Annotated in this window: 466 protein-coding genes, 1 tRNA gene and 2 riboswitches (1 of these 469 only partly in view); of the genes, 245 read left to right on the top strand and 222 right to left on the bottom strand. The window is 64.1% G+C overall.

Annotation, left to right across the window (positions count from 1 at the left end):
* On the bottom strand, window positions 1–137 hold the 5' end (the start) of the coding sequence (locus Q0C17_RS02335) for a carbonic anhydrase (protein ID WP_291200719.1). It extends 487 nt beyond the left edge of the window; 137 of the gene's 624 nt are visible here — the first part of the coding sequence; its start codon is at window positions 135–137; its stop codon lies beyond the left edge, outside the window.
* Window positions 138–298: 161 nt separating this feature from the next.
* Here Q0C17_RS02335 and Q0C17_RS02330 point away from each other — a divergent pair, with 161 nt between their 5' ends.
* Window positions 299–928 carry a TetR/AcrR family transcriptional regulator gene (locus Q0C17_RS02330; RefSeq protein ID WP_291200716.1) on the top strand — a complete coding sequence of 210 codons (630 nt, stop codon included), beginning with the start codon at window positions 299–301 and terminating at the stop codon, window positions 926–928.
* A gap of 36 nt (window positions 929–964) precedes the next feature.
* Here the strand turns inward: Q0C17_RS02330 and Q0C17_RS02325 are convergent, their stop codons facing one another.
* Window positions 965–1,510 carry a DUF1465 family protein gene (locus tag Q0C17_RS02325; protein ID WP_291200711.1) on the bottom strand — a complete coding sequence of 182 codons (546 nt, stop codon included), beginning with the start codon at window positions 1,508–1,510 and terminating at the stop codon, window positions 965–967.
* A 65-nt stretch (window positions 1,511–1,575) separates the two neighbouring features.
* Entirely contained in the window at window positions 1,576–1,761 is a 186-nt protein-coding gene (locus Q0C17_RS02320; protein ID WP_291200708.1) for a DUF1192 domain-containing protein, read from the bottom strand.
* 97 nt (window positions 1,762–1,858) lie between these two features.
* On the opposite strand from Q0C17_RS02320, the gene Q0C17_RS02315 reads away from it, so the two are divergent.
* The 3 genes from Q0C17_RS02315 to Q0C17_RS02305 all read left to right on the top strand — a co-directional run bounded on the left by Q0C17_RS02315 (window position 1,859) and on the right by Q0C17_RS02305 (window position 4,730).
* Window positions 1,859–2,833: an NAD(P)H-quinone oxidoreductase gene (locus Q0C17_RS02315; RefSeq protein WP_291200704.1), complete on the top strand. Its 975-nt coding sequence runs from the start codon at window positions 1,859–1,861 to the stop codon at window positions 2,831–2,833.
* Window positions 2,834–2,987: 154 nt separating this feature from the next.
* Window positions 2,988–3,656: a cell cycle transcriptional regulator TrcR gene (locus Q0C17_RS02310; protein WP_291200701.1), complete on the top strand. Its 669-nt coding sequence runs from the start codon at window positions 2,988–2,990 to the stop codon at window positions 3,654–3,656.
* A gap of 30 nt (window positions 3,657–3,686) precedes the next feature.
* Window positions 3,687–4,730, top strand: a complete 1,044-nt coding sequence (locus Q0C17_RS02305) for an aspartate-semialdehyde dehydrogenase (protein ID WP_291200698.1) — start codon at window positions 3,687–3,689, stop codon at window positions 4,728–4,730.
* Here Q0C17_RS02305 and Q0C17_RS02300 read toward each other — a convergent pair.
* From Q0C17_RS02300 to Q0C17_RS02290, 3 genes are read right to left on the bottom strand one after another with little or no spacing between them, the layout of a single operon-like run.
* Window positions 4,727–5,236 (bottom strand): Smr/MutS family protein, encoded by a 510-nt coding sequence (locus Q0C17_RS02300; protein ID WP_291200695.1) that lies wholly within the window; start codon window positions 5,234–5,236, stop codon window positions 4,727–4,729. The two genes, Q0C17_RS02305 and Q0C17_RS02300, sit on opposite strands and share 4 nt — an antisense overlap.
* On the bottom strand, window positions 5,236–6,447 hold the full coding sequence (locus tag Q0C17_RS02295; protein ID WP_291200692.1) for an MltA domain-containing protein: 1,212 nt from the start codon (window positions 6,445–6,447) through the stop codon (window positions 5,236–5,238). The genes Q0C17_RS02300 and Q0C17_RS02295 overlap by 1 nt, the downstream gene beginning before the upstream one ends.
* Window positions 6,448–6,507: 60 nt before the next feature.
* Entirely contained in the window at window positions 6,508–7,122 is a 615-nt protein-coding gene (locus tag Q0C17_RS02290; protein WP_291200689.1) for a Tim44/TimA family putative adaptor protein, read from the bottom strand.
* A 136-nt stretch (window positions 7,123–7,258) separates the two neighbouring features.
* On the opposite strand from Q0C17_RS02290, the gene secB reads away from it, so the two are divergent.
* The gene (gene secB / locus Q0C17_RS02285; RefSeq protein WP_291200686.1) at window positions 7,259–7,744 is read left to right on the top strand and encodes a protein-export chaperone SecB; all 486 of its coding nucleotides are present in this window, start codon (window positions 7,259–7,261) and stop codon (window positions 7,742–7,744) included.
* Window positions 7,745–7,747: 3 nt separating this feature from the next.
* On the opposite strand, the gene dnaQ is transcribed toward secB, so the two are convergent.
* Genes dnaQ through Q0C17_RS02260 form a run of 5 tightly spaced genes read right to left on the bottom strand, consistent with a single transcriptional unit; the run spans window position 7,748 to window position 11,298 of the window.
* The gene (gene dnaQ, locus Q0C17_RS02280; protein WP_291200683.1) at window positions 7,748–8,449 is read right to left on the bottom strand and encodes a DNA polymerase III subunit epsilon; all 702 of its coding nucleotides are present in this window, start codon (window positions 8,447–8,449) and stop codon (window positions 7,748–7,750) included.
* A complete protein-coding gene (gene coaE / locus Q0C17_RS02275; protein ID WP_291200681.1) occupies window positions 8,446–9,054 on the bottom strand; it encodes a dephospho-CoA kinase in 609 nt (202 codons plus the stop codon). The genes dnaQ and coaE overlap by 4 nt, the downstream gene beginning before the upstream one ends.
* A complete protein-coding gene (gene aroE / locus Q0C17_RS02270) occupies window positions 9,051–9,866 on the bottom strand; it encodes a shikimate dehydrogenase (protein ID WP_291200678.1) in 816 nt (271 codons plus the stop codon). The genes coaE and aroE overlap by 4 nt, the downstream gene beginning before the upstream one ends.
* Window positions 9,863–10,459, bottom strand: a complete 597-nt coding sequence (locus Q0C17_RS02265; RefSeq protein ID WP_291200675.1) for a Maf family protein — start codon at window positions 10,457–10,459, stop codon at window positions 9,863–9,865. The genes aroE and Q0C17_RS02265 overlap by 4 nt, the downstream gene beginning before the upstream one ends.
* Window positions 10,456–11,298, bottom strand: a complete 843-nt coding sequence (locus Q0C17_RS02260; protein WP_291200672.1) for a pyruvate, water dikinase regulatory protein — start codon at window positions 11,296–11,298, stop codon at window positions 10,456–10,458. Before Q0C17_RS02260 ends, Q0C17_RS02265 begins: the two co-directional genes overlap by 4 nt.
* A gap of 345 nt (window positions 11,299–11,643) precedes the next feature.
* Between Q0C17_RS02260 and hemE the strand changes: the two genes are divergently transcribed.
* From hemE to Q0C17_RS02215, 9 genes are all read left to right on the top strand, one after another.
* Window positions 11,644–12,681, top strand: a complete 1,038-nt coding sequence (gene hemE / locus Q0C17_RS02255) for a uroporphyrinogen decarboxylase (RefSeq protein ID WP_291200669.1) — start codon at window positions 11,644–11,646, stop codon at window positions 12,679–12,681.
* A gap of 8 nt (window positions 12,682–12,689) precedes the next feature.
* On the top strand, window positions 12,690–13,763 hold the full coding sequence (hemH, locus tag Q0C17_RS02250; RefSeq protein WP_291200666.1) for a ferrochelatase: 1,074 nt from the start codon (window positions 12,690–12,692) through the stop codon (window positions 13,761–13,763).
* A gap of 10 nt (window positions 13,764–13,773) precedes the next feature.
* Complete coding sequence (locus Q0C17_RS02245) at window positions 13,774–14,217, top strand: CopD family protein (RefSeq protein WP_291200663.1); 444 nt, start codon at window positions 13,774–13,776, stop codon at window positions 14,215–14,217.
* A gap of 139 nt (window positions 14,218–14,356) precedes the next feature.
* The gene (gene rho, locus Q0C17_RS02240; RefSeq protein ID WP_366512556.1) at window positions 14,357–15,646 is read left to right on the top strand and encodes a transcription termination factor Rho; all 1,290 of its coding nucleotides are present in this window, start codon (window positions 14,357–14,359) and stop codon (window positions 15,644–15,646) included.
* 16 nt (window positions 15,647–15,662) lie between these two features.
* The gene (gene mnmE / locus Q0C17_RS02235) at window positions 15,663–16,988 is read left to right on the top strand and encodes a tRNA uridine-5-carboxymethylaminomethyl(34) synthesis GTPase MnmE (protein WP_291200660.1); all 1,326 of its coding nucleotides are present in this window, start codon (window positions 15,663–15,665) and stop codon (window positions 16,986–16,988) included.
* 64 nt (window positions 16,989–17,052) lie between these two features.
* Window positions 17,053–18,918, top strand: coding sequence for a tRNA uridine-5-carboxymethylaminomethyl(34) synthesis enzyme MnmG (gene mnmG / locus Q0C17_RS02230; protein WP_291200657.1), 1,866 nt, complete (start codon window positions 17,053–17,055; stop codon window positions 18,916–18,918).
* Between the two features lie 203 nt (window positions 18,919–19,121).
* Entirely contained in the window at window positions 19,122–19,751 is a 630-nt protein-coding gene (gene rsmG, locus Q0C17_RS02225) for a 16S rRNA (guanine(527)-N(7))-methyltransferase RsmG (protein ID WP_291200654.1), read from the top strand.
* Window positions 19,738–20,547 (top strand): ParA family protein, encoded by an 810-nt coding sequence (locus Q0C17_RS02220; RefSeq protein ID WP_291200651.1) that lies wholly within the window; start codon window positions 19,738–19,740, stop codon window positions 20,545–20,547. Before rsmG ends, Q0C17_RS02220 begins: the two co-directional genes overlap by 14 nt.
* Entirely contained in the window at window positions 20,544–21,491 is a 948-nt protein-coding gene (locus Q0C17_RS02215) for a ParB/RepB/Spo0J family partition protein (protein ID WP_291200648.1), read from the top strand. Before Q0C17_RS02220 ends, Q0C17_RS02215 begins: the two co-directional genes overlap by 4 nt.
* Here Q0C17_RS02215 and holA read toward each other — a convergent pair.
* From holA to Q0C17_RS02195, 4 genes are all read right to left on the bottom strand, one after another.
* Window positions 21,488–22,519 (bottom strand): DNA polymerase III subunit delta, encoded by a 1,032-nt coding sequence (gene holA, locus Q0C17_RS02210; protein WP_291200645.1) that lies wholly within the window; start codon window positions 22,517–22,519, stop codon window positions 21,488–21,490. The two genes, Q0C17_RS02215 and holA, sit on opposite strands and share 4 nt — an antisense overlap.
* The gene (locus Q0C17_RS02205) at window positions 22,519–23,004 is read right to left on the bottom strand and encodes a hypothetical protein (RefSeq protein ID WP_291200642.1); all 486 of its coding nucleotides are present in this window, start codon (window positions 23,002–23,004) and stop codon (window positions 22,519–22,521) included. The genes holA and Q0C17_RS02205 overlap by 1 nt, the downstream gene beginning before the upstream one ends.
* Window positions 23,001–25,577: a leucine--tRNA ligase gene (gene leuS, locus Q0C17_RS02200; protein WP_291200639.1), complete on the bottom strand. Its 2,577-nt coding sequence runs from the start codon at window positions 25,575–25,577 to the stop codon at window positions 23,001–23,003. Before leuS ends, Q0C17_RS02205 begins: the two co-directional genes overlap by 4 nt.
* 62 nt (window positions 25,578–25,639) lie before the next feature.
* A complete protein-coding gene (locus tag Q0C17_RS02195) occupies window positions 25,640–26,062 on the bottom strand; it encodes a DUF3576 domain-containing protein (protein WP_291200636.1) in 423 nt (140 codons plus the stop codon).
* A 107-nt stretch (window positions 26,063–26,169) separates the two neighbouring features.
* Here Q0C17_RS02195 and Q0C17_RS02190 point away from each other — a divergent pair, with 107 nt between their 5' ends.
* Window positions 26,170–27,342, top strand: a complete 1,173-nt coding sequence (locus Q0C17_RS02190) for a porin (RefSeq protein ID WP_291200632.1) — start codon at window positions 26,170–26,172, stop codon at window positions 27,340–27,342.
* A gap of 76 nt (window positions 27,343–27,418) precedes the next feature.
* The gene (locus tag Q0C17_RS02185; RefSeq protein WP_291200629.1) at window positions 27,419–27,880 is read left to right on the top strand and encodes an NtrZ family periplasmic regulatory protein; all 462 of its coding nucleotides are present in this window, start codon (window positions 27,419–27,421) and stop codon (window positions 27,878–27,880) included.
* A gap of 3 nt (window positions 27,881–27,883) precedes the next feature.
* Here Q0C17_RS02185 and Q0C17_RS02180 read toward each other — a convergent pair whose 3' ends face one another.
* Entirely contained in the window at window positions 27,884–28,507 is a 624-nt protein-coding gene (locus Q0C17_RS02180) for a thiamine phosphate synthase (RefSeq protein WP_291200626.1), read from the bottom strand.
* Between the two features lie 4 nt (window positions 28,508–28,511).
* On the opposite strand from Q0C17_RS02180, the gene Q0C17_RS02175 reads away from it, so the two are divergent.
* Complete coding sequence (locus Q0C17_RS02175) at window positions 28,512–29,171, top strand: YggS family pyridoxal phosphate-dependent enzyme (protein WP_291200623.1); 660 nt, start codon at window positions 28,512–28,514, stop codon at window positions 29,169–29,171.
* Here the strand turns inward: Q0C17_RS02175 and Q0C17_RS02170 are convergent.
* The gene (locus tag Q0C17_RS02170) at window positions 29,168–29,662 is read right to left on the bottom strand and encodes a L,D-transpeptidase family protein (RefSeq protein WP_291201115.1); all 495 of its coding nucleotides are present in this window, start codon (window positions 29,660–29,662) and stop codon (window positions 29,168–29,170) included. The genes Q0C17_RS02175 and Q0C17_RS02170 overlap by 4 nt on opposite strands.
* 132 nt (window positions 29,663–29,794) lie before the next feature.
* Between Q0C17_RS02170 and Q0C17_RS02165 the strand changes: the two genes are divergently transcribed.
* Window positions 29,795–30,481, top strand: coding sequence for a response regulator transcription factor (locus tag Q0C17_RS02165; protein WP_291200621.1), 687 nt, complete (start codon window positions 29,795–29,797; stop codon window positions 30,479–30,481).
* Between the two features lie 93 nt (window positions 30,482–30,574).
* Here the strand turns inward: Q0C17_RS02165 and Q0C17_RS02160 are convergent, their stop codons facing one another.
* The 3 genes from Q0C17_RS02160 to Q0C17_RS02150 all read right to left on the bottom strand — a co-directional run bounded on the left by Q0C17_RS02160 (window position 30,575) and on the right by Q0C17_RS02150 (window position 33,179).
* Window positions 30,575–31,285 carry a hypothetical protein gene (locus tag Q0C17_RS02160; RefSeq protein ID WP_291200618.1) on the bottom strand — a complete coding sequence of 237 codons (711 nt, stop codon included), beginning with the start codon at window positions 31,283–31,285 and terminating at the stop codon, window positions 30,575–30,577.
* A 123-nt stretch (window positions 31,286–31,408) separates the two neighbouring features.
* Window positions 31,409–32,218, bottom strand: coding sequence for an exodeoxyribonuclease III (locus Q0C17_RS02155; protein ID WP_291200615.1), 810 nt, complete (start codon window positions 32,216–32,218; stop codon window positions 31,409–31,411).
* Between the two features lie 304 nt (window positions 32,219–32,522).
* Complete coding sequence (locus tag Q0C17_RS02150) at window positions 32,523–33,179, bottom strand: outer membrane lipoprotein carrier protein LolA (RefSeq protein WP_291200611.1); 657 nt, start codon at window positions 33,177–33,179, stop codon at window positions 32,523–32,525.
* 208 nt (window positions 33,180–33,387) lie between these two features.
* Between Q0C17_RS02150 and Q0C17_RS02145 the strand changes: the two genes are divergently transcribed.
* The 4 genes from Q0C17_RS02145 (at window position 33,388) to Q0C17_RS02130 (ending at window position 35,578) form a co-directional block, all read left to right on the top strand.
* Complete coding sequence (locus Q0C17_RS02145) at window positions 33,388–34,275, top strand: co-chaperone YbbN (protein WP_291200609.1); 888 nt, start codon at window positions 33,388–33,390, stop codon at window positions 34,273–34,275.
* Window positions 34,276–34,347: 72 nt separating this feature from the next.
* Window positions 34,348–34,992: an LON peptidase substrate-binding domain-containing protein gene (locus Q0C17_RS02140; RefSeq protein WP_291200606.1), complete on the top strand. Its 645-nt coding sequence runs from the start codon at window positions 34,348–34,350 to the stop codon at window positions 34,990–34,992.
* Between the two features lie 8 nt (window positions 34,993–35,000).
* A complete protein-coding gene (locus Q0C17_RS02135) occupies window positions 35,001–35,276 on the top strand; it encodes a Trm112 family protein (protein ID WP_291200604.1) in 276 nt (91 codons plus the stop codon).
* Entirely contained in the window at window positions 35,273–35,578 is a 306-nt protein-coding gene (locus tag Q0C17_RS02130; RefSeq protein ID WP_291200601.1) for a DUF971 domain-containing protein, read from the top strand. Before Q0C17_RS02135 ends, Q0C17_RS02130 begins: the two co-directional genes overlap by 4 nt.
* A gap of 175 nt (window positions 35,579–35,753) precedes the next feature.
* Here the strand turns inward: Q0C17_RS02130 and Q0C17_RS02125 are convergent, their stop codons facing one another.
* Window positions 35,754–36,992: an FAD-dependent monooxygenase gene (locus Q0C17_RS02125; RefSeq protein WP_291200598.1), complete on the bottom strand. Its 1,239-nt coding sequence runs from the start codon at window positions 36,990–36,992 to the stop codon at window positions 35,754–35,756.
* 278 nt (window positions 36,993–37,270) lie between these two features.
* Between Q0C17_RS02125 and Q0C17_RS02120 the strand changes: the two genes are divergently transcribed.
* On the top strand, window positions 37,271–38,668 hold the full coding sequence (locus Q0C17_RS02120; RefSeq protein ID WP_366914751.1) for an ammonium transporter: 1,398 nt from the start codon (window positions 37,271–37,273) through the stop codon (window positions 38,666–38,668).
* A gap of 236 nt (window positions 38,669–38,904) precedes the next feature.
* Window positions 38,905–41,361 carry a DNA translocase FtsK gene (locus Q0C17_RS02115; protein ID WP_291200592.1) on the top strand — a complete coding sequence of 819 codons (2,457 nt, stop codon included), beginning with the start codon at window positions 38,905–38,907 and terminating at the stop codon, window positions 41,359–41,361.
* A 114-nt stretch (window positions 41,362–41,475) separates the two neighbouring features.
* Here the strand turns inward: Q0C17_RS02115 and Q0C17_RS02110 are convergent, their stop codons facing one another.
* Both Q0C17_RS02110 and Q0C17_RS02105 read right to left on the bottom strand, forming a co-directional pair.
* On the bottom strand, window positions 41,476–42,492 hold the full coding sequence (locus Q0C17_RS02110; RefSeq protein WP_291200589.1) for an aldo/keto reductase: 1,017 nt from the start codon (window positions 42,490–42,492) through the stop codon (window positions 41,476–41,478).
* A gap of 72 nt (window positions 42,493–42,564) precedes the next feature.
* A complete protein-coding gene (locus Q0C17_RS02105; RefSeq protein ID WP_291200586.1) occupies window positions 42,565–44,067 on the bottom strand; it encodes a sulfotransferase in 1,503 nt (500 codons plus the stop codon).
* 278 nt (window positions 44,068–44,345) lie between these two features.
* Here Q0C17_RS02105 and Q0C17_RS02100 point away from each other — a divergent pair, with 278 nt between their 5' ends.
* Complete coding sequence (locus Q0C17_RS02100) at window positions 44,346–46,847, top strand: TonB-dependent receptor (RefSeq protein WP_291200583.1); 2,502 nt, start codon at window positions 44,346–44,348, stop codon at window positions 46,845–46,847.
* A 147-nt stretch (window positions 46,848–46,994) separates the two neighbouring features.
* Here Q0C17_RS02100 and Q0C17_RS02095 read toward each other — a convergent pair whose 3' ends face one another.
* The gene (locus Q0C17_RS02095) at window positions 46,995–48,272 is read right to left on the bottom strand and encodes an amidohydrolase family protein (RefSeq protein WP_291200580.1); all 1,278 of its coding nucleotides are present in this window, start codon (window positions 48,270–48,272) and stop codon (window positions 46,995–46,997) included.
* A gap of 123 nt (window positions 48,273–48,395) precedes the next feature.
* Here Q0C17_RS02095 and rarD point away from each other — a divergent pair, with 123 nt between their 5' ends.
* The gene (gene rarD / locus Q0C17_RS02090) at window positions 48,396–49,307 is read left to right on the top strand and encodes an EamA family transporter RarD (RefSeq protein WP_291200577.1); all 912 of its coding nucleotides are present in this window, start codon (window positions 48,396–48,398) and stop codon (window positions 49,305–49,307) included.
* Window positions 49,308–49,418: 111 nt separating this feature from the next.
* Here the strand turns inward: rarD and Q0C17_RS02085 are convergent, their stop codons facing one another.
* The 3 genes from Q0C17_RS02085 to Q0C17_RS02075 are packed head-to-tail and all read right to left on the bottom strand — an operon-like array spanning window position 49,419 to window position 51,646.
* Window positions 49,419–50,039: a LysE family translocator gene (locus Q0C17_RS02085; RefSeq protein WP_291200574.1), complete on the bottom strand. Its 621-nt coding sequence runs from the start codon at window positions 50,037–50,039 to the stop codon at window positions 49,419–49,421.
* 4 nt (window positions 50,040–50,043) lie between these two features.
* Window positions 50,044–51,177 carry a serine hydrolase domain-containing protein gene (locus tag Q0C17_RS02080; RefSeq protein ID WP_291200572.1) on the bottom strand — a complete coding sequence of 378 codons (1,134 nt, stop codon included), beginning with the start codon at window positions 51,175–51,177 and terminating at the stop codon, window positions 50,044–50,046.
* Entirely contained in the window at window positions 51,170–51,646 is a 477-nt protein-coding gene (locus tag Q0C17_RS02075) for a GNAT family N-acetyltransferase (protein WP_291200569.1), read from the bottom strand. Before Q0C17_RS02075 ends, Q0C17_RS02080 begins: the two co-directional genes overlap by 8 nt.
* 52 nt (window positions 51,647–51,698) lie before the next feature.
* Here Q0C17_RS02075 and Q0C17_RS02070 point away from each other — a divergent pair, with 52 nt between their 5' ends.
* The 9 genes from Q0C17_RS02070 to ftsY all read left to right on the top strand — a co-directional run bounded on the left by Q0C17_RS02070 (window position 51,699) and on the right by ftsY (window position 59,229).
* Window positions 51,699–52,580 carry a CoA ester lyase gene (locus Q0C17_RS02070; protein ID WP_291200566.1) on the top strand — a complete coding sequence of 294 codons (882 nt, stop codon included), beginning with the start codon at window positions 51,699–51,701 and terminating at the stop codon, window positions 52,578–52,580.
* A gap of 296 nt (window positions 52,581–52,876) precedes the next feature.
* Window positions 52,877–53,224 (top strand): ArsC/Spx/MgsR family protein, encoded by a 348-nt coding sequence (locus tag Q0C17_RS02065; protein ID WP_291200563.1) that lies wholly within the window; start codon window positions 52,877–52,879, stop codon window positions 53,222–53,224.
* A gap of 102 nt (window positions 53,225–53,326) precedes the next feature.
* The gene (locus Q0C17_RS02060) at window positions 53,327–53,611 is read left to right on the top strand and encodes a hypothetical protein (RefSeq protein ID WP_291200560.1); all 285 of its coding nucleotides are present in this window, start codon (window positions 53,327–53,329) and stop codon (window positions 53,609–53,611) included.
* A 31-nt stretch (window positions 53,612–53,642) separates the two neighbouring features.
* A complete protein-coding gene (locus tag Q0C17_RS02055; protein WP_291200557.1) occupies window positions 53,643–54,707 on the top strand; it encodes a MaoC family dehydratase in 1,065 nt (354 codons plus the stop codon).
* A 135-nt stretch (window positions 54,708–54,842) separates the two neighbouring features.
* A complete protein-coding gene (locus Q0C17_RS02050; protein WP_291200554.1) occupies window positions 54,843–55,268 on the top strand; it encodes a hypothetical protein in 426 nt (141 codons plus the stop codon).
* A 60-nt stretch (window positions 55,269–55,328) separates the two neighbouring features.
* On the top strand, window positions 55,329–56,138 hold the full coding sequence (dapF, locus tag Q0C17_RS02045) for a diaminopimelate epimerase (protein WP_291200551.1): 810 nt from the start codon (window positions 55,329–55,331) through the stop codon (window positions 56,136–56,138).
* A 63-nt stretch (window positions 56,139–56,201) separates the two neighbouring features.
* Window positions 56,202–56,657, top strand: coding sequence for a hypothetical protein (locus Q0C17_RS02040; protein WP_291200548.1), 456 nt, complete (start codon window positions 56,202–56,204; stop codon window positions 56,655–56,657).
* 56 nt (window positions 56,658–56,713) lie between these two features.
* Window positions 56,714–57,991 carry a tRNA (N(6)-L-threonylcarbamoyladenosine(37)-C(2))-methylthiotransferase MtaB gene (mtaB, locus tag Q0C17_RS02035; RefSeq protein WP_291200546.1) on the top strand — a complete coding sequence of 426 codons (1,278 nt, stop codon included), beginning with the start codon at window positions 56,714–56,716 and terminating at the stop codon, window positions 57,989–57,991.
* A complete protein-coding gene (gene ftsY / locus Q0C17_RS02030; protein WP_291200543.1) occupies window positions 57,988–59,229 on the top strand; it encodes a signal recognition particle-docking protein FtsY in 1,242 nt (413 codons plus the stop codon). Before mtaB ends, ftsY begins: the two co-directional genes overlap by 4 nt.
* 3 nt (window positions 59,230–59,232) lie before the next feature.
* Here ftsY and Q0C17_RS02025 read toward each other — a convergent pair whose 3' ends face one another.
* The 3 genes from Q0C17_RS02025 to Q0C17_RS02015 all read right to left on the bottom strand — a co-directional run bounded on the left by Q0C17_RS02025 (window position 59,233) and on the right by Q0C17_RS02015 (window position 61,676).
* The gene (locus Q0C17_RS02025) at window positions 59,233–59,448 is read right to left on the bottom strand and encodes a helix-turn-helix transcriptional regulator (protein ID WP_291200541.1); all 216 of its coding nucleotides are present in this window, start codon (window positions 59,446–59,448) and stop codon (window positions 59,233–59,235) included.
* A gap of 6 nt (window positions 59,449–59,454) precedes the next feature.
* Complete coding sequence (locus tag Q0C17_RS02020; protein ID WP_291200538.1) at window positions 59,455–59,862, bottom strand: hypothetical protein; 408 nt, start codon at window positions 59,860–59,862, stop codon at window positions 59,455–59,457.
* Between the two features lie 74 nt (window positions 59,863–59,936).
* Window positions 59,937–61,676 (bottom strand): amidohydrolase family protein, encoded by a 1,740-nt coding sequence (locus Q0C17_RS02015; protein ID WP_291200535.1) that lies wholly within the window; start codon window positions 61,674–61,676, stop codon window positions 59,937–59,939.
* A 525-nt stretch (window positions 61,677–62,201) separates the two neighbouring features.
* Here Q0C17_RS02015 and Q0C17_RS02010 point away from each other — a divergent pair.
* Together Q0C17_RS02010 and Q0C17_RS02005 are read left to right on the top strand one after the other, a co-directional pair.
* Window positions 62,202–63,062, top strand: a complete 861-nt coding sequence (locus Q0C17_RS02010) for a DMT family transporter (protein ID WP_291200532.1) — start codon at window positions 62,202–62,204, stop codon at window positions 63,060–63,062.
* Window positions 63,063–63,144: 82 nt separating this feature from the next.
* A complete protein-coding gene (locus tag Q0C17_RS02005; RefSeq protein ID WP_291200529.1) occupies window positions 63,145–63,882 on the top strand; it encodes a septation protein IspZ in 738 nt (245 codons plus the stop codon).
* 65 nt (window positions 63,883–63,947) lie between these two features.
* Here the strand turns inward: Q0C17_RS02005 and Q0C17_RS02000 are convergent, their stop codons facing one another.
* A complete protein-coding gene (locus tag Q0C17_RS02000; protein ID WP_291200526.1) occupies window positions 63,948–64,499 on the bottom strand; it encodes an NUDIX hydrolase in 552 nt (183 codons plus the stop codon).
* 144 nt (window positions 64,500–64,643) lie between these two features.
* On the opposite strand from Q0C17_RS02000, the gene Q0C17_RS01995 reads away from it, so the two are divergent.
* Window positions 64,644–65,147: a MarR family transcriptional regulator gene (locus Q0C17_RS01995; protein ID WP_291200523.1), complete on the top strand. Its 504-nt coding sequence runs from the start codon at window positions 64,644–64,646 to the stop codon at window positions 65,145–65,147.
* A 24-nt stretch (window positions 65,148–65,171) separates the two neighbouring features.
* Here the strand turns inward: Q0C17_RS01995 and Q0C17_RS01990 are convergent, their stop codons facing one another.
* The 5 genes from Q0C17_RS01990 to ccmA are packed head-to-tail and all read right to left on the bottom strand — an operon-like array spanning window position 65,172 to window position 67,844.
* Complete coding sequence (locus tag Q0C17_RS01990) at window positions 65,172–65,693, bottom strand: redoxin family protein (protein ID WP_291200520.1); 522 nt, start codon at window positions 65,691–65,693, stop codon at window positions 65,172–65,174.
* Window positions 65,690–65,842 carry a heme exporter protein CcmD gene (ccmD, locus tag Q0C17_RS01985; protein ID WP_291200517.1) on the bottom strand — a complete coding sequence of 51 codons (153 nt, stop codon included), beginning with the start codon at window positions 65,840–65,842 and terminating at the stop codon, window positions 65,690–65,692. Before ccmD ends, Q0C17_RS01990 begins: the two co-directional genes overlap by 4 nt.
* A gap of 2 nt (window positions 65,843–65,844) precedes the next feature.
* On the bottom strand, window positions 65,845–66,576 hold the full coding sequence (gene ccmC / locus Q0C17_RS01980; RefSeq protein ID WP_291200514.1) for a heme ABC transporter permease CcmC: 732 nt from the start codon (window positions 66,574–66,576) through the stop codon (window positions 65,845–65,847).
* A 21-nt stretch (window positions 66,577–66,597) separates the two neighbouring features.
* Entirely contained in the window at window positions 66,598–67,263 is a 666-nt protein-coding gene (ccmB, locus tag Q0C17_RS01975; RefSeq protein WP_291200511.1) for a heme exporter protein CcmB, read from the bottom strand.
* Window positions 67,260–67,844, bottom strand: coding sequence for a heme ABC exporter ATP-binding protein CcmA (gene ccmA / locus Q0C17_RS01970; protein ID WP_291200508.1), 585 nt, complete (start codon window positions 67,842–67,844; stop codon window positions 67,260–67,262). Before ccmA ends, ccmB begins: the two co-directional genes overlap by 4 nt.
* A gap of 171 nt (window positions 67,845–68,015) precedes the next feature.
* On the opposite strand from ccmA, the gene acnA reads away from it, so the two are divergent.
* Together acnA and Q0C17_RS01960 are read left to right on the top strand one after the other, a co-directional pair.
* The gene (acnA, locus tag Q0C17_RS01965) at window positions 68,016–70,784 is read left to right on the top strand and encodes an aconitate hydratase AcnA (protein WP_291200506.1); all 2,769 of its coding nucleotides are present in this window, start codon (window positions 68,016–68,018) and stop codon (window positions 70,782–70,784) included.
* Window positions 70,785–70,899: 115 nt separating this feature from the next.
* The gene (locus Q0C17_RS01960; RefSeq protein ID WP_291200504.1) at window positions 70,900–71,547 is read left to right on the top strand and encodes a DUF1223 domain-containing protein; all 648 of its coding nucleotides are present in this window, start codon (window positions 70,900–70,902) and stop codon (window positions 71,545–71,547) included.
* Between the two features lie 10 nt (window positions 71,548–71,557).
* On the opposite strand, the gene Q0C17_RS01955 is transcribed toward Q0C17_RS01960, so the two are convergent.
* Genes Q0C17_RS01955 through purE form a run of 7 tightly spaced genes read right to left on the bottom strand, consistent with a single transcriptional unit; the run spans window position 71,558 to window position 78,387 of the window.
* A complete protein-coding gene (locus tag Q0C17_RS01955; protein ID WP_291200501.1) occupies window positions 71,558–72,577 on the bottom strand; it encodes a DUF4340 domain-containing protein in 1,020 nt (339 codons plus the stop codon).
* Window positions 72,574–74,472: a Gldg family protein gene (locus Q0C17_RS01950; protein WP_291200498.1), complete on the bottom strand. Its 1,899-nt coding sequence runs from the start codon at window positions 74,470–74,472 to the stop codon at window positions 72,574–72,576. Before Q0C17_RS01950 ends, Q0C17_RS01955 begins: the two co-directional genes overlap by 4 nt.
* A 9-nt stretch (window positions 74,473–74,481) precedes the next feature.
* Window positions 74,482–75,237 carry an ABC transporter permease subunit gene (locus Q0C17_RS01945; RefSeq protein ID WP_291200495.1) on the bottom strand — a complete coding sequence of 252 codons (756 nt, stop codon included), beginning with the start codon at window positions 75,235–75,237 and terminating at the stop codon, window positions 74,482–74,484.
* The gene (locus Q0C17_RS01940) at window positions 75,237–76,055 is read right to left on the bottom strand and encodes an ATP-binding cassette domain-containing protein (RefSeq protein WP_291200493.1); all 819 of its coding nucleotides are present in this window, start codon (window positions 76,053–76,055) and stop codon (window positions 75,237–75,239) included. The genes Q0C17_RS01945 and Q0C17_RS01940 overlap by 1 nt, the downstream gene beginning before the upstream one ends.
* Window position 76,056: 1 nt before the next feature.
* Window positions 76,057–76,812 carry a creatininase family protein gene (locus tag Q0C17_RS01935; protein WP_291200490.1) on the bottom strand — a complete coding sequence of 252 codons (756 nt, stop codon included), beginning with the start codon at window positions 76,810–76,812 and terminating at the stop codon, window positions 76,057–76,059.
* A gap of 4 nt (window positions 76,813–76,816) precedes the next feature.
* Window positions 76,817–77,896: a 5-(carboxyamino)imidazole ribonucleotide synthase gene (locus tag Q0C17_RS01930; protein ID WP_291200487.1), complete on the bottom strand. Its 1,080-nt coding sequence runs from the start codon at window positions 77,894–77,896 to the stop codon at window positions 76,817–76,819.
* The gene (gene purE, locus Q0C17_RS01925) at window positions 77,893–78,387 is read right to left on the bottom strand and encodes a 5-(carboxyamino)imidazole ribonucleotide mutase (RefSeq protein WP_291200484.1); all 495 of its coding nucleotides are present in this window, start codon (window positions 78,385–78,387) and stop codon (window positions 77,893–77,895) included. Before purE ends, Q0C17_RS01930 begins: the two co-directional genes overlap by 4 nt.
* A gap of 154 nt (window positions 78,388–78,541) precedes the next feature.
* Between purE and Q0C17_RS01920 the strand changes: the two genes are divergently transcribed.
* The 3 genes from Q0C17_RS01920 (at window position 78,542) to Q0C17_RS01910 (ending at window position 80,402) form a co-directional block, all read left to right on the top strand.
* Window positions 78,542–79,228, top strand: a complete 687-nt coding sequence (locus Q0C17_RS01920) for a GGDEF domain-containing protein (RefSeq protein WP_291200481.1) — start codon at window positions 78,542–78,544, stop codon at window positions 79,226–79,228.
* A 116-nt stretch (window positions 79,229–79,344) separates the two neighbouring features.
* Window positions 79,345–79,512 (top strand): DUF465 domain-containing protein, encoded by a 168-nt coding sequence (locus Q0C17_RS01915; protein ID WP_291200478.1) that lies wholly within the window; start codon window positions 79,345–79,347, stop codon window positions 79,510–79,512.
* Window positions 79,513–79,643: 131 nt separating this feature from the next.
* The gene (locus Q0C17_RS01910) at window positions 79,644–80,402 is read left to right on the top strand and encodes an SDR family oxidoreductase (protein ID WP_291200477.1); all 759 of its coding nucleotides are present in this window, start codon (window positions 79,644–79,646) and stop codon (window positions 80,400–80,402) included.
* Here Q0C17_RS01910 and Q0C17_RS01905 read toward each other — a convergent pair.
* Window positions 80,399–82,087: an alkaline phosphatase D family protein gene (locus Q0C17_RS01905; protein WP_291200474.1), complete on the bottom strand. Its 1,689-nt coding sequence runs from the start codon at window positions 82,085–82,087 to the stop codon at window positions 80,399–80,401. The two genes, Q0C17_RS01910 and Q0C17_RS01905, sit on opposite strands and share 4 nt — an antisense overlap.
* Window positions 82,088–82,176: 89 nt before the next feature.
* Between Q0C17_RS01905 and Q0C17_RS01900 the strand changes: the two genes are divergently transcribed.
* Window positions 82,177–83,193 carry an RluA family pseudouridine synthase gene (locus Q0C17_RS01900; protein WP_366914750.1) on the top strand — a complete coding sequence of 339 codons (1,017 nt, stop codon included), beginning with the start codon at window positions 82,177–82,179 and terminating at the stop codon, window positions 83,191–83,193.
* 92 nt (window positions 83,194–83,285) lie between these two features.
* Here Q0C17_RS01900 and Q0C17_RS01895 read toward each other — a convergent pair whose 3' ends face one another.
* Window positions 83,286–84,227: a DUF3108 domain-containing protein gene (locus Q0C17_RS01895; RefSeq protein WP_291200468.1), complete on the bottom strand. Its 942-nt coding sequence runs from the start codon at window positions 84,225–84,227 to the stop codon at window positions 83,286–83,288.
* A 222-nt stretch (window positions 84,228–84,449) separates the two neighbouring features.
* On the opposite strand from Q0C17_RS01895, the gene rpmB reads away from it, so the two are divergent.
* The 7 genes from rpmB (at window position 84,450) to cobT (ending at window position 91,628) form a co-directional block, all read left to right on the top strand.
* Complete coding sequence (rpmB, locus tag Q0C17_RS01890; protein ID WP_291200465.1) at window positions 84,450–84,737, top strand: 50S ribosomal protein L28; 288 nt, start codon at window positions 84,450–84,452, stop codon at window positions 84,735–84,737.
* A gap of 84 nt (window positions 84,738–84,821) precedes the next feature.
* On the top strand, window positions 84,822–85,298 hold the full coding sequence (locus tag Q0C17_RS01885; protein WP_291200462.1) for a GNAT family N-acetyltransferase: 477 nt from the start codon (window positions 84,822–84,824) through the stop codon (window positions 85,296–85,298).
* A gap of 26 nt (window positions 85,299–85,324) precedes the next feature.
* A complete protein-coding gene (locus Q0C17_RS01880) occupies window positions 85,325–86,986 on the top strand; it encodes an amidohydrolase (protein WP_291200458.1) in 1,662 nt (553 codons plus the stop codon).
* A gap of 50 nt (window positions 86,987–87,036) precedes the next feature.
* Entirely contained in the window at window positions 87,037–87,813 is a 777-nt protein-coding gene (locus Q0C17_RS01875; protein WP_291200455.1) for a class I SAM-dependent methyltransferase, read from the top strand.
* Window positions 87,814–87,969: 156 nt separating this feature from the next.
* Window positions 87,970–88,953, top strand: coding sequence for a cobaltochelatase subunit CobS (gene cobS / locus Q0C17_RS01870; protein WP_291200452.1), 984 nt, complete (start codon window positions 87,970–87,972; stop codon window positions 88,951–88,953).
* 20 nt (window positions 88,954–88,973) lie between these two features.
* Window positions 88,974–89,645, top strand: a complete 672-nt coding sequence (locus Q0C17_RS01865; protein ID WP_291200449.1) for a dienelactone hydrolase family protein — start codon at window positions 88,974–88,976, stop codon at window positions 89,643–89,645.
* The gene (gene cobT / locus Q0C17_RS01860; protein ID WP_291200446.1) at window positions 89,646–91,628 is read left to right on the top strand and encodes a cobaltochelatase subunit CobT; all 1,983 of its coding nucleotides are present in this window, start codon (window positions 89,646–89,648) and stop codon (window positions 91,626–91,628) included.
* 373 nt (window positions 91,629–92,001) lie between these two features.
* Here cobT and hisE read toward each other — a convergent pair whose 3' ends face one another.
* Entirely contained in the window at window positions 92,002–92,352 is a 351-nt protein-coding gene (gene hisE, locus Q0C17_RS01855) for a phosphoribosyl-ATP diphosphatase (protein WP_291200443.1), read from the bottom strand.
* A gap of 117 nt (window positions 92,353–92,469) precedes the next feature.
* On the opposite strand from hisE, the gene Q0C17_RS01850 reads away from it, so the two are divergent.
* Window positions 92,470–93,279, top strand: coding sequence for a crotonase/enoyl-CoA hydratase family protein (locus Q0C17_RS01850; RefSeq protein WP_291200439.1), 810 nt, complete (start codon window positions 92,470–92,472; stop codon window positions 93,277–93,279).
* Here the strand turns inward: Q0C17_RS01850 and hisF are convergent, their stop codons facing one another.
* Window positions 93,280–94,038 carry an imidazole glycerol phosphate synthase subunit HisF gene (gene hisF / locus Q0C17_RS01845; protein ID WP_291200436.1) on the bottom strand — a complete coding sequence of 253 codons (759 nt, stop codon included), beginning with the start codon at window positions 94,036–94,038 and terminating at the stop codon, window positions 93,280–93,282.
* Window positions 94,039–94,224: 186 nt separating this feature from the next.
* Between hisF and Q0C17_RS01840 the strand changes: the two genes are divergently transcribed.
* Window positions 94,225–94,419, top strand: coding sequence for a hypothetical protein (locus tag Q0C17_RS01840; protein WP_291200433.1), 195 nt, complete (start codon window positions 94,225–94,227; stop codon window positions 94,417–94,419).
* A gap of 80 nt (window positions 94,420–94,499) precedes the next feature.
* Here the strand turns inward: Q0C17_RS01840 and Q0C17_RS01835 are convergent, their stop codons facing one another.
* Window positions 94,500–94,868, bottom strand: a complete 369-nt coding sequence (locus Q0C17_RS01835; RefSeq protein ID WP_291200431.1) for a hypothetical protein — start codon at window positions 94,866–94,868, stop codon at window positions 94,500–94,502.
* Window positions 94,869–94,990: 122 nt separating this feature from the next.
* Here Q0C17_RS01835 and Q0C17_RS01830 point away from each other — a divergent pair, with 122 nt between their 5' ends.
* Together Q0C17_RS01830 and Q0C17_RS01825 are read left to right on the top strand one after the other, a co-directional pair.
* Window positions 94,991–95,158, top strand: coding sequence for a hypothetical protein (locus Q0C17_RS01830; RefSeq protein WP_291200427.1), 168 nt, complete (start codon window positions 94,991–94,993; stop codon window positions 95,156–95,158).
* A gap of 80 nt (window positions 95,159–95,238) precedes the next feature.
* Entirely contained in the window at window positions 95,239–96,015 is a 777-nt protein-coding gene (locus Q0C17_RS01825; protein ID WP_291200425.1) for a GGDEF domain-containing protein, read from the top strand.
* Between the two features lie 18 nt (window positions 96,016–96,033).
* Here Q0C17_RS01825 and hisA read toward each other — a convergent pair whose 3' ends face one another.
* Window positions 96,034–96,762 (bottom strand): 1-(5-phosphoribosyl)-5-[(5-phosphoribosylamino)methylideneamino]imidazole-4-carboxamide isomerase, encoded by a 729-nt coding sequence (gene hisA / locus Q0C17_RS01820; protein ID WP_291200422.1) that lies wholly within the window; start codon window positions 96,760–96,762, stop codon window positions 96,034–96,036.
* On the bottom strand, window positions 96,759–97,391 hold the full coding sequence (hisH, locus tag Q0C17_RS01815) for an imidazole glycerol phosphate synthase subunit HisH (protein ID WP_291200420.1): 633 nt from the start codon (window positions 97,389–97,391) through the stop codon (window positions 96,759–96,761). Before hisH ends, hisA begins: the two co-directional genes overlap by 4 nt.
* A 97-nt stretch (window positions 97,392–97,488) precedes the next feature.
* On the opposite strand from hisH, the gene Q0C17_RS01810 reads away from it, so the two are divergent.
* On the top strand, window positions 97,489–98,040 hold the full coding sequence (locus tag Q0C17_RS01810; RefSeq protein WP_291200417.1) for a toll/interleukin-1 receptor domain-containing protein: 552 nt from the start codon (window positions 97,489–97,491) through the stop codon (window positions 98,038–98,040).
* A gap of 462 nt (window positions 98,041–98,502) precedes the next feature.
* Complete coding sequence (locus tag Q0C17_RS01805; protein WP_291200414.1) at window positions 98,503–99,810, top strand: hemolysin family protein; 1,308 nt, start codon at window positions 98,503–98,505, stop codon at window positions 99,808–99,810.
* A 6-nt stretch (window positions 99,811–99,816) separates the two neighbouring features.
* On the opposite strand, the gene Q0C17_RS01800 is transcribed toward Q0C17_RS01805, so the two are convergent.
* The gene (locus tag Q0C17_RS01800) at window positions 99,817–101,253 is read right to left on the bottom strand and encodes a carotenoid oxygenase family protein (protein ID WP_291200411.1); all 1,437 of its coding nucleotides are present in this window, start codon (window positions 101,251–101,253) and stop codon (window positions 99,817–99,819) included.
* A 63-nt stretch (window positions 101,254–101,316) separates the two neighbouring features.
* On the opposite strand from Q0C17_RS01800, the gene Q0C17_RS01795 reads away from it, so the two are divergent.
* Complete coding sequence (locus Q0C17_RS01795) at window positions 101,317–101,919, top strand: TetR/AcrR family transcriptional regulator (RefSeq protein ID WP_291200408.1); 603 nt, start codon at window positions 101,317–101,319, stop codon at window positions 101,917–101,919.
* A 210-nt stretch (window positions 101,920–102,129) separates the two neighbouring features.
* Here the strand turns inward: Q0C17_RS01795 and hisB are convergent, their stop codons facing one another.
* The gene (gene hisB / locus Q0C17_RS01790) at window positions 102,130–102,726 is read right to left on the bottom strand and encodes an imidazoleglycerol-phosphate dehydratase HisB (RefSeq protein WP_291200405.1); all 597 of its coding nucleotides are present in this window, start codon (window positions 102,724–102,726) and stop codon (window positions 102,130–102,132) included.
* A gap of 119 nt (window positions 102,727–102,845) precedes the next feature.
* On the opposite strand from hisB, the gene Q0C17_RS01785 reads away from it, so the two are divergent.
* Complete coding sequence (locus Q0C17_RS01785) at window positions 102,846–104,621, top strand: bifunctional diguanylate cyclase/phosphodiesterase (RefSeq protein ID WP_291200402.1); 1,776 nt, start codon at window positions 102,846–102,848, stop codon at window positions 104,619–104,621.
* On the opposite strand, the gene Q0C17_RS01780 is transcribed toward Q0C17_RS01785, so the two are convergent.
* Window positions 104,603–105,124: a GNAT family N-acetyltransferase gene (locus Q0C17_RS01780; protein WP_291200399.1), complete on the bottom strand. Its 522-nt coding sequence runs from the start codon at window positions 105,122–105,124 to the stop codon at window positions 104,603–104,605. The genes Q0C17_RS01785 and Q0C17_RS01780 overlap by 19 nt on opposite strands.
* Complete coding sequence (locus Q0C17_RS01775) at window positions 105,121–105,549, bottom strand: nuclear transport factor 2 family protein (protein WP_291200396.1); 429 nt, start codon at window positions 105,547–105,549, stop codon at window positions 105,121–105,123. The genes Q0C17_RS01780 and Q0C17_RS01775 overlap by 4 nt, the downstream gene beginning before the upstream one ends.
* Before the next feature lie 185 nt (window positions 105,550–105,734).
* On the opposite strand from Q0C17_RS01775, the gene Q0C17_RS01770 reads away from it, so the two are divergent.
* Window positions 105,735–106,571 (top strand): SDR family oxidoreductase, encoded by an 837-nt coding sequence (locus Q0C17_RS01770; protein WP_291200393.1) that lies wholly within the window; start codon window positions 105,735–105,737, stop codon window positions 106,569–106,571.
* Between the two features lie 8 nt (window positions 106,572–106,579).
* On the opposite strand, the gene Q0C17_RS01765 is transcribed toward Q0C17_RS01770, so the two are convergent.
* Complete coding sequence (locus Q0C17_RS01765; RefSeq protein ID WP_291200390.1) at window positions 106,580–107,335, bottom strand: alpha/beta hydrolase; 756 nt, start codon at window positions 107,333–107,335, stop codon at window positions 106,580–106,582.
* Window positions 107,336–107,378: 43 nt separating this feature from the next.
* Window positions 107,379–107,639: a hypothetical protein gene (locus Q0C17_RS01760; RefSeq protein WP_291200387.1), complete on the bottom strand. Its 261-nt coding sequence runs from the start codon at window positions 107,637–107,639 to the stop codon at window positions 107,379–107,381.
* A gap of 89 nt (window positions 107,640–107,728) precedes the next feature.
* Here Q0C17_RS01760 and Q0C17_RS01755 point away from each other — a divergent pair, with 89 nt between their 5' ends.
* Window positions 107,729–108,010: a hypothetical protein gene (locus Q0C17_RS01755; protein ID WP_291200384.1), complete on the top strand. Its 282-nt coding sequence runs from the start codon at window positions 107,729–107,731 to the stop codon at window positions 108,008–108,010.
* Here the strand turns inward: Q0C17_RS01755 and Q0C17_RS01750 are convergent.
* Window positions 108,003–109,058 (bottom strand): CoA ester lyase, encoded by a 1,056-nt coding sequence (locus Q0C17_RS01750; RefSeq protein WP_291200380.1) that lies wholly within the window; start codon window positions 109,056–109,058, stop codon window positions 108,003–108,005. The genes Q0C17_RS01755 and Q0C17_RS01750 overlap by 8 nt on opposite strands.
* Before the next feature lie 123 nt (window positions 109,059–109,181).
* Between Q0C17_RS01750 and Q0C17_RS01745 the strand changes: the two genes are divergently transcribed.
* On the top strand, window positions 109,182–109,382 hold the full coding sequence (locus tag Q0C17_RS01745; protein WP_291200378.1) for a YqaE/Pmp3 family membrane protein: 201 nt from the start codon (window positions 109,182–109,184) through the stop codon (window positions 109,380–109,382).
* 63 nt (window positions 109,383–109,445) lie between these two features.
* On the opposite strand, the gene Q0C17_RS01740 is transcribed toward Q0C17_RS01745, so the two are convergent.
* Together Q0C17_RS01740 and Q0C17_RS01735 are read right to left on the bottom strand one after the other, a co-directional pair.
* The gene (locus Q0C17_RS01740; protein ID WP_291200376.1) at window positions 109,446–110,342 is read right to left on the bottom strand and encodes a tyrosine recombinase; all 897 of its coding nucleotides are present in this window, start codon (window positions 110,340–110,342) and stop codon (window positions 109,446–109,448) included.
* Between the two features lie 50 nt (window positions 110,343–110,392).
* A complete protein-coding gene (locus tag Q0C17_RS01735; protein WP_291200374.1) occupies window positions 110,393–110,530 on the bottom strand; it encodes a hypothetical protein in 138 nt (45 codons plus the stop codon).
* 118 nt (window positions 110,531–110,648) lie between these two features.
* Between Q0C17_RS01735 and Q0C17_RS01730 the strand changes: the two genes are divergently transcribed.
* The 3 genes from Q0C17_RS01730 to Q0C17_RS01720 are packed head-to-tail and all read left to right on the top strand — an operon-like array spanning window position 110,649 to window position 113,617.
* On the top strand, window positions 110,649–111,209 hold the full coding sequence (locus Q0C17_RS01730; protein ID WP_291200372.1) for a shikimate kinase: 561 nt from the start codon (window positions 110,649–110,651) through the stop codon (window positions 111,207–111,209).
* Window positions 111,206–112,336 (top strand): 3-dehydroquinate synthase, encoded by a 1,131-nt coding sequence (aroB, locus tag Q0C17_RS01725; protein WP_291200370.1) that lies wholly within the window; start codon window positions 111,206–111,208, stop codon window positions 112,334–112,336. Before Q0C17_RS01730 ends, aroB begins: the two co-directional genes overlap by 4 nt.
* Window positions 112,337–112,354: 18 nt before the next feature.
* The gene (locus Q0C17_RS01720; protein ID WP_291200367.1) at window positions 112,355–113,617 is read left to right on the top strand and encodes an HlyC/CorC family transporter; all 1,263 of its coding nucleotides are present in this window, start codon (window positions 112,355–112,357) and stop codon (window positions 113,615–113,617) included.
* Here Q0C17_RS01720 and Q0C17_RS01715 read toward each other — a convergent pair.
* Entirely contained in the window at window positions 113,614–113,886 is a 273-nt protein-coding gene (locus Q0C17_RS01715; protein WP_291200364.1) for a BolA family transcriptional regulator, read from the bottom strand. The two genes, Q0C17_RS01720 and Q0C17_RS01715, sit on opposite strands and share 4 nt — an antisense overlap.
* 31 nt (window positions 113,887–113,917) lie before the next feature.
* On the opposite strand from Q0C17_RS01715, the gene Q0C17_RS01710 reads away from it, so the two are divergent.
* Together Q0C17_RS01710 and Q0C17_RS01705 are read left to right on the top strand one after the other, a co-directional pair.
* Window positions 113,918–114,541, top strand: coding sequence for a J domain-containing protein (locus Q0C17_RS01710; RefSeq protein WP_291200361.1), 624 nt, complete (start codon window positions 113,918–113,920; stop codon window positions 114,539–114,541).
* Window positions 114,542–114,680: 139 nt separating this feature from the next.
* Window positions 114,681–115,670 (top strand): complex I NDUFA9 subunit family protein, encoded by a 990-nt coding sequence (locus tag Q0C17_RS01705; RefSeq protein WP_291200358.1) that lies wholly within the window; start codon window positions 114,681–114,683, stop codon window positions 115,668–115,670.
* Between the two features lie 19 nt (window positions 115,671–115,689).
* Here the strand turns inward: Q0C17_RS01705 and Q0C17_RS01700 are convergent, their stop codons facing one another.
* Window positions 115,690–116,547: an undecaprenyl-diphosphate phosphatase gene (locus tag Q0C17_RS01700; RefSeq protein WP_291200355.1), complete on the bottom strand. Its 858-nt coding sequence runs from the start codon at window positions 116,545–116,547 to the stop codon at window positions 115,690–115,692.
* A 279-nt stretch (window positions 116,548–116,826) separates the two neighbouring features.
* Between Q0C17_RS01700 and Q0C17_RS01695 the strand changes: the two genes are divergently transcribed.
* The 3 genes from Q0C17_RS01695 to gltB are packed head-to-tail and all read left to right on the top strand — an operon-like array spanning window position 116,827 to window position 123,223.
* Window positions 116,827–118,269 carry an NAD(P)-dependent oxidoreductase gene (locus tag Q0C17_RS01695; RefSeq protein ID WP_291200352.1) on the top strand — a complete coding sequence of 481 codons (1,443 nt, stop codon included), beginning with the start codon at window positions 116,827–116,829 and terminating at the stop codon, window positions 118,267–118,269.
* A 2-nt stretch (window positions 118,270–118,271) separates the two neighbouring features.
* Window positions 118,272–118,682: a GFA family protein gene (locus tag Q0C17_RS01690; RefSeq protein WP_291200350.1), complete on the top strand. Its 411-nt coding sequence runs from the start codon at window positions 118,272–118,274 to the stop codon at window positions 118,680–118,682.
* A gap of 2 nt (window positions 118,683–118,684) precedes the next feature.
* Window positions 118,685–123,223, top strand: coding sequence for a glutamate synthase large subunit (gene gltB, locus Q0C17_RS01685; protein WP_291200347.1), 4,539 nt, complete (start codon window positions 118,685–118,687; stop codon window positions 123,221–123,223).
* A gap of 22 nt (window positions 123,224–123,245) precedes the next feature.
* Here gltB and Q0C17_RS01680 read toward each other — a convergent pair whose 3' ends face one another.
* Both Q0C17_RS01680 and Q0C17_RS01675 read right to left on the bottom strand, forming a co-directional pair.
* Complete coding sequence (locus tag Q0C17_RS01680) at window positions 123,246–124,151, bottom strand: DUF4349 domain-containing protein (protein ID WP_291200344.1); 906 nt, start codon at window positions 124,149–124,151, stop codon at window positions 123,246–123,248.
* Between the two features lie 98 nt (window positions 124,152–124,249).
* Window positions 124,250–125,797 carry a carboxyl transferase domain-containing protein gene (locus Q0C17_RS01675; RefSeq protein ID WP_291200341.1) on the bottom strand — a complete coding sequence of 516 codons (1,548 nt, stop codon included), beginning with the start codon at window positions 125,795–125,797 and terminating at the stop codon, window positions 124,250–124,252.
* Window positions 125,798–125,909: 112 nt separating this feature from the next.
* Here Q0C17_RS01675 and Q0C17_RS01670 point away from each other — a divergent pair, with 112 nt between their 5' ends.
* The 4 genes from Q0C17_RS01670 to Q0C17_RS01655 all read left to right on the top strand — a co-directional run bounded on the left by Q0C17_RS01670 (window position 125,910) and on the right by Q0C17_RS01655 (window position 129,802).
* Window positions 125,910–126,215 (top strand): SCP2 sterol-binding domain-containing protein, encoded by a 306-nt coding sequence (locus Q0C17_RS01670; protein ID WP_291200339.1) that lies wholly within the window; start codon window positions 125,910–125,912, stop codon window positions 126,213–126,215.
* 79 nt (window positions 126,216–126,294) lie between these two features.
* A complete protein-coding gene (locus Q0C17_RS01665) occupies window positions 126,295–127,245 on the top strand; it encodes an alpha/beta fold hydrolase (protein ID WP_291200335.1) in 951 nt (316 codons plus the stop codon).
* A 42-nt stretch (window positions 127,246–127,287) separates the two neighbouring features.
* Window positions 127,288–128,745: an AMP-binding protein gene (locus Q0C17_RS01660; RefSeq protein WP_291200332.1), complete on the top strand. Its 1,458-nt coding sequence runs from the start codon at window positions 127,288–127,290 to the stop codon at window positions 128,743–128,745.
* A gap of 52 nt (window positions 128,746–128,797) precedes the next feature.
* The gene (locus Q0C17_RS01655) at window positions 128,798–129,802 is read left to right on the top strand and encodes an NAD(P)-dependent alcohol dehydrogenase (protein ID WP_291200328.1); all 1,005 of its coding nucleotides are present in this window, start codon (window positions 128,798–128,800) and stop codon (window positions 129,800–129,802) included.
* A gap of 37 nt (window positions 129,803–129,839) precedes the next feature.
* On the opposite strand, the gene Q0C17_RS01650 is transcribed toward Q0C17_RS01655, so the two are convergent.
* The gene (locus Q0C17_RS01650) at window positions 129,840–131,444 is read right to left on the bottom strand and encodes a sodium:alanine symporter family protein (RefSeq protein ID WP_291200325.1); all 1,605 of its coding nucleotides are present in this window, start codon (window positions 131,442–131,444) and stop codon (window positions 129,840–129,842) included.
* A 145-nt stretch (window positions 131,445–131,589) separates the two neighbouring features.
* Between Q0C17_RS01650 and miaB the strand changes: the two genes are divergently transcribed.
* The 14 genes from miaB (at window position 131,590) to Q0C17_RS01580 (ending at window position 145,480) form a co-directional block, all read left to right on the top strand.
* Window positions 131,590–132,966: a tRNA (N6-isopentenyl adenosine(37)-C2)-methylthiotransferase MiaB gene (miaB, locus tag Q0C17_RS01645; RefSeq protein ID WP_291200322.1), complete on the top strand. Its 1,377-nt coding sequence runs from the start codon at window positions 131,590–131,592 to the stop codon at window positions 132,964–132,966.
* Complete coding sequence (locus Q0C17_RS01640; RefSeq protein WP_291200318.1) at window positions 132,963–133,949, top strand: PhoH family protein; 987 nt, start codon at window positions 132,963–132,965, stop codon at window positions 133,947–133,949. The genes miaB and Q0C17_RS01640 overlap by 4 nt, the downstream gene beginning before the upstream one ends.
* A gap of 8 nt (window positions 133,950–133,957) precedes the next feature.
* Entirely contained in the window at window positions 133,958–134,425 is a 468-nt protein-coding gene (gene ybeY / locus Q0C17_RS01635) for an rRNA maturation RNase YbeY (RefSeq protein ID WP_291200315.1), read from the top strand.
* The gene (locus tag Q0C17_RS01630; RefSeq protein ID WP_291200312.1) at window positions 134,418–135,278 is read left to right on the top strand and encodes a transporter associated domain-containing protein; all 861 of its coding nucleotides are present in this window, start codon (window positions 134,418–134,420) and stop codon (window positions 135,276–135,278) included. Before ybeY ends, Q0C17_RS01630 begins: the two co-directional genes overlap by 8 nt.
* A gap of 7 nt (window positions 135,279–135,285) precedes the next feature.
* Entirely contained in the window at window positions 135,286–136,929 is a 1,644-nt protein-coding gene (lnt, locus tag Q0C17_RS01625; protein ID WP_291200309.1) for an apolipoprotein N-acyltransferase, read from the top strand.
* A gap of 44 nt (window positions 136,930–136,973) precedes the next feature.
* Window positions 136,974–137,399: a helix-turn-helix domain-containing protein gene (locus tag Q0C17_RS01620; RefSeq protein WP_291200306.1), complete on the top strand. Its 426-nt coding sequence runs from the start codon at window positions 136,974–136,976 to the stop codon at window positions 137,397–137,399.
* A gap of 12 nt (window positions 137,400–137,411) precedes the next feature.
* Window positions 137,412–138,113 carry a tRNA (guanosine(46)-N7)-methyltransferase TrmB gene (gene trmB / locus Q0C17_RS01615; protein WP_291200303.1) on the top strand — a complete coding sequence of 234 codons (702 nt, stop codon included), beginning with the start codon at window positions 137,412–137,414 and terminating at the stop codon, window positions 138,111–138,113.
* 183 nt (window positions 138,114–138,296) lie between these two features.
* Window positions 138,297–138,506 (top strand): cold-shock protein, encoded by a 210-nt coding sequence (locus Q0C17_RS01610; RefSeq protein WP_291200300.1) that lies wholly within the window; start codon window positions 138,297–138,299, stop codon window positions 138,504–138,506.
* A 190-nt stretch (window positions 138,507–138,696) separates the two neighbouring features.
* Window positions 138,697–139,293, top strand: a complete 597-nt coding sequence (gene rimP / locus Q0C17_RS01605) for a ribosome maturation factor RimP (protein WP_291200297.1) — start codon at window positions 138,697–138,699, stop codon at window positions 139,291–139,293.
* Window positions 139,290–141,059, top strand: coding sequence for a transcription termination factor NusA (gene nusA / locus Q0C17_RS01600; RefSeq protein WP_291200294.1), 1,770 nt, complete (start codon window positions 139,290–139,292; stop codon window positions 141,057–141,059). Before rimP ends, nusA begins: the two co-directional genes overlap by 4 nt.
* Window positions 141,034–141,717: an RNA-binding protein gene (locus tag Q0C17_RS01595; RefSeq protein WP_291200290.1), complete on the top strand. Its 684-nt coding sequence runs from the start codon at window positions 141,034–141,036 to the stop codon at window positions 141,715–141,717. The genes nusA and Q0C17_RS01595 overlap by 26 nt, the downstream gene beginning before the upstream one ends.
* Before the next feature lie 55 nt (window positions 141,718–141,772).
* Window positions 141,773–144,337 (top strand): translation initiation factor IF-2, encoded by a 2,565-nt coding sequence (gene infB, locus Q0C17_RS01590; RefSeq protein WP_291200287.1) that lies wholly within the window; start codon window positions 141,773–141,775, stop codon window positions 144,335–144,337.
* 6 nt (window positions 144,338–144,343) lie between these two features.
* Complete coding sequence (gene rbfA / locus Q0C17_RS01585) at window positions 144,344–144,745, top strand: 30S ribosome-binding factor RbfA (protein WP_291200285.1); 402 nt, start codon at window positions 144,344–144,346, stop codon at window positions 144,743–144,745.
* A 105-nt stretch (window positions 144,746–144,850) separates the two neighbouring features.
* On the top strand, window positions 144,851–145,480 hold the full coding sequence (locus tag Q0C17_RS01580; protein ID WP_291200282.1) for a hypothetical protein: 630 nt from the start codon (window positions 144,851–144,853) through the stop codon (window positions 145,478–145,480).
* A gap of 9 nt (window positions 145,481–145,489) precedes the next feature.
* Here Q0C17_RS01580 and Q0C17_RS01575 read toward each other — a convergent pair whose 3' ends face one another.
* Together Q0C17_RS01575 and Q0C17_RS01570 are read right to left on the bottom strand one after the other, a co-directional pair.
* Complete coding sequence (locus tag Q0C17_RS01575; RefSeq protein WP_291200279.1) at window positions 145,490–145,912, bottom strand: organic hydroperoxide resistance protein; 423 nt, start codon at window positions 145,910–145,912, stop codon at window positions 145,490–145,492.
* Between the two features lie 279 nt (window positions 145,913–146,191).
* Window positions 146,192–146,629 (bottom strand): MarR family transcriptional regulator, encoded by a 438-nt coding sequence (locus Q0C17_RS01570; RefSeq protein WP_291200276.1) that lies wholly within the window; start codon window positions 146,627–146,629, stop codon window positions 146,192–146,194.
* Window positions 146,630–146,816: 187 nt separating this feature from the next.
* On the opposite strand from Q0C17_RS01570, the gene truB reads away from it, so the two are divergent.
* Window positions 146,817–147,758, top strand: a complete 942-nt coding sequence (gene truB, locus Q0C17_RS01565; protein ID WP_291200274.1) for a tRNA pseudouridine(55) synthase TruB — start codon at window positions 146,817–146,819, stop codon at window positions 147,756–147,758.
* Here the strand turns inward: truB and Q0C17_RS01560 are convergent.
* The gene (locus Q0C17_RS01560; RefSeq protein WP_291200271.1) at window positions 147,755–148,795 is read right to left on the bottom strand and encodes an NAD(P)-dependent alcohol dehydrogenase; all 1,041 of its coding nucleotides are present in this window, start codon (window positions 148,793–148,795) and stop codon (window positions 147,755–147,757) included. The two genes, truB and Q0C17_RS01560, sit on opposite strands and share 4 nt — an antisense overlap.
* 149 nt (window positions 148,796–148,944) lie before the next feature.
* Window positions 148,945–149,412, bottom strand: coding sequence for a DUF2721 domain-containing protein (locus Q0C17_RS01555; RefSeq protein ID WP_291200268.1), 468 nt, complete (start codon window positions 149,410–149,412; stop codon window positions 148,945–148,947).
* A gap of 245 nt (window positions 149,413–149,657) precedes the next feature.
* Between Q0C17_RS01555 and rpsO the strand changes: the two genes are divergently transcribed.
* From rpsO to Q0C17_RS01535, 4 genes are all read left to right on the top strand, one after another.
* The gene (gene rpsO / locus Q0C17_RS01550) at window positions 149,658–149,927 is read left to right on the top strand and encodes a 30S ribosomal protein S15 (protein WP_291200265.1); all 270 of its coding nucleotides are present in this window, start codon (window positions 149,658–149,660) and stop codon (window positions 149,925–149,927) included.
* Between the two features lie 66 nt (window positions 149,928–149,993).
* A complete protein-coding gene (gene pnp / locus Q0C17_RS01545; RefSeq protein WP_291200262.1) occupies window positions 149,994–152,123 on the top strand; it encodes a polyribonucleotide nucleotidyltransferase in 2,130 nt (709 codons plus the stop codon).
* A 98-nt stretch (window positions 152,124–152,221) separates the two neighbouring features.
* Complete coding sequence (udk, locus tag Q0C17_RS01540; RefSeq protein WP_291200259.1) at window positions 152,222–152,908, top strand: uridine kinase; 687 nt, start codon at window positions 152,222–152,224, stop codon at window positions 152,906–152,908.
* 59 nt (window positions 152,909–152,967) lie between these two features.
* Window positions 152,968–153,789 (top strand): CAP domain-containing protein, encoded by an 822-nt coding sequence (locus tag Q0C17_RS01535; RefSeq protein ID WP_291200256.1) that lies wholly within the window; start codon window positions 152,968–152,970, stop codon window positions 153,787–153,789.
* A gap of 327 nt (window positions 153,790–154,116) precedes the next feature.
* On the opposite strand, the gene Q0C17_RS01530 is transcribed toward Q0C17_RS01535, so the two are convergent.
* From Q0C17_RS01530 to Q0C17_RS01510, 5 genes are all read right to left on the bottom strand, one after another.
* Window positions 154,117–154,887, bottom strand: coding sequence for a hypothetical protein (locus Q0C17_RS01530; protein WP_291200254.1), 771 nt, complete (start codon window positions 154,885–154,887; stop codon window positions 154,117–154,119).
* A 69-nt stretch (window positions 154,888–154,956) separates the two neighbouring features.
* Entirely contained in the window at window positions 154,957–155,214 is a 258-nt protein-coding gene (locus Q0C17_RS01525) for a YjhX family toxin (RefSeq protein WP_291200251.1), read from the bottom strand.
* A 235-nt stretch (window positions 155,215–155,449) separates the two neighbouring features.
* Window positions 155,450–156,268 (bottom strand): enoyl-ACP reductase, encoded by an 819-nt coding sequence (locus Q0C17_RS01520; protein WP_291200248.1) that lies wholly within the window; start codon window positions 156,266–156,268, stop codon window positions 155,450–155,452.
* Window positions 156,269–156,576: 308 nt separating this feature from the next.
* Window positions 156,577–157,113 (bottom strand): bifunctional 3-hydroxydecanoyl-ACP dehydratase/trans-2-decenoyl-ACP isomerase, encoded by a 537-nt coding sequence (fabA, locus tag Q0C17_RS01515; protein WP_291200245.1) that lies wholly within the window; start codon window positions 157,111–157,113, stop codon window positions 156,577–156,579.
* Between the two features lie 62 nt (window positions 157,114–157,175).
* Window positions 157,176–157,679, bottom strand: coding sequence for an SH3 domain-containing protein (locus Q0C17_RS01510; protein WP_291200242.1), 504 nt, complete (start codon window positions 157,677–157,679; stop codon window positions 157,176–157,178).
* A gap of 137 nt (window positions 157,680–157,816) precedes the next feature.
* Here Q0C17_RS01510 and Q0C17_RS01505 point away from each other — a divergent pair, with 137 nt between their 5' ends.
* Both Q0C17_RS01505 and Q0C17_RS01500 read left to right on the top strand, forming a co-directional pair.
* Entirely contained in the window at window positions 157,817–158,803 is a 987-nt protein-coding gene (locus Q0C17_RS01505) for a D-glycerate dehydrogenase (RefSeq protein ID WP_291200239.1), read from the top strand.
* 74 nt (window positions 158,804–158,877) lie between these two features.
* Complete coding sequence (locus Q0C17_RS01500; RefSeq protein WP_291200236.1) at window positions 158,878–159,093, top strand: hypothetical protein; 216 nt, start codon at window positions 158,878–158,880, stop codon at window positions 159,091–159,093.
* A gap of 9 nt (window positions 159,094–159,102) precedes the next feature.
* On the opposite strand, the gene Q0C17_RS01495 is transcribed toward Q0C17_RS01500, so the two are convergent.
* The 6 genes from Q0C17_RS01495 to Q0C17_RS01470 all read right to left on the bottom strand — a co-directional run bounded on the left by Q0C17_RS01495 (window position 159,103) and on the right by Q0C17_RS01470 (window position 165,514).
* The gene (locus Q0C17_RS01495) at window positions 159,103–160,107 is read right to left on the bottom strand and encodes an alpha/beta hydrolase (protein ID WP_291200233.1); all 1,005 of its coding nucleotides are present in this window, start codon (window positions 160,105–160,107) and stop codon (window positions 159,103–159,105) included.
* A 73-nt stretch (window positions 160,108–160,180) separates the two neighbouring features.
* Window positions 160,181–160,921, bottom strand: a complete 741-nt coding sequence (locus Q0C17_RS01490) for a ThiF family adenylyltransferase (protein ID WP_291200230.1) — start codon at window positions 160,919–160,921, stop codon at window positions 160,181–160,183.
* Complete coding sequence (locus tag Q0C17_RS01485; RefSeq protein ID WP_291200227.1) at window positions 160,918–161,505, bottom strand: nicotinate-nucleotide adenylyltransferase; 588 nt, start codon at window positions 161,503–161,505, stop codon at window positions 160,918–160,920. The genes Q0C17_RS01490 and Q0C17_RS01485 overlap by 4 nt, the downstream gene beginning before the upstream one ends.
* A complete protein-coding gene (locus Q0C17_RS01480; RefSeq protein WP_291200224.1) occupies window positions 161,502–162,788 on the bottom strand; it encodes a glutamate-5-semialdehyde dehydrogenase in 1,287 nt (428 codons plus the stop codon). The genes Q0C17_RS01485 and Q0C17_RS01480 overlap by 4 nt, the downstream gene beginning before the upstream one ends.
* Window positions 162,789–162,835: 47 nt before the next feature.
* Window positions 162,836–163,681 (bottom strand): DUF2785 domain-containing protein, encoded by an 846-nt coding sequence (locus tag Q0C17_RS01475; RefSeq protein WP_291200222.1) that lies wholly within the window; start codon window positions 163,679–163,681, stop codon window positions 162,836–162,838.
* 102 nt (window positions 163,682–163,783) lie between these two features.
* The gene (locus tag Q0C17_RS01470; RefSeq protein WP_291200219.1) at window positions 163,784–165,514 is read right to left on the bottom strand and encodes an SUMF1/EgtB/PvdO family nonheme iron enzyme; all 1,731 of its coding nucleotides are present in this window, start codon (window positions 165,512–165,514) and stop codon (window positions 163,784–163,786) included.
* A gap of 203 nt (window positions 165,515–165,717) precedes the next feature.
* Here Q0C17_RS01470 and Q0C17_RS01465 point away from each other — a divergent pair, with 203 nt between their 5' ends.
* Window positions 165,718–167,286, top strand: coding sequence for a long-chain-fatty-acid--CoA ligase (locus Q0C17_RS01465; RefSeq protein WP_291200216.1), 1,569 nt, complete (start codon window positions 165,718–165,720; stop codon window positions 167,284–167,286).
* Between the two features lie 34 nt (window positions 167,287–167,320).
* Here the strand turns inward: Q0C17_RS01465 and Q0C17_RS01460 are convergent, their stop codons facing one another.
* From Q0C17_RS01460 to Q0C17_RS01425, 8 genes are all read right to left on the bottom strand, one after another.
* Complete coding sequence (locus tag Q0C17_RS01460) at window positions 167,321–167,590, bottom strand: hypothetical protein (protein WP_291200213.1); 270 nt, start codon at window positions 167,588–167,590, stop codon at window positions 167,321–167,323.
* Window positions 167,591–167,785: 195 nt separating this feature from the next.
* Window positions 167,786–168,211 carry a GFA family protein gene (locus Q0C17_RS01455; protein WP_291200209.1) on the bottom strand — a complete coding sequence of 142 codons (426 nt, stop codon included), beginning with the start codon at window positions 168,209–168,211 and terminating at the stop codon, window positions 167,786–167,788.
* A 104-nt stretch (window positions 168,212–168,315) separates the two neighbouring features.
* On the bottom strand, window positions 168,316–168,840 hold the full coding sequence (locus Q0C17_RS01450) for a CarD family transcriptional regulator (protein WP_291200205.1): 525 nt from the start codon (window positions 168,838–168,840) through the stop codon (window positions 168,316–168,318).
* A 260-nt stretch (window positions 168,841–169,100) separates the two neighbouring features.
* Window positions 169,101–169,442, bottom strand: coding sequence for a ferredoxin FdxA (gene fdxA, locus Q0C17_RS01445; RefSeq protein WP_291200202.1), 342 nt, complete (start codon window positions 169,440–169,442; stop codon window positions 169,101–169,103).
* Between the two features lie 97 nt (window positions 169,443–169,539).
* On the bottom strand, window positions 169,540–169,986 hold the full coding sequence (locus tag Q0C17_RS01440; protein ID WP_291200199.1) for a TerB family tellurite resistance protein: 447 nt from the start codon (window positions 169,984–169,986) through the stop codon (window positions 169,540–169,542).
* The gene (locus Q0C17_RS01435; RefSeq protein WP_291200196.1) at window positions 169,983–170,282 is read right to left on the bottom strand and encodes an RNA-binding S4 domain-containing protein; all 300 of its coding nucleotides are present in this window, start codon (window positions 170,280–170,282) and stop codon (window positions 169,983–169,985) included. Before Q0C17_RS01435 ends, Q0C17_RS01440 begins: the two co-directional genes overlap by 4 nt.
* Before the next feature lie 16 nt (window positions 170,283–170,298).
* Window positions 170,299–173,031, bottom strand: a complete 2,733-nt coding sequence (locus Q0C17_RS01430; RefSeq protein WP_291200194.1) for a helicase-related protein — start codon at window positions 173,029–173,031, stop codon at window positions 170,299–170,301.
* Between the two features lie 34 nt (window positions 173,032–173,065).
* A complete protein-coding gene (locus tag Q0C17_RS01425; protein WP_291200191.1) occupies window positions 173,066–173,566 on the bottom strand; it encodes a pentapeptide repeat-containing protein in 501 nt (166 codons plus the stop codon).
* A gap of 77 nt (window positions 173,567–173,643) precedes the next feature.
* Here Q0C17_RS01425 and Q0C17_RS01420 point away from each other — a divergent pair, with 77 nt between their 5' ends.
* The 5 genes from Q0C17_RS01420 to Q0C17_RS01400 are packed head-to-tail and all read left to right on the top strand — an operon-like array spanning window position 173,644 to window position 177,158.
* Complete coding sequence (locus Q0C17_RS01420) at window positions 173,644–174,516, top strand: CoA ester lyase (protein ID WP_291200188.1); 873 nt, start codon at window positions 173,644–173,646, stop codon at window positions 174,514–174,516.
* A gap of 22 nt (window positions 174,517–174,538) precedes the next feature.
* A complete protein-coding gene (locus Q0C17_RS01415) occupies window positions 174,539–175,000 on the top strand; it encodes an SAM-dependent methyltransferase (RefSeq protein WP_291200185.1) in 462 nt (153 codons plus the stop codon).
* Between the two features lie 18 nt (window positions 175,001–175,018).
* On the top strand, window positions 175,019–176,209 hold the full coding sequence (locus Q0C17_RS01410; RefSeq protein ID WP_291200181.1) for an acyl-CoA dehydrogenase family protein: 1,191 nt from the start codon (window positions 175,019–175,021) through the stop codon (window positions 176,207–176,209).
* The gene (locus tag Q0C17_RS01405; protein ID WP_291200178.1) at window positions 176,206–176,760 is read left to right on the top strand and encodes a lipocalin family protein; all 555 of its coding nucleotides are present in this window, start codon (window positions 176,206–176,208) and stop codon (window positions 176,758–176,760) included. Before Q0C17_RS01410 ends, Q0C17_RS01405 begins: the two co-directional genes overlap by 4 nt.
* Window positions 176,757–177,158, top strand: coding sequence for a PaaI family thioesterase (locus Q0C17_RS01400; protein WP_291200175.1), 402 nt, complete (start codon window positions 176,757–176,759; stop codon window positions 177,156–177,158). The genes Q0C17_RS01405 and Q0C17_RS01400 overlap by 4 nt, the downstream gene beginning before the upstream one ends.
* 17 nt (window positions 177,159–177,175) lie before the next feature.
* On the opposite strand, the gene Q0C17_RS01395 is transcribed toward Q0C17_RS01400, so the two are convergent.
* Both Q0C17_RS01395 and Q0C17_RS01390 read right to left on the bottom strand, forming a co-directional pair.
* The gene (locus tag Q0C17_RS01395) at window positions 177,176–178,420 is read right to left on the bottom strand and encodes an acetyl-CoA hydrolase/transferase C-terminal domain-containing protein (RefSeq protein ID WP_291200172.1); all 1,245 of its coding nucleotides are present in this window, start codon (window positions 178,418–178,420) and stop codon (window positions 177,176–177,178) included.
* Window positions 178,417–179,199: an enoyl-CoA hydratase-related protein gene (locus tag Q0C17_RS01390; protein WP_291200165.1), complete on the bottom strand. Its 783-nt coding sequence runs from the start codon at window positions 179,197–179,199 to the stop codon at window positions 178,417–178,419. The genes Q0C17_RS01395 and Q0C17_RS01390 overlap by 4 nt, the downstream gene beginning before the upstream one ends.
* 115 nt (window positions 179,200–179,314) lie before the next feature.
* Here Q0C17_RS01390 and Q0C17_RS01385 point away from each other — a divergent pair, with 115 nt between their 5' ends.
* The 4 genes from Q0C17_RS01385 to Q0C17_RS01370 are packed head-to-tail and all read left to right on the top strand — an operon-like array spanning window position 179,315 to window position 183,957.
* Window positions 179,315–181,621, top strand: a complete 2,307-nt coding sequence (locus Q0C17_RS01385) for a S8 family serine peptidase (RefSeq protein WP_291200162.1) — start codon at window positions 179,315–179,317, stop codon at window positions 181,619–181,621.
* A gap of 1 nt (window position 181,622) precedes the next feature.
* Window positions 181,623–182,201: a hypothetical protein gene (locus Q0C17_RS01380; protein WP_291200159.1), complete on the top strand. Its 579-nt coding sequence runs from the start codon at window positions 181,623–181,625 to the stop codon at window positions 182,199–182,201.
* Between the two features lie 5 nt (window positions 182,202–182,206).
* Window positions 182,207–182,845, top strand: a complete 639-nt coding sequence (locus Q0C17_RS01375; protein ID WP_291200156.1) for a hypothetical protein — start codon at window positions 182,207–182,209, stop codon at window positions 182,843–182,845.
* Window positions 182,845–183,957 (top strand): M23 family metallopeptidase, encoded by a 1,113-nt coding sequence (locus tag Q0C17_RS01370; protein WP_291200153.1) that lies wholly within the window; start codon window positions 182,845–182,847, stop codon window positions 183,955–183,957. The genes Q0C17_RS01375 and Q0C17_RS01370 overlap by 1 nt, the downstream gene beginning before the upstream one ends.
* 19 nt (window positions 183,958–183,976) lie before the next feature.
* Here the strand turns inward: Q0C17_RS01370 and Q0C17_RS01365 are convergent, their stop codons facing one another.
* Complete coding sequence (locus Q0C17_RS01365; RefSeq protein ID WP_291200150.1) at window positions 183,977–184,321, bottom strand: P-II family nitrogen regulator; 345 nt, start codon at window positions 184,319–184,321, stop codon at window positions 183,977–183,979.
* Window positions 184,322–184,384: 63 nt separating this feature from the next.
* Complete coding sequence (locus Q0C17_RS01360) at window positions 184,385–185,128, bottom strand: methyltransferase domain-containing protein (protein WP_291200147.1); 744 nt, start codon at window positions 185,126–185,128, stop codon at window positions 184,385–184,387.
* Between the two features lie 44 nt (window positions 185,129–185,172).
* Here Q0C17_RS01360 and gloB point away from each other — a divergent pair, with 44 nt between their 5' ends.
* From gloB to Q0C17_RS01345, 3 genes are all read left to right on the top strand, one after another.
* Window positions 185,173–185,943: a hydroxyacylglutathione hydrolase gene (gene gloB / locus Q0C17_RS01355; protein ID WP_291200144.1), complete on the top strand. Its 771-nt coding sequence runs from the start codon at window positions 185,173–185,175 to the stop codon at window positions 185,941–185,943.
* Window positions 185,943–186,386 (top strand): cupin domain-containing protein, encoded by a 444-nt coding sequence (locus Q0C17_RS01350; protein ID WP_291200141.1) that lies wholly within the window; start codon window positions 185,943–185,945, stop codon window positions 186,384–186,386. The genes gloB and Q0C17_RS01350 overlap by 1 nt, the downstream gene beginning before the upstream one ends.
* A 63-nt stretch (window positions 186,387–186,449) precedes the next feature.
* On the top strand, window positions 186,450–186,893 hold the full coding sequence (locus tag Q0C17_RS01345; protein WP_291200138.1) for a hypothetical protein: 444 nt from the start codon (window positions 186,450–186,452) through the stop codon (window positions 186,891–186,893).
* A 7-nt stretch (window positions 186,894–186,900) separates the two neighbouring features.
* Here the strand turns inward: Q0C17_RS01345 and phbB are convergent, their stop codons facing one another.
* Window positions 186,901–187,626: an acetoacetyl-CoA reductase gene (gene phbB, locus Q0C17_RS01340; protein WP_291200135.1), complete on the bottom strand. Its 726-nt coding sequence runs from the start codon at window positions 187,624–187,626 to the stop codon at window positions 186,901–186,903.
* 145 nt (window positions 187,627–187,771) lie between these two features.
* Between phbB and phaR the strand changes: the two genes are divergently transcribed.
* Window positions 187,772–188,350, top strand: coding sequence for a polyhydroxyalkanoate synthesis repressor PhaR (gene phaR / locus Q0C17_RS01335; protein ID WP_291200132.1), 579 nt, complete (start codon window positions 187,772–187,774; stop codon window positions 188,348–188,350).
* A 75-nt stretch (window positions 188,351–188,425) separates the two neighbouring features.
* On the opposite strand, the gene Q0C17_RS01330 is transcribed toward phaR, so the two are convergent.
* Together Q0C17_RS01330 and Q0C17_RS01325 are read right to left on the bottom strand one after the other, a co-directional pair.
* The gene (locus tag Q0C17_RS01330; RefSeq protein WP_291200129.1) at window positions 188,426–189,004 is read right to left on the bottom strand and encodes a hypothetical protein; all 579 of its coding nucleotides are present in this window, start codon (window positions 189,002–189,004) and stop codon (window positions 188,426–188,428) included.
* A gap of 96 nt (window positions 189,005–189,100) precedes the next feature.
* Window positions 189,101–189,478 (bottom strand): DUF983 domain-containing protein, encoded by a 378-nt coding sequence (locus tag Q0C17_RS01325; protein WP_291200126.1) that lies wholly within the window; start codon window positions 189,476–189,478, stop codon window positions 189,101–189,103.
* 119 nt (window positions 189,479–189,597) lie between these two features.
* Here Q0C17_RS01325 and Q0C17_RS01320 point away from each other — a divergent pair, with 119 nt between their 5' ends.
* Window positions 189,598–190,533, top strand: coding sequence for a prephenate/arogenate dehydrogenase family protein (locus Q0C17_RS01320; protein WP_291200124.1), 936 nt, complete (start codon window positions 189,598–189,600; stop codon window positions 190,531–190,533).
* A 3-nt stretch (window positions 190,534–190,536) separates the two neighbouring features.
* Here Q0C17_RS01320 and Q0C17_RS01315 read toward each other — a convergent pair whose 3' ends face one another.
* Both Q0C17_RS01315 and Q0C17_RS01310 read right to left on the bottom strand, forming a co-directional pair.
* Window positions 190,537–191,109 carry an ActR/PrrA/RegA family redox response regulator transcription factor gene (locus tag Q0C17_RS01315; RefSeq protein ID WP_291200122.1) on the bottom strand — a complete coding sequence of 191 codons (573 nt, stop codon included), beginning with the start codon at window positions 191,107–191,109 and terminating at the stop codon, window positions 190,537–190,539.
* Between the two features lie 57 nt (window positions 191,110–191,166).
* Window positions 191,167–192,534: an ActS/PrrB/RegB family redox-sensitive histidine kinase gene (locus Q0C17_RS01310; RefSeq protein WP_291200120.1), complete on the bottom strand. Its 1,368-nt coding sequence runs from the start codon at window positions 192,532–192,534 to the stop codon at window positions 191,167–191,169.
* A 64-nt stretch (window positions 192,535–192,598) separates the two neighbouring features.
* Here Q0C17_RS01310 and Q0C17_RS01305 point away from each other — a divergent pair, with 64 nt between their 5' ends.
* Entirely contained in the window at window positions 192,599–193,231 is a 633-nt protein-coding gene (locus Q0C17_RS01305; protein ID WP_291200118.1) for an SCO family protein, read from the top strand.
* 9 nt (window positions 193,232–193,240) lie between these two features.
* Here Q0C17_RS01305 and Q0C17_RS01300 read toward each other — a convergent pair whose 3' ends face one another.
* Window positions 193,241–193,972 (bottom strand): glycosyltransferase family 2 protein, encoded by a 732-nt coding sequence (locus Q0C17_RS01300; RefSeq protein ID WP_291200115.1) that lies wholly within the window; start codon window positions 193,970–193,972, stop codon window positions 193,241–193,243.
* A 163-nt stretch (window positions 193,973–194,135) separates the two neighbouring features.
* Between Q0C17_RS01300 and Q0C17_RS01295 the strand changes: the two genes are divergently transcribed.
* Window positions 194,136–196,160 (top strand): glycosyltransferase family 39 protein, encoded by a 2,025-nt coding sequence (locus Q0C17_RS01295; protein ID WP_291200112.1) that lies wholly within the window; start codon window positions 194,136–194,138, stop codon window positions 196,158–196,160.
* A gap of 5 nt (window positions 196,161–196,165) precedes the next feature.
* Here Q0C17_RS01295 and Q0C17_RS01290 read toward each other — a convergent pair whose 3' ends face one another.
* From Q0C17_RS01290 to ftsE, 5 genes are all read right to left on the bottom strand, one after another.
* Window positions 196,166–196,729, bottom strand: a complete 564-nt coding sequence (locus tag Q0C17_RS01290) for an HNH endonuclease (protein ID WP_291200109.1) — start codon at window positions 196,727–196,729, stop codon at window positions 196,166–196,168.
* A 151-nt stretch (window positions 196,730–196,880) separates the two neighbouring features.
* Window positions 196,881–197,519, bottom strand: coding sequence for a DNA-3-methyladenine glycosylase 2 family protein (locus tag Q0C17_RS01285; protein WP_291200106.1), 639 nt, complete (start codon window positions 197,517–197,519; stop codon window positions 196,881–196,883).
* Window positions 197,516–198,253 carry a lysophospholipid acyltransferase family protein gene (locus Q0C17_RS01280; RefSeq protein ID WP_291200102.1) on the bottom strand — a complete coding sequence of 246 codons (738 nt, stop codon included), beginning with the start codon at window positions 198,251–198,253 and terminating at the stop codon, window positions 197,516–197,518. The genes Q0C17_RS01285 and Q0C17_RS01280 overlap by 4 nt, the downstream gene beginning before the upstream one ends.
* Window positions 198,254–198,294: 41 nt before the next feature.
* The gene (locus tag Q0C17_RS01275; protein WP_291200099.1) at window positions 198,295–199,167 is read right to left on the bottom strand and encodes a cell division protein FtsX; all 873 of its coding nucleotides are present in this window, start codon (window positions 199,165–199,167) and stop codon (window positions 198,295–198,297) included.
* Complete coding sequence (gene ftsE / locus Q0C17_RS01270; protein WP_291200095.1) at window positions 199,164–199,916, bottom strand: cell division ATP-binding protein FtsE; 753 nt, start codon at window positions 199,914–199,916, stop codon at window positions 199,164–199,166. The genes Q0C17_RS01275 and ftsE overlap by 4 nt, the downstream gene beginning before the upstream one ends.
* Window positions 199,917–199,978: 62 nt before the next feature.
* Between ftsE and Q0C17_RS01265 the strand changes: the two genes are divergently transcribed.
* Window positions 199,979–200,689, top strand: coding sequence for an MJ0042-type zinc finger domain-containing protein (locus Q0C17_RS01265; protein ID WP_291200092.1), 711 nt, complete (start codon window positions 199,979–199,981; stop codon window positions 200,687–200,689).
* Between the two features lie 2 nt (window positions 200,690–200,691).
* On the top strand, window positions 200,692–201,243 hold the full coding sequence (locus Q0C17_RS01260) for a phosphoribosyltransferase family protein (RefSeq protein WP_291200089.1): 552 nt from the start codon (window positions 200,692–200,694) through the stop codon (window positions 201,241–201,243).
* A gap of 52 nt (window positions 201,244–201,295) precedes the next feature.
* Here Q0C17_RS01260 and Q0C17_RS01255 read toward each other — a convergent pair whose 3' ends face one another.
* The 4 genes from Q0C17_RS01255 to Q0C17_RS01240 form a co-directional block, all read right to left on the bottom strand.
* A complete protein-coding gene (locus Q0C17_RS01255) occupies window positions 201,296–202,396 on the bottom strand; it encodes an SMP-30/gluconolactonase/LRE family protein (protein WP_291200086.1) in 1,101 nt (366 codons plus the stop codon).
* A 98-nt stretch (window positions 202,397–202,494) separates the two neighbouring features.
* The gene (locus Q0C17_RS01250) at window positions 202,495–202,968 is read right to left on the bottom strand and encodes a VOC family protein (protein WP_291200083.1); all 474 of its coding nucleotides are present in this window, start codon (window positions 202,966–202,968) and stop codon (window positions 202,495–202,497) included.
* On the bottom strand, window positions 202,965–203,423 hold the full coding sequence (locus Q0C17_RS01245) for a hypothetical protein (protein ID WP_291200080.1): 459 nt from the start codon (window positions 203,421–203,423) through the stop codon (window positions 202,965–202,967). Before Q0C17_RS01245 ends, Q0C17_RS01250 begins: the two co-directional genes overlap by 4 nt.
* A gap of 48 nt (window positions 203,424–203,471) precedes the next feature.
* Window positions 203,472–204,356 (bottom strand): methylated-DNA--[protein]-cysteine S-methyltransferase, encoded by an 885-nt coding sequence (locus Q0C17_RS01240; RefSeq protein ID WP_291200077.1) that lies wholly within the window; start codon window positions 204,354–204,356, stop codon window positions 203,472–203,474.
* A 140-nt stretch (window positions 204,357–204,496) separates the two neighbouring features.
* Here Q0C17_RS01240 and Q0C17_RS01235 point away from each other — a divergent pair, with 140 nt between their 5' ends.
* Both Q0C17_RS01235 and Q0C17_RS01230 read left to right on the top strand, forming a co-directional pair.
* A complete protein-coding gene (locus Q0C17_RS01235) occupies window positions 204,497–205,444 on the top strand; it encodes a glutathione S-transferase family protein (protein ID WP_291200075.1) in 948 nt (315 codons plus the stop codon).
* A 62-nt stretch (window positions 205,445–205,506) separates the two neighbouring features.
* On the top strand, window positions 205,507–206,475 hold the full coding sequence (locus Q0C17_RS01230; protein WP_291200071.1) for a cyclase family protein: 969 nt from the start codon (window positions 205,507–205,509) through the stop codon (window positions 206,473–206,475).
* Window positions 206,476–206,482: 7 nt separating this feature from the next.
* On the opposite strand, the gene Q0C17_RS01225 is transcribed toward Q0C17_RS01230, so the two are convergent.
* From Q0C17_RS01225 to Q0C17_RS01215, 3 genes are all read right to left on the bottom strand, one after another.
* Entirely contained in the window at window positions 206,483–207,814 is a 1,332-nt protein-coding gene (locus Q0C17_RS01225; RefSeq protein ID WP_291200068.1) for a carotenoid oxygenase family protein, read from the bottom strand.
* A 95-nt stretch (window positions 207,815–207,909) separates the two neighbouring features.
* Window positions 207,910–208,800 carry an alpha/beta hydrolase gene (locus Q0C17_RS01220; RefSeq protein WP_291200065.1) on the bottom strand — a complete coding sequence of 297 codons (891 nt, stop codon included), beginning with the start codon at window positions 208,798–208,800 and terminating at the stop codon, window positions 207,910–207,912.
* A 117-nt stretch (window positions 208,801–208,917) separates the two neighbouring features.
* Window positions 208,918–211,455: a TonB-dependent receptor gene (locus Q0C17_RS01215; protein ID WP_291200062.1), complete on the bottom strand. Its 2,538-nt coding sequence runs from the start codon at window positions 211,453–211,455 to the stop codon at window positions 208,918–208,920.
* Between the two features lie 181 nt (window positions 211,456–211,636).
* On the opposite strand from Q0C17_RS01215, the gene Q0C17_RS01210 reads away from it, so the two are divergent.
* A complete protein-coding gene (locus Q0C17_RS01210; protein WP_291200059.1) occupies window positions 211,637–212,446 on the top strand; it encodes an SDR family oxidoreductase in 810 nt (269 codons plus the stop codon).
* 60 nt (window positions 212,447–212,506) lie between these two features.
* Here Q0C17_RS01210 and Q0C17_RS01205 read toward each other — a convergent pair whose 3' ends face one another.
* Window positions 212,507–213,790, bottom strand: coding sequence for a hypothetical protein (locus Q0C17_RS01205; RefSeq protein ID WP_291200056.1), 1,284 nt, complete (start codon window positions 213,788–213,790; stop codon window positions 212,507–212,509).
* Window positions 213,791–214,041: 251 nt separating this feature from the next.
* Between Q0C17_RS01205 and Q0C17_RS01200 the strand changes: the two genes are divergently transcribed.
* Window positions 214,042–215,742 carry an acyl-CoA dehydrogenase family protein gene (locus Q0C17_RS01200; RefSeq protein ID WP_291200053.1) on the top strand — a complete coding sequence of 567 codons (1,701 nt, stop codon included), beginning with the start codon at window positions 214,042–214,044 and terminating at the stop codon, window positions 215,740–215,742.
* A gap of 113 nt (window positions 215,743–215,855) precedes the next feature.
* Here the strand turns inward: Q0C17_RS01200 and Q0C17_RS01195 are convergent, their stop codons facing one another.
* On the bottom strand, window positions 215,856–216,743 hold the full coding sequence (locus tag Q0C17_RS01195; protein WP_291200051.1) for an N-acyl homoserine lactonase family protein: 888 nt from the start codon (window positions 216,741–216,743) through the stop codon (window positions 215,856–215,858).
* 38 nt (window positions 216,744–216,781) lie between these two features.
* Window positions 216,782–217,183: a phosphoribosyl-AMP cyclohydrolase gene (gene hisI / locus Q0C17_RS01190; RefSeq protein WP_291200048.1), complete on the bottom strand. Its 402-nt coding sequence runs from the start codon at window positions 217,181–217,183 to the stop codon at window positions 216,782–216,784.
* 111 nt (window positions 217,184–217,294) lie between these two features.
* Between hisI and Q0C17_RS01185 the strand changes: the two genes are divergently transcribed.
* The 5 genes from Q0C17_RS01185 (at window position 217,295) to Q0C17_RS01165 (ending at window position 220,149) form a co-directional block, all read left to right on the top strand.
* The gene (locus Q0C17_RS01185; protein WP_291200045.1) at window positions 217,295–218,125 is read left to right on the top strand and encodes an enoyl-CoA hydratase; all 831 of its coding nucleotides are present in this window, start codon (window positions 217,295–217,297) and stop codon (window positions 218,123–218,125) included.
* 2 nt (window positions 218,126–218,127) lie between these two features.
* Complete coding sequence (locus Q0C17_RS01180; protein WP_291200042.1) at window positions 218,128–219,027, top strand: hydroxymethylglutaryl-CoA lyase; 900 nt, start codon at window positions 218,128–218,130, stop codon at window positions 219,025–219,027.
* 72 nt (window positions 219,028–219,099) lie between these two features.
* The gene (locus Q0C17_RS01175) at window positions 219,100–219,378 is read left to right on the top strand and encodes a DUF465 domain-containing protein (protein WP_291200040.1); all 279 of its coding nucleotides are present in this window, start codon (window positions 219,100–219,102) and stop codon (window positions 219,376–219,378) included.
* Entirely contained in the window at window positions 219,359–219,487 is a 129-nt protein-coding gene (locus Q0C17_RS01170; protein ID WP_291200037.1) for a hypothetical protein, read from the top strand. The genes Q0C17_RS01175 and Q0C17_RS01170 overlap by 20 nt, the downstream gene beginning before the upstream one ends.
* Before the next feature lie 359 nt (window positions 219,488–219,846).
* Window positions 219,847–220,149, top strand: coding sequence for a YkgJ family cysteine cluster protein (locus Q0C17_RS01165; RefSeq protein WP_291200034.1), 303 nt, complete (start codon window positions 219,847–219,849; stop codon window positions 220,147–220,149).
* A 478-nt stretch (window positions 220,150–220,627) separates the two neighbouring features.
* On the opposite strand, the gene thiC is transcribed toward Q0C17_RS01165, so the two are convergent.
* Window positions 220,628–222,529 carry a phosphomethylpyrimidine synthase ThiC gene (gene thiC / locus Q0C17_RS01160; RefSeq protein ID WP_291200031.1) on the bottom strand — a complete coding sequence of 634 codons (1,902 nt, stop codon included), beginning with the start codon at window positions 222,527–222,529 and terminating at the stop codon, window positions 220,628–220,630.
* Entirely contained in the window at window positions 222,526–223,251 is a 726-nt protein-coding gene (locus Q0C17_RS01155; protein ID WP_291200028.1) for a hypothetical protein, read from the bottom strand. Before Q0C17_RS01155 ends, thiC begins: the two co-directional genes overlap by 4 nt.
* Window positions 223,247–223,345: riboswitch (TPP riboswitch) on the bottom strand. (Overlaps the previous gene by 5 nt.)
* Before the next feature lie 104 nt (window positions 223,346–223,449).
* Here Q0C17_RS01155 and Q0C17_RS01150 point away from each other — a divergent pair.
* Together Q0C17_RS01150 and Q0C17_RS01145 are read left to right on the top strand one after the other, a co-directional pair.
* Entirely contained in the window at window positions 223,450–223,797 is a 348-nt protein-coding gene (locus Q0C17_RS01150; protein WP_291200025.1) for a metalloregulator ArsR/SmtB family transcription factor, read from the top strand.
* Window positions 223,794–224,255 (top strand): SRPBCC domain-containing protein, encoded by a 462-nt coding sequence (locus Q0C17_RS01145; protein WP_291200022.1) that lies wholly within the window; start codon window positions 223,794–223,796, stop codon window positions 224,253–224,255. The genes Q0C17_RS01150 and Q0C17_RS01145 overlap by 4 nt, the downstream gene beginning before the upstream one ends.
* 63 nt (window positions 224,256–224,318) lie before the next feature.
* Here the strand turns inward: Q0C17_RS01145 and Q0C17_RS01140 are convergent, their stop codons facing one another.
* The 5 genes from Q0C17_RS01140 to Q0C17_RS01120 form a co-directional block, all read right to left on the bottom strand.
* Window positions 224,319–225,473 carry a hypothetical protein gene (locus Q0C17_RS01140; protein ID WP_291200016.1) on the bottom strand — a complete coding sequence of 385 codons (1,155 nt, stop codon included), beginning with the start codon at window positions 225,471–225,473 and terminating at the stop codon, window positions 224,319–224,321.
* An 85-nt stretch (window positions 225,474–225,558) separates the two neighbouring features.
* Window positions 225,559–226,419 (bottom strand): hypothetical protein, encoded by an 861-nt coding sequence (locus Q0C17_RS01135; protein ID WP_291200009.1) that lies wholly within the window; start codon window positions 226,417–226,419, stop codon window positions 225,559–225,561.
* An 87-nt stretch (window positions 226,420–226,506) separates the two neighbouring features.
* A complete protein-coding gene (locus tag Q0C17_RS01130) occupies window positions 226,507–226,848 on the bottom strand; it encodes an ArsC/Spx/MgsR family protein (RefSeq protein WP_291200006.1) in 342 nt (113 codons plus the stop codon).
* A 108-nt stretch (window positions 226,849–226,956) separates the two neighbouring features.
* The gene (locus Q0C17_RS01125) at window positions 226,957–227,196 is read right to left on the bottom strand and encodes a DUF2164 domain-containing protein (RefSeq protein ID WP_291200001.1); all 240 of its coding nucleotides are present in this window, start codon (window positions 227,194–227,196) and stop codon (window positions 226,957–226,959) included.
* A complete protein-coding gene (locus tag Q0C17_RS01120; protein ID WP_291199996.1) occupies window positions 227,193–227,954 on the bottom strand; it encodes a phosphodiester glycosidase family protein in 762 nt (253 codons plus the stop codon). Before Q0C17_RS01120 ends, Q0C17_RS01125 begins: the two co-directional genes overlap by 4 nt.
* Window positions 227,955–228,205: 251 nt before the next feature.
* Here Q0C17_RS01120 and Q0C17_RS01115 point away from each other — a divergent pair, with 251 nt between their 5' ends.
* From Q0C17_RS01115 to Q0C17_RS01105, 3 genes are all read left to right on the top strand, one after another.
* The gene (locus tag Q0C17_RS01115; protein WP_291199991.1) at window positions 228,206–230,635 is read left to right on the top strand and encodes an EAL domain-containing protein; all 2,430 of its coding nucleotides are present in this window, start codon (window positions 228,206–228,208) and stop codon (window positions 230,633–230,635) included.
* A gap of 70 nt (window positions 230,636–230,705) precedes the next feature.
* A complete protein-coding gene (locus tag Q0C17_RS01110) occupies window positions 230,706–230,885 on the top strand; it encodes a hypothetical protein (protein ID WP_291199985.1) in 180 nt (59 codons plus the stop codon).
* A 27-nt stretch (window positions 230,886–230,912) separates the two neighbouring features.
* On the top strand, window positions 230,913–231,335 hold the full coding sequence (locus tag Q0C17_RS01105; RefSeq protein ID WP_291199982.1) for an NUDIX hydrolase: 423 nt from the start codon (window positions 230,913–230,915) through the stop codon (window positions 231,333–231,335).
* 29 nt (window positions 231,336–231,364) lie between these two features.
* On the opposite strand, the gene rlmN is transcribed toward Q0C17_RS01105, so the two are convergent.
* A complete protein-coding gene (gene rlmN / locus Q0C17_RS01100; RefSeq protein WP_291199978.1) occupies window positions 231,365–232,531 on the bottom strand; it encodes a 23S rRNA (adenine(2503)-C(2))-methyltransferase RlmN in 1,167 nt (388 codons plus the stop codon).
* Window positions 232,532–232,720: 189 nt separating this feature from the next.
* Here rlmN and Q0C17_RS01095 point away from each other — a divergent pair, with 189 nt between their 5' ends.
* Both Q0C17_RS01095 and Q0C17_RS01090 read left to right on the top strand, forming a co-directional pair.
* Window positions 232,721–233,359: an OmpA family protein gene (locus Q0C17_RS01095; protein ID WP_291199974.1), complete on the top strand. Its 639-nt coding sequence runs from the start codon at window positions 232,721–232,723 to the stop codon at window positions 233,357–233,359.
* A gap of 158 nt (window positions 233,360–233,517) precedes the next feature.
* Entirely contained in the window at window positions 233,518–234,153 is a 636-nt protein-coding gene (locus Q0C17_RS01090) for a 1-acyl-sn-glycerol-3-phosphate acyltransferase (protein ID WP_291199971.1), read from the top strand.
* A 10-nt stretch (window positions 234,154–234,163) separates the two neighbouring features.
* On the opposite strand, the gene Q0C17_RS01085 is transcribed toward Q0C17_RS01090, so the two are convergent.
* Complete coding sequence (locus Q0C17_RS01085) at window positions 234,164–234,604, bottom strand: invasion associated locus B family protein (RefSeq protein WP_291199969.1); 441 nt, start codon at window positions 234,602–234,604, stop codon at window positions 234,164–234,166.
* A 325-nt stretch (window positions 234,605–234,929) separates the two neighbouring features.
* Here Q0C17_RS01085 and Q0C17_RS01080 point away from each other — a divergent pair, with 325 nt between their 5' ends.
* Both Q0C17_RS01080 and Q0C17_RS01075 read left to right on the top strand, forming a co-directional pair.
* Window positions 234,930–235,451: a sigma-70 family RNA polymerase sigma factor gene (locus Q0C17_RS01080; RefSeq protein ID WP_291199966.1), complete on the top strand. Its 522-nt coding sequence runs from the start codon at window positions 234,930–234,932 to the stop codon at window positions 235,449–235,451.
* Between the two features lie 86 nt (window positions 235,452–235,537).
* Window positions 235,538–236,212 carry a ChrR family anti-sigma-E factor gene (locus tag Q0C17_RS01075; protein ID WP_291199963.1) on the top strand — a complete coding sequence of 225 codons (675 nt, stop codon included), beginning with the start codon at window positions 235,538–235,540 and terminating at the stop codon, window positions 236,210–236,212.
* Here the strand turns inward: Q0C17_RS01075 and Q0C17_RS01070 are convergent.
* The 3 genes from Q0C17_RS01070 to Q0C17_RS01060 are packed head-to-tail and all read right to left on the bottom strand — an operon-like array spanning window position 236,209 to window position 237,933.
* The gene (locus Q0C17_RS01070; protein WP_291199960.1) at window positions 236,209–236,742 is read right to left on the bottom strand and encodes an RNA methyltransferase; all 534 of its coding nucleotides are present in this window, start codon (window positions 236,740–236,742) and stop codon (window positions 236,209–236,211) included. The two genes, Q0C17_RS01075 and Q0C17_RS01070, sit on opposite strands and share 4 nt — an antisense overlap.
* 1 nt (window position 236,743) lies before the next feature.
* Window positions 236,744–237,064: a hypothetical protein gene (locus Q0C17_RS01065; protein WP_291199957.1), complete on the bottom strand. Its 321-nt coding sequence runs from the start codon at window positions 237,062–237,064 to the stop codon at window positions 236,744–236,746.
* The gene (locus tag Q0C17_RS01060) at window positions 237,061–237,933 is read right to left on the bottom strand and encodes an isoaspartyl peptidase/L-asparaginase (protein ID WP_291199955.1); all 873 of its coding nucleotides are present in this window, start codon (window positions 237,931–237,933) and stop codon (window positions 237,061–237,063) included. Before Q0C17_RS01060 ends, Q0C17_RS01065 begins: the two co-directional genes overlap by 4 nt.
* A 97-nt stretch (window positions 237,934–238,030) precedes the next feature.
* Between Q0C17_RS01060 and Q0C17_RS01055 the strand changes: the two genes are divergently transcribed.
* Entirely contained in the window at window positions 238,031–239,020 is a 990-nt protein-coding gene (locus Q0C17_RS01055) for an NADPH:quinone oxidoreductase family protein (RefSeq protein ID WP_291199952.1), read from the top strand.
* Window positions 239,021–239,156: 136 nt separating this feature from the next.
* Here Q0C17_RS01055 and dnaK read toward each other — a convergent pair whose 3' ends face one another.
* A complete protein-coding gene (gene dnaK, locus Q0C17_RS01050; RefSeq protein ID WP_291199949.1) occupies window positions 239,157–241,049 on the bottom strand; it encodes a molecular chaperone DnaK in 1,893 nt (630 codons plus the stop codon).
* Between the two features lie 270 nt (window positions 241,050–241,319).
* On the opposite strand from dnaK, the gene Q0C17_RS01045 reads away from it, so the two are divergent.
* From Q0C17_RS01045 to Q0C17_RS01025, 5 genes are all read left to right on the top strand, one after another.
* Window positions 241,320–241,583, top strand: a complete 264-nt coding sequence (locus Q0C17_RS01045) for a DUF2061 domain-containing protein (protein ID WP_291199946.1) — start codon at window positions 241,320–241,322, stop codon at window positions 241,581–241,583.
* A 23-nt stretch (window positions 241,584–241,606) separates the two neighbouring features.
* The gene (locus Q0C17_RS01040) at window positions 241,607–242,695 is read left to right on the top strand and encodes an aldo/keto reductase (protein ID WP_291199943.1); all 1,089 of its coding nucleotides are present in this window, start codon (window positions 241,607–241,609) and stop codon (window positions 242,693–242,695) included.
* Between the two features lie 76 nt (window positions 242,696–242,771).
* Entirely contained in the window at window positions 242,772–244,055 is a 1,284-nt protein-coding gene (locus Q0C17_RS01035) for a glycosyltransferase family 87 protein (protein ID WP_291199940.1), read from the top strand.
* A gap of 27 nt (window positions 244,056–244,082) precedes the next feature.
* Entirely contained in the window at window positions 244,083–244,973 is an 891-nt protein-coding gene (locus tag Q0C17_RS01030; protein WP_291199937.1) for a hypothetical protein, read from the top strand.
* Window positions 244,974–245,084: 111 nt separating this feature from the next.
* Window positions 245,085–245,753 carry an alternative oxidase gene (locus tag Q0C17_RS01025; protein WP_366914749.1) on the top strand — a complete coding sequence of 223 codons (669 nt, stop codon included), beginning with the start codon at window positions 245,085–245,087 and terminating at the stop codon, window positions 245,751–245,753.
* Here the strand turns inward: Q0C17_RS01025 and Q0C17_RS01020 are convergent.
* From Q0C17_RS01020 to Q0C17_RS01000, 5 genes are all read right to left on the bottom strand, one after another.
* Window positions 245,750–246,313: a nucleotide exchange factor GrpE gene (locus tag Q0C17_RS01020; RefSeq protein WP_291199930.1), complete on the bottom strand. Its 564-nt coding sequence runs from the start codon at window positions 246,311–246,313 to the stop codon at window positions 245,750–245,752. The genes Q0C17_RS01025 and Q0C17_RS01020 overlap by 4 nt on opposite strands.
* The gene (gene hrcA / locus Q0C17_RS01015; RefSeq protein WP_291199927.1) at window positions 246,310–247,401 is read right to left on the bottom strand and encodes a heat-inducible transcriptional repressor HrcA; all 1,092 of its coding nucleotides are present in this window, start codon (window positions 247,399–247,401) and stop codon (window positions 246,310–246,312) included. Before hrcA ends, Q0C17_RS01020 begins: the two co-directional genes overlap by 4 nt.
* 143 nt (window positions 247,402–247,544) lie before the next feature.
* A complete protein-coding gene (locus Q0C17_RS01010; protein WP_291199924.1) occupies window positions 247,545–248,156 on the bottom strand; it encodes a DUF1648 domain-containing protein in 612 nt (203 codons plus the stop codon).
* Window positions 248,153–248,449, bottom strand: coding sequence for a metalloregulator ArsR/SmtB family transcription factor (locus tag Q0C17_RS01005; protein ID WP_291199921.1), 297 nt, complete (start codon window positions 248,447–248,449; stop codon window positions 248,153–248,155). The genes Q0C17_RS01010 and Q0C17_RS01005 overlap by 4 nt, the downstream gene beginning before the upstream one ends.
* Window positions 248,450–248,512: 63 nt before the next feature.
* Window positions 248,513–250,183 (bottom strand): formate--tetrahydrofolate ligase, encoded by a 1,671-nt coding sequence (locus Q0C17_RS01000; RefSeq protein ID WP_291199918.1) that lies wholly within the window; start codon window positions 250,181–250,183, stop codon window positions 248,513–248,515.
* Between the two features lie 90 nt (window positions 250,184–250,273).
* On the opposite strand from Q0C17_RS01000, the gene rph reads away from it, so the two are divergent.
* The gene (gene rph / locus Q0C17_RS00995) at window positions 250,274–250,999 is read left to right on the top strand and encodes a ribonuclease PH (RefSeq protein ID WP_291199916.1); all 726 of its coding nucleotides are present in this window, start codon (window positions 250,274–250,276) and stop codon (window positions 250,997–250,999) included.
* Between the two features lie 2 nt (window positions 251,000–251,001).
* Here the strand turns inward: rph and Q0C17_RS00990 are convergent, their stop codons facing one another.
* From Q0C17_RS00990 to Q0C17_RS00970, 5 genes are all read right to left on the bottom strand, one after another.
* Window positions 251,002–251,496 carry a CreA family protein gene (locus Q0C17_RS00990; RefSeq protein ID WP_291199914.1) on the bottom strand — a complete coding sequence of 165 codons (495 nt, stop codon included), beginning with the start codon at window positions 251,494–251,496 and terminating at the stop codon, window positions 251,002–251,004.
* 75 nt (window positions 251,497–251,571) lie between these two features.
* On the bottom strand, window positions 251,572–251,883 hold the full coding sequence (locus Q0C17_RS00985) for a hypothetical protein (protein WP_291199911.1): 312 nt from the start codon (window positions 251,881–251,883) through the stop codon (window positions 251,572–251,574).
* A gap of 86 nt (window positions 251,884–251,969) precedes the next feature.
* The gene (locus Q0C17_RS00980) at window positions 251,970–252,716 is read right to left on the bottom strand and encodes a LuxR family transcriptional regulator (RefSeq protein ID WP_291199908.1); all 747 of its coding nucleotides are present in this window, start codon (window positions 252,714–252,716) and stop codon (window positions 251,970–251,972) included.
* A gap of 64 nt (window positions 252,717–252,780) precedes the next feature.
* Complete coding sequence (locus tag Q0C17_RS00975) at window positions 252,781–253,020, bottom strand: helix-turn-helix transcriptional regulator (protein WP_291042350.1); 240 nt, start codon at window positions 253,018–253,020, stop codon at window positions 252,781–252,783.
* A gap of 16 nt (window positions 253,021–253,036) precedes the next feature.
* On the bottom strand, window positions 253,037–253,567 hold the full coding sequence (locus Q0C17_RS00970) for a DUF2975 domain-containing protein (protein WP_291199905.1): 531 nt from the start codon (window positions 253,565–253,567) through the stop codon (window positions 253,037–253,039).
* Window positions 253,568–253,687: 120 nt separating this feature from the next.
* Between Q0C17_RS00970 and rdgB the strand changes: the two genes are divergently transcribed.
* The gene (gene rdgB / locus Q0C17_RS00965) at window positions 253,688–254,311 is read left to right on the top strand and encodes an RdgB/HAM1 family non-canonical purine NTP pyrophosphatase (RefSeq protein WP_291199902.1); all 624 of its coding nucleotides are present in this window, start codon (window positions 253,688–253,690) and stop codon (window positions 254,309–254,311) included.
* Window positions 254,308–255,480 carry a radical SAM family heme chaperone HemW gene (gene hemW, locus Q0C17_RS00960; protein WP_291199898.1) on the top strand — a complete coding sequence of 391 codons (1,173 nt, stop codon included), beginning with the start codon at window positions 254,308–254,310 and terminating at the stop codon, window positions 255,478–255,480. Before rdgB ends, hemW begins: the two co-directional genes overlap by 4 nt.
* A gap of 2 nt (window positions 255,481–255,482) precedes the next feature.
* Here the strand turns inward: hemW and Q0C17_RS00955 are convergent, their stop codons facing one another.
* The 5 genes from Q0C17_RS00955 to Q0C17_RS00935 all read right to left on the bottom strand — a co-directional run bounded on the left by Q0C17_RS00955 (window position 255,483) and on the right by Q0C17_RS00935 (window position 257,730).
* Window positions 255,483–256,382, bottom strand: coding sequence for a tyrosine recombinase XerC (locus Q0C17_RS00955; protein ID WP_291199895.1), 900 nt, complete (start codon window positions 256,380–256,382; stop codon window positions 255,483–255,485).
* A 46-nt stretch (window positions 256,383–256,428) separates the two neighbouring features.
* Window positions 256,429–256,881, bottom strand: a complete 453-nt coding sequence (locus Q0C17_RS00950) for a YcgN family cysteine cluster protein (RefSeq protein ID WP_291199892.1) — start codon at window positions 256,879–256,881, stop codon at window positions 256,429–256,431.
* The gene (locus tag Q0C17_RS00945; protein WP_291199889.1) at window positions 256,878–257,156 is read right to left on the bottom strand and encodes a GNAT family N-acetyltransferase; all 279 of its coding nucleotides are present in this window, start codon (window positions 257,154–257,156) and stop codon (window positions 256,878–256,880) included. The genes Q0C17_RS00950 and Q0C17_RS00945 overlap by 4 nt, the downstream gene beginning before the upstream one ends.
* The gene (locus tag Q0C17_RS00940) at window positions 257,153–257,440 is read right to left on the bottom strand and encodes an N-acetyltransferase (protein WP_291199886.1); all 288 of its coding nucleotides are present in this window, start codon (window positions 257,438–257,440) and stop codon (window positions 257,153–257,155) included. The genes Q0C17_RS00945 and Q0C17_RS00940 overlap by 4 nt, the downstream gene beginning before the upstream one ends.
* A 119-nt stretch (window positions 257,441–257,559) precedes the next feature.
* Window positions 257,560–257,730 carry a CsbD family protein gene (locus tag Q0C17_RS00935; protein ID WP_291199883.1) on the bottom strand — a complete coding sequence of 57 codons (171 nt, stop codon included), beginning with the start codon at window positions 257,728–257,730 and terminating at the stop codon, window positions 257,560–257,562.
* Between the two features lie 119 nt (window positions 257,731–257,849).
* Here Q0C17_RS00935 and mnmC point away from each other — a divergent pair, with 119 nt between their 5' ends.
* Complete coding sequence (gene mnmC / locus Q0C17_RS00930) at window positions 257,850–259,703, top strand: FAD-dependent 5-carboxymethylaminomethyl-2-thiouridine(34) oxidoreductase MnmC (RefSeq protein WP_291199880.1); 1,854 nt, start codon at window positions 257,850–257,852, stop codon at window positions 259,701–259,703.
* Between the two features lie 3 nt (window positions 259,704–259,706).
* Here the strand turns inward: mnmC and Q0C17_RS00925 are convergent, their stop codons facing one another.
* The 5 genes from Q0C17_RS00925 to Q0C17_RS00905 all read right to left on the bottom strand — a co-directional run bounded on the left by Q0C17_RS00925 (window position 259,707) and on the right by Q0C17_RS00905 (window position 261,591).
* Window positions 259,707–259,892, bottom strand: coding sequence for a hypothetical protein (locus Q0C17_RS00925; RefSeq protein WP_291199877.1), 186 nt, complete (start codon window positions 259,890–259,892; stop codon window positions 259,707–259,709).
* A gap of 53 nt (window positions 259,893–259,945) precedes the next feature.
* Complete coding sequence (gene pspC / locus Q0C17_RS00920) at window positions 259,946–260,362, bottom strand: envelope stress response membrane protein PspC (RefSeq protein ID WP_291199874.1); 417 nt, start codon at window positions 260,360–260,362, stop codon at window positions 259,946–259,948.
* A 12-nt stretch (window positions 260,363–260,374) separates the two neighbouring features.
* Window positions 260,375–260,641 carry an envelope stress response membrane protein PspB gene (gene pspB / locus Q0C17_RS00915; protein WP_291199871.1) on the bottom strand — a complete coding sequence of 89 codons (267 nt, stop codon included), beginning with the start codon at window positions 260,639–260,641 and terminating at the stop codon, window positions 260,375–260,377.
* 113 nt (window positions 260,642–260,754) lie between these two features.
* Window positions 260,755–261,435 (bottom strand): phage shock protein PspA, encoded by a 681-nt coding sequence (pspA, locus tag Q0C17_RS00910; protein ID WP_291199869.1) that lies wholly within the window; start codon window positions 261,433–261,435, stop codon window positions 260,755–260,757.
* Between the two features lie 24 nt (window positions 261,436–261,459).
* The gene (locus Q0C17_RS00905; RefSeq protein WP_291199867.1) at window positions 261,460–261,591 is read right to left on the bottom strand and encodes a hypothetical protein; all 132 of its coding nucleotides are present in this window, start codon (window positions 261,589–261,591) and stop codon (window positions 261,460–261,462) included.
* Window positions 261,592–261,800: 209 nt separating this feature from the next.
* Between Q0C17_RS00905 and pspF the strand changes: the two genes are divergently transcribed.
* The 3 genes from pspF (at window position 261,801) to Q0C17_RS00890 (ending at window position 264,032) form a co-directional block, all read left to right on the top strand.
* On the top strand, window positions 261,801–262,832 hold the full coding sequence (gene pspF / locus Q0C17_RS00900) for a phage shock protein operon transcriptional activator (RefSeq protein ID WP_291199865.1): 1,032 nt from the start codon (window positions 261,801–261,803) through the stop codon (window positions 262,830–262,832).
* A 123-nt stretch (window positions 262,833–262,955) separates the two neighbouring features.
* Window positions 262,956–263,546: a ribosome-associated translation inhibitor RaiA gene (gene raiA / locus Q0C17_RS00895; RefSeq protein WP_291199863.1), complete on the top strand. Its 591-nt coding sequence runs from the start codon at window positions 262,956–262,958 to the stop codon at window positions 263,544–263,546.
* Between the two features lie 21 nt (window positions 263,547–263,567).
* Window positions 263,568–264,032, top strand: coding sequence for a PTS sugar transporter subunit IIA (locus Q0C17_RS00890; protein WP_291199860.1), 465 nt, complete (start codon window positions 263,568–263,570; stop codon window positions 264,030–264,032).
* Between the two features lie 78 nt (window positions 264,033–264,110).
* Here Q0C17_RS00890 and Q0C17_RS00885 read toward each other — a convergent pair whose 3' ends face one another.
* Together Q0C17_RS00885 and Q0C17_RS00880 are read right to left on the bottom strand one after the other, a co-directional pair.
* Window positions 264,111–266,285 (bottom strand): M3 family metallopeptidase, encoded by a 2,175-nt coding sequence (locus Q0C17_RS00885; protein WP_291199857.1) that lies wholly within the window; start codon window positions 266,283–266,285, stop codon window positions 264,111–264,113.
* A 132-nt stretch (window positions 266,286–266,417) separates the two neighbouring features.
* Window positions 266,418–267,356, bottom strand: coding sequence for a nitronate monooxygenase (locus Q0C17_RS00880; protein ID WP_291199854.1), 939 nt, complete (start codon window positions 267,354–267,356; stop codon window positions 266,418–266,420).
* 164 nt (window positions 267,357–267,520) lie between these two features.
* Here Q0C17_RS00880 and Q0C17_RS00875 point away from each other — a divergent pair, with 164 nt between their 5' ends.
* Window positions 267,521–268,084: a hypothetical protein gene (locus Q0C17_RS00875; RefSeq protein ID WP_291199851.1), complete on the top strand. Its 564-nt coding sequence runs from the start codon at window positions 267,521–267,523 to the stop codon at window positions 268,082–268,084.
* Window positions 268,085–268,111: 27 nt separating this feature from the next.
* Here Q0C17_RS00875 and Q0C17_RS00870 read toward each other — a convergent pair whose 3' ends face one another.
* On the bottom strand, window positions 268,112–268,459 hold the full coding sequence (locus Q0C17_RS00870) for a DUF3088 family protein (protein ID WP_291199848.1): 348 nt from the start codon (window positions 268,457–268,459) through the stop codon (window positions 268,112–268,114).
* Between the two features lie 114 nt (window positions 268,460–268,573).
* Here Q0C17_RS00870 and Q0C17_RS00865 point away from each other — a divergent pair, with 114 nt between their 5' ends.
* Window positions 268,574–269,386 (top strand): enoyl-CoA hydratase-related protein, encoded by an 813-nt coding sequence (locus tag Q0C17_RS00865; RefSeq protein ID WP_291199845.1) that lies wholly within the window; start codon window positions 268,574–268,576, stop codon window positions 269,384–269,386.
* Window positions 269,387–269,422: 36 nt separating this feature from the next.
* Here Q0C17_RS00865 and Q0C17_RS00860 read toward each other — a convergent pair whose 3' ends face one another.
* A complete protein-coding gene (locus Q0C17_RS00860; RefSeq protein WP_291199842.1) occupies window positions 269,423–271,384 on the bottom strand; it encodes an alpha/beta fold hydrolase in 1,962 nt (653 codons plus the stop codon).
* A gap of 149 nt (window positions 271,385–271,533) precedes the next feature.
* A riboswitch (SAM riboswitch) is annotated at window positions 271,534–271,611 on the top strand.
* A 75-nt stretch (window positions 271,612–271,686) separates the two neighbouring features.
* On the opposite strand from Q0C17_RS00860, the gene metA reads away from it, so the two are divergent.
* The 7 genes from metA to Q0C17_RS00825 all read left to right on the top strand — a co-directional run bounded on the left by metA (window position 271,687) and on the right by Q0C17_RS00825 (window position 279,657).
* On the top strand, window positions 271,687–272,616 hold the full coding sequence (gene metA, locus Q0C17_RS00855) for a homoserine O-succinyltransferase (protein ID WP_291199839.1): 930 nt from the start codon (window positions 271,687–271,689) through the stop codon (window positions 272,614–272,616).
* 61 nt (window positions 272,617–272,677) lie between these two features.
* Window positions 272,678–273,994: an ammonium transporter gene (locus Q0C17_RS00850; protein WP_291199836.1), complete on the top strand. Its 1,317-nt coding sequence runs from the start codon at window positions 272,678–272,680 to the stop codon at window positions 273,992–273,994.
* Window positions 273,995–274,051: 57 nt separating this feature from the next.
* Window positions 274,052–275,215: an acyl-CoA dehydrogenase family protein gene (locus Q0C17_RS00845; RefSeq protein ID WP_291199833.1), complete on the top strand. Its 1,164-nt coding sequence runs from the start codon at window positions 274,052–274,054 to the stop codon at window positions 275,213–275,215.
* A 244-nt stretch (window positions 275,216–275,459) separates the two neighbouring features.
* Window positions 275,460–276,350 carry a lysophospholipid acyltransferase family protein gene (locus Q0C17_RS00840; RefSeq protein WP_291199831.1) on the top strand — a complete coding sequence of 297 codons (891 nt, stop codon included), beginning with the start codon at window positions 275,460–275,462 and terminating at the stop codon, window positions 276,348–276,350.
* An 84-nt stretch (window positions 276,351–276,434) separates the two neighbouring features.
* On the top strand, window positions 276,435–277,538 hold the full coding sequence (locus tag Q0C17_RS00835; RefSeq protein WP_291199827.1) for a DUF3667 domain-containing protein: 1,104 nt from the start codon (window positions 276,435–276,437) through the stop codon (window positions 277,536–277,538).
* Between the two features lie 71 nt (window positions 277,539–277,609).
* The gene (locus tag Q0C17_RS00830; RefSeq protein WP_291199824.1) at window positions 277,610–279,313 is read left to right on the top strand and encodes an amidohydrolase; all 1,704 of its coding nucleotides are present in this window, start codon (window positions 277,610–277,612) and stop codon (window positions 279,311–279,313) included.
* Window positions 279,310–279,657, top strand: a complete 348-nt coding sequence (locus tag Q0C17_RS00825; protein ID WP_291199821.1) for an MmcQ/YjbR family DNA-binding protein — start codon at window positions 279,310–279,312, stop codon at window positions 279,655–279,657. Before Q0C17_RS00830 ends, Q0C17_RS00825 begins: the two co-directional genes overlap by 4 nt.
* Window positions 279,658–279,661: 4 nt before the next feature.
* Here the strand turns inward: Q0C17_RS00825 and Q0C17_RS00820 are convergent, their stop codons facing one another.
* Window positions 279,662–280,474: an enoyl-CoA hydratase-related protein gene (locus Q0C17_RS00820; RefSeq protein ID WP_291199818.1), complete on the bottom strand. Its 813-nt coding sequence runs from the start codon at window positions 280,472–280,474 to the stop codon at window positions 279,662–279,664.
* Window positions 280,475–280,603: 129 nt separating this feature from the next.
* Here Q0C17_RS00820 and Q0C17_RS00815 point away from each other — a divergent pair, with 129 nt between their 5' ends.
* The gene (locus Q0C17_RS00815; RefSeq protein WP_291199815.1) at window positions 280,604–281,773 is read left to right on the top strand and encodes an acyl-CoA dehydrogenase family protein; all 1,170 of its coding nucleotides are present in this window, start codon (window positions 280,604–280,606) and stop codon (window positions 281,771–281,773) included.
* 6 nt (window positions 281,774–281,779) lie between these two features.
* On the opposite strand, the gene Q0C17_RS00810 is transcribed toward Q0C17_RS00815, so the two are convergent.
* Window positions 281,780–282,511 (bottom strand): SDR family oxidoreductase, encoded by a 732-nt coding sequence (locus Q0C17_RS00810; protein WP_291199812.1) that lies wholly within the window; start codon window positions 282,509–282,511, stop codon window positions 281,780–281,782.
* Between the two features lie 78 nt (window positions 282,512–282,589).
* On the opposite strand from Q0C17_RS00810, the gene Q0C17_RS00805 reads away from it, so the two are divergent.
* Entirely contained in the window at window positions 282,590–283,792 is a 1,203-nt protein-coding gene (locus Q0C17_RS00805) for an NAD(P)/FAD-dependent oxidoreductase (RefSeq protein ID WP_291199809.1), read from the top strand.
* On the opposite strand, the gene mutM is transcribed toward Q0C17_RS00805, so the two are convergent.
* Entirely contained in the window at window positions 283,783–284,628 is an 846-nt protein-coding gene (gene mutM, locus Q0C17_RS00800) for a bifunctional DNA-formamidopyrimidine glycosylase/DNA-(apurinic or apyrimidinic site) lyase (RefSeq protein WP_291199806.1), read from the bottom strand. The two genes, Q0C17_RS00805 and mutM, sit on opposite strands and share 10 nt — an antisense overlap.
* 49 nt (window positions 284,629–284,677) lie before the next feature.
* On the opposite strand from mutM, the gene Q0C17_RS00795 reads away from it, so the two are divergent.
* Window positions 284,678–285,466, top strand: coding sequence for a class I SAM-dependent methyltransferase (locus Q0C17_RS00795; RefSeq protein ID WP_291199803.1), 789 nt, complete (start codon window positions 284,678–284,680; stop codon window positions 285,464–285,466).
* 11 nt (window positions 285,467–285,477) lie between these two features.
* Here the strand turns inward: Q0C17_RS00795 and Q0C17_RS00790 are convergent, their stop codons facing one another.
* Window positions 285,478–285,642, bottom strand: coding sequence for a hypothetical protein (locus Q0C17_RS00790; protein WP_291199800.1), 165 nt, complete (start codon window positions 285,640–285,642; stop codon window positions 285,478–285,480).
* An 85-nt stretch (window positions 285,643–285,727) separates the two neighbouring features.
* On the opposite strand from Q0C17_RS00790, the gene Q0C17_RS00785 reads away from it, so the two are divergent.
* The 4 genes from Q0C17_RS00785 to dut all read left to right on the top strand — a co-directional run bounded on the left by Q0C17_RS00785 (window position 285,728) and on the right by dut (window position 289,564).
* Window positions 285,728–287,245, top strand: a complete 1,518-nt coding sequence (locus Q0C17_RS00785) for an AarF/UbiB family protein (protein ID WP_291199797.1) — start codon at window positions 285,728–285,730, stop codon at window positions 287,243–287,245.
* A 126-nt stretch (window positions 287,246–287,371) separates the two neighbouring features.
* The gene (locus Q0C17_RS00780) at window positions 287,372–287,692 is read left to right on the top strand and encodes a hypothetical protein (protein ID WP_291199795.1); all 321 of its coding nucleotides are present in this window, start codon (window positions 287,372–287,374) and stop codon (window positions 287,690–287,692) included.
* Window positions 287,693–287,835: 143 nt separating this feature from the next.
* Complete coding sequence (coaBC, locus tag Q0C17_RS00775; RefSeq protein WP_291199792.1) at window positions 287,836–289,062, top strand: bifunctional phosphopantothenoylcysteine decarboxylase/phosphopantothenate--cysteine ligase CoaBC; 1,227 nt, start codon at window positions 287,836–287,838, stop codon at window positions 289,060–289,062.
* Window positions 289,063–289,108: 46 nt separating this feature from the next.
* Window positions 289,109–289,564: a dUTP diphosphatase gene (gene dut, locus Q0C17_RS00770; protein WP_291199789.1), complete on the top strand. Its 456-nt coding sequence runs from the start codon at window positions 289,109–289,111 to the stop codon at window positions 289,562–289,564.
* On the opposite strand, the gene Q0C17_RS00765 is transcribed toward dut, so the two are convergent.
* A complete protein-coding gene (locus Q0C17_RS00765; RefSeq protein ID WP_291199786.1) occupies window positions 289,561–290,088 on the bottom strand; it encodes a GrpB family protein in 528 nt (175 codons plus the stop codon). The genes dut and Q0C17_RS00765 overlap by 4 nt on opposite strands.
* 113 nt (window positions 290,089–290,201) lie before the next feature.
* Between Q0C17_RS00765 and Q0C17_RS00760 the strand changes: the two genes are divergently transcribed.
* The 3 genes from Q0C17_RS00760 (at window position 290,202) to Q0C17_RS00750 (ending at window position 291,503) form a co-directional block, all read left to right on the top strand.
* Entirely contained in the window at window positions 290,202–290,402 is a 201-nt protein-coding gene (locus Q0C17_RS00760) for a hypothetical protein (protein WP_291199783.1), read from the top strand.
* Window positions 290,403–290,462: 60 nt separating this feature from the next.
* Complete coding sequence (locus tag Q0C17_RS00755) at window positions 290,463–290,693, top strand: hypothetical protein (RefSeq protein ID WP_291199780.1); 231 nt, start codon at window positions 290,463–290,465, stop codon at window positions 290,691–290,693.
* A 96-nt stretch (window positions 290,694–290,789) separates the two neighbouring features.
* The gene (locus Q0C17_RS00750; protein ID WP_291199777.1) at window positions 290,790–291,503 is read left to right on the top strand and encodes an RDD family protein; all 714 of its coding nucleotides are present in this window, start codon (window positions 290,790–290,792) and stop codon (window positions 291,501–291,503) included.
* Here the strand turns inward: Q0C17_RS00750 and Q0C17_RS00745 are convergent.
* The 7 genes from Q0C17_RS00745 to Q0C17_RS00715 form a co-directional block, all read right to left on the bottom strand.
* Window positions 291,500–292,846, bottom strand: coding sequence for an AAA family ATPase (locus tag Q0C17_RS00745; protein ID WP_291199774.1), 1,347 nt, complete (start codon window positions 292,844–292,846; stop codon window positions 291,500–291,502). The two genes, Q0C17_RS00750 and Q0C17_RS00745, sit on opposite strands and share 4 nt — an antisense overlap.
* Window positions 292,847–292,848: 2 nt before the next feature.
* Window positions 292,849–293,166 carry a GNAT family N-acetyltransferase gene (locus Q0C17_RS00740; RefSeq protein ID WP_291199771.1) on the bottom strand — a complete coding sequence of 106 codons (318 nt, stop codon included), beginning with the start codon at window positions 293,164–293,166 and terminating at the stop codon, window positions 292,849–292,851.
* Between the two features lie 229 nt (window positions 293,167–293,395).
* Window positions 293,396–294,802: a dihydrolipoyl dehydrogenase gene (gene lpdA / locus Q0C17_RS00735; protein WP_291199768.1), complete on the bottom strand. Its 1,407-nt coding sequence runs from the start codon at window positions 294,800–294,802 to the stop codon at window positions 293,396–293,398.
* Between the two features lie 104 nt (window positions 294,803–294,906).
* On the bottom strand, window positions 294,907–295,263 hold the full coding sequence (locus tag Q0C17_RS00730) for a hypothetical protein (RefSeq protein ID WP_291199765.1): 357 nt from the start codon (window positions 295,261–295,263) through the stop codon (window positions 294,907–294,909).
* Between the two features lie 76 nt (window positions 295,264–295,339).
* A complete protein-coding gene (locus Q0C17_RS00725; RefSeq protein WP_291199762.1) occupies window positions 295,340–296,011 on the bottom strand; it encodes a hypothetical protein in 672 nt (223 codons plus the stop codon).
* A gap of 66 nt (window positions 296,012–296,077) precedes the next feature.
* Window positions 296,078–296,572 (bottom strand): hypothetical protein, encoded by a 495-nt coding sequence (locus Q0C17_RS00720; protein ID WP_291199759.1) that lies wholly within the window; start codon window positions 296,570–296,572, stop codon window positions 296,078–296,080.
* Window positions 296,573–296,640: 68 nt separating this feature from the next.
* Window positions 296,641–297,366 carry a glutathione S-transferase family protein gene (locus tag Q0C17_RS00715; protein WP_291199756.1) on the bottom strand — a complete coding sequence of 242 codons (726 nt, stop codon included), beginning with the start codon at window positions 297,364–297,366 and terminating at the stop codon, window positions 296,641–296,643.
* Between the two features lie 92 nt (window positions 297,367–297,458).
* On the opposite strand from Q0C17_RS00715, the gene Q0C17_RS00710 reads away from it, so the two are divergent.
* Complete coding sequence (locus Q0C17_RS00710; protein ID WP_291199753.1) at window positions 297,459–298,160, top strand: YafY family protein; 702 nt, start codon at window positions 297,459–297,461, stop codon at window positions 298,158–298,160.
* A gap of 20 nt (window positions 298,161–298,180) precedes the next feature.
* Here Q0C17_RS00710 and Q0C17_RS00705 read toward each other — a convergent pair whose 3' ends face one another.
* The 3 genes from Q0C17_RS00705 to Q0C17_RS00695 form a co-directional block, all read right to left on the bottom strand.
* Window positions 298,181–298,573, bottom strand: a complete 393-nt coding sequence (locus Q0C17_RS00705; protein WP_291199751.1) for a hypothetical protein — start codon at window positions 298,571–298,573, stop codon at window positions 298,181–298,183.
* A 12-nt stretch (window positions 298,574–298,585) separates the two neighbouring features.
* The gene (csgH, locus tag Q0C17_RS00700; RefSeq protein ID WP_291199748.1) at window positions 298,586–298,969 is read right to left on the bottom strand and encodes a curli-like amyloid fiber formation chaperone CsgH; all 384 of its coding nucleotides are present in this window, start codon (window positions 298,967–298,969) and stop codon (window positions 298,586–298,588) included.
* A 62-nt stretch (window positions 298,970–299,031) separates the two neighbouring features.
* Complete coding sequence (locus Q0C17_RS00695) at window positions 299,032–299,538, bottom strand: curlin-associated protein (protein WP_291199745.1); 507 nt, start codon at window positions 299,536–299,538, stop codon at window positions 299,032–299,034.
* Window positions 299,539–299,761: 223 nt separating this feature from the next.
* Between Q0C17_RS00695 and Q0C17_RS00690 the strand changes: the two genes are divergently transcribed.
* The 3 genes from Q0C17_RS00690 to Q0C17_RS00680 all read left to right on the top strand — a co-directional run bounded on the left by Q0C17_RS00690 (window position 299,762) and on the right by Q0C17_RS00680 (window position 301,405).
* Complete coding sequence (locus Q0C17_RS00690) at window positions 299,762–300,535, top strand: SDR family oxidoreductase (protein ID WP_291199742.1); 774 nt, start codon at window positions 299,762–299,764, stop codon at window positions 300,533–300,535.
* A gap of 131 nt (window positions 300,536–300,666) precedes the next feature.
* Window positions 300,667–300,903, top strand: coding sequence for a helix-turn-helix transcriptional regulator (locus tag Q0C17_RS00685; protein ID WP_291199738.1), 237 nt, complete (start codon window positions 300,667–300,669; stop codon window positions 300,901–300,903).
* Between the two features lie 4 nt (window positions 300,904–300,907).
* A complete protein-coding gene (locus tag Q0C17_RS00680) occupies window positions 300,908–301,405 on the top strand; it encodes a hypothetical protein (protein WP_291199735.1) in 498 nt (165 codons plus the stop codon).
* Here Q0C17_RS00680 and Q0C17_RS00675 read toward each other — a convergent pair.
* Window positions 301,402–302,643: an MFS transporter gene (locus Q0C17_RS00675; protein WP_291199732.1), complete on the bottom strand. Its 1,242-nt coding sequence runs from the start codon at window positions 302,641–302,643 to the stop codon at window positions 301,402–301,404. The genes Q0C17_RS00680 and Q0C17_RS00675 overlap by 4 nt on opposite strands.
* A gap of 159 nt (window positions 302,644–302,802) precedes the next feature.
* Here Q0C17_RS00675 and Q0C17_RS00670 point away from each other — a divergent pair, with 159 nt between their 5' ends.
* The 4 genes from Q0C17_RS00670 (at window position 302,803) to Q0C17_RS00655 (ending at window position 304,511) form a co-directional block, all read left to right on the top strand.
* Window positions 302,803–303,096 (top strand): YggT family protein, encoded by a 294-nt coding sequence (locus Q0C17_RS00670; RefSeq protein WP_291199730.1) that lies wholly within the window; start codon window positions 302,803–302,805, stop codon window positions 303,094–303,096.
* A complete protein-coding gene (locus tag Q0C17_RS00665; protein WP_291199727.1) occupies window positions 303,096–303,395 on the top strand; it encodes a DUF167 domain-containing protein in 300 nt (99 codons plus the stop codon). Before Q0C17_RS00670 ends, Q0C17_RS00665 begins: the two co-directional genes overlap by 1 nt.
* The gene (folD, locus tag Q0C17_RS00660; RefSeq protein ID WP_291199724.1) at window positions 303,376–304,263 is read left to right on the top strand and encodes a bifunctional 5,10-methylenetetrahydrofolate dehydrogenase/5,10-methenyltetrahydrofolate cyclohydrolase; all 888 of its coding nucleotides are present in this window, start codon (window positions 303,376–303,378) and stop codon (window positions 304,261–304,263) included. Before Q0C17_RS00665 ends, folD begins: the two co-directional genes overlap by 20 nt.
* Before the next feature lie 86 nt (window positions 304,264–304,349).
* Entirely contained in the window at window positions 304,350–304,511 is a 162-nt protein-coding gene (locus Q0C17_RS00655; protein ID WP_291199721.1) for an HNH endonuclease signature motif containing protein, read from the top strand.
* Between the two features lie 143 nt (window positions 304,512–304,654).
* On the opposite strand, the gene secA is transcribed toward Q0C17_RS00655, so the two are convergent.
* Entirely contained in the window at window positions 304,655–307,399 is a 2,745-nt protein-coding gene (secA, locus tag Q0C17_RS00650; RefSeq protein ID WP_291199718.1) for a preprotein translocase subunit SecA, read from the bottom strand.
* Window positions 307,400–307,584: 185 nt separating this feature from the next.
* Here secA and Q0C17_RS00645 point away from each other — a divergent pair, with 185 nt between their 5' ends.
* Genes Q0C17_RS00645 through Q0C17_RS00630 form a run of 4 tightly spaced genes read left to right on the top strand, consistent with a single transcriptional unit; the run spans window position 307,585 to window position 310,331 of the window.
* Entirely contained in the window at window positions 307,585–308,496 is a 912-nt protein-coding gene (locus tag Q0C17_RS00645) for a peptidylprolyl isomerase (RefSeq protein ID WP_291199715.1), read from the top strand.
* Complete coding sequence (argJ, locus tag Q0C17_RS00640; RefSeq protein ID WP_291199712.1) at window positions 308,493–309,743, top strand: bifunctional glutamate N-acetyltransferase/amino-acid acetyltransferase ArgJ; 1,251 nt, start codon at window positions 308,493–308,495, stop codon at window positions 309,741–309,743. Before Q0C17_RS00645 ends, argJ begins: the two co-directional genes overlap by 4 nt.
* Complete coding sequence (locus Q0C17_RS00635) at window positions 309,740–310,144, top strand: (deoxy)nucleoside triphosphate pyrophosphohydrolase (protein WP_291199709.1); 405 nt, start codon at window positions 309,740–309,742, stop codon at window positions 310,142–310,144. The genes argJ and Q0C17_RS00635 overlap by 4 nt, the downstream gene beginning before the upstream one ends.
* A 10-nt stretch (window positions 310,145–310,154) precedes the next feature.
* On the top strand, window positions 310,155–310,331 hold the full coding sequence (locus tag Q0C17_RS00630; protein WP_291199706.1) for a Flp family type IVb pilin: 177 nt from the start codon (window positions 310,155–310,157) through the stop codon (window positions 310,329–310,331).
* A 24-nt stretch (window positions 310,332–310,355) separates the two neighbouring features.
* Here the strand turns inward: Q0C17_RS00630 and Q0C17_RS00625 are convergent, their stop codons facing one another.
* Window positions 310,356–311,303, bottom strand: a complete 948-nt coding sequence (locus Q0C17_RS00625) for a methyltransferase domain-containing protein (protein ID WP_291199703.1) — start codon at window positions 311,301–311,303, stop codon at window positions 310,356–310,358.
* 622 nt (window positions 311,304–311,925) lie between these two features.
* Here Q0C17_RS00625 and grxC point away from each other — a divergent pair.
* The 5 genes from grxC (at window position 311,926) to Q0C17_RS00600 (ending at window position 315,535) form a co-directional block, all read left to right on the top strand.
* Entirely contained in the window at window positions 311,926–312,183 is a 258-nt protein-coding gene (grxC, locus tag Q0C17_RS00620; protein WP_291199700.1) for a glutaredoxin 3, read from the top strand.
* Window positions 312,184–312,200: 17 nt separating this feature from the next.
* Window positions 312,201–312,647: a DUF1178 family protein gene (locus Q0C17_RS00615; protein WP_291199697.1), complete on the top strand. Its 447-nt coding sequence runs from the start codon at window positions 312,201–312,203 to the stop codon at window positions 312,645–312,647.
* 91 nt (window positions 312,648–312,738) lie between these two features.
* Entirely contained in the window at window positions 312,739–313,041 is a 303-nt protein-coding gene (locus Q0C17_RS00610) for an aa3-type cytochrome c oxidase subunit IV (RefSeq protein WP_291199694.1), read from the top strand.
* A gap of 131 nt (window positions 313,042–313,172) precedes the next feature.
* A complete protein-coding gene (locus tag Q0C17_RS00605) occupies window positions 313,173–314,144 on the top strand; it encodes an ATP-binding cassette domain-containing protein (protein ID WP_291199691.1) in 972 nt (323 codons plus the stop codon).
* Window positions 314,144–315,535 carry an ABC transporter permease gene (locus tag Q0C17_RS00600; protein ID WP_291199688.1) on the top strand — a complete coding sequence of 464 codons (1,392 nt, stop codon included), beginning with the start codon at window positions 314,144–314,146 and terminating at the stop codon, window positions 315,533–315,535. Before Q0C17_RS00605 ends, Q0C17_RS00600 begins: the two co-directional genes overlap by 1 nt.
* A gap of 91 nt (window positions 315,536–315,626) precedes the next feature.
* Here the strand turns inward: Q0C17_RS00600 and rpsU are convergent, their stop codons facing one another.
* Window positions 315,627–315,890: a 30S ribosomal protein S21 gene (gene rpsU, locus Q0C17_RS00595; protein ID WP_366914748.1), complete on the bottom strand. Its 264-nt coding sequence runs from the start codon at window positions 315,888–315,890 to the stop codon at window positions 315,627–315,629.
* Between the two features lie 80 nt (window positions 315,891–315,970).
* Between rpsU and Q0C17_RS00590 the strand changes: the two genes are divergently transcribed.
* The 3 genes from Q0C17_RS00590 to Q0C17_RS00580 all read left to right on the top strand — a co-directional run bounded on the left by Q0C17_RS00590 (window position 315,971) and on the right by Q0C17_RS00580 (window position 317,667).
* On the top strand, window positions 315,971–316,582 hold the full coding sequence (locus tag Q0C17_RS00590) for a COQ9 family protein (protein ID WP_291199685.1): 612 nt from the start codon (window positions 315,971–315,973) through the stop codon (window positions 316,580–316,582).
* Between the two features lie 304 nt (window positions 316,583–316,886).
* Window positions 316,887–317,222 (top strand): DUF2794 domain-containing protein, encoded by a 336-nt coding sequence (locus tag Q0C17_RS00585; protein ID WP_291199682.1) that lies wholly within the window; start codon window positions 316,887–316,889, stop codon window positions 317,220–317,222.
* 97 nt (window positions 317,223–317,319) lie between these two features.
* Window positions 317,320–317,667: a hypothetical protein gene (locus Q0C17_RS00580; protein ID WP_291199680.1), complete on the top strand. Its 348-nt coding sequence runs from the start codon at window positions 317,320–317,322 to the stop codon at window positions 317,665–317,667.
* Between the two features lie 9 nt (window positions 317,668–317,676).
* Here Q0C17_RS00580 and Q0C17_RS00575 read toward each other — a convergent pair whose 3' ends face one another.
* Entirely contained in the window at window positions 317,677–319,551 is a 1,875-nt protein-coding gene (locus Q0C17_RS00575; protein ID WP_291199676.1) for a DUF885 family protein, read from the bottom strand.
* Window positions 319,552–319,663: 112 nt separating this feature from the next.
* Here Q0C17_RS00575 and Q0C17_RS00570 point away from each other — a divergent pair, with 112 nt between their 5' ends.
* The 4 genes from Q0C17_RS00570 to Q0C17_RS00555 all read left to right on the top strand — a co-directional run bounded on the left by Q0C17_RS00570 (window position 319,664) and on the right by Q0C17_RS00555 (window position 324,557).
* Complete coding sequence (locus Q0C17_RS00570) at window positions 319,664–320,452, top strand: SapC family protein (RefSeq protein WP_291201112.1); 789 nt, start codon at window positions 319,664–319,666, stop codon at window positions 320,450–320,452.
* Window positions 320,453–320,627: 175 nt separating this feature from the next.
* Window positions 320,628–322,742, top strand: a complete 2,115-nt coding sequence (locus Q0C17_RS00565) for a thioredoxin family protein (RefSeq protein ID WP_291199673.1) — start codon at window positions 320,628–320,630, stop codon at window positions 322,740–322,742.
* A 43-nt stretch (window positions 322,743–322,785) separates the two neighbouring features.
* Window positions 322,786–323,430, top strand: coding sequence for a redoxin domain-containing protein (locus tag Q0C17_RS00560; RefSeq protein WP_291199670.1), 645 nt, complete (start codon window positions 322,786–322,788; stop codon window positions 323,428–323,430).
* Window positions 323,431–323,576: 146 nt separating this feature from the next.
* The gene (locus tag Q0C17_RS00555; protein WP_291199667.1) at window positions 323,577–324,557 is read left to right on the top strand and encodes an alpha/beta hydrolase; all 981 of its coding nucleotides are present in this window, start codon (window positions 323,577–323,579) and stop codon (window positions 324,555–324,557) included.
* 28 nt (window positions 324,558–324,585) lie between these two features.
* On the opposite strand, the gene Q0C17_RS00550 is transcribed toward Q0C17_RS00555, so the two are convergent.
* The 5 genes from Q0C17_RS00550 to ggt form a co-directional block, all read right to left on the bottom strand.
* Window positions 324,586–326,637, bottom strand: a complete 2,052-nt coding sequence (locus Q0C17_RS00550; protein WP_291199664.1) for a cation:proton antiporter — start codon at window positions 326,635–326,637, stop codon at window positions 324,586–324,588.
* A gap of 95 nt (window positions 326,638–326,732) precedes the next feature.
* A complete protein-coding gene (locus Q0C17_RS00545) occupies window positions 326,733–327,554 on the bottom strand; it encodes a ferredoxin--NADP reductase (RefSeq protein WP_291199661.1) in 822 nt (273 codons plus the stop codon).
* 82 nt (window positions 327,555–327,636) lie between these two features.
* Window positions 327,637–328,191: a rhodanese-like domain-containing protein gene (locus Q0C17_RS00540; protein ID WP_291199659.1), complete on the bottom strand. Its 555-nt coding sequence runs from the start codon at window positions 328,189–328,191 to the stop codon at window positions 327,637–327,639.
* 116 nt (window positions 328,192–328,307) lie between these two features.
* Window positions 328,308–328,895, bottom strand: coding sequence for a thymidine kinase (locus Q0C17_RS00535; RefSeq protein WP_291199657.1), 588 nt, complete (start codon window positions 328,893–328,895; stop codon window positions 328,308–328,310).
* Window positions 328,896–328,913: 18 nt separating this feature from the next.
* Entirely contained in the window at window positions 328,914–330,692 is a 1,779-nt protein-coding gene (gene ggt, locus Q0C17_RS00530) for a gamma-glutamyltransferase (RefSeq protein WP_291199654.1), read from the bottom strand.
* Window positions 330,693–330,770: 78 nt separating this feature from the next.
* On the opposite strand from ggt, the gene Q0C17_RS00525 reads away from it, so the two are divergent.
* The 4 genes from Q0C17_RS00525 to Q0C17_RS00510 all read left to right on the top strand — a co-directional run bounded on the left by Q0C17_RS00525 (window position 330,771) and on the right by Q0C17_RS00510 (window position 333,585).
* Complete coding sequence (locus Q0C17_RS00525) at window positions 330,771–331,766, top strand: P1 family peptidase (RefSeq protein WP_291199651.1); 996 nt, start codon at window positions 330,771–330,773, stop codon at window positions 331,764–331,766.
* Window positions 331,763–332,791: a serine protease gene (locus tag Q0C17_RS00520; RefSeq protein WP_291199648.1), complete on the top strand. Its 1,029-nt coding sequence runs from the start codon at window positions 331,763–331,765 to the stop codon at window positions 332,789–332,791. The genes Q0C17_RS00525 and Q0C17_RS00520 overlap by 4 nt, the downstream gene beginning before the upstream one ends.
* Before the next feature lie 70 nt (window positions 332,792–332,861).
* A tRNA-Arg gene (locus Q0C17_RS00515) sits at window positions 332,862–332,938 on the top strand.
* Between the two features lie 173 nt (window positions 332,939–333,111).
* Entirely contained in the window at window positions 333,112–333,585 is a 474-nt protein-coding gene (locus tag Q0C17_RS00510) for a hypothetical protein (RefSeq protein WP_291199644.1), read from the top strand.
* A 296-nt stretch (window positions 333,586–333,881) separates the two neighbouring features.
* Here the strand turns inward: Q0C17_RS00510 and Q0C17_RS00505 are convergent, their stop codons facing one another.
* A complete protein-coding gene (locus Q0C17_RS00505) occupies window positions 333,882–334,220 on the bottom strand; it encodes a PilZ domain-containing protein (protein ID WP_291199642.1) in 339 nt (112 codons plus the stop codon).
* A 254-nt stretch (window positions 334,221–334,474) separates the two neighbouring features.
* Window positions 334,475–335,047 carry an elongation factor P gene (gene efp / locus Q0C17_RS00500; RefSeq protein ID WP_291199639.1) on the bottom strand — a complete coding sequence of 191 codons (573 nt, stop codon included), beginning with the start codon at window positions 335,045–335,047 and terminating at the stop codon, window positions 334,475–334,477.
* 112 nt (window positions 335,048–335,159) lie between these two features.
* Between efp and epmA the strand changes: the two genes are divergently transcribed.
* Together epmA and Q0C17_RS00490 are read left to right on the top strand one after the other, a co-directional pair.
* The gene (gene epmA, locus Q0C17_RS00495; protein ID WP_291199636.1) at window positions 335,160–336,203 is read left to right on the top strand and encodes an EF-P lysine aminoacylase EpmA; all 1,044 of its coding nucleotides are present in this window, start codon (window positions 335,160–335,162) and stop codon (window positions 336,201–336,203) included.
* The gene (locus tag Q0C17_RS00490; protein ID WP_291199633.1) at window positions 336,200–337,240 is read left to right on the top strand and encodes a lysine-2,3-aminomutase-like protein; all 1,041 of its coding nucleotides are present in this window, start codon (window positions 336,200–336,202) and stop codon (window positions 337,238–337,240) included. Before epmA ends, Q0C17_RS00490 begins: the two co-directional genes overlap by 4 nt.
* Here the strand turns inward: Q0C17_RS00490 and Q0C17_RS00485 are convergent.
* Window positions 337,222–338,421 (bottom strand): hypothetical protein, encoded by a 1,200-nt coding sequence (locus tag Q0C17_RS00485; protein ID WP_291199630.1) that lies wholly within the window; start codon window positions 338,419–338,421, stop codon window positions 337,222–337,224. The genes Q0C17_RS00490 and Q0C17_RS00485 overlap by 19 nt on opposite strands.
* A gap of 228 nt (window positions 338,422–338,649) precedes the next feature.
* Between Q0C17_RS00485 and Q0C17_RS00480 the strand changes: the two genes are divergently transcribed.
* The 5 genes from Q0C17_RS00480 (at window position 338,650) to Q0C17_RS00460 (ending at window position 342,481) form a co-directional block, all read left to right on the top strand.
* Window positions 338,650–339,540 (top strand): acyl-CoA desaturase, encoded by an 891-nt coding sequence (locus Q0C17_RS00480; protein ID WP_291199627.1) that lies wholly within the window; start codon window positions 338,650–338,652, stop codon window positions 339,538–339,540.
* A 112-nt stretch (window positions 339,541–339,652) separates the two neighbouring features.
* Window positions 339,653–340,339, top strand: a complete 687-nt coding sequence (locus tag Q0C17_RS00475; RefSeq protein ID WP_291199624.1) for a vWA domain-containing protein — start codon at window positions 339,653–339,655, stop codon at window positions 340,337–340,339.
* Window positions 340,340–340,501: 162 nt separating this feature from the next.
* On the top strand, window positions 340,502–341,257 hold the full coding sequence (locus Q0C17_RS00470) for a vWA domain-containing protein (protein WP_291199622.1): 756 nt from the start codon (window positions 340,502–340,504) through the stop codon (window positions 341,255–341,257).
* A 98-nt stretch (window positions 341,258–341,355) separates the two neighbouring features.
* Window positions 341,356–341,820, top strand: a complete 465-nt coding sequence (locus tag Q0C17_RS00465) for a helix-turn-helix transcriptional regulator (RefSeq protein WP_291199619.1) — start codon at window positions 341,356–341,358, stop codon at window positions 341,818–341,820.
* A 115-nt stretch (window positions 341,821–341,935) separates the two neighbouring features.
* On the top strand, window positions 341,936–342,481 hold the full coding sequence (locus tag Q0C17_RS00460; protein ID WP_291199616.1) for a DUF4199 domain-containing protein: 546 nt from the start codon (window positions 341,936–341,938) through the stop codon (window positions 342,479–342,481).
* On the opposite strand, the gene Q0C17_RS00455 is transcribed toward Q0C17_RS00460, so the two are convergent.
* Window positions 342,478–343,155 (bottom strand): nitroreductase, encoded by a 678-nt coding sequence (locus tag Q0C17_RS00455; RefSeq protein WP_291199613.1) that lies wholly within the window; start codon window positions 343,153–343,155, stop codon window positions 342,478–342,480. The genes Q0C17_RS00460 and Q0C17_RS00455 overlap by 4 nt on opposite strands.
* Before the next feature lie 137 nt (window positions 343,156–343,292).
* On the opposite strand from Q0C17_RS00455, the gene Q0C17_RS00450 reads away from it, so the two are divergent.
* Window positions 343,293–343,760: a MaoC family dehydratase gene (locus tag Q0C17_RS00450; protein WP_291199610.1), complete on the top strand. Its 468-nt coding sequence runs from the start codon at window positions 343,293–343,295 to the stop codon at window positions 343,758–343,760.
* A 97-nt stretch (window positions 343,761–343,857) separates the two neighbouring features.
* Here the strand turns inward: Q0C17_RS00450 and Q0C17_RS00445 are convergent, their stop codons facing one another.
* Window positions 343,858–344,637, bottom strand: a complete 780-nt coding sequence (locus tag Q0C17_RS00445) for an SDR family NAD(P)-dependent oxidoreductase (RefSeq protein ID WP_291199607.1) — start codon at window positions 344,635–344,637, stop codon at window positions 343,858–343,860.
* A gap of 94 nt (window positions 344,638–344,731) precedes the next feature.
* Here Q0C17_RS00445 and Q0C17_RS00440 point away from each other — a divergent pair, with 94 nt between their 5' ends.
* Window positions 344,732–345,133, top strand: coding sequence for a YkvA family protein (locus Q0C17_RS00440; RefSeq protein ID WP_291199604.1), 402 nt, complete (start codon window positions 344,732–344,734; stop codon window positions 345,131–345,133).
* A complete protein-coding gene (locus tag Q0C17_RS00435; RefSeq protein ID WP_366914747.1) occupies window positions 345,130–345,798 on the top strand; it encodes a lysoplasmalogenase in 669 nt (222 codons plus the stop codon). The genes Q0C17_RS00440 and Q0C17_RS00435 overlap by 4 nt, the downstream gene beginning before the upstream one ends.
* On the opposite strand, the gene Q0C17_RS00430 is transcribed toward Q0C17_RS00435, so the two are convergent.
* Together Q0C17_RS00430 and Q0C17_RS00425 are read right to left on the bottom strand one after the other, a co-directional pair.
* On the bottom strand, window positions 345,795–346,631 hold the full coding sequence (locus Q0C17_RS00430; RefSeq protein ID WP_291199601.1) for a TauD/TfdA family dioxygenase: 837 nt from the start codon (window positions 346,629–346,631) through the stop codon (window positions 345,795–345,797). The two genes, Q0C17_RS00435 and Q0C17_RS00430, sit on opposite strands and share 4 nt — an antisense overlap.
* Window positions 346,632–346,674: 43 nt before the next feature.
* Window positions 346,675–348,648, bottom strand: coding sequence for a S9 family peptidase (locus tag Q0C17_RS00425; protein ID WP_291199598.1), 1,974 nt, complete (start codon window positions 348,646–348,648; stop codon window positions 346,675–346,677).
* Between the two features lie 176 nt (window positions 348,649–348,824).
* Here Q0C17_RS00425 and Q0C17_RS00420 point away from each other — a divergent pair, with 176 nt between their 5' ends.
* From Q0C17_RS00420 to Q0C17_RS00395, 6 genes are all read left to right on the top strand, one after another.
* The gene (locus tag Q0C17_RS00420; protein WP_291199595.1) at window positions 348,825–349,991 is read left to right on the top strand and encodes a phosphoserine transaminase; all 1,167 of its coding nucleotides are present in this window, start codon (window positions 348,825–348,827) and stop codon (window positions 349,989–349,991) included.
* Window positions 349,992–350,097: 106 nt separating this feature from the next.
* Window positions 350,098–350,646, top strand: a complete 549-nt coding sequence (locus Q0C17_RS00415) for a GNAT family N-acetyltransferase (protein ID WP_291199592.1) — start codon at window positions 350,098–350,100, stop codon at window positions 350,644–350,646.
* 6 nt (window positions 350,647–350,652) lie between these two features.
* On the top strand, window positions 350,653–352,248 hold the full coding sequence (serA, locus tag Q0C17_RS00410) for a phosphoglycerate dehydrogenase (protein WP_291199590.1): 1,596 nt from the start codon (window positions 350,653–350,655) through the stop codon (window positions 352,246–352,248).
* A gap of 197 nt (window positions 352,249–352,445) precedes the next feature.
* Window positions 352,446–352,841 carry an NAD(P)H-dependent oxidoreductase gene (locus tag Q0C17_RS00405; RefSeq protein WP_291199587.1) on the top strand — a complete coding sequence of 132 codons (396 nt, stop codon included), beginning with the start codon at window positions 352,446–352,448 and terminating at the stop codon, window positions 352,839–352,841.
* 181 nt (window positions 352,842–353,022) lie between these two features.
* The gene (locus tag Q0C17_RS00400; RefSeq protein ID WP_291199584.1) at window positions 353,023–353,601 is read left to right on the top strand and encodes an acyloxyacyl hydrolase; all 579 of its coding nucleotides are present in this window, start codon (window positions 353,023–353,025) and stop codon (window positions 353,599–353,601) included.
* 85 nt (window positions 353,602–353,686) lie between these two features.
* Complete coding sequence (locus tag Q0C17_RS00395; protein WP_291199581.1) at window positions 353,687–354,979, top strand: adenylosuccinate synthase; 1,293 nt, start codon at window positions 353,687–353,689, stop codon at window positions 354,977–354,979.
* A gap of 6 nt (window positions 354,980–354,985) precedes the next feature.
* Here Q0C17_RS00395 and Q0C17_RS00390 read toward each other — a convergent pair whose 3' ends face one another.
* Genes Q0C17_RS00390 through sdhC form a run of 5 tightly spaced genes read right to left on the bottom strand, consistent with a single transcriptional unit; the run spans window position 354,986 to window position 358,735 of the window.
* Window positions 354,986–355,768, bottom strand: coding sequence for a succinate dehydrogenase iron-sulfur subunit (locus Q0C17_RS00390; protein WP_291199578.1), 783 nt, complete (start codon window positions 355,766–355,768; stop codon window positions 354,986–354,988).
* 24 nt (window positions 355,769–355,792) lie between these two features.
* The gene (locus Q0C17_RS00385; protein WP_291199575.1) at window positions 355,793–356,089 is read right to left on the bottom strand and encodes a hypothetical protein; all 297 of its coding nucleotides are present in this window, start codon (window positions 356,087–356,089) and stop codon (window positions 355,793–355,795) included.
* 33 nt (window positions 356,090–356,122) lie between these two features.
* The gene (sdhA, locus tag Q0C17_RS00380) at window positions 356,123–357,910 is read right to left on the bottom strand and encodes a succinate dehydrogenase flavoprotein subunit (protein WP_291199572.1); all 1,788 of its coding nucleotides are present in this window, start codon (window positions 357,908–357,910) and stop codon (window positions 356,123–356,125) included.
* Window positions 357,911–357,936: 26 nt separating this feature from the next.
* A complete protein-coding gene (gene sdhD / locus Q0C17_RS00375) occupies window positions 357,937–358,326 on the bottom strand; it encodes a succinate dehydrogenase, hydrophobic membrane anchor protein (protein WP_291199569.1) in 390 nt (129 codons plus the stop codon).
* Window positions 358,327–358,336: 10 nt separating this feature from the next.
* Window positions 358,337–358,735 carry a succinate dehydrogenase, cytochrome b556 subunit gene (gene sdhC / locus Q0C17_RS00370; protein ID WP_291199566.1) on the bottom strand — a complete coding sequence of 133 codons (399 nt, stop codon included), beginning with the start codon at window positions 358,733–358,735 and terminating at the stop codon, window positions 358,337–358,339.
* A gap of 93 nt (window positions 358,736–358,828) precedes the next feature.
* Here sdhC and Q0C17_RS00365 point away from each other — a divergent pair, with 93 nt between their 5' ends.
* From Q0C17_RS00365 to Q0C17_RS00350, 4 genes are read left to right on the top strand one after another with little or no spacing between them, the layout of a single operon-like run.
* On the top strand, window positions 358,829–360,550 hold the full coding sequence (locus Q0C17_RS00365; protein ID WP_291199563.1) for a DUF885 family protein: 1,722 nt from the start codon (window positions 358,829–358,831) through the stop codon (window positions 360,548–360,550).
* A 15-nt stretch (window positions 360,551–360,565) separates the two neighbouring features.
* The gene (gene bla / locus Q0C17_RS00360; protein WP_291199560.1) at window positions 360,566–361,522 is read left to right on the top strand and encodes a subclass B3 metallo-beta-lactamase; all 957 of its coding nucleotides are present in this window, start codon (window positions 360,566–360,568) and stop codon (window positions 361,520–361,522) included.
* Between the two features lie 50 nt (window positions 361,523–361,572).
* The gene (locus Q0C17_RS00355; RefSeq protein WP_291199557.1) at window positions 361,573–363,435 is read left to right on the top strand and encodes an ABC transporter ATP-binding protein; all 1,863 of its coding nucleotides are present in this window, start codon (window positions 361,573–361,575) and stop codon (window positions 363,433–363,435) included.
* An 8-nt stretch (window positions 363,436–363,443) separates the two neighbouring features.
* Complete coding sequence (locus Q0C17_RS00350) at window positions 363,444–364,166, top strand: glutamine amidotransferase (RefSeq protein ID WP_291199554.1); 723 nt, start codon at window positions 363,444–363,446, stop codon at window positions 364,164–364,166.
* Between the two features lie 9 nt (window positions 364,167–364,175).
* Here the strand turns inward: Q0C17_RS00350 and Q0C17_RS00345 are convergent, their stop codons facing one another.
* Window positions 364,176–364,964 carry an outer membrane beta-barrel protein gene (locus Q0C17_RS00345; RefSeq protein ID WP_291199551.1) on the bottom strand — a complete coding sequence of 263 codons (789 nt, stop codon included), beginning with the start codon at window positions 364,962–364,964 and terminating at the stop codon, window positions 364,176–364,178.
* Between the two features lie 245 nt (window positions 364,965–365,209).
* On the opposite strand from Q0C17_RS00345, the gene Q0C17_RS00340 reads away from it, so the two are divergent.
* Complete coding sequence (locus Q0C17_RS00340; protein WP_291199548.1) at window positions 365,210–366,727, top strand: phosphomannomutase/phosphoglucomutase; 1,518 nt, start codon at window positions 365,210–365,212, stop codon at window positions 366,725–366,727.
* Window positions 366,728–366,793: 66 nt separating this feature from the next.
* Here the strand turns inward: Q0C17_RS00340 and Q0C17_RS00335 are convergent, their stop codons facing one another.
* Together Q0C17_RS00335 and Q0C17_RS00330 are read right to left on the bottom strand one after the other, a co-directional pair.
* Window positions 366,794–367,480, bottom strand: coding sequence for a bifunctional 2-polyprenyl-6-hydroxyphenol methylase/3-demethylubiquinol 3-O-methyltransferase UbiG (locus Q0C17_RS00335; protein ID WP_291199544.1), 687 nt, complete (start codon window positions 367,478–367,480; stop codon window positions 366,794–366,796).
* 11 nt (window positions 367,481–367,491) lie between these two features.
* Window positions 367,492–368,502, bottom strand: coding sequence for a glycosyltransferase (locus tag Q0C17_RS00330; protein ID WP_291199541.1), 1,011 nt, complete (start codon window positions 368,500–368,502; stop codon window positions 367,492–367,494).
* 80 nt (window positions 368,503–368,582) lie between these two features.
* Between Q0C17_RS00330 and Q0C17_RS00325 the strand changes: the two genes are divergently transcribed.
* Entirely contained in the window at window positions 368,583–370,346 is a 1,764-nt protein-coding gene (locus Q0C17_RS00325) for a hypothetical protein (protein ID WP_291199538.1), read from the top strand.
* Between the two features lie 6 nt (window positions 370,347–370,352).
* On the opposite strand, the gene Q0C17_RS00320 is transcribed toward Q0C17_RS00325, so the two are convergent.
* Window positions 370,353–370,976, bottom strand: coding sequence for a glutathione S-transferase family protein (locus tag Q0C17_RS00320; protein WP_291199535.1), 624 nt, complete (start codon window positions 370,974–370,976; stop codon window positions 370,353–370,355).
* 156 nt (window positions 370,977–371,132) lie between these two features.
* Here Q0C17_RS00320 and Q0C17_RS00315 point away from each other — a divergent pair, with 156 nt between their 5' ends.
* The 4 genes from Q0C17_RS00315 (at window position 371,133) to thiD (ending at window position 374,571) form a co-directional block, all read left to right on the top strand.
* Window positions 371,133–372,443, top strand: a complete 1,311-nt coding sequence (locus Q0C17_RS00315) for a UDP-glucose/GDP-mannose dehydrogenase family protein (RefSeq protein WP_291199532.1) — start codon at window positions 371,133–371,135, stop codon at window positions 372,441–372,443.
* Window positions 372,444–372,577: 134 nt separating this feature from the next.
* Complete coding sequence (gene fsa / locus Q0C17_RS00310; RefSeq protein WP_291199529.1) at window positions 372,578–373,228, top strand: fructose-6-phosphate aldolase; 651 nt, start codon at window positions 372,578–372,580, stop codon at window positions 373,226–373,228.
* Between the two features lie 69 nt (window positions 373,229–373,297).
* Window positions 373,298–373,684, top strand: coding sequence for a hypothetical protein (locus Q0C17_RS00305; RefSeq protein ID WP_291199526.1), 387 nt, complete (start codon window positions 373,298–373,300; stop codon window positions 373,682–373,684).
* 68 nt (window positions 373,685–373,752) lie between these two features.
* Window positions 373,753–374,571, top strand: a complete 819-nt coding sequence (gene thiD / locus Q0C17_RS00300; RefSeq protein ID WP_366914736.1) for a bifunctional hydroxymethylpyrimidine kinase/phosphomethylpyrimidine kinase — start codon at window positions 373,753–373,755, stop codon at window positions 374,569–374,571.
* A gap of 13 nt (window positions 374,572–374,584) precedes the next feature.
* On the opposite strand, the gene recR is transcribed toward thiD, so the two are convergent.
* From recR to Q0C17_RS00265, 7 genes are all read right to left on the bottom strand, one after another.
* The gene (gene recR, locus Q0C17_RS00295) at window positions 374,585–375,190 is read right to left on the bottom strand and encodes a recombination mediator RecR (protein ID WP_291199521.1); all 606 of its coding nucleotides are present in this window, start codon (window positions 375,188–375,190) and stop codon (window positions 374,585–374,587) included.
* Between the two features lie 31 nt (window positions 375,191–375,221).
* A complete protein-coding gene (locus Q0C17_RS00290; protein ID WP_366914735.1) occupies window positions 375,222–376,442 on the bottom strand; it encodes a Coenzyme F420 hydrogenase/dehydrogenase, beta subunit C-terminal domain in 1,221 nt (406 codons plus the stop codon).
* 44 nt (window positions 376,443–376,486) lie between these two features.
* Window positions 376,487–376,810 carry a YbaB/EbfC family nucleoid-associated protein gene (locus tag Q0C17_RS00285; protein ID WP_291199516.1) on the bottom strand — a complete coding sequence of 108 codons (324 nt, stop codon included), beginning with the start codon at window positions 376,808–376,810 and terminating at the stop codon, window positions 376,487–376,489.
* A 12-nt stretch (window positions 376,811–376,822) separates the two neighbouring features.
* Window positions 376,823–378,550 carry a DNA polymerase III subunit gamma/tau gene (locus tag Q0C17_RS00280; protein WP_291199514.1) on the bottom strand — a complete coding sequence of 576 codons (1,728 nt, stop codon included), beginning with the start codon at window positions 378,548–378,550 and terminating at the stop codon, window positions 376,823–376,825.
* A gap of 123 nt (window positions 378,551–378,673) precedes the next feature.
* Window positions 378,674–379,711: a ribonucleotide-diphosphate reductase subunit beta gene (locus Q0C17_RS00275; protein WP_291199511.1), complete on the bottom strand. Its 1,038-nt coding sequence runs from the start codon at window positions 379,709–379,711 to the stop codon at window positions 378,674–378,676.
* Between the two features lie 149 nt (window positions 379,712–379,860).
* Entirely contained in the window at window positions 379,861–381,165 is a 1,305-nt protein-coding gene (locus Q0C17_RS00270; protein WP_291199509.1) for a hypothetical protein, read from the bottom strand.
* Between the two features lie 585 nt (window positions 381,166–381,750).
* Complete coding sequence (locus Q0C17_RS00265) at window positions 381,751–382,680, bottom strand: peptidylprolyl isomerase (protein WP_291199506.1); 930 nt, start codon at window positions 382,678–382,680, stop codon at window positions 381,751–381,753.
* A gap of 80 nt (window positions 382,681–382,760) precedes the next feature.
* Here Q0C17_RS00265 and Q0C17_RS00260 point away from each other — a divergent pair, with 80 nt between their 5' ends.
* Entirely contained in the window at window positions 382,761–383,249 is a 489-nt protein-coding gene (locus Q0C17_RS00260; RefSeq protein ID WP_291199503.1) for a GFA family protein, read from the top strand.
* Here the strand turns inward: Q0C17_RS00260 and Q0C17_RS00255 are convergent.
* The 4 genes from Q0C17_RS00255 to Q0C17_RS00240 all read right to left on the bottom strand — a co-directional run bounded on the left by Q0C17_RS00255 (window position 383,230) and on the right by Q0C17_RS00240 (window position 384,924).
* On the bottom strand, window positions 383,230–383,688 hold the full coding sequence (locus tag Q0C17_RS00255) for an SRPBCC domain-containing protein (RefSeq protein WP_291199500.1): 459 nt from the start codon (window positions 383,686–383,688) through the stop codon (window positions 383,230–383,232). The genes Q0C17_RS00260 and Q0C17_RS00255 overlap by 20 nt on opposite strands.
* Window positions 383,685–384,020, bottom strand: a complete 336-nt coding sequence (locus tag Q0C17_RS00250; protein ID WP_291199498.1) for a metalloregulator ArsR/SmtB family transcription factor — start codon at window positions 384,018–384,020, stop codon at window positions 383,685–383,687. Before Q0C17_RS00250 ends, Q0C17_RS00255 begins: the two co-directional genes overlap by 4 nt.
* On the bottom strand, window positions 384,017–384,490 hold the full coding sequence (locus Q0C17_RS00245) for a VOC family protein (RefSeq protein WP_291199496.1): 474 nt from the start codon (window positions 384,488–384,490) through the stop codon (window positions 384,017–384,019). Before Q0C17_RS00245 ends, Q0C17_RS00250 begins: the two co-directional genes overlap by 4 nt.
* 149 nt (window positions 384,491–384,639) lie before the next feature.
* A complete protein-coding gene (locus Q0C17_RS00240) occupies window positions 384,640–384,924 on the bottom strand; it encodes a TM2 domain-containing protein (RefSeq protein ID WP_291199492.1) in 285 nt (94 codons plus the stop codon).
* Between the two features lie 156 nt (window positions 384,925–385,080).
* Between Q0C17_RS00240 and Q0C17_RS00235 the strand changes: the two genes are divergently transcribed.
* From Q0C17_RS00235 to Q0C17_RS00225, 3 genes are read left to right on the top strand one after another with little or no spacing between them, the layout of a single operon-like run.
* On the top strand, window positions 385,081–385,458 hold the full coding sequence (locus Q0C17_RS00235; RefSeq protein WP_291199489.1) for a DUF1330 domain-containing protein: 378 nt from the start codon (window positions 385,081–385,083) through the stop codon (window positions 385,456–385,458).
* Window positions 385,458–386,489: an SRPBCC family protein gene (locus tag Q0C17_RS00230; RefSeq protein ID WP_291199486.1), complete on the top strand. Its 1,032-nt coding sequence runs from the start codon at window positions 385,458–385,460 to the stop codon at window positions 386,487–386,489. Before Q0C17_RS00235 ends, Q0C17_RS00230 begins: the two co-directional genes overlap by 1 nt.
* Window positions 386,486–387,709: an amino acid permease gene (locus Q0C17_RS00225; RefSeq protein WP_291199483.1), complete on the top strand. Its 1,224-nt coding sequence runs from the start codon at window positions 386,486–386,488 to the stop codon at window positions 387,707–387,709. Before Q0C17_RS00230 ends, Q0C17_RS00225 begins: the two co-directional genes overlap by 4 nt.
* A gap of 50 nt (window positions 387,710–387,759) precedes the next feature.
* Here the strand turns inward: Q0C17_RS00225 and Q0C17_RS00220 are convergent, their stop codons facing one another.
* Window positions 387,760–388,125 carry a PRC-barrel domain-containing protein gene (locus Q0C17_RS00220; protein ID WP_291199480.1) on the bottom strand — a complete coding sequence of 122 codons (366 nt, stop codon included), beginning with the start codon at window positions 388,123–388,125 and terminating at the stop codon, window positions 387,760–387,762.
* 127 nt (window positions 388,126–388,252) lie between these two features.
* Here Q0C17_RS00220 and Q0C17_RS00215 point away from each other — a divergent pair, with 127 nt between their 5' ends.
* The gene (locus tag Q0C17_RS00215) at window positions 388,253–389,110 is read left to right on the top strand and encodes a 50S ribosomal protein L11 methyltransferase (protein WP_291199477.1); all 858 of its coding nucleotides are present in this window, start codon (window positions 388,253–388,255) and stop codon (window positions 389,108–389,110) included.
* 137 nt (window positions 389,111–389,247) lie between these two features.
* On the opposite strand, the gene Q0C17_RS00210 is transcribed toward Q0C17_RS00215, so the two are convergent.
* Window positions 389,248–389,430, bottom strand: a complete 183-nt coding sequence (locus tag Q0C17_RS00210) for a hypothetical protein (protein ID WP_291199474.1) — start codon at window positions 389,428–389,430, stop codon at window positions 389,248–389,250.
* Window positions 389,431–389,596: 166 nt separating this feature from the next.
* Here Q0C17_RS00210 and Q0C17_RS00205 point away from each other — a divergent pair, with 166 nt between their 5' ends.
* The 3 genes from Q0C17_RS00205 (at window position 389,597) to Q0C17_RS00195 (ending at window position 392,569) form a co-directional block, all read left to right on the top strand.
* On the top strand, window positions 389,597–391,408 hold the full coding sequence (locus Q0C17_RS00205) for an aminopeptidase P family protein (RefSeq protein WP_291199471.1): 1,812 nt from the start codon (window positions 389,597–389,599) through the stop codon (window positions 391,406–391,408).
* Window positions 391,405–391,965, top strand: a complete 561-nt coding sequence (locus Q0C17_RS00200; protein WP_291199468.1) for a hypothetical protein — start codon at window positions 391,405–391,407, stop codon at window positions 391,963–391,965. The genes Q0C17_RS00205 and Q0C17_RS00200 overlap by 4 nt, the downstream gene beginning before the upstream one ends.
* Before the next feature lie 127 nt (window positions 391,966–392,092).
* Entirely contained in the window at window positions 392,093–392,569 is a 477-nt protein-coding gene (locus tag Q0C17_RS00195) for a hypothetical protein (RefSeq protein WP_291199465.1), read from the top strand.
* Here the strand turns inward: Q0C17_RS00195 and Q0C17_RS00190 are convergent.
* From Q0C17_RS00190 to Q0C17_RS00175, 4 genes are read right to left on the bottom strand one after another with little or no spacing between them, the layout of a single operon-like run.
* Window positions 392,566–393,348, bottom strand: coding sequence for an SDR family oxidoreductase (locus Q0C17_RS00190; RefSeq protein WP_291199462.1), 783 nt, complete (start codon window positions 393,346–393,348; stop codon window positions 392,566–392,568). The genes Q0C17_RS00195 and Q0C17_RS00190 overlap by 4 nt on opposite strands.
* A 10-nt stretch (window positions 393,349–393,358) precedes the next feature.
* Window positions 393,359–393,592 carry a hypothetical protein gene (locus tag Q0C17_RS00185; protein ID WP_291199460.1) on the bottom strand — a complete coding sequence of 78 codons (234 nt, stop codon included), beginning with the start codon at window positions 393,590–393,592 and terminating at the stop codon, window positions 393,359–393,361.
* Window positions 393,589–394,713 (bottom strand): alpha-L-fucosidase, encoded by a 1,125-nt coding sequence (locus Q0C17_RS00180; protein WP_291199457.1) that lies wholly within the window; start codon window positions 394,711–394,713, stop codon window positions 393,589–393,591. Before Q0C17_RS00180 ends, Q0C17_RS00185 begins: the two co-directional genes overlap by 4 nt.
* Entirely contained in the window at window positions 394,706–395,419 is a 714-nt protein-coding gene (locus Q0C17_RS00175; RefSeq protein ID WP_291199454.1) for a DUF2459 domain-containing protein, read from the bottom strand. Before Q0C17_RS00175 ends, Q0C17_RS00180 begins: the two co-directional genes overlap by 8 nt.
* 113 nt (window positions 395,420–395,532) lie before the next feature.
* Between Q0C17_RS00175 and Q0C17_RS00170 the strand changes: the two genes are divergently transcribed.
* Window positions 395,533–397,215 carry a DNA repair protein RecN gene (locus tag Q0C17_RS00170; RefSeq protein ID WP_291201106.1) on the top strand — a complete coding sequence of 561 codons (1,683 nt, stop codon included), beginning with the start codon at window positions 395,533–395,535 and terminating at the stop codon, window positions 397,213–397,215.
* Complete coding sequence (gene ligA, locus Q0C17_RS00165) at window positions 397,212–399,317, top strand: NAD-dependent DNA ligase LigA (protein ID WP_291199451.1); 2,106 nt, start codon at window positions 397,212–397,214, stop codon at window positions 399,315–399,317. Before Q0C17_RS00170 ends, ligA begins: the two co-directional genes overlap by 4 nt.
* A gap of 16 nt (window positions 399,318–399,333) precedes the next feature.
* On the opposite strand, the gene Q0C17_RS00160 is transcribed toward ligA, so the two are convergent.
* Entirely contained in the window at window positions 399,334–400,167 is an 834-nt protein-coding gene (locus Q0C17_RS00160) for an outer membrane protein assembly factor BamD (protein ID WP_291199448.1), read from the bottom strand.
* 262 nt (window positions 400,168–400,429) lie between these two features.
* Between Q0C17_RS00160 and Q0C17_RS00155 the strand changes: the two genes are divergently transcribed.
* Window positions 400,430–400,864 (top strand): helix-turn-helix transcriptional regulator, encoded by a 435-nt coding sequence (locus Q0C17_RS00155; protein WP_291199445.1) that lies wholly within the window; start codon window positions 400,430–400,432, stop codon window positions 400,862–400,864.
* 26 nt (window positions 400,865–400,890) lie between these two features.
* On the opposite strand, the gene lpxC is transcribed toward Q0C17_RS00155, so the two are convergent.
* The 5 genes from lpxC to Q0C17_RS00130 all read right to left on the bottom strand — a co-directional run bounded on the left by lpxC (window position 400,891) and on the right by Q0C17_RS00130 (window position 406,609).
* Window positions 400,891–401,802: a UDP-3-O-acyl-N-acetylglucosamine deacetylase gene (lpxC, locus tag Q0C17_RS00150; RefSeq protein ID WP_291199442.1), complete on the bottom strand. Its 912-nt coding sequence runs from the start codon at window positions 401,800–401,802 to the stop codon at window positions 400,891–400,893.
* 185 nt (window positions 401,803–401,987) lie between these two features.
* A complete protein-coding gene (ftsZ, locus tag Q0C17_RS00145) occupies window positions 401,988–403,430 on the bottom strand; it encodes a cell division protein FtsZ (protein WP_291199439.1) in 1,443 nt (480 codons plus the stop codon).
* A gap of 94 nt (window positions 403,431–403,524) precedes the next feature.
* The gene (gene ftsA / locus Q0C17_RS00140) at window positions 403,525–404,835 is read right to left on the bottom strand and encodes a cell division protein FtsA (RefSeq protein WP_291199436.1); all 1,311 of its coding nucleotides are present in this window, start codon (window positions 404,833–404,835) and stop codon (window positions 403,525–403,527) included.
* Window positions 404,835–405,713 carry a cell division protein FtsQ/DivIB gene (locus Q0C17_RS00135; protein WP_291199433.1) on the bottom strand — a complete coding sequence of 293 codons (879 nt, stop codon included), beginning with the start codon at window positions 405,711–405,713 and terminating at the stop codon, window positions 404,835–404,837. The genes ftsA and Q0C17_RS00135 overlap by 1 nt, the downstream gene beginning before the upstream one ends.
* Window positions 405,701–406,609, bottom strand: coding sequence for a D-alanine--D-alanine ligase (locus Q0C17_RS00130; protein WP_291199430.1), 909 nt, complete (start codon window positions 406,607–406,609; stop codon window positions 405,701–405,703). Before Q0C17_RS00130 ends, Q0C17_RS00135 begins: the two co-directional genes overlap by 13 nt.
* A 254-nt stretch (window positions 406,610–406,863) precedes the next feature.
* On the opposite strand from Q0C17_RS00130, the gene Q0C17_RS00125 reads away from it, so the two are divergent.
* Entirely contained in the window at window positions 406,864–408,930 is a 2,067-nt protein-coding gene (locus tag Q0C17_RS00125) for a TonB-dependent receptor plug domain-containing protein (protein WP_291199427.1), read from the top strand.
* 153 nt (window positions 408,931–409,083) lie between these two features.
* On the top strand, window positions 409,084–411,153 hold the full coding sequence (locus Q0C17_RS00120; RefSeq protein WP_291199424.1) for a TonB-dependent receptor plug domain-containing protein: 2,070 nt from the start codon (window positions 409,084–409,086) through the stop codon (window positions 411,151–411,153).
* Here the strand turns inward: Q0C17_RS00120 and murB are convergent.
* Window positions 411,150–412,091 carry a UDP-N-acetylmuramate dehydrogenase gene (gene murB / locus Q0C17_RS00115; RefSeq protein ID WP_291199421.1) on the bottom strand — a complete coding sequence of 314 codons (942 nt, stop codon included), beginning with the start codon at window positions 412,089–412,091 and terminating at the stop codon, window positions 411,150–411,152. The genes Q0C17_RS00120 and murB overlap by 4 nt on opposite strands.
* A 60-nt stretch (window positions 412,092–412,151) precedes the next feature.
* Entirely contained in the window at window positions 412,152–412,622 is a 471-nt protein-coding gene (locus Q0C17_RS00110; RefSeq protein WP_291199418.1) for a hypothetical protein, read from the bottom strand.
* 291 nt (window positions 412,623–412,913) lie between these two features.
* Here Q0C17_RS00110 and Q0C17_RS00105 point away from each other — a divergent pair, with 291 nt between their 5' ends.
* Window positions 412,914–415,355, top strand: a complete 2,442-nt coding sequence (locus tag Q0C17_RS00105) for a PAS domain-containing sensor histidine kinase (protein WP_291199415.1) — start codon at window positions 412,914–412,916, stop codon at window positions 415,353–415,355.
* A gap of 10 nt (window positions 415,356–415,365) precedes the next feature.
* Here the strand turns inward: Q0C17_RS00105 and Q0C17_RS00100 are convergent, their stop codons facing one another.
* The gene (locus Q0C17_RS00100; protein WP_291199412.1) at window positions 415,366–416,679 is read right to left on the bottom strand and encodes a dicarboxylate/amino acid:cation symporter; all 1,314 of its coding nucleotides are present in this window, start codon (window positions 416,677–416,679) and stop codon (window positions 415,366–415,368) included.
* Window positions 416,680–416,754: 75 nt separating this feature from the next.
* Between Q0C17_RS00100 and hrpB the strand changes: the two genes are divergently transcribed.
* Window positions 416,755–419,235, top strand: coding sequence for an ATP-dependent helicase HrpB (gene hrpB / locus Q0C17_RS00095; protein WP_291199409.1), 2,481 nt, complete (start codon window positions 416,755–416,757; stop codon window positions 419,233–419,235).
* 20 nt (window positions 419,236–419,255) lie between these two features.
* Window positions 419,256–420,683, top strand: a complete 1,428-nt coding sequence (gene dacB / locus Q0C17_RS00090; protein ID WP_291199406.1) for a D-alanyl-D-alanine carboxypeptidase/D-alanyl-D-alanine-endopeptidase — start codon at window positions 419,256–419,258, stop codon at window positions 420,681–420,683.
* Between the two features lie 7 nt (window positions 420,684–420,690).
* On the opposite strand, the gene Q0C17_RS00085 is transcribed toward dacB, so the two are convergent.
* From Q0C17_RS00085 to Q0C17_RS00060, 6 genes are all read right to left on the bottom strand, one after another.
* Entirely contained in the window at window positions 420,691–421,122 is a 432-nt protein-coding gene (locus Q0C17_RS00085) for a hypothetical protein (protein WP_291199403.1), read from the bottom strand.
* A 74-nt stretch (window positions 421,123–421,196) separates the two neighbouring features.
* Window positions 421,197–421,844, bottom strand: coding sequence for a pseudouridine synthase (locus tag Q0C17_RS00080; RefSeq protein WP_291199400.1), 648 nt, complete (start codon window positions 421,842–421,844; stop codon window positions 421,197–421,199).
* Entirely contained in the window at window positions 421,841–423,262 is a 1,422-nt protein-coding gene (locus tag Q0C17_RS00075) for a HAMP domain-containing sensor histidine kinase (RefSeq protein ID WP_291199398.1), read from the bottom strand. The genes Q0C17_RS00080 and Q0C17_RS00075 overlap by 4 nt, the downstream gene beginning before the upstream one ends.
* 54 nt (window positions 423,263–423,316) lie before the next feature.
* A complete protein-coding gene (locus Q0C17_RS00070) occupies window positions 423,317–424,750 on the bottom strand; it encodes an FAD-dependent oxidoreductase (protein ID WP_291199396.1) in 1,434 nt (477 codons plus the stop codon).
* Entirely contained in the window at window positions 424,750–425,463 is a 714-nt protein-coding gene (locus tag Q0C17_RS00065) for a TVP38/TMEM64 family protein (protein WP_291199393.1), read from the bottom strand. The genes Q0C17_RS00070 and Q0C17_RS00065 overlap by 1 nt, the downstream gene beginning before the upstream one ends.
* Window positions 425,460–426,173, bottom strand: a complete 714-nt coding sequence (locus Q0C17_RS00060) for a DUF547 domain-containing protein (protein ID WP_291199390.1) — start codon at window positions 426,171–426,173, stop codon at window positions 425,460–425,462. Before Q0C17_RS00060 ends, Q0C17_RS00065 begins: the two co-directional genes overlap by 4 nt.
* 278 nt (window positions 426,174–426,451) lie before the next feature.
* On the opposite strand from Q0C17_RS00060, the gene rpmH reads away from it, so the two are divergent.
* Genes rpmH through Q0C17_RS00005 form a run of 11 tightly spaced genes read left to right on the top strand, consistent with a single transcriptional unit; the run spans window position 426,452 to window position 434,669 of the window.
* A complete protein-coding gene (gene rpmH, locus Q0C17_RS00055; RefSeq protein ID WP_291043983.1) occupies window positions 426,452–426,586 on the top strand; it encodes a 50S ribosomal protein L34 in 135 nt (44 codons plus the stop codon).
* A 48-nt stretch (window positions 426,587–426,634) separates the two neighbouring features.
* Complete coding sequence (rnpA, locus tag Q0C17_RS00050) at window positions 426,635–427,003, top strand: ribonuclease P protein component (protein ID WP_291199387.1); 369 nt, start codon at window positions 426,635–426,637, stop codon at window positions 427,001–427,003.
* A gap of 54 nt (window positions 427,004–427,057) precedes the next feature.
* On the top strand, window positions 427,058–428,887 hold the full coding sequence (gene yidC, locus Q0C17_RS00045) for a membrane protein insertase YidC (RefSeq protein WP_291199384.1): 1,830 nt from the start codon (window positions 427,058–427,060) through the stop codon (window positions 428,885–428,887).
* Window positions 428,884–429,537, top strand: coding sequence for a ribosome biogenesis GTP-binding protein YihA/YsxC (gene yihA, locus Q0C17_RS00040; protein WP_366914746.1), 654 nt, complete (start codon window positions 428,884–428,886; stop codon window positions 429,535–429,537). Before yidC ends, yihA begins: the two co-directional genes overlap by 4 nt.
* Window positions 429,538–429,562: 25 nt before the next feature.
* On the top strand, window positions 429,563–430,024 hold the full coding sequence (locus Q0C17_RS00035) for a GNAT family N-acetyltransferase (protein ID WP_291199378.1): 462 nt from the start codon (window positions 429,563–429,565) through the stop codon (window positions 430,022–430,024).
* Window positions 430,025–430,080: 56 nt separating this feature from the next.
* Window positions 430,081–430,977 (top strand): acetylglutamate kinase, encoded by an 897-nt coding sequence (gene argB / locus Q0C17_RS00030; protein WP_291199375.1) that lies wholly within the window; start codon window positions 430,081–430,083, stop codon window positions 430,975–430,977.
* Window positions 430,952–431,986, top strand: a complete 1,035-nt coding sequence (locus Q0C17_RS00025; RefSeq protein WP_291199372.1) for a DUF1036 domain-containing protein — start codon at window positions 430,952–430,954, stop codon at window positions 431,984–431,986. The genes argB and Q0C17_RS00025 overlap by 26 nt, the downstream gene beginning before the upstream one ends.
* The gene (locus Q0C17_RS00020) at window positions 431,976–432,722 is read left to right on the top strand and encodes a pyrimidine 5'-nucleotidase (RefSeq protein ID WP_291199369.1); all 747 of its coding nucleotides are present in this window, start codon (window positions 431,976–431,978) and stop codon (window positions 432,720–432,722) included. Before Q0C17_RS00025 ends, Q0C17_RS00020 begins: the two co-directional genes overlap by 11 nt.
* Before the next feature lie 4 nt (window positions 432,723–432,726).
* The gene (gene dapD, locus Q0C17_RS00015) at window positions 432,727–433,554 is read left to right on the top strand and encodes a 2,3,4,5-tetrahydropyridine-2,6-dicarboxylate N-succinyltransferase (RefSeq protein WP_291199366.1); all 828 of its coding nucleotides are present in this window, start codon (window positions 432,727–432,729) and stop codon (window positions 433,552–433,554) included.
* 56 nt (window positions 433,555–433,610) lie between these two features.
* Window positions 433,611–433,835: a DUF4287 domain-containing protein gene (locus Q0C17_RS00010; protein ID WP_291199363.1), complete on the top strand. Its 225-nt coding sequence runs from the start codon at window positions 433,611–433,613 to the stop codon at window positions 433,833–433,835.
* Window positions 433,836–433,853: 18 nt separating this feature from the next.
* Window positions 433,854–434,669: a protein phosphatase 2C domain-containing protein gene (locus tag Q0C17_RS00005; RefSeq protein WP_291199360.1), complete on the top strand. Its 816-nt coding sequence runs from the start codon at window positions 433,854–433,856 to the stop codon at window positions 434,667–434,669.
* The last annotated feature ends 253 nt before the right edge of the window (window positions 434,670–434,922 follow it).

The following is a 434,922-nucleotide window of genomic DNA, read 5'->3' as shown; positions in this document are numbered from 1 at the left end:
CGGCTGTCGGCGCAGGCGATCAGCATGACACCGGGGTCCTGGCCCTCGCCGAGTTCCTTGTAGAGCTGGGCCTGTTCGGCATAGACGCCGGCGCGGAACCGGCGATAGCCGGCGATGAGATCGTCCACAGTTTTCATCTCTGCTCCTGATAGTTTTTTCTTATGGACCGCTGGCGAGATACGCAATTCCTCGCCAGCCGCAAGCGATTTCGAAACCAATTGGCATCTAGAACGGAACGATCTGTTTCGCCCCGCCGCCGATTCCGGCTATAACCCGTGCGGGGCCCAAGGAGTTCACGATGGATACGCCGACCGACACGCAGAACGCTGCCCCCGCCGCGGGAGGCGCCCCGGCAAAGTCGAGGAAGGGGCCAACGCGGAGCGAAGTGTCGAAATCCGCGATCCTGGAAGCTGCTCGCGAGGAAATGGCCGAGAATGGCTGGCGCGGGTTCAGCGTCGATTCGGTTGCCAAGCGCGCAAGCGCCTCAAAACAGACGATCTATCGCTGGTGGCCCTCTATCGGGGCGATGTGTGTGGATGCGGCCCTCGCCCTGATCCCCGACGCCCCGGAAGGCGGGCGCGACCCGCAGGAGCGAATCACTGCGCTGATCATCCCGCTGGAAGCCGCTGCCCGGACGGGCCAGGGCCATGCCGTGCTCCGCGTCGCGCTGCTGGCGGCCGCCGATGACAAGGAAGCCGGCGAAGTCTGGCGCGCCTGGGTGGGCCGCGACATCCGCCAGCCGCTGCGCATGCTGCTGGCGGAACTGGCCGCGAAACGTGTGATTCGGCGCGATTTCGAGCTGGATGACGTTATCGAGCAGCTCCTCGGACCGATTTTCCACCGGCTGACGATTATGCGGGCGCCGGTAAAGGAAGGCTTCTGCGCCGACCAGTCGGCGGCATTCCTGCGCACTTACGGAGCGCTGTAACGGCGCGGCGGCGCACGGCCTGCGGCGGGACGCGCCCTACTTGGAGCGCCGCCAGACCATCAGCGGATCGAAAGCGCCGGTTTCGGCGGCCTTCTGGAGCTGGGCAATCTGATCGACGACCGGGTTTACGGGCGGCTTGGCCGTGGTGCCACGGTAGAGCGCTTCATCAAGGCGGCAGATCTGTTCGTAAAGGGCCTCGGCCCGTCCGACGAGTTCGAGGAAGCGCGGCGGCAAGCCCCGATCCTTTTGGGCAACCGGATCGAGCGGCGGATCGTCCCGGCGGATACGGTACTTGCGGGCGCTGGCGTCTTCTCGGCGCATCTCGCCGTCGCGCACGGCCTTCTGCATGACAAGCCAGGAGGCCGCCTGCATCAGGCGCGTCGTCAGCTCCATGCTCCAGGCAGAATAGGTGAGGCTTGCATCGCGGGGCAACGTCTTGGCCTGCTCGCGGCCAGGTCCATCGAGATAAGAGGCTGTTTCTTCCACAAGCGCCATGCCGCGCGTGAACACGGTGTCGAACAGCTTGCCGCCGGTAAAGGGTTCAGGGCCCACTGAAGGCCCGACCGGATCACGTTCTGCCATATGCCACCCTTCGCGCGTCGAAATCCGGCGTTTGCCAGACTAGCCCGCCAGCCCTTTCACGAGACTTAACTACCACCGCCGAACAAGGCATCTGCGGCCCGCTTCTGCGCTTTCTTGCGCTCTATTTCGGTTTCGCAGGCTGCAATTTCAGTTTTCAGCTGGCCGATATAGACGGCGAGCTCCTCGACCGACATCTGATCCAGCGCCTGTGGACGCCGGACGCGGATGGGTTCTTCATCCTGGATGGCCATGGGCGGCTCCCGTTTCTCTCGGGTTTCAGAAAAGCAGAAAGGCGGGCTAGAAGCGACTCCCAATCCCTGTTTGCCCCCTGCACGGAAGAGGCCTGCCATGACCGCCACGATGAAAGCCGCCTTTGCCGCCGCCGGTGAGCGGTTGGCGCTGACCGAAATGCCCATGCCCGTACCAGGACAAGGCGAAGTGTTGATCGAGGTGGCTGCTTCTGGACTCAACCGTGCAGACCTTGCGCAGAAGGCCGGCGCCTATCCGCCGCCGCCGGGCGCCTCGCCGATCCTCGGGCTTGAAGTCTCCGGCATCGTGGCCGCAGTGGGCGCAGGCACCGATCGCTACAAGCCGGGCGACCGCGTGGCGGCGCTGCTGGCGGGTGGTGGATATGCGACGCATGTCGTGGCGGATGAAGGTTCGGTCCTGCCGGTGCCGTCGGGCTTTGACCTTCAGCTCGCCTGCTGTTTCCCCGAAGCGCTGTTCACAGTATGGGCAAACGTGTTTGATCGGGCCGGCCTGAGGCCGGGCGAGACCTTCCTCTGCCATGGCGCCACCAGCGGCATCGGCGTGATGGCGCTGCAGATGGCGAAGGTGTGGGGCGCATCGAAGATTTTCGGCACAGCAGGGTCGGACGAGAAGTGCGCGCTCGCCCGTGAACTCGGCGCGACGCGGGCAATCAACTACCGCACTGAGGCCTTTGAGGAGGTGGTGAAAGCCGAGGGCGGCGCGGACGTGACGCTCGACATGGTGGGCGGCGAGTACATTCAGAAGAACATCATGGCGGCGAAGCTGGACGGCCGGATTATCAACATCGCCTATCAGGATGGTTTCGCCGCCAGCGTGAATTTTGGACCGGTGCTGATGAAGCGCCTTTCGCTGATGGCCACAACCCTGCGCGCCCGGCCGGTAAAGGAGAAGCGCCGCATCCGTGACGCGGTGGAGCGGGATTTCTGGCCGCATGTCCTGTCCGGCCGCATCCGCCCGGTGCTCGACAGCGCCTTCCCGCTGGCCGAAGCGGAAGCCGCCCTTGCCCGCATGAACCATGGTGGCCATTCGGGTAAAATCCTGCTGCGGCGGTAAAGAAGGGCTGATTCCAGCCCCTCCCTTCCCTCCGGCGCTGTTCTGACGTATAGCGCCGTTCAAGGTACCAGCTGTCCTGGACCAGACCCGCCCGGCACCCCAAGTGCCGGGCGGCTGCATTTCAGGCGGCGATCACGAGTTCAGGAGAATCCCAATGTCCGACGTTCTGATGCCCCGCGCCACAGCGGTCTGGCTGCTCGACAACACCACGCTGACCTTCGCCCAGATCGCGAAATTCTGCGGCTTGCACCATCTGGAAGTGAAGGGCATCGCCGACGGTGACGTGGCCGAGAACATGCGCGGCGTGGACCCGATCGCCGGCGGCATCATCTCGCGCGAAGAAATCGCAGCCGGCGAGGAGGATCCCGACCACGAACTGAAGGTCGCCCAGTCGCGCATCGACCATATCCCGCAACCGAAACGCAAAGGCAGCCGCTACACCCCGGTCATCCGGCGTGCTGACAAGCCGGACGCCGTGGCCTGGTTTATCCGTCACCACCCTGAAGTTCCGGACGCGCAGATCATCAAGCTGATCGGCACGACGAAGGCGACGATCAACAACGTGCGCGACAAGAGCCACTGGAATGCCACCAACATCAAACCGGTGGACCCGGTGACGCTTGGCCTCTGCTCGCAGATCGAGCTGGACGAAGTGATCGCCAAGGCCGCCGACAAACGTCGCAAGATGGACGCCGAGAAGGCCGCCCGCTCGGAAGGTCCCGGCCTTGCACCTGCACAAGATACCCCGGCCTTCGAGCCGGAACCGGAAGAGACCTACAAGAAGAACATTTCGGCGGACGACGTTTTCCGCGACTTCGAATAGATCATCCGTTCTCTGAGGTTTTCAACTGATATGACTAATCATGCGCTTCGCCCCCGGGTGGGGATTGTCGGTGCGACCGGTCTGGTCGGTGAGATGATGCGGGAAATTCTGGCGCAGCGGAGGTTTCCGCTGAGCCAGATACGTTTCTTTGCCTCGCCCAGATCAGCAGGCACGAAGGTCGAATTCGGCGGTGACAGCATTGTTGTCGAAGACGCCTCTACGGCAGACTATGCCGGGCTGGACATCGTGTTCTTCTCTGCAGGCGGCTCAACCTCTCTGGCGCTCGCCCCGAAAGTGGCGGCCGCCGGGGCCATCGTGATCGACAATTCCTCGGCCTGGCGTAGCGACCCGCAAGTGCCGCTTGTAGTAGCGGAAGTGAACCCGCACGCCCTGAAATCCATTCCCAAGGGGATCATCGCCAACCCGAACTGCACGACCATGGCGGCGATGCCGGTGCTGAAACCGCTGCATGACCGTGCCGGCCTGAAGCGGCTGGTCGCGAGCACCTACCAGGCGGTGTCGGGCGGCGGTGTGGCCGGTGTCGACGAGCTGGAATCGCAGATCGACGCGCTTGGCAAGGGCACAGGCGCTCTGGCCGGCCGCGGCGACGCGCGCGAATTTCCCGCGCCCAAGAAGTGGCAGGTGCCGATCGCGTTCAACGTGGTGGCGCTGAACTACAAGCTGGGTGAAGACGGGTACACGGACGAAGAGCTGAAACTGCGAGACGAGTCTCGCAAGATCCTCGAGATCCCGGGCCTGCCGGTGTCCGGCACCTGCGTGCGCGTGCCGGTTTATACCGGCCATTCTGTGTCGATCAATGCCGAGTTCGAGCGACCGATCAGTGCGGCGGAGGCAACCGAAATCCTTGGTAAAGCGCCCGGCGTGGTGGTGACCGAAATTCCGAATCCACTAACCGCGGCCGGCCGCGACCCCGTCTATGTTGGCCGTATTCGGCCAGACCCGACCGTGTCGCATGGCCTTGCCCTGTTCCTTTCAAACGACAACCTGCGCAAGGGCGCGGCGCTGAACGCCATCCAGGTGGCCGAAGTGCTGCTCGCCCAGCGTGCGGGTTAAGCGGATTTTCGAAGAAAAACGTAGAAGGCCCCTGCCCCGCCATGCTTCGGGTGCGATTCGGCATAGCCCGACACGAGACGGCGGGCGGGCGGCGATTCCAGCCAAAGCAGGAAGTTGCGGCGCAGGATGCCCTGGCCTTCCTTTCCCTTGCCAGTGATGACGAGCACACAGCGCGCACCGTCCGCCTGCTGACGTTCGAGGAAATCCGGCAGGGCGCGCGACGCGCTGGCCTGCGTGTGGCCGTGCAGGTCGAAACGGCCCGTGATCGCAAGCTTGCCGCGCCGGACTTTCTTCTCGCCGCTGCGCTCAGCGGGTGGCGCGGGGGTTTTCGGCGGCGCCGGTTTGGCTTTGGCGGTCGCCGGAGGCGGGTCAATCTCCGGCACGCCGGATTCGAGCGCCGCGAAGAACTCCTCCAGATCAGCGGCGCGCGGGCCGATAGGCGTCACCGTCGCGGCGACCCTTGCCCAGGCCCGGGCTTCGTCGGCGGACAGCGTGCGGCGGGTCATCAGCCTGGTTGGCCAGCTTGCGGCACGCTTGCAACAAGGCCGGCGGCAAACATTCGCTCCGCTACAGCGCGCGGCAGCAGCACCCAGAGGCGGCCCTTGGCATTCATCGTGCCCGCGCGGTTGCCGGCCTCGACGCCGGTGCCGAAATAGATGTCGCCCCGGACCGGGCCCTTTATGGCGCCGCCAGTGTCCTGCGCAATCAGCAGGCCAGACCAGTCTCCGCCGAGACCTGGCGCAGTTGTTTGCACGAACATCGGTACGCCGAGGGCGTGGAATTCGGGGTCCACCGCCATCGAGCCGAGCGGCGTCAGCGGCACGTTATGGGCGCCGTTCGGGCCGAGGTTCACGTCGCCTTCGGGCAGGGACTGAAAGAAGACGAAGCGCTTGTTGACGTTCATCGCTTCGCGCACTTCGGCGGCGCTCGAACGGTCCATCCAGGCGCGGATGCCCTGCATCGAGCCTTCGCTGCGGGTAATACGGCCAGTTTCGATCAGCCAGTTGGCGACTGACTTGAAAGGTTGGCCATTATGCGCGGCGTAAGCAGCGCGCAGCGTCGAGCCATCCGGGAAAGTCAGGCGGCCGGAGCCCTGGACCTGCAGAAAGAAGACGTCGGCCGGATGGGCATAGGCCATCGCCGGGCCGCCCCGCGCTGTAATGTCGGCGCGCGCGGGATAAGGGCGGGTCGAGCCGTCCGGCAGACGCTGCAGCGGGCTGTCGCCATTGGCGATAAAGTCGGACGGGACTGTGAACACCGGCTCGGTGAACACGCCTTCCGGCGTGCGCCGCGCCTCGTAACGAGGCTCGAAATAGCCGGTGAACTTGTCCTTGCCGTCTCGGTCGATAATCTCCAGCGGCACAAACTGGGTTTCGAAGATGCGCCGGGCTGCGGTCTCGTCGCGCGCGGCGATCACGGCGTCGCAGCCAGGCTGCCAGTCCTGCGCAGTGCCGGCCCAGGGGGCGCTGCGCGACAGCGGCGCGTCCCAGGCGCGCCGGCTGAACCGGTCACAGGTGCGCCGAAACGCCTCGAGCGGCGCCGACAGCGACGCCGTGGTCCAACCCGGAAGCTGAAGATAGGTTGCCGGATTGGCCGATGGCATGGGGCCGGCCGAACCCGGCGCTTCGGGAACCGGGCGGTGTTCGATCGGCGCGGGCTGGGTCTGACAGGCGGACAGGACCAGCAGAGCGGGGAGCAGGAATCGAAGGGTTGGCATGGGCGGGATATGACCGGAAAGGCCCCTGCCTGTCACCCGCAGATTCACCTTGCGGGCGAGTTAGCCAGCGGCGTCTACGTCATCAAGCAGCCAATTCGGGTCGCTCGAGGCGGCTTCGCGCTTGAAGGTCCAGATTTCCTTGGCCGTTCTCGTAACTTCGCCGTCTCCAAGTTCGGCTTCGTAGCGAACCCAGACGCGTGCAATGCCACCCTCGAGTTCGGCGCGTTCGATCTCGGCGCGCCTGACGCGGAGGAGTTCGAAGGCGCGGTCACCCGAGGCTTCGCGGGCCGTGATCGCCGCGTCCCAGGCTTCGTAAACGTCATCATCGAGCAGCGGGCGCAAGGCGGCGCGGTCGCCGCGGGCATAGGCGCCGACGATCATCGTGTAGGCGGCCTTTGCACCTCGCAGGAAGTCCTCGGCCGTGAACGACCGGTCGGCATTATATATGTCTTCCAGTCCGGCAGCGGCAGGACCCGTGAAAATCGGCCGCTCCGTCTCAGTGCGGCGCGGCGTGGGCGCCGGCGCTTCGGGGGCGCGCTCACGCTGCTCCGGCGCAGGCGCCGGGCGCTGCATAGGCCGCTCATCCCCTCCCCGGCCGAGGGCCACATAGAGACGCCACAGCACGAAGAGTGCCACGGCAGCCAGGATGAGGACTTCGATAACGGGGTTAGACATCTTTGGGGCGGGTTCCTCAATTGATCCAGCAGGGGTTCCGGGTAGATAGTGTAGGCTCGTGCAAGGTGCCAGCCTTTGCGTTGCGCGGCCAAGGGGCGCATGCTAGGCGCGGGGCCCGACAAGTAGAGGTTTTATAATGACAGATACGAGCCCGCCCGCAAACCCCAGTCAAGACGGCGCGGTCCAGCCTGCCCCGTCGCTGCGTGTGCTTGGCCAGTATGTGAAAGACCTGTCCTTTGAGAATCCCGGCCATCCCCCGGTTCAGACTCAGCCAAACATTGACCTCGGCATTGATGTCGGCGCCGCCCCCCATGTGGACGGCAACGGCGTGTTCGAAGTGTCGCTGAAACTCTCCGCCAAGGCGCTCGCCGGCGAAACGACCCTGTTCATCACCGAACTCGACTATGCCGGCCTTTTCCAGCTGTCGAACGTCACCGAGAAGCAGGTCGAGCCGATGTTGCTGATCGAATGCCCGCGCCTGCTGTTTCCGTTTGCGCGCCGGATCATCGCCGAAATCACGCGCGAGGGGGGCTTCCCGCCCCTGCTGATCGATCCGGTGGATTTCGTACAGCTCTATCAGGCACAGTACCGCAAGGCCGCCGAGCGGGCCGGCGGGGCGTAAGCCTCAGCTCACTGTATTCCAAATCGCCCCGGCGCCCAGTTTTTCGACCAGCTTGGCATGCGCTGTCAGTTCTGCGGGCGTTGCCAAAGGCGCTATCGGCGCCGGGCGCTGCGCCGCAGGGGGACGATTGTCGCCTTCGCCCAGCCCGCTTCCCGCTTCGAAACTGAACGCGCGGGCCCGGCCGCCGAGCAATTCCAGATAGACACTGGCCAGCAGCTGGCTATCGAGCAGGGCGCCGTGGAAGGTGCGGCTTTCGAGGGAAATGTCGAAGCGCTTGCAGAGCGCGTCCAGGCTGGCGGGTGCCCCGGGAAACCGCTTGCGAGCCATGGCGACCGTGTCGATCCAGCGCTCCTCCGGAATCGGTGGCCGGTCGCAGCGCGCGAGTTCGGCGTTCAGGAAGCCCCGGTCGAACGAGGCGTTGTGCGCGACGAGGGTCGCGTCGCCGAGGAAGCTGAGAAACGCGTCGACAATGTCCGGATGCTCGAAGGGCGGCTGGTCCTTCAGGTCGGCATCGGTGATTCCGGTGATGCGGATGGTCGCCTCGGACACCGGCCGGCCCGGATTTATGAGGCGGCGGAAAGTGCGCCCGGTCGGAATGTGGTTGATCAGTTCGACAGCGCCGATCTCGATCACGCGTTCGCCCTCCGCCGGATTGAGGCCGGTGGTTTCGGTATCGAAGGCGATTTCGCGGATCCGGGCGGTCATCTTTTTCTCTCGGCGGCGAGGCGAATCATCAGGGCGACTATGGCGCGAACATGGTCCTGGGCAAAGTCGAAGCCGTGCGCCGTGGAGAGAACGAAGTCGGCGCGGGCCCGCTTGTCGGCGTCTGGCATCTGGCGCGCGACGATGGATTGGAATACTTCGGGAGTCATACCCGGGCGGGCGAGCACGCGTTCGCGCTGGACCTCGGCAGGCGCCGTGACGACGAGCGTGAAATCACAGTGCCGGTCGCCGCCGGTCTCGAACAGGAGGGGAATGTCGAGCACTGCAAAGGGCGCGCCTTCGGCATGCGCGGTTTTACGGAAATCGAGCTGCGCTGCGCCGGCGAGCGGGTGGACGATGCCTTCGAGCAGTTTCATCGCGTCCGGATTATCGAGCACGCGCGTGCGCAGGCGTGTGCGGTCAACGGCGCCGCTCTCCGTGACGCCAGGAAAGGCCGCTTCGATGTGCGGCACAGCGGCGCCGCCTTCGGCATAGAGCGCATGGACAGCGGCGTCAGCGTCGTAAACTGGTACGCCCTCCTCGCGGAAGAGGCTGGCCGTGGCGGACTTGCCCATGCCGATGGAACCCGTCAGTCCAAGGATAATCATTGGGCGGCCTCCAGCAGGCTACGGGCACGGGCGTGGGCGGTCGCAAGATCCGGCATGGTTCCAAACCAGAGTTCGAAACTGAGCGCAGCCTGCGCAACCAGCATACCGAGGCCGTCCAGAGTGCGCCAGCCCTGCCGGCGCGCTTCGGCGATCGCGGCAGCCGCGCCCTTGCCATAGCTGATATCATAGAAGATGCCGCCAGCCGATTGCGGCAACGCAAGCGTTTCGCCGGCATGGCCGATGCTGAGCGTGTTGATGATCAGGCTGGCGCGCTGGGCCTGCTTCAGGCCGTCCTCCAGAGAAAGGATCCGCGCGCCGGGTGCCAGGTCAAGCGCAAGGGCTTCGGCGCGGGCGATCGTCCGGTTACAGATGGTCAGCCGGGCGCCCTGCCGCGAAAGGATATCGGCGACCGCGCGGGCCGAACCCCCTGCCCCGAAGAGGAAAACCTCGCGGCCGTCAACGGAGATATCGCCATACTCAAGGGTGAGGGCAAAACCGGGCGCGTCTGTATTGTCAGCATGCCAGGTGCCCTCCGTGGTGTGTATCAGCGTATTGGCCGCGCCGATGCGCCGAGCCGTTTCGCTGGCACTGGAGGCAAGTTTCAGGACGGCTTCCTTGTGCGGAAGCGTCACGTTTACGCCGATCGCTTCATGCCCGCGCAGCGAATCCAGCGATTCGGCAAGTTCGGCTGCCTTCACTTCCAGCGCCGCATACACGGCATCGATGCGATTCTCGCGCAGCCACTGGTTGTGGATGTAGGGCGACAGCGAGTGGGCGACGGGATCGCCGATGACACCGAGAAGTCTGGTCATTGCGGCAGGACCTTCCGGATACGCAGATAATCCAGCAGCGGCAGCAGCGGCAGGCCAAGGATCGAAAAATAATCCCCCTCGATGCGAGCGAAGAGCTGCGCACCGAGGCCTTCAAGCTGGTAGGCGCCGACGGTCGACAGCAGAGCCGGGCCGCAGCGGGCCGTGTAATCGTCGATGAATTCCGGCGAGAGTGGCCGCATGGTCAGCTTCGGCCGGGCGAGATGGCGCCAGACGGGGCGGCCTTCCTCGCAGACGACTATAGCTGTCTCCAGCGTATGGCTCTTGCCGGACAGGCGCGTCAGGTGGCTCTTTGCCTCGGTCAGATCGCGCGGCTTGTCGAAGGCCTCTTCGCCAAGCGCCAGCATCTGATCACCCCCGATCACCAGGCCGGGGCGCGCCTGCGACACGCGCACGGCTTTCATCTCCGCAAGCTGCATCGCCTGATCGCGCACAGACATACCATCCGCGCGCATGGCCGTGCGGTAGGATTCTTCGTCAACATTCGGGGCAACCGCTTCGGCGGCGACACCGGCCGCGGTGAGCAGCGCGCGGCGGCTGGCGCTCCCGGAGGCAAGTGTGACGGTAAGGCTCACGGGTGCCCCCGGCGTTCATGCAGCAGGTTCAGAATCGCAGCGGCGGTTTCTTCCACCGAGCGGCGCGACACATCGATGGTTTTCCACTGGTTGCGCTGGAACAAGCGATTGGCCTGCGTGATTTCCTCGCGCACCGCGACCTCGTCAGCATAGTCACCGGCGTCTTCCTGGTTGAGTGAGATGAGGCGCTGGCGGCGGATCTGCACAAGGCGTTCGGCTGAAATCTTCAGGCCGACAACGAGCGGCCCCTTCTCGCCCATCTTCTCGAGAAAGTCCGGCAGCGCCGCACCGGGCACCAGGGGAATGTTCCCGGCGCGCACCTTGCGGTTGGCGAGATAGACGCAGGTCGGAGTTTTCGAGGTGCGGCTGACGCCCAGCAGGATGACATCGGCGCCAATCAGGCTGTCGACATTCTGCCCGTCATCGTGGGCGAGCGTGAAGTTGATGGCTTCCATCCGCTCGAAATAGTCTTCGTCCATCGCGTGCTGACCGGCGACACGGTTATTGGCAGAGACGCCGAGGTGGCGGCTGAGCATGGCGATCGAGGGATCCAGCACCGGCAGGGTTGGTATGCTCCGCTCACGGCAGAAGGATTCAAGCCGCGCACGCAGAGCAGAATCAGAGATCGTGTACCAGACGACGCCCGGGGCAGCTTCGATCTCTCGGGTGACCCGTTCGAGCTGGCGTTCGGAGCGCACAAGATAGTAATTGTGCTCCAGCGGCTGCACATTCTCGAACTGCGCGCAGGCGGCGCGTTGGACAGCGTTCAGCGTCTCGCCGGTGGAGTCCGAGACGAGATGGACATTAAAGTAGATGGCGGGACGGGTCGGCCGGGTCATGCGTGTGTCTTGCCGGGGCTTCCCGTTTTGCACAAGGGTTGTGACTCGCCTGTGGATTGAGCGATGCCCCCCAGGGACTCACACGCATTCCACAATCTCGGGAATTCGACTCTGCTGTGATCCCGGCTTGTTCCGTCCTGTGATTCAGGGGCGGGTGTTAACCTTGCGTTAAACATTGTGGCAAGTGCGGAATCTGTTCGCGCGTGAGGCGAGCAGCGCTTGTGACTCGCTTGTGGATTCTGGTGGACAACCCCTCATAAAGTGCGCTCTCCAAGCTATCATCAGGATCATAACTATAAGTGCCCTGACGGGCCCGTTTGAAATTGGACGAAGAGGGGAAGACGGATGGCAACAACCGGAGGGAAAAAATTTCTGGATGTGCTCGCTGGAAAGCCGGTCTCCCCTCCCCCGGTCTGGATGATGCGGCAAGCAGGCCGCCACCTTCCGGAATACCTGGAAACGCGCTCCCGGGCCCGTGACTTCCTGGATTTCTGCTACACACCTTCCCTGGCCGCAGAAGCGACGCTTCAGCCGGTCCGCCGGTATGGAATGGACGCGGCGATCCTGTTTGCCGATATCCTTTTGATCCTCGACGCGATGGGCCTCGAAGTGGCTTTCGAAAAAGGTGAAGGCCCGCGGGTGGAAGAAATCGAGAAGCCTTCGGACCTGACACGGGTCAAACCGCAGGCTGCGGCACACAAGCTGTCGCCGGTCTATGAAACGGTAGCACGCGTCAAAGCGGAACTTCCGCCCTCTTGTGCGCTGATCGGCTTTGCAGGCTCACCCTGGACCGTAACGCTTTATGCCATCGAAGGGCGCGGTAAGACCGACAAGTCGATGGCCTGGCGCTGGGCGCACGGCCGCCCGGCTGACCTTGCTGAGGCAATGGATCATGTCGGTGAAGCGACCGCGCACTATCTCGCCGCGCAGGTCGAAGCCGGAGCCGATGCGCTGATGCTTTTCGACAGCTGGGCGGAAGGGCTGCCGGACAATATCTTCGAGGAAGTGATCATCGCCCCGACCAAGAGGCTGGTCGCGCGGCTTCGGGGTATGGGTGTGACGGTACCGATCATTGGGTTTCCGCGGGGCGCCGGCGTCATGGTGCCGGACTATGTCGCCGCAACGGGTGTGACCGGCGTTGGCCTCGATACGGCCGCGCATCCGAAATTCATCAATGCCAACCTGCCCGCAAACTTTCCGGTGCAAGGCCATCTCGATCCGCTTCTGCTGATCGAAGGTGGTGGGCGTCTTGACGCACGGGTGGACGAACTTCTGGACGCTTATCGCGGCCGACCCCATATCTTCAATCTCGGCCACGGTGTTCGCCCCGAGACACCAATTGCGAACGTCGAGCGCGTTCTGGCCAGGATTCGAAAAGGATAAGTTCGCTGATGGGCCGCAAGATCGCCGTTGTATTGTTTAATCTCGGCGGCCCGGACAAAGCGTCTTCCGTGCAGCCATTCCTGAAGAACCTGTTCCGCGATCCTGCCATCATTCGCGCGCCGTTGCCGTTGCGCTGGTTCCTGGCACGGCTGATCTCGCGCACCCGCGCGCCGGCAGTGATCAAGAATTACGCGATGATGGATGCGGGCGGCGGCTCTCCCCTGCTCCGCGAAACCGAGTTTCAGGCGCGCGCGCTGGAAGCCGAGCTTGCGAAGTCCCTGCCCGGGGACGACGTGAAGTGCTTTATCGCGATGCGCTACTGGCACCCCTTCACCGAGGAAGCGGCGGCAGACGTGAAACGCTGGGGCGCGGACGAAGTGGTTCTCTTGCCGCTCTATCCGCAGTTTTCAACCACGACGACCGGCTCCTCCCTCAGCGCCTGGAAGGCTGCCTTCAAGGGTAAGGCACGCACCGTCTGCTGCTATCCCTTCGATGAGAATTTCGTTTCGGCGCATGTCGACCGCATCCTCGAGGCCCACCGCAAAGCGGGCGCGCCGGACCAGGTGACACTGCTCCTCTCAGCACATGGCCTGCCCGAGCAAGTGGTGAAGGGCGGCGATCCTTATCAGTGGCAATGCGAGGCGTTGGCCGAAATGATCGCTGGCCGGGTACCGGCGCATTGGGAAGTAATCCCCTGCTACCAGTCCCGCGTTGGCCCGCTGAAATGGATCGGGCCGTCAACCGAAGCCGAAGTCGCACGCGCCGCGCTGGCCGGTAAGCACATCCTGATTTCGCCGATCGCCTTCGTGTCCGAGCATATCGAAACGCTTGTCGAGCTCGGCGAGGAATATCGCCTCGTCGCTGAGAAGGATGGCGCGGCGAGCTATACCCGCGTCGAGGCCTTGGGCACCCATCCCGGCTTCATTCGCACGCTGACCGAAGAGACGATTGCCGCTCTCGGTATGAAAACCGAAATCCGCTCCTGCGCCGGCGGGCGTCTTTGCCCTTCGGACTGGACGGGATGTCCGCATGCCGCCACACATCACAAAGCGGGTGAGCGGATGGTCGAACCCGCGCATTAGAGGTCGCGGCATGGATATCTATCTCTGGGTAAAGGCAGCGCATCTGGTGTTCGTCGTGGCGCTGATGGCGGGCCTGCTGGTCTATCCCCGGTACAAGATCCACCAGCTGTCGAGCCGACCGGGCGAACCCCTGTTCGAGACCATGAAGGACTCGTCGGAAAAGCTGAAGAAGATCATCCTGAATCCAAGTGTCACACTCGTCTGGGTGTTCGGAGTCCTTCTTGTGTACCTAGACTGGCAGCGGGGCGGCCAGATCCTGTTCCAGCCCTGGTTTCACACCAAGCTGCTGCTGGTTCTGGGAATCAGCGGGTTGCACGGCTACTTCATCGGTCTCGGCAAGAAAGTCGACCGGGTGACCGGAACCGTTCAGGCGCGGACGCTGCGCATGATGAATGAGGTTCCGTTCCTGCTGATGATCGGCGTTGTCATCCTTGTCATCGTCAAACCCTTCTGACGATAAGCCATTCCGGCTTGACGTTCCCGGGCAAATTGGCGATGAGAAGGTCATGCCGGTGCGCCCGATCCTTGTGGCGCCTCGTATTTCCCCCTGACCGGCACCCCCTTGACTAAATCCAAAATCCGGACCGCTCCGAATGGCTTCCTCGATGCTCGATAACCTTACCAGCGTGACTCTGCGCGAACTCAAGGCGAAATCGCCTGAGGAACTCCTCCTCTATGCCGAAGAGCTTGAGGTCGAAAATGCGTCCTCGATGCGCACTCAGGACATGCTGTTTGCGATCCTGAAGGAGCTGGCGGACAGCGAAGTCGAGATTACCGGACAAGGTGTGCTCGAAGTTCTCGTTGACGGCTTTGGGTTCCTGCGCTCGCCGGAATCGAACTACCTGCCCGGCCCGGACGACATCTATGTCAGCCCCGAAGTTCTCAAGAAGGCAAACATCCGCACCGGCGATACGGTGGAAGGGCCGATTATCGCCCCGCAGGATTCCGAGCGCTACTTCGCTCTGACTGATGTCAGCCGCATCAACTTCGAAGACCCGGACAAGGCCAACAAGAAGGTCCACTTCGACAATCTGACGCCGCTCTACCCGGACCGCCGCCTAAAGATGGAAAGCCGCGATCCGACCAAGAAGGATCGCTCCGGCCGCGTCATCGACATTGTCGCCCCGATCGGCAAGGGCCAGCGCGCCCTGATCGTTGCCCCGCCCCGGACGGGTAAAACGGTGCTGATGCAGAACATTGCATCGGCCATCGAAGAGAACCACCCCGAGTGCTACCTGATCGTTCTGCTGATCGACGAGCGCCCGGAAGAAGTGACCGACATGCGCCGCACGGTGAAGGGTGAAGTCATCGCCTCGACCTTCGACGAGCCGGCAACCCGCCATGTCCAGGTCGCCGAAATGGTGATCGAGAAAGCCAAGCGCCTCGTCGAACACAAGCGCGATGTCGTCATTCTGCTCGACTCGATCACGCGCCTCGGCCGCGCCTACAACACCACAGTCCCCTCCTCCGGCAAGGTGCTGACCGGCGGTGTGGACGCCAACGCTTTGCAACGCCCGAAACGTTTCTTCGGCGCCGCGCGCAACGTTGAAAACGGTGGCTCCCTGACGATTGTCGCCACCGCTCTGATCGATACCGGTAGCCGGATGGACGAAGTTATCTTCGAAGAGTTCAAGGGCACGGGCAACTCCGAGATCGTCCTTGACCGGAAGATTGCCGACAAGCGCACCTTCCCGGCGCTCGACATCATGAAGTCCGGCACGCGCAAAGAAGAACTCATCACGCCGCAGGACCAGCTGTCGAAGATCTACATCCTCAGACGCATCCTTGGTCCGATGGGAACTTCGGACGCGATCGATTTCCTGATCGACAAACTGCGCCAGACGAAGACCAATGACGAATTCTTCGAAGCGATGAAGAACTAGGGAGGAGCGCCTGCCGATGGGCACGCGCGACACCATCTGCGCACTGGCGTCGGGCGCCCCGCCCTCAGCCATCGCCGTGGTCCGGATTTCCGGCCCGGCAGTTCGCGAGATCAGCGAACACCTATTGGCATCTGGTCTGCCGGAACCCCGCCGCGCGGTGTTGACCCGGATACGGGATCTTTCCGGCGCTGCGGTCGACCAGGGCCTTGTCCTCTTCTCCCCTGCCCCGCATTCCTACACCGGCGAAGACACGCTCGAGCTTTACCTGCATGGCGGGCCGGCAGTCATCACTCATATCCTCGACGCCTTGACGTCTGTCCCGGCAGTCCGTCTGGCGGGTCCCGGCGAGTTCACCCGGCGCGCCTTTGAATCGGGCAAGCTGGACCTGACCGAAGCCGAAGGTGTCGCCGACCTCATCGAAGCGGAGACCCTCGCTCAGAAATCCCAGGCGCTCCGCCAGGTCTCGGGCGGCCTCTCCGAAACATATAATGAATGGCGCGAGGAACTGACCGGTCTGCTCGCCCTCGTCGAGGTAATGGTCGACTTCCCGGATGAGGGCGATGTCGGGAGCGACGCCGCGGCGCCCGTTCGCGAACGCGTTGCCAACCTGATGAAGGAGGTCGAGGCGGCCCTCGGTGATGGCGGCATCGGTGAACGCATACGCGACGGATTCCGTATCGCGATCATCGGCGCCCCGAACGCCGGGAAGTCTTCGATCCTGAATCGGCTCGCCCGGAGGGAGGCGGCCATCGTGACCGACATCGCCGGGACGACCCGGGACGTGGTCGAGGTCCGCCTCATCCTTGGCGGCCAGGTTGTCTGGCTGGCCGACACGGCGGGCCTGCGTGAAACCGAAGATGTTGTAGAAGCCGAAGGCATCCGCAGAGCACGCCGAGCGGCCGCCGAAGCGGATCTGAGGATCCATGTGATCGATGGTGAAGCCCCCTCCCCTCCCCCGGGCCCGGTCAGTTCCCACGACATTGTCGTGTTCAATAAGGTCGATCTCAGATCGGCAAGCCTCACGCCGGACGCCGCCCTACCGATCTCGGCGACGACCGGCGAGGGCTTTGACAAGCTCGAATCCTGGATCTCCGGCTTTCTGGTGCAGCGGGCCGCGTCGGTGGAAGCCCCGGTCATCACCCGCGCCCGCCACCGCGAGAAGCTCACACGCGGTCTCGCCGCCCTCACCTCTGCGAAAGCAGCGCTCGATCACGAACTCGGTTTCGAGCTGGTTGCCGAAGACCTCCGCCTTGCCATCCGTGAGATGCAATCCATCGTCGGCGAGATCGGCGTCGAGGATGTTCTGGGCGCCGTCTTCTCCCGCTTCTGCATCGGGAAATAGGCTCTAGGGTTTGGGGGGCCCCGGCGTTATATACCCGGCTAACCCCCTGCTTAAGAGATGGTTAATGCCAAGCCCGGCGAGCTTTGATGTGATCGTGATCGGCGGTGGCCATGCCGGCTGTGAAGCCGCAGCGGCCTCCGCCCGCTTTGGGGCGCGCACCGCGCTCGTCACGCATAAGCGCGCGACCATAGGCGAGATGAGTTGCAACCCCGCCATCGGCGGTCTCGGCAAAGGCCACCTCGTTCGGGAGATCGATGCCCTCGACGGGGTCATGGGGCGCATGGCCGACAAGTCCGGCATCCAGTTCCGGATGCTGAACCGCTCCAAGGGTCCGGCCGTCTGGGGCCCCCGGGCGCAGATCGACCGCAAGCTTTACCGCCAGGCAATGCAAGCCGAACTGGGCGCCTACCCGAACCTGACCATCCTCGAAGATGGCGCCGAAGACCTGATCGTCGAGGACGGACAGATTGCCGGTATCGTTGGCCTAAGCGCAACTGTTTACCGTGCCGCCAAGGTCGTGATCACGACCGGCACGTTCTTGAAGGGCGTCATCCATATTGGCGCCAAGCGCATTCCCGCCGGCCGCGTAGGTGAAGCGCCTGCCATTGGTCTGTCAGACCGGCTCTATGCCCTCGGCCTTCCGATGGGCCGTCTGAAGACCGGAACCCCCGCTCGCCTCGATGGCCGGACCATTCACTGGAACCGCCTGGAGATGCAGCCGGCGGATGACAAGCCGATCCCCTTCAGCTTCCAGAACCCCGGGATAGATGTACCGCAAGTGGCTTGCGGCATTACCTGGACCACGCCCGCGACCCACGCGATCATCGACGCGAACATCAGCCAGTCGGCGGTTTATTCAGGGGCGATCGCCGGACGCGGTCCGCGCTATTGCCCTTCGATCGAAGACAAGGTCCACCGCTTCGCCGACCGGGACCGCCACCAGATCTTCCTCGAGCCCGAAGGCCTCGATGATCACACTGTCTATCCGAACGGTATCTCGACCTCCTTGCCCGAAGAGATACAGGAGCGGTTCATCCGGACAATTCCCGGCCTGGAGGATGTCGTCATCCTCCAGCATGCCTATGCCATCGAATACGACTATGTGGACCCGCGCGCCCTCTCGCCGGCGCTCGAAGTGCAGGCTCAGCCAGGTCTCTATCTGGCGGGGCAGATAAATGGGACGACCGGTTATGAGGAAGCGGCCGCCCAGGGGCTGATGGCTGGTCTCAATGCCGCCCGCGCCGCCGCCGGAAAAGAGCCAGTCATCTTCGACCGGGCCGAAGCCTACATTGGCGTCTTGATCGACGATCTCGTAACGCGGGGCGTGACGGAGCCCTACCGCATGTTCACATCGCGCGCCGAGTACCGGCTCGCCCTTCGCGCCGACAATGCCGACCAGCGGCTCACCCCGCGAGGCATCGAGGCGGGTGTTGTTGGCGTGGAACGCGCGGCGATGTTTCACGTGAAACATCGGGCGCTCGAAGAGGCCCGCGAGAAACTGAAAGTACTGACCTTGTCACCGGCCGCCGCCGTCAAGGCCGGCTGGACAGTCAATCAGGATGGCCGAATGCGGTCCGCCTGGGAGTATCTCTCCTACAAGGAGATCACGCTGGCGCATCTCCGCGCCGTCTGGCCAGAGCTTAACTCGATCGCTCACGAGGTCGGTGCGCAGATCGAGATCGAGGCGCTCTATGCCGCCTATCTCGATCGTCAGTCGGAAGATGTCGCCGCGCTCCGCCGCGACGAGTCACTGACGCTTCCGGACGGCCTTGACTATGATGCCATCGGCGGCCTGTCGAACGAGGTCCGCTCAAAACTCAAGGCGGTCCGCCCGCTGACCTTGGGCCAGGCGGCCAGGATCGAAGGCGTGACACCCGGCGCCCTGACCGCTCTGCTCGGTCACGTCAGGCGCGTCCGTCGAACCGGGTAAGGCCGGGCGAACCAAGACTGACTGACACAAATGACCGCGCAGCCTTTTTGGCCGCTCACGATGTTTCACGTGAAACATTGGCCCAGCGCGATGACCCTGGGCCAGGCGGCCAGGACCGAAGGCGTGACACCCGGCGCCTTGACCGCTCTGCCAGGTCACGTCAGACGCGTCCGTCGAACAGGGTAAAGCCGGGCGAGCCAAAAATGACTGACACAAATGATCGCGCGGCCTTTTTGGCCGCTCACGATGTTTCACGTGAAACATTGGCCAAGCTCGATGTCATCATCGACACGCTCGATATCTGGCGGACCCGAAGCAACCTGATCGGCCCGAAAGAGTGGCCCCAGATCTGGACGCGTCATGTCGGCGACTCGGTCCAGCTCCTCGACCGGATCCCGGACACGGCCCGGGTGGTCGATCTCGGATCAGGCGCCGGCTTTCCCGGTTTGATTCTCGCGGCGGCTCGTCCGGCGGGTTACGTGACCATGATTGAGAGCGTCGGAAAAAAATGTGCCTTCCTGCGCGCAGCGATCGAAGCGGCCGACTTACCAGCCGAAGTGCATCAGGGACGTGTTGAGGCGGCACCCCAGATTGCCGCCAGCTACGTCACAGCGCGCGCTTTTGCCCCGCTGCCAGAGCTTCTGGATTATGCAGCGCCCTGGCTGTGCAAAGGGGCAACAGGGGTGTTCCCAAAGGGCGAACGCTGGAAAGAAGAATTGACGGCAGCCCAGCAAAGGTGGAATTTCGCCTATCAAGCGATTCCAAGTCGCAGTGGTGGGTCCGGGGTAATCTTGATTGTGCGGGAGGCTGCGAGACGCCATGGCCAGGCCTAGAATATTTGCCGTTGTTAACCAGAAGGGCGGGGTCGGAAAAACAACCACGTCTATCAACCTTGGCACCGCGCTGGCCGCCGTCGGGCGCCGGGTGCTGATCGTCGACTTCGACGCGCAGGGCAATGCATCGACCGGTCTGGGCATCTCCCGCGCCGAACGTCTGCGCACCTCATATGATCTCGTGGTTGACCGGATTCCGCTTGAGGAAGCCGTTTTGTCTACCATCGTCCCGCGGCTCGATATCGTGCCGGGCGACGAGAACCTGTCGGGCGTCGAGACTGAACTCGCGGGCGATGCCCACCGGTCCTACCGTTTGAAGGAAGCGCTTCAGACCTATGTTGCGCGCGCCGAGACTTCGCCTGACCTGGTGAAGTATGATTACGTCCTGATCGATTGCCCGCCTTCACTCTCCGCCCTGACCATGAACGCGATGACCGCGTCTGACGCGCTCCTCGTTCCGCTCCAGTGCGAGTTCCTGGCGCTGGAAGGGCTCTCGCAGCTTCTGCGCACAGTCGAGGTTGTCCGCTCCGGCCTCAACCCGACGCTCGAGATTCAGGGCGTGGTGCTCACGATGTACGACCGGCGCAACTCGTTGTCCGACCAGGTAGCCAACGAGGTGCGCGCCTTCTTCGGATCGAAGGTCTACAACACCGTCATTCCGCGCAACGTGCGCCTGTCCGAGGCGCCGTCCTTCGGCAAGCCCGCACTTCTTTATGATTACCGCTGCCCGGGCAGCGAGGCCTACATTCGTCTCGCCTCGGAGGTTCTGCAGCGCGAGAAGGCGAGGGTGGCATGAGCGGCGAACCCATGGACGACCGCCGGCCCTCGAGACTTGGACGCGGCCTCTCGGCGCTGATCGGCGAAGTCGAGGCGATGGGCGTTCGCAGCCCTTCGGCCGCAAATGTTCCGGCCCCGGATGTTCCGCCCACGGAACGACCGAACGAGATTTCGCTTGAACTGATCCGCCGCAACCCGGCCCAGCCCCGCCGCAGCTTTGACGACGCAGAACTACGCGAGCTTTCGGAGTCGCTGAAAACGAAGGGCGTGCTCCAGGCGATCCTCGTACGTCCCGATCCGAAGGAGCCGGGAAAGTACCAGATCATTGCCGGCGAGCGCCGCTGGCGCGCCGCCCGGATGGCGGGCCTCACGCATATTCCAGCCGTCATCAAAGAGGTCGATGAGCTGGCGCTCCTCGAGATCGGCATCATTGAGAACGTCCAGCGCGCTGACCTCAATCCGATCGACGAGGCGGAAGCTTATGACGCGCTGATAAAGCGTTTCGGCCGGACCCAGGACAGCCTCGCCACCAGCGTCGGCAAGAGCCGCGTCCATATTTCGAATACGCTTCGCCTGCTCCAGCTTCCAGAAGGTGCACGCCGCCATGTTCGCGAAGGCCGCCTCAGCGCCGGCCATGCCCGTGCCGCCCTTGGCAGCCCGAACCCCGAAGCGCTGCTCGATCTCGCCATAGAGAAGGGGCTCAGTGTTCGCGAAGTCGAAGCTAGGGCCCGCGAAGGCCGCGAAGCGAAACTCGAAACGAAATCGATGGCGGCCAAACCTGCCGCTGAGAAAGATGTCGACACCGAAGCGCTTGAGGCGGACATCAGCCGGGAGCTCGGCCTCGTCGTCGACATCCGTCACGGCAGGGAAGGGGGCGAGATCCGGATCAAGTACCGCGACCTCGAACAGCTCGACGAAGTTTGCAAACGCCTCACCGCGAAGCGCAGGACCGGCCCTGTCTAGCGGGCGCTTTCGGCAACCCTTGCCAGATCGTTAATCAGTAGCCGGACGATTGGTTCGGCCGAGGCGCCTGCGGTCTTGGCCTGTCGCTCTGCGTCATGGATACGCTCCATGATCCGCATCAGGCGTTTTGGCGTCCAGGTGCTCATCCGCTTTCGGAACGCCGGCCATTCGTTTGGCCAGACCGGCGGGCGAAGGCTCCGCCCCGGATTGGCATCGCCGCCCGCTGACTTTTCATGCGCGCTCAGCATCCGGAGAGTCTCCATCTGGAGCGACCTCAGGATCGAGATCGGACTGGTACCCACCTCGTTCAAACGGTCGAGCGCGGTATGGGCCTCCGCCGGCCGGCCTTCGAGGGCAGCGATCAGAACGCCGCTCATGTCCTGGCGCAGGGCGGTCGCGGTCAGCGAAAGAATGTCCTTGGTCGAGACCTCCCGTCCAAGACCTCGGGAATAAAGCGCGAGCTTTTCAATTTCGGCATTGGCAATCGCGCGGTGCCCCGGCAGATCGGCGCAGAAGAGTTCGAGCGCGTCATCGGCAATCGCAGCGCCCTCTGCCATCAGCGCTGCGCGCACGCGGTCGCGGATGTCACCGGCGTCTTCTGCAAAGAGTTGCAGGCAGGCCGTGTTGGCCGCCTTCTCTGCCGCTACGCGCAGTTTTGATTTCGCGGCGAGGCTCCCGGCCTCGATCACCAGCTTCGCGGCATAGCGGCCCGAGTCGGCATCGCCCGCCTCGATAGCCTCGATCAGCAGCGCGGCAATCTTATCGCCACTTGTGCGTAGTCGCACCACGCGCTTGTCACCCAGCAGCGATACGGCCTCCAGCGCGTCGAACAGCAGGCCCGGATCCTTGCGCACCGCGTCATCGTCCAGGATGGTGATGTCCATCCGGCTCTTTCCAGCCCAGGCTGCCAGAAGTGACTGAGCGGCGTCGGACGCCAGACCCTCATCCTCGGAAAAGGCGAGCACCGCCCAGAATTCGCTGCCCGGCCGTTTGGCGAAGCTCTCGGCTTGCCGGCCTTTGACCAGCATTACTTCGCCGCGAACTGCAGGCGGATATCGTCCGCGATGCGCTTGGCCAGCAACCGCATGGCGCGGTCGGAAGCGCTCGTCTGCGCAGCGATATCACCATAGGGCGAGTCCGGAACAAGGAACCCAGTTTCGACATCCACCGCGCCCGTCACCGATACCGTCTCGCCCTGAAGGGTGTAGACGCCGGTCGCCAGAACACTGGAGCGGGAGGCCGCGCCGTCAGGCTGGAAGGCGAGACGCGTGAGATCATCGTCGAGTCTCACGCTCAGAACAACGGACTCGGTCAGCCCCGGCACACCGAGCGCGAGTTCCTGCAGCAAGGCCTGGCGCAGCATGTGGCCCGGCCGACCGCTGATGGTGTCGATCTCGATCAGTCCGCCCTCGGCAAACTTGCCGTCAACCGGGGCATAGACGGGCTGGAACCCGCAGGCGCTGAGGCCAGCGCCGGACGCGGCAAGAAGCAAGGCGGCGAAGAGGCGTTTCATGCCACCACGATATTCACGATGCGCCCCGGCACGACAATGGTTTTCTTCACGTCCTTGCCGGCAATAAAGGCGCCCACTTCCGGCAAGGCCCGGGCGGCCGCTTCGACGGCGTCGCTGGCAAGGTCCTTCGCCACCGTGATTTCGCCGCGCCGCTTGCCGTTCACCTGTACCGCCAGCGTGACCGTATCCTCGGTGATCAGCGCCGCATCGGATTCAGGCCAAGCGGCCGCCGAGACGAGGCCCGACCCGCCGATCCGCTCCCACACGCTTTCGGCGAGGTGGGGCATGAACGGGGTCAGGCACAGCGCCAGCATCGAGACAGCCTCGGCGCGCGCGCCGAACAACACGACGTTGCCTTCCGCCTTCTTCAGCGCGTTCACCCATTCATAGATGGTCGCGATGGCGGAGTTGAAACGGAACTCGTCGATGGCCTTGTCGATGGCTTTCGCCGCGCGGTGGCTCACCCGGCGCAGCTCCACCGACGCCTCGTCGGTGCCCGGAGCGGGGAGGGGGCCTTCGGGCAGGCTGTCCGCCAAAGTGTCAGCAAGGCTCCAGATGCGTTGCGCAAACCGGCCCGCGCCCTCGACTCCGGACTGCGTCCATTCCACATCGCGCTCAGGCGGCGAGTCCGACAGCATGAACCAGCGTGCGACATCCGCGCCATAGGTCGCCACGATTCCGTCCGGGTCCACCGTGTTCTTCTTGGACTTCGACATCTTCTCGATGGCGCCGGCTTCAACATGATTGCCTGTCGCGATCTCGACCCAGTGATTGTCCCGCTTCTCCACCGCGCCGGGCTCCAGCCAGCGGCCATCGCCTGCGCGGTAGGTTTCGTGCGTCACCATGCCTTGCGTAAAGAGGCCCGCAAACGGCTCGCCCGAAGGCAGGTCCAGTTCGCCGACATCACGCATCGCGCGCGCAAAGGCGCGGGAATAGAGAAGATGAAGTACTGCATGCTCCACGCCGCCGATGTACTGATCGACAGGCAGCCAGTAAGCGCGCTCGGCCGGATCGCTGATCGAGGCGAAACGCGCATAGTACCAGGAGCTATCCACGAACGTGTCCAGCGTGTCGGTCTCGCGGCGCGCAGCCTTTCCGCAGGTGGGGCAGTTCACATGCTTCCAGGTGGGGTGATGATCCAGGGGATTTCCCGGCTTGTCGAAGGTCGCGTCGTTCGGCAGGCGCACCGGCAGCATCTTGGCTGGCACCGGAACCACGCCGCACGCTTCGCAATAGATCACCGGGATCGGGCAGCCCCAATAGCGCTGGCGTGAGAAGCCCCAGTCGCGCAGGCGGTAATTGACCGTACCCTGACCTTGTCCCGCTGTCTCGATGCGCTGAATCGCGAGACGCTTAGCCTCGTCGATGGCCAGTCCGTCGAGGAAGCCGGAATTGTAGATGCGTCCCGGGCCGGTATAGGCCTTGTCCTGAACGCGGAAGTCGGCCGCATCCGTATCCGGCGGCAGCACTACTGGCGTCACGGTCAGGCCGTACTTTCGGGCAAACTCAATGTCACGCTGGTCATGCGCCGGGCAGCCGAAGATGGCACCGGTGCCGTAACCCATCAGCACAAAGTTCGCGACCCAGACCGGCAGTGTCGCGCCCTCGATGAAGGGGTGCACCACGGTCAAGCCGGTATCGAAGCCCAACTTTTCGGCTTTCTCGATCGCTTCCTCGCTGGTGCCGATCTGCGCGCACTTCGCACGGAAGGTCTTCAGCTCGGCCGAATCGTCCGCCAGCCGAATAACCAGCGGATGGTCCGGAGACAAAGCAACAAAGCTTGCGCCGAACAGTGTGTCGGGCCGCGTTGTGAACACGTCGATGCCGGCATCAAAACCTTTGGGCGCCGCGTCCGCGAACCGGAAGGTCAGCTGCAGCCCTTCGGACTTGCCGATCCAGTTCGACTGCATCGTGCGGACCTTTTCCGGCCAGCGTGACAGTTTCTGAACCTCGGTCAGCAGATCGTCTGCATACGCTGTAATCCGAAAGAACCACTGCGTCAGTTCGCGCTGCTCGACGACCGCGCCGGAACGCCAGCCGCGCCCGTCGATTACCTGCTCGTTGGCGAGCACAGTATTGTCCACCGGGTCCCAGTTCACTTTCGAGGCCTTGCGATAGACCAGGCCTTTCTCGAGGAACTTCAGAAACAGCGCCTGCTGCGCGCCGTAGTACTCTGGATCGCACGTAGCGAACTCGCGGCTCCAGTCCAGCGAAAGGCCGAGCTTTTTGAACTGCGCCTTCATCGCCTCGATGTTGGCATAAGTCCATTTGCCGGGATCGATGCCGCGTTCCATCGCGGCATTCTCTGCTGGCAGGCCGAACGCGTCCCAGCCCATTGGATGGAGGACATTATATCCCTTCGCGCGCCGGTGCCGGGCCACAAGGTCGCCCATCGCATAATTGCGCACGTGCCCCATGTGCAGGCGACCGGAAGGGTAGGGGAACATCTCGAGGACGTACGCCTTCGGGGCCCCCGGCGCCTCGGCGGGAGATTTTGCACGGAACAGGTCGGCTGCTGCCCAGGCATCACGCCATCTGGGCTCCGCAGCCTGCGGATCATATCGGGTTGCCATGGGGGGCTCCCTTCAGGGCATCAGAAGAAACGTCGAAGTGTAAAGCGCGGAGTCCGGGCGCTTTAGCCGATCTCGGACGCCTTAAGAAGTCGGGCCCGCTCAAGAATCTTGTTCTCGAGTTGCTGGCCGGTGTCGGTATCAACGCCCGCATCGGTCCAGGTGCCTTCCTGGTTGACCTGACGATAGACGCTGACTTTCACGCCGTCGGCGCGAAGACGCGAGTCGAGGATGTAGACGGTTGCCTTGATCCGCTCGGTGGGCGAGGTCTCGAAGCTCTTCCAGTCATAAATGATAAGGCCGCCCAGCGGATCGGCGCTCTGCACGGGCAGTGCAGCCAGTGTATCGAGCGAGGCACGCCACAGGTACGGGTTCACGGCGCCCACGGATTCGGAGGCGGAGCGCACAGCGCTCTTCGACCCGCCGGACTGGCAACCCGTAATGGCGATCATCGCGGCAAAAGCGGCGGCAAGTGTCGGCTTCATCATTGTACTGTTCCCGCGTGCAAGACCTTGTTCACGGGGCGTGTATAACAAGGGGGTCTTGGCCTCGCCAGTCACGTTCTGCGCTTGGTTCGGAACTAGGGAGCACCCTCATGCGGCATCATCTGACCGGTCTGGCCCTCGCGCTCGCTGCCGTCGCGGCTCCTGCCACCGCTCAGGACGTGTGGGATGATCCTGGCGGCGTCGAGACCGATGCCTCTTGGGAGGCCGCCGCCGTGGCCGCGACAGATGCAGACGAGTCCCTGCTTTATACCCTGCGCGGCGCCTTCGGGGCGAACTACTTCTTGGAAAATGGGGCCGAGCTTGGCTTTCGTGCCTCGGGCGGCTTCGACCGGGACAATCCCGCCCGCCCGGCTTTCGCTGGCGTTCTCGGCCCTGACCAGCTGCTCGCCGCCCCGCCCGGTGCCTTCAGCGGCCTGGCGCGCGGACCCGCGCCCTACGATGCCGGTATCCGGGGCCGCATCGAAACCGGATACATTTATATTGATGGCGGCTACGGCGAAGTCCGCGCCGGACTTGATGACGGCGTCGCCGCGCGCTTTTTCGAAGGCGCGCCGACCCTGTTTCGCCACGCCGCGCTGGTGAACCCCACGCTCGACCCTCATGGCCGCGTTATCGCCCGGACAGATCATGACCTCACAGGCCCGTCCCTGAAGGTCAGCTATGCCAGTCCCCGCATCCTCGGTCTCAGGGCAGGGGCCTCCTTCACGCCGGTCGCCAATTCCGGCGGCCTCGACCGCGACCCTGCCCGCGCCGGCTCGCCGGACATCGAGAACGCCGCCGAAGTGGCGCTCAACCTGTCCCGCCGCCTTCCGCGCAGCGGTGTGCGCCTGCGCGCCGCAGCTGCGTGGAGCCAGGCCGATTCAGCCCAAGCGGCGCTGCCTGGCGCCTATGACACGGTTGAGACCTGGTCTGCTGGCGGGTCTGTGGAATTCTCGTCACTCGCCCTCGGCGCCAGCTGGCTGGACTCCTCCAATGGCCTCGCCGGTCCTGGCGGTGGCTACGCAGCCCTCTCCACCGGCCTGCGTATGACCTTCGGCAAGGTCGATGCGGGCGTCGAATGGGTCGATGCCGAGGACAAGGGAATTGGCGCTGATTCGGAAGCCATCGGGCTTTCACTCGGGCGTAATTTCGGCGATACTGTCCGCATCGTCGGCGGCTGGCAGCGTCACGATACACGGTTTACGGGAAATCCGCTTCTGCTGGTCCCCGCATTGCGGGAACAGAAGGATGGCGTTGTGATCGAAATCACACTGTCGCGTTAAAAGCCCCCATTATCGTAATGTTAATCTTCCATTAGGAACCGACGGCCACTATCCTTGATAGGACTAGGGGTTACACATGCGCTCTCGGTTTGCTCTTTCTTTCGCCATCGCGGCGGCCGCCTTCGCGGCGCCGGCGATCGCGCAAGTGCGCGCCGAAGACGACGCCCTTCGCATTGAAGCGCCTACCTTGTCGGAAACTCCCTCGGCTCGCGCAGAATGGTATCGCCAGTTCTCGGAAGCGCGGCCGGCCGAAAGCCGCCCGCAATGGCAGGCCGAACCGAACCAGGACTTTTCGATGCGTATTGGAGGCAATTCCCGCTGGGAACTTAGCGTCGACAGGTTCACGCGCCTCGGGGTCTCGCCGCTGCCGCGCGAAGAAGTACAGGCGGGCGCCACCTTCAAGATCACGCCGCGCTTCTCGGTCGGCGGCGAAGTGTCGATCCGCGCAGACGAGCTGAACCAGCTTCAGGACTCGGCCCGCTGGGAAAAACAGGACGTCGAGGCCGGTATCCGGCTGAAATCGGCCTTCAAGTTCTGATTTTCAGGCCTTTTCGAACGGCCCCATCCCGTCCACCGCTGCAAATCCAGCCGTCATCGCGGCTGAGCCTGCGTTGTCCGGTGTGATCCCCCCCAGCGCATAGACCGGCACGCCGGCGTCCCGGACCAGTATCCTGAACTTCAGCGGACCCATCGCCTGTCCTGCGCTTGGGCTTCGCGAGGCAAAAACTGTCGACAGGAGCACGGCATCGATCGGCACGCCCCCGGCGATACGCAACTCCTGCCCCGAATGGGCGCTCAGGGTCTGCAGTTCGAACCGCTCCCGCCATTTCCGCGCCTCTCGCCGCATCCGGTGCGGCCAATGCACCCCGTCCGCCCTCACCTGAATTGCCAGTGCCGGATCCGCCGCAATCAGCAGCTTCAGGTGTCGTTTGCCGCAGATCGCGGCGAGCTTTGAGGCGACCTCCGCCCGGTCGCCTGCCCCGAAATGCCGGTAAATCACGCTAAAACCCGCCGGAAGCCCGTGCGCGATGGCACACGGGTCGGGCGTCCGCGCCGGGTCGGTCACAAAAAACGCCCGGGGTAGAGCAGGGGTGAGATGCGCCGCGCTCGTTCGCGCAGCGGCGATCAGCTTGCGCTGTGCCCGGTTTCGGGGTTCTAGGCTCATCAACATGACCGATACGCCGGAAGCCGGATTTTCCAAACGCCGCGATGCCATCCTCACGGAACTGGCCGCTGCTGCGAACCCTCCGCCCGTCCTCGTCGCCGTTTCCAAGACACAGCCTGATGACGCCCTCGAAGAAGCCCTCGCCGCCGGCCAGCGCATTTTTGGCGAAAACCGCGCCCAAGAGGCCCTATCCCACTGGGGGGCCCGCCGCGAACGTTTCCCGGACCTCGAACTCCACCTGATCGGAGCGCTCCAGTCCAACAAGGCCGAAGAGGCGGTCCGGCTTTGCGACGTTATCCAGACCCTCGATCGGCCGAAACTCGCCGACGCACTGGCAGCTGCCATAACAAAGACTGGCCGCACGCCGCGTCTGCTCATCCAGGTGAACACCGGCGAGGAACCCCAGAAAGCGGGTGTTTCGCCGGACGGTCTGCCGGACCTTATCGCTCATGCCCGCGGCAAAGGCCTCGAGATCAGCGGCCTGATGTGCATCCCCCCTGTGGGTGAGCCCGCCGGTCCCCACTTCGCGCTGCTCGCCAAGCTCGCCCGGGCGCACAATCTGCCCATCCTCTCGATGGGCATGAGCGCCGACTACGCCCTTGCGGCCCGTTTCGGCGCCACCCACGTCCGGGTCGGCACGGCCCTGTTCGGAGAACGGACCTAGCTGCGGATTTCGATCACGGATCTTCCGTCCAGCGCCCGCAGCACCTCGCGAAGGTCCGCCTCTGCCAGCGCGACGCAGCCCTCGGTTGGCAAGTAGCCGGGCCGCGCGATGTGGAGGAAAATTGCGCTGCCCTTGCCGGCCACCACCGGATCATCATTGTAGCCAAGCTCCACGATCAGGTCGTAGAGGCCGTCTTCCCGCCAGAGACGTTCATGGCTTCCCGGGCAGGGCAGGGCGACAAGCTGGTTGTAACGCGTCTCCGCAGGATCATCGCTCCAGCCATCTTCTGGCTGCAGGCTAATCAACGGCAGGCCCGTGACCGGCGGCGGGCCCTTGTCTGGCCGGAAGTAAATGCGCCGCACTGGCCAAGCCCCTGCGGGTGAGGCTCCGTCGCCTTCGCGCTTGTCCGCCGCCGGTTTCACCCCACCTTTGCCTAGGGCGCAGCGAAAGAAACACCCTCCGCCTTCAAAGCGGCCATCGGCAAAAGCGATGAAATGGCTTGCCAGTATCGGCTCCCGGGATTGTTATTGGTGTCAGGTGTCGCCGCGAACTATGCAGCCCGGATCGGCCGCCGCCAAGCGGCAGCGACTCTAACCCCATGAAGACGTTCAAGGAATTTCGTGATGTCGGCCAGGAAGCACATTCTTATCGTCGATGACGAACCAGATTTCCGCGACACGCTCGCCGAACAGTTCGATCTCAGCGACGGCTTTGAAGTCACCGCCGCGGGCACCGGCGAAGAGGCCCTAACGCTCGCCGCCGCCCAGCGGGTCGACATGATCGTGCTGGATGTCGACATGCCCGGCATCAACGGCATCGAGACCTGCCGCCGCTTGCGCGCGGCCGGCATCCGCGCGCCAATCATCATGCTGACGGGCCGCACCGGCGAGGCCGACACTGTCGCGGGTCTCGATGCCGGCGCCAATGACTACGTCGCCAAGCCCTTCACCTTCTCGGTCCTGCTCGCCCGCGTGCGCGCTCAGTTGCGCAGCTTCGAGCAGACCGAGGACGCCACGTTCGAGATCGGCCCCTACGAGTTCCGCCCCTCGACCAAGACGCTGCGCACGAAAGAGGGCAAGCGGATCCGGCTGACGGAGAAGGAAACCGAGATTCTGAAGTATCTCTACAGGGCAGGGGGCCGGGCCGTGGCGCGGGAAAAACTGCTCTCCGAAGTCTGGGGTTACAACGCGGCCGTCACGACCCACACGCTGGAAACCCACATTTACCGCCTGCGCCAGAAGGTCGAGCCCGATCCCGGCAATGCGCGCCTGCTGATGACCGACCCCGGCGGGTATCGGCTGCAGGTCTGATTTTCGCTCTGTACGCACGGGCGGCCGCGCAGCAATCTGACGGAGGGAGCCCGAACGCTTCGGCGCTACTCAGGGGTGCCCAGCCGATACGCCTTATTGGCTCATTTCCTGAAGACGTGCCGCGCACTCGGCAAAGTCTCTCTGGCGCTCGCCATCGCTTCGTTGCGCGTACGCCTGCGATTCGGTCTGGGCGGCCAGAACGGATTCGTCGCGCCCGTATCCGCGGTTGCCGGTGCGATCGAGAAGCGAGACGGCGATGGCCATGATGTTCTGGGCCTGCGAGAGCTTTTCGGCCCGGTACGCTTCTCCGCCTGTCGGGTCCCGGCCGAGTGACTGGAGAATCTGCGCCTCGGTGCTCAGTCGGCCCGCGCAAAGAAGGTCGATGTCGCGGGCCGGATCGCGGAAAAGCAGGGCCACCTGTTGCCGGTCTGCCGGAGTGACGGTGCAATCGCCCGCCTTGCCCAAGGTCTGCTTCAGTTTTGACTGGTAGACCCAGTTTCCGCGCGACGGCGACAGGATCAGGTTCCCGATTTCTCCAGACGAAAAGGCGGTCGTGGTGCCCTTGATGTCACCGGCGGCATTGGCGGTAACATCGTCTGATGTCATCAGGCAGATGCCCTCCATGGCGACCTGGCACAGCCTGCCGAGTTCAAGATCGTAGGCGAAAACCCAATCGAACTCGGAGCGGTCGCGGATAGTCTCCGGTTGCGGCTCAACCTTCTGAGGCGAGACACTCATGTCGATCGTACGGTCAACTTTGCACCGGGCCTGAAGGGTCTCTGCGCCGGCTGCTCCGGAGATCATGGCTAGCAGGACCAACAAGCAGGAAACGCGTCGCCGCCGCATGACTGTTGTTCCTGCCCGAGCGTCTGAACCACCGGAAACATTCCGTACACGCGTGAATCTGTCAACTCCGGCAGAAGAGACTCAGACGCTGACCTGAACGCTGATCGGCGCATGGTCCGACGGTTTCCAGCCACCGCGCCAGGCAAGGTGGACGCGGTAGCTCTCCACCTTCGTGTCTTCCAGCGCTTCCTTGCTGGCCCAGATATGGTCGAGCCGCCGGCCCTTGTTGGCGGCCGCCCAGTCCGCCGCGCGGTAGCTCCACCAGGTATAGAGTTTTTGCTCCGCAGGCACGGCGAGACGTCCGATGTCCGCGAACCCGGCGACTTTCCGCCCATCCTCCAGCCGCTCGGTTTCTTCCGGTGTGTGCGAAACGATGCCGAGCAGCTGCTTGTGCGACCACACATCGTTCTCATGCGGCGCCACGTTCAGGTCGCCGACCAGAAGGCGCGGCACGCCTTTCTTCAGCTTCTTGTAGCCCGGCCCCAGCCGGTCGAGGAAATCGAGCTTGTGGGCAAACTTGTCGTTCACTGCCGCATCCGGCACATCGCCGCCGGCCGGCAGGTAGATATTGTGGATCTCCAGGCCCGACTTGTGGCGCGCCGCGATGCAGCGTGCGTGCCCCTCGCGGCAGAGGTCCGGCGTCTCGGCAGCCTCCAGCGGCGTGCGCGAGGCAATCGCCACGCCCGCATGTCCGCCGCGCTGGCCGCGCATCAGCACGTGGCCAAAGCCCATTTCCTTGAACACCTTCAGCGGAAACTCAGCGTCCTGGCACTTTGTTTCCTGAAGGCAGATCACGTCCGGCTTTTCGGCGGCCACAAAGCCTTCGATATTCGGCGCGCGCAGGCGCACTGAGTTGATGTTCCAGCTGACGATCTTGATGGGCTTCGGCATCCAGCCTGACTAGAGCTGCGCTCGGGAAAGTGAAACCCGGTTCAGGCTGTTTCGCCAGGAAAAACCCAAAAAAACGCGTGCCCCTGAAACGGCAACGCGCCCGAACGCGGGGAGTTCGGGCGCGCCGGACGTTTCAAGGAACGCCGTTTATGTACCGGGAACTTGCTTCCGGCTTCGACGATCCGAAAAGGGTTCGCAGCGGGGGGTCGATGCTGCGCGGATTTTTCTTGACCGCCGATAGTGGCAATAATGTCACTCGCCCCGGGATTCGCAAGTTAATTGGGCGTAATTCCCTCAGGCCGCTTCAGCGGTTGTCGAAGTCACGCAGGACAAACAGGCGCGGGTTCAGCTTGGCGCCGGTTTCGACGTCCGACAGCATCACCGACGTACGTCCGCCATTTGCGTCCACCGTCCGCCAGCCCGTCAGCGCATTGTCCGAGTTCGCCAGCACCACCGTCAGTGTGCCGTCCATCTCGCCGGACTTGTCGCGCACCGTGATGTTCGTCCTGTCGCCCGTCCGGCGCACGTCGATCACTTCGGCCTGCTTTTCGAAGTCCAGCTTGTCCGAGAGGAGCAGCGACAGGGGCGTCGAGGACAACGGCACGCGGTCGGTCGTCTCAAGATCGGAGTCCTGGATGGCTACGGTCGTGCCGTCCGCCACCAGCACCAGCGGCACCGGGTCGTCATAGTCGAAGCGCACCTTGCCGGGGCGCGACAGGGCGAACTGGCCGGTCGAGAAGGACCCGTCCGGCGAATACTGCTCGAAATTGCCGCGTGCCGTCTTTACGGCAGCCAGCGAGGCCGCGGCGGTCTTTAGAATCCGGCTGCGCTCCGCGGCCGTCATCGGCGCGGCGGCAGGGGTCGACACGGCGGGCGAGGCCGGGGCCTGTTTGAGGCCGATGGTCAGTGGGGCGCCCATGATCAGGGCGGCGGCACTGATGCTCGCGATCAGGTTCATCATGTCTGCGGTCTCCTTGTTTGTTGACCTCGGGCCACGGTCTACAGGTAGGCGTCTGAACCCGGCCTAAACAGGGCGGTTGGCCGGCGTTTATGCGAAACGTCGCGCCCGTCAGGCTCCAGCTTGCAGATTTTCCGGCGAGATCCCATCTTGCGGCCTGAATCGCAAGCCTGATCACGGGTTTGCTCAGGACACTCCAAGGACACGCCCTATGGCCACAGCAGGTCTCCAGCACACCCTCGAAGGCACCGATGCCGGCTTCATGGCCGATGTTGTCGAAGCCTCCATGACCCAGCCCGTCATCGTCGATTTCTGGGCACCCTGGTGCGGTCCGTGCCGCACCCTCGGTCCGATCCTCGAGAAGGTCGTCGAGAACAAGAAGGGCGCGGTAAAGCTCGTGAAGATCAACACCGAGGAACACCAGGCCTATGCTGGTCAGCTCGGCGTCCGGTCCATCCCGGCGGTCTACGCCTTCCACAAGGGCCGCCCGGTAGACGGCTTCATGGGCGCCCTGCCGGAATCGCAGGTCTCAGCCTTCGTCGAGCGCTTGCTCGGCGGCACCGACAGCGCGCAGGTCATCGCCGAAGCGCTCGCCCAGGCGGAGGCCGCCAGCCAGGCTGGTGACATTGCGCTCGCCGCCGAAATCTACGCCGCCATCATTCAGGAAGACGAAGGCAACACCGCCGCCATCGCCGGCCTGGCGCGCTGCTACCTCGCCAACGGCGACACGGCGCGCGCCCTCGCAACGCTTGATCTCGTGCCGGAAGCAAGGCGCAACGAAAGCATCGTCAAGGGGGTCCGCCTCGCCATCGAGATGGCCGCCGACGCGCCCGCGCCGACCGAGCTTGATGCCGCCGTCTCTGCCGTCAGTGCCAATCCCGGCGACCATGCGAAACGCTACGAGCTGGCGGAACAATACGCCGCCGCGGGCCGTTACAAGGACGCCGCTGACCACCTGCTGATCATCCTCTCCGCCAAGCTTGGCTGGGAAGACGGAAAAGCAAAGACGAAACTCCTGCAGGTCTTCGAAGCCGCCGGGGCGACGGACCCTGTCACGATCGAAGGCCGCCGGCGGCTCGCTTCGCTGATGTTTGCCTGATCGCAGGATTGCTCCACTTTGTCTCCTCAGGCGGCCAGACGGACGCGCCCGGCATTTCCGGAAGGACAAGCGATGGTGCATTACCACAAGACGACTGAATTGCCGGATGTGATCCCTGTGTTCCCGCTGCCGGGCGCGATGCTGTTCCCGCGCTGGGAATTGCCGCTGAACATCTTCGAACCGCGCTACCTCAACATGTTCGACGACGCGATGCGAAGCGAGCGGATCATCGGCATGATCCAGTCTCTCGGCGGCCCGCGCGACCGGCCCAATCTCGCCCGTGTCGGCTGCGCCGGGCGTATCACCCGCTACAGCGAAACCGAAGATGGGCGTTATCTTGTCACGCTTTCAGGCGTCTGCCGTTTCGCTGTCACCCGCGAACTCGATGCCATTTTGCCCTACCGCCAGGTGCGGGCCGGCTGGGATGAATTCGCCGGCGACCTGCACGCCGCGCCCGAAACCGGCCTGCCGGAACGCGCCGAACTTGTCCGGGCGCTGCGCACCTACACCAGCGCTCTCGGCCTGCAGGCCGACTGGTCAGCCGTCGAGGACGCGCCGATCGAAACCCTCGTCCATGCGCTGGCAGCGGGTTGTCCCTTCGCTCCGGCAGAAAAGCAGGCCTTGCTCGAGGCGGTGTCGCTGGGCGACCGCGCCCGGGTGCTGATCGCGCTGCTGGAGATCGGCGGCAGTGGCGATGATACCGGCCCCGTGCAATAGAGCCTGCCATGCCCGACCATGACCCGCCCGCCGAATTTACGCCCAACGGCGTTGACCCGCGCCTCCTCGAAATCCTGATCTGTCCCGTCACGCGCCAGCCGCTGGTTTATGACCGCGCAGCGAATGAGCTGATCTCAAGAACGGCGCGCCTCGCCTATCCGATCCGCGGCGGCATTCCGATCATGCTGGAAGAGGAGGCGCGGGACATGGATGAGCTGCCGGATCTCTCCGGTGGATCTCCGGAAATGCCCGAAGAAGGGCCAGAAACGGGGGAGGGGACATGACCGCCTCCGCCTGGCCCGCCCGTCTCACCTTCCGCGCCGCAGCGCAGGAGCTCTTCGCCGAGTTTGATGACGGCACGTCCGGCAGCGTCGCCTATAAGCGATTGCGAGAGGAAAGTCCGTCTGCGGAAGTTCAGGGCCATGGCCGCGGGCCGAAGCCGGCGCAGGCCCCCGTGCCGGATGACATCCGGGTGCTGAAGGCCGAACCGGTCGGCCGCTACGCCGTACGCCTTTTCTTCTCCGACGGCCATTCCAGCGGCCTTTATACCTGGAACATAATCCGGGCCCTGACGGTCGGGGATTAAGCCGTGCTTGAACCTCTCTGCCGCTCGCGGGGCTTCAGAGGGTCAGAAATCGGAATGCGACTTTTCGAACAGGCAGCAGGGGGGAGGGGCGCTGACATGGATGTCAGCGCTGCGGTGCCCATTTTTCGACTTTTCCTTGGGGGGCAGGCAACGCCTACGCTGCAACAAACGCTGCCTACCGCATCAAGCTCGGCAGATGATCCTGATCCGCGCTCGCCTGCCGCGCCAGCGCCCGGCGCAGCGGTGCAATCCGGTTTGCAGCAATCAGGGCCAGGCCGCGCAAGGGCTTCAGAAGTGCATTGTCGTTCGAAAAAGCCCGGTCAATGAGGTCCATCGTCATCGCCGTTGCCGCGGAATCGAACCGGCGCCATTCCTGGTAACGCGCGAGCACGGTGTCGCTGCCCGGATCAAGGCCGGTCTCGCGGGCCTCGGTCATAACGTCGACCAGCGCGCCCACATCCTTGAAGCCGAGGTTGAGGCCCTGTCCCGCCAGCGGGTTGATCCGGCGCGCGGCATCCCCCAGCAACGCCGTGCGCGGCCCCGCCATCTTCTCTGAAATCTGCATTACCAGCGGGTAGGAGAGGGGAGGGCCGTCGAGACGCATCTCGCCTGCAAAGCCGGCAAACCGCGCATTCAGCTCTGCTTCGATTGTCTCCTTTGGCAGTTTTGCCAGCGTCTCCGCGGCGCCGGATTTCATATACCAGGCAAGGTTCGCCCGGTTGCCCGGCAGGGGCAAGGTGGCGAAGGGGCCTTCCGGCGTGAACAGCTGGCGAGCGATGCCGCCATGCGGCCGGTCAAGGCTGACATCTGCCGCGAAGACGGATTTGCCGTAGTTGCGACCCTCTGTCTTCAGGCCCAGCGACTGGCGCACTGGCGAGTTGATCCCGTCGCATGCCGCGACCAGACCTGTGCGGATCACGGCGCCTTGTTCCAGGTGGATTGTGGCCCCCGCAGGTCCTGTTTCCATGCCCGAAAACCGGGCACCGCGCAGCCAGGTCAGGCCGGGTGTCTCGCCGGCGCGCCGGTCCAGCGCGGCCTGAAGGGCCCCCGCCGGCACCATCTGGCCCAGCGGTTCGCCCGCGTCGCCGGCGTCCAGATCTTCGGTGGAGAAGGCGGCGTGAGGCGCCCCGAACCAATGCGTGCCACCGTCTTCCGCGTCGAGCCCGTTGAGGGGCGTGATGTGGGGGGCAAGCTCCGCGCCGATTCCGGTTGCCCGTAGCAGCCGCCAGCTTCCGCGGACGATAGCAAACGTCCTTGTATCTGTTGCATTTGCGCCAGACGCGGGGCGCCCGTCGATCAGCGTCACACGGAAACCCGCCTGCGCCGCGAGGATTGCCAGCGACGTACCTACCGGGCCGGCGCCGATGACGGCCAGTTCAATTTCAGGAGGAAGGCCAGATCCCGTTTCACTCATGTGAATGAGGTAGCGATGCTGCGCTGCGGCGTCCAGCGGTGGCACCGAATTGGGCGTTTGGCCGCAAGCGTGCCCAAGGTTTAACCAACCGGCACTCGAATCGCGCGCGCCCGTCGTCTGCCGTGCGACTTTTTCGGGCAGCCGAAATCATATCGGCTCCGGGAGAGCTCCGGGGGGTCCCGGCTCTGCACGACTGCAACAGATAGAAGGAGGGGCCGATGGGCCAATTGACTGGACGATGGATGCGAGGGGCCTTGCTGGCACCGGCATCACTGCTCATGGCCGGCGCGGCCTGGGCGCAGGACGCGGGGATCATCGTTCCCGAGGCGACCGTCGACAAGGGCGACGTAACCTGGATGATGGTGTCCACAATGGTCGTCTTCCTCATGATCATTCCGGGCCTCGCCTTGTTCTACAGCGGCCTCGTGCGAACCAAGAACGCGCTCTCCGTCCTCATGCAGGTTGGCACCGTTTCGGTGATCGGCATGATCCTCTGGGCGGTCGTCGGCTACTCGTTGGCCTTCACCACCGGACCTTCGTCCTTCCTCGACCAGTTTATCGGCGGCACGGGGCGTCTCTTCCTCAGTGATGCCGGAACTGACCTGTCGGACAACATCGTCGCCACCTTCTCAACAGGTATCTACCTGCCGGAGCTGGTCTTCGTCGTCTTCCAGATGACTTTTGCCTGCATCACGGCCTCGCTCGTCCTCGGCGGCCTTGCCGAGCGCGTGAAGTTCACCGGTGTCGTTGTCTTCGCCATCGTCTGGCCGCTGCTGGTCTACTATCCGATGGCCCACATGGTCTGGTGGTGGCCGGGACCGGACCTCGTCGCCAGCGGAACGCCTGCCGTCGGTGGATTCATCTGGAACTTCGGCGCGCTTGATTTCGCCGGCGGTACCGTTGTCCACATCAACTCCGGCATCGCGGCCCTCGTCGGCGCCCTCGTGCTCGGCAAGCGTCTTGGCTACAAGAAAGAGCCGATGCCGCCCCACTCGCTGATGATGGTCATGATCGGTACCGGCCTTCTGTGGTTTGGCTGGTTCGGCTTCAATGCCGGCTCGAACCTGGAGTCCAACTATTACGCCGTGCTCGCCATGGCGAACACCTTCCTAGCCCCGGCCGCTGCCGGCTTCGCCTGGGTGCTCACGGAATGGCTCACCCGCGGCAAGGCCAGCCTCCTTGGCCTCTGCTCGGGTATCGTAGCGGGCCTCGTGGCCGTCACACCTGCTGCCGGCTTTGCCGGTCCGATGGGCGCCATCATCCTCGGCCTCGTCGCAGGTCCGGTCTGCCTGTTCGCCTGCTCGGCACTCAAGTCGGCCCTCGGCTATGACGACGCACTCGACGTGTTCGGCATCCACGGCGTCGGCGGCATCGTCGGCGCCATCGGGACCGGCTTCGTCGTCAACCCCGCCTGGGGCGGCGCCGGCGTCGTCGACTATGTTGGCTGCGTGGACGCAGGTGCCGTCCTCGCGACATGCCCGGTTGCAGCCTACGACCTGGTGACCCAGGTCACGGCTCAGACCAAAGGTATCCTTGTCACACTGGTCTGGTCCGGTGTCGGCAGCCTCATCGTCTTTGGGGTTCTGAAGGTTCTCGGCCTTCTGCGTGTCAAGGAAGACGAAGAGCAGGAAGGCCTCGATATTTCGGCTCACGGCGAAGCCGCCTATCACAGCTAGGCCTCTTTCGGGACGCCGGAACAGGAACGGGCCGCGGGATCACTTCCGCGGCCCTTTTCTTATGGCATTTGCGCACTTCTACCGCGTGACCTGAATTTAACCCTGCGGAACCCGCGTAAATACGGGCTTCTGGTATGAAAAACCCGCGAATTCCACAGGCTCCGTTTGCGGCATGTTAAGCCTAACCGGCGAAACCTTGTGCTCCGTCTTCTGCCAAATCCGGAGCGCATCCCCTCATGAAAGATCACGCCATCCGCGATGAAGAAGAGCTGCGTACGGTGAGCGATCCGGTCTGGCGGATCCTCACGGGCGCTGCCGCATTCGGGGCAGGGGTCTTTGTCTGCGGCAGCGTCGGCTCCTATGTGCCGTCCGATCCGAGCTGGAATGCCGCGACCGATGCGAGCGTGCAAAACCTGTTCGGTTCGAGCGGCGCGATCTTTGCCGATGTCGCCCGCCAGCTCCTCGGCTGGTCCGGCTGGATCGCCGGCCTCGCGCTGATGATCGGCGGCGCCATGCGGGCTGTGCTCGTTGGTAAGCCGCGCATCCGTCGCTGGGTGTATGGCGCTGTCGCCGTTCCGCTGTCCGCGGCCGCCTTTGCCGCCTGGCCCGTGCCAGAAACCTGGCCGCTCAGCGCCGGTCTCGGCGGCATGTTTGGCGACGGTGTATTCAACATTGCCGTTCTGCCCTTCCGCGCCCTCATGCTGCCGGCGCCGGAAAGCTGGGCGGCCTTCCTGCTCGGCGGCGCCGCCCTCTGGGCCGGCCTCTCAGCCCTCGGCTTCCAGCGCCGCGACGCGCAGCTCTTGCAGGAAACCGCCGCCCGCTCCGGCAAGACGGCCGTCGTTGGCGCTGCCGGCCTTGGCGGGTTCCTCATCCGCATCGGTCACTCGCTCGCCGACCGCAAGCCCGTCCGCATGGACGAGCCGGTCTCCGGCGACCGTACCCTGATCATCAAGCATGACGACGATTACGTCCCGTCCTCGCGCTTCCTGCCGTCCGATGACGAGGACGAAGACGACAGCCGCTATGGCGCGACCGCCTGGGACGAGGACGAAGACGGCGAGGAAGCCGAGGCCGCCCCGCCGCCGCCCGGTCTGCGCTTCGCGGTGCCGCGCCCCGTGCCGAAAACCACCAATGCCCCGAAAGTGGCGGCGCCCACCCGCCGCCGCACCTCCACGCGCCTACCCTCACTTGACCTGCTGCAGGTCCCCGAAGAGCGCCGTGAAACGTTTGACGAGGACGCCCTCCTCGCCAAGGCCGAGCGGCTGTCCGCAGTCCTCAAGGAGTTTGGCGTCCAGGGCCGCATCAAGGAAGTGCGCCCCGGCCCGATCATCACGCTGTTCGAGATGGAGCCGGCTCCCGGCGTCAAATCCTCGCGCGTCATCACTCTGGCCGACGACATCGCCCGCTCGATGAGCGCAGTCTCCGCGCGGGTTGCGGTCGTGCCCGGCAAGAACGCGATCGGTATTGAACTGCCGAACGACGAGCGCGAGAAGGTCTTCCTGCGCTCCATTCTGCAGTCGGACGGTTATGTGAACTCGCGTGCCTCGCTGCCTGTCGCCCTTGGCGAAGATATCGGCGGCGTGCCGACCGTGGTCGACCTTGCCCGCATGCCCCATCTGCTTGTCGCCGGTACCACCGGTTCGGGTAAATCGGTTGGCGTAAACGCGATGATTCTGTCGCTGCTCTATCGCCACACGCCGGAACAGGTTCGCTTCATCCTGATCGACCCGAAGAAGCTCGAGTTCACCGTATATGAAGGCATTCCGCACCTGCTGGCCCCGGTCATCACCAAGGCGCCGGAAGCCGTGAACGCCCTCAAATGGGCCGTGCGCGAAATGGAGAACCGCTACGAACTGATGTCCAAGGCTGGCGTGCGCAACCTTGCCGGCTTCAACGAGAAGGCCGCGAAGTACCGCGCCGCTGGTGAAGACCTCGTCCGCAAGGTGCAGACCGGCCTCGACGAGCGCGGCAAGCCGCAGTTCGAAACCGAAGTCCTGCCGATCGACCATATCCCGCAGATCGTCGTCGTCATCGACGAGATGTCGGACCTGATGGTCGTCGCCGGCAAGGAGATCGAAGGCTGCCTGCTGCGCCTCGCTCAGATGGCCCGCGCCGCCGGCATCCACCTGATCACCGCCACGCAGCGTCCGTCGGTGGATGTCATCACCGGCACGATCAAGGCAAACTTCCCGACCCGCATCTCCTACATGGTCACCAACAAGGTCGACAGCCGCACCATCCTCAACGAGCAGGGCGCCGAACAACTACTCGGCCACGGCGACCTGCTGTACCAGGAGCCCGGCAAGAAAACCCAGCGCCTGCACGGCCCCTTCGTCTCAGACGAGGAAGTCTGCGCCGTGGCGGACTGGCTTCGCGATCAGGGCGAACCCGACTATGTCATGGACATTGTCGAGGCCAAGGATGACGGCTCCTCCGGCTCCCCGGTCATGGATGCGATGCTCGGCATGGGCGAGGGCGGCGGTGGCGGCGACGATGACGACGCGCTCTTCGCCGAAGCCGTCTCGGTCGTGATCCGCGACCAGCGGGCCTCGACCTCCTATCTCCAGCGCCGCCTCAAGGTCGGCTACAACAAGGCCGCCGGTCTGATCGACCGTCTCGAGGAAGAAGGCGTCATCTCCGCCCCCAACCACGCGGGCAAACGCGAAGTCCTCACCAAGGCAAAAGCGGCCTAGGCTGCCGCTCCGAACAGACTTTGGTGGGATTCAAAGGCAAAGGCTCCCGACCTCCCGCAGATGGAGGCGGGAGCCTCATCATTTGTGGGCGGCGCTTTTCCAGCTGCTCCCCCGTCACCCCATCGGATAGAGAATGTCTTTCGACACCTTGTCGCACGCCTTCATCACGTCCGCCGAAAGCTCGAGATCTGCGGCCGCCAGAATGTCCGCCAGCTGATCAAACCTGGATACGCCGACAATTGTCGAGGCAACGAAGTCATGCTGTTTCGACCAGGCTGTCGCCAGCGTCACCGGGCTGATGCCGGCCTCGGCAGCGATCTTCATGTAGCGGGTCGTCGCCTCCAGAGACTTTTCGTTGACGAAGCGCTTCGCCATCGCCGCCTGCCGCCCGCCGATTCTGAGATAGGAAGAGAAGCGCGCACCGTCCGGCGTCGCGCCGTCATTGTATTTGCCGGAAAGTACGCCCCCGCCGATCGGGGAGTAGGGGATCAGGCTCACGCCTTCTTCCTTGCACACTTTGGACAGTGCATCCTCGAAGCGGCGATTGTTCAGCGAGAAATTGTTCTGGATCGTCTGGTAGCGCACGACGCCGAGACGTTCGGAGGCAGCGATGGATTTCATCAGCCCCCAGGCATCCTCGTTGGAACAGCCGACGATGCGTACGTAACCCTCGCGGCACAGCTCGTCGAGCGTCTCCATCGTCTCGTCATAGGCGGTGCCATGGTCCGGCCAATGGGTCTGGTAGAGGTCGATATAGTCCGTCTGAAGACGGCTCAGGCTCGCCTCCACTGCGCGGCGGATATTGTGCCGGTCAAGCGCCGTCATACCGGCACGCTGCGATCCCTTGATCCAGCCGTGCGAAGGCCCGCACACCTTGGTGGCGAGGATGATCGAGTCGCGGTCCTTGGTCTTCATCCAGCGCCCGAAGATTTCCTCGGTCCGCCCCGCCCATTTTGTGTCTGGCGGCACGGGATAGTTCTCGGCGGTGTCGTAGAAATTGATGCCGGCTTCATAGCTCGCATCGAGGATGCGAAAGGCCTCGGCCTCGTCGGTCTGCGATCCGAAGGTCATCGTGCCCATGCAGATGTCCGACACGAAGATGGGGCTCTTGCCCAGACGGCGCTGTTTCATGTTTCCTGTCCCTTTGATTTCGGGACGCAGCCTAGCGCCGTGTACGCGAAGCGCCAGTGGGGCGCCGCTACGTCAGGCGGGGGATCTTTCGGCCGGCGTCAGGCAGCCTGCCGCCTCCAGGATATCGAGGGCAGGCTTCAGCCCGGCCTCATAGCGCCGCCAGCGGTTTAGCGCGGTCGTGTAAAGCGGCTCGCGCACCTGTGCCGAACTCGCGGTGGCCACAGGTGCTGTGTTTTCGTGGAAAGCCAGGCATTGTTCCTCGAAGGGGAGGGCGCAGAACGCGAGCAGGCGCCGCGCCTCGGTCTCCAGGTCCATGACGACCCGCTCATAGTGCACCACCGTGAAGCGTGCTTTCGGCAGCATGGTCTCGAAATGCCGGACCATCCGGTCGAACTGTACATAGTAACGCGCAGTGTCTTCGAGCGTGTACGCATAGTTGTAGTAGGAAAAGCTCGTTGCGAACATCTGGCGGTAGTTGGACAACAGCGTGTCCGCAGGATGGCGCCTGAGGCAGATCACTCGCGCTTCGGGCAGCGCTGCCAGGATTACCGGGGCGAGAAGGATGTTCAGCGGCATCTTGTCGGTGAAGCGTCCTTCAATCCCCAGCGAGGCGCGCACGCTTGCCATGTAGCCGCCGCCCAGCGCGGTGAGGTCGACGCCGGCGGCCGCGTCGAGCGTTGCGGCGTCGAGCACGAGGTTAGAGGGCGTCTTCGTCATCCGCTTCAGGCAGAGGGCGAAGTCGGTGAGCTCTCCTGCAGGGCTAAGCCCGGTGTGGCTGGAGAGGATGCGGTCCACCAGCGTTGTGCCGGTGCGCGGCATCCCGCAGATGAAGACCGGCGCGCCGGCCGCCGAACTCGTCCGTCCCGGTAGCGTGCTGGCAGCGCGGATCGCCGCTTCGAAAAGTGCCGCATCAACTCTCGGCTCGTGTCGGATCAGTGCGCGCTTGCCTGCCTTCGCCCGCGCCAGCCAGTCAAGGGCAGCGCCCGGTTGCTTCATGTCCTCATGCGCCTTTGCGAGAGCATGTCCGATCAGCAGGGCGGCATCCGGATCGTTCGCCTGGCGCGCAAACATTGCCTCCAGCGCCTCGACCTCGTTGGCCTCGGGCGTCTGCTTCGTGATCTGCACGATGGCCGGCAGGCCGCGCGTATCTTCCGGGTCGGTGGCGGCGCAAAGCCGATAAGCCTCGCGGGCGGCATCCATATCCCCGGCAAACTGCAGCGCGGCGGCATGATTGTAGTGAAAGCCGGAATGTCCGGGCTCGGCCTCCGTCGCGCGGGCATAGAAGGGCAGGGCCTCGGCGTGCAGGCCCGCCCGGCTGAGCACTACCCCGATCGTATCCAGCGTGAACGCGTCCGCCGGATACAGCGCCGCTGCAGCCCTTGCGGCCTCCACGGCCTCGCTCCGGCGAGACAGGGCGATCAGGCTGCGCGCCCTTTGGGCATATGCTGCTGAAAAATCAGGCAGACGTTGAATGGCCGCCGCAAAAAGCGCTTCGGCGCGGGCATGGTTGGCGTGCTCGCCGGCGACAAGCCCGAGCAGGAAGGCCGCTTCCGGGTCCGACGGATCGGCCTTCAATGAGACCAGACAGAGCTCATACGCCCCGCGGAAGTCGCCTTGCTCAAGCCGCCTGGCCGCGGCTTGCGACCGGGGTGAAACCACCTGCTCAAGTGATGAAAAACTAGGCAAGCATGCTACCGATACGCCGCGACATTGAAAGGAAATGTGTCCTTTTTGCTGCATCTGCCGTAAAATTGGAAGTGAGCCCCTTGGCCCACCTTGCGCGCGTTTCAGCTTGTGCACCCTACTGCAGCACGAGGGGCGGACGTCAAACTCCGCAAGCAAGGATCCCAATCATGTCCCGCAAGAATCTTCTTCTGTCCGCCAGCGCCGCCGTGCTTGCGTCCAGCTTTGCCTTTACCGCCGCCGCGCAGGAGGCTGTCGAAACCGAGAGCGAGCTTCGCGTCCAGGCCGTGACGGTTACCGCCACACGCCGCGCCGAAAGCGTGCAGGATATTCCGCTGAACATCGCCGCCGTCGGCGAGCAGCAGATTGCCGAGCAGGGCTTCGACGAACTCGCCGACGTCCTCGCCTATGTACCCGGCATCAACGTGGTCGATCGCGGTGGCCGGCAGGGCAACCCGCTGATCGTGCGCGGCCTCAACGCCGATGGCCTTGGCTCCGGTGACGGCAACAATGATGGCGGCGGCACCGTCGCGACCTATCTCGGCGAGATCCCGATCTTTGTCGACCTGAAGCTCAACGATCTTGAGCGCGTCGAGGTTCTGCTCGGACCGCAGGGCACACTCTACGGTGCCGGCACACTTGGCGGCGCGATCCGGTACCTCCCGAAGAAGCCGGACTTTGCTGGCGACACGCTGGATGTCCGCACAGAGGTTTCGCAATACTCCGAAGCTGACGATCTGTCCTATGAGGGCGGCTTCACCTTCAACAAGGCGCTAGGTTCCAGTTTTGCGATCCGCGGCTCGCTCGACTACGAGAAGGATACCGGCTTCGTCGATTATCCCTTTGTGGTCCGCGAAATCGGCGTGTCTGATCCGGATCCGAACTTTTCCAATCCGGCAAACGTGGCCGCCAACACGCGCCGTGTGAAGGATGCTGACGGTGAGGACGTGCTTTCGGGCCGTCTGGCCGCACGCTGGGAGCCGACCGCCTGGCTTGATGGTACGCTGACCTACTATTTCCAGAAGTCCGACATCGAAGGCCGCCGAGGCTCCAGCCAGCAGCCGACCGTTCCGACCGACAAGTACGAACTCGCCAAACGCGTCGAAGAGCCAAACGAGATCGTCAACCAATTGCTCGCGCTGGAGCTCACCGGTGATCTCGGCTTTGCCGAACTCACCTCGGCGACCGGCTATTCGCGCTATGCCGATGACGGCCAGCGCGACCAGTCTGACCTGCTGATCACACTCGAATACAGCTACGAATCCTTCCCCACCTTTACGTCGTTCACGCGCGAAAAGGGCAAGGAAGAGCGCTTCAACCAGGAATTCCGCCTCGTCTCGACGACTGACGGCCCGCTCAACTGGATCGCCGGCGCTTTCTACAACCGGTTTGAAAGCGCTGGTTACTCTGCCGAGTTCACGCCGGGCTACGCCGCCTTTGCCGGCTTCAACCGTCCAGATGATCTTGAGTACTTCTCGCAGGCTTACTCGAAGCTCGAAGAGTCGGCTGTTTTCGGCGAAATCGGTTATGACATCACTGACAAGTGGACGGTCACGGTCGGCGGACGTTATTATCAGTACGATCTTGAATCCTTCAGCGATGTGGACTTCCCGCTGTTCGATGCCGGCTTCATCCCGGTCGGTGTCAGTTCGCTCGAGGCCAGCCTCAAGGACGACTTCGCAGCTGGCAGCCCCAACGACACCGAACGCACCGGCCAGTCGGACGAAGGCACGCTCTACAAGTTCAACACCTCTTATCAGTTCACAGAGGATATGCTCGGCTACTTCACCGTTTCGCAGGGCTACCGGATCGGCAACGCCAACGGCCTTGCCGTATGTCCGGCCTTTGACCCGCTGAACAACCTTCAGGGGGCCTGCGCCCTTCAGCCAGGCCAGAAATTCGGACCGGGCGCGGGTGACATCTCTACCCGCGACGAGACGCAGTACCTGCCGGACAAGACGATCAACTATGAACTCGGCGCCAAGACCACGCTGGCCGACGGCCGCGTGACACTGAACGGCGCGGTTTACTATATCGAATGGAAAGATCCGCAGCTCACCTCGGCGACGATCAATGCCTCGATCCCGATCACAGTGAACGCCGATGGCGCGGAGACCAAAGGCTTCGAGGTCAGTGGCAACTGGGTGGTTACGGATGCGTTTTCGATGCGCGGCAGCTACAGTCATACCGAAGCCTCGCTGACGGCACTCGCACCGGGTCTTGTCGGTACGATCAGCCCGCCAGGCTTCGGCACCGTGCTGCTCGATGGCCAGGACGGCGACCGCCTCCCGGGCTCGCCCGAAGACCAGTTCTCCGTATTCGGATCATACGTGCATGATCTCGCCAGCGGCCGCACACTGACGTTCAATGGCGGCTATGCCTGGCAGAGCGACGTGCTGAGCCGGACCGGCGGCCGGGGCGGCGGACTGACGCTGGACAGCTTTGGCGTTGCCAATGCCTCGGCGGTCTATGATGCCGGCCAATGGCAAGCGACATTGTTCGTCAATAACCTGTTCGATGAATACTATGAGACCGGCGTTGTCTCCTCTCCGCTGTTCAACCAGGTTCTCATCGATTCCAATGGCGGCCCGGTGAACACCCGCAGTTTCTTCACCTATGTCGGCGCGCCGCGCGTCATTGGTGCCCGCCTGAACTACAAGTTCGGCGGATAACAGAACGTCTGACCGCGGCCGGGCTGCGCCCGGCTGTGCGGGGCACCGGGGGGTGTCAGACCGGAAAGGGCCGTCCGAGAGGGCGGCCCTTTTTTGTCTTTGCCTCAGCTCCTCTCCAGTCTCACCGGAGACAGAGAGGGGAAGCGGTCACTTACCCAGCCCGTTATAGAACACGGCACCATCCTTCATCACGAAGTCGACGTCCTCAAGTTGCCGAACGTCCGCCAGCGGATCACCGTCAACCGCGATGATGTCGGCGCGTTTGCCCGCGGCGAGGCTTCCGATCTGGTCTTTCAGGCCGAAGAGTTCGGCATTTCCGAGCGTGGCAGCCCGGATCGCCTCGGCCGGGCTCATGCCCCATTTTACCATTAAGGCGAACTGGCGCGCGTTGAGGCCGTGGGTATACACACCCGCGTCGGTGCCGAACGCGATCTTGGCGCCGGCTTTGGTGGCCGCTTGAAATCGCTCGCGCTGGGCCTGACCGACGATCTTTTCCTTCTCCAGCGATTCCGGGAGGATGCCGGCCGCTTCGCCTTCGCCAAGTATGAAGTCAGACACATAGATGTCCATCGACAGGAACGTACCCTGCTTCACAGCGAGGGCGAGGCTCTCGTCGGAGATCAGGCTGGCATGCTCCACCGAATCGACGCCCGCTTCGAGGGCGGTTTGGATGCCCTTCGCGCCATGGGCATGGACGGCGACCTTCATGCCCAGCTCATGAGCCTCGCTGACGATGGCCTGCATCTCTTCAAGCGTGAACTGCTGCGCGCCGATGGTGGTGCCTTTCGACAGCACGCCGCCTGTGCCGCAAAACTTGATGACTTCGGCGCCGTACTTCTTGTTCTCGCGCACCTTCTGGCGCACGGCCCAGGGCCCGTCGGCGACGCCGCCCCCGATGGCATTATCCTCATACGGAAGAAGGTTGTTGTCACAGTGCCCGCCGGTGATACCGATGGACTGGCCGGCCGGAATGATGCGGGGCCCGGGAATTTCTCCGGTGTCGATCGCGTCCTTCAGGTCCACATCCGCGAAGCCGGGCCCTCCTAGATTGCGCACAGTGGTGAAGCCGGCGCGAAGCGTCTTCTCGGCATTGGCGACGCCGGAGATGGCCGAGCGCGGCGTGGAGACGGCAAGGCGGCGATAGCCGTGCAGGTCAGACCGGCTGGTCAGGTGGACGTGGCTATCGGAGAGGCCCGGCAGCAAGAAGGCGCCCTTCATGTCGATCTTCGCGGCGCCGGACGCGCCGAGCGTGCCCTTGCGGCCGACGGCCTTGATCGCACCGTTCTCGACCAGGATGTCATAGTCCTTCATCACCGTGCCGCGCTCGACATCGATGACGTGCCCGCCGGTCAGCAGGGTGGTCTCGGCAGTGGCGGCGGCGCTGAGGGCGAATAGGCTGGCGGCAGTGAAGAGGGCGCGAAGCATTGGGCGTCTCCAAGGTCTGGTTGCGACTTAAGACCTAGCGCCGGGAGGCGGTGTTGGCCAGCCTTCAGGGCGGCGCAAAATCCGGGTGGCGCCGGTTTGGGCAGCGGCCTATAGGGTGCGCGCATGAACGCCGCGCTCCGCCTTGGATTTGCCGCCGCCCTAGGCTGCTACCTGATCTGGGGCAGCCTGCCTTTGTACATCCGCGCAATGAACCATATCGGTGCGTTCGAGCTGCTGGCGCACCGGATCATCTGGTCGGTGCCGACGGCGGTGATCCTGATTGCGCTTGCCGCGAACTGGCGCGATGTAAAGGCAGCCTTCACGGGGTCGAACCTCAAATGGCTGGCACTATCGAGCATCCTGATCGCGGCGAACTGGGCGATTTACATCTGGTCAGTGAATGCCGGACGGGCGATAGAAGCTTCGCTCGGCTACTACATCAACCCGCTGGTCAACGTGTTGTTCGGCATGCTGATCTTTTCGGAGAAGTTGCGGGCCGCGCAATGGCTGGCAGTCGCGGTGGCAACTGTGGGTGTCGCGATCATGGCGTTCGCCTTCGGGCATGTGCCCTGGGTGGCGCTGGCGCTGTGCTCGACCTTTGCCTGTTATGGCGTGATCCGAAAGCAGGTGGTGATCGACAGCCGGGCGGGGTTCCTGGTCGAGGTGTTGCTGCTCGTGCCGCTGGCGGCGGGCTGGCTGGCCTGGTTCGCGACGACGCAGGTGCCCGGGCGCTGGATGGGGGATGGCGGCTGGGACATCGCGCTGCTGATGGCAGCCGGGCCGATCACGGCGGTGCCACTGATCCTGTTCGCGCTGGCGGCCAAGCGCTTGAAGCTCTCCACCATCGGCATGATGCAATATATTGGCCCGACGCTGCAGTTCCTGATCGCGGTGTTCGTGTTCAAGGAAGCGTTCAGCCTGACACATGGCATTGCGTTCGGCTTCATTTGGACGGCGCTCGTCATCTTCACGGCCGACAGCCTGATGGGCGATGCGAAAGCACGTCGCCTGGCGCGGGCCGCGCGGCCGGCTTGAGATACAAAAAAAGCGGCGGAGCCGGAAGGCGCCGCCGCGAAGTTCGTCAAATGCTGATGAGAGCACTGTTCGTTCGAAGAACAGAAGTGCAATGCACGTGCCAGACGCAGTTCAGGTGCGCGGCGGTGTGAGGGCGAGCCAGAGAGCAATCGCCGCCAGAAGGCAAGCGAAGGTTAACCGCGCCGCGAACGAAGTACGCCAGCGCTCGAGCCGCTCGCCTAGCCGCCCGGCCAACAGCACGATTCCGAGATGGACGAGCGTGGCGACCGAGAGATGGATCGCTCCCAGGATCAGGCTCTGCAACCAGACCGGCGCGGGGCTTGCCGGGGTCACGAACTGGTTGATCAGCAGCACATAGAAGGCCAGCGCCTTGGGGTTCAGAACGTTGGCGATGAGGCCGCGGCGAAAGCCACGCTCATGGCCGGACGCGGCGAGGGCAACCGAGCCCGTGTCTGAGTAAGCCTCCCAGGCAAGGTAGAGCATGAAGGCGACGCCGGCCCAGTGCAGCAGGTGGTGAACGCTCGGCACACTGATGATCAGCGCCGTCAGCCCTGTGACTGCGGCGAGGAGCTGCAGTGAGAGGCCGGTGGTGATGCCGGCGACGGCGGCCAAGGCGGGCCGCTTGCCCTCCCGCATCGTCAGCGCGGCCAGCCAGCCCATGTTGGGTCCCGGCGTCAGTTCGATCACCGCGACGGCGATCAGGAACCCGATCCAGTCAAACCCGCCGGGCATCGTGTCAGAGGCACGCCGCCACAGATTCAACAAGGCGCACGGCGCGCGGGTCGCCGACGAGGCTGTTGGACTGGCGGTTCATCACATAAGCGCAGGTGAGCCCCCGCGACGGCGAGGCGATGGCGAGCGAGCCTCCCCAGCCGCAATGGCCAAGGCCGTCCGTAAAAGGACCGAAGGCTTCGAGGTTGTTGTGCATGATGCCGGCGCCAAAGCGCGTGACCATCGGCAAGACAAGGTCCGGCCCGTCGGTGCGGGGGCTGGTGAGCGCGGCGAAGCTCGCCGGGCGTATCAGGCGCTTGCCGCCGATGAGGCCGGTGTGGGCGTAGGCATGATAGAGCGTCGCGACGGCGGAGGCGGTGCCATGTCCGTTGGCGGAGGGAATCTCGATCTCGCGCCAGATGGCGCCGCCCCGGTCCGGCGCTGACCATTTGGTGAGGAAAGCGGCGCGGCGCGGCGGCGTGATTTCGCCAAGGTCGGCGAGCGCTTTGGGGCGCAGGATTTCGGCAACGCGGTCATGCTCGGTTGCCGGCAGGCCGATGCGGAAGTCGATGCCGAGCGGGGCGGTGATGTCCTCGCGCAGGATGGTGCCCAGCGTGCGGCCGGTGATGCGGGCCACGATCTCGCCGACGAGATAGCCCCAGGTCAGCGGATGGTAACCGTGTGCGGTGCCCGGGGGCCACATCGGCGCGAGCTCGGCAAGCGCGGCGGCGCAGGCCGGCGGGTCGAGCCATAGGGCGGGGTCAATGGGGTCGATGAAGCCGGGCAGGCCCGCCTGATGGCTCGCCACCTCGCCGATCGTGATGGCCTCTTTTCCGGCAGCAACAAACTCCGGCCAGACCTCGGCGACGGGCGTTTCGTACCCGCCGGGCAGGCCCTCAACTGCCATGGCGAGGATGAGGGCCGCGATTCCCTTGGTGGTGGAGTAGACAGGCACAAGGGTGCGCGCATCCCAGGGCTTCATGCCTCCGCGGTCGGCCCAGCCGCCGTGAAGGTCGATGATCACCTCGCCGTCCAGCAGCACGGCGAAGCCGGCGCCCTGTTCCTCGCCGCGGGCAAAATTGGCCGCGAAGACCTCTTCCACGGCTTCGAAGCCGGGGGCGACGAAGCCGCTGATCGGGGGAAGGGCCGTGTCAGGCATCGAGGATCTTCTCCATCCGGAAGCGTTTGAACGTCTCGCCGCCGCGCGTCACGGTTTCGGGCCGGGTGACCACGAAACCAACGGCTTCAAAGGGGGCCTTCGCATGCAGACTGGCATCGGTCCAGAGGCGGGCAAAACGGGCGCCGCGCGCTTCGTCCTCGAGTGCGGTGTAGAGTTGCCGGAACAGGCCGCGTCCCTGCGCGGGGGCTATGATGTAGGCGAGGTCCACATAACCTTCCGGCGTCAGCGTCATGAAGCCGAGCGCCTCGCCGGCGTCTTCTGCCAGCCAGACTGCCTGCGCGCCGAGATGGGCGGCCCACGCCTCGCCGGCGCGCGGCGCAGGCGACCAGGCGGCCCGCTGCGCCTGCGTATAAGCGGTAGCGCCGCCGCGGACGGCGGCATGGAAAACCGCACCCAGCGCGTCGAAATCGCGCGGGTTGGCCCGCCTGATCTGGACATGTGCGGCCATGCGATGCATCGCTCCGGTGTCAGATCATCAGCTCTTAAGGGGTAACCCGCCCATGTCCACCGCCCATCGTCCGCGCCGCTCCTGCCTCTACATGCCGGGGGCCAATGCCCGCGCGCTCGAGAAAGCCCGTGAGATTCCTGCCGACACGCTGATCCTCGACCTTGAGGATGCGGTCGCCCCCGAAGCGAAGGGCGAGGCACGCGGGGCAATTGCTGCGGCGCTCGCCGCGGGCGGATACGGCCAGCGCGAACTGGTCGTGCGGATGAACGGGCTCGATACCGAGTGGGGCCATGCGGATCTGGAAATGGCGGTGAAGTCCGGGGCGCATGCCGTGCTGGCGCCGAAGGTGACGAGCGCGCGCGACATCGAGCGGCTGGACGCAGCGCTGAAAAAGGCGGGGGCAGGGGACGGCTTCGCACTCTGGGTGATGATCGAGATGCCACTGGCGATACTCAACATTCACGAGATCGCGGCGGCCTCTGTCGGTTCGCACCTCACCACTTTCGTCATGGGCACCAACGACCTTGCCAAGGAATATCGCGCCCGGATGACCCCGGAACGGGCCGCTTTCCAGACGGCGCTGCAGCTGTCGGTGGCGGCGGCGCGCGCCTATAACCTGACAGCCATCGACGGCGTTTACAACGACATCAAGAACGAGACGGGCTTTGCCGCCGAATGCGAACAGGGCCGCGATCTCGGCTTTGACGGCAAGACGCTGATCCATCCTTCCCAAGTCGAGGCATGCAACCGCGTTTTTGCGCCCTCGGGCGCCGATGTGGAACAGGCTCGCGCGGTGATCGCCGCGTTCGCCGATCCGGCCAATGCGGGCAAGGGCGTGCTGAAGGTCAACGGCAAGATGACGGAGCTGTTGCACCTTGATGAAGCCAGGCGCGCCGTCGCGCTGGACGAGGCGATCCGGGCGCTGGCGGACTGAGTGATCCGGCAGCTTTCCCCTAGGATCGCAGAGATTCCGGAGGCGGTCTCGCTGACACCGAATAGCCGGGTGCTGGAGATCGGATGCAGGCTGGGCGCCATCTGGCGGAGGAAGCCGCCAGGCTGAAGGGGGGCGCTGGCGCGGCCCGGCGGCCTGTCGACGGATGGCGGGGCAGCGCTGCGCGAGATTGATCTCAGTGGATTTCGGCAGGGGGCTGCGCCGCGGCTCTCACCGGGAGGACTCGACAAGACTGCGTCCGCCCCTAACTCCACATTCAGCAAACGCAGGAGTCTCCCATGACCTATGTTCTCATCCACAATCCCGGTTGCGGGTCATCCAAGAAGGGGCTGGAGCTGCTGGAGGCGAGGGGTGTGAAGGTTGAGGTGCGCAAGTACATGAGCTTGGCGGAGCGCCTCAGTATCGAAGAACTGAAGGATATCGCGAAGAAGATGGGCGCGAAGTCGCCGCGTGAATTCCTGCGAGCGAAGGATGCCGAGGCGGCGGGACTAAGCGAGGGCGCGAGCGATCAGGAGGTCTATTCCGCAATGGCAGAGAACCCGAAGCTGATCCAGCGCCCGATCGGCATCAATGGCGAGAAGTCCGTGCTAGGCCGGCCGAACGAAAAGCTGCTGGAGATCGTCTGAAGCGCGTAATTCAGTCGCAGCGCGGGCGGGCGGCAGGCCGATCGATCAAATTTCACCGATCGGATTCGCCGAATATCAGCCTTGGCATGGCAGGGTGGGCGGATGATTACCCTTGCTCTCTCCCTTGCCGTCCTGCTGCTCGCCTTTGCGGCCTTTGCCGCTTTCGGCCTGCCATACATGGTCATGGGGCCGCGCGCATTCGAGGAGTTTTCCGAGCGCCGTGATGCCCAAGTGATGGCCGTGATGCTGGCGCTGGCGGGCGGTTTCGTAACTGCTTCGGTGGTTGCCGGGCCCGCCTTGATTTCGGCTGCTCCTCAGGTGCAGGTGTTCGCTGAGACAGCGCGGGGCGCGCCGAACGGGGTTGCGGAGCAGATGCTCCGGCCCTGACACGTGCCCCGGCCAACAGGAGACGCGGGACGTGGCAAAAAATCTGAAGACCGGGACGAAGTCGAACCCCGGCAATTTCTTTGAAGACTTCAAGCCCGGCGAGACGCTGGTGCATCCAACGCCGCAAACGGTGACCGAGGGCGACCTTGCGCTCTACCGCGCGCTGACCGGCAATCGTTATGCCCAGTATTCCTCCGCCGAGTTCGCCAAGGGAGCCGGCCTGCCGGGGCTTACGGCCGATCCGCTGCATGCGTTCCACATCGTCTTCGGCAAGACGGTTCCCGATATCTCGCTGAACGCAGTGGCGAACCTCGGCTATGCTGATGGTCATATCCTGAGGCCGGTCCTGCCAGGCGACACGCTGCGCGCCGAAAGTCAGGTGATCGGCGTAAAGGAGAATTCCAACGGCAAGACCGGGGTCGTCTGGGTGCGGACGAAAGGCGTCAATCAGCGCGGCGAGGACGTGCTGAACTATGTGCGTTGGGTGATGGTCAACAAGCGCGATGCCGCTTCGCCCGCGCCGGTGGAAGTTGTCCCCTCGCTGCCGGCCGCGGTGGCAGCCTCGGACTTGTCTGGCGCGCTGGAGATGAAGAGCTGGCCTTTCGACCAGTCCGGCAGCCGGCATGTCTACGAGGATTACGAGATCGGGGAGAAGATTGACCATGCCGACGGCATGACGATCCAGGAGGCCGAGCACCAGATTGCCACGCGCCTCTACCAGAACACCGCGAAGGTGCACTTCGACTTCCATGGCCAGAAGCAAAGCCGCTTCGGCAAGCGGCTGATCTATGGCGGCGTGGTGATCTCGATTGCGCGCTCGCTGGCGTTCAACGGGCTTGCCAATGCCGGCCAGGTGCTTGCGATCAACGCGGGCAGCCATGTGAGCCCGCTGTTTGCTTGGGACACGATCTATGCGTGGAGTGAAGTGCTGGACAAGGCGGAGCTGTCGGAGACGGCCGGCGCGCTGCGTCTGCGGCTCGTTGCGGTGAAGGACCAACCGTCCGGCCTGTTCGCCTACAAGGATGCCAACGGAAAGTATGCCGACGGCGTGCTGCTCGACTTCGACTATTGGGCGGCCATTCCGCGCGCCCGCTGACGCTCGGCCCGGAGAAGGAGTGCGGGGAGCGCGGGGAAGACGCCTTCGCGCCATTCGGCGCCAGCCGTCTTAACCGAGCAGGGCGGGCCAGCGGATTGCCGGTGCCCTGCTGACGAACCGCGAAAGACGCCCTATATGGCCCCGATGGGCGGCTATCTTCCTTACGTGGATTTCACAGAGTTTGCGATGGCGCTGGGGGTATTCCTCTCGGCGCTGGTGAGCCTCGTGGGCACATCCGCACGCAAGCGCACGATCGCGATAGGTGAGGCGCGCCTGTCGGATCTTGCGGAAATGACGGGCATCCTGCAGCCGAAACAGGTGATGGCCGTGTTCGGCCCACCGGACATGGGCCGCACCTGGCCGAGCGTAACACTGCTGGATGTGCGACGGGCGCGGGGACCGCTCGGGTGGCTGATGTCGAGCGACCTTGTGGACTATGGTTGTATGCTGGCGGCGGCGGTCGCTCTGTTTGTGAATTTCAAGATCATGCCGCTTTTCCTGATCAGCGCACTGGCAATCCAGGTCGCTGGCTGGGTGGTTTCCGCGCGGGTGCCGAAATGAGGGTGCTTGGTGCCTGCCGACCGCTTCCCGGCGGTGCGGAAACCCGTTAGGAGTGCGGCCATGAGGCTTTGGAAGATGAATGGTGCCGGCAACGCGTTTGCCATTTTCGACGCGCGCTCGACGCCCTTCGCGCCGAGCGTCGAGCAGATACGTCAGATTGCTGCCGACCTGAAGGCCGACCAGGTGATCGCGCTGGAGCGCGATGCGACCAAGGACGTATTCATGCGGATCTGGAACGCCGATGGCGGCCAGGTGCATGCCTGCGGCAATGCCTCGCGCTGTGTCGGCCAGCTGATCCTCGAAGAGACCGGCAAGGACCGCGTCACGATCCAGACCGAAGCCGACATGCTGAAGGCTTTCCGCGCCGAGGGTGGGCTGATCACGGTGGATATGGGCTCGCCCCTGATGGGCTGGGCGGATATTCCGTTGTCGGAAAAAATGGATGTGCGCGGCGTCGACCTGAAGATCGGGCCGATCGACAAGCCGATCCTGGCGCTGCCGGCGGTTGTGTCGATGGGTAATCCGCATGCGGTGTTTTTCGTTGAGGACGTCAACGCCTATGACATCCCGAAGATCGGACCGCTGGTAGAGAACCATCCGCTGTTCCCGCAGGGCACGAATGTCGGCTTTGCACAGATCCTCGACAAACAGACAATCCGTCTACGCGTCTGGGAGCGCGGAGCAGGGTTGACCAAGGCCTGCGGCACGGGCGCCTGTGCGGCGCTGGTGTGTGCGGCGCGCGCCAAGCTGACCGGCCGCAAGGCCCGCGTCATCGTAGACGGCGGGGACCTCCACATCGAATGGCGCGAGAGCGACGACCATGTTTACATGACCGGGCCGGTCGAGCTGGAATTCGAGACGGACGTCTAGTAATTCGCGCTTGCAGGAAGGCCCGGGCTCGACCAGTCTGCGGGGTAAATCCTGGAGACACCCATGCGCCGCATCCTGCTGATTGCCCCTCTTATACTGACAGCAGCACCGGCGTTGTGCGAGCCTCTGCAGGTGTCCAAGGGCATGTGGACGGCGACAACCGATGTCTACTTCAACGTGACGAACAACGGACAGCTGACTGAAATTCCCCCGGAACACGAGCGGATTGATGAATGCTGGTCGAAGGATGAGGACGTGACGCTGGACGAGGGCCTCGTCGACTATTTTGAAGGCTGCAGTGTCGTCGACACGTTCACGACGCCTTACTCTATCGATTTCGACCTCTCCTGCGATTTCTCGGGCCTGCCGATGACCGGCATTGCCTCCTTCGCGGTCAGCAAGGGCGGCGACAGCTTTGTCGGCCGGATCTACCTGGACGGGGCAAGCGGCGAGACGGGCGCCGAGGCCGAAGCCCTCATGATCGGCCACCGGACCGGCACCTGCGCGGCGCCGAACTGAGCATTCCCGCGCGCCAAGCTTGCAATTCTCCGCCATAGGCGCGATCTGACGGCCAGATGCCGGATACTGCTCCTCCTTCTGGCCCGACGGTGATTACCCTCGGATGCCGCCTCAACACCTATGAGTCCGAGGTGATGCGCCGCCATGCGCAGGCGGCAGGGCTGGGCGACGCCGTGATCATAAATACCTGTGCGGTGACGAGCGAAGCGGTGCGCGGCGCGCGCCAGGCGATCCGCCGGGCCGCGAAAGACAATCCAGGCGCACCGATCCTGGTAACCGGGTGTGCGGCACAAACCGATCCCGACATGTTTGCGGCGATGCCGGAAGTGACCCGCGTGATCGGCAATCACGAGAAGATGCAGGCGGAGACCTGGGCGCCGGTCAGCCTGCTGGGCGGCGAGGAGAAAGTCCGCGTCAACGACATCATGAGCGTGCGCGAGACCGCCGTACACCTGATCGACGGGATGGACGGGCGAGCGCGGGCCTACGTGCAGGTCCAGAATGGCTGCGACCACCGCTGCACCTTCTGCATCATTCCTTACGGGCGCGGAAACTCGCGCTCGGTGCCGGCGGGTGAGGTGGTCGCCCAGGTGCGCAGCCTTGTCGAGACGGGGCACTATGAAGTGGTTCTGACCGGCGTGGACCTTACGAGCTGGGGTGCAGACCTTCCGGGTACGCCGCAACTCGGCAATCTTGTGCTGCGTATCCTGAAGCTGGTGCCGGAACTGCGCCAACTGAGGATTTCCTCGATCGACGCAATCGAGATGGACGAGGCGCTGATTGAGGCGATGGGCGAGAGGCGCGTCGCACCCTATCTCCACCTCTCGCTGCAGCATGGCGACGATCTGATCCTGAAGCGCATGAAGCGGCGCCATTCGCGCGCGCAGGCCCTCGCGCTGGCGGCACGGCTGCGGCGCGTGCGGCCGGATATCGCGCTGGGCGCCGACATCATCGCAGGCTTTCCAACCGAGACCGAAGCGCATTTCGAGAACTCGCTGCGCCTTGTGGAGGATTGCGGCCTCTCCTTCCTTCACGCCTTTCCTTATAGCCCGCGCCCCGGCACGCCGGCGGCGAAGATGCCTCAAGTTGCAAAGCCGCTCGTGAAAGAACGCGCGGCGCGTCTGCGACTGGCGGGCGAGGTGGCGCTCGCGAAGCATTTCACCCGGCATGTGGGCGAGGTCCGTGGGGCGCTGCTCGAACGCGGGTTGGCAGCCCGGCTTCCCGATTTCACGCCTGTTCGACTGAGTGCTCCGGCAGGAGATGGTGGCCACATTCTCCCGGTACGAATCACCGGCCATGACGGAAAGCAGCTTCTTGGAACACACATCCCATGATCCTCTGGTTCGGCAAGAAAAAGAAACTTGATGAAGTGAAGGCCGCGGGCGCCGCGATGCAGGCGCCGGAGCTTTCGGCGGAGGAGCACGCCGCGCAGGAAGCAGCGGCGCGCGAGAAAGCCGAGATCGAGGCGAAGGTAGCCGAAGCAAACCGCGCCTGGGAGGAGCGCCAGAAGCGCGAGGCGCAGGAGGCCGAAGACGAGTCCGTACGCGCGAAGGCGGCGGCCGAACTGAAGCTGCTGGAAGATCGACGCGAACATGCGCGCCTGCGCGAAGAAGCCGAAGCGGCGGCTCGTGCAGCGGCGGAAGCTGAAGCAAATGACCCGGGCCTGTTCGGCAAGCTGGGCGAAGGGCTTGCGCGCTCCACCGCGCGGCTGACCGAAGGGCTAGCGGCGCTCGGCCGGCGTAAGCTCGATGCTGCGGCACTGGAGGAACTCGAAGATCTGCTGATCACGTCCGACATGGGCGCGAAGGTGGCACAACGAGTGACCAAGGGCCTCGCCAAGGGCCGGTTCGACCGCGAGGTATCCGGTGACGAGATCCGGCGTGTCCTGGCAGAGGAGATCGAGGCGATCTTGAAGCCGCGTGAGAAAGTCGTCGATTTCTCTGACGGGCCGCGCCCGCGCGTGGTGCTGTTCGTGGGCGTCAACGGCTCGGGCAAAACGACAACGATCGGCAAGATTGCGTCGAAGCTGCAGGGCCAGGGCGCGAAGGCTCTGCTGGTGGCGGGAGATACGTTCCGCGCGGCGGCGGTGGAGCAGCTGAAGGTCTGGGGCGAACGCGGCGGCATTCCGGTGATGGCGGGCGCGCACGGGGCGGATGCGGCGGGGCTTGTCTACGGCGCCGTGGAGCGTGCGCAGGCCGAAGATCTGGACCTCGTGCTGGTGGACACCGCCGGGCGCCTCCAGAACAAGGCCGAGCTGATGGCGGAGCTGGGAAAAATCGTCCGGGTACTGAGGAAAATTGACCCCGAAGCACCGCACGACGTTATCCTGGTTCTGGATGCGACAGTCGGTCAGAACGCGCTGAGCCAGGTCGAGGCGTTCCGGCACACGGCGGGCGTGACGGGGCTCGTGATGACGAAGCTCGACGGCACGGCTAAAGGCGGCGTTTTGGTGGCTATTGCCGAAGCGCATGACCTGCCGATCCACTTCATTGGTATCGGCGAGACGGCGGCAGATCTCCGCCCGTTCAGCGCGGCGGCGTTTGCGCGGGCGCTGGTGGGGCTGAAGGCCTGACGGTCACTCCGCCGCCTCGGCCACACTTGCGCCGTCGTCGAACAAATCTTCGATGCTGCGCCCGAAGAGGCGGGCGATTGCAAAAGCGAGGGGCAGGGAGGGGTCGTACTTCCCGGTTTCGATGGCGTTCACAGACTGGCGGGAGACGTCCAGCTTGTCGGCCAGTTCCTGCTGGCTCCAGCCGCGTTCGGCACGCAGGATACGGATGATGTTCTGCACGGGCGGTCAGACCGTCTTGCCCATTTGGCGCCGGCAATAGGCCAGGCCGTAGGCGGCAACAAAAAAGGCGCCGAACAGAAACAGCGGCACGTCTGCGATCGCGTTGAAGGCTTCGAGCAAACCGACAAGGAAGATCGCAGCTGTCGTGATAACGCCGCCTTCGGCCAGGGCCTGCAGCTGGCGCATCCGGGTGTATTCGTCGGTCTCGTTGACATGCCGAAGCAGGGCCCAGAGCGCGCCGAAGAGCGGCAAGGCGACGGCGATGGCGAAGCCGGCGCGCAAAGCCAGCGGCGAGGTCTCCTGATCGACCAGATACACGCCTGCGAAGAACACAGCGAGGTAGGCGCCCATCGAGGGCCAGAATACGAGCTTGTAACGCCGGCTGGCGGTGCGAAAGCCTTTGGGCTGGGTCATGGCAGGGTCCGTTCTGTCAAGTTTCCTTGTCTATATGACAAGGAAGCTTGACTAGTCAAGCGACCTTTACAGAATTATTCGGCAGCGAGGGCCGAGCCGGGGGCTTCCTGTTTGCCGCGGACGAGGCGGCCGGGTTTGGCGCCGGTAGGGGCGCCGTCACGGTGGGTGATCTCGCCCCTGAGAATGGTGGCGGTGTACCCCGATGCGCGCTGCATCAGGCGTCGGCCGCCCGCGGGCAAGTCGCGGATCACTTCTGGCAAATGCAGCTTCAGGCCGGAAAGGTTGATCACGTTGAGGTCGGCCCGCATGCCGGGGGCGATCAGGCCGCGGTCCCAGAGGCCAATCCATTCGGCCGTGGCGCGCGACTGTTTGTGGACGAGGAATTCCGGCGTGAGTTTTGGCCCGCGCGTGCGGTCGCGGATCCAATGGGTCAGCATCGTTGTGGTGAATGAGCCGTCGCAGATCATGCCGACATGCGCGCCGCCATCGGAAAGGCCGGGAAGGGTCGCGGGGCTCTGCATCATCTCGGCGATGGGGTCTAGCGAGCCCTGGGAATAGTTGAGGAAGGGCAGGTAGAGCATGCCTTGGCCATCGCGTTCCAGCATCAGGTCGAGCGCGGCTTCTTCCGGCTTCACGCCGCGCCGGGCGGCGATGGCTTCCAGCGTACGCTCGGGGCCGGGCTCATAATCGACCGGTTCCGACAGCTGGAAGATCTTGCCGAAGCTGCGCAGCATCACTTTCAGAAACGGATTGTCCGTACGCGGCTCATCGGCGAGCAGGCGTGCGCGGAATTCCGGATTGTGCAGCCTTGCCACACGTTCGGCATGCGAAAGACTGGCAATCGCCTGGTAGACGGGGTGGGCACTGAACGGGTTCAGGGTCAGGTCGAGGCCGAGGAGCACGCCGACCGGGCGGGGGGCGACCTGGGCGCGGATCGGCAGACCTTCGGCGGCGGCCGCTTCGATCGCGCCAAGCAGCAAACGCCAGCCTTCCGGCGCAACGTCTGCCTGAGCGAGGGAAACCGACAGCGGCCGGCCCGAGACCTCGACGAGGCGGCGGAGCATGGCCGCTTCTTTCTGCGGATCGTTGAAGTCGGACACGAACTGCAGCACGCCGCGTCCGGCTTCGGCGAGCCCCATGGCGATGCCGGTGAGCTCATCCTGCGAGGCGGTGAGCGTTGGTGTTGGCTGGCCGTCGGAGGTGCGGTGATTCAGTGTCCGCGATGTGGAGAAGCCCATCGCGCCGGCCATCACCGCTTCCTTGGCGAGCTGTTTCATCAGCCGGATGTCGTCGGGGGTGGCATCCTCGCGGTTGGCGCCGCGGTCACCCATCACGAAGACGCGCAAGGCAGCATGGGGAAGCTGCGCGCAGATGTCGGTGTCGAACTTCCGGCTCGACAGGAAGTCCAGATAGTCCGGAAAGCTTTCCCAGGCCCATGGTAGACCTTCTTCCAGAACGGGATAGGGAATGTCCTCGACGCCTTCCATGAGGCGGATCAGGCGACCATGATCTTCCGGCTTGCAGGGCGCAAAGCCGACGCCGCAATTGCCCATGACGGCGGTGGTGATACCGTGCAGGGAGGAAGGGCTGATCGCCTCCGCCCAGGCGGCCTGGCCGTCATAATGGGTATGCAGGTCCACGAAGCCCGGCGTAACCGTCTGGCCGCGCGCGTCGATCTCCTCGATACCCTTGCCATTCACCTTGCCCACGCCGGTGATCACGCCGCCGGAGACGGCCACATCGCCTTCGAAGGCCGGCGCGCCCGAGCCGTCGATGATCGTCCCGTTTCGGATTATGAGGTCGTGTGTGGCCATGGTGAATTCCTCCAGATGGCAGGATGCCTCAAGGGGAGGGGGTGTCAAACCCTGACGCTGCGACGCCGACATGAATTGAGCGTCAGAACCGGTCCGCGCAGAGCCGCCGGAACGGTTCCGCGCGCGGCGCCCGTCTCGCTCTGGGGCGTTACCACCGTATCCTCGATTCCGCCGCGCTCCCGCCCGCGATACACTGCCGCGAAGGCCACAACGAAGGCGCCGGCAAACACGGCCGACCAGCTGACCACGGAGCCTTCCCAGCGCGGGGTGGTGGGACGGGTGAGGTCGCAGGTAGCGTAGGTACCGACATGGCGCTGCCCTCAGAAGTTCAGCAGCAGGAGAATAATGACGGTGATCGGCACCCCGATGCGCCAGAGCAGAATGCCCCTGCGCATGAATGTCAGCCCCCTGCAGATGTATCGGCTGCTCCTGGAACGGCGCTAACGCCGCCCGGCACGGATGGTTCCTTCTGTGCGCAACGGCGCCACTTCCCGGACGCGTAAAAGCCGCCTATGCGCAGGCGCCATGGGGCCGGAAATCCTTCCCGTTGCGCTTTGCCTGATATCGGCGCTGACCGTGGCCGTGACGAATGTCATGGTGAAGCGGGGCGGGGACGTGCTGACGACGCGTGCCATTGTGGCAATGGTCATGGGTCTGATGGTGGTGCCGTTGGCACCTTTTGTTCCGCTGCCGCCAGCAGGCACCTGGGGGCTGATCTTCCTTTCGATGGCGGTGCACTGGCTCTACCAGTTCTGCGCCATCCGCGCGCTTCACCGGGGCGCGCTGTCGCTTGTCTTCCCGGTGATGCGCGGGCTGGGTCCGCTGGCGACGGCGGTGCTCGCCGCGATCTGGCTGAAGGAAGACTTGTCCGCCTGGCAGACAGCCGGTCTGGTGGTGGCGAGCCTGTCCATCCTTGTGTTTGCGCTGCCGACATCCGGCACGGCGGACGGGCGAAGGCTCGACCGCTCGGCCTTGTTCTGGGCGATGATGACGGCGGTGGGCGTGGGGCTCTATGCCGTGGCCGATACGCGCGCCGCACGCGCGATGGAGACGCCTTTGACGTTCATCGTCTGGTTGTTCCTGCTGGACTGGATCGGGGTTACAGCCGTGCTGGTCTGGCAGCGCAGGGGACGTTTGATCGAGAGTCTGAGGCCGGAACTGCGCAATGGCATCATCGGCGGCGTGGCGGGGTCTATTTCCTATGGCCTCGCGATCTATGCCTATACACTGACGGACGCGGCGATGGTTACCGCGCTGCGCGAGACATCTGTAGTGTTCGCAGCGGCATTGGGGGCCTGGCTTCTGAAGGAAGGCTTCGGGCGGCGGCGTGTGGTGGCGGCGTCCACGCTGGCGGCCGGGCTCGTCCTGATGCAGGCGGCCGCCTGACGCGCAGGTCTGGAACGCCGGCGCCATCCGTGACAGACAGGCCCGGTTGAACCAACGGGCCCGCATCTGCGTAGGAAACGGCATGAACGAGACAGTGAAATCCGAAAACGGCATAGGCACGGCCGCCGGCAAGGCGAACCAGCTGTGGGGGGACTTCGTGCCCGTGATTGCCTTCGTGCTGGTCTACAATATCTTCCGGCGTGTCGACCTGATGGACGGGCTGATCAACAAGGATACCGCGATCTTCTGGGCGACGGGTGTGCTCCTCGCACTCATGCTCGGCTTCCTGGCGCGCCAGCTGGTGATGCGCGAGCCGGTGTCGCAGATGATGCTTTTCTCTTCCGCCATTGTCGGCGGCTTCGGCCTGATCGGCATCCTTCTTCAGGAGAAGGCCTTTATCTATGTGAAGCCGACCATCCAGCAGCTCTTCATGGCGGGGATCATCTTCATTCCGCTGTTATTCGGGCGGAACGTCTGGAAGTCGCTTTTCTCGAAAGTGTTCGATTTGCCGGATTTCGCCTGGCGCACGCTGGCTATCCGCTGGGGTTTCTTCTTCATCGCAATGGCGATCTGGAACGAATATCTCTGGCGCACCTTCGCGCCAGGTTTTGATGCGCCGCTCGTGATGGCAGGCATTCCGGTCGCGCCCGCCGGCACGTACGAATTCCTTGGGCTGACATTCGGCGCAAAAGACGCCGAGGACGTGTGGGCCAACTGGAAGCTCGGCAACATGGTGATCGTGTTGATCTTCGGCGCGGCGAATACGCCGTACACGTTGAAGCATCTGCGCGAGCCTAAGACAGAGACGGCAGCGGCCTGATCTTGCGGCAAGACCATCTCATCCTCAGGTGTCACTGAGGATGAGTATTGTGCATTTGGCGGGCATTATCGCGTCAGCCTATCCGTGCCCGGCGGATTGGCGAAGGGCGCGAACACATCCTTGTTGCGCGACTGCGCGAAATGGGTCAGCGCCCAGACCACGGTCGGGAAAGCAAGCTCCGACCACGGGATATCCGACCAATGGACGAGCTTCACTTCGAGGCTCTCCGGACCCGGAGCAATATCCGACAAGAGCCGTGCCCGGAACATGATCTGGACCTGTGCGATGCGGGGGACGGAGTAAACCGCGAGCAGCCGGTCGATCTCGATGTCCGCACACGCCTCTTCGCGCGCTTCGCGTCGGGCCCCGTCCTCGACGCTCTCGCCCTCTTCCATGAAACCTGCGGGAAGGGTCCAGAAGCCCTTGCGTGGTTCGATGGCGCGTTTGCAGATGAGGATTAGGTCACCCTGCGTCACCACCGAGCCGGTGACGATCTTCGGGTTCACGTAGTCGACGAAGTTGCAGCGATTACAGATACGCCGTACCCTGTCATCCCCTTCCGGAATCGCCAGCCGAAAATCTTCATGCTGGAAAGGAGTTGGCAATTGATCAGTCATCCAATCTTTATCCTGTCGCCTGTATGGAGAATGCGATTGATCCGCCTACGGGGCTGTTGATAACGCCCCACCAAGTGGATTGTCCCTGTTTAATCTATCTCGTCTCTCACCCAACCCCATCCTTAGCAAAACGGAAACCACACCATGGCCTTCAACCTCAACAACTCGCCCAGCCACCTCCTCCACCGCGCCCAGCAGATCGCTGCGAACCACTCGGCCGCCGCCCTGAAGTCGGCTGGCCTGACGCTTCGTCAGTTCTCGGTGCTTTCTGCCCTCTCCGGCAATGAAGGTGTCAGCCAGTCCGATCTTGTCAATGCCACCGGCATCGACCGCTCCACTCTCGCCGACATGGTCGCCCGCATGGAAGCCGGCGGCATGATCAAGCGTTCGGATTCGAAAACCGACGCTCGCGCCAAGTCGGTCTCCCTTACGCCGAAAGGCAAGAAAGCCCATGACAAGGCCCTTCCGGCCGTCGTGAAAGCAGACGCCGCCCTCTTCGCAACGCTGGCGAAAGCCAAGCAGGAGGCACTGATCCAGGGCCTGACCGGCCTCGTCGCCGACAGCGCCGAAGCCCCGGCACCGAAAGCCAAGAAGGCGCCGGCCAAGAAAGCCGCTGCGAAAAAGGCTCCGGCCAAGAAAAAGAAATAAGATCCGTCTCCAGACGAAGCAGGACTACGAGCGAGGCGCCCCGAGCGCCTCGCTTACTTTTTGGAGAGAAGCTTCGTCCAGCGGCCCGCTGATATGGAGCAGGATCTCGCCCTCGCCGGAAATCACGAAAGTCTCCGGCACGCCGGTGAGCCCGAAATCCAGTCCGCCCCGGCCCTCGGGGTCCAGCGCCACGTGGGTGAACGGATTGCCGAGACGCTCGAGGAAGGCTTCGCCTTTCTCGGTCTTGTCCTTATAGAGAATGCCGACCAGCTGGTCCGGGTGGGTCTTGCTGAGCTCTATCAGATATTTGTGCTCGGCCTCGCAGGGTGCGCACCAGCTGGCAAAGAGGTTCACCGCGACCGTTTCCCCGCCTGGGGGAGGGGCGAAGGAGATCTCGCCGCCCTCCTTCAGTTCAAAGACAAATTCCGGAGCGGCGCGGGAGACGCGGGCAAAATCGCCCTTTTCCGGGTTCAGCATCCGCCAGGCGCCTAGCAGGCCGAACAGAAGCAGCGCAGCAACCGGCAGGGCGAAGATCCAGCGGTTCACTGGCCGTCCTCCTCTGGGGAAAGCTTCTCGAGCCGCTTGCGCGCAGCCCGCGCCGCCAGCACGACCTGCAGCGTGAGGCCGAGGATCAGCAGCGCGCCGACTGCGTAGCAAGCCCAGATATACGCGGCATTCTTGTCGAACTCAGGCATGGTCAGAACGCCTCCAGCTCTCTGGCGCGCAGGCGCGCAATGCGCCGCTCCCGGATTTCCGTCCGCATGCTGGTCATGACCAGGCCACCGAAAAGCAAAGAATGGCCGAGGGCGCTGATGAGAAGGGGCGTGAGGTAGACAGCGGCCATCTTTGGGCCGTCGGCGGTGATGACGCTCGCGTCCTGGTGCAGCGAGGTAAAGAGGTCCACCGAGAACTTGATCAACGGCACATTGATCGCGCCCACCATGGCGAGGATCGCGCCGGCGCGGGCGGCTTTCTGGCGCGTATCCATTGCGGCGCGCAGGGCCATATAGCCGAGGAAGAGGAAGAACAGGAACAATACGGACATCATCCGCGGATCGTCCCACTGCCACCAGGTTCCCCAGGTCGGCTTTCCCCAGATCGAGCCGGTGGCGAGGCACAGCGCTGTCCAGGTCGCCCCCAGCGGGGCGATGGCCTTGGCGGCGATGTCGGCAAGTTCATGCCGCCACACGAACCAGACGAAGCTGGCAATCGCGAGGGCGGAATAGCTCGCCATGGCAAGCCAGGCGGCAGGTACGTGCACGAACATGACGCGCATGATGTCGCCGCCCTGGTACTCGTCCTTCGGCACAACCCAAAGCCCCTGCCAGAGGCCATAGAAGATGCAGACAGCGCTAAGCGCATAGAAGAGCGGGGCCAGCCAGTCCGACAGGCGCAGGAACTTGTGGGGGTTGGCGAAGTAAGACCACATGGCTGATGACCTAGCGCCCCCTCAGTCTGCCGCCAAGCGTAGCGCTGCCGCCATCGCATAGGGCGCAACAGCGCAGGCGAACAGGGTGGACGCGGCCAGGAACAGCGGGGCGCCGGAAGAACCCGGCCCGCCGCTCATTGCTATGGCCCCGAAAATCGCGGTCGGCACGAACAGGGGCAGGGCGATCAGCGAGATCAGCAGGCCGCCCCGGCGCACGGTGGCGGAAAGCGCTGCGCCGACCCCGCCCCAGAAAAAGAAGGCGAGGCTGCCGAGGGCGTAGAGGGCGACATGGGAAAGGAGGGCGAGGCTTGCCTCGGCCTGAAACATCAGCGCCAGCAAGGGTGAGAATAGGGCGAGCGGCAGGCCGGCCGACAGCCAGTGCGCCAGCGTCTTTGCTGCCGCGATGGCCGAAACCGGCGCGCCGGCCTGCAGCCAGAGGTCCAGAGTGCCGTCCTCAGCGTCCGCCTGGAAGATGCGCTCGAGGGTAACGAGGCTCGCCAGCGCCAGGGCCACCCAGATGATCCCGGGGCCGACCGCCTTCAGCGTGTCCCCGTCGCTGCCGATGCCGAGGGGCACGAGCACGGCGGCCCCGCCGAGGAATCCCAGCGGCAACAGCGCCCCGGCGCCGCCCGCCCAGGCTTCGCCGAGGGATTGGCGGAAGGCGGCAAGGATCGGCGCAGCGCTCACAGTGTCAGCTCCCCGCTGGCCGCAAAGCCTGCTTCACCGTGGATCGCCGCGATCACCGACCCGCCCCTGGACCTGTGCTCCGCGATCAGCGCATCGACCAGCGCGCGGCCCTCAGCGTCAAGCGCCGTGTACGGTTCATCCAGCAGCCAGACCGGCCGGTCCTCCAGTAGCAGGCGGGCGAGCGCCGTGCGCCGGCGCTGGCCGGCGGAAAGGTAGCGCCCGGCCACGTCGGCGGGCCGGTTAAGGCCCATCCGGGTGAGGACCGAATCAGTTGCCACGTTCGTCCCCCAGGCCTGCGCCCAGAGTTTCAGATGCTCGCGCGGGGTCTCCTGCGGTTTAAGCCCCTCGCGGTGGCCGACCCAGTGATGGGCCTCGCGGCGCGCAACACGGCCCGCTTCGGGGCGGGTGAGGCCCGCAAGGATGCGCAGCAGCGTTGTTTTGCCGGTGCCATTGGCGCCGCGCAGCACCAGCGCCTCGCCTGTCCGTACGGCGAGGTTCACCTCGCGGAACAGCACCCGCTCGCCCCGGATCATGCCGAGGCCGGAGGCCGAGAGGAGGGGCGCTGCCTGAGGATCCATCATCTCAGGGATAGCCGGTTCCGCCGCTGCCGCAAACGCGGCCTTGTTGCGCGGGTGCGGTCCAACAGCCAATTGCGCGCGAGAGGCGAGGACTATAAGAGACCCCCAGCATATCAAGGCGGTTCGCCCCGGTTCTGTGTTGGGCGCCCGCATGACAGGAGGCAATGTCCACTCATGGCGTCAAAAGACAGCTTCAAATCGAAAAGCACGCTCACCGCCGCGGGCAAGACCTACACTTATTATTCGCTGGCTGCGGCGGCGAAATCGGCCGGTCTGGGCGATGTCTCCCGCCTTCCGGCCTCGCTGAAGGTGTTGCTCGAGAACATGCTGCGCTTCGAAGATGGTCTGACGGTGACCCCGGATGACATCCGCGCCTTCGGTACCTGGGCGGACCAGGGCGGCCAGAACCCCCGCGAGATCGCCTACCGTCCAGCCCGCGTGCTGATGCAGGACTTCACGGGCGTGCCCGCCGTGGTCGACCTCGCCGCCATGCGCGATGGTATCAAGGCGCTCAAGGGCAATGCGAAAAAAATCAACCCGCTGGTCCCCGTCGACCTCGTGATCGACCACTCAGTGATGATCGACGAGTTTGGCACTCCGCGCGCCTTTCAGGCCAACGTCGACCTTGAGTACGAGCGCAACATGGAGCGCTACACCTTCCTCAAGTGGGGCCAGAAGGCGTTCAACAATTTCCGCGTGGTGCCGCCGGGCACTGGCATCTGCCACCAGGTGAACCTCGAATACCTCGCCCAGACGGTCTGGACCGATACGGACACGGATGGTTCGATCATTGCCTATCCGGATACGCTGGTCGGCACCGACTCGCACACCACCATGGTCAACGGCCTCGCGGTGCTCGGCTGGGGCGTCGGTGGGATCGAGGCGGAGGCCGCAATGCTCGGCCAGCCGGTCTCGATGCTGATCCCGGAAGTTGTCGGCTTCAAGATCACCGGCGCGCTGAAGGAAGGCGTAACGGCCACCGACCTCGTGCTGAAGGTCGTGCAGATGCTGCGCAAGCACGGCGTCGTGAACAAGTTCGTCGAATTCTACGGCCACGGCCTCGACAATATGCCGCTCGCCGACCGGGCCACCATCGCCAACATGGCTCCAGAGTACGGCGCCACCTGCGGCTTCTTTCCGATTGATGACGAGACGCTGCGTTACCTCCGCCAGACCGGCCGTGACGAGGCCCGCATCGCGCTGGTCGAGACCTATGCCAAGGCGAACGGCTTCTGGCGCGGCGCCGACTATGCGCCTGTCTATTCCTCGACGCTGAGCCTCGATCTCGGCGATGTGGTGCCTGCCATTTCCGGCCCGAAACGCCCGCAGGACCACGTGGCCCTCGACGCCGCCGCGCGCATCTTCGGCGAGTATATCGACGGCGTGCGCAAGCCCGCCAAAGTCCCGGAACAGCAAAAGTCGGAGATGACCGAAGAGGGCGGCCCGCCCGCGCCGAAGACGATCCCCGGCGATCATCCAGGCCCGAGCTTCGCGAAGGTCGAAGGCCGTGACTGGACGCTGCGCGATGGCTCGGTCGTGATCGCGTCGATCACCTCCTGCACCAATACCTCGAACCCCTATGTGCTGATCGGCGCCGGTCTCGTCGCCCGCAAGGCGCGCGCCCTTGGCCTGACCCGCAAGCCCTGGGTGAAGACCTCGCTGGCGCCCGGCTCGCAGGTCGTCTCCGAATACCTGAATGCCGCCGGTCTGCAGGAAGACCTCGACGCCCTCGGCTTCAACCTGGTCGGCTATGGCTGCACCACCTGTATCGGCAACTCCGGTCCGCTCGACCCGGAAATCTCGAAGTCGATCAACGAGAACGACCTCGTCGCCGTCTCGGTCCTCTCGGGCAACCGCAACTTCGAAGGCCGGATCAGCCCGGACGTGCGCGCAAACTATCTTGCCTCCCCGCCGCTGGTTGTCGCCTATGCCATTGCGGGCGACATGAACATTGACATCACAAAGGACCCGATCGCCACCTCGAAGGATGGCGCGCCGGTTTACCTGAAAGACATCTGGCCGACGACTAAGGAAATTGCCGACATGGTGCACCGCGTCGTCACGCGCGAGATGTTCATCTCGAAGTATGCGGACGTCTTTAAGGGCGACACCAAATGGCAGGGCGTGCAGACGACCGATGCCGAAACCTATGACTGGCCGGTATCCTCGACCTACATCCAGAACCCGCCCTACTTCCAGGGCATGTCTCCCCAGAAGGGCGACATCACCCCCATCAAGGGCGCGCGTGTGCTGGCCGTGCTCGGCGACATGATCACCACCGACCACATTTCGCCGGCCGGCTCGTTCAAAGCCAACAGCCCAGCGGGCAAGTACCTGACGGAGCGCCAAGTGCCGGTGAAGGACTTCAATTCCTACGGCTCGCGCCGCGGCAACCATGAAATCATGATGCGTGGCACATTTGCGAACATCCGTATCAAGAACGAAATGCTGGAGGGCGTCGAAGGCGGTTACACGATCGGCCCGGACGGCAAGCAGACCTCGATCTATGACGCAGCCATGGCCTGGATCGATAAGGGCGTACCGCTCGTGATCTTCGGCGGCATCGAATACGGTGCCGGCTCCTCGCGCGACTGGGCCGCGAAGGGCACGAACCTGCTGGGCGTGAAGGCCGTGATCGCCGAGAGCTTCGAACGCATCCACCGCTCGAATCTCGTCGGAATGGGCGTTATCCCGTTCGAGTTCATGCCTGGCGAAAACCGCAAGACGCTCGGCCTCAAGGGCACCGAAACAGTCGATATCGAAGGCCTCGGCAACGACATCCGCCCGCTGTCGACCGTGCCCTGCCAGATCACCTATGCAGACGGCACGGTGAAGACGATCCAGATCAAGTGCCGCATCGATACCGAAATCGAGGTCGACTACGTGAAGCATGGCGGCGTGCTGCACTATGTGCTGCGCGACCTGGCTCGTTCTGGCGCCTGACGTAGCGTAAATTCGGAAAAGCCTGCCGCGCCGTTGGGCTGCGGCGGGCTTTTTCTCAGTCTCTCACGTGCCTGTGACTGTGCGCGGCGGCCCGGACCACTTATAACCGCCCCCGATGACCCGGATTCTTGTCTCCCTCGCGTTCCTGTTCGGCCTCGCTGCACCTGTGCATGCGGAAGGCCCGATGCTGGTCGAGCTGTTCGCCTCCAAGAACTGCCGCGCGTGCCCCGCAGCCTACAAGACGATGAAACAGGTCGAAGTCGAACGGGGTAAGGACGTGATCGTGCTGACCTGGGCGGTTGATTATTGGGACTATCTGGGCGGCAAGGAAAAGATGGCCCTCCCGGAGTCCAAAGACCGCCAGCGCGCCTATATCGATCATTTCTCCATGCGTGGGCCCTATACGCCGCAGACGGTCTATAACGGCCTTGAGCAGGCTGCGGGCAACAAGCCCGCCAAGGTCGGCGCCGCGATGATGAAAGCCGAAATGGCCGAACCCACCGATGTGCGCCTTCAGCGCACCGGCAAGCGCGTCGTACTCACCGGTCAGCCGGATGGCCTCGCCGACATCTGGTGGGTCGCCTATCTCGATGCCGACGACAACAAAACCAAGATGCCCAACCCGGTCACGAGTGTCCGCCAGATCGGCCCATGGCTCGGCGGCAAGGCAGAGATCGAGTTGCCGGCCTGCGAGTCCGGCTGCGTCCTCGTCGTCCAGGAAGCCGGCATGGGCCGGGTCCTCGCCACGATGCGCGCCAACTAGGCGCTCTGTCTCAGGCCGGCGGGCGTACGATGTCCGCGACGCGCGGCGTGTAGTCCGCCCAGTCGGTTGCCGTCAGCTCAAAAGCCCAGCCGGCGGCCCGCGCATTGATCGCTTCGGCACGCATTGCGCCTTCGCCCGCCTCAATGGCGCGCAGCGTGATGAAAAATCCATCCCGTTCGCGGTAAGCCCGCACGTCCACTTCGAGGCCGTCATGGGTCTGGGTGATGTGGCGCGACACCGGCCGTGTGCGCAGCGCTGAGGCGGGCTTTACGCCGATCGGCAGGAAGCGCGTCAATGCCATCGCAGGCCCCGTCACCGCGAGGCGGCTGGTCAGGCGGTAATTCTGGAAGGGCGGGGCAGGGCGGAAGGCTCGGTCGCTGGAGCCGACCTCGCGTTGCAGGAACAGCGTCTCTCCCGCTTCATCTGTCAGGCGCACGGCGGACACGGCATCCTCGTTGATGTCGAGAAAGCCGAGGTCGAGCCAAGCTTCCGCACTGTAGAGCGGCGGCAGGGTGCCGGTCACCCGGAACGCGGTGGTTTCGTCCGGCCGGCGGCCATAGATGAACTCGCCCTTTCGCCCTGTAATCAGCGCCGCGCCGGTCTCCCCGTCGGGCCCGATCACCTCCAGCAACGCGCCGGTGCCGCTGTCGCGCGGATCGCCAAGGCCGATCCGGTTAAGCTTCTCCGGGTCATCCGTGCGCGGCGTATCCCAGACAAGGCTTTCCAGCCCCGCGGCCAGCTCGGTCAGGCGGTCTTGCCGGATCGGATAGCCGTCGCGGGTGCCTAACCGCCAGCCATCGCCGGTCGCCACTAGCGAATAGCGCTCGTCTGCCAGCGTGATGCGAATCTCGCTCGCTTCGGCGCGAAGGGCCTCAAAATCAGGGAATACAGGCGTGCCCGTTCGCCCGCTCGCCTGCACCGGCGCGCCGCCGCCAAAATGGGAAACCACAGCGACAAGACCAAGCACGCCCGCGAGGGCCGCAAGGAACAGGGTGCGCCGTGTGCGCTGGCGGTCGCGCAGCGAACTCATGGCGCAGCCCTGCGCGGCCGTTTCTGCCGGCGCCAGACGATCAGCCCGGTCAAAGCGACCAGAACCGGCCCGCCCCAGATATTGATAGCCTTCAGCGTTCCTTCCAGCTGATCGATGCCGCGCCTGTAATCGCGTTCTGTCTCGCGCAGGCGCGCCCGCAGGTCGAGGATGTCTTCGCGCAGGCTCGCGAGCTCTGCGCGCTCCGGTTCGGTTAGCTCGGCTTCAGGATCACCGGCGAAGAAGCCGCTGTCTGTCGGCGCGTCCTGCAGCTCGGCGAGACGCGCCTGAGCCGTGGCGAGGCGCGTCTCCAGTTCAGACTGCTGACGGAAATACTGCTCCTCCGCCTCGCTCCGCATACGGTCGATCCGCGTCATAGAGCGCAGGGCCGGCGCACGCGAACGCAGCCGCGACAGCTCGCCGCCGCCCGCCAGCGCGTCCAGCGCATTCAGCACCAGCGCGCCGTTGTCCGCCACGGCGGCGCCGCCGCCATCCACGATGTAGAATTCGTCGGCGATGAAGTCCGCGTCCGCAATTACTACTATTTCTGCAGGGCGCTCGCCCGCCCGGATATGCGGGGGCAGGGCGGCGGCCGCAGCGCGGGCCGCCTCTGCGGCCGCTGGATCGCGCGGCTCCTCAATCCCCGGCGCGCCGCCCGGAAAGGCGGAAACAAGCACGCCGGAAATCCGCATCGCCAACGGCAGGGGTCTCGGAAGGCTCTGGTAACTGCGCAGCACATCGGCGGGAGTCATATCGCGCGCCGCCTCGCCCGCATTGATGAAGGAGGGGCTTGGCCCGGTCGTGATCAGCGGCGTCAGCGTCACGCCCGCGGGCGGAGTGCCGACCACCAGCGCCCCCGGCGCGCCGAAGTTTACCACCCGCATCAGGTCTGCCGTAATCGGATCTTCCCGGCTCATTGCAATTGCCGGTACGCCTAGAAACAGCGGATGCGCCAGCTCTTCAACCGTGCCGCGTTCGGTCTCTACCGGAACCGGCAGGGCGAAGGCGACATCGGCCACCGCGTCCGGAGCCAGTTCCACGCCCCAGGCCCGCCCGAGCCGGCCGAGGCTGGAGCGCGCCAGCTCGCTGCTCGTGCCGAACACGTCGCCGGTCACCGCAATCTTCGCGGCAGGATCAACCAGAAACACCGCGTGCCCGCCGCGCAGAAGGTACTGGTCGATCAGCCATTCCTGGCGGCTCGACAGCGGCGGTGGATGCGCCACCAGCAGCACGTCCACATCGTCCGCCAGTGCCGTGAAATCCTCCGGCAGCAGATCAATCTCGAAACTGCGAGCAATATCCTGCAGCAGCACATAGCCGCCCTCCGGGTCCGGCGCGGACATGCCCGGCAGCGAAGACAGGATCGCCACGCGCGGCGGCTCCGGATGGTTCAAGCGCCCGATCATCCGTGTCAGGTCGTATTCAAGCGTCAGTTCCTGTTCCGGCGCGAGGAAGGGCAGGATGCGGGTGTCATCAATCGTATTGTGCCCGATGATGCCGAAATAAAGCGGATCATTGCCGCCCGCGGGCACGGCCGGAATGCCGGCCGACAATGCTTCGTCTTCCGCTTCAGAGAAGGGGTTGGGGTCGATCTCGCGCACCCGGATGCGGCCATTGCTGGCGGCTTCGTAAGTCGCCAGCAATTCGCGCACGCGCGCGGCGTGCGCCTGAACGGCCGGGTATTCCTGCCCTACGCGGCGGGAGTAGACGAAGGTCAGGTCCACCGGCTCGGAAATGTCGTTCAGCGTTGTGCGCGTTCCGTCCGACAGCGTGTAGAGCCCGCCTTCGGTGAAATCGATCCGCGCGCCCGCCAGCAGTTTCTGCGCCGCGATATTGCCCGCCAGCAGGATCGCGCCCGCCAGCAGGGTAGATAGGATGAGATAGCGCCGGGTGTTCATGCCTGCTCCTCAGCCCAGTCTCTGGCGCGAGGCCCAGAGGCAGTTGAGGAAGGCGAACGTCGCCGTGAAGCCGAGGAAATAAGCCACGGCGCGCAGCTCCAGCACGCCGCGCTGGGCGCCCTCGAACTGCGTTATGAAGGAAAAGCGCGCCACGATGTCGGCAAAGCCGGTGCCGAACAGGGACTGCACTGTGGAGAGGACCAACGGCCATCCGGCGGCCGTAAACACGAAGGCGATCACCACGCTGATCACGAAGGCGGTTACCTGGCTGCCGGTTAGCGCGGAGACGGCCGCGCCGATGGAGAGATAGGCCCCGGCCATCAGCAGGCTGACGAAATAGGCAAGCGCAATCGCAGTATTGTCCGGGCTGCCAAGGAAGTTCACCGAAGCCCACATCGGCAAAGTCAGCAAAAGGCCCACCGCCGCCACCGTCCAGGCGGCCAGCAGCTTGCCCAGCACAAGGCCGGGAATGCCGAGCGGCAGTGACAGGAGCAGTTCGTCCGTGCCACTCGCATGCTCGTCGGCCCAGAGCCTCATGGCGAGGGCGGGCAGGAAAATCATGTAGAGCCAGGGGTGCCATACGAAGAAGGGCTGCAGGTCAGCCACACCGGAATCGAAGAAGCGGCCCGCCTCCCAGGTGAACAGGCCGAGCGCCAGAAGGAACACGGCAAGGAACACATAGGCCATGGGCGTTGCGAAATACGCGCCGAGCTCGCGCCGGTAGGTCGCGGTAAAGCCGCTCATCTGGGTCTTGAGAAACTCCATCACAGCGTCTCGTCCTCAACCTGGTCGGTGAGGCGGGAGAATGCCGCTTCCAGTGATCCGTCCTCGGAGCGCCGGGCCAGGCCCGCTGGCGTGTCATCCGCGACCAAGCGGCCCCGGTCGATCAGCACGGCGCGGTGGCACATCGCGGGCACTTCAGTCAGCGTATGGGTCGAGATGATGATCGCCTTGGTTGGTGCCATCCGCGCGATCAGCGCACGCACGGCCCGTTTCTGGTTGGGGTCAAGGCCGTCCGTCGGCTCATCCAGCACCAGCACCGGCGGGTCATGCAGGATCGCGCCAGCCAGGCCCACCCGGCGGCGATAGCCCTTGGACAGGTCGCCGATCCGCTGATGGCTGACGCTCAGGATGCGTGCATCGGCAATCGCGCGGTCGACCGCGTCACGCCGCCCTCTCCGGGGCAGGGCGCGCGCTTCGGCGAGGAAGCGCAGGAATTCCGGTGGTGTCATATCCTCGTAAAGCGGCGCGCCTTCCGGCAGATAGCCCAGCGCTGCCTGTGCCGCGCGCCGGTCGGTGATGATCGATTTGCCGTCGATCAGCGCGTCCCCAGAATCGGGTTCAAGCACGCCGGCAATCATCCGCATCGTCGTGGACTTGCCCGCCCCGTTGGGCCCGAGGAAGCCGAGCACGGTGCCTTTTTCCACGGTGAACGACACACCGCGCACGGCCTGTTTGGACCCGTAGGACTTCTCGAGCGCTCTGACTTCCAGCATGCCTTGCGGGTGCCTCACCTTCTTGCCTTCGCTGATAGACCGCTTGGCGGGTTCCATCCAGAGCAGGCCTGCGAAGATTACGCGCAATTCAGGCGCTGAAGCGCGCCACTTCCTCGATCAGGCACTTTGCGGCGATCTCGACAATCTTCCCGCCATCAGCTGCGTTGGATAGCGTCGGGTCCGAACCAATGCGGCCATCCGGGAAGTCGCGGCGATAGCGCACGGCATCGCTGATCGTGCCGGTCGGGGCGATCTTGGGGCTCATCGGCGTGTGCTGGCGCTCGCGGTCGGGATAGGCCCAGTAGGTCACGGAGACTTCCGAGGCCGTGGCGTGGCTGCCATGGCCAACCGGGTAGAGCTGGTTGCACAGGTTCATCACCTCCCGGTAGTCCCACCAGTCGCGCCGCTTCAGCGCCAGGTCCGGCCGGTTGTCCGCGCCGTTCGGATCATAGCTGCGCCGCGCATGGATTTCGGCAAACGCCGCCTCGATAGTGGAGATATTGCCGCCATGCCCGTTAAACCACAGAACACGCTCGAAGCCGTGGCGCACGAGGCTTTCTGTCCAGTCTGCCATGGCCGCCATCATGGTCGAGGGACGCAGGGTGATCGTGCCGGGAAAGCCGAGGTGATGCTGCGCGCAGCCTACGTTGAAGGTCGGGCCGACGAGAATGTCGTCCGGCGCCAGGCTTTCGGCATGGTTGGCGATGATCTCCGGACACAACGCATCGGTGCCGATGAAGCCGTTCGGTCCGTGCTGCTCGAACGAGCCGATGGGGATCACGATGGTCCTGGATTTCTGCAGCCAGGCTTCGATGTCGGGCCAGGTCGAGACGGGAAGGCGCATGGGATCAGTCCTTTCGGGGGCCGAGGCGGCGCGTGATGTGACCCATCTTGCGGCCGGGGCGGGCTTCGCGCTTGCCATACAGGGTCAGCGTATCGTTGGGCCCGAGGCTTGCCGGGCTGACAAGCCCTGCTTCGCCTATAAGGTTGATCATCTCGGCATCGTGAAGCCGGCGCGTATCGCCCAGCGGCCAGCCGGCCACGCAGCGGATATGCTGCTCGAACTGCCCGGTCTGGCAGGCCTCCGGCGTCCAGTGTCCGGAATTGTGCACGCGCGGCGCAAACTCGTTGGCGAGGATCGATCCGTCCGGCAGCACGAAGAATTCCAGCGCCAGCACGCCGATGTGGTCCAGCGCCTCGGCCAGCGTCACCGCCTTCGCGCGCGCTTCGTCCTCTATCGCCCTTGGCAATCCGCTCGGTACGGAGGAAACCGCCAGGATGCCATCCTTGTGCAGGTTGCGCGGCGGCGCCCAGGTGCGCGTCTCGCCATCCGGCCCGCGCGCCACCAGCACCGAAATCTCGCACTGGAAGGCGATCGCCGCCTCCAGGATCGCTGGCGCCTCGCCGATGCGCTGCCAGGCCGCTTCCGCCTCGCCCGGTGAACGGATCCAGGCCTGTCCCTTGCCGTCATAACCTTCGCGGCGTGTCTTCAGAACGCCCTTGCCGCCGAGCACATCAAGCGCCGAGGTGATGTCGCCTGGCCCGTCCACGGGCTCGAACGGCGCGGTGGCGATGCCCTGCGCGTTGAGGAAAGTTTTTTCAGTGTACCGGTCCTGCGATACCATCAGGGAGGCGCCGCGCGGGCGTACCGGGGTGCCCGCCGCCTCAACGATTTCGATCGTCCGTACCGGGACATTCTCGAATTCCAGCGTCACCACATCGCAGGCGGTCGCAAACTCGGTCAGCGTTTCCACATCGTCCCAGGCAGCAGACCAGGCGCCCGCCGCCACGCGCCCTGCCGGCGGGTCATCCTCCGGCGAGTAAATCAGAATGTCGAATCCCAGCTGCGCGCCGGCGCTCGCCAGCATACGCCCCAGCTGGCCGCCGCCGAGTATCCCGATTGTGGCGCCGGGCCGTAGCGGCGTCATCCTTCGGGAACCTCTTTCACGCTGTCGGTCTGAGCCGCGCGGAAAGCGTCGAGGTTCGCAGCGACGCTGGGATCCTCCAGCGCAATGATCGACGCGGCCAGGATCCCGGCATTTGCTGCGCCCGCCTCACCGATGGCCAGCGTGCCAACCGGAATTCCCTTCGGCATCTGTACGATGGACAGCAGGCTATCGAGACCCTTCAGCGCCTTGGACTGGACCGGGACACCCAGCACGGGCAGGGGTGTCATCGAGGCCGCCATGCCCGGCAGGTGGGCCGCGCCGCCGGCGCCCGCAATGATCACCTTGAGGCCGCGCCCCTTGGCCGATTTTGCATAGGCCACCAGCCGGTCCGGCGTGCGGTGGGCGGAGACGATCTTTGCCTCATAGGCCACGCCCATCGCATCTAGCATCCGTGCGGCTTCCTGCATGACCGGCCAGTCGGACTGGCTGCCCATGATAATGCCCACTACCGGGGTCTTGCCCGCTGCCATTGCCCGCCTCGCTGCCGGAAAGCGCGCACCATAAGAGGCAACCCGCCGAGGTCAACCGTCCGGACGCTGAGCGTCCGCGCCGCCTGTAGTTCGCGCGACAGGTGAAATGCGTCCAGGGCTCTACAGACGGCTGATTCGGCGCTATCCTCCGCCTATGGCAAAGGACTTCCCCCCCTTCGATTCGGGCGAACTGCGCGCGTTGCTCGACGCCCTCGGCCTTGACCTGTCCCGGCTCGACCGGCGCACCCGCGCTGCGATCGAGGCGCTGAGCGAGGAAGTCCTCGCCCTGCGCGAGGAATCCGCCGCCCTGAAGACCGCGCTGGCCGATGCCGAACTGCTGGCCGACAATGACGCCCTGGTGCCGATCTTCAACCGCCGCGCCTTCGAGCGCGAGGTGCGCCGCGAGATCGCTCTGTCCGGACGTTTCCAGACGCCCCTGTCACTGATCTTCATTGATCTCGACAATTTCAAGCTCGTCAACGACATCTACGGCCACGCCGCCGGCGACAGCGTGCTGCTGAAAGTGGCGGATATACTACAGGACCGCACCCGCGAGACCGACATCGTCGGCCGCCTCGGCGGGGATGAGTTCGGCGTCGTGCTGGCGCACGCCACTTACGATGACACACAGCGCAAGGCCGCCCAGCTTGCGTCCGCCGTTGACGCGCTGGAAGTACGTGACGAGGCCAATCCCGGTACCCAGGCCGTGCGGATCGGCGCCAGCTGCGGGGTTGTGGAATGGCGCACTGGCCAGACGGCAGCGGCCCTTATCGCCCAGGCCGATCAGGCGATGTTTCTGGACAAATCCCGCCGCAAGGCCGCCGGACGCGCGGTACGCTGATCAAATAACTGACAGTTAAGAAAAACACCGCCCGCATTGCATGACTCGGGGGGCTGCTTGTGGCATGTTCTCGAAACGGCCCCTCAAGTGCCGTGCTGACAAAAAGGAGACTGCCCATGTCGCTTAATGGTCGGATCAGTGAGCTCGCTGCAAAGCACCGCCACCTGGACGAACAGATTGCCGCAGAACAGAAACGCCCTTCCAGCGATGATCTGACGGTCAAGGATTTGAAGCGACAGAAACTGAGGGTTAAGGAGCAGCTGCGACATCTGAAGGCCAGCTGACGCAAATTCCCCTTTGGCCCGCTTCTTGCGGACTGGCCGGGACACTTGAAGTGGCCTCAGCCGTCCGGAGACAGGGTTAATGCCAAACCAATCAAACCCACGCGGTGCGCGGCCTTTCTGCAGGTGCGACCATGGGTGAGCCCGTAACCCTGGTGATCGGGCTTGGCCGGGAAGTCGGCGACTCGATCGCCCGCACTTTCCTCGAAGCCGGTCACCGCGTGCTGGTTGCCGATCCGTCGGCGGAACGCCTGGAAAGCGCACAGGACGCCCTCGGCGACGAGATTGCCGCCTATCATGGCGAACTGCATTCCCGCCTTGGCCTGCGCAATGCCATCACCGCCGCGCTCGAAGCCTTTGGCCGCATCGACAATGCCGTGATCATTCCCGAGATCGAGGAGGGCGACCACCTGCTCGATTTCGCCCCCGAGAAATTCGAGAAGGCCCTCGCCCGCTCCGCTCGCGGCGCAGCGCTCGCGCTGCGGGTTATCGCCGAGCGCCTGTTAGAGCAGGAAGACCTGCCGCAAGCCGGCGTCGAGCGTATCCCGCAGAAGGGAACGATCACTTTCGTGCTCGGCTATGCCGCCATCGCCTCCATGCCGGGCCGCTTCACCGAAAGCGTCGGCCAGAGCGCTATCCTCGGCGTCATGAAGGCCGGCGCCCTCGAACTCGCCGAGCATGCAATTCGCGTCAATGCCATCGTCGCCATCCGGCCGCGAGAGGAACGTGCCGAGCCCTGGACGACGCGCCGCGTGCCGCTTGGCCGCGCCGCCCGCGCCGACGAGATCGCCGAAGCCGCCCGCTACATCGCTTCGCCGCACGCTGCCTATCTCACGGGCCAGAGCCTCGTGCTGGATGGTGGTCGCTCGACCCTGTCGGGCTTGCTCGACTAGGCCGGAGAAAGCGCCGAAACGCCGCCCTTTGTGTAGCTGGCCTTGAACGACGCGACCTGCTCGCTCGTGTAGACCGGCGCATACACCGTCGAGACCTTGTGGAACGACGCGCTCACATCCTGCGCCGTCAGAGTCACCAGCGTGAACCCATGGCCGAACGGATCGTGCCAGATGATCTCTTCATTGGCGTCGGCAATCTGCCGTCCAAGATCCGGCATCGCCTTCACATAGGCGCCCATGCCGGGCGAGCTAATCGAGGTGCAGCCAAACTCCACGCCGCGGCGTTCACCGCGCGCATCGAACAGTTCGTTGGCATAGGCCGTGTGCGTATCGCCCGCGAGCGTGACGAGCGAAGCGCCTGCCTCGGCTACGCTGGCATAGAGCCGTTCGCGCGCCGCCGGATAACCGTCCCAGGCGTCGAGGTTCCAAGGCAGGCCCAGCGCCGTGAAAGGCAGCATCGCCAGAACTTCCGGCATGTCCTGCGCTGCCACCTGTTCGGGCGTCATCAGCCGGGTGAAGTCCGGCAGCTTGTTTTTCGCCATGATCACCTGGTTGGCCAGCACCTGCCATGCTGCGCCGGACTGGACGGAGCTTTTCAGCTCGCCCGCCAGCCAGGCCTCCTGCTCGGCGCCCAGCATCGTGCGCGCCGGATCGGCCACCGTCTGCAAAGTCATCATTACGCGCGCGGCCATTTCGTCCTCGGTCGTCGCGCCCGCGAGCGCGTCGCCCCAGGCCAGAGGCTCGGATCGTCCGGTCAGGCGCGAGTCGAGCGCGTGTAGCGTGGCGACATTGCCAAAGCGGAACGTACGCCAGACGGCCGAGGTGAACTCGCCCGCTTTCGGCGCGCGCAGCGGCATCCATTCGAAATAGGCCTGCAGCGCATGCATCTTGCGAACGCTCCACTCGCCTTCCGTCGCCGGATCATGGTTCTCGGCGCCCGTCCTGTAAGAATCGTTGGCGCTCTCATGGTCGTCCCAGGTGCACACCCAGGGCGCCGCCGCATGTGCCGCCTGCAATGCCGGATCAGATTTGTACTGCGCATGCCGCCGGCGATAATCTGGCAGCGAGATGATTTCCGTAGTCGGATCATGCTGCCGGCCGAGCTTTTCGGCCACGTCGCCGCCATACCCGTCCGTGCCATACTCATAGATATAGTCGCCCAGGTGAACGATAGCGTCGAGATCCGGCGTTGCCGCCAGCGCCGCATAGGCGTTGAACAGGCCGAACTGCCAGTTCGAGCACGAGACTATAGCCAGCTTCACGGGCGCCGTGCCATCTGCCGCTGTTGTCCGGGTGCGCCCTTCCGGCGAGATCACATCGCCGTCCGCCGCCTTCGCCTTAAACCGGTAAGTATAAACCGTGCCGGCCTTCAGGCCCGAGGGATCGGCTTTGACCGTATAATCTAGCGCCTCAGAGGTCACGACCTCGCCGCTCGCGGCCGCCGTTTCGCTGCCCGCCTCGAACATTTCCCAGGCCACCGTTACCGGTCCCGTGCCGGATAGCGGCGTCACGCGCGTCCAGAGGATTACGCCGCCGGGCAGGGGGTCACCGGAAGCCACCCCGTGCAGGAAGGCCAGTTCTCCCGCAAAGCCGGGCGCCGCCTTCGGCGCTGTCGTGCAGGCTGCCAGCCCAATCGTGCCCAGTGCCGCGCCGCCCAGAAGCCTGCGCCGTGTGACCTCAGTCATAACCGTATCTCCCCGAAACCAGCCGCCTTATGGGCGGGCTATGTGAAGCCAGCATGACGCAGCCCGCATTCCCCGTCTATAAGCCCGCCATGAGCCGGATCGAAATTGTCGCAGCCCCCGAAGATGCAGGCCAGCGCCTGGACGCTTTCCTCGCCGCCAAGGCGGGTGAGATCTCGCGCACGCGCGCCAAGGCCCTCATCGAGGAAGGCGCGGTGACCGTCGATGGTCAGCCTGAGGCAAGTCCCCGCGCGCCGGTAAAGCCCGGCAGCACCTATGCCGTTGCCCTACCCGCTCCGGTCGCCGCCCTGCCGCAGCCCGAGAACATCCCGCTCGACATCCTGTTCGAGGACGCCCACCTCCTCATCCTCAACAAGCCCGCCGGTATGGCTGTCCACCCCGCCCCCGGCAGCGAGGATGGCACCCTCGTCAACGCGCTGCTGCATCATTGCAAGGGCCAGCTCTCTGGTATCGGCGGCGTCGAACGCCCCGGTATCGTCCACCGTCTCGACAAGCTCACCAGCGGCGTGATGGTTGCAGCGAAAACCGAAGCTGCCCATGCCGGCCTCGCTGCCTTGTTCGAGCATCACGACATCGAGCGGATGTACCTCGCTGCCACGCGCGGCGCCCCCCGTCCGCTATCCGGCACGGTCGACGCCGCCATTGCGCGCTCGCAGACAGACCGCAAGAAAATGTCCGTGCACAGAAATCCGGACAGCCCCTCCGCACGCCGCGCCGTCACGCACTACCGCGCCATCGAAACCTTCGGCGTGCGCGACAAGCATACCCGCACGCCCGCCGCTGCGCTGATCGAGTGCCGGCTCGAAACCGGCCGCACCCACCAGATCCGGGTGCACATGTCGCATATCGGCGTGCCGATTCTCGGGGATCCGGTCTATGGCCGACAGATCGGCCTGACCGCGCTCGGCTCAGGCGATGGCCACGCCGCTGCGCTCGCTGGCGTAAAAGCGATGGACCGCCAGGCTCTCCACGCCGCCGTCCTCGGCTTCATCCACCCGGTCACCGGCGAAGAGCTTCATTTTGAAGTTCCGGTCCCGGACGATATGGCCACTCTCGTCGCGGCGCTCCGGCGCCTGCCGAAGGATTAAGTTGGTGCACCTCGCTTCGCTCGCCGCACGCCACTAGCCGTGTTCGCCACAGCGTGCCGGGAGGCCGAAGTGCACCAGCCTGCGCGCGACCGTTACCGCCCGCCGCCAGAACTCGTGCCCGTCGACGCCGTCACCAGCGGCTCGAACCGCAGCGTGCGCGCTTGCAGCGTCACCTTGCCGATCTTGTCTGTGTCCGCGACGATCTTCACCGGCACGTAGGAGCCGTTCTCCAGTGGCGCGAGATACATGCGCAGAGGCCCATCGATACCGGTCAGCGTGTCCTTGTTGACCTCGCCCTTCTTGTAGCCGGCAATCTTGTCCATCGTCACATGGCACTCGATCGTGTCGCCGCTCCAGGCCGGCGTCTTTTGTTTCACCATTCCGGACTTTCCGCGCTTCAGGTGCAGGTAGGTCAGTTGGCGCCCGTCGAACACCTTGATCGGACCGCCGCACGCATCGGCGCCCTTGGCGCGTGGCTCCAGCGCGAAGGTGATCAGCGCGGTCAGCGGGTCATTCGTCTGTAATACCTGCTCGGCGGTGGCCGCCGGATCGCCAAGGTTTCCGAACCGCGGATTGGCGGTCATCTTGAAGCCCTTGTCGGTGATGTCCACCTCGACGCGGCGATCCTTCTTCCCGTCTTTGTTCTGGGAAACATACTTAGTGGTCTTCAGGCCGCTGGCCGTTGTCTTGCCCTCAGCGGTCAGGTGCATGTCATAGTTGACGAATATGTCGGCCAGGCCCGTCGTGCGCACGCGCGATTTGATGGCGTAGGCTTCCGGTTTCATGTCCACGGTGAAGCTCGCCCGCCCGCTCACCGGCAGGATGAACACCATGGCCTTGGCGTCCAGTTCAAACACCATGCGGGTCGGCGCGCCGGCCTTGATGCTGGCCAGCACGGCCGGCGCGGCGGCCGGGGAGGCGGTATCTGCGGCGGAGACCCCAAGAAGGGCCAGGGAGGCGGCGGCGGCAAGGAGAAAGCTGCGCGTCATCGGGTTCAGTCGTCCTTTGCGTTCGGTCGGGCGGTCTACGCCCAACAGTTAAATCGCCCCATCCCAACAAGGCCTGAACGGCTCTGCCGCATACATGCCTTATTCTCCCGAGCCCGCCCACTGACATAAGATGACAGGCGGTGACAGTCAGCCCGTGCCGGGCAGCCCGCCACCTGCCTGAATCGCCCCGGTTGACAGGAGGCGCCCCCAGCCTGTAGGAGCGCGCCTTCAGATCAAATATAGCCCCTTTTCCCCGGAGCGAGGCCCATGTCCCGCGAATGTGAACTTACTGGCACGAAGCCGATGGTCGGCCATATCGTCAGCCACTCCCAGATCAAGACCAAGCGCCGCTACCTGCCGAATCTCGTGCAGGTTACGCTGCACTCCGAGACGCTGGACCAGAACTTCCGCCTGCGCATCGCGGCAAAAGCGCTGCGCACGGTCGACAAGCTCGGCGGCCTCGACGCTTTCCTCGCCAAGGCGAAGGACGAGGCCCTGTCCACCAAGGCCCTGAAGATCAAGCGCGACATCGCTAAAAAGGCTGTCGCCGCCTAAGCGCGCTGCCAATTAAATCTTCGAAACGCCGGGCCCTCGGGTCCGGCGTTTTGCTTTTCCGGGCCCGGCGGGGCAGGGTTGGCCATGCTGCCTGACCTGACGATCCACCCCTTGCGGGACTGCGCAGAAGCCCTCGCGCCCCTCGCCATCGCTTTCCGGTCCGAATGGCCGAACTGGTACGGGCCAGGTGGCCCAGGTGACGCCGGCGCAGACTTGGCCGCCTTCGCCAATCCGCAAGGCGTTCTCCCGGTCGGCCTCGTCGCCCTCGATGCCCACGGCGTACCCTTGGGCACCGCCACGCTGAAAGCGGCATGGACACCCGAATTTGCGCACCTGACCCCCTGGGCTTCCGCCGGCTGGGTCCGCCCGGACCTGCGCCGCCACGGTCTCGGTGCCCTGCTTGTCCGCGCGCTGGCAGGCGAGGCCCGCCGCCTCGGCCACAGCCACCTCTACTGCGCCACTGCGACCGCCATCACGCTGCTCGAACGCGAAGGCTGGACGGACCACGCCCAAACGGTTCATGACGGACACATCATCCGGGTTTTCCAGCGCGCGCTGTAAGCCTGTGCTTCAAAGGACTTCGCCCCATGCGCCTCGCCCTCCTGTCCGCCGCTGCCTTGTCGCTCGCCAACTGCGCGCCCGCCCTGCCGACGGAAACCGAGGCCTTGGAAAAGGTGACCGTCTTTACCAACGGCACCATCTATACCGGTCTTGGTGATGCGGCGGGCGTGCCCCAGACCGTCACCGGCGTGGTTGTCGGCGCCGATGGCCGCATCATCGCCACCATCCCCCCGATGTCGGCCGACTGGAGCGAGGAGGAAGTCAATGTCATCGACCTTGGCGGCGCGTTCATGTTTCCCGGCTTCACCGATGCTCACGTCCACCTGTCCGGCGTTGGCGAGCGTGAATTGACGCTCAACCTCGAAGGCACGGCTGCCGTGTCCGAACTTGTCGCCCGCGTCAAATCAGAACTCGAAGGCAAGCCGGAAAGCTCTGTTCTCGTCGGGCGCGGCTGGATCGAAACCGGCTGGCCGGAGGGCCGCATGCCGATGGCGTCTGACCTCGATCCCGTCACCGGCGCCCACAAGGTCATCCTCGGCCGCTCAGATGGCCACGCCCTTGTCGCCAATTCCGCGGCCCTCGCCGCTTCCGGCATCACGGACGAGACACCCGATCCTCCGGGCGGCCGAATCGAGCGCGACGCCAGTGGCAAGGCCACGGGCATCCTGATCGATGCCGCCATGGGCCTCGTGCAGCCGTTGATCGCCGAGCCAGACGATGCCGCCGTCTCCCTCGCCCTCGAAACGGGCGCAAAGCTCTACGCCTCGCGCGGCTGGACCGGCGGCCACAACATGAGCGTCACCGCGCGCGAAGCGCCGCTGATGGCCGCGCTCGACGGGGAAGGGCGCCTGCCGCTGCGCCTCTACAACGCGTTCGACGCCAGCGCTTTCGAGATCGCTGAAAGCCGCCTCAACGAGACCGATACGATCGCCAACCGCGCCGTGAAACTCTACATGGACGGCGCCCTCGGGAGCCGCGGCGCGCAGCTGCTTCAGCCCTATTCGGATCGTCCGGATACGTCCGGTCTCTCCCTGCTGGATGATGATGCCCTCGCCGCCTTCATGGCGCGCGCCAAAGCTGCAAATGTCCAACTCGCCATCCATGCCATCGGCGACCTGGCCAACCGGCGGATCCTGGAAGCCTACGAGACCGGCGGATATGACAAGTCCCTGCGCTGGCGCATCGAGCATGCGCAAGTCATCCACCCGGACGATCTTGCCCGCGTCGCGTCTGGCGGCCTGATCGCCTCGATGCAGCCGAGCCATGCCATCGGCGACCTGTTTTTCGCGCCCGCCCGCCTCGGCATGGACCGCCTGCGCGGCGCCTATGCCTGGGCCACGCTCCTTGATCTCGGAACTGTCATCGCTGGCGGCTCGGACGCGCCCGTCGAAGTCGGCTCGCCGACCATCGAATTCTACGCCGCCGTCGCCCGCAAGGACCTGAAGGGCTTCTCCGGTGAGGGCTGGCACCCGGAAGAGGCCGTCTCGCGCGCCCGCGCGCTTGCCCTCTTCACCACTGGCCCCGCCTTCGCCAGCTTCCGCGAAGCCGATCTCGGCACCATCGAGCCCGGCAAGCTGGCCGACTTCACGGTTTTCGACCGTGACTTGATGACCATCCCCGAAGGTGACATCCTCAAAGCCGAGCCGGTCATGACCGTCATTGGCGGCGAGGTCGTCTGGCGCCGCTAAGGCGCCAGCCCCTCCGGAAGAGACGCCGGCCGATAAGGAGGGACCGTTCCATGTCGTCAATCTTAAAGTCCTGCGCCGCCGCCATCGCGCTTGCCTTTGCCGCTGCCTGTGCCGGCACCCCGGCCCCCGTGCCGGAAGCCGTCGCCGTCGACTACGCCGCCATTGTTGATACGCCCGACCGTCCGGATGCGGACATCCTGTCGGACCACCTGCGCAAGCCCGCGGAAGTGCTCGCGCTCTTTTCGCCGCAGCCTGGTGACACCATCCTCGAGATCGAGGCGGGCGGTGGCTACTATACGGAGTTGCTTTCCCGGATCACCGGCCCCGCCGGCAAGGTCTATATGCAAAATCCGGCTGGCTTCGATGCCTTCCTTGGCGACGCGGTGAAGAAACGCCTCGAAGGACGACTCACCAACGTCACCTATCTGAAATCGAACTTCGACGCCTTCGCCGTGCCGGATGCCTCCATCGACGTCGCCACCTGGTTCCAGGGCCCGCACGAGATCTGGTACACGCCAGAAGGAGCGACGGAGGCCCTCGGTAATCCGGACAAGAGCTTCAAGGATATCGCCCGCGCGCTGAAATCCGGCGGCCAGTTCGTTGTCATCGACCATGTCGCTCCGGCCGGCTCACCGCCCACCACCGGCGGCGACACCCACCGCATCGATCCCGCGCACATTCTCGCGATGGCGGACGCGGCCGGCTTGATCCTCGAAACGGAGTCCGCCCTGTTGCACAACCCCGCCGATGACGGCCTCACTAACGTCTTCGACCCCGCCATTCGCGGCCGCACCAACCAGGCTATCCTGATCTTCCGCAAGCCCTGACGCCTTTCCCCCTCTCCCGCAAAACGGGTGAGGGGCCGGGGGTGAGGGCCTTCCGTCCCGCCTGCCATTTCCCCTACGTCGCACTAGGCGCGGGGCCATCCCGTGCTAGAACGCTTCTTTCCGACATCTCCCTCCCGTGACGAGCCCCGCACAGCCATGACTTCAATGACGTCCACAGACACGCTCGAAGGCCTGAAGCCGACCGAAAAGGTGAACCTGAAAAAGGCTTTCGGCCTCGACACGGCCATGGTCGTGCACGGCTTCAAGACGCGCACCGAGTACGTCCCGGAGATCGACCCTTCCTACCGGTTCGATCCCCAGACCACGCTCGCCATCCTCGCCGGCTTCGAGCATAACCGCCGCGTCATGGTCCAGGGCTATCACGGCACCGGCAAGTCGACCCACATCGAGCAGGTCGCCGCCCGCCTCAACTGGCCGATGATCCGCGTCAACCTCGACAGCCACGTCAGCCGGATCGACATGGTCGGCAAGGACGCCATCGTCCTGAAGGACGGCAAGCAGATCACCGAATTCCGCGAAGGCATTCTGCCCTGGGCCCTGCAGCGCCCCGTCGCCATCGTCTTCGACGAATACGACGCCGGCCGCCCGGACGTGATGTTTGTCATTCAGCGCGTCCTCGAAAGTTCCGGCAAGCTGACGTTGCTCGACCAGAACCGTGTGATTTCGCCGAACCCGTATTTCCGCCTCTTCTCGACCACCAACACGGTCGGCCTAGGCGACACGACCGGCCTTTATCACGGCACGCAACAGCTGAACCAGGGCCAGATGGACCGTTGGTCCATCGTCACCACGCTGAACTATCTCGCGCACGATGCCGAGGTCGAGATTGTCAAGTCGAAGTCCACCGGCGCCGACGAGGCGACCCTTTCCAAAATGGTCACGCTTGCCGATCTCACGCGCAACGCCTTCATGGCCGGAGATCTCTCCACCGTGATGAGCCCGCGCACCGTCATCACCTGGGCGGAAAACTTCGCCATCTTCGGCGACATCGGGCACGCTTTCCGCATGACCTTTCTCAACAAGTGCGACGAGCTGGAACGTCCCCTCGTCGCCGAGATGTATCAGCGCTGCTTCGGCACCGAACTGCCCGAGAGCGCCCTCATGGTGAAGGTCGCCTGATCCTCGGGAGGGATCCCTCGATGACGGAAAAGCGGATCGAACTGACCGGCGCGTCCGGCTTCACGTTCGGCGCCCTGCACGTCGCCCCCGAGGGCGCGCGCAGGGGCGGGCTTGTTCTCATCCAGGAAATCTTCGGCATCAATTCCTACATGGCCGCCGCCGCGCGCAAATTCGCGGGCGCCGGCTTCGAAGTGATCGTGCCTTCGATGTTCGACCGGCAGGCGAAGGGCTTCGTGCGCGAAAGCCACGCGCCTGACGACATCGCCGCCGGCGGTGGCCATGCCCGTGCCAATGGGCTCGACAATGCCCTCACCGATATCGGCGCCTGCCTCGAAGCTCTCGATGGTCCCGTCTACATCTCCGGTTACTGCTATGGCGGCTCGATGTCTTATGTCGCCGCTTGCGAGTTTCCGCGCCTCACCGCCGCTTCCTGCTACTATGGCAGCCTCGTGCCGGGCCTGCATGCCCGCGTCCCACTTTGCCCGACCATCACCCACTTCGGCCGCCAGGACGCGCACATTCCGATGGACGGCGTGAACGCCTTCGCCGCCGCGCGCCCGGATGTGCCCACTTATGTCTACGAAGCAGGTCACGGCTTCGCCCGGACGGGCTCCTCCGACTATGACGCCGTCGCCGACGGCCTCGCCTGGCAGCGTACGATGGACCTCTTCGAGAAGGCATTTTTCCGCTAGATGGCCAAGGACACTACACCCCAGGATCTCTTCAAGGCCGCGCTCGCCGTCACTACCAAGGCGATGAGCGCGGAGCGCGAGATCGAAGTCGGCTTCGGCAACGATACTGGCGACCAGGGCGACCGTCTGGTCCTGCGCCCGCCCCCAATCGAAATCAGCGCCGAACTCGCGGCCCGCATCCGCGGCGAGGCCGACGCGATGGCGCTGCGCCGTGCGCACCATGATCCCGCTGCCCACCTTGCCCACCGCCCGCAAGGCGAACTCGCCCGCCGTGTCTATGAAGGCGCCGAGACCGCGCGCATCGAAAGCCTTGGCGCCAATGCCATGCTCGGTACCGCCGGCAATCTCGATGCCGCGCTCGACCATCGCTGCAAGTCCACGAACTTCGGCGCCGGCTCCGAAGACCCCGAGGCGATCCTCGCCCCTGCGCTCGAATTTCTGCTGCGCGAACGCCTCACCGGCCGGCCGCTGCCGGAAAGCGCCGAGCGCGTTGCCGCTGTCTGGCGCGAGAAGGTAGAAGCTCGCGCTGGCAAGGCGCTCGAAGGCCTGCTGGATCAGCTGCATGATCAGGCGCAGTTCTCGAAAACCATCCGCTCGATCATTCGTGACCTGACGGCGTCCGACGTGGCCGGCGAGGATGTCGAGACCAGTGAGGAGGACCAGTCGGAGCAGCAGGAAGACAACGAGTCCCAGGCTGGCGAGGAAGATGCTTCGACCGAAGAGCAGATGGGCGCGTCTTCCGAACAGATGGAAGCGGGCGAGACCGAAGACCTCGACGGCGAGGAGGCCAACGTCTCCGTCGATCAGGACGCCGACCTCGACGCCGACGATTCGCCGGACGAAGAAGATGACGGCTCCAAGCCGCTCCGCCCGAACTACCAGCAGGGCGATGACCGCGACCGCTTCGTCTACAATGTTTTCACCCGCGCCCATGACGAGACCGCCAATGCACCGGACCTCTGCGATGCCGAGGAACTGACCCGCCTGCGTGCCTATCTCGACCACCAGCTGCAGGGCCTGCAGGGCGCCGTTGCCAAGCTCGCCAACAAGCTGCAACGCCGCCTGATGGCGCAGCAGAACCGCTCATGGTCCTTCGATCTTGAAGAAGGCGTGCTCGACACCGCGCGCCTCACCCGCGTCATCACCGATCCCACCGCGCCGCTCTCCTTCAAGCAGGAAGACGACACCAAGTTCCGCGACACGATCGTCACGCTGCTGCTCGATAACTCCGGCTCAATGCGCGGCCGACCGATTATGGTCGCTGCTCTTTGTGCGGACATTCTCGCCCGTACACTGGAACGCTGCGCCGTGAAAACCGAAATTCTCGGCTTCACCACCAAAGCCTGGAAAGGCGGGCTCAGCCGCGAGGACTGGGTCAAGGCCGGCAAGCCTAATGGCCCAGGCCGTCTCAACGATATCCGCCACATCATCTACAAGGCCGCCGACATGCCGTGGCGCCGCGCCCGCCGCAATCTTGGCCTGATGATGCGCGAAGGCCTCCTGAAGGAGAACATCGACGGCGAAGCCCTCCTTTGGGCGCACGACAGGATGCTGGCCCGCCCCGAGCAGCGCAAGATCCTGATGGTCATCTCGGACGGTGCACCGGTCGACGATTCAACCCTCAACGTCAACATCGGCAACTATCTCGAACGCCACCTCCGCCAGGTCATCGACGAGATCGAGAACCGCTCGCCGGTCGAGCTCATCGCCATCGGCATCGGCCATGACGTCACGCGTTATTACAAGCGCGCCGTTACCATCGTCGACGCCGAACAGCTCGGCGGCGCGATGACCGAACAACTTGCCTCCCTCTTCGACGAACACCCACCGAATCCCGCCGCCATGGCCATTGTGCCGCTCACGGACAGAACTACCCGGGGCGCCGTTTCCGGTGCCGGCGCCCCCAGCTATGGCAAGAAAGTCGGCCTCGGCCGCGACGTGAAAACCACAACGCTCCAGGCCGTCAAACCCCCAAAAAAGTGACGCGCCCAGTGCCTCTTCCGGAAAATGGGGAGAGGGGAGCATCGCAAAGCGACTGGGGGTGAGTGGCTAAACTCCTTTGGAAGCGTACCTGCCACTGTAAAATTGAGGTTTCGAAGAAGCGAGCGTGCAGGTTTCCGCACCCCTGCCAGTCTGGCGGTGTCTGCGCCGTCCGCATCGTGCGGGCTAAGCCAAAACCCGTCCGCACCCGGAATTCTGGTACCCTGTCGCCGCCCAGATCCGCCCGCGATCGACCGCGCGATTCTTCTGCAAGCCGTCCAGCGTCTTGCGGGTGCAAAGGCCAATCCCACGCTGCCTGCCTTGCGCCCCTTTGCCATGCCCGGAGGACTGGCGGGATGGATATGTCGTGACGCGCTTACGCGCCCGTCCGCCCCGCCTTTTCATCAATGCCGCTGGTGCCTTGCCGGGCTTCCAGCGCCGCAGCCACATCATCCAGGCTCACGCCGCGCGAGCGGAGCGCCACGAACACATGGTAGAGCACATCCGCCGCTTCATTCGCCACGCGGCCATCGCTTTCACCGCGCACGGCGTCCGCCAGCTCCCCGCCCTCCTCGGCGACCTTCGCCGCGCAGGCATCCGGCCCCTTTGCCAGCAGCTTCGCGGTCCAGCTCTTGCCCGCGTCGCCCTCCTGAGCGCGCGCGTCTATGGTCGCGGCCAGGTGGGCGAGGGCATCGACGAGGCGGTCAGGGGAGGCGAGGGCGGTCATGGTTCAGTCTCCTGCTTTCCGCCGTTTAGCGCCCTGACGCGGCGGCGTCACGCGCCAACGCTTGACGGACGTGAGGGAAAGGGGGCCAGTTTCTTTTCATCTTCCGGAGGAAAACCCATGAAAGACCGCGTTTCGATCACGATGCTCGAGGACGGCGTTGCCGATGTTCGCCTCATCCGCACCGACAAGATGAATGCCCTCGACCCCGCCATGTTCGCGGGCATCGCGGAGGCAATCGCGCAGCTAAAAGCCACCAAGGGCCTGCGCGTCGTGGTCCTCTCCGGCGAAGGCCGCGCCTTCTGCGCCGGGCTTGATCTATCTTCGCTCGGTCAGCCGGGCGACGGCAAAAAGCAGGGTGAAGGCGCAACCGGTAGCCTCGGCAGCCGCAGTCATGGCATCGCCAACCTCGCCCAGCATGTCGCCTGGGGATGGCGAGAACTGCCCGTCCCGGTCATAGCGGCCGTTCACGGAATCGCTTTCGGCGGCGGCTTCCAGATTATGTCGGGCGCCGACATCCGCATCATCCATCCCGACACACGCTGCGCCATCATGGAAATGAAATGGGGCCTCGTGCCCGACATGGCGGGATTCCCGCTCTGGCGCGGCAATGTCCGCGACGATGTTATCCGTGAGCTGACATACACGAACCGCGAGTTTAAAGGTGCTGAGGCGCACGCCCTCGGCTTCGCCACGAAAGTGTCCGACACGCCGCTGGAAGACGCCCTCTGGCTGGCGCGCATCATGTCTGGAAAGCACCCGGCCGCGATGCGCGGCGCGAAGGTTCTCTGCAACGCGATGGCCGACGCCACCGATGCCGAACTCCTCGCCCTCGAAAGCAGCGAGCAGCTGAAAGTCATGCGCACGCCGAACCAGCTGGAAGCGGTGGCCGCCGAAATGCAGAAGCGCCGCGCGGTGTTCGCGGAGTAGCTAGACCGTCCTGACCGGGGCGCCCGCTTTTCGGAGCGCGTCCCGGGCCTCGGCCAGAGTTGCTTCGCCGAAGTGGAAGATGGACGCGGCCAGCACCGCGCTTGCCCCACCTTCCAGAACGGCCGGCGCAAAGTCCGCCACGCTACCCGCCCCTCCCGAGGCGATCACCGGGATGGTAACGGCCGACGATACTGCCTTCAGAAGGGCAATGTCATACCCTGTCTTGGTCCCGTCGCGGTCCATCGAGGTCAGCAGGATTTCGCCTGCCCCGCGCTTTGCTGCCTCCCGGGCAAACGCCACTGCGTCGATGCCGGTCGCCTTGCGCCCGCCATGCGTGAAGATCTCCCAACCCGCGCCCGACTTGCGCGCATCGATCGCCACCACCACGCATTGCCGCCCGGCCTTCGCCGCACACGCCGCAATCACCGAAGGGTCCGCCACTGCGGCCGAATTGATCGCCACCTTGTCCGCGCCGGCGCGCAGCAGGGCCACCATGTCTTCCGGTGAGCGCACGCCGCCGCCCACGGTCAGCGGCATGAAGCACGCCTCCGCCGTGCGGCTCACCGTTTCCAGCAGCGTCCCGCGCCCTTCATGGCTCGCGGTGATGTCCAGGAAGCACAGCTCATCCGCTCCCTGCGCATCATAGGCTCGCGCCAGCGCCACGGGGTCGCCGGCGTCTTTCAGGTCCACGAAGTTAACGCCCTTCACGGTGCGGCCGTCTTTGACGTCGAGACAGGGTATGATCCGGGTTTTCAGCATGCGCGACGCTCTAGCGGGTTCCGGCGTGTGAATAAACAGGCTTCACATCGACGCAAAGGACATAGGAATTCACACCTACTATCAAGATTTTAATGCCGGGAGATGAGCAGGCATTCTGGGGCGGCGCCGTTTTTCTGTTATGGAAACAGCCGGGGGTGCTTTTGAGAGCCTGAGAAGGACGAGCCCATGGACCTGAAGAAAACGCAATTCACGGCCGCCGAACGCATTCGCCAGGATGACACGGAAAATCTTTGCCGGCTCGCAGCGCGGTTGACGCAGATGCAGGCAGAAACCGGCATCGCGGCGCCGGAAACAACCGGCCTTTCCCACGCGCTGTACACGCGCCGCCGACTGCGCAGGCCGCTGTCGACAGCGCGTTAGAGCGGCGCTCCGTAAAGTGGAATCCGGATTTCGGCCAAACGCCGCGACACAAAAAACAGCTTAAGCGGCAGGATGAGGCTTTAGCGCCGGAAGAATTTCCGGTCGATCACCGCCGCTAGAGGCACCGGTACCAGCACGGCCAGCGCCAGCGGCCAGTGCTGCGCCAGGGCGGACAGCATCGCCAGGTCCTCCGTATCCGGAATAACCAGAACGGCGCTGATTAGCAGCGCGGATGCCAGCGCGATCTCTGCCAGTCTCGGCAGGGCAATCAGCAGGGCCAGAACGGTCCAGAGAATCCAGCTGCCCGCCAGCAGCATGAGGCCCGCCGCACTGACCACCACGCCCGTGCCCAGCAGCACATAGGCGCAGGCCTCGCCCACCACGCCCCGCTGCGGCCGGTGCGGTCCGGTTTCGGTGTAGGCGGGGTGAAGTGGCTTGGGCGGCGGCATGAACTAACGATCCGTCCTGCGGGCCGGTCAGGTCAAGTTCCGCTTGATGAAATTGCAGTGAGGTTTGCCGCCGCCCTCCCCCGCGGGGAACCGCAGACAGGCGGCGCGTTGAGGAAGGGCAATTGATAAGAACAGAGAGCAGACCCATCAGCCGGATCAGCAAGGCGGCCTTCACGGCCGGGATTGTCGTCCTCGCCGAGCGCAGCGTGAACGCCTGGCTCGACAACCCCAAGAAAAGGCGCGCCGCCGCCACAGCCGCGAAAGCCGGATTTTGCACAGAGGCGCTCTGAAGTCCTTCCCTGATCAGTTCAATTTCACCGATTAGCCAGAGCTGGATTTAACCAGAATCCCGTAGTCACGGGCGATGCAGATGACAGATGATCTTCGCAAAGCCCTGATCGTTGGCGCCGTTATTACGGCGGCGTCGATCGCCGCGTCGGTCATTCCAGTCTGGATCTGGTTGCAGTTCGATCCGGTGATCGATCATGCCTCCGTCTATATTTCCTGCATCGTCCTTCCGGCGATCATCGCGCCGACCTGCTCCTTCTTCCTCCTGCGCGCGCAGATGCGGGCGGAGAAGCTCGCGCGGGAAAATGACCGGCTCGCCAATTCCGACCAGCTGACAGGCCTTCCAAACCGGCGCGCCTTCTTTGCGGCGGCCGAAACCCTGCGTGCCCGCGCGAAGTTTGGTGGCGGTGTCCTGGCCTGCGCCATCGCTGACCTGGATCACTTCAAACTAGTCAACGACGAGTTCGGCCATGATGCCGGCGACGCCGTCCTGAAATCCGTAGGCGGCGTATTGCTGGAAACGGCGCCGCCCGGCGGGATAGCCGCGCGCCTTGGCGGAGAAGAATTCGCTCTCGTGGGTCTATTCGAAAGCAAGGCTGCGGCAAGGGCTGTCTTCAATCAAGTTGTCGCCAGTGTCGGCGCTAGCACCTGCGACCACGGTGGCACGCTGCTCAGCATCAAGATCAGCCTCGGCTTTGCCGCCGCAGAGCCGGGCGAGTCGATCTCCACCCTCATGTCCCGCGCGGACCGCGCTCTCTACGAAGCCAAGCGCACTGGCCGCAACCGCGCCCTTGCCGCCGATGAAGTTTCGGAACCCATGCGCGTTCCGGCGCCGAATATCCGCCGCGCCCGGGGATAGGAGGGCGCCAGCCGCTCCTTAGGCGGTGGCAGCTCTAACCGCCTCTGCTGCATCAATATCTCCATCATACAGCGCGCGGCCCAGGATCGTGCCGGCGATGGGGGCGCCGCTGGCTCTCAATGCGCGTATGTCGTCGACGCTTTTGACGCCGCCGCTGGCGATGATCGGAATAGTGACGGCGTGGGCCAATTCCGCCGTGAACGGAACATTCACGCCGGTCTTCAGGCCGTCGCGGCTGATATCGGTGGCGATAATGGCAGCGACGCCGCAGCCTTCGAAGGCTTTCGCCAGTTCGGTAGCGCGCATGTCGCTGGTCTCGGCCCAGCCTTCGACCGCGACCCTGCCCTCCTTCGCGTCGATGCCGACGACGATACGGCCGGGAAGTTCGCGTGCCGCGGCCTTCACGAGTTCTGGCTCGCGCAGGGCGACGGTGCCGAGGATGACGCGGGCGATACCGGCCTCCAGCCAGGCGTCGATCTGGTCGCGGGTGCGGATGCCGCCGCCGAGCTGAACCGGGGCAGGGGTGGATTTGAGAATGCTGGCAACCGCCGCGCGGTTCACCGGCGTACCGGCGAAGGCACCGTTGAGATCGACGACGTGGAGATGGGTGAAGCCCATTTGCGCGAAAGCGGCAGCCTGCGCGCCGGGATCGGTGTTGAATACTGTGGCCGCGTCCATCTCCCCGCGCAGCAGGCGAACGCAGGCGCCGTCTTTCAGGTCAATCGCGGGATAGAGGGTGAAGGTCATGGGGACCACTTGAGAAAATTGCTGAGGAGCGTCAGGCCGAGCTTCTGGCTTTTTTCCGGGTGGAACTGGGTGCCGAAGAGGTTGGCGTGGGTGAGGGCGGCAGCGAAGGGGGCGCCATAGTCGCACCAAGCGGCGACATCGGCCTCGTCTTCCGGGCGGAAGGCGTAGGAATGGGTGAAGTAGGCATGCGGCTGGGGACCGAGGCCGGCGAGGACCGGGTGGTCGCCGGTCAGCGCGATCTCGTTCCAGCCGACATGCGGCACCGGCAGCCCGGGGGCGGGCTCAAAGGCCTCCACCAGGCCGTGGATCCAGCCGAGGCCGCGCGTTTCGCCGTCCTCCAGGCCGATGTCCGCCATCAGCTGCATGCCGACGCAGATGCCGAGAAAGGGGCGACGGCGGTCAAGGACGGCCTCCTCGAGGGCTTCCACCATGCCCGGAATGGCGCGCAGGGCGCCGGCACAGTCCGCGAAGTGGCCGACGCCGGGCAGGACGATACGGTCTGCGGCGGCGAGGGCGCCGGGGTCGGCGGTGACATCGATGGTGTGGCCAGCCTCTGCAGCGGCAGCGAGGGCGCGCGCGCAGGAATGCAGGTTGCCGGAGCCGTAATCGATGAGCGCGGTGCGGGACATGGGCGGCTCTTAGCGGCGCTGGGCGGGCGTGGCAATTCCGGGCCGGAAGGGGCAGCGGGCGCAGGCACGTGAGACGGGCAACCCGATGAGGGCTAAGGTGGCGCCTTCTGCTGCGCTGGCACCAGCGGCCGACGTGGCGAAAGTGTTCCTCTCCTATTCGCGGAAAGACGTCAGCCTTGCCGATGACATGGTGGCGGGTCCTCAAGCGTACGGATTCGAGGCCGATATCGACCGGGAGGACATTGCGCCGGGCGAGGCCCGGGAGGCGCGGCTCTCGGGGCTGATCGCGGAGAGGGACACGGTCGTCTATGTGATCTCGCCAGGCTTGGTCTCTTCGCCGCAATGTCACCGGGAAGTGACCGAGACACTGCGGCTGTCGAAGCGATTGCTCCCGGTCGTGTGGGTGCCGGTGCCTGAGGCGCAGATGCCGAAGGAATTGTCGCGGCTGAACTTCGTGTTCTTCGAAAGCAGCAGGCTTCTCGCGCGGAGCCGTTCAGTGCTGGTGGGCCGCCGGAGGAGGCGCTGCGGCGCGGGGCAGAGCTGGACGGCGCGCGGGACTGGGCGGCGACGCGGCCACAGCCCGCGCCGGAGCAGACTGATCTGCATACCGATTACATCGCGGCGTGGATGCGAACGGCGCGCCCGATAGCGCCGGGACGGAACGGCCGCACAGGACGCTGCCAGAAAACGCGCCGGCAATAGAGCTTGCGGCATCGTTCCCGGTGCTGGATGAAGCGGCGGCGCTGGCGTCATCGGAGATTGTGCGGCGCACGCCGGACCCTCTGGGCGGCGTTCGCCGTTCGAGCTGTGGCGGCTGGCGGGTGCTCCGGCCAACGCACCGGGCCGGGCACCGGCGCTTTACGCCATCGGCGATGCTGCGCGCGGCGGCCAGGTGATCGGCGTGCATCTCGGCTCGACACCTCGCCTTCAGTTAACGGACCTGCCGACGGGCTACGGAACCGCGCCGGCGCTGGTGATCGAGAGGATACGGCAGGAGATCGAGCCCGCCGGTGGCGCGCCGTTCGGGCGGGTTTGCCGGCCCTAAGGGGCGAGTTGCAGGCAGAATTTGCGCTTTGCGAAGGGGGCGCAATCATGCGATAGGGCGGACATCATGGACCTCCTTATACTTCTCGCGCTGATCTCCCTGAACGGGGTGTTTGCGCTTTCCGAACTCGCGATTGTTTCCTCCCGCAAGAACCGCCTGCAGATGCGCGTCGACAAGGGCGACAAGGGCGCGAAGGTTGCGCTGAAGCTGCAGGAAGATCCCTCGGCCTTCCTGTCAACAGTTCAGGTGGGCATCACGCTGGTCGGCATCATCATGGGTGCATATGGCGCAACCGCCCTCGCCGAAGACGTCGCGCCGTGGATTGTCAGCACGTTCCCTGGGTTGGAAAAGCAGGCCGGGTTCATCGCCTTCGGCGTGGTGATCGCAGTGACAACCTACCTGTCGATCGTTGTTGGCGAACTGGTGCCGAAGCGGATTGCGATCACGGCGCCGGAAGCGTTTGCCAGCGTCATTGCGCCGCCGATGGCGCTGCTGGCGAGAATCGTCTTCCCGGTCGTCTTCATACTGAGGGGTTCGACGAACCTCATCCTCGGCCTGTTCGGCTTGTCCAAGGTCAATGCCGATCTGATGACGGAAGAGGAAATTGAAAGCGTGATCGAGGAAGGCGCAGCCAGCGGCGCCATCGACGAGGACGAGCGCGCGATGATCCGCAGTGTTATGCGCCTTGCCGACCGTGACGTGCGCTCCATCATGACACCGCGCAAGGATGTTGTCTGGTTGGACCTTGACGATTCGCCGGAAGAGCTCCTGAAGAAAATTGCCGACAGCGGGCATTCGCGGTTCCCGGTGGCGCGCGATGATCTGGAGCATGTGATCTCGGTTGTTCAGACCAAGGATCTTCTGACGCTGTCTGAAGGCAAGCGCCTGCCGGACTTTGAAACGGCCGGCCACGAGCCACTGTTCGTGCCGGACTCGATGACAGTGCTGAACCTGCTCGAAAAGATGCAGGCGAGCGCCGTGCAGATGGCGTTGGTGTCGGACGAGCTAGGTCATATCGAAGGCATCGTGACGGCGGCGGACGTGCTCGGCGCCATTGCGGGTGACGTAGCCTTCTCGCCGGAGGACGGGCTTGCCCGGCCGCAGAAGCGCGAGGATGGATCCTGGTTGCTCGATGGCCGGATGGCGATTGAAGACGCGGAGATTGCGCTCGGCCTGGACCTGACACCGGAGGAGGATCCTCCGTACACAACGGTTGCGGGTCTGGTTATTCACAACCTGCAGCGAATTCCGGAACTCGGCGATGTCGTGATTTCAAGTGGATGGCGTTTCGAGGTCATCGACATGGACGGCCGGCGCGTCGACAAGCTGCTTGTCGCGCGCCTTCCGTCCAAAGAAGAAGATCCTACCGGTTAGTGCCGCTCAGAGGACCGAAACCCAGTTCCCGTGGAATCCCGGCGGAATCCGGTGCGGAATGGTGATAGCAGCGGCTGGCGGTCCAGTGAAATCCTGTGCGTTGAGGATCACGAGGTCGGTTGTGTTCCTGTTGGTGTCGATGACATAACCGATCAGCCAGCCTTCATCTTCCGCCGCTTTTTCATGAGCCGGGACGAAGACAAACTCGCCGGGGACGCGGCCCGTACCGAAGTCGTGCACTTGGCGGGTGCGGGCGCCCAGGTCGTGCTTGAAGAGGGTCGAGGCGCCCATCCAGTCAGCGGTTCCGGTCGGGGGGAGGGCGACGGTGTAGGCAAAGCGGTAGGGTTGGCCGATGCGGCGCTCGTCCGAACGCGGAAACTCCTGCGGTGCGGCGTCGAGTACGGTGCGCGTAACCTTTTGGACGGCGGGATCGATCTCGAGGCTTTCGAAGGTCGTCGTGGCCGCATTCGGGCCTTTCTGACCGTCGGCGAAGACAGCGGAGTGGACGCAGGCATCCATGATGACCTTGCCGTCTTCGGTCTCGTAGGCATTGGCCGGGTGAAAGATGTAGCAGGGCGCAATTTCGCACCAGATGATCTCCTCGCCTTTGCCTTCGCGGGGGAGCAGGCCAATGCGCGCGGCGTGTTTCGGATTCCAGCGATAGGGGAAATTCTCGCCGGAGATCATCGCGGGCATCGAGAAGGTAACGGGCAGGTCCATCACGATGACGTAGTTTTGGGTGATCATGCAGTCATGGACGGAGGGGCCGTCCTGGACCGCGATAGGTTCATGGCGGCGGACCTTTCCGTCCGTACCCAGAACAGTGTGCCAGATCACGGTAGGCTCCATAGCGTTGTAGCAGATCGCGTGGGTTTCGCCGGTTGCGGGATCGAGATGCGGATGGGCGGTGAAGCCCTTTGCGAGGATGCCGTCAAAGTCACTGCGCGTGCGTGACTCGAGCAGGTCCGACACCTCAACCGGCAGGCCGCCGGCTTCGACGATGGCCCAGATCTTTCCGGCCATCGGCACAACGTTGGTGTTCGGACTACCGAAGCGACTAGTGGGGCCGGGGATCGGTGTCTCGCCGAGGGCCTGGCTGATTTCGGCGGAGCGGATCCAGCGGTTGCGGTACCAGAGCGCCTTACCGCCCTGGAGGCGGACGCCGTGCAGCATGCCGTCTCCGGCGAACCAGTGGTGGGTGGCGGGATTGGGCGGGGTGAACGGGTTTGGGCCGTTGCGCAGGTAGAGACCGTTTAGGGCGGCGGGTATGGTGCCGGTGACCTTAAGGTCTGTCACCGTGTACTCGTCTTTGAGCGGCGTGTGGATGCCGGTCAGGTAAGGGTTCGGTGTCTTGGACTTGCGATGGGTGCGGTTGAAGTTCGCAATTCCCAGGAGGCCTTGGGTGACAGCGCCGCGGATGGCGGCTTCGACGGGGCTGGGCATTGGGGGGCTCCTGTGACGATGTGAGAGGTTGCGGCGGCTTTGAATAATGTTTACACCGGCAACATGTCCGAGAATGATAACACTGTCAACATTCATTCCGAGAAAAATCGCTACCACCATGGCGATTTGCGCGCAGCGCTGATCGAAGAAGGCCTGAAGCTGATCGATCAGGCACCGGCCGAGGCGCTGAGCCTGCGGGAGATTGCGCGCAATGCGGGCGTCTCAGCAACGGCGGTCTACCGGCACTTTCCAGACAAGGCGGCGCTGCTTGGCGCGCTTTGCCGGGAAGGACATACCCGGATGGCAGCGGCGTTCCAGAAGGCGATGGCGTCCGCGCCGCCGGGCAAGGAAGCCTTCACTGCGATGGGCCGCGCTTACGTCTATTTCGCGCTGGCGCACCCGGCGCTCTTCCGGCTGATGATGGCGCAGACGGCAGGCCCTGTGCCAGCGCCGCCGCCGAGCTCCGGGGCAGGAGCAGACGGGATGCAGATACTGGTCGATGCCATCGACGGCCTGTTCGGTGCCGGCATGCCCCAGCCGGTGCGAGAGGCGCGGCGGCTGAAGGCCTGGTCGCTGGTGCATGGCCTCGCCATGCTGATGCTGGACGGACAGGTGCCGGCGGACCCGGCGCTGGTCGAGGCAGTGGTGGATGCGTCAGTGCTCTGAAGCGGCCCCGGCCGCCCCCAGGGTTCAAACGCCGTCGGCAGCCCTCCCGAGCGGGGCGAGCGTCATCAGCGTCATCAGGAACAATCCGGCATCGCCGTAGGCAGGCGGCATGGTGGTTTTCCCGATATGTTATCGGGATACCCGCACCAGCGTGACCCGGCTGCGGGGGGTGTTTCGCGGCGGACGCTCCGCAGGCGGACGGGACGGGGCCTAGAGGCTGCCTTTGGTGCTGGCGGGTTTGCCGCCGAGCCGGGGGTCGACCGTGATGGCGGTACGCAGGGCGCGGGCGGTGGCCTTGAAGCAGCTTTCGGCGATGTGGTGGTTGTTCTCGCCGTAGATGTTTTCGACGTGCAGGCACATGCCGCCATTGCCGGCGAGGGCGTGGAAGAACTCCTTGAAGAGTTCGGTGTCCATCTCGCCGAGCTTGTCGCGCCGAAAATCCACTTTCCAGATCAGGTAAGGCCGCTTGCAGAGGTCGAGCGAGGCGCGGGTCAGGGTCTCGTCCATCGGTATGTAGGCGTGGCCAAAGCGCGTGATGCCGCCGAAATCGCCGAGGGCCTGGGCGATTGCCTGGCCGATGACGATGCCGGTGTCTTCCACCGAGTGATGGAAATCGATGTGCCGGTCGCCCTTGCAACGTACCGTAAGGTCAACCAGCGAGTGCCGGGACAGGCTGTCCAGCATGTGATCGAAGAAGCCGATGCCTGTGTCGATGTCGGATTTGCCGGTACCATCAAGGTTCACGGTTACCGAGATGTCGGTTTCCTTGGTCTTGCGGGTGATCGTGGCGGTGCGATTCTGGGTCATGGCTGGGCGTATAGTCCGTCGAGAACATTACAGCTAGCGCATGATGTTCACAGATTCCTAAACATCTATGCCGCAGTTTGCGCTGTAATTTCCGAATCAAGGCCTCAGGCGGCGCCAGTGTGAAGAAATCATCGCTTATCGGCCGGCTGACCGGCAGGTTTTCGATACCGGTCTTCGCCGGTATTGCTGGCGGTGTTCTGTCGATTTTCCTGTTCCTGGCAGTGATGGCGATATCGGTCGGCTACCGGATGATCTTCCTCGGCGCGCCGTTCGGTTTGCTGGTGCCGGCGCCCGTGATGCTGGCGATGCTGCTGACCTGCATGGGGGTATCGGCCGCCGGCGCCTACTTCACGGCGCGCCCCCTGCAGGAAATATTCCTGCGCTTTACAGCCTACATGATGACCAGCCGCCTCGACGCGGAAGCCGAGCTCGACGAGTTGCAGTTTCCGGAGCTGCGCCGCCTCAGGGTGGCGACAACACGGACGGTACGCAAACTGCGCCGCGAGAACGACACGCTGCGCACGATTGCCTATCAGGATCCGCGCACCAACTTGCCGAACGCGATTGCCCTGGAGCGTCAGGTCAACGCGACGCTGCCCGAGGCGAGCTTCGAGTATCCGGCGGCTTTCCTGCTGCTCGACATCGACCGGTTCGGTCAGCTGCTGGAACAGGTGGGCACGACCTATGGCGATGCGCTGATCGAGGCGGCCGCGAAACGGTTGACGCGCGCCCTGTCGGACCTTGGCGACCCGGCGGCGATTGCGCTGCGCGGGAGCATGCTGTCGGCGTTGTCGGCGGACAAGTTCGTGCTTTATCTTCCGTGTGCGATCAATCGCGATCATGTGATCTCGATTGCCCGCGCCGTTCGGGCCGCCTTTACCGAGCCTTTCGACTTGCCGACGCGGCAGATCACCATGTCGATCTCAGGCGGCATTGTGATGGCGCCGGAGGATGGCGAATCATTTGCCAAGCTGATGCAGAACGCCAAGCTCGCCGTCCGCCTTGTGCGGTCGGAGGCGCAGTCCGGCTTCCGTTTCTTCACGCCGCGCCTGACGCGTATCGTGCAGGGGCGTTACCGCTTCGAGGCTGAACTGCGCGACGCGGTGGGCAACAAGGAATTCAAGGCGGTCTTCCAGCCGAAGATCTGTTTCGAGACGGGCCGCATTCTCGGCGCCGAAGCGCTGGCGCGCTGGCGACGGCCGAACGGCAAACTGATCTCGCCGGCGACCTTCATTCCGGTGGCAGAGCAGGCAGGCCTAATTGATGCGATCGGCATGCAGATCCTGGAAGCGGCGTGCGAGGCGGCGCGCAGCTGGCAGCTGGAAGGGTTTGACCTGACCGTGGCCGTGAACGTTTCGCCCAGCCAGTTCCAACGCCACGACCTGACGGATTCGATCATGGCGGTGCTACGCCGGACGGGCTTGCACCCGAACCGGCTGGAGCTGGAGATAACCGAGAGCATGGCCGTGAACGATCCGGCGCGCGTAGCCGAGTTCATCTCGCCGTTGCGTGCGATGGGAACCAAGCTCGCCATCGACGATTTCGGCACTGGCCACTCAAACCTTGCGACGCTGACGCAGCTGCCGTTCGACGTGTTCAAGATCGACCGGCAATTCGTCTCGGCTCTGGAGACCGACCGGCAGGCGCCGGCGATTGTCGAGATGATTCTCGCTATGGCCGAAACGCTCGGCCTGAAGACCGTGGCCGAGGGCGTGGAGACGACGCGGCAGGCGGAATTCCTGCGGCGACGGGGCTGCACTATGGCGCAGGGCTTCCTCTATTCACCCGGTTTGCCGGAGACGGCCTTCCTCGACTTCCTGCGCGCCTGGCGCCCGGGCCAGGCGGGCGAGCAGCAGCAGGATGACGCTCCGGAGCGTCAGGCGCCGCGCCGGTAGACGCCGATCATTTCGCCGCGCAGCAGGGTTTCGCCGATGCGGCGATAGCCGAGCTTGGCGGCGACTTTCTGCGACGCGATGTTTCCCGGATCGATGATGCAGTGCGTGGCGGCGGGCGCGAGGGCAGCGTCCATCCAATCCTGGCAGGCGCGCATTGATTCGGTGGCGACGCCCTTGCTCCAGGCGGCGGGCCCGAAGGCCCAGCCCGCTTCCGGGCCGATGGCGAGCTCCGGCGGCAGGCCGCGCTTGTGATCGGCAAAGCCGGCCTCGCCCAGCACTTCGCCGGTGTCCCGGCGGGTGACGACCCAGTAGCCATAGTGCAATATCTGCCAGTGACCGATGACACGCAGCAGCGTTGTCCATACTTCCTGGCGTGTGCGCGGCTGGCCGCCGATATGGCGTGTGACCTCCGGGTTACCCCACATCGCGGCGAGCGGGGCGAGATCATCCTCCGTATGCGGACGGAGGATGAGACGTTCGGTAGTCAGGAAGGGTGCAATCAAGCGCCAGCTTTCATTTTTGCGAGCATCGCGCCCATGGCGGCATGAACGGCATTGATCGCCTTCAGGGGACGGACCATGACCTTGAAGTCGACGATCTGGCCATCCGCGTTCCACTCGATCATGTCGATGCCGTTGACGGCGATCCCGTCCATCTCGGTTTCGAATTCGAGCACGGCGCGGTCGCCGCAGTCGAAGACACGGGTGTAACGGAAACTGTCATTTCCCAGGGTCTGGCCGGCAGCGAGCAGGTAGCCCATGGTGATCGGCTTGCCGACCTGCGGCGTATGGACGACGGGGCTCTTGAAGACCACCCCGTCCGCCAGGAGGGGCGCGAGCCCGCCTGGCGAATGGTCGTGCGCCATCCAGTCAAACCAGCGCTGCAGGTTCGGCGAGTGGCCGGTTTCGGGGATAAGATGTTTTGCCATTAGGTGGTCCTCCCGGGGCGGAGATTAGGCCCGCCGGGGCAGGGCCGCAACCGGGGCCGCGGCGGCAGGCCGGTCCGTGCTGTTTCCGAGCGTCACAGGCGTCTTCGCACGGATGCGTATTGCCAAGCGACCGGTCCATGCGGAAGGTCGCGGCGTGCAGGCAGAACGGAAAGGACGTTTGCGTCATGGGCAATCATGTAAAGGACAAGTCGATTATCGTGACCGGAGCTGCCGGAAGGTTTGGCCGGCTCGTCAGCGAGAAGGCGGCAGCGCTCGGCGCGAAGGTCACGTGTGCAGACATTGACCTCGGCACGCTGGAGGCGAGCGTCGCTGCGATCTGTAAGGCAGGCGGCACCGCGCAGGCCCTGCGTGCGGACGTCACCCAGATCGAGGACATGAAGGCGGCGGCGAAGGCCGCAGTGGACGCCTATGGGCGCATCGACGTAATGCTGAACAATGCCGGCGTGATGCCTCTGGCGCTTTATGCCGACCATGAGACGGCGCTGGAGAAATGGTACCGCTGCATCGACATCAACATCAAGGGCGTGCTGAACGGCACCGTGGCTGTCTATGACCAGATGATCGCGCAGGGCGAGGGCCATGTGATCAACGTGTCGTCGATCTATGGCAACTTTCCGGTCTATGGCGCGGCGGTGTACGGGGCGACGAAATCTGCGGTGAACTTCCTGTCGGAGTCGCTTCGCATCGAGAGCCGCGGGAAGATCAAGGTGACGATCGTGAAGCCGACTGGAGTGCCGGGGACGGGGCTGGGAGCGGGTGTCGTCAATCCGCAAGGCATCACCGGGATCGTCGGGCAGAATGCAGGCGAGTATTTCGAAGTGCTGGGCCAGATGAGGGAAGGCAAGCTCGATCCGGCGCGGCTCGACCCGAACGAGATGGACTATGTGGCGCTCGACCCGGCCTTCATTGCCGACCAGATTATCCACGCGATCAACCAGCCGAAGGGCGTCTCCATCGGCGACATCACGGTGCGCGCCTCCGGCGACCATTACATTCTCTGACGCGGCGCTTAGGCGTAGCCGAGGAAGGCGAGGATTTTTTCGAAGACGTCACGGTCGAGGCATAGTTCGCGGTGGTCGAGGTCCGCAACGCCGTGGACTTCGGCGCCTGGAAGTTTTGCCGCGAGAGCGGAAATTTCGTCCAGCGGGCAGCCGATGTCTGCGTCCGAGCCGATGAAGAGGAGTTTGCCGGAAAAGCCGGAGAGCGCTGCGGCGAAGTCGAACGGAGCGAGTTCACCGCCGCCGGAAGCGCGGACGAACTCAAGGGCGGCGGCGAGCGCGTCGGGATCGGCGCCCTCGCGGCGTTTGGCTTCTGCCCAGCCGAGGACGGGCGGCGCAATCAGCACGACATAGTCGGCCTTCGCGCCGGCCTTCAGCGCGTTCGCGGTAGCAATGCAGCCGAAGGAATGCGCGACAATCGTGTCAATGGGCGCCTCGGCGGCGCAAACCTCGAACACGGCGCGACCGGCCGCTTCTGCGCCATACCCTTTCGATTTCGAGGCGCCGTGACCCGGCAGGTCCATCAGCAGGACGGCGCGGGTATTTGAGAGGAAGTCCTGCGCGTACTGGCGCCAGATCCGGTGGGTGTCGTTCCAGCCGTGCACGAACAATGTGGCCGGGCCCTCGTGCGCGCGCCAGAGCGGCGTCTCGCCCAAATCGCGGCGCGCATTCGGCGGCAGCATGTTCTGACCAGGCGCCGCGCTGACAGGGCTTGGCACGAGTTCGGCGAGGAGGGCGCGCGCGGCGGCGTTGAGATTGTCGGTCATGTATGTCCTCCCGGCGCTACTCTCGGGCGGGTGTAGGCGCGCGTCAATCCGGGGCGGGCGCGCCGGCAAGGCGTTCGAGCAGCTGCGTGAGGCGCGCGCCACAGATGCGGCGGCCTTCTTCGGCTGGTCGGACGCGGCGATGGCGAGAGCGGTCTGGGTGGCCGCGCCAGAGCTCATGTCGGCGGCTGACGCGCCTGACGGCGCGCACATCCGAGTTCTTCGTCGCTGCGTTCTCGGCAAGCGCGCTGTTCGAGCCCACGCGCTCAACGGCGGCACGCTTCCTCGTGATCAATCGGAGGCACATCGGACTCGCCTTCGCGCCTGCGCACTTCATCCATCTCGGCGTGCTTGTCGCCTACTTCGCGGTGACCGGCGAAGAACCTGGTTTGGTGCGTGTTGTCGGGGGGAGGGCTTGCCCAGCTGTCGATCGCGCTGTTGGCGGCGACTTCGATCAACGCAGCGCAGCGACGGCTGGGGCGGAACTGGCCGCGGTTGCGCCTTGTGGGCAGCTGGCAAGTCTGGCTTGTCTTCCTGAATTCGTATCTCGGCCGCGTGCTGGAAGGGCGCGGGCCGGGCTGGATGTTCGGCGGCATCACAGCGCTGATGCTCGGCGCCGCCGCGTTTAGGATCGCGGCGGGCGTGCAGAAGCGGGCGCGGTTGCGGGCGGCTAGCTAGCGTAGGCCGCAGCCAGCTCCGGGTCTTTGGCGGCGACGAGGTCGGCGAGGTCGGAGATGACCTTGGCCTGTTTCCAGGTGGCGTCGTCCTGCATCTTGCCGTCGATCATGGCGACGCCGGTGCCGTCCGGCATAGCGGCGAGGATCTTGCGGGCAAACTTCACTTCGTCCGGGTCCGGAGAGAAGACGCGCTTGGCAATCGCTATCTGGTTGGGGTGGAGCGACCAGGCCCCTGCGCAGCCGAGAAGGAAGGCGTTGCGGAACTGCTGCTCGCAGGCGTCAAGGTCGGAAATGTCGCCAAAGGGGCCATAGAACGCGTTGATGCCGGCCATGCGGCAGGCGTCAACGAGGCGGGCGATGGTGTAGTGCCAGAGGTCCTGCTGCGCGTTGGCGCGGGCGCTGCCGTCCGCATGCGGATCTTCGAGCACGCGGTAGAAGGGGTGGCCGCCGCCGACGCGGGTGGTTTTCATCTTGCGGCTGGCGGCAAGGTCGGCCGGACCGAGAGAGATGCCCTGCATGCGGGGTGAAGCGAGGGCGATTTCCTCTACGCGGGCGACACCCTCGGCAGTCTCGAGGATGGCGTGGAAGAGAATCGGGCGGGAAAGGCCGGCTTTTGCTTCAAGTTGGGCGACGAATTGGTCGGCATAGTGGATGTCCCAAGGGCCTTCGACCTTGGGCAGCATGATGACGTCGAGCTGGTGGCCGGCCTTCAGCACGAGGTCGGTTACGTCATCGAGGAACCAGGGGGAGTTCAGACAGTTTACGCGGCTCCAGAAGCCGGTGCCGGATTTCTGCCAGTCGACCATGTTGGCCATCTCGACGGCGCCGGCGCGGGCGGCGTCCTTGGCGTCGGCGGGGATGGCATCTTCGAGGTTGGCGAGGATCACATCGACCTGTTTGGCCATGTCTGGCACCTTCGGGCGGATCTTCTCGTTATGGCCGGGGACAAAGTGGATCATCCGTTCGAGCCGGACGGGCAGTTCGCGCATCGGGTCCGGCGCGCCGATGGCGAGCGGTTTAAAGAAGTTGCGCGGCGTTTTCTGGCTCATGTGTCTCTCCGGTTGGCGCCAGCAGGATTAGGACGCATGCTGCACTGCGTCAAATTGTGAATGGCGGGGAACGTCCGGGCGATTCAGCCGTTGATGTTCGAGGTTCTCGCAAAGGAAATTCCGATGTCGCTCTTGATGATCCTTCTCACCATCTTCCTGCCGCCGGTCGCGGTGGCGTTGAAACAGGGCATAGGGGTTCAGTTCCTGATCAACCTTATTCTGACGCTGATCGGTTGGCTGCCGGGCGTCATCCACGCGCTGTGGGTTAACACCCGGGAGGGTGACCGGCTCGACTGGTACACTCAGGGCCGCATGAACCGGTAAGGGTTGCCGGTAAAGGGGGCGGCCAGGACAAGAGCGCCGCGGGCTATACCGTGTCTTGAGTGCTCAGGTCGCCATCGGATGAGCGGTTTCCAGCAGTTCCTGAAGCTCGTCGGTGAGGACGTGCGTGTAGATCTGCGTCGTCGCGATGTCGGCATGGCCGAGCAGCATCTGCACCGCACGCAGGTCCGCGCCGCCTTGCAGGAGGTGCGTTGCGTAGGCGTGGCGCAGGGCATGCGGATGCACGCGGCCGGGATCGATGTCCGCTTCGGCGGCGAGGCCTTCCAGCAGCTGGCCGAGGCGGCGGCGCGTGAGGTGGCCGCAGGCCCCTCGAGAAGGGAAGACGAAGTCCTCGGCGCGGGTCTTCACATCCGGGTCGGTGCGTTCGTCCAGCCAGTCGGTCAGCGCCGCGAGGGCCGGTCGGCCGAGGGGGCAGAGGCGTTCCTTGCCGCCCTTGCCGCGGATGATGATGTCGCTGGTGGCCCAGCGCGCGCCCTTGCGGCGGGGCAGGCTGCCCATCGTCAGGGAGACGAGTTCCGAGGCGCGCAGGCCCGCGCCGTAGAGCAGCTCAACCAGGCATTTGAGGCGCGTGTCGCTGCCGCAGGCGAAGATCAGCGCCTTCATCTCCTCGCGGGAGAGGACATCCGGAATGTCGCGGGCAGGTGAGGGGCCGTCGAGCCGGGCGGTGGGGTCGTCCCTGCGATCGCCCTCTTCGAACAGGAAGCGGAAGAAGCGGCGCAGGGCGGAGAGCTTGCGGGCCTGCGAGGCAGGGGCAAGGCCGCGCTCAGCCAGGTCATTGACCCAGGCGCCGAGTTCGGCGGCTTTCGCGCGGGTCAGGCGGCCGGAGCAGAATTCGGAGGCGTCCAGCAGGTCGCGGCCATAGGCATCGAGCGTGTTCGGGCTGGCGCCCCGCTCGGCAGACATCATTTCGAGGAAGGCGCCAATGCGCAGCTTGTCGGACATGCCTGAAAAGCTAATGCCGCAGGCTTAAGGGCGGGTGAAACCGCTTGTTTTTACTCGAATACGCCCTCGACGGGAATCCGGGTTTCGCCATCCGGGGGCGGGTTCTTGACGGCCTGCTGGCCCAGCCACCACATGCCGCCGATGACCGCCACAGCGATGACGACGAAGCCGATCAGGAATTTGCGCATGGATTTCTGCCCCGAAAACTGGTTTGGCGACTGGAATCGCAAGCGAATCCTGCCGCCAGAATGCGCCGTCTATGTGGCAGGTCTAGGACTGGCGCGCAACGCCGGGTAAGAGAGAGTGATGCCGGATGACAGTGACCCTTCGAGTGCCGAGCTGCCCTATGCGGGGCGGACGATTGCGCTTGTTGGCCTGATGGGCGCTGGAAAGTCTACGGTCGGACGGCGCCTGGCGGAAAAGCTGGACCGGCCCTTCTATGACAGCGACACGGAAATCGAGAAGGCGGCGGGCCTGTCGATCTCTGACATCTTTGCCCTGCACGGGGAGGCCGATTTCCGGCGCGGCGAGAAGCAGGTGATCAAGCGGCTGCTGGAATTGCCGCCGCATGTGCTGGCGACCGGGGGCGGGGCCTTCATTGACGCCGAAACGCGAGCATTGATGCGTGAGAAGGCGGTGACAGTGTGGCTGAACGCCGACCTCGAGACGCTGTGGCGGCGCGTGCAGAAGCGCGACAACCGTCCGCTGCTGAAGCGCGCCGATGCCAAGACGCATCTTTCCAATCTCGTGAGCGAGCGCGCACCCTTTTATTCACAGGCTGACCTCAATGTTCAGTCCAAGGATGGGCCGCATACAAATACGGTCAATTCCATCCTCAAAGCCCTGCAGACCTGGACCCCCACATGACTTCCTCTTCCGCACCTGAAGCCGTCCGCGTCGATCTCGGCGCGCGCGCCTATGACATCCTCGTGGGGCATGGCGCACTGAAAGAGCTGGGGCCGCGCCTTACAGGTCTGGTTAAGCGTCCGCGCGCCTATGTGCTGACTGACGAGACGGTGATGCGCCATCACAAGCCGCGGCTGGAGGCCGCCGTCGCCGGGGCCGGGATCAAGCTGGACTGGATGGCGCTGCCGCCTGGCGAGCAGACGAAGACCTTCGCCCAGCTCGGCACTGTGCTCGACTGGCTGCTGGCTGGGGGCGCGGACCGGGGCGATGTGCTGATCGCGTTCGGCGGCGGCGTGATCGGCGACATGGGCGGGCTCGCGGCCAGCCTGATGAAGCGCGGCATGGGTTTCGTGCAGGTGCCCACGACACTTCTGGCGCAGGTTGATTCCTCCGTAGGCGGAAAGACAGCGGTGAACACGCCGCGCGGCAAGAACTTGGTCGGGGCTTTCTACCAGCCGCGTCTCGTGATCGCGGATACGGAGCTCCTCGCCACGCTGCCGGACCGGGAGATGAAGGCTGGTTATGCCGAGATCCTGAAATACGGCCTGATCAATGACGCGCCTTTCTTCGACTGGCTATCGGCGAATGGCAGCAAGGTGCTGGCGCTGGAGCCGGAAGCGGCGCGCTACGCCGTGGCCCGCTCGTGCGCGGCCAAGGCGGCGATTGTGGTCGAGGACGAGACTGAGACGGGCGTGCGCCAGCTGCTGAACCTCGGCCACACTTTCGGGCATGCGCTGGAAGCGGCGAACAGCTACGGGCCGGACCTCCTGCACGGCGAGGCCGTCGCGCTCGGCATGGCGCTGGCTTTCCGTTATGGCGCCGGGCTCGGCGTGACACCGGCAGCGGATGCGCGCCGGGTCGCTGATGTTATCCGCGCATCCGGCCTTCCAGCAGACCTCGGCGGGCGGGACCGGGCGCGTTTTACCGCGCCGCGCCTCACCGAACTGATGCAGCAGGACAAGAAGGCGCGCGGCGGGCGAGTGCCGCTCATCCTCGCGCGCGGGATCGGCGCCTCCTACATTCATCCGGATGCGGATCTTTCCTCGATCGAGGCTTTCCTCGGCCGCGAACTCCTTGAAACAGCGTAGAGAGACCTACCGCCCGAAATGATTGCCGGCTACCTGATTGCCATCTTTGTCCTGCTTTGCCTTTCGGCGTTCTTCTCGGGATCAGAAACCGCGCTGACGGCCGCCTCCCGCGCGCGCATGCACCAGCTGGAGAAGGAAGGCGACAAGCGGGCCCTTGCGGTCAACCGTCTGCTGGCGCGGCGCGAGGATTTCATCGGCGCCATCCTGCTTGGCAACAACTTCGTCAACATCCTCGCATCGGTGCTGGCGACGTCGCTTTTTACCTCCATGTTCGGCGTCGGCGGCTATGCGCTGCTCATCTCCACCGCAGTCATGACCGTGACGGTCCTGATCTTCTCGGAAGTGATGCCGAAAACCTATGCGATCTCGCGCCCGGACAGTGTGGCGCTGCGTGTCGCAAGGCCGATTGGCATTCTGGTGCGCGGGGCATCAGGGATCATCCAGCTGATCCGCTTCATCGTGAACGGCATCCTGAGGCTTCTTGGTCAGTCAGCCTCGGCAACGCCAGTTTCCGCGGAGCAGGAAATCCGCGGGGCGATTGACCTGCATGCGATGGATGGCGGCGTCGAAAGCGGTGACCGGTTGCGGTTGGTCGGCGCGCTGGACCTTAAGGATCTCACGGTCGAAGACGTGATGATTCACCGCAAGAACATTCAGATGCTGAATGCCGACATGGACCGCCGGCAGCTTGTGATGAAGGCGCTGGCGAGCCCGCATACGCGCTTACCGCTGTACCGGGGCGAAAAGGAAGAGATCATCGGCATCCTGCATGCCAAGGATCTTCTGCGCGCAGCGCTGCCGATGGGCGGCGACCTGTCGAAGCTTGATCTCGATTCTATCCTGCGAAAGCCCTGGTTCGTTCCGGAGACAACGCCGGTGAAGGACCAGCTCGACCAATTCCTGTCAAAGGGCCAGCATTTCGCGTTGGTTGTCGACGAGTATGGCGAGTTGCAGGGCATGATCACGCTGGAGGATATTCTCGAAGAGATCGTCGGCGCGATCCATGACGAACATGACGTGCAGATCCAGGGCGTGCGCCCGCAGGCCGACGGCTCCGTCAATGTCGATGGCTGGGTGCCGATCCGTGACGTGAACCGTGCGACCGGCTGGGTGCTGCCGGATGACGAAGCGGTCACTGTGGCTGGCCTCGTCATTCATGAGGCGCAGACGATTCCCGAGCCGGGGCAGACATTCGTTTTCCACGGCTATCGGTTCAACATCCTGCGTCGGCAGCGCAACCAGGTAACCGGCGTGAACATCTCGAAGGTGGACACGAATTAAGGCGCATTGGCCTTCAGAGCGAGAGCGTGCAGGCCCGTGTCAAATTCCTTCTGCAGGACGAGCATGACGGTGCGCTGTACCTGGACGCGCGAGAGACCGGCAAAGGCGTCCGAAACTATCTCGACCGAATAATGCGTTTCGCCGCCTGGGGCGGCCCCGGCATGGCCGGCATGTTTGGCACTGTCATCGGTAATGGCGAGCGAGACGGGCGCAAAGGCTTCGGTCAGCGCCTCTTCAATTCGCGATCGTCTGTCACTTGGTTGTGGCATCTTTAAGCGGCGCTCCCTATTATCATGGCCCATGTCCGACAGCGATCCCTTCCGTTACCGCGTCAAGTTCAAAGATATACGCGTGAACCCGCCCAAGGACGAGGCTTCGCGGGCTCGTGCGAAGCAAACACGTGTCTGCGATGAGCATGGCTGTGACCTCGAAGGTGCCTTTCCGGCGCCGCGTCAGGGCGGCAAGGGACGGCACTTCTTCTGCGAACAGCACGTGTCCGACTACAATCGCCGCTTCAATTTCTTTGAAGGCATGAGCGAGGCTGAAGCCGCCTCGTTCGTGCGTTCGGAACGCTATGGCCACAAACGCACCTGGCGGATGGGCGGCGGGCCGCTGGGCGGCAAGCGCAGCGCACATGTGAATGACCCGCGCCGCTGGGCGGGCCGAGGCTTCTTCGACATGGACGATACGCCAGCGGCCGAGGCGCGCGTCCAGGCCCACCGCTCGAGCCTTCAACTCAGGGCCCTGCGCGAGCTTGACCTCGAGGCGGATGCCACGCCGGTGGAGATCCGCGCGCGATACGCCGAGTATATTCGCCGCTTCCACCCGGACTCGAACAAGGGTGACCGCTCCAGCGAGCACAAGCTCGACCGCGTCGTACGTGCCGGCAAGCTGCTGAAAGCTTCCGGCCTGATGCGAAGCTGACCGTCTATCAGGCAGGCAGGACGCAGGCCGGGATTTTCGCCGCGCATGCCGCATGGACATTGGCAACCTTCCTGTGGTCAAAGGCGGCAATACAAGGAATCGCGGCCGGCCGGGGCTGGCCCGCAAAGAGGCGCTGCGCATGAGCAAGGGATTGGTCACGGTTTTTGGCGGCTCCGGCTTCATCGGCCGGTATGCGGCAAGGACGCTGGTTGAGCGAGGCTGGCGCGTACGGGTTGCCGTGCGCCGGGTCCATACCGCCATCGATGTCCGCCTTGCCGGCCCGCCGGGTTGGGTCGACATCGTGCAGGCCAACGTCAAGGACCGCGCCTCGATTGACCGCGCGCTCGAAGGCGCTGATGCGGTCGTGAACCTCGTCGGCATCCTGTTCGAGCGCGGCAAGCAGACCTTTTCGGGCGAGCAGGCCGAGGGCGCCGCGCTGGTGGCCGAAGCGGCCGCCGCCAAAGGTATCACCCGTTTCATCCAGATGTCCGCCATCGGCACAAATGCCGGGTCGAAGTCCCCCTATGCCCGCACCAAGGCAGAGGCCGAGGCGTCCGTGCGCCAGGCCGTTCCGACGGCGACGATCCTGCGTCCGTCCATCGTGTTCGGCGCGGAAGACCAATTCTTCAACCGGTTTGCAGCGATGGCCCGCTCGGCGCCGGTGCTGCCTGCCATTGGCGGCGGCAAGACGAAGTTCCAGCCGGTTTATGCCGGCAATGTCGCCAGCGCGATTGCCGCAGCGGTCGATTCGGAAACCGCCGAAGGCAAGACCTACGAACTCGGCGGTCCTCGCATCTACACATTCAACGAACTCTACGACATCATCCTGAAGACGATCGACCTCAAGCGCTTCAAGATCCCGGTGCCTTTCTTTGCGGCGCGTCCGCTCGGCTATTTGATCGGCGCCATCTGGCGCTATGTGCCGCCATTTGCCTGGGGTGCGCTTGGCAATCCGCCGCTGACTGGCTCGCAGGTAGAACTGCTGCAGGACGACAATGTGGTCGCGAAGGATGCGCTGACCATTCGCGATCTCGGCGTCACCGATTTAGAATCAGTCGAAGCTATCGTGCCGCGCTACCTCTGGCGGTTCCGCACCTACGGCGAATTCCACAAGCCCAGCGAAGCGTAAGCCTTAGGGGCTTGCGACTTCAGCCCGCAACCATCGGCAGCGGCATCATCGTCAGCAGGGCAATGCCCAGCAGGATACGGTAGGCCACGAAGGGCAGGAAGCTCATCCGGCGCACCAGCGCCATCAGCACATAGATGGCGATCAGTCCGGAGATGGCTGAACCCACGCCGATGGCGATGGCTTCGGCCGCTGTCACGGTCACCATGCCCACTTCGCTGCCGAAATAGAACTCTGCGATCATGTACAGGCCGACCGCTGTGAGCACGGGCGCGCCTACCAGCATGCCGAACTTCGCCGCGTCGGGCCGCGTGTAGCCGAGCGCGCGGGCGGTCGTCATTGTAATGCCGGAGCGCGAGGTGCCAGGCAGGACAGCCGCGATCACCTGCACGGCGCCGATCAGCACGGCATGGGCAGGCGGCATGTCGTTGATGGTGCGGGTCTTTGCGCCGTAAATGTCGGCGAGGCCGAGCAGGATGCCGAAGAAGATCAGTGGAATGGCGACGCCCTGAACCGAGCGGACCGCTTCGTTCACTTCGTCCGGAATGAAGAGGCGCGCGATGGCCAGGCCCGCCATGGTCAGCGGCAGGGACGCGAGCAAGTTCATGGCGAGGCGCTCGCCGGGACTCAGCTCGCGTTTGGCGCTCAGCGCGCCCGGCAAGGCGAAGACGCCGACCATGGCTTCGCCGATCTCCTTGCGGAAATAAATGAGCATCGATGCGACCGTGCCGAAATTGGCGACCGCATTGATCAGAAGCTCGTCGCGGCCCTCATAGCCGAAGAAGCTGGCTGCCAGCAGCACGTGCGCCGAGGAGGAAACTGGCAGCCATTCGGTGATGCCTTGGACAATCGAGATAATGAGGATCTGGAGAAGCGACATGGGGCCCGCGCGTGCGTGGATGAAAGGACGCGCCAGCCCTAGCGCAGAATCGTAAACCTTTGGAGCGGGTAGGTGCGCCGGGCGTTTGAAATACGATCATCCAAAACGATATGTATTTCTACGGAGAAGAGCAATCAGGGAGGGGCTCTGAGAATAAAACAGCCATTAAGATATCGAAACGATATTCAAAAATAGCAAACGGTCTTGTTGGCCGTCAGGCGGCGCCGTAAGAGCAGGGGCGCGCGCCCTCCCCGGTGCGGCGCTCCGGAGGAATGCCTTATGGCCGAGAAGATGCTGCAGTTCACGAAAGTCTCCCGCGCGATGCCGGCGAAGCGTCCGGCGCCTGTGCGCGCCGAGGACTTCCGCGAGATTTATGCAGACTTCTCCGCCGAAGCCGCCAAGACGCAGGCCGGGCGCTGCTCGCAGTGCGGCGTGCCGTTTTGCCAGCAGGGCTGCCCCCTGCAGAACAACATTCCGGACTGGCTGAAGCTGGCCGCCGAAGACCGGATGGAAGAGGCCTGGCGTGTGTCCTCGTCGACCAACAACATGCCGGAAATCTGCGGCCGCATCTGCCCGCAGGACCGCCTGTGCGAAGGCATCTGCACGATCGAGCAGTCCGGCCACGGCACGGTCACCATTGGCTCGATCGAGAAACACATCACCGACACGGCCTGGGCCGAAGGCTGGATCCAGCCGATCAAACCGCCGCGCGAGCGCGCGCAGTCGGCCGGCATCATCGGGGCCGGACCAGGCGGTCTCGCTGCGGCCGAGCAGCTGCGCCGAAAGGGCTATCAGGTTACGGTGTATGACGCCTATGACCGAGGCGGCGGCCTGCTTGTCTATGGTATTCCCGGCTTCAAGCTGGAAAAAGAAGTCGTCGAGCGCCGCATCCGCTACCTCGAAGCCTCCGGCATTCGCTTCAGCTTCAACACGCGCGTCGGCAAGGACGTCTCGCTCGCGGATCTGCGCACCGAGCATGACACGGTGCTGATCGCGACCGGCGTCTATGCCGCCAAGGATCTCAAATGCCCGGGAAGCGGCGCCGAAGGCGTGCTGGCGGCGCTGGACTATCTCACCGCTTCGAATCGCAAAGGCCTCGGCGACACGGTGGAGGCTTTCGAATCCGGGGAGCTGAACGCCGAGGGCAAGCGCGTTGTTGTCATCGGCGGTGGCGACACGGCAATGGACTGTGTACGGACGGCCGTGCGCCAGGGCGCCAAATCGGTGACCTGTCTCTACCGCCGCGACAAGGCCAACATGCCAGGTTCGCAGCGCGAGGTGCAAAATGCGGAGGAAGAGGGCGTCGTGTTCGAGTGGCTCGCCAACCCCGAAGCGATCCTCGACACCAAGGCTGGCAAGGTAAAGGCTGTGCGCGCCAGCAAGATGAAACTTGGCGAACCAGATGCCTCCGGCCGGCAGAGCCCGGTCAAGACCGGCGAGATGATCGACGTGAAGGCTGACATGGTGATCAAGGCACTGGGCTTTGATCCGGAAGACCTGCCGATGCTGTTCAACGAGCCGGCCCTGACGGTGAATCGCTGGGGCGCAGTGCGGGTGGACTATGCGACGATGCAGACGAGTCTGCCGGGTGTCTATGCCGCCGGCGACATCGTGCGCGGCGCCTCGCTCGTCGTCTGGGCCATCAAGGACGGCCGTGATGCGGCGGAAGCGATGAACAAGGCGATGAAAGCCATGGCGTCCACAAAAGTGGCGGCAGAGTAAGTATGTTGCAGGGTGGCTGCCTCTGCGGAGCTGTGCGGTTTGCAGGCCGGGGCAAGCCGACCGGCGTGACTGTCTGCCATTGCTCCATTTGCGCACGCTGGAGCGGCAGCCCGGCTATTACGGTCGAGTTCGAGCAAGGCATCACGTTCGAGGGTGACGTCACCTGGTTTCGCAGCTCCGAATGGGGCGAGCGCGGCTTCTGTCCCGCCTGCGGCTCCACACTGTTCTTCCGCCTCACCGAAGGCGACTACATCAATGTCGGCGCGGGCTTCTGCGACAAGGCCCCAGCTGTCCCGATCATCACTCTGGAAATCCATGTGGACGCCCAGCCCGGATACTATGCTTTCGCCGGAGGCGCGCCGCGCCTGACCGGCGAGGAATTTCTTGCGCGCCTCGAAAGCGGAAAGGCCTGATCATGTCAGACTACGTGAAACAGTATGAAGCCAATCGCCAAAAACTGATCGATGGCCATGCCTACAATCCCGAGGATGAGAAGGACGCCTGCGGCGTGGGCCTCGTCGTGTCTCTTGACGGCAAGCCGAAGCGCGAAATCGTCGAGATGGGCATCAAGGCATTGAAGAACGTCTGGCACCGCGGCGCGGTGGACGCAGACGGCAAGACCGGTGACGGTGCGGGCATCCGGCTCGACGTGCCCCAGGACTTCTTCCGCGAGCATGTGAGTCGCACCGGCCATAATCCGACCGATGACCGCATCTGCGTGGGTCAGATCTTCCTTCCGCGAACGGATTTTGCCGCGCAGGAAGCGGGCCGCACGCTGGTCGAGCGCGAAGTGCTGCGCTCGGGTTTCTACATCTATGGCTGGCGCCAGCCACCGGTGGACGTCTCCGTGATCGGCCAAAAGGCGAAGGACACGCGCCCCGCCATCGAGCAGATCATGTTCCGTGATGCGCGCCATCGCAGCACCGAGGACATGGAGCGCGAACTCTACATCTGCCGCCGCCGGATTGAACGGCGTGCGCGCGAGGCGGGAATCCCGTCCTTCTATGTCTGCTCGCTGAACCACAAGTCGCTGATCTACAAAGGCATGTTCCTCGCCGCAGACATCGACAATTTCTATCTCGACCTGCGCGACGAGCGGTTCACCTCTGCTTTCGCGATCTATCACCAGCGCTATTCCACCAACACCTTCCCGCAATGGGCGCTGGCCCAGCCCTTCCGCATGATCGCGCACAATGGCGAGATCAACACGCTGCGCGGCAACAAGAACTGGATGAAGAGCCACGAGATCCGCATGGTCTCGGAGGCTTACGGCGATAACGTCGACGATATCAAACCGATCATCCCGGATGGGACGTCGGATTCCGGCGCGCTCGATGCCGTCTGGGAAATGCTTTGCAAGTCGGGACGCTCGGCGCCGATGGCGAAGGCCATGCTGATCCCCGAGGCTTGGTCGAAGCGCGAGTCGGTCATGCCGACGGCGCACCGGGCGTTGTACGACTATTGCAACTCGGTGATGGAGCCGTGGGACGGCCCGGCTGGCATTGCTGCGTTTGACGGCCGCTGGGCGATTGCCGGGCTCGACCGCAACGGCTTGCGCCCGCTGCGTTATGCTCTGACGACGGACGGTATCCTCGCCGTCGGCTCCGAGACCGGCATGTGCCCGCTCGGCAATCACGAGATCGCCAAGCGCGGCTCCATCCCGGCTGGCGGCATGATTGCGGCGGACCTGCAGACGGGCAAGTTCTACGATCACCGCGAGATCGTCGACCATCTTGCTGCCCAGGCGCCCTATGAGGAATGGCTGCAGGCCGTGGTCGAGCTGGAGCCTGAAATCGGTCCCGGCCCGGAGCCGGTATTGTTCAACCGCGAAGAACTTCTTCGCCGCCAGACGGCCGCCGGCTTCACGCTGGAAACGCTGGAGCTGATCCTCGCGCCGATGGCCGAGAGCGCCAAGGAAGCCATCGGTTCGATGGGCGATGATACGGCCCCGGCAGTTCTCTCTTCGGCTTACCGGCCGATGAGCCATTTCTTCCGCCAGAACTTCGCCCAGGTTACCAACCCGCCGATCGATCCGCTGCGCGAAGGCCGCGTGATGAGCCTGCGCACCCGGTTCAAGAACCTCGGCAACGTTCTGGATACGGACAAGTCCCAGCAGGAAGTGTTTGTGCTGGAAAGCCCTGTGCTGACCACCGGCATGTACGAACGCCTGATCACGCGCCTTGGTCTTGGCACCGAGATCATCGACTGCACCTTCGCCGCCGAGGACGTCACCGCCGAAGGCGCTGCCCTGAAGGATGCGCTGGAGCGTATCCGCCGCGAAGCCGAAGAAGCCGTGCGCGCGGGCCGAGAGCACATCATCCTGACGGACGAGAACCAGTCTGCGAGCCGCATCGCCGTGCCGATGATCCTTGCCACTGGCGCGGTGCATTCGCACCTCGTAGCGCAGGGCCTGCGCACTTTTTGCTCGATCACCGTGCGTTCGGCCGAATGTCTGGATACGCACTATTTCGCCGTGCTCGTCGGCGTCGGTGCAACGTGCATCAACGCTTACCTCGCGCAGGATGCGATCGCAGACCGGCATGCGCGCGGACTGCTCGGGGACCTGACGCTCGGCAAGGCCGTGCAGAACTTCAAGGAAGCGGTCGAGGCCGGTCTCTTGAAGATCATCTCCAAGATGGGCATCTCTGTCATCTCGTCCTATCGCGGCGGGTATAACTTCGAAGCACTCGGCCTCAGCCGTGCGCTGGTGGCCGATTATTTCCCCGGCATGTCCAGCCGCATCTCTGGTCTCGGACTCGCGGGTCTCGAGGAGAACGCGCTGGTGCGCCACCAGAAGGCGTTCGATGAGGATGTCATTTCGCTGCCCGTCGGCGGCTTCTACCGCCTGCGCGCCTCGGACGAGCTTCACGCGCTCGACGGCACGCTCATCCACACGCTGCAAGCGGCGTGTGACCGCGGCGACTATGCGATCTATCGCAAGTATGTCGACGCCGTGCATGCGCGCGACCCGATCCAGCTGCGTGACCTCTTGGACTTCAAGGCCGCAGGTGAAGCGATCCCGCTGAGCCAGGTTCAGTCGATCAACGAGATCCGCAAACGGTTCGTGACGCCGGGAATGTCCCTCGGCGCGCTGTCGCCGGAAGCGCACGGCACGCTGAACATCGCCATGAACCGGATCGGTGCAAAGTCCGTCTCCGGAGAAGGTGGCGAAGACCGCGCGCGCTACCGGCCGCTTCCGAATGGCGACAATATGAACTCGGCGGTCAAACAGATCGCATCGGGCCGCTTCGGCGTCACGGCCGAGTATCTCAACGAGTGCCGCGAAATCGAGATCAAGGTTGCCCAGGGCGCCAAGCCCGGCGAGGGCGGCCAGCTGCCCGGTTTCAAGGTGACCGAACTGATTGCGAAACTGCGCCATGCCACGCCCGGCGTGACGCTGATCTCGCCCCCGCCGCACCATGACATCTATTCGATCGAAGACCTTGCCCAGCTGATCTACGACCTGAAGCAGATCAACCCGGATTGCCGGGTTTGCGTTAAGCTGGTTGCCCAGTCCGGCGTCGGTACGGTCGCGGCAGGCGTCGCCAAGGCGAAGGCGGACATCATCCTCATCGCCGGCGGTGTCGGCGGCACCGGCGCGTCCCCGCAGACCTCGATCAAGTATGCGGGCCTGCCCTGGGAGATCGGCCTCGCTGAAGCGCACCAGGTCTTGTCGCTCAACAACCTGCGCGACAAAATCACTCTGCGAACAGACGGCGGCCTGCGCACCGGTCGCGACATCGTCATTGCCGCGATGCTCGGCGCTGAGGAGTACGGCATCGGTACGGCCTCGCTCGTGGCAATGGGCTGCATCATGGTGCGCCAGTGCCACTCGAATACCTGCCCGGTCGGCGTTTGCACGCAGGACGAAGCCCTGCGCGCGCGCTTCTCCGGTTCGCCCGACAAGGTCGTCAACCTGATGAGTTTCATCGCCGAGGACGTGCGCGAAATCCTCGCCTCGCTCGGGCTTAAGTCGCTAGACGAAGCCATCGGCCGCACGGACCTGCTCAAGCAGGTCAGCCGCGGCGCCTCGCACCTCGATGACCTCGACCTCAACCCGCTCCTCGTGCAGGTCGATACCGATACGCCAGTCGTCTACAAGCCGAACCGCCGCGAAGCGGTGCCGGATACGCTCGACGCGCAGATCCTGCGCGATGCCGAGCCGTTCTTCGAGCGCGGCGAGAAGATGCAGCTGGAATACGGCGTGGAAAACACGACGCGGGCCATCGGCGCGCGGTCAAGTTCGCGCATTACGCGCAAGTTCGGTATGCAGGCACTGCCCGAAGGCCGCCTGCACATCCGCCTTGAGGGTTCTGCCGGCCAGTCGCTCGGTGCGTTCAGCGTACAGGGCCTGCTGCTCGAAGTACTCGGAGATGCCAACGACTATGTCGGCAAGGGCCTCTCGGGCGCTACAATCGTCGTCACGCCGCGTCCGCGCGACCGGCGCACCGCCATCGGCGATGCGATCATCGGCAACACCTGCCTCTATGGCGCAACCGCCGGCAAGCTGTTCGCCGCGGGCACGGCGGGCGTGCGGTTCGCCGTTCGCAACTCGGGCGCCAAGTCTGTCGTCGAGGGCTGCGGCGCGAATGGCTGCGAGTACATGACAAATGGGCGCGCCGTCATCCTTGGCCCGGTCGGCGACAATTTCGGGGCCGGGATGACCGGCGGCGCCGCATACATCTGGGACCCGTCCGACCGGTTCGCGCAGGTTGTGAACCCGGATTCGATCGACTGGTATCCGCTCGGTGAGATGTCGGAAGACCACATCGGCGAGGCAAAGGCCTTGATAGAGGAGCACGGTCGCCGCACTGGGTCCCTCCGCGCGCGCGACCTTCTCGACAACTGGGAGGTGACCCTCGGCCAGATGCTGATGATCGTCCCGAAAGAAGTCGCCTCGATCCTGCTCGCCCGCAAACCGCCTGCGAAAAAGAAACAGGCCGAGCGCGCCTAGCGCCCGGCCTGTCTACTCAAAGTCAGGTGACCGGCGGTTTCTTCCGCCGGATGCGCGGCCAGATCAGGCGCAGCCAGATCCAGAGCAAGGCACCGATCAGGAGAAGCCAGGGCAGGCCGACCGCAAAGGCGGTGATCACGGCCGCAATGGCGCTCGACAGGTTGTAGAAGAAGTTTCCGAACGCATCGCCCAGCGGCGACAACGCGCCCTGTGACACCGGGTTGCGCTTCGTCTCGTAGCTGACGGAGAGCTGGCTCATGTCAACGCGCTGGCGCAGGGCGGCGAGGCTCGACTTCAGAGAGTCGATTTCGCCGTTGACGCGGGCAAGTTCGCGTTCGGTCTCGAGAACGTCCTTCAGTTCGCCGGGCCGGCTTTCCAGCAGCTGCTCCAACCGTCCGCGCAGGGTTTCCTGCGCTTTCAGGCGGGCGTCGGTGTCGATGATCGAGACGGTCAGATCTTCGGCCGTGGTCTGACGATTGGTCACTTCGCCTTTCGCGGCCTCGGCTTCCGCCTCGATCCCGCTAAGGAAGGTCTCGATCCAGGCCGGCGTCGCGCGCAGGTTCAGCGAGGCGGAGGCTTCGTCCTCCGAATAGGCGTTAAGCCAGGAGTTCGTGACCACGCAAACCGCCGGCCCCGCCTTGTTGCAAGCGTCGATATGCGCCTGCATCGTCGGCTCGATGGTCTTGACCGGGATGCGCAGCCCGACCGAGTGGGCATAAGCGATATACTGGACGGCTGCCGCTGCATCTGGTGCGGCCTCTCCGCCGGCCTCAGCCTCTTCGGCCATGTAGTCCGCGTCGGCCATCTTTGCCATTTCAGGCGCGGGCGGCGCCATGGCGGGGCTCGATTCATAGTCGCGGTTCGGCGAACCACAGGCGGCAAGTGCCGCGGCAGATGTGGCTGCCAAAAGCCAGATGTTGAGTTTCATGCGTGCGTTCCTCCCCGGAGCGGATACTCACGCATCATCGCTCCGAAAATGGCAAGAGCGCGCCGCTTTCAGGGAGAGTTGAGGCACATCGGCGCCCACTAAGGCCGGAACGTTACCCGCCGCTCGCCCGCCGTCAGGGTACGCTGGGCATGATGGGCAAAGTCCACGAGCAGGGAGCGTGTCTCGCGCGGGTCGATGATCTCCTCGGCGAGGAAGCTCTCTGCCGTGCGGAAGGGCGAGCGGATCGCCTCGAACTTTTTGTAGAGCGCCGCTTTCAGCTCCTCCGGGTTCTCCGCCTCGGACAACTCCTTCCGGAACGCCGCTTCGATACCGCCTGCCATCGGCAGCGAGCCCCAGTCGCCGCTCGGCCAGCAATAGCGCCACTTGGTCTTCGACTGGTTCATCATCGCCGAACCTGCAAGGCCGTAAGCTTTGCGAATCACTACCGAGCAGACCGGCACATCGGCCTGGTAGACCGCCGTCATCGCCCGCACGCCCGCGCGCGTTACCCCTGCCGTCTCCGCCTTCACGCCGACGGCGAAGCCGGGGCAATCGACAAAGTGGATCACTGGCAGGTGGAAGGTCGAGCAGAGGTCCATGTGGCGCGTGACCTTGTCGCACACGTCCGCGGTCCAGGCCCCGTCGAGGAAGAACGGATCGCCCGCCATGATGCCGACGGCGTAGCCATCGATCCGGGCAAGGCCGGTTACGATGCCTCGGCCCCAGTCATGGCCAATCTCGAAGAAACTGCCCTTATCGACCGTCGCCTCGATGATCTTGCGCGGCTTGTAGGGTGTGCGGCCATCCTTGGGCACGAGGGAAATGAGGCTCGCCTCCTTGCGCTTCGGGTCGTCCGTGGGCTGAAGGCGTTCGGGCAGGTGGTGCACCGACGGGGGCAGGTAGGAGAGGAAGCGCCGCGCGGCGGCGAAGGCATCCGCCTCGCTATCGACAACATTGTCCACGGTGCCGTTCTGGCCTTGAATCTTCCAGCCGCCCAGTTCTTCCTTAGTAACGTTCTCGCCTAGCGCGATGGCGACCGGTGGCCCGGCCACGAAAACCTGCGACAGCTCCTTCACCATGATGCTGAAATGGCTCGCGGCCAGCCGGCCCGCGCCCATGCCCGCGCATGGCCCCAGCGCGAGCGTGACGAAGGGTACTTGTGACAGGCCCGTGACAATCTCGTTCCAGCCGGGCGTCTCCGGAATGTAGGTGCGGGGGTCTTTCTCCAGCGCTTTCACCGAGCCGCCGCCGCCCGTGCCGTCGATCATCTGCACCAGCGGCATCCGGTACTCGGTCGCCATCTTGATCATCTGGACCATTTTCTGCCAGATCGAGGCGTCCGACGCCCCGCCGCGGACAGTGAAGTCGTCGGCGAGAATCACCACCGGCCGGCCCTCAAGGCGCGCCCGCCCGGTGACAGAGGTGGACGGCGTGAAGCCCAGAAGCTCATCATCCGGCCCGTAGGTCGCCTTGCCGGCAATCTTGCCGATTTCATGGAAACTGCCCGGATCCGCGAGGAACGCGACCCGTTCCCGCACGGTCAGCTTACCCCGCCCTCGCTGGCGTTCGACCGGTTCTTCCCCGCCCATATGCTCGGCCAGGCGCTCGCGCCGGCGAAGCTCTTCAATCGCTTTTTCCCAACTCATGGCAAACAGGTGCCCCCCTTACCGCCGCGCCCGTCAACGGGAATCTTCTTGCTCCTCGCGTTCCGGTTTGCTTTATCCCCGTCCAGACCCAATTCCCAAGGAGGAACCCCGGATGGATCTCGCACAACTTACGGCTCGCGCTTCGGAAGCCCTGTCGGGCGGCAGCGATTTCAAGAAAAAGGTGAAGTTCGATTTCGGCAGCGTCGGCAAGCTGCTGATCGACGGCGCCAACGGCAAGGTCGATAATTCCGACGATCCGGCCGATGCTACCATCTCCGTGACTTGGGATGACTTCACCAAGATCTCTTCCGGCGCGATGGACCCGACGATGGCCTTCATGCAAGGCAAGCTGAAAGTGGCCGGCGACATGTCAGTCGCCATGCAGCTCCAGAGCCTGATGAAGAAGCTCGCCGGCTGATCCGGCCTGCCCAAAGGCATTGACCTGAGAGGCCGCCCGGAGACAGCTTCGGGCGGCTTTCCTTTTTTGGAAGGACGACATGACTGACGCGCCGGCAAAACAGACCGCCTTTGTGAACCTCAAGGGCAACCTGGCGCCCGAGGGGGCGGCGGTCGTCTGGTTCAAGGGCGAGGGCGGGCGCGAGCTGCGCGCCTGCGCCGCGCCGGCGCTGTCGAAGGTCAAGCCTCGTGGCACTGTGATCGTCTGTCCGGGCCGGACGGAGTTCATCGAGAAGTATTTCGAGGTTGGCCGCGAGCTCCAGCAGATGGGTTTTGCCATCCTGATTCTTGATTGGCCGGGGCAGGGACTCTCCGATCGCCTGCTAGGCGACAGCAAGAAGGGACATATCGACCGGTTCGAGACCTTCATGGGGGCGCTCGCAAACGGTCTCGAGGAGTTGGAGGACCGCCTGCCCAAGCCGCATGTGGCGCTGGCTCATTCGATGGGCGGCGCAATTGCACTCGCCGCCATCGCGCAGGACCTCGTGAAGGTCGAGGCGGCTGCCTTCTGCGCGCCGATGTGGGGCCTCAAGTCGAAATTCTTCGGGATGAGCTATCTCGTCTGGGCGATGCGCGCGACGGGCCGCTCCGGAGACTATGCCATCCAGCCCGGCCCGCCGGAAAAATTCGAGACCAACATCGTCACACATGACAAGCGCCGCTGGGAATTGCAGCGCGACCTGGTCGACGCCGCGCCGGACCTTGAGGTTGGCCCGGTTACCTGGGGATGGCTCGGCGCCTCGCTGGACATCCTGGCCACATTCACCAGGCCAAAGGCGCTGGCAAAGGTCACCATCCCGGTTTTCGTCGCCTCGGCCGGAGAGGAGAAGCTGGTCGACAATGCCAGCCATGCCGACATCTGCCGCCGCCTCAAGGATTGCGAGCACATCATGGTTGAAGGCGCGATGCACGAGATTCTGATGGAGACCGACGACCGGCGCGCCGAGTTCTGGTCGGGCTTCCAGCGACTGCTGAAGCGCGCCGGGATCTGATGCTCACGACACGGAAAAAAGAAGAATAAAGGGGAGAGATATATGGCCACCATTTCACTGTCGCGGATCATTGCGCACTGGACGGCCATACAGCCTGGGCGCAAGGCGCTCAGCCATGAAGGGCGCGATGTAACGTGGGCCGAACTGGAGGCGCGCACCAACCGGCTCGCGCGCGCCTATCAGGCGTTTGGCGTGAAGCCGGATGACTTCGTCACGATCGCCCTGCCGAACGGCATCGAGTTCTTCGAGGCGTGCCTTGCCACCTGGAAAGCCGGCGCCACGCCACAGCCGGTCTCCTCCCGCCTGCCGAAGTTCGAGCGTGACCAGATTGTCGAGGTCGGCACGCCGAGCCTCGTAGTCGGCGTTGATGCTGGTGAGTATGCGCCGATTGCCTGCCTGCCGATTGGCTACGAACCGGACGCCGCGCTCTCCGATGCACCGCTCCTGGAAGTCACCGCCGCAAGCTACAAGGCGATGACCTCGGGCGGCTCGACCGGCCGGCCAAAACTCATCGTCTCGAAACAGCCCGCCGCCACGGATCCGGACTTACCGCTGCTCGAAATTCCGCAACAGGGCTGCATGCTCATTCCGGGCCCGCTCTACCACAATGGCCCATTCCTCTGGGCGATGACCGCCCTGTTCAAGGGGTGCAGTGTCATCGTTACTACCCGCTTCGATGCGGAAGAGACCCTGCGCCTCATCGAGGCGCATAAAGTGGATGTCATCTATACTGTGCCGACCATGATGCGCCGCATCTGGGCGCTGCCCGATGAAGTCCGTACGCGGTACGACCTCTCCAGTCTGAAGGCGCTCTGGCACCTCGCTGCGCCGTGTCCGCCCTGGCTGAAAGAGTGCTTCATCGAGTGGCTCGGCCCGAAAGTGATCTGGGAACTCTATGGAGGCACGGAGGGGCAGGGCTCCACCACCATTCAGGGTACGGACTGGTTGACCCACAAGGGCTCGGTAGGTCGCCCGGTCGAGACCTGCGAGATGAAGGTCGTTGGCGAGGATGGCCAAACCCTCCCGCCCGGCGAGGTCGGCGAGGTTTTTATCCGCCCGCTCGCGGGCGCCGGCACGACTTATCGCTATATCGGCGCCGAAGCTAAATCCATTGAAGGCGGCTGGGAAAGCCTCGGCGACATGGGCTGGATGGACGCAGAAGGTTTTCTCTATCTCACGGATCGCTTGTCCGACATGATCCTGGTCGGCGGCGCTAACATCTATCCCGCCGAAGTCGAGGCTGCGATTGATGCCTTCCCTGGCGTGCGCTCCTCCGCCGTTATCGGCTTGCCGGACGAGGACATGGGCGCGCGCCTGCACGCCGTGATCGACCGCCCGGAAGGCCCCGCCGACCCGAAAGCGATGGAGGCCCATCTCGCCGAACGGCTCGTGCGCTACAAGGTGCCGAAGAGTTTCGAGTATGTGCAAGAGCCCGTCCGCGACGATGCCGGCAAGGTTCGCCGGAAGGCCCTAAGGGAAGCCCGCCTCGCGGCGACTTGACTTCCCTTAGGGCGGCATCCCTCCCGTGGAAGAAACACGGGAGGACCGAACCATGAAAGTTGCAGCCGTCAAGAAACCGGGTGGCCTGGGAAACCTCGTCATCGAGACACGCCCTGATCCGAAGCCGAAGGCCGGCGAAGTGCTGGTGCGCGTGCGCGCCAGTTCGCTGAACTATCACGACTTCATCGTCGCACTCGGTGGCATCCCTACGCCCGATGGCCGGATTCCCATGTCGGACGGCGCCGGCGAAGTCGTCGCTGTGGGCGAAGGCGTCACCAAATGGAAAGTCGGCGACAAGGTCATCTCGCTCTTCTTCCCCAGCTGGCAATCCGGCCAGATAGAAGCCGCAGGCTTTGCCAGCGTGCCGGGTGACGGCGCAGACGGCTTTGGCGCAGAACTTGTCGCGGCGCCGGAAACCTCGTTCACCCGAATGCCGGCCGGCTGGACCTTTGACGAAGCCGCCACGCTCCCCTGCGCGGCGCTCACCGCCTGGCGCGGTATGTATGTCGAGACCAAGACGAAGCCCGGCGACTGGGTCCTTGTGCAGGGCACCGGCGGCGTCTCGATCTTCGCGTTGCAGTTCGCCAAGGCGACCGGCGCGCGCGTCATCGCCACCTCGTCTTCAGAAGCCAAACTCGAGAAGCTCCGCGCCCTCGGCGCTGACCATGTAATCAACTACAAGGAGGTGCCGGACTGGGGTAAGAAGGCCTTCGAGCTGACCGGCGGCCGCGGCGTTGATGAGGTCGTCGAGATCGGCGGTCCGGGCACCATGGCGCAGTCGATCAATGCCTGCCGTCCGGGCGGCCACATCTCGCTGATCGGCGTACTCACCGGCGTCTCCGGAGAAGTGCCGACGGCGGCGCTGTTCTCGCGCAACATCACCGTCTCTGGCATCACGGTCGGCTCACGCCGCCATCAGGAAGACATGGTTGAAGCCATCGATGCGACGGGCTTCAAACCGGTGATCGACAGCCGCTTTCCGCTGGACCAGATCGCTGCCGCCTTTGCCCACCAGGCCAGCCAGCAGCACTTCGGCAAGATCGTCCTGACGATTTAGGCGCCCGGCCGCTTTCGGAACGACAGCGCGCGCCAGCCTATTGGGCTGGCGCGTTTGCTTGTGCGGCGGCCTTGTCCGACAATGGAATGATGCTCTCGCCGTTAGCCGTATCAGGATCTCCGTTGGCTCGGTGGATTGCAATCACGACGCCAGATAGTGCCAGGATCGCGATCAAGTTCGGAATTGCCATCGAGGCATTGGCCATATCGCCGAACATCCAGACGAAGTTCACCTGTGCCAGGGCGCCGATGAAGATTACCACGCACCAGATGTAGCGGAACGGCATGGTTGCCCATTCGCCGATGAGGTAGGTCACCGCCTGTTCGGCATAGTAAGACCAGCCGATGATCGTCGTGAAGGCGAACAGCGTCAGGCAAAGCGTCACTATCCAGCCGCCGACAGGTCCGGGAATCGCATCTGTGAAGGCGCGGTTGGTCAGCGTAGCCGGGTTAGCGTCGTGGGCCATCCAAAGGTGGGAGGTCGTCTCTGTCAGCCCCGCCGCGACCATGTCGGCATTGGCCAGCAGGTCTGGTGCCGTGCGGAAGCTACCCTCCGCCGTGATGATCACCAGCGCCGTCATGGTACAGATGATTAGCGTATCGACGAACACACCGATCATGGCGATTTCGCCCTGCGTCGCCGGGTTTTTCATTTGCGATGCCGCGTGTGCGATAGGCGCGGAGCCTTGGCCGGCTTCATTGGAGAACAAGCCCCGCGCCACGCCGAATCTGATGGCCGAAAGCACCGCATATCCTGCAAGTCCGCCGGCCGCTTGCTGCAGACCGAGCGCAGACGTGAAGATCATCGCAAACGCGTCCGGGATCTCCTGAAAGTTCAGGCCCAGAACCACGAGGCTCATCACTACATAGATCAGCGCCATCGCCGGGACGAGTTTTTCGGCTACCGTGCCGATGGATTTGATGCCGCCGACAATGATGATGAACACGCAGAGCGCCATCACGGCCCCTATGACGACCTTTGCGAGAACAAGATCAATCCCTCCGACATTGACGGACGTAAAGCTGAGCCCTTGACGGCCGATTTCAGTACCGATGGTTTCGACCAGGTTTTGCGTGATGCCGTTCGCCTGAACCATGCCCCCGGTCGCGGTCGCGGAGAAGATCGTCCCGATGCAGAACAGGATTGCGAGCCACTTCCAGTGCTTACCAAGGCCGTTGGTGATGTAGTACATAGGGCCGCCGTTCAGCCGCCCGAACTCGTCGCGCTCACGGTATTTGATTGCCAGAGAGCTTTCCGCGAAGGCGAGCGCCATGCCGAAAATGGCCGTGATCCACATCCAGAACACCGCGCCCGGCCCGCCAAGGGTGATGGCGGTCGCGACACCCACGATGTTGCCGGTACCAACCTGGCCGGACAGGGCCGTCGTCAGCGCCTGGAAAGGCGTGATGGCGCTCGGATCACCATTGCCCTTCCGGCCGGCCCATACTTCACCGATTGCAGGCACAAGCCGACGGATCGGCCGGAATCCGATCCGGAACATGAAGTAGATCCCTGTGCCCAGCAACAGGACTATGATCGGGCCAAGCGGCAAGAGGCTCTGGCCGTTCCATTCCCCGGCCCAGATGAAGCCACTGACATTGCTCACGCCTGCTTCGAATTCGGCTAAGAACTTGTCGAACATGTTGAAGGGCCTCCCCGGCCGAAAATGTCAATTCCGGGGCACCCTAACCCTGTTTGATCTTCCGTGAAGGCGCTGAATGCCGTTGCTCTTGCTGGATGGAGGAAGGTTCTTTCAGCCTGCCCCCTTTTGAGGCATAAGCCGGTCGATGACCGCTACCCCCGACGCCAAGCCGCTCAAGGGCCTGTTTATAAGGACCCACGGCTGCCAGATGAATGTCTACGACTCCGAGCGCATCCGCGATGTGCTGAAGCCGCTCGGCTACGCGCCGGTTGACGCTCCGGAAGGAGCAGACCTCGTCGTTATCAACACCTGCCACATTCGCGAGAAGGCGACCGAGAAGGTCTATTCCGAGCTTGGCAGGCTAAAGCAGATGAAACTCGCCTCCGGCGGGAAAATGACTATTGCGGTCGCCGGCTGCGTTGCCCAAGCCGAAGGCGCGGAAATCATCCGCCGTCAGCCCGCCGTGGACCTTGTCCTAGGCCCGCAGGCCTATCACAAACTTCCCGAGATGATTGCCCGTGCCAGCCGCGCTGTCGGCGACCGCCTCGAAACTGAGTTCGACACGATCGAGAAGTTCGACGCCCTGCCGAAAACCCGCGACCCGGACGGCCCCGCTGCCTTCGTCTCGGTTCAGGAAGGCTGCGACAAGTTCTGTACCTTCTGCGTGGTTCCTTACACACGCGGCGCCGAGATGTCCCGCAGCGTGGACGACATCGTGGCCGAAGTGCGCGACCTCGCCGCCAAGGGTGTGCGCGAGGTCACCCTGCTCGGCCAGAACGTCAACGCCTTTCATGGCGCCGCGCCCCGTCTCGAAGGCGGCGCAGACTGGACGCTTGGCCAACTCGTCCGTCATCTATCCAAAATCGGCGGCATTGAGCGTATCCGCTATACGACCAGCCATCCGCGCGACATGGACGCCGACCTGATCGCCGCGCACGGCGACACGGCCGCGATGATGCCTTTCCTGCACCTGCCCGTGCAGTCCGGTTCCGACCGCATTCTCAAGGCCATGAACCGCGGCCACACCGCAGACCACTACCGGGACATTATTGCCCGCGTCCGCAAGGCCCGGCCCGACATAGCGCTTGCCACCGACTTCATCGTCGGCTTTCCAGGTGAAAGCGATGCGGACTTCGAGGCGACGATGCAGCTCGCCCGCGATGTCGGCTATGCCATCGCCTATTCGTTCAAGTATTCCGCTCGCCCCGGCACGCCGGCGACCGGAATGCACGGCCATCTCAGTGAAGACGTGAAGGACGCGCGCCTGCAGGCGCTGCAGTCGCTGCTGCGCGATCAACAGACGGCGTTCAACCAGTCCTGCATCGGCCGCACGATTCCGGTGCTTGTCACCGGCAAGGGGCGCAATCCGGGACAGATGCACGGCCGCTCGCCTTATCTTCAGGCGGTCCATTTTGAGGGAACCGAAACCCAGCTCGGCGCGTTGGTCGACGTGCAGATCCTTGCGGCCAGCCTTAATTCCCTTTCCGGCGACCTGGTGCGTGTTCGCGAGACTGCTGCGTGAGCGCGAAACGCCCCCCTGCCGGAACGGCAACTTCCGATACCGTCAGCCGGGTCTACCAGGTTTCTCAGGCCGAGCGCCTGCGCGATCTGTGCGGACCGCATCACCGCCACCTTGCCCTGCTCGAAACCCGCCTCAAGCTGTACAATCTGCGCGCCGAAAGCCAGGGCGGCGGTATTCGGCTCGATGGCATGGAGGAGGGGGTCTCGGTCGCCGAAGCGGCGCTGGCCGATTTCGAGCGCCGTCTGCGCAGCGGCGCCGAGCCGACCGAGATGGAACTGGATGGCGCGCTGCAGGCCGCCCAATCGCCAGCCCAGAACTTCACCGGCTTGAAGGGCCTGCGCAAACCCGTCACCGCGATGACGCGTGGTCAGGCAAAGTATATCGAGCTGCTGACCAATGCCGACAACGCATTGATCTTCGGCGTCGGCCCTGCCGGCACCGGCAAGACCTTCCTCGCGGTCGCCACCGGCGTTGCCGAGTTGCAGGCCGGCATCCGCCAGCGCCTGATCGTTACCCGCCCCGCCGTGGAGGCAGGCGAAAAACTCGGCTTCCTGCCTGGCACGCTTGAGGAAAAGGTCGACCCCTACATGCTGCCCATCTGGGATTCGCTCCGCGAACTGATGGGTCAGGAGCAGATGGAGCGGCGCATGTCGCGCGGCGAAATCGAGGTCGCGCCGATCGCATTCATGCGCGGGCGTACTCTCAAGAATGCCTTCGTCATCGTCGACGAAGCGCAGAACACTACCGTCGCCCAGATGAAGATGGTGCTGACCCGCCTCGGGCGCGACAGCCGCATGGTCGTCACCGGCGATCCCGGCCAAGTCGACCTGCCCGGTAGCCAGACCTCCGGCCTCAAACATGCGCTTCGCATCCTTGAGCATGTCGAGGGCATCGCTGCCCATCACCTGACGGCCGCAGACGTTGTCCGCCACGGGCTCGTCAGCCGGATCATCGACGCTTACGCCGCTGCGGGCGAGAGCTGAGCCTGGCCATGATCGATGTCGCGCTTATCGTCGAAGGGAAGGACTGGTCCGCCCTCGGGGATATTGATGCCCTCAGCCGCCGAGCCTTCGCCGCCGCAGCAAAGGAAGAGCCTGCCGAAGGCCTCGTCTCCCTGCTCCTCACCGATGACGGCGAACTGCAGCAACTAAACCGGGACTTCCGCGGCAAGGACAAGCCGACTGACGTGCTTTCCTTCCCGGCCCTGCCGATGGACCGTCCGTTGCTTGGTGACATTGCGGTGGCTTATGGTGTCGCGGCCCGGGACGCCGCCGGGCAAGGCAAGACGCTGGGCAACCACCTGACCCACCTCCTGATCCATGGCTATCTTCACCTCCTCGGGCATGACCACGAGAGCCCCGCCGATGCGAGCGAGATGGAGGCCCGCGAGATCCGCGCGCTGGCCGCCCTCGGTATAGCCAATCCCTATCTCTTGAGCGACACAGGCCCAAATGAGTGATTCTGATTCTTCCGACGCCGCTTCATCCGGGCGATTACGCGGCCTCTTCGGCTTCCGGCGCAAAGCGGCGCCCCAGCCGGAGACGTCCCATGCCGCCACCGCTGCGGAAGCCGCGCCCCAGGCGATGCGCACCCGCCTCGCCGAATTCCAGAAACTGCGCGTCTACGACGTCATGGTCCCGCGCGCCGACATGAAAGCCGTCGAAGCAGGAACCGAGTTTCCGGAACTCTTGAAATTCTTCGCCGAAGTCACGCATTCGCGCCTTCCAGTCTTTCGCGAAACGCTCGATGATCCGATCGGCTTCGTCCACATCAAGGACGTTGTCAGCGAGCTGGCCAAGGATGGCCTGCCACCGAAACGCCCTCTGGAACGGCTTCACCGCGAAGTGCTCTACGTCCCTCCCTCGATGAAGCTCACCGACCTGCTCGTGAAGATGCAGGCCACTCGCATTCATCTGGCGTTGGTCGTGGACGAGTATGGCGGCACAGACGGCCTGCTCACGCTGGAAGACCTCGTTGAGGTCATCGTCGGCGACATCGAGGACGAACATGACGATGACGAGCCGATGTTCCTGCGCCGCAGTACCCGCGTCTGGGAGGTGGATGGCCGCATGGAAGTCGATGAATTTGCCGAGGAAGCCGGCGTCGATCTGGGCCTCGCCGACAGCGACGTGGAAATCGATACGCTCGGCGGCATCGCGGTGGCGCTCGCCGGTAAGGTGCCTGTGCGCGGCGAGATCCTGCGTCATCCCTCTGGTGCCGAGTTGGAAATCATGGAAGCCGACACACGCCGCATCCGGCGACTGAAACTCCGGTTGCCGGAGCCGCCCGCATCCCCGTCTCCCGAGGAGTAGAGTTTCCATGTCCACCGCTGTCCGCAGCCACGGCTTCACGGCTCTGGGGCCTCTGCACGAGTCACTCGCCCGACTGACCGGCTGGCGCGCTGCCGCCGCCGCCGCCATGTTCGGGGCGCTCGCCGCCTTTGCTTTCGCCCCTTTCCATTTCAGCGCGGTGCTCGTCATCTCGTTCACGGCGCTCGTCTGGATGATTGATGGCGCGCGCAGCCATGCCCGCTGGGGCCGACAAGTCGCACTGCGCGGCTGGGCCTTCGGCGCGGGCTTTTTCCTCGTCAGCATGCACTGGACGGCGATGCCGTTCCTCGTGAACCCGGAACAGCATCTCGCCTTTATCTGGTTGCCGCTGATCGTACTACCGGCAGGCATGGGCCTGATCTGGGGCGCCTGCGCCGCGATGGCCGGCGCTTTCTGGTCGGCCTCGCCCTCGCGTATCTTCGTCTTTGCCGCCTTCTTCGCGCTGGCCGAATGGCTGCGTGGCCATCTCTTCGGCGGCTTTCCCTGGAATGTTCCGGGCACCACATGGATTCCTGGTGGTGCGCTCTCGCAAGCCGCCTCGCTCGGCGGGGTCTACTGGCTGACCCTGCTCACCGTGTTCGTCATGGCTGCGCCGGCCGCCCTCGTCGACACGCGCGATGCCAAAGGCCTCGGCCTGCGCCTCGCGCCGTCCTTTGCCGCCGTACTTGCGCTGGCGCTCGGCTGGGCATGGGGCGCCGAGCGTACCGCCGCGCCCTCCGCGATGACTGACCAGCAGGTCGTCATTATGGATGCCGGTGTGCCGCAGGCCGACTGGGACAGGATGGAGCCCGGCGCCGTACTGGTCGAATATGTCCGTATGCTGACCTATCCAGACAGCCGCCCCGGCGACATCGTCGTCTGGCCTGAAGGCGCTGTGCCTGGCTTCCTGCTGCAGGAGTCGGACTCGCTGGACGCCATCTCCTCCTACATCGGCGAGCGCACGCTGATCGTCGGCGCCACCCGCTATGAGTGGTTCACCGAAGACACGCCCGTCTATTACAACAGCCTCGCCGTACTCGACGCTTCCGCCAACGAGACCGGCCCGATCTCGCTCTATGACAAGCACCGCCTCGTGCCGTTCGGCGAGCTTGCGGCGGTGGACTTCATCCCTTTCGGACGCGAATTCGCCTCCTTGCTACCTCCCACTACCCAGCGCCTTGCCGCTTCCGGTTTCCGGCCCGGGGCAGGGGCCACTGCCATTCAGAACGGGCGCTTGCCACCCTTCGTGGCGCTGATCTGCTACGAGGGACTGTTCCCGGAAATCACGCGCAACGCTAACCTCACCGACCGCGCGCAATGGATCGTGCTCGTCTCCAATGATGCCTGGTTCGGCGCCGGCATGGGCCCGGCCCAGCACTATGCGCAGAATCGCTACCGCGCTATCGAGACCGGCCTGCCGCTCGTGCGCGCGGCCAACCGCGGCGCCTCAGGCATCGTCGATGGCTATGGCCGCGAGACGATGCGCACCCTGCCGGCCGAGACCGCGCCCGAAGGCTGGTCGACCACCTATGGCCGCGACCGCATCCCGGAACCGGCACCGGTGACCGTGTTCCAGACGCGCCTGGGCGCCGGGCTTTTCTGGTTCAGCCTGTGCCTGTTTGCGCTACTGGCCTTCCTTACCTGGAGGCGTTAAGTCCTTGGGGAAAGCCCAGGCACCGGAAGAGGATCGGGTTGACGATGACGGACAGCAAACTTCCGAGCGGCATTGACCGCGTCGTCGGCCAGCGCATCCGGTGGCGCCGCCGGGAACTGAAGCTCACGCAGGAACGTCTCGGGGAACTCCTTGAGCTGACATTCCAGCAGGTCCAGAAGTACGAAAAGGGCGTCAACCGCGTCTCGGCCGGGCGCCTTTACGAGATCGCCGGTGTGCTCGGCGTGCCGATCAATTACTTCTTCGAAGGTGCGGAGGAATTCCTCGAAGCAGAACATGCAGAGTTCGCCGAGGATGACGAAGATCCCCACCCACCTGTGATGACCCCGGAAACGCTGGAGCTGATCTCCGCCTTCCAGAAGATTGAAGACCTGTCGCTGCGCAAGTCGCTGCTGAACACAGTGCGGGCGGCCGCCTCCGCCTTCGACCAGCGCGCCTCCGGCCCGGATTGACCGGCGCGTCTGATGGAGAACCCTGAAAAGGACGCCTTCCGGGATCGCCCGATCCGTACCTTCGGGCGAACCGGCGGGCGCGCGCTTTCGCCCCGCCAGCAACAGCTTTACGAAACCCGCCTCGACCACTGGCGCGTGCCGGATCCTGCCGGCGCGCCGCTCGATCCGCGCGGCCTGTTTCCGGCAGCCCGTGAGGTCTGGCTGGAAATCGGCTTCGGCGGCGGCGAGCATCTTGTGGCGCAGGCAAAGGCGCATCCGGGCAATGGCTTCATCGGCTGCGAGCCTTTCGTGGAAGGCGTTGCCAAGGCCATCGCCGGCATCGAGGATAACGCCCTTGCCAATGTCCGTCTGTGGCCAGATGATGCCCGTCTGTTACTTGCGGCCCTGCCAGATCGCTCGATTGCCCGTGCCTTCATCCTCTTCCCGGACCCCTGGCCGAAACGCCGCCAGCAGAAACGGCGCCTAGTGCAGCCGGATTTCGTAACCGAGCTTGTCCGCGTCCTCGCGCCCGGCGCTCGTCTGCGCTTTGCCACCGACGTCTCCAGTTACGCCGATGAGGCGCTGCTCGCCTTTCTGGGGAATGGCGAACTCGAATGGAACGCTACGCGGGCAGACGACTGGCGCCGTCCGCCCGCGGACCATGTCACCACCCGCTACGAGTCCAAGCGGCTCGGCGATTGTGACCCGATTTGGTACGATCTGATCTGCACCTGAAACTGCAGACAATCTTGACATTTTGGCCTGTTTGTGTGCCTTTAGGCCGCATCGAAACCGGTCGGTCTGAATATCAAGACCCCGTCAGACCGACGGCAATGACTTTCCCTCCCCCGCTTTCGATGGGCACCGGCACGGCACAATCCCGTGTTTGCCGCGGCCCGAACGGTAAAGGAAGGCCATATGGCAACCGGAAAAGTTAAGTGGTTCAACGACCAAAAAGGCTTCGGCTTCATCAAGCCGGACGAGGGTGGTGCAGACGTGTTCGTACACATCTCCGCCGTTGAGCGCTCGGGCCTGCGCACGCTCGCAGAAAACCAGGCGATCCAGTATGAACTGCACAAGGACGAACGCCGCGGCAAAACCTCGGCTGTCGATCTGAAAGTCCTCTAAGGCATTTTTGCTCCGTCAGGAGTGATGACGCGGCGGCTGGAGCAATCCAGCCGCCGTATTCGTTCCGGTCAGCAACCCTCTCGACAAAGGGCAAAACTGCGACTATCTAGCCGCCAAGTCGAAATATATCGGCGGCGGGTCCGGAAACGGGTCCGCCGTTTTTCTTTATCCGGGATTGCCTCGCCCTCGCATGATTGCCCTGACTGAACAGGAACGCCGCCTGCTGGACATCATCCGCCCCGTTGCGGACCGTCTCGGCATGGAAGTCGTGCGCCTTCGTGTCTCGGGCGGCCGCCGGCCCCACCTTCAGGTGATGGCTGAGAAAGCCGGCGGGGCGCCGACCGATGTCGAGGACTGCGCCCGTCTCAGCCGGGCCATGGGCCCGGTCCTGGAGGAGGCCGATCCGATCTCGGAGGCCTACATCCTTGAGGTCTCGACCCCCGGCATCGACCGGCCGCTTACCCGCCCGGGTGATTTCGGCCGCTGGGTCGGCCACGCGGTACGGATCGAACTCGCCCGCCCCATAGACGGGCGCCGCCGCTTCACTGGCACGATTGTGTCGGAAGGGGAGGACGGGGCGCATATTGAACTCGACGATGAGACCGAACTGGTCGCTGGCGTCCATGAAATGAGCCGGGCCAGCCTCGTGCTCACCGACGAACTGATCGAAGCGGCGCGCGCGGCCGGCAATTTGCCACCCCAGCCGGACGAAGATGACGATCTTGAAGGTTTCGAGATCGACGAGAGCGAAGATACAGACGAAGAAGAGACAGGAGATCTCCAATGACCACCGTAGGCGTTTCCGCCAACCGGCTTGAAATCCTGCAGATCGCCAAGGCGGTTGCGGAAGAGAAATCGATCGACCAGCGCATCGTGATCGAAGCGATGCAGGAAGCCATCGAGAAAGCCGCCAAGGCAAAATACGGCCAGGAGCATGATATCCGGGCGAAGATCGATCCAGCGACCGGCGAGCAGACGCTGTGGCGCGTGCAGACGGTCGTCGCCGAGGAGAATTTCGAGGACGAAGCGAAACAGCTTCGTCTCGCCGAAGCGAAGAAAATCGATCCCACGCTCGTCGTCGGCAGCGAACTGAAAGAAGAGCTTCCGCCCTTCGACTTCGGCCGCGTCGCCGCCCAGACCGCCAAGCAGGTCATCACGCAAAAAGTGCGCGATGCCGAGCGTGAACGTCAGTACAATGAATACAAGGACCGTGTCGGCGAGGTCATCAACGGCATCGTCAAGCGCGTCGAATATGGCCACGTCATCGTCGACCTTGGCCGAGCCGAAGGCATCATCCGCCGCAATGACGGTATCCCGCGCGAGAACTTCCAGCCGAACGACCGCGTCCGCGCCTATCTCTACAAGGTCAGCCGCGAGCTGAAGGGTCCGCAGATATTCCTGTCGCGCGCTGCGCCAGACTTCATGCGCAAACTGTTCGCGCAGGAAGTGCCGGAGGTCTACGAAGGCGTCATCCAGATCAAGGCCTGCGCCCGCGACCCGGGCTCGCGGGCCAAGATCGGTGTCATTTCGAACGATTCCTCCATTGATCCCGTCGGCGCCTGCGTTGGCATGCGTGGTGCGCGCGTGCAGGCGGTTGTCGGCGAGCTTTCGGGCGAGAAGATCGACATCATTCCGTGGAACTATGACGCCGCCACGTTCATCGTGAACGCGCTGCAGCCGGCTGAAGTCTCGAAAGTGGTACTCGACGAAGACGAGCGCCGCGTTGAGGTGGTCGTTGCCGACGACCAATTTCCGCTGGCCATTGGCCGCCGCGGCCAGAACGTACGCCTCGCCTCGCAGCTCACCGGCTGGCAGATCGACCTGATCACCGAGTCGGCCGATTCCGAGCGCTACCAGAAGGAATTCCAGGAGCGCACGGCCCTGTTCATGAAAGCTCTGGATGCGGACGAAACGCTCGCCCAGCTGCTTGCTTCGGAAGGCTTCGAGTCGGTCGAGGAGATCGCCTTCGTCGCGCCGGAAGACTTCATCACTATCGAAGGCTTCGACAAGGATGTGGCCGAAGAGCTGCAGCAACGCGCCCGTGACTTTCTCGACCAGCTGGCTGCCGAGAACGACGCTAAGCGCCGCGAACTCGGCGTCGAGGATGACGTGATGGAACTCGAAGGCATGACGCCGTCCTTCGCCGTAAAGCTCGGCGAGCAGGGTGTGAAGTCGGTCGAAGACGTCGCCGGCCTCGTGCCGGACGACATCACCGGCTATCGCGAGCCGGGCCCGGATGGAAAGCCGGTCTGGGTCGAAGGCATCCTCAAGAAGAGCGAAATGCGCAAGGATGACGCCCAGATGTTCATCATGAAGGCGCGCGTCATCGCGGGCTGGATCGAACAGGAAGCCGTCGACGCGCTGCTGGCCCAGCAGGCCGGCGACGAAGAGGCCCCTGAGCTGACCGAGGAGGAGCGCGCGCTCCTCGCCCTGGGCGAGTTGGGCAACAACAACGACGACGACGATGAGGAAGCGCTGGCTGAAGAGCTCGGTATCGACCTCGCCGACCTGCAGACGGAGGGCGGCGATGAAGAAGCCGTACCCGAGCAGTGAACCGGGTCTGATCCCCGACAATGAAGAGGCTGACGACGGCGATGCTTCGGCATCGCCGGAGCGTCAGTGCGCCGTCACGCGCGAGCGCCTCCCGAAGGAGGCGATGATACGTTTTGTTCTGTCTCCGGACAATGTGGTTGCGCCCGACATCGCCGCCCGCTTGCCGGGCAGGGGCGTCTGGGTGGCGGCTGAGCGCCGTCACGTCGACACGGCGGCTGCGAAAGGCGCGTTCGCGCGCGGCTTCAAGGGCGCCGTAACGGTGCCGGAAGGCCTGTCGGATCTGACGGAACGGCTGCTCGTGAAGCGCTGCGTGGAGCTGCTCGGCCTCGCCCGCAAGGCCGGCCTTGCCATCCAGGGCCACGACCAGGTGCGCGATGCACTGCGCGGCAAGGAACCGGCCTTCCTCCTCGAGGCCAGCGATGGTGCAGAGGATGGGCGGAACAAGGTGTATTTTCTCGCCAAAGCCATATATAGCGACGTGAAAGTGGCGGGTGCGCTCAGCGCACAGGAATTGGGCATGGCTTTCGGGCGCGACCGTGTGATACACGGCCTCGTCCGCCGGGGCGCCATCGCGAAGAACTGGGAAATCGCCTATCGGCGCCTCACCGGCTTCAGAGCGGCCCCCGAACTTGACTGGTTCCCAGAACCGGATCGGTAACGGATTTTGCCGGGGCGCATGGGCGGCCCGGCTCAGAATGTGATATGTAGGACGAATGAGCGACAGCAACGATCAAGACAATTCCGGTGGCCGCAAGCCGCTGACCGTCGTGCGGAAAACCTCCGGCACGGTGAAGCAGAGTTTCAGCCATGGCCGCTCCAAGCAGGTCGTGGTCGAGACCAAGAAACGCCGGCCGGTGACGGCGGGAGGCTCACCTGCGCCCGGACAGCAAGCCGAGACGGCCACGCCCGCCAGCGAGTCCATGGAAGCCAAGCTCGTCGCACTCGCGTCGAAGCTCGGCATCACAGTCGCCGAGCTTAAGGCCCGCCAGAAAGTCCTCGAGCAGCGTAAGTCGGAAGAGACCGCGCGCGCTAAGGATCAGGAAAAGGAAAAGGCCTCTCAGGATCGTCTGCGTACCGAACAGGAACGCAAGGCCCAGGAAGTGCGCGACCGCGATGAAGCGGAAGCCCGCCGCAAGGCCGAAGAGGAAGCCCGCAAGGTCGCAGAGGCTGCGGCGCTGGCCCGTCCGGAGCGCACCGTTGACCGGCCCGCCAAGGTCCGTCCGGCGGCAACGCCCGCTGCAGTGGTTCCGCTGGAGGAAGAAGATGCCGGCCGCGCCAAGCGCGGCGGTGGTGGCAAGCCGGTCAAGGACGACCGCGGCGCGGGAGACCGTGCCCGCGAAGCGGCGGCCCGCAGCCGCGATGCCGGCGCGCGCCGTCAGGGCAAACTGACGATCGCCTCCGCGCTCGGCGACGATGCCGATCGCCAGCGCTCGCTTGCGTCGGTTCGCCGGGCCCGCGAACGCGAACGCGAACGCAAGATGGGCGGCAGCGGAGACCGCGACAAGGTCGCCGTCGAAGTCACGCTTCCTGAAACCATCACGCTGCAGGACCTCGCCGGCCGCATGAACGAGCGCGTCGCTGACGTCGTGAAGTTCATGTTCAAGCAGGGCGAAATGCTGCGCGGCAACGATATCGTCGATGCCGACACAGCAGAGCTGATTGCCTCGGAATTCGGCCACACCGTGAAACGCGTGTCCGAAGCCGATGTAGAGATTGGTCTCGAAGGCATTGCCGATGACGATACCGACCTGCAACCGCGCGCCCCGATCGTCACGATCATGGGCCACGTCGACCACGGCAAGACCTCGCTGCTCGATGCCCTGCGCAAAACCGATGTCGTCTCCGGCGAAGCCGGCGGCATCACGCAGCATATCGGCGCATACCAGGTTCAGCTGAAATCCGGCGAGCGGATCACCTTCCTCGATACGCCGGGCCACGCGGCGTTCACCGCGATGCGCGCCCGCGGCGCCAACGCGACGGACATTGCTGTCCTCGTGGTCGCGGCCAACGACTCGGTGATGCCGCAGACGATCGAGTCCATCAATCATGCCAAGGCCGCCGGCGTCCCGATCATCGTCGCCGTCACCAAGATCGACCTTTACGATGCCAACCCGGACAAGGTGCTGACAGACCTCCTGCAGCACGACATCCAGGTGGAATCGATGGGTGGCGTGACGATGGCCATCAAGGTTTCCGCCAAGACCGGTGAAGGTCTGGACGCGCTGACCGACGCGATCTCGCTGCAGGCCGAAGTGCTCGAACTGAAAGCCAACCCGAACCGCGATGCAGACGGCGTCGTGATCGAATCGAAGCTCGACAAAGGCCGCGGTCCGGTCGCCACCGTGCTGGTCAAACGCGGTACGCTGAAGCGCGGCGACATCGTCGTGGCCGGAGCCCAGTGGGGCAAGGTGCGCGCGCTCGTCGACGAGCGCGGACAGCAGCTTGAAGGCGCAGGTCCCTCGCTGCCGGTCGAAGTGCTCGGCATGGATGGAGCGCCAGATCCGGGCGAGGCCATGGTTGTGGTTGATTCCGAATCCCGCGCCCGCGAGATCACGGAATACCGTATCCGGACAAAACGCCAGATTTCCGGCGGCGCCGGTGCGGCCGCCCGTGCTTCGCTCGACCAGCTGCTCAGCCGTCTCAAGGATGGCACGGTCGAAACGCGCGAACTGCCGATTGTTCTCAAGGGCGACGTGCAGGGCTCCGTCGAGGCGATCTCGATGTCGCTCGACAAGATCTCCACTGAAGAAGTCCGCGCCAAGGTCATCCACGGTGCTGTCGGCGGTATTTCGGAATCGGACGTGCTGCTCGCCCGGTCGTCGAACGCGCCTATCTTCGCGTTCAACGTCCGCGCCAATAAACAGGCGCGCGACCTGGCCGAACGCGAAGGCGTTGAGATCCGCTACTATTCGGTGATCTACGACCTGCTGGACGATGTGAAGTCGACGCTGTCGGGCATGCTCGCCCCGGAGAAGCGCGAAACCTTCCTCGGCTATGCCGACATCCTGGAAGTCTTCAACATCACGAAGGTCGGCAAGGTTGCCGGCTGCCGGATATCCGAAGGCAAGGTCTTGCGTGGTTGCGGTGTGCGCCTGCTGCGCGAGAACGTCGTCATCCACGAAGGCAAGCTCAAGACGCTCAAGCGCTTCAAGGACGAAGTGTCGGAAGTCAACGCCGGCATGGAGTGCGGCATGGCCTTCGAACGCTACGAAGACATCCGCGTCGGCGACAAGATCGAGTGCTTCCAGGTCGAGGAAATCGCAAGGACGCTGGCCTAGATCCTGATGGCCAAGAAACCTGCCAATCCCGGCCTTCCGTCCCAGCGCCAGTTGCGTGCTGGCGAGATCATCCGCCATGCCCTCGCCGAGATCATCTCGCGCGAGGACCTGCGCGATCCCGATCTCACCGGCGTGCTTGTGACGGTTGGCGAAGTGCGCTGCTCACCGGACCTGAAACGCGCCAAGGTCTACGTCACCCCGCTGGGTGACGATTCCGAGGCGGGCCGCACCCGGCTGGCCGGCGCGTTGAACCGCGCGGCGACTTTCCTGCGCGGACGTCTCGGGCGTGAGATCGAGCTGAAGTTCACGCCCGAACTGCATTTCATCGCCGACAAGTCGTATGATGAGGCGACCGCGATCGACCGCCTCCTGTCGGACCCCCGCGTCCGGCGCGATGTCGAGGGCTGAGAGCCGGAAGCGGTTTGCCGCGTTTCTGCCTTGATGCTTTGTCATTTGACAGGTCCTCGCCCAGTATCGACACCACCATTGGGCAAGAAGCCGGGGAATTAGGGCATGGAACGCCAGACTATCGATCAGGAAGGCGCACGCCAGGGCGAAGTTTCGTCGGCGTCGCTGCAGCTCGCGGACGACACGATCGCCATCCGGCGCATCGCCACCATGTCCGTCGAACGCCATGAGTTCTTTCCCTGGGACACGCCAGCCAATCGCAAAACACAGAGCATGTATGCCACCTTCTGTGTCGGAATGCTGTTCTTCGGCCTTGTCGGCTTTGCATGGTGGGCGATCCGCCCTGCGCAGGGTGACGGTGTGATCGGCCTTATGGCTGGTGTCGTGCTGATGTTCCTCGGTCTCATCCTCGGCGTTCGCGCTGCGATGATCGCGGTGAAACTGAAGAAGCAAGAACCTTATTTCCGCCTGCTGATCGGAACCTCCGATGGCCGGCAGATCCCGCTGGTGGACAATAACCGCGAAGTCCTCACCAAGATTCGCGATGTGATCCGTCACAAGATGGATACCGGCGACACGACCGTCACCGGCGATTTCGACCTTAACCTCGACATCGTGAACCTCCGCCTGCCAAAAGGCGTGGCGGCGCCTGCGCCGCGCTCGATTGAGGCCGACGTGTTCGACGAAGAGGAAGACGCCCCCCCGGCAGACTATCCGGCCGCTGGGAAGGCATAAGGCGCCGTGTCAGACGACGCGCAGCTGGACGTCGACATTGCCCCGCGTCGCGTTCGAGTAGGGGCAGACTTCATGGGCTTCATGGACGAGGGCTTCGGCTTCGGCGCGCGCAATGCCGGGAAGTGAAACTTCAAGCGTCACGTCGAGCGCAAAGCCTTTTCCTGTCGGGTTCTGGCCGATTCCGACATGTGCGGTGACGGAAGAATCCGCGGGGACTTTCACTTTCTTCTGCCCGGCAACGAACTTCAGTGCCGAGTGGAAGCAAGCGGAGTAGCCGGCCGCGAAGAGTTGCTCCGGGTTCGTGCCTGCGCCGCCGGCGCCGCCGAACTCCTTCACTGTGTCGAGCGTGACGCTGAGGCGTCCATCATTGGTTTTGGCTTCGCCTGTGCGACCGCCTGAGGATGTGGCGTGGGCTGTATAGAGGATGGTCATGCGCGGCTCCTTGCTGCTGGCGATAGTCATATAGTAACCAATTATATTGTGCGCAATACAATGGGGATGACTTTTTCCTGACCGAGTTTGGAGCCGGGAAAAGCTGCGACCGGCGGCGTGATCTGTCTCTTCGCCGGATGAGGTAAGCCCGCGTTCCCGGGCGGCTGATCCTGAGAAAAGTCAAAGGATAGCCAGCCCTGGCTTTGCTTTGTGTAGCTTATCCTTCGATGTAAATCAGGATGAGTGGTGCATGGTCTGGCAGATCGGTCCCGCGCAACTCTAGGCCGCCAGCGCGGCCCGAAGTTTCTTCAGGGTTTTGCGCAGGGTCAGGAACTCCTGAACCGTCAGCCCGCCCCGTACGCCGATCGCAGCCGGGATGCAGGCGGCCTTCTGCTTCAGCGCGCGGCCCTTGGGCGTCAGGCGGATCAGCACCTGGCGTTCGTCCTCGGCATTGCGGGTGCGGGTGAGGAGTCCGGCGACCTCCAGACGCTTCAGCAGCGGCGTCAGCGTACCGGAATCGAGGAAAAGCCGCTCACCCAGCGCACCGACGGTGACGCCGTCCGTCTCCCAGAGGCTCAGCATGGTGACGTATTGCGGATAGGTCAGTCCGATCTCGTCCAGCAGCGGCTTGTAGAGCTTGGTCATCTGCAGGGACGCCGAATACAGGGCGAAGCAGAGCTGGTTGTCGAGGAGGAGGGGGTCTTCGGCGTCGGCCATGAGCGATGTCCTTGTGCTCGATGAATATGGGGTGGATTGACGATGACGCAATCCAATTGAGCGTCCTTCAGACTTGGGCCACAGCCGGATGGATTGACGAAGGCGCCCGGCACCGGATAAGCGGCGGCTTCACTATCCGATCCGGACGCGCGTTCGACCCGCCCGCCCGGACCCTTTGGAGACTGCCTTGTCCCGTCAGAGAAAACGCAAAGGCGAGCCCGTCACGGGCTGGCTCAACCTGTTCAAGCCGGTGGACATGACGTCCACCCAGGCCGTTGCCATCATCAAGCGCCTGTTCAATGCCGAGAAAGTGGGCCACGGCGGCACGCTCGATCCGCTGGCCGATGGCATCCTGCCGATCGCCCTGGGCGAAGCGACCAAGACCGTCCAGTGGGCGATGGACGCCGAGAAAGAGTATGTCTTCACCATCCGCTGGGGCGTCTCCACCGCCAGTCAGGATGCCGAAGCTGAAGTGACCGCGACGTCTGAAGTGCGCCCGTCGCGCGAAGCAGTCGAGGCCGCACTCAAAAACTATGTCGGCACCATCCACCAGATCCCGCCGAAATACTCCGCCATCAAGGTGGCCGGCGAGCGCGCCTATGACCTCGCCCGCGGCGGTGAGGTGTTCGAGCTGGAAGCGCGCGAAGTGGATGTCCACGCGGCGAAGGTGATCGGCATGCCGGACGCGGATCATTCGGTGATTCATGTCGTTTCCGGAAAGGGATTCTATGTGCGCGCGATGGCGCGTGACCTGGCCGCTGATCTCGGTGCCGAGGGTTATATCAGTCAGCTGCGCCGCACGCGCGTCGGCGCGTTCGATGCGGCAGGTGCAGTCTCGGTCGCGGACCTGCAGGCTCTAGCGGAAGACCGTGCGGGACTGTTTGGACATCTGAAGCCTCTGCACGCGGTGCTTAATTCCATGCCGCACCTTCAGGTCACGGTGCAGGATGCCGGCAACCTGCGGCAGGGGCGGACAATCATGCTGCTGCCGCATGTGGTCGAGCGCTGGCGCGAGGGGCGCGGCGAGGACGACGACCGCCTGGCGCTGGCGCTGGCGGGAGATGATGCCGTGGCGCTGGGCGAAGTTCGGGCCGGGCATTTCGAGCCCGTGCGGGTGTTTGCTGGTTAAAGCGTCGCCATGTCGATCACGAAGCGGTACTTTACGTCGCCCTTGACCACGCGGTCATAGGCGGGGTTCACGTCCTTCATGTCGATCATCTCGATGTCGCAGACGATGCCGTGCTCGGCGCAGAAGTCGAGCATCTCCTGCGTCTCCGCGATGCCGCCGATGCCGGAGCCCGCAACACTGCGGCGGTTCGCCAGCAGGATACCGCCGTGCATCGGCTCCAGCGGCTCAATCGCACCGACGATCACCATGGTGCCGTTGCGGGCGAGCAGGCCGAGATAGGGGTTGAGGTCGTGCTTCACCGGCACGGTGTTGAGCAGGAAATCGAAACTGCCGCGATGCGCTTTCATCTGTTCACGGTCTTTCGAGACGAGCACATCCGAGACGCCGAGGCGGCGTGCGTCGGCGCCTTTCTCCGGCGAGGTCGTGATCATCACGACCTCGGCGCCCAGGGCCACAGCGAACTTGATGCCCATATGGCCGAGGCCGCCGAGACCGATGACGCCGACCTTGTCGCCCTTGCCGATGCCCCAGTGCTTGAGCGGCGACCAACTGGTGATGCCGGCGCAGAGCAAGGGCGCGGCGGCAGCGGGGTCGAGCTTCTCCGAAATCTTCAGCACGAAGGCGTCGCGCACGACGATCTGTTTCGAATAGCCGCCGAAGGTCGGCCCGCCGATCACCGGCTCGGTACCGCCATAGGTGCCGACCGAGCCCTTCTCGCAGTACTGCTCATCGCCGTCATGGCAGGCGGAGCATTTCAGGCAGGAATCCACAAGGCAGCCGACGCCGACCAGGTTACCGACCTTGTGCTTGGTCACTTTTCCGCCGACGGCGCTGACTCGCCCGATGATTTCGTGGCCCGGCACGAAGGGATATTTTGCGCGGCCCCATTCGTTGCGGGCGGAGTGGATGTCGCTGTGGCAGATGCCGCAATGGGTGATGTCGATCAGCACGTCATCTGGCTGCAGGTCGCGCCGGGTGATCTCGAAGGGCTTCAGGGGGTCGGTGGGGCCCTGTGTGGCATAGGCGGCGACTTGCATGGCGTGATCTCCCTATCTGTTTGTCCCAACGTTTCACCGGGGCGAGGGGAAGTCCAGAGCAAGCCCCAAAAGCCGTTTATCCCCGCGCAGGCAGGGATCTCGCGAGGCTCTTGCTGGTTATGATCCCTGCCTGCGCGGGGATGAGCAGATTACAGGGGCGTCTTCCCCGCCTCCAGCACAGCCCGCGTCACGCGCAGGATGCGGCTGGCAATCCGCACTTCGATGTAGAAGGAGATCAGCGCAACGACGAGGAGGCTCATCGAGACGACGAACAGGAGCGAGACGGCCGCCGCGACCGGCACCGCGACCAGCTGGCCGGTGAACAGCAGGATGATAACAAGGCAGATCATCAGGGCGGCCAGGGTGCACAGGCCGATCGCGCGGTGGATGTGCACCATGCGCCGGTCGAGCACACCGAGCTCGGTATGGTGAGCGCGCCGGGACAACTCGTCTTCCGAGGCCAGGCCGTCCTCCAGCGCCCGCCAGCGGTCGACGACGCGGGCGAGGCGGTTGGCCATCACGTTCAGCAGCGCGCCGATGCCGGCGAGCGTGAATACCGGTGCAATGGCTAACTGGATGATGTGGGCAATGTCGGAGGGCAGGGTGGTTTCGGGCATGGTGGGGGTCCGGGGAGAATCCTTGCAGAGTCTAGCGTGTTTGCCGCCAGAATCACCCCAAGCCCTTCCCAATCCCCCCCATTTGAGTCATAAGCCCGTTTTTGGGGCGGAGGCACTGTCTCTTGACCCTGCTGGACGACATCCCGGCTGTGGCCACCTGATCAGGCCCGTTCCCAAAAAACCCCGCCAATTCAGGCGATTAGTGAACCCAGCGCCTGCGGGCGTGCTGCAAGAAGGCTTATCCGATGTCGATTACCGCCGAAAAGAAGCAAGAGCTCATCAAGAAGTTCGCCACCAAACCGGGCGATACGGGCTCGCCGGAAGTCCAGGTTGCGATCCTCACCGAGCGCATCAATGGCCTCACGGACCACTTCAAGGCCAACAAAAAAGACAATCACTCCCGCCGGGGCCTGCTGACCATGGTCGCCACCCGCCGGAAGCTCCTTGATTACGTCAAGGGCAAGGATGAAGCGCGGTATACCAAGCTCATCACGGAACTCGGCATCCGCCGCTAGTTCCGAAACAAGCCCGCCGGGCAATAGGGCCGCGGCGGGCTTTTCGTATGTGAAAGAAAGACAGACATGTTCAATAAGCAATCCGTGTCGCTGGAATGGGCCGGCCGCACACTCACGATCGAGACGGGCCATGTGGCGCGTCAGGCCGATGGCGCCGTCATGGTTACCTATGGCGACACCACGCTCCTCGCGACCGCCGTCTTCGCAAAGTCGGCCAAGCCGGGTCAGGATTTCTTCCCCCTGACCGTAAACTACCAGGAAAAATACTTCGCAGCCGGTCGTATCCCCGGCGGCTTCTTCAAACGTGAAGGCCGCCCCACCGAAAAAGAGACGCTGACCTCGCGCCTCATCGACCGTCCGATCCGCCCGCTGTTCGTCAACGGCTTCAAGAACGAAGTCCAGGTTATCATCACCGTTCTCTCATATGACCTTGAGAACGATGCTGACGTGATCGGCATGATTGGCGCCTCCGCGGCGCTGGTGCTGTCCGGCGCCCCCTTCATGGGCCCGATCGGCGCCGCCCGCGTCGGCTACATCAACGGCCAGTATGTCATCAACCCGACCATCGCCGAACTGGAAGATTCCGATCTCGACCTCGTCCTCGCCGGCACGTCCGACGCCGTGATGATGGTGGAATCGGAAGCCTACGAGCTTTCGGAAGAAATCATGCTTGGCGCCGTTGTTGCTGGCCATGACGCGATGCAGCCAGTGATCGACGCGATCATCCAACTCGCCGAGAAAGCCGCTAACGCCCCGTTCGAGTTCGAAGCCGAAGACAATTCCGTCGCCGTGAAAGCGATTGAGAAGATTGTCGGCAAGGACCTGTCGAAAGCCTACAAGATCACCGCCAAGGGCGAGCGTTATGCTGCTGTTGGCGTAGCCCGCGACAAGGCGAAAGCTGCGCTCGTCGGCACCGAAGAAGCGCCGGGCGAAATGACCGCCGAGCTTTTCAAGACTGCGTTCAAGGAAGCTGAAGCCTCCGTGGTTCGTGGCGACATCCTGAAAACCGGTGAACGCATCGACGGCCGCAAGCTCGACCAGATACGTCCGATCCTCGCCGAGGCAGGCTTCCTGCCCCGCACGCACGGCTCAGCTCTGTTTACGCGCGGCGAGACGCAGGCAATCTGCGTCACCACGCTGGGGACGTCCGACGACGAGCAGTACATCGAAGGCCTGGACGGCACCCGGAAAGAGAAGTTCATGCTCCACTACAATTTCCCGCCCTACTCGGTCGGGGAGACGGGCCGCCTCGGCGGCGCGGGCCGCCGCGAAATCGGCCACGGCAAACTGGCCTGGCGCGCACTTCAGGCCGTTCTGCCAAAGCATGAAGACTTTCCGTACACGATCCGTCTCGTCTCCGAGATCACTGAGTCCAACGGCTCCTCGTCGATGGCGACAGTTTGCGGTTGCTCGCTCGCCATGATGGACGCCGGTGTGCCGATCACGCGTCCGGTTTCCGGCATCGCGATGGGCCTCATCCTGGAAGGCAAGGACTTCGCGGTCCTCTCCGACATCCTGGGTGACGAAGATCACCTCGGCGACATGGACTTCAAGGTGGCCGGTACAGAGAAGGGCATCACGTCCCTCCAGATGGATATCAAGGTGGCCGGCATCACGCGCGAGATCATGGGCAAGGCCCTGGATCAGGCGAAAGGTGGCCGCCATCATATCCTCGGCGAAATGGCGAAAGGCCTCTCCGCTGCACGCGGCAAGCTCGCCGATACCGCACCCCAGATGGAAATCATGAAAGTCCCGGTCGACAAGATCCGTGACGTTATCGGTTCGGGCGGCAAGGTCATCCGCGGCATCGTCGACGAGACGGGCGCCAAAGTGAACATTGATGATGATGGCACGGTCCAGATTTCGGCGATGGATCGCAAGTCGATCGACGCCGCCATCAAGATGATCCGAGGCATCACGGCGGAAGCCGAGATCGGCCAGATCTACGAAGGCAAGGTAGTGTCGATGAAAGACTTCGGCATCTTCGTGAACTTCTTCGGTCCCAAGGACGGTCTTGTCCACGTCTCCCAGATGGCCAACAAACGCATCGGCCACCCGAAAGAGATGGTCAAAGAGGGCGACAAGGTCTGGGTCAAGCTGATGGGCCTCGATGAGCGCGGCAAGGTGCGCCTGTCGATGAAAGTCGTTGACCAAGAGACTGGCAAGGAAATCGAAGGCGCCGACGCCGGCGAATAATCGCCCCGCACTTCTGAAATTGAGGAAGGGCCGCTCCTTGTGGGGCGGCCCTTTTTCATGGGAAGGAAAGCGTGTTTGGGGACTAAAAGGCGTTTGTCATGTCGAAGAAGAGATCATTCCTGATCGCGATGTCCGGGGGCTCGGGGTCCGGCAAGTCGACGCTGGCGGTGGCGCTGCTGGAGCGGCTGGGGCCCGGCAAGGCGGTGATGTTCGGCGAGGACGCCTATTACCATCCGATGAGCTATTACGGCGCGCCGAAGACCGATGCTGAGCGCCATGCCCTGGTGGCCGGCATCAATTATGACGACCCGAAATCGAAAGAGGTGGATCACCTCGTCTCGGACCTGCGCGCGCTAAAGGCGGGCGAAGCGGTGGACCAGCCGATCTATGACTACGAAAAGCATGACCGCTCGAAGAAGACGCGCCGGATTGAGTCCGCGCCGGTGCTGATCCTGGAAGGCATCCACGCTTTGTCGATGCCGAAGATCCGCTCGCTGATTGACCTGTCAGTCTATGTCGATACGCCAGACGACCTGCGTCTCGCGCGCCGCATCCGGCGCGATGTGATCGAGCGCGGACGGTCGGTGGATTCCGTGCTGCTGCAGTACATGTCAACCGTGCGCGCGGCGCATTACCGCTTCACCTATCCAGCCATGTTCGAGGCCGATCTCGTGATCGCGGACGAAGGCGTGCCGGCCTACGGCGATGTGAAGCCCTCGGCCGAGGCGATCGACCGGATGATGGCGCCGGTGCTGACGCGGCTGCAGACGGCCGGCGCGATCTGACACCCTGTGCAACGCGGCCCTGTGAAGGGCGCCTCGAGTCATGCTAGCAATTGGCCAGCATGCGCGGCCTGTTGCTTCTTGTCCTCATGGTTCTCGTGGGCGTTCCCGCCTACGCCTGTGATGTGCGCACGACGGAACGGCCGGGCGATGTGGCGGGCTATGTCGAAGAGGCAGGGGCCTGTCTCGCCATGCCGCCCGAGGGCTATGCCTTCGACGAGGACCTGGAAGCCGGCTTCCTGAAACTGGTTAACGCGGCGCGCCTGGACGAGGGCCTGCCGCCGCTCGAAACGCGGCCGGCCCTGCGTGCGGCGGCCCGCTTCCACAGCCTCGACATGGCCTACAACGTCTTCTTCGGCCATCAGGGCCCGGACGGGCGCGACGGACCGGACCGGATCGCCGCCCTCGACCGCACGGCGCTCGCCGATTTCTCCGCCGAGAATGTTGCGACCGTGTCGAAGTCCACCGGCCGTATGGACCCGGACTTTGCGCTCAGGCGCCTGCACCGCAACCTCATGGACAGCCCCGGCCACCGGGCAAACATCCTGCACCCGAAGGCAACGCATGTTGCATTCGGCGTGGTGCGCACGAAGGGCGGCGTCTGGGTCACTCAGGTATTCCTGCGGCTATCGGGCACGCTGCCGGAAGCTGCGCCACTGCGCCTCTCGGCGGATGATTCGCTACGCGCGCCACACGGCCTCCAGGGCTGGTCCTTTGTTCGGTTTGATCTGGTCACGGAGGCGGGTGAGCCGATCCCGGAGGCACATTTGCCCGCGCGCACGGGTGACGCGCGCCTCGCCGCCTACGCGACCCAGCCGGGGGACGATCCGCTCTCGTTCTACTGGATCAGGTTTCTGGGCCCGGCGGTGACGCTCGAGAACTGAGCAGGTTGAGTCCCGTGTTTCGCGCCGCGCTGTCGGAGGTTGAGCGCGACCTCGCGGAGGATATCCACCCAGGCATGGCGGCGGCCTTCGTACCCGGAAGAGCCGGGGGCCGGCATTTCCGTTCCCGCTATGGCGCCGTGGGGAATGGCGGTGACGCCCGACCAGCCTTCGATTGTTCAGGCAACCGTTGATCCGGATACGGGACAAAAGCGGCAAGTGCGCCGCTGACAAGCGGGGCAAAGGCAGACCGAGACGCGTACCGGCTCGCCCCGGCAAGTGGCTTGAAGTTGGCCGCACCGGCAGATGGCGGTGCGGGTAGTCACGGTGCTAATCGCTTGCTGAGGCGGGCGCGGCCTTCAGGTAGGTCATCCGTGTCAGGAGCGTCGAGACAGCGAAGTCCATATAGCAGGCATGGGAGATATAGCGCGTCGGCAGGCCCGGCTGCTTTACCTCGGCCATGTACGTGGCGGAGTCCGGCGGGCAGAGCCAGACATCGCGGCCATCCTCGTCCGCCCGCCCATACGGCACTAAATAGGGCAGGCTGTCCGGCCCGTTGACGAAACAGGGATCGGCGAGCGCGGTGTCGAGTTCCGCCGCGATCTCGGGCGCGAGCGCCGAGGTGAGATAGGGCGGCGGTGGTAGTGGCGGCGGCGAGGGCTGCCAGTTCTCGAAGCCGGGAAGGCGGTTGCCGTTCGCGTCCACCGGCGGCGGTGGGGGAGGTGGCGGCGGCGGAGAGGGCGGGCCCTTGTTGTCGGTCGCGATCTGCCAGGCGCCACCGGCAACTTTCCAGAGCGTGACGCGCGAATCCTGCCCCCACATCCCGGTTGGCGGCACGCGCACACGAATTCGCGTCTCTGCGGCCTCCGCGCCGGGCGGCAGGGGCGTGATGGCGGTATACTGGGTGATCCAGGCGGCGCGCTCGGCGGTCTCGGCAGTGTTCGCGGTCTTGATCTTGGTCACATCGAACGTTCCGGCGCCCGGGCATAACTGGCCGGAGGCGTCCACGAGACGGGGCGCCGCGGGCGCCGAGGCGCAGCCCGGCATCAGCAGTGCGAGGCCGAGGAAAGGGGCGCTGAGGCGCGCGGTTACCCGGTACATGAAATGCCTCCCCGCCAGCGCTGGACAGAAGCGTCCGCCAAAACCGGCAGGGAGGCAAGAGGGCCGTCTTTAGCAATTGTCCGGTTGCGACCGGACGAGTTGCAGGCCGCGCCGCGTGATGCGGTAGGGCTTGCCGCCCTGCGAGGCGATGGTGCGCCGCCGCTTCAGCTTGCGGAAGAGGTCCATGTCGAGGCCGGCAAGTCGCCAGCCGTCGCGGGTGTAGCAATGAACGTCCGCGAGCTTTTTGTTGTCGTCGCGAATGAGTTCAATCCGCCCGCCTTGCGCGAGCAGGTGGAGGATGCGCTGTTCGGCGCGTGAGATGTCCATTGGAGTAAGTGTCCGATGCCGCGCCCCGCCGCGGAGGAAGGGACGCACAAAAACGTAACCGGCACGCAGCGCGTGCCAGGGGTTCGCTCTTGCCGGCCTGCCTTGCACGGATCATCCGTGCGGGAACGGCAGGCCCTTCAGCGGGACTCGGACAGGGTAGAACGCATATTCACCTCGCGGAGCGCTGAATTTCGGGACTCCGCGAAGTGATGTCAAGCTGTGAGCAGGCGGAGGACTATTCCTCTTCGCCCGCATCCGGCACGCCCACCACGTGGAAACCGGCATCGACGTGGATCACTTCGCCCGCGATGGAGCGGCCGAGCGGGGAGAGGAGGTAGAGCGCGCAGCCCGCGACGCCTTCCATGCTGGTATCTTCCTTCAGCAGCGACCAGTTGCGCCCCGTGCCCATCAGGCTCTTGCCACCCTTGATGCCGGCGAGCGACAGCGTGCGCATGGCGCCGGCCGAGATCGCGTTGACGCGGATGCCCTTCGGGCCAAGGTCGCGCGCGGCGTAGCGTGTAGAGGCTTCCAGCGCGGCCTTGGCGACGCCCATCACGTTGTAGGACGGCACGGTGCGCTCGGCGCCGAGATAGGTCATGCAGATGATCGAGCCGCCATCCGGCATGATATCCGAGGCGCGGCGCGCGCAGTCGATAAAGCTGTACACGGAGATATCCATCGCGCGGCGGAAGCCCTCGCGAGTGGTATTCGCCACCATCGAGCCCTGGAGCTCGTCCTTGCCGGCAAAGGCGATGGAGTGAACGAGAAAATCGATCTTGCCCCACTTTGCCTTGATGGCGGCAAAGGCGGCGTCCATCGAGGCGTCATCCGTCACGTCGGCAGAGATCATCGTGTCCATGCCGATTGATTCGACCAGCGGGCGCACGCGGCGCTCGAGGTTTTCGCCCTGATAGGTGAAGGCGATCTCGGCGCCCTGCGCGGCGAGCTGGCTGGCAATGCCCCAGGCGATCGAGTTCTGGTTCGCAACGCCCATCACGACGCCGCGCTTGCCCTTCATCAGGTCGCCCTTGGGCATGTTCCACTCATCGGCCATCGCAGGCTCCCTCGAAGTTTTTGCTATACGGTTTGGGCTAGGCGGGCCTGCGGGGCGCGTCAAGTTTCCGGCATGTTTCCTGCAAATACACCCGCGAACCGGGCGGCCCGCCCGCCAGCTTTCCGGACGACGTCATGCGCCTCGCCATCGCCCTCTTCGTGATCATCGCGATCTTTCTCGAGCCGGCCTGGTCGCTGGCCATCCCCGGCACCTGATCCCGCACGCGGTTGAAATTCGCCTCAAAGGCGAGTTGCGTCCAACGATCAGGGCGATCGGCACGCCGCTTTGTGGACGGCTTTTGGCCGGGCTCAGCCCTCGGCTTCGAGGTTCTTGAGGCCGACTTTCATATCGAGGGCGGTGTAGACATGCTCGCCGTCGACATAGACGCGACCGTCGGCAATGCCGAGGTTAAGCTTGCCACGGCGCACACGCTTGATGTCGATCTCGTAGCGCACGAGTTTCTTGTCCGGCGTGATCTCGCCGGTGAACTTCACTTCGCCTACGCCCAGCGCCCGGCCCTTGCCGGGGCTGCCCGACCAGCCGAGCCAGTAGCCCACGGCCTGCCACATCGCGTCGAGGCCGAGGCAGCCGGGCATCACGGGGTCGCCCGGGAAGTGGCATTTGAAGAACCAGAGGTCCGGATGTATATCGAGTTCGCCGACAACGTGGCCCTTGCCGAACGGGCCGCCATCGACGCTGATCTCGGTGATCCGGTCCATCATCAGCATCGGCGGCTCGGGGAGCTGCGCGTTGCCGGGGCCGAAATAGCCACCCTTGCCGGACTGGAGCAGATCTTCCTTGGTGTAGGACGATTTGGGCGTGTGGAAATCGTGGGGACCGGACATGGGCGGCATCCTGTGAAAGGCTCAGAAGTCAGGCGCCTTCCCACCCGGTGCCGGGATCAAAGTCAACCTTTTGTCGCGGTGGCCCCCCAGAGCTGGCGGCGCGGCGCCCAGCCACGAAAGCCGCCGGCGGTGACCTGGCACATGCTGGCATCGCAGGTGCCAAGCTCCAGCAGCGCGCCTTCGGAAACCGTGGCGACATCGGCGCTGTCGGACGCCCGCCCGGCCTTCAGCACGAAATCCGCCAACGCAACGGCGTTCTGCTGGGCCGCCAGCTGGGTGCGCTCGATCCAGACCTCGTCGCCCTGCGGGTCGCGCACATAGCGCCAGTCGCCACTCTCCTTGAGGATCAGCATCGGCAGGCCGCGGCGCTTATACTCCCACTGGACCTTATGGTCCTTGCTGGGGCCGACTCGGCCGTTGACCTTCTCATGCCGCAGGGTCTCGAAACGCGGCACGGGCTTGCCCGAAAACCGGCTGATCTGAACCTCTTCCTGACCCTCGGCCGAGGCGAAAGGCAGGGACGGGCCGGCCAACAGCACGGCGAGTGCAAGAACTGCCCGTTTCATGTGCAGCGATCCTGAAATTCTGGAAGACGAACCTCTACTACGCCCTACATGAATCCGAGGTAAAACAGCGGGTCATTGGCGCGGCGCAGATGCTCTGGTAAGCGGCAATGACAATAAGAAAGATCTACGGGAGTCCCATGCCGGCATCGAAGCTGAAAGTCGTCGTCACCCGCAAGCTGCCGGCCCCGGTGGAATTGCGGATGAAAGAGCTGTTCGACGCCCGATTGAACGAGGCTGACACCCCGCTGACCACCGAGCAGCTCGCCGAGGCGATGCAGACGGCAGATGTGCTGGTGCCGACCGTGACAGACCGGATCGACGGGCGCCTGATGGCCCGGGCTGGCCAGCAGCTGCGATTGATCGCCCAGTTCGGGGCAGGGGTGGATAACATTGATGTCGCCAGCGCCGTGCAGCGCGGCATCACCGTGACCAACACGCCGGGCGTGCTGACGGATGACACGGCGGACGTCGCCATGGCGCTGATCTTGGCAGTGCCGCGCCGCCTGCATGAAGGCGTGCAGATCATGGAGAGCGGCAAGTTCGATGGCTGGACGCCGACCTGGATGATGGGACGCCGCCTTTCCGGCAAGCGTCTGGGCATCATCGGCATGGGCCGAATCGGCCAGGCCGTTGCCCGCCGCGCCAAGGCGTTCGGCATGCAGATCCACTATCACAACCGCAAGCCGGTCGGCCCGCGCATCGAAGAAGGCCTCGAGGCGACCTACTGGGATTCGCTCGACCAGATGCTCGCGCGGATGGACATTGTCTCGGTCAACTGCCCGCACACGCCGGCCACGTTCCACCTGATCAATGCCCGCCGTCTCGCGCTGATGAAGCCGGAGGCCTACATCATCAACACGGCACGCGGTGAAGTGATCGACGAGGCCGCGCTGGCGCGTGCCATTCGCGGTGGTAAGCTCGCGGGCGCAGGGCTCGACGTGTTCGAGCGCGAGCCGTCGGTGAACCCAGACCTGCTCGGCTTGCCGAATGTACTTCTGCTGCCCCACATGGGCTCGTCCACCATCGAAGGACGCACCGAGATGGGCGAGAAGGTCATCATCAACATCAAGACCTTCGCCGACGGCCACCGTCCGCCCGATCGTGTGATCCCGGCCATCCTCTGAGGCGGCGGGTAGCCGCTCCCACTATCTGCAATTGACCTCCGAATCCGGTCCCGTATCCTGTCAATGACGTGGCCTTGGCTGCGAGCATCGGCCATCCGCAGCAAGACGGGGCGGATTTGGAATCGGTCTCGCCGGCACTGATCGCAGACCGGTTCGTTTTCCCGGTTCTGCGGGTTCACGGCAAGGACGACGAGGTTGTGCCGATAGAGCAGTCGGAGCGGATCGAGGTCGCGCTGAAGAAAGCCGCCGCACCTGCGGCCTTCCTGCAGAAACACCTGCCGGTCAAATAGCGGTGCGCGTCAGTTCGTGGCGCCGGTGTCCTCAAGGGCAACGTCCTGTACGCCGTGCACGCGGGTGGTGAGGAAGGCGCGCAGGTCGCTGGCAGAGAGGTCGGCGATCTCTTCATGAGGCAGGTGGCCGACACCGGGATAGAGTTTGAGGTCCGCGCCGGGAATGGCGGCGGCGAACTGGCGGCCGTGTTCAGCGGGGATCAGGTTGTCGAGTTCGCCGTGCATTACCAGTGTCGGTGTGGTGATGGAGGCGAGTTGCTCGGGTGTCGCCACGCGGCGTTCGTCGCGGCTAGAAGTCAGCGCAAGCAAGGCTTCGCGGTGGCAGGGGGCGCGGGCGAGCGTTGCGTAGCGTTCCACCATTTCATCCGTAACGAAGGAAGGATCGCCGAAACTGTCCTCGAGACCGCCCTTGATCAGCGTCGAGAGGTCAAGGTCCTGCATCACTCTGCGGGCGAGGCCGATCTCCAGCAGGCGGAAAACGAGCGGGCGTGAATCGCCCTCAACCTCGGTGCGCGGCCAGCCGGCAGCATCGATGAGCACAAGGCCTTCGAGCCGGTCCGGGTGCGCCAAAGCATAGTTCCAAGCGGCGGCGCCGCCCATCGAGTTTCCGGCAAGTGTGAAGTGTTCGATCTCAAGCGTATTGACGACGCGGTTGATGGTCTCGACGAACTGGGCGGGTCCGATCTCGTTGTTGTCCATGCAACGCGAGAGGCCGTGGCCCGGCAGGTCAAGCGTGATAACGCGGTAGTCTCGCTTCAGATTGTCGACCCAGTCTTCCCAAGTGTGCAGCGAGGCGGAAAATCCGTGAACCAGCACAATCACTTTCCCGTCGCGCGGGCCAACGTCGCGGAAGTGCACGCGCATGTCGTCGCCAAACGCAAGATAGCGGCTGTCGGCATTGGCGTAGACTGACTCCAGCTGTTCGAATGGAATGTCTCCGCGCCGGAGCGTCAGCCAGCCGGCGCCGAGGATGACTCCCAAAGTGACGATGACAGCAAGTAGGCGTCGGATCATGCGGATATGCTTTTGTGAAACTTGAATCTGCCGAAGATAACGCCTTCAGATGGCGCGGTGTCAAACGCTGAGATCATCCATTACATATTGGACACTGCAGATCGCGGCGCAGATTGACCGTCCGGGTTGAACCGGCGAGCCCGTCGATCAGCAGGAGGCGGCCGATCAGCGGCGTGCCAGCGCCGGTGACGAGCTTCAGCACTTCCAGCGCCATCGCCGATCCGGTCATTCCGGTAACAGGACCGGCGACGCCGACCTCGTCGCAAGCTTCGGCAGCGGGTGGCGCTTCCGGCACCCAGCACTGGTAGCAGGGCGCGCTGTCTACTGTGCCTGAGGCGAAGACGCTTACCTGACCGGACCACCCACTGGCCGCACCGGAAACGAGAGGGCGGTGCGTCGTATGTGCGAGGTGGTTCAGCGCGAAGCGGGCGGGAAAATTGTCGGTGGCATCGACAAGGATGGCGCCCGTGGGCGCGTCGCTTTCTGAGGCGCGGCGCGAGACGGCGGTAACCTTAAGTACAGGGTCAATTGCCCGGAGCCGCGCGGCAAGGCGCTCAACTTTCTCCCGGCCGGTATCGGCGTCCGCGAACTGAATCTGGCGTTGCAGGTTGGAACGGTCGACGCGGTCGTCGTCCCAGAGTTCGATCTGCCCGATGCCGGCGGCGGCGAGGTAGAGCGCACAAGGCCCCCCGAGCGCGCCAGAACCCATGATTGAAACCGAGGCGGCGCGGATTTTCTGAACGCCGGGCCCGCCGATTTCCTTGAGCAGGATGTGGCGCTTGTGGCGTTCGAGTTCTTCCGGCGTCAGGCTCACTGCGCCGCCCTCAGTGCCGTAGAGGAAAGTGTATTGCCCGGCGCCCGGAGATACACCCAGGCGGGCGTTGTATGGCCGGGCAGGGTGCGAGCGTCGCGTTCGGGCAGGCGTGCGTCTGCGAACCGTTTCACGAAGGGCAGCGCGCCCGAGACGCGCGTGCCTGGCCGCGAGACGATGGCGATGGGCACGCGCGCGGCGATGCCTTCCCAGTCTTTCCAGCGATGGAAGCTCGCAGCGCTGTCGGCGCCCATCAGCCAGACAAACTGCGCCGCCGGCTCGGCAGCCTGCAGCGCGGCGAGGGTGTCGACCGTGAAGGTGAGGTCCAGCTGGCGTTCGATATCGGTGACGTGCATGCCCGGCGTGAGCGCGACCCTGCAGGCGGAGGCGAAGCGCTCGTCAAATGATCCGTGTTCGGATTTGAGCGGATTGCCACGCGCGACGATCCACCAGACGCCGTCGAGGCGCAGGCGCCTCATGGCAGTTTCGGCCACGTGAAGGTGGCCGTCATGGGCGGGATGGAAACTGCCGCCGAGAAGGCCGATCCGCTGGCCGGCAGCGGGGCCGGGCAGGCGCGCGCGCGTCAAGGCCGGACCTGGCCGGTGCCGCGTACGGCATATTTGTAGGTGGTCAGCTGGTCGGCGCCGACAGGCCCGCGCGCATGGATGCGGCCCGTGGCGATGCCGATCTCGGCGCCAAAGCCGAACTCGCCGCCATCGGCAAACTGGGTGGAGGCGTTGTGCAGGACGATGGCGCTGTCGACGCGCGCCAGGAACGCCTCGGCGGCGGCGGTGTCCTCGGTGATGATCGCATCCGTATGGCCGGAGGACCAGCGCGCAATGTGGACGAGCGCGCCTTCGAGTCCGTCCACGACGGCGACGGACAGGATCGGCGCGAGGTACTCGGTCGCCCAGTCTTCTTCGGTCGCGGCGTTGATATGCGGCAGCAGCGCGCGGCTGCGCCGGTCGCCGCGCAGTTCGCAGCCCGCGGCTTCCAGCGCGGCGGCGATCTTCGGCAGCAGTGTGGCGGCGCAGGCGACGTCGATCAGCAGCGTCTCTGTCGAGCCGCACACGCCGGTGCGGCGCATCTTGGCGTTGACGACTATGTCGACTGCCTTGGACGGATCAGCCGCACCGTCGACATAGGTATGGCAGAGGCCTTCGAGGTGCCCGATCACGGGCACGCGCGCTTCGGCCTGCACGCGCTCCACGAGGGTACGCCCGCCGCGTGGCACGATTACGTCGAGCGCGCCGTCGAGGCCCGCGAGCATGTGGCCAACCGCGTCGCGGTTGATGGTTTCGACGAGTTGGATTGCATCGACCGGGAGACCTTCCTGCATGAGCGCGGCGCGCATCGCGCCGGCGAGGGCGCGGGAGGAATGGATGCTTTCGGAGCCGCCGCGCAGGATTGCGGCGTTGCCGGAGCGCAGGCACAGCGCACCGGCATCCGCGGTCACGTTCGGGCGGCTCTCATAGATGATGCCGATGACGCCGAGGGGAATGGCGACGCGGGCGATGTCCAGACCGTTAGGCGGGGTCCAGCGCGCCAGCTCGCGGCCGACGGGATCGGGCAGGGCGGCGACGATTTCGACCCCGGCCGCAATCGCCTCGATCCGCGCAGCGTCAAGCGCTAGCCGGTCAAGCATGGCGGGCGAGAGGCCTTTGGCCTTCGCGGCTGTCATGTCCTCGGAATTGGCCTCGAGGATTTCCGGCGCGGCGGCGCGGAGCGCGGCGGCGATGGCAGTGAGGCCGCGCGTGCGGTCCGCAGCCGTCATCAGGCCCAGCGCGCGCGAGGCGGCGCGGGCGCGCGTGCCCATGGCGTGCATATGCTCGGCGAGGGCGGCGTCGGGGGGCGGCGTGGCAAGGGTCATGACAGGCAGGGATGTGCCGCAAATGGGCGCCTGCCGCAAGGTTTGGCTCAGGGCAGCTGGTTCAGGAATTCGAAGGCGGCGCCGGCCACAGGCTTCATCCTGTCATCATTGCTGGCCATCGCATTGATGTAGACCGATTGGGCGAAGGCCTGCAGATTATGCAGCTTAATCAGGGCGGCTTCGGATCTGTAGGCTTCCTCGCGAAGCGGGTCGCCCTGCGGCCAGAGGCTGGCGAACCATTCGCTCCACTCCTCGGCCGTGAAGGTTTCCTTGATGGCGAGATAAGTGACCGGCGCGGCGAGGCGTTCGCTTTCGCCGTGGATATAGGCGTGATCCGGCGTGCCGACCTTGAGCGCGATGGCCGCGAGTATGGCCTCGGCCTGCGGCTTGTTCAGCTGCGGGTTCAGCGACAGCTGCATAAGGATGTCGGACGCATGAGCAACGCTGTGGCGCCAGCCGTCGCCGTCCGAAAAACCGCGAAAGTCACTGAGTGTGCTCAGATAGGCGTGGGTTGCCGCGATCAGCCGGTCGCGCTCCTCCGGGCCCATCCAGGGCGTGATGCGGTCGGTGCGCGCGACTTCCGACAGCACGAGCGCCGCAAAGGGTGCCTCAAAGCCGTCCGCATTGGCGGGCTGGGCAAGACGGGCGCGCAGGTCCGCTTCCAGCCGCATCACCGTCTCGATGCTGACGAGCTGCGAGCGCAGCATCTGGGAGAGGGCGACGTAGGCCACACCGTCGCGAAGGTTCGGGTCCGGATCGCCGAGACAGGCCGCCAGCGCCAAGGCGAGATCTTCGCGCGCAACCGGGTCCATGTCGAGAATGGCCTCGCTGCGCGCGCGCTCGTCACCGATATCGGCGAGGCTTGCGGCCGGCGGGCAGGGGACAGCCCTCACCTCCGGTTCGATCCGCGTGGCTGTGACCGGCGCGCTTGAGCAGGCCGCAATCAGACAGAGGCTACAAAGCAGGCTGTTTAGAGCCAGAAGCTGTCCCACCTGTCAGTCCTGTTCAAGCACCACACGGAAACCGTATTGACGGTCGCGGGTGGTGACCGACAGCCTGGCGCGGTTGGCGGCGCGGTGAGCGGACGGGCTGCTCTTGATCGATCCGCCGCGCACGACGCGCCGGCTGCAATCGCCGCTGGTGACGGCGCTGCCATCGCTGGGGGCGTCAATGTATCCGTTGATGTAGCAGTCCTGGGTCCATTCACCGACATTTCCGAGCATGCCCTGCAGCCCGAACGGGTTTTCCGCCAGGCTGGCAGCTTCGCGGATTTTGTCGCGAGGCGCCTTGGCAGCGTCGAACTTGTCGCCCCACCAATAGGCCGAACTTGTTCCTCCGCGTGCGGCGTATTCCCATTCCGCTTCGGTCGGCAGGCGGTAAGTACGGCCGGTCTCTTCCGACAACCACGCAGCATAGGCTGTGGCATCGCGCCAAGAGATCGCAGCAACGGGCATCGCGCCGCTCGACGGCGCGCCGGGGCGGTGCCCGTTGCAGCCGCCGCCGTCGACGCAGGCCATCCATTGCGCATGGGTGATTTCGGACTTGCTGATCGAGAAGCTTTTGACCGTCACCTCATGGACGGGGCCTTCAATCGGTTCGCGGCCCGCCTCGGTGGCGGGCGAGCCCATCTGGAACGTGCCGCCGTTGATAGCCACCATCGCCGGGCAGGCGTCGCAAACAGGCGCAGGCGGCGCGGCGGGTTCGGCGGGAGGCTCGGCCGGGCTTTCGGGTGCCGGATCGGCGGCCGCGGCGGGCGCTGTCTCGAAGGCGGGTATTTCCGGGGCGGGCGGCGCGTCCGCGATGGTTTCGGAAGACGCGGTCTGCATGCCGTCCGTTCCGCTGGGTGTTTCGTCCTGTCCCGGCAAGACCATCGACAGGGCCCAGCCCGCGATGAGGATCGAGACGAGACCGCCGAGCATGACAGGTACTGACGATCCGGATTTCTTTTTCAACGGCGGGGCGGCGGCAGCCTTTGCAGGAGCCGGCTGAGGCCGGGGCGGCGCGGGCTTCTGCGGTGCAGGTGCCGGTGCAACGGCCGCCGCGGTGACGGGTTTTGGGGCCGGCGGAGGCGGCGGAGGCGGCGGAGGCGGTGGAGGTGGAGGCGGTGGAGGCGGAGTCGGAGGCGCGGCGGCCTTCACTTCGGCCCGGCTCATGGCGGCGATGCGGTTGCGGGCGAGGTCCGAGTAATGCCCGTCCGGATAGCGTTTCAGATAGGCTTCGAAGTCGGCTTTGTCGGCGGAGTCCTTCACGGAGGACCAGAAGGTCAGCTCCATCGTCATGTCCGCGGCCTGGCCGGGAACGGGCGGCGTCGGGGGCGCGGTTGCAGTCGGTTTCACGTGTTCGGCAGCGCGGCGGATGTCGATGACGAACTCTTTCCAACGCAGATCATTCCGGTCGCCGTGCCAGCCAATCAGGTCAGCGGACTGGGTCAGTTCGAACATGATCGGGCGCTCGGCCTCCTCGATCATCGCGGGGATCAAGATTGACGTGCGCTGACCAAGCGTTGCCTCAGCGCGTACCCATTTCGATTTCACCGAGACGGTGGACCAAAGCACGACGACAACATCGGCGTCCCGCAGCATGCCTTCGGTGACTTCGTCATAGGTCTGCCCGGCGCGCAGGACTTTGTCCCACCAGACCGAAAAGCCCTCGGCAGTCAGCGCTTCGGCAACGACTTGCGCCTTGGGCCGGTCGGCCCGGCTGTAGGAAAGGAATATGCTCGCCATTGGTCTTGCCCCCGCCCGCGCGCCGGAGTTTTCGGCTCGCGCGTCAGGGGAACGTTTGCACAGAATTGGCAGTTGCCAAAGAGGTGGCAGAGCGGCGAACAGCGCGCGCAGCGGGGCAGGGGCTGACAGGTGCCGGAAATGCCTTAAGTTCAGTCACGACAAGACGGGTCACAGGTCTTGGCTGAAGCTCCCGGGAGGAAACGATGATCGACATTGAGGCGATGCCTTACCTTGCGGATATTCCGCGCGTGCAGGCCGCGCTGCGGCCGGCCGATGCGGCCCTCTGGTTCGAAGGCAAGGTGACGACCTATGCCGAGCTGGACGCGCGCACTAACCAGGTTGCAAATGGCCTCCTTGCGCTGGGCATTCAGCCAGGCGACCGGATCGGCTATCTCGCGAAGAACACGGACGTGTACTACGAGATGCTGTTCGGCGCCGCGAAGGCCCGCGCGGTGATGAACGGCGTCAATACGCGCCTCGCCCCGCCGGAGGTTAAGTTCATACTGTCGGACGCGCGCGCCAAGGTGCTGTTCGTCGGTAAGGAATTCTACGCCATGATTGACCAGATCAAGGGCGAATTGCCGGACCTGAAGCGGATCATCACGCTCGACGGCGACCGCGAGGACTGGGATTTCTATCCGTCCTGGCGCGGCTCCAAGCCGGTGACCAATCCGGGCCTTGCGCCAGAAGGCGATGATGACGTGATCCAGCTCTACACGTCCGGCACGACCGGCCTGCCGAAGGGCGTGCAGCTGACGAATGACAATTACCGCGCCTTCTTCACGCAGGGCGCGATGTTGGAATGGTCGAGCTATGATGCCGGCGAGGCGGTGATGAATGCCATGCCACAGTTCCACGTGGCGGGCGTCAATGTAGGCCTTCTGGCGTCTCTGCAGGGCGCCAAGACCGTGATCCTGCGCGAAATCGATCCGCAGCTGATCCTCAAGCTGATCCCGGAACACAGAATCGCGCACGCTTTCTGGGTGCCGGCGGTGATCCTCATGCTGACGCAGCAGAAGAATATCCGTGAGGTGGATTTCTCCAGCCTGAAGCAGGTCTTCTACGGCGCCTCGCCGATTTCCGAGGCGTTGCTGCGCACGGCGGTCGAGATCATGGATGCGCGCTTCACTCAGCTCTACGGACTGACCGAAACAGTCGGCGCAGGAACCTTCCTGCCGCCGGAAGCGCATGACCCCGCCTGGGGCAAGCTGCGCTCGTGCGGCGTTCCCTGGCCGGGTGCGGTGGTGCGCGTGGTGGACGCGGCGGGCAAGCCCGTGCCGACGGGCGAAGTGGGCGAGATCGTTGTCAAGTCGGGCTTCGTGATGAAGGGCTACTGGAACCGCGCGGATGCGACGGCGGATGCTGTGCGCAACGGCTTCTTTCATACCGGCGACGCAGGATACTTCGACGAGGATGGCTTCCTCTACATCCACGACCGCGTGAAGGACATGATCGTCTCCGGCGGCGAGAACGTCTATCCGGCAGAGGTCGAGAACGCGATCTTTGGCGCGCCGGGCGTGGCCGATGTCGCGGTGATCGGCGTGCCCGACGAGAAGTGGGGCGAGGCGGTGAAAGCCATCGTCGTCAAAAAGCCCGGCGAAGATCCGTCTCCGGAGAGTATCATCGCCTGGGCGAAGGAGCGCATCGCTGCCTACAAGGCGCCGAAGACGGTGGACTTCATCGAGGCCCTGCCGCGCAACCCCTCCGGCAAGATCCTTCGCAAGGACCTGCGCGAGCCCTACTGGAAAGGCATGACACGGCGGGTGGGATAACTCTGCGGCGGGCGTCGACCTGCCGGGCTGGCATTCAGTTCGCGAGTTTCATCCAGGCGCGGGCGGCTTGCAGGGCAAGCTTCACTTCCTCGGTGGTGAGCATCTCGGCCATGTCCTGGCGCTGGACGCGGGCGTCCTCATGACCGCGCACAGCGGCGAGATTGAACCATTTGTGGGCTTCAACGAGATTGACCTCGGCGCCCGTGCCGGTCGCATAGGCAAGGCCGGCGCGATAAAGATCGTCGGGCTGGGAATGTGCGCCGAGCAGGGCTCCGGGCGCGACGGGTATGTCTGAATAGGCCATTTGACTTCGTCCTTGTAACACCTGCCGCAAGCTGGCCGGGATTTCCCCATGTCCGGGCTGCGGCCCAATCACCTGCCGGACCATCCGGCAACGGATGAAACGTGACGCGGATGCATTGGAACATGGTTAATTTGGCGAAGGGTTCCTGGCGGCTTGGTTAAGCGCGCCGGGCAATGCGTTAGGAAGACGGGAAGTCTATTCCGTGCCCGGATAGCGTGGATATGCCGGTAGGGTGTGGATATGAGCCATCCAGGATGGCTGTTCCGCCGTCTGGACCTGCGCCTGCGGCGGAAAGGCGGACGGGTCGTCCAGCGTAATCGACTGCACATCCACGAGGGCTGGCAGGTAGGTCTCGTTCACGTAGAAGAGGCCCGTGCCGCAGCGGCTGCAGAAGCGGCGGAAACTGTCTCCGGACGAATTGATCGTCGCCGGCGTGCCCTTGGTGATCTTGAGGTTTGCGGCCGGCATTACGGCCCAGGACACCATTGGTGCACCCGCACTCAACTGGCAGTCCCGGCAATGGCAGATCGAGACCCTGTCTGGCGCCGCGCCGAGTTCGTAGCGGATGGCTCCGCAGTGACAGCCGCCCGTGATCGCCATAACACCCTCTGAATTGTTCATGTTTTGTTCAAAATGCCATCGGTCCCGACCCAAGTCAAAAGGAAAATCCCCGCAGGTCCGGGACCTACGGGGATTTCCACGGTTTACTTTGCCGAAGCCTGATTTCAGGCGGCGATCTTCTTTTTGGCCAGCGACTTGGCGAGTTTTTCCATCGCCTTGCCCTTGTCGATGTTCTCGACCGCCGCGAGCTCGCGGGCCATCCGGTCCAGCGCGCTCTCATAGAGCTGGCGCTCCGAATAGGACTGTTCCGGCTGGTCATCACCGCGGTGCAGGTCGCGCACGACCTCCGCGATCGAGATCAGGTCGCCGGAATTGATCTTCGCTTCGTATTCCTGGGCACGGCGCGACCACATGGTGCGCTTGATGCGGGCCTTGCCGCCGAGGGTTTTCAGGGCGTCATCGACCAGCTTCGAGCCGGCCAGGGCACGCATGCCCGAGGCTTCGGCCCGGTTGGTCGGGACGCGCAGGATCATCTTGTCCTGGTCGAAAGCGACGACATAGACTTCGAGCGCCATGCCTGCGACCGTCTGTTTCTCGACGGCCGTGATTTTGCCGACGCCGTGGGCCGGGTAGACAACGCTTTGCCCGACCTCGAACGCCAGTGCCCGAGTCTCTGCTTTTTTCGCCATATCTGAATTGACCCTTTTTCTACACACACGTAAGCGACGTCTTCCCGGCCCCGTTCCCTGATTTAGGTACCGAGTTAGGAATTCCCGCTTCTCTATGATTATTGATCAGACCAAAGACGTAACACGAATTTGGCGCATTTACAACAGGTGCGCGCAGGTGCTGACGAAAAGTAAACGCATAAGAATCAAGCGCCTCGTTAACGTTTGAGGCACCTTGGAAGCTGCTGCAGCTGCAGGGAGAATCAGGCCCGGGAGGCCGTTCAGTCACCAGTTCCGGGGTTCGGGCTGAAGTATTTCTCCAGTTTTCCCGTTTCCTGAGCAAACGCCTCCCGATCCTCTGGCGGGGCCTTCATCCGGGTGATGTTGGGCCAGATTTTCGCGTATTCGGTGTTCAGTTTCAGCCATTTGCTGTCCGGATCGTCTTCGGTATCGGGCTTGATCGCCTCGACCGGGCATTCCGGCTCGCATACGCCGCAATCGATGCACTCATCAGGGTGGATGACGAGCATGTTCTCGCCTTCGTAGAAACAGTCGACGGGGCAGACCTCGACACAGTCCATATATTTGCAGCGGATGCAGGCATCGACGACGATGTAGGTCATAGGCAGGTCAGTCTCGCGGGAGGTTGTCAGGCACGCCAATTGGCGGCGGCGCCGGTGAGTGTCAATGTTGAAGGCTCAATCGGGCGTGCAGATTCCCTCAACCTGCACTGGCGGCGCGGCCCTCGGCCCGCCTGCGCGCTTCGGCACGGGCCAGGTCATCGACATGCAGCAGGCCTGCAACATGGCGGACATAGGAATCCTCGATGTCCGATCGCTCGCCGTCTGAGAAGATCACCCGGTAGATCGCCTCGACGACCTTCACTCGGTCGGCCATAGCGAGCTTTTTTGCGTGTTTGGTAAACTGATGGCTGCCGACTGCTTCTTCCGCGAGGGTTTCGGCCTGGGCCAGCACCGCGTCGGCCTTGTCAGCGTCGAAGTCGAAGGATTCGAGCAGTATCTCGGCGATCATGTCGCTCTCGATGTTCACATAAACGCCGTCGATCAGCGCCGCTTCAACCAGCAATGCCCCAACGGCCACTTCCGGCGCCATCGGCAGCTCGGCGGGCGTTTTCGGGGAGAACAGGTTCTTGATTGATTTCATCATGGATCGGACTCCAGCGGCCGGTAGAGCGCCCGCGCCTCGTCTGCCGGTCCTCGCCTTGATCCAAGGTCCAGCACTTCGACGCTGAGAATATCCGCGCCTTTCCCGAATGTCACGATGTCGCCGACTGCCAGCGGCGCGCCAGGTTTGTCGGTGCGCCGGATCAGTCCGCCATGCGAAACGCGCAGGCCGGACTGGCGTACATGGGCAGCGGAGAGGGCCCGCGTGCGGAAAAACCGAGCCCGCCAAAGCCACACATCCGCGCGCACCGACGTATCACCGGCGGCGTCTGGCGTCATCTGCACATCTCTGGCGTCATCTGAACGGGCGGTACCGGAAGGCGGCAGGCGCGCGGGCCTCGGCGGGAGGCTTTTTCTGCCTAGGCGGGCGCGGGGGTTTCTCAGGCTTCGGCGGAGGAAGCAGGGCCGCAAGCGCTGCGAAGGGGCTGTCCGGGTCTAGCGGCTTTGGACGGCGTTCCTGGACCTGAGAAGCGCCGCTCTTGCGATTGTCCGGGCGGCGATCCGGACGTTGGCTGCCGCGGCTATCTGGGCGTCGGTCCTGGCGCGGCGCGCCTTCGGGCTTGTCGGCGTCTGCACGCGGCGGACGACGCGCAGGCTTTTCGTCCGTATCTGGACGGGCGCGCGCCACATAGCGCCACAAAGTCACCGCCCCGGTCTCGGAATTCTTCTCGGCGGGCGCGATGCCGAAGCCTTTCAGCACGGCGGGCCAGTCTTCGGCAGGGCAGGAGACGACCGAAGCAAGGTCGATCGGTATTTCGAACACGGCCTTGGCAGCGTCCTTGCGGCGCTTGGCGAGTTCCCAACCGAGGCGTTCGGCTAGGTCTGCGCGAACGGCGCGGCGGCCAAAACGCAGGTAGCCATTGGCGGCAAGCGCGTCTTCCGGCCAGGTGCCATCAAGGCCAAACGAGCCGGCGCCTTCCGGGGCGAGGGGATATTCCGTGGCCGCTTCAACCGCTTTCAGGATTGCAATCATCTTCTGCGCAGCCGGCTTCTGCGCATCAGGCGCATAGGCAGCGACGCGGCCAACTCGGATGCCGGCGGACTTCAGGGCCTCGCGCTGCTCGGGATTGAGGCGAGGGGCCGATTCATCCGTACGAAGATCAATCGAGGCGCCGCTCTCGAGAATGCGGAAGGCAAGGCCGCGCAGCAGACCTTCAAGCGCTTCGCCGGTTTTGGCGAAGGCCAGCTTGGCATGTGTCGGCAGCACGCGGCCGATTTCGCCGCGCACCCATTCCTCGATCCGGGTCAGCGCGGCTTGCCGCTCGGCCGCCTCAGCCTCGATGGCGCCAATCAGTTCGGTGCGGGGCGTCATCCATTGCTGCCCCTTGGTGAGGCGGGCGACCGGCGCTTCCTTGAATTCGATCTCGGCCGCTTCGGTCAGCTTGAAGGCTTCAGCCGGCGCTACCGCGATTTCGGCAAGACGCGCGCTCAGCATCGGGCGGACGGCGGCCATCGCGGCGCCGCGCACGGCCTTGCCTTCGAGCGTGCGCGCATCGACGGCGGGCTCGAAAGTTAGGCCTCGCAGGCGGCCGACCAGATGGCCCTCCACGGTCACGTCGCCGTTTGGCGTCAGGTCAGTCACGAGCGCATCTTCTTTCCTCAGGCTTGCGAGAAGGGCAGTGGTCCGCCTGTCCACGAAACGGGCGGTCAGCGCAACGTGTAGCGCGTCTGACAGGGAGTCTTCAATCTCCCGGGTCTTCTCTCGCCAATAGGCAGGGTTCTCGAGCCAGTCCTCGCGGTTGGCGGCATAGGTCCAGGTGCGGATCGCGGCGAGGCGTTGCTGCAGCTGGTTGATGTCGCCGCGCACCGAGGCGAGGTCGTCCATGCGGCGGCGCAGGCCTTCGTCGGAGAGGCGCGCATCCGGGTCGGCAAGCGTTTCGGCAAGGCCGAGGACAAGGCGGCCGTGGCCTTCCGGGCCGGCCTTGCGGAAGTCCGGCAGGCGGGCGAGATCCCAGAGGCGGCGGACTTTCCGGTCGCCGGTAACGTTTGGTCCGATGGCGCCGTCCTCGCTCATGCGGCGTAGTACCCATTCGTCGAGCGCACGCGGATTGTGGATCAGCACGGGATTGCCGGACGGGCGCTCCAGCGAGCGGATCAGGGATTTGAGGCTGGCGTAATCGAGTGCGGAATTGCGCCACTGAACGGCGTCCACCGGATCGAAGTGGTGGCCTTCTATGGCTCTCCATTCTTCGTCCGCGAAGGGCGGGCAGCTGCCGGTCTCGCCGAACTCGCCGTCGGTGCGGAACCGTCCGGCACGTCCCGCGATCTGCGCGCATTCCGCAAGTGTCAGCGGCCGGTGGCGGCGCCCGTCATACTTGGTGCGCGAGGCGAACACGACGCGGCCGACATCCAGGTTCAGCCCCATGCCGATGGCATCGGTGGCGACGATGTAGTCAACTTCGCCGGACTGGTAGAGCGCCACCTGCGCATTGCGGGTGCGCGGGCTCAGCGCGCCCATGACGACCGCCGCGCCGCCCTTCTGCCGGCGGAGGAGTTCGGCAATCGCGTAGACTTCCTCCGCGCTGAACGCGACAATGGCGGTGCGCTTCGGCAGCTTGGTGATCTTCACATGGCCCGCATACCGCAGTTCCGAAAAGCGCGGGCGCGGTTCTGTCTCGACCCCAAGCCTCAGCGCCTTCAGCAAGCCGCGCATCGTGTCGGCGCCGAGCAGCAGCGTTTCATGGTTGCCGCGCATGTGCAGGATCCGGTCGGTGAACACGTGGCCCCGGTCTTCGTCCTCGGCGAGCTGGATCTCGTCGATGGCGACAAAATCGGCACGTACGTCGACCGGCATCGATTCCACCGTGCAGACAAAATAGCGTGCGGTAGGCGGATGGATGCGCTCCTCGCCGGTTAGCAGCGCTGCATAAGCCGCGCCCTTGGCGGCAACGACGCGGTCATACACCTCGCGCGCCAGCAGGCGCAGCGGAAGGCCGATCATGCCGGTGCCATGCGCGAGCATCCGCTCGATCGCATAATGGGTCTTGCCGGTATTGGTGGGGCCGAGGATGGCCTTGAGCGTGGTCATGTGCGGGAAGGGGTGGGGACGGCGCGAGCTTAAGTCAAGCGCGGCCAGCGGTAAGGCGGCGGATCATGCCCTGCGCTTCAGGTTGGAAGGCGGGCGGCAGGATTGTATCTCCGTCATAGAGCGCGCCCGCAAGCGTCAGATCCTCACTTTCATTCCAGAGGCAGATCGCTCCGCAGAGGTTGGCGCCGGAGAGGTTCGCCAGGCGCAGCGTCGCTCCTGTGAAGTCTGCCCCGATCAGGCAGGCGGCAGAGAGGTCTGCGCCCTTGAGCGTCGCATGGCGCAGGGACGCGCCGCGAAGGTGGGCATGCCGGAAGGTGGCCGACATCAGCCGTGCATAGTCGAAACGGGCGCCTTCGAGGTTCGCCCAGTCGAGGCATGCGGCCCGCAGTTCGCAGTCCCGGAACACGGCGCCCGAGAGGTCGCGCCCGCTGAGGTCGGCGCGCAGGAAATCCTGCTGCTCGATGCTCGCGCCCCGCAGCTCGGCTAGGCCAAGTTGCATGATGCGTTCTGACCCCAGATAGTGGATCGAAATCACATATCTCTCCCATTCCCATGCGACAGGGTGGCGTGATTGGCGCTCGGGCGCAATTCCCCTGTCCGGCGGGTTTCCGTTTGACCCCAATCCGACGGTCCGATACCGGATGGACCGAATATCGGAAGGCCTGCCTCGTGTTCGTCTATCGCTCCTTTCTGTTCGTGCCCGGCGCCCGATTCGACCGGTTTGGGAAGGCCGTCGCCGCGGGCGCCGACGCCGTGATCATCGACCTAGAGGACGCGGTGCTGCCGGTGGACAAGGCGCAGGCCCGCACCGACACGCTAACCTGGCTCGGCGCCTGGCGCGGGCGCCACTTGGGTCTGCGCATCAATTCCCCGCGCACGGCGTTTGGCTGCGCCGACCTTGCCGCGCTCGCGGGTTCGGCAGCGGCCACGCGGGCGGATTTCCTCGTGATCCCAAAGGCGGAGACGGCAGTCGATCTGGAGATCGTCGCCGAAGCCCTCGGCCGGAAGATTCCATTGATTCCGATTATTGAAAGCGGCCGCGCCCTGGCGAACGCCTTCGAGATCGCGAAACAGGCGACCGGCGGAGTGTTGTTCGGGGGCGTCGATTTTTCCGCGAGCCTCGGCGCAGATCTTTCCGACTGGGATGCAATGCTGACCGCGCGCGGCACCATTGCGGCGGCTTGCGGATCGGGTGGCGTGCCGGCCTATGACGTGCCCTTTCTCGATACGGCGGATACGGACGGTCTCACGACCTCGACCCGAAAGGCGAAAGCGATGGGCTTTTCCGGCCGCGCCTGCATTCATCCGGGGCAGGTGGCGGCGGTGAACGCCGTTTACACGCCGAGCGCCGAGGAGATCGCCGACGCGCGCGCAGTGCTGGCAGCGATGGACGCAGCCGGCGGCGGCGTTGCGCTCCACAAGGGAAAAATGATCGACCGTCCTGTCATCCTCGCTGCGGAACGCCTGCTCGCGAGTGTCCGTTGAACCTGAAACCGGGAGTCCCAAGATGTCCTCCGTACCCGTCTCTCCAGTTGCCCATGTGCGCGGCGGGCGGGTTGCGCCGCAAGACGACCACTGGGGAAGCGAGCGCTCCGTGATCGTGCTTGCGGACGCATTCGCGCCGGAGGCGTTGTTCGGCCTCGACGCCTTCAGCCATGCCGAAATTGTTTTCCAATTCCATCTCGTGCCGGATGGCAAGGTCGAGACCGGCGCGCGCCGCCCGCGCGGCAATCCGGACTGGCCGCCTGTGGGCATCTTTGCGCAGCGCGGCAAGAATCGTCCTAATCGGATCGGCGTCACGGTCTGCCAGATCGTTTCGGTCAACGGCCGCGAGATTGAAGTTGAAGGCCTTGATGCCATCGACGGCACGCCGGTGCTCGACATCAAGCCCGTGATGCGGGAATTCCTGCCACGCGGAGAAGTTCGCCAGCCGGACTGGTCGCGCGAACTCATGAAAGATTATTGGTAGACCTGAAGGAACCCGGCCATGGCCGATACGATTGTGCATTCCGAAGCCGACGAGCGCCAGATGCTGGCCTCGATCCAGAAATGGCTCGAAAAGAAGGTGGCGCCCGTCGCGCTGAAGCTTGAGCATGACAATGAATGGCCAGCGGACCTTGTCGCCGACATGACCGAGCTTGGCCTGTTTGGCGCACTGGTCCATCCGGACTATGGCGGGCTTGGGCTTTCTGCGACGACCTATACGCGCATCGTCTCGCTGATTTCCGAGGAGTGGATGAGCCTGACGGGCATCTTCAACACACACATGATGATGGCGATCATCGTGCAGAAATTCGGAACGGAAGCGCAGAAGTCATACTGGCTGCCGAAGTTTGCCAGCGGCGAGATGCGCGGCGGGCTTGGCCTGACCGAACCGGATGCTGGCAGCGACCTGCAGGGGATCCGCACGGTGGCCAAACGCAAGGGTGACAAGTACGTCGTGAACGGAACGAAGACATGGATTTCCAATGCCATCGAGGGCCACTGCGTGGCGCTGCTGGTGAAGACTGATCCGGACGCGGTGCCGCGTCACCGGGGCATGTCGATGCTGATCGTGCCAAAGATCGATCCCGAAACCCGCAAGCCCCTCGCGGGTGTGCACAACGGGCGCAAGCTCGGTAAGCTCGGCTACAAGGGCATCGATTCTGGCGAGTTCATTTTCGAGGACTATGAGTGCGATGCGAGTCTCTGCCTCGTCGGCGGCAAGGAAGGCGAGGGCTTCTATATGGCGACCGGCGGGCTGGAGCTTGGCCGGATCAACATCGCCGCGCGCGGCGTCGGCATCGCGCGCCGGGCCCTGCGCGAGAGCGTCGCCTATTCCCAGGTGCGCCAGACGATGGGCAAGCCGATCTGCGAGCACCAGGCGATCCAGCTGAAGCTGGGCGAGATGGCCGCCAAGACACGCGCGGCGGAACTGCTCGTCGAAGATGCGGCGCGCGCTTACGACGGCGGCGAGAGGGTGGACATGGAAGCCGGCATGGCGAAATGGTTCGCCTCCGAGACGGCGCTCGAAGTGGCTACGGAAGCTATGCGTATTCATGGTGGTTATGGCTACTCCACCGAGTACGTGCTCGAGCGGCTGTACCGCGACGCGCCGCTGCTCTGCATCGGCGAAGGCACCAATGAGCTGCAACGGATCATCATCGCCAAGCAGCTGATCAAGAGGAATCCCGCATGATGTTCCGGCTGCTGACTATTATTCTGCTTTCCGCCTCTGTTTCAGCCTGTATTGCAGGCCCTTCGGGCCGGGCGAAGGATGCGACGGCGCTCGAGGCGGTCGCCTCAGTCGATGTTCCGCGGTACATGGGTCTCTGGTACGAGATCGCCCGCTATCCGACGAGTTTTCAGAGGGACTGCGAGGGCACGACCGCCGAGTACACGTTGCGCGCGGATGGCAAGGTGGATGTGCTGAACACTTGCCGGTTCGGGACCAAGGACGGCAAGCCGCGATCGGCGGCAGCGGTGGCGCGCGTGATGGACGGCTCGAACGGCGCGCGGATCTTCGTGAACTTTGCGCCGATCCCGCTGCCAGCAGGGCGAGGGAATTACTGGATCATCTATCTGGATGCGGACTATCGCCATGCCCTCATCGGCGAGCCATCAGGCCGCTTCCTCTGGATGCTGTCGCGCACGCCCACGGTCACGCCGGACATGCGTGCCAAGCTGGATGCAGCTGCCGTCACCGCGGGGTATGATCTTAGCCTGCTTAAGGAAACCGAGCAAAAATGAGTGACGCCCGACTGGAGGTGCTCGGCGCCTCCATGCCCTTCGCGAAACTGGTCGGGCTGAACTTCATCGATGCGGACAAGGCGCGTGTGCGAGCCACGGTTACGGTGGGCGCAGACCATTGCACCGCCGGGAGGATCGCACACGGCGGCTTCCTGATGACGCTGGCCGATTGTGCCGGCGCGATTGGCGCCTTCCTCAACCTGCCGGAAGGAGCGAAGGGTACAACAACGACCGAGAGCAAGACGAACCTGATCGCGGCGGCGCCTGTGGGCAGTGTGCTCATGGTGACCGCAGAGCCCGTCAGCATCGGCCGGCGCCTGCAGGTCTGGCAAACGCGGATCGAAACCGCGGAAGGCAAGCTCGTCGCGCTTACCACGCAGTCTCAGATGAATCTCTGAATCCAATCCTCATTCGGCTACATCCCGCGCCGCATGTCGTCCCAGGCGTTGGAGAGGGCGCTGCAATGGACAGGGTCAGCGATGGCGATGAGGGCGGCGGCGCGGGCGTCGAGATCGAGGCCCTGCAGGCGGGCGGCGCCGAATTCGGTGATGACGACATCCATGTCGGCTCGGGCGATGCTTGTGGCGTCAGGCGCGAGACGCGGGACAATACGGCTGACGGCGCCGCCGCGCGCCGTGGCTGCGAGGGCGATGATGCCGGTGCCGCCGCGAGAGACGCGGGCGCCGCGCAGGAAGTCGGTCGAGCCGCCAGTGCCGGAAATCTGCCGTCCGCTGATGAACTCCGAATTGGCCTGCCCGAATAGATCAACTTCGAGGGCGGAATTGATGGCGGTGAACTTCTCCAGTTCCGCCAGGCGCAGGATGTTGTGGGTGACGATCACCGGCTCGAAGCGGACTCGTGGCTCGGCGGCGAGACGATTGTAGAGGGCGTCGGTGCCGACGGCAACGCCGGTGGTGACTTGAAGCGAAGGATCGGCTTCGAGCATGCCGATGACGGGGTCCGACACGATGCCGGACCAGATGGAGAGGCCCTTGCGTCCGGCGAGTTCGGTCAGCACGGCTTGCTGGACGTTGCCAATGCCAAACTGCAAGGCGGCGCCGTCCGGCACCAGGACAGAGATGTGCCGCGCAATGTCGGCGAAGGCGGGTGCGAGTGGGGCCGGCGGGACGCTGAGCAGTGGTCCCAGGTCTTCCGTGACCTGCGAGAAGCGTGACAGCGGCACGCGCGGGGTGTGCGGCGGGGCAGGCATATGCGGATTGATCACGGCGAGCAGCGGCACTTCTGGGCGCGCGGCGAGGGCCGGGCCGAAATCGGCGCTGACGCCAAAGGTGACGTTACCGTCCGTATCCGGAGGAGAGACGAGCAGGATGCCGCCATCAAGCGGGGTGCATCCGATCCAGTCCCAGGATTGGAAATAGGTCATGGGCAGAATGCGCGTGCGCCCGCCCTCGAAGGAGGGGCGCAAGGCAGGAGCGAGGAAAGTGGTTTCGGCCTCGGCGGTCGGGTGCAGGCTTGCCCAGTCGGTCTGGTTGATGCCGGGCACCCATTGGCCGACGAAAGTGACACCTTGGGCAAGGTCGGGCCTGGCGCGGAAGGCTTCGGCCAGGCCGAGCGGCTCGCCGCTGCAGCCGCCGACGAAGAGGCGGGCGCGTTGCGGCAGGCTTGAGCGGAAGGCGGCGAGGTCGGCGGCGAGATTCATGTTACTTTCCAGTCCGGCTTGCGCTTGCCGAGAAAGGCGCTGACGCCTTCTCGGAAATCGGGGTTGGCGAAGCCTTCGAGGAAGAGGGCTTCAGCTTCGGAGGAGCCCGGCCCAAAGCCCGCTTCGAAGCCGCGCATCATCCGCTTGGTGGCGCGCACGGACCATTGCGACTGGGCAGCGATGTCGAGCCCCAGCGCGCGGGCGGCAGGCAGAATGCAGGACGCGTCCACGATCTCATCCACAAGGCCCATGGCGAGCGCCTCGCCGGCGCTGAAGATGCGGCCTGTGAAGAGGAGGCGTTTGGCGGCGCCCAGGCCTACGAGGCGCACGAGGCGCGCCATGTCGCCCGGCGGATAGACGAGGCCGAGCTTTGCCGGGGTGATCCCGAGGCCGGCGGTGGCTGTCGCCACCCGGATATCCGAGGCAACCGCGAGGCTGACGCCGCCGCCCACACAGGCGCCCTCGATGGCGGCAATGACGGGCTTGGGGCTCTCTTCTAGTGCGGCGAGGGCCCGGGCTATGGTTGCGCCGGTCTGGCGCGCTGCCGCCTCGCTGCCGTAAATCACCGGGAATTCGGAAATGTCGGCGCCTGCTGCAAACACACCGCCTCCGCCGCCATGCAGCAGGATGACCTTCACGTGCGGGTCCGCATTCGCCTCTGCAACCCGCCGGGGCAGGGCGGCCCACATCTCGAGCGAGAGGGCGTTGCGGCGCTGTGGCTGGTCCAGGATAATCTCGGCAAGGGGCGCGGCGATTTCTAGCCGGATGGTCTGGGTCAATTCTTGCTCCGCCGCTTCAAGGGGTTGGACACCGCCTCAACCTCGTCATAATCTCATCGCAGCGTTAACCTATGGGGCTGGGGCGTTCATTGGCAATCGCATGGGGACCACCAACATGTTGAATCGACTGACAGAGCGGCACCTGCGCCGGGTTATCCTGTCTGGCTTGGCAGGTACAATCCTGCTGGCCGGGTGCGGCCAGATCACCGAGCGGATCGACAGAGCGAAGGAAGTTGCCGAGACCTCGGCGGGCCAGATCAGCGGCGAAACCATCGTGGATTCCGGCGCAAGCAACCTGCAGACGGCATCTACCGAAGACCGGGCCCTCGCGGGCACTGTGATGGCCGAGTTCGTCGTCGACGAGGAAGAGCGCCCGATGTTTGCCATCGGCTCGATCATCGCGAAGCCGATCGATATTCCGCCGACGTCGGCGCTTGCCATGGAAGATACGGCCCTGTCTGCGGAAGAGCTCGAGTACTTTGAGGAAGAGTACTATTATGAGGAATCGCCCGGCTCGGGTGAGGTGCTGGAGTCCCTGCCACCCCCCGCCTCCGCGCCGGATGCTGCAAGTTCGCGCGCGCCCATCGAAGAAGCGGTGAAACCGGAGCAGGTGCTGCCCAAGATCACCCTCGATCCCCGCGCGGTCGCCAAGTCCGAGCGCGAAATCGCGCAAGCGGGCGCAGACATCGACAAGATGGTCGCCGAGGAGCCGCTTGCCCAGCGCCGCCTGAAGGGGCTCACCCGTGAGGAGTTCAAGGCGCTGCCGGTCGAGGAAAAGGCCGAGATGCGCAAGCTTGCCCGCCGGGCGCCCGTCTCGCGCGACACGATCAAGGCGCAGATTGATGCCAACTCGGTGATGCTCGACACGATGACAAAGTATGGCATCGGTGGTGAGGTGGCCCTGTCCCGCCAGGGACAGATGGTGATCCAGATCGGTGCGGACGGCGCGAGCCCGACCCAATTCCGGGGCGCCGGAATCGGGCCTGCAGATTTCCTCGCAAGGGCAGACGCTGCCGCTTGCCCTGAAGGCATTCAGCCGAGTGAAGTGGCCGGCGATCTGGCCTTGGCGACTGCCTGCGTGGTGCGCGACCTCCGGGCGTCCGGACAGTTCGAGTATGTCGAGCCGGATTTCATCTTCCAGAACCAGTTTGTGCGGCGGACGAAGGATGCCCCGCCCCCTGCTGGATCGGGGGGCACGACCGGTAGCTCGACGAAGCCGCCGACTTCCACCACCCCGGCGAACTTCTTGCCGAACGATCCGCTCTGGACGTTGCAGTGGCACTTCCGTGACCGTGGCGCGGCCGACGGGCGCACGGCCGGCGGGGCAGGCTTTGAATCCTTCTGGGCCCGCCAGGGCACGGCTGGATCCCGCAGCGTGGTTGTCGCCGTGATCGATACCGGCCTGCAGATGACGCATCCGGACATTGCCGGATCGCCCAACATCATGCCTGGCTGGGACATGGTCTCCGATCCGCGCATGGGCAATGACGGCGACGGACGTGACAGTGACGCGAACGATCCGGGCGACATGTGTGACCCGACCAAACCTTATGCCGCCGACAGTTTCCATGGCACGCATGTGGCGGGAACCGTCGGCGCCGCCTCGACAAACAACGGCGCCGGCGTTGCTGGCGGCGCGTGGAATGTCCGCGTCGTGCCGGTGCGGGCGCTTGGCAAGTGCGGCGGGCGTCTTTCGGACATCAACGATGCGATACGCTGGGCGGCCGGTCTTATCCCGGCCGAAGGCCCGGCTGATACCGAAGTTTGGAACGAGAACCCGGCCGACATCATCAACCTGTCGATCGGCCTGCTCGGCGCCTGCCCGGCCTCACTACAGGACGCGATCGATGCGGTCACGGAGCGCGGCGCGATCGTCGTCTCGGCAGCCGGCAATGCCCGCATGTCCACGAGCTTCTATGCGCCGGCTGGGTGCCGTGGTGTTGTCACGGTGGCGGCGAGCGATGCGCGCGGACAGATCACGCCGTATTCGAACTACGGGCCGGAAGTCACGCTCCTTGCTCCTGGCGGTGACCTTACACGCGATGACAATGGTGACGGCAAGCCAGATGGCGTTCTGTCGACCAAGGCGGCCACGAACTGCTACGACCCGGTGACGGGTGCGAGCGTTGCCAACTGCTTCTATGCCTATGAGCAGGGCACCAGCATGGCGGCGCCGCATGTGTCTGCGGCGTTGGCGCTGCTGAAGGCGCGGGCGCCTTCGGCCACAAAGGAAGAACTGATCGCGACGCTGACAGGCGCGCTGGATCCGCGCCAGCCGCTCCAATGTTCTGGCCTGTGCAGCCAATATCCCGGCACTACTCCGCTGACCGGCAATCCGGACATGTGTGCCCGGCCCTGCGGCACCGGCCTGCTCAATCTTTCCAGCATACCGGCCGCTGCGACAGGCGGGGGAGGACGCTGACATGACGGGAACCCGCGCGCCGTTGCATTTGGGAGGGCCACTCGGCGCGCTGGGACTTGGCTGTGTGGGCGGTGCGGTCGCGCTTGCGATTGCGGCGATCAACAATGATCCGCCGCCGCCGCCCGGCGAGGCGCCGGCTGCTGCACCGGCGCTCAGCGTCGACATTCAATCCCCGGCTGCGTCCGATCCCGATTTCGGGCGCGACGACGTGGAACTTGCGCAGGTGGAGTCGGTGCCCGTGGCCCCGGTGGAGCGCCCGGCGCGGGCAGATGGCACGGAAGTGCAGTTCATCGTCCGTCTTAAGGGTGCGCCGGAAATCGACACCATAACGCGCAACTTCAAGCGTGAACCGGCGGCTGCGCAGGCCGCTTGGCAGGAGCTTGTCACGCGGCTGCCAGGCCTCAGCGCCTTTACGCTGGCAGGGGCGAGCTATTCCGGCGAGATAAAGCTCGCCTACCAGATGCCGCCCGGCATACCGGCGACGCCGGAGGAAATCCGCGCGGTCCAGGACCGCCTTCTCAAGATCGAAGGCGTCTCTTACGCAGACCCTGACTATGTGGCCCACCCCGGCAAGGACTGAACCTGATGAACCGTACGCTACTTCTGACTGCCTTTATCGCCAGCACGTTCGCGCTGACGGCCTGCGACCGCGTTTTCCAGCGCCCGGCCGACACCTCGGGCGAGACCGCCGTGCCGGCTGACAGCACAGATGTTCCGGCGACTGACGAAGTGGAGCTGCCGGTCCGCCCAGCGATGGCGGCCAGTGGTACCACAATCGACTGGGAAGGCGCCCGCCGTGACCTTGCGGCGCGCCCGCTCGAGGAGCGAGAAGGAAGCTTCCAGGTGCAGTCTGGCGGCGAGGCGCCGCCCGTACCGGTCTTCCTGCCGGCAGGCCCAGTGGCCGCGCAGAGCGGTGATGTCGCAGTACGCTTCCAGCCGACGAGCGACGGCTATTACGCGTTCTTCCCGACTGAGACCTACGACATCATTGTCAACGGCACGAATGTCGTGATGGCCGAGCCGGGCGCCGCACCGCCTTCGCGTACGGACGCGTTCAATTTCCAGCCCACCACGACTGGCGCACAGGTCTCCTTCTCGCGCTATGGCGCGGACTATTTGGTCGAATTCGAATGCAAGGAACTGGTGAACGGGCTGCCCGCCTGCATCACCGAGGACGAGGCGGTCGCCTTCGCACGCGACCTCGCGATTTCAGGAACCCGTTGATGCGACATACACTGGCTGCAGCGGCCGCCGCGCTGCTTCTGACTTCACTGGCTGCCTGCGACTTCGTACGTTTTCCTGGCGATGGCGGACCGCCACCGACCACGCCCGAAGCACCAGAACCCCTGCCCCCGGGCGCGCCCGGACCGCCGCCGCCGGATGTGGACGATTCCGAATTCGAAACGCCCGTCGAGCAACCGGTTGACGAAACGCCAGCCGAGCCAGGTGCGCCGGATGACGGCACGACGCCGGCGCCCGATCCGGTCGATGCGACGGATCCCACAACACCACCGGATGTCGAAGTGCCGGTCGAAGAGCCTGTGCCCGCCGAGCCCGAGCCGCAGCCTGAGCCGGGTCCGCCTGTCGTTACACCAGAGCCCGTGGCGCCGGTGTTCAGCTATTACCAGCCGGGCGCCCTGCTGCCCGGCTCCGGTGGTGGCTTCCCCGAGCAGATCGTGCACGTGCCGAACATGCTTTTTCCGATCAAGTCTGCGCCGGCAGTGTTGCAGTCGCAGGTGTTTGCATTTGGCGGCGGCGTGGCCGGCGGTGACCAATGCGACGCGCGAAACTACTCAGCACCCTGGCGCGACAATTTCTGCGAAACCCGCTCGGCCAACCGCACAACGCCCTTCTGCCCCACGGCCAAGATCCACCAGGGCCAGGACATCCGCGTCGGCACAGCGGCTGATTGCAGTGCGCTGCGCCGGCAGTCTGCAGCGGAGCGGGGCCTGCACGAGGTGATCGCAGTCGAGGACGGCATCATCACTTCGATCGGCACCTATACTGTCAAGCTGCGCAGCGAAGGTTCGATCTACAATTACATGCACCTGAACATGAAGCGCCTCGCCGTCACGGCCGGCCAGAACGTCAAGGCCGGTGACCTGATCGGCTATGTGTCAAACGATTTCGGCGGCACGCCGACGACGATCCACCTTCACTTCGAGATTGTTCAGAACACGGCCGGTCACGGCTGGGTGCACGTAGCGCCCTACCTCTCGCTCGTGGCGGCCTATGAGCGCCGTCAGAATGGCCCCGGTGAACAGCTCGAGCCGGAAATCGGCGTCGCCTCGGTCGAACCCTTCATTATTCCGGAAGGCTACGAGATCATCGAATAGACGGGCGCCAGCGGGCCGCTCAGCCGGAGATCGCCTGCGCGTCCCGCTCCCCGGTGCGGATGCGCAGGATGCTTTCGAGGTCGTGGACGAAGATCTTGCCGTCACCGATGGTGCCTGTATTGGCTGCGGCGGTGATCGCCTCGATCAGGCGTTCGGTGTCGTCATCGGCGCAGGCGAGTTCGACTTTCACCTTCGGCAGCAGGCGCACTTCGTATTCAGCGCCGCGATAGACTTCCGTCTTGCCCTGCTGGCGGCCATAGCCGCGCACTTCGGTCACCGTCAGGCCTGTGGCGCCTGCTTCCGAGATGGCTTCGATCACTGCATCGAGGCGGCTCGGCTTGAACACGGCAGTGATGAGTTTCATGAGGCTAGGTCCTTGCGCCTTGCAGATGCTGCAGTTGCGAAAATAATGTTGCAAATCGGTGCGTCAATGCTCTTCACGGCGCGCGGCCCTCGCGGGGCGGGCAATCCGGATGCGCTCTGTCACCGGGGCAACCGCCCCGCCGCCTGGCGGTGCATACAGTCTTTTGACCGCTTCGATCAGTACGACGCCGCCGAAGCCGGGCGTCAGCATGCGTCCAATGGCCTCCCAGCCTTCCGCTGCGGAGGTCACAAGTCCGTGGCTCACCGGAGGCATGTAAAGAGCACTGGAAGAGGCTGTCACCTGGAAGAGGCCGCTGGCGAGGAGGTTCGACAGCTGGCTTCGCGTCCAGGGCCTTCCCTGCCCGAACGGTGTCTGAGTTGCGCGCGACCACAGGCCTGCGCGATTGGCGGCGGCGAGCACGATGCGGCCCTCTGGCGCGGTCACACGCCAGATCTCGCGCAGGTAGGCGCGCGGATCGCCCGTCTCCTCAAGGCCGTGCAGCACGATAACCCGGTCGAAGAAGGCATCCGGGAAGGGCAGGCGGGGATCGCCGACGGCCACCGAGGCATTGCCGCGTTCGCTGGCCTGCCAGCTGACCGGGCCGTGCTCGTAGGGAATCGCTGCGATCCGGCGGCCTGGCCCGGTGCCGAAAGCGTCTAGCGCGGGGATCGCATATCCGAGCCCGAGCATGGTCAGACCGTGCGCTTCACCCCATAGATCCACCAGCTTGCCGGCGATCACGCGGCTCGCGGCCCGGCCGAGCGGGGAAGCGTAAAAGCGTTCGAGGGTGACGGCGTCCTGACGCATGGTCTAAAGTCGTCTCTCAGACCGCAACACGGGATAATGGGCACATGGGCATCTTCCTCGACATACACCAGTTTCCCTGCCTGAACGACAATTACGGATATCTGGTTCACGAACCGGACTCCGGCGAGACGGCAGCGATTGATACGCCGGACGCCGAGCGCTACGTCGCCGAGGCGAAACTGCGCGGCTGGACCATCACGCAGATCTGGAACACCCACTGGCATCCCGATCACGCGGGCGGCAACCTTCGCCTCAAGCAGGAGATGGGCTGCCGCGTTATCGGCCCGGCGGGAGAGGCGGCGAAGATCCCAGGCCTCGACCTGGCTGTGAAGGGCGGCGATGTCTTGCACCTTGGTGCCGCGCGGGCGGCGGTGATCGATGTGCCGGGCCATACGCTCGGACATGTCGCATTTCACTTTGGCCCGCAGTCGGTCGCTTTCGTCGGTGATACCGTTTTTGCGCTCGGCTGCGGACGCGTCTTTGAAGGCACGATGGAGATGATGTGGCAAAGCCTGCAGCGCATCAAGGCGCTGCCCGCCAAGACGCAGCTCTACTGCGCACACGAATACACGGCTTCGAATGCCCGCTTTGCCGTGACCGTCGAGCCGGAGAACAAGGCGCTAAAGGACTATGTCGGCTGGATCGAAAGGCAGCGGGCGAACAACCTGCCCACCGTACCGGCGCTGCTGGAGCGGGAACTGGCGACCAATCCCTTCCTGCGCGCCGATCTGCCGGAGATGCAGCTCGCGATGGGCCATCCAGGTAATGCGGCGGCGACATTCGGGGAAATCCGTGGCCGGAAGGACCGGTTCTGATGGGGATGGCCCTGGCCGGTGATCTGGGCGTTGGTGAAATCATCCGTCTACTGGACATGCGCAGGCATCCCGAAGGCGGCCACTATGCGGAAACCTTTCGTGCGGCGGGCGAGGGCCGCGCAACGATGACAGCCATCTATTACCTTCTGCAGGCGGACGAGCTGTCGGCCTGGCACCGAGTTGATGCGCAAGAGGCCTGGCTCTGGCATGCGGGCGGCCCGCTGGCGTTGACGCTGTCACCCCCGGACGGGAAGGGGGCGTCGGCAATGACACTCGGCCCGGATTTACGCGCCGGGCAGCGGCCGCAGGCCATCGTCCCGGCCCATTACTGGCAGACGGCGGAAACGCTAGGCCACTGGACGCTGGTGTCGTGTATCGTTGCACCAGGATTCGAGTTTTCCGGCTTCACCCTTGCGCCGCCGGGTTGGCGGCCCGAGGTTTAAGTTAGGCTATTCTTGATCATCGCGCGGCATTCTCCCGGCGGCAGACAGAGGACCCACGCACCCATGTTCGGTAAGCGGCCCCGCTATGACGACACGTTTGGTGTGCGCATGGATCTCGGCGCAGACTGCGTCGACCCGATTGCGATGCGTCCCGCCGCGCAGGTGAGCGCAAGGGAAACCATCCTGGTCGAGCGGCCGGGATCGATTTTTGGCGGCTTTGCGCGACGCGAGACTGATCCGCTGGCCGCGCTGCGCGCGCAGCCTGAGCGCCTGTCCCAGGCGCCGCCGCGCGAACCGCGTTCTGCGACGGCACCGCGGACCGCAGCCCCCGCTCAGGAGGCGCGCAACTTTGCAGAGGCGATCCGGGCGATCTGGCAGCGCCTGTCCGTCGTTCAACGCATCGGGCTCAGCCTGTTTGCAGGCTGGTTCCTTCTCGCCTCGGGGCTCTGGGTGGTTGCCGCCGTCATCGCGGTCGTCTGGCTCACCCGGCGCCAGCGCGCCGGGTGAGGCCGGATCAGCCAGCGATATACTGGGCGCCGTTCACGGTCATCGTGGCGCCGTTGATGAAGGCTGCTTCGTCGGACGCAAGGTAGGCGCACATCGAGGCGATCTCCTCGGCCTTGCCGAGGCGACCAACCGGGATGGTGGCGATGATGCCTTCGAGCACTTCCGGTTTCACGGCCGAGAGCATCTCAGTGTCGATATAGCCGGGGGCGACGACGTTCGAGGTTATGCCCTTCTTGGCGCCTTCATAGGCGAGGGCCTTGGTGAAGCCGATCAGGCCGGCCTTGGCGGCGGAATAGTTCGCCTGCGTGAACTGGCCTTTCTGACCGTTGATCGAGGATATGTTGATGACGCGGCCGAAATTGCGGTCGCGCATGCCGTCCCAGACCTGGCGGGTGACGTTGAAGGCAGAGGTGAGGTCGACGTTGATCACTTCCTGCCACTGGGCGAGGGTCATCTTGTGGAAGGGGGCGTCGCGCGTGATGCCAGCATTGTTAACCAGGATGTCGACCGGGCCGACTTCGGATTCGATGGCTTTCAGGCCCGCGCCGACTGCGCCATAATCGGCCACATCGAACTTGTAGACCTTGATGCCTGTGGCTTTCGAAAACTCCGCAGCGGCTGCATCATTGCCAGCGTAGTTCGCCGCAACGTTGTAGCCCTTGGTTTTCAGCATTTCGCTGATGGCCTTGCCAATGCCCCGTGTGCCGCCCGTAACCAGTGCCGTACGTGCCATTTCAGTTTCCTCCCTCTGATGTTTACGCTTCTGATTGCCTGCAACTTAGATACCGCATTGGTCAAGTCGAGCTTTTGTGCGACTATTTCGCACTAGCACAATAATTGCTTGCCCGGCGACGACCGGGCAACGGTGAGGCGAGGATATGGCGAAGGCACACGGATCGGACGGCCCGATCATCATCAAGAAATATGCGAACCGGCGTCTCTACGACACGTCGACATCTTCCTACGTGACCCTGGACCATCTGTCGGACCTTGTCCGCGAGGGCCGGGATTTTGAAGTCCGCGATGCCAAGACGGGCGACGACCTGACCCGCCAGGTTCTGACACAGATCATCTTCGAGCAAGAAACCAAGGGCCAGGGCGCCCTGCCGCTGAACTTCCTGCGCCAGCTGATCGGCTTCTACGGCGGCGGCGCGCAGACTTTCCTGCCAGCCTTTCTCGAGATGTCCATGAACTCCTTCGCGGACGCCCAGAAGGAATGGCGCAAGGCGGCCAATCCGATGAACGTGTTCGAGGTACAGGCGAAGCGGAACATGGCGATGTTCGAGCAGGCCATGAAGATGTTCATGCCGACGGTCTTTCAGGCGAGCCGCACCGAGCGCCAGTCGCCGGCAGCGTCCAATCCCTTTTTCGAATACCAAGCCGAGGCCATGGCCGCGATGCAGGAACAGATGGAAGCCATCCAGAAACAGCTGAGCGAATTGTCCCGCAAGGACTGAGACGCGCGCGTCATTGCCAAAAAAAGAGGCGTCCTGCGGGACGCCTCTTTCTGTTTCTGCGCCGATCTTCGAGGATCAGATGTTGCCGTCGACGCCGAAGTCACGCCGCGCCGAGACAATGGTGACGATCACGCCGGCCAGCACATCCAGCAGCGTCATCGCCATCAGGATGAAGAAGGTTGAGGTCGCGAAGTTCGGCATCAGCAGGAACTGCACGAGGCAGATGATAAAGAGCAGCAGCGAAATGCCGTGATTGATGATCGTGGCGGTGCCGGTGCTGGTGGATTTCAGGATTTCGAGGAACAGGAAGGTGACGGCGAGGAGCACGATGGCATCGCCTTTCGTCAGCACCCACTCGACACCGGAGATCATCGGCAGGCCGAGGAAACGCTCACCGAGCAGGCCGGCGATCGGGGCCTGGCCCGCGCGGATCAGTTCGCCTGCTGCACCGGTCGTTTCGACCGAGCCGCCGGTCAGGGCGATAAGGTTGTAGAGGATGACTGGTATGACCAGCAGCGGAAAAACTCCGAAAATCAAACGCATTGGTGACCCCTGTTGCTGCTTGCCTTCACCGGCCTGGCGTTTCTCGCTCTGTCGCTCCATGCGGGCGACAGTCGCGGCGGCAATGGCAACTTTTTCGTCTCGAGATACCATGTCCAGCCTTCGGCACGATCGACTTAACGGATTCGTGTTTACCGTATCGCCGGGCGGGTGGCGAGGGGATTTACTGTGCCGCGGGATGGCCGGTTCTCAGCCTTCGGGCCGCTCGAATTTGGCCTGTCCGGCCCTGTGGTGCAGCTGCAGGTTGAGAAGTATTCCCTTGGCTGCCGGCAGGAGCCAAAGGCACAGGCCGGTGATCACCAGAGCAAGGGACAGGATCGCCAGCACCTTGGCCAGCCCGGGCAGGGGGCTCATCGGGATGAGGAACAGGAAGGGGGCGGTGAGGATCAGCACACCGAAGCCGACGAAAAAGGCGGGGCCGTCTGCGGTGTCGGCCGCGCGCATGTCCCGGCCGCAATGGGGGCAGGCCTCATTAAGCTTCAGATAGGCCGAGAACAGGCGGCCCTCGCCGCAGGCGCCGCAACGCTGGCGAAGGCCGTTCAAGATCGGGGTGAGGTCGCTGCTCATTGCGCAGAGATAGGATATCCGGCGCCTCGGCGCGCCGTGTCAAAGCCCCGCGCCCCTTGACGCGACCCAGGCGTTTGCCCACGAAGCAGCCGCGCCCAGCCCATAGAGAAGTGCCGTCCATGACTGATCCCGTCTTTCCACGCATTGCCATCATCGGCGCGGGCCTCATCGGCTCGTCCATTGCCCGGGCTGCGCAGGAATATGGCACGGCCGGCGAGATCATCCTTTATGACGCGAGCCCCGACGTGCGCAGCCGCGCGGCCGAGATCGGCCTCGGCAAGGTGGCGCCCACGCTCGAAGCGGCCGTGTCCGGTGCAGATTGCGTGATCTTGTGCGTGCCGGTCGGCGCGCTCGGTGCCGCCGCCGCAGGCGCTGTGCCCGCCATGAAGGACGGCGCGATCCTGACCGATGTCGGCTCCGTCAAAAGCGAGGCCGCCCGCGCGCTGAAGGCTGCCGCCGATTCCCGGATCCATGTGATCCCAGGTCACCCGATTGCGGGTACGGAGCAATCCGGCCCCGATGCCGGCTTCGCTACCCTGTTCCGGGGCGCCTGGCATATCCTGACGCCTGTAGTGACCGGTGCGGCCGGTGAGGCCGAGGCACTGGAGCGGCTGACGGCCTTCTGGCGCGGCCTCGGCGCCAAGGTCGAATCGATGGACGCCGCGCGGCATGACCGCGTGCTGGCGATCACCTCGCACCTGCCGCACCTTATCGCCTTCAACATTGTCGCGACCGCTTTCGACATGGAAACGGTCGAGCAGGGCGAGGTCGTCAAATACTCAGCGGGCGGATTTCGTGACTTCACGCGGATCGCGGCGTCTGACCCCGTCATGTGGCGGGACGTGTTCCTTAACAACCGCGAAGCCGTTCTGGAATGCCTCGGGCGTTTCTCTGAAGACCTCGCGGCGCTCCAGCGCGCCATCCGCTGGGGCGACGGCGACATGCTGATGCGCGAGTTCACGCGGGCGCGCACCATCCGCAAGGCGATCATCGATGCGGGCCAGGATTCCGGTGCGGTGAACTTCGGGCGGAATGTTCCGAAGACGGAGGAATAGCTGCTAGCGCGGCGCGCGTTTAGCCAGGATCCGCTGCAGCGTGCGTCGGTGCATGTTGAGGCGGCGCGCGGTTTCCGAGACATTATGGTTGCACAGCTCGTAGACGCGCTGGATGTGTTCCCAGCGCACGCGGTCGGCCGACATCGGGTTTTCCGGCGGGGCAGGGCGTTCGTCTTGCGTGGCTGTCAGGGCGCGGATGATGTCTTCCACGTCAGCCGGTTTGGAGAGGTAGTCCACTGCGCCAGCTTTCACGGCGGCGACAGCGGTGGCGATGGCGCCGTAACCGGTGAGGATCACCGCGCGCGCATCGGGCCGCGCCTTTTGCAGCACTTCGACGACTTCCAGCCCGCTGCCATCTTCCAGCCGCAGGTCAAGCACGGCGAAGGCGGGCGGGTTCAGCCGGGCAATGTCCTTGCCTTCGGCAACGGTCGACACGGCCGAGACAACAAAGCCGCGCTGGGCGAGAGCCCGGGCAAGGCGCTGCACGAACGGACCGTCATCGTCCATAACGAGACAGGTCTTGTCCTCGAGAGCCTCGAGGCTCGGGTGCACGTTCACGGGGGCGGGGCGGTCCATGGGGCAGTTCCTAAACGCAATTCTGTGTCAAACGCAAATATAGGCCATCTAGGCCCACTAGTCCAAGTTGCGCGGCAATAGGGCGCTGAGCGGCCAGACGGCCTGAACGACCGCGCCGGTAGCAGGTGGTGTGCGGTTGCGCGAGGCAATTCGCCCATTCGTGCGTTCGATCAGTGTCTTGGCGATGAAAAAACCGAGGCCCATGTCGCCGCCCCCGAGGCGTGCTTCGGAGCGGTCGGAGATGTAAGGTTCACCGAGTTTCGGGATGACTTCCGACGAGAAGCCGGGACCATCGTCCATGATGGTGATGATCACCTGTTCACTGGTCCAGCTGGCCGTTGCCTCGACACGGGTGGCGGCAAAGCTGACGGCATTCTCGATGAAGGCGCCGAGGGCATGCAGGATTTCCGGGCTGCGCTCGATCACCGGGGGGCGCGGCGCGCCGCCCTCGCCGGGATTGGCGCGCACGATCACGGCGACGCCGAGGCCCTTCATCGGCGCGGCGGCTTCCTCCACCAGCGCGTCCAGCGGCATACGGGCATGCACGATGTCGGTCGCATCGCGCGCCTCGCGAATGGCGGACAGGATGGAGCGGCAGCGGTCGGCCTGTTCGGCGATCAGGCGGATATCCTCGGCATGCGGATCGTTCGGGGCCATCTCGCGGACGAGTTCCTTGGCGACGAGGTGGATGGTGGCGAGCGGTGTTCCGAGTTCGTGCGCTGTCATGGCAGACATCGCGCCGAGGGCCGAGAGTTTCTGCTCGCGCGCCATGACGACGCTGGCCGCATCCAGCGCGCGCACGAGGCGGGCTTCGTCCTGGCTGACACGGCCGGCAGAGACAGTGAAGAATACAGTGCCGACAGCGAGCGCGGCGAACTGGCCCCATTGAAACAGCGCTGGCAGGTGAGTGCCGCCGGCTTCGGTCCACGGCAAGGGTAGGCTCGCAAAGGGCATGATCGCGGCGAGACCGAGGGCCAGCGCGGCGACGAAGCTCGACGGCACGAAGCTGAGGCTGAGCGCGGCGACAGTCACGGGTGCGAGCATCAGCAGGAGAAAAGGGTTTGACAGGCCGCCGGTCACCGCGATCAGCGCGGCGAGTTGCACCGTGTCGAAGCCGAGCTGCAGCGCTGCTTCCCAGCTGCGCGTCAGGCGCTGCGACGGGAAGGCGAAAGAGAGGAAGACGTTCAGCCAGGCGGAAGCGGCGATGATGGCCAGGCAGAGCGCCAGCGGCAGCTGGAAGCCGAGGCCGAAGAAGACGAGCAGCACCGCAAACGTCTGCCCGCCGACGGCCAGCCAGCGCAGCGTGATAAAGGTGCGCAGCCGCGTGCGGCCGAGCGCCGACTGGGCCGAGCCTAGCCCTTCTGGCGCCAGCGTGAAGATGGCGTCCTCGAACCCTGATCGCGAATCCCGTGCCGCCTCGTCCATGGGCGCAACTTATGCGGCAGCCTGTCGCTTGCGCCAAGCGAAGCTTTTGGGGCTTATGCGGGGCATGCGCACCCACATCTCGTTGGCCGCCTTGGCCGTTCTCGCCGCCGCCTGTTCACCGCCTGCGTCCCAGGACGCGGCTGCCCCAGCGGCGGGCGTACAATCTGGCGGCTCGCAGTCCAGCTGTCTCTCCCGGGCATATCCGGAGATCGGCGGGCCGATCTCGCTGGTCTCCAGCACCGGCGCGCGCGTGACCGAGGCTGATTTTAAGGGCAAGCCCACGCTGATCTATTTCGGCTTCACCTATTGCCCCGATGTCTGTCCGATGACGTTGACCACGGTGGCAGCGGCCTACCGCCGGCTGCCTGAAGGCGTGACCCCGCCGCAGACTGTGCTGATCAGCGTGGACCCGGCGCGTGACACGCCCGAGGCGCTCGCGACCTACGTGGCTAACAAGGCCTTCCCGGCGGGCCTTCAGGGGCTGACCGGCTCGGATGTCGAGGTGCGCGCCGCGGCTGATGCGTTCAAGGCGGACTATTCGCGCGTTGACCAGCCAGACAGCATGGCCGAATACACGATGGACCATACGAGCCTTCTCTATCTCATGGACGAGAACTGGCAGCTGAAAACCTTCTTCACGCACCAGGACACCGCCGACACGATCGCCGACTGCCTGACATTGATCGAAAGCGATTAGGCAAAGCGCCTATAACTCGTCCGCGCCGCCCGGATTTCTCCGGCGGCGGATCAGCCACATAACGCCGCGCAGGTCACTCATCGCGTCCTTGAGGCGGCCGAAGTTGGTGTAGTTCGAATTGCCCTGCCCACGCGGGCGATGATTCACTTCCCGGAACTCGACGCTATGCCCTTCGGCGCGCATCAGCGCCGGCATGTAGCGGTGCATGTGGTCAAAGTAGGGGAGCAGCAGGAAGGTCGCGCGGTCCATCACCTTGATGCCGCAGCCGCTGTCATCGCAGTCGTCGCGCAGCATCCGCTGGCGGATATTGTTGGCAAAACGGCTGCCGAACTTCTTCCAGGCCGAATCCTTTCGGGTTCCGCGGCGGCCCATCACCATTTTCAGCCCATGCGGGGCGTCGGCGCGTGTTAGCGCGCGGTAAAGGTCCGGAAGGTCGGCGGGATCGTTCTGGCCGTCGCCGTCCAGCGTGCCGACCACGGGGGCACGCGCGGCGAGGATGCCCGAGCGGATCGCCCGACTCTGGCCGGAATTCTGCCGGTGACCGAGTACTCGCAGCATCGGATACTTCGCTTTGAGGGCCACCAGGCGGGCGCGGGTATCGTCAGTGGAGGCATCATCCACGAACACCATCTCGAAGGCCCGGCCATCGAGGGCGGCAGCGATTTCACCCACCAGGGAGGCGACATTGCCGGCCTCATTGTGGACGGGCACGACAACGGAGAATTCGGCAGCTTCGGTCAATTGGCCCTCGTTACGGTCAGGGGCGGCAGTAAACGGCGCCTCTTACCGGGCCTTGCCTGCAAAATCGAGGCCTTGCGAGCATCTGGACGCGCCTCTTGCTTGGGCGGGGGCTTTCGGCCAATTCCGCAAGACGCGTTGGCAAAGGTCCGCTAAAAGGCCGGCCATGACCGTTCTCGACCGCCTTTCTACCGGCTGGAAAGCCTGGATCATCCTCTTCCTCCTGACGTTCGGGGCTGCCGCGCCGGGCGTGTTCCTGCTGCCGGCGCTCGACCGGGACGAGAGCCGCTTCGCGCAGGCGTCCAAGGAGATGCTGGAGGAGAACAATTACATCGTCATCCAGTACCAGGACGAGCTGCGCAACAAGAAGCCGGCCGGCATCCACTGGCTGCAGGCGGCCTCCACGGCGCTCACTACCGGGCCCGAGGCGAAGGAAATCTGGACCTACCGGGTACCCAGCTGGCTTGGAGCGGCGTTCGGTACGCTCGCCTGTTTCTGGGCCGGGATTGCACTCGTCGGCCGGCGTGCGGCCTTCCTCGGAGCGGCAATGTTCGGCGCCACGCTGCTGCTGACGTCTGAGGCGCATATCTCGAAAACGGATGGCGTGCTCGTCTTCCTTACCACTCTCGGCATCGGTGCGCTCGGGCGGCTTTATCTGGGTACGGACAAGCCGGGCCGTATGGCTTTCCTTGTCTGGTTGACGGTCAGCGCTTCGTTCCTGATCAAGGGGCCGGTGACAATGATGGTCGTCGCTTATGCCGGCCTTGGCGCTTATGTCTGGGACCGCGCGGCGGAAGGCAAAAGTGGCGACTGGTGGCGCCCGCTGGCGAACTGGAAAGGCCCGGCGCTGTTCGTGGCAATGGTGCTGCCCTGGTTCCTGTGGATCCAATGGGCGACCAATGGCGAATACATTGAGGGCGCCGTCGGCAAGGATCTCAAGGACAAGTTCACCGGCGCCTCGGAAGGCCATGCCGGCTGGTTCCTCTATCACCTGAGCCACATCCCCGCCTGGTTCTTCCCGGCGACGCTGTTGTTCGTGGCGGGGCTTGTCGCCTCGGTGAAGCAAGTGGCTGGGGTAGGGCGTGTCAACTCCGCGCCGGTTCGCCGCTACGCCTTAGCAGGAGCCGTGCTTCTCATCGGCCTGGCGGCGCTCAATTATGGCCTCGCTTTGGTGCCGCCCTTTGCGGCCGGCAGTATTGCCGAAACCCTGCGCACACTGAAGCCGATGCCGGCTTGGCCATTTCTGTTCATTGCGGCGGTCTGGTACATGTCGCGCGCTGTCCCTGAAACCCTGCCGCCCTCAAGCGAAGTGAAAAGTCTGCGCTTGCTGCTCGCCTGGGCGCTGCTGACCTATGCCTTTTTTGAGCTGATGCCGACGTTGCTCAGCCACTACATTCTTCCGGCCTATCCGGCGTTCGGCCTTCTGTGCGGGTATGCTGCGACGCGTTTGATGGACGGCTCGAAGCTACCGGTATCCAACACGGTTGGCATGGTCCTCTTCGCCATCGGGGCGGGCCTGCTGCTTGCCGCGTCCTTCCCAGGCGTCACGACCTATCTGATGGCCGAAGCCGCAGGCGACTTCAAAACCGTCTCGGCCGAGGAAGTCCTCGCCAACTGGACGGTTTACCGCGAATTCCCGCTCTGGCTCTGGTGGGCCGGCTTTGCGCTCACTGGATTCAGCCTGATTGAGTTCGCGCGCCGCCATGTGGCGCTCGCCATTCTGTGGGCCGTGCTCGCCAGCGTCGCGCTTGGCTGGCATGTGCGCATCTACATGTTGCCCTCGCAGGTCTGGGTTCAGCCAACAGAGACTGCGCGGCTCGCGCTCGAGGATGTCTGCGGTGTTCCGGGTGAGGATGAAATCTGCAATGTCGAGACACCGGAGCGCATCCTAGCGCTCGGTTATGCGGAGCCTTCCTATGTGTTGACGCTCGGCACGCAGAATCTGCATCCGCCGCAGACGCCTCTGGATTTGCCGAGCGATCCGGCTGCCTATCCGGTTGTCTACCTGCTCAACTTCGAGGACCGGAAGGCGGATGAGCCGATGACCGTGACCGCCGCCCGCCTTCGCGCCGAAGCCGGGCAGTTCGGCGCCTGCCTGACGGAAAGCCCGTCCTACTACGCGCTGAACTATTCTAACGGCGACCCGGTGCATTTCCGTGCCTGGCGGTTCGATTGGGGTGATTGTCCGTAGGCGGACTACCCCTCCAGTTCGACATCCCAGTAGAGGTAGTCCATCCAGGTCTCGTGCAGGTGATTCGGCGGGAATTTCCGGCCGATGTCCTGCAGCTGGTAATTGTTCGGTCGGTAAGGTCTGCGTTGCAGATCCAGCTGGCTTTCGCGCAGCAGGCGGCTGCCCTTCGCGAGGTTGCAGGGGCTGCAGGCAGTCACGATGTTTTCCCAGGTGGTCCGACCGCCGCGCGAACGGGGCACCACATGGTCGAAGGTCAGGTGTTCCTGTGCGCCGCAATAGGCGCAGGCAAACCCATCGCGCAAAAACACATTGAAGCGCGTGAAGGCCGGCGGACGGTCTTGGCGCACGAAGTCGCGCAGCGCGATGACTGAAGGCAGCCGCAGCTCGCGGCTGGGACTACGCACCACGCAGTCATATTCGGCGACAATGTCGACACGGTCGAGGAAAACGGCTTTCACCACTTCCTGCCACGGCCAGAGTGACAGCGGATAATAGGAAAGTGGCCTGAAATCCGCATTCAGGACGAGGGCGGGGCGGCCATTCGGCGGCAGGGAAACGACTTCAGTCATGCAAGCCTCCCTGGGCGCAAAATTGCTGGGTATCCGTGCAGATCCTACAGAAGACGCGTTCTCCTTGCGCTGTCAGGACCGGCTTCTAACCGATTCTTCCCATAAGATTATGACAGCCGGACCCGAACGCAAGGGGCGCCGGTCATGCGTTTCAGGGCGCTGCGGCCCGCGCCCGGTCGACATGCAACCAGCCCCAAAGAAGGTGGGCCGCTACCCCGCGATAGGGCCGCCAGATCTCGGCATGGGCGGTGAAGGCCTTCGAGACCATGCGCGGTTCATAGAGGCCAAGCCGCTTGTGCGCCTCGATCAGGGCAACATCCCCGGCCGGGAAGGCATCCATCGCACCGACCGCGTAGAGCAGGAAAAGCTCTGCGGTCCATGGACCGATGCCGCGCACCGCCAGCAGTTCTGCCCGGGCTTCCTCGAGCGGCGCAGCGCAGACGCGGGCGAGGTCGAGCTTTCCGTCCGCCATCGCCTGCGCGATCGAGTAGAGGTGCGCCACTTTCGGGCGGGACATCCCGCAGAGCCGGATCGCCTCGGGATCGGCAGCCAGCATCGCCGGGGCCGTCACTTCGCCGAGATGTGCCTCGACCCGTGACCAAATCGAGGCGGCCGCGTTGAGCGAGATCTGCTGGTGCGAAATCATCCGGCCCAGCATCGCATAGTCCGGCACTTCGGAGCGCCACTTGGGCAGGCCAACGATCTCGTAGGCTTGGGCGAGGGCAGGGTCGGTGCGGGCGAGGTGTTCGCAGGCCGCCTTAAGCGCCCGCCGCGGAGGCGCGGTGCTCACTTGACGCCCTTGGCCACCTGCGCCGTGCGGCCTTCGGCGATCAGGCGGCTGGAGGCGGTTTCGAGGTCATTTTCGAGCCGCGCCATCAAGGCCTTACGGTCGAGGCCAGGCGGGATGGCGGGCAGTACTTCGTAGACGATCTTGCCTGGCTTGCGGCGCGCGCCCTTGGCGGGCCAGCAGAGGCCCGCGTTGGTGGCTACCGGAATGATCGGCACATCCAGCGCCTTGTTTAGGGCAGAAATGCCGGCCGGCTGGTAGAGTGGCGGATCGTCCGGCGCGCGGCGCGTGCCTTCCGGGAAAATCACAATCGTGCGGCCCTCAGCCGCGCGCTTCTTTCCGGCCGAGATCATCGCCTTCAGCGTCTTAGACGTGCCTGCCCGGTCAATCGGGATCATTCCCGTGCTGAACGCATACCAGCCGAGAAAGGGTGTCCACATCAGCTCCTTCTTCAGGATGTGGCAGGAGTCCTGGATGACGATGAAGGGGATGAACACGTCCATCATGCAATGGTGCTTGCCGGCATAGATGGCTGGTCCCGGCACGACATGTTCGCGGCCCCGGATTTCGGTGTCGATGTCGCAAATCAGCTTCAGGCCTGCCCGGATGATCTGCGCATAGAGGGCCAAGGCACGCTGCGTCACAACGCGCGGGAACAGCACGGTCGGGATGTAGAGCACCCCGCAGACCGCCATCCAGCCGTACAGCCAGACCAGGAACAGGTAAGATCGCAGCATCTGCATCTGCTGGGCTCTAGCTTCTTGTCAGCCCCGCGTCACTACATCACCGACCGCAGCGAGCGCATGACTGTGATACCTGCTGCAAGCCGGGCGGCCAGGCCTGCAATCACGGGCGTCACCACCAGAACGGCGAGGTCCGGGAAATCCAGCGACAGCTGCGGCAGGAGGCCCGTCCGGTCGGCGCCGGACCGGCCCATCGCAATGAGCACGGCCACGCTCGCCAGGGCCACCAGGGCGCCCACGGTGCCCGCGCGCAGGCCCAGCAGCCAGAAGCGGCGCTCAAACAGGCCGGCGATAAACCGGTCCTTCGCCCCGGCCACGTGCAGCACGTCCACGATGTCCCGCCGCGCCAGCAAGGCAGCATGGGTGGCAAAGGCGATAACCGCAATCGCTGTCGCAGACAGCAGCGCCACGATGGACAGGGCCGCAATGCGGGAGATCGACAGCATGTGGCGCACATCACCGGCCCATTCGGCGTGCGCATCGACGGCGGCGTCATAACCCGCGCCGTGCAGGGCGGTGCTAATCTTTGCGCCGATATCGCCGGCCTCTGCGGCGCCCGTCACGGCGATCAGCCTCGGCACGGGGAGGTCGGCGGGCAGCCCGCTCTTGCCGAAATTCGGCTCCAGCAGGGCGTTGATCTCCGCGTCGCTGAAAGCGCGTGCAGCTTCGACCCCCTCAAGGCCTGCCAGCAGCCGCGCCGCCGCATCGGCCGCCGAGGCATCGGCGCCGGAGAGGGAGACAGTGTATTCGCCCTCCACTTCGGCGGTCCAGGCGCGCGCGGCGCCATAGGTGGACTTTGCCGACAGGGCCGCAAGCGCGGCGAGGAAGCACAAAGCGCCGACCACGAAGAACAGCGCCGCCTCGCGGGCGTCTTCCAACGGCAGGAGGGAGTTTTCGCGCGGCTTCATGGCATCGCCCTCAAAGGATCGGTCCGGCGCCGGGCGGTCGCGGTCGCCTCACCATTTTCCTGAACCAGCATGCCGTCGGCCAACCGGTAGACCGGCGCATCGATCTGGCGGATCAGGCCAAGATCGTGCGTCGCGATCACCACGGTCGTCCCAAGTCGCTTGTTCAGCTCGTAGAACAATCGCATCAGCCGCGCCGCCATATCGGGGTCCACGTTGCCCGTCGGCTCATCCGCGATTAGCAGGTTCGGCTGGGTCACCACGGCGCGGGCTATGGCCACGCGCTGCTGCTCGCCCCCGGACAGGGTCTCGGGGCGCTCGTGAAGCCGCTCGCCGAGGCCGACCCAGCTAAGCAGTTCTTCCACATCGCGGCGGTACTGGCTTTCCTTGCGTCCCATCACCCGCAGGGGCAGGGCCACATTCTCATAGGCTGTCAGGTGGCTTAGCAGCCGGAATTCCTGGAACACCACGCCGACCCGGCGCCGCATGGCCGAGAGTTCGTCGCGCGATAGCCGGCTGGTGGGCCGTCCGAACAGCGAAACCTCCCCCCGCGACGGCGGCTGTGCCAGGTAAAGTAGCTTGAGAAGGCTCGACTTGCCCGCCCCGGAGGCGCCCGTCAGGAAGCTGAAGCTGCCGGGTTTCAGGACCAGATCAATACCGCTAAGGATTTCCTCGGACGAATCGTAGCGAAGGGACACGCCATCCAGGCGGACGGCAGCCTCTTCGAACATGTCCGGGCGTAGCTGGGTCATAGGGCGAGGTCCGGAGGTCCAGGGTTGGTCGAACGGGGCGGTTAGCGGGAAAGACGCCGGAAATGATCCTTACGTGTCCCTCGTGCAGCACCCATTATTTCGCCGATGACTCAACAATCGGTGAAAGTGGCCGCACTGTGAAATGCGCCGCCTGCGGCCATTCCTGGTTCGTGCAGCCAAAATCCCTCGCCGAAGAGAAGCCGGCTGCCCCTGCGCACGAGGTTTACCGAGAACGCCTCCGCGAGCAGCGGCGCGAGAAAAGCAAGATTTTCGCCGTGGTCTCGTGGCTGTTTACTGGCAGTCTGTTTGTTGCCGCCACAGTCGCCGCCTTCTTCTTCCGCAACGATGTTGTGAAGGTCTGGCCGCAATCGGCCGCCGCCTACCGGCTCGCCGGGCTTGATGTGAACCGTTTCGGACTGGATTTTGCCGACATCGAACGGGCCCGCACCTTCAACGACACCATTCCCATCGTCACCGTAACCGGCCGCGCCGTGAACGTTGCAAACTCGGCGGTCCAGACCCCCGGCGTGCGCGTCGACTTGCGAGACGAGACCGGCAAGGTTGTGGCCACCGAATACAGCTTCGTCACACCGGCAGAGCTTGAGCCGGGCGCCTCCGGCCAGTTCGGCGTCGTCGTCGAGCCTGCACCGGTCGAGAGTTTTGAGATCGTGGTCAGCTTCGTCGAACGCTCGGCCGTACCGAATGAACCGCCTGTGGAGGACGCGCCCGTCCCCGAATCCCAAACTTTTCCTGTTCCCGAGGAACCGATCTGACCATGCGACAGCCTATTCCGCACGCCCCGATGCCGAAGATCGACGTGATCCTCTCTGAAGCGGACCTGATGGCCCGGGTCGATGATCTGGCGGACCGGCTGGCGCCGCGCCTCAAGGACGGGGAGTGGACGGCCGTGTCCATCCTGATCGGCGCCACGCCCTTCACCAGCGACCTGATGAAGGCGCTTGCCCGGCGCGACGTGCACCCGATTCTCGATGTGCTCTGGCTGGAAAGCTACCGCGACGCGCGCGAAAGCTCCGGCCGCGTCGTGGTGCGCGCGGATGTCTCGCGCAAGGTTGAAGGCCGCGGCATGCTGCTGATCGACGACGTGTTCGACACCGGCCGCACGCTCGAGTTTGCCAAGCACCACCTGCTCGCGAAAGGTGCGCGCGAAGTGCTCACCGTGGCCCTGACCCAGAAGCCGTGGGCGCCGCGCGGCGCCGAGGGCGTTGACTACTGTGCCTTCGATGCGCCCGGCCGTTTCCTTGTTGGCTATGGCATGGACGATGCTGGCCTCTATCGCGGCCTGCCGTATATCGGCGCGCTGGACTGATTCCGTATACAGATCACGCTCTCATGCCTTTGCCAGCGGGGAGTTGGCGCGGCTATTCAGCCGCCTCGATCTTCAGCAAAGCATCACCCAGGCCTGAAACATAGACCGGCCCACCGCCCGGTGTGTGGATCACGCCCGTCACGAGGCCTGGCATCGGCGCCCAGACGTCCGGCCCCAGAAGCTCGGACCGCGGCTCGCCCGCTTCGCCGCGCCGCGCATACTCGGCAATGACCGCAGTGCCAGCTTCGGTCTGCGCCGTGAAGGCCACGCGGGTCTCGCCCGTTTCCGGATTGATCGCCAGCACCTGGTTGCTCATCGGTGACGCCACCCACAGCGTGCCGTCCGGGCCTGGCTCCACATTGTCCGGTGACACCATGTTTGCCAGCACCGCGCGATCCGTCAGCGCGCCAGTCGCAAGGTCCACTGAATAGCTGAGGATATGGCCCGCCACCGTCTCCGCGATGAACAGCTTTCCGCGGGTCTCGTCGATGGTGAAGCCATTGGCGAACTGAAGCCCGGTCAGCACTTCCTGCGGCGCGGGCAGGGGCGCGCCATCGGCAGCGGGCGGAATACGGAACAGTTTGCCGTCGGTCAGCGGCTGGTCCAGTGCGGCGAAGAGGCGCGCGTCCGATCCCGGCGGTGCATTCTCCGTGGACTGAGTAAACCAGATCGCGCCGGTCGAATCGCGGTGCGCGTAGTTTATGCCAAACGGATGCTGGTAGATTTTCGAGGTCGTGCCGGTTTCGGTATCGGTGCGCCAGAGGCTGCCGGTGAACACGTCGGCGGTCAGCAGATGGCGCCCGTCAGGTTCGAAGGCGACGCCGTTCGGGCCCGAAGGGTTTTCCGGCGGTGCGTGGGTAAAGCCGGCGGCGGAGAAATTGCCAAACGGGCTGATCGCGCCATCCGGCGCAATCGCGGTGAGGCCGTTCACCTGATCCACCACTACTACCGTTCCGTCCGTCAGCACGACGCCGGATTCCGGCCGGGTCAGCGTGCGCCCTTCCGGGAAGAGGCTGCCGTCGGCAAAGGTCAGCGTGCGCGGCGCGGCGGGCGTTTCAGCTGCGGCGGGTTCGGGCGCCGGGGCCGGCGAGGGCGCGGGCGTGCAGGCGGCAAGGGTCAGCCCCGCCAGAGCGGTCATCAGATAAAGGCGCATGTTTCTGTCTCCCCGCCGGCGCCCCTTCGGGGTCTTGCGACCGGCACCGAGACATTATCACGCGCTCGAATGTCCGGGCAAGGCGCTGCCCGGTGCGGCTACCACGCGCCGATGTTCGGCGCGCTCGCCCAGGGCTCTTTCGGCGGCTGCGGCTTGCCCTTCTGGAGCAGTTCGACCGAGATGCCGTCCGGCGAGCGGATGAAGGTCATGCGGCCGTCGCGCGGCGGGCGCGCGATGGCTACGCCAAGGTCGGCGAACCGCTGCGTGGCGGCGTAGATGTCGTCGACCTGATAGGCGAGGTGGCCGAAATTGCGCCCGCCGGCATAGTCCTTCTCATCCCAGTTCCAGGTCAGCTCGATCATCGGGATGTTCAGCGAGGTCGGCGAGGCGCCCGCCGGCACACCGCCGCCCCGCACAATGTCAGAAGGGGACGCGAGGAAGACCAGCGTGAACCGGCCCGCCTCGTTGTCATACCGTGTCACTTCGGAGAGCCCGAGGCCGTCGCAGTAGAAACGCTTGGCTGCTTCGATATCGCTGACGCGCACCATCGTGTGCAGGAATTCGACGCTCATGAATGTGTCTCCCGGAGGGTGCGCATCACCTGTTTCAGGTTCGGCGGGGTAAGGGTGTGATAACGGTGCATCGCCACCGCCAGCAGGCCGACGGTCAGGCCGAAAAAGGCAAGGAAAAAGCTGAACGTGTGGATCAGGGTGCCGACTTCGAACACCGGCGGCTCCCCGGCAAGGCGCCAGACCGAGATCCACACGCTATTAAATAGCCAGGACAGGGGCGCCAGCGACAGCGTGATGAAGGCGGCGCACGAATAGACATAGGTCCCCCGGCGCGGGCCTTCGGCGCGCAGATAGAGGTCGGTAAACTCGGTTTCATTGATGCCTTCCGGCAGCTCGCCGCTCTTCTGGCGCGCTTTCAGCAGTTCGGGTGCAAACTCCCGGGCCTGCTTCCAGCGCAGCGCGAGGTGAATGCCCCAAGCGGCCACAGCGATGACGAGGGCAAGGTAAGCATACATAGCAGGTCGCTTTGATCCGGGTTCGGCGGCCCAGGCAGCCCGCAAAATTCAGGCCCGGTGCGCGCGTTCGTAGACAAGCATGGCCCGTTTGCGCGCCACGCCCCAGTGATAGTTATGCAGCCGGCCATCGGCTGCAAGGGCCCGGTGGCAGGGGATGAACCAGCTGATGGGGTTGGCGCCCACGGCTGCGCCTACGGCCCGGGCGGCCTTCGGGGCATCTATCCGGCTCGCCAGCGCCCCGTAGGTACAGGTCTTTCCTTCTGGGATCTCCAGAAGCGCGCGCCACACTTGTCGCCGGAACGAGGTGCCATAGAGGCAGACGGGCAGGGGCTCGCCGGCTTCGAAGACGCAAGAGGCAAAGCGTTCCGCCTCGGCGTCATCCCGCCGGAGGTCGGCGCCGGGATAGCGTGCAGCTAGGTCTGCAAAGGCGTCTGCTTCGCTGCGGCCCTGATGCTCAAAGCCGGTGCGAACGGGCGCGCCCTCGTCGATGAAGCCCAACGCCACGAGGCCCCGCGGGCCGATCAGCCAGGCGCCCAAGCCGAACGGTGTCGGCGCGCGGCCGAGCACCAGTTCCGCACCCTTGCCGCCGGCCTTTGCCTCGCCGGGCGTCAGGCCCTCATGGGCGATGAACAGGTCGTGCAGCCGTCCTGGGCCGGACAGGCCCGTCTCCAGCGCGGCATCCAGCACGCTTGCGCCGCCGCGTAGCAGCTCGCCAGCTGCGCCGTGGGCAAGGGCGCCCTGGTATTGTTTCGGGCTAATTCCGGCCCAGCGGGTGAACTCTCGCTGGAAGTGATGCGGCGACAGGCCGACTGCAGCGGCTGCCTGTTCCAGGTCCGGCCATTCCGGCCAGGTCTCGCCGAGCCAGTCCAAGGCTTTCGCCATCCGGTCATAGGCGCGGGCGCGTTCGTCTAGAGGAGCTTGACCAGAAAACATGTCTACAAAATGCGCCCGCCTGCCGCAGCGCGCCACCCGTTTCTTGCGCTGCACCACAACACGTCGTCTTTGCCCCCTTTACGAGATGCTGCGATCACGCAAAGTGCGCGCCTTGCATACGGGGAGGTTTGCGAAAACACATGGCCGACGCACGCAGCATCATCCTGCACGAATACCCTTCGTCCCCGTTTTCAGAGAAGGTGCGCTTGGCACTGAGGCTCAAGAACCTCGCCTATGCGCGCGTCGAGCAGCCGGTGATTATGCCGAAGCCTGATCTCATTCCTTTAACCGGCGGATACCGGCGCATTCCTGTGTTGCAGATCGGCGCCGACGTGTACTGCGATTCCGCCATCATCCTACGCGAGATCGAGGCTCGCTATCCGCTGTATGCGTTGAAGCTGCCCGGCCATGAAGGCCTCGCGCAGATCGTGGCAGGTTGGGCGGACTCGCGGTGGTTCCAGTCCTCGGTCGCCGTCATCTTCGGTCATATGGGCGATAATGTGCCGGAAGCGTTCATTAAGGACCGCGAACAGCTTTCGGGCCGTCCGTTCAATATTCCGGCCATGAAGGCTGTAGCGCCGATGATGCGAGACCAATGGCGCGCGCGCCTGATGCTGATCGAGGAGCGCCTCGCCGGCGGAAAAGGCGCGGGCAGCGGCAATTACCTGATCGGCGCCAAGCCGGGTCTTGTCGATGTTCATGCCTACATGAACGTCTGGTGGATGAAGTCTGCCGTCCCGGAGTTTGCAGATTCATGCCTCGAAAATGCACCGTTGACGGCCGCTTGGTACCGGCGCCTCGCCGAAGTGGAAGGGCAGGAGCCCGAGACGATCACCGCGAAAGAGGCCATTGCGATTGCGAAGGACGCAGCGCCCCGTCTCGTTGCAGCCACCACGCGCAATGAACCGCAGGAGTTCTCGCCGGGCGAACGGGTAGCGGTTGCGCCCGACGATTACGGTCAGGACTGGGTCGAGGGGGAACTGGTGCATGCCGATTCGCAGCGCATCATCCTGCGCCGCTTCACGCCCGAGGCCGAGACGATCCACGTCCACTTCCCGCGCGCCGGGTTTCTGGTGCGCCGCGCCTGACGCCCTTGCCAAGGGCGCCCGCCCGGTTACGGTCGGCCCAAACATAAAGGGAGGAGACCATGATGAAACGCATGTTGATCGCCGGCACGGCGCTGCTCGCCGCGTGCGGCCACATCTCGAGCGCGGAGGCACCTGCCGCCGCCGCAAAGACAGAAGCGAAATCCGAAGGCTGGTATCCCTCCCGCTACGGCGCGGACGACCGGCTCGGGGCGATGAATAATCTGTCCCCGGAGAAAACAGCCGAAGCAGCGAAACTCATCACCACCGGCAAGACCTACGCCCTCGGCCAGATCACAGGCAAGAAGACGCCCGCCTATGGCCCACGCACCTTCAACATGACGGTTCTTCAGTTGTCAGACGGTTCGGGCACTCCGCTCGGCGAGAACAAGGCAGTTGGCAATGACGACCTCGTAAACACCTATGTCGGCATCGGCAGCCAGCTCGACGGCCTCGGCCACATGGGCATCGACCACCGCTACTATAACGGCGTCCCCGTTGCGGATTTCGTCACCACGGGCGGTCTCACTCAGTATGGCACACACACGTTGCCGCCGGTCGCCACGCGCGGCGTGCTGCTCGACATGACGAAAGCTTTCGGCGATCCGGTGCCCGCCGGCACCGCTTTCAACCGCGCCGAAATCGAAGCCGCCGCAAAAGCTGCCGGGATCACCATCGGCAAGGGCGACATCGTCCTCTTCCACACCGGCACAATGAAGGCGACCGAGGGCTCGGCCGAACTCTCGCCTGTCGAGCCCGGCCTGGGCGTTGAAGGCGCGCAATACCTCGCCGATCTCGGCGTCGTCGCCATCGGCGCCGACACGTGGGCCCTGGAAGTCATCCCATTCGAGAAGGAGACACGCCCCTTCGACGTGCACCTCACGCTCCTCGCCAAGAACGGCGTCTACATCCTCGAGAACATGGTAACGACTGAACTCGCCGCGGACGGCGTGACAGAGTTCTTCTTCACGCTCGGCGCGCCGAGACTCGAAGGCGCCGTTCAGGCCATCGTGAACCCGGTGGCGATCCGCTGAGGCGGCTTCAGGCCTGAAGCGGGATCCAGCTGCCATGGGCGCCGTACGGCACGCGCCCCGGCAGCCGGATTGTCGCTACGGGCGGCGCGCTTATGTTTTGCGCGTCGAGAATCACGAATTTTGATTTCCCGCTGCCTGTGTCGTGGCAGATCACCATAAGCCAGCCCTCGTCCTCGCCGGCTCCGCCGGATACGAAGACAGGCTCTCCGCCGCGTACTGTCTCGCCAAGCTCGTGCATCGTCCGTGCACCGCTCTGCAGGTCATACTTCATGATCTGCGAGCCATAGATCGGCTCTTCAGAATTGCCTTCCCCCGCTAGCGACATCAGGTAGCCATAACGCGCCTTCAGCCCGACCCTGGCCTCGTTTACCCGCCCGAAATCGCCGGGCTGGTCGTCCACTTGCTCTTCGGAAACTGTGCCGTTGTCGAGATCGATGGTCCATTTCCACAGCCGCGCGACGTTCGAGTAATCGTTCGAGTTCGCGCCGAAAGCCGAGACCATCTTCGAGACGTGCATGACGACGGATCGTCCGTCCTCATACGAATTGACCGTATGGAACACATAGCAGGGTGGCATGGAAAACCAGCGCACATCGCGCGCCGTTCCGTTGCGCGGCATTACGCCGATGCGAGCGCCCGCCTTTGCGTCAAACTTGAAGGGCATGCCTGTGGCCAGAAGGGCAGGGTTGTACACCAGCGGCAGGTCCAGGAAGATCGCATAGTTCCGGGTGATGCTGAAATCATGCATCATCACCATGTTCGGGATGTCGATCCCCTCGACCTGTTTCAGCTGCCCGTCAGCCCCTACCCGGATGTAATGCAGGTAGGGCGGCCGGAATGAAAAATACGAGAAGGCGAACAGTTCGCCTGTCTCAGGGCAAACTTTCGGATGCGCTGTCATCGAGCAGGGCAGCTTGCCGTCATAGTTTTGGAAGCCAAGCGTGTTCAGGTCCTGATCGATCATCCACGGCCAGGCGCTTTCGTTCAAGCAAAGGATCTGCTTGCCGTGCGCAAGCACATGCGTGTTGCCCTTGCCGCGTCTAAGATCCCCGCGTGCCGCCGGAGCGTCCGACTCCGTAATGTTCGGCGTCTGAACAAAGCGATTGCGATACCATTCGACTTTGCCGCCCTTGAGGCGCACACCGTGCACCATGCCGTCGCCGAGAAACCAGTGTGCGGAGTTTCCCGACTTCGGATTGGGGCCGGTGCGGATGTACGTGCCGTTCAGTTCCGGAGGAATCGTGCCCTCGACCGTCAGCGCGCTGTCCGTCCGCTCTTCCTGAAGAGGTGCCCAGTTGTTCCGCAAATGCCAAGGTAGTGCCAGACTCGTGTCGACCATCGCGTTCTTTGCCTCCCGGTCAGCGGAACCTCTTGCGAGCCCGTCTGCAGGGAGGAAGCTTATCGGCGCCGCCGCACCCTGACAAGGATCAAGGCCTACGCCCGCAAGAACGGCACGATATCCGCCACCAGCGTGTCGCTCATCCGGTCGGCGAGATCATGGCCCCACTTCGGATAGGACTTGAATACCGCGCCTGGGATGCGCCGGGCGATGTCCTGTCCAGCGGCCGGGCGGATCAGAGGGTCATCCGCTCCGTGCAGAACGAGCGTCGGCGCCTTCACGCTCCCCAGGCGTTCGTGCCAGCGCGGCGTGCCGATAATCGCGGTATACTGGCGCGCCATGCCGAAGGGGCGGTCGGAGCGGTGGAAATCATCGATTGCCCGTGAACGGATGAGTTCGGCGCTGTTGCGCAGGTCGGCATGTGAGCCGATGGCATGCTGGGCGTGCACGGCAATGTCGCCGATCGCCTCCGGTGTGCGTGAAGCCGGCACCGCCGTCAGCGCGGCCATCGCTTCCGGTGTCGACGGCGGCAACATCGGATCACCTGACGTCGTCATCACCGGGATCAGCTTCCTCACCTTGTGCGGATGATCCAGCGCCATCAGCTGGCCAATCATCCCCCCCATCGACACGCCGAGGACGTCGGCCTGCTCCACCCCGATGGCGTCTAGGAGGCCCGCCGAATCCGCCGCCATGGCATTGAGCGTGTACGGAACAAGCTTGCTCGCGTCCTGGCCGGTCATCGCGGCGGTCAGCACGTCCATGGGGGAGGGTGGCACATATTGCGTGAACTCGGTCGACAGACCCACATCCCGGTTGTCGAACCAGATCACCCGGAAGCCGGCATCCGCTAGGCCCCGCTTGAGACCCTCCGGCCAGCGTGTCATCTGAAGGGCAAAGCCCATCACCAGAAGGACCGCCGGGTCGTTCGCGTTGCCCAGCGTGTCATACTCAATCTCGATCCCATTCGCTTTTGCGCGCGCCATGTGTGTCCTCCCGGAGTGTTGGTGCACCAACACTAATGCGGAAGCGCGCCTGTGGGAAAACGAAAAACGCCGCCCCCTTTCGGAGGCGGCGCCAGTTTCAGGTCCGGAGTTGCCGGATCAGAAGTTGAGGGTCGCTTTTGTGTAGATGAAGCGGCCCGAATAGCCGAACGGCGAGTAGGTGGAGAACGGCGTGTTGCCGGTCGAGTTGAGACCCAGCGGGGCCGCATCCGGATACTCGTCGAGGATGTTGTCCGCGCCGACCGCGAGGGTGACGAGGTCGTTCCAGGTATAGCGCGCCTCAAGATCGATCAGCGTCTTGGGGTCGAGCGTATAGTCCAGTGCCGGGTTGTTCGACGGCACCAGCACTTCGCCGTAACGTACGGCGCGGAGGGTGCCCGCGAACGGACCATGTTCCCAGTTCAGCTGACCGGTGAACTTGTCCTTCGGTGTGCCGTCCTCGAGCGTGAGCACGTTGGTGCGGGCGAACAGAACCGGCGGCGGGGTGAGCGCCGTCAGCACCGGGATTGCCGGAACGGCGGTCACTTCAGTTTTGTTGAAGTTGGCACCGGCAGTCGCGCTGAACGAGCCGAACGCGGTTTCCGGGAAGGCATAGTTGGCGATGATATCCACGCCGGTCGTCTCGGTGTCGACCCCGTTGATGAAGAAGCGCCCGCCGCCGGAGCCGATGAAGCCCTGGGAGACGAGGTAGTTCTGCACGTTGGTGGCCGTCAGGTTCTCCGACAGCACGATGCGGTCTTCCACATCGATGCGGTAGGCGTCGACCGTCAGGTTGAAGGCGCCCAACTGAAGCACGCCGCCGAGGGCGTAGTTGATCGACTTCTCGGCATCGAGGTCTTCTGCACCAAGAGCGCGGGCGATCGGATCATCGACGCGGAAGGTCGTGATGTCGAACGGCACACCGTTGATGAAGTTGGTTGACGTTGTGGTGAAGAATTGCTGCTGCAGCGACGGCGCACGGAAGCCGTTCTGGACTGAGCCGCGAAGCGCGAAGGCATCGTTGAAGTCATAACGGGCGGCCAGCTTGCCGGTCAGCGTTTCGCCGAAGTCCGAGTAGGATTCGCCGCGCACCGCGCCGGACACGAGGAGTGCTTCGGTCACGTTGGCTTCAAGGTCAAGATAGACGCCGATAGCGGTGCGGTCTTCTTCCAGCTCGTTCGCCGGACGGAAGCCCGGGAACACCTGAGAGCCTGACGCCGTGGCACAGCCGCCGGCCAGAGTTTGCGCCGCGGTCGGTGCTGTGCAGCCCGGGCCAAGCAGCGGCAGGAGAACGCCGCCGTTGCGGTAGGAATCCGGTTCGCCCGCGAAGATCTCGTAAGTTTCCTGACGGGCTTCCGCGCCCCAGGCTACGTTCAGTTCCGACGCGAGTCCGTCAACGGCAAAGCCCTTCACGAAGGCGAGGTTGGCGACGAGCTGCGAATGCTCGAAGCCGCCGGCATCGAATTCCGTGCCCGACGCGGTGCCGAGCGAACGGTTCAGCGTGTCGATGATCTGGAATTCCATCTTGTTGGAGCCGTACCCGATCGACGCGTCGGCATCCCAGCCTGCAAAGTCGAAGCGCACGCCGCCAAGGGTCGAATAGTCCGTCGTCGTCGGATTGATCTTCGGCAGGAAACCGTTCGGGTAGATCTGGATCACGTTGCGCGTGTCGCTGGGCAGGCGGAAGAAGCCGGCCGAGATCGTCTCGCGGTCCTGGAAGCTGGCCCAGCCATAGAGTTCCGCGCCGTTGGCGAGGTCATAGCCGGCATTGGCAAACAGGCTTAGCTGTTCAAGCTCCGGTTCGCCGGTCCAGGCGTTGAAGCGGTTGATGATCGCTTCGGAAGCGGCATTACCGGCCGGGTATTGCTGGCGGTGGTCATAGCCCGAACGCTCGGTGTGGCGCTGGTCCTTGTACTCGCCGGTGACGGTAAGGAAGCCGTCGTCGCCCAGTGACAAGCCCTTCCATCCGCCGATGGTCCAGATGTTGCCGTCGGAACGCTCGCGGGTGAATTCTGGGCCGGGGTTCGGCACGCCAGGCGCGGTGGGGGTGATGACCGGGGCCGAGTATTCCGTCTCGCGCCAGCCATAGGTGGCCGAGACGGCGCCGCCTTCAGAGGCTTCGCGCAGGCGCACGTTGACCACGCCGGCAATCGCGTCCGAGCCGTAAAGGGCCGAGGCGCCGTCACGAAGCACTTCGACGCCGCCGACAGCGAGGTTCGGGATGGTATTCAAGTCTACTGCCGACGAGCCGCGGCCGACCGTGCCGTTAACGTTGACAAGCGATGCCTGGTGGCGGCGCTTGCCGTTGACCAGCACAAGGGTCTGGTCTGGCGCCAGGCCGCGCAGTGCCGCCGGGCGAACCGAGTCGGTTCCGTCTGCAAGGGCAGGGCGGGGGAAGTTCAGAGCGGGCAGGTTGACCGACAGCGACTGGTTCAATTCGCCGACGCCAATATTCTGAATCGCTTCGGCCGAGACGACGTCGACCGGCGCGGCCGTATCGAGCGCTGACCGGTTGGCCACGCGCGTGCCGAGTGTGACCACGGTCTCCAGCGTGCGGGCTTCTTCAGCCGCCGCATCTTCCTGCGCCCAGGCCACCTGGGCTCCAGACGAGACGGCAAAGGTCGCTGCCGCTGCGAGAAGGAAGTTCTTGTACGTCATGATGTCCGCTCCGTGAAAATGGGAATAAAGGGCTGGGCCCGCCGATTGTTGTGTTTCCCCTCTAGAACCGTAAGATGCGGATTGTCCGCCCGGCAACAACAGACCGGAGCTGACGGCACACTTAAGTTCTGCCTTTGTTGTATTTCAGCCACAATTTCGTATCCGAGGCGAGTTTTTGAGCATGAATCGTCGATTGTGTCTGATCACAGGGGCGTCTGCGGGCATCGGGGCGGAGTTCGCTCGCCAGTATGCTGCGCTCGGATGGAACCTCGTTTTGACCGCCCGCCGTGAGAACCGTTTGCAGGAACTTGCGCAGGAAATCCGTACCAAGAACAGTGTCGAAGTAACTGTCATCGCCGAGGATCTTGCCGACCCCGCTGCGCCGGCGCGCCTGGTTGCCGAGCTGGAGAACAGGAGCCTCGCCGTCGATGCACTTGTCAACAATGCCGGATACGGCTTGCCGGGAACTTTCTTCTCCACCACTTGGTCGGACCAGGCCGCCTTTCTGCAGGTGCTCTACACGGCGCCGGTTGAACTCGCCCACCGCCTGCTGCCCGGCATGGCCGCCCGCAAATATGGTCGCATCATCAACGTCGCCTCGCTCGCTGGTTACGCTGCTGGCAGCGCCGGCCACACACTCTATGCGAGTGTGAAAGCGGGCCTCATCAAATTCTCCGAAAGCCTCAACGCGGAATGCGAGGCCCTCGGCCACGCGGATATCCACTGCACGGCGCTCTGCCCCGGCTTTACCTGGAGCGAGTTCCACGACGTGAACGGCACACGCGAAACCACCAACCAGATGCCGAAATGGATGTGGATGGAAGCGGCGCCGGTCGTTGCGGCAGGCATTGAGGCGGTCAACCGTGGCCAGCCGGTCGTCGTCCCCGGCCTGGCCAACAAGGCGCTCGCCACGCTCACCCGTATTCTCCCCGAACCCCTCGGCCGCGCCATGGTCCGGGCCCAATCCTCCCGCTACCGCCGGATGGAGTAGGCCGCCCAAAGCGAAGCGGCCCCTCGTGGAGAAGGGCCGCCAGCCGGGTCTGCGTACGGATCAACGGCGACGGGCGTAACGCTGCCGGATTCGGACCGGTTCTTCTTCGGTCAAAGGCACTTCCGAGCCTTCTTCCTCGGCAGCCTCTTCGTCTTCGGCGTCAGCCTCGTACTCATCCTCTTCGGCTTCAAACACCTCCTCTTCCTCAAGGTCTGCTTCGTCCTCGAGGTCCAGTTCCTCATCTTCTTCGTCGATGTCCTCGCCGTCGTCGGCGTCGGCCTCGTATTCGTCCTCGTCGCCAATTTCTTCGGCGTCCTCGTCGAGCACCATGTCTTCGTCAGCGTCGAAGTCCGCGACGTCTTCATCCAGTTCCGCTTCAAGCGGGAGGTCTTCGTCTTCCAGACCTTCTGCAGCGGCCGGTTCTGAGCCGAGCATCATCCGTGCGCGGATTCGGTCGGCGGTAGGGGTGGCATCCTCGTTGCGCCAATCACTGGCGCGGCGTCGGGTAATCACGGGGCCGTCGTCTGCAGGCACGCTGTCCTGGCTGCGGCGGTCGATGAATGGCGCAGCAGCAGGCTCGCTGCGGGTCGCGGTGACGATCACTGGGCGGCGCACATCCTGCCGGGGCAAGGCTGGGGCAGCATCTTTCGCCGCGTCTGCTGAGGCGCCGAAAAACAGGCCCCAGTATTTTTCCGTCACCTCGGCGCGCTGCTCTAGTTTGCGCAGGCGGCGGCGTTCGGACCCCTTCGTAAGTTTCACACCTTCCACCGGGAAGCGGCGCCCGCCAACCGGCTCGCCATGTCCCGAGAAGGCCTTTGGTATGCCGCGGCGCATCTCGAACATCACTTCACTAAGACCGCGCGCCTGGTTGCCGGCTCCATCCGGCATCAGGCTGCGGTAAGCGTAGGTCAGCACCGGTCCGTCGAGTTTCGAATACTCGACCATTCGGTTGCTTTCGATCTCGCTCTCCTGGTTGAGGCAATAACCCGAAAGGCCGAAGCTTTCGCCCGCGGGGCATATGTGCAGCACGGTCAGCCGCTCGCTACCGGAAGGCCCGCGCTCGGCCATCAGCCAGGTGCCTTCCACATAGTGCTTGCCCAGCACCATCTTGCGCACCGTGCCCAACCTGAACAGGACAGGGAACGCCCATCCGGAAACCATCAGCGACACCAGCACCAGTGCGGCGGCGATGCCAGCCACGCTAGCTTGGTAGACCGGACCTGCGCTGCCGAGCGCGGCCACCAGCAGAGCCGAACCGACCGGCCAGGCGGCGCAAAGTGTGCCTGCAAGCAAGGCGGCGGTGGCGGTATTCGAGATAAGCCTGAATCGGGAATAGGGGTTCATCCGGCGCGCGGCTCCTCAAAGACTTACTGCGATGTTCGGGGAATAAGCGCTTCTCGCACCAACATTCTGTTAATAATCTGAAGGTTAACGAAACCTTGTTCAACCGGCGGCTGGTTAACGCGCCTTAGCGTTCCGTTAATCGCCCTGTCGGCCGTCCCAGCGTTGTTGCGCCGCACAAAAGCGGACTCGCCAGTTGCAATCCGCCGCCTATAATCAGGTGACACGAGACAACAAATCGCAGGGAGCGGGGCATGGACGGCATGAACGGAGTTGAGGATGTGGCGGCTGCCCGCATGACGGGCCTGACCGGCGCCATGGCCGAGGCGGTCGTGGCCGTTGAGGCATATGTCGCCGCTGCCACGCTGGCCGCTCGCACAAGTCTTTCCCTGCCGGATGGCAAACCCGACCGCGCCGCTTTCGAGCGCCACCAGCACCGCGCCCATGGCCTCTCCTGGGTCGCCACCTATCTCGAAACGCTCCGCCAGACTGCCGGCTGGGCCACGCGCCTTGAAGCGGATGGTGAGTTCGGCGATGTCGAAGCGCTGCTTTCGCAGATACTGTTCAGCGACTATCTCGCCCAGCTCGTCGGGGGTATTCCGATGAACCAGGGGGAGATGATCCGCCCGCACGAACTGGACTGCCTGACGGCATCGGACGCCTTGTTCGCGGCCCCGGCCGTTCGCCGCCTGATCCTTGAGGGCAAGACGCCGGCGTCTCTGGACGCTGCCGCCCGCCTTTTGCCAGACGCCCTCGCGCGCAACACGGTGGAACACACCGGTCTCGACGAGACCATGGACATGGTACGCGACCAGTTCGCCAAGTTCGCGTCCACCCGCATCAAGCCGGTCGCGCACGGCTGGCACCTGCGCAATGAATACATACCCATGGACGTCGTCAACGAGATGGCCGAGCTCGGCGTCTTCGGTCTGACGATCCCGGAAGAATATGGCGGCCTCGGGATGGGCAAGACCGCGATGTGCGTGGTCTCGGAGGAGCTCTCGCGCGGCTATATCGGCACCGGATCGCTCGGCACGCGCTCCGAAATCGCGGCCGAACTAATCCTAATTGGCGGCACGGATGAGCAGAAACAGAAATGGCTGCCCGCCATCGCCTCTGGCGAAATTTTGCCCACCGCTGTCTTCACCGAACCGAACACGGGCTCCGACCTCGGAAGCCTGCGCACCCGTGCCATTAAGTCCGCAGACGGACAATACTACGAGGTGACCGGCAACAAGACCTGGATAACACATCCCGTGCGCGCCGACCTGATGACGCTGCTCGCCCGCACGGATCCGACCACCAACAATTTCTCCGGCCTTTCGATGCTGCTCGCCGAGAAGCCGCGCGGCACCGATGCCGAGCCTTTCCCTGCTGAAGGCATGACCGGCGGCGAGATCGAAGTGCTTGGCTACCGCGGCATGAAGGAATACGAGATCGGCTTTGATGCCTTCAAAGTGAAGACGGAGAATCTGCTCGGCGGCAAGGAAGGCCAGGGTTTCAAACACCTGATGGCTACGTTCGAAAGCGCACGCATACAGACCGCCGCCCGCGCCGTGGGCGTGGCTCAGAACGCATTCGAGATCGGTCTGCGCTATGCGCTCGATCGCAGCCAGTTCGGACAACCCATCTTCAACTTCCCGCGCGTCTCTAACAAGCTTGTGATGATGGCCGCCGAACTCGTCGGCGTGCGCCAACTCACCTACTTCTCGGCGCGTCAGAAGGATGATGGCAAGCGCTGCGACCTCGAGGCCGGTATGGCGAAACTGCTCGCTGCGCGCGTCGCTTGGGCGGCGGCCGACAATGCGTTGCAAATCCACGGCGGCAACGGCTTTGCGCTGGAATATCCGATCAGCCGCATATTGCAGGATGCCCGCATCCTCAACATCTTCGAAGGCGCCGGCGAAGTTCAGGCCATGGTCATCGCCCGCCGCCTCATCGAAGGCGGCAACTGACAGACGTCTGAGGGCGTTTCTTCCCGATCGTAAACTGCGTTAGAAGACGCCGGATGAGCCCGCCCGCGTGCTGATCAGGTTGCGCTCCGCCCCGCTGCCGGGCCGGAGACGCCCTATCGGATGATGCCGCCCAGCGGTGCGATGTCGGCTGGCTCATGCTGGATGATCACCTTCGCGCCAAGGGCCGCCGCCCGGGCCTCGAACGCGGCCATCGAAGCCATCGTCTGCTCTTCATTGAAATTGAAACGCGGCACGCGGTTGAGCGCGCGGCTTTCGCTGCGGTGATAGAGGTCCCCGGTCAACAGGATGGGGCCGGACTCCGGCATCTTCAGCTGCAACGAGGTATGGCCCGGCGTGTGACCCGGCGTCTCAAAGATCACGACTGAGCCATCTCCGAAAACGTCTTTCTCGCCGGTAAAGGCTTCGCGCTTAAGGTTCTTGAACGCATTGAATTGCGCGATCTGGTCCGCCGACGTGTTCGGCACCGATCCGTCGGGCGGTATCATCGCGTCGAGTTCCGCCTGATGGACCAGCCAGGTCGCGCCCTGTACCTGGTCGATCTGCCCGATATGGTCGAAGTGGCTGTGCGAGATGGCGACATAGTCGACATCTGTCGGCGTCAGGTCACGCTCAGCCAACTGGTCGGTGATGGTCGCGTTGAGCGAGACGGTGAAAATGTCCTGCACCACAGGGCCCGCTTCCTTCAGGATACCCGGGACACCTAGATCCCAGAGCAGGATGCCTTTGGGGTGGTGAACGAGATAGCAGGTGTCGGTGAATTCGTCGGACTGACCGGCATAGTCACCGGCGGAGGAGAATGCGTCCAGGTTCGATATCGCGATCGTGCCGCAATCGAGCACGGCGACATGCAGCGGCTTTTCTTCGGTCGCTTCGGCGACCGGCTCGGTGGCAGCAGGCTCTGAGGGAGCAGGGGCATCTGGGGCGCAGGCGGTGAGGACGAGCACGCTGGCAGCGGCGGTTAGCAGGCGGGTGAGGCGCATGGACAGTTTCCTTCCGGTTTCTCAGATTGGCCGGGAGGCTAGCCTGCTTCGCCTCCGTCTGCCAACGAGAGACCGCCCGCTTGGGCGATTCGGTAGAAACAGCTCTCGCGCCCGGTATGGCAGGCGCCGCCTGTCTGGCGTACCTTCAGAAGCACGGCGTCCTGGTCGCAATCGACGCGCACCTCGATCACTTCCTGCGTGTTGCCGGACGTGTCGCCTTTTACCCAGATCTCGCCGCGCGAGCGCGACCAGTAGGTCGCCCGGCCGCTCTCCAGCGTGCGGGCGAGCGCCTCGGCATTCATCCAGGCGAGCATCAGCACTTCGCCCGTTTCGGCATCCTGCGCGATGGCGGCGATTAGGCCGCTGGCATCGAACTTCGGGCGCAGCTCGCGCGTTTCGTCCTGCGCGCTGCCGGGGAGAGGAGGAAGGTAGTCGGTCATGTCGTTTGGGTGGCGCCCGGCCGGGGCGAAGTCAAGCGTACGCTGAGGCAGGCTGACATCCGCCGCCAATCGTGGCTACACTCCGGCGATAGATAATGAGGGAGCATCCGCATGGCCGCCTACACGGAAATTCTTGCCGGTATCGAGGGGGGCGTGCTGACAATCACGCTGAACCGGCCGGACCGACTGAATGCCTGGACGGGCATCATGCAGACCGAAGTGGAGGCGGCGATCCGCGCCGGCGGGGCGGACGAGGCGGTGCGCTGCATCGTGATCACGGGTGCAGGGCGTGGCTTCTGCGCGGGCGCTGACATGAACGGCCTTCAGTCGATCCAGGCGAGCGGCGTGGAGCAGTATCGGGCCAAGATTCCGGATCTGCAGCCCAAGGCCGTCTCGCCGCTGGAGCAAACCTTTCCGGGCCGGTTCGGCCATATGTTCGCCTGCCCGAAGCCGATCATTGCGGCGATCAATGGTCCGTGTGCGGGCATTGGACTGATCCTGACGTTGTTCGCGGACCTGCGCTATGCGGCCGCCGAGGCGAAATTCACGACTGCCTTCTCCCAGCGCGGCCTGATCGCCGAGCATGGTATCGCCTGGCAGCTGCCGCGCCTCGTCGGCGAGGCGAACGCGCTGGACCTCCTCTTCACCGCCCGCAAGTTTGACGGCACAGAAGCCGAGCGTCTTGGCCTCGTGAACAGGGCGCTGCCGCACGATGCGCTGATGACGCACGTGAACGAAGTGGCGCAGCATCTCGCGACGCAGGTTTCGCCCCGGTCGGTGGCGATCATGAAGCGGCAGATTCGCGAGAGCTATTTCCAGTCCTATGCCGATTCCCTTGCTGTTGCGGATGGGGAGATGAAGGCGAGCTTTGCGACGCATGATTTCAAGGAAGGCGTGGCGAGCTTCGTCGAGCGGCGCCTGCCCGCATTCACGGGTAAATGATCATGGGGCGGAGGATCCATATCGTCGAGGTTGGCCCTAGGGACGGGCTGCAGAATGATCCGGCCAATCTGAGTGTTGCGCAGAAGCTCGAGTTCATCGCGCGGCTGGAGGCGGCGGGTGTGACTCGGATGGAGTCTGGAAGCTTTGTCTCTCCCAAGGCCGTGCCGAAAATGGCGGACTCGCCGGCGGTGTTTGCGGGACTGGTGCGCAATGCGCGCACCAAGCATATCGCGCTGGCGCTGAACGAAACCGGTGTGCGCCGGGCGATCGAGGCAAAAGCGGATGAGATCAATTTCGTGCTTGTGGCGGGCGAGACGTTCGGCCGGAAGAACCAGGGCATGAGCCCGCAGGAAAGCGCCGACATGCTGGCGAAGTGCGCGCCCCTGGTGCACGAGGCGGGCCTGCCGCTGTCGGCAACGATCTCGGTGGCGTTCGGCGACCCTTATGATGGCGACGTGGATATCGGCGTGGTGGGCAATCTCGCCGCGCAGGCGCAGCGGGCTGGCATCGCCGAGTTGGCCCTGGGCGACACGATTGGCGCGGCGACGCCCTGGGACGTGCGCCAGCGCATCGAGCGTGTACGGATGGAGGCGCCGGACGTGCCACTCCGGATGCACTTTCACGACACGCGGGGCGCGGGCCTCGCGAATGTTTTTGCAGCGGTGCAGGCTGGAGTCGATGTGATCGATTCCAGCTGCGGCGGCATCGGCGGTTGCCCCTTTGCGCCTGGCGCGACCGGGAATGTGGCCACCGAGGACGTCGTCTGGATGCTGCACCGGGCGGGCTTCGACACCGGCATCGACCTGGAGCGGATGATCGAGACGGCGCGCTGGCTGGAGCGCGCGCTGGACCACCGCGTCTCCTCCGCGCTCAGCCGGGCGGGGACTTTTCCCCGCGTCTAGGTGGTTTTGCGTATGCCGCGCGCGGCGGCGCTGGCGCAAATCTCGGCTCAGCCTGAAGGTGGAGACCGATCTATGACGCACAAGCCTCACGACCTAGTTGAAGAGTTTCCGGAGTCGGCAGAGCAACTGCATGCGCTGAAGATGTCGAGCCCGCATTTCTCGAAACTCTTCGAGGAATACCATGAAGTGAACCGGCAGATAAACCGTATGGAGACACGCGTGGAGCCGGCGAGCGAGGAGCTGGAGATGGCGTTGCGGCGCAAGCGGATGGTGCTGAAGGATGAGATCTATGCGGGGCTGAAGGCCGCCTCTGCGGCGAAGGGTGGAGCAGATGGGAAGTCTGACGATTGATCCGCTGGCGATTGCCGCGCTGGTAGGGTTTGGCACGTTGCTGGTGGTGGTGTCGGGCATCACGATCTGGCTGGTGGTGCAGGCAACTAAATCCGCCGGAGAGAAGTAGCGTACAGCACCGCAGACCGGGCGGATAAGCGGTCCGGATACGGAGAATATGAAGCCGCGCACAGAACGCGCCGGGTGTCCGTGGAAGAAAGTGATGTGGCGTGGACGCCTTTCCTGAAAACCGAACGAAACCCGGTCCGGCTGTTCCGGTAGGGATGAGAGTAGATTTTGTCCGCACGAGACCCTGGCGGATTGGCGCGGGCCAACTGTTCTGCATGACTCGTAAATCGCGCGGTATCTTCGGTCGCGCACGGCGACAGAGTGCTGCGCAGTAGGCATGATGTTCAACATCGGACGGGTCCTCTTGCCGGGGAAGGGCCGGCGCAGTACATCGCCGCCGGCAATAGGAGCCGATGCCAGATGTCCAACACGTTCGATTGCGTGACCTGCGGGGCGTGCTGCTTCAGCAAGAACCCGCGCTACCTCGTGTTGCTGCCCGAAGATGCCGGTCGGCGGCTACCAGCGGAAAGCCTCTTCGAACATGAAGGGCGCACCTATGTGGACTACAGTTGCGGTCATTGCGTGCACCTGCAGCTAGGGGAAGGCAAGGCGACCTGCGCCGTCTACGAGGAGCGCCCCGAAGCCTGCCGCGCATTCCGGGCGGGGAGCTTCGAATGCATGAAGGCGCGGCGCGCGAACGGGATACTGGGAGCGGGTTTGTAGGGTGCATTTGGCCGGAGGCCGTACTGCCCTTAAGCCTTACCGGCCTGGTCCTGACGGGCGCGCTAGCTCTTTTCCGCCATTGGAACGACTGAACACGCGTCTGAAGTGCGTTGACGTTTGTCGCCTGTCATTCCGACGACCCGGTAGGTCCGCCCTCAAGAAAATCTAATGCTGAAAAAACGTACCTACTCATCGGGCGGTCCAAAACAAATCGCCCGAGTTCAGAGGTCTGTCTCTCTTTTGTTTATCGAGCGCATCAAATCCCGTAAGCCAAGAGACTTCCGCCCTCCGAATAAACATGACCGTCATCCAGGCAGCCGGTTCCGCGGGACCGGCCGCTGAACGCGCTGTCGGCACTTTTGATCAACTCGTCGAAGGGCTGCTTGAGCCTGCGCAGCCTTGGGCCGGCGCTGGCTGGACGCTCCTCAAGAAGATCACCAGAGAGGCAAAGATCGAAGGTGGTCGGACACTCCTGATCCTAGTCTATTGCCTCTCGCTTCCGTCCGTCGGCGGACAGATAGATCTCGCCGCCCTTTTCCACAAACTCGGCACTCTTAGCTTTCATGCCGTCTTCGGCCTCGCGGCTTTGGCGTTCGAGGTCGGCGCGTTCGTTTTCGGATAGCCCGGCGGCGTAGTCGCGCACTTCCGCAGTGATCTTCATGCTGCAGAACTTCGGGCCGCACATGGAGCAGAAGTGGGCGGTCTTGTGGGCCTCTTTCGGCAGTGTCTGATCATGGAAGTCGCGCGCGGTTTCGGGGTCGAGGGCCAGATTGAACTGGTCTTCCCAGCGAAACTCGAAACGGGCGCGCGAGAGGGCGTCGTCGCGCAGTTGTGCGGCGGGGTGGCCTTTGGCGAGGTCGGCCGCGTGGGCGGCGATGCGGTAGGTGATGACGCCGACCTTAACGTCGTTGCGGTCAGGCAGGCCGAGGTGTTCTTTCGGCGTGACATAGCAGAGCATGGACGTGCCAAACCAGCCGATCATGGCGGCGCCGATGCCGGAGGTGATGTGGTCATAGCCGGGGGCGATGTCGGTGACGAGGGGCCCTAGCGTGTAGAAGGGGGCTTCGCCGCAGGCTTTCAACTGCTTGTCCATGTTGATCTTGATCTTGTGCATGGGCACGTGGCCGGGGCCTTCGATCATCACCTGGCAGCCCTTCGCGTGGGCTATTTTCGTCAGTTCACCGAGGGTTTCGAGTTCGGCGAACTGGGCGGCATCATTGGCGTCGGCAATGGCGCCGGGACGCAGGCCATCTCCGAGGGAGAAGGCGACGTCATATTTACGCATGATCTCGCAGACTTCGCCGAAATGTTCATACAGAAACGATTCCTTGTGATGCGCGAGCATCCATTTCGCCATGATGGAACCGCCCCGTGAGACGATGCCGCAGACGCGCTTTGCCGTGAGGTGGATATAGGCGAGGCGGACACCAGCATGGATAGTGAAATAGTCGACGCCCTGCTCTGCCTGCTCGATAAGCGTGTCGCGGAAGACTTCCCAGGTCAGGTCCTCGGCGACGCCGTTCACTTTCTCGAGTGCCTGGTAGATAGGCACGGTGCCGATCGGGACGGGGCTGTTGCGGATGATCCATTCGCGTGTGTTGTGGATGTTGCGGCCCGTAGAGAGGTCCATCACATTGTCGGCGCCCCAGCGGATTGCCCAGACCATTTTTTCGACCTCTTCCTCGATGGAGGAGGCGACGGCGGAATTGCCGATATTGGCGTTGATCTTGACAAGAAAGTTGCGGCCGATGATCTGCGGCTCAAGCTCGGCATGGTTGATGTTGGACGGGATGATGGCGCGGCCGCGGGCGATCTCTGAACGGACGAATTCCGGCGTGATGTGCTCGGGGATGTCGGCGCCGAAGGAATTTCCCTGCTCGATCTGCGCGCGGGCATTCTCGAGCGCTTTGCTGCGGCCGAGATTTTCTCGCTCGGCGACATAGATCATCTCCTTGGTGATGATACCGGCTTTGGCAAACTCGAACTGCGTGACCGGCTGGCCGGGCAAGCCGCGAAGGGGGCGGTGCTTGACGGGGAATTCGCGGGTGAGATGCTTGCCGGCGGCGAAGCCGTTGTCTTCCGGTTTCACGTCGCGGCCTTCGTATTCCTCCACGCCGCCGCGCTCGAGAATCCACTGGCGGCGGCTGCGGGGCAGGCCCGCCTCGACGTTGATGGCGACGGCAGCGTCCGAATAGGGGCCGGACGTGTCGTAGACGCGGACGGCGGGTTCGTTCGCAGACGGATGAAGATCGATCTCGCGGTGCGGCACGGCGAGCGTCGGGTCAGCCTCTGGCGCGGTGTAGACCTTGCGGCTCGCGGGCAGGGGGCCGGTCGTGACGGCGCGGGGGGCGAAGTCGCCGGGCTTGGTGGGCTTGTTCATGACGCGAGACCTTTAGCTTGTGCGGGCGTGAGTTCGATCCAGAGCGTGTCGGCTTGGGCGAGGAGGGCGCCGTCCGCATCATGCAGAGCGGTGCCGGCGAAGTGTTTGCGGCCGTCGCTCCAGACATGCCAGGCATGGACAATAACGGGCGCGTGGACGGGGACAGGCTGGTGAATCGCTGCGGACATTTCACCGAGCAGGTAGGTGGTGGCCGAGACGGGTAGCGAGAAGCCACCCGGGCAGTCGAGCGCAGCCCAGACGTATTCAGGGCGCACAAAACCATCCGGTCCGCAGATGTTTGGATGCGGTGTCCAGACCGAGGCAGCGTGGGTGTCGTCGAGGCGGCCGCAGTGGATGTGCAGGCCTTCGCCGGGGGCGCGGTTGCGGCCGCAGACGAAGCAGGTGGACGCGCCACCGGCGCCGAAGGATGTCGGCCGGGCGGCAGCGTCGCGGGCGGCGGCTAGTGTCGGCGGCGGGGGCGGTGTCAGGGTGACGGCGCCGCGTCGGGCGGTGAGGATACGGGTCTCACCGTGCAGCGCCTCGGTCACGTCACCTGCGCGGGAAAGCGTCAGCGGCGCGCCGAGCGGGATTGGCGCTAGCACGCGCACGACAAGGGGCGCTGCGCTGTAGCTTGCGAGGAGGCCTGCCGCATAGCCGCCATTGCCGGACGCGGGAGGCCCGTTGAAGGTCGCGTCAATTGTGATTTCGCCCGGCGGCTGCATCTGCTTTCTCCGTCCCTCGCGCCGGTATGAGCCGGATCAGGTTCAAAGGGTAACTCTCAGCCCGGCACCATGCCGGACACCCCTCGGATGAAACGTTTCTAGACGCGGTTGGCGAGGATGGGAAGAGGCGCCCGATCTAATTGTTAGTCGATGGCCTTAGTGTCTTGACGCCTGCGGCGTCGCGCAATAGTAAGGCGTATGGCTAACCATCGAACGCCCGATCCGGACCTGCTCGACCGCGGCTTCAATGCGCTCGCGGATGCAACCCGGCGCGACATCATCGCCCGCCTGTCGGACGGTGAGGCGAGCGTGACGGACCTGGCGGCGGGATACGACATGACGCTGCCGAGTTTGCTACAGCATGTGCGCGTACTCGAGGCGGCAGGACTGATCAGCACGGTCAAGACTGGGCGCGTACGCACCTGCCGGCTGGAGACGCAGCGCCTTGCTGAACTCGACCGGTGGATCACCCGTTATCACGCCGCCTGGCAGCGCCGGCTCGACCGGCTCGGTGAAATTCTCAATCGCAAGGGAGACACGCAATGACGCATCAGACAATGGCACACCGGACCGAAACACTGGAACGCACCTATGCGGCGAGCCCGGCGCGGGTGTTCCGGGCCTGGGAAGATCCGGAGGTGCGGCGCATCTGGGGATCGCCGTCGGACGATGTAGAGATCTTCAACGAAGCGGCGGACTTCCGCGTCGGCGGGGAGGATGTGCAGCTGTGCATGGTGGGCGGCGAGGCGGTGGCGCGGGTTGTGGGGCGCTATCTCGACATCGTGCCGGATGCGCGGATCGTCTATTCGGAATCGATCAGCGAGGGCAGCGTGCTGCTAGGCGTGAGCCTTGTGTCGGCGGAGTTCATCGCGGCGGGCGGCGGAACGCGGCTGGTGTTGACTTTGCAGACCGCGGCACTGGATGGCTCGGATCTGCTGGACGGCGTCGTGGCCGGATGGTCGAGCGCCTTGGCGCGTCTTGGCGGGAAAATGGTGGCGGCCTGATCCGGATACGGAGGGTCACAGGCCGCAGGCGGTCCGGATAACCGCAACTGAGGTGCGCGCGGCCTATTGCTCACAGTAGAGCGCGCCTGTGCCGAAATCGAGGACGTACTGTTCGTAGAACGACTGGATCTCGCTGAAAAATTCGTCCGGACACTGCATGTTGTTCATCGTCGCCCAGGTGTCGCGCACGTTCCCGCAGCCGCGCTTGAAAGGATCGACTGCGTAGTTGGTGCCATAACGGCCGGTGGCAGCCCAGTTGAGCGCCATGCGCTGGGCTTCGGCCATGTTGTCGCCCGCTCGCTCGAGTCCGGCTGAGGCGGCGGCGTCGCATCTTGCATAAAGCTCGCGCAGCTCGCCTTCCGCTTCTTCGCGGGCGCGGGCCTCTTCTTGTGAGGCGGCAGCGGCGCGGGCTTCGCTTGCAGCGTTTGAAAGGTACAGGGCGTAGCGCTCGGGCCCCATCAATTGCTCGCGCTGCGGGTTGATCTCGACGGCGGCGCCGTTGGCGCTGGCGATGCAGCGGTCGGCCATGGCAGTCAGACCATCCTTGCCGATCTGGTCGTTGTAGTAGTTTGCGCGGGCGTCGAACAGCTCGGTGCCTTGTGTCAGCGCGGCGTCCGTGGCGAGAAAGGCTCGCACGTAGCGCTCGCTCGCGTCGCCCGTCGCATAGCCCCAGGCCAGGGCGAGGGCGACGCGGCAGTCGATCCCGTCTTCTGTTGCGGGGCGTGGATCCGGGTAGGTTTCTGCGGATGTCCAGAGGCGCTTGGGGGCAGGCGGGGCGGTCTCGGACGGCGGCGGCGAGGGCGGCGCTGCAGACGGCGCAGGCTCTGGATGCGCCTCGGCATAGCGCGACAGCATCAAGGTAGTACCCTTCGACAGGTCGACCGATTTCTTGCCGCTAGCGGCGGAGAGGCAGAGTTTGGCAGGGCCGGCGAGTTCCTTCTCCGAGAAGAGGTCCAGGATTTCGGATGGGTTGGGATCGAAGGTCACGAGGCCCTTGCGGTTCGCCTCATCAGACCACCAGAGGGAGGCGTCATCGAACGTCTTCGCGCCCTTGGCGCCGCGCAGGTTGAGGAAGTGCGCGTAGGTGTATTCGCGGCAGGCGTTCATGTCGTCCAGCGTCCAGGCGGAGGGCGGCGTGTCGGCGCGGCTAGGGGTCAGAGCGGCGAAGGACAGGCAGGTGGCAGCTGCCAGTAGGGGCAGCAGGAGGCGGTCGCGCATGAAGTCTCCGGGGGGTGTGACGCACCCTTGACTTAGCGCGCGCTGCGCGGCGTCGGCAATCCGGATTGTTACAGGGAATCAGCGTTCAACGCTGGCGTTCAAAGAAGCCGAGGACCGCTTGCTCGATGCTGTAGCCGGGCGCGTTCGCTGGCCATTCGTGGCCGCCGGAAGGTGAGGTTACGGCAACGAGGGAGGAGCTGCCGGGGCAGGCGCGCTCGGTCATCTGCACGCCGCCATCGAAGCCGGAGGCGACCGGTGCGCCGCAGTTTTTGAGTCCGGCGAGCTTTGCCTCGGCCTTTACGAAGCCGACATGCGGCGCTGTGCGCCAGCGTTCGGCCTTGTCTTCGGGGTTGCCATCATAACTGAGCACTTCGTCATCGACGGCGTGGTACATGAAGATCGCTGTGCGGTCCGGCACGTCCGGCTGGTCGGCGAAGATGGCGCCGCTGATGGGCGCGATGCCGCGCGGCGTGGTCTTCATCTGGCCGGCGATCCGGTAGCTCAGCATGGCGCCGTTGGAATGGCCCATCAGGAAGATCCGGGTACGGTCGATATCGAGGCGGCGATCCGCCTCTTCGATCACCGCGTCGGCATAGGCGGCGTCGTTGATTTTCTTCTTTGCCGCATAGGCGCAGCAATGGACGGCGTTCCAGGTGCGCAGCTTCTCGCCGTCGCGGCGCGCCGAGCCGTTCATGTAGGCGACGGCATAGCCCGCTTCGTTGAGAGTGCGGGTCAGGACGCGGGACTTGTTCGCCATCCAGTCATCTCCTCCGCCGCCGCCATGGAAGACCAGAACGAGGGGGACAGGGCTGCGCGCCGTCGCAGGAGTGTAGAGGATGAACTCCCGCTCGGTCTTTCCGGCCATGACGGTCAGAGTTTCCGGATCAGCAGAGGCGGGCATGGCGGCGGCGAAGAGGGCGAAAGCAGCAGCAAGGAAGCAGCGCACGTTGGATCTCCGGGGGCAGTTTTCCGAGTTTGAACGTGCGCCAATCCGGAATCCGTTGCCCGGAGACCGAATAAGTTTGCTCTAAGTTCAGCCGATGCGGGCCTTTGAGGCGTCGGTCCAGCCGATGAGGACGTCGCCATCTACCTCGATGACCGGGCGTTTGATGAGCGTCGGGTTGCCGAGGAGGAGGCCTTCGAGGCTTGAGCCGGTGGCGCGGGCCTTGTTTTCTTCGGTTAGAGCGCGCCAGGTAGTGGAGCTGCGGTTCACCAGCTTGTCACCGACGGCTTTCAGCCATTCGGGCACCTTGCGGGCGAGGTCTGCCTCGGCACGGATGTCGACAAATTCGGCCTTGTGGCCTGTGGCCTTGATCTCGCCGAGGGCTTTCTTGCAGGTGTCGCAATTCTTCAGGCCGAAAAGCTTGATGGTCATCGGCTTTGTCTCCTTTGATCGCGGCGGGTCAGTGAGCGGCAGGTATGGCGGCGGGGCGAGATGCGCAAGCCGCTGACAAGTGCGGTAAGCTCTGCTGAAGGGCGGGGCTCAGGCGGGGTCTTCCACAAAGACTTCGCCGGAAAGATCATCGAGGCGGCCCTGCAGGTGTGCGCGCACGTCCTCAACCGCCTGGTTATAGACGCCCGGGCCGATCAGGGTGGTCATCCGGTCGACCAGTTCGCCGGCCCGGAAGGCGCTGAGGCTTTCGTCGAAATCGCGGGCATACATGGTCTGGACCTGCTCAATCAGGCGCTGGCGGCGGTCCGGCGACAGTTTCAGCTGCTTCACGATCGGCCCGCCTCGCGCACCACGCCGACGATGGGCCCCATGTCGAGGCCGGATTCGTTGCGCTCCAGCGCCGGGGCGTAGACCTTAGAGACGGCGCCATCGAGATACAGGGCGTTGGGCACGTTCAGTTCGTCGCGGAAGAGGCGGGCAAAGACGTGGAAGTTGACCGGCGAGTCCGAGATAACGAACACGACGCGGCGGCCATCGGCGCTGACGCCGACGCCGTTGCGGCGGCGCAGGCTGGTGCCGTCAGGGTTGAGCACGGGGTGCAGCTCGCCGTCGACGACCAGCATCGGGCCGGACTGGGTGGCAAAGCGTGGCGGGTCGTCTGCAAAGCGCTCAGCGTAGGCAAGGGTTTCTGTGACGCCGGCAGCGCCCTCATCGAGCCAGAAGACGCCGTTAGGCAGCATGCCGAAATTGCCGGGCCCGGCATTTTTCACCAGGCCCATCTCGGACTTTTCTTCTTCGACATAGAGGCCGACCGGGCGGCGGTCCTCATGGTACATGCCGGCGTTCATCGCGAAGATCAGGCTGCCGCCTTGAGATGCAACGTGATTCGCTAGCCGATCGAACTGGCCGAAGGGGGCCCCTGCCTCGTCGCGCAGGAAGAGGCGGATGTCGTCTGTCTCGGCGTCGAAACTGCAGACGAGATAGGGCGTTGATTCGAAGGTGACCGTGTCACAGGGCCCCTCGGTCTTGCCGGTGCAGGCTGCAAGGGCGAGGCCGCAAAGGGCTAGGAGGGCGGCGCGCAACAACATGGCTGCGACAGGTTAGTCATGCGGGGCGGAAGCCGCAACCTCGGCGCCTGCACGAGGTTGTAAAGGCCTGGGGAAAGCGAGACCCGATTCGGGACCGGCCGGCCACACATGTGGCAGCGCTCTGCGACAGTGTGTGACGGGCCGGGTACCGGTTTGTGTTGAATTTCACAGACCGGTTTAAACGGATGTTCTGCACAATTTGATACCGGTGACACCGAAGATGCCCGCATTTGGCAGGGAAGTCCGAAGGGATGAAGAACGGGGCGATGATGGAAAACTGGTTCACCTTGGCGAGACGAGATCTCGGCCCGGCGACCATGAGTTCCGAACACGCCGCCTACATCCGGGGCCAGCAGCTCCACACGTTCCGACAGCTTCTGCCTTTCGGCCTGACCGCGAGCGCGCTGAACGCCCTCGTGCTGATCGCTTACCTTTCCTACCATGCGCCGTCGCCGGCCCTTCTGTTCTGGGGCACGCTAATGTCGTGCCTCGCGCTGCTCGGTGCGCGCTCCGTCCTCCGCGTCATGCGGCACCAGACGCCGCCCCGGCCGCGGACGCAGCAAGAGCTTTACCGCCCGATCGCAGAGTCGGCCGCTCTAGGGCTCGCCTGGTCGATCTGTCCGGTTCTGTTCCTGCCTGCGACACAAGGTTTTGATCTCGCCATCGTGCTGTGGGTCTGCGCTGGAATGATGACGGGCGCAGCCTATGTGCTGTCGACCCTTCCCGCGGCAGCGATCCCATTTGTCTCCGCGTTGTCGTTTGGTATGGCGCTTGGCCTCTTGCGTTCCGGCACAGGTACGGAGCAGCTGGCCCTTCTGGCATTGCTTGGTATCCTGACGATTGTCATGATACGGACGACCTCCTGGAACTATACCAACCATGTGCGCTCCTGGCTGCAGGCGGCCAAGCTGACGGACCAAACCGTGCAGTTGGAGAAGAAACAAGCCGTGATCAGCCTGCTGCTCAACGAATTCGAGGAGGCAGCGTCCGACTGTCTCTGGGAAACCAATGCAGACCACCGGCTGATGCGACCTTCCAAGCATCTGGCCGAACGGTCGGGTTTCACGGTTGAGCAGCTCGACAACCAACCGCTGATCGATTTCTTCGATGCAACCGATCCGGAAGCGGCGGCAGACCTTGCGCGCCTGCGCGAAGCGCTGGGAAACTATCAGCCGGTTCACAATGTGAGCCTTGCGACGCGCCGCGGGTCCACTCGTCAGTGGTGGCGCATTTCGGCCAAACCAGTGTTTGACGAGATGGGCCGTTTCGACGGCTTCCGGGGCGTGGCCGCCGATGTGACCGAGAAGCGCAGGGCCGACCAACAGATTGCCCATCTGGCTCATTTCGATTCCCTGACGGGTGTGCCCAAGCAGGAAAAGCTCCGCGAAGCGCTTCAGGCCGCTGCCAGTTCCTTCGGTACCACGGTGCACCCCTTCGCGGTTCATTGCCTCGACCTTGACCGCTTCAAAACCATCAATGACGTCCACGGACATGCGGCAGGAGACGCGGTGCTGAAGTCCGTGGCGGGGCGTATCCAGTCCGTGCTGGGGCCGCAGGACATTGTCGCGCGTTTCGGCGGCGACGAGTTCGTGATTCTGCAGCAGGGTATTTCCGGCCCAGGCGAGGCGATGGCGCTTGCGTTGACGATCCAGGACCTGATGTCGGTGGCGGTGGATACTGATACCGCGCTTGTCCAGTCGACGGTCAGCATCGGTATTGCCATGTTCCCGGATCATTCTGTGGATGCCACAGACCTGATGCGTTTTGCCGACCTGGCCCTCATGGCGGCGAAGGAGGGCGGGCGGGATACCGCCCGCCTTTTCGAGCCTGGAATGAACGAGATGGTTCACCTCCGCATGCGGATGGAATCGGACTTGCGCAGCGCGCTGGCCAACAACGAGTTCGAGCTCAACTATCAGCCGATCGTGGACGCTCAGACGGGCCAGATCAGCGGCTATGAGACGCTGATCCGCTGGATGCACCCGAAGCGCGGCAATGTCTGTCCGGCCGAGTTCGTGCCGATCCTCGAGCAGACCGGCCTGATCTGGCAGGTCGGCAACTGGATCATTCGCGAAGCGCTGCGCGAGGCGGCGACGTGGGATCCTTCCCTCAAGGTTTCGATCAACCTGTCGCCGATGCAGGTGAAGAACCGATCGCTGCTGACGATCGTGACGCATACGATGGCGCAGACAGGCATTGACCCGCGGCGCGTCGATTTCGAGATTACCGAAACTGCACTGTTCGATGCGACCGAAGACAGCCTCAGCGTGATGCATGCGCTGCGCGATCTTGGCTCGTCGATCTCGCTCGATGATTTCGGCACCGGCTATTCGTCGCTGAGCTATCTGCGCACGTTCCCGTTCAACAAGATCAAGATCGACAAGTCCTTCGTCGACCAGATGGAGACGAGCGAGGAATGCGCCGCAATCATCCAGGCCGTGCTCGGGCTGGCGCGGCGCCTCGGGATGCGCACGACGGCTGAAGGCGTCGAAACGGCCGAGCAGGCGCGCCGGTTGATCGACGAAGGCTGTACCGAGTTGCAGGGATATCATTTCGGGCGGCCGGGTCTTCCAGCCGATCTCGAGAAGGCCGGTTTGCTGAAGCGGGCACCGGCATCGTCAGGGGTGGCAGTGCGCGCGCTGCCGCGCCTAGTTGCAGCCTCGCTCGCCAACGCTTCCTGACAGGCAGGGAAATTGTGGTCTAGTGTAAGTTCGAGGTGCGCCGTTCTGGCGTGCGTACGGGAGCAAGCGCATGGCCGAAAAATTTGAACGCCACCGTCAGGCATGGACGACCGACGAGGTGCAGAAGCTGCACCTTCTGGCGGCCAAGGGCATGAGCCTCAAAGCCATCGGCAAGGCGCTGACCCGCAGTGAGGAGTCGGTGCAGGCGCGTGCAAAGATCGACAAGCTGAAGATTTCGAAGATGCGGTAGGGCGCGGCACAAGGGAGTAGTTTCGGGATGTGGAATGGCGGACCGTTCAGCGGAACGAAGATCGCGCTGGTCTGTGAAACTGCGCTGATCGCCTACCTTCGTGATCAAAAGGAGGGAATTCCGTTTCCAGGCATGTGGGATCTGCCCGGGGGCGGGCGTGAGGGCGAAGAAAGTCCGGTCGACTGTGTGATCCGCGAAGTGGAAGAGGAATTCGGTCTGAGAATCGCTCCCGAGCGCATTGAAAGACTGACGCGCTATGAGAGCCCGTCATCTTCTGGGCTTGATACTTACTTCTGCATTGCGAGTGTGGAGATCGAAGAAATCGAACGTGTACAATTTGGCGAAGAGGGGCAGCGCTGGTCGCTCATGTCGATCACAGAATTCATCCAGCACGAAGCGGCCGTTCCGCATCTTCAGATGCGACTTGCAGAATTACTCGCCGAAAATTGACGGCTGCATTGCTCGCGGGAGACGCTGTCTCAGGCGCCTTGATCCGCCGCGCCTTCCAGCGCCTCACGCCGCTTCTCGGCGGCGGATTTCTTGACGCTTTCCGAGCGCAGCTGGCCGCAGGCGGCCAGGATGTCGCGGCCGCGCGGGGTGCGGATCGGCGAGGCATAGCCGGCGCGGTTCAGCACTTCAGCGAATTCCTCGATCGTCTCCCAGTCGGAGCACTCGTAGGGGCTGCCCGGCCAGGGGTTGAACGGGATCAGGTTGATTTTCGCCGGCACACCCTTCAGCAGACGGATGAGATCGCGTGCCTCGGCGAGCGAGTCGTTGACGCCCTTCAGCATGACATATTCGAAGGTGACGCGCTTCGAGTTTCCGAGGTCGGGATAGGCGCGGATCGCCTCGAAAAGGGTCTGCAGGTCGTACTTCTTGTTGATTGGCACCAGTTGGTCGCGCAGGTCATCATTCGTGGCGTGCAGCGAGATGGCGAGGGCGGCATTGGTGCGTGCGCCAAGCTCGGGGATCTTCGGGGCTACGCCGGCAGTGGACACCGTGATGCGGCGGCGGCCGATGGAGATGCCGTCGCCGTCGGCGATGGTGTCGATAGCTTCAACGACGTTGTCCAGATTGTAGAGCGGCTCGCCCATGCCCATGAAGACGATGTTCGTCAGCAGGCGGTCTTCCGTCGACGTCGGCCACTCGGAAAGTGCGTCGCGCGCGATCAGCACCTGCTGGACGATTTCGGCCGCCGTCAGGTTGCGAACGAGGGCCTGCGTGCCGGTATGGCAGAAAGTGCAATTGAGGGTGCAGCCGACCTGGCTAGAGACGCAGAGTGCGCCGGCCTTGCCGACATCGGGGATGTAGACGCTTTCGCCTTCGACGCCGGGGGCGAAGCGGGTGAGCCATTTCTGGGTGCCGTCCTTCGAGACCTGATGGTCGGCGATTTCCGGACGGTCCAGCACGTACTTGTCAGCCAGAACCGCGCGAAGTTCCTTCGCGATATCCGACATAACCGAAAATTCACGTGCGCCGAAATGGTGAACCCACCGGCGCAATTGCTTGGCCCGCATACCTGCCTGCTTGGGGTCAAGCCCGAGGCTTTCCATTTCGGCCTTGAGGGCCGGAATTGACAGGCCGGCCAGCGTTCTGGGGCCGGGTAGGGGCGCGGGGCGCCTGGAAAGATCGAGGGTTCTGGACATCGGCGGGCCTATAGCATGGGGGCTCCGTTAAGGAAAACCGCTCCGTACATGGACGGAATGTAAGGGTGCAAATGGTTGAGTATGCCTTCTTTTTGTCACCGAATTGCGGGAACCCCCGGGCTGTTGGCGTATATTCATACGGGTTGCCGCAAAGAGCGGCCCATCAAACCATGACAAGGGAGTCTCCTCATGAAGAAGTCCGCAATCCTCGTGGCCGCACTCGCGCTGCCGCTATTCCTGCAGGCCTGCCAGACCGGCCCGAGCCAGCGCGTACTGACCGGCACCGCAGCCGGTGCTATCCTTGGCGCAGGCGCCGGCATGATGGCCGGCGGTGATGACAAGCGTAACGCCGCGATCGGCGCGGCTGTGGGCGCGATCGCCGGCGCTTCGGTCGGCGTCTACATGGACAAGCAGGAAGAGAAGCTGCGCCAGCAAACCGCGGGCACGGGCATCGAAGTCGAGCGTCAAGGCGACCAGCTTGCGTTGACCATGCCGTCCGGCATCACCTTCGCCCAATCGAGCGCGACCATCCAGCCGGGCTTCTATCAGGCGCTTAACAGCGTCGCGACGACGCTCGTCGAGTATCCGTCGACCGCCGTCGACATCCGTGGCCACGCTTCCTCGGAAGGTGACCGCGGTTTCAACCAGCGCTTGTCGCAACAGCGCGCCGACGCCGTGCGTGCCTATCTGGTCAACCAGGGTGTCCAGCCGATCCGGATGACCGCAACCGGCATGGGTATCGATTATCCAGTGGCTGACAACTCGACCGAAGCCGGCCGGGTCCAGAACCGCCGCGTTGAGATCATCCTGACCCCAGTCTCGCAGTAATCTGCGCTCCGGCCTGACAGGCTGAACAAGGACGGGCGGCGATCTTCGGGTCGCCGCCCAATTTGCATTTGCCCGCCTGAGCTGCTTTTCGATGCAATCCAGCCAGAATTCGCGCGGCGGTATATGGTATTCCGGCGCAAAGCACCGATCGTGGGGCCATGACAGCTACAGGACACGCCAAGCGGGCCAACGGCCCTTTCGCGCGCAGCGCCCCCTATAGCGGCCTTTTCTCTGAATTCATCCGCGGTGTCTCCTGGCTCTACCTGAAGGCGACCGGCTGGCGGGTTGGCTCGGACTGGCCGGTTCAGGTGCCGAAATCCGTGATCGTGGCGGCGCCGCACACGTCCAACTGGGACGGTCTGACGATGGTCGCCGTTGCCGGCTGGTACCGCGTGAAGCTCAATTGGATGGGCAAGGCGGCGTTGGTGCGCGGGCCGCTGGGCTGGCTGGTGAAGCGGTCGGGCTGCGTGCCGGTTGAGCGGTCCAGTTCGCACGACGTAGTCGAGCAGATGCGGCAGGCCTTTGCGGCATCCGATACGATGCATCTGGCGGTCGCGCCTGAGGGCACGCGGGAGGCCAATCCCAACTGGAAGACCGGGTTTTACCATATCGCACGGTCGGCGAAGGTGCCGCTGCTGATGGCGGTGCTGGACTACAAGACCAAGGTGCTGCGCCTCGAAGGCCCGCTTGAGACCACGGAGGACGCCGCCGCCGACATGGCGAAGGTGCTCACCTATTATGCCGAGGCTGAAGGCATGATCCCGGAGAAGTTCGTCAAGCCGGCCTGGAAATAGCGCCAGGCCCTCAGCGGCAGGCTTCCGCCGCCTTATCGATGGCGCTGGCCGAACCGCTCAGCGAGAACTTGTAGGACACCTTCGTGCCCCTTGCGGAGGTAGCATCGACCGTGAGGCTTGCGCCTTCGCGCAAGGCTTTGACGATGGCCGGATCGTCAGCATCCTCGGCGAAGGCTTCACGGCCGGCCGGAAAGAGGGTCCAGGACGAACGTCCGACCTTGGCCTTGGGGCTCGAGCCTTCCTTTATGTCATAGCCGACCTTGATCGAGGGCTGAGCCTTGGCCTTGCCGGACTTCCAGCTCGTCACATAGTACCAGACCGCGCCATGGTTCACCTTGGTCGGCGTCTTCGTTTCGGCTTCGGTCGCAGCGTAGCAGATGAGATCGCCTTCCACCGTTTCGGTGAACACCGCCCAGTCCTTGAAACGGCCCACGGCCGTCGGTTCGGCCATCGCCGGGGCCGCCAGGAAGAGCGGCGCGATCACGATTGCGAGATGAAGGGCGCGGCGGGACGTCCGGCGGCGTGTTTGATGTTGCTTGCTCAATAGCTTCTTCCCATAGTCGGCGCTGAGACCAGAACTGTAGTGGCAAGCGCCTCCGGGCGCGACCACGAGAAACACTTATAACGAGTGTAATCACGAAAGTTTAAACGCCATGGTTGCTTTGCGACGTCACAACGGTGAAAGTGATCCCAGCAAAACGGGAAAGGCAGCACGCGTGTTCGACAAGACCGTCAGGACAGCGGATCCCGATCTCCGGGATCGTCACGCAGACTGCATGGCGGCGATTTCCGCCGAGCGCAGCAAGGCGGCCTTTGCCGAGTTGTTCGATTTCTACGCCCCCCGGATCAAGAGCTACATGCTGCGTCTTGGCGCGAGTGATTCCGAAGCCGAGGAACTTGCGCAGGATGTTCTGGTGACCGTGTGGCAGAAGGCAGGTCTGTATGACCGCAAACAGGCCTCGGTTTCGACCTGGATGTTCCGGATCGCCCGCAACCGCCGAATCGACGTGCAGCGCCGCCAGCGCCGCCCGGAACTGACCGCGGATGACCCAATGCTGCGACCGCCCGAGATCGAACAGCCGGATGCCACGCTGGCGCGCGGGCAGATGGAGGGCCTCGTGCGCTCGCAGCTGGTGAAGCTGCCAGCGGACCAGCTGCTACTGTTGCAGGCCGCCTTTTATGACGGGCTTTCGCATTCCGAGATTGCGCGGGCCTTCAACCTGCCGCTCGGGACCGTGAAGTCGCGAATTCGCCTGGCTTTCCTGCGCCTCAGAGGCGAGCTCGAAGGGGCGACTTAACCCTTGGCCTGCATTCTGTAGCGGCTTGTCCTTGACCTTCCCGTCACGCGGACAATCTAGCGGGAAACGACCGGATCTTTTGTGCGATGCCAGCTTCACCTCCCAACTCCTTCAGTGAACTCTATGCTGCTTACGCGGCAGGTTGCCTTGATCCGGCCTTTACGCTGATGGTCGAGACGCAGGGCGTGCTGCGCCCGGAGATCCGGGAATCAGTTGTGTTCAGCGAAATGATCTCCGGCAGCCTGCTGGAGTCCGCCGCGTCAGCGAAGCTCAGCGACGGGGCGCTCGACCGGGCACTGGCAGCCATCGACGAACTGGATGCCGGCGCGGCCGCTTCGGTCCGTGCGGGGCGCGCCGCGGGAGAAGCGATCGACGAGATGCTGGCGCTGCCTGAGCCGCTGCGCACGGCAGCGCTGGAAGCTACCGGGCGCGGCAGCTGGCGGCCAATGGGCCGCGGGCTGAAACGTTTGAAGCTCGACACCGGCTCGCGCATGGAAACCGAACTCTACAGGATTTCGCCGGGCGCGAAGATTCCGCGCCACACGCATGCGGGCCATGAGTACACGCTGGTCGTAGCCGGCGGCTTTTCCGACGAACGCGGCTCGTACGGGCCAGGCGATGTCGTGATCAAGGGGCCGGCAGACACGCACACGCCGGTCGGCGACGAGGGCGAGATATGCTACGCGCTCGCCGTGCGCGATGGCGGCCTGCACTTTACCGGCATGCTGGGTATGCTGCAGCGGATGCTTGGCGCGCGCTAACCTTCACCCGGCTTTATTCTGTCCGGACCCGCAACATGTTTCCGGACTTGCGTGTCCGGTCCGCCGGGCATGATGGGGCGCGGGGCATAACCGCCCATCGACAAATGCCGGTCATACATCACCATCGCGCCGGCGAGGCTGACATTGATGCAGAACTTGGTCGGGATCTTCACGACGTGCGCGCAGCGCTCCAGGATTTCCGGCGAGAGGTTTCCCTTCTCCGGGCCGAGGATATAGGCCGCCTGAGGAGGATGCCGGAAGGAGGGGAGCATGACGGCGTCATCTGTCAGTTCGATGCCGACCAATTGGCAGCCGCGCGGAAGCTGCATCTGGTCAACGGAGTCCCACTGGTAGAAGGGGATCTGGTCTTCGCTCTTGGAAGTATCGGCCCAGTGGCCTTCCTTGATGTTCTTCGCGGCCCGGATCGAGAAGACGAAGCTGGCGCCGAAGGCATGGCCGGTGCGCATCAGGGCGCCGAGGTTCATCGGCTTGGAAATGCGCTCGGCGCCGATGGCGAAGAAGCCGCGCATGTCAGAACACTCCGAGGCCGTAGCGGCCGGTGAGCACAAGCACCAGCAAGAGCGCAGGGGCGATGAGGGCGACGCGGCGGGCGAGCTGCAGGTGGGCGAGGGGGTTCGGATACTCCGTGGACAGATAACGCGTATGCTCGTGGTCCGGCGGGATGCGGCCTGCGTCATAAATCGCGGTGCGGTATTCGGGGTCGGTGTGCTTGCCGCCGAACTTCGCTGCCAGCGCTCGGCGCAGCGCGATCGACAGCAGCATTCGCATCTGCGCGGCCAGCAGGATGGCGAAGCCGAGAAGCGCGGCGAGAATCCAGAAAGCTATGATCATAGGAACGTCGCCACTTCGAAACGGCCGCGCCAGTCCGCGAGGCCACGTTTGAGGCCGGATGAATTGAAGCCCCAGGCAAGATCGCCGCTCGCCGAGACAGCGATCATGCCGCCATTGCCGCCGAGGCGCTTGACATCATCCAGCGCGCCGTGGACCGCCCTTTCGAACGGCTGGTTGCCATAGCGGATGCGGGCAGAGACATCGGCGGCCGCATTGGCCCGGATGAAGTATTCGCCGAGGCCGGTGCAGCTGACGGCGCAGCGCTCGTCGGCCCAAGTGCCGGCGCCGATGATCGGCGTGTCGCCGATGCGGCCCGGCGTCTTGGACAGGACGCCGCCAGTTGAAGTGGCGGCAGCAAGGTCGCCGTAGAGGTCGAGCGCGACGCAGCCGACGGTGCCCATGTTGGGCATGTCTTCCTGAACGGTGTCTTCGTCGACCGCGCCATAATAGGTTTGCGGATCGACCACGCGGGCGAGGCCAGCCTCCTCGGCGAGCGTTACGGCACCGTCACCGACGAGCAGGACGTTGGGCGTGCGCTCCATCACGGCGCGGGCGGCCTGGATAGGGCTTTCGAAGCCCTGAAGCGCGCCGACCGCGCCGGCGCGGCGCGTGCGCCCGTCCATGATCGCGGCGTCGAGTTCCCACTGGCCGGCGGAATTCGGGCTCGCACCCCGGCCGGCGACGTAGAGGCCGGAGGCTTCGAGTTCCATCACCATAGCCTCAACGACGTCCAGCGCGGCCTCGCCGGCGGCGAGGCGCGCCGCGCCATCGGCAAGCAGGCCGCGGATGTGTGCTTCTTCCGGCGCGTAATCGCGCCCGAAGATCGGCCCGGCGCCGCCATGCAGGGCAAGGGACCAGATTTTCGCCATCTCTTTTGCCTCTTTCCCCCCGCGTCAGGCTTGGCGGGGGCGTGCCGCATGGCTACCGTCCAGAGGTCGAAACAACAAGCCGTGAAGGGAGTGGCGCATGAAAGCCGTGCTATCGAAAACTGTCGGGGGCCCTGAGTCCCTCGTGATCGAGGATGTGGCCGCGCCGGTGCCCGGCAAGGGTCAGGTGCTGATCGAAGTGAAAGCCTGCGGGGTGAACTTCCCGGACGCGCTAATGCTGCAGGACATGTACCAGTTCAAACCCGCGCGCCCGTTTGCGCCGGGCGGCGAAGTAGCGGGCTTCGTTTCCGCTCTGGGTGAAGGCGTCACTCACGTGAAGCCTGGCGACCGCGTGCTGGCTTCGGTCGGCACGGGCGGTATGGCGCAGTTCTGCCTCGCGGCTGGACCGAGCGTCATGCCGATTCCGGATAACATGCCCTTCGATGAAGCGGCCGCCTTCATGATGACCTACGGCACCTCCTACTACGCGCTGAAGGACCGGGCAGACCCGAAGAAGGGCGAGAAGCTGCTGGTGCTGGGCGCCGCCGGCGGCGTCGGCATTGCGGCGGTGGAACTCGGCAAGGCGATGGGCCTGGAAGTGATCGCCGCGGCCTCGACGCAGGCGAAAGTGGACTTCTGCCTCACCAAAGGCGCCGACAAGGGGCTGGTCTATGCGGCAGAACTGGACCGCGATGGCCAGAAGAAATTCGCCGATGACATCAAGGCGATCTCCGGCGGCGGCGTCGACATCGTGTATGACGGCGTGGGCGGCAATTATGCCGAGCCGGCCGTGCGCGCACTGAACTGGGAAGGCCGCTTCCTCGTCATCGGCTTCCCGGCCGGGATCCCGAAATTGCCGCTGAACCTCACGCTGCTGAAAAGCTGCGATGTACGCGGCGTGTTCTGGGGCGCGGCGGTCGCGCGCGATCCGAAGGCCCATGCGCAGAACGTCAAAGAACTGTTCGAACTCTACAAAGCCGGCAAGGTGCGCCCGCACGTGTCGAATTCCTATCCGCTCGAACGCGGCGGTGAAGCTATCCGGGAACTGATGGATCGCAAGGCGACGGGCAAGGTTGTCGTTCTGATCTGATAGGGCGAAAGCGTCTGCGTCGCTGGACGCCGTGATGGCGGCGACGGAGGATCCGTATCCGCTTCGGAGTAGTGCCAAAAGAAAACCCCGCCGGATGGTTCCGGCGGGGTTTTGTCCGTGTAGGGAGGAAAGCGGCTTATGCGCGCTTGTCGCCGTCGACTTCCTCGAAGTCGGCGTCAACTACGCCGTCATCCTTTGCGCCGTCAGCTTCGGCCGCGGCGGTGCCGGCTGCGGCATAGATCGCCTCGCCGAGTTTCATGGCGGCGTTCATCAGCGACTGGTGCTTGGCCTGGATATCGGCGGCATTGTCACCGGCGGCAGAGGTTTTCAGGTCCGCGATCGCCTTCTGGATCTCGTCCTTCACAGCGTCGGTGACTTTCGACTCGTGCTCGGCCAGCTGCTTCTCGGTCTGATGGATCAGCGCCTCGGCGTGGTTCTTGGCCTCAACCAGTTCGCGGCGTGCCTTGTCGGCGCTGGCGTTTGCTTCGGCTTCGGCCATCATCTTCTTGATGTCGGCTTCGGAGAGGCCACCATCTGCCTGGATCGTGATCTGCTGTTCCTTGCCGGTGGCCTTGTCTTTGGCTGAAACCGAGACAATGCCGTTGGCGTCGATGTCGAACGTGACCTCGATCTGCGGCAGGCCGCGCGGGGCAGGGGCGATTCCCTCGAGGTTGAACTGGCCCAGCTGCTTATTGTCAGTGGCCATTTCGCGCTCACCCTGGGCGACCTTGATGGTCACAGCAGGCTGGTTGTCTTCGGCCGTCGAGAAGACCTGGGACTTCTTGGTCGGGATCGTCGTGTTGCGGTCGATCAGGCGGGTGAACACGCCGCCAAGCGTTTCGATGCCCAGCGAGAGCGGGGTCACGTCGAGCAGCACCACGTCCTTTACGTCGCCCTGCAGCACGCCGCCCTGGATGGCCGCGCCGATGGCGACGACTTCGTCCGGGTTAACGCCCTTGTGCGGCTCCTTGCCGAAGAACTTCTTCACTGCTTCCTGTACGGCCGGCATGCGGGTCATACCGCCGACGAGGACGACCTCGTCGATCTGCGACGGCGTCTTGCCGGCATCCTTCAGCGCCTTCTGGCACGGATCGATGGTGCGCTTGACGAGGTCTTCGACGAGACCTTCGAATTTGGCGCGGGTCAGCTTGATGTTCAGGTGTTTCGGGCCGGTGGCGTCCGCCGTGATGAAGGGCAGGTTCACTTCGTACTGCGAGGCCGACGAGAGTTCCTTTTTCGCCTTCTCGGCTTCTTCCTTCAGACGCTGGAGGGCGAGCTTGTCGGTCTTCAGATCGATGCCCTGTTCTTTCTTGAACTCGGAAGCAAGAAAATCGACGATTCGAAGGTCGAAGTCTTCACCGCCGAGGAAAGTGTCGCCGTTGGTGGACAGCACTTCGAACACGCCGTCACCGATCTCGAGGAGCGAGACGTCGAACGTCCCGCCGCCAAGGTCATAAACGGCGATGGTCTTGTTGCCGCCCTTCTCGAGGCCGTAGGCGAGGGCCGCCGCGGTCGGTTCATTGATGATGCGCAATACGTCGAGGCCGGCGATGCGGCCTGCGTCTTTGGTGGCCTGGCGCTGCGCGTCGTTGAAGTAGGCCGGCACGGTGATGACTGCCTGCGTCACTTTGGCGCCAAGATAGGCTTCAGCGGTTTCCTTCATCTTAGTGAGGATGAAGGCTGAGATTTCCTGGGGGGAATAGTCCTTGTCGCGGCCCTTGACCCAAGCGTCGCCGTTTGGCGCCTTGACGATCGAGAAGGGGCTCATGGCCTTGTCCTTCTGCGCGGTCGGGTCGTCGAAGGTCCGGCCGATCAGGCGCTTGATGGCGTAGAAGGTGAAGTCCGGGTTGGTGACGCCCTGACGGCGGGCGGGCTGGCCAATCAGCCGATCGCCGCTTTCGGTAAAGGCCACAACGGACGGGGTGGTGCGGGCGCCTTCGGCGTTTTCGATGACTTTCGCCTGGCCGCCTTCCATAACGGCGACGCACGAGTTGGTGGTGCCGAGGTCGATACCAATGATCTTGCTCATACTGTTTCTCTCTTCTGTCAGCCGCCGTTGGCGATTGTGGGTTCGGTCTGCTCAGCAGCCCCGGCCGCCAATGGCTCTTTCAAGTTACGTTTTTGAGCGGTGAGACGGGGCCTTCGCTCCACTCACCTGTTCGGTCGTCGATATGGGAAGACTGGGGCCGGGCTCAAGGGGCGTATGCACATTTGGATAGGTGGCGCCATAGGCGCCGCCTATGGCAAATTTGGACGGGATTTGATTGCAAACGATTCTCAGGCGTCCGCTTTCGGTCACATGAGACTCCGATTTCCGCCTCTGCGACGGTCCGCCCTCAAGACGCTGACCTATAGCGGCATGCATGTCACGATTGCCATCAGCGTTGCCCATGCCCTGGCGGGCAGCTGGAAGGCGGCGCTTGCCAACGGGATAATCGAGCCCGTTGTACAGACGGCGGCCTGCGCGTTGCACGAACGCGCCTCGGAAAAGGCGGAGCGAGCTATCCCGCTGGCGGCCCTCGCCGGCTATCGCCTCGACGCCGCGCGTTCCGTGCTTATCTAGGAGGGGCAGCAAGAGGACGCCCCATGAAATACGCCAAACTCGGACACACCGGTCTCGTTGTCTCGAAACTCTGTCTCGGCACGATGACCTTCGGCGGCGACGGGGGCATCTGGAAATTCATCGGCAAACAGCAGCAGGAAGAAGCGGACGCGCTGGTGAAGGCGGCTTTCGAGGCTGGCATCAACTTCTTCGATACGGCCGACGTCTATTCCGCCGGACGCTCCGAGGCGATCCTCGGACAGGCGCTGCGCAATACCGGCCTGCCGCGCGACGAGACGGTGGTGGCTACAAAAGTGTTCGGCCGGGTCTCGACCCTGGTGGCCGAGGATGCCGGCGCCAATGAGAAGGCCGAGGCCGAGCGGCGCGAAAAGCACGCGCGCAATGTTTCGGGTCTCTCCCGCAAGCATATCTTTGACGGCGTGGACGCCAGCCTCGACCGGCTCGGCCTCGACTATATCGACCTCTACCAGGTGCACGGCACCGACCCATTGACCCCGATCGAGGAGACCGTCGAGGCGCTGGACGCGGTCGTGCGCGCCGGCAAGGTCAGATATGTAGGCCTGTGCAACATGCCCGCCTGGCTGATCATGAAGGCGGTGGCGTATGCCGAGAAGCGGGGCCTTGCCCGGTTCGAGAGCTGCCAGATGTACTATTCCATCGCAGGGCGTGATCTCGAGCGCGAAGTAGTGCCGATGGCGAAGGACCAGAACCTGGCGATCCTGCCCTGGAGCCCGCTGGCGGGCGGATTCCTCTCCGGCAAGTTCAGTCGCAACGGGGCAGGGCCCAACAATGCGCGCCGGACGATCTTCGACTTCCCGCCGGTCGACAAGGAGAAGGGCTTCAACATCATCGACGCGATGCGCGAGATCGCCGTGATGAAGGGCGTGACCGTTCCGCAGGTGGCCCTCGGCTGGTTGCTGCACCAAAGCCATGTGACCAGCGTCATCATTGGCACACGGACGATGGCGCAGCTGGTGGACAACCTGGGTGCTGTGGACGTCGTACTGGACGCCGCTGACCTTGCCGCATTGGACACCGTCTCGGCCCTGCCGCCCGAGTATCCGGGCTGGATGCTGGACCGCCAGGGCATGGACCGGCGCGGGCAAGTCTGACCGGCGCTCTGGCCGGATGAGAAATTCTTAAGGCCGCGATGCTAGGGTCCGGCGTCCAACACAGGAGCGGGCGGACTTGGCTGCAGACAGCATTCCGGCAGCAACCCTCGCTGCGCCGCCTGCCGGATTTTCCGGTGCGGCCAAGGTGTTTGTCTGCCTTGTCCTCTTGTCGCTGGCCAATGTGGCTTTCTGGGTGCCGTCGCTTGCGGGCGTAGTCGAAGGGTTCTTTGCCGGCGCGCCGTTGCCTGCGTTCGCCAACCGGGATTTTGCGAACTATTGGCTGTCAGGCCGGCTGGCGCTGGGCGGCGACTTGTCGCTGCTTGCCGAACAGGCGACGCATCAGGCAGCCCTTGAGGCCGCGTTCGGCATGCCCGGCATGGAACCGCGCGCCTGGTCGTATCCGCCGCACATGCTGCTGGTGACCTGGCCTCTCGGCTTCCTCTCCTATCCGGCTGCCTACGGCCTGTTCATGGCCGTGACCGGCGGCTGGTTCACCTGGACTGTCCGGGCCTGGTCGCACCGCATGGCGGGGCCGAACTCGCGCACCGTGTTCCCGATTGCACTGGGCCTGCTGGTCCCATTCTTCGTGCTGCAGGTTCTCGCCGGACAAAACGGCTTCTTCTTCGGCGCCGTGATGTTGCAAGCCTTGTATTGGCGCAAGACACGGCCGATGGCGGCAGGTCTGATGTTGGCCGTGCTGACGATGAAGCCGCAGCTCGGCCTGCTGCTGCCGCTGCTGCTGCTGACCGAGCGCCGCTTTGTCACCATTGCGTGGGCCGTTGCCTTCACCGGCGGCCTGATCGGCCTGTCCGCAGCGATTTTCGGCGTGGCCGCATGGATAGCTTTCTTCGAGGTCACGCTACCCTACCAGCAATACGTGGCGGCACATTGGACCGGCCAGTTCCTTCACATGATGCCGACCTGGTTTGCGGCCTTCCGCGCCGCCGGACTGGCGCAGGAATCCGCGCTGGCGCTGCATGCCTGCCTCGCGGCGCCGCTGGTGCTGGCCTGCCTTTATGCGATGGTGCGCTCAAAGGATGAGGAGACGCGCAGCCGCCTTCTGCTCGCGGGCACGTTCGTGCTGACCCCTTACGCCTTCAACTATGACCTTGGTGCCCTGCTGGTGATGGTCGCTGTGCCGGTTGCGGCACGGGCCGCCCGGGAAGGTATCGACTGGATTCTCGCATTTGCCGCCGGGCTTGTTTTGGCACTGCCACTCTGGACGCCGCTACTCGGCCGGGGAGATGCGATTCTCGTCCTGCCTCCGCTCGTGATCAGCGGGCTGCTCCTGATCTGGTCTGCGCCGGTCTTCCGGACGTTTCCGGCAGCCCTGTTCACAAAGTCTGCGCCCGTGTCATAGTCTCCTTCACAAGTAGGAGGGAGCAACATGCGCACGTTCATCATACCAGCTTTCGCGGGCCTTATCCTGGCAGCTTGTGGCGGCAAGCCTGCAGAGCCGGTCGAAGCGACCGAAGCGGCGGCGCCCGAAGCTGCAGCGACATCGACGCCAGGCTCGCTTGAGCTGCTCTGGACCACCTCCGGCTTCGAGCAGCCGGAAGGCGCTGCGCTCGCCGCCGATGGCAGCTATTTCATCTCCAATATCGGCCCCGGTGATTCAGCCGCGCTGGACGGCAACGGCTATATCTCGAAACTGAACACCGACGGCACCGTGGCGACAGCGAAGTTTGCGGAAGGCATGCATGCGCCTGCGGGTCTCGCTGTGCATGAGGGCGTGCTCTACGCCGCTGACCGCGACGGTGTGGCGATGTTTGACGCCGCCACGGGCGCCGCGAAGGGCAAGGTGGTGATGGAAGGGGTGGGCTTCCTGAACGATATGACGGTCTGGAAGGGCGATGTGCTTGTTTCCGATTCCGGCACGGCGACGATCCACAAGGTTACGCCGGACGGCGCCTCGGTGCTTGCCGCGAACGCGGCCTGGGAAGGTATCAATGGCATTCTCGGCGACGGGGACCGGCTGCTGATCACTACAATGACGAAGGGCGACCTGATCGCGCTGCAGGCCCCGGGGGCCGAAACCGTGATTGCGACCGGAATGAAGGACGCCGACGGCGTCGGCCTCGTTCCCGGCGGCGGCTATCTCGTGTCCAGCTGGCCCGGCGAGATCCACCATGTCGGCGACGACGGCGTGGTAACGCTGCTCATCGACACAAAAGTCGACAAGATCCTGCAGAACGATCTGAACGTGTACGGAGATATCGTCATCGTTCCCAACTGGGAGCCGGGGACCGTCACGGCGTGGAAGATTGTGGGCCAGTAGAGAGGCTGCGACGGCTTGTCCGGGCACGCCGGTCTTGCCAGAGGTTTCCGCAACGCCATCTCCTGAGTGGAGGTGATTGCTATGACTTTGGACCGAACTGCCCCGAAAGTGATGCCGCTGGAGTACCGGCATGCGCCGAGTGACCTGTCGGACCGGGTCGCCTACGGACTGACGAAGATGCTGCGCATTTTCGCAGATACCTTCTTCCGTAAGCGCTACGGCCACCGGGCAGTGGTGCTGGAAACGGTCGCAGCGGTGCCCGGCATGGTCGGCGGCATGCTAAACCACTTGAAAAGCCTGCGCCGGTTCCAGGATGACCGGGGCTGGATCCACACGCTGCTCTCGGAAGCCGAAAACGAGCGGATGCACCTGATGACCTTCATCGCGGTAGCAAAGCCCAACTGGTTTGAACGTATACTGATCATCTTGGCGCAAGGCGTGTTTTTCAACGCCTTCTTCCTTCTGTACCTGTTTGCGCCGCGCACGGCGCACCGGCTGGTGGGCTATTTCGAGGAAGAGGCTGTGGTCAGCTACACCCAGTACTTGGCGCAGATCGATGCCGGTCATCTACCGAACCCGCCCGCGCCGGAACTGGCCATCGACTACTGGAAGCTTCCCTCCGATGCCACCCTGCGCGACGTGGTGATTGCTGTGCGCCAGGACGAGGCCGGGCACCGCGATATGAACCATGCCTTTGCCGAAGAGCTTTGCCGCCGTCCGAAGGACGGCGCGCAGCTTGCTGATCCCGGCAAAGAGAGCGATCTGGCGCCTGCCGCCTAGTTCGCCTGCCCCAGGCTCACCGCGACCATGGCGGCGCGCAGGGTGCGTTCGCCGATGCGCCAGCCGGGCTGGAAGAGTTCTGCGATTGTGCCAGCCGGGTGCGGGGAAGGGATCTGCGCGACGGCCTGGTGCACGTTCGGGTCGAAGGCGCAGCCGGGGGCCGCTTCGATCTGTAGCACGTTGTGGCGCGTGAACACCGTGTGCAGTTCTTTCTGTGTCATCTCGATTCCACCGAGCAGGTTCTTGCCGGCTTCTGTCAGCGTGTCGCGGTCCGTGTCGGGGAGCGAGGCGAGGGCGCGGGCGAGGTTGTCAGCGACGTTCAGCAGGTCACCGGCGAATTTGCCGATGCCGTAGACGCGCGCTTCGGAGACTTCGCGGTCAGCCCGCTTGCGGGTGTTGTCGAGGTCTGCGTAGAGGCGCAGGAACTGCGTGCGCAGCTCTTCCTTCTCGGTTTCCAGCCGGGCAATAACCTCTTCCGGCGTAGGCGCCGGCGCTTCGGCGGCGGCTTTTTCCGGGTTTTCCAGATCGGCGGTTTCGTTCGTGTTCGTCGGATCGCTCATGATTTCCCATCCTTGCCGCGGCGGCCCGCGAGAATCTCGCCGACCACTTTCGCGGTATAATCGACCATCGGAATCACCCGGGCGTAGTTGAGCCGTGTTGGCCCGATCACGCCCAGTGCCCCGATCACCTGTTTCGTGCCTCCCATATAGGGAGCCACAATCACACTTGAACCCGACAACGGAAAAAGCCGGTTCTCCGACCCGATGAACAGGCGCACGCCCTCGGCGTCGCGCGTGGTGTCCAGGATCTCGAGCAGACTCTGCTGGCGTTCCAGTTCGTTGAACAGCTGGCGGACGCGGTCAAGGTCCTCGGCGGCCTTGGCATCTTCGAGGAGATTGGCGCGGCCGCGCACAATCAGGCTGCGGCCCCTGCCGGGCGCGTCGCCGCCCCATTGGGCGAGGCCGGCCTCGACAAGGGCGGTCGCAGCTGTGTCCAGCGCGGCGCGGCGAGTGCGCAGTTCAGTGCGCACTTCAGCTGTGGCTTCGGCCAGCGTGCGGCCCTTCAGGCGGGTAGAGAGGTAGTTTCCGGCTTCGATCAGCGTGGTGAGGGGCAAGCCGTCCGGCACCTTGATGAAGCGGTTCTCGACATCGCCGTCCTCGGTGACGAGCACGCACAGCGCATCGCCGCCGGCGAGCGGCACGAATTCGACATGCCGCACGGGGGCATCATGGGTGGGGGAAGAGACAAGGCCCGCGCCGCCGGTCAGGCCGGAGAGAATGTCGGACGCTTCCCCCAGCACGGATTCGAAATCCGCACCCGCCGCAGCAAGGCGGTCATCAATGGCTTTCTTGTCGAGCTTCGACGGTTCGCCGTACTCGAGGAAGCCATCTACGAAGAGGCGCAGGCCCCGGTGGGTGGGCGCGCGTCCGGCGGAAATGTGGGGCGCGTCGAGGAGGCCGAGCTCGGTCAGGTCGGCCATCACGTTGCGGATCGAGGCGGGGGAAAGCTGGATGCCGCTCTTTGACAGCGTGCGTGAGCCGACCGGTTCCCCGGTCGCCAGATAGCCCTCGACGATTTCCCGGAATATGTCGCGGGAGCGCTGATCGAGGCGCTGCATCAGGGAATTGGTTTCGAACCGCTCAGCCATGCGTCTGGATTAGGGAGCGGAGGCTCTGGGTTCAATAGGCCTTCAGACAGTCAGGCCCGTCCCATCGTCCCTGTCAGAAGCGCTTTTCCAGGCAAAGTAGGAGTAAACGACCGAGATAAGCGCGGCTGAGCCGACGAATGCGGTCATTTGCAGGGCGAGCCAGATGCCGTCGAAGATAAATGCCCCGGCGATCCCCAGCGCGCCCGCTGCCATGAAAACTGGCCCGGCGCCCGGTGGGTTTTCTCCCAGGCGAGGTCGGACGACAAGGTCCAGGGTGTGCGCACACCGAACAGGAAGCTGGCACGCGTCTTGGGCATGTAATTGCCGATGACGATTATCAACAGGCCGCATCCGGCGATCACGTACCTGACGAACCCGTTCGGCAAGTCCGCGCCGCCGGCCGATCTCAGGGTGGCGACGCAGATGCCGGTATGCACCGCCAACATCAGGGCGGCGGTGCCGATCCAAGTGGCCAGGTAGGCCTTGCGGCCGATCTCGATATTGCCCCTGCGCGGGTCGAGGGGCGGGATGAGCGCCAGGATGACACCCGTGAGGAAGATCGCGCCGGGCACGATCATCAGCAGGCCCATCGCCGTGCCCTTTTCGGCGAACCGGTCGGGGCGGCCTTCGATATCCCAGTGGACGGGGATCTCGGCGGCCTCGGGAAGCTGGGTCCAGGTGTACACCGTGAGTCCCACCGACAGGATCGTGGCGACGGCAGACCAGGCAAGTCCGGTGCGGATATAGGGTTTCATTCTGCGGCATCCTTCAGCTCGTCGTCGCCCGTGTCGCGGCCGATCAGGCCGAGCAGGGCAGAGGCAGCATCCTCCAGGACGCTCGTGTTGACGCGGTAGAGGATCTGGTTCCCCTGCCGCTCGGCAGTGATCAGGTCAGCGTCTTTCAGTACCGCGAGGTGCCGGCTCATCGTCGGCCAGCTGGCCTCGAACTCGGCGGCAAGGCCGCCCGCCAGCCGGGGGCCTTGCCGCAGCATCGTGAGAAGCTGACGGCGCGCCGGGTGGGCCAGGGCTTTGAAAACGCTGTTTTCCATATCTGCTAATTAGCGAAACCGCTAATTAGAGGCAAGTCTATTTCGCAATTTTGCTAAATGGCGTCAGCTGAGGCCTTCGATCTGGCTCCCGGCATTGAGGTGCATGATCTCCGCGGCAGGGCGGCGGGGCAGTCCCGGCATGGTCATGATGTCCCCGCAAATGGCGACCACGAAACCGGCCCCGGCGGCGAGGCGCACTTCGCGCAGGCGCACGACATGGCCTTCCGGCGCGCCGAGGAGGCCCGGATCGGTCGAGAAGCTGTACTGTGTCTTCGCCATGCAGACCGGAAGGTTGCCGAAGCCGGCGGCTTCCCAGTCGGCCAGCTGCTTGCGCACGGCGCGGGTCGTGTCGACGCGCTCGGCCCGGTAGATACGCCGGGCGACCGTCTCGATCTTTTCGAAGAGGGGCATATCGTCCGGGTACAGAAGGGAGAAGGGCTCCGCGCGCTGGGCGGTGATGTCAGTCACCGCGCGCGCCAGCGACTCCGCGCCGCGCCCGCCTTCGGCCCAGTGGGTGCAGACTGCGACCTTCACGCCAAGGCGCGTGCAATAGGCTTCGATAGCGCTGAGTTCGGCAGATGTGTCGGTGGTGAATCGGTTGATGGCGACGACAACCGGCAGGCCGAAGAGCCGTAGGTTCTCGATGTGCCGACCAAGATTGGCCAGGCCGGATTCGAGGGCGCTATAACTGGCGGTGGCGAGGTCTTCCTTGGGGAGGCCGCCATGCATCTTCAGGGCACGGACGGTTGCGACCAGAACGGCGGCGTCGGGCACCAGGCTTGCCTGTCGGCACTTGATGTCGAGGAACTTCTCGGCGCCAAGGTCTGCGCCAAAGCCGGCTTCGGTGACGACATAGTCCGCCATCCGCAAGGCGGCGCGGGTTGCGATCACCGAATTGCAGCCATGTGCGATGTTGGCGAAGGGGCCGCCATGAATCAAGGCTGGGTTATTCTCCAGCGTCTGCACGAGGTTCGGCTGCATCGCATCCTTCAGCAGCACCATCATCGCGCCCACGGCCTTGATGTCGGCGGCGGTGACAGCGGCGCGCGCGCGCGTATAGCCAACGATGATGCGGGAAAGGCGCGCCTCGAGATCGGCGGCGTCGCGTGCAAGGCAGAGGATGGCCATGACTTCGGAGGCAACCGTGATGTCGAAACCGGTCTCGGCGGGTGTTCCATTGCCCGGACCGCCCAGGCCAGACACGATGCTCCTGAGGCTGCGGTCATTCATGTCCATAACACGTCGCCAGGTCACGCGGGCGGGGTCGATCTCGGGGGCGTGGTTCCAGTGGATATGATTGTCGACCATTGCCGTGAGCAGGTTGTGCGCCGACGTGATGGCGTGGAAGTCGCCGGTGAAGTGGAGGTTGATTTCGTCCATGGGTACAACCTGGGCGAGGCCGCCGCCGGTGGCGCCGCCCTTCATGCCGAAGCAGGGGCCGAGTGACGGCTCGCGCAGGCAGAGAAGGGTTTTCTCGCCGATCCGGTTCAGCGCATCCGCCAGACCGACGGACGTGGTCGTCTTGCCTTCGCCGGCGGCGGTCGGGCTGATGGCGGTGACGAGGATCAGTTTACCGGGGGCCTGCGGACGCAGGCTGCGGAGGTGTTGGGCGGAGATTTTCGCCTTGTCATGGCCATAAGGGATGATGTCCTCAGGCGGAATGCCGAGCCTGGCAGCGATCTCGCCGATGGGCGCTTTCTTCGCGGCACGCGCGATCTCAATGTCACTTGGCATGTCGGCCCAATCTCCTGCGGCACATCCTTTGGTGTGGACAGGCCGCTCAAAACCCGCAAATCAGGCCGCAACCTAGAAGGATTCCATTGAATGCCCAGTCTTGTCCGACCGTCCGGCCGCGCTTTTGACGAATTGCGTCCCATCACGCTCGAAACCGGGGTCACGCGGTATGCCGAGGGCTCGTGCCTTGCGAAGTTCGGAAATACCCACGTGCTGTGTACTGCCAGCTGGGAGAAGGGCGTACCAGGCTGGATGAAAGGGAAGGGCAGCGGCTGGGTCACCGGCGAGTACGGCATGCTGCCGCGCGCCACACATACCCGCGGCCGCCGGGAAGCGGCGCAGGGCAAGCAGTCAGGCCGCACGCAGGAAATCCAGCGCCTGATTGGCCGCTCGATGCGCTCTGTCATCGACCTGGCCGTGCTGGGCGAGAATACGATCACCATCGACTGCGATGTCATCCAGGCGGATGGCGGCACACGCACGGCCTCGATCACCGGTGGCTTCGTGGCGCTGGCAATTGCCTGCCGCTATCTGCAGACCGAAGGGGTGATCAAGGCGAGCCCGATCCAGAAGCAGGCCGCCGCGATCTCCGTCGGCCTGTTCCAGAACCATCCGGTGCTGGACGTGGATTACCCCGAAGACTCCACCGGCGAAGCCGACATGAACGTTGTGATGAGTTCGGATGGCGGCTTCATCGAAGTTCAGGGTACCGGCGAAGCACGCCCGATGACGCGGGCCGAAGTCGAAGCGATGATCGTGCTGGCGGAAAAGGGCTGCAACGAATTGTTTGCGGCGCAGCGGGCGGCGATCGGTTAAGCCTATTCTGTGGTGGGCTTGCCGTTCGCCCAGGTAACGTCCCGCCCATAAAGCGGCACTGTCGAGAGACTCATTTTGGCCGAGCCATCCACAATGTTGCGGCTGAAGGAAACGTACATCAGGCTATCGCTGCTCGCATCGTAGATCCGGCGTACGGCGAGCTGCTTGAACACGAGGCTCTGGCTCTGGTCGAAGACTTCTTCGCCGGATTTGTCGAGGTCGATCCTTCCGACTGTGATCGGGCCGGACTGCAGGCATGAGATCGAGGAGTTCGACGGGTTCTCGAACCAGTTGCCCTTGCCGAGCCGGTCCCAGACGCCGCGGTCGAAATGCGCAAGGTGGCAGACCACACCGGAGACTTTCGGATCCTGCAATTGCATGACCTTGATCTCGTTACCGGTCCAATCGTTCTTGAATTCCCCCACTTCATTGCCGCTGCCGCAGGCAGCCAGAAGGCACGCCAACGCGAGCGCGGGAACAGCTGTCAGCGGCTTCATGCGGGTCAAACGCCAGGCGCCGGATTTGGTTCCCGCGCGTCTCAAATATTTTTTTGGCGGATAGCGACCTGTCGGTCAGCCGACCGAGCGCAGCGGCCCGATAGCGTCCCATTGCACGATGCCATGACTTTCATCGGCGCAAAAACCGCAAAGGTGTACGAGTAGTTCCACACGCTCGCCAGCGTCCAAGCGGGTCAGCAGACGCAGTTGCCGGTCGAGCAGCCGATAGACGACCGCCCGGTCGAGGGGCTGGCTGAGGTGGTTTTCGAAGAGGTCGCCGAGCGCAGCTTCAACGGCAAGATCGCCTTCCGCCGGACCATCCAGCGCAGCAGATGCAAAGAGGCGCATGCGCGCCAGTTCTTCGTTGATGATGTGTATCCAGTTCATGGGCGGGCAGGTAACCCTCGCGCGCATTTCGCTTGCCACGGGAATCCATGACACCGGGCGCTTTTTGCCTGCGACAAGCTGTCCGGTCAGGCAACCAGACCTAGCGCGAGGCCCCGGAGTCCAGCCGTTACACGGTCATGGACGTCCAGCTTGTCAAAGCAGCGCCGGACATAGGTATCGACTGTATTTGCTGAGATATTCAGCTTGGCGGCGATCATCTGGTTGGAATGGCCGCGCGCCACGAAGCCGAGAATCTGGCGTTCGCGTTCGGACAGGTTCACATGATCAGGCAGCGAGGCAAGGATCAGGTCGCAGAACCGCAGGTGAGCGAGCTGGCAGGCGGCGTGGAGTTCCGCAACCTCATGCTCGTCCAACTTCGCGCGCTCATGCCCCATGCCGGCGGCATAGTAGCCATGGCGACCGTTTGGGCCGAAGACCGGGATCGCCAGGCCTGGCCCGAAATTCTGCGCGCGTACCTCCTTGAGGTAGGCGCGTTCCTCCGCGTCCAGTTGTGTGATCTTTTCGACTTCCGACCACCAGAAAGGCAGCGTGCGGCGCGCGGCGATGCGGGGTAGGGGATCGATGTGGAGGTAGTTGGCACGCCTGTAGGTTTCGACCCAGACTGCCGGCCAGCCAAAATTGTAGACCTGGATGTCAGGGCCGAAGTCAACAGCCCCGAAGGGCGGGTAGTGATAGTAGCTGAACATCGGGATGCGTGCGTTGGCGCAGTAAGATTCCATCGCGAACTCAATCAGCGGCAGCTCATGCGCGGCCTTCACGGCGCGGCGTAGCCGTTCAAGGGCAGAGAGTTCGTGTTCCGGTGGCTTGGCCATCCTACTCGCGAGCTGAATTTCAGTACGCTCACAGGATGCCCGCATTTCTTCGGGAGAGGAAGAATTATTCGGCTGCGACGCGCCGCTGGCCTTCTTCATCTTCGGTGTCGAATACCAGTATGTCGCCTGGCTGACATTTGAGTTCCCGGCAGAGCGCTTCGAGGGTCGAAAAGCGGATGGCCTTGGCTTTTCCGGTCTTGAGGATCGAGAGATTCGCCAGGGTGACGCCGACACGCTCTGACAGCTCTGTCAGGGACATGCGTCGCTCCAGAAGCACGCGGTCGAGGGTGACTCGAATGGTCATGTGCGTGTGGCGCTCCTCAGATCGTCATTTTTTCTTCATCGCGCAGGCGGGTGCCTTCACGGAAAACTTGGGAAAGCACGAACAGTGCAGCAACCGAGATCCACAGTATGAACTGTGTGGACAGGCGCGGCGGTTCGTCGCCCACCAGTGTGGGAACCGCGCTGACGACGAGTACGGTCATCACGCGCAGGAGTTCCATCGCCGCGATCGCAATGCCGATGTGTGACAGGCGGCTGGCATTCTCGGGAACGAAGGGGTCACCATCTGCCAAGGTTAGCAGGATTCGCCGCAGCTGAAGGCAGATGAAGATCACGCCCGGTACGATGACCATTAGGCCAACGAGGCCGATCACCAGCTGGCCCGGCATAACGCCTTCGGCCAGGGCCTTGATGCCGGAGATCTCTGTGGCCCCGCCCGAAAGGCTGGCTGTCAGGCCTATGGCTAGCACCGGAATGCCGACAACGCCCATCGCGCCCACGATCCACATGGCGACCGTGACGAGCACGGTCATGATCTCGGCCATGGAATTGCGTCCGGTCTGCGGCATACTTGGTCTTTTCACCCTTGGTCCTTGATGATCTATGAAGCGAGACTTTGCCAGAGCATTGTCCCAATATTACCGAATAACGATATATGAGTTCGTGCACAACGCAAGAATGGAGCCATTGTGGCCGTGAATCACGCCGAATCGCCCCCGCGGCTCGAACCCGGGCCCCTTCTGGCGGCCACGCATAACCAGGGCAAGGTCGAAGAACTGAAGGCCCTGTTCGAACCGCACGGCTTTAGGGTCGTCTCTGCGATCGAGCTGGGGTTGGACGAACCGGAGGAGACCGAAGCCACCTTTGCGGGCAATGCACTGCTCAAGGCGCGTGCCGCCATGCGCGCCTCCGGCCTGCCAGCCCTGTCAGACGATTCCGGCCTCGCGGTGACCGCGCTGGGCGGTGAGCCTGGCATCTATTCCGCCCGCTGGGCCGGCGAGCCGCGGGATTTCTACCGCGCCATGGAGCGCGTCGAGGACGCATTGCAGGCCAGCGGCTCGGCAGACCGCTCGGCGAAGTTCGTCTGCGCGCTCGCCGTTGCCTGGCCCGACGGCCTCGAAGCGGTGTTTGAGGGCGAGGTGCATGGAACCCTCGTCTGGCCGCCGCGCGGATCGCAGGGTTTCGGGTACGATCCCGTGTTTGTCGCCGACGGTGAGACGATCACTTTCGGAGAGATGGCCCCGGACCGGAAGCATGCGATGAGCCACCGCGCCGCGGCGGTGAAGAAGCTGCGCGCAGCGTTGCTGGCATGACCCTTACGCCCGCGCCTTTCGGTCCGCATTTTGGATTCGGACTCTACGTCCATTGGCCGTACTGCGCCCGTATCTGCCCGTATTGCGACTTCAACGTCTACGCTGCCAAGAACCGGGACAGTGGCCCGCTGGTGGAGTCGATTGCTGCGGATATTCACGCCCACCGGCCCCGCATGCCGCAGCACGGCGCGCTGGATACCGTGTACTTCGGCGGCGGCACGCCCGCCTTGCTGCGCCCAGATGAACTTGGAACGATCCTGCTGGCGGCCTCCGAAACCTTTGGCATCAAGCGCGGCGCAGAGATCACGCTGGAAGCCAACCCGAATGACGTCCTGCGCGCGGATCTCGTCGGCCTGCAGCGGGCAGGGGTGACGCGCCTCTCGATCGGCGTGCAGTCGCTGCGCGATTCCGCGCTCGCCTTCCTTGGGCGCGATCATGATGCGGCGTCGGCTGCTGACGCGGTGAAGCGTGCTTTGAAAGTGTTTCCGTCCGTCTCGATCGATCTGATCTATGCGCGCCCCGGGCAAAGCCCGGCGAATTGGGAAGCGGAACTGGTCGACGCGCTGGCGCTCGGCGCGCCGCACCTGTCGCTCTACGAGCTGACTTTCGAGCCGCGAACACCCTTCGGCCTTGCAGCGCAGCGCGGCGACATCGCGCCGATGGGCGATGATGCGCAGGCGGATCTTTACGAGTTGACGCAGGCTGTGACGACAAAGGCCGGGATGCCAGCTTACGAAGTGTCGAACCATGCCGCTTCGGCGCAGCATCAGTCGCGCCACAACCTGATCTACTGGCGCGGTGGGGACTGGATCGGTGTCGGACCTGGTGCACACGGTCGCCTGTCAGTTGGCGGCGGTCGCTATGCCAGCGAGGCGGAGCGCCGGCCGGAAGCCTACATGGCCAACGTGCAGGCCCTGCACAGCGGCTGGGGAGATGCAGGCCGGCTGGAGCCGCTGGAAATCGCGCGCGAGATTCTTGCCATGGGCCTGCGAGCTGCCGAAGGCGTGGACCTGCGCCGCGTCGAGACCGTCTCGGGTCAGCCGGTGCCGCGTGACAAGATCGAGGTGTTCGTGGACAAGGGCTGGGCCGAGATGGTGGGCGCAGAACTCCGCCTGACACCGAGCGGCCGGCTGCTGGCGGACGCGATCACGGCGGCCCTGAGCCCCTGATCTCAGGCACGCGGATGGGCGGCGGCATGCACGGCGCGCAGCCGGCTTGAATCTACGCCCGTATAGACCTGCGTCGTGGACAGGGACGCGTGCCCGAGCAGCGTCTGGATTGCGCGCAGGTCGGCGCCATTCGACAGGAGATGGGTCGCAAAGGAGTGGCGCAGCGCGTGTGGTGTGGCGGTTTCCGGCAGGCCCAGCAGGCCGCGCAGCATCTGCATACGGCTCTGGATGATCCGTGGACTGAGCGGTCCACCCTTTGCGCCTCGAAACAGCGCGCCGCTTTTGGTCAGCGCATAGGGGCAGAGCTGCGCATAGTCATCTATAGCCTCGCGCACTGGCGCAATCAGCGGCACGAGACGCACCTTACCGCCCTTGCCGGAGACGCGCAGGCGTTCCGGCGCCGGACTGTCGGCGCCCGTCAGGCCGAGCGCTTCGGAGATGCGCAGGCCCGCGCCATACAGCAGGGACAGGACGGCGAGGTCCCGCGCCGCGATCCAGGGTTCGGAATCTGGTTCCGTCTCAGCTTCGTGCAGGATGTCCTTTGCCGCCTCGATGGACACGGGGCGGGGAAGGCGGGGCGCGCGGCGAGGGCCTTGCAGGTAGGCGATCTCGGCATTCTCCAGCCCGTGCGCGCGGCCTATCCAGCGATAGAGCGCCTTGATCGAAGAGAGCAGGCGCGCGATCGAGGCATCCGACAGTCCGTCGCGGCGGCGCGCGGCGAGATAGGCCCGAATGTCGCGTGCCTTGAGACCGGAGAGAGCTCTCAATGTGGGTTCGTGGCCCAGATGCCCGCGCAGGAAGCCGAAAAAAAATGCCAAGTCAGAACCGTAAGCCTCCACCGTCTTGGCGGCCATCCGGCGCTCGTTGGCGAGATGCGAGAGAAAGGCGGGCAGCACGTCCATTCCGGCATGTTGGCGGGTTTGACTTAAAGGGTCGTTGACGAAGACCTCAGGGCTCCGTGCCTTCCCAGTCGATTACCCAGTCGATTTCGTCTTCCTCGAAGACCGTATCCTCGGAGACAGTCCGTCCCCGGACTGAGCGCCCCTCGTCATGGATGCGCTGTCGGTCGCCGCAGACGAGATGGTGCCATGGTGGCAGGTCTTGGCCTTCCTCGACCAGGCGGTAGGCGCAGGTGCGTGGCAGCCAGTCCACGGTGCGCACGACCTTCGGCGTCAATTGCACGCAGTCCGGCACGTGTTTGCGGCGGTTGGCATAGTCCGAGCACTGGCAGGTGCTGCCATCGAACAGCTTGCAGTGCAGCTTGGTATAGGCGAGGGCGCCAGTGTCCTCGTCTTCAAGCTTCACAATGCAGCACTTGCCGCAGCCGTCGCAGAGCGACTCCCACTCGGCGCCGTTCATCTGGTCGAGCGTCTTGGTCTTCCAGAATGGCGTGTCTGTCATCCGAGCAATTTTGCCCAATCGGCCGACTTGTCAATCAGCGCGGACGCGAACCAGCAGGACGATGACACCGTCTCCCCGTCTGCGGTAATCTCTTCCATGATGCGCTTCACCAGCCGCTTTCCAAGCCCGCGACCGCCAAGGGCGTCGGGTACGATGGTGTGCGTGATATGGCGATGCTTGGGCTTTGGCCGTTCGTAAGTGAGGTAGGCTTCCACGCCGTCAATCACCAGGCTGTAGCGCCGGCGCGCAGCGTCATGGTGGATGTCTGAGATCATGCCAGCACGTCCTGCCAGTCCGGGTGCTTGCCGGTTTGCGCCCTTGCAAACGTGTAGAGCGGAATGGTCTCCACGCCGGCGGCGCGGGCATCCTCAACGGCGCGCCGCGCAGGCGCCTCGCCGGCGCCCTGTTCGCGCAGTGCGTCCGGCGCGCCGGTCTGGTCGATGATGAGCCGGGCCGCGCCCGCACGAGAATACGTCATCTCGGCCGTATAGCCGTCTGAGACGGCGAGGCAACGGCCATCAGTCGGGCCATCTCCCCAGGTGACGACAATCGCGCTCATGGCCGGCTCCTCTTGAGCTCTTTCAGCCGGAAAGTGGAGGCACGCCCGTCAAAGCGCAATGGGCGGCGCAGAATAGCACGCGTGTCAGGCAAGGGCCCCAGCCCCGTTCCACCCGATGCTTACTTGCGGAGAGCGTCCTTGACGTCACCAACTTTCTTGCGGATCTCGCCTTCGACCTGCTTCAGCTTGCCTTCGGCTTCTAGTTTCTTGTTGCCAGTCAGTTTGCCGGCGCCTTCCTTGATGTGGCCTTCAGCCTTCTTGGCTTCGCCCTTGAGGTGTTCCTTGTCCATGACTAAAGTTCCTTTCGGTTGCGCCGCATAAAATGCGGACACTCAGACAACGCAAAGGCGCCAGTCTGGTTCCGCGGATAGGCCTTCTCAAGACACCTGCAGCGGGTTACTTCGGCGCAATGCCGCGCCTGTTGCCGCACCCTGACCTCGACTGGACCGATGCTGGCGCTCCGCACGCGCGCCAGCACGGTGACGTGTACTTTTCGGCGCAGGACGGGCTTGCCGAAACACGCACCGTGTTCCTGCGCGGCTGCGACCTGCCGGAGGCCTGGCAGGGCAGGGCCTCGTTCAGCGTGGCGGAGACGGGCTTCGGCACCGGGTTGAACTTTCTCGCGTTGTGGCAGCTCTGGCGCGCGCGCCGGCCGGCGCCCGATGCGCAACTCACCTTTGTAAGTTTCGAAGGCTACCCCTTACGCCAGGAAGATGCGCGCCGCGCGCTCGGCGCGTGGCCCGAGCTGGGCGAGCTTGCCGACCGCCTTACCGCGCGCTGGCCAGGGCCGGTACGCGGTGTGCGGAGTATCGACTTTCCGGAAGATGGTGTGCGCCTTGTGCTGCATCTGGGCGACATTCGAGAAACTTTGCCGCAAAGCACGTTCAGTGCTGACGCTTGGTTCCTTGACGGGTTCAGCCCCGCAAAGAACGAGGACATGTGGAGCGAGTGGATTTACCCGCTGATCGCGGCGCGCTCGGCGCAAGGTGCGCGCCTCGGCACGTTTACCGTGGCCGGCGCGGTACGTCGCGGGCTCTCCGGTACCGGGTTCGAGGTATCTAGAGCGGAAGGCCACGGCCGCAAGCGGGAGCGCCTTGAGGCGCGTCTGGTGACGCCGCGACCTGCGCCAGCCGATACGTTCGGGCTGCGCAGCCCCTCGGCGGCGCCGAGCCGTGTTGCCATCCTCGGGGCAGGAATTGCGGGAGCCGCGCTGGCGAAGGCGCTGACCCGCCGGGGGATCAGCGTTGAAATCTTCGATCCCGCTCCAGGCCCTGCCAGCGGCGCGAGCGGCAATCCTCTGGCGCTACTGATGCCACGCCTCGATGCGGGCGACACAGCGGAAGCCGGTCTCTTGCTTGACGCCTACCTCGCCGCGCGCGAGGCCTATGGCGGCCTGCCGGACGCAGCGTATACGGACGTTTTGCAGTCACCTCAGAGTGCTGCCGAGGTAGCGCGCTTTGAAAAGCTGCTTGCTGATCCGCCGCTGCCGCTGGACGACCTTGAAGCCGTGCGCGGTGGCGGGCTCTTGCACAAGCGCGCTCTGATCCTTCGCCCCGCGGCGCTTGTGGCGCGCCTTTTGGAAGGCGCGGCTTGCCGTTTTGGTGCGGCGCCTGAGGTCTCTCTGGCGCACCGTTCCGTGAACGGACAGGTTTATGACACCATTGTACTCGCCAACGGGATGCAGGCGGCGGCGCTGTCGCCCGGACTGCCGCTCGAGGCGCGCCTCGGCCAGGTCGATTTTGTCGACACATCCGCTATGGTAACGCCCACGGCGCTGGTCTCGGGGAGCTATGCGCTGGCGCTCGGCACGCATAGGCTCTGGGGCGCGACGTTTGAGCCCTCCGGCGCAGATTTCGCACCCGGCGGAACACCGGACGCGCGGGCCGAAAATCGTGCGGGTGTCGCGCGCCTGTCGCCCTACTGGGTGCGCGAGGCGCTGGACGGCGAGATCCGTTCGCGCGCAAGTCTGCGCGCTACGACTCCGGACCGCCTGCCGCTGATCGGCGCCGTGCCGGATCACGCCGCGGCGCTGGAGACCTTTGCACCCATGAAGAAGGGGCGATCCGTGGATGCGGACGCCCCTCTTATGGAAGGTGTTTATGTGGCAGGCGGCTTCGGCGCACGGGGTTTTACCTGGGCGCCTTGGGCAGCGGAAATTCTTGCCGCCCGTCTGGCTGGGTCACCGCCACCGGCATCCTTGCCGGCGCTGCGCGCGGTGAGCCCGATGCGCTTCGTGTTCCGTACACTGAAGCGCAGCAGATAGCGCTCAGGGCGCACGCACGAAGGACAGCACGACGCCGTCTTCATGCTGTGACTGAACACTCAGCATCATGTCGCCGAGTTCCAGCGACACGCCGCCTTGAAAATGGGCAGTGACGAGTGCGGCAAGCAGTACCGTCAGGGCGAGGGCCCCGAGCAGGCGGTTGTTGCGGAGAATGGTCCCCTGGGTCATTGGTCCGGTCCTTGGTCGGCGTATGAGGTTTTAGCGGGCGGTAGGGAAGGGCATCAGTTGCCCTTTTCGAGATCCTTGAACTCCTGGCGCAGGCGCCATTCCTCGGAAGTCACAGTGCGCTCGATGTTCTTCAGGCGCTCTTCAAGGTCCATGAAGGTGTACTTGATCGTGCCGAACGTGGCGCGCGGCCGGTCGGACACGCCGCGCCAGAACGCGTCTTCCTCGTCCGAGAATCCGCCATAGCCGAGCGGCGCGCGCGGCGTGATCATCCAGATCACGATGTACGCGATGATCGCAACGGGGCCCATCATAAACATGGTGAGCAGAACCGTCAGGACGCGGACGAGGATGGGCTCCCATCCGAAGCGTTCGGCAAGGCCGCCGCAGACGCCGGCAATGACGCTGTTATCGCGCGAACGAAAGAAGCGCTTTGGGTTGCGGGAGCTGTAGGGGTCGTAAGGTCGGGACATCTGCGTGTCTCCTTATTCGTCGAAAGTGGAGCGGGACGGGCGAGGCGGTCGGCGCGGGGCGTCCGTCTCTGATTTGTCGAGAAGGGCCTCCAGGGACTCGATGCGCCGCTCCATCGCCTTGGCGGAACGCCAGAGGTCTTCGAGCATCCGCTCGTCATCCGGCTGCAGAGTTTTCTGCCTGCGCCACATCGTGACGTAGTGCAAAATCATCCCGGGCAGCACAATGAACAAGGCCACCGTGCCGACAATGGCGATCATTGCGATGGAAGCTTCGTCCATCAGGCCTCTCCCTCAGTCTTGCGGCGAGTATGCGCGCGGCTTTCCGCGATCAGGCCCGGGGCGCAGATGAGGGCGAGGACGCCGATCAGAACGGTCAAGGACATCAGCATGGATCAGCCCTCCGATTTCTTCGAAGGTGCCCTGCCCTTGCGAGCCTTCAGCGCGGCCAGTTCCTTCTCCACCGACTCATTCTGCTCGAGTTCGGCGAATTCCTGGGCGAGGCTCGGCTCAGCGCCTCGGATCGCGTCGGCATAAGCTTCCATCTCGTCGACCTTGCGCTCGAGGTTGGCATAGCGGGCAATCGCCTCGTCGGCCCGTCCGTCATAGAGCTGGCTTCGCATACGGATGCGTTGCTCGGCGGCTTCGCGGCGCATCACCAGCGCGCGGTGCTTGGCTTTCGCCTCGTCGAGTTTCGCCTGCAGCTTCACCAGGTCTTCCTGTCGGCGGCCGAAGGCCTCCTCGGCGATGACCATCGCTTCCTGGCGGCGAACGATCTCGCCTTCCGCCTTCTGCTTGGCCAGCAGCGCGCCACGGGCAAGATCCTCGCGGCCCTTGTCGATGGCGAGTTCGGCTTTTGCCGCCCAGTCGTCACGTGCAGCCGAGAAATGGACGATCTCGCGTTCCATCTCTTTCTTGTCGGCCATCGCGCGCGCCGCAGAAGTGCGCACTTCCACCAGCGTGTCTTCCATTTCCTGGATGATCAGGCGGGCGATTTTTTCAGGGTTTTCGGCGCCGTCGAGCATCGCGTTGATGTTCGAGTTGATGATGTCGCCGAGGCGGGAGAAGAGACCCATGGTCGTATCCTTTCTTGGTCGGGATCAGAAGAAGAAGCCGCCGAGGAACACGCCCGCGGCAAAGAAAATCCACGATTCCGCCGGTCGCGTGGACAGCCAGCGGCCGAAGCGGCCTGCGTCCGAGCGGGGCGGGTAGCGATAGTCCTGGTCGTTCATCGTCTTCTTTTGTCCTTCGATAGGGGTGGCAACGCCCGTCGCCTGATGGCTGTAGTGATTTCAAGGACCGTGCCAGTACCAGATTAACTCCATAACACTCTGATTTAATTAGATAAAAAAGTTTCCGACGCGTTTCCGTTAACGCACGTTCGGTCAAAACAACTAAAATAATGGTCGAAATAACATTCTGGTTTAGCTAAAAAGGCCTCATGCAGGATCGCTCCAAGCAGCTTATTGGTGAAGCCCCGTCCTGGCTGACGGCGCTGGAGCATGCGAGCCGGGTGGCACCGCTGGACCGCTCGGTGCTGGTCATCGGCGAGCGTGGCACAGGCAAGGAACTGGTCGGCGAACGGCTGCACTTCCTGTCGAAGCGCTGGGAAGGCCCCTTCGTGAAGGTAAACTGCGCGGCGCTGACCGAGACGCTGCTCGATTCCGAACTGTTCGGTCACGAGCGCGGCGCCTTTACCGGCGCGACCGAACAGCGGCGCGGCCGGTTCGAACTCGCCGATGGCGGCACGATCTTCCTCGACGAGATCGCTACCGCCGGTGAGGCGCTGCAGGAGAAGCTGCTGCGTATCGTCGAGTATGGCGAGTTCCAGCGGGTCGGCGGCTCCAAGGTTCTGAGCACCAACGTGCGGATCGTCGCCGCCACCAATGCCGACCTTCCGGCATTGGCGGAGGCCGGCAAGTTCCGCTGGGACCTGCTCGACAGGCTCTCCTTCGATGTCATCACGCTGCCGCCGCTGCGCGCCCGGCATGGCGACAAAAGCCTGCTGGCGGACTTCTTTGCGCGCCGTATGGCGGTGGAACTCGCTCAGGATTTTCCCGGCTTTGCCCCGTCCGCCATCGAAGCGATCGAGGCGCATGACTGGCCCGGCAATGTGAGGGAACTACGCAACTTCGCCGAACGCCTTGCCCACCGCGCGCTGATCACCTCGCCGGACGATCCGGTACAGTTCGACCCCGCTGCGCTCGACCCATTCGCATCCCCCTGGAGGCCGTCCGCGCCTGTAGAAAAGCAGACCATCAATCGCCCACAGGAAGCGGCCGACGTATGGACCGTGACGGGTGGTTTTCCGGAGGCTGTGCGTCTCTATGAACTGCGCCTTATCGATGCTGCTCTCGCCCGCGCGCAAGGCCATCAGGGACGGGCCGCAGACGTGCTCGGCCTCACTTACCACCAGCTGCGCGGACTCCTTAAAAAGCACGGCTACGCAAAAGCGGGGAAGGGCGGGGGCTGATCTGGCCTGCCCCACAACGGCTTGAAGATTACCGATTCTTGCCCTGGCGGCGTCCTAAATGGGGTCGCGTCCCGGTTTACTTTGGGTCATAGTAAACAGGCGACAACCGCAAAGGAGACGCGAATGCAGATTCAGATCACCGGCAAGCACATGAACCTCGGCGACGCGATGCGAGACAGGATCGAAGCGGGCCTTGAGGCGGCGGTGGCGAAGTACTTCAACCGGACCGGCGAGGCCAGCGTCTTTGTCTCGCAGCAGGGCCCGTTCGTGGAGGTCGACTGTAATGTGCACCTCCCGTCGGGGATTGTCCTGCAATCGACTGGCCGCGCGGACGATCCTTATGCCGCCTTGGAGGTCAGCCTCGAAAAGATGGAAAAACGGGTGCGCCGCTACAAGCGCCGCCTGAAGGACCATCACGCCGCTGCGCCGCAGCCCCTGCCGACCTCACCGGCCGCCGAGTCATTGATCCTGATTTCAGACACGGATGATTCAGAAGATACGGGTATAGAAGCGGGTGACGCTCCCCTGACAGTTGCAGAAACGAGCGTGCAGATAAGGACCATGAGCGTTTCTCAGGCAGTCATGCAGCTTGAATTGCAAGATGTGCCGGCATTGATGTTCAGGAACGCTGGCCATGATGGCCTGAATATGGTCTACCGCCGCCCCGATGGGCACATTGGCTGGGTCGACCCCGCCAATACGCCTCGCCCCTAAGTGTCACGGAACCGTAGATTGATGGCCACTGATCTGAGTGCCCTGCTGCAAAACGGGGTGATCATCCCGCTTCAGGACGTGCCCAGCCGCAAGCAGGCAATACATGCCCTGTGCGAGGCGCTGAGCGTCGCGACCGGTATCGGCCCGCGGGTGATCGAAGACGCCGTGATGGAACGAGAGCGCCTCGGCTCAACGGGCGTGGGCGAAGGCGTAGCCATCCCGCACGCGCGCCTGCCCGGCCTCGAGAAGCCGGTGGGCGGATTCATGCGTCTGCTGCACGGCGTCGACTTCGAAGCCATCGACGAGCGCCCCTGCGATCTAGTGTTTATGCTGCTTGCACCGGATGGTTCCGGCGCGGACCATCTGCGCGCGCTCGCTCAGGTGAGCCGCGTGTTCCGCCAGAGCGCTGTGCGCGACGGCCTGCGCAAGGCACGTACGGTCGAGGATGTCCGCGCAGTGATCTGCAAGGAATCGGTCAGCGGCTAAGCCGGGTCCAGCCAGGACGGACAAAAAAAGCCCCGCCATTTGCTGGCGGGGCTTTTGCTTGGAGCAGGGAGCGGATGCCTAGCCTTCGGCCGGTGCCGGTTCGGCGAAGCCGCGGTTACGCAGCAGCGGTTCGATGCCCGGATCAGACCCACGGAAGTTGCGGTAGAGCTCATCCGTCTCGCGCAGGCCGCCAGACTCGTAGACCCACTTCTTCAGCTTGGCCGCGAGTTCCGGATTGTAGATGTCGCCGGACTGCTTGAATGCGTCGAAACCGTCCGCATCCAGAATTTCCGCCCATAGGTACGAATAGTAGCCGGCCGAGTAGCCGCCATCGAAGATGTGGGAGAAATAGGTGGAGCGGTAGCGCGGCTCGATCGTTTCCGGGATCTTGTATTTCTCCAGGATGGACTTCTCGAAGGCGCGCGCGTCGGTAATAGCGGCGGCCTCTTCTGCTGTCAGCATGTGCCAGTGCAGGTCGATCAGCGAGGCGGCGATGTACTCGGTGGTCTTGAAGCCCTGATTGAAGGTTGCCGCCTTGTTCATTTTGTCGATGAGCGCTTGCGGGATCACTTCGCCGGTTTTGTGATGGCGGGCGAACTCGGCAAGCACGATGGGCTCACCGGCCCAGTGTTCCATTACCTGCGCCGGGAACTCGACATAATCCGGACCGCCGAACGTGCCCGAGAAGGACGGGTAGCGGATGGTGGTGAGCAGGCCGTGCAGGCCATGGCCGAACTCGTGGAAAAGGGTCTCCACGCCGTTGTAGTCCATGAGAGCCGGCTGACCCTCCGCAGGCGGAACAAGGTTCATGTTGTTGGTGATGATCGGGCGGATGACCTTGCCATCGATGGCCGAGGCTTCGCGGTAGCCGCTCATCCAGGCGCCGCCGCGTTTGGAATCGCGGGAGAACATATCGATCATGAACAGGCCGAGATGCTCGCCGGTCGCGTTGTCCTTTACGTCGAAGGCCTCAACAGTCGGGTGCCAGCCGGCAACTTCGATGGGCTCCAACGTGATGTTGAAGAGGCGCTCGGCCACTTCGAACGCGCCGTCGCGTACATTGTCGAGTTGGAAGTAAGGGCGCAGCTGACTCTCGTCGAAGGCGTACTTGTCGGCGCGGACTTTCTCCGCGTAGTGCCACCAGTCCGAACCGGTGATGGGACGGCCAGCGAGCTTTTCCATGTCGGCCTGTTCCTCGGCGGCGCGTTTCAGCGCTGGCTCGAGAACCTTGCCGAGGAATTCGATGGCCGCTTCCGGCGTTTTCGCCATACGGTTCTCGATGACGTAGTGGGCATGGCTCTTATAGCCCATCAGCTCGGCGCGCTTGGCGCGCAGCTGCGCGATCTTGAGGATCAGCGGGTTGTTGTCGAACTCGCCGGTCGATGAGCGCAGGCGATAGCCGTCGAACAGCTGCTGGCGCAGCTCCGGGTCTTCGGCATTGGTCATGAAGCCTTCGAAGACCGGGCGATCGAGACCGATTTCCCACGTCTTGTTGCCGTCCGCATCCAGAGCATTCTTGAAGTCAGCCGAGAGGCCGCCTAGGCGGGCTTCGTCGGTCACCACCAGCTTGAAGCCTTTAGAGGCTGCCAGCAGGTTCTGTCCGTACTGCGTCGTGAGACCAGAGAGTTCTGCGTTGATCCTCGAGACTTCGGCTTGGACATCCGGCGAGAGGCCGGCGCCGGCCCGAATGAAGTTGCGGTGGGTGAGTTCGAGGAGGCGCGCGTCCTGTTCGTCGAGGCCGAGGCGGTCCTTCTGGTCGTAGACGGCCTTCACGCGAGCGAACATTTTCGGATTGAAGGTAACGGCGTCGCGCTCGGTTGACAGCATCGGGTAGATTTCGGCTTCGAGGGCCTGGATTTCCGGGTTGGTGTCGGTGCTCGAGAGGTTTCCGAACACGCCCATTACCTTGGCCAGCGACTGGCCAGTGCGCTCATAGGCAAGGATCGTGTTCTGGAAGGTCGGGGCTTCGGTATTGTCGACGATGGCCTGCACTTCAGCGCGGGCTTCGAGGATGCCTTTCAGGATGGCCGGCTTGAAGTGCGCGGTCTGGATCTCAGCGAAAGGCGGGACGCCGTAGGGGCCTGACCATTCGGCACGGAAGGGATTTCCTTCCAGCTCAGCGTCGGTGACCGTGATTTCCGGCAGCTCGATCTGGGCAACGGCAGCGGTCGGCTTGTCGGCGGCAGTGCCGCCGCAAGCGGCTGTGGCGACGAGAACGAGAGCGGCCGCGCCGCCCTTTAGGGCTTCAGACATTTTCATCAGTCTTCCTTTTGGAAATGGCAGTTTGACGGGGTGTTTAGCCCCGGGGGATAGCGATTTCCAATAAAAAACGGCAGCCAGAGCAGGTTTTCACCCGAATTTGACCCTCACGGGGCAAGGCCAGCCTCACCGCGGCAGGCGGGAGACCACGCGGTGGTATTCCTCAAGAGTTTCCTCGAAGATCTGCGCGATAGGTTTCACCTCTGAAATGCGACCCGCAACCTGCCCGGTGAGAGCGATGCCGGCTTCGAGATTGCCGCCGAAATAGACTTCCTGCGTACCTGCAAACTCGCCGAAGATGTTGGGGCTGCCTTCTTTTTCGAGCCGCGTGGTGCGCTCGGTGCGCAGGGCGCGCAGAGCCGGGCCGGGTCCCTGACGGTTCAGGAAAACGGTATCGGTGGAATCGGCACCGATGATGGCATCCTTCCAGTTCGCGTGGACCGGGCTTTCGGCCGAGGAGAGGATGCGGGTGCCCATCAGCACGCCTTCGGCGCCGAGCGCAAAGGCGGCTGCCATCGTGCGCCCGTCCATGATGCCGCCGGCCGCAACGACCGGCACGGAAACTTTCTCGCAAACCTGCGGGATCAGCACCATTGAGGCGACATCTTTAGGGTTCTTGAATCCGCCGCCCTCGCCGCCTTCCACAATCAACCCGTCCACGCCCGCTTCGATGGCGCGCAGTGCGCCAGCGAGGGAAGGGACGACGTGGAAGACGGTGAGGCCGGCTTCCTTCAGCATCCCGGTATACTTCATTGGATCGCCTGCTGAGGTCGTCACGAAACGGATGCCCTCATCGATGATGAACTGAACGATGTTCGGGTCGCGTACGAAGGCCTGCGCGACGTTCACGCCGAAGGGCTTGGTCGTCAGCGCCTGCATCTTTTTGATCTCGCCTCGAATGGCATCGAGTTCGCCGGACGAGGTTTCGATGATGCCCATGCCGCCGGCGTTGGAGACGGCGGAGGAAAGCTGCGAGCGGGCGATCCAGCCCATGGCCGCCTGGATGATCGGCTTTTCGATACCGAGCATCTCGGTGATGCGGGTTTTCACGGGCGCTGCGGGCATGAGAGGTCTCCTGTGGCGAGTTTGATCCGCCACAAGACGCGTCTTCCCTTGCGGGAGGCAAGTCCTGCAACCGAACCGCAGGGCAGGTGGCCTGCCCGGCCCTGTTCAGAAGCGGCGCAATCGCTTAGTTGTAACCTGACGTCACGCTCCGGAGAGACTAGCTCATGCCTAAACAATTCAGCGCCATTTCAGCTTTCAGCCTTGCCGCCGTGTTGACGGCTTGCGCGCCGGAAGCAGTGTCCAAGCCGGTCGATACCGTTGCTGAAGAGACCGTTGCTCAGGAGGCCCCTGCGCCGGCAGTTGAGGCCCCTGTGCCGCAGGCTTTGGTTCCTCAAGGCGAGCCGCAAGCGCTGGTGGTTGAAACGACGGAGTATGCCAGCGCGGCAGCATCTGTCGTGAAGGTCGATTTCCTCGACAATCAGGGCGACGCGCCAGGCGTCAAGCTTTTCGGCACCGCCGGCGGCGATCCCGCGGCGAATGGATTGTATACTTACGTCGCGTTTTACATGAGCCCGGGCGGCGACTGGGCCGTCTTTCCTGTTGGCAACTTCATTGACTATCGCGTCCTGTCCGATGCGCCCGGACGGGTTGACCTCGAGCTCAACGAAACCACCATCGACGAAGCGACCGGAGAAATGGGCAGCGAAGTGCGCCGCGTGATCATCAACTGGACGCTCGCGGCAGGCGAGGCGCCGCCTGAAAGTGTGACGGTCACGTCCGCCCAGTAGTCTGGGGTCTGGCCATTTCGGCCAGGGTCAATGCCCGCGCGGCACCGGGGTGCCGTGCAAGGCGGCGAAGTGTCTTGCGATGGACCGGGCAGAGGGCAGGTAAGTGTGGCCGTTCGCCTCGGAATAGACAACACCTGCTGCGCGCGGGCTGTCGGCATGCAGCACGAGGGTCGGGGCATTGTGGCGCCCGTCGCCGAGCAGGGCGGTGATCGGGGCGCGGGGATGGTCGATGCCGACATACACGATGTCGAGCGCTTCCTTGAGCGCCGGAAACCAGCTCAGCACGCCCCAGAGCTCGGCGCATTCCGGGCAGAACTCGCGCTGGCCATTCGCGGCAAAGCCAGGCGGGAGGAGGAAGAGGGTGTCGCGGGACATGGGGCGGCTTTCGGCTGATGTGCTGTCCTAGCGCGAGGCGGCGCAGCCGTCATCCCCCGTGACTTTGCCGCCAAGCAGGTTAGATTCGCTTCCAGACACATACCGGAGGACACCATGAGCGCGGCATACGACATCACCAAGGAAAACTGGGAACGCTTCACCTTTGAGCGGAAAGGCCGTGTGCTGACGGCTTTTATCACCTCGTCCCATCCGGTGAACGGTGTGGATGAGGCGATGCACACCGAATTGGCGCTGGTGTTCAATTGCCTGCAGCGGGATACGGAGAGCGACCTCATCATCCTTTCAGGCAAGGGGCGGGCCTTTTGCGCCGGCGGCGACTTTGACTGGTTCGAAGAACAGATCGCGCACCCCGAACGCTTCCGCGCGATCGGCTGGGACGCCAAGCAGATCGTCGTCACACTGTTGCAGATGGAAAAGCCGATCCTCTGCCGCATGAACGGCGCCGCCGCCGGGCTGGGCGCGACGATTGCGCTGCTCTGCGATGTGATCATTGCTGATGAGACGGCGAAGATCGGTGATCCGCATGTGAAGGTCGGCCTTGTGGCGGGCGATGGCGGCGCTCTGATCTGGCCGCAGCTGATTGGCTTCGCAAAGGCCAAGGAACTGCTGATGACGGGAGACTTGCTCAGCGCCTCGGAAGCGCAGCGTCTTGGTCTGATCAATTATGCCGTACCCGGATCAGAGCTGGATGCGAAAGTGGACGAGATCGCGGGGAAGATCCTCGCCAACCCGAAATGGGCGGTACGCTGGACCAAGACAACGGCCAACATTCCGTTGCGCGCGCTTGCCGCTCAGCTGATGGATGCCTCCATCGGCTGGGAAAGCGTATCAAACTATCTCTCCGACCGGCGTGAGGCCGTCACCGCCTTCAAGGAAAAACGCGCGCCCAAGCTGACGGGGGAGTAGGTTTCGCAGGTTGCCTGCCGGAAACTGAAAGCAGTATCAGCGGCGGCCGGGATGGTTTGCATCGAGGAAGCGGAGGCTTTCTGACAGTATGGTGTGGCGGGCTTTGGTGCTTCGCACATGATGGTCCTGTCCTTCCATCTCCACAAAGGTAAGTCCGCCACGCGCACCCCATGCTTTGGCAAAGTTCTGGGACTGCGAGAATTCGACGACCATGTCGCTCTTTCCGTGCATGAGCATGACCGGAATCGAATACTCGGCCGTCCGCGCCACGGGGCTCACGCTTTTGCGCATTTCCGGCGTCGAGAATTTATTCCCTCCCACATAGCGCTCCCAGTACTTGTAGGAAGCCGAGTCGGAACCATAGCGCCCCATATGGGCGAATATGTCGGTGACCGGAGCAACGGCCACGACGCAGGATACTTTTCCGGACGCGCGAAGGGCGCTCATCAGTGCGGCATAGCCGCCATAGCTGGCGCCGAGCACGCAGGCGCTGCCGCCCTTTGAGAGGCCAGACGTTTCTGCCCAGCCAATGGCATCGACGATATCATCGATCATCTTTCCGCCGAACTCGCCGAAGCCGGCATCCCGGAAGTCAGGTCCGTATCCGGACGATCCGCGAAAGTTCGGCTGAACAACGGCATAACCCGCGGCGGCATAAGCCTGCGGCCACCAGTCAAACGTTGCATAATCACGTGCTTCAGGCCCGCCGTGTGGCATCACGATGACCGGGAACGGGCCGTCTTCAGTGTTCTTGCCCGGCGGCAGGGTCAGATAGGCTGAAATCTCCAGACCATCGCGCGCAGCATAAGAGAACTCGGTTACACTGCCCGTTTCCTGCACGGCAACGTACGGAGCGATGTTACCCAAAGCTGATAACTCGGAGATTGCGGCGTCATACAGGAAGTACTGTATCGGCTTGCCGGCGGCTTCCGCCGAAATGGTCATCATTGATCTGTCCGACGACATCGAGACAATGCGAACATTCATTTGCAGGATGTCCGTCAGCTCTTGCTGCAATGTATCGAGCTGCGGGTCGGTGTAGGTGTGCATCGGCAGATCATCGATGTAGGAGAAACCGATGATCGCATCAGTGACGGGGTCCCGCAGGACCCCCAGATTGCCAACCTCTTCACCGTCAATTTTCATGGGCTCGATAGCGCCATCGCTCAGGCGGATGCGGTGAAGTCCGTAGTGTTCAGCATAGTCGGCTTGCACAACGACGCTCTGCCGGTCGTCTGACAGGCCCATCACGTCCATGGGCCATACCGGCGTGTTCTTCAGTTCGAAAAAGCGGCGCTTCTTGTCTCCGGTTTCGAGCGCAAACTCGCCGCGCTGGTCATTGTAAATCACGTTCACGATCGGGTTGCAGTGCTGATCCACGACTACATCGATGACGGAATCGCTGTGATACTTCATCAGTTTGCCGCGACCGGTATTCAGGTCCACCTCGTAGTACTCAGTGACAAAGCCGCCCTTGGTCGTACGAATCTTGCTGCCGATGGGCGCATCTCCCGACGGACGCGTGGTCAATTGCATCATGATCTTGTCGGGTTTCGCATAGCATGTGGATACGACCTGGGTCGTGTCGACGTAGAGGCCGACATTCTCGAGCAGGATAACGGCCTTGCCGGTTGTCACATCAAACGAAATCGCCCTTCGGAACTCGAAGTCTTGAAGGCCGCTTGAAACGGCCAGCCGTTCAAAGGTAGCGGAATTGCTGACGAGATGCCGGTCGCTTGCCCAGTAGAAGTTCAGCATGCGGTTTCCTTCGGGCCCGCGCAGGATACGCGGGTCACCTGGCACTTCCGCGTCGAACACGCAGATCCCTGGCCACCCACCCGGGCTACAACCCAGCGCCACATAACGCCCGCTGGGAGAAATCTGGGCATCCCACACATCATCCGCCCGCCCGTACAGGGCGGGAACGTCAGCAAAGGCCGAGCTTGCGGGCAGTGCGCCTGCGAACGCCGCCAGCAGTGAGAGGATCAAATGTCTCAAGTTCAGCCCTTCCGCAAAGATTGACACAAAGGGATCATTGGCAATCCAGAGGAGAAAAGACAACTGGCGGCGACAGCTTTCGGCCCGGATTGTTCGGACCTGCCCGGATGGGCGGCCCCCGGATTTGACGCCGCGCTCCGGCCATACTAAATCCCGTCCGTGGTGATTTGGCCGGCCGGCTTGCAGCCACGTTAAACAAGTCGCTAAAGGGCCGAGATGCGGGACCAGCTCCACCGGCGGCCTGCCTTTCCCCCAGTGCGATGCGTTTGAGAGCCTGAAGCGGGCCGAAGAGGACGTCTGCCATGCCCATCCGGATCCCCGATACGCTTCCTGCGGCTGAAACGCTGAAGCGTGAGGGCGTGGCCGTGATGCGCGAGACCGACGCCGTGCGGCAGGATATCCGGCCGCTGCAGATCGGCCTCCTCAACTTGATGCCGAACAAGATCCGCACCGAGACGCAACTCGCCCGGCTGATCGGCGCCTCGCCCCTGCAGGTGGAACTGACGCTGGTCCGCATCGGCGGACATCAGGCGCGCAACACATCGGCCGAACACCTGATCAGCTTCTACCGCACCTGGGAAGAAATCCGTGACCGGAAGTTCGACGGATTCATCGTCACCGGCGCGCCCATCGAACAGATGCCCTTCGAGGACGTCACCTACTGGAACGAGCTGACACAGATTTTCGACTGGACTCGGACGAATGTGCATTCGCCCTTTTATATCTGCTGGGGCGCCATGGCAGCGGCGTATCACTTCCACGGCCTGCCGAAGTACCAGCTGGCGAAGAAGGCCTTCGGCGTTTTCCGCCAGCGCAACCTTGCGCCCGCCTCGCCCTTCCTCTCCGGCTTCTCGGACGATTTCCTGATCCCGGTCTCGCGCTGGACCGAAGTGCGCTGCGCGGACGTGGAGGCGCGCCCCGCGCTCGACCTGCTCGTAGACTGCGAGCAGACCGGACCCTGCCTCCTGCAGGACAGCGGGCGCCGCAGCCTCTACATGTTCAACCATGTCGAGTATGATTCTTTCTCGCTGAAGGAAGAGTACGAGCGCGACATTGCGCAGGGCATTTCGATCGCGGTGCCGCATAATTATTTCCCCGGCGACGATCCGGCCCGTCCGCCGCTGAACCGCTGGCGCAGCCATGCCCATCTCTTGTTCGGCAACTGGATCAACCAGACCTACCAGTCGACCCCTTACGTGCTTGATGAAATCGGCGGGCTTGCGCCGGCTTGAAAAGTTTGGTCACTCCCGCAGGCAACGAAATAAGAAAAATGCTCGGGGAGGGCACCAGACAATGAAAAAACGGCCAGAAGGCCGCGCCCTCGGGGTGCGTGCGCTCGTCCTGCTCCTGCCTGTCTTCGCGCTGGCAACGCCTGCGTTCGCGGACACGGGTGACACCGCTTGGATCCTGACCGCAACCGCGCTCGTCCTGTTCATGACGCTGCCCGGCCTCGCGCTCTTCTATGGCGGCCTGGTGCAGGCGAAGAACCTTCTGTCGGTCCTCGCCCAATGCCTTGCCATTGCCTGCCTGATGTCCATTCTCTGGGTCGTGGCAGGGTATTCCATCGCTTTCGGCGACGGCAACGGCGCGGTCGAAGGCGGCGGCGCGCTGTGGGGCGGGCTTGGGAAAGCTTTCCTCGCTGGCATTGCACCGGACGCAGCTGTCGGCACGATTCCGGAATCGGTCTTCGTCATGTTCCAGATGGCATTTGCCATCATCACGCCGGCGCTGATCGTCGGCGCCTATGCCGAGCGCGTGAACTTTGCCGCCGTGCTTGCCTTCAGCGGTTTCTGGATGTTGCTGGTCTATGCGCCTGTCGCACACTGGGTATGGGGCGGCGGGTGGCTCGCTGCGATGGGCGTCACCGATTTTGCGGGCGGCCTCGTTGTGCATGCCACGGCCGGTGTGAGCTCGCTCGTCTTTGTGCTGATGATGGGCAAGCGCGCGGTGTTTCCGGCCGAGCTGCGCCCGCCGCACAATCCGGCGTTCGTGATGCTCGGCGCATCCATGCTGTGGGTCGGCTGGTTTGGCTTCAATGCCGGCTCGGCGCTAGGCGCCAACGCGTCGGCCGGGCAGGCCATGCTGGTCACCCACCTCTCCGCTGCCACCGCTGCGTTGGTGTGGATGGCGATCGAATGGACAAAGTTCGGCAAGCCGACGCTTGTGGGTATTGCCACCGGCACGATTGCCGGCCTCGCGACCATCACACCTGCGGCGGGCTCGGTAGGCCCGGCCGGCGCCTTGGCGATCGGGGCGCTGGCTTCTGTCGTCTGCTATGGCGCCGTCGTCTACATCCGCAGCCGCCTGAAAATCGATGACAGTCTCGATGTCTTCGCGGTCCACGGCGTCGGCGGCATCCTGGGCACGCTCAGCGTTCCCGTATTCGCGGGCTTCGGGCCCATGGCGCCTGGTCTCGGCAGCATGACCTTCGGTGAAAAGGCCGTCGCCCAGCTCACCGGTGTTGTCAGTGTCTGCGTCTACTCTGCTCTGGTCTCCGCCGGCATCCTGCTGGCCGTCCGGCAAATCATGCGCCTGCGCGTCAGCCCCGAGGATGAGGCCAACGGGCTCGATACGGCCACGCATGGCGAATCGGCCGCAGGCCATAGCTAATCGCGGACCGAACGTTCGCTCTTTCCTCCGCCGCCAATCCGGTTTCTAGTCGCATCCATGTCCATATCCTTTGCCGCCGAGCCTGATCACGTTACTGAAATCCGCCGCCAGCTGACACGCTGGGTGGCGGAGAAGATGCCGCGCGAGAAGCGGCGCGAATGGGACAGGGCGGCCACCTGGGACCGCACCCTCTTCCGCGAGATCGCGGAGATGGGCCTGATCGGCCTGACCATCCAGGAAGAGTATGGCGGGCAGGGGCAAGATATCTACGCCGCCGCTGCGGTCATCGAAGAGCTTTGCCAGGGTGGGCCGAGCATGGCCGGTCCCTATATCCACGCTGCCTTCTATGGCGGACTGAACATCTCCGAGAACGGATCAAAGGAGCAGAAGGAAGCGCTCCTGCCGAAGCTCGCGCGCGGTGAGATCTTCCTCGCCTACGGCCTGTCCGAGCCAAACGTTGGCGGCGACCTGCCGAATGTCGAGACGCGGGTCGAGCGGGTCGGCGACGAGATCGTCATAAAGGGTGCAAAGCGCTGGTGCACCGGTGCCGACTGGGCCGACTATATCTACTGCCTCTGCCGCTCCGGGGAGCCGGGCGCGCGCCATGGCAACCTGACCTTTGTCCTTGTGCCGACGAATGCCAAGGGCGTGACGATGCAGGCCATCGAGCATGCGAACCTGCGCTATACCAAGTCCATGGACGTCTACCTTGATGACGTGCGCCTGCCGGAAAGCGCCATCGTCGGCGGACCGGAAAAGTGGAACAAGGGCTGGGAAGCCCTCGCCGGGCGCGCTCTGGATGTCGAAAAAATTGAGATCACCGCCGTCGCTTACGGCCTCGCCCGCGCAGCGCTGGAAGAGGCGTGGAAATATGCCGGCGAGCGCGTGCAGTTCGGCAAGCCCATCGGCAAGCATCAGGCCATTGCCCACAAGCTCGTCACGGCACGGACGAAGCTCGCCGCTTGCCGCCATATGCTCTACCACGCCGCCTGGCTCGCCAGCACCGGCCAGCCCTGCTCGGCGGAAACCGCGATGGCCAAGCTCTACATCGCCGACACCGGTGTCGAGATCGGCCTCGCCTGCCAGCAGGTAATCGGCGCCTATGGCCTATCGGACGCCTATGACATCGAACGCAACCTGCGTGACCTGCTCGGCATGCCCATCGTCGGCGGCTCGTCCGATATGCAGAAGAACAACCTGGCGCGGATGTGGCGGCTGTAAATGCGCGACTGGCTCCGCTGGGTGCAGCTCGGGATCATCCTAGCGCTTCCAGTTGCGCTCTGGGCCAGCTCCATCGACAGCACTGTGGTGTGGTTGGTCTGTGGAATGATTCTGTTTATACTCATTCCGATCAGTCTGGGCGTGTCCGCGTTTCGTAACTGGCAAAAATGGCAGCAGAAAATGATGACGGCCACAGGACGGGCACTCTCGTCGCCTGACACGAGCAAGAATGGATCGAGTCCGCATGATTGAAGACACGGTCTCCCCTGAGCTCTCCTACGCAGCCTATTTCGACGACCCGCTGAAGCGCCGCCTTGTGCGGGCTGTCGAGCAGATTTCTGGCCAGCCAAAGATCAAGCAACTCTACGATCACTACCGCGCCGATCTTTCGCGCGACGTGCCTTTCTTCGAAGCGGCTATCCGCCTGCTCGATCTCGACGTGCAGTTTTCCGCAAGCAAGCACGCGCTGATCCCGCGCGAAGGCCCGCTGGTCGTTGTGGCCAACCATCCCTTCGGCGTACTCGACGGTCTGATCATCAGCTGGTTGATCAGTCTGCGGCGCTCGGATTTCAAGGTGCTCACAAACTCCGTGCTGGACGGCGTGCCCGAGGCGCGGCCCTATCTGCTACCCGTCGATTTCGGCGGCACACGTGAAGCGGTTGAGGCCAATGTCGCCATGCGCAAGGCGGCGTTGGCGCATGTGAAGAGCGGCGGCTGCATCGTTGTGTTCCCCAGCGGCGGGGTTGCGACCACGCCGCGTCCTTTTGATCCGCTTGCGGTCGATGACGAATGGAAGCCGTTTACGGCAAAGCTGATTACCCAGAGCCGCGCCCATGTCACGCCGATCTTTTTTGACGGACAGAATTCGCGCCTCTTTCAGATCGCCTCGCATCTCTCGCTGGAGCTGCGCCTCGCGCTCGTCTTCAGAGAGGTGCGCCGCCGCATGGGCAAGACGCTGCGCGTCGAGATCGGCGAGACGTTGACGCCGGAAGCGCTCGACGCTGCCGGCAAGCGCCGCGGCCTGATGGAATTCCTGCGGGAGCAGACCTACGCACTCGCCCCGGACGGGAAAGCGCCGCGCTACCGGGCCGCCGGCCTGCGGTTCCAGGCCAACAAGCCCCGTATCTTCCGCTGATCTGCCTGCCAGCCGAACTCGGCGGTTGCGCCGGGGCCGAAGGGCTGGGAAAACGCGCCTATATCTCTCTGAGGAAGATGAGGCATGAGTGACGATTTTGGCGCGGCCGCCGATACGGCCATCGAGCATGCCGGGGCCGACGCAGCCGCTGAGCTCGGCCGGGCGAAAGGCCTGCCGGACACGCCGAGTTGCCTGAACTGCGGCACTTTGCTAGCCGGTGAGTTCTGCCACGAATGCGGCCAGAGCGGCCACAGCATCCGGCGACCCTTCTGGTCACTGCTTGGCGAAAGTCTTGAAACCTTCTTCTCGATTGACGGGCGCATCGCGCGAACCTTGCCGGATCTCGTGCTGAAGCCCGGCAAGATCACACGCGATTATCTTGACGGAAAACGCGCGCGCTTCATTCCAGCCTTCCGCCTCTACGTGCTCGCGTCGCTGGTCTTCTTCATTGTTATGCCGCTCGTCACGGGGCAGGGGCTGAATATCAATGTTGGCAATACCGGCTCCATGACCGACGCCCGTGCCGCCGTCGAGCAGGACTATGCCGACGGCGAGCTGACAGAAGCAGAATACACCGAAGCCATCGCCGCGCTCGACCAGGTCGAGGAGATGTGGAAGGGCGGCATCCCAGGTCTCATCCCCCGCGAGCGAACAGCGCCGGAACCGGATGCAGACGGCAATGTCACCCCGGAAGGTGAGTGGGAAGGCATCATGCCGAAGTCCGCAATGGACGCGGTGCGTGAAGCAGGCGAGCAGGGCGACGAGGACGCCGCCCGCTTTGCCGAAGTGGCGTCGGACCCGAACCGGCTCGCCGCGCGGACCCTGGAATGGGTGCCGCGCATGATGTTCGTGATGCTGCCTGTCTATGCGCTGCTTCTGTCGCTGGTCTATCTCTGGCGCCGCCAGTTCCTATTCTTCGACCATCTGATCGTATCGCTGCATTTCCATTCAGCGCTGTTCTTCGTCATGTCGCTGGGCTTCCTCGCCTCGTTGCTCGTGGGACCCGGCTGGGTCATCATGGCGCTGCTGATCTACTCGAACTGGTACCTCTACCGGCTGCAGCGGGCGGTCTATCAGCGCGGACGCTTCAGTTCGGGCCTCCGGGTGCTGACGCTCGACAGCGTCTATTTCTGCGTTCTGATGTCGGCGCTGCTGACGGCCGTCGTCCTGGGCGCGCTGTCGGTCTGAGGCTTGCCAAACGGCGCGTGGCTCGCCGATGGTGAAGGACAAGCCGGAGCATACCGGCCGGGAGGAACACCATGAACCGATTGACCCGGGCCGGCCTTGGCCTGGCTGCCATCCTTCTGTCAGCCTGCGCGGCTCAGCCTGTCCGCGAGACCGGCGCCGGCACCACCGTGCTGACGAATGCAGACATTGTGACGGTGGACGAAGCCCTGCCATCCGCCGAGGCAGTCGCTATACGCGATGGCCGGATCGTCGCCGTCGGTACGGCGGCAGATGTTTTGCAACAGGCTGGCCCGCAGGCGACCGTGCGCGATCTCGGCGGGGCAACGCTTGTGCCCGGCTTCATCGATGCACATGGCCACCTCGCGATCATGTCGCAGGCCGCCGCGATGGCAAACCTTCAGCCGCCGCCCGCCGGTCCGATCACGGACATGGCCAGCCTGCAGGGGGCGTTGCGCGACTGGCGCGCCGCGCACCCCGCAGCGCCCTGGATTGTCGGCTTCGGCTATGACGACACGCTGCTCGCCGAACAGCGCCATCCGGACCGGCACGATCTTGATGCCGTCTTCGCCGATGTGCCGGTGCTGCTGGTCCATACGTCGGCGCATTTCGTCACCTGCAACACGACCTGCCTCCGGCTTGCGGGGGTCACGGAAGATACGCCCGATCCTGCCGGCGGCGTCATCCGGCGGGAGGCAGACGGCGCCCCGAACGGGGTGTTCGAAGAGACGGCGCTCTATCTCGTCATGGGCCACTTGCCGCCCGCGAGCCAGGACATGCGCATCGCCGGCATGACGGCAATCCAGAAGGTCTATGCGGAAAACGGCATCACTACCGTGCAGGACGGCGCCTCGACGCCCCAGCAGGTCGAGGACATGCGCAAGGCGGCGGCCGAAGGGAAGTTCTATCTCGACATCGTCGCCTACCAGCATTTCCAGGACGGCGCCTCCATCGGCGAGGACTTCGCGGTCTCGAAAGCCTATGACGGGCACTTCCGCGTCGGGGGTATCAAGCTGGTGCTGGATGGCTCCGTGCAGGGCAAGACGGCCTGGCTGACGCGCCCCTACCATATTCCGCCGCCAGGGCAGGCGACCGGATATTCCGGCTACGGCACATATACGGATGAAAGCGTGCATGACCTGATGGAGGAGGCCCACGCGCGCGGTATCCAGGTCATCGCCCATGTCAATGGTGACCGGGCGATCGATCAGCTGCTGGCGATCGAAGGCGCGCTCCTTGCCGCCACGCCGCACGATGACCTGCGCACCGTCGCCATCCACGCCCAGACCGCGCGGGAGGATCAGCTGGACCGTATGGCCGAACTCGGCATCATCCCATCTTTCTTCGCGGCGCACCCCTTCTACTGGGGCGACTGGCACCGCGACCAGGCCATCGGGCCCGAACGCGCCGCTTTCATCAGCCCGCTTGTCGCCGCCAAGGCGCGCGGCCTCGCCTATACGATGCACACGGATTCGCCGGTTGTGCCTCCGGACGTGCTCCATCTGCTCTGGGTCGCCGTGAACCGGGAGACCCGCTCCGGCGAAATCCTCGGGCCGGACCAGCGTGCCAGCGCGCTCGATGCACTGCGCGCAGTGACGCTGAACGCCGCCCGTCAATACTCAGAAGAAGCGGATAAGGGCTCGATCACGCCCGGCAAGCGCGCTGATTTCGCAATCCTGTCCGCCAATCCGCTGAAAGTTCCGCCTGCGGAAATTCGCACTCTCATCGTGCTCGAAACCCTCAAGGATGGCGAGACCGTCTACAAGGCCGTGCGATGATCACACCTGCAAAGCTCCGCGCCGCCGCCCTGGCCTTGCCCCGCGCCCTGGAGCGCCCGCATTTCGATTGGGCGAGTTTCCGCGTCGATGCGCCAAAGGGCAAGATCTTCTGCACCCTGCCGCCGCACCATGAGTTTTCGAATGTCTTCCTCACGCCGGAGGAACAGAGAATGCTATGCGAGGCGGAGCCCGCGATCTTCTTTCCCGTGCCCAACAAGTGGGGCGAAAAGGGCGCGACTTCCGTTCGCCTGAAGGCATGTGATGCCGTCACGCTGAGGTCCGCGCTCGTCATGTCCTGGCGCCACGCCGCGCCGGTAAAGATCCACGGCGAGCTGAAGCTCTGATTCGCTAGGTGCCTTTGAACACCGGTGGCCGCTTCTCGACAAACGCTAGCGAGGCCGCCTTATGGTCTTCAGTCATCATCGTGCGCACCATATGTGCCGCTTCCATGTCCAGTACTTCGGAAAGAGTCGCGCTCGCGGCGAGGTTCAGGTTCTTCTTCATGTAGCCGATCGCGACCGTCGGCAGCCCGGCGAGATAGCGTGCCTTGTTCTTAGCCGCCTCTTCAAACTTTTCTGGCGCCACGGCGTCGTTGACAATACCGAGACGCGCCGCCTCCTCGCCCGAGATGACGTCCGCCGTGAAATAAAGCTCGCGTGCCTTTGCCTCGCCCACCAGCTTCGTAAGGAAATACGAGCCGCCATAATCGCCACTCGCGCCGATCTTGGAGAAGGCGGTCGTGAGCTTTGCAGTCGTCGTGCAGATGCGCATGTCGCAGGCGAGCGCCAACGACAGGCCCGCGCCGGCGGCAGGTCCCGGCATCACAGCGAGTGTCGGCTTCGGCATCTCGTGCAGCCATTTAGCGGTTTCCATACCCTTGCGAAGGCCCGCGATGCGCTGCTCCATGCTGAACGGCGCCTCGCCCTTGCCATTCCCGCCGGTCGGCGCCGCGACAAAGCCCTTCACGTCGCCGCCTGCGCAGAAAGCGCCGCCCGCACCGGTCAGCACCACCACCCGCACCTTCGGATCCAACGCCAGTCGCGGCACCGCCACGGCGAGTTCGTCCAACAGTTCGCTTGTCAGCGCGTTGCGCGCTTCCGGGCGGTTCATGGTCAAGGTGGCGATGCCGTCCTCGAAGGTTTCCAGCAACTGCTCAGACATGTGGCGCTCCCCGTGTTCGTTTGTGTCGGGGCGAGTGTAGGCGCGGTGCCCACCGCCAGCAATGCTGACGCGGCGTGACGCCCCGGGCAGCCTCTTTGACGCCGCGCGGAAAAGGTTTAGCGTTCCGCCATGGCCGACACATTCCAGTCCAGTGACCCCATCGCCGCCGTCCAGCCACTACTGGCCGAGCTTGCCGCCCGTGCTGCCGAGATGGAGGAGGCGCGCCGCCTCCCGGCAGACCTTGCGCAGAAACTTGCCGCCACCGGCGTTCTGCGGATGGTTACGCCGAAACGCTTCGGCGGCCTTGAATCCACCCCGCGCGAAATCATCGAGATCACCGAAACCATCGCGCGCGCCAATGCCAGCGCCGGCTGGTGCGCAATGATCGCCTCCACCACGGCGCTCAACGCCGCGTACATGGAGCCGGCGTTTGCTGAGGCGATCTATGCCGAACCGATGGCCATAACCGGCGGCGTTTTCGCGCCGATGGGCCGCGCCACGCTGGAAGGCGACCATTACCGCGTCACCGGCCGCTGGCAGTGGGGCTCGGGCTCCGCAAACTGCACCTGGCTTTGCGGCAGCTGCACGCTCTGGGAAAACGGCGAGATGAAGCGCCTTCCCAGCGGCGCGCCGGATACGCGCATGATGGTCTTCCCGGCTTCCGAAGCGACCCTGATCGATACATGGCATGTGATGGGCCTCAAGGGCACAGGCTCCGGCGATATCGAGGTGAAGGACATCCTCGTGCCCAAGGGCCGGTCCGTGTCGCTCGTCTCCGACAAGCCGCGCGAGCCCGGCGCGCTCTACAAGTTTCCGGCCTTTGGCCTGCTCGCCCTCGGTGTCTGCGGCGTGGCGCTCGGCAATGCGCGCGGCGCGCTCGATGCCTTCCACGATCTCGCCACCGTCAAGAAAAGCCAGGGCTCATCGAAAACGCTGTCCGAGCGTCAGTCGGTGCAGGCGTCCTTCGCCACCTGCGAAGCCGAGTGGCGCGCCGCCCGCGCTTATCTCTTCGCAGAAATCGACCGGGTCTGGGCCGTTGCCACGCAGGACGGCGATATTCCGATGGAAATGCGCGCGGACCTGCGCCTCGCCTGCACGCACATGACGCGCAGCGGCGCCGACATCTGCCGCACGCTCTATGATCTCGGCGGCGGCGCGGCCCTGTTTGAATCGAACGACCTGCAGCGCCGCTTCCGCGACGCCCATGCGATCACGCAGCATATTGTTACCGCCCCCTCCACGCTGGAATTGACCGGCCGCATCCTGTTCGGGCTGCCGACCGATGCGGGCATGGTGTAGGGCGCCCTACCAGCTCTCGTTCCAGGGCCGCAGGTCCAGCTCATGCGTCCAGGCAGAGCGGTGCTGGCGGTGCAGCCAGACATAGTTTTTCGCAATCTCGTCGGGGATCAGCAGCCCGTCGCGCGCCCGCCGGTCGTCTGCATCCGGAAGGTTTTCCCGGATGAACTGGCTGTCGATCGCGCCGTCCACCACGATGTGCGCGACATGGATGCCCTGCGGCCCCAGTTCGCGCGCCATCGATTGCGCCAGCGCCCGCAGCGCATGCTTCGCGCCGGCAAAGGCCGAGAATCCGTCCCGCCCGCGTACGCCTGCAGTCGCGCCCGTGAACAGGATCGTGCCGCGCCCGCGCGGGCGCATCACGCGCGCCGCCTCGCGACCGGCGAGGAAGCCCGAGTAGGCCGCCATTTCCCACACCTTGTGGTACACGCGGCTCGTCGTTTCGGTGATCCCGAAGCGCACATTGGCGCCAATATTGAACACGCACACTTCCAGCGGGCCGACCTCGTCTTCGATCTGGTCGACCAGCGTAATCGTTGCGTCTTCCTCGCGCGCGTCCACACCAAAGGCGCGCGCCTTGCCACCCTCTGCTTCGATTTCGGAGACGAGCGCGCTCAGCGAATCGAGGTTGCGCGCGCGCCGTGTCACGCACGCCGTCAGGCCCTCGCGGGCAAACGCTTTCGCAATGGCGCCGCCGGTCGCATCTCCTGCGCCGACAATCAGGGCTGCTCCGTTGGACATCGCCGTCTCCCGTTTCTTTTCGGAACTCACTCTCGCGCGGACTTGCTTTCTGCGCAAGGAGCAGCGCTAAACAAGCAGATGAGCCGAACCCTTTCCATCGCGATCGCCGGCGCCGGTATTGGCGGCCTTGCCGCGGCTGCGTTCCTCGCGCGCCAGGGCCACCGCGTCATGCTGTTCGACCAGTTCGAGGCGGCCGGTCCTGTCGGCTCCGGCCTGATGCTGCAGGAGACGGGACTCGTCATCCTGGATCAGCTCGGCCTGCGCGGTCCTGCCGAAGCGCTCGGCGCGCCGATTGAGCGGCTCTGGGGCATATCAGCAGAGACCGGCCGCGCCGTGCTGGATGTGCGGTATGCTGCGCTGCGCAGCGGCCTGCGCGGCATCGGCATCCAGCGCACCGCGCTTTTTTCGCTGCTGCATGACGCCGCCGTCTCCAGTGGTGCGCGCGTCGTTACCGGCACGAAGATTACCGCCGCCAACGCCGTGAACGGCACTCTGGTGTTCGCTGAAGGCGGCGCGCAGGGTCCGTTTGATCTTGTGCTTGATGCACTCGGAGTGCGCTCGCCGCTGTCGTCGGCGCCCGTCAACAAGCTGCCCTATGGCGCGCTCTGGGCCACCTTGCCCTGGCCGGAGGAAGGTCCCTTCGACCGCAGCGCGCTGGAGCAGCGCTACGAGGCCGCGCGCAAGATGGCCGGCGTCATGCCGTCCGGCTGCCCGCACGAAGGCGCGGGGCAAAGCCTGACCTATTTCTGGTCCATCCGCGGCGACGCTCATGCCGAATTCCGCGCTGCGCCGCTCGTCCACTGGAAGGATGCCGCCCGCGCCCTCTGGCCGGAAACCGCCGTTCTGGTTGATCAGATCACGGATCATGATCAGCTGACCTTCGCGCGCTACCGCCATCGTACGCATTGGCCCGCGGCCGTAGGCCGCCTCATTCATGTAGGCGACAGCTGGCACGCTGCCAGCCCGCAGCTGGGGCAGGGGGCGAACATGGCGTTGCTGGATGCCTTTGCGCTCGCCCGCGCTGTCCAGTCCTGCTCCGAGATCGAAGACATCGCCGCGATGTACGTGCGCCAGCGGGCGCTGCATGTGCGCCTGTTCCAGCTGATGACCTGGGCCTTCACGCCGGTCTACCAGTCGGACTCCGAAATCCTGCCTTGGCTGCGCGACCGTCTCGCTGCCCCGCTCTCGAAGCTCTGGCCCGCCCCGCCGCTGCTCGCTGCCCTCGTCAGTGGCGCGCTGGGCTCACCCCTGGCCAGACTCGGCCTCCAGTCTCAACGCTGACAACTTGGGCAATAGAACGTAGACCGCCCTGACTGCACTATCCGGCGCACAATGCTCCCGCAGCGTTTGCATGCCTCGCCCTCGCGGTCATACACGTCGAACCGGTGCTGGAAGTAGCCAAGCTCCCCGTCCGTGCCCGCAAAGTCCGAGATCGACGAGCCACCCGCCGCGATTGCCTCGGCAATCACCGCATTGATTGCTGGGGCCAGCCGCGCCGCCCGCGTCCCCGGCACGGAGCGGGACAACCGCTTCGGCGAGACACCGGCGCGGTAGAGCGCCTCGCAGACATAGATGTTGCCCAGCCCCGCAATGATCGACTGGTCGAGCAGCGCCGCTTTGATGGGCGCCGTCTTGCCACTGAGCGCGGTGTCGAGATACGTCGCAGAGAAAGCGTTCGACAGAGGCTCCGGCCCCATCGTCATTAACCTTGGGTATGCCTCGAAACTCGCGGCGGGCCAGAGTTCCATGAAGCCGAACCTGCGCGGGTCATTGTAGGTGACGGTCTCACCCCCCTCCATGTGGAAAACGACATGGTCATGCGCGGAAAGGTTTCCGGTTGCATGGTGAAACTCACCCTGCACCGCCCCGGTGATTGTGAATCGACCGGTCATCCCGAGATGCATTACCAGTACCTCCCCCGTGGAGAGGTGAGCCGCCAGAAACTTCGCCTGGCGGGCGAGCCGGTCGATCCGCGCGTTAGCCACCCGCTCGGCAAACCGCTCGGGCAGTGGAAAGCGCAGGTCCGCACGCCGCTGATCCAGCCGCAGGATACGCCGGCCTTCCATCACAGGGGCCAGTCCGCGGCGAACTGTCTCGACTTCAGGTAATTCAGGCATCCTTATCGCATATACGCTAAGCAGGCGGCGGCATGTAAGGTGGTTCAGCATGGCTGAAGCGGAAGACACAGAGCGCAAGGTCTCCTTCGGTTTCGAGGAGGTCACGGAGGCCGAGAAGGTCGCCCGGGTCAAAGGCGTGTTCCGCTCGGTCGCCTCGCGCTACGACCTGATGAACGACCTGATGAGTGCCGGCGTCCATCGGCTGTGGAAGCACGACGCCATGAACAGGGTGAACCCCCAGCCCGGCGAGCGCCATCTCGACGTTGCCGGTGGCACCGGCGAACTTGCCCGCGCCTTCCTGGACCTCGCCGACAAGGCCGGTGCCCGGCGCGGAGACACGCGCCCCGCCACCGCCATCGTCTGCGACATCAACGATGCCATGCTCGAAGCCGGCAAGGCCCGGCCCGACAATGCCAAATGGGAAGGCCGCCTCGACTGGGTCTGCGCCGATGGCCAGAAGTTGCCGTATCCCGACAAGAGCTTCGACGTCGTCACGGTCTCCTTCGGCATCCGCAACTTTGCCGACCGGGTTGCCGGCCTGCGCGAATTCCGCCGCGTGCTGAAGACCGGCGGCCGCCTTGCTGTGCTCGAGTTCAGCCACATGACGGCGCCGATCCTGCAGCAGGCCTACGATACCTACAGCTACGCCGTCATCCCACGCCTCGGCGAACTGATCGCCAGTGATCGGGGCAGCTACCAGTATCTCGTCGAGTCGATCCGTCAGTTCCCGGAGCAATCCGTCTTCAAGGCCGAGATCGAAGGCGCCGGTTTCCGGCAGGTTTCCGTCACCAACTATTCCGGCGGCATCGCCGCCCTGCACTTCGGCTGGGCGGCGTGATCATGAATCGCTTAGTTCCCGTCGATCTTGACGCCGTCCTCGCCGACCGAGATCTCGACCTTGTCCGGCCCGCCAGCACCTTCGGTGAAGTAGTAGACGCCAAAGGCAATCGCTCCGGCCACCAGCACCCCGACGATCAGGTACAGGAAATTGTTGGATGAGGGGGAATCGGACATGATGAAGCTCGCTCTCTGCAATTTGGTTCCTGATGGTCAACGCGCAGGTCTACAGCCTGGTTCCCCGTCGGTGGGCAAAACCTAGATGGGCGCGCTGGGCGACTATTGGCGGCTGATGCGTGCGGGCACGGCGCTCGCGCGCCATGATGTCGTTCTGCCCGGCGCCTACCAGTCGCGCCTGCCCATCCCGGCGCGCATGGCGGGAAGCATCCTGCGCCTGTTCGGCGGCGCCAAGGGCCGCCCCGGCCAGCGCCTCGCGGCCGCGCTCGAAGGGCTTGGCCCCGCTTACATCAAGCTCGGCCAGTTCCTCGCGACGCGGCCCGACGTGTTCGGCTCCGAAGTCGCGGGCGATCTTTCGCGCCTCAAGGACAAGCTGCCGCCGTTCCCGATGAAGCAGGCGCGTGCCGCGCTTGCGGCCGAGTTCGGCGAGGCTGAAGCGGTACGCCTGTTCCCCGGCCTGTCGGAGCCGGTCGCCGCTGCCTCGCTCGCCCAGGTCCACAAGATGAGCCTGCCCGACGGCGACCGTGCGGTGAAGATCCTGCGCCCCGGCATCGAGCGCCAGCTGGAGCGCGAACTGTCCGCCATGCGCCGTGCCGCCCGCACCATCGAAGGCGTCTCCAGCGAAAGCCGCCGCCTGCGTCCGGTCGCCTTCACGCAGACCATTTCCGATTCCATGCTGCGCGAACTCGACCTTCGGCTTGAAGCCGGCGGCGCCGACGAGATGCGCGCCATCAATGACAAGACCGGCTTCTTCAACATTCCGAAGGTCGACTGGGAGCGCACCGGAAAGCGCGTGCTGACGATCTCCTGGATCGACGGCACGCCGCTCACCCAGCCTGGCGTGCTGGACCGTCCGGGCCTCGACCGCAAGAAGCTCGCCAACGACATCACGCAGGGCTTCCTCTCCAGCGCAATCGAGCACGGCGTCTTCCATGCCGACATGCACGAAGGCAACGCCATCCTGACGCCGGAGGGGCGCATCGCGCTGGTCGATTTCGGTATCATTGGCCGCATCGGCCCCATCGAGCGACGCTTCCTGGCGGAAATCCTCTGGGGCTTCCTGAAGCGGGACTATGTGCGCATCGCCGAAGTGCATTTCGAGGCCGGCTATGTGCCAGCCAGCCAGTCAGTCGGCGACTTCGCGCAGGCCCTCCGCTCGATCGGCGAGCCGCTCTTCGGGCGCCCGGCGGAGGAAGTCTCCATGGGCCGCGTGCTGCTGCAGCTTTTCGACTACACACACACTTTCGGCATGGCGCTCCGCCCCGAACTCGTCCTCCTGCAGAAGACAATGGTGCAGGTCGAAGGCGTCGCGCGCGCGATTGATCCCACGCACAATATCTGGACCGCCTCCGAGCCTGTCATCGAAAGCTGGATGCGGCGCAACTTCGGTCCCGAAGGGGCGATGCGCATGATCTCGGAAAACGTGCGCGAAGTGACCAACCGCCTGAAGCGCCTGCCGGAAGTCATGGACCGTTTCGAGAAGAGCCTCGAGGCGGAGCCCGCGCCTCCGCCGCCGCCAGAGCGCTTCGCGCCCTGGTGGGGCTGGTTCGGCCTGATCGGGATTCTCGGCGTCGCCGCCGCCTGGGCCGCGCGCGGCTTTTAGCGACGCGAATTTCTCCCGGCAGCGGCGCCTCGCGGCCTGTGAGTTTCCCGCCTGAAGCGTAAGGACTTCTTCGCGTTAAGAACTCGGTTACCTTTCGGCCTCCGCCATCAGAAGGAAGCCGGTCCCATGAAACGCGTTGCCGCCCTGATTGCCGCTGCTGCATGCCTTGCGGCGCCCGCGTTCGCCGATCCCTGCAACGCGGCCACGGAAGTGGCCACCCGCGCCGCTCTTGAGGCCGCCACGGCAGCCGGCAAGCGCACCACCACGGTCCGGGTCATCTGCGACGGCGCCTACCGCTCCTTCATCCTGAACCAGCGCCAGGACAAATCCGGCACCACCGTCTCCGTCCGCGAGATCAAGGGCGGCTCCAGCAGGAGCGGCCTGTCCGGCGCAAAATACGGTGCCTCCGGCAGCTCGATGACCAAGATCATTCGCGTCGGCGAGTGACAGCGCCCGGGGTTCCCGGCCGGCGCAGGCGGCCCCATATCTTGCGCAAGTCTTGACGCGGCCCCTTCAATCCCGCGCATTTGATGGGACGATCTCAAGGTATTTGCGCTAGAACGCCCCCTGAAACCAGACCGGCAGACCGGATGAAAAGCCCGAGAATTCTCCTGATCATCGGCGGCGGGATCGCCGCCTACAAAAGCCTTGAGCTGATCCGTGAACTGGGCCGGCGCGGCATTGCCTCGCGCGTGATCCTGACCAAGGCCGGCGCCGAATTCGTCACGCCGCTCTCGGTCGCCGCCCTCTCAGGCGAAAAGGTTTTTACCGAACTCTTCGACCTTACCGACGAGACCGAAATGGGCCATATCGAGCTTTCCCGCTCGGCCGATCTCGTCGTTGTCTGCCCTGCCACCGCAGACCTGATGGCGAAGGCCGCCGCCGGCCTCGCAAACGATCTCGCTTCCACCGCATTGCTCGCCACCGACAAGCCGGTTCTCATGGTGCCCGCTATGAACGTGCGGATGTGGGACCACGCCGCAACTAAGCGCAACGTCGCGCGCTTGCATGCCGATGGTGTGCGTGTGGTCGATCCCGATGTCGGGCCCATGGCGTGCGGCGAGTTCGGCCCTGGCCGCCTCCCGGAAGTAAGCGCTATCGTTCGCGAGATCGAAACTGCGCTAGCCCCGCGGTCCAAACGCCTCGCCGGCGTCCACGCCCTCGTAACCGCCGGCCCGACGCGCGAGCCACTCGATCCGGTGCGCTACATTTCCAACCACTCCTCCGGCAAGCAGGGTTACGGCATCGCCGCCGCCCTCGCCGCCGAAGGCGCCCGCGTCACGCTCGTCTCCGGCCCCGTTGCGCTCAAACCGCCCGATGGCGTGGCCTTCGTGTCGGTCGAGACTGCCCGCGAGATGCTGAAGGCCTGTGAAGATGCTCTGCCCGCGGACGTTTTCGTCTCCGTCGCCGCTGTCGCCGATTGGCGCCCGGTGAAGGCTGCCGACCGCAAGCTCAAGCTGAAAGGGGAGGGTAAGGCCCCGACCATCGAACTCGCCGAGAACCCCGACATCCTACGTACGCTCAGCCACAAGAAGAAGAAGCGCCCGCGGCTCGTCATCGGCTTCGCTGCCGAGACGCATGACGTGGAAGCCCTCGCCATCGACAAGCGTGCCCGCAAGGGCTGCGACTGGATCGTCGCCAACGATGTTTCCGGCGACGTCATGGGCGGCAATGAGAACGAGATCTACCTGATCACCGCCGAGGGCGCCGAACACTGGCCCCGGCTCGCCAAGGACGACGTCTCCCGTCGCCTCGCCGCCCGCGTCGCGGACGCGCTCGCCGGTCCGGATGCAGGTCTGCGCCTCGCGGCGGAATAATCTCCGAAGCCTTGACTCACGGCCAGAGTCTCCGCACCCGGAGGCCATGAGCAACGTCACTGTCCAGGTTCGCCCCCTTTCGCATTTCTCTGGCCTCGATCTGCCGGCTTACGAGACGTCAGGTTCCGCCGGCATGGATGTCCGCGCCGCGGTTCCCGAAGACGCGCCGGTTACCCTCGCCCCCGGTGACCGCGCCATGATCGAGACCGGCCTCTCCGTTGCCATCCCCGAAGGCTACGAGATCCAGGTCCGCCCGCGCTCCGGCCTCGCCGCCAAGCACGGCCTCACCTGCCTCAACACGCCGGGCACGATCGACAGCGACTATCGCGGCGAAATCAAGGTCATCCTGATCAATCTTGGCGCAGAGCCGTTCGTCATCAGGCGCGGCGAGCGCATCGCCCAGCTCGTCCTCGCCCCGGTCACACGTCTCGCCTGGAGCGAAGTGGAAGAACTCGGCGCCACGACGCGCGGCGCCGGCGGCTTCGGCTCGACAGGGCGCTAGCCGCGCAGCTGGCAGTACCAGTCCAGCGCCGCCTTCTCTGTCTCCAGAACGAACGGCGCCTTGCCGTCGATATAGGCATCGCGCGGCGCGTCCGGGTCGCGAGTCAGTTGTGCCTTAAGTTCCGAATAAGCGCGCGCCACATCCGGCATGGCCCGCAGGTAATCCCGGAACGCCAGATGACGAACAAGCTGCGGCGAGCCGCGCGTGAAGACGTGCAGGTGATGTGTGCGCTCGCCGTCCGGGCCCAGCTTGCGGAAATACCGCCGGCCCGAGATGCCGTTGGCGCCCAGCGCCTCATAGCCGAGCGCCACGAGCTTTCCCGCCGCCGCATCCAGCGCCGCCATCACCTCAACTTCGCCCAGCAGGTCAATGACCGGCTTCGCGAGAATGCCGGGAACGGCAGTGCTGCCGATATGATGCAGCGTCATCGTCAGGCCGCCCAAAGCCGCCTTGATCGCCGCTGCCTCGGCCGCGAACGCGCGGGCCCAGGCTGGATCGTGAGGAACTACAGTGACGCGGCTCATGCGCCGCCTCTAGCCGTTCCGCGCCCCGCCGCAAATGGCGCCGATTTTTTTGCCCCTGCCACTTGTGCCTGACGCAAATGGGGCCACATCGATAATCAATAAGGGAGTATGTCATGGCCGCTGCGTTCTATATTCTGATGGGCGGGTTCATCGTCTGGCTGGTCTTGCGGGCCGAAGGGCGGCGCGAGGCGCGCCTGCGCATGCCGGATGCCCGCGACGAAGCCATCAACCGGCTGAACGCCCGCGTGCGCAGCCTCGAGGAAATCGTCACGGACCGCGACTGGCGCCTGCGCCGCGACATCGACAAGCTCTGACACCGCTTTCAATCAACGCCCCCTTGGGGCATGTTTCCAGAAGACACGAAGGAGCAGATCATGGGTCCGTTCGAAATGGTTGTGCTTATCGTCGCGATCAGCGTCGGGGCAGGGGTCTACCAGACCTACCTGAAAACGCGCGCCAACTCGGCCGCCGATGCCACCACCCAGGCCGATGTCTCGGCCATGCGGGAGGAAGTCAGCCGCCTGAAAGAGCGCGTTCGCGTGCTAGAGGCCATCGTCACTGACAACGACCGCGCCCTCGCCGACGAGATCCGCAAGCTCGCCTAACCGTTTGGTTAAAGCTGCGGCGCGAATTCCGCCGGGCGTTTTTGCGGGATCGATAGATTGATCAGCTAGGGTAACCCTCGGTAGGGAGGCCCTTTCATGGCGACGTTCGGCAAACAAGTGACAGGGGGCGGTGCCGCTCCGGCAAAACCCACCTTCGGCAAGAAAACCGCGCCTTCACCCGTGGGCCGCGCTGCGCCCGCCGCGCGCGACAAGCTCTCACCCGAAGCGCTCGCCTTCCTCCAGTCCGAGCGCAGCCGCGTGCCTGAGCCCGCCGCTTCGAAGTTCGGGGCCGCGCAGAAACATTCCTCCCCCTCGCCGGTTTTTGCCGCGCCTTCCGGGCCTGCCAGCCATCAGGCCGGCAAGCCCGTCTGGGGTCGCCGGATCATTGCGACATTGATCGACGGTGCAGTGTTCGCCGTTCCCCTGGTGCTGATGATCGGTGCAATGGGGCCTCAGCCCAACATGACCGATGCGCAGTTCGCCACCGGCTATATCGGCGTCCTGTTGTTCCTGGTTTTTGGTGCCCTGCTTTACGCCGTCGCCATGGAAAGTTCTTCGCTCCAGGCAACCCTCGGAAAGATGGCTGTAGGTGCCATCGTGACCGACAAGATGGGCGGCAAACCTTCGCTTGGCGCTGTGATCATGCGCAATACACTTGGAAAGCTCGTGTCGGGCATCACGCCGCTCTATCTCAGTTACCTCATGGGCCTTGTTCGTCAGGACCGCCGGTGCCTGCACGACCTCATTGCGGGCACGATGGTTTGTGCCAAGGGCAAGGCGTCGCTTTCCTACGAACAGACGTTCGCCTAGACGAGAACGCCTTCGTCCTTGCGGAACTTCGCGAGGAGGTAATTGGGCGTGTCCTCGATCGTGTCGAGCGCCCCGAATGCAAAAGCCTCCCGGTCCAGCACCAGGTCGCGCGGGCGCAACGGCCTCGAGATTTCCAGCCCCTCCAGCGAGCGTGCGCGCGAGAAGGCCACATAGGCCTGTCCGTGTGCGAACATTCCGCTATCGAAGTCGATAAACACATTGTCCAGCGTCAGGCCTTGCGCCTTGTGGATCGTCACCGCATAGGCAAGCCGCAGCGGCACCTGCTTGAATGTGCCCACCACTTCGCGCTTCACCTTCTTGGTGTCCATCTCGTAGTCGTAGCGATACTTCTCCCAGGCCGCCGTCTCGATTTCGTAGACGCGCCCTCCGATCTTCACAATTACACTCTTCGATCCGAACCCTTCGACATGCGCCAGCGTGCCGTTCACCCAGCGTCCTTCCGGATCATTGCGGATCAGCATCACGCGCGCGCCGATTTTCAGTTCGAGATCAGATTCGGTCGGAAAACTCTTCTCGTCGAACTGGCCCTGCACATCTGCAGGAAATCTTTTCGCTTCGCCCTTCAGTTCTGCCAGACGCGTCTGATTGATGCGGAAGGCGTTGGCGTTGTTCGGTGTCAGCACGACATGCGTCTCCGATGCATCCGAAGCGCTTCGCGTCGAGACGAGCCTCGCCAGCGTCGCCTCGTCAGTCGGTGTCACGCGGCCAGAGCGCAACGCGCCCAGCAGCGCCAGGAACCGCGGGTCTTCTTGCCGGAACACATGTTTCAGGGCCAGCAGAGCAAACTCGCCTTCTTTGAAGGCGGGTGCATTGAAAAAGTAGTTGCCGCCAAACCGTTCCTGCAGGATCGGGCTTTCCTGGTTGGACACCACCGGCGGCAGTTGGTGCAGATCGCCGGACAGGATCATCCGCACGCCGCCGAATGGCCGCTTCGATCCGCGGTTCAGTTTCAGGCTCCTGTCGATGGCGTCCAGCATGTCGGCGCGCACCATCGAGATCTCGTCGATCACCACCGTTTCAACTGCGCGCACCACACGCGCATTCGGTAGGCGGCGTACATCCTGCGCCTCGATCAGGCGCGGTGGCAGCTTGAAGAAAGAATGGATCGTCTGCCCGCCAGCATTCATCGCGGCCACACCCGTCGGCGCCACGATCACCGCCTTGTCGCCCGCCTCGGCGAGGAACTTGCGTAGCAGCGTTGTCTTGCCGGTGCCGGCCCGCCCAGTCAGGAACAGGTTACCCTGCGCGCCGGCCCCGCGCGCGACCCACTCGGCCGGCGCCGCATAGATGGTTTCCGGAGATGGGGGCAGTTTGCGGGACAAGATCAGGGGCTGACCAGGCGCATCTGGCGCGCCTTGCCGGTGCTCCCGGTGCTCGCCACTACTTGCCAGCCGAGCGCTTCATAGGCGCGCCGCGCGCCCATGTTCTCGGTGTCGACATCCAGGCTCAGCGCGCCGGTCGCGCCCTGCCGCGCCACTTCCAGCAGGCCGCGCGCCACGCCGCAGAAGCGCCAGTCGGTGTCAACGAATAGATGGTCGATATAGTCCTGCAGCGGCTGCAGCGTTAGAAAGCCGACGATGCCGGCATCCGGCTCTTCGGCCACCCAGGCGGCCTGAGGGCTCAGCGCCCGGCGCAGGATCATATACTGCCCGCGATTTCGCACGCGCCACGGCATTTCCGCCAGGCAGTCCCGGAAGATCGAGAGGCATGGACCTGCATCCGCTGCGCTGAACGGCCTGATGCTCCAACCGGCTCCGGCATGTTTGTACATGGGCCGCAGAGTAAGGTGGCGCGCGCGCGGCGTCCAGCCGGGAGGCAAGCCAAATCTCAGTCTGGATGGTGCGGGAGCGCAGCGTATGAGGCACGGTGCCTCACATCTGCATCGTCCAGCCTTCAACGCCCATAGCGGCCTGGCGCACAGCTTCCGACAGCGTCGGGTGCGCGTGGCTCGTGCGGGCAATGTCCTCGGAGGCGGCGCCGAACTCCATGGCCAAGACAACTTCCGCGATCATCTCGCCCACGCCGACGCCGATCATGTGTGCGCCAAGGATCTTGTCGGTCCCTTTCTCCGCGAGAATTTTTACGAAGCCCACGGTCTCGTGGTTCGTCCGTGCACGGGAATTGGCCATGAAGGGGAATTTGCCCTTCACGTACTCGACGCCCGCCGCTTTCAGTTCTTCCTCGTTCTTGCCGACCCAGGCGATCTCCGGGTTCGTGTAGACGACACTCGGCACGAGGTTGTAGTCCACATGCCCTGCCTTGCCAGCGATCAGCTCGGCCACCGCCGTGCCGTCATCCTCGGCCTTGTGCGCCAGCATCGGCCCGTGGATGCAGTCGCCCACCGCCCACACGCCGTCCGCCACCTTGAAATGGCCGTCTACGACCTCGACCACGCCGCGCTTGTCTGTGCGGCCGCCGACGCTCTCGAGGCCGAGACCCTCCGTGTACGGCTTGCGGCCGATGGCGACGATCACGATGTCGGCGTCCAGAGTTTCTACTACGCCGCCTTTTGCAGGCTCCATCGACACTTTCAGCTTCGTCTTCTGCTTCTCGATGCCGGTCACCTTGGTGCCCAGCTTGAAGGTCAGACCCTGCTTCTTGAAGGTCTTCTCGGCTTCCTTGGCGACTTCCGCGTCGGCCGGCGGCAGGATGCGGTCGAGATACTCGACCACGGTCACTTCCGAGCCGAGCCGCGCCCAGACCGAGCCCATCTCAAGGCCGATCACGCCGGCACCGATCAGTACCAGCTTCTTCGGCACGGATTTCAGGCTGAGCGCGCCGACGTTGGAGACAATGCGCTCCTCGTCGATCTCGATGCCGGGCAGGGAGGCGGGCTCTGAGCCCGTCGCGATCACGATGTTCTTCGTCTCGAGCACGCGCGTACCGCCGTCGGCCAGGGCGACTTCAACCTTGCCCTTGCCGAGGATCTTGCCGCGGCCCTTGACGTACTCGACCTTGTTTTTCTTGAACAGGAATTCGATGCCTTTGGTGAGGCCTTCGACCGCCTCTTCCTTCTGCGCCATCATCTGCGGCAGATCGAGTTCGACCTTGCCGGTCTTGATGCCGAGCGCCGCGAATTCGTTCTGCGCCGAATGGAAGAGATGCGACGCATGCAGCAGTGCCTTGGATGGAATGCAGCCGACGTTCAAGCAGGTGCCTCCCAGCTTGCCGCGCGTCTCGATGCAGGCAACTTTGAGGCCGAGTTGCCCGGCGCGGATCGCGCAGTTGTAGCCGCCGGGGCCGCCGCCGATGATGACGACGTCATAGGTCTCTGCCATGGGAATATATTCCTTTTAGCGGGCTTGTGCCGCGCGATTCGAACTGCGCCGCATACCTATGCATTCCAGCCCCGAAATCAATCCGCAGGGACCGGAAAACAGACTTAGCCGCGCTTGAGGAACAAGAGGCTTCCGGTCAGCACAAGCAGCACGCCCGCGCCAATCACTTCGTCCATCCACAGGCTCGAATCGGTGCCGGAGGCGATGAAGGCGCCCGCCAGCAGTGTAAACAGAAGCGTTCCGAGCAGCGCCACCACGGCGCCGAAGCGGACACTCGCAGCCGCCAGCAGCCCGCCAACCAGGGCGAGCGAGGCGGCGCCAATCCGCACGGCCACGATCGGGTCCAGCGCCTGCGCCAGCGGGCTGCCGCGCGACGTGAGCACCAGCACGCCCTGCAGGCCCTGCCAGGCAAGCCACCCGGCCACGAGGATTAAAACCCCGGCAATCACTCTGCGGATCATCTCATGTCCCCTCCCGGACGACTATTGTTGTGGGAGGCTAGGCCCTTGCGGGCAGTCCGGCAACGGGGGGGCGTCGTCAGGCCGCTTCGTCTGCACGTTCCGCTAGGCGGGCGAGGTTGGCGGCGCGCGCTGCCCTCCGGCGCTGGGCCTGCGCCATGAACATCGCCCGCTGGCGCTGCACCACGATGTCCGGCACGAACAGGGGTGGGTGTTTCTTCTTCACCTTCACGGGCTTTTCCGCGCGTGCCGGCGCTTGCTGTTTGGCAAGGGCGGCTGCTACGGCCGGGTTGGTCATGGTTTCGGGCGTCACTTCCACATCCATTAATTCCGGCGGGCGTTTGCGCAGCTCCCATACCGCGATCAGCAGCAGCAGCGCGCCGGCCATCAGGCCTGCCATCGCGCCTTCGCCCGCGCTCGGGTTCTCCCACCAGTTGGCATCGAAGTGCACGAGAAAGACCGACGGGATCGAAAAGGTGAGGGCAAAGGCGTACCAGCCGACTGCGCCGCCCTTGCGGGCCGCTAGGGTCGCGCCGGACGCATAGTAGCCCAGCGCAGCAAAGAGGTAGGCAGCGCCATGCGAAATGCCGAGTTCGCGCCAGTTCACGCCCTTCAGGCCGTTAGCGACGTCGTCCTGTACGATCCAGCCCATGACCATCACGATCGACGGCCAGCGCACGGCGGTCAGTGCGCCGAAGGCGAAAGCGATCGCATAGATCGTCAGCAGGATGGCTATCAGACGACGCGGCATGCCTTACGCGTAGCACGGCCATGGTGAGCGCCCGCTGAAACAGGTCGATTGAATTTTACCGAATTCCTAGGCCGTCGGCACCGGAACGGGGTCGCCCGCCGGGGCAAACAGCAGCAGGCTCAGCGCCAGGTTCACCGCCACCTGCAGCGCAAAGGTCATTGCCAGCCCTTCAAGGTTCGAGCGCAGGTGCCAGGCGAGGTAGGTCAGCGCATAGATGAAATAAGGCCAGGCAAAGATCAGCCCCGCCTGCGGGTTCGCCGCCAGCGCAAAGAAGGCTGCAAAGGCCAGCGCCGTCGCCCCGGCCGCATGCCAGTAGGTCGGCGCCGCGCGCCGCGCCACTTCCGCCACGCCCCATAGCACGAGGCTCGAGACTGCCGGCCACATCAGCACGACGCCGAAGAAGGGGGGAGGCGGGCTGGTATCCGGCGTCTCGGGCTGCTGAAAGATCAGGATGGCGCCGACGGCTGCCAGCACCGTGCCCAGTACGGCTGCCAGAAAAGCCCGCCATAGGTAGACCACCCGCGAGCCGTCCGTGCGTGTCATGAAAGACAGCCAGTTCATTGCGCCGCCAGATCTCCCCACCCTTTGTATCCGAGACGGGGATAGGCCTAGCACATCTGTTGGGAAGGTCAGGCCATCTCGTAAGCCGGCCATGAATTCACCGCGAAGAAGCGGGCCTTTATGCGGTCCATGTAGTCCACCAGATTGCCATGGCCGCGCACGAGACCGGTCAGCGGTGAGTCGAAGAACTCCGTGGCACTGGCGATCAGCATCGCGGACACGCTGGCATCCGCCGCGGTCGGCTTGTCCCCGAACAGGAAATCCTGGCCCGCGAGCTGGCTGGCAATTGCCTCGAGGTCCCAGGCGGCCAGTTGCAGCCGCTCGGTTTCCGAATGCCGGCCTATCCCGCTTTCATACAGCGTGGCGGCAAGACCGCCCAGAACCTGCTTGATGGCTTCGGCGCGATGCGCCGCCGGTACATCGCCGAAGAACTGGACCGGACCCTTTTGGAAATTCGCGTCCTTCAGCCAGCGTTCCATCAGCATGACACTCGCCAGATGCCCCTCGGCCATACGCTCGAAGGCCCAGCTGGCGGCACGCTGCGCGTCATCGAGGCCATCAAGCAGCGAGCGGCCAAGCCTGGCTTCCATGTGCGCCCGGATGAAATTGCTGTCCTCGACCAGAAGGCTGCCATCCGTCAGATACGGCGCCTTGCGCTTCGGCACGGACTCGAGGTCCGCGTAAGCCCGGTTGAAGGACGCGCCGAGCAGCTGAAGCTGCATGTCCGTTTTCATCACATAGGGGCTGGGCGAGGGGCAATCGAACATCGGGCCCCATCCGTACAAGGTGATCATGGTCTGTCTCCGTCCTCTGGTTTGCATTGAAGACTTGATGCCTGCCCCCTGCTGACAGCATGGTGTCAGCAGCGTGGCAGTAGGACAGATAGATGAGACGCACTGAGCGCCTGTTCCAGATAATTCAGGTTCTGCGCCGGCACCGCGCGCCCGTCACCGGGCTGGCGCTGGCCGAAGAACTCGAAGTCTCGCTGCGCACACTCTACCGCGACATGGCCGAGCTGATCGCCCAGCGCGTGCCGATCCGGGGCGAGGCGGGCACCGGTTACGTGCTCGAGGAGGGCTATGACATGCCGCCCCTGATGCTCACAGCGGATGAGCTGGAAGCGGCCGTCCTCGGCGCGCAATGGGTGGCCGCGCGGGGCGACGCGGCGCTCGCCCGCGGCGCGCGCGACCTGATCGCCAAGCTGACCGTCGCCGTGCCTCGGGAGCTACAACCCGTCATCGTTGATTCCGGCCTGAGGCCGATCAGCTTTCGGAACCGTCCGAAAGATAGTTTCGATGTTGCGCTTGTCCGGCAGGCCATCCGTGGGCAGATGAAGATGAAGCTGGACTATGCCGATGAGGCGGGCGCTGTCACCCAGCGAACTATCTGGCCCTTCCTGCTCGCCTATTGGGACGAAGTGCAGCTGATCTGCGCTTGGTGCGAACTGCGCCAGGGTTTCCGCCATTTCCGCACAGACCGTGTCAGCGCCGCCGAAACCCTTGGCCGCTTTCCCGAGCGCGTCGGGCGCCTGCGTAAGCGCTGGGAGCAGGACAGCCGGAGCGAACGAGAACGGGCTGGCTACACCTAGGCGGATGGCGAGTGGCGGGCTTACCGGCGCCCCACCGCATAGGCCCAGACATGCGCCCGGGTCGTTGCCTTGGCGCAGGCCTCAACCGGAATCTCCCGGATGCCCGTGCGTGTCTGGAACACGCCGGTCGTCTGATAGTCGCCCGTCTGCTGGATCGATCCGCCAAGATTGCGCCCGGCCTGCACGAGGCAGGCGGCATTGCCGGTGCCTTCCTGAGTGACGATGCCGGTATTGCCGCGGCCGAACTGCAGTACACCGGCGTCGTTCGCGGTGCCGGTCTGCTGGATGCCGGCAGCGTTACCGGCGCCCTGTTGCAGCACCATCGATTTGTTCCGAGCGCCCTGCGCCCAGGCGGGCGACAGGGCAAGGCTGGCAAGGTAAAGGCCCGATACGAGAATTGTGGTGCGTTTCATGGGTCGGGCCTCCTAGGACCGGCGTTCAAGATTGCAGAGCGGCCCGCGGGCATCGCTCAGTGTAAGGACGGCGCGGTAACGCCCGCGCGGGATTTCAGCCGAGCCGACCTTGGCGCGTTCACCGGCCACCAGGTCCACTGCGCCGCTCTGCGAGATGTCGGACGAACCGCCAGTATTGTAGGCGGTGATGACGAAGTCATAGTCTCCATAAACGGAGCGGTCGGCATGGATCAGCGCTTCAAGCCGAACGCCCTGCGGCGTCTTCGTCTCGCGGATCTTGCAGGCCGCCGGGCCGTTCGCCAGATAAGTGGGCGCGGCGGTCTGGACGCCGGCATAAGACTGTCCGGCGCAGGCCGTCACCAGCGCCAGCGCGCTCAGTGTCATCGGTTTCAACATCGACTTGCTCCTCGAGCAGGTAGGCGGACGGGGAGGCGGGATTGCCTCCCCGCGCATCAGCTTCAGTTGTAGCCACTCTGTACGACCACGGAGATGTTGCCTTCCCCGCGCTGGCGCACCGTCACGTCCTGGCCATTGCCGACCTGGATGATGCCCGACGTGTTGTTCACGCCGTCCTGGTCTGCCACGGCCCTGTTGTTCGTGCCGATCTGCGCGATGCCGGAGACGTTGCCATAGCCGGTCTGCAGTGTGTCGGCGCGCAGATTGCGGCCTTCCTGTCCGGTGACGGCGAAGTTGTTCTCGCCGATCTGGGCCGTACCTACGCTGTTGCGCGTGCCGTACTGGTCCATGCGCAGGAAGTTGTTGTAGCCGGATTGCACGCCGCGGGCATACTGACCCGAGCCGCCCTGCACGATGACAGTACCGTTGCGCGAGCCTTGCTGCGCTGCAGCGGCGCCGTTGTTGTAGCCCGACTGGTCGATGCGTACCCGGCTGCGCGGGTCAGCATGGGCGGTGCCAAGGCTGAACACCAGCAGGGCAGCGGCGGCAGTGGAAAAAAAGCGGTTCATGTTCAAACTCCTCGGGTTGCGTCTTGCGCGGCATTGAGTGCGGCGCTCGATCGCGTACAGGAATGACGTCTCCCCACTGAACGCGCTTTGAATGCTTGGTTCACGTTCGTTCATCTGGAGAAGAAAATGCAGTGACCGGATATTTTGGGCGCGCAGCACTTTGCGTCCCGGCAATCCGCCTGCTAGGCCATCCGCCAGGCAGACACATGAGGGAGGAAATTGCATGGGCCGCGTTTCAGGAAAAATGGCATTGATCACCGGCGGCGCTCAGGGGCTTGGCGAAGCCATCGGCCGCATGCTGGCGAAAGAGGGTGCGAAAGTCACTCTCACCGACATCAACGGGGCAGGGGCCGAAAAGATCGCTGCCTCGATAAACGCCGCGCACGGCGCCGGAACGGCCTTCGCCTTCCAACAGGACGTGACGGACGAGACCCGCTGGAAGGAAGTCGTGCAGCTCGCGCATGATGCGATGGGCGGCCTCAACGTCCTGGTCAACAATGCCGGCATCGGCTCGCTCGGCTCGGTGGAGGATGAGAGCTACGAAATCTTCCGCAAGGTTCAAGCGGTGGATGTCGATTCCATCTTTCTCGGCTGCAAGTATGCAATCCCCCTGATGCGCAATCACGGCCTCGGCTCGATCATCAACATCTCATCGATCGCCGGCATTATCGCAAGCGGCAACTATGTTTCCTACAATACTGCCAAGGCCGCCGTGCGACACCTGTCGAAGTCGGTTGCGCTGCACTGCGCCAAGACCGGCGGGCAGATCCGCTCGAACTCTGTACACCCCGTTTTCATCAACACGCCGATCCTTGACCGCACCAAGGAAATGTTTGGCGAGCAGAAGGCGCTCGAGAAACTCGGCCGCCAGATTCCGCTTGGCAAGGTCGGCGAGCCGGACGACATCGCCTACGCCGTGCTTTACCTCGCCTCGGACGAATCGAAACTCGTCACCGGCGCCGAGATAAAGGTCGATGGCGGCATCAGCGCGATGTAGGCGCGCTGCGCGGGCATAAAGGACAGTTTGAAGCGCGGGGTTGTGCCCCGCGCTTTTTTTGCGCTCGTATTGACTGCCGATGAAACGTTGCTTATACACAACGTATCGAAGCATATAAATGGCAATCCTTTATGATTCACAATAGACTTTCCGTGTTCCGGGCCGAGCGCGCCCTCAGCCGGAAGGACATTGCTGAGGCCGTCGGCGTCAATCCGCAGACTATCGGCTATCTCGAGCGCGGCGATTATGCGCCCTCGGTCGAACTGGCGCTGAAGCTTGCGGCCCTTTTCGGCGTGCCGGTTGAGCAACTCTTCTCCCTCAAGCCCTTTGCCCCTCTTGCCCATAGCCTCAGAGACCAGGAGTCCTGATCCCATGTTCATCCGTTCCAAAGCCCATCCGTTCGGCCGCCAGCTGAATACCGGAACCGTCCGTATGCTGCTGATCGGGCTCTATGTGCTGTATCCGCTCGGCTGTCTCCTGCAGCTTGTTCCGCTGACTTCTGGCGGGGGCGCGGCGCTCAGCCTCGCCGGACTTGGCGCGGTGGTAGCGTCGCTCGTCATCTTCACGGTGCTGGCCGGCTCAAGCCTGCACCGCCAGACGCAGGAGCCGGAAAGCCTGCTCGACGAACGCGAGCGCGACGAGCGCAACCGGGCCTCATTCCAGGCGCACTCGGTCTTTTCGGGCATCGTCCTGATCGGCGTCCTGTACATGATGTTGACCACCGACATGGCCGCCAATGGCAAGCTCGCCCTTTGGCAGCCGACGGAAGGCGCGCACTGGAATGCCATCTTCGGCGGATTGATCCTGCTGTCCTTCACGCTGCCGGGCGCGGTCATTGCCTTCGGCAAGTCGCCTCCGGAAGTCGACTAGGCCGAGGGTGCCTGCGCACGCCGGGTCAGTGTCCAGGCATAGATCGTCAGGCCGGTCATCAACACAGCGGAGGCGACCAGCGGCAAAGCGTGGTCGACGCTGTAAAGCACGGCGCCGATCAGCGGGCCGAATATGAAGCCGGCGGGCGGCGCTGCGGACATCAGGGCCGCAGCGGAGCCTTGTTCCTCGCGTGTCACCGACAGGCTTCCGAGCGCATTGGCCGACGGAATCGCCAGCGCTGAGCCGACGCCGACAATGAAAAAGCTGGCGCAGAGAAGCGGGAAAGCCATCAGCGTGTCGGCGCCAACATAGCCGATCACCACGATGCCGAGCCCGATGGGCAGCACCTTGCGGGGGTCAGGCTTGTGGCGGGAAATATAGCCGAACTGCACGGCAATGGTGGCCACCGCCATGCAGGCGAACACAATGCCGGTATAGAGAACAGCGGTTTCTCCGGACTTTTCGCCGAGATCGCCGAGATTGTAGCGGTCCTCGATGAACCAGCCGAGCGTTTGCTGGATCATACCGACACAGATGAAATAGGCGACGAGGAATGCGAGGTGGGGGCGGACCCGCTTGTCGAACATTGCCAGCGGTTTCGGGCGCGGCATCGAACGGTCGCGCGGGACTGTCTTGGGCAGGGTGAAGCCCAACAGGATGCCGACAACGATGCAGAAAATGATCGTGCCCCAGAGCGGGGCAAGCGCGCCAAAGGGCGCGAGCGCGGCAGCGCCGGCCGGGCCGAGGATCGAGCCGATGCTCATGCCGGCGCCGAGCATGCCGAGGCCGGCCGCGCGGTTGGCCGGCGTCGTTGCATCCGTCATCGCCGCCATCGAGGCAGGCTGCAGGCCCGGCGTCAGCAGGCCGAACCAGAGGCGCACGAAGACAAGCGTCAGCAGCAGCGCCGTGCCGGTCATCACGCCCGCGAGGGCTGCCTCCAGCGTGAACAGGAAGGCCGTGTTGGTGACGCCCATCATGATCAGCGAAAAGACCATCACCCGCTTCCTGCCGACGCGGTCCGCGATGCGGCCCCATTGGGGGATCATAAAGGCATAGAGCAGGGTCGACAGGGTCAGGATCGCGGCGACCTCGACCTCGCCGAGCCCGGCCTTGCGGGTGAGGGGGGCGACGACGACGAAGTTGATGCTCATCCCCGCGCCCATCGCGATGGTGGCCAGCATAAGCAGGTTTCGCTGCAGCGCCGACAGGGGGTGCAGCGGTGTTTCGGCATGATCCATGTGCATCGCCCCGCAGGAAGGGATGAAAGCTAGGGTGGTTGGGCAGGGTTGCCAAACCCTTCCCCTGCGACAATCGGCTAGCTGAACCTTGCCGGAGGGGGGCGATACACTCTAAGTGACACCTAGTTCAGACCCCAACGCCGGAGCGACCCCGCCGCCATGAAAGCGATCCTCGACGTCATTCTTGTTATCCTCAGCATCGCAACCTGGATCATCCTGATCCAAGCCGTTCTGTCCTGGCTGCTCACCTTCCGCGTGCTGGACCTGCGCAACAATGTTGTCGCCCAGATCTGGGGTGGGCTGGAGCGCATGACGGAGCCGCTTTACCGGCCGATCCGCAACATGCTGCCGCCGATGTCGGGTATCGACCTGACGCCGCTAGTGGTGCTGCTCATCATTTTCTTCCTGCGCTCGGTGATCTCGCGCTATGGCTACAGCCTCGCGCCGTTCTGATGCGCCACCGGCTGGCCGTGCGGGTCCAGCCAGGCGCCTCGGCTGACCGAATCGAAGGCAGGGGCCAGGACGAGGCCGGCCGGTTATTCCTGAAGGTCCGCGTGCGCGCGCGCCCCGCAGACGGGGCCGCGAACGCGGCCGTGGAGATGACCGTCGCGAAGGCCCTCGGCCTCGGAAAGTCTGCGGTACGGGTGGTGACGGGCGACAAGAACCGGCTAAAAGGCCTCGAGATTGAAGGCCCGCCGGAGCTTGCGGGTGTGATTGAGGGCTGGCTGGCAGATGAGCGCAAAGCGGATTGACGGGCATGAGATTTCCGCCGGAGTGAAGGCTGCGGTGGCGAAGGCGGTGGCGGCCCTTCCAGGCCAGCCGTGCTTGGCCGTGGTGCTGGTGGGCGAAGACCCGGCGAGCCAAGTTTATGTCCGCAACAAGGGCAAGGCGACGGTAGAGGCGGGCATGCTCTCGCGCCATTACACCCTCGCGGCGGACGCGACACAGGCCGAAGTGGAGGCCGTGATCGCGAACCTTAATGCCGATCCTTCCGTGGACGGAATTCTGTTGCAGCTGCCCTTACCGAAGGGGCTCGATCCCGACGCAGCGATTGCCCGGATTGATCCGGCCAAGGATGTTGACGGGCTGACGGAGATTTCCACCGGGCGCCTCGCGCTTGGCAAGCCGGGCCTTCGCCCGTGTACGCCGACCGGCTGCGTGATCATGGCGAAAGAGGCGCTAGGCGAGAATCTTTCGGGCAAGCATGTGGTGGTGATCGGACGGTCGATCCTCGTCGGCAAGCCAACGGCGCAGCTCTTCCTGGCGGAGAACTGCACCGTAACCATCGCGCATAGTCGCACAAAGGATCTCGCCGCCGTCTGCCGGCTGGCGGACATTCTCGTGCCGGCGGTCGGACAGCCGGAGATGGTGCGGGGAGACTGGGTGAAGCCCGGCGCGGCGATCATCGATGTCGGCATCAACCGCGTTCCGGCGCCGGAGAAGGGCGAGGGCAAGACGAAGCTGGTGGGCGACGCGCATTTCGACAGCTGTGCGGAAGTGGCCGCGCATATCACGCCGGTGCCGGGCGGGGTAGGGCTGATGACAGTCGCGTGCCTCTTGCGCAATACGGTGATCGCGGCCTGTGCGCGGCGCGGCTGGACCTTGCCGCCGGACCTGTGAGCCAGAGTTTCTCACCTCCGGACACGGAGCTTTTTCGGGCGCTCTGGGCGAAGCAGGACGGCTGCTGCGCGCTATGCGGATTGGCGATGCCGGCGAGCCGGTTTGACCTCGCGCATGCAACGCTCTGGAAGAAGCAGCGGCCGACGCTTGATCATATCAGACCGAAGGCGGCGGGCGGGTCTGACGCGCCGGGGAATTTGCAGCTGGCGCATGCGGTTTGCAATTGGCGAAAGGGCGCACGCCTTTGACGCTTCTCTCCCGCTTGCGCGAGAGGTGGGGCTAGCGGGAGCGAGCGAAGGTGGGAGGTGAGGGCTGCCGGTGGCTTCCCCCGTCCACTTATGAAAAGGCCAGCCACCTTGGGGGGCTGGCCTTTGTCTCGGGATGCGAGGCGTCAGACTTTCTGGGTTTCGATGGCGCCGTGGCAGTGTTTGTATTTCTTGCCGGAGCCGCAAGGGCAGGCAGAGTTGCGCGGCGTGTTCGACCAGTCATCTTCCGCCTGCGGAAGATCGACCGGGGCTTCGGACAGGTTCATTTCGTTGACGCCGGTATCGGGGTCGAGCTTGGTCTCGCGCGCCTCTGGAGGGCGCTGCGGGGCGGGCATCTGGACCGGCGTAGCGGTCCGGCGCGGCGCTTCCTGCGGCTGGGGCGCCTGCACGCGGATATGCATCAGCGAGCGGGTAACCGTGGCGCGCAGTTCTCCGAGCAGCGTGTCGAACAGGTTGAAAGCTTCGCGCTTGAACTCGTTCAGCGGATCGCGCTGGCCGTAAGAGCGCAGGTGGATAACCGATCGCAGCTGGTCGATGAGCTGCAGGTGGTCGCGCCAGCGCAGGTCGAGCACCTGCAGGAGGAGCTGTTTCTCGATGCGGCGCATCTGTTGCTCGCCGACGGAAGCGGTGAGGCCGGTATAGTGCTGGGTGACTGCCGCTCGGATGCGTTCGGCGATCTCCTCGTTGGCGACGCCTTCCTCTCCGGCCCATTGCTTGACCGGCAGATCGACCGCGAGATCGGCGCGAAGGGCTTCGGCAAGGCCGTCCATGTCCCATTGTTCCGCATAGGCCTTCTCGGGCATCGTCCGGGTGACGAGCGCGTCGATAACGTTGTCGCGCATGTCGAGGACAGTGTCGGAGACGTCGTCGGAGCGCAGGAAGTCAAGGCGTTGTTCAAAGATGGCCTTGCGCTGGTCGTTGATCACGTCGTCATACTTGAGGACGTTCTTGCGCATCTCGAAGTTGCGCTCCTCGATCTTGCGCTGCGAAGTTTCCATCGCCTTGTTCATCCAGGGATGGGTTATGCCCTCGTCTTCTTTGATGCCGAGGCGGCGCATAACGGCGTCCATGCGGTCGGCCGCAAAGATGCGCATCAGGTCGTCTTCGATCGAGATGTAGAATTTCGAGCGGCCAGGGTCGCCCTGCCGGCCGGTACGGCCCCGCAGTTGGTTGTCGATGCGGCGGGATTCGTGACGCTCCGTGCCCAGAACATAAAGACCGCCGGCATCGAGCGCCTGCTTCTTCTTGACTTCGATGTCGGCCCGGATCTGGGCGGACAGGAGGGAGACCTCGCCTTCGGAGAGGACGCGGCCGAGGCCTTTTTCTTTCTCGGCCCGCTCTGCGGCGAGGCGCATGTCGGCGTTGCCGCCGAGCTGGATGTCGGTGCCGCGGCCTGCCATGTTAGTGGCAACCGTGACGGCGCCGGGCACGCCGGCATTGGCGACGATAAAGGCTTCCTGCTCGTGATAGCGTGCGTTCAGCACCTTGTGCGGGATGCGCTGCGCAGTGAGCAGGTTGGACAGGAGTTCGGACTTCTCGATCGAGGCGGTGCCGAGCAGGATCGGCTGGCCCTTGGCGTGGACCTCTTTTACTTCCTTCACGATCTCGGCGTATTTTGCCTTGGCGGTACGGTAGACGACATCGTCGTCATCCTTGCGCAGGACCGGTTTGTTCGTAGGCAGATCAACGACCGTGAGTTTGTAGATGTCGGCAAACTCGTCGGCCTCGGTCAACGCCGTCCCGGTCATGCCCGCGAGCTTCTTGTAGAGGCGGAAATAGTTCTGGAACGTAATCGAGGCGAGGGTGACGTTTTCAGGCTTGATGTCGACGCGCTCCTTCGCCTCGATGGCCTGGTGCAGGCCCTCAGAGAGGCGGCGACCTTCCATCATGCGGCCGTTGAACTCGTCGATCAGCATCACCTGACCGTCCTTGACGATATAGTCCTTGTCGCGGCTGTAGAGCTTGTGGGCGCGCAGGGCCTGGTTCGAATGGTGGACGAGCGAGATGTTGCCCGGTTCCCAGAGCGATCCTTCGAGGAGGCCGAGTTCAACCATCCAGCCTTCCATCTTCTCGGTACCGGTTTCGGAGAAGACGACAGAGCGTTGTTTCTCGTCGAGGTCGAAGTCGGAGGCTTCCAGGCGAGGGATCAGGCTGTCGATCTTGATGTAGAGGTCCGAGCGGTCGTCCGTCGGGCCGGAAATGATCAACGGTGTGCGCGCTTCGTCAATCAGGATGGAGTCCACCTCGTCGACGATGGCGTAGTGGTGACCGCGCTGGGCCATCTGCTCCAGCGAGTACTTCATGTTGTCGCGCAGGTAGTCGAAGCCGAACTCGTTGTTGGTACCGTAGGTGATGTCGGCGGCGTAGGCAGCTTTGCGCTCCTCGTCGGTGATGCCGTGCACGATGGTGCCAGTGGTCATTCCGAGGGCGCCGTAGATGCGGCCCATCCATTCGGCGTCGCGGCGGGCGAGGTAGTCGTTGACGGTGATGACGTGGACACCCTTGCCGGACAGGGCGTTGAGATAGGCGGCGAGGGTGGCAACAAGGGTTTTGCCCTCACCGGTGCGCATCTCGGCGATGGCGCCGGAGTGCAGGATCATGCCGCCCATCAGCTGTACGTCGAAGTGGCGCATGTTGTTGGCGCGCTTGGCGGCCTCGCGCACGACCGCGAAGGCTTCTTCGAGCAGGCTGTCGAGGGTGGCGCCATCGGCGAGGCGCTTTCGGAATTCCTGGGTCTTGCCCTTCAGGGACTGGTCAGAGAGCGCTTCCATGATCGGCTCGAGCGCGTTGATTCGGTTCACTCGGGCGCGGAGCGGTTTCAGGCGGCGGTCGTTGGCAGTTCCGAATATCTTGCGGGCGACAGTAAGCATGTGAAGCAGCACCAAACAGTTTGCGAGGATGTACGGGGGCGATCCTGAACCGAAGCTTACAGGATTTTAAGCCGATATCCCACCGCGCTTTGCCTGGCTGAAACCACTCGACCAGCACGCGGGGCAGACTTAAGAACGCCGCCAAAGGGTGTCAATGCGGCGCCCTCAGTCTGTGGGGGCAAGCCATGCCTTTGATTTCACGCGCACATTTGGCGGTTTTCGCGCTGCTGCTGGCGATTGGCGCCTGTGGGCGCACCGAAACCGCAGTCACCGAGATCGAGGTGAGGGACCAAACGGTCGCAGCCACGGTCAACGGGGAGCCGGTGTTCGAGGGGGATGTGGAGCTGGAGGCAGTTGCCCGGGGGCTGATCAGCGCCGGTCAGGAATTTGGTCCGGATGACGAGGAATACCGGATTGTCCTGGACCAGCTGATCGACCAGAAACTGATGGCACAGGAGGCCGGGCGGCGGCAGCTGGACCGGGATGCAGGCAGCCAGCGCCGGCTGGAGATGGCGCGCGAGCGCATCCTCGGCAACCTGCTGGTGGAAAGCCTTGTGGCGCAGGAAGTGACCGAAGCGGCGATCGACAAGATGTATGCCGAGCAGGTGCGCCTGCAGCAGGCAAACGATCAGGTGTCGGTGGCCCATATCCTGGTGGAGACCAAGGAGGAGGCCGATGAGCTGTTCCGCCGTATCGAGAAGGGCGAGACGTTCGAGAGCCTCGTGTTCAACAATTCCAAGGACACACGCACGCGGATGGAGAACGGCAACCTGGGCTTTCTGTCGCCGAACGACCTCGCTGATCCTTTCCCGGTGGTGATTGCCAATACGCCGGAGGGCGAAGTTTCGCCGCCGTTCGAGACAGGCGAAGGCTGGCATATCCTGAAGGTGAAGGACCGGCGGACCGAGCCACCGAAGACGCGCGAGGAGATGCGTCCAGAGATCGCAACCTTCCTGACCCTCAATGAGGTGAGCCGTATCCTGCGCCGCTTGCGCACCGAGGCAAATATCGAGCAGGGAAGCGGCCAGACCTATGTGCCGACTACTGACCCGGTGCCGCAAATTCCTCAGAGCCCTCCCGGAGATGATGACCTGTGAACCTGACGCCGTCGCCTTTTGCACCTGCCAAGTTTCCCGATTTGCCGGAGGTGCGCGGCCTGAAGGCGGCGACCGGCAGCCGAGGTTTCTATGCGCGCCGCGGCGTCGTGCGGGACGACGTGTTTCTGTTCGTGTTCGACGAAGGCACGATCTGCGGCGGCGTATTCACCCGTTCGCTTACAGCTTCGGCAGACGTGCGCTGGTGCCGCGAGGCGCTGGAAACAGGTGCCGGCAAAGCGAGGGCGCTGGTGGCAAATTCCGGCAACTCGAATGCCTTCACGGGTCCCAAGGGCGTCTTGAAGAATGACGCGACGCTGGCCGCACTGACAGCGGCGCTCGGCGTCAAGCGTGAGACGTGTTTCCTGGCCGCGACCGGTGTGATCGGCGAGCCGCTGAGTGATCCGAACTATGTTGGCGCCTTCGTGCCGGACCTTGCGGCGAAGCTTGGCGCGCCGGACTGGGAGCGCGCCGCGCGGGCGTTCATGACGACCGACACCTATCCGAAGGGCGCGGGCTGTGTGGCGGATATCGGCGGCGCCGAAGTGCGCCTCGCCGGCATCGCCAAGGGCTCAGGCATGATCGCGCCGAACATGGCGACGATGCTGGCTTATGTATTCACCGACGCGGCGGTGGCGCCGGCGCTGCTGCAGGAGACACTGCGCACGGTTGCCGATCTCAGCTTCAATGCAATCACGGTGGACGGTGACACCTCGACCTCCGACACGCTGATGGTGTTCGCGACAGGGGCGAGCGGCATGGCGCCGATCACGACACGCGAAGACCCGCGTTTTGCCGCTTTCGCCGAAGCGTTGCTGGGCGTATGCCATGACCTCGCGATGCAGGTGGTCAAGGACGGGGAAGGAGCGAGCAAGATCGCCACGGTCCGCGTGACAGGCGCTTCGTCCGATGCCTCGGCCAAGGCGGTCGCGGTGTCGATCGCCAACTCTCCGCTCATCAAGACGGCAATGGCGGCGGGCGACGCCAACTGGGGCCGGATCGTGATGGCGGTCGGCAAGTCCTACCAACCGGTGGATCTCGAGAAGCTCGCCATCTGGTTCGATGATGTGCAGGTGGCAAAGGATGGCGCGCGGGCGCCGGACTATGCCGAGGCTGCGGCGAGCGCTGTGTTCGCCAAGGCCGAGTTCCGCATCCGCGTCGATCTCGGCGTCGGCAGCGGCGGGGCGACTGTTTGGACCTGCGATCTCACGCACGGCTATGTCGACATCAACGGCGCCTATCGGACATGACGAAACCGGTTTTGCTGGTTGTGGCGGCCGCGCTGTTTGACGCAGGCGGGCGCATCCTGCTGGCGCAGCGGCCGGAAGGAAAGCAGCTTGCGGGCCTTTGGGAGTTTCCTGGCGGCAAGTTGGAGCCGGGCGAGGCGCCGGAAGCGGCGCTGGTGCGTGAGCTGGAAGAAGAACTCTCCATCACGGTTAACGAAAGCTCACTGGAACCGCTGACTTTCGCCAGCTTCGCTTACCCTGATTTTCACCTGATAATGCCATTGTACGGGTGTAAAGAATGGTCGGGGTTCCTCCGTCCGCGCGAAGGTCAGGCCATAGCGTGGGTAGAGGCATCAAGGCTGAGAGACTACCCGGCCCCGCCGGCAGACCTGCCCCTTTTTGATTGGCTCGCCCGGCGGCCCTGATGGATTGACGATGAACGCACTGCGCTGCCTCTTCCGGAACCTTCACGCTGATGCACGCGGTGCGACAGCGGTTGAGTATGGCCTGATTGCTGCGCTGATCGTGGTGGCGCTTCTTGCCGGCCTGACATCCGTGGCCGACGCCAATGACCGGACCTACCAGACCATCGAAGACTCAATCGTCGTCTGATCCGTCTGTAAGCGGACAAAATCCCTAGCTTTCGTCCTTCTGCGCGCGGCGCACCGCGTCCGCGAGGCTGACTTTTGCGCTGCCGGGTTTCAGCGGCTGCGGCTGGCCGGGTGCTGGCGCCCATCCCAGCACATGCACGATCTCGAACGTGGCGGGCACACGCCCGTCCGCGGCGGCGTAGCGTTCGCGATAAAGCTCCAGCGCGCGCGCCAGCACGCGCCGGGGAAGGGGCCGGCCATGGCCACGCGTGAAGGCAGCGCGCTCGCCCATGCCTTTCAGGTCTGCCAGGAGGCGAAGGGGGTCAGCGTAGCGGACGGTGACTGTGTCCCGATCGGCGACCGGCAGGGCAAGGCCGGCGCGCTGCAACAGGCCCGCCATGTCGCGCAGGCCCGGGAGCGGCGAGAGACGCGGCGCGAGGCCGCCGGTGAGTTCGGTTTCGGCATCGGTCAGCACGCTGCGCAACTCGGTGAGCGTACCGGCGCCGAACAGCGCGCCTACAAACAGGCCGTCCGGCTTCAGACTGCGCCGGATGCGGGCGAGGGCGCCCGGCAGGTCATTGACCCAGTGCAGGGTCAGCGGCGCCGCGACCAGGTCGAAGCTTGCCGGCGGGAAGGCGAGGTCTTCTTCGTCCGCCAGCACGCTTTCGAGTCCGCGCGCGCGGGCAACTTCCAAGAACGCGGACGCCGTGTCGGCGGCCACCATATCGGCGGCCTTGCCGCTGGTGATGAGGCGGGCGGACAACTCGCCGCCGGCCGCGCCAAGTTCGAGGCCGCGTTCGAACCGGCGGGGCGTGTCGTCCAGCCGGGATTCAAGGTCTGCGATCACGCGCTGACGCAGGAAGCCGTAGTCTGCAAAGTTTGGGGCAAGCCGCTGGCGGCGGGCGGCTAGGCGCGCCCGGTCAAAGATCTGCGTCGGGGCGGGCGGTGGAGACGGCATGGCGAGGGGTATGCCCACGCGGGGCGCGCGGGCCAAGGCGTTTTTCCGCTCGGCGGGTGATTTCTTCCAGCCCCCGTCCACCATCGTCAGCGGCGCGCGCGGCGTGGGCAGCGGACTGCGGGCGCCAGACGACGCTGTGCAGTTGCGCTACGTTTACGTTCCTTTGTGTGACCGGTGCGGCGTCCCGCTGGGACCGGGTGCAGGCGGCGCTGATCCATGAAGAGCCCTCCCGGCGCCCGGGTGCCGGACCTGAAGCGGGGAGGGCGCTGGGACCGGCTGGGCAGGCTCTGCGGCTGCGGCAGGCAGGCTGGTTTCTGATCGACGCGGCAGACGTCTTAGTGCCCGTGACGTCGCATTGTGCGCGGTTGTTGGTGCAGGAGCTCAACCCGTCCGGCTGGCTCGGCGGGCCCGGCAGCGCAACATGTCCCCGGCATTCAAGTTGTCTAAGACGGGGCGGAAGTGGCGGGCAAGCAGGCGCCGCTGGTTGACACCGTTCTAATGCGCGGGGTGACCCTTTCGGCGTGTGCGCGCCCTCAAACAGGCAGGGGCGCGGCACGTTGACGTGCTTGTGCTGGCGCGCGTTGTCGGGAAAGCTGACGTAACCATATAATTAACTCGTCAGGGCAGAATGCGCCTGCCGATGCGAAAGGACTACAGGATGGCCAAGGTCACGATCTATACCCGTCAGTTCTGCCCCTATTGTTCGCGTGCGGTGGCGTTGCTTAAGGACAAGAAGGCTGATTTCACCGAGATTGATGCCGGGATGGACGCTGCAAAGCGCGAGGAGATGGTCCAGCGCTCGAATGGCGGAAAGACGTTCCCGCAGATCTTCGTGGGCGACCGGCATATCGGCGGCTGCGACGACATGATGGCCCTCGACCGGGCCGGCAAGCTTGACCCGCTGTTGGCGGCCTGACGGGAACGGGGGCGCGCATGATCCGCTACGCGCTGGCCTGCGGCGACTGTGAACACGAATTCGAGGCCTGGTTTGCCTCGTCGGAGGCGTTTGACCGGCAGGCGAAGCGCAAGCTGGTTGCGTGCCCGGACTGCGATGGCCGCAAGGTTTCAAAGCAGATCATGGCGCCCGCGGTGAAGACAACCAAGGGCAAGACCGCTGTCCCTGATCCGGAAAAGGCGTTTGCTGAGTTTGCTGCCAAGGCGCGCGCGCATGTGGCGGAGAACTTCGACTATGTCGGGGACAGCTTCGCCGAAGAGGCGCGGGCGATGTATTACGGCGAGGCAGATGACCGTCCGATCTGGGGTGAAACCACTGCCGAAGAGCGCGAAGCTCTTAAGGAAGAGGGCGTTCAGGCGATGCCACTACCGGCTCCGTTCGCCCCAAAGCCGCCGAAGCGGAAAGCGCCGACAACGCTGAACTGACGCCCGCCGCCGCGAGAGGGGCGCTTTGCCGCGCTTGATGCCGGCGGAGGGCTTGGTTAGAAGGCGGCAAACCGAATCCAAGAGGGCAGACATGGCCACCCACGAGTATCACCGCGGCGAAATGGACATCCGCGACCAGAAGGCGACCTGGGATGGATTTATCACCGGTAGCGTCTGGGGCGGACTGCTCATCATCCTGATGGTTGGCCATGCCGTTCTTGCGATCGCGATCGGTCTGCCCTGGGCGGTCTCGCTCGGTATCATGGCGATCGTCGGCTTTGGTGCCGGCGGGTTCATGAACCTCGGCGGCCGCTGGATGGCCACGGTCGTCGTGATGATCGTGCTCGCGCTGCTCGTGCAAGCGATGATCTGGCTGTTCGGCACCGTTCTCTAAGCGGCAAGCTCTTCAATTCATGACATTCCGGAGCGCGTGCTTAACGTGGCTCTAAGCCTTGCCGCAGCATACACCTTGAACTTTATCGAATTGCGCTAAAGTCTTGTGGCAGCTGCAAAAGGAGACCGCCGATGGGCGATGCCCCGCTCGTGATGTCCGGCGCAACGAAGAGGTTCGGTGGTTTTACCGCTGTCAGCAATCTTTCGTTCGACGTGCCGGCCGGACAGATCATCGGTTTTCTCGGGCCGAACGGGGCGGGCAAGTCGACCAGTCTGAGGATGGCGCTGGGCGTGATGGCGCCGGACGAGGGCGAGGTGGCACTGTTTGGCGCAAAGCCGGATATCCGCAACCTGCGACGGGTGGGCTTCCTCCCGGAAGAACGCGGTCTCTACAAGAAGATGACCGCGCGCGACACGATCACCTATTTCGCGCGCCTGAAGGGCCTGAGCGCAGCGGACGCGAAGGCGCGCGCCAACGAGCTGCTGGAGACAACCGGGCTCGGCAAGTTCAAAGCGACGCGGATTTCCAAGCTGTCGAAGGGCATGGCTCAGAAGGTGCAGATCCTATCGACGCTGGCGCACCGTCCGGACTTCCTCATCCTCGATGAGCCGTTCTCTGGCCTGGACCCGATGAACCAGCAGACGTTGGAGGACCTGATCCGCGCCGAGCACAAACGCGGCGCGACGATCCTGTTCTCGACGCACGTCATGGAACATGCCGAGCGGCTCTGCGACCGGATCGTGATGCTGGCGCGCGGGCGCAAGGTGTTCGACGGTACGCTGGACGCAGCCTATGCGACGCTCGGGCAGGGCGCCCGGATGGCAGTGGAGCATGGCTTCGATCTTGCGGCCGCGCTGGCGCCGAAGGGCTTCGAAGCGCACCGCGCGGCGGACAAGGGCCCCGGTGACTCCTGGCGGGTGAGTCTGCCGAAGGGTCTTGGCGCGCAGGACGCGCTGCGGGCGGCGCTGGAAACCGGCGCGCCGATTGTCGGCTTCCAGCCTGAAGAGGCGCGTCTGCGCGATGTGTTCGTCTCGCTGGTAGGCGAGGCTGAGGCGGCGACGCTGGATGCGCCGACGGCTGCCGAAGCGGTGGAGGCTCCCTAATGCGCAACATCTACCTGATCTTCCGGCGCGACTTCCTCGGCTATGTGAAAGCCTGGGGCTTCTGGCTGAGCCTGGCGGCGGTGCCGCTCTTCTTGATCATCGGTGTCGGGTTCGGCATGTTTGCTGCTTCGTCCTCGCCGGTGCGCTACTACACGGTGATCGAGCCGTCCGACGTAATCGCGCGGGCAGTAGAAGGCGAGTTCCAACAACGGGCGGTCGCTGCGGCTGAAGAAGCCGTAGAGCTAGCCAAGCAGATGAACATTCCGCTCGCCGAGGCGGAAGAGCAGCTGGCCGACGCGGTCGGCGAGCGCAAATTTGTGGCAGTGCCGGCACCGGCGCGCTCGCTGGAGGAGCTGCGGCCCTGGCTGACGGGCGAGCGGATGGTGGCTGGGCCTGCGGGCGAACGCCCACTGTTTGCGGCGCTGATCCTGTCGGAAGACGGCAGCGTGCTGGAATACTGGAGCGGCGACGTCAATATCACCACGCTGAAACGCGCCGCAGAGATCGCAATGCGCGACATGAGCCGGCGCAATGCGCTGGAGGCGGCAGGTCTCGACGGCGGATTCCTGAAAGAGGCTGACCGCGTCGCGGTGAAGGTGCCGGCTTTCCGGCTAACTGAGTCGCATGCCGGTGAGGGCGGGGCGGAAGTGACCGTGGCCGACCGTGCGCCATCGATCGTGGCCGTGGCGCTGGCTTACTTCCTCTGGCTGATGGTGTTCTCGATCATCCAGTACCTCCTGATGGGTACTATCGAAGAACGTTCCAACAAGATCTTCGACACGTTGCTGACCTCGGTAAAGCTGCCGGAACTGCTGGCGGGCAAACTGCTGGCTGTGTTCGCGGTGACCTCGACGATGATGTTGTCCTGGTCGCTGTTTGCGGGCGCCGGTTCAGCCTTTGCGGCGAGCCAGTCGCCGGCGGTGGTCGAGATGATTCAGCCCTTCATTGCGGCAGCGACCGATCCCGGCCTGATCATTCCGGCGCTTGTCAGCTTCATCCTCGGCTATGTGCTCTATGGTGCCATCTTCATGGCGCTTGGTTCGCTGTGCGACACGATCCAGGAAGCCCAGACGCTGCTGTCGCCGATGATGATCCTGCTGATGCTGCCAATGTTCGCGATCTTCATTGCGTTCCAGGATCCGGGCTCTCCGGTGATCGATTATGCGAGCTGGGTGCCACTGTTTACGCCCTTCCTACTGATCCTGCGCATCCCGCAAGACCCGCCGCTCTGGGAGATCCTCGCGCAGATGGTGATCATGGCGGTGACAACGGCTCTGATAGTTTGGGGTGCGACGAAAGTCTACCGCGCGGGCGCCGTGCATGGCGCAGGGATCAGCGAGTTGGGTGGGATGCTGAAGGCAGCCATCGGCTTGAAGCCGAAAACAAGCTGAACAAGTGGTCCCGGACGGCCCCAGACACAAAGAACCCCGCCAGCTGCAGCTGGCGGGGTTCTTTTTCTAGGGCCAGACAGCCCGTTCGTTCTTACACAATACCTTCGCGCTGGGCGCGCTTGCGAGCCAGCTTGCGGGCACGGCGCACGGCTTCGGCGCGCTGGCGGGCTTTCTTCTCGGACGGCTTTTCAAACGCCTGACGCGCTTTCATTTCCCGGAACAGGCCTTCGCGCTGCATCTTCTTTTTCAGCGCGCGCAGGGCTTGCTCGACGTTATTATCGCGGACGACGATCTGTACTATAGGACTTCTCCATCGGGTTCGGTTTCGGGCGCCAGCCCGGAAAATGGGGCAGATAGGGCCTGACAGCCCGGAAAGCGCGGCCTATATCACGGGGTAAGCAGACTCGCCAAGCCCTAGCCTGCGTGGAATTTACGATGACCGTCCCGCCCTCTGTCCTGTTGCGCCGCCGCTGGTTGGCCGAACTGCTTCCGGATGTGGCGTTTGAGGGCTGGAGCGAAGCAGCGGCGAAGCTGGCAGCTGGCCGGGCCGGGCTATCCGAAGGTGAGCAGGCGTTGGCGGCCCCGCAGGGGGTGGTAAATCTGATCGACGCCTTCTTTGATGACGCGGAAGAGGCCGCCCGGAAGGCTTTGGCGGGCGAGGACCTGAGCGCGATGCGCGTACCGGACAAGGTAAAGCGCGGGGTGCTCGCCTGGCTGACGGCGTTAGAGCCCAACCGAGAGGCGGTGCGCCGCGCCGCGAGCCGGGGTTTCCTGCCCTGGAGTGCGGGACCCGCCCTGCAGCGGACCTGGAAAGTGGCGGACATGGTCTGGACCGCCGCGGGCGACACCTCTGAAGACTATAACCGCTACTCGAAACGTGGCCTGCTGGCGGCCGTGCTGCCCGCAATCATTCTCTACTGGTCGGACAATCCGGCGCCGGAAGATCTCGACGGATTCGTCACCCGCCGGCTCGCCAATGTTTCCGGAATCGGACGGCGCGCCGGACAAGTTGTGAAGCCGGTGCTGGAACGATTCGGCAAGCGCTAAGGCGCCGCAGTTCTTCTCTTGGTTTGGGGGGTGTCGGGCAGAAGCTGATCAAGCGCCCCAGGGGGCTGGGGGGGCTGATGGGTCTGGAGCACCTGCTAAACGCCTCCGCCCGACAATCCAAAGATGGAGGTGTGCTGTGTCCGCGGCAAGTCCGAAATGCGGAGATTTCGGGACTGGCGGATTAATTCGCAGTTAGCTGGATAACTGCGCGGCGCCTGCGTTTATGCAAGAATGCCGGGGCTTCATTGCGTCGCGTCGATCTTGGGGCTGGACGCGGACGCAAACCTATGCGGAACTGTCATCAATGACGGAACATCTTTCGCGCAAGCCTGCCTCCGATCCGGTGGTCGCCTTCCAGAAGAGCGAACTCCAGCCCATTCTCGATGTCTATGGCCGGCTGGTGATTGCCGGCGAGGCGCGCGATTACTCGATCGGCTACGGAAAGGATGTGGCGACCTTCGCCATCTTCCGCCGGCATGCCGAAAGCCCGACCTGGCGAATAGAGAAGGAACCGGCGCTTGCCAACCGGCAGGGGCAATATGCCGTGTACGGATCAGGTGGCCAGGTGCTCCGGCGCGGGCGGGAACTGCGGCAGGTTCTGCGCGTATTTGACAGCCGGAAGTTCACGATCGTCCGTTAACGGATTCAGGGTTCCGTTAACCCATTGTTTATCAAAAACTTCTTGCGAACCAAACTGGAACAGAGTAGGAACATTCTACAAGGAACGGAGCAAGAACATGGGTAGCGCAGTCAGCTTTCGCGGTCAATCGGGCAAGGCGTGGTCGTTTCAGCGGGCGGCCGCGGATGCGCCTTGGGCACGGTCTCCCGGTGTGGCCATTTTTGCCATCCCCGAAGCTTGCGGGTGGCGCGTTTTCCGGGTGATTGAACTCTCCGGCAAGCCGCACGACATTCAGCCGATCTGGGCCCTGGCCGAGGCCGAGCGATATGGTGCCAGCGCCGTGTTCGTGGCCCTCGAGTTCGACGCCCCGGTGCGCAAACAGATCGTGGCAGACCTTGAAGCCGGCTTCCGGCCGATTGTTAGCTCCGGTGTCCGCACAGGTCAGGTGATCCGCCTCGCGGCCTGATTTTCACCTCTAACGCGCCGTCTCAGTATACCAGCGGGTCACGTCAGCCTCGACCATGTCGAGCGGGCGGGGCCCGCCGCCGAGGATGGCGGCGTGAAAGGCCTTCGCGTCGAAGCGTGGTCCGAGCACGCGCTGGGCGCGTTCCCTCAAATCCAGGATCCGCTGTCGCCCTATCCAATAGGCCGCCGCCTGGCCAGGCCAGACGCTGTAGCGGTCCACCTCGTCGGTGGCCGCTTCGCGGCTCAGCCCGGCGGTAACCTGAATATAGGCAATTGTGCGCTCGCGGGTCCATTTCTGCTGGTGGATGCCGGTATCTGCCACGACACGGGCCGCTCGCAGCAGCATCGATTGCAGATAGCCGATGCGGCCGAGTGGGTCATCCGTATACAGACCACCTTCATCGGCAAGCGTTTCTGCATACGACGCCCAACCCTCACCATAGCCCGGATTCCAGATCAGCTGCCGGGCGAGGGGCAGGGCGGCTTGTTCAGCAGCCAGCGCGCTCTCGAGGTGATGGCCGGGCAGGGTCTCATGATAGACGAGTGTCGGCAGGCTGAAGTCCGGCCAGTCCGCAAGGCGCAGCAGGTTGATTTCGAATCGGGCCGGGTTGCGGCCATCGGCGGTGCGCGATGTATAGACGGCAGAAGGGGCGGCGGCCGAGAAAGCGAACGGTATCATGCTGACGGTCACGGCGCCGGCGGGCGGAGGGCCGATCTGGGTTTGGACGAGGCCCGTGGCCTTCGTGGAGAGCTGCGTGAGCCGTTCAATCAGCGCGGCGCGGCCGAGATCTGAATCCTCGTAGAACTGTCCCGGCTGCTGGCCGAGGAAGATCAGGCGTTCGGCGATCGTGCCATCGGGCAGGCCCGCGGCGGCGAGGGCAGCGTCGAGTTCGGTGGTGAGCCGTTTCACATCGGCAAGGCCGCGTGTGTGCAGTTCGGCGGGTGTCTCGCGAGTGCCGGTATAGGCGTCGAGGATCGCGCGGTAGTAGGCGTCGCCGCCTTCCAGCTGCCAGACGCCGGGCTCTGATGGCGCGCTTTCGGCGAGCGCAGTGATGTCTTCGGCCAGGCGCGCATAGGCGGGGAGGATGTCGCCGGTGAAGATGGTCCTCAGGCGCGCGGCGCTTTGGGTGCGGGCGTCTGGCGAAAGGCCTTCGACGCCGTTGAGGAGATTATCGAAGGTCTGCACCATGAAGGACGTTTCAGGCGTCTCCAGAGCGCCGGATGCGGCGAGGGCCTGCATCCGGGCAAGGATCGGAGCGGGGGGAAGGACACCGGCGCGGGCATCGGCATCAAGCCGTCGGCGGTCATCGTCGATTGCATCGGCCAGCTGCGAGGCGCGTGACAGGAAGGCTTCGACATCGGCCGGCGTTTCCATCGGCTGCCGGCGGGCCAGTAGTTCCGGCACGTCGAGATAGGCGCCGCGCATATGGTCGGCGACGTAGGGGTAGAAACCGGAAAGGTCGCCGGCACCATGGCCGGAGACGAGGACGCGCTCAGCCGCTTCGTGGGCAGCAATGACCGTGTCGAGGTGGCGCGCCAGTGCACTGCCGGGAGCGGGGCGCGCCGTGCGCACAAGAACGTCGAGCGTTTCGAGGCGCTCGAGGCGCGCCCGCTCGAAGGCGGCTTGCGACCGGTCGGACAGGTAGCCGCCGAAGGGATATCCGGCCGCGTCGGGCAGAACACCAAGGCGCGTGGCAAGCTCGGGGTCACGCACGAGTTCGTTCTGTGCGACCGTTTTCAGGGTCTGCTCGACCTCGCGCACGATGCGCCGGGGCGTGCCTTCGGGATCTGCGCCGCCCGAGCACGCCGCGACGAGGCCGAGAACGACCGCTGCGCCCAGATGGGCAAGCAGGAGAGGGCGATAAGGCTGAAGCTGTTGCGGCATGACGGATTTTTCACGGAAAGTGCACTGTAATTGAGCCCGGTTCGGGAGTTGTGGCCAGAGTATATTTCCGGTATCGCTCCGGCCAAATCTAAGGAGTTCAGCCCTCGTGACGATGCCAAATGCAACTGGCGGCCAACCGCCGATTACCGGTCAGGTCTTGTTTTATAAGGACCCGCAGCCCCTGTCCGCCGAAAACCATGGCGGCCTGGGCGTTCGCCAGATCGCAGAGCCTTTTGCCTTCCTGCGCGCCGCCCATGCTGTGCCGGTGACGGTGACCGAATTCGGCGTCGCCGCCGCTTCCTATCCGATCATCTTTGTCGGTGACGAGCGTACGCCGGTTGCCGTAATGGGCGTGCGTCAGGGTCAGAACCTGTTCGTTGACCAGAATGGCTACGTCTTCGAAGACTACTACATTCCTGCCTTCGTGCGCCGCTATCCGTTCGTGTTTGCTGCCGACGAGTCCTCCGACCGCCTGCTGCTCTGCGTCGACCGCGCCGCGCCGATGGTGTCGAACCAGCCGGACGTTCCATTCTTCGAGAATGGCCAGCCGAGCAAGTTCACCACCGACGCTATCGAGTTCTGCAAGGAGTTCGAGCGCCAGCGCCGCGCGACCACCGATTTCGCGAAGATCGTCGCGTCGATGGACCTGTTCGAGCAGAAGACCGTGACCTTCCAGCCACGCGACCCACAGGGCCGCGAAGTCGGCCCTGTCCAGAAGGTTGCCGACTATTGGGCGATCTCCGAGGAGCGCCTGAATGCCTTGCCAGCCGAGAAATACGTTGAACTGCGCAACAATGGCGCGCTCGGAGCCTGCTATGCGCACCTCGTGTCGCTGCTCAACTGGTCGAAAGTGGTAAACCGTGCCGTCCGCACGCCGCCCCCGGGCCAGGCCGTCTCCTGACGCAGCTGACCTAGGTTAACCTAGTGGCTGATGCCCTTGAAACGGCCCTCCCGCGTGGAGGGCCGTTTTCGTTTCGAGAAAGGGTGCGGCATCACGAAGAGGCGAGCAGGGGTTTTCCCTCCGGCGCGACCGGCGCATATGGTGCCCGGACCATGTCTGGCAGGGAACCTGATCGATGATCCGCATCTACCGCGCCCTGATGGCTGCTGTGGCAGCTCTCTGCCTGCTTGCCCTGTTTGCGCCTGCTCAGGCCGACCCGTCAGCGCGGCGCGCGGAAGCGGAGCTGATTTCCGAACGCGCCAGCGTGGCCCCGGGCGAGACCATCTACATCGCGCTGAAGATGACCATGGATCCGGGCTGGCACATCTACTGGCGCAATGCGGGGGATGCCGGCCTGCCGCCGCAACTGGTGCTGAAGGATGGGACCAACCTGCCGGACGGCGCCCTTGGCGACATGCTGTGGCCACTGCCCAAACTGCTTCCCGTCGTGCCCGGCGAGATCATGGACTATGGCTATGACGACGAGGCGGTGTTTGCGCTGCCGCTGACGGTGCCACGGGACGCATCCGGCGAAGTGCGCATTGTGGCCGAGGCGGACTACCTTATCTGCGAAGCGGTCTGCATTCCTGAGAGCCAGGATGTCGCGCTCGTGCTGCCGGTTGGTGTGCCGGTCGAGAATGCAAAGTCCGGGACGCTGATCGCCCGTTGGGTTGCCAAAGTGCCGGGTCCATTTGCCGGCGAAGCGCGGATCACCGATACAGCTCAGCCTTGGACACTCAGCCTCGCACAGTCCGGGGGATTTCCCGAGGGCGCGCAGGTGCGCTTTTTCCCGTTCGAACACGAAATCAGTCATCCGGCCGACCAGCCTCAGCGCGTTGGCCCGAATGGTGTCAGCCTTTCGCTGACGCCGGACCGGGCTGGCAAGGTCGGCGAGGCGCTTGAAGGCATCATCCGCGTAGATGCGCGAGGTGCTGAACCTGCAGGCTACGAGATCCGGGCAACGCGCGGCGATGTGCTGCCCGGTACGGCCGAGACCGCTGCTTCGGCGCTCTCAGAGGCAGGCGCGGCCGGTGCTCAGGGCTGGCAAGGCTTGCTCGGCCTCGTCGGCTTCGCCTTCATTGGCGGTCTTATCCTGAATCTAATGCCGTGCGTGTTGCCGGTGCTGTCGATGAAGGCCATCGGTATGGTCTCGGCCGCGGCCAACGGACAGGCGGGTGAATTGAAGGCCCACGGGCTCTGGTATACTGGCGGTGTGCTGATCTCCTTCCTCGCGCTTGCGCTAGTGATCCTCGCGCTGCGCACGCCGACTGAGATGCTGACGCTCGGCTTCCAGATGCAACATGCGCCCACCGTCGCGATCCTGGCGCTGATCATGTTTTCCGTCGGCCTCTGGTTGATGGGCACTTTCGCCCTCGGCACGTCGGTGCAGAACCTCGGCGGCGGGCTCGCCGGACGGAGCGGCGCACTGGGTGCGTTCTTCACCGGCGTGCTGGCGGCGGTGGTAGGCGCCCCATGCGTCGGACCGTTCCTTGCGGCAGCGCTCGGCGCCGTGATGACGCAGCCCGCGCCGGCGGTGATTGCGGTGTTCCTGGCGATGGGATTGGGCATGGCGTTGCCCTTTCTGGTGCTGAGCTTCGTGCCAGGCCTGCAGCGCCTGCTGCCGAAGCCCGGCAAGTGGATGGACACGCTGAAGCAGGCTTTCGCCTTCCCTATGTTCCTGACGGCGGCCTGGCTGCTGGCGGTGCTGGCTGACCTCGCCGGGGCGGGGGCGGTTGGCTGGACGCTCGTCGGCGCGACCGCGGTCGGTTTTGCGGTCTGGGTGTCGCGCGGCGGCGGGCAGGGGCGCCGGGCGTTGGCAATTGTGGCGCTGGCGGTGGGTTTCGGATTGCCGGCGGTGCAGGCAAACGTGCCTTCGGGCCACGCGGGCGGTGAACCATCGGTGCCTTCGTATGCAGAAGCGGTGTGGAGTGTGGAGACTGTTGCGGGCTTGTTGGCCGAAGGCCGCCCGGTGTTCGTGGATTTCACGGCAAGCTGGTGCGCGAGCTGCCAGGTCAACAAGTTGACGACACTGAATACGAAGCGCGTGAAGGAGGCCTTCGCGGCCGCGGATGTCGCTTTCCTCGTGGCCGACTTCACACAGAAGGACCCGGCCATCGCGCAGGAACTGCAACGGCGTGGGCGCGCGGGCGTGCCGATGTACCTGTGGTATCCGGCCGGCGCGAGCGAGCCGGTGGTGCTGCCGGAGCTTCTCAATCAAGAACTTGTCATTGGACTTGTCGAAGGCCGCTAGGCCTTTACTCTTTTCCCCCAAACACCCTTTTAAGGAGACGACGATGCAGATCACCCGGCGCCACCTGTCCCTCGCCGCCGGCATGGCGACGGCCGTTGCGTTGTCCGCCGGTGCGCTGATTGCGTCCACAGCTCAGGCTGCACCGGTGACTGGTTCTGCCGCACCAGCCTTCTCGGGCGTCACGTCTGAGGGCGAGACGATTTCGCTGGCCGACTTTGCCGGCAAGACGGTTGTCCTCGAATGGACAAATGACGGCTGCCCCTTCGTTAAGAAGCACTATACCGCGCCGCCCTCCAACATGCAGGAGCTGCAGAAATCCGCGGCGGCGGATGACATCGTCTGGATTTCGGTGATCTCGTCTGCGGAGGGCGAGCAGGGCTACGCGGACGCGGCGCGCGCCAATCAGCTGACCGCCTCGCGCGGGGCCGCGCCGGCGCATGTCTTGCTCGACGCGGAAGGTACGATCGGCAAGCTCTACGGCGCAAAAACCACGCCCCACATGTTCATAATCGCGCCGGAAGGCGACCTCGTCTATGACGGCGCCATCGATTCCAAGGCGACGGCAAAGGTGGCCGACATTGGTGCGGCGACGAATTATGTCACCGCGGCGCTGGCTGACCTTGAGGCCGGAAAGCCGGTGGCGACGCCGGTGACCAAGCCCTATGGCTGCGCGGTGAAGTACAAGTAATCCGGAGACGGATGGACAAGAGGGGCTGGGCGCAAGCGCCCGGCCCTTTCTTTTTGGCTGGCGTTCAGCGGGCTTGCCGTAGCGGACGGGGTTGATTGGCGGGGGCGGTCCGGCGCAGACTGACACGCTAGAGACGGGGAGGCCGCATGAGCCGGGAAAGTGATCCGATTGTCCGCGACCAACCGCCGGAGATGCCGTCGGAGGGTGGGCCCTTGGCCGAATATCGCGGCGCGTTGCCGCCTGCGCCGGACTGGTTTCCGGATGCGGTGGCGACACCCTACGAAACCCACCGGATCGAGGTGCTGGGCGCTGAAGTGTCCTATCAACGCTGGGGAAAGCGCGGCGCGCCGGGATTGTTGTTCGTACACGGAAATGGTGCGCATGCGCATTGGTGGGATTTCATCGCCCCTTACTTCGCAGAGCATTACAATGTGGCGGCGTTGACCTTCTCAGGCATGGGCGAGAGCGCATGGCGCGAGACCTATGACATGGCGACCTTTTCGGCTGAGCAGGTCGCGGTGGCAGAAGATGCCGGCCTGTTTGACGGTCCGCGAAAGCCCGTGATCGTCGCGCATTCTTTCGGCGGTTTCGTGACGCTTGTGACCGGCGCCGAGCATGGCGAACGGTTCGAAGGTATGGTGATTGTCGACAGTCCGGTGAACCCGCCGGAGCGGCCGAACCAAGGCCCGTCGCGCGCAGGCCGTCCGCACAAGGTCTATGCGGATCTGGCAGCGGCGCTGTCGCGGTTCCGCCTTGCCCCGCCGCAGCTTTGCGAGAACCATTTCGCTATGGACTATATCGCGCGCTGGAGCCTGAAGCGCGCCGAGGGCGGCTGGACATGGAAGTTCGATCCGACGATCTGGACCCGGTTCGAGCCGGGCCGGGATGGCGGCGAACTCCTTAAGGCGGCGAGGTGCCGGGTGGCGATCATCCGGGGCGAAGAGAGCGCGCTGATGCCGGACGAGGTGCGTGACTACATGCGCGGACTGCTCGGCCATCAGGTGCCGTTCGTGTCGATCCCGCATGCGCGCCACCATGTGATGTTGGACCAGCCTATCGCCTTCATTTCGGCACTGCGCATGTTGCTGGCTGAATGGGACCATTCCGATCCACACCGGCGCGTGTGATCTTGCGGCCCTTTCTTGTAATCCGTCGTCAGACGATCAGATCTTCCACGAAGTTGGTCGGGCCTTCTTCGCCGGAGGGAGCAAGTTCGGCGGGGAAGTAGAACAGGAGATTGGTGCTGGGCAGTGCTGCGGCGACCTTGCCGGGTAGTGCGTCATCTCCCGGCGACCAGGACAGGCCGCCCCGGCGGATGCCGTAGATGATGACCAGATCGTCGGGCTGCTTACCCTTGGCGAGGCCGCGCGGGAGCTTGGCCCAGCTTTCGATCGTGTGGAACTTCACGTTCTCGGAAAGCTCGAAATCCCGAAAGTAGACTTGGAACGTGGCTGAGGCGCGCCGTTCTGTCAGCACATGGATCGGTGCGGCAAGCTGGCCTGCAAGGTGCCGGAGGTGGCGTATGGCTTCCAGGAATCCATCTTCGTGTGCGGCGTGCGTCGGCAGTGCCAGAACAATACGCTTGGTCGCGTGCAGAGAGCCTGGGAGGCGTCCGACAAGGAGGCTGAAATACCGGTCGCGCAGCAATTGCTGGATCAGCGAACCGAGAAGCAGCTGGTTGGTGCCGCCGCTTTCCGGCCAGCCGATCAGGAGATCGGTCGCCTCGATTTCCTGGCGCGCGGCGAGCAATCCTGTGCCGACGCTGAGGGCAGGCCGGACGCGGGACTCGGTCTTGATTTCCGCTGCAGACAGTAGCGAAGCTACGGAGGCGAGTGAGTCTTGCGCGGCGGATTCGGCAGAGGAGCTGACACTTCCGTCCGGCAGGATGCGCAGGAGGTGAACGGCCTCAGTGCTACGGGGATCGCGCAGCAGGATGGCGAGTTCAGCAAGGCGCTGGCTGACGGCGGGATTGGAGGCGCCGACGAGGATGCGCTTGGGCGGCAGGAGATCGACTTCGGTCGGCGCAATCGCTTCGGCGAGCGCCACTTCCCGACCATGGCGCTGCACCACGATGGGCGCGAGGATGCAGGACACGAAGATCATCATGATCGCGCCGTTGACGACGAATTCGTCGAACAGGCCAATCTCGAAGCCGACGATCGTCGCGGCGAGGGTGGCTGCTGCCTGAGGGACGCTGAGGCCAAAAATCAGCATGTATTCGTCGCGATTGTAACCCAGCACGCGCCCGGTGAGCCATGCAGCGAGGAATTTGCCTGTGACGACAGTGACGACCATGCTGCCCGCGACGAGCCAGGCCTCGAAGCCGCCAAGGAAGATACGCACGTCCAGCAGCATGCCGACCGAGAGAAGGAAGAACGGGACGAAGATCGCCTCGCCGGTAAACTGGATCCGGTTCATGAGCACGCCGTTGTGCGGGATCAGCCGGTTGAGAGCGAGACCGGCAAGGAAGGCACCTACAATGGGTTCCGAGCCCGCACTGTGCGCGGCAGCCGAGATGGCGAAGACCACCGCAAGCACAAAGACAAACTCAGCTACGCCGTCGCGGGCGACATAGCGGAAGAACCAGCGAGCGACGCGCGGCAGAACGAAGAGGATGGCGGCGGTGTAAATCGTCAAGCCGATAATCAGCTGGACCCAGAAGGCACCGCCCGCTTCGCCGCGCACCATGCCGGCGATGACGGCAAGCACGAGGAGGGCGAGCGTGTCGGTGATGATGGTGCCGCCAACGGCGGTGGTTACCGCAGGATTTCGGACGAGGCCAAGGCGGCTGGCTATCGGGTAGGTCAGCAACGTGTGGGATGCAAAGGTACTGGCGAGCAAGAGAGAGGCCGGCCAGTTGAAGCCGAGGATCAGGCGTGCAACCAGGATGCCGAGGGTCATGGGCACAGCGAAGGTCAGGAGACCGAAGATCAGTGTGCTGGTGCGCGAGCGCTTCAACACGGCCATGTCGACCTCGAGCGCGGCCGTGAACATGATGTAGAGTAGACCGACCGTGCCGAAGAGTACGAAGGACATGTCGCGGGCAAGGACGCCGAACCCGTTCGGGCCAAGCACGGCGCCGGCGATCAGCAGGCCGATCATGCCCGGAAGACGCCAGCGACCGAGCACAATGGGCGCAAGCAGGATCAAGCCTGACACGATGGCGAAGATCAGGACCGGGTCTGTGATCGGCAGAGTGTTTTCCATGCCGGTCTCCTTCTCTGCCGTGTTTCGGCGCCACACTGTCGTGTGCAGCACGGCGGGGGAAGTCTACAATTTGTAAGGCGGCTGGCGCGGACGACTCAGCCGGCGAAGGCTTTCTCGATGACGAACTCGGCCGGTGCGGCGTTTGAGCCTTCGGTCAGGCCCGCCTTGATCATAAGAGCTTTGGTATCCTGAATCATTTCCATCGATCCGCACATCATCGCTCTGTCCGTAGACGGATCAAGTGGCGGTACGCCAAGATCGGTGAACAGCTTTCCATTCTCGATCAGCGTGGTGATGCGGCCCATGTTAGGATAGGGCTCGCGTGTCGTCGTCGTGTAGAGCGCGAGCTTGCCGCCTACGAGTTCGCCGACGAGCGGATCGTCCTTCAGGCTGTCGATCAGGTTGCGCGAATAGGTCAGTTCGGCGACATCGCGGCAGGTGTGCGTGACGATCACCTGCTCGTAGCGCTCATAGGTGTCGGGGTCGCGCACGAGGCTGGCGAAGGGGGCAAAGCCGGTGCCGGTGGAGAACATGTAGAGGCGCTTGCCGGGAGTCAGTGCGTCGAGCACCAGCGTCCCGGTCGGCTTGCGGCCGAGGAGGACCTTGTCGCCCACCTTGATGGATTGCAGGCGCGAAGTCAGCGGGCCGTCCGGCACCTTGATCGAGTAGAATTCGAGTTCCTCGTCCCAGGACGGGGAGGCAACGGAATAGGCGCGAAGGAGCGGTTTGCCGTCTTCCTTGGGCAGGCCGATCATCACGAATTCACCGGAGCGGAAGCGGAAGCTCTGCGGCCGGGTCAGGCGGAAGCGGAAGAGGCGGTCGGTGTAGTGTTCGACGGCGAGGACGGTTTCCTCGGTCGGCCCGTTCGGGTTCACTTTCACTGCGGCCGTCTGGCCGGCGGGCGCTTCAGCGCTCATCCTCAGCCCTCCTGGGAGATGTCTCGGCCTCAATTGAGCCGGGCGCGCGCCAAAAGCAATGCGTCAGATGATAGTTTTAGTTTTACTGATAGGTCGGACGGCTCACCCAGCCGATTTCCGGATCCTCGATGCTGTATTCACCCGAGAGTTCGTAGATGTTCTCGTAGCCATATCCATAGAGGTTGATGAAGGTCGGCACGTTTAGGGCGAGCGGGGCGGATTTCAGCATCACCGGGGCGACATTATCGGTGAAGTTGTTGTTGCAGTAGATCAGGATGCGGCGCTGTTTGGAGCCGATAACTTCGGACAGCATGCCCGCTGAGAAATCCGAGAAGTTAAGGTTCACGGCGCCCGAGATATGGCCGAGGCCATAGTTACCGGCGCTGCGGGCATCGATGATGATGGTGTCCGGATCGGCCTTCATGGCGTTGAAGGTCTCAAGGTCGATCAGGCGCGTTTCGCGGTAGGCGGCAATGTCACCGCCCAGCTGCAGGAAGCCCGGATAATCGACCTGGGCGGGCTTTTCGTCGGCCTCGGCGGCGGGCGCCGTCAGGGCGAAGATGATGATGGCGGCGAGGCCGGCGAGGGCCAGGGCGGCGACAAAAGGCAGGTTCGTCTTCATGGGCTCATGGTTCATGGCCGGTCTCCTCGAGCGGCCTTCAGGTCCCCAGAGTCACCGGACTCCGTGGCCAGATTGTGCACGCTTGAGGGCGTTGCTGCGAATTCTGTGCCAGTTTGTGACGCTCTGCCGGGTCAGGTTTTCGGGAAGCGCCCCATTCGTTCCTCCCAGTGGCGCCGGCAAAGGGAGACGTAAGTTGTCTTTTCGATCGAGATCTGGTCGCCCTCGGTAAGCGCGCGCCCATCCGGACCCTGACGAATGACCATAGTGGCCTTGCGGCCGCACTCGCAGATGGTGCGCACCTCGCGCAAGGAGTCCGCGACGGCGAGCAGCGCGGCAGATCCTTCGAAGAGTTCGCCCCGGAAGTCCGTGCGCAGGCCGTAGGCGAGCACCGGCATGCCGAGGTGGTCCGCCACGCGGGCGAGCTGCCAGACTTGCTCGCGAGTCAGGAACTGTGCCTCGTCCACGAAGATGGCATCGAGCCGGCCTTCGCCCATGCGTTCCTGGATCAGGGTGAAAAGATCCGTATCCTGCGTATACAGCGTGGCCTCGGCCGAGATGCCGATGCGCGAGCTGATGTGTCCGTCATCGGCATCGCGGTAGAGCGCGGAGGTGAGCAACAGCACGTCCATGCCTCGTTCGCGGTAGTTGTACGCCGCCTGCAGCAGGATCGTCGACTTGCCGGCGTTCATTGCCGCGTAGGAGAAGTAGAGCTTGGCCATGGCGGCGTCTGCGGCCTATCAGCGGATCGGCAGCGCAACACCCTCGCGGCGGGGATCGGCTCCGCCTTCGAGGCCCTTATCGCGCACGACGATCAGATGGAGGCCCGAATTCTCGCCGGTGCGTTCCTCGACCGTATAGCCCATGTCGCGCAGCGCCTGAGCGGCCTCGGGGCCACCCTCGACGTCCACTTCAACAGCGACCTTGTCACCGCGGGCGATGACATTCGGCAACGCGGCGGCTTCCTGCGCCGTCTTTCCCCATTCGAGCACGCCAACGAGCGTTTTCGAGACATAAGCGATGATCGAGTTGCCGCCCGGCGAGCCGGTGACCATGAACAGGTCGCCGCCCTTGTCAAACACGAGGGTTGGAGACATCGACGAACGTGGACGTTTGCCGGCTGCTGGCGCGTTGGCGACGGGCTTGCCACCCTTGGTGGGCGTCAGGGCGAAGTCGGTGAGTTCGTTGTTGAGAAGGAAGCCCCCGGCCATGCGGGAGGAGCCGAACGCGGCTTCGACGGTTGCGGTCATCGCGACGGCATTGCCATCAAGGTCAATGATTGAGATGTGCGTCGTGCCGGCGCCGGGCGTGGTCGTGTCCTCGCCCCACATTTGGCGCATCGGTTCCTTGCCAAGTACGATGCCCGGGTCACCCGGATAGGATTTCGCGTCCGGCGCAAACACCTCTTTCGCGCGTGCCCTGATGTAGGCGGGATCGATCAGTTCGGCGGTCGGCACGGTGACGAAATCGGCGTCGGCGACATAGTGGTCACGGTCAGCATAGGCGAGGCGCTGGGCATCGACGAATGCCTTGAGATAGAGGCTTTCATCCGTCTCCGGTGTATCTGCCGGCTTCAGGTAGTCGTAGAGGCCCATGATCAGGTTCTGCGCGATGCCGCCAGAGCTGGGCGGTGGGGCAGAGCAGATCTTGTAGCCACTCTGAAGTTCGCCGCAGACCGGCTCGCGTACGGCAACCTTGTAATTCTGCAGGTCATCGAGCGTCATGCTGCCGCCATCCGGGCCGTCATTGGTGGCGGCAACGATTTCGGCGGCGATGCTGCCGGTGTAGAAGGCAGATGGGCCTTCTTCCGCGATTGCGGCGAGCGTGGCGGCATAAGCTGGGTTGGTGCGCACGAAGCCGGCGGCGAGAGGCTTGCCGTCCGGATAGAAATAGGCGGCGGTGACCGGGTTATCATCGAGCCGGATCGCGGCGCGAAGGCGCTCGGACGCGAGGATTTCGGCGAGTTTCGGCGAGACCTTGAAGCCGTCCTCAGCAAGGCGGATCGCCGGATCGAACAACGAGGCCCAGTCCGCCTGTCCGCCCGCTTCATGGGCGGCCTTGTACAGCGCAATCTGCCCCGGCACACCGACCGAGCGGCCGGACTGCCAGGCGGTGATGAAATCCATCGTCTTGCCGTCTTTTGCGAACAAGTCGGCGGTGGCGGCAGCCGGCGCGGTTTCACGACCGTCGAAGACGGTGATCCTGTCCGCGCCGCGGTCGTAATAGACCAGGAAGGCGCCGCCCCCGATGCCGGAGCTTTCCGGCTCGACCAGGCCGAGCACCGCATGCACGGCGATGGCCGCGTCGATGGCATTGCCGCCATTGCGCAGCACTTCGAGGCCGGCTTCCACGGCGTAGGGGTTGGCGGCAGCGACCATGCCGCCCTTTGTCCAGGAGAGGTCGCCGAGGGACTCAGGTACGCTGGCCTGAGCGTCGATGGTTGAAGCACTTGTCGCTGCCGGCTGGGGTGCGCAGGCAGCCAGGAGGAGAACGAGCGCAAGGCTGGTGAGATGGCGCATGAAAAAACCCTTTGCTTGGCGGGGCGCCCGCAGGCCCTTAAGACCGGGACAGACAAATCAGCTGACAAGGCTCTTAACATGGCAATGCCGGGATCGCGCAACCTCATTACTGACGTTCCGGGCATCCGGGTCGGGCAAGCCGAAGACGCGCGCGTGCGCAGCGGCGTAACCGTAATCCTGCCGGAGAGCTTTGCCGTTGGCGCGGTGGCTGTTGTGGGGGGAGGTCCAGGCACGCGGGAGACGGATGTGCTGAGGGGCGGGCGGCTGGTCGGCGGCGCAGATGCGATCTGCCTGTCGGGCGGCAGCGCGTTCGGCCTTGCAGCCGCAGACGGCGTGATGTCGGGTCTGAAAGCAGCCGGGCGAGGTTTTGCGCTTGTGGCGCGGCCAGGAGTGCCGCCGACGCCGATCGTGCCGGCGGCAATCCTATATGATCTCGCCAACGGCGGCGACAAGGACTGGGGCGAGGTCGCCCCCTACGCCGCGATGGGGCGCAGGGCGTTTGATGCGGCGGGCGACAGTTTCCGTCTTGGACGGGCAGGGGCGGGAGCTGGAGCCCGCGCGGGACAGTCGCCCGGCGGGACAGGATCGGCCAGTATTGTGACAGCCGATGGCCTGACGGTCGGCGCGCTGGCGGCGGTCAACAGTTTCGGATCGGTCCGGGTGCCAAACAGCGCCGCCTTCTGGGCCTGGCCTTACGAGATCGGCGGCGAGTTCGGCGGGGCGCGGCCGGATGTGACGCAAGCCTTCGATGCGGAGGATTGGGGCGCGGCCAAGGCCAATCCGGCACCGCGAGAGAACACGACCATCGCCTGTATCGCGACGGATGTTGCCCTGACGCGGGACGAAGCCGAGCGCGTCGCGCAGATGGCGCTGGCGGGCATGGCGCGGGCGATCCGGCCGGTGTTTGCACCGACGGATGGTGACGTTGTGTTCGTTATGTCCACTGAGCGCTGTCAGATCGAGGGTGCGCGCCCGCAATTGATTGCGCGGATCGGTGAGCTTGCTGCCTCCACACTCGCGCGGGCAATTGCGCGCGGAGTCTACGAAGCCGAACGTCAGGAACAACCAGCATGAACCGCCAGCTGCAGCTATCGCTCGCCGCTATGGCCAGCGCCTGCCTGCTTGCCAGCTGTATGGTGGCGGGGCGCGACGCCGATCCCGCGAAGTGGCCGGGAATGGCATCGATCCAGACAATATCCGGGAAAGACGTGTTCCATGAATGCGGCGGCATACTGATCGCTCCGGAATGGGTGTTGACGGCGGGGCACTGCGCCGAGGACATGCGGATCGAAGCCTCAGGCCGCGCCGCGCAATACGCGGGCGAGACGCGGCGGGGCGCGGTCGCGGTGGCCATCGGGCTTGGCGACCTGCGGACAATCCCGCCGGGGAGCGTGTTTCCGGTCGCCGACGTTATCCTGCACCCGAATTACCAACCGGGCGCGCCGGAGCGTGGCCATGATCTGGCGCTGCTGCGCCTAGCAGGATCCTCTGCTGCGGCGCCGATGCCGGCCGCAGGGCTCAGCGGTTCGGCGCGGGGCATCTACGATCCCTACGCCGATGTTTGGGCAGCAGGTTACGGTCAGAAAGGCGAGGGCGCACAGGGGCAGGACGGCGTGACGCGCACCGGCCGGCAGGTCGAGGCCGGCTCGCTGATCCTTCAGGAAGGTTACGTGCCGCCGCTGCCGCCAGAGGTGTGTGCAGAGCGGATTGGCGCCGGCCTCGAGCGCGAAGGGCTTGTGGACGCTATCTATTCCGGCGTGACCGTCGACGCCGCCACCCAGATCTGCGCTGGGACCGGCGGATCGGATGCCTGTCAGGGCGACAGCGGCGGACCGCTGGCGCTCCGCACGCCGGCGGGGCCGGTGCTGGTCGGGGTGGTCAGCTGGGGGCTTGGCTGCGGCCGGGCCGAAAATCCCGGAGTCTACATGCGCGTTTCGGCCTATGCGGACTGGATTGGCGGTGTCATCGATCCGCCGCCCTCACTCCCACCGGTGGGTGCCAGTGCCTTGGAAGAGGCCTCACCCGCCGATCTACCTGCCGCATTGTCGGTCGAATCCACCCCGGAAACGGCCCCTGAGACGGCCAGCAACCCCGGCTGAAGCACATGGGTTTTTGAGGCTTGCAAGGCGGGAGGCACGCCTGTATGTGTCCGCTCCTTGCAGTGGCCAAGCACCCGTAGCTCAGCTGGATAGAGCACCAGACTACGAATCTGGGGGTCAGGAGTTCGAATCTCTTCGGGTGCGCCATTTGCTGAATTCTCCGGCTCGGCATTGTGTGCCGCTGGCGACTCAGCCAGAGTATTCGTCTCGTGCGGTGGATGACTGAGATCAGTTGAAGGTTTTAGCCCCTTCTGAAACGCGCTCCTGGGATGCTGCGGGCAGAGGTGCCTCTTGTGACCAACTGTAAAGAGGAGGACGATTTGACGCCTGCATTTGGCCAGCCCGCCGATCACTCTTCGATAGAGCTGCAGACCGTGATGGGTATTGAAAAAATCCTTAAGAAGGTGCGGGCCTTCACCTGTCTTGTAATCGGCAACCGCGTCGAAGCCGACGAGATCGTCGAGGACGCACTGATCCTTTACCTCTCAACCGATCCGGACCCTCAAGAGGCCGACGGCTCGTATGCCTTTCTGATCGCTGCGGTGCGCCGGCTGCTGCGTACGACGGGTGCGCGGGCACGGCGTGGATCAGACCTCGACCAGGCTCTGGCACCTCTGTTGCAATTGCAGCTAGAGACCCGCGAGATTGCCGCGCTGCATCTCGGCGCGGGCCTGCCGGTCAGTGAGACCGCTTCGATGCTGGGTCTGACCGCCGAAGCAGTGGCCGCCGCGCTGGACGTGGTGCGCAAGGCGATCGGCCCGGATACTTACGACAAGGCTGCGGCGAGCGCCTGAGTGCCAGTCTCACCATCTGGCATTGCCCGGCCGGGATGATACCGTCAGAAGATGAGAGCCCCCCCGAGAAGAGCACTGATCTGAAACTGGAAAAGTTTGTGTATGGATCAACTCGATCTCCGCCATCCGGCCAGCCAAGCTGGATGTTTTCGATCAGGGCTTCATCGTCTTCTATGATGAGTGATGTTCACGTCTCGCGCCACCAGCTTTTGCTGCGACGACAACCACTTTCAAGAGTCTATGTCTCTACTGGATACCGGGCCGGGTTCAGTGCAGCGGCGCTAGCGCAGCTCTGGTCAGTCAGGCGCGGCGGCTCGGCGCAGGCCGGCCGCGGCAAGTTTTGTCACAGGCGCCGCAGGTTCATGATCCACGAACTGCGCGCCAATCTGATCGCCGCGCTGCCAGCGCAGCTCGCACGCTCGCTTTTGGGAAATGCCGGTATTCGGATTGAGGATGATCAGCAGGAAGGTGTGCGGTGCTGCAAAAGGTGACCCCAGTTTCAGCTTCACACCGCCTTCCGACATGTCGCGCACGGTGACGTCATAGGTTTTCAGTCCATCGAACTGTATCCGGGCGCCTTTCAGCGTGCGCTGGCGCGGGTACTTTCGCGGCGCTTCTGATCCTGGATCGGTCATCCGGTCAGCTCCCGGTGCGTCAATCAGTTCGTTTGAAAAGCCGGCGGGCGGGACACGCCCGCTAGCTTCGGAATGTTCAGATTGGTGCAGTGAGGTTAACAAAAACTATCTGCTTCCGCACCGAACAGAAAAATGAGCCAGCGCTCTGAAAAGCGCTGGCTCGGTGAGTTGATGTCAGATGGAGAAGCTCATTGGCTTCGCGGCGTCTATGCAGCAGGCCAGTGAATGGTTCCCGGGGACCGCAAAAGTCCGGATCAGTCCTTGGCGCGCTCGAGATAGCTGCCGTCTTCGGTGTTGACGACCACACGCGTGCCCACGCCGATGTGGGCCGGCACCATAATGCGGGCGCCGTTGTCGAGCTTGGCGGGCTTATAGGAGCCGGACGCCGTCTGGCCTTTGACGACCGGTTCGGTTTCCACGATTTCGGCGGTGATGCGCTGGGGCAGGGTGAGCGAAACGGCTTCACCGTTGAACATCTGCAGGATGACCGTCATGTTTTCCTGCAGGTAATGGGCACTGTCGCCCAACATTGCCGCCGGAACGATGACTTGCTCGTAGTTGGCCGTGTTCATGAAGACGTAGTTCTCGCCTTCCATGTAGAGGTAGGAATGGTCGACTTCCTCTACATAGGCGCGCTCGACCTTGTCGGACGTCTTGTACGTATTCGAGATTTTGATGCCATCCGAAATGCGGCGCATGTCGATGGTGGTGGTGGGCGTGCCTTTGCCCGGACGGAAGGATTCCGCTTTGAGGACCACATAGAGCTGGCCGTCGGTGTATTCGATGATGTTGCCTTTGCGGATGTCCGCAGCGATTTCAACGGCCATGGGGCGTTCCTGAGTTGCGAGGTCGAAAGCGCCGCTATATACCGCCTCGGCGCCGTTTGGCCAGCCGCAGATGCGGCTTTGGCCCGCTTTGATCCCGCGCAGCCGGAGCCGAATGCCCCCCGAAACCCCGTCTTGGTGGTCACCTGAGGCCCACGCCCGCAAACGCGGCTACCTTACAGCGCGCGGCGCGATCAAGGCGCAGATCCGGACCTGGTTCGAGAGCGATGGCTTCACCGAGACCGAATGCGGCCAGCTGCAGCACTCACCGGGAAATGAGGCCCATCTGCATGCCTTTTCGACTGCTTTCATGGCTGAAAACGGCGCCCTGACGCCGCTTTATCTGCATACATCGCCCGAGTTCGCGATGAAAAAGCTGCTGGCAGCAGGGGAAACGCGGATCTTTGAGTTCGCCCGCGCCTTCCGCAACCGCGAGACCGGCAGCCGCCATGCCCCGGAATTCACGATGCTGGAATGGTACCGGGCCGCGCAGGATATCGGCGCCGTGATGGCGGATGCCGAGCGGCTTGCCCAGATCGCAGCTCAGGCGGCATCGACGCGGGCTCTCGTCTGGAGGGGCCAGTCGTGCGACCCGTTTGCCGAACCGGAGTACCTGACGCTGGAGGACGCCTTTGCCGTTCATGCCGGGATTGAACTTGAACCAGTGCTGACAGACGCTGCCGGCCTCGCTGCCGCAGCGCGCAAGGCCGGTATCGAGACGCCGTCCGGCGCCAGCTGGACGGACGTGTTTTCCGCGGTGCTGGTCACCCTGATCGAGCCGAAGCTCGGCCACGGTCGGCTGACCTTCCTGCATCGCTATCCGGTCAGCGAAGCAGCGCTGTCCCGTCCGATCCCGGACGACCCGCGCTTTGCCGAACGCTTCGAGCTGTATGCCTGCGGCGTGGAGCTTGCGAACGGCTACCGGGAATTGACCGATGCAGCGCTCTTGCGCGCCCGCCAGGAAGCCGAAATGGCGCTTAAACAGAGCGTCTATGGTGAGCGCTATCCTCTGGATGAGGAGTTCATTGCGGCTGTAGAAGCGATGCCGGAGGCGAGCGGCGTTGCGCTGGGGTTTGACCGCCTGGTCATGCTGGCGACCGGTGCGCGGGAGATTTCCGATGTGCTCTGGACACCGCCTGCGCTAAAGGGGCGGTCATGACTGTTGATACCCTTCGCTCTGTCGCCGCACTCAAAGCGGCCGGGCTCGTCTCCGACACCCTCGCGCTAAAGCTCGCGGCGGTCGAGGCGGCCTACGCAATCGCGCTGCCAGAACCTTTGGCGCGGGCGATCAATCCGGCCGATCCGGGCGACGCGATCCGCCGGCAGTTTGTTCCGGCGCCGGAAGAGCTGGACATCCGTGCAGGTGAATCCGGCGATCCGATCGGCGACGCGCGACACTCACCGATGCCTGGGCTCGTGCACAGATACCCCGACCGTGTACTGATCAAGGTGACGTCGACCTGTCCGGTCTATTGCCGTTTCTGTTTCCGGCGCGAGATGGTCGGCCCGGAGAAGGGCGAGGCGCTGACCAAAGCGGACCTTGAAGCCATCTTCGACTACGTCACCGTGCACCCCGAAATCTTCGAGGTAATTCTGACCGGCGGCGACCCTCTGATGCTATCGGCTGCGAGGGCACGGGAGATTACCCTGCGCCTCGAAGGCATTGCGCATGTGAAGGTCATCCGCTGGCATACGCGTATGCCGGTCACGCGGCCAGACCGGATTACGCCTGCTTATGCCGAGGCACTTTCCAGCCGCAAGAAAGCGATATTTCTCGCCGTGCATGCCAACCATGCCAGCGAGTTCACGGCTGACGCCATCGCCGCCTGCCGTCTGCTGGCGGAGAAGGGTGCCGCGCTTGTCTCGCAATCTGTTCTGCTACGCGGTGTGAACGACACGGTCGCAGACCTATCCGATTTGATGCAGGCATTCCTTTCAGTCGGCATCAAACCCTATTATTTGCATCAGCTTGACGCCGCCCCCGGCACCGCGCATTTCCGCGTGCCGGTCGAGGAAGGACAGCGCCTTGTGCGCGCGCTCCGCGACAATCTTTCGGGTCTCGCCGTGCCGCACTATGTGCTCGACATTCCCGGCGGGGTATCAAAAGCGTCACTTGCCCTGCCGGACATCGAACGCCGCGATGATGCTTGGGCCGTGCGTGGCCGGGACGGCGGTGTTTATCCGTTTGCGGATTGAGCTGACGCCCGGCGGCCGGTGAGGATCAGTAGTGCCACGAGTCCGATGGACGTGGCCTGGCTTGAGAAAAGCTCCAGCAGCACGGCAAACAGCCAGCTTGGCAAGGACGCGCGCTGCTCGGCCTGCAGCAGGATGTTGCCCGAGCCTTGTCCCAGCAGCTCCGCATTCGCCGCTTCGATCTTGGCGATCAGGTCGTCCCGGCGTTTGGCGAGTCCGAGTTCGTTCTGCGCATCGCGGTAGGGCTTCTGCTCCGTCCGCCCGACGCGTTCGACCTCCGCAAGGTAGGATTCCAGTCCGTCCACGGATCGTGTCTCCGGCGGAATGCCGTCCAGCTGGCGGCGCCAGTCAGCAAGCTGCGATTCCAGCACGTCGCGGTTGGTTGCGGCGCTGGTCACTTCAGCTGCGGCGGTGAGATTGTTGGAGCTGATATAGATTTCGGTGCCGAGGATCGAGGCGCCCGCGCCGATCAGGGCGAACACCAGCGAGCGCAGGCTTTCCCACAGCCGCTTGTTGGCCGCGTGCCAGTAGACGAAGGTGAAGCCGCCGAAGGATACGATGGCGGCGATAATCCCTGCAGCGCCCCAGATCATGGATTCCAGCGGATCGGTGACCGTCGAGGCAAAGGCCTGATAGTTGGCAAAGCCGGATAGCCCTGCGGCCATCAGGCCGGCGATGACAAAAACGAGCGAGAGAAGGACGATGATGGTTTTCTCGCCCTGACCCTTGCGACGCGCGGCCCGCTCGGCGCGCACTGCGGCGAGCCGGATTTCGCGCTCGGCCTTTATCTCTTCCGGTTCGGGCAGTTTCTGGTCCAGACGAAGTGGCAAGACGCTTGGCGGTGTCTTCAGGACCGGATTGATCGCTCTGGTTACCTCAGAGTATTCAGCATCCAGAATAACCGGCACGTTCGAAACGTCAGATGTGTCGATCACTGCGGGCAGGTGAGTTCTTCCGGAATCTAGGCGCGGGATGAGGTCCTTCAGGAAGCCTCGTTCGCCAGATTCTCTGCATTGCCATGTGCCTTGGAGCAGGTTCAGGCTGAGCGTGTTGTCTGAAGGAACGCAATCGGTGTGCAACGGACAGGCGGTGCGGATGTCCGAGGTGTCCTGACTTACGTCCTCAGACAGCCGCAGGAGTTCGGCGACCTGCCGAATTTCCTTCAGGTGTCGTTCGTCGGTCATATGGCTCCCGGCTCCTCGTCCCGATTCCATAGCCGCCCGCCTTCGGCCCGTCACCGTCCCTGCGTCTTGCATACATTACAGTTGCAGGAGATTGGCCCTCCGGGCGCTATTTCGCCTTTGACCGCGCCGTCGCAGGCATTAATTAGGTGTTAACGCGCGGAGAGTGAGACTTATCCGCAATGGGGAGCCGCTGGACACGCTTGGCGGGGGCAAAAGGAAAGACCTGAAATGACACCGCGCTCGCTCGCGATTCCGAAGAACTGGAAAACTTTCGACATCCCGAGCTTCTTTTCCGCCTTCTTCTACCCGTTCCTGGGCATCTCCCTCTTCGTCACCATGGTACTGCTCGGGATATTCGTCAGCCAGCTCACCTTCCACTGGTGGTACGTGCCGCTCGCCGTCGGCGTCATCGCCTTCTCGGTCTTCTGGTGCAACATGGGCATCGGCCCGCTACACCGCATCCTGCAGCACCGCGCCGGCGAGCTGGCCCCGCCTGCGCAGGTTGTCGCCATGCTCAACCTGTTCTTCGCGATGCAGGGGAGGGTGCGCGACTGGGTGAACTATCACTCGCAGCACCACCGTTTTGCCGACCAGCCGGGCGACCCTCACAATCCCTTCGAATCCAAGCGTTGGGCCTGGGTGGGCTGGATCCTCTGGCGCGACCAGAAAGACGTCGAACGTCCCTGGCCGCTCTGGCTCAAGAAACATCCGATCATCGTCTGGATGGACGAACTCTACATCCAGTTCAGCATCGTCATCCATTTCGTGGTGCCCGCGATCATCTACCTGATTGTCTGGGCCTGCGGTGGCTCCCTTGTGCTCACCGCGCTGCTGCATGCCAGCGTCATCATCGGCCGCGCGATCCAGTTCCATGCCACGGTCTACGGCATCAACGTGCTCGGCCACCTGAAAACGCCCGTCTGGGCGGATCACATGATGGCGCTGCTCACCGGCGGCGAAGCCTTCCACGACCACCATCATGACCAGCCGCAAAGCGCCCTGCACCGTCCGCGCAAAGGAGTCTGGAACCGGATTGTCGACTATAACGGCACGGTTCTTCTCTTCCTCGAGAAGGTCGGTTGGGTGAAAAACCTGAAGATCGCGCCCCAGTTCGCCTAGCGCGCCTTCGCACCTGCAGCACACAATTTTGTGAAGCGTCCTCTTTAACCGGGAGGGCGCTTTCCCATTTGGGCTGTCCGGGGCGTGGGGGCGCATCACGGAGGACTACCCCATGACAGACGCACAAAAACCGGCCGCTCCCGCTGGCCCATCGCACTCCTATGTCCTCCTTGACCGAACAGGATCCATGGGCGGCATCTGGGAAGAAGCGCTGGGATCGGTGAACGCCTATGTCGAGGCTCTGGCCAAACCGGAAGCCGGCGCCCGGCCGGACGCCGGCGAGATGATCACCCTTGCCGTGTTCGACCATCACGATGGTCTGCAGTTCGACGTCATCCGCAAAGGCGTCCTGCTGGCAGACTGGCAAAAGGTGACGAATGCCGATGCCACGCCGCGTGGCATGACGCCCTTGTTCGACGCTCTTGCGCGGACGGTCGCGCTCGCCGAGGCTGACAATCCTGCCCGCGCCGTGATCGTCGTCATGACGGACGGCGCCGAGAACTCGTCGCGGGAAGTCACGCGGGACGGCGCGAAAGCGGCGCTTGACCGGGCGCGGGCGCGCGGCTGGGAAGTTGTCTTCCTTGGCGCTGACTTCGCGAAGTTCTCCGACGCTGATGCCGTCGGTGTGGCCGGATCGAAGTCGATGGCGATGGCGCCCGGCATGTTCGAAGGTTCGATGCGCAAGCTCGCGGCCAAGAACCGGGCTTACTATGCGGCGGAAGCTGCGTCCGTGGACTTCAATGATGAAGACCGCGCGGAAGCCGGCGAAAAAGAGGTCAAACGCCGTAAAGGCAGTTGATCCGTCCCCTGACGGGTGAAGTCTGAACGGTTGTTCAGTTGAGGGAAGGGCCGCCTCTCAAAAGGCGGCCCTTTTCCTTTGCTTCGGCGGAATCGCGTCACAGACGCGCCTCAATCGGGGCGCAGCTTTCCTTCACACCGATACAGGGAAGGGACGCACACCATGAAATTCCTCAACACCATTGCGGCGGTTGTTGCCGTTGTTGCCTTGGGCGCTTCGGCAGATGCCAAGGTTCTTCCGAAGCCGCAGAAATCCGACACCGTCCAGTCCTACATCCTGCTCGACCGCACGGGCTCGATGGCCGACATCTGGGACGAGGCGCTCACTTCCGTGAACGCCTACGCCGACAGCTTCGCGGCGGACGCGCCCGGCGCAGAGATCGCCGGCGCTGACATCAAGACGGCCGTCACGCTCGCCGTGTTCGACCATCAGGACGGTTTCCAGTTCGACGTGCTGCGCGACAAGGTCGACCCGTCGAAATGGAACAAGGTCACCAATGACGAAGCCAACCCGCGCGGCATGACGCCTCTCTATGACGCGATCGGCCGCATCGTGAACCGCGCCGAAGCGGACGCGCCGGAAAAAGCCGTGATCGTCATCATGACGGACGGGCTCGAGAACTCCTCCAGCGAGTTGACCAATCAGGGCGCCAAGGCGGCGCTTGACCGCGCCCGCGCGCGCGGCTGGGAAGTCGTCTTCCTTGGCGCCGAGTTTGCCAGCTTCGGAGATGCTGAAGCAGTCGGCATGGCCTCCTCGAAGACCATGGCTGTTGGCCAGGGCCGCATGCAGGAATCGATGGACAACCTCGCCCAGAAGGCCCGTGCCTATGGCAAAGGCGCTGCCCCGGCGGTTGAGTTCACTGCGGAAGACCGCGCCGCGGCTGACGAAGAAGGTGTGAAGGAACGCAAGGGCCAGTAACCCGGCTTCCGTCAGATGAGGATACAGAGGCCCGCTCAGATTGAGCGGGCCTTTTGTTTGGTCTAGCCTTCGGAGCGCAGGGGAGTAGGGGAGCCGGCATGTCCCAAGCGAAGTTCAGCAAAAAGCAGGTCGCCGCCTGGTTTACCGCCGCGCGCCCGCTCCTGTTGTATGGTGCCCTCCTTGCCGCCGGAGCGCTCGCACTGACCTGGCTGGACTACCTGCGCTTCGCGCGCACCTTTCCGGGTGAGTTCCAGATGGTCCTGATTGCCATCGGCTTCCTAGCCCTCGGCGTCTGGGTGGGCGCGCGTGTGTTCGCAGGCCGCCCGGAACTTCCAGCCTTCGACGGCAATCCCGAAGCGCAGCGTACGCTCGGCCTCAGCGCAAGGGAGATGGACGTGCTGGCGCTGATCGCTGACGGGCTTTCCAACAAGGAGATCGCCATGCGCCTGAATGTGTCACCGAATACGGTGAAAACGCATGTGGCGCGGGTGCTCGAAAAGCTGGAGGTGAGCCGCCGGACGGCCGCGCTCGCCAGGGCACGCGAACTGGGCCTGCTGCCCTGATCTGAGGAAAACGTCGGAAAATTGTAGGTGATCTGGCGAAAATCACCCTTTCGGGCGATTGTGGCTGCGCGCCGCAACCGCAACGACCGGCGGGCAACCCGCAAAGGAGTTTCCCATGTTGCAACGCATCCTGACTAACGGCGTGATTGCTGGCCTGATCGTCGGTGTTCCGATGGTACTTCTCACGCTCACCCTCGGCGAGGCTGCGCCGAGCGGCGCGCTCGGCATGGCGATCGGCTACACGACCATGCTCGTCGCCCTCAGTGTCATCTTTCTCGCCATCAAGCATCAGCGCGACGTCGTGAACGGCGGGGTCATCAAGTTCCTGCCCGCCTTCCTCATGGGCCTCGGCATCAGTGCCGTGGCGGGCGTGCTCTACGTGCTCGCCTGGGAGGCGTCACTTGTCGTCAGCGGCATGGATTTCGGCGCGCTTTATGCCGAGCATCTCGTTGAGGCGGCGAAGGCTCGCGGCGCCACAGAGGCAGAGATTGCTGCGGAGATCGCCAAGGCGGAAGAATTCGCGAAGATGTACGCCAATCCATTCTTCCGCATGCCGATCACCTTTACCGAGATCCTGCCCGTTGGCCTGATCGTGTCCCTGATCTCCGCGCTGCTCCTGCGCAACAGCCGCTTCATGCCTGCAAGGGCAAGGGCCGCCTAGTCATCAAACCCCAAGAACGTCGCCGCCTCGTCCACGGATTTGCGTTTCGAGACGACGGCGTTCGCCGGGAAGCTGTCGTCCGGCCAGCCCATCGCCACGCAGGTCTGGATCACCTGGTCTTCCGGGATGCCGGCCTCGGCGCGCACCACCGGGCTCTGCATGATGCCCTGCGAATTGATCACGCAGCCCAGTCCCCGGTTCCAGGCCGCATTGACAAGGCAGTTGACGACGCCCCCGCAGTCGAACGGCGCAATGTCGCTGCCCTGGATCGACTTGTCATAAGTGATGATGATCGAGACGGGCGCATCGAACTGGCGGAACCCCCGCAGGATCCAGTCCATCCGCTTTTCCTTGTTGTCGCGCTCGATACCCATCGCCTCGAATAGCTGGATCGCGATCTCGATCTGGCGCTTGCGATGGTCGCCGGCATACTCCGGTCCGAGACGGAATTCTCGGCTGTGCGGCACACCGGCGAGGTTGCGCTCCACATTGCCCGCTCGGATCCGGTCCAGGACGTCGCCGGCGACGACGTAGAAGTTCCAGGGCTGCGTGTTCAGCGAGGTCGGCGCACGCATGGCGATCTCGAGGATTTCCCGGATCAGCGCTTTGGGAACGGGCTTCTTCTGATAGCCCCGAATGCTGCGGCGGCCCCGTACAACGTCATCAAATTCCACACCAATCTCCTGTTGCGGTCCGGATGCTGTTCTAGCGCCCTGTTTTGCCGCCGCATCCCCTCCCGTTGGGTCAGGCTTGCCAACCGGAGGCGTTCCGGCAACCTCCCGTCCTGTTTCAGGATTTAGGGAAGGGCGGCATGAGGTATTTCGAGGACATGGTGATCGGCACGCGCACCCGCGCTTCGCGCACCTACAAGGTCACACGCGAAGAGGTGATCGAGTTCGCCACGAAATATGATCCTCAGCCCTTCCATCTCGATGACGAGGCCGCGAAGAACACCTTCTTCGGCCGTCTCTCCGCCTCCGGCTGGCATACCGGCGCCATGGTGATGCGCCTGATGGTCGACACGTGGAAGGACACCGAGCCGGCAGCGGGCCTTGGCTCGCCCGGAATTGACGAACTCAGATGGGTAAAGCCGGTCTATCCGGGTGACGAGTTGTCAGTCGAAATGGAACTGATCGACAAGCGCCGCTCCAAGTCACGCCCCGACATGGGCCTCACCAAGACCCGCCAGACGGTCACCAACCAGAACGGCGAAGTGGTTATGACGATGGTCTCCAACGGCCTGCTGCGCGTGCGCGACCCTTCGGCACCCATCGACTAGCGGCTTCCCAGCAAAGGTTTCGGCAAAGAAAAAGCCCGCTCGCAAGAGCGGGCTTTCCTGTTCCAATACCAGTCGGGTGGAGCCCGACGAGCAGTTGTTATCTAGGCGCCATGCGGATTGCGCCGTCGAGACGGACGTCTTCGCCGTTGAAGTAGGCGTTGCGGCACATTTCAACCGCAAGCGAGGCATACTCTTCCGGGTTACCGAGGCGGGCCGGGTGCGGGACTTGCGCGCCGAGCGCGGCTTTCACCGGCTCCGGAGCAGCGGCCAGCAGCGGGGTGTTGAAGATGCCCGGCAGGATCGTGTTGACGCGGATGAAGTCGCGGCTGAGGTCACGGGCGATCGGTAGGGTCATGCCGACAACGCCGCCTTTGGAGGCGGAGTAAGCGGCCTGGCCGATCTGGCCGTCTTCAGCAGCCACGGACGCCGTGTTGACGATCGCGCCGCGCTCGCCATCGATCGGGTCGAGCGTCAGCATGCCGGCGGCCGACTTGGCGATGCAGCGGAAGGTGCCGACGAGGTTGATCTGGATGATCAGGTTGAACTTATCGAGCGGGAAGTGCTCCGGCTGACCGGTTTCCTTGTTGCGGCTGGCCGTCTTGATCGCGTTGCCGGTGCCGGCGCAGTTGATCAGGATCCGCTCCTGGCCGATGGCGGCGCGGGACTTGGCAAAACCGGCATCCACGGAGGCTTCGTCGGTGACGTTAACGTTGCAGAAGACGCCGCCGAGTTCCTTGGCGAGCGCTTCGCCTTTTTCGGCGTTCAGGTCGAAAAGCGCCACTTTCACACCGTAAGATGCGAGTTTGCGGGCGGTTGCGGCCCCGAGGCCCGAGGCGCCGCCGGTGATGACGGCGGAGATGTTCGAATTCAGTTCCATGGGCTCTGCCCTCCTTGTTCATTCAGATGACCCATATGCGGGCCTTGCTTTCGGCGATGACCGCAGTGAACTATAATGCCGTTAGGAGAGCGCAATGTCTGACGCAGCGGAAATCATCAATACGGTGAAAGGCGAGGGCGGGGTCTACCTTCCCAAGTCGATCCAGCGCAATGAACGCACGGCGCGCGGCCTCATTCCCAAGCTGTTGCGGCTGGCCGGACAGATCCCGTTCGCCGACGATCTGGCGAGCGCCTATTACTGCGCCCGCGACCCGCGCACGCCGGTCAAGGCCAAGGCCGTGTTGTTTGCGGCTGTGGCCTATTTTGTCATACCGCTCGACATGTTGCCCGACGTGATCGCCGGCCTCGGCTTCACCGATGATGCTACAGTGCTCGCCACGGCCCTTGGCGTCGTGGGCGCGCACGTCAAGGAACGCCACCGCGCCATGGCCCGCCGTCTGCTGCGCCTGCCGGAGCCACTCGGAGACGCTACCTGAGCGGGCCGGCCATCTGGGCAGCCTTCGGCACGGCGAGCCTCGCTGCCCTGGCCTACGGATTTCTTTACAGCTGGCGCGGGGAAGGTCCCGCCCGTGCCCTGCTGAAGGTATCCGGCATCCTCATCCTTGCCGGTATCGCTTATGCCGTGGGCGGTCCGTGGATGCTGTGGTCAGCGCTGCTCGCCTCGGCGATGGGTGACCTCTTCCTGGCGGGCAAGCCGGAACGCTGGTTGCTGCCGGGCATGGCTGCCTTCTTCCTCGCGCATGTTTTCTACGTCGTGCTGTTCTGGCAGCTGGTGGAGGGCGGCGGCTGGAGCTGGCCGGTGAAGACGGCGCAGGCAGCGCTGGTTCTCAGCGGCGTTCTCTACATCCGCTGGCTGGTGCCCTGGATCAAGGCGAAGATGCGCGTACCGGTGATCCTGTACGGCGCCGTGATCCTGATGATGGGCGCGGCAGCCATAGCGCTGCCATCGGTCTACTGGCTGGTGACCGTCGGTGCGCTGATGTTCATCGCCTCGGACTCCATCCTCGCGCATCAACTGTTCTGCCGCCCGGCAGACGCGCCGCCCAACAAGGCTGCGTCCTATGCGGTCTGGTTCCTCTACTTTTTCGGGCAGGCCGCCATCACGTTCGGCCTGATCGGCCTGATCGGCCTTCCGGCCTAGAACGGCTTATCGCCATTCACCGTCGCGCGCCGCATATGCCGGCGGTGGCCTGGATAGTCATTCAGTGCATAGTGCCAGGTGCACCGGTTGTCCCACATCGTCACATCGCCCGCCTGCCAGCGGACGCGGCAGGTGAGACGTTCCTCGCGCGAGTGGTTGAACAAGTAGTCCAGCAACGGCTTGCTGTCCCGCTTCGACCAGCCGGCAAAGCGAAGTGTGAAGGCCGGGTTGATGTAGAGACCCTTGCGGCCGGTCACCGGGTGGGTGCGCACCACGGGGTGTTCGAACTCCGGTGCGGTTTCCACTTCGGTCGTGTCCATCGATTTGCGCTTCTGCGCAGACGCTCCGTGCACGCCGTATTCGCGTGCTGCGGAGTGGACGGCCTTGAGGCCCCCCAATGTTTCCTTCAGGCCCGGAGACAGGGCGTCATAGGCAGCCTGCTGGTCTGCAAACAGCGTGTCGCCGCCATAGGGCGGCAGCTCGATGGCATGCAGGATAGAGCCGAGGGCTGGAGTCTCTTCGAAGCTCATGTCGGTGTGCCAGCCGCCCCCGAAGTTCACCTTATCCTCTTTCTCCTTGATGATCTCGAGGAGTTCCGGATGATCCTTCATACCCTTCACATAGGGGTGAACGTTCAGCGTGCCGAACCGCCGCGCAAAGGCTTTGTGCTGGTCGGGCTGGAGGGTCGTCTGCCCGCGCATGATGATCACCTTGTGATCGAGGAAGGCCTGGTAGACCTTGTCGAACTCGGCATTGGACAGGCCTGACTGCAGGTCCAGCCCGAAGATTTCTGCGCCCAGCGTACCGGAAAGGGGAAGGATTTCGATGCTCATGGGCAGAGTGAAGCACCGGGCATGCCGGGACGCAAGAACAGGGTCAGTTCAGAGATCCTGCACCCACAGCCGTTCCGCCTGCCGCCTTGCCCTTCAGGTATCTGTCGAGGAAGCTCAGATAAGCCTCTGCCGCCGTGATCCGGTTCGCCTTCTTCCGGAAACCGTGGCCCTCATCAGGGAACACAACATACTCGACCGGCACACCGTTTGCCCGCACTGCGGCAACGATCTCGTCGCTCTCGACCTGCAGGACACGTGGGTCGTTGGAGCCCTGCACGACCAGCATTGGCCTCACAATGTTCGAGGCGTGGAACAGTGGCGATATTGCGCGGTGCCGCTCGGCATCCGTCGCGGGGTCTCCCATCTCGTCATAGAGGGCCACGCGGAACGAGCCCCACCAGGCGGGGATGCTCTCGAGCGTCCGCACCCAGTTTGTCACGCCGAAGATGTTAATGCCGGCATCGAACACTTCCGGCTCGAAGGCGAGGGCTGCTGCGGTTATGAAGCCGCCATACGAACCTCCGACAATGCCGATCCGTTCGCCGTCAATATAGTCCAACGATTCAAGATAGGCCCTACCCCAGACGATATCCTGCAGGTCTTCCTGCCCATGGCGCTTGTCGTCCATGTGGAAGAAGGTTTTTCCGTAGCCGGACGATCCGCGGTTATTCGCCGCCAGAACAGCGTAGCCATTGTTCACGAGGAACTGGATTTCGGCTGCGTAGCCTTTCTGGCTTTGCCCGCCCGGGCCGCCATGCACCCAGACGACAGCCGGAGCAGGGGTCTCCGCAGAAGCCGTCTTTGGCACATAGAAGATCGCCGGAATCTCGAGCCCGTCGAAACTCGGATAGCGCACGATGGACGCGGTCACGAGATTCGCTTCGTCGATTTCGGACGAGAGTGCACTGGTCAGGCGGGTCGCGGCGCCGGTGGATAGGTCGGCGGCGTAAATGTTGCGCGGCGAGGTGTCCGTGTTGACGCCGAAGGCGACGCGCGTTTCGTCCGCATTGAAGCAGACCTGCGTGACTTCCCCATCCGGTACGCCGGTAAGGGCTAAAGGTTTGCCGGTAGTCGTGTCGAGGAAGGTCACTTCCCAAAGGCCGTCGGCGTTGACGGTGGTCACCCGGTAGCGACCGCTCGGCGAGAAGCTGACGTCGAGAACGTCCCAGTCGGCTGACGCCAGCTCAGCTTTTGCACCGGTCGTAACATCATGCGTCCAGGCTTCAGTGAATTCGCCATGTTCGTTTGTTCCGTATACCAATTTCTGGCCATCCGGCGTAAAGCCATAGGTTGTGTAGGCAATGTTGCCCGCATGCGGTGTGATCAGCGTCTGCACAGGCGCCGCGGCGGACAGATCAATGAGGTAGACGTTGGCGTCGGCGCTTGAGACATTCTCGACCAGCGCCAGGTGTTTGCCGTCGGGGCTGATGGCGCCGATTTCCTTTCCATCATTCTGGTAGATCAAACGGCTCGAATAATCGGCAGCCGAGTAGGCGTAGACATCATCGGTTTGCTCGTCCCGCGCGTTCGTGGCGACATAGAAGGTCTCCCCGGATTGATCCCATCCGAGGAAATAGGCCCGTGTCTTCTCGCCGGGCGTAAGGTCGGTCAATGTGCCGTCGCTGGCGCGCACATAGAGATGGTTGATCTCGTTGCCGCCCTTGTCCGCCTCGACGAGGATGCGGTCATCGGAGGGGAAAAACGTCTCAGCATAGGTTGAGTCGATAGCCGAAGCTGTCAGCGCTGTTTTCGTGCCATCAAGGTTCATCTCATAGGCATTGATGATGCCGGTCTCATCCGAGCTGACGAGCAGCGTCTCGCCGTCCGGTGCAAAACAGCGGCCCTGATCAGACGCCAGGCTATAGTTCACCGTGTCATAGAATTGCTGCGCGCTGTAGGTCTTGAAGGGGGCGGCATCCGCCGGCGGGGTGGCCTGTTCTGCGGGCGCCTGCGGGGACAGCGCACTTGCGCAGCCCGTGACCAGCAGAATGGCGGAAGAAAACAACAGGTTGCGCATGGCAGCACCTCCAAGGGTCAGGCATTTGGCGGCACCATAACCCCGCGCGAAGGAGTGTCACCTGCCTGCGCCTGAAAAATGCCGTTTGCGGAAAGTCCGGAACTGTGAGAAACCGCCCGCGGGCCAGGCGCCCCCAACGGCGCCCAGCCTATCTGTGAGGATAGGAGTAAAAACAGATGACCGTGACCACCGCCAAGCCGGTAGTGCGCCCAGCGTGCCCGCATTTTTCTTCGGGCCCCACCGCGAAGTATCCCGGATTTTCGCTCCAGAACCTGGTGACCGCCGCCCTCGGCCGCTCGCACCGTTCGGGCGACGCCAAGAAGAAACTGAAAGCTGCGATCGACCGCACCAAGCTGATCCTCGACCTGCCGGAAGGCTACCGGGTCGCCATTGTGCCGGCCTCTGATACGGGCGCTGTCGAGATGTGCATGTGGTCGATGCTGGGTGTTCGCCCTGTCGACGTGTTCGCTTGGGAAAGCTTCGGCCAGGACTGGGTGACCGACGCCGTCAAGCAGTTGAAGTTGCCAGACTGCAAGAGCTACAACGCCGACTACGGCGCCCTCCCGGACTTCTCGAAAGCCCGCGATGATGCCGACATCGTCTTTACCTGGAACGGCACCACCTCCGGCGTGCGCGTCAAGAATGCCGACTGGATCAAGCCGAACCCCGACCGGATCGTCATTTGCGACGCCACCTCGGCCGCCTTTAGTCAGGACATCGAGTGGGAAAAGCTCGATGTGATCACGTACAGCTGGCAAAAATGCCTCGGCGGTGAAGCTGCCCATGGCATGCTGATCCTCTCTCCGAATGCCGTGCGCCGCCTCGAAACCTACACGCCGGACCGCCCCCTCCCGAAACTCTTCCGCATGACCAAGGGCGGCAAGCTCGACGAGGACCTTTTTGAAGGCGCCACGATCAACACGCCCTCCATGCTCTGCGTCGAGGACTACCTGCAGGCGCTGGATTGGGTTGAGCGGCTTGGCGGCTGGAAGAAGCTGAAAGAGCGCTCGGACGACAGCCTGCGTACTCTGACGGACTGGGTCGGACGGACCAGCTGGGTCGAGTTTCTGTGTCCGGATGCGTCCGTGCGGTCGAACACCGGCGTAACGTTCAAGATTGTCGATCCGCGCGTTGCGGCGCTCGATGAGGCCGGCCAGCGTGATTTCATCAAGAAATTCATGAAACGCCTCGAGACCGAGAACGCCTGCTATGACGCCGCCGGCTATGCCAAGGCCCCTCCGGGCCTGCGCATCTGGTGCGGTGGTTCCGTTGACCCGTCGGACGTCGCCAAGCTTGTCCCCTGGCTCGACTGGGCCTTCCACGAGGAAGCGGCGAAGCTTTAGGCACGCTGTCACCCCGGTCAGGCGCGCGCGATGTGATCCGGGACCTGCTTGCCACTCTGGTGAAGAGGTCCCGGCCCACTGCCTCGCTCCGGCCGGGAGGACAGGGATGTATCCGATGATCACTCTCCGCCCCGCCACCCTGAATGATGTGCCGCATCTGGACCTCTGGGATCTGGAACCACACGTCATTTCAGCGACATCCGATGATCCGGATGCCGAAAAGGCCTTCGGCGATACCTACTGGCCAGATGAGCTTGCGCTCGTTCGGGAAGACTACCAGTACTTCATCGCCGAGCTCGATGGCCGGCCCATCGGGGGCATGCAGATCATCGATCCGCATACGGAACGAACTCGATACTGGGGCGACATTGAACCGGGGCTGCGTGCCATCGATATCTGGATTGGCAGCGCCGCCGACCATGGCCACGGCTACGGGGCCGAGATGATGCGCTTGGCCATCGAGGCCTGCTTTCTGGGCCCTGAGGTGACGGCTATCATCATCGACCCGCTCGCTTCAAACACCCGCGCACACACTTTCTATCAACGGCTTGGCTTCCGCCCGGAAGGGATCCGGGAGCTCGGTGAAGACAACGATATCTGCCTGGTTCATCGCCTGACTCGCGACGCCTGGCTCAAACCTCTTTCTGGAGAATGATCCACTATGCCTAAAGTCCTCATCGGAGATTCGCTCTCCCCCGCCGCCGTCGAAATCTTCAAGGCGCGCGGTATAGAAACCGACATCAAGGTTGGTCTGTCCAAGGAAGATCTGATCAAGATTATTCCCCAGTATGACGGTCTCGCTGTCCGCTCGGCTTGCAAGCCGGATGCTGACGTGATTGCGGCGGCAACCAATCTGAAGGTCATTGGCCGCGCGGGCATCGGCGTCGACAACATCGACATCAAGGCTGCCACTGCCAAGGGCGTCGTCGTCATGAACACGCCTTTCGGAAACGCCATCACGACGGCAGAGCATGCCATCGCCATGATGTTTGCGGCCGCCCGGCAGATCCCCGCCGCCAACAATGATACGCAGGCCGGCAAGTGGCCGAAGTCAGGTTATATGGGCGTCGAGGTCTCCTTCAAGACGCTCGGCCTGATCGGGGCAGGCAACATCGGCAGCCGCGTCGCAGAGCGCGCCATCGGCCTGAAGATGCGTGTTGTCGCCTATGACCCTTTCCTCACAGACGAGCGCGCCATCGAGCTCGGCGTCGAGAAGGTCGACCTCGACACGCTCCTGAAGCGCGCAGACGTCATAACGTTGCATGTTCCGCTCACGGATCAGACACGCAATATCCTCTCGCGCGAAAGTCTCGAGAAGACCAAGAAGGGCCTCATCCTCGTCAACTGCGCGCGCGGCGGCCTTGTCGACGAGCAGGCCGTGGCAGACCTTCTAGAATCGGGCCATCTCGCCGGCGCCGCTTTCGACGTGTTCGCCGTCGAGCCCGCCAAGGAAAACGTGCTGTTCGGCAAGAAGAACTTCGTTGCCACGCCCCACCTCGGCGCGTCGACCAACGAGGCGCAGGAAAACGTCGCCCTTCAGGTGGCCGAGCAGATGTCGGACTACCTGCTGACCGGCGCCGTTACCAATGCGCTCAACATGCCGTCTGTAACCGCAGAAGAGGCTCCGCGCATCCGTCCCTTCGCGACGCTCGCCGAGAAGCTCGGCTCCTTTGCCGGGCAAATCTCGGACTATGGATATGATGAAGTGGTCATCGAGTATGAAGGCGAAGTCGCCGAGCTGAACCGCAAGCCGGTCACCGCCGCGCTGCTCGCGGGCCTGCTGCGCGCCTCGCGCGGCGACGTGAACATGGTCTCGGCTCCTGCAATTCTTGCCGAGAGCGGCATCAAGCTCACCGAGACCAAGACCGAGTCGAGCCCGGTCTATGACAGCCTGATCCGCATCAAGGTGAAAACCAAAGCTACGAAGAATTCGCCGGAAGGCGGCTGGCGCACGCTGGCCGGCGCACTGATCGCCGGCAAGCCGCGCATCGTCGAGGTGAAGGGCATGGCGCTGGAAGGCGATTTCTCTCCGGTCACGCTGTATGTGAACAACCTCGACAAGCCGGGCTTCATCGGCGCGCTTGGCCAGATGCTCGGCGAAGCGAAGGTGAACATCGCCACCTTTCACCTCGGCCGTCAGGCTGCCGGCGGCGAAGCCATCGCGTTGATCGGTATCGACTCGCTGCCGCCGGCCTCGGTTATCGAGAAACTCGATGCCCTGCCGCAGGTGCGCTACGTGAAAGTGCTGAGCTTCTGACGGTCAGTCGTTCTTTCCATGGACGGACGGCATAAACACTATGCCTCAGGGGCGGGCTGATCTTCGCATCACCCGCCCCATCTGTTGGCCATCAACGGAGCAGGGGCCCCAACACGGCCAGGATCGCGAGCGCCGACTTTTCAGGCTAGGGCCAGACGGCCACGGCCGCAGAGCATGTCTGCAAGGGTGCCGGGTCCGTGAAGCGCGCTGACGTGCGCCTCTGCAAGGCGGAGGATCTGACCTCACCAGGCGCTGGTCCGTGGGGCGAACTTGCCGCGGCGGACGCTATCATCTTCGGCGCGCCGACCTTCATGGGCTCGGCTTGCGGCGTCATGAAGACCTCCATCGACGTAACCTCAAAGGCCTGGTTCAACTGCACTTGGGACAACAAGGTCGCCGCCGGTTTCACTGCCTCCGGCTACCTGTCGGTCGACAGGACCGTCACCCTGGATCAGATTGCGATGCTCGCAGCGCAACCGGGCATGGTCTGGGTCGGCAGCGACATCCCGAGTGGCTACAGTTGTCGAAGAGCGACTTCGCTGCAGCCCACGACCGCGCTGGCCGTTTCCCCGGCTTCGCCATCCAGGCGCTGACGGACCTGCCTGCCGAACAGACCCCGGACCGCTATGAACTCAAGGCCGCGGAACTGTTCGCCAAACGTGTTGCGCAGGCCGTCCTATGACGGGGACGTGTCCCAGCACAGGCTGAACTGGCTTGACGGACCCTGCGCAGGGGGGCGATGGAACGGGATACGTTTGTAATCGTTGAGAGATCATGCGCCGTCTCGTTGTCTCCCTCGCACTTGCCGCGCTGCCCGCGTCCATGGCTTCAGCAGATATCGTGGAAGAAGTCCGTCTCGGCCTCATGCAGCACAATGTCTGCGTCACCGACTGCGACAATGCCGAAAAGGAAGAGAGCCCGGATCTCAGCGGCGAAGCTGTCTTTGCCTCTCCGGAACTTCTGAATATCCTGGGTAGTCCGCGCCCTTATGTCGTCGCGAGCGTCAACATTGCCGGGGATACCAGCTATGGCGGCGCCGGCCTGCAATGGCGCTGGGGCTTTGCCGAGGGGTGGGCGTTCGAGCCCGGCGTCGGGTATGTCATCCACGATGGTGAGCTGGATTTCCGCTTTCCTCAGGGCGATCCGCGCAACGATCCGATCTCGCGCAGCAAAATCTACTTTGGCTCGCGCGACCTCTTCCGCACCAGTTTCGCACTGAACCGTGAAGTCACCGACAGGTGGGGCGTCCAGTTGATGTTTGAGCACCTCTCCCACGGCCAGATTCTCGGGGAAGGGCGCAACCAGGGCATCGACAATGTTGGTGTCCGGGTCTTCTATCGCCTCGGCGAGTAACCGGGGCCAATCATCGCACGCCTTTGACCTTGCATTTGGCGGCCAAATCCTGCCCTTGTCGCCGCGGCTGCAAACGGAGCGGAACATGGCAGGAGTCGTCGTCGTAGGCGCCCAGTGGGGTGACGAAGGCAAGGGCAAGATCGTGGACTGGCTGTCGGCGCGCGCCGATGTCGTCGTCCGCTTCCAGGGCGGTCACAATGCTGGCCACACGCTCGTCATTGACGGAAAGGTGTTCAAGCTCGCGCTGCTGCCCTCAGGGCTTGTGCGCGGCGGCAAGCTGTCCGTCATCGGCAATGGCGTCGTTGTTGATCCCTGGCACCTCCTCTCCGAAATCGAAGGCATCCGCGCGCAGGGGGTGGACGTCTCGCCGCAAAGCCTTGTGCTGGCGGACAATGCCTCCCTCATCCTGCCCTGGCACAAGGACATCGACGCTGCGCGGGAGGGGGCCCTCGGCGCCGCCCAGATCGGCACCACCAAGCGCGGCATCGGCCCGGCCTATGAAGACCGCGTGGGCCGCCGCGCCATCCGCGTCGCAGACCTTGCCGATCCCGCCGCCCTAGACATGAAGATCGAGCGCCTGCTCGCCCACCACCGCCCGCTCCGCATCGGCCTCGACTTGCCGGAGCCGGACGGCACGGCCCTCAAGGCCGAGCTTCTGAAGATCGCTCCGCAGGTGCTCGCCTATGCCCAGCCCGTCTGGAAACTGCTGGACGAGCAGGTCCGCAAGGGCCGCCGCATCCTGTTCGAAGGCGCGCAAGGCGTGATGCTGGACGTGGACCATGGCACCTATCCCTTCGTGACCTCGTCCAGCGTGGTCGCTGGCAATGCCAGCGCCGGCTCAGGTGTCGGCCCCGGCGCCATCTCGTACGTCCTCGGCCTCGCCAAGGCCTACACAACACGCGTCGGCTCCGGCCCGTTCCCTACCGAACAGGACAACGACATCGGCAAGCGCCTCGGCACGGTTGGCCACGAGTTCGGCACTAATACCGGCCGCCCCCGGCGTTGCGGCTGGTTCGATTCCGTCATGGTGCGCCAGGCCTGCGCCACGTCGGGCGTCAACGGCCTTGCCCTGACGAAGCTCGACGTGCTCGACGGCTTTGACGAGATCAAGGTCTGCACGGCCTACAAGCTGGGCGGCAAGACGATCGACTATTTCCCGGCTGGCCTCACCGATCAGGCCGCTGTCGAGCCCGTCTACGAAACGCTGAAGGGCTGGAGCGGCTCAACCCGCGGTGCCCGCAGCTGGGCCGACCTTCCGGCCGAAGCGGTCGTTTATGTTCGCCGTCTGGAGGAACTCGTCGGCAAACCCTGCGCCCTCGTATCGACGTCGCCGGAACGCGAAGACGTCATCCTGATGCGGGATCCGTTCGAGGGCTGATTTCGGCTACGAAACCCGCTCGACCATCATGTGCTTGATCTTCGCGATTGCCTGCGCCGGGTTGAGGCCCTTCGGGCAGACCTGCGCGCAGTTCATGATCGTGTGGCAACGGTACAGTTTGAACGGATCCTCGAGATCGTCGAGCCGTTCGCCAGTTGCCTCGTCGCGACTGTCGATCAGCCAGCGGTAAGCCTGCAGCAGCGCTGCCGGGCCGAGGTATTTCTCGCCGTTCCACCAATAGGACGGGCAGGAGGTCGAGCACGAAGCGCACAGGATGCACTCATAAAGGCCGTCGAGTTTGGTGCGGTCCTCTTCGGACTGGCGCCACTCTTTCTCCGGGGTCGGACTATCGGTCTTAAGGTAGGGCTGCACATACGCATGCTGAGCGTAGAAGTTCGTCAGGTCCGGGATCAGGTCGCGGATCACCGGCAGGTGAGGCAATGGGCTGATGGAGATCACGCCGCCCGGCAGATCGTCGAAGCCCTTGGTGCAGGCGATCGTGTTGCGCCCGGCAATGTTCATCGCGCAGGAGCCGCAAACGCCCTCGCGGCACGAGCGGCGGAAGGCCAGCGTCGGGTCGATGGTGTTCTTGATGTAGAACAGGACGTCCAGAATCATCGTCCCCGCCTTGTCCATATCTACCCAGTAGGTGTCCCAGCGCGGGTTGCCCTTTTCCTCGGGGCTGTAGCGATAGATGCGGAACTCGCGCAGGTTCGTCGCGCCCTGCGGCTTGGGCCAGGTCTTGCCCTTCTGGACTTTGGAATTCTGGGGAAGGGTCAGCTGAACCATGGTCTCGTCCTGGAAGTCTTTATGTTAAACGGGGCGGCGGCGGGCAGTGATCACCGCGCCATCGGAGATGCTGAATCCGAAGCCATAGCCGCCCTGATTGACGGCGCCCTTTTCCGAATGGCCGCCTACGGAGGGGAGTATCGAAATCACGTCATAGCCTTCTTCATGCAGCGTATTGCACGCAGTCTCGATCTGGGCGGCGAGGTCGGCGATGTCCGCCTGGTGCGGATCGTCGACCAGTTTCTTGCCCCGGCCGAGCAGTTTCTTTTCTTCCTTCTTCTGCCTTCCGGTGCGAACCCAGACGGATTTGTATTCACTCATCCCCCCCCTCCACACCTGAAGACACCTGATTGATCAGTACACCCGCGCTTTCGGCTCGATATACCCTATGTCGTTGGACAGCGTGTATTCGTGCACAGGGCGGTAATCGATGGTCACCTTGCCGGCGCCATCGACCCAGGCGAGCGTGTGCTTCATCCAGTTCGTGTCGTTGCGGTCGGCGAAGTCCTCGCGCGCATGTGCGCCGCGGCTCTCTTCACGGTTGGCGGCGGAGTTCACAGTCACGGCAGCCTGGCAGATCAGGTTGTCGAACTCGAGTGCTTCCACCAGGTCTGTGTTCCAGACCATGCCGCGGTCCTTCACGTCCAGGGCCGGGACCTTTTTGTAGACATCTTCGATGGCGCTGACGCCGTCCTTCAGCACAGAGCCCGTGCGGAAAACGGCGCAGTTGGACTGCATGGCCTTCTGCATCTCGAGGCGCAGCTTTGCCACCGGCTCGCCGCCGGTCGCATTGCGCATCCTGTCGAAGCGGGCGATGTGCGCATCGGTTGCCTTCGTGGGCAGGTCCGGCTGACGCGCGCCGGCTTCCGTCGTTGCGCCGCAGCGCAGGCCAGCCGCACGGCCGAACACGACCAGGTCGATCAGTGAGTTGGAACCGAGGCGGTTTGCGCCGTGTACGGACACACAGGCGGCTTCGCCCACGGCCATCAGTCCGGGTACGACCGAATCCGGGTCGCCGCCCTTCTTGGTCAGTACTTCACCGTGGAAGTTCGTGGGGATGCCGCCCATGTTGTAGTGCACCGTCGGCAGAACGGGGATCGGCTCCTTGGTTACGTCCACGCCGGCAAAGATCTTCGCCGTCTCGGAGATGCCCGGTAGGCGCTCATGCAGCGCTTCGGGGGAGAGGTGGTTGAGGTGCAGGTAGATGTGGTCTTTCTCGGGGCCTACACCGCGGCCTTCGCGGATTTCCATCGTCATCGCGCGTGAGACGACATCGCGCGAGGCAAGGTCTTTTGCGGAGGGCGCATAGCGCTCCATGAACCGTTCGCCCTCTGAGTTTGTCAGATAGCCGCCTTCGCCGCGGGCGCCCTCAGTGATCAGGCATCCCGAGCCGTAGATGCCGGTCGGATGGAACTGTACGAATTCCATGTCCTGCAGCGGCAGGCCGGCCCGCAGTACCATAGCATTGCCATCGCCCGTGCAGGTGTGGGCCGAGGTGCAGGAGAAGTAGGCGCGGCCATACCCGCCTGTAGCGAGGATTGTCTTCTGCGCGCGGAAACGATGCAGCGTGCCGTCATCAAGCTTCCAAGCGGTGACGCCCCGGCAGACGCCGTCTTCGTCCATGATCAGGTCGAGTGCGAAATACTCAATGAAGAACTCTGTCTCTTCGCGCACGCACTGGCCGTAGAGGGTGTGCAACATGGCGTGACCAGTGCGGTCGGCGGCGGCGCAGGTGCGCTGCACAGGGCCCTTGCCATACTCGCGGGTCATGCCGCCGAAGGCGCGCTGGTAGATCTTGCCTTCTTCCGTGCGGGAGAAGGGCATACCCCAGTGTTCGAGTTCATACACGGCGGCCGGCGCGTTGCGCACAAGATACTCGATCGCGTCCTGGTCACCGAGCCAGTCGGAGCCCTTGACGGTGTCGTACATGTGCCATTTCCAGCTGTCCTCGGACATGTTGCCGAGAGAGGCGGCAATGCCGCCCTGCGCTGCCACGGTGTGCGAGCGGGTCGGGAAAACCTTGGTGATGCAGGCCGTACGCAGGCCTGCCTGGGCGGCGCCGAGCGCGGCGCGCAGCCCCGATCCGCCGGCGCCGACAACAACGACGTCGTAGGTGTGATCGATCCAGTTATAGGTGCTCATGTCCTGCCTGTCTTTCGCCCTGGGCTTCAGCGTCCGGTCCAGATCCGCAGCACCGACATCACCACGACGGCAAACAGGCCGGCGGCAAAGAACGTGTTGAGGATCAGGAGCGCCGCACGGGTGCCCGGCTTTCCAATGTAGTCTTCGATGACCGCCTGCATACCGAGGCGCATGTGGTAGAAGGCCGCGCCGGCTGTCAGCAGCAGCAGCGTCGCGTTCACTGGCGAGGACACCCAGGCCAGCGCATCTGCATAGCCGCCGAGCGCGGCTTTCATGACCGAGAACAGGAACCACGGCACCAGCACGATGAGCGCAAGTGCGGACACGCGCTGGCGCATGTGGTGGCTGGTGCCGGTTTTGGACGCGCCAAGGCCGCGGGTGGTCTTGATCGGGCTGACGAAAGGTTTGTCGGACATGGCGCCGGCCTCAGGACAGGATTGCAGCTGCCATCAGGGCAACAGCCCCGACCAGCGCGAACACGTAGTTGAAGATCGAGATCTGGCTGGCGACCTTCGGATTGAAGCCGAGGCCGGGCCCGTCCCAGATCAGATGGCGGATCCCGTTGGCAAAGTGGAAAAGAACCGCGAAGGCCCAGAGGAACAGCAGAATCTGCCCGGGGATTGAGAAGGCGATCGCTTCGACGGTGTTGTACGCGTCAGGCCCGTTGGCCAGTGCGATCAGCCAGGCCGTGATCAGCAGCGTGCCGCCATATAGACCCATGCCGGTGAAACGGTGGGTGATCGAAGCGGCCATCGTGGCGTGGAAACGCCAGACCTGCAGGTGAGGGGACAGAGGCCGCGAATCAGCCTTCGGAGTGCCGGACATGAAGTGGTTCCTTGCGCGCCGTGAAAACACTTGGCCTCGCCTTCTAGGCGCCTCTATGTTCGTGTCAACGCAACGAGGGAAGAGAGTGACAATATGAAACTGGCTGTCCTCGCGGCAGGCATCCTGGCGCTCTCTGCGCCTGCCTTTGCAGACCCTCTCGATCCCCTGATCGAGGCCTACGAATCCTTCGCGCTGGCCAGCGATCCGGGGGAGGCGGCCCGCGCCGCCGGCACTGCACCGACAGGCTGGGGCCGTGTGCGTCCGCGCGATGTGTCGGCCCGCGCCGACGAAGCCCGCGCCCTTCTGGAAGAGATTGAGGCCTCCGGCACCGCCCGCGCCATAGATGCGGCGATCCTGACGCGCCTGCTCACTGACGAGGTTACCGCCGACGCGCTCGATACTGCCCGCATCCCATTCACGGGCGACTGGGGCTTCAACGCCGCGCCGGTTTTCGCTGCCCTGCGCCTTAGAATCAGGACCGAGGCAGATGCTGATGCCTGGGTCCAAAGGCTGAATGATGTACCCCGCTTCTTTGCCGAGAACCGCATCAATATGGCGCGTGGCATTACCACCGGCTGGACCGCGCACAGGGACCCGCTCGCCACCATGCGCGAGCAGATCGCCGCCCAGATCGTCGAAGATCCGGCCACCAGCGACCTGTACGCCCCGTTCCTTTCCCTGCCGGATACGATCCCGCCCGCCACCGCCGCCCGCCTCAAGGCAGACGGCCTCATCGCTGTTGCCAATGCCATTCAGGCCTACCGGGACACTGCACGCTTCATCGATATGACCTATGCCCCGGCCGTTCGCCGCGAAGCTGGCATCGCTGCGCTGCCCGGCGGCCGCGAGGCCTACGCGGCGGCGGTCGATGCCCATACCGCCGGCGCCGGCTACTCCCCCGAGGACATCCATGCCATCGGCCTGGACGAAGTCGCCCGCATCCGCGCTGAAATGCACGGCGTGATGGCGGAAACGGGATTCGCAGGCACCTTTGCCGAGTTCCAGTCCTTTCTGCGCACTGATCCGCAATTCTATGCACAAACCGATACCGAACTGATGGACAAGGCAAAGGAAATCACCGGCCGGATCGACGCCATCCTGCCGCTCTGGTTCAATCAACTGCCGAAGCTTGGCTACACGGTTGACCCGGTCCCGCTTTCCATCGCCCCCGGCTACACCACGGGCCGGTACGCACAGGGCGACCCCGCTGAAGGCCGCCAGGGTAGCTACCTCGTCAACACTTATGCGCTGGAGCAGCGTCCACTTTACGAACTTCCTTCGCTATCCGCCCACGAAGCCGTCCCCGGCCACCACCTTCAGATCGCCCTTGCGCAGGAAATGTCCGGCCAGCCCCGCTTCCGGCAGGAGTACTACGCCACCGCCTTCGGCGAAGGCTGGGGGCTCTATGCCGAGCGCATCGCCGGAGAGGCCGGAATCTACCAGACGCCCTATGAACGCTTCGGTGCGCTGTCCTACGAGATGTGGCGCGCCTGCCGCCTCGTCGCCGATACGGGCCTGCACTGGTATGGCTGGACGCGCGAACAGGCCGAGGCCTGCTTCATCGAGAACTCGGCCCTCTCGCCCCTCAACATCAAGACCGAAGTTACCCGCTATATCGGCTGGCCGGGGCAGGCGACCGCCTACAAGATCGGCGAACTGAAGATCAGCGGCCTGCGCGCGGAAGCGGAAGGCGCGCTCGGTGAACGTTTCGACATCCGCGAGTTCCATGATGTCGTCCTCGGCCAAGGCGCCGTGCCACTCGATGTGCTCGAAGCGCAGGTGAAAGCCTGGGTCGCCTCCTACCCGAAACCCTAGTCCCGAGAGATTCCGATGCGTTTGTCCTTTACCGCGCCGGCCGCGCTCCTGCTGGCTGCCTGCGCCGCGCCTGCGGCAGACCTCGGGCTCGAAGCGCCGCTGCCAGCTGCCGTAGTACAGCCACCCCTCGCCAGCGATGCCGAGATCGACGCCTCCATCACCGCGCCGCTGGAGCCGACGGCGGCCAGTATGGAATGGAACGCGCCCTCTGCCCCGTTCAAGGTCATCGGCAACATACACTATGTCGGCTCGAAGACGGTCGGCGCCTATCTTGTCACCACGCCGGATGGCCACTTCCTCGTGGACGGCATCGTTCCGCAATCTGCGCCTTTGATCCTCGAGAACATCCGCGCCCTCGGCTTCGATCCGGCTGACGTGAAATACCTGCTGAACTCACACGCCCATATCGACCATGCTGGCGGCCTCGCCGCCCTGAAGCGCGCCACGGGCGCAATCATGGTCGCCAGCGCCGCCGACACGCCGATCCTTGAGGCCGGAGATGTTTTCTATGGCCCCTCCAAGGGCATGAAATTTCCGCCCGTGCGTGTCGACCAAATCATCGATGATGGCGAAACGCTCAGCCTCGGCGGCGTCATACTGACCGCTCACCTTACGCCCGGCCACACGCCGGGGTGCACCTCGTGGTCCTTGCCGGTCGCCGGCGTAGACGGCGCCGCGCATACGGCCTTCCTGCACTGCAGCTCAACCGTCGCTGGGCAGAGGCTGGTGCCGGAATCCTATCCCGGCATGATCGACAGCTATCGCGCCACTTTCGAGAAGGTCCGCACGCTTGAGGCAGACATCTTCCTCGCCAACCACGACAACTTCTTTGGCCTCGCCGAAAAGCGCGCGCGCCTCGCCGCCGGTGATGCCAATGCCTTCGTGGATGCCGAGGAATTGCAGGCCTTCAACACTGCAATGGAAGCGGCGTTCGAAACGCAGCTCGCCATGGAAGAAGACATGGCGCGCTGATCCCCCGGCCATCTTGTTCTTTGCCGCACCCTGCGCCACATGTGCGGCGTATGTTCCGCTTGTTCGAAACCCGTATTGATCCGTTTCCGGAAACCCGCCCCGGCGTTCCGCCGAAGGGCTTGCGCGCGTTTGTGTGGCATTACATCAAGGATGCCGCCCCCTGGCTGATCGCCATGTCGATATTCACGGCGCTGATTGCTGTGGGCGAAGTCGCCCTGTTCGGCTTTCTCGGCGGCATCGTCGACTGGCTGGCCACCGCTGAGCGCGAAGGATTCTTCGAGCGGGAAGGAGGCCGACTCGCGCTGATGGCGGGTATCCTGCTGATCGGCCTGCCGCTCGCAACGCTCCTCCAGGGACTGATCGTCTATCAGGGCCTGATGGGCAATGTGCCGATGAGTGCGCGCTGGCGCATGCACCGGCAAATGCTCGGCCAGTCGATGGGTTTCTTCGGTAACGAGTTCGCCGGCCGCGTCGCAACGAAAGTCATGCAGACGGCGCTGTCCGTGCGCGAAGTCGTAATGAAAATTCTGGACGTCTTCGTCTTCGTCCTTGTCTATTTCTTCTCGGCGCTTGCGCTCATCGGCTCGGCCGACTGGCGCCTTGCTGCGCCGCTCGTCCTCTGGCTTGCGGTTTATGCCTGCCTCCTCTGGTACTTCGTGCCCAGGCTCGGCAGGATCGCCGAAAAGCAGGCCGACGCGCGCTCGATCATGACCGGGCGCATCGTTGATTCGTACACGAACATCCAGACGGTCAAGCTCTTTGCCCATTCCGGCCGGGAGGAATCCTACGCTAGGGACTCGATGTCCGGTTTCCTCGATACCGTGCACGGCCAGATGCGCCTCGTCACCGGCTTCAATGTTATCGTTTACCTGAACAACTCGCTGCTCGTTTTCCTCATCGCCGCCTCTGGCATTCTCCTGTGGACCGGTAATGTTGTCGGTGCGGGTGCGGTCGCTGTCGCCGTCGGCCTCGCGCTGCGCATGAAAGCCATGTCGCAGTGGATCATGTGGGAAGTCGCTGGTCTCTTCGAGAATATCGGTATTGTCTATGACGGTATGGCCATGCTGGACAAACCGGTCGCCGTGGTCGATGCGCCGGACGCCGCTGCTCTGCCGCGCGTAAAAGGCGACGTGCGGTTCGAATCGGTAGCCTTTCACTATGGCAAGGGCGAAGGCGTCATCGAGAATCTCTCTCTAGCCATCCGCCCCGGCGAAAAGATCGGCCTCGTCGGCCGCTCCGGCGCGGGCAAGACGACGCTCACAAACCTTCTGCTGCGCTTCTACGACGCGGAAAGCGGCCGCATTGTTGTTGATGGGCACGACATTGCGAAGGTCACGCAAGAATCCCTCCGGGCACAGATCGGTGTCGTCACGCAGGACACATCGCTCCTGCACCGCTCGATCCGCGAGAACATCGCCTATGGCCGCCCAGGCGCCACCGATGACGAAATCCGTACCGCCATCCGCAAGGCGGCCGCCAACGATTTTGTGGAGGCTCTCGAAGATGCGAAAGGCCGCCGCGGCCTCGACGCACATGTTGGCGAGCGCGGCGTGAAGCTGTCTGGCGGCCAGCGACAGCGCATCGCCATTGCACGCATTTTCCTAAAGGATGCGCCCATCCTGATCCTCGACGAAGCCACCTCCGCGCTCGACTCAGAAGTCGAAGCCGCGATCCAGGAACACCTCTTCGAGCTGATGGAAGGCAAGACCGTTATCGCCATCGCGCACCGCTTGTCCACCATCGCTGCGATGGACCGCCTCGTCGTGCTCGACGAAGGCCGCATCATAGAGCAGGGCACGCACGAAGAACTTGTCGCGTCCGGCGGCCTCTATGCCGATCTCTGGGCGCGCCAGTCGGGCGGGTTCCTAGTCCAGCCGGAACCGCGCGAAACCGAAGACGTCCCGGCAGAATAGGGCAGGGCATGAAACTCACGATCATCGAGACAGGCTTGGCGCCGGTGGCCATCCGCGACCGGTTCCCCGACTATCCAGAAATGTTTCGCCGCATGTTCGCCGGTGTTGATTCAGCGATCACGTGCGAGACGGTCTCGATTGCCCGGGGCGAAACGCTGCCCGATCCCGCGACGCTTGAAGCCGTGCTCTATACCGGCTCACCCGCCGGCGTGTACGATCCTTTGCCTTGGATAGGTCCGCTCACGGACTTCATTCGCAGCGCCGCTGCCGCAAACACGCCGCAGGTCGGGATCTGCTTCGGCCACCAGATCATGGGCGAGGCCCTCGGCGGAAAGGTCGTCAAGTCCGACAAGGGCTGGGGTGTCGGCCGCCATACCTACGAGATTGTTCAGTGTCCGGACTGGAGCGCGGTGCCGTGCCCGCCGTCGCTCAGCGTGGCGGTAAGCCATCAAGATCAGGTCGTTGCACTGCCGCCGACAGCCAGCGTTATCGCACAGTCCGATTTCACACCTTATGCGGGCCTCGACTATCGCGGCTTTCCCGCCATCAGTTTCCAGTGCCATCCGGAGTTTGATCCGGACTTCGCCGCCGCCCTCTACGCTGCCCGGCGTGGCGGCGCGCTCAGGGAGGAGGATGCAGATGCTGCGGTCGCCTCCCTTGCCGGGGACTGCGACCGCCGCCTGCTGGCCGGCTGGATCGTCAGCTTCCTGCGCGCAAACGCAGGAAGCTGACATTCCGGATTAGCCGCCGAAACGGTAGCGTACACCGACGCTGAACACGGTCTGCGTGTTCTCGATGTTTAGTGTGCCGGGGAACAGCTCGTTCTCCAGCTTCACGTCATCCGTGGCGCGGTAGGCCGCCTCACCGAAGAGGTCGATTCTCTCGCTGACGGCCAGCGTGGCGCCGGCTTTCAGCTGGTAGGCAAACTTGCCCTTGCTGTCATCGATGATGCCGACGCCCGACGGGCTGTACTGCACCGACACATCCGAATAGCCGAGGCCAGCGCCCACATAGGGGCTGATCCGGCCCTCGCGGTTGAAGTCATAGTAGAGGTTGGCGAACAGGCTGGTTGACTCGATCTGGTCACCGTCCGGCGTCGCCACTACCTGGCCAACCGTAGCGCCGAGTTGCGTCGGCGAGCCGGTCAGCACGGCGGCGTCCACGCCGTCGATGACGGTTCCAGCGACGTTCACGCCGGAGTGGGTGTCAACGTCCGCCTGGCTGTAGACAAGCTCCACGCCGGAACGGAAGCCGTTACCATAGCGCGCGCCGAATTCGGCAGAGAGCGCGTAGCCATTGTCGAATTCAGTGTCCCAGCCGTAGTCTGTGCCCGCGGCAATCGGGCTGCCGAACGGGATCACCGGCGCGCCGTTGCCGGTCGTGAAGGCGCCGGTCTCACCGGCATTGGCGCTATCATTCTGGAGGACGTAGCCGGCAGAGCCGCCAACATACCATTCCTGTGCCGAAGCGGGCAGGGCGAGGCTGGCCGTTGCGGCGCCGAGCGCAAGGATCGCAATCCGAAAGTTCATTCTGAAGTCTCCTTATGGGGTTCGGGAGAGCCTCCCCGGGGCCGGCTGGAAAAAGCCGGCCTCGGAACGCTTCCGGGAAGGCAGATAGAAGGGTGCATTGCCGGGGCAACTTTCCTGCTTCTGAACTTTTCGTGATCGTCACGGTACGCCGCCCCTTTCGCCTGCGGCGCGAAAACTGCAAAAGAACCCGGCATCACGCAGCGCCCCGCCCGGGAGCGCGCCTAACCCGTTTCACGGAGAGACACATGCTGCCGAAGCCGCGCACAGACCTGGCCCCCAATACGCTCGAATTCGAGATCCTGCCCCTGGTGAAGCCGACCGGTTTCCGGGAATACGACGCCCGCTGGTGGTTCAACGGCATCGGCCATCCGAAAGCCCCGGAGCTGAACCTCACCGGCGTCCAGGCGCTCGGCCTCGGCATGGCGACCCTCTTCCACGAACTCGGCGTGAAGCCCACGGTCGTCACCGGCCACGATTTCCGCTCGATCAGCCAGCCGATCAAGAACGCGCTCACCCTCGGCCTCGTTGCCGGCGGCTGCGAAGTCATGGATGTCGGCCTCGCCCTCTCGCCGATGGTCTACTGGAGCCAGTTCGAACTCGACGCAGCCTGCTGCGCCATGGTTACCGCCTCCCACAACGAGAACGGCTGGACCGGCGTGAAGATGGGCGCCAACCGCCCGCTGACCTTCGGTCCGGACGAAATGGGCAAGCTGAAAGAGATCGTGATGAACGGCCGCTTCGTCGAGCGCGCCGGCGGCTCGATCCGCCGCATCGACGGCCTGCGCGAGAAATACATCCAGGCAATCGTCGGCGACACAAGACTGACCCGCAAGATCAAGGTCGTCGCCGCCTGCGGCAACGGCACGGCCGGCGCCTTCGCGGGCGACTGCCTGCGCGCCCTTGGCGCCGAAGTGATCGAGATGGACTGCAACCTCGACAACACGTTCCCGAAATATAATCCGAATCCGGAGGATCACGAGATGCTGCACGAGATGTCGCTCGCCGCAAAAGAGCACGGCGCCGATGTTGTGCTCGGATTCGACGGCGACGGGGACCGCTGCGGCGTTGTCGACAATACCGGAGAGGAAATCTATGCCGACAAGATCGGCCTGATGCTGGCCCGCGACCTCTCGAAAAGCTATCCGAATGCCACCTTCGTCGTCGACGTGAAATCCACTGGCCTTTACAAGACCGATCCCGTTCTGAAAGCCAACGGCGCAACCGTCGACTATTACAAGACCGGGCATTCCTACATCAAACGCCGCACGAACGAGCTTGGCGCGCTAGCCGGCTTCGAGAAGTCCGGCCACTTTTTCTTCCGCCCACCCATCGGCCTCGGCTATGACGACGGACTCGTTGCCGCCAAGGCCGTGCTCGAGATGCTGGATCGCAACCCCGGCAAGACGATGGCGGACCTGAAGTCCGAACTCGGCGTCGCCTTTACCTCACTCACTATGTCTCCCCATTGCGGCGACGAAGTGAAGTACGGTGTCATCGATAAAATGGTCGAAGAATACAAATCCCTCAGCGGACAGACCATCCTTGGGCGGAAGGTTGTCGACGTGAACACGGTCAACGGCGCCCGCGTCACGCTGGAAGATGGCTCCTGGGTGCTCGTGCGCGCCTCGTCCAATAAGCCGGAGCTGGTGGTCGTGGTCGAATCCATGGCCAGCGACGCCGATATGAAGGACCTCTTCCACAAGGAAGTGAAGCCGCGCCTCGGCAAGCATCCGGAAGTGGGCGCCTACAACCAGGAAATCTGAGCGCCTTTTCCGGCAGACACTGCAAAGCCCGCTCCGCCGAGCGGGCTTTTTTGATTCCAGCCGCTTCTAAGCGCTGAAATCCTCCCGGTAATAGATGTCACGCCCGATCTCGCGGATGAGGTGCGCATCCGGCACCGGCATCATCGCCCGCAGGAAGCTGTGCGGGTACGGAAAGAAGTTCACATGCGGGTTGAACGTATAGCGGTACTCCCGCTCGCGTGGCACCACGATGATCAGCCGCCGGCGAGCAACGCGCCGCAGCTCGGCAATCGCGGCGCGGTAGTCCACGATATGTTCGATTACATGGGTGCAGATCACGGTGTCGAACGCCTTGTCCGGGAAGGGCAGGGTCTCAACCTTCGCCGCAAAGTAGCGGATGCCCTCATCCTTCAGCTCTGGATCGATCACGAAGTCAACGCCCGCCAGCGCCTTCAGCTCAGGTCGCGCCTCTCGCACGCGGCGGAGCAGCGCGCCCGTGCCGCAGCCCACGTCCACCGCGCTCATGCCTGCAATATCCGCCGTAATGGCTGCGATGCAGGCGTCCGAATTGTCGGTGTCCTCATGCACGCGGGGATGCTTGCGGTAGAGCGCCTCGTATTCCTCGTCCGTCAGAAAGGCTGCGCGCTCGCGAAAACGGGCAAGGTCTGCCACATGACTGCCCCAAGCCATCGAGGCCGCTGCGCGGAACAGGGAAGAATCCCTCAGCACCGGCGGCACAATGTCCTCCAACACATAGCGGATACGGTTGGTCATCTCCCGGCGCATTAGAATCCCGTGCTCCGGAAGGGTGCCTGCGTCTCTCGTTCCTCGATCGGGTGCGCGCCGGAAAAGGAGCGCTCCCCGCGCGCGGGCGCCTGCGAGAGATAGAAGATGCGCTTCTGCTCGATGCGCGCGCGAGAGACGGAATCAAGGATGATCCCGCACGACAGCGACAGCATCGCACCGACCAGCAGCGTCATGGCCAGCATCACAGTAGGGATGCGCTCTACAAGTCCGGTTGCGAAGAACTCCAACGTGATCGGCGCCATCAGCGCCGTGCAGGTCGCAAACAGCGCCGCAGAAATCCAGCCGAAGAACACGAACGGCTTCGTCTCCTTCAGCAGCATGGCCATCATCGACAAGATGCGGAAGCCATCCCGGAAGGTAGACAGCTTGCTGGCCGAGCCTTCGACGCGCCGGCCGTAGTCAAATTCGATCTCGGTCACCGGCAGGCGCAGCGTCGAGGCGTGGACTGACATTTCCGTCTCGATTTCGAAGCCCGCCGAATGCGCCGGGAAGCTTTTGGCAAAGCGGCGGGTAAACACGCGGTAGCCGGAGAAGATGTCCGTGAAGTCGCGGCCGAACATCGCCTGATAGACGCGGTTGAACAGCTGATTGCCGAAGGCGTGGCCCTTGCGCCCGGCATCTTCCGTGATGTTTCGGCGCGTGCCCACCACCATGTCGGCCCGGTCGGCAATCAGCGCTTCGATCATACGCGGTGCCGCAGACGCATCATATGTCCCGTCGCCATCGGCCATGATGTAGATGTCGGCTTCGATGTCGGCGAACATCTGGCGCACGACATTGCCCTTGCCCTGTCGCCGGCAGGTTATCACCGTTGCGCCGGCCAGCGCGGCCTGCTGGGCGGTGTTGTCGGTGGAGTTGTTGTCATACACATAGATGCGCGCGCCTGGCAGCACCTTGCGGAAGCTGATCACCACGGACGCGATCGACAGCCCCTCATTGTAACAGGGCAACAGGACGGCAAGGCTGTAACGGTTCGGTTCGGGCGTCATGGCGTTCAGTCTTTGGTGAATGTTTGCATGCCATACACCTGCACTGGTTAAGTTAGCCTTGCGGGAGGGGCGGTTTCCTGATGACGGCGCCCGGGCGATCTGAAAACTTCGCTGAAGGACATGCCGGTCTGCTGCTTTCAGTAGCGGTCTGCACCAGCCTTTTGATCGTCAGTATACTGATGGGAGGATTCGGTGCTATCGGCCCGGACGGCGACGATGTCATGCGCCTCGTCCAGGTGCGTGACCTACTGGAGGGGCGGTCCTGGTTTGACCTTACCCAGCCGCGCCTTGGACCGGAGGGCGGGACGCTGATGCACTGGTCCCGCCTCGTGGATCTGCCCATCGCTGCGATAGCGGCGCTGTTCACGCCCCTGCTTGGCCAGGATGCCGCGCTTGGACTGGCCTTTACCTTCTGGCCGATAATCAGTGTGCTGGTGGTAACGGCGGCGCTTGTGCACGGCGCCCGCGCCGTCGGTGGCCGGGGCGTTGTCCTGTTCACTTGTCTGCTTGGCTTCGCGGTTCTATTCCGCCACTTCCGCTTCCTGCCCGGGGCCATTGACCACCACAACATCCAACTCGGCCTCGTCCTCCTCGCCGCCGCCGCACTTCTGGCGCGCGGCCGGCCCGCCGCGCCCATGGCGCTCTCTGGCGCCTGCCTCGCACTTGCGGCGACTGTCGGTGTCGAGGTCTACCTCTTCGTTGCCGCCATCGCCGCCTTCGTCGCCGTGGACTGGGCGATCAGCGGCGCCTCCGCGCGCCAGGGCGCGGTCGTCTTTGGCGCGAGCTTTGCCGCTGTCCTCGCGGCCACGTTCCTCGTCACTGTCCCGCCGCTCGACTATTGGACCGCGCGCTGCGATGCGCATTCCTCGGTCACTCTTCTCGCCGGGCTCGGCGGCGGCGCTGCCTTCGCGCTCGCCGCTCAGATCACCTCGGACAAGTCCTTTGCCATCCGTCTCGGCGCGCTCGCCAATGTCGGCGCCATCTGCGTTGCCTTCGTGCTGGTCGCTGGGCCGCAATGCTTCGCCAATCCGCTCGCGGCCCTGTCGCCGGAGGCGCGCGATCTCTGGCTTTCCCGCGTAGACGAAGCCCGCCCCACACTGGCGCTCATGAACGCGCATCCCGACGAAGTCCTCTTCCGCCTCGGATCGCAGATTGCGGGCCTCGGCGCTGCGCTCTGGATGGTCTGGCAGGGTAGGGACCGCCGCGCCGGTCTGCTTTTTGTTCTCCTGCTGACGGTCTCGCTGCTCTTCGCGCTCTACCAGACGCGCTTTTATGTCTTCGGCCAGCTCTTCGCTGTTCTGCCGCTCGCGGTTCTCATCGCGCGCATTCATGCCGGAGAAGCTGGTTCCTCCTGGCCGCGCCTCGCCTACCTCGTCGTCCTGCTCGCCGCCTTGCCCTTCACCTGGAGTATCGCAGGCGGACTGCTGGCGCCTTCAGGCGCGGGGCCCACTGCGCCGCTCGCCGCCTCCTGCGACCCCGCCGCAACCCACGCCGAGCTGAACACGCTGCCCACTGGCCGCATCCTCGCGTCCGCCTCTGATGCCCCCGGCCTGCTGCTGGAGACACCGCACAGCACGCTCCATGGCCACTATCACCGCAACGCCGCTGGCATTGACGCCGCCCTCGCCATCTTCACCGCCCCGCCAGACGACGCCCACGCCCGGCTTCGTGCCGTGCGGGTCGACTATCTCCTGGTCTGTCCGGCGGATCCCGATCTGCAATTCTTCGCTGGCTATGCTCCGGACGGCCTTGTCGCCAAAATCCTGAGCGGCGAGGTGCCCGCCTGGCTTCAACCCGCCGGACAGGGCGGCGCAACCGCCATCTACCGCGTCCGTCCGGACTGATCCTGCTCAGCCATCTGGCCCGTATTCTGCGCCTGCCGCATCGTCCAACTCGTTCGCCCGGATCGCGCCGCGCCGCGACTGGATGCGCCCCAGATAGGCCTCCACTGCCGGCGTCTTCGGGATCGAGCCGAACTGCACACCCCAGCCGATCTGCGCGCCCACATAGACGTCCGCCGCCGTGAACTTCGGCCCTGCCAAGTAGCCCGTCTCCGGTACCGCGCCCAGCAGCGTTTCCAGCGTCCGCTGGAAATCTCCAAAGCCCGCCATCGCCGACTTGTCCGGCGGCACATCCATGCCCAGCGCCTGCGCCGTCGTCGCCTGCTCCCAGGGCCCGGCCGCAAACAGGATCCAGCGGTAATAATCCGCCCGCGCGTTTAGAGGCGGGGCGAGATCCGCCTGCGGAAAGGCATCGGCAAGGTAAAGGCAGATTGCCGCGCACTCTGTTATCACCCGGCCGTCATGCACGATCGCCGGTACCTTCCGCATCGGGTTCACGCCGGCATACGCCGCCCCGCTCATCTCAGCGCCATAGCGCACATAGCGCGTCTCGTACGCTGCGCCTGTCTCTTCGAGCATCCAGCGGGCAATCCGGCCGCGCGACATGGGGTTCGTATAAAGTACGAGGCTCATCCTGCCCTCCTATTTGTTCATGTTTTGTTCTAATGGGTCGGCACCCCCCGAGTCAACCCAGTTCCCCTTGGGGCAAACGCCCCTTGACCCTCTCGCACAAAAATTGCACCCCGCAGGCGAACACCCCGCTATTGTATCTTACTGAGGGACTATTCCATGCGTGTCGCGATTATCGGAACGGGCTATGTCGGCCTCGTGTCAGGCGCCTGTTTTGCCGATTTCGGCCACATCGTAACCTGCGTGGACAAGGACAAGTCGAAGATCGACAAGCTCCAGGCCGGCATCATGCCGATCTACGAGCCGGGCCTCGACACCCTCGTGGCCAACAACGTCAAGGAAGAGCGCCTGTTCTTTACCACTGACGCCGCCGAAGCGGTCAAGGATGCCGATGCTGTGTTCATTGCCGTCGGCACGCCTTCTCGCCGCGGTGACGGCCACGCCGACCTTTCCTATGTCTATGCCGCTGCCGAGGAGATCGGCCAGCTGATGAGCGGCTTCACCGTCATCGTCACCAAGTCGACCGTGCCCGTCGGCACCGGCGACGAAGTCGAAGCGATCATCAAGAAGGTCCGCCCGGATGGCGACTTCGCCGTGGTATCGAACCCCGAATTCCTGCGCGAAGGCGCCGCGATCAAGGACTTCAAGATCCCGGACCGCGTTGTCGTGGGCACAGAGGACGAGCGCGCCAAGCAGGTGATGCGCGAGCTTTACCGCCCGCTTTTCCTCAACGAAACGCCGATCCTGTTTACGGCGCGCCGCACGTCAGAGCTGATCAAGTATGCCGCCAACGCCTTCCTCGCCGTGAAGATCACCTTCATCAACGAGATGGCGGACCTGTGCGAAAAGGTCGGCGCCAACGTGCAGGAAGTTTCGCGCGGCATTGGCCTTGATGGCCGCATCGGCTCCAAATTCCTCAACGCCGGCCCAGGCTATGGCGGCTCCTGCTTCCCGAAAGACACGCTCGCGCTCACCAAGACCGCGAACGATTATGGCAGTCCGGTGCGCATCGTCGACACCGTCGTCGAGGTCAACGCCGCCCGCAAGAAAGCCATGGCCCACAAGGTCATCCAGGCGATGGGTGGCGAGGTGAAGGGCAAGACGATCGGCGTGCTCGGCCTCGCCTTCAAGCAGAACACAGACGACATGCGCGATGCGCCCTCGCTCGACATCCTCCCGGCGCTCACGGCTGCTGGCGCCAAGGTCGTCGCCTTCGATCCGGAAGCGATGAAGGAAGCGTCCCACCTCCTGAAAGACATCACCTACGCCGACAGCGCCTACAAAGCCGTCGATGGCGCCGATGCCATGGTCATCATCACCGAGTGGGACCAGTTCCGCGCGCTTGATTTCGGCCGCATCAAGGGCGCGATGAAGGGCAAGGTCGTCGTCGACCTGCGAAATATCTACTCCCCGGAAGACATGGCGAAACACGGCTTCGCCTACACCTCGATCGGCCGTCCGGCCGTCTGAGGCTGCTACGGCGCCCACAATCCAGCGCTCCTCCCGGCCCCGGGGGGAGCGTTTCTATCTGCGCCGCACTTGGATCGCGGGTCCCGATTGGTTAAGGAAGCGCCAGCGCTCTCTCACCGGACTGGAACCTGCACATGAAATTCTTCGTCGACACTGCCGATACGAAAGACATCGCCGACCTCGCCGCCTCCGGCCTGATCGACGGAGTCACGACCAATCCCTCGCTGATCGCCAAGTCCGGCCGCCCCTTCGCCGAAGTGATCGCCGAGATCTGCGCGCTTACGCCAGGCCCGGTCAGCGCCGAAGTCGTCGCCACCGACTATGACGGCATGATCAAGGAAGGCCGCAAGCTCGCGAAGATCGCCTCCAACGTCACTGTGAAACTCCCGCTGACGCTCGACGGCCTCAAGGCCTGCAAGACGCTGACGGGGGAGGGCACGCAGGTCAATGTCACGCTCTGCTTCTCGGCCAACCAGGCGCTCCTCGCCGCGAAAGCCGGCGCGACCTTCATCTCGCCCTTTATCGGCCGCCTGGACGATATCCACCTCGACGGCATGGAACTCATCCACGAGATCCGCCAGATCTACGACAACTACCTGTTCGATACGGAAATCCTCGCCGCCTCTATCCGCACGGCCAACCACGTGAAGCAATGCGCCCTCGCCGGTGCTGACGTGATGACCGCCCCGCCCGCGGTGATCAAGTCCCTCGTCAACCATCCGCTCACGGACAAAGGCCTCGAAACTTTCCTCGCCGATGCGAAGAAAGCTGGCATCAAGGTCTGATCGCCCCAGGCGGCGCTGCACGAAATTTCAACCCTCCTGTGAGAGCCTCGATGGCTTGAGGAGGACGGCATGACAGCTTGGTTGTTGGGCACCTCCCGCGAACCCGCGCGACGCCTCGTTCGATGGGTGGCCAGTATTGTGGTCGCGGCTGCTTTCATCACCTCCCTTTGGGCCGCCCATATCGGTGTCACCCTGCTGACACTCTTCTGGGCGCTCGTGCTGATGGGGCCCATGCTCGCCTGGCCATTGACCTGGGGCCCGCTCCTCGGACGCGGCAGCCTCGGCATAGCTGTGCTTCTGATCATACTGCCGGGTTATCTCGGGAACGGACACGGCGCCACGCTCGGCGAAACAGTGATGATGTATGGCGCATCGATTCCCTTCTTCCTGCTTGGGGTGGTGCTGTCAGTCCCGCAACTCCTCATTGGACTGGTCCAGTCTCTCATTCGCCGGTAGTCAGGACGCAGCGATCCGTTGGTGACAGCGCCGTACTTGGCGCTAAGACCAAGTCCGGCATCAAGGACATGGTCATGACCAACCCCACCGGACGCGTTCTCATCATCGCCGGCTCCGATTCCGGTGGCGGCGCCGGCATCCAGGCCGACATCAAGGCTGTCACGATGCTCGGCGGCTATGCGATGACCGCCGTCACGGCGATCACTGTGCAGGATACGCGCGGCGTACACGGCGTCTGGCCGGTTCCGCTGGAGGCGGTACTGGGTCAGATCAAGGTCACGCTGGCAGACATCGGCGCCGACGCGATCAAGACCGGCATGCTCGGCTCGGCCCAGCTCGTCGAGGCCATCGCCGAAGCGTTGCACGCGCAGGGCGGCGTCACACCGCGCATCATTGATCCCGTCATGGTCGCCACGTCCGGCGACCGGCTGGTGGACGAGAAAGCCATCAGCGCGATCCGATCCGAACTCCTCCCGCGCGCCCGCCTCGTCACGCCGAACGCGCCGGAGGCGGAGGTGCTGACCGGCAAGCCGGTCGAGAACATCGACGGCCAGCGCCGCGCCGCCGAACGCCTGCTTGAACTCGGCGCCAATGGCGCGCTCGTTAAGGGCGGCCATATCGGCGGCAAGCTCATCCATGACGTGCTGCAGACAACCACCGGCGAGTGGATCTTCGAAAGTCCCCGCATCGACACGACGTCCACACACGGCACCGGCTGCACGCTCGCCTCCGCCATTGCCGCCCTCCTCGCGCAGGGCCGCTCGGTGCCCGAAGCGGTCGAACAGGGCAGGGACTATCTCCACGGCGCGATCAGGGCCGCGAAAGGCTTCGGCAAGGGCCATGGCCCGGTCCATCACGGCTGGCTGCTGGATGAACTGAAAAACTAGCCGCCGCTTCGGCTCAAACCCCGCGCCGCGAACGCAGCGCTGCTGCAAGCGTCCCGTCATCCAGGTGATCGAGCTCCCCGCCGATCGGAACGCCGTGCGCCAGCCGGGTGACTTCCACGCCTTTGCCTTCCAGCTGATCGGCGATGTAATGCGCGGTCGTCTGCCCATCCACCGTGGCATTCAGACCAAGGATCACCTCGCGCACACCGCCTGCCTCAACGCGCCGCACCAGCGCCGCGATGCCGAGGTCCGACGGCCCGATGCCGTCGATCGCGGACAGTACCCCGCCCAGCACATGGTAGCGCCCGCGATACGCGCCGCCGCGTTCCAGCGCCCAGAGATCCGGCACATCCTCCACCACGCAGATCACCGCATCGTCGCGGCCTGGCAGCTGGCACACCGCGCAGGGCTGCACCGTGTCATAGTTCCCGCAGGTCTCGCATTTCTGGATCTTCGCGCCCGCCTCTGCCATCGCCTCGGCCAGCGGTTTCAGCAGCGTCTCGTTGCGTTTCAGGAGGTGCAGCGCCACACGCCGCGCCGAGCGCGGCCCGAGCCCGGGCAGCTTGGCGATCAGGTCGATGAGACGCAGGAGTTCGGGGCCGGCAGAGCGTTGGGACATGGGCGGGTTCTGCCCGAGTCCGGCGAAACTGTCACCCCGGCTCCTTCCGCTCGCCCGGCTTCGGCGCGATGCCGTAGCTTCCCAGCAGTTTCCACACATGGGCGGGCACCATGTTCTTTAGTTTGGCCGGCTCCTCCCGCCGCAAGTGGATCACCGTTTCGGCCGCCTTCATCTCCACCCGCGTGCGCGCGAATTCGAGGCCCTTGGGCCCGATTCGCGGTTGCAGGAAGGAAACGAGCGGGCGCACCCAGTTCGGCATCGAGCGCAGCGGCAGGCCGCCGGCTGCCAGTTCCACGTTTTTGATGAACGCCGCGACATGCGGCGCCCGCTTGCCCTTCGATCCCGGCACGGCGGTGACGAGCGCGTCGCCCAGCAGCTCCACCAGTTCCTCGCCGCGCCCGTTGCGCACGATCAGCCATTGCTCGCCTTCGCCGCCCATATAGCCGACCGTCAGGTCACTGAGGGCATTGGTATAGTCAACACAGGTCCGGCAGGTCAGCGGGAAGAAGTCACGCGGCAGTTTCGAGATGGGAAGGGAGAGAAAGGGTATCAGCCGCTGGCGGCCGTCATCGAAGCGCAGTTCCACGCGGAAGTCTGCGCGGAACTCCAGATACGAAATCGTCTCCGGTGCGGGATCTAGCAGTTTCAGGAAATCGTGGAAATTTTCTGTGGTCGTATTGTCGGAGCAGGGAGTGCCGATGACATAAAGTTTCTCGAGACCGAACTCCGCCTCCAGCGCGCGCAGGGCGTAAACCTGGCAGGGAATGCCGATCAGCGCGATCCGCTTGAATCCGCGCGCGGCAACCTCCTCCATCAAGGCAATGAGCGGCGAATACCCCATCCGCATCCCGCGGCACTGGTCCATGTCCTCGGCGCGGGTCACGATCACCGGCTTTGGCTTCCATCTGTCTTCCGGGTCAGGCGCGACCGCCAGCACCGCGTCCACCTTGCCGGTCGCCAGCAATTGCTCGCCCAGCGTTGTCGCGATACCGGTCCACTGCGCGCCGGCCTTCGCTGGCGAAAGGCGTGCGCGGACCATGCGCCGGAACACGCCGAAATGTGTTTCGTCCGGCGTCTGATCATTCCGCGTCCGCCCATGCAGGCGCAGTTCCTGCGATGGGTAATCAGGCTGGATGAACTGGCAGGCGCGCCCGCAGGCTTTGGCGTCCGCCATCCGGGAGACACCGCAGTCGGTGCAGAGGCCTCGGGGTTCGGGCGCTCGAAGAGGGGGCGTGTAGGGCGACTGGGTCATCAGGCGGCAACTATACGCGCGCCGCTGACCAAGTCACGCGCGCATCAGAAGGGCAGCTTGAAGCCCGGCATCAGGCCGCCAAATCCGGATGTGGCGGCGCGCATGGCGTCCTCCATCGCCTGGTCTAGACGGCGGCGGGCATCGGAATGGGCGGCCTTGATCAGGTCCTCTATGATTTCCGGATCGTCGCCCATCAGGCTCTTGTCGATACTGACCGAGACGAGTTCGCCCTTGCCCTTCAGCTTGACGCGGACGAGGCCCGCGCCGGCGACACCGTCGGCTTCGGTTGCCTCGATCTTGGCCTGAACCTCGGCCATCTTGGCCTGCATGGCCTGGGCCTGCTGCATGATCTGGGCAAGGTCTTTCATTGGGGGTCTCCGTCAGCTGCTGCGCCGCGTCTTCAACTGGATCACATTGTCCGCCGCAGGGGGATTTTCAATGGGCGAGGGCTCGTCCGTTACATCAAGGATTACCGCACCGGGGATAGCTTTCAGCGTCGCGGCGATCAGGGGATGTTGGCTGGCGGCTGCGATGCGCTCGGCTTTCTCGCGCCGTTCGCGTTCGCGCAGGGATTCGGCATCGGTCTCCGATTCCGTGACCTGCCAGTCGAGCCCGGTCTCGTTGTCGAGGAATATCTTGAGACGTCCGGCAAGGCCGGACGGTGCGCCGGGCGCGAGGGCGTAGCTGAGATGACCGGCGCTGACGGAAGCAAAGCGGATGAAGCGTTCGGTATCGACTTGCAGGGCCACTTCGCGGGCGATTGTCAGGGCGCTGACGATATCGGCAAAGCTGGCGATCCCGCCGGGCGCGATCGGCGAAGCCTCAAGGGGGCTATCGCCCTTTCCCGGCGGGCGGGCTCCTTCGGCAATCATGCGGGCCGCTTCCTCCGGGGACGGAAGACCGGAGGCTGCGACGAGGCGCAGGACTACCATGTTGAGTGCCGTCGCAGGATCGGGTGCGACCTGGAGGTCGCCATAGCCGGAGAGGAGGATCTGCCAGGTCCGTGCGGCCTGCGCCGGGGTTAGGCGCTGCGCGAGGGCGCGCGTGCGGCTTGCCCAGTCGGCGGGCCCGGACGGCGTCCAGCCATCGCCGGTAGCTTGCGCAACGGAGACATCGGCGGCAATGTCCATAAGGTCTTTCAGCACGACCGCGGGATCGGCGCCGCCGGCGACTTGGTCCTTCAGTTCAGCGAGGGCGCCCTTTCCGTCGGAAGTAATGGCCTTCTCGAATACGTCATAGAGGCGCGTGCGATCGCCGAGGCCCAGCATGTCGCGGACAGCGGCACCGGAGACTTCACCGTCCGGAGTCTGAACAATCGCCTGGTCGAGCAGGGAGAGGCCATCGCGTACCGAGCCTTCGGCAGCGCGTGCAATGAGGGCAAGAGCCTCTTCGGAAACCTTCGCCTTTTCGTTCTTCGCGACGCGGCCGAGATGAGCGGCGAGCACCGGCGTTTCGAGGCGCTTCAGGTCAAATCGCTGGCAACGGGATAGCACGGTGACAGGTACTTTGCGTATCTCGGTCGTGGCGAAGATGAACTTCAGGTGCGGTGGCGGCTCTTCCAGCGTCTTCAGAAGCGCGTTGAAGCTGGCGTTCGACAGCATGTGCACTTCGTCGATGATGTAGACCTTGAAGCGCGCCGAAACCGGTCCGTACCGGGACGAATCGAGCAGGTCACGCATGTCGGCGACGCCGGTGCGGGAGGCGGCGTCGAGTTCCAGCACATCGGGGTGCTGGCCGCGCATGATGGCGTCGCAGTGAACTCCGGGCGGGTCGAGATGGATCGACGGGCCGGTCGCAGCCTCGCCCTTCTTTCCCTTGCCCTTGGGCGCATCCTTCGGCTCGAAGTTCAGCGCGCGGGCAAGCAGGCGGGCGGTGGTCGTCTTGCCAACGCCGCGCACCCCCGTCAGCATGAAGCCGTGGGCAATGCGGCCCATTTCGAAAGCGTTTGAGAGCGTGCGCACCATCGCTTCCTGGCCGATAAGGTCTTCGAAGCGGCGCGGGCGGTATTTCCGGGCCAGAACCTCATAGGCGCCGGCGCGCACATGCGCTGCGTCCCCGAACAGGGAACCCGAGGCGTCATCGCCTGTGGAGGAATCGTCTGCGCTCATTACCGGGCGGACACTAGCCGGGCCGGAGCGCTGGGGCAAATGGGGGTTGGCATTGTGCTTCGCCGCACTCTAACCGTCCTTATAAGGGCGACGGTTAGGGCGGGGCTCTTTGCAACCAAATATCTATTCGGCGGGCACGCTTTCGGCGGCTTTCTTGCGGCGTTCATCGAAGCGGCCCCAGACGCCGTCTTCGCCGTGCCAGTCGCCCTTAGTGGCGCCCTTGGAGTATTCGGTGGCGCGCTGTTCGAAAAAGTTCGCGTGCTCGACACCGTTGAGGATTTCCGACAGCCAGGGCAGCGGGTGCTTGTCGATGCCGTAAATCGGCTCGAGTTTCAGCTGGCCGAGGCGCCAATCGGCGATGTAGCGGATGTAGTTCTTGATGTCGGCTGGCGTCATGCCTTCGACCGGGCCCATCTCGAAGGCGAGGTCGATAAACTTGTCTTCCAGCGCAATCACGGTGCGGCAGCACTCGCGGATCTTCTCGCGCAACTCGTCCGTCATCACGTTCGTTTCGGCGCAGAAGGTGTGGAAAAGCTTGATCATGCCTTCGCAGTGAAGCGACTCGTCGCGGATGGACCAGGTCACGATCTGGCCCATGCCCTTCATTTTGTTGAAGCGCGGGAAGTTCATGAGCATCGCGAAGGAGGCAAATAGCTGCAGGCCTTCGGTGAAGGCGCCGAACACGGCCATCGAAACGGCGATGTCCTCGTTCGTCTCGCAGCCGAACTGGCCGAGATAGTCGTGCTTGGCCGACATCTCCTTGTATTCCATGAAGGCAGAGAATTCGGAATCCGGCATGCCGATCGTCTCGAGCAGCAGAGCGTAGGCCGCAATGTGGATTGTCTCCATATTGGAGAACGAGGCCAGCATCATCGACACTTCCACCGGCTTGAAGCGCGGCATGTAGTTGGTCATGTAGTTGGCGCCGACTTCGACATCCGACTGGGTGAAGAAGCGGAAGATCTGGGTCAGCAGGTTGCGCTCGGCGTCCGACAGCTTCACCGCCCAGTCCTTGCAATCCTCGCCGAGGGGCACTTCTTCGGGCATCCAGTGGACTTGCTGCTGCTTCTTCCAGAACTCGTATGCCCACGGATAGCGGAACGGCTTGTAGGCGTGGCTCGGGGTGAGCAGGCCGGGAAGGTTCGCGTTGCCGTCAGCCATGGGGAACTCCTTAGAATGCAAACGTCTTTGGTGGCGTCCAAACACCATATATAGTGCTTAAAATTCGTTAACGCCGCAAGATGTGCACATATGCGCGCCTGCGAATTGCACAACAAGCGTTCGCCTGTGGAGGGAATTTCGCCCGCTTGTCAGGCCTTGCCGGGGCCTCTGGGGGCGCCGGCGGGTTTCAGGCCGAGGCGGTGAAGGGCCGCTTGGCAGAGCTCAAGGTCCACCTGGGTCCAGGCGAGGAAGGCGACGCGCTCGATCCGTGTGTCGGCCGAATGGAGCAGGTACTGGTGTGCGGCGTGGATCAGGCCCTGCACGCGCTCGTGGGGCGATTCTCCGGGCGAACGGGCACCGAAGAGGGGCAGGAGGACCGACCGCAGGGCGGACTTCGCGTTTAGCTTGGCGCTGAAGCCGGCATTATGCTGGTCGACGGCGGCGAGCGCGTTGGTGACGCATTTGCGGTAGGCGCCAATCAGCTGGTAACCGCGGCCGGGCTCACCCTGATGGGCGGCGACGTGGACAAGGAGCTTCACCTTGTTGGTGCGGGCGAGGGCGCCGGCGCTGGTGAGCATCGTGGTGGCGGGCTCGATGCCGGTGCGGTGGCTGGCGCCGACCTTGCTGCGCAGCAGGCGTGTGATCGCGTCGTCGCGCACGAAACCGTGCCGGTCGCGGCGCGAGCCGAGATAGCGGATGGTGGCTGAGATGGAGCTGTCATGCAGCCGCGCGAGTTCCATGCGCGTGTTCTCGGGGTTCACCCAGACGTCGATATCGTCAATGTCGGCGATGTCGCCGGTGATGATCTCGATCTGGCGGGCGGCCTTCGGGCCAGTCATGCCGGCAAGGCCGAGCTTGTAGACGTGGTAGCGACGCTCCGGGAGCGGACGATCCGGCAGGCGGATAGAGATGCCCGGGATCAATGAATGGACGATTGAATCCGTCGCGCGGTTGTCAAGGCTGTTCTTGATGTGGGTGCGCAGCAGGGCGCGGCAGTCGGCCAGGATTTGCGCGCGGGCGGGAGCGCCTTCGGGAGGAAGTTCATAGTCCAGCGCGCGAACACCGGTAATGTTGAAATCCTCATTGCTGCCGGAATGGCACATGACGACAGTGCCCGCGCGGCGCGCGGCCTGGCGGATGCCGAGTTCGAAGAAGATGTCCGGCGAGCCGAGCGTGATGTCGGCGATCACCACATCTGCGTCGATGATGTTCTCCACCATCTCGCGGTGGATGAGGCCGGACCGGCTGACCCGGTCGGAGCGGATACAGTCGAGGTCGAGATCCTCGGCGACCGGCTGGATGATCTCGTGGAAGACGGCGTCAAAGTCTATGGCCGGTGTGCCGGGCGTACTCGGCGCTGCATAGGGGAGGATGACGAAACAGCGCCGCCCGGTCTGGCGCGCCTCGAATTCGGCGGGCTTCTCCGCCACCTGTGCCTTGCCTTCAAACGCCATTGTCACTTGCCCCGTCGCCTTCCGTTCGGACCCGCCACCATCGGGTCCGTCCCGATCCGAACACGAGGCGCCCATGCCCCGCGCTGCTGACGGTGACGAAACTATGGCGCCTGTAAGCTGGCAAGGCGGGGCCGGGCTGGTTTCTGCGCGGGGGCGGGCGGGCGCGGGCTAACGCCCTGAATCCTGTAGGGAATGGGACAGATTATAAATGCGTAAGGTTGCGCCGGTTACCAGCCGCTGTACACGCGCGCCCAATATGGCGTCAGCGACGGCGATGCCGGCAACACCGCAAGAACATGCAGGCTGATGCAGACTTCGCCGACGCCACCGCTCAGACATCTGGTTCCCGGACAGGATTATGTTGCTGTGCAGGCGTTCGCGGATTCTGACGGCGGCCGACGTGCGCCGAAGGAACGTTGGACGTTCACCGGCTCGAGCTTCCTGCCCAACACAATGGTCTGTGACTGTTCGTCAGCTCTACCGGAGTGGCGCGCCAGATCTGCAGGCTATGGCGCGATGAGGAGCATGGACCCGCGATCAACCGGTTGCAGGGCCAGGCGCAGGCAGCGCCGGGCTGAGGCCCGCCTATTCGAAGACCGGGCCGACCAGCCGGGCCGGGACGGGCAGCGAGCAGATATCCAGCTTGTTGATTGGCGGGGCGATGAAGGCGGGGACCTTGGAATAGTCGCGCTTCGACTCCTTCAAGGCGGCCCATTCTTCGGACGAAGTGTCCATCACTTCGTAGACGGGGCGTTCGGCTTCCGGGATAGCGGAGGCGAGCTTTGCTGCAAAGACGGCGTTGAAGTTCAGCTTCGAGCGGCGGAACATAGCCATCTGGTAGGCGAGGGGTTCGTCCTCGCCGAACAGGGCGTTCGCTTCCTCTTCCGTAAACGGATCAACACGCGGCAGGCGGTGGATGTGCTCCATGCCGTCAATAATGCGGCCGAAGATCGTATAGTTGCGATCGAGGTAGCGGCGCGGCTGGAGGGGGAAGTAGATTTCCGTGCTGCCCGTATCGGGCGACTCGTCGCGCGCCATGCCGAGGGCGCCGGGACAGTTGAGGAGCCATTCCTGGCCGCCATCGCGCCCGACCGCGAAGCCGGACCGGTGGCCGGCCTCAGGGGCGAAGAGGTCTGCATTGCCGAGCGGAACAAAGCCGTCGACGGAAACGGCCCGCTCAGCCTCCAGCGGCACGTTGGGCCATGCATTGCTGGCCATCGGAAATTCGCGGCCGGCCTGGGCGACGTGGCCGTCGATGACGCGGTAGAAGAATTCGCCGTCATAGAAGCCTTCGGCCAGGAGTTCACGCATCCGCGCGACATGGGCAGGGGCCGCTTCCGGGAAGAGCTCGATCGCGACCTGGCCGGTCGGCGCGTCGAGGATGATGAGATTGTCCGGGTCGACGGTCCGCCAGCTATTGGCAGCCGCGGGCGTTGCGGGGGTCTCGGCGAGGGAGACGGGAACGCCGGTACAGGCGGCGAGGGCGAGGGCGGCAAAAGCGAGGGCGCGTGTCATGGGCGAACTGTTCTCCGGAGTGCGGGCGGCGTCAATCCGCTTCGATTGATTAGGCGGCGTGTGCGGCCTATTCATGGCGCATGAAGCGCATTGCCCTGAACCGTCCGCCCTTGCCGAAGTTGCCGATGGAAGGCGGGTGCCATTGCGGCGCCGTGCGCTATGGGGTGACGGCGCGGCCAATGGCGGTGAATGCGTGCCATTGCGATGACTGCAAGCGCCTCGCGGGCGGCCCGTTCGGCCTGTACCTGCATGTGGCGAAGGACGCGCTGCAGGTGAGCGGCGGCGCGCGTGATGTGTTCACGCGGACCGGCGGCAGCGGCAATGCGATTCCCGTCGAGCGCTGCGCGGTGTGCGGCACGCGGATGTGGCACTTGCCGGCGGTGGCGCCGGACCTCGTGATCCTCTGCGCGGGCACGTTGGACGACAGCACCTGGGCGGTCCCCACCTCGCACATCTTCATCGAGTATGCGGCGGCCGATGCCGTGGCGGCGGAAGATGCAATTGCAGTGGAAAGTTTCCAGACGACCCGGCCGGCGCTGTGGGCGCGGTTCAGCGAAATCTATCCCTGAGCGCGGCGAGGCTCGCGCGCCAGCCATTGGCGAGGTGGCCTTGCGTGGCCTGAAGCGGGAAGCCGTGGCGGGCGACGTGTTCCTGCGGGATGGTGTCCCAGCCGCGATGGGTGACCGTGACGCGGGTGTCTTCGCCAATGGCTTCAAAGGTGACCTCGACGCAGGTGATCTGGTCCGGTGTGAAGGTTGCCTGACGCCAGGTGAAGGCGAGGCGGGCGCCGCGCTGCCAGGCGGTGACGCGGCCGATTTCGAAGACCTTGCCGCTGGCAAGCGTGGTGATGAGGCGCCTCTCGCCGTCGAAGCTGAGCGTGCCGTCGCCGCGCGGGGTCAGCAGGAACAGGGCGCTGGGGCGCCACCAGAGGCCGATATCATCCGTGAACGCATCGAACGCATCCTCCGGTGCGGCGGGCACGCGAATGGCGACGAGGACAGCGCTCACTTACGCTTCTTCTCCAGGTGAACTTTGAAGGCCGTTGGCTGCGTGGCCCAGAGCGTCTCTGTATCGGCGAGCCAGAGCTTGAGATCGGCCATGCCGCCCTCCTTCAGCGTGTAGATGCGCACGCGGGCATCGAACTCCGGATGCGTTTCCTCGACCAGGCCGCCCTGCTTGAGGATGCGCAGGTGGCGGCTCATCGCAGGCGCAGGCAGGCCAAGCGCTTCGGCGAGTTCCCCGGCGCGGCGCGGCGCCTTGCCGAGCAGTTCGATGGCCCGCCGCCGGTCCGGATCGGCGAGCGCGGTCAGCGTGGCATCAAGGTTCGGGCGAGGTTTCACAGGCGTGTCAGTGTACGGAGCGCGCCGCCGGAGGCCTTGTCCCAGTCGGCGGAGGACATCTCCATCACGGTGACGCCGAAGGTCCAGATATGCCCTTCGGGGTCGCGCGCGCGGTAGGTCCGGTCGCCGTAGAACTGCGTGTCCGGCTCCTGCAGGATTTCGGCGCCGGCCTTGCGGGCGCGGGCGCAGTGGGCGTCAATGTCCTCGCCCTTTCCGAGCTGGACATGGACGGTCTGGGTGTTCTTCAGGCCGATGTTCTTCGGGCTACTATGGTTCTCGGACCATTCGCTGCCGACCATGATGAAGCCGGTGCCGAAAGACATTTCCGAATGGGCAATTTTGTCATTCTCGTCGAGCAGGACCATGTAGGGCTCGAAGCCGAACGCCTCCTCGAGCCAGAGAAAGGCGGCGTTGGGATCGCCATAGCAAAGCGCGCTGGCGAGGCCCTTGGGGCGGTCAAATTCGGACATCGGATTATCCTTCCAGGTATTGACAATATTTCTACTATTGTAGAAATATATAGTCAAGTCGGAAGAGAAGAGTCTGACAAGCTGAAGCTCTCATCTTCGCTTGAGCGGGAATGAGCGGACTAAAGTGGGCGCGGGGCTGAGAACGCGGATCAGTAAGCGTACCGGCGCATGTCGCGGGTCATGCGGCCGCGGGTTTCGTCCATCTTGTCACGGATGATGCCGGGGATGAGGAAAAGGTCCACGACCCACCAGACGAAGCCGATAATGAGAAAATATGAGCAAATCTGTAGAATGGCTGTGATCGGTTTGCCCAGGTAAAAGCGGTGCGCCGATAGGAAGCCGAGGAAGAACCATAGGAAGTATGCGGCGCCAGCGCTTTTCTTTTCGTTGGCAACGCGCGTTTCGATTAGGATCTGGTCTTCGGTCGTGTACATGGCGGTCCCGGTGGGGCTCCTTATTCTTATCGATAAACAGATAGTCCTTTTTGGCCGGGGTTTAAAGGGGCTGGCTTGAAAAATGCGGATTCCGGCCCGGGACCCGTTGCGCAGGCGCGCGGAATGAGGCCTGCTTTCGGCCGGGAGGACGAGGACATGAGGGCAGGTCTTGCCGCGCTGGCGGCATTCATTCTGGCAGCAGGCTGCGCGAGCGCGCCGGCGGCGGAAGTTGCTGCGACGCCGAAGGGTTATGTGATCGTGGAGATCGAGGTGACGAACCCGGAGGCCTATGAGGGCTACAAGGCGGCCGTTGCGCCAATGGTGGCGGCAGCCGGCGGCAGGTACCTTGTGCGGGGTGGCAAGTCTGAGGCGCGGGAAGGGGCGCCGCCTGCAGGACGTATGGTCATTCTGGAATATCCGAGCCTTGACGCGGCCAAGGCGTTCCTGGAATCGCCGGAATATGCCGCGATCGTTCATCTGCGAACGGACAATACAAGGTCGCGCCTGATGATCGTCGAAGGCGTAGTGCCCTGATGGCAGATGGGACGGGCAAATCGGCGGCGCGGGCACTGGCCCCTTCGCTCTACGGGCGGGCAGAGATTTTCGCGCTGGAGCGAGAGACCGTGTTCGCCAGGTCCTGGCGGCTCATCGGGCACGAGAACATGCTGGCCAAGGCCGGTGATTTCCTGACGGATGATTTGGCCGGGCGGTCCATCATCGCCGTACGCGGCGAGGACGGCGTGGTGCGGGCGTTCCACAATGTGTGCCCGCACCGGGCGGGACCGCTCGCGATGACGTCCGACGGGCATTGCGAGGGCGCGATCACCTGCCAGTATCATGGCTGGCGCTTCACTTTCGAAGGCCGGCTTCAATCGGCGCGGGATTTCGGCGCAGCAGAAGGGTTTGACCCGCGCGAGCACGGGCTGACGCCGGTACGGATGGAAACCTGGCGGGGCTTCCTGTTCGTGACACTGAGTGCAGCTGCGCCGCCCATCCGCCAGATGATGGCGCCTGTGGATGCGTCGTGGACGGATCAAACCGTGCAACCCTATGCACTGCGCCGCTCGCATCGGATCAAGTGCGACTGGAAGGCCTATGTCGAGAACTATCTCGAAGGATATCACGTCCCGCTGATCCATCCGGGACTCGATGCGGAGATCGATTCCTCGAAATACACGGTGCACATGGAAGGCGACATCGCCGTGCACCGCGCCCCGTCGCGCAAGGCGGACAATGTTTACACGGGGTACTGGGCCTGGGCTTGGCCGTGGCTGGGGATCAATGTCTACGAGCATGGCGTGATGATGGAGCGCATCTCCCCCGTCGGGCCAGAAGAGACGCGGCTGGACTATCTCTACTTTTTTGATCCGGCGCGGGGCGGGGAGCTCGAAGACATGTTGAAACTATCAGACGCCGTGACGGACGAAGACCTGAAGATGTGCGAGATCGTGCACCGGAACATCGTCAGCGGCGCCTACAAGGCAGGACCGCTTTCGCCCCGGCATGAGGGTGCAGTCGCCTGGTTCCAGGCAAGGCTGCGCCGCGATGCCGGGTACCCTGCTTGAACGACACCGCAAAGCAGATCGGCCCGGCGCTCGCGATGGCGATCGTGGCGGGCAACATGATTGGTTCCGGTGTGTTCCTTCTGCCAGCAGTGCTCGCCTCGGTCGGATCGGCGAGCCTGATTGCGTGGGGAGTGGCGGCGGTGATCGCCATCGTACTGGCGCTGGTTTTCGCCTTTCTGGGCAGGATGCGGGACGAGACCGAGACGTTGACAGAATATCCGGGTGCGGCCTTTCATCCGGCGTTCGGGTTCGTGGCCTGGGCGGCATACTGGGCGGCCTGCTTTATCGGCAATGTGGCGATTGCCATCGTTGCTGTGGGGTATGGCGCGGCGATATTTGGCGTGGTGCTGGATACGGCGCAACGCTTCTTCGCGATACTGTTGACGATCTGGGTACTGGTCGGGTGCGCGCTCGCGGGGCCGCGCTTTGTCGGGCGGATGTCGTCGGCAACGCTGGCGATCGGCCTGGCGCCGATTGCGGCGGCTATCGTCATCGGATTTGCGGGATTTGACGTCGATGTATTCGCCGCCTCCTGGAATGTCAGCGGTGCGCCTCTGGGCGACGCGCTGCCACCAACATTGCTTTCGATCTTCTGGGCGTTCCTGGGGCTGGAAAGCGCCAATGCAATTGCTGGTCGCGTGCGCCATCCGAAACGCAATATCGCAATTGCGGCGGCCGGGGGCGTCGCGATTGCGGCGGTCGTCTATGCGCTGGCGACAACAGCGCTGTTCGGCCTGATGCCGGCGGCGGAGCTGGCGAAATCGTCAGCACCTTTCGCCGACGTCATCGGGTCCGTTGCAGGGTCTGTGGCGAGCGTGTTGGTGGCCTGCGCGGCGTTCGCGCGGACGATCGGGTGCACGGCGGGCTGGATCTATGTCGGAGGCGAGACGGGGCAGGCGGGCGGACGGCGGGGATTCCTGCCGAAGCAATTCTCCAGCACAGCGCCGGGCGCCGCGCCCAGGCGAGACCTCATCGTTATGGGAGTGTTGATGAGCCTCGTCGCGTTTCTGACTCTGACGCCGGACCTCGTCGCACAGTTCAGCCTGATCGCGGACATAACCGTCTACGTATTCCTGCTGATCTATATCCTCTGTTCACTTGCCTTGATCCGGTTTGCCGGAGCAGTCGCGCGCAAGGATCTCAGATGGGCCGCGCGGTGTATTGGGGTATTCGGGGCTCTCGCGTCGGCATGGATTGGGTGGTCCGCTCTCTCCGCATGAAAAAGGGCGGCAGCTTTCGCTTCCGCCCTTCATTCAGCCGTGTACGGATATTACATCCAGTAAGGCTTTACATTGTAGTACTTGTAGGTCGCGTCGCGCGTGGCCTGCCCGTCATTGCGGGTCAGTTCCTGGATACCGTCCGCCGGGGCCGCCTGGAGCTGTTCCTTGGTGAACGGCACGACATAGCCGTCGCGGTCCTTGCTGAAGTTGAGGCTCGACCATGGCACGGGGTGATACTTCTCTCCGATGCCGAGGAAGCCGCCGAAGCCGACGACCGCGAACATGATCGAGTTGTCAGTCTTGTTGAGGACCACGTCTTCGATCTTGCCGATTTTTTCGCCCTGCGTGTTGTAGACGCTGGTGCCGATGGTGCGGCTGGCACGGATGGCGGTGGTGTGGCCAGTTTGAGTAGGCATGCTTATGCTCCTTTACTGAGTTGCAGATGCACGACCAACGCCCTTGGCTCCCCGGGGTTGCGTTAACTCCCCTTCAGGTTCGCTGCAGTCTTTCCAATCCCGCCCGGCCCTGCTAACGCCCGCGCCCATGTACCAGATCACCGCAAAGGGCCCGCGTGGGCCGATTGAAACCGCCTGGGAGGCGCTTGCCTGGGCAGACCCGTCGCCGGCCGGCGCCGTGGATTCGAAGGAAGATGCGCGCGGCGCCTGGCGACTCGATGCGTTTTCCGAGACGCTGGAAGAGGCGGAGGAATGCGTTGCCTTGATCAACGAGGCGGCGCCGGAGCTGACGGCGCGGATCGATGAGATCGTCGAGCGTGACTGGGTCACCCTGTCGCTGGAGGGTCTGCCACCAGTGAATGCCGGACGGTTCGTGGTGGTCGGCAGCCATGCGTTGGCCGCGACTTCCCCGGGCAAGACGGCGGTGCTGATCGAGGCTGGGCCGGCCTTCGGCACGGGACATCACGGCACGACGCTGGGCTGCCTCCTGGCGCTGGCGGATGTGCGCCGGCGGCGCAAGGTCGGCCGGGTACTGGACCTCGGTACAGGTTCCGGCGTGCTGGCGATTGCGGCGCTTAAAGTGGGCGCAGAACTCGCGACGGGGAGTGACATTGACCGGGACTCGGTGTTCGTCGCGCGGGAGAACGCGCGCAAGAACAAGGTGAGCCGGTTCTTCGTTCACCATGTGCGCGGGGCGAATACGCCGAACATGCGCCGGCTGGGGCCGTATGACACGGTGTTTGCAAACATCCTGATGAAGCCGCTCATCGGGCTTGCGCCGGAAATACAGCGCCTGTCGGCGCCGGGCGCGGCGATAATCCTGTCAGGGCTCCTTCACCATCAGGCTGGCCCTGTCCGCGCGGCGTTCGAGGGACACGGGATGCTGTTCCAGAAGCGCATCAAGCGCGACGGCTGGTCGACTCTGGTGTTTGCGAAGAAGGGCTAGAGCCCTCCCCGCCGCACCCCTGGGAGTCGGGGCGGGCGGCGAGGGGATCGCACCGGCGGGTGAGAGGGGGGAGTCTCGCCGGTCTGCGATGCAGCACACCGGCCCGGGCTCAAGTCCGGGACGGCGGGGAGTTGCGCCTAGCGCGTGGCGCGGCGGGTGAGGCGGGCCTGGCGGCGAACGAGCAGGCCGAGTTCGGAAACCGGTAAGGCATGCGGGGCCGAAAGGCGGACCTGTGCACCGATTTCGTTGCCCTCGATCGGCCGCAGCGCCTCACGGGCCGGGATTTCGGCGGAGGGGCGGATGTCGAAGTCGAATTTCATCTTAGTACCTTGTTTACATTATATTGCTGCGGTGCAGCATTTGTTCGTGTGCGGGCTATATAGGGTGACCGGCAAACAAAACAGTATGGCAATGCGCGATTTGCCATGAAATATTGCATATCTCACTTGCTTTCCGGCAGCGGCGCATCGGTTTAAGACGAAGAGCATGAGACAGACATTCGACATCAAGGGCGGCCCGCAAGACGGCCGCGCCCACCTTCCGCTTCTTCGCCGTGAACTTTCCGGACAGGGCCTCGATGGCCTCTATGTGCCGCACGACGACGAGTATCAGAACGAGTATCTGCCGGATGCGAACGAGCGCCTGGCATGGGCGACCGGGTTTACAGGCTCGTTCGGAGCGGCCTTCGTATTCACGGACAAGGCCGTGCTGTTCGCCGACGGGCGCTACACGCTGCAGGCTGCGGATCAGACGGACCCGGCGCTGGTCGAGGTGCAGGGCATTCCGGATCCCGGCGCGTTCGGCTGGCTGGCGAAGCAGAGCCTGAAGGGTAAGCGGGTAGGCTATGATCCGCGCCTGATGAGCCCGAATGACGTTGCGGCGCTGAGCGCGGCCGCGGCGAAGGCCGGAGCCGAACTGGTGGCGGTGGCCGATAACCCGATCGACAAGGCCTGGAAAGGCCGCCCACCGCAGCCGATGGCGAAAGTTGTGCCGCACGCCGTGAAGCATGCCGGCGCGGCGCATACCGACAAGCTTGAATCGGTCGGCGCGCAGCTCGCGCGCGACGGGGCTGAGGCTGCGGTGTTGACTTCGCCTGCGTCGCTTGCCTGGGCATTCAACATCCGCGGCGGCGACGTGAGTTGCACGCCGCTGCCGTTGGGCCGCGCCATTCTGTATGCTGATGGATCGGCAGAACTGTTCATCGATGAGGCAAAGACCGACAACGCGCTACGACGGCACCTTGGCAATTCCGTCACGCTCCGGCCGCTGTCGCAGCTTGAGAGCGGGCTTGGCGCACTTGCGGGAAAGACGGTTAGCCTTGATCCGGATGTGGCCTCGGCCTGGTTCTTCGACCGGTTGGCCGCAGCGGGTGCGAAGATCCTGCGTCAGCGCGATCCGGTGTCGCTCCCGCGCGCCTGCAAGAATGCGGCGGAGATCAAGGGGACGACGGCTGCTCATGCGCGCGACGGCGTGGCACTGACGAAGTTTCTGCATTGGCTGGACACCGAAGCGCAGAGCGGCGAGGTCACCGAGATCGACACGGTGATGAAGCTCGAAGCCTTCCGCGAAGACCTCGGCAATCTCAATGACCTCTCTTTTCCGTCGATTTCCGGTGCAGGGCCGAACGGGGCGCTGCCGCATTACCGTGTGTCGACCGCGTCGAACCGGAAGCTGGCGCGCGGCTCGCTGTTCCTGATCGACAGCGGCGGGCAGTATCTCGACGGCACGACCGACGTGACACGTACCGTGCCGATCGGTCAGCCTACGGACGATATGGTCAAGCACTACACGCTGGTGCTGAAGGGGCACATTGCGCTGGCGACGGTGCGTTTTCCGGCGGGCACGACCGGAACGCACCTCGACATCCTCGCGCGCCATCCACTGTACCAGGCGGGGCTGGACTACCAGCACGGTACCGGCCACGGCGTCGGGGTTTATCTCGGCGTGCACGAAGGACCGCACCGCATCGCGAAAGTCTGGAACGCAACACCGCTGATGCCGGGAATGATCGTGTCCAACGAACCCGGATTCTACAAGGCGGGCCAGTACGGCATCCGTATCGAGAACCTGCAATACGTGACCCCCGCAGCCGACATTCCCGGCGGCGAGATTCCGATGCTGGGCTTCGAATGCCTGACCTTCGCGCCGCTGGCGCGCAGGCTGATCGACGTGAAGCTGCTCTCAAAAGAGGAACGCAAGTACGTCAATGATTACCACAAGCGCGTCTGGAAGCTGCTGAGCCGCAAGCTCGACGGCGCGGTGAAGGACTGGCTGAAGGTGGCGTGCGCGAAGATATGAGTTCGGCTGACAAGGTTCCGGTCGAAGCCCTCTGGAGCCAGATCGCGCCGATTTTTTCGAACCGGGCCTTCATGCGGCCGCACCGGACATGGTTTGGCGGTGTGTCGGAGCGCACCGGGTTTGACCGGATGACGCAGCTGACGCGCTCAGCGGCGGCGCGCAAGCTGGCGCCGCTGGTGGCGGGGCTGGACGCGGTCCAGCTCGGCCGCCTCGTGGTGCGCAGCGCCGTCAACCAGGATCAGGCGGCCTCCGCCCTGCGCCTGACGTTGGTGGCCAATATTTCCGTGCCGGTGGGCGTGCTTGTGCTGCTCAACCAGTTTCTACCCGGCAGCGTCAGTGACCTGATTCGCAGCCTGCCGCCGGCGGTCGTGATGGTGCCGCTGTTCATAATGATTGCGGTGCTGATCGGCGTTATCTGGTTTGCCTATGCGGGAGTCGCGGCGGCGCGGGACCTGAACCATCTCCTGCGCCTGCACCTTGCGGATGCAACAGGCGCGGCAGGCGCCGCAGCTGACGATGACGGCGACGCGCTGGAAACCCTGCTCGACCTTACCTGACCGTTCGAATCGCCGCCTGGCGCTGCCTGATTTTTGGGCGCTGCCTGATTTCTGTGCCCTGAATCCGGTGCCTGCGCTTTGGGCGACCGAGTCGCCGGACTATCCCTGTGCGCGTTCCAGGGAGGCAATGTTGGACATACAAACAATACTGGCGCCGGTTGCAGACATGCTGCCGGCAGCCTGGGGTGATAACGTGCGCCTGACGGTCGCGGCAGCGCTGTTCACGGCGGTTGTGCTCGGCGTCGTGTTGCTGGTGGCGGCGCTGCTTGGCCGCCGCAAGCACACGGTCGCAGAGGTTGGCAGCGGTGGTGCCGCGGCCCTGCCGGCTGGCGCCGCAGCCAAGGCGGTTGCGCTCCATGCCGCCGCGCCCGATCTCGACCCGGAGGAGTGGGTGTCCGGCAACGTGATTCACTTTGACCGCTACAAGGCCGTGGGCCTGATCCGGTCTGACCGGGTGAAGGGGCTTGTGCGTTTCGACGTCGCAGCCTTCCAGCGCGCGCCGCGTGTCGGCGAGGCGGTGCGCTTCAAGGGCCGGCACGGCGCCCGGCGCAGGCCGGTGGCGATGGTCGTCGAGCGGCTGCCAGGGGCGAAACGCGCGGGCTAGGGCGTCAGTCCGAGGGCTTTCAGCGCATCAGCCACGCCTTGCGTGCGCGCCTGCATGTCTGCTGCGGTGTGCGCGTGCGTCGGAATGTAGAAGAGGCCGAGATCGAGGCCTTTCAGGGCGAGTTCGACGCAGCGTTCCGGCAGGATGAGGCCGAGTTCCTTGGGCGCCAGAGCGGGGTCCGGGATCCCGGCGGCAACCAGCGGCGTGTAGACGGCGCCGGGCAGGAGGACATGCAGGTCCATGGTGGCGCCCGCGAGTTCCTCGCGCAGCCATTCGGCAAGGATCAGCACGCCATGCTTGGATGCGGCATAGGCGCCGATGCGGCTCCGCCGTACACCTGCCGGCAGGCTGAGGGCATTCTCGGAACTGGTAATCATCAGGCGCCCGCGCCTGCCGGCCGGTTCCAGCTTTGCGGCATAGGCCTGAGCCATCAGGATCGGCGCGCGCATGTTGACGGCGAAAACACGCTCGGTAGCCGGACCGAAATCTTCCTTCCGGACGGGATTGCGCACGCCGGTGCCGGCATTGGCGCAGACAAAGTCCAGCTTGCCCCTCCAGGCCCAGGCAGCATCGATGAGGCTTGAGGGTGCGGCAGGATCGGACAGGTCGCAGGCGATCGCATGCCCGTTCAGGCTGGCAGCGACGGCCTCAGCGGCGCTGGCCTGCACGTCCGCTATGATGACCTCGGCGCCGCGCGCCGCGAAGGCTTCGGCCAGCGCCTTGCCGATGCCCGAGGCGCCGCCGGTGACGAGGATGGTCTGGTCTGCATAGTTGATCATATCCTGCCTTTCAGTGTGTTTCGTGTCGCTCGACACGGTGCTTGCCCCGCTTGCCGCAGGCTTTGCAGCGGCCCCAGGTAAGCGAGCGGCCGGTGGCGCCATAGCGGACGCCGCCCATGTCCCAGATGGAGGTCGCCTGACCGCAGGCAGCGCAGACGACTTTCCAGCGGCGCGATTCCGCTTCGGCCTCGGCGCGCCGGTCCGGCGGCAGAAGGCCGAGCAGGAATTTCTGCAGCCGGGTCATTTCCCGAGACGCTTGCCGAGCGCGCGCAGCGGGGCCTGCTGGATTTCTGGAATGGTGCCGTCCGCCATCGGACCTACATTGATCAGTAGGTTGCCCCGCTGGACGGTGACGTCCGTGTAGAGATCAATCAGCTGGGCGGGTGTGAGATAATCTTCCGGCAATTCATCCTGGTTGTAGCCAAAGCCGAGGCCGAGGCCGCGGCAGGCCTCCCATTTCATTTCCTTCGGGATGACGCCGAGGCCGAACTCCACGCAGCGGAAATCGGCATAGGGTGCGGGTGTCTCTTCCTGCTGGCCGCCGGTGGTGCGCGCCTTCAGCATGGTATTGAATGCGGCGCGGGTGGCGGGGTCGCGCAGGGAATTGAAGAAGGCTTCGTTGGCGAGCCACCGGTCGTTGACGACGCCGTCCGGCACGACGCTGTAATAATAGTCGATGAGGCGAGGTACATCCTCGCCGCTCGGCCAGCAGATGTCGTTCCAGAAGACAGACGGCTTGTAGCGGTCGATCAGTTCCTTCGATTGCGCCATCGCATACTGGCGGTAATCATCCTCGGTCGGCACGCACGCGAACATGTCGCCGATATTGGCGATGGGCGTGTCGCGGAAGGTCCAGTCGAGGCCGCCAGAATAATAAAGGCCGTAGCGCATGCCGCGCGCGCGGACGGCCTCGCCAAGCTCGCCGACAAAGTCCCGCGCGGTGTTCCAGCCCGGGCGGTGCGGATTGGGTACGTCCGTTGGCCAGAGGCAATAGCCGTCATGGTGTTTGGTGACGAAGACAACATAGGTGGCGCCGCTGGCGGCGAAGAAGTCCGCCCACTGATCGGCATCGAACGCTTCGGCGGCCGCATCGAACTCTGCCCGGAAATCCGTGAATGGCTTGTCGCCATAGAGGCGCTTGTGGCGGTCGCGCGTTGCGCTGCCCTCAACGCGCATGGCGTTCGCATACCACTCCGAATAGGGCGTCAGCACGGCGCTCATGTCGAAATCGTCACCGGTGAGCTCGTGGATCATCCGCCCGCGCGGCGCCCAGGCGGGGATCGTGAAGATGCCCCAGTGAATGAAGATACCAAGCTGGGGCTTTGCATACCAGTCGGGGCAGGGGCGGGTTGCTCCGTCAGCCATCAGGGGTGGTTCCTTTGATGCGCTCCAGCGGTTCGGTCACGCTCCACGCAAATGGCGCGAAGGCGGCGCGGGGCAGGCCCGCCTTGCCGAGCGCGGCTGCGGTCCACTGGTTGCAGGTGTTGAAGGGGCTGTAGCGGCCCTTGGCAGTGAGCAGCAGTTCGCCGGGCACGCTTGTCTCGATCGGGCGATAGGCGCCGCCCTCGTCTTTCTTCAGGCTTTTCAGGATCTCGTCGATAAGAACGGTTTTCGTCTGCTGTCCGCCGGGTAAGGGTTTGCAAACTTCGCGCACATCCGAGCCGTAGACCGGCACGATGCGCATGGCGACCTGGTTCATGCCTGCGAGGGCAGAGAGGGCGCGCGAAGCGGTCAGGTCTTCCGGGTACAGAACTTTCGTGAAGAAGACCGAGTCGCCCCAGCCGAAGAGGAGATAGGTGTCGCGCGGCAGGTAGTCCGGGATATGGCCGCGCAATTCCTTGCGCCAGTTGATAACCTCGCCGTCGAGCGGCAGGGCGATGTCGGTGTGAAAGGCGGCTTCACAGAGGAAGGCGGCGGGCTTGGCCGGCGGCAGGTGGGCGACCTTTCCCTTCAGTGGCAGCGCCGCCGCGAGCCAGGACGCGCCGAGATACCAGAAGGCGCAAACCAGCGCCGCCAGGAGTGCGAGGCCGCACCAGCGTAGTCCCGTGAACAGGAATCTGGCTGCGTCCACCCCGTCTCCCTCGGCCGCAATTCGCCTTTGGGCAGAAGACTGGAACGCATTGCAGCTGGCAAGCAAGATTCCATTTGTTCCGCTTTTGTTCTTGTGATAATTCCACACCCATGATGCTGTCATTGTCCATTCGTGATTTCGTGCTCATTTCCCGGCTCGATCTTTCGCCGGGTGAGGGCTTTACGGCGCTTACCGGGGAAACCGGGGCGGGCAAATCGATCATTCTGGATGCGCTGTCGCTGGCGCTTGGCGGGCAGGCGGACCGGTCGGTCATCCGGCACGGCGCGGCGCAGGCAAGCGTTGCGGCGGAGTTTGCGCCGCCGTCCGGGCATCCGGTCTGGGCGCTGCTGGCTGCGCAGGGCGTGGCCGCAGGCGATGGCGAGACGCTGACGCTGAAACGGCTGGTGCGGTCGGAAGGCCCCGCGCGCGCTTTCATCAATGATCAGCCAGTGGGCGCGGCATTGCTGGCCGAGGCGGGCGAACTGCTGGTGGAAGTTCATGGCCAGCATGCCGCCTCGAGCCTGATGCGTCCGGCGACGCACCGAAAGCTGCTGGATCAGTTCGCCGGCAACGAGGCGCTTCTGGTGACTTGCGCGGCCACGCATGCCGCGCGGATGGACGCTCGCGCGGCGCGTGAAGCGCTGGAAGGTGAGGCACAGGCGGCTGCCGAGGCGCTGGCCTGGTTACAGGAAACGGTGGCGGAACTTGCAAAGCTCTCGCCGCAGGCCGGGGAGGCGACACGGCTGACAGCGGAGCGCGCACAACTGATGCAGTCCGAGCGCGTGCTGGAAGCGGTGGCCGAGGCGACGAGCGCGCTGTCGGCCGCGGATGCAGAGACGGCGCTGTCGAAGGCCTCGCGCGCGGCGGAGCGGATTTGCCGGCTGCCGGGTTTCGATGGCGCGGAAGGCCCGCTTCCGGAAGCCGCGAAGGCGGCGTGTGAAGCGATCGAGCGGGCGATGATCGAACTGCGCGAAGCGGAAAGCGCCATCGCGCGGCTGGAGCGGATGCCGGTTGATGCAGGAGACCTTGAAGGCGTCGAAGGGCGGCTCTTCGGGCTGCGGGCCATGGGCCGCAAGCTGAACTGCGATCCGGACACGCTGAACTTGCAGTGGACAGCGCTGGCTGAAAGGCTTGAACTCGTCGAGGCGGGTGAGGCCGGCATCGCGGCGGCCCGAAAGGTTGAGCGCGCGGCTGAGGCACGCTGGCACAGCGCGGCGCATGCCCTGAGCGAGGCGCGCCGGGCGGCGGCCGGGCGGCTCGAGAGCGCGATCGGCGTAGAACTCGCGCCGCTGAAACTTGGCCGCGCGACAATCCGCGTGGCGTTGACACCGCTCCCCCCGGAAGAGGCGGGCGCGATGGGGGCGGAACGCGCCGAGTTCGAGGCTGAGACCAACCCTGGCGCGGGCTTTGGCCCGCTGCGCAAGGTGGCCTCCGGCGGCGAGCTGGCGCGGGTGTCGCTGGCGCTGAAATGTGCGCTTGCGGAAGCCGGAAGTGCGGGCACGCTGATCTTCGATGAGGCCGATCAGGGCGTCGGCGGAGCGGTGGCGGCGGCGATCGGCGAGCGGCTGGTGCGCCTCTCGGCTTCGCGCCAGGTGTTGGCGGTGACGCACAGCCCGCAGGTGGCGGCGGCGGCTGACATGCACTGGCTTGTTGAAAAGTCGGCTAAGGCTGGCGGGACACGTCTGACCACGCTAGATGCGGGGACACGGCAGGAAGAAATTGCCCGCATGTTGTCCGGCGCCGAGATCACCGACGAGGCGCGGGCCGCAGCCGGGAGGTTGTTGGAGGATGCATGACCGGCGGAACACCTGCCAGCGCGCTGACCGAGCAGGACGCGGTGGCCGAACTCGCGCGGCTGGCGCGGGAGATCGCCGACGCGGATGCCGCCTATTACCAGAATGATGCGCCGTCGCTGACGGACGCGGAGTATGACGCGCTGCGCCTGCGCAATGCCGAAATCGAGGCGCGCTTCCCGCACCTGAAGCGGGAGGACAGTCCCTCCCTGAAGGTCGGCGCGGAAGCGGGCGACGGATTCGCCAAGGCGCGCCACGGCATTCCGATGCTGTCGCTGGAAAACGCGTTTGCAGATGATGACGTTGCGGATTTTGCCGCCCGCATCCGGCGGTTCCTGGCCCTCCCCACAGAGACAGAACTCGCCTGCACCGCCGAGCCCAAGATCGACGGCCTCTCACTAAGCCTTACCTACGAGAAGGGCAGGCTGGTGCGTGCGGCGACGCGCGGCGACGGGCAGACCGGCGAGGACGTGACCGCCAACGCGAAGACGCTCAGCGACATTCCGGCCAAGCTCGCCGGCAAGGGCTGGCCGGACTCCATCGAGGTGCGCGGCGAAGTATACATGGCGAAGGACGACTTTGCCGCTCTCAACGTGCGCGAGGGGGCGGCAGAGCGAAAGGTGTTCGCGAACCCGCGCAATGCCGCCGCCGGGAGCCTGCGGCAGCTGGATGTCGAGATCACGAAATCACGTCCCCTTCGCTTTTTCGCCTATGCCTGGGGCGCAGTGAGTGCGCCTTTTTCGGACACTCAGTCGGGCGCGGTCGAGCTGCTCGGCAAGTGGGGTTTCGTCACCAATCCTCTGATGGTCCGGGTGCTGACGGTTGAGGAGATCTTGGCCTATTACCGGGACATTGAGGCGCGGCGCGCCGGGCTGCCCTATGACATTGACGGCGTCGTCTACAAGGTCGACCGGCTCGACTGGCAACAGCGCCTTGGATTCGTCAGCCGCGCGCCGCGCTGGGCCATTGCCCATAAGTTTCAGGCCGAGAAGGCAACAACGACGCTGCTCGGGATCGACGTACAGGTTGGCCGGACCGGTTCGCTGACGCCGGTGGCGAGGCTTGAGCCGGTGACAGTCGGCGGGGTCATGGTGTCGAATGCGACGCTGCACAATGAGGACGAGATTGCGCGCCTCGGCGTGAAACCGGGTGATGTTGTCGAGATCCAGCGCGCGGGCGACGTGATCCCGCAAGTGCTGCGTGTCGTGAAAGCGGGGAAGGGGCCGGCCTGGACAATGCCGGATGTCTGCCCGGCCTGCGGCTCGGCCGCCGTGCGGGAAATGGACGAGGCGGGAGAGATGGACGTGCGCCGCCGCTGCTCGGGCGGACTGATCTGCCCGGCGCAGGCGGTGGAGCGGCTGAAGCATTTCGTTTCGCGTAAGGCGCTGGACATTGATGGCCTCGGTGCCCGGCAGATCGAACTTTTCTTCGAAAAGGGTGTGGTGCACGCCCCGCAGGATATATTCCGGCTACGGAAGAATATAGAGGCAGCAGGCCTGCCGCCTCTGGAGGAGTGGGACGGCTTCGGCGCGGCGTCTGCCAAGAAACTCTATGCCGCAATCGATGCGCGCCGGACCCCGGAATTCGCGCGCTTTCTCAACGGGCTCGGCATTCGCCACGTGGGGCAGACGACGTCCGGCCAGTTCGCCCGCGGCTTCCTCAGCTGGCAGGCCTTCTGGTACGCCGTGCAGCGGGCTGCTGAGGGCGGGCCCGGAAGTGAAGGCTACCAGGACCTGACGGGCATCGACGGGATCGGTGACGCGGCGGCGCGGGCGCTGGTGCAGTTCGAGGCCGAGCCGCACAACCGCGAGATGCTGGAAGCGTTGCTGTCGGAAGTCGAGGTGGCGGATGAAGCGCCGGCGGCGACGGATAGCCCGGTGGCTGGCAAAACGGTGGTCTTCACCGGAACGCTGGAACGCATGACACGCGATGAAGCAAAGGCGCGGGCCAGCGCACTAGGCGCCAAGGTTGCCGGGTCGGTGTCTGCGAAGACGGATATTCTCGTGGCCGGACCGGGGGCAGGCTCAAAGCTCGCAAAGGCCGAGAGCCTAGGGGTCCGCACGATGACAGAAGCGGAATGGCTCGCCCTGATCGGCGAGGCCTGAGACTTCCGGGTAAGGATTATTTTCCGCCGGGAATCAGGCGCTGCAGGAGCGTGCGCTTCTGCGACTCGCTAATCGTGTCGAGATCAACACCCTTGTTGCTGAGCAGGCGGTAGCTCAACCGGTACCATTCGGTTTCGGGATAATTGTAGCCGAGCGTGGCACCGGCCGCGAGCGCCTGATCCTTGAGGCCGAGCGTCAGGTAGGCTTCCACGAGACGGTGCAGCGCCTCGGGTGTGTGGCTGGTCGTCTGATATGTGTCGACGACCGTACGGAAACGGTTGACCGCCGACAGGGTCTGGTTGGAACGCAGGTACCACCGGCCGACCGTCATTTCCTTGCCAGCAAGCTGGTCGTTGACCATGTCGAGCTTGATGCGCGCATCCTTGGCATATTCGCTCTGCGGGAAGCGTCGAATGATGTCGTTGAGCGCCGTGCTGGCGCGCTCGGTGGTCGCCTGGTCGCGGCCGACATCAATGATCTGGTCGAAGTGGCAGAGGGCAATCAGGTAATAAGCATATTCGGCTTCCGAGCCGCCGGGGTGGAGCGCGAGATAGCGCTCGGCAGCGGAGATGGCGGTCGTGTAATCGCGTGTCTGGTAGGAAGCGTAGGCCGACATGACCATCGATTTGCGCGCCCATTCGGAATAGGGGTGCTGGCGCTCGACTTCAGCGAAGAAGAGGATCGCGTCCTCATATTTGCGATCGTCCAGCTGGCGGGCGCCCTGATTGTAGAGCTGCTCCACTGGGCGCTCGACATAGGCAAGTTCGGTATTGCGCTTGTTGGACTGGCAGGCCCCCAGGGCCAGCGCACAGACGGCAATCGCCAAGGGAAGGGTCATCAGTCGGGACATGGGCAGCGGCCTGTATCTGCAGCATCAAGCGTTTCGCCTGTTTGCTTAGCCCGAATGGACCCGCCTTTCCAAGGCCCGAATGGCAGGGTTTTCTGGCCTGAGAGCCTCACACCCGGCAATCGGAAGGTATTGGGCTTGTCAGGCGGGGCATCCACTCTACGTGTCACAAATGCAGTTTTGGCCCGGATCGCTGCGCCGCCCGCGCTGCCACTACCGGAAACGGCCAAGTTCAGGGTTGCAGGCAAGTTGATCAGGTACAGTCATGACGAACCGGAAATTGAGTGACGCCAACACGGTTGACCGCCAGGTCGGTGAGCGGATGCGCCGCCGCCGCATCCTTCTGGGCCTGACCCAGGACCAGCTCGCAGATGCGCTCGGCATCTCCTACCAGCAGATCCAGAAATACGAGACGGGGGCCAACCGCGTCAGCGCCGGGCGCCTCGCCCAGATTGCCGAAGTGATGGAAGTCCAGCCGGGCTGGTTTTTTGGCGCCACCGAAAAAGTCGAATCGGCTGCCGGGTCGTCCCGCGCGGTGATCGATCTCGTCCGAAACTTTTCCCGCATCGAGGACGAACGCATTCGCACCCACCTGATGGCACTGGTCCGGTCATTGGCCGGGCGGAGCGATGAGGATGCGGACGCACTGACCCCGGCCGAGCCGGCAGCTAACGGCGATCAACGCGGCTTGATGGGTTAGGGCAGCGCCCGGGCCCTGCAGCAGTTTCAGACCGCTGCGCGAACCACTTCGGTTGCAGCGTGCACCCCGGCTTCTTCCCAGCACCAGGCAGAAGGCGTGGCAAGGAGCTTGCGGACCAGCTTGTTGTTCAGTGCATGGCCTGGTTGCACGGCGTCATAGTCTCCCGCAATCGGAGCGCCGGCGAGCATCAGGTCGCCGACGGCATCCAGCATCTTGTGGCGGACGAACTCGTCCTCGATGCGAAGGCCTTCGGGGTTCATCACGCCATCTTCGCCGATGACGACCGCGTTCTCGAGCGAGCCGCCGCGGGCAAGGCCCATCGCGCGAAGCATCTCGACATCGCGGGCAAAGCCGTAGGTGCGCGCAAAGGCGAGATCGCGGGCGAACATGCCAGGGGCGAGGCGCATCGCCATCTGCTGCACGCCGATATGCTGGTCGTCATACTCGATGCGAGCACGAAGCGTCAGCACGTCATTGTGCGACGGGGAGAGGGTTGCGCGCTTCGGGCCCTCGCGCATTTCGACCTTCTCGAGGATGCGGATGCGGCGGCGGGCGGCGCCCAGCGTGCGCTGGCCGGCCTGCAGGAGCAATTCGTAGAAGACTGAGGACGAGCCGTCCATGATCGGCACTTCGGGGCCATCGATCTCAATCCGCAGGTTGTCGATGCCGAGACCTGCCACAGCAGCCAGCAGGTGCTCGACCACAGCCACCGAGACGCCATGCTCGTTCGAGAGTGTGGTGCCGAGTTGGGTGTCGGAGACGGATTCGGCATGGGCAGAAATTTCGCCCGTGCCCGGGGCGGCATCGACGCGCACGAAGCGGATGCCAGAATTGGCGAGGGCGGGATTTAGGGTCAGCCGGGCGCGCGCACCGGAGTGCACGCCAATCCCTGCGCAGCTCACCTTGCGCGAAATCGTGGTTTGCCGCTCAACTGCCATGTCTCTGTCGGCCTTCAGCCCGCTACACATATACATAGCAGACTAGATGGCCCGGCGCGGCCCGGCACTCAAAACACGCGATATTTCGCTGTATTACAGCTCGCGGCCTGGAAACAGTCCAACCTTTTGAATCAGAAGGAAATTAACCTGGCTGAAATGTGTCGCCGGAAGGCCACACCGGGCCTCTAATGATTGGCAGAGCGGCGCAGGAAGGCGGGGATCTCCAGATCGGCGTCATCGAAGGGGGCCGGCTCCGGGTGATCGTCCGCGGCAGAGATGATCGGCGAGGCCGCGGGGGCGCCGCGCTGACCCGGTTCGGAATCGTTCTGTCCCTGGGGCGCCGGACGGCGCCAGCCGAACAGGTTCGCAAAGCCGGAAGCGGCCGGAGCGCCTTCGCGGGTTGGCCGGTCGGGAGCAGGCGCATCGGTGCGCTCCGAGAAGATGCCGGCCGGCGGCGCCGCAGGCGTGGCGGGTACGCGCGGCGGCGTCACGATCTTCGGCCGGTCGCTGATATCGGCGCCATAGTCCGGTGCGGCGCCCGTCAATTCGATATCTTCGGCGCCGATCATCTCGTCTTCGGCGCTATCCGGTTCGATCGCTGCCTCTTCGGCTGGAAGAATCGGGGCGGTGGTGGCCGTTGCCAGAACGCGCGGCGAAATCGGCTGGGCGATGGGCAGGCGGCGCGAGGCGGCATCGAGGCCGGCGGCCACTACGGACACGCGGATGCGGCCCTCAAGGCTCGCATCGAACGCGGAGCCGAGGATGATATTGGCGTTGGGGTCGACCTCGCGGCGGATTTCGTTGGCCGCTTCGTCGAGCTCGAACAGCGTCATGTCATAGCCGCCAGTGATGTTCACCAGAACGCCCTTGGCGCCCTTGATGGTCACGTCGTCGAGCAGCGGATTGTCGATGGCGCGGCGCGCCGCTTCGAGCGCGCGAGCTTCGCCGGCGGCTTCGCCCATGCCCATCAGGGCGGTGCCCATGCCGCGCATGATGGCGCTGACGTCCGCAAAGTCGAGGTTGATCAGGCCTGGCATGACGATCAGGTCGGTTATGCCACGCACGCCGGAATAGAGCACGTCATCGGCCATCCGGAAGGCGTCCGCGAAAGTTGTCTTGTCGTTGGCGATGCGGAACAGATTCTGGTTCGGCACGACGATCATCGTGTCGACATGGCCGCGGATTTTCGCGAGGCCTTCTTCAGCGAGGCGCATACGGTGTGCGCCTTCGAAGCCGAAGGGCTTGGTGATCACAGCGATGGTCAGGATGCCCATTTCCTGCGCGGCGCGCGCGATGATCGGCGCGGCGCCGGTACCAGTGCCGCCGCCCATTCCGGCCGCGATGAACACCACGTGCGCGCCGTCGAGACGAGCGCGGATGTCGTCGATGGATTCTTCGGCGGCCTTGGCGCCGATCTCGGGACGGGCGCCGGCGCCGAGGCCAGACGTGGTGCCGAGGCCGAGCTGAAGACGGCTGTCGGCGCGCGAGCGCGACAAGGCCTGCGCGTCGGTGTTGGCCACGATGAACTCGACGCCCTGGAGGTTCGCCTCAATCATGTTGTTGATGGCGTTGCCGCCAGCCCCGCCAACACCAAACACGAGGATCCGCGGCTTAAGTTCCTGGGTCATTGCGCCTCAATCTGCGTCTGCGTCGGCCGGGTTGGCTGGAGCGGGCAGAATGCGCTCCTGCCGCTAAAAAACGCTTAAGTGGCCGAGCTTGGCGTCAGAAATTTTCCTTCAGCCAGTAAAGCACACTCCTGAGCCGTCCCGAGCCGCCCTCCGCTTCTGCTTCCAATGACGGCGCGCCAGCCCGCGCGGCGTCGGTGAACCCCAACTCGGGATAAAGTAGCAGGCCAGAAGCCGTTGAAAAAGCTGGTGTTGCCAGTTGCTCGCCTAAAGTTTCGGCAAGGACGGGGCGGCCAAGACGGATAGGTGTCTTGAGAATTCGGTTGGCGACTTCGCGCACACCTGGCAGCTGGCTTGCCCCACCCGTGAGCACGACACGCTGGGGCAGCACCGATTTCACATCGCTGCGGGCGAGCAAGTCGAGCGCCATCTCGAAAATTTCTTCGACACGCGGCGCGATGATGCGGGCGATTTCGGCGCGTTCCAGTCGCGAGGCGTGCAGGCGTCCGTCATCGCCGAGGCGCGGCGCCTCGATGCGCTCGGCGAGGCCGGGGCCTTCAAGGTCGGCGGTCCCGTAAAGCTGTTTGAGGCGTTCGGCGGCGGCAAAGGTCGTGCCGATGCCCTGCGCGATGTCGGCGGTCACATGGGCGCCTCCTGCTGGAACGAGCCCGAGCCAGGCGGGCGATCCATGCAGGTAGACTGAGACGGCTGTTACGCCGGAACCGAGGTCGATGCAGACGGCGCCGTTCTCGATCTCGTCCTCGATCAGGGTGCCGGCGCCGCTGGCGATGGCGGATGGCACGAGTTGCGTGACGCCGAGATGGGCGCGAAATACGCACTCCGTCAGGTTCTTCACGATGGCGCGCGGGGCCGAGACAATCGACATCTTGACGGTCAGTGCGCCGGCAATCATGCCCACGGGCTGGCGCACGCGACCTGCCGCCTTATCGATGGTGTAGACCACCGGCCAGGCAGAGAGGATATCCTCCTGCCTGAGGGCAGGGGACTGCGCAGCGCGCAGCAGCACTTGCTGGTGCAGACGCCGCACATCTTTCGCGGTGATGACGCGTCCGCCGATCTCGATGCTGGCAGACATCATACGCGAAGACAGCTTCGGGCCGGTGATGCCGAGGATAACTTCCGAAATCGGCTCGCCCGCTTCGCGCTCGGCGTCTTCCACGGCGAGGCGGATGGATCGCTCCAGCCCTTCCATGTCGGTGATGTTGCCGCCGGCGAAGCCACGCGTCTGCTGGCGCCCGCTGCCGAGAATGGTCATGCGGCGCGGATTGTCCGCATCCGGACGGCCGATCAGGCAAGTGGTTTTTGAACAGCCGATGTCCAGCGCGGCGACCGTGCCGCCGGGGCGGCCGTTAAGACGGGCGAGGCGCTTGGCGGAAAGTTCGGACATCAGGTTTTCTCGGCAGCCTCGCGGACAGTCTCGGGTTCAGGTTCGACGGGCGCTTCAGCCAGGCGCAGATAGACGCGTCCGCGGCTGCGCAGGTCGATCATTTCCAGCGGGCGCTGGGTAAGGGCGGTTCGCACCTGCAGTTTTGCGAGGCGTTCGATGGCGGGCTCGAGGCCGGGATCTTCCGGCAGGCGAACGGTGACACCGTTGATGAAGCGCATGTCCCATCTGCGCGTGCCGATGCGGGTTGCCACGGCGACGCGGCCATTGATGTCGGGCGCCGAGGCGAGGGCGGCGGCGAGCTGCGGCGCTGCTTCCGGTGCGCCCTGGCCGGCGAGGCGCAGGAGGTTCGGATGGTCTTCGGCGCGGGCGCCGGGCAGCAGGCGGCCAAGGCCATCGACAACCTGCCACTGGCGGCCGTCATGCCAGAGAGCGACAGGATCGGCGGCGTCGGCAAGGATCACGATCTGGCCGGGCCAGAGACGGTGGACGCGCACGTTCAGCACCTTGTGGGTGCCTTCCACGCGGCTCTTGATCAGGTGCGGGTCAGCACGGAACATGTTCTCGCCCGGCTCGATCATCGCAGCGGCGCGCACTTCGTCGGCGAGAGCAGGATTGTCCTCGAGGCCGAGTACGGAGACGTCATTCACATCCACGCCGATGAGGCGGGACGTGTCGTCCATGAAGCCGCCGAAGCGCGAACCGATCTGTGACATCGATCCGCCCATCCAGGCAGCGGTGGCGACGAGGATCGCGATCAGCATCACGACGCCGAAGATTACGGACGAGACGCGCACTTCCTCGCCTGTCGTCTCATCGACGATGGTAGCGGGCCGGCGGCGGCCGGAAGGAACTGTCTGGTTGCGCTCTATCTTTGGCATGAGGCGTCCTCGATCATCCAGGCGACCAGTTCCACGAAACTCATGCCCATGTGCGCGGCCTGCTCGGGAACGAGCGAGGTGGGCGTCATGCCGGGCTGGGTGTTGGTCTCGAGGATCACAAGCCGGTCCTTCTCTTCGTCGTAACGGAAGTCCGAGCGTGTCGCCCCGCGGCATCCAAGTGCAACGTGAGCCTTGAGCGATGCATTCATCGCTGCCTTGGTCACGTGCGCGGGCAGATCCGCAGGGATCACATGCTGCGATCCACCAGCCGCGTATTTTGCATCGAAATCGTAATAGTCCCTTAAGGTCGTGATCTCGGTGACGGCAAGCGCGCGATCGCCCAGCACAGCGACGGTGAGTTCGCGGCCGGGAATGTATTCCTCCGCCATCAGATAATCGCCGTAGCGCCAGTTCGGACCGGTCAGTTCCTGCGGCGGGCCATTGGCGCCCTCGCGCACGATCAGCACGCCAAAGCTCGAGCCCTCGTTGACGGGCTTGATCACATAGGGCGGCTTCAGGGCATGGGCTGCAGCAGCTTCGGCGCGGGTGACACGGCGGTCTGCGGCAACGTCCAGACCGGCCTGCTTGTAGACGGCCTTGGATTTGAGCTTGTCCATTGCGAGCGCCGAGGCGAGCACACCGGAGTGGGAATAGGGCAGGCCCATGATTTCGAGCAGTCCCTGTACCGAGCCGTCTTCGCCCCAGGGACCATGCAGGCCGTTGAGCACGACCTCGGGTTTTGCGTCGGTCAGCTGCCGAGCCAGGTCGCGGGTCGCGTCGATCTCGACAACGTCGTAGCCGGCCTCGCGCGCGGCTTCGGCCATCTGGCGGCCGGAGGAGAGCGAGACGGGCCGTTCCGAAGACCAGCCACCATAGATCACCGCCACCCGTTTCATGCCAACTCCTTCTGAGATGCGTTCATTCCGCCATCGTCCGTGATGGAACGATGCGGTGAACAGCAGCTTAAAGGGGAGGGCGTGGCAGCTGTCTGGCGCAAAACAGGCGGATTACAAAAAAATCATGGGAGGGGAACAACAAATCTATTGACTATGGATGTAGTCAATATTGATAAGCGGAAAACAGATAACGAAAAACGGTAATCTCCCTTGGGCAAATCGACTGACCCGATAGTGATACCGAGGGAGCTAAAATGCCGATTCCGCGGGCGCTGCTGACCAGTTTTGCCGTTTTTGCCCTATCAGGCCAGCTGGCCGCGGGCGCTGACACCGCCGTCACACCGGAGGAAGGCGATCCAAACCGCTCGGTCTACCAGCCGGCAGACTTCAACCAGTACGGCCCCGTCAACGCGCTGGACATGGTGCGCCGGATTCCCGGCTTTGCGATCATCAGGGATGACAGCGGTAACCGCGGGTTTGGCCAGGCGCGAGGCAACGTGCTGATCAATGGCCAGCGTGTATCGGCCAAGTCCAACGGTGCGGAACTGGCGCTGGGACGGATCGCCGCCGCGCGCGTCCTGCGGATCGAGGTTCTGGACGGGACCAAGACCGAAATTCCGGGCCTGACTGGACAGGTGGTCAATGTCGTAACCGATGGCGCGGCGTCGATCGACGGCACCTGGCGCTACAAGATACGCCTGCGCGAAAACCTGCCGCCCTCACTGAATGAGGGCACCGTCACGCTGGCGGGCAGCAAGGGCGCCGTCAGCTGGACGCTCGAAGCCAACAGTGCGCCTCAGCGCAACGGGAATGCCGGCTGGCGTCTAATCCAGGACGGCCAGAAGAACTTGCTGGAGCAGCGCGAAGAAGATTTCACGCGCATCATCGAAGACGTGTCGCTCTCGGGCTCGCTCGCCTGGAAGCCGGTGTTCGGGCCGATCGCGAATCTCAACGGCAAGGTCGGGATCTGGGAGATGGACGTCAAGCAGATCGGCAAGACTTATCCGTTGGGCGGCGCACAAGGCCGGCGTCTTTTCCAGTCGGCGGAAGACGAATGGAACGCCGAAATCGGCGGCGACTTCGAGTTCGACGCAGGCCCGGGTCGGCTGAAATTCATCGGTCTTGGCCGGCTGGAGCACAGTCCGTTTGTTGACAGGTTCAAGATGGCGGCCTTCGATGGCTCCGGCCAGTATGCGTCGAATTTCCATCAGACGGTCGATGAAGGCGAGTACATCCTGCGCAGCGAGTATGGCCTGCAGACGGGGCAGGGCGACGACTGGCAGATTTCGACGGAAGGCGCTTTCAACTTCCTGGAGGCGGAAGCATCCCTCGAAGAAGCAACCGGCGGCGCGCCGCTGGTGCCGGTTATTCTGGATCTCGCCAATTCGCGGGTCGAGGAGCGCCGCGGCGAAGTGATCCTGACGCATGGCCGACAGCTGACCCCGAAGCTCAATCTGCAGGTGTCAGCCGGGGCAGAGTATTCGGAGCTGTCGCAGACGGGAGACGCCGAGAACAAGCGCGCCTTCACCCGGCCCAAAGGATCTGCCAGCCTGTCCTGGCAGCAGAGCGATACTTTGAAGCTCGTCACCAAGGTCGAGCGGCGCGTCGGCCAGCTGGACTTTTTCGACTTCATCTCCTCGGTCAATCTCGAGCAGGAGAACAGCGTCGATGGTAATCCGGAGATCGTTCCGAACCAGTCCTGGCGGCTGAATCTGGAAGCCCAGAAGGATTTCAGGGCCTGGGGCGCCTCGACCGTTCGGCTTATATTCGTGGAACTTGAAGACGTCATCGACCAGGTGCCCATCGGCACGGGCGCGGGTCCCGGCAACATTGAAAGCGGCAAGCTGTTCGGGATCGAGACCGATTCGACGCTCAAGCTCGAGGAGATTGGCTTCAAGGGCGCCGAGCTGACCTTCAACGGCCGCTACTACGATACGGAAGTCGATGACCCGCTGACGGGTGAGCGCCGCTCGATCAACTCCCACCTGATATGGGAATGGAACATGGAACTCCGGCAGGATATTCCGGACACGGATTGGGCCTGGGGCACGGTTATCGAAGGCTTCAAGTCCGAGCCGTCTTACCAGCTCAACCAGATCGCGCTGGGAGGAAACGATCCGGCATTCTCTATGGTGTACCTTGAACACAAAGACATTGCCGGCATGATTGGCACCATTGCGCTTGGCAACCTGTTCAACCAGCGTGACACGTTCTGGCGTGAGGTCTATGCGCCCGACCGGAACGGCACGCTTGTTCGCTCCGAAGAATACGCGCGCGCGTTCGGCCCGATTTTCACGATCGAACTCAAAGGCAAGTTCTGAGGCTTCCCGAAGGACGGCCCGCCAAGCGGGCAGGGCTGGCGACCGAAATGAGAAAGCGCCGGTCCGGGGCGCCGTGCGATGCGAAATCATTGGACTTCGGCGTGGGAAAAGGTCCATTGGAAAGCGTGGGAGACGCCAATCCGGATGCTAGAGTTGCGACGGTTCTTGAACCATGTGGCGGCGGCGCTGGCCGTAGCTCCGTTGGGTGCGCCAGCATTCGCTGAGACAGTTGCTGACACGATAGACGGCGCCAGTCCGGAGCACCGGACGATCTTGACGCTGGAAGATTTTGCCCAGTTTGCGCCGCGCACGGCGCTGGAAATGGTTCAACGTGTGCCGGGCGTGTCGATATCCAAGGATGACAGCGACTCGCGCGGCTTCGGCCAGGCCAGTGGCAACGTGCTAATCAACGGCCAGCGCGTCTCTGGCAAGTCCAACGGTGCCAGCGCGGCGCTCGGCCGGGTTCCGGCAAGCCAGGTCGAGCGGATCGAAGTTGCGGATGCAAGCGTCTTCGGCGTGCCCGGACTATCCGGCCAGGCGATCAACGTCGTGACATCGGGCGAGGCCCGCCAATCCGGTTCCTGGAAGATGCAGGCGCGCTGGCGCGATGATTTCCAACCGGCGCTTGGCGTCGCCAATCTGGCGCTATCCGGCCGTAGCGGCGATGTCAGCTGGAGCGTGCAGGCGGACAATGCGCCGGAACGGCGAGGTAACCAGGGCTTCCGGAACGTGACGGACGGAACGGGCAACCTGCTCGAACTGCGCCAGGAAAAGTTCATCTTCTATGTCGATACAACGTCGGTGTCGGGCTCGATGGCCTGGAAACCGCCGGGCGGCATGGTGGCCAATCTCAATGGAAAGGCGGCGACCTACCGGCAAGAAATCAAGGATCGCGCCCAGGTGTTTCCAGTTGCGGGTCCCGAAGGCCGGCGGCTGTTCGAGAGCCTTGAGGATGAGTGGAATGCGGAGCTCGGCGGCGATGTCGAATTCGACCTCAGTTCCGGTAGGCTGAAAGCGATCGGACTGGCACGCCGCGAGCGCAGCCCCTTCAACGATACCTTCCTCAGGGGCGGTCTCGACGGCTCGAACCTCTACCGCTCGGACTTTCGTCAAACCACGGATGAAGGCGAGTATATTCTTCGCAGCGAATATGGCTGGAAGACGCCTTCAGGTCCGGAGTGGCAACTGTCTGCGGAAGGTGCGTTCAATTTCCTCGAGGCAGAATCGGAACTCTCTGAGGCGATCAGCAACGGGCCGTTCGTGGCCGTGCCGCTCGATACATCGAATACACGCGTCGAGGAACGCCGGGCCGAGGCGATGCTGACGCATACGCGGTCGCTGGCGGCCGATCTCACGATGCAGTTGGCGGTCGGAGCGGAGTATTCGGAGATCTCGCAATCCGGCGACACGGAGAAAGTCCGCATATTTACGCGTCCCAAGGGGTACGCAAGCCTGACCTGGGCAGCCAGCGAAACGCTCAGCCTCGTCACTCGGATCGAGCGCAAGGTCGGACAGCTCGACTTCTTCGATTTCGTTACTTCGGCCGACCTATCGCTGGACAACAACAATGCTGGCAATCCCGACATCGTTCCAACGCAGGTGTGGAGCGCCAGCTTGCAGGCTGAAAAGGATTTTTCGGAGTGGGGCGCTGCCACGGCCAAGATTACCTACGACAAGATCGAGGATATCGTTGACCGTGTGCCGATCGGCACCGGCGACGGTCCTGGCAACATCGACAAAGCCTGGGGGGCGATCGCGGAGCTTGACGCGACGCTGAGACTTGCGCCGCTCGGGTTCGATGGCGCCGAAGTGACGGCCAGCGGTGTATGGATCGACTCGCGGGTAGATGATCCAGTCACAGGTGCGTCCCGACGGATCAGCGATGACCTGCTCTATGAAGTGAACGTTGAGTTTCGGCATGATGTTCCGGATACGCAATTTGCCTGGGGCGCAAAGCTCGAGCGGCTTGCTTTCACGGACGAGTTCACGCGAAGCGAGCGAAGGCTCGAGCGGCAGCTGAACGGCATGGGTGAAGTCTTCGTCGAGCACAAGAACCTCTGGGGTGCGACCGGGCGCTTTGCGGTTCGCAATCTCCTCGATCACAGGGATGTGGTCGAACGCACGGTTTTTGCGCCTGACCGAAACGGCCTCGCTGTTCGCCGGGAAGTGTCAGAACGTGATCGTGGCCTGATTTTCGTGCTATCCTTGAACGGAACTTTCTAGACCGGACCGGTTTGTCCGATCCGGCCGATCCGGCGCACTTCCCAGCGTAGCTGGACGCCGGACGTATCCAGCACGCGGGCACGCACCAGTTCGCCGAGAGCTTCAAGGTCGGCGGCAGTGGCCTCGCCAGCATTGATCAGGAAATTGCAGTGCATTGGCGAGACCTGCGCGCCGCCGACCTTGAGGCCGCGGCAACCGGCCGCGTCTATCAGCTTCCACGCGGAGCGCTGGTCGGGACTACCCGGAGGATCGGGATTGGCAAAGGTCGAGCCGGAAGTCTTTTCCTTGATAGGCTGGGTCTCGCTCCGGCGGGCCTGGAGCGCGTCGATCGCCGCGCCAATCTCGGCCGCGTCGCCTTTGCCGGTGCCGCGCAGGACGAGTCGCGAGACAATGAAATCCTCCGGCAGGTCGGTATGACGATAGCTAAATTCAACCGGCTCATGACCTTCACCATAGACGCGCCGTTCGCCCCGGCGGGTCACGCCCTCGAGGCGGACGAGCACATCCTTGAGTTCGCTTCCGTAACATCCGGCGTTGGTGCGCGTCGCGCCGCCGAGAGAACCGGGAATGCCCGACAGGAACTCGAGGCCTGCAATGCCGTGCTTCGCTGCGCCCTTGGCCACTGCCAGATCAAGCGCACCGGCGCCGGCCGTCATCTCGAGCTCCCCGGTTTTCATAACTTCGCCCCAGGCCCGGCCCATCAGCCGGATCACGACACCTGCGATGCCGCCGTCGCGGACGATCAGGTTTGAGCCGACGCCCAGCACCGTCACGGGAATGGCGGGATCGAGCGCACCAAGGAAAACGCCGAGGTCGGCTTCATCTTCAGGCAGGAACAGCACATCTGCAGGCCCGCCTACCCGGAACCAGGTGTAGGGCGCCAGCGGGGCGTTCTCGATCAGTTTGCCGCGCGCAGGCGGAAGGGAGAGCCGGGTCATGTCGAGCAGCGGGTCGCCTGACTGGCCTCGGCTGTCAAGCGCTTGCGCTGGCCGCGCGGGTCAGTTGTTGCTGCGTTCAGGTGGAGGGTCGTCGAAGGGCGAACGGCGTTCGTTGCGCTCGGGACGGGGTTCCGGCGCCGACAGCTTTGCGATCTCTATGGTGCCAGAGGTGTCTTCGTAGTTTTTTGCAAGGTGCACGATGGCAGCTTGAAACTCCTGGAAGTTCACGACGCGGTCCAGATTGGGATCAAAGCGGACAGGGTTGGCGAGCGTGTCATCACGGGTCGGAAGACCAGAAGCCCAGTCCTGCTGCTCCAACGCGACAAGCTGCCCGTCGCTATTGGCGTCGGCGGCCTTAAACGCGGCCAGCGCGCCAGCTTTCAATTCGCCCGGGGAAATTCGACCGTCACTGTCCGCGTCGAAGCTGGCGATCAGGCCGCCGCCCGGTACAAGCCGGCCGAGGTTCATCTGGGCGGCCGCGGAGTCCGGTTTCACCAGTCCCTGGCCGGGCAGGCGGACAAGATCGTCCACCTCGGTTTCAGCCTGAGCATTCACGGGAAGGGCAGACAACAGCAAGGCTGCGACTAGAAGGGCACGGCGCATGAAACGGGGACTCCTCAGGCTTGCCAATGGTTACCCTAGGTGGGTGTGCTGTTTTTGCAACAGCCGCTTGCAGCGCCGGGGCGCCTGTTGAGGTGAGCCTTGCAGCCCTGGAATTAACCCTGCCTTAACGCTCGCGGGGCCAATCGTTAACCAGTATAAACTAGTCCGAGTCGCGCCCCCGCGGGCGTGCGGGTTCGCGCTTGGAAAGGCGGCTGTCCGATGAACGCAGAACAAGTGCCCATCATCATGGCGGTTGGCACCGCAATGCTGGCGCTCGGCGCGCTTCTCTGGGCCTTGCGCGTGTCGGACGGCGCCCGCGGCGCCGCGAAGAAGTATCGTGATCTGGCCGGCGATCGTGAGACTGAAAATGCCGCCCTTAAATCTGTTTTAGGTGCGCATCCGGGCGTCATCCTGGTCTGGCAGGGTGAGGCGTTGGAGATCGAGGGCGACGAGATCACCCCGCCGGACGTATTTGGCTCGTCGGTGGCGCTCGCCGGATTGCTCAGCTTCACCGACGCCGCAATTTCGGAAAATCCGACCGTTCGTATCGTTGAGGGCATCGCCGATCTCGAAGCGCGCGATTCCGCCGGGCAGGACACAACGCTACGCATCCGCCTGCGTGAGCTGCGCGAGCAGGGCAACCCGTTTTCGCTGACCATCATCGGCCCCTCGGGCCGCTTCCTCGAAGCCGACGGGCGCACGGCTGGCGCCCGCGCGGTCGTCTGGGTCACCGATTCCACTATCAAGGGCCTCGAGGAAAGCTCCGCTCGCGGAAAATTCGAGGAAGCTCGGCAGGTGATCGCGCGCGATCCGACCGCCTTCCTCGACATGCTGCGTAAGGCGCCTTTCCCGGCCTGGCGCGTATCCGGCATGGGCCGCCTGCAATGGGCGAACCCGGCCTATCTCGCCGCCGTCGATGTCTCCAGCCTCGACCGTCTTCTCGAAGAGCAGACGATGCTTGACCAGGTCGTCGCAGAACAGGCCCGCAAGACGATCTCCGATGGCCAGGAGCATGATGAGACCCGCCACATCGTCGTCAAGGGTGATCGCCGGGCGATGCGTGTACTGACGTTCCCGCTCTCCGGCGGGGCAGGGGCCATGGCCTTTGACGTGACCATGCAGGAGAATGCGCGTGAGGAATTGAACCGCCACGTGCGCGCACATGATGAGACGCTGAACCATGTCGCCGATGCCGTCGCGATCTTCAGCGCTGAACGCAAGCTGACCTTCTACAACAAGGCTTTCCGCGACATGTGGGACCTTGAGGAAGCCTTCCTCCTAGACCGGCCGAACCATGGCCAGCTGCTTGATCGACTGCGCGAGCGCCGCAAGCTCCCGGGCCGGCCGAACTATGCCGAGTGGCGCGCGGAAGAGATCTCCTACTATCTCGACCTCGACGGCGTGAAGGAAGACAAGTGGTCATTACCTGATGGCCGCACGCTGTCGGTCACGCGCCAGCGCCACCCGATGGGCGGCCTGCTACTGCTGTTCAAGGACATCACTGTTCAGCTCGACCTTCAGACACGCTTCAACGCCCTCATCAAGACGCAGCGCTCGACCCTCGATAATCTCCACGAGGCGGTCGCCGTGTTCGGCAGCGACGGACGGCTCAAGTTGCACAATAGTGCCTTCGCGCGAGTGTGGGATTTGCCGGCCGAGCTGCTGAAGGACACGCCGGACTATGACGATGTGGTTGAGGCGTGCGTGCCGCTGTTTCACGACGCCGAAATCTGGGACGCAATCAAGGTTCACATCACCGATCCGTCTGCTGGCGCGCGCCAGGCAACAACCGGCGAGATGCGCCGTTCGGACGGCTCGCTGCTGACCTACATTACGAACCCCCTGCCGGACGGTAACACGCTGATCGCTTTCGCCGACGTGACGGCCACACGCCGTGTCGAATCCGCGCTGCGCGACCGCGCCGAAGCCTTCGAGGCTGCTGACCGCCTCAAGACGGAATTCGTGCGCAATGTCAGCTATCAACTGCGTTCGCCGCTGACGACCATCTTCGGGTATGCAGAGCTTTTGGAAACCCAGCGCAACGGTGCGCTGACCGAGCGTCAGACGGATCATGTCCGCGCAATCCTGTCGGCATCGGACCACCTCAATAAGCTGATCGAGAACATCCTCGACCTCGCCCTGATCGAAGCGGGACGGATGGACCTAGACCTCGATACTGTGAACCTCGAGGATCTGATCGCCGAGGGTATCGAGATGGTGGTCTCGAAAGCGGAAGATACAGAAGTCACTGTGCGCTCAGAGATCACCGGCAAGCTTGGCACGATCCGGGGCGATGCGCGCCGCATCAAGCAGGTATTGTTCAACCTAGTCTCGAACTCGCTGCGCTTCACCGAGTCCGGCGGCGAGGTCGTCGTGGCGGCGCAGCGAGCCGGCGACATGATCATGCTCAGTGTGCGGGACAATGGCATCGGTCTGGAGGCCGACAAACGCGCCACGAGCTTCGACAGCTTTGTTTCGGGCGACCAGCGCGGCGCAGGCCTGGGCCTCGCGCTGGTGAAGCATTTCATCCACTTGCATGGCGGCACAGTCGGTATGAAGCCGGTCGATGGCGGCGGTCTCGAAGTGACGTGCTGGCTGCCGGCGCAGGTGACAGTCACCGCGCAAGCTGCCCTGCATCACCCGGAAGGTGCAGCACTCTAGGCGCTGCGATTTACACCGGGTCGCGGGCCCGGAAGACATCCTCATCCAGTTCGCCTTCCCACTTGGCGACAGCGGTTGCGACCGCAAGGTCGCCAGTGATGTTCGTCACGGTACGCATCATGTCGAGGATACGGTCGAACGGGAACAGGATGGCGATGATCAGCACCGTGTTCTCCGCTGATACGCCTATGACGCTGAGTGTCGTGGCCGCCAGGAAAAGGCTGACTGACGGTATGCCGGCTGTTCCGATCGAAACCAGCGTCGCCATGAGGATGATTGTGAAATACATGTCGGGCGTCATCGTAATGCCAAGCGCCTGCGCGGCGAACAGGGCAATTAGGCCCTGGTAGAGGGCTGTGCCGTCCATGTTGATGGTGGCGCCGAGCGGTAGGACGGAAGAGGTAATCGGCTTGCCGATGCCGAGATTTTTGTTCGCGGCGCTCATCGTGACAGGCAGAGTGGCGTTGGAAGAGGATGTCGAAAACGCCACAGCTTGCGGGTCGGCAATCCCGCGGATGAAAGGGATCAGCGGCAGGCGCAGCATCCCCTTCACGATGAAGCCGTAAGTGATCAGCATGTGGAGCGTGCAGGCGAGATAGTGCGCCAGTGTCATCTTGCCGAGCACTTCGAGCACGACGAGACCGCGCGTGCCGAGAACCCAGGCCATCAACGCCAACACGCCGATCGGAGCCACTTCCATGACGATGATGGTGAGGCGCATCATCACTTCTGAGGCGCTGTTCATCACGCGCGCGACGGGTTCCCCCGCTTCGCCGGCCATCAACGTGGCGATGCCGACCATAATGGCGAAGAAGATGATGGCGAGCACATCGCCTTTTGCCATTGCATCAATAGGGTTGACCGGAATGATCGATAGCAGGGTGCGGATGATCTGTTCCACCACGCCGCCGGGCGCTGGGTTTGCCGCAAGGCGTTCGCGAGCCTGATCCATATCAGTCGCTGAAACGACCGACAGATCAAAGCCTGCGCCGGGCTGAAGAAGCGTTCCTATCGCAAGGCCAAAGCAGACGGCGATGACCGTGGTAACCATATACATCGCCAGCGCCCGCCCGCCGAGACTGCCAAGGCGTTTGGGATCGCCCATCGCCAGCACGCCAGACACCAGTGTCGAGAAGATCAGGGGAACGACCAGCATCTGGATCAGGCTGATGAATGCGTCGCCTACAGGCTTGAACCAGGTCGTTACAATCGCGCTGGCTGGGTCCGGCCCGATGCCGTAGCGAAGTCCGAGCCCGATGGCGGCGCCAAGCAGGAGACCGAGGATCACCCGCTTCCAGAGATCGATTTCAAACCACGTCTTCATGTGCCACCTCTCTAATCCGCGAGGTCGGGAGGGTAGGGGCCGGGGACGCAGAAGACAACCTTTGCCGAGGCCTGCTTGCCAGAGGAGGCTCCACCGCCCTATTTCGTCCATATGGCCCCGAACCGTGATCCCCTCCCGATTGACGACGTGTTGCCGGAGATTCTTCGTGCACTCACCGAGGCGAACCGGCTTGTCCTCGCTGCGCCGCCCGGCGCAGGTAAAACCACGCGTGTGCCGCTTGCACTTGCAGGCCTATTGGGAGATGCGCCGGTCATCACAGGCCGCATCCTCATGTTGGAGCCGCGCCGGATCGCAGCTCGCATGGCGGCGGAACGCATGGCGTCGAGCCTCGGTGAGAAGCTCGGGCAAACAGTAGGCCTGACGACGCGCGTGGACCGCAAGGTGAGCGCTACAACGCGCATCGAGGTCATTACCGACGGCCTCTTCACCCGCCGCATCCTCAATGATCCCGAACTGCAGGGCGTTGGCGCTGTGCTCTTTGATGAGTTCCACGAGCGCCGTCTGAATTCCGATCTTGGTCTCGCCCTGTCGCTTGAATCGCAAGGCGCACTTCGAGAAGATCTTCGCCTGCTGATCATGTCGGCGACGCTGGACATCGCTGCCGTCTCGAAGGCGGTCAACGCGCCCGTCATCGAGAGTGCCGGCCGGCAATATCCGGTGGACACACGCTATGTCGGGCGCTCCGACGAGCGGATCGAGGACCGGATGCCGAAGGTGATCCGGCAGGCACTTCGGGAATCGGAGGGATCCATCCTCGTCTTCCTTCCGGGTGCCCGTGAAATCCATCGCACGGCGGACGCGCTCGAAGGGCTCGGGCCGGACATTCTGGTGGCGCCGCTGTTCGGCGCGCTCTCGCCGGCGGAGCAGGACGCGGCGGTTTCGCCAGCGCCGCCCGGCAAGCGCAAGGTCGTGCTTGCCACCGACCTCGCCGAGAGCGCACTCACCATCGAAGGCGTGCGCATCGTCATCGACTCAGGCCTTGCACGTGTTGCGGAAGATGAAGCGAGCGGTCTCGGCACACGCCTCTCAACGGTGCGGGCTTCGCGCGCGTCGGTGGATCAGCGGCGCGGCCGGGCGGGACGCACGGCGCCGGGCGTCTGCTACCGCCTGTGGGACGAGGCAGCGACGCGCGGACTGATCGCGGCGCCGACCCCGGAAGTTCTCAACAGCGATCTCTCGGGACTCGTGCTTGCGCTTGCCGAATGGGGCGAGCGTGATCCGACGAAGCTCACCTGGCTAGATGTGCCTCCCGCCGGAAAGTACCGCGCCGCCGAGGCGCAGCTTCATGCCCTCGGCGCGCTCGATGAAACCGGCGCGTTGACCCAGAAAGGCCGCGAGATGGCGCGCTTGCCAATGGCCCCCCGTCTTTCAGCCCTGATCGCAGCCGCGCCCGGCCCGTCGGAGAAAGCGCTCGCAGCGGAAGTCGCGGCCCTTGCCGGCGAGCGCGGCATGGGCGGGGACTCCAGCGACCTGCGGGACCGCCTGAAACGGTTTCGCGCCGATGGCAGTCAGCGGGCGCGCAGCCTCAAGGCGCAGGCCGCTGGCTGGGGCGGCGGCGGCGTGCCAGGTGGCGATCTTGCGCGGTTGCTCGCCTCCGCCTGGCCGGATCAGGTCGCACGTAAGCGGCCCGGCTCCGATGGATCGTACCTCATGGCGTCGGGCCGCGCGGCAACTGTTCCGGCTACGGACGGACTCGCCAAATCAGACTGGCTCGTCGTGGCGGATCTTGGCGGCGCGGCGCGCGAGCCGCGCATCACACTCGCCTTGCCGCTGACGGAGGCGGAAGCCTTGGCCAGCCAGAACGTTGTCACAGAAGATCGCGCCACCTTTGATCCCAGGTCCGCCCGCTTCGCCGCCCGGCGCGTCAAGGCGCTCGGTGCCATCGTGTTGTCGGAAGCGCCGCTGCCCAAGCCGTCCGCTGAAGCCGGTGCCAACGCAATGCTGGAGGCCGTGCAAGCGGGTGGTTTCGCCGCGCTCGGCGCAGCCGAAGCGGTCGAGGAAACCCTGCATCGCCTCAGGATCCTCGAGGTGGCTGCCCTGATCGAGACGCCGGCGAAGGACGCCCAAGCGCTGATCACGTCCGCCCAGGACTGGCTTTATCCGCTGCTGCGCCGAAAGGGCGCCTCGGTTCCGGCGCCGCATGAGGTGCGCGACGCACTGATCCAATCGTTCGACTGGCCGGTCCAGGAAGCTTTGCGCCAGCATGCGCCGTTGATGCTGGGGCTGCCCTCAGGCCAGGAGGCGCGGGTTGACTGGCTTGATCCGCGCGCGCCGCTCGTCTCTGCGCGCGCGCAGGCATTCTATGGGCTCACCGAGCATCCGCGCATCGCGGCGGGCCGGGTGCCAGTCACGGTGGAGTTGCTCTCGCCCGGCATGAAGCCGGCCGCCACGACGCAGGACCTCGCGCGTTTCTGGGGCGCCGGCTACAAGGACATGGCCAAGGACATGCGCGGGCGCTATCCCAAGCATGACTGGCCGGACGATCCGGCAAATGCGCGTGCCCATGAGGGGCGCACCAGGAAACGGCTCACCTGAGCCGGGACGAAGGGAAAGATATGTTGCTGCTCCGGATGGCTGCTCTGGTGCTTGGCCTTGCGGTCGCTGCCTGCGCCGTGCCGCCCGCGCCCGTGCCGGCGCGCGAGCCCGTCGTAATCGCGCCAGCCCAAGGCGTCCGCCTGGGCGTCATGGTGGCGACCCTGTCCGGCGAACCAGTCTTTGCCGACAAGGCGAGCGAGCGATTCATCCCGGCCTCGAACACCAAGCTGTTCACAACCGCCGCCACCTTTCATCTGATGCGGAACATCGATCGTCCCGACCCGGCGCTCGGCACGTCATTGCGCCTGATTCCCGGCGAAAGCGGCGCTGCGCCTTCGTTGATCCTCGTCGGAGCTGGCGACCCCACCTTGCGGGATGCGCCGGATTGCCTTGACAATTGTCTCCGACAATTGGCCGATGCCGTCGCCGCGCGCGGCATCACGCGTGTGACCGATGTCTACGGGGATGATACGCTGTTCCCGTTCGAGCCCTGGGGCATGGGCTGGAGTTGGAACAACCTGCCCTTCTATTTCGGCGCGCCGGTTTCCGCACTGACGGTCAACGGAAACGCCGCCGCCCTGCGGGTCGGCCCGGATACCGCCGAAGGTGCCCCGGTCATGGCCGCCTGGGCGCCGGGCGATGACGTGCTGACGGTGCGAAATGAGGCGGTCACTGGGCCTCTCGGCAGCAAGAACTTGCTGAGCGTGCTGCGCTGGCCGGGATCGGACGAAGTGGTGCTCACCGGCAGCCTTCCTTCGGATGCCGCCGCACGCAACTATTTCCTCAGCGTTCCCGAGCCCGCACAGACAGCAGCGGAGCGCCTTGTGCGGCTGCTTTTGGCGCGCGGAATAGCGGTCGAGGGGTCAGCAAGAGTCCGTTCACGGAGCGAGGAAGTGTCTGGTGAGGAGATTGCACGCCTTGTGGCGCCCCCTCTGCTGCAAAGTATCGTCTATGTCTCCGAAGACAGTGACAATCTCGCAGCCGAACTCCTGCTACGCCACATTGCCCTCGCAACCGGCGGGGAAGGCGCTGAGGACGGGCTCGATGCTGTGCACACCATGCTGGACGAGGCCGGCATCGGTCGTGCTGAAATCGAGCTTTTTGACGGCTCCGGCCTTTCACCCTACAACCGCGTGACGCCGCAATCGACCGTCCGCTTCCTGACATGGACCACGTCGCAGCCCTGGGGCGAGGCGTTCCGCGGGGCGCTGCCGGTGGGCGGAAAGACTGGATCGCTGTCCCGGCGGTTCCGCGGCACGCCGCTGGAAGGGCGCCTCTTCGCCAAGACCGGTACGGTGCAGGGCGTCAACGCGCTGTCGGGCTTCCTCATCGCGGCGAGCGGCGAGACGTTGGTCTTCTCGGTGATCGCAAATGATCGACCGGCCGATGCCAATTCCGTCCTGCCGGTGATCGACAAGCTGCTGGTCGAGATCGCGGCGGCGAACTGAAGGTGGGTCAGTTCGGCCGGCGCGTGTGGTCTGTGCCCCAATCCATACCCATGGATTTCTTCATCCAATCGGCAAAGGTTGCCGGCTTTTCGAGCGCTTTGGGATCGAGTGAGCCATAGGACACGAGCGGGCCATCAGCGTTCTCGAGGCGGACGCCTTTCAGCCGCTGACCGTTGTTCGAATAGTCGTAGTTGCCGTAGCCGGGGTCGAGAATCAGCATGATCTGATGGCCGCCGCGGCCATCCGCGTCGCGCCCGAACACCAGGCCGTAAACCTTCTCGCGGCCCCAAAGTCCGTGGCTTGAAGCCTGGCGCTTGCCATCGAGCAGGACCTCATCCCAGAGCAGGTTACGGCGCCATTGCAGGACGTGCATCCGGTCGCCGGCAACGATCTTGATGTCGACTTCGTGCAAGCCAACACGAACGAGTTCAGCACGCATGGGGAGGCTCCCGGGGCCGTTCAGTTATTATCGAAAAACAATATACTCGCGTGAGGCTTGCCGGTCAACCGGGACTAGAACGGGCAGGGGCAGACGAGATCGAGGGCTGCGCCGGTGCCCGGATGGACGAAGGCCAGTCTCTCGGCATGCAGCGCGAGGCGCGGGCGGGCGGCAAGCGCCTCGCCGGTGGCGTAGAATTCGTCACCCAGAATGGGATGCCCGGTTTCGGCAAGGTGCACGCGCAGCTGGTGTGAACGCCCGGTCAGAGGTGTCAGCGCAAGGCGCGCGATGGATCCGCTGCCGGACAAGGTCTCGTACCGCGTGATGCTGGGCTTGCCAATCTCGTGGTCTACCTTCTGGAGCGGCCGCCTCGGCCAGTCGGTGATCAGCGGCAAGCTGATCTCGCCGGCATCGGGGTGCGGTTCGCCCCACACATCGGCGATGTAGCGCTTCTGCACTTCTCCGCGCTCGAACAGGCCGGACAGGGCGCGCTGCATGTCCTTGCCCCGCGCCAGCAGCAAAAGGCCGCTGGTCGCCATGTCCAGCCGGTGCACGGTCAGCGCGTCCGGGTAAGCCGCCTGCAACCGCGACAAGGCGCAGTCCGCCTTGTCCTCACCTCGTCCCGGCACCGACAGAAGCCCCGAGGGCTTGTCCACGGCAACCAGGAATTCGTCGGCATGGACAATTTCCAGCCGCGCCTTTGGCGGCGCGTAGTCCGTCATGCCGGAAGTCCCGGCAGAGTGAGACAGAAGGCCGTCCCGGCGTCTCCGGTCTCTGCAAGCGCAAGCTCGCCGCCGAGCGCCTCGGCCAGTTCATGCGCGATCACCAGGCCAAGGCCGGTGCCATTGGCGCGGGAGGAACCCGCAAAAGGCCGGAACAGGTTCGCACGCGCCTTTTCCGGCAGGCCGGGCCCATTGTCGCGGAACTCAATGGCACGGCTGGTCAGCGATACACGGATCTGCGGATTGGGCGTCGACGCCTGCGCCAGCGCTTCAGCGGCATTGCGGATAAGGTTGGCGGCGATCCGGTGCAGGTATTCCGCATCGCTCTCGATCATCAAGTCGGCGGGCACATTCGCTTCGAAACTGGCCCCGCCGACATTCAGCGCTTCGTCTGCGGCTTCCAGCAAAACCGTCCGCAGGCTGACGGGCTGCAGTCGCGGCGGGCGCGGCGCGGACTTGCCATAGTCGAGCGTTGCCGTGGCAAGTTCGATGGCGCGCTCCAATGCGCGTTCAAGCCGCGGTGCAGCTCGCTTCACGCGTGGATCTTCGGACTTCGAGAGCACGTCCGACACAAGCTGCGCCGAGGCGAGCGAATTGCGCAGGTCATGATTGATCTTGGCGACGGCGCTGCCAAGCTCGGCAAGATGCGAGCGTTGCCGGAACGCATCTGCCACTGCCTCCTCCATGCCCGACAGTGCGTTCTGCGCCCGACCGATTTCGTCGCGCCGGTTCGTCGGCGAGAGGCGCCGCGTCCAGCTGCCGGGGTCGCGGCTGAACTGCTCGACACTCACAGTTACCCGTTTCATCGGTCGCACGACCAGCATGTCCAGCACCGCATAGATAAGGACCGCCGCGACAAGCGCGATGATCAGCGAAATGCCGGCAATCCGCCACGCAAAGGCGACGAGCGAGGCTTTCAGAGGCGATTGGGGCACTACGATCTCGATCACGCGGCCCTCGGCGGAGCCTTCGGCGATGACGACAAGCATCTCGCCCTCCGGCGCAAAATACTCCGACAGCGTGGCAAGGACGCGGCCGGCCGGTGTCGATCCTCGAAGATCGACAAGGCGCATCGTGCCTTCGATCGGCGCCTGCGGGGCGAGGAGCTGGATATGCATCTCGTCCTCGATCTCGGCGACCGCGAGCACTTCTGCCTTCATCAGCAGGCTTTCTGAAAGCTCGTCAGAAACTTCCCGCATAGGCGCCGCATCAAGGGCGAGCGCCGCGATCCGCGCTGCGGCCACGCGCTCCTCCAGCCACTGCGTGCGCAAGTTGCTGGCCGACGGGATGAAGATCAGGAATTCGGTAAACAGGATCGCGCCCAGGGTGATCGCAAACAGGCGCGCCGACAGTCCGTCTGTCAGCCGCCTTATGCCCTGCGGCGGCGTCGGTGCGGGGGCAGGTTCGGGCGCGGTCACGCGTGGAGGCTTAGGCGAATTCAGGGTTCAGGGAAACGGGGATTGCGCGCGCTGTCAGGGAATCCGCTGCAACAGTCCAACTAGCGTCCGGGCCGGTTTGCCGAATACGCTTGGGGTGAAATAGGCCGAGGCCGCTCGTTTCACCACTTCGGCCCGGGTCGGGTAGGGGGAGATGAAGTTGGTGAGAGCAGTCAGCTTGAGCCCATTCGACATAGCGAGTGACACAACCTGCAGGATGTCGCCTGCTCCGTCGCCCGCAATCGAGGCGCCAATCAGCTTGCCCTTATGCAGCACGAGCTTGGCTTCGCCCAGCGTCTTGCCCTCGGCAATGGCACGGTCATTGTCATGGAAGGGGAAGGCGCTCGTTTTCACAGCTTCGCCAAACTTTGCGCGCGCTCCGGCCTCCGTCAGGCCGATCTGCGCAATCTCCGGCGAAGTATAGGTCACCGACGGAATCGGCAGGCTCGCCGCGGTGCTGCCCTGCTTGAAGAAGGCGCGGCGGATGAACACCGATGCATGCCAGCCGGCCACGTGCGTGAACTGTTCCCGGCCCGCCGCATCGCCCAGCGCCCAGACGCGCGGATTGCTCTTTGAGCGGAGCGTATCGCCGACCTGGATCCCAGCCGGTGTGTGGTCGACCTTGCCTTTTTCGAGGTCCAGCCCGTCCAGCACTGCGCGCCGGCCCAAGGCCACCAGGATATGGGAGCCTTCAACGGCGACCTCGCCCTGTGGCCCTTCGGCGTGCACTGTAAGGCGGCAAGCCTCGCCGGAAACCCGCGCGGCCTTGTGGCCCTCCAGTATTGTGACGCCTTCGCTGCGCAGCGTGTCCACCGCCAGTTGCGCATGCGAGGCGTCAGCTTTTGCTAGGGCCCGGCCCATTTCGAGCACCGTGACCTTTGCGCCAAGCCGCGCGAAGGCCTGCGCGAGTTCAAGCCCGATCGGGCCGCCGCCGAGGACAATCAGGTGCTGAGGAAACTCCGGCAAGGAGAAGCTGGTTTCGTTGGTGAGGTAGGGCCGTTCGGCAAGGCCCGGGATCGGCGGGATGAAGGCACGGCTGCCGGTGGCGACGATGATCCGCCGCGCCTTGACGCGCGCCGTATCCGAAACGACCGTAGACGGATCAGAAAACCGTGCCGCCTCGCGGATCACCGTGCAGCCCAATCCTTCGAATCGCTCCTGGCTGTCGACCGGCGCAATCGTCTCGATGGTCTTGCGCACATGCGCCTTGACGCCGTTCCAGTCGACGCTCGCGGGCCCGATCTTTAAGCCATACTTGCTAGCCTCTGCCGGCGCATGCGCGGCTTTCGCCGCCGAGAGAAGGGCTTTCGAAGGCACGCAGCCATAGTTCAGGCAGTCCCCGCCCATTTCGTGCTTTTCGAACAGCACGACCTTGAGGCCCAGCATGGCGGCCCCGGCCGCGGCCGAAAGCCCGCCGGAACCCGCGCCGATCACGCACAGGTCTGCCTTCAGAGTACGGATGTCGGCCATTAGGCGGGAACCTTTTTCGCAAAGAGTTTCTTGTAGGCGACGGGCAGCAACGAGACGACGCCGAGGGCGATGAAGGCCGGCACAAAGTTTGACGCCAGCGATCCGATGTCAGGCGTGCCGCCCTCCAGCAGCGTGCCCTTCACGGCCGCCCCGATCCAAGTATAGGCCAGTGTGCCGGGAATGATGCCGAAGAAGGTCGTCACGAAGTAATCGCGATACTTGGCGCCCAGCAGTCCCGGCGCAATGTTGACCGCCGCAAAGGGGAAGAGAGGAATCAGGCGCAGGGCGAACATGTAGGAGACGGGGTTCTCGGCAAACCCCGCCCGCATCTTCTCGATGAACGGTCCGGCCACATCGCGCAGCACGGAGCCGATGGACGTCTTGGAGGCAAAGAACAGGATCGAGGCGCCGAGCGTCGCGCCGATCACCGTGGCGGGCGTGCCGAGCGCCAGCCCGAACAGGAACCCGCCGCCGATCGTCAGTGCACTGCCGGGAACCATGAAGGTTGTCGCTGCCGCATAGATCGCCACATAGCTCACGAAGACGATCAGGAAATTGTCCCGCACCATCGCATCAAGGCTTGCTGCGTTCGCCGAAAGCGACTCGAGCGTCAGCAGTTCGTGCCAGCCCTGCGACAGCGCGATCCCGAGACCCGCGAGGATGATGTAGACCGGCCAAAGCCGGCGCCAGAGGGAGGCGGGTTTGTCGGTCATGGTTTCACCGGCTTCCTAAGTTTGGCTGCGTCATTGAGTGACCAGTCATACTGGTAGCCTACGATCTTCGGATTGGCGCGGATTTTCGCGGCGAGGTCTGGTTCGGCATATGAGAGCAGATGTTGGATCACAGCCTCTTTCGAGTCGCCGAAGTCCGCTTCAAACCAGTTGTAGATCTCCGATACCTTGAGTCCCTTCGCCGTTACCGTCACGCCGCGATTGTGATTGATGTAGACGCGCGCGGCGGCATCGAGGTCCTTGTTGAGGCTCGCGGCTTCCCAGGCTTTCGCCGGCAGGTTCGGGCAGCTGTAGGAGGCACAGTTGATCGAATAGTGCACTTCCGGCGTGCCCCAGGTCTTGCGGAGGATCTTGTGTTCGATGGCGTCCAGCGACACCTCGCGCCCGCCCGCCTGAACCTTCACCTCTTTCCAGGGCCCTGTCAGGTAGCCGTCCTTGATCGACTTGACCGGGTAGCGCTCCACGATGTGGCGCACGGTGACGGCGTTGTAGAGGTTCGCCCACGCCGCGAAGTTCCCATCTGTCTTGGCCGACATGTCCCGGTCCGCGAAGCCGGCAATATAAGCGTCCAGCGCGGCCCGGTCGGCCTGCGAAGCGGCCAGGCCCGCATAGTCCACACGGGTGAGGCCGTCGCTTCCGGCTTTGACATAGGTTTTAAGGAGACGGGTCCAGGCAGCATGTTCAGCAGGCACGGGAGACTCCGCTTGGGGCTTTGAAGCGGTATCAGCCAGACCGGCAGCGGGGAAAAGGGCCGCCGCAAGGGCAACAAGACAAAAGGCAGCACGGCGCATGGGGACACTCCGGTTTGCAGGCACGGGCGACGCATAGACTGCACCTGTGCCCCCTGCATCTCACGATAGGGTGAATACCGGAGCCGTGATCGGCATATTTTGCACCAGTTCCGGCTTGACCCCGCCCCCGCCCGCCTGTATTTGCCCCGTTTTCCAAGTTCCAAGCTCAGAGCAGTTCCATGAAACGCACTTTCCAGCCGAGCAACCTCCGCCGCAAGCGCACCCATGGCTTCCGCGAGCGCATGGGCACTAAGTCTGGCCGCAAGGTGCTGGCACGCCGCCGCGCCAAGGGCCGCAAGACCCTGACCGCCTGATCCTCCCCCCGCACAGGCCAGTCCGGCCCGCCGACCGGGAGGCCGATCATGTCCGGCCCCGATAAACCAGACACTCCGGAAACGCGCCGCCTAAAGAAGCGGCGCGAATTCACGTTTGCCCGTGACGGGATCACCGAACGGCGCAAGTCCGTGGTCATCCAGGCCCGGGCGCGGGCGGGGGACATTCCTGGCGGCCATGTCGGGGAAGGCTTCACCGCGACAAAAAAGATCGGCGGCGCCGTCCAGCGCAACCGGGCCAAGCGCCGGCTGAGAGAGGCCTCCCGCCGCCTGCTGGCCCGATATGGCCGTCCGGGCTGGGACTATGTCTTCATCGCGCGCGAAGCGACGCTCGAAGTAGGCTGGTCCCGATTGCTTGACGATATGGAAAGCGCGCTGATAAGCCTCGCGCGCATTTGATGACCCCGGCGCCGCGTCCTGGCGCACCGCTCACAGACACCCGGAACACCGTCCATGGAAAAAGAAGACCAGCGCAACTTCCTGCTCGCCCTCGTGGCGATGATTGCGTTCGTTTTTCTCTATCAGATATTCGTGATGGAGCCGGCCCAGAAGCGCTATCAGGCCCAGCAGGCCATTGTCGCGGCCCAGCAACAGGCTGCCTCGGTCGATACCGCCGCGGCCGAAGCTGCCGGCCCCAAGCCGCTTCCAGAGGCGCTCGCCGCCGCCAGCCGGGTCAAGTTTGACGCCCCTTCCATAGATGGCTCGATCCGCCTCGCCGGCGCGCGCCTCGACGACCTGCAGCTCAAGAAGCACTTTCTCACTGTGGAGCGCGCGCAAGAAGTCCGTCTGCTGCGTCCCGAGGAATCCGAATTCGGCTACTTTACCACCTACTATTGGGCTACCGGAAACACGCTCGTCGCAGGGCGCAATTCGAACTGGACGCAGGTCGGCGAAGGCACGCTCAGCCCCGGCGCTCCGGTCATGCTCAGCCTTGAGTCAGAAGGTGTCCGTATCGACCGCGAGATTTCAGTCGATGAGAATTACCTGTTCACGTTCCGCGACACGGTCACCAACACCTCGGACGCTGCCAAGAGCCTGCGCCCGATCGGTTCTGTCGAGCGCCACGGCAACTACAAGCTCTTCCTGAATGCCACCGAGCCGGGTGTTGCCGCAGAAGCAGACAACGGCCTCGCTCACATGGGCCTCATGGGTGTCATGGACGGCAACCTGCGCTTGAAGAAGTACAAGCCGCTGTTCGAGTCTAAGAAGATCGACGGGGAATCGGCCGATGGCAGTTTCAGCACGGCGACTGGCGGATGGTGGGGTCTCAGCGACAAGTACTGGATGAGTGTGCTTGTTCCTGCACAGGCGACGCCCTTTACCGCATCGGTCAACCGCGCCAGCCTCGCGCGCGGCGGCCCGCTCGAAGTGCGCACCGAAGGCGCCGAGGTGAGCATCGCGCCAGGCGCAAGCGTTACCGTCGAAAACCGCATCTTCGCCGGCGCGAAGAAGTTCGAAATCCTCCGCAACTACGAAGAAGCTCAGGGCATTCCCCAGTTCGTCGATGCCATTGACTGGGGCTGGGCCTTCTTCCTCACCAAGCCCTTCTTCTATGTGCTGCATTGGCTGCACGGACTTGTCGGCTCGTTCGGCTGGGCGATCCTCGCCTTCACCGTGCTCGTCAAGCTGCCGCTCGTCCCGCTCTACAATGCCAGCTTCAAATCGATGGCCAAGCTTAAGAAGCTTCAGGAGCCGATGAAGGAGATTACCGAGCGCTTTGCCGCCGATCCCCAGCGGCGCCAGCAGGAGATGATGAAGCTCTACAAGGAGACTGGCGCCAACCCTATCGGCGGCTGCCTGCCCATCCTCGTGACGATCCCGATCTTCTACGCGCTCTACAAGACGCTCTATGTCACCCTCGACATGCGCCACGAGCCCTTCTGGTATATGAAGGACCTTTCGGCCCCAGACCCGACCGCTATTGGCAACCTGTTCGGACTGATCCCGTTCTGGTCGGCTGCCGACATCAAGGGCATCTTTATTATCGGCACTATCTTCGGTATCGGCATCCTGCCGCTGCTCTACGGCGCAACCATGGCGATCCTGCAATCGCTGTCGCCGCCGCCGCCGGACAAGATGCAGGCGCGCATCATCATGGCGCTGCCGCTGGTGTTCATGTTCGTGTTCGGAGGATTTGCCGCCGGCCTCGTGCTGTACTGGGTCTGGTCGAACGTGCTGACATTCATCCAGCAATACACGATCATGCGGATGAATGGCGCGGAAACCGAAGTCGGCAAGTTCGTCGCTGGCATCCTCGGGCGCCGGAAGGCGCCGGCGGAATAGTCTTGGACGCGCCCTCCTATCCCGATGACCAGGTCGAAGCCGGCCGCGTTCTTTTTTCCGGCCCGGCGGAATTCCGGCTGGGCGTTGCCGCTCTTGAAGGTCTTCCGCCTGCGGATCGTCTGGAAGTATGCTTTGCCGGGCGCTCGAATGTCGGCAAGTCGAGCCTGATCAATGCCCTCACCGGCCGCGCAAAGCTTGCCCGCGCTTCCACCGAGCCGGGGCGGACCCGGGAGCTGAACTATTTCGACATCGGCGAGGGCCGACTCTACCTCGTCGACCTTCCGGGTTTCGGCTATGCGCAGGTCTCAAAGACGCAGGTCGCCGCCTGGCAAAAGCTGATCAAATCCTACCTGCGCGGCCGGCCAAGCCTGCGGCGCGTTTTCCTGCTCGTCGATTCGCGCCGCGGCTTCATGGATACTGACCACGAGATTATGGACCTGCTCGACGGTTCGGCAGTCAATTACCAGGTGATCCTTACAAAGGTTGACAAGGTTCCGAAGGTCGAGGTCGAGAAAACCGCCGCCGAAGTCGCCGCGAAGCTCAAGAAGCGCGGCGCGGCTCACCCGGTCGTGCTGCAAACTTCATCAGAAAAGGGCTGGGGCATCCCTGAGCTCCGCGCCGAGATTGCCGGTTTCCTGCCGCCCGCCTAGAAACGGCGCGGGAGGATCCTGCACCATGATCGACATTCGCCCCGATGATCTTTCCAGCCAGGACATGGCGGACCTGATTGCCGTCCATGCGGCCACCATGCTGGCCGCTTCCCCGCCCGAAAGCTGCCACTTCCTGCCGATCGACGGACTGCGCCAGCCCGCCGTATCGGTCTGGAGCATGTGGGACGACGGCGCCCTGATCGGCTGCGGCGCCCTTAAGGATCTTGGCGACGGCACGGGCGAGATCAAATCCATGCACACCCGCGAGGTCCTGCGGGGCAGGGGGCTTGGCCGGCGCATGTTGGAACACATCCTCGCCGAGGCCCGCCGGCGGGGCTACATCTCGCTCTGGCTGGAAACCGGCTCCATGGATGCCTTCACCCCGGCCCGCCGTCTCTATGAGGCCTATGGCTTCAACTATTGCGGACCGTTCGGGGATTATTCCGAGGACCCGCACAGCGTCTTCATGACCCTGACCCTCGCCTGACCCGGCGCGCAACGGGCATTGCATGGGGCTATCGAAACGCTCTAGACACCGGCCTCATGACCGACGCCCAGATCGAAGCTCTGCTCACCGCTCGCACCTTGTCCGAAGCGCTGCCCTACCTGCAGCGCTACGACAATCAGACGATTGTGATAAAGTATGGCGGCCACGCCATGGTGGACCCGGAACTCGCCAAGGCGTTCGCCCGCGATGTCGTGCTTCTGAAGCTTCTTGGCATCCACCCGGTCGTGGTCCACGGCGGCGGCCCGCAGATCGGCGCGATGCTAGACAAGCTCGCCATCAAGTCGGAGTTCAAGGACGGCCTGCGCGTTACCGATGATGCGACCATGGAAGTGGTTGAGATGGTTCTCTCCGGTCCGATCAATAAATCCATCGTCCGCGCGATCAACGCCGCTGGCGGCAAGGCCGTCGGCCTCTCTGGTGCCGACGGCAACCTGATCCGTGCCCGCAAAGCGACCAAGACCACCAAGGACCCCGACAGCCATATCGAGAGCGTTGTCGACCTCGGTTACGTGGGTGAGCCTGAACATGTCGACATCGCGGTACTCAAGGCGCTGCGCGACGCCGATGACGATCTCATCCCGGTTGTCGCGCCGGTCGGGATCGGCGAGGACGGCGCCCGATACAACATTAACGCCGACACCGCCGCCGGCGCTGTCGCCGCCGCACTGGGCGCCAGCCGCCTCCTGCTGCTGACCGATGTCGCCGGCGTGCTCGACAAGCAGAAAAATCTTATCCGTGAAATCAAGGTCAAAGACATTCCAGGCTTGATTTCGGACGGCACAGCTGCAGGCGGCATGATTCCCAAACTTGAAACGGCGGCGCATTCCGTGATTCATGGAGTCGGGGCGGCGGTTATCCTCGATGGTCGTGCGCCGCACGCCCTGCTCATGGAGCTGTTTACCGAACATGGCGCTGGAACGCTTGTTTCTTAAGGTCGCTGCACTCGCCATTGCGACGGTCACGGTGCTCGCCCTCCCGGCGCGTGCTCAGGACGAAGACGGATGGCAGCTGTGCAACCGGACCAGCTACATCATCGAAGCTGCTGTCGGCCACCCGGAAGGTGCCGGTACATCTGTCGAGGGCTGGACCAAGCTTCCGCCCGGCACCTGCGCAGCGGCGCTGCCGGGTCCGCTGACACCAGGTATTCACTATCTCTATGGCCGCGCCTCCACGGCCCATCAGGGCGGCGGCCGCGAATGGGGCGGACGCCAGGAACTCTGCGTCGATCCGACCGGCGGCTTTTCGCTTGAAAGCCCGCCCGATTGCGCCGCCATGGGCCTCGAGCCGCAGGGCTTCCGGCCGATCAATATCACGGCCACCAAGTGGACCAACAATTTTACCGAGATCGAGAACTGGACGCTCGAAAATGCCCGTAACTCCGGGCTGCAGCGGCTGCTTGACGAAGCGGGCATCGTTTCGGGCAACATAGACGGCCATATCGGCCTGCGCACCCGTGCCGCCATCAACGACTTCCTGAAGCTCAAGGGGCTCGCTGCCAACACGTCTGACGCTGACTTGATCGACTATCTCGAACAGGCCGCGGAAGAGCGCAGCCGTGCCGTCGGCTTCACTCTCTGCAACCGGACAAAAAACCGGGTCTGGAGCGCCATCGCCCGGCGCGCCACCGAAGGCTGGGAGAGCCGCGGCTGGTGGCGCATTGAAGCCGGCGGCTGCGCCCGTGTGGTTGATCGTCCGCTGCGCGGCTCCGAACACTTCGTCTATGCCGAGATGGAAGAGCCGACCGGCCTGCGTACCCTGTCGCGCGCGTCCGAAGCCTTTTGTGTTGGCCGCTCCAAGTTCGCAATCTCCGGCCGAGATAACTGCGAGGACAGCTCCTATCGCACAGCTCTTTTCGCGCGCACGCCCGCGCCGACTGAGCGCAAGCTGGTGTTCGAGTTCTTCGAGCGCGACTTCACTGCAGCAGGGTCGGATGACGAATAACCTGCCGCGGGCGCCGAAGCTGGATCACGTCAACGATTGGGTGTTCGACCTCGACAACACGCTCTACCCGGCCGAATGCGATCTCTTCGCCGAGATCGATACGCGAATGACCGATTTCGTTGCTCGCTTCACCGGCCTTGCACGGAGCGAAGCGCGAACACTTCAGAAGCAATACTACGCGCAGTACGGGACCACGCTCTCCGGCCTGATGACCGAGCACGGGCTCGATCCGGCGGAGTTCCTGCATTACGTCCACGAGATCGACCTTTCGCCCTTGCCGGACCTGCCGCATCTGCGCAGCGCCATCGCCGCCCTGCCGGGACGCAAGTTCATCTACACCAACGGCTCGCGCCGGCATGCCGAGCGTGTCACCGAGAAGATGGGTCTCGCACATCTTTTCAATGCGAGCTTCGGCATCGAGGAAAGCGCCTACACACCCAAGCCGAACCTGCCTGCCTACCAGACCTTCTGCCGCCTTCATCAGGTCGAGCCGCAGGGCGCTGCCTTCTTCGAGGACCTTGCCCGCAACCTCCTGCCCGCTAAATCTCTTGGCTTCACTACCGTGCTCGTCCACTCCGCCAAGGACTGGAGCCACGAACCCATCGAGGCACGACCAGCCGGGGCAGGGGACGTGTTCGGGGGTGACGGGAGCGGGCACATCGACTACATCACCGGCGACCTCGCGGCCTTCCTCGACTCCGCGGTGCCGCGCCTGACCGCCAACGTGAAAGACTGATGCCATGCCCGAAGCCCTCGCCCGTGTGATCGATGCCGCCTGGGAGGCGCGCGACACGCTCTCCACAGATACGACCGGTGAGGTCCGCGACGCGGTCGAGGCCGCTATCAGCCTGCTCGATTCCGGCGAGGCGCGCGTCGCCACGAAAGAAACTGACGGCAGCTGGACGGTGCACCAGTGGCTGAAGAAATCCGTGTTGCTCTCCTTCCGCCTCAATGCCAATGGCGCCATTTCCGGCACGCCGGGCGGTGGCAACTGGTGGGACAAGGTTCCATCCAAATTCGAGGGCTGGGGCGCGAAGGAATTTAAGGAAGCCGGCTTCCGCGCCGTGCCGCCTTCGGCCGTGCGCCGCGGCGCCTTCATTGCAAAGAATGCCGTACTGATGCCGTCCTATGTCAACATCGGCGCTTATGTCGGTGAAGGCACGATGATCGACACCTGGGCCTCGGTCGGCTCCTGCGCTCAGGTCGGCAAGAACTGCCACATCTCCGCCGGAACAGGTATTGGCGGTGTGCTTGAGCCGCTGCAGGCGAACCCCACTATCATCGAGGACAACTGCTTCATCGGAGCTCGCTCCGAAGTCGTGGAAGGCGTTGTCGTCGGCGAAGGCTCTGTCCTCGCCATGGGCGTTTTCATCACCCAGTCCACTAAAATCGTGAACCGCCAGACCGGCGAGATCATCTACGGCCGCGTCCCGCCCTTCTCGGTCATCGTCCCCGGCACGCTGCCGGATCCCAAGGGCGGCCCGTCGCTTGCCTGCGCGGTCATCGTGAAAACAGTCGACGCCAAGACACGCGAGAAAACGGCCGTGAACGAACTGCTGCGCGACTAGACGCAGAAGATCTCCGGACGCTGATGTCAGCGGCCGCACCCCCAATGGAGGCTATCATGGCCGACGATCCGAGTTCCGAGCCCATCAAGGGCCCCGTGTCCTATTTCCCTTCGATAGAGAAGACCTATGGCAAGAAGATGAGCCACTGGTTCGCCCTCGTCGCTTCGCGCAAGGGCGCCAAGCATGCCGAAATCGTCAGCTGGCTAAAGAACGAGCACAAGCTGGGTCACGGCCATGCCAATGCCATCGTCGCACACTGTAAGGCTGCCGACAAAACCTGATCCGGACTGAGCGCGCTGATGGCTATAGACGTTCTGGATTCCATCAACGATCCCGGCACGCCGGGCAAGTCCGGAGACGACCGGCTCGGGTTTGATGCCGCAGCTGGGCGTGCCTGGGTGATCGACGGCGCCACCGATGCCACCGACCTGAAACCCTTTCCGGGCGAAAGCGGTGCCGCCTGGCTGGCCGAGACGGTATCGGCGCGTCTGATGTCCGGTCCGGAGGCAGGCGAAGGGGCGAGCGCCTATTTTGGCCGTGTGCTGACGAATGTCGCCACTGAAGCCTCAAGGCAGTCAAAATTCCCGCTGCACACCCTTCCCGGCGAAGCCATGCCGGTTGCGTCCGCCATGTGGCTGCGCCGCGCGGGCGACACCTGCGAGTTCGTGTGGGCGGGCGATTGCTTTGCCATCGCGCAGACCGGAGACGGCAAGACCCGCCTCATTGGCACACAAGAGAAAGCTGATGCCGAAACGCGCGAAGCGGTGCGCATGCTGTCCATGACGCAGGCGGAACGCTGGGCAGTCCTGCAGGCTCAGCGACGCGGCGCCAACGATCCTGCGCGGGGCCTGATCACGCTGAACCCCGCCGCTGCGCAACACCTGGCCACAGCGCAGCTCAGGTTGCCGCCAGGCGCCCATGTCCTGCTGATGACCGACGGCTTCTTCCGCTTCGTCGAACCTTACGGCCTCGATACACCCGCCAGCCTGCTTGCCCGCGTCGTCAACAACGGTCTCGCCGCATCCGCCAGCGTCTTGCGCTACCACGAAGCAACCCCTCACTCCGTCCGCCTCAAGGCTCGGGACGATGCTGCGGCCATACTAGTCAGGCTTTGATTCAGGGCACCGAGAGCTTCCAGAGCGATCGGGCTGATGTCAGGTATTCTGTCAACGAAACATCATGACTGGCAGTCAGGCTGAACCAGGCTAGGCCTTCGAGAAGGCCGCTTCAATGCCGCCCATGCTTGTGCATGGTGGGCGACCATCTTTTGCTCGTCATCGTTAAGTTCCCGTCCGGTCACGAACGGGCAATCCCCGCCACTTCCCTGCACACGGCCAGCAGCCGCGCAATATCCTCCTCGCGCGACAG

It is taken from the genome of Hyphomonas sp., from assembly GCF_022844445.1.
Classification (GTDB): Bacteria; Pseudomonadota; Alphaproteobacteria; order Caulobacterales; family Hyphomonadaceae; genus Hyphomonas.
This window is presented reverse-complemented; position numbering and strand designations above follow the sequence as displayed.

Excerpts from the sequence above, each read along its gene's own strand:
- hisI (WP_291200048.1), bottom strand. The coding sequence starts at position 217,183 with ATGACCGACTACCTTCCTCCTCTCCCCGGCAGCGCGCAGGACGAAACG.
- Q0C17_RS00715 (WP_291199756.1), bottom strand. The coding sequence starts at position 297,366 with ATGATCACCTTGTACGGATGGGGCCCGATGTTCGATTGCCCCTCGCCC.
- Q0C17_RS00130 (WP_291199430.1), bottom strand. The coding sequence starts at position 406,609 with ATGAAACGGGTGGCGGTGATCTATGGTGGCTGGTCTTCGGAACGGCCC.
- Q0C17_RS00480 (WP_291199627.1), top strand. The coding sequence starts at position 338,650 with ATGACACCGCGCTCGCTCGCGATTCCGAAGAACTGGAAAACTTTCGAC.
- Q0C17_RS00870 (WP_291199848.1), bottom strand. The coding sequence starts at position 268,459 with ATGTCCCGCGACACCCTCTTCCTCCTCCCGCCTGGCTTTGCCGCGAAT.
- Q0C17_RS01910 (WP_291200477.1), top strand. The coding sequence starts at position 79,644 with ATGGGTGAGCCCGTAACCCTGGTGATCGGGCTTGGCCGGGAAGTCGGC.
- Q0C17_RS01195 (WP_291200051.1), bottom strand. The coding sequence starts at position 216,743 with ATGCGCCTCACCCGCCTGCTAACCGCCGCTGCCAGCGTGCTCGTCCTC.
- Q0C17_RS02110 (WP_291200589.1), bottom strand. The coding sequence starts at position 42,492 with ATGAAACAGCGCCGTCTGGGCAAGAGCCCCATCTTCGTGTCGGACATC.
- Q0C17_RS00740 (WP_291199771.1), bottom strand. The coding sequence starts at position 293,166 with ATGATCCTGCGCCGGGCGCTGAGCCCTCAGGCCGCCTGGGTGGCCGAA.
- Q0C17_RS00710 (WP_291199753.1), top strand. The coding sequence starts at position 297,459 with ATGAGACGCACTGAGCGCCTGTTCCAGATAATTCAGGTTCTGCGCCGG.
- Q0C17_RS00260 (WP_291199503.1), top strand. The coding sequence starts at position 382,761 with ATGAAGCGCATTGCCCTGAACCGTCCGCCCTTGCCGAAGTTGCCGATG.
- Q0C17_RS01700 (WP_291200355.1), bottom strand. The coding sequence starts at position 116,547 with ATGTCGCTTCTCCAGATCCTCATTATCTCGATTGTCCAAGGCATCACC.
- Q0C17_RS00820 (WP_291199818.1), bottom strand. The coding sequence starts at position 280,474 with ATGTCTGAGCAGTTGCTGGAAACCTTCGAGGACGGCATCGCCACCTTG.
- Q0C17_RS01935 (WP_291200490.1), bottom strand. The coding sequence starts at position 76,812 with ATGCGCCTTCCCGTCTCGACCTGGCCCGACATCGAAGCCTGGCTGCAG.
- Q0C17_RS01455 (WP_291200209.1), bottom strand. The coding sequence starts at position 168,211 with ATGAACAATTCAGAGGGTGTTATGGCGATCACGGGCGGCTGTCACTGC.
- Q0C17_RS00535 (WP_291199657.1), bottom strand. The coding sequence starts at position 328,895 with ATGGCCAAGCTCTACTTCTCCTACGCGGCAATGAACGCCGGCAAGTCG.
- Q0C17_RS01765 (WP_291200390.1), bottom strand. The coding sequence starts at position 107,335 with ATGACCGACAATCTCAACGCCGCCGCGCGCGCCCTCCTCGCCGAACTC.
- Q0C17_RS02015 (WP_291200535.1), bottom strand. The coding sequence starts at position 61,676 with ATGGCCACACACGACCTCATAATCCGAAACGGGACGATCATCGACGGC.
- hemW (WP_291199898.1), top strand. The coding sequence starts at position 254,308 with ATGACCCTTACGCCCGCGCCTTTCGGTCCGCATTTTGGATTCGGACTC.
- Q0C17_RS00845 (WP_291199833.1), top strand. The coding sequence starts at position 274,052 with ATGTCCATATCCTTTGCCGCCGAGCCTGATCACGTTACTGAAATCCGC.
- Q0C17_RS00790 (WP_291199800.1), bottom strand. The coding sequence starts at position 285,642 with ATGTCCGATTCCCCCTCATCCAACAATTTCCTGTACCTGATCGTCGGG.
- Q0C17_RS01555 (WP_291200268.1), bottom strand. The coding sequence starts at position 149,412 with ATGCCCGAAACCACCCTGCCCTCCGACATTGCCCACATCATCCAGTTA.
- Q0C17_RS01880 (WP_291200458.1), top strand. The coding sequence starts at position 85,325 with ATGCGCCTCGCCCTCCTGTCCGCCGCTGCCTTGTCGCTCGCCAACTGC.
- serA (WP_291199590.1), top strand. The coding sequence starts at position 350,653 with ATGCCTAAAGTCCTCATCGGAGATTCGCTCTCCCCCGCCGCCGTCGAA.
- Q0C17_RS01075 (WP_291199963.1), top strand. The coding sequence starts at position 235,538 with ATGCCAGCTTCACCTCCCAACTCCTTCAGTGAACTCTATGCTGCTTAC.
- Q0C17_RS01385 (WP_291200162.1), top strand. The coding sequence starts at position 179,315 with ATGTTGAATCGACTGACAGAGCGGCACCTGCGCCGGGTTATCCTGTCT.
- fdxA (WP_291200202.1), bottom strand. The coding sequence starts at position 169,442 with ATGACCTACATCGTCGTCGATGCCTGCATCCGCTGCAAATATATGGAC.
- Q0C17_RS01230 (WP_291200071.1), top strand. The coding sequence starts at position 205,507 with ATGAAACGCATGTTGATCGCCGGCACGGCGCTGCTCGCCGCGTGCGGC.
- ftsE (WP_291200095.1), bottom strand. The coding sequence starts at position 199,916 with ATGACCCAGCTACGCCCGGACATGTTCGAAGAGGCTGCCGTCCGCCTG.
- Q0C17_RS02185 (WP_291200629.1), top strand. The coding sequence starts at position 27,419 with ATGCGCTCTCGGTTTGCTCTTTCTTTCGCCATCGCGGCGGCCGCCTTC.
- cobT (WP_291200446.1), top strand. The coding sequence starts at position 89,646 with ATGGCCAAGGACACTACACCCCAGGATCTCTTCAAGGCCGCGCTCGCC.
- Q0C17_RS02070 (WP_291200566.1), top strand. The coding sequence starts at position 51,699 with ATGTCCACCGCCCATCGTCCGCGCCGCTCCTGCCTCTACATGCCGGGG.
- Q0C17_RS01415 (WP_291200185.1), top strand. The coding sequence starts at position 174,539 with ATGTCCTCCGTACCCGTCTCTCCAGTTGCCCATGTGCGCGGCGGGCGG.
- Q0C17_RS00630 (WP_291199706.1), top strand. The coding sequence starts at position 310,155 with ATGAACGCACTGCGCTGCCTCTTCCGGAACCTTCACGCTGATGCACGC.
- Q0C17_RS01650 (WP_291200325.1), bottom strand. The coding sequence starts at position 131,444 with ATGTTCGACAAGTTCTTAGCCGAATTCGAAGCAGGCGTGAGCAATGTC.
- Q0C17_RS00525 (WP_291199651.1), top strand. The coding sequence starts at position 330,771 with ATGGCAATGCCGGGATCGCGCAACCTCATTACTGACGTTCCGGGCATC.
- Q0C17_RS00540 (WP_291199659.1), bottom strand. The coding sequence starts at position 328,191 with ATGAACCATGAGCCCATGAAGACGAACCTGCCTTTTGTCGCCGCCCTG.
- pspC (WP_291199874.1), bottom strand. The coding sequence starts at position 260,362 with ATGTCCCGACCTTACGACCCCTACAGCTCCCGCAACCCAAAGCGCTTC.
- folD (WP_291199724.1), top strand. The coding sequence starts at position 303,376 with ATGAGCGCAAAGCGGATTGACGGGCATGAGATTTCCGCCGGAGTGAAG.
- raiA (WP_291199863.1), top strand. The coding sequence starts at position 262,956 with ATGCAGATTCAGATCACCGGCAAGCACATGAACCTCGGCGACGCGATG.
- Q0C17_RS02180 (WP_291200626.1), bottom strand. The coding sequence starts at position 28,507 with ATGAGCCTAGAACCCCGAAACCGGGCACAGCGCAAGCTGATCGCCGCT.
- Q0C17_RS00160 (WP_291199448.1), bottom strand. The coding sequence starts at position 400,167 with ATGTCCCGACTGATGACCCTTCCCTTGGCGATTGCCGTCTGTGCGCTG.
- Q0C17_RS01745 (WP_291200378.1), top strand. The coding sequence starts at position 109,182 with ATGTCGCTCTTGATGATCCTTCTCACCATCTTCCTGCCGCCGGTCGCG.
- Q0C17_RS02260 (WP_291200672.1), bottom strand. The coding sequence starts at position 11,298 with ATGACCCGGCCGACCCGTCCCGCCATCTACTTTAATGTCCATCTCGTC.
- Q0C17_RS00025 (WP_291199372.1), top strand. The coding sequence starts at position 430,952 with ATGGCGCTGGAACGCTTGTTTCTTAAGGTCGCTGCACTCGCCATTGCG.
- Q0C17_RS00880 (WP_291199854.1), bottom strand. The coding sequence starts at position 267,356 with ATGCCCGCAGCGCCCGTGAAAACCCGCATCACCGAGATGCTCGGTATC.
- Q0C17_RS01720 (WP_291200367.1), top strand. The coding sequence starts at position 112,355 with ATGATTGCCGGCTACCTGATTGCCATCTTTGTCCTGCTTTGCCTTTCG.
- Q0C17_RS01185 (WP_291200045.1), top strand. The coding sequence starts at position 217,295 with ATGGCCGCCTACACGGAAATTCTTGCCGGTATCGAGGGGGGCGTGCTG.
- lnt (WP_291200309.1), top strand. The coding sequence starts at position 135,286 with ATGTCCACCGCTGTCCGCAGCCACGGCTTCACGGCTCTGGGGCCTCTG.
- Q0C17_RS00905 (WP_291199867.1), bottom strand. The coding sequence starts at position 261,591 with ATGAACGACCAGGACTATCGCTACCCGCCCCGCTCGGACGCAGGCCGC.
- Q0C17_RS01510 (WP_291200242.1), bottom strand. The coding sequence starts at position 157,679 with ATGAAACGGGCAGTTCTTGCACTCGCCGTGCTGTTGGCCGGCCCGTCC.
- Q0C17_RS01520 (WP_291200248.1), bottom strand. The coding sequence starts at position 156,268 with ATGGCCGATGAGTGGAACATGCCCAAGGGCGACCTGATGAAGGGCAAG.
- Q0C17_RS00010 (WP_291199363.1), top strand. The coding sequence starts at position 433,611 with ATGGCCGACGATCCGAGTTCCGAGCCCATCAAGGGCCCCGTGTCCTAT.
- Q0C17_RS01440 (WP_291200199.1), bottom strand. The coding sequence starts at position 169,986 with ATGATGAAATCAATCAAGAACCTGTTCTCCCCGAAAACGCCCGCCGAG.
- Q0C17_RS01095 (WP_291199974.1), top strand. The coding sequence starts at position 232,721 with ATGAAGAAGTCCGCAATCCTCGTGGCCGCACTCGCGCTGCCGCTATTC.
- dnaK (WP_291199949.1), bottom strand. The coding sequence starts at position 241,049 with ATGAGCAAGATCATTGGTATCGACCTCGGCACCACCAACTCGTGCGTC.
- Q0C17_RS01525 (WP_291200251.1), bottom strand. The coding sequence starts at position 155,214 with ATGGACATCTCACGCGCCGAACAGCGCATCCTCCACCTGCTCGCGCAA.
- Q0C17_RS00835 (WP_291199827.1), top strand. The coding sequence starts at position 276,435 with ATGAGTGACGATTTTGGCGCGGCCGCCGATACGGCCATCGAGCATGCC.
- Q0C17_RS00065 (WP_291199393.1), bottom strand. The coding sequence starts at position 425,463 with ATGACCGACAAACCCGCCTCCCTCTGGCGCCGGCTTTGGCCGGTCTAC.
- Q0C17_RS00490 (WP_291199633.1), top strand. The coding sequence starts at position 336,200 with ATGACTGTTGATACCCTTCGCTCTGTCGCCGCACTCAAAGCGGCCGGG.
- Q0C17_RS00320 (WP_291199535.1), bottom strand. The coding sequence starts at position 370,976 with ATGAGCCTCGTACTTTATACGAACCCCATGTCGCGCGGCCGGATTGCC.
- lpdA (WP_291199768.1), bottom strand. The coding sequence starts at position 294,802 with ATGGCAGAGACCTATGACGTCGTCATCATCGGCGGCGGCCCCGGCGGC.
- ftsY (WP_291200543.1), top strand. The coding sequence starts at position 57,988 with ATGATCCTCTGGTTCGGCAAGAAAAAGAAACTTGATGAAGTGAAGGCC.
- purE (WP_291200484.1), bottom strand. The coding sequence starts at position 78,387 with ATGGCAGCGGGCAAGACCCCGGTAGTGGGCATTATCATGGGCAGCCAG.
- Q0C17_RS00980 (WP_291199908.1), bottom strand. The coding sequence starts at position 252,716 with ATGGCCAAGCCACCGGAACACGAACTCTCTGCCCTTGAACGGCTACGC.
- hemE (WP_291200669.1), top strand. The coding sequence starts at position 11,644 with ATGGCAACAACCGGAGGGAAAAAATTTCTGGATGTGCTCGCTGGAAAG.
- Q0C17_RS00430 (WP_291199601.1), bottom strand. The coding sequence starts at position 346,631 with ATGAGCATCGAAATCCTTCCCCTTTCCGGTACGCTGGGCGCAGAAATC.
- Q0C17_RS02150 (WP_291200611.1), bottom strand. The coding sequence starts at position 33,179 with ATGATGAACCTGATCGCGAGCATCAGTGCCGCCGCCCTGATCATGGGC.
- aroB (WP_291200370.1), top strand. The coding sequence starts at position 111,206 with ATGACTTCCTCTTCCGCACCTGAAGCCGTCCGCGTCGATCTCGGCGCG.
- Q0C17_RS02095 (WP_291200580.1), bottom strand. The coding sequence starts at position 48,272 with ATGCTTCGCGCCCTCTTCACTGCCGCCAGCCTATTCGCCCTCAGCGCC.
- efp (WP_291199639.1), bottom strand. The coding sequence starts at position 335,047 with ATGGCCGTTGAAATCGCTGCGGACATCCGCAAAGGCAACATCATCGAA.
- Q0C17_RS02165 (WP_291200621.1), top strand. The coding sequence starts at position 29,795 with ATGTCGGCCAGGAAGCACATTCTTATCGTCGATGACGAACCAGATTTC.
- Q0C17_RS01130 (WP_291200006.1), bottom strand. The coding sequence starts at position 226,848 with ATGACCATCAAGCTTTTCGGCCTGAAGAATTGCGACACCTGCAAGAAA.
- Q0C17_RS01495 (WP_291200233.1), bottom strand. The coding sequence starts at position 160,107 with ATGATCCGACGCCTACTTGCTGTCATCGTCACTTTGGGAGTCATCCTC.
- Q0C17_RS00850 (WP_291199836.1), top strand. The coding sequence starts at position 272,678 with ATGAAAAAACGGCCAGAAGGCCGCGCCCTCGGGGTGCGTGCGCTCGTC.
- Q0C17_RS00385 (WP_291199575.1), bottom strand. The coding sequence starts at position 356,089 with ATGAGTGAATACAAATCCGTCTGGGTTCGCACCGGAAGGCAGAAGAAG.
- Q0C17_RS01025 (WP_366914749.1), top strand. The coding sequence starts at position 245,085 with ATGCCGCTGGAGTACCGGCATGCGCCGAGTGACCTGTCGGACCGGGTC.
- Q0C17_RS01875 (WP_291200455.1), top strand. The coding sequence starts at position 87,037 with ATGTCGTCAATCTTAAAGTCCTGCGCCGCCGCCATCGCGCTTGCCTTT.
- Q0C17_RS00645 (WP_291199715.1), top strand. The coding sequence starts at position 307,585 with ATGCCTTTGATTTCACGCGCACATTTGGCGGTTTTCGCGCTGCTGCTG.
- Q0C17_RS01865 (WP_291200449.1), top strand. The coding sequence starts at position 88,974 with ATGACGGAAAAGCGGATCGAACTGACCGGCGCGTCCGGCTTCACGTTC.
- lpxC (WP_291199442.1), bottom strand. The coding sequence starts at position 401,802 with ATGGCAGTTGAGCGGCAAACCACGATTTCGCGCAAGGTGAGCTGCGCA.
- Q0C17_RS00210 (WP_291199474.1), bottom strand. The coding sequence starts at position 389,430 with ATGAAATTCGACTTCGACATCCGCCCCTCCGCCGAAATCCCGGCCCGT.
- Q0C17_RS00275 (WP_291199511.1), bottom strand. The coding sequence starts at position 379,711 with ATGGCTGACGGCAACGCGAACCTTCCCGGCCTGCTCACCCCGAGCCAC.
- Q0C17_RS00665 (WP_291199727.1), top strand. The coding sequence starts at position 303,096 with ATGCGCCACCGGCTGGCCGTGCGGGTCCAGCCAGGCGCCTCGGCTGAC.
- Q0C17_RS01850 (WP_291200439.1), top strand. The coding sequence starts at position 92,470 with ATGAAAGACCGCGTTTCGATCACGATGCTCGAGGACGGCGTTGCCGAT.
- Q0C17_RS00520 (WP_291199648.1), top strand. The coding sequence starts at position 331,763 with ATGAACCGCCAGCTGCAGCTATCGCTCGCCGCTATGGCCAGCGCCTGC.
- rimP (WP_291200297.1), top strand. The coding sequence starts at position 138,697 with ATGATTGCCCTGACTGAACAGGAACGCCGCCTGCTGGACATCATCCGC.
- udk (WP_291200259.1), top strand. The coding sequence starts at position 152,222 with ATGTCGAAGAAGAGATCATTCCTGATCGCGATGTCCGGGGGCTCGGGG.
- trmB (WP_291200303.1), top strand. The coding sequence starts at position 137,412 with ATGGAGAACCCTGAAAAGGACGCCTTCCGGGATCGCCCGATCCGTACC.
- ccmD (WP_291200517.1), bottom strand. The coding sequence starts at position 65,842 with ATGCCTGAGTTCGACAAGAATGCCGCGTATATCTGGGCTTGCTACGCA.
- Q0C17_RS01380 (WP_291200159.1), top strand. The coding sequence starts at position 181,623 with ATGACGGGAACCCGCGCGCCGTTGCATTTGGGAGGGCCACTCGGCGCG.
- ccmC (WP_291200514.1), bottom strand. The coding sequence starts at position 66,576 with ATGTGGTCTTACTTCGCCAACCCCCACAAGTTCCTGCGCCTGTCGGAC.
- ftsA (WP_291199436.1), bottom strand. The coding sequence starts at position 404,835 with ATGTCCGAACTTTCCGCCAAGCGCCTCGCCCGTCTTAACGGCCGCCCC.
- thiD (WP_366914736.1), top strand. The coding sequence starts at position 373,753 with ATGGTCATGACCAACCCCACCGGACGCGTTCTCATCATCGCCGGCTCC.
- Q0C17_RS00865 (WP_291199845.1), top strand. The coding sequence starts at position 268,574 with ATGAGCGCGGCATACGACATCACCAAGGAAAACTGGGAACGCTTCACC.
- Q0C17_RS01110 (WP_291199985.1), top strand. The coding sequence starts at position 230,706 with ATGGCCGAAAAATTTGAACGCCACCGTCAGGCATGGACGACCGACGAG.
- Q0C17_RS01840 (WP_291200433.1), top strand. The coding sequence starts at position 94,225 with ATGGACCTGAAGAAAACGCAATTCACGGCCGCCGAACGCATTCGCCAG.
- Q0C17_RS01005 (WP_291199921.1), bottom strand. The coding sequence starts at position 248,449 with ATGGAAAACAGCGTTTTCAAAGCCCTGGCCCACCCGGCGCGCCGTCAG.
- Q0C17_RS02300 (WP_291200695.1), bottom strand. The coding sequence starts at position 5,236 with ATGACCCGCCGCACGCTGTCCGCCGACGAAGCCCGGGCCTGGGCAAGG.
- hisA (WP_291200422.1), bottom strand. The coding sequence starts at position 96,762 with ATGACCTTCACCCTCTATCCCGCGATTGACCTGAAAGACGGCGCCTGC.
- csgH (WP_291199748.1), bottom strand. The coding sequence starts at position 298,969 with ATGTTGAAACCGATGACACTGAGCGCGCTGGCGCTGGTGACGGCCTGC.
- mnmE (WP_291200660.1), top strand. The coding sequence starts at position 15,663 with ATGGGCACGCGCGACACCATCTGCGCACTGGCGTCGGGCGCCCCGCCC.
- Q0C17_RS00925 (WP_291199877.1), bottom strand. The coding sequence starts at position 259,892 with ATGACCCAGGGGACCATTCTCCGCAACAACCGCCTGCTCGGGGCCCTC.
- Q0C17_RS01480 (WP_291200224.1), bottom strand. The coding sequence starts at position 162,788 with ATGACCCTTGCCACGCCGCCCCCCGACGCCGCCCTCGCCGAGCATATG.
- Q0C17_RS00680 (WP_291199735.1), top strand. The coding sequence starts at position 300,908 with ATGTTCATCCGTTCCAAAGCCCATCCGTTCGGCCGCCAGCTGAATACC.
- Q0C17_RS00270 (WP_291199509.1), bottom strand. The coding sequence starts at position 381,165 with ATGGCGTTTGAAGGCAAGGCACAGGTGGCGGAGAAGCCCGCCGAATTC.
- Q0C17_RS01375 (WP_291200156.1), top strand. The coding sequence starts at position 182,207 with ATGAACCGTACGCTACTTCTGACTGCCTTTATCGCCAGCACGTTCGCG.
- Q0C17_RS02010 (WP_291200532.1), top strand. The coding sequence starts at position 62,202 with ATGGGGCCGGAAATCCTTCCCGTTGCGCTTTGCCTGATATCGGCGCTG.
- Q0C17_RS00885 (WP_291199857.1), bottom strand. The coding sequence starts at position 266,285 with ATGTCTGAAGCCCTAAAGGGCGGCGCGGCCGCTCTCGTTCTCGTCGCC.
- Q0C17_RS02060 (WP_291200560.1), top strand. The coding sequence starts at position 53,327 with ATGATTACCCTTGCTCTCTCCCTTGCCGTCCTGCTGCTCGCCTTTGCG.
- Q0C17_RS00720 (WP_291199759.1), bottom strand. The coding sequence starts at position 296,572 with ATGAACTGGCTGTCTTTCATGACACGCACGGACGGCTCGCGGGTGGTC.
- Q0C17_RS00690 (WP_291199742.1), top strand. The coding sequence starts at position 299,762 with ATGGGCCGCGTTTCAGGAAAAATGGCATTGATCACCGGCGGCGCTCAG.
- Q0C17_RS00100 (WP_291199412.1), bottom strand. The coding sequence starts at position 416,679 with ATGAAGACGTGGTTTGAAATCGATCTCTGGAAGCGGGTGATCCTCGGT.
- Q0C17_RS00505 (WP_291199642.1), bottom strand. The coding sequence starts at position 334,220 with ATGACCGATCCAGGATCAGAAGCGCCGCGAAAGTACCCGCGCCAGCGC.
- Q0C17_RS01085 (WP_291199969.1), bottom strand. The coding sequence starts at position 234,604 with ATGGCCGAACCGACGGCCGTGGGCCGTTTCAAGGACTGGGCGGTGTTC.
- Q0C17_RS01120 (WP_291199996.1), bottom strand. The coding sequence starts at position 227,954 with ATGTTGTTGCGCGCCGCCCTCCTAGCCCTTTGCGGCCTCGCCCTTGCA.
- Q0C17_RS02315 (WP_291200704.1), top strand. The coding sequence starts at position 1,859 with ATGACCGCCACGATGAAAGCCGCCTTTGCCGCCGCCGGTGAGCGGTTG.
- metA (WP_291199839.1), top strand. The coding sequence starts at position 271,687 with ATGCCCATCCGGATCCCCGATACGCTTCCTGCGGCTGAAACGCTGAAG.
- Q0C17_RS00565 (WP_291199673.1), top strand. The coding sequence starts at position 320,628 with ATGATCCGCATCTACCGCGCCCTGATGGCTGCTGTGGCAGCTCTCTGC.
- Q0C17_RS01710 (WP_291200361.1), top strand. The coding sequence starts at position 113,918 with ATGTCCGACAGCGATCCCTTCCGTTACCGCGTCAAGTTCAAAGATATA.
- Q0C17_RS02115 (WP_291200592.1), top strand. The coding sequence starts at position 38,905 with ATGAAAGATCACGCCATCCGCGATGAAGAAGAGCTGCGTACGGTGAGC.
- Q0C17_RS01370 (WP_291200153.1), top strand. The coding sequence starts at position 182,845 with ATGCGACATACACTGGCTGCAGCGGCCGCCGCGCTGCTTCTGACTTCA.
- rarD (WP_291200577.1), top strand. The coding sequence starts at position 48,396 with ATGAACGCCGCGCTCCGCCTTGGATTTGCCGCCGCCCTAGGCTGCTAC.
- hrcA (WP_291199927.1), bottom strand. The coding sequence starts at position 247,401 with ATGGCTGAGCGGTTCGAAACCAATTCCCTGATGCAGCGCCTCGATCAG.
- Q0C17_RS01805 (WP_291200414.1), top strand. The coding sequence starts at position 98,503 with ATGGACCTCCTTATACTTCTCGCGCTGATCTCCCTGAACGGGGTGTTT.
- Q0C17_RS01945 (WP_291200495.1), bottom strand. The coding sequence starts at position 75,237 with ATGGAGTTTCTCAAGACCCAGATGAGCGGCTTTACCGCGACCTACCGG.
- Q0C17_RS01400 (WP_291200175.1), top strand. The coding sequence starts at position 176,757 with ATGAGTGACGCCCGACTGGAGGTGCTCGGCGCCTCCATGCCCTTCGCG.
- Q0C17_RS00355 (WP_291199557.1), top strand. The coding sequence starts at position 361,573 with ATGTTCCGCTTGTTCGAAACCCGTATTGATCCGTTTCCGGAAACCCGC.
- Q0C17_RS01115 (WP_291199991.1), top strand. The coding sequence starts at position 228,206 with ATGAAGAACGGGGCGATGATGGAAAACTGGTTCACCTTGGCGAGACGA.
- epmA (WP_291199636.1), top strand. The coding sequence starts at position 335,160 with ATGCCCCCCGAAACCCCGTCTTGGTGGTCACCTGAGGCCCACGCCCGC.
- Q0C17_RS01570 (WP_291200276.1), bottom strand. The coding sequence starts at position 146,629 with ATGGCCGACGCCGAAGACCCCCTCCTCCTCGACAACCAGCTCTGCTTC.
- Q0C17_RS01900 (WP_366914750.1), top strand. The coding sequence starts at position 82,177 with ATGAGCCGGATCGAAATTGTCGCAGCCCCCGAAGATGCAGGCCAGCGC.
- Q0C17_RS00955 (WP_291199895.1), bottom strand. The coding sequence starts at position 256,382 with ATGGACGTGCTGCCCGCCTTTCTCTCGCATCTCGCCAACGAGCGCCGG.
- Q0C17_RS00545 (WP_291199661.1), bottom strand. The coding sequence starts at position 327,554 with ATGAGCGCTGAAGCGCCCGCCGGCCAGACGGCCGCAGTGAAAGTGAAC.
- Q0C17_RS00135 (WP_291199433.1), bottom strand. The coding sequence starts at position 405,713 with ATGCCAAAGATAGAGCGCAACCAGACAGTTCCTTCCGGCCGCCGCCGG.
- Q0C17_RS02195 (WP_291200636.1), bottom strand. The coding sequence starts at position 26,062 with ATGATGAAGCCGACACTTGCCGCCGCTTTTGCCGCGATGATCGCCATT.
- Q0C17_RS02000 (WP_291200526.1), bottom strand. The coding sequence starts at position 64,499 with ATGACTGATCAATTGCCAACTCCTTTCCAGCATGAAGATTTTCGGCTG.
- Q0C17_RS01595 (WP_291200290.1), top strand. The coding sequence starts at position 141,034 with ATGAAGAAGCCGTACCCGAGCAGTGAACCGGGTCTGATCCCCGACAAT.
- Q0C17_RS01215 (WP_291200062.1), bottom strand. The coding sequence starts at position 211,455 with ATGACGTACAAGAACTTCCTTCTCGCAGCGGCAGCGACCTTTGCCGTC.
- rho (WP_366512556.1), top strand. The coding sequence starts at position 14,357 with ATGGCTTCCTCGATGCTCGATAACCTTACCAGCGTGACTCTGCGCGAA.
- rnpA (WP_291199387.1), top strand. The coding sequence starts at position 426,635 with ATGTCCGGCCCCGATAAACCAGACACTCCGGAAACGCGCCGCCTAAAG.
- bla (WP_291199560.1), top strand. The coding sequence starts at position 360,566 with ATGCGTTTGTCCTTTACCGCGCCGGCCGCGCTCCTGCTGGCTGCCTGC.
- Q0C17_RS00935 (WP_291199883.1), bottom strand. The coding sequence starts at position 257,730 with ATGGACAAGGAACACCTCAAGGGCGAAGCCAAGAAGGCTGAAGGCCAC.
- Q0C17_RS00705 (WP_291199751.1), bottom strand. The coding sequence starts at position 298,573 with ATGAAACGCACCACAATTCTCGTATCGGGCCTTTACCTTGCCAGCCTT.
- hisF (WP_291200436.1), bottom strand. The coding sequence starts at position 94,038 with ATGCTGAAAACCCGGATCATACCCTGTCTCGACGTCAAAGACGGCCGC.
- Q0C17_RS02325 (WP_291200711.1), bottom strand. The coding sequence starts at position 1,510 with ATGGCAGAACGTGATCCGGTCGGGCCTTCAGTGGGCCCTGAACCCTTT.
- Q0C17_RS00475 (WP_291199624.1), top strand. The coding sequence starts at position 339,653 with ATGACAGACGCACAAAAACCGGCCGCTCCCGCTGGCCCATCGCACTCC.
- rpmH (WP_291043983.1), top strand. The coding sequence starts at position 426,452 with ATGAAACGCACTTTCCAGCCGAGCAACCTCCGCCGCAAGCGCACCCAT.
- dacB (WP_291199406.1), top strand. The coding sequence starts at position 419,256 with ATGTTGCTGCTCCGGATGGCTGCTCTGGTGCTTGGCCTTGCGGTCGCT.
- Q0C17_RS01040 (WP_291199943.1), top strand. The coding sequence starts at position 241,607 with ATGAAATACGCCAAACTCGGACACACCGGTCTCGTTGTCTCGAAACTC.
- Q0C17_RS01630 (WP_291200312.1), top strand. The coding sequence starts at position 134,418 with ATGAGTGATTCTGATTCTTCCGACGCCGCTTCATCCGGGCGATTACGC.
- Q0C17_RS01955 (WP_291200501.1), bottom strand. The coding sequence starts at position 72,577 with ATGAGTTCGCTGCGCGACCGCCAGCGCACACGGCGCACCCTGTTCCTT.
- Q0C17_RS00730 (WP_291199765.1), bottom strand. The coding sequence starts at position 295,263 with ATGATCCGCAGAGTGATTGCCGGGGTTTTAATCCTCGTGGCCGGGTGG.
- Q0C17_RS02140 (WP_291200606.1), top strand. The coding sequence starts at position 34,348 with ATGGTGCATTACCACAAGACGACTGAATTGCCGGATGTGATCCCTGTG.
- Q0C17_RS00750 (WP_291199777.1), top strand. The coding sequence starts at position 290,790 with ATGGCGACGTTCGGCAAACAAGTGACAGGGGGCGGTGCCGCTCCGGCA.
- infB (WP_291200287.1), top strand. The coding sequence starts at position 141,773 with ATGAGCGACAGCAACGATCAAGACAATTCCGGTGGCCGCAAGCCGCTG.
- Q0C17_RS00280 (WP_291199514.1), bottom strand. The coding sequence starts at position 378,550 with ATGAGCGCAGACGATTCCTCCACAGGCGATGACGCCTCGGGTTCCCTG.
- fabA (WP_291200245.1), bottom strand. The coding sequence starts at position 157,113 with ATGTCCGGTCCCCACGATTTCCACACGCCCAAATCGTCCTACACCAAG.
- Q0C17_RS00450 (WP_291199610.1), top strand. The coding sequence starts at position 343,293 with ATGAGGTATTTCGAGGACATGGTGATCGGCACGCGCACCCGCGCTTCG.
- rpmB (WP_291200465.1), top strand. The coding sequence starts at position 84,450 with ATGTCCCGCGAATGTGAACTTACTGGCACGAAGCCGATGGTCGGCCAT.
- Q0C17_RS00760 (WP_291199783.1), top strand. The coding sequence starts at position 290,202 with ATGGCCGCTGCGTTCTATATTCTGATGGGCGGGTTCATCGTCTGGCTG.
- Q0C17_RS00105 (WP_291199415.1), top strand. The coding sequence starts at position 412,914 with ATGAACGCAGAACAAGTGCCCATCATCATGGCGGTTGGCACCGCAATG.
- Q0C17_RS00815 (WP_291199815.1), top strand. The coding sequence starts at position 280,604 with ATGGCCGACACATTCCAGTCCAGTGACCCCATCGCCGCCGTCCAGCCA.
- Q0C17_RS01535 (WP_291200256.1), top strand. The coding sequence starts at position 152,968 with ATGCGCGGCCTGTTGCTTCTTGTCCTCATGGTTCTCGTGGGCGTTCCC.
- Q0C17_RS00445 (WP_291199607.1), bottom strand. The coding sequence starts at position 344,637 with ATGGAACTGAATTCGAACATCTCCGCCGTCATCACCGGCGGCGCCTCG.
- Q0C17_RS00570 (WP_291201112.1), top strand. The coding sequence starts at position 319,664 with ATGCCAAATGCAACTGGCGGCCAACCGCCGATTACCGGTCAGGTCTTG.
- Q0C17_RS01070 (WP_291199960.1), bottom strand. The coding sequence starts at position 236,742 with ATGCGCGGCTTCTTCGCCATCGGCGCCGAGCGCATTTCCAAGCCGATG.
- Q0C17_RS01330 (WP_291200129.1), bottom strand. The coding sequence starts at position 189,004 with ATGGTATCTCGAGACGAAAAAGTTGCCATTGCCGCCGCGACTGTCGCC.
- Q0C17_RS01770 (WP_291200393.1), top strand. The coding sequence starts at position 105,735 with ATGGGCAATCATGTAAAGGACAAGTCGATTATCGTGACCGGAGCTGCC.
- dapD (WP_291199366.1), top strand. The coding sequence starts at position 432,727 with ATGCCCGAAGCCCTCGCCCGTGTGATCGATGCCGCCTGGGAGGCGCGC.
- aroE (WP_291200678.1), bottom strand. The coding sequence starts at position 9,866 with ATGACCAGACTTCTCGGTGTCATCGGCGATCCCGTCGCCCACTCGCTG.
- Q0C17_RS01470 (WP_291200219.1), bottom strand. The coding sequence starts at position 165,514 with ATGGCGAGCATATTCCTTTCCTACAGCCGGGCCGACCGGCCCAAGGCG.
- Q0C17_RS01465 (WP_291200216.1), top strand. The coding sequence starts at position 165,718 with ATGATCGACATTGAGGCGATGCCTTACCTTGCGGATATTCCGCGCGTG.
- sdhA (WP_291199572.1), bottom strand. The coding sequence starts at position 357,910 with ATGAGCACCTATAACTGGATCGATCACACCTACGACGTCGTTGTTGTC.
- Q0C17_RS01410 (WP_291200181.1), top strand. The coding sequence starts at position 175,019 with ATGGCCGATACGATTGTGCATTCCGAAGCCGACGAGCGCCAGATGCTG.
- coaE (WP_291200681.1), bottom strand. The coding sequence starts at position 9,054 with ATGATTATCCTTGGACTGACGGGTTCCATCGGCATGGGCAAGTCCGCC.
- Q0C17_RS00725 (WP_291199762.1), bottom strand. The coding sequence starts at position 296,011 with ATGCCGCGTCGTCTGATAGCCATCCTGCTGACGATCTATGCGATCGCT.
- Q0C17_RS01365 (WP_291200150.1), bottom strand. The coding sequence starts at position 184,321 with ATGAAACTCATCACTGCCGTGTTCAAGCCGAGCCGCCTCGATGCAGTG.
- Q0C17_RS01430 (WP_291200194.1), bottom strand. The coding sequence starts at position 173,031 with ATGACCACGCTCAAGGCCATCCTCGGCCCCACCAATACCGGCAAGACC.
- Q0C17_RS01655 (WP_291200328.1), top strand. The coding sequence starts at position 128,798 with ATGAAAGTTGCAGCCGTCAAGAAACCGGGTGGCCTGGGAAACCTCGTC.
- Q0C17_RS02040 (WP_291200548.1), top strand. The coding sequence starts at position 56,202 with ATGCGCCGCATCCTGCTGATTGCCCCTCTTATACTGACAGCAGCACCG.
- Q0C17_RS01660 (WP_291200332.1), top strand. The coding sequence starts at position 127,288 with ATGGCCACCATTTCACTGTCGCGGATCATTGCGCACTGGACGGCCATA.
- Q0C17_RS01055 (WP_291199952.1), top strand. The coding sequence starts at position 238,031 with ATGAAAGCCGTGCTATCGAAAACTGTCGGGGGCCCTGAGTCCCTCGTG.
- Q0C17_RS00635 (WP_291199709.1), top strand. The coding sequence starts at position 309,740 with ATGACGAAACCGGTTTTGCTGGTTGTGGCGGCCGCGCTGTTTGACGCA.
- Q0C17_RS01950 (WP_291200498.1), bottom strand. The coding sequence starts at position 74,472 with ATGAACACCCGGCGCTATCTCATCCTATCTACCCTGCTGGCGGGCGCG.
- Q0C17_RS01305 (WP_291200118.1), top strand. The coding sequence starts at position 192,599 with ATGCGCACCCACATCTCGTTGGCCGCCTTGGCCGTTCTCGCCGCCGCC.
- Q0C17_RS01825 (WP_291200425.1), top strand. The coding sequence starts at position 95,239 with ATGACAGATGATCTTCGCAAAGCCCTGATCGTTGGCGCCGTTATTACG.
- Q0C17_RS01220 (WP_291200065.1), bottom strand. The coding sequence starts at position 208,800 with ATGGCGCGCGCAAAAGCGAATGGGATCGAGATTGAGTATGACACGCTG.
- Q0C17_RS01680 (WP_291200344.1), bottom strand. The coding sequence starts at position 124,151 with ATGAAACTCAACATCTGGCTTTTGGCAGCCACATCTGCCGCGGCACTT.
- Q0C17_RS01995 (WP_291200523.1), top strand. The coding sequence starts at position 64,644 with ATGGCCTTCAACCTCAACAACTCGCCCAGCCACCTCCTCCACCGCGCC.
- hisE (WP_291200443.1), bottom strand. The coding sequence starts at position 92,352 with ATGACCGCCCTCGCCTCCCCTGACCGCCTCGTCGATGCCCTCGCCCAC.
- Q0C17_RS00035 (WP_291199378.1), top strand. The coding sequence starts at position 429,563 with ATGATCGACATTCGCCCCGATGATCTTTCCAGCCAGGACATGGCGGAC.
- ftsZ (WP_291199439.1), bottom strand. The coding sequence starts at position 403,430 with ATGACCCAGGAACTTAAGCCGCGGATCCTCGTGTTTGGTGTTGGCGGG.
- Q0C17_RS01350 (WP_291200141.1), top strand. The coding sequence starts at position 185,943 with ATGGGGATGGCCCTGGCCGGTGATCTGGGCGTTGGTGAAATCATCCGT.
- Q0C17_RS00155 (WP_291199445.1), top strand. The coding sequence starts at position 400,430 with ATGACGAACCGGAAATTGAGTGACGCCAACACGGTTGACCGCCAGGTC.
- Q0C17_RS02290 (WP_291200689.1), bottom strand. The coding sequence starts at position 7,122 with ATGTCTAACCCCGTTATCGAAGTCCTCATCCTGGCTGCCGTGGCACTC.
- ligA (WP_291199451.1), top strand. The coding sequence starts at position 397,212 with ATGACCGGCGGAACACCTGCCAGCGCGCTGACCGAGCAGGACGCGGTG.
- Q0C17_RS01175 (WP_291200040.1), top strand. The coding sequence starts at position 219,100 with ATGACGCACAAGCCTCACGACCTAGTTGAAGAGTTTCCGGAGTCGGCA.
- Q0C17_RS00610 (WP_291199694.1), top strand. The coding sequence starts at position 312,739 with ATGGCCACCCACGAGTATCACCGCGGCGAAATGGACATCCGCGACCAG.
- Q0C17_RS00005 (WP_291199360.1), top strand. The coding sequence starts at position 433,854 with ATGGCTATAGACGTTCTGGATTCCATCAACGATCCCGGCACGCCGGGC.
- Q0C17_RS00795 (WP_291199803.1), top strand. The coding sequence starts at position 284,678 with ATGGCTGAAGCGGAAGACACAGAGCGCAAGGTCTCCTTCGGTTTCGAG.
- Q0C17_RS01275 (WP_291200099.1), bottom strand. The coding sequence starts at position 199,167 with ATGAAGCCGCGCGAAAACTCCCTCCTGCCGTTGGAAGACGCCCGCGAG.
- Q0C17_RS00655 (WP_291199721.1), top strand. The coding sequence starts at position 304,350 with ATGCCGGCGAGCCGGTTTGACCTCGCGCATGCAACGCTCTGGAAGAAG.
- Q0C17_RS00670 (WP_291199730.1), top strand. The coding sequence starts at position 302,803 with ATGAAAGCGATCCTCGACGTCATTCTTGTTATCCTCAGCATCGCAACC.
- Q0C17_RS01620 (WP_291200306.1), top strand. The coding sequence starts at position 136,974 with ATGACGGACAGCAAACTTCCGAGCGGCATTGACCGCGTCGTCGGCCAG.
- Q0C17_RS02080 (WP_291200572.1), bottom strand. The coding sequence starts at position 51,177 with ATGCCTGACACGGCCCTTCCCCCGATCAGCGGCTTCGTCGCCCCCGGC.
- Q0C17_RS00395 (WP_291199581.1), top strand. The coding sequence starts at position 353,687 with ATGGCAGGAGTCGTCGTCGTAGGCGCCCAGTGGGGTGACGAAGGCAAG.
- gloB (WP_291200144.1), top strand. The coding sequence starts at position 185,173 with ATGGGCATCTTCCTCGACATACACCAGTTTCCCTGCCTGAACGACAAT.
- recR (WP_291199521.1), bottom strand. The coding sequence starts at position 375,190 with ATGTCCCAACGCTCTGCCGGCCCCGAACTCCTGCGTCTCATCGACCTG.
- Q0C17_RS02205 (WP_291200642.1), bottom strand. The coding sequence starts at position 23,004 with ATGAAACGCCTCTTCGCCGCCTTGCTTCTTGCCGCGTCCGGCGCTGGC.
- Q0C17_RS01735 (WP_291200374.1), bottom strand. The coding sequence starts at position 110,530 with ATGCGCAAATTCCTGATCGGCTTCGTCGTCATCGCTGTGGCGGTCATC.
- Q0C17_RS00235 (WP_291199489.1), top strand. The coding sequence starts at position 385,081 with ATGAGGGCAGGTCTTGCCGCGCTGGCGGCATTCATTCTGGCAGCAGGC.
- Q0C17_RS01665 (WP_291200335.1), top strand. The coding sequence starts at position 126,295 with ATGACTGACGCGCCGGCAAAACAGACCGCCTTTGTGAACCTCAAGGGC.
- Q0C17_RS02125 (WP_291200598.1), bottom strand. The coding sequence starts at position 36,992 with ATGAGTGAAACGGGATCTGGCCTTCCTCCTGAAATTGAACTGGCCGTC.
- Q0C17_RS00180 (WP_291199457.1), bottom strand. The coding sequence starts at position 394,713 with ATGGCTGACGGAGCAACCCGCCCCTGCCCCGACTGGTATGCAAAGCCC.
- Q0C17_RS00590 (WP_291199685.1), top strand. The coding sequence starts at position 315,971 with ATGACCGTCCCGCCCTCTGTCCTGTTGCGCCGCCGCTGGTTGGCCGAA.
- Q0C17_RS01345 (WP_291200138.1), top strand. The coding sequence starts at position 186,450 with ATGTTCGGTAAGCGGCCCCGCTATGACGACACGTTTGGTGTGCGCATG.
- Q0C17_RS01905 (WP_291200474.1), bottom strand. The coding sequence starts at position 82,087 with ATGACTGAGGTCACACGGCGCAGGCTTCTGGGCGGCGCGGCACTGGGC.
- Q0C17_RS00425 (WP_291199598.1), bottom strand. The coding sequence starts at position 348,648 with ATGCGCAACCTGTTGTTTTCTTCCGCCATTCTGCTGGTCACGGGCTGC.
- Q0C17_RS00125 (WP_291199427.1), top strand. The coding sequence starts at position 406,864 with ATGCCGATTCCGCGGGCGCTGCTGACCAGTTTTGCCGTTTTTGCCCTA.
- Q0C17_RS00285 (WP_291199516.1), bottom strand. The coding sequence starts at position 376,810 with ATGAAAGACCTTGCCCAGATCATGCAGCAGGCCCAGGCCATGCAGGCC.
- Q0C17_RS01325 (WP_291200126.1), bottom strand. The coding sequence starts at position 189,478 with ATGAGCAGCGACCTCACCCCGATCTTGAACGGCCTTCGCCAGCGTTGC.
- dnaQ (WP_291200683.1), bottom strand. The coding sequence starts at position 8,449 with ATGACCGCCCGGATCCGCGAAATCGCCTTCGATACCGAAACCACCGGC.
- Q0C17_RS02155 (WP_291200615.1), bottom strand. The coding sequence starts at position 32,218 with ATGCCGAAGCCCATCAAGATCGTCAGCTGGAACATCAACTCAGTGCGC.
- Q0C17_RS01405 (WP_291200178.1), top strand. The coding sequence starts at position 176,206 with ATGATGTTCCGGCTGCTGACTATTATTCTGCTTTCCGCCTCTGTTTCA.
- Q0C17_RS01920 (WP_291200481.1), top strand. The coding sequence starts at position 78,542 with ATGGCAAAGGACTTCCCCCCCTTCGATTCGGGCGAACTGCGCGCGTTG.
- Q0C17_RS00615 (WP_291199697.1), top strand. The coding sequence starts at position 312,201 with ATGATCCGCTACGCGCTGGCCTGCGGCGACTGTGAACACGAATTCGAG.
- Q0C17_RS02085 (WP_291200574.1), bottom strand. The coding sequence starts at position 50,039 with ATGCCCGGCGGGTTTGACTGGATCGGGTTCCTGATCGCCGTCGCGGTG.
- Q0C17_RS01080 (WP_291199966.1), top strand. The coding sequence starts at position 234,930 with ATGGCGGCGATTTCCGCCGAGCGCAGCAAGGCGGCCTTTGCCGAGTTG.
- Q0C17_RS02005 (WP_291200529.1), top strand. The coding sequence starts at position 63,145 with ATGAACGAGACAGTGAAATCCGAAAACGGCATAGGCACGGCCGCCGGC.
- ybeY (WP_291200315.1), top strand. The coding sequence starts at position 133,958 with ATGATCGATGTCGCGCTTATCGTCGAAGGGAAGGACTGGTCCGCCCTC.
- grxC (WP_291199700.1), top strand. The coding sequence starts at position 311,926 with ATGGCCAAGGTCACGATCTATACCCGTCAGTTCTGCCCCTATTGTTCG.
- miaB (WP_291200322.1), top strand. The coding sequence starts at position 131,590 with ATGACCGCTACCCCCGACGCCAAGCCGCTCAAGGGCCTGTTTATAAGG.
- secA (WP_291199718.1), bottom strand. The coding sequence starts at position 307,399 with ATGCTTACTGTCGCCCGCAAGATATTCGGAACTGCCAACGACCGCCGC.
- yidC (WP_291199384.1), top strand. The coding sequence starts at position 427,058 with ATGGAAAAAGAAGACCAGCGCAACTTCCTGCTCGCCCTCGTGGCGATG.
- Q0C17_RS00265 (WP_291199506.1), bottom strand. The coding sequence starts at position 382,680 with ATGACACGCGCCCTCGCTTTTGCCGCCCTCGCCCTCGCCGCCTGTACC.
- Q0C17_RS01065 (WP_291199957.1), bottom strand. The coding sequence starts at position 237,064 with ATGATCATAGCTTTCTGGATTCTCGCCGCGCTTCTCGGCTTCGCCATC.
- Q0C17_RS01205 (WP_291200056.1), bottom strand. The coding sequence starts at position 213,790 with ATGAACCCCTATTCCCGATTCAGGCTTATCTCGAATACCGCCACCGCC.
- Q0C17_RS00185 (WP_291199460.1), bottom strand. The coding sequence starts at position 393,592 with ATGACCCGGCTGCAGAAATTCCTGCTCGGCCTTCTGCCGCCGGACCGG.
- Q0C17_RS02305 (WP_291200698.1), top strand. The coding sequence starts at position 3,687 with ATGACTAATCATGCGCTTCGCCCCCGGGTGGGGATTGTCGGTGCGACC.
- mnmC (WP_291199880.1), top strand. The coding sequence starts at position 257,850 with ATGCCGCGCCTGTTGCCGCACCCTGACCTCGACTGGACCGATGCTGGC.
- Q0C17_RS02310 (WP_291200701.1), top strand. The coding sequence starts at position 2,988 with ATGTCCGACGTTCTGATGCCCCGCGCCACAGCGGTCTGGCTGCTCGAC.
- Q0C17_RS01165 (WP_291200034.1), top strand. The coding sequence starts at position 219,847 with ATGTCCAACACGTTCGATTGCGTGACCTGCGGGGCGTGCTGCTTCAGC.
- pspA (WP_291199869.1), bottom strand. The coding sequence starts at position 261,435 with ATGGGTCTCTTCTCCCGCCTCGGCGACATCATCAACTCGAACATCAAC.
- thiC (WP_291200031.1), bottom strand. The coding sequence starts at position 222,529 with ATGAACAAGCCCACCAAGCCCGGCGACTTCGCCCCCCGCGCCGTCACG.
- Q0C17_RS01690 (WP_291200350.1), top strand. The coding sequence starts at position 118,272 with ATGTTGCAGGGTGGCTGCCTCTGCGGAGCTGTGCGGTTTGCAGGCCGG.
- Q0C17_RS00415 (WP_291199592.1), top strand. The coding sequence starts at position 350,098 with ATGTATCCGATGATCACTCTCCGCCCCGCCACCCTGAATGATGTGCCG.
- Q0C17_RS00780 (WP_291199795.1), top strand. The coding sequence starts at position 287,372 with ATGAAACGCGTTGCCGCCCTGATTGCCGCTGCTGCATGCCTTGCGGCG.
- Q0C17_RS02295 (WP_291200692.1), bottom strand. The coding sequence starts at position 6,447 with ATGCCAACCCTTCGATTCCTGCTCCCCGCTCTGCTGGTCCTGTCCGCC.
- Q0C17_RS01280 (WP_291200102.1), bottom strand. The coding sequence starts at position 198,253 with ATGCTGCGATCTTACCTGTTCCTGGTCTGGCTGTACGGCTGGATGGCG.
- Q0C17_RS01295 (WP_291200112.1), top strand. The coding sequence starts at position 194,136 with ATGACCGTTCTCGACCGCCTTTCTACCGGCTGGAAAGCCTGGATCATC.
- Q0C17_RS00600 (WP_291199688.1), top strand. The coding sequence starts at position 314,144 with ATGCGCAACATCTACCTGATCTTCCGGCGCGACTTCCTCGGCTATGTG.
- Q0C17_RS00755 (WP_291199780.1), top strand. The coding sequence starts at position 290,463 with ATGGGTCCGTTCGAAATGGTTGTGCTTATCGTCGCGATCAGCGTCGGG.
- Q0C17_RS01775 (WP_291200396.1), bottom strand. The coding sequence starts at position 105,549 with ATGGCAAAACATCTTATCCCCGAAACCGGCCACTCGCCGAACCTGCAG.
- Q0C17_RS01180 (WP_291200042.1), top strand. The coding sequence starts at position 218,128 with ATGGGGCGGAGGATCCATATCGTCGAGGTTGGCCCTAGGGACGGGCTG.
- Q0C17_RS00560 (WP_291199670.1), top strand. The coding sequence starts at position 322,786 with ATGCAGATCACCCGGCGCCACCTGTCCCTCGCCGCCGGCATGGCGACG.
- Q0C17_RS01030 (WP_291199937.1), top strand. The coding sequence starts at position 244,083 with ATGCGCACGTTCATCATACCAGCTTTCGCGGGCCTTATCCTGGCAGCT.
- Q0C17_RS02190 (WP_291200632.1), top strand. The coding sequence starts at position 26,170 with ATGCGGCATCATCTGACCGGTCTGGCCCTCGCGCTCGCTGCCGTCGCG.
- rpsO (WP_291200265.1), top strand. The coding sequence starts at position 149,658 with ATGTCGATTACCGCCGAAAAGAAGCAAGAGCTCATCAAGAAGTTCGCC.
- Q0C17_RS00685 (WP_291199738.1), top strand. The coding sequence starts at position 300,667 with ATGATTCACAATAGACTTTCCGTGTTCCGGGCCGAGCGCGCCCTCAGC.
- Q0C17_RS00945 (WP_291199889.1), bottom strand. The coding sequence starts at position 257,156 with ATGATCTCAGACATCCACCATGACGCTGCGCGCCGGCGCTACAGCCTG.
- Q0C17_RS00330 (WP_291199541.1), bottom strand. The coding sequence starts at position 368,502 with ATGACGCCCGAACCGAACCGTTACAGCCTTGCCGTCCTGTTGCCCTGT.
- Q0C17_RS01580 (WP_291200282.1), top strand. The coding sequence starts at position 144,851 with ATGGAACGCCAGACTATCGATCAGGAAGGCGCACGCCAGGGCGAAGTT.
- Q0C17_RS01140 (WP_291200016.1), bottom strand. The coding sequence starts at position 225,473 with ATGCGCGACCGCCTCCTGCTGCCCCTACTGGCAGCTGCCACCTGCCTG.
- Q0C17_RS02020 (WP_291200538.1), bottom strand. The coding sequence starts at position 59,862 with ATGACCCAGCCCAAAGGCTTTCGCACCGCCAGCCGGCGTTACAAGCTC.
- Q0C17_RS00695 (WP_291199745.1), bottom strand. The coding sequence starts at position 299,538 with ATGAACCGCTTTTTTTCCACTGCCGCCGCTGCCCTGCTGGTGTTCAGC.
- Q0C17_RS00485 (WP_291199630.1), bottom strand. The coding sequence starts at position 338,421 with ATGACCGACGAACGACACCTGAAGGAAATTCGGCAGGTCGCCGAACTC.
- Q0C17_RS01670 (WP_291200339.1), top strand. The coding sequence starts at position 125,910 with ATGGATCTCGCACAACTTACGGCTCGCGCTTCGGAAGCCCTGTCGGGC.
- hemH (WP_291200666.1), top strand. The coding sequence starts at position 12,690 with ATGGGCCGCAAGATCGCCGTTGTATTGTTTAATCTCGGCGGCCCGGAC.
- phbB (WP_291200135.1), bottom strand. The coding sequence starts at position 187,626 with ATGGCACGTACGGCACTGGTTACGGGCGGCACACGGGGCATTGGCAAG.
- Q0C17_RS01530 (WP_291200254.1), bottom strand. The coding sequence starts at position 154,887 with ATGTACCGGGTAACCGCGCGCCTCAGCGCCCCTTTCCTCGGCCTCGCA.
- Q0C17_RS00350 (WP_291199554.1), top strand. The coding sequence starts at position 363,444 with ATGAAACTCACGATCATCGAGACAGGCTTGGCGCCGGTGGCCATCCGC.
- Q0C17_RS01915 (WP_291200478.1), top strand. The coding sequence starts at position 79,345 with ATGTCGCTTAATGGTCGGATCAGTGAGCTCGCTGCAAAGCACCGCCAC.
- Q0C17_RS01730 (WP_291200372.1), top strand. The coding sequence starts at position 110,649 with ATGCCGGATGACAGTGACCCTTCGAGTGCCGAGCTGCCCTATGCGGGG.
- Q0C17_RS00605 (WP_291199691.1), top strand. The coding sequence starts at position 313,173 with ATGGGCGATGCCCCGCTCGTGATGTCCGGCGCAACGAAGAGGTTCGGT.
- nusA (WP_291200294.1), top strand. The coding sequence starts at position 139,290 with ATGACCACCGTAGGCGTTTCCGCCAACCGGCTTGAAATCCTGCAGATC.
- Q0C17_RS01225 (WP_291200068.1), bottom strand. The coding sequence starts at position 207,814 with ATGGTCGACACGAGTCTGGCACTACCTTGGCATTTGCGGAACAACTGG.
- rbfA (WP_291200285.1), top strand. The coding sequence starts at position 144,344 with ATGGCCAAGAAACCTGCCAATCCCGGCCTTCCGTCCCAGCGCCAGTTG.
- phaR (WP_291200132.1), top strand. The coding sequence starts at position 187,772 with ATGGCGAAGGCACACGGATCGGACGGCCCGATCATCATCAAGAAATAT.
- cobS (WP_291200452.1), top strand. The coding sequence starts at position 87,970 with ATGACTTCAATGACGTCCACAGACACGCTCGAAGGCCTGAAGCCGACC.
- Q0C17_RS00400 (WP_291199584.1), top strand. The coding sequence starts at position 353,023 with ATGCGCCGTCTCGTTGTCTCCCTCGCACTTGCCGCGCTGCCCGCGTCC.
- Q0C17_RS00290 (WP_366914735.1), bottom strand. The coding sequence starts at position 376,442 with ATGACCCAGTCGCCCTACACGCCCCCTCTTCGAGCGCCCGAACCCCGA.
- Q0C17_RS01750 (WP_291200380.1), bottom strand. The coding sequence starts at position 109,058 with ATGAGCCAGAAAACGCCGCGCAACTTCTTTAAACCGCTCGCCATCGGC.
- Q0C17_RS02330 (WP_291200716.1), top strand. The coding sequence starts at position 299 with ATGGATACGCCGACCGACACGCAGAACGCTGCCCCCGCCGCGGGAGGC.
- Q0C17_RS00990 (WP_291199914.1), bottom strand. The coding sequence starts at position 251,496 with ATGAAGCCGCTGACAGCTGTTCCCGCGCTCGCGTTGGCGTGCCTTCTG.
- Q0C17_RS01360 (WP_291200147.1), bottom strand. The coding sequence starts at position 185,128 with ATGCGTCAGGACGCCGTCACCCTCGAACGCTTTTACGCTTCCCCGCTC.
- Q0C17_RS00440 (WP_291199604.1), top strand. The coding sequence starts at position 344,732 with ATGTCTGACGCAGCGGAAATCATCAATACGGTGAAAGGCGAGGGCGGG.
- Q0C17_RS00340 (WP_291199548.1), top strand. The coding sequence starts at position 365,210 with ATGCTGCCGAAGCCGCGCACAGACCTGGCCCCCAATACGCTCGAATTC.
- Q0C17_RS01150 (WP_291200025.1), top strand. The coding sequence starts at position 223,450 with ATGGCTAACCATCGAACGCCCGATCCGGACCTGCTCGACCGCGGCTTC.
- Q0C17_RS01250 (WP_291200083.1), bottom strand. The coding sequence starts at position 202,968 with ATGAGCGTCGAATTCCTGCACACGATGGTGCGCGTCAGCGATATCGAA.
- Q0C17_RS01265 (WP_291200092.1), top strand. The coding sequence starts at position 199,979 with ATGATCCTTACGTGTCCCTCGTGCAGCACCCATTATTTCGCCGATGAC.
- Q0C17_RS01740 (WP_291200376.1), bottom strand. The coding sequence starts at position 110,342 with ATGTCCGACAAGCTGCGCATTGGCGCCTTCCTCGAAATGATGTCTGCC.
- Q0C17_RS00805 (WP_291199809.1), top strand. The coding sequence starts at position 282,590 with ATGAGCCGAACCCTTTCCATCGCGATCGCCGGCGCCGGTATTGGCGGC.
- Q0C17_RS01675 (WP_291200341.1), bottom strand. The coding sequence starts at position 125,797 with ATGAGTTGGGAAAAAGCGATTGAAGAGCTTCGCCGGCGCGAGCGCCTG.
- Q0C17_RS00195 (WP_291199465.1), top strand. The coding sequence starts at position 392,093 with ATGTTGGACATACAAACAATACTGGCGCCGGTTGCAGACATGCTGCCG.
- Q0C17_RS00985 (WP_291199911.1), bottom strand. The coding sequence starts at position 251,883 with ATGAACTGGATACACATCATCAACGAAGAACTGGCGCGCATGCGCCTC.
- secB (WP_291200686.1), top strand. The coding sequence starts at position 7,259 with ATGACAGATACGAGCCCGCCCGCAAACCCCAGTCAAGACGGCGCGGTC.
- Q0C17_RS00765 (WP_291199786.1), bottom strand. The coding sequence starts at position 290,088 with ATGAGCCGCGTCACTGTAGTTCCTCACGATCCAGCCTGGGCCCGCGCG.
- argB (WP_291199375.1), top strand. The coding sequence starts at position 430,081 with ATGACCGACGCCCAGATCGAAGCTCTGCTCACCGCTCGCACCTTGTCC.
- coaBC (WP_291199792.1), top strand. The coding sequence starts at position 287,836 with ATGAAAAGCCCGAGAATTCTCCTGATCATCGGCGGCGGGATCGCCGCC.
- Q0C17_RS01795 (WP_291200408.1), top strand. The coding sequence starts at position 101,317 with ATGTCCGAGAATGATAACACTGTCAACATTCATTCCGAGAAAAATCGC.
- Q0C17_RS01450 (WP_291200205.1), bottom strand. The coding sequence starts at position 168,840 with ATGGCGAAAAAAGCAGAGACTCGGGCACTGGCGTTCGAGGTCGGGCAA.
- Q0C17_RS00675 (WP_291199732.1), bottom strand. The coding sequence starts at position 302,643 with ATGGATCATGCCGAAACACCGCTGCACCCCCTGTCGGCGCTGCAGCGA.
- Q0C17_RS01020 (WP_291199930.1), bottom strand. The coding sequence starts at position 246,313 with ATGAGCGATCCGACGAACACGAACGAAACCGCCGATCTGGAAAACCCG.
- Q0C17_RS00200 (WP_291199468.1), top strand. The coding sequence starts at position 391,405 with ATGAGTTCGGCTGACAAGGTTCCGGTCGAAGCCCTCTGGAGCCAGATC.
- Q0C17_RS01560 (WP_291200271.1), bottom strand. The coding sequence starts at position 148,795 with ATGCAAGTCGCCGCCTATGCCACACAGGGCCCCACCGACCCCCTGAAG.
- Q0C17_RS00555 (WP_291199667.1), top strand. The coding sequence starts at position 323,577 with ATGAGCCGGGAAAGTGATCCGATTGTCCGCGACCAACCGCCGGAGATG.
- Q0C17_RS02065 (WP_291200563.1), top strand. The coding sequence starts at position 52,877 with ATGACCTATGTTCTCATCCACAATCCCGGTTGCGGGTCATCCAAGAAG.
- Q0C17_RS00940 (WP_291199886.1), bottom strand. The coding sequence starts at position 257,440 with ATGAGCGCGATTGTCGTCACCTGGGGAGATGGCCCGACTGATGGCCGT.
- Q0C17_RS01155 (WP_291200028.1), bottom strand. The coding sequence starts at position 223,251 with ATGCAGCCGCCGGGCGAAATCACAATTGACGCGACCTTCAACGGGCCT.
- Q0C17_RS00550 (WP_291199664.1), bottom strand. The coding sequence starts at position 326,637 with ATGGAAAACACTCTGCCGATCACAGACCCGGTCCTGATCTTCGCCATC.
- Q0C17_RS01395 (WP_291200172.1), bottom strand. The coding sequence starts at position 178,420 with ATGAATCTCGCCGCCGACCTCGCCGCCTTCCGCTCAAGCCTGCCGCAA.
- Q0C17_RS00890 (WP_291199860.1), top strand. The coding sequence starts at position 263,568 with ATGGCCACTGATCTGAGTGCCCTGCTGCAAAACGGGGTGATCATCCCG.
- Q0C17_RS00785 (WP_291199797.1), top strand. The coding sequence starts at position 285,728 with ATGGGCGCGCTGGGCGACTATTGGCGGCTGATGCGTGCGGGCACGGCG.
- Q0C17_RS02075 (WP_291200569.1), bottom strand. The coding sequence starts at position 51,646 with ATGGCCGCACATGTCCAGATCAGGCGGGCCAACCCGCGCGATTTCGAC.
- Q0C17_RS01695 (WP_291200352.1), top strand. The coding sequence starts at position 116,827 with ATGGCCGAGAAGATGCTGCAGTTCACGAAAGTCTCCCGCGCGATGCCG.
- acnA (WP_291200506.1), top strand. The coding sequence starts at position 68,016 with ATGGCGTCAAAAGACAGCTTCAAATCGAAAAGCACGCTCACCGCCGCG.
- Q0C17_RS00465 (WP_291199619.1), top strand. The coding sequence starts at position 341,356 with ATGTCCCAAGCGAAGTTCAGCAAAAAGCAGGTCGCCGCCTGGTTTACC.
- Q0C17_RS01245 (WP_291200080.1), bottom strand. The coding sequence starts at position 203,423 with ATGTATGCTTACCTTGCCCTCGTCATCGCTGTGGCCGCTTGGGGCATT.
- mnmG (WP_291200657.1), top strand. The coding sequence starts at position 17,053 with ATGCCAAGCCCGGCGAGCTTTGATGTGATCGTGATCGGCGGTGGCCAT.
- Q0C17_RS01715 (WP_291200364.1), bottom strand. The coding sequence starts at position 113,886 with ATGCCACAACCAAGTGACAGACGATCGCGAATTGAAGAGGCGCTGACC.
- gltB (WP_291200347.1), top strand. The coding sequence starts at position 118,685 with ATGTCAGACTACGTGAAACAGTATGAAGCCAATCGCCAAAAACTGATC.
- fsa (WP_291199529.1), top strand. The coding sequence starts at position 372,578 with ATGAAATTCTTCGTCGACACTGCCGATACGAAAGACATCGCCGACCTC.
- Q0C17_RS00085 (WP_291199403.1), bottom strand. The coding sequence starts at position 421,122 with ATGCGTGCTGAACTCGTTCGTGTTGGCTTGCACGAAGTCGACATCAAG.
- Q0C17_RS00215 (WP_291199477.1), top strand. The coding sequence starts at position 388,253 with ATGTACCAGATCACCGCAAAGGGCCCGCGTGGGCCGATTGAAACCGCC.
- Q0C17_RS00470 (WP_291199622.1), top strand. The coding sequence starts at position 340,502 with ATGAAATTCCTCAACACCATTGCGGCGGTTGTTGCCGTTGTTGCCTTG.
- Q0C17_RS00585 (WP_291199682.1), top strand. The coding sequence starts at position 316,887 with ATGACGGAACATCTTTCGCGCAAGCCTGCCTCCGATCCGGTGGTCGCC.
- dut (WP_291199789.1), top strand. The coding sequence starts at position 289,109 with ATGAGCAACGTCACTGTCCAGGTTCGCCCCCTTTCGCATTTCTCTGGC.
- Q0C17_RS01145 (WP_291200022.1), top strand. The coding sequence starts at position 223,794 with ATGACGCATCAGACAATGGCACACCGGACCGAAACACTGGAACGCACC.
- Q0C17_RS01960 (WP_291200504.1), top strand. The coding sequence starts at position 70,900 with ATGACCCGGATTCTTGTCTCCCTCGCGTTCCTGTTCGGCCTCGCTGCA.
- murB (WP_291199421.1), bottom strand. The coding sequence starts at position 412,091 with ATGACCCGGCTCTCCCTTCCGCCTGCGCGCGGCAAACTGATCGAGAAC.
- Q0C17_RS00420 (WP_291199595.1), top strand. The coding sequence starts at position 348,825 with ATGACCGTGACCACCGCCAAGCCGGTAGTGCGCCCAGCGTGCCCGCAT.
- rlmN (WP_291199978.1), bottom strand. The coding sequence starts at position 232,531 with ATGTCCAGAACCCTCGATCTTTCCAGGCGCCCCGCGCCCCTACCCGGC.
- Q0C17_RS02130 (WP_291200601.1), top strand. The coding sequence starts at position 35,273 with ATGACCGCCTCCGCCTGGCCCGCCCGTCTCACCTTCCGCGCCGCAGCG.
- Q0C17_RS00950 (WP_291199892.1), bottom strand. The coding sequence starts at position 256,881 with ATGACAGACACGCCATTCTGGAAGACCAAGACGCTCGACCAGATGAAC.
- Q0C17_RS00460 (WP_291199616.1), top strand. The coding sequence starts at position 341,936 with ATGTTGCAACGCATCCTGACTAACGGCGTGATTGCTGGCCTGATCGTC.
- Q0C17_RS01260 (WP_291200089.1), top strand. The coding sequence starts at position 200,692 with ATGCGACAGCCTATTCCGCACGCCCCGATGCCGAAGATCGACGTGATC.
- Q0C17_RS00070 (WP_291199396.1), bottom strand. The coding sequence starts at position 424,750 with ATGGCCGACATCCGTACTCTGAAGGCAGACCTGTGCGTGATCGGCGCG.
- Q0C17_RS01320 (WP_291200124.1), top strand. The coding sequence starts at position 189,598 with ATGACTGATCCCGTCTTTCCACGCATTGCCATCATCGGCGCGGGCCTC.
- Q0C17_RS01835 (WP_291200431.1), bottom strand. The coding sequence starts at position 94,868 with ATGCCGCCGCCCAAGCCACTTCACCCCGCCTACACCGAAACCGGACCG.
- Q0C17_RS00810 (WP_291199812.1), bottom strand. The coding sequence starts at position 282,511 with ATGTCCAACGGAGCAGCCCTGATTGTCGGCGCAGGAGATGCGACCGGC.
- Q0C17_RS00975 (WP_291042350.1), bottom strand. The coding sequence starts at position 253,020 with ATGACCATTCGAGTCACCCTCGACCGCGTGCTTCTGGAGCGACGCATG.
- Q0C17_RS01200 (WP_291200053.1), top strand. The coding sequence starts at position 214,042 with ATGGACGGCATGAACGGAGTTGAGGATGTGGCGGCTGCCCGCATGACG.
- Q0C17_RS01800 (WP_291200411.1), bottom strand. The coding sequence starts at position 101,253 with ATGCCCAGCCCCGTCGAAGCCGCCATCCGCGGCGCTGTCACCCAAGGC.
- pspB (WP_291199871.1), bottom strand. The coding sequence starts at position 260,641 with ATGGACGAAGCTTCCATCGCAATGATCGCCATTGTCGGCACGGTGGCC.
- Q0C17_RS01255 (WP_291200086.1), bottom strand. The coding sequence starts at position 202,396 with ATGCGCCTTTATCTGATGACCGCTCTGGCGGGGCTGACCCTTGCCGCC.
- Q0C17_RS00020 (WP_291199369.1), top strand. The coding sequence starts at position 431,976 with ATGACGAATAACCTGCCGCGGGCGCCGAAGCTGGATCACGTCAACGAT.
- Q0C17_RS02220 (WP_291200651.1), top strand. The coding sequence starts at position 19,738 with ATGGCCAGGCCTAGAATATTTGCCGTTGTTAACCAGAAGGGCGGGGTC.
- Q0C17_RS01705 (WP_291200358.1), top strand. The coding sequence starts at position 114,681 with ATGAGCAAGGGATTGGTCACGGTTTTTGGCGGCTCCGGCTTCATCGGC.
- Q0C17_RS00335 (WP_291199544.1), bottom strand. The coding sequence starts at position 367,480 with ATGACCAACCGTATCCGCTATGTGTTGGAGGACATTGTGCCGCCGGTG.
- Q0C17_RS00580 (WP_291199680.1), top strand. The coding sequence starts at position 317,320 with ATGGGTAGCGCAGTCAGCTTTCGCGGTCAATCGGGCAAGGCGTGGTCG.
- Q0C17_RS01210 (WP_291200059.1), top strand. The coding sequence starts at position 211,637 with ATGAATCGTCGATTGTGTCTGATCACAGGGGCGTCTGCGGGCATCGGG.
- Q0C17_RS00345 (WP_291199551.1), bottom strand. The coding sequence starts at position 364,964 with ATGAACTTTCGGATTGCGATCCTTGCGCTCGGCGCCGCAACGGCCAGC.
- holA (WP_291200645.1), bottom strand. The coding sequence starts at position 22,519 with ATGCTGGTCAAAGGCCGGCAAGCCGAGAGCTTCGCCAAACGGCCGGGC.
- mtaB (WP_291200546.1), top strand. The coding sequence starts at position 56,714 with ATGCCGGATACTGCTCCTCCTTCTGGCCCGACGGTGATTACCCTCGGA.
- Q0C17_RS02215 (WP_291200648.1), top strand. The coding sequence starts at position 20,544 with ATGAGCGGCGAACCCATGGACGACCGCCGGCCCTCGAGACTTGGACGC.
- sdhC (WP_291199566.1), bottom strand. The coding sequence starts at position 358,735 with ATGTCCGGCACTCCGAAGGCTGATTCGCGGCCTCTGTCCCCTCACCTG.
- Q0C17_RS01000 (WP_291199918.1), bottom strand. The coding sequence starts at position 250,183 with ATGCCAAGTGACATTGAGATCGCGCGTGCCGCGAAGAAAGCGCCCATC.
- Q0C17_RS01760 (WP_291200387.1), bottom strand. The coding sequence starts at position 107,639 with ATGTGCCTCCGATTGATCACGAGGAAGCGTGCCGCCGTTGAGCGCGTG.
- mutM (WP_291199806.1), bottom strand. The coding sequence starts at position 284,628 with ATGCCTGAATTACCTGAAGTCGAGACAGTTCGCCGCGGACTGGCCCCT.
- pspF (WP_291199865.1), top strand. The coding sequence starts at position 261,801 with ATGCAGGATCGCTCCAAGCAGCTTATTGGTGAAGCCCCGTCCTGGCTG.
- leuS (WP_291200639.1), bottom strand. The coding sequence starts at position 25,577 with ATGGCAACCCGATATGATCCGCAGGCTGCGGAGCCCAGATGGCGTGAT.
- Q0C17_RS02050 (WP_291200554.1), top strand. The coding sequence starts at position 54,843 with ATGGCCCCGATGGGCGGCTATCTTCCTTACGTGGATTTCACAGAGTTT.
- Q0C17_RS00390 (WP_291199578.1), bottom strand. The coding sequence starts at position 355,768 with ATGGTTCAGCTGACCCTTCCCCAGAATTCCAAAGTCCAGAAGGGCAAG.
- Q0C17_RS00875 (WP_291199851.1), top strand. The coding sequence starts at position 267,521 with ATGCCTAAACAATTCAGCGCCATTTCAGCTTTCAGCCTTGCCGCCGTG.
- Q0C17_RS01310 (WP_291200120.1), bottom strand. The coding sequence starts at position 192,534 with ATGGACGAGGCGGCACGGGATTCGCGATCAGGGTTCGAGGACGCCATC.
- Q0C17_RS00190 (WP_291199462.1), bottom strand. The coding sequence starts at position 393,348 with ATGATCAACTATGCAGACCAGACCATCCTCGTCACCGGCGGCGCCTCG.
- rph (WP_291199916.1), top strand. The coding sequence starts at position 250,274 with ATGCCCAGTCTTGTCCGACCGTCCGGCCGCGCTTTTGACGAATTGCGT.
- Q0C17_RS00205 (WP_291199471.1), top strand. The coding sequence starts at position 389,597 with ATGAGACAGACATTCGACATCAAGGGCGGCCCGCAAGACGGCCGCGCC.
- Q0C17_RS00240 (WP_291199492.1), bottom strand. The coding sequence starts at position 384,924 with ATGTACACGACCGAAGACCAGATCCTAATCGAAACGCGCGTTGCCAAC.
- Q0C17_RS01240 (WP_291200077.1), bottom strand. The coding sequence starts at position 204,356 with ATGTTTTCTGGTCAAGCTCCTCTAGACGAACGCGCCCGCGCCTATGAC.
- Q0C17_RS00315 (WP_291199532.1), top strand. The coding sequence starts at position 371,133 with ATGCGTGTCGCGATTATCGGAACGGGCTATGTCGGCCTCGTGTCAGGC.
- Q0C17_RS02120 (WP_366914751.1), top strand. The coding sequence starts at position 37,271 with ATGGCCGGCGCGGCCTGGGCGCAGGACGCGGGGATCATCGTTCCCGAG.
- ccmA (WP_291200508.1), bottom strand. The coding sequence starts at position 67,844 with ATGATGGATCCTCAGGCAGCGCCCCTCCTCTCGGCCTCCGGCCTCGGC.
- Q0C17_RS00575 (WP_291199676.1), bottom strand. The coding sequence starts at position 319,551 with ATGCCGCAACAGCTTCAGCCTTATCGCCCTCTCCTGCTTGCCCATCTG.
- Q0C17_RS00365 (WP_291199563.1), top strand. The coding sequence starts at position 358,829 with ATGAAACTGGCTGTCCTCGCGGCAGGCATCCTGGCGCTCTCTGCGCCT.
- Q0C17_RS01170 (WP_291200037.1), top strand. The coding sequence starts at position 219,359 with ATGGGAAGTCTGACGATTGATCCGCTGGCGATTGCCGCGCTGGTAGGG.
- Q0C17_RS00970 (WP_291199905.1), bottom strand. The coding sequence starts at position 253,567 with ATGCCGCAGACCGGACGCAATTCCATGGCCGAGATCATGACCGTGCTC.
- ggt (WP_291199654.1), bottom strand. The coding sequence starts at position 330,692 with ATGCGCCATCTCACCAGCCTTGCGCTCGTTCTCCTCCTGGCTGCCTGC.
- Q0C17_RS01290 (WP_291200109.1), bottom strand. The coding sequence starts at position 196,729 with ATGACTGAAGTCGTTTCCCTGCCGCCGAATGGCCGCCCCGCCCTCGTC.
- Q0C17_RS01045 (WP_291199946.1), top strand. The coding sequence starts at position 241,320 with ATGAGACTCCGATTTCCGCCTCTGCGACGGTCCGCCCTCAAGACGCTG.
- Q0C17_RS01610 (WP_291200300.1), top strand. The coding sequence starts at position 138,297 with ATGGCAACCGGAAAAGTTAAGTGGTTCAACGACCAAAAAGGCTTCGGC.
- Q0C17_RS01105 (WP_291199982.1), top strand. The coding sequence starts at position 230,913 with ATGTGGAATGGCGGACCGTTCAGCGGAACGAAGATCGCGCTGGTCTGT.
- Q0C17_RS01090 (WP_291199971.1), top strand. The coding sequence starts at position 233,518 with ATGACAGCTACAGGACACGCCAAGCGGGCCAACGGCCCTTTCGCGCGC.
- Q0C17_RS00825 (WP_291199821.1), top strand. The coding sequence starts at position 279,310 with ATGATCACACCTGCAAAGCTCCGCGCCGCCGCCCTGGCCTTGCCCCGC.
- Q0C17_RS01505 (WP_291200239.1), top strand. The coding sequence starts at position 157,817 with ATGCCGGCATCGAAGCTGAAAGTCGTCGTCACCCGCAAGCTGCCGGCC.
- Q0C17_RS00840 (WP_291199831.1), top strand. The coding sequence starts at position 275,460 with ATGATTGAAGACACGGTCTCCCCTGAGCTCTCCTACGCAGCCTATTTC.
- Q0C17_RS01235 (WP_291200075.1), top strand. The coding sequence starts at position 204,497 with ATGGCCGACGCACGCAGCATCATCCTGCACGAATACCCTTCGTCCCCG.
- Q0C17_RS00830 (WP_291199824.1), top strand. The coding sequence starts at position 277,610 with ATGAACCGATTGACCCGGGCCGGCCTTGGCCTGGCTGCCATCCTTCTG.
- Q0C17_RS02175 (WP_291200623.1), top strand. The coding sequence starts at position 28,512 with ATGACCGATACGCCGGAAGCCGGATTTTCCAAACGCCGCGATGCCATC.
- rsmG (WP_291200654.1), top strand. The coding sequence starts at position 19,122 with ATGACTGACACAAATGATCGCGCGGCCTTTTTGGCCGCTCACGATGTT.
- Q0C17_RS01885 (WP_291200462.1), top strand. The coding sequence starts at position 84,822 with ATGCTGCCTGACCTGACGATCCACCCCTTGCGGGACTGCGCAGAAGCC.
- Q0C17_RS02320 (WP_291200708.1), bottom strand. The coding sequence starts at position 1,761 with ATGGCCATCCAGGATGAAGAACCCATCCGCGTCCGGCGTCCACAGGCG.
- hisB (WP_291200405.1), bottom strand. The coding sequence starts at position 102,726 with ATGACCCAGAATCGCACCGCCACGATCACCCGCAAGACCAAGGAAACC.
- Q0C17_RS01930 (WP_291200487.1), bottom strand. The coding sequence starts at position 77,896 with ATGACGCCGCTACGGCCCGGCGCCACAATCGGGATACTCGGCGGCGGC.
- Q0C17_RS00305 (WP_291199526.1), top strand. The coding sequence starts at position 373,298 with ATGACAGCTTGGTTGTTGGGCACCTCCCGCGAACCCGCGCGACGCCTC.
- Q0C17_RS01460 (WP_291200213.1), bottom strand. The coding sequence starts at position 167,590 with ATGGCCTATTCAGACATACCCGTCGCGCCCGGAGCCCTGCTCGGCGCA.
- sdhD (WP_291199569.1), bottom strand. The coding sequence starts at position 358,326 with ATGTCCGACAAACCTTTCGTCAGCCCGATCAAGACCACCCGCGGCCTT.
- Q0C17_RS00230 (WP_291199486.1), top strand. The coding sequence starts at position 385,458 with ATGGCAGATGGGACGGGCAAATCGGCGGCGCGGGCACTGGCCCCTTCG.
- Q0C17_RS01010 (WP_291199924.1), bottom strand. The coding sequence starts at position 248,156 with ATGAAACCCTATATCCGCACCGGACTTGCCTGGTCTGCCGTCGCCACG.
- Q0C17_RS02145 (WP_291200609.1), top strand. The coding sequence starts at position 33,388 with ATGGCCACAGCAGGTCTCCAGCACACCCTCGAAGGCACCGATGCCGGC.
- Q0C17_RS01435 (WP_291200196.1), bottom strand. The coding sequence starts at position 170,282 with ATGACGCCAGACGCCGCCGGTGATACGTCGGTGCGCGCGGATGTGTGG.
- Q0C17_RS02135 (WP_291200604.1), top strand. The coding sequence starts at position 35,001 with ATGCCCGACCATGACCCGCCCGCCGAATTTACGCCCAACGGCGTTGAC.
- Q0C17_RS00170 (WP_291201106.1), top strand. The coding sequence starts at position 395,533 with ATGCTGTCATTGTCCATTCGTGATTTCGTGCTCATTTCCCGGCTCGAT.
- Q0C17_RS01575 (WP_291200279.1), bottom strand. The coding sequence starts at position 145,912 with ATGACCATCCTCTATACAGCCCACGCCACATCCTCAGGCGGTCGCACA.
- Q0C17_RS00220 (WP_291199480.1), bottom strand. The coding sequence starts at position 388,125 with ATGCCTACTCAAACTGGCCACACCACCGCCATCCGTGCCAGCCGCACC.
- pnp (WP_291200262.1), top strand. The coding sequence starts at position 149,994 with ATGTTCAATAAGCAATCCGTGTCGCTGGAATGGGCCGGCCGCACACTC.
- Q0C17_RS01315 (WP_291200122.1), bottom strand. The coding sequence starts at position 191,109 with ATGGACCGCCCCGCCCCCGTGAACGTGCACCCGAGCCTCGAGGCTCTC.
- Q0C17_RS00245 (WP_291199496.1), bottom strand. The coding sequence starts at position 384,490 with ATGTCCGAATTTGACCGCCCCAAGGGCCTCGCCAGCGCGCTTTGCTAT.
- Q0C17_RS02160 (WP_291200618.1), bottom strand. The coding sequence starts at position 31,285 with ATGATCTCCGGAGCAGCCGGCGCAGAGACCCTTCAGGCCCGGTGCAAA.
- Q0C17_RS02245 (WP_291200663.1), top strand. The coding sequence starts at position 13,774 with ATGGATATCTATCTCTGGGTAAAGGCAGCGCATCTGGTGTTCGTCGTG.
- Q0C17_RS00080 (WP_291199400.1), bottom strand. The coding sequence starts at position 421,844 with ATGACGGACTACGCGCCGCCAAAGGCGCGGCTGGAAATTGTCCATGCC.
- Q0C17_RS02100 (WP_291200583.1), top strand. The coding sequence starts at position 44,346 with ATGTCCCGCAAGAATCTTCTTCTGTCCGCCAGCGCCGCCGTGCTTGCG.
- Q0C17_RS01060 (WP_291199955.1), bottom strand. The coding sequence starts at position 237,933 with ATGGCGAAAATCTGGTCCCTTGCCCTGCATGGCGGCGCCGGGCCGATC.
- hisH (WP_291200420.1), bottom strand. The coding sequence starts at position 97,391 with ATGTCCCGCACCGCGCTCATCGATTACGGCTCCGGCAACCTGCATTCC.
- Q0C17_RS00325 (WP_291199538.1), top strand. The coding sequence starts at position 368,583 with ATGACGGCGCCCGGGCGATCTGAAAACTTCGCTGAAGGACATGCCGGT.
- dapF (WP_291200551.1), top strand. The coding sequence starts at position 55,329 with ATGAGGCTTTGGAAGATGAATGGTGCCGGCAACGCGTTTGCCATTTTC.